Source organism: Bradyrhizobium sp. USDA 3256 (genome assembly GCF_054058275.1).
On the sequence record NZ_JBSSAE010000002.1, the window covers coordinates 8,130,108 to 8,591,480 of the forward strand.

General features: G+C 64.8%; 383 protein-coding genes, 3 tRNA genes, 1 other RNA gene, 15 pseudogenes and 1 riboswitch (2 of these 403 running past the window's edge). Of the genes and pseudogenes, 168 read left to right on the top strand and 234 right to left on the bottom strand.

The window, feature by feature from the left end; genetic code table 11:
• Window positions 1-205: the beginning of an alpha/beta fold hydrolase gene (locus ACVWY5_RS40335; protein WP_028336340.1), read on the bottom strand. The gene continues 659 nt to the left of window position 1, outside the view; 205 of the gene's 864 nt are visible here — the first part of the coding sequence; its start codon is at window positions 203-205; the stop codon falls past the left edge of the window.
• Window positions 206-417: 212 nt separating this feature from the next.
• On the opposite strand from ACVWY5_RS40335, the gene ACVWY5_RS40340 reads away from it, so the two are divergent.
• A tRNA-Ser gene (locus ACVWY5_RS40340) sits at window positions 418-507 on the top strand.
• Window positions 508-660: 153 nt separating this feature from the next.
• On the opposite strand, the pseudogene ACVWY5_RS40345 reads toward ACVWY5_RS40340, so the two are convergent.
• The 3 genes and pseudogenes from ACVWY5_RS40345 to ACVWY5_RS40355 all read right to left on the bottom strand — a co-directional run.
• A pseudogene (locus ACVWY5_RS40345) lies at window positions 661-893 on the bottom strand (hypothetical protein); the annotation flags it as partial.
• Between the two features lie 4 nt (window positions 894-897).
• Window positions 898-1,875 (bottom strand): dienelactone hydrolase family protein, encoded by a 978-nt coding sequence (locus ACVWY5_RS40350; RefSeq protein WP_063616634.1) that lies wholly within the window; start codon window positions 1,873-1,875, stop codon window positions 898-900.
• A gap of 341 nt (window positions 1,876-2,216) precedes the next feature.
• The gene (locus tag ACVWY5_RS40355) at window positions 2,217-2,819 is read right to left on the bottom strand and encodes a cupin domain-containing protein (RefSeq protein WP_283089079.1); all 603 of its coding nucleotides are present in this window, start codon (window positions 2,817-2,819) and stop codon (window positions 2,217-2,219) included.
• On the opposite strand from ACVWY5_RS40355, the gene ACVWY5_RS40360 reads away from it, so the two are divergent.
• Window positions 2,805-3,782 (top strand): LysR family transcriptional regulator, encoded by a 978-nt coding sequence (locus ACVWY5_RS40360; RefSeq protein ID WP_321176999.1) that lies wholly within the window; start codon window positions 2,805-2,807, stop codon window positions 3,780-3,782. The two genes, ACVWY5_RS40355 and ACVWY5_RS40360, sit on opposite strands and share 15 nt — an antisense overlap.
• 343 nt (window positions 3,783-4,125) lie before the next feature.
• On the opposite strand, the gene ACVWY5_RS40365 is transcribed toward ACVWY5_RS40360, so the two are convergent.
• From ACVWY5_RS40365 to ACVWY5_RS40380, 4 genes are all read right to left on the bottom strand, one after another.
• The gene (locus ACVWY5_RS40365) at window positions 4,126-4,536 is read right to left on the bottom strand and encodes a hypothetical protein (RefSeq protein ID WP_321176998.1); all 411 of its coding nucleotides are present in this window, start codon (window positions 4,534-4,536) and stop codon (window positions 4,126-4,128) included.
• A 172-nt stretch (window positions 4,537-4,708) separates the two neighbouring features.
• Complete coding sequence (locus tag ACVWY5_RS40370) at window positions 4,709-6,298, bottom strand: ABC-F family ATP-binding cassette domain-containing protein (protein WP_028336343.1); 1,590 nt, start codon at window positions 6,296-6,298, stop codon at window positions 4,709-4,711.
• Between the two features lie 132 nt (window positions 6,299-6,430).
• Entirely contained in the window at window positions 6,431-7,750 is a 1,320-nt protein-coding gene (locus tag ACVWY5_RS40375) for an Hsp70 family protein (protein ID WP_028336344.1), read from the bottom strand.
• A 250-nt stretch (window positions 7,751-8,000) separates the two neighbouring features.
• Window positions 8,001-10,376 (bottom strand): glucose/quinate/shikimate family membrane-bound PQQ-dependent dehydrogenase, encoded by a 2,376-nt coding sequence (locus ACVWY5_RS40380; RefSeq protein WP_028336345.1) that lies wholly within the window; start codon window positions 10,374-10,376, stop codon window positions 8,001-8,003.
• A gap of 327 nt (window positions 10,377-10,703) precedes the next feature.
• Here ACVWY5_RS40380 and ACVWY5_RS40385 point away from each other — a divergent pair, with 327 nt between their 5' ends.
• A complete protein-coding gene (locus tag ACVWY5_RS40385; protein ID WP_028336346.1) occupies window positions 10,704-11,453 on the top strand; it encodes a class I SAM-dependent methyltransferase in 750 nt (249 codons plus the stop codon).
• 6 nt (window positions 11,454-11,459) lie between these two features.
• Here the strand turns inward: ACVWY5_RS40385 and ACVWY5_RS40390 are convergent, their stop codons facing one another.
• Together ACVWY5_RS40390 and ACVWY5_RS40395 are read right to left on the bottom strand one after the other, a co-directional pair.
• Window positions 11,460-11,948: an SRPBCC family protein gene (locus ACVWY5_RS40390; protein ID WP_028336347.1), complete on the bottom strand. Its 489-nt coding sequence runs from the start codon at window positions 11,946-11,948 to the stop codon at window positions 11,460-11,462.
• Window positions 11,949-11,955: 7 nt separating this feature from the next.
• Window positions 11,956-12,912: a LysR family transcriptional regulator gene (locus ACVWY5_RS40395; protein ID WP_028336348.1), complete on the bottom strand. Its 957-nt coding sequence runs from the start codon at window positions 12,910-12,912 to the stop codon at window positions 11,956-11,958.
• A gap of 100 nt (window positions 12,913-13,012) precedes the next feature.
• Between ACVWY5_RS40395 and ACVWY5_RS40400 the strand changes: the two genes are divergently transcribed.
• Together ACVWY5_RS40400 and ACVWY5_RS40405 are read left to right on the top strand one after the other, a co-directional pair.
• Window positions 13,013-14,194: an MFS transporter gene (locus ACVWY5_RS40400; RefSeq protein ID WP_028336349.1), complete on the top strand. Its 1,182-nt coding sequence runs from the start codon at window positions 13,013-13,015 to the stop codon at window positions 14,192-14,194.
• Window positions 14,195-14,216: 22 nt separating this feature from the next.
• Entirely contained in the window at window positions 14,217-15,251 is a 1,035-nt protein-coding gene (locus ACVWY5_RS40405) for an aldo/keto reductase (protein ID WP_028336350.1), read from the top strand.
• A gap of 19 nt (window positions 15,252-15,270) precedes the next feature.
• Here the strand turns inward: ACVWY5_RS40405 and ACVWY5_RS40410 are convergent, their stop codons facing one another.
• Entirely contained in the window at window positions 15,271-16,173 is a 903-nt protein-coding gene (locus ACVWY5_RS40410; protein WP_028336351.1) for a helix-turn-helix transcriptional regulator, read from the bottom strand.
• Between the two features lie 303 nt (window positions 16,174-16,476).
• Here ACVWY5_RS40410 and ACVWY5_RS40415 point away from each other — a divergent pair, with 303 nt between their 5' ends.
• Window positions 16,477-18,117, top strand: a complete 1,641-nt coding sequence (locus ACVWY5_RS40415; RefSeq protein ID WP_028336352.1) for a flavin-containing monooxygenase — start codon at window positions 16,477-16,479, stop codon at window positions 18,115-18,117.
• A 199-nt stretch (window positions 18,118-18,316) separates the two neighbouring features.
• Window positions 18,317-19,510, top strand: coding sequence for a methyl acetate hydrolase AcmB (locus ACVWY5_RS40420; protein WP_028336353.1), 1,194 nt, complete (start codon window positions 18,317-18,319; stop codon window positions 19,508-19,510).
• A 156-nt stretch (window positions 19,511-19,666) separates the two neighbouring features.
• Here the strand turns inward: ACVWY5_RS40420 and ACVWY5_RS40425 are convergent, their stop codons facing one another.
• Together ACVWY5_RS40425 and ACVWY5_RS40430 are read right to left on the bottom strand one after the other, a co-directional pair.
• Window positions 19,667-20,800: a threonine synthase gene (locus ACVWY5_RS40425; protein WP_028336354.1), complete on the bottom strand. Its 1,134-nt coding sequence runs from the start codon at window positions 20,798-20,800 to the stop codon at window positions 19,667-19,669.
• A gap of 38 nt (window positions 20,801-20,838) precedes the next feature.
• Window positions 20,839-22,885, bottom strand: a pseudogene (locus ACVWY5_RS40430) (acetoacetate--CoA ligase).
• A 181-nt stretch (window positions 22,886-23,066) separates the two neighbouring features.
• Here ACVWY5_RS40430 and ACVWY5_RS40435 point away from each other — a divergent pair.
• Complete coding sequence (locus tag ACVWY5_RS40435; protein WP_028336356.1) at window positions 23,067-24,068, top strand: glycoside hydrolase family 3 N-terminal domain-containing protein; 1,002 nt, start codon at window positions 23,067-23,069, stop codon at window positions 24,066-24,068.
• A gap of 375 nt (window positions 24,069-24,443) precedes the next feature.
• Here the strand turns inward: ACVWY5_RS40435 and ACVWY5_RS40440 are convergent, their stop codons facing one another.
• Window positions 24,444-24,839 (bottom strand): hypothetical protein, encoded by a 396-nt coding sequence (locus tag ACVWY5_RS40440; protein WP_283089093.1) that lies wholly within the window; start codon window positions 24,837-24,839, stop codon window positions 24,444-24,446.
• Between the two features lie 600 nt (window positions 24,840-25,439).
• On the opposite strand from ACVWY5_RS40440, the gene ACVWY5_RS40445 reads away from it, so the two are divergent.
• Window positions 25,440-26,042: a helix-turn-helix domain-containing protein gene (locus ACVWY5_RS40445; protein WP_028336358.1), complete on the top strand. Its 603-nt coding sequence runs from the start codon at window positions 25,440-25,442 to the stop codon at window positions 26,040-26,042.
• Window positions 26,043-26,159: 117 nt separating this feature from the next.
• Here ACVWY5_RS40445 and ACVWY5_RS40450 read toward each other — a convergent pair whose 3' ends face one another.
• From ACVWY5_RS40450 to ACVWY5_RS40460, 3 genes are all read right to left on the bottom strand, one after another.
• Entirely contained in the window at window positions 26,160-26,408 is a 249-nt protein-coding gene (locus ACVWY5_RS40450; protein ID WP_028336359.1) for a hypothetical protein, read from the bottom strand.
• Window positions 26,409-26,563: 155 nt separating this feature from the next.
• On the bottom strand, window positions 26,564-27,283 hold the full coding sequence (locus tag ACVWY5_RS40455) for a Crp/Fnr family transcriptional regulator (RefSeq protein ID WP_028336360.1): 720 nt from the start codon (window positions 27,281-27,283) through the stop codon (window positions 26,564-26,566).
• Between the two features lie 190 nt (window positions 27,284-27,473).
• Complete coding sequence (locus ACVWY5_RS40460) at window positions 27,474-28,184, bottom strand: Crp/Fnr family transcriptional regulator (RefSeq protein ID WP_038377762.1); 711 nt, start codon at window positions 28,182-28,184, stop codon at window positions 27,474-27,476.
• A 550-nt stretch (window positions 28,185-28,734) separates the two neighbouring features.
• On the opposite strand from ACVWY5_RS40460, the gene ACVWY5_RS40465 reads away from it, so the two are divergent.
• The 6 genes from ACVWY5_RS40465 to ACVWY5_RS40490 all read left to right on the top strand — a co-directional run bounded on the left by ACVWY5_RS40465 (window position 28,735) and on the right by ACVWY5_RS40490 (window position 35,503).
• Window positions 28,735-30,258 carry a flagellin N-terminal helical domain-containing protein gene (locus ACVWY5_RS40465; RefSeq protein ID WP_028336362.1) on the top strand — a complete coding sequence of 508 codons (1,524 nt, stop codon included), beginning with the start codon at window positions 28,735-28,737 and terminating at the stop codon, window positions 30,256-30,258.
• A gap of 388 nt (window positions 30,259-30,646) precedes the next feature.
• On the top strand, window positions 30,647-33,358 hold the full coding sequence (locus tag ACVWY5_RS40470; protein ID WP_456671761.1) for a hybrid sensor histidine kinase/response regulator: 2,712 nt from the start codon (window positions 30,647-30,649) through the stop codon (window positions 33,356-33,358).
• A gap of 22 nt (window positions 33,359-33,380) precedes the next feature.
• A complete protein-coding gene (locus ACVWY5_RS40475) occupies window positions 33,381-33,854 on the top strand; it encodes a chemotaxis protein CheW (protein WP_283089095.1) in 474 nt (157 codons plus the stop codon).
• 43 nt (window positions 33,855-33,897) lie between these two features.
• Complete coding sequence (locus ACVWY5_RS40480) at window positions 33,898-34,287, top strand: response regulator (protein ID WP_018269419.1); 390 nt, start codon at window positions 33,898-33,900, stop codon at window positions 34,285-34,287.
• 37 nt (window positions 34,288-34,324) lie between these two features.
• A complete protein-coding gene (locus ACVWY5_RS40485) occupies window positions 34,325-35,182 on the top strand; it encodes a CheR family methyltransferase (protein WP_028338016.1) in 858 nt (285 codons plus the stop codon).
• A gap of 3 nt (window positions 35,183-35,185) precedes the next feature.
• On the top strand, window positions 35,186-35,503 hold the full coding sequence (locus ACVWY5_RS40490) for a hypothetical protein (protein WP_028338017.1): 318 nt from the start codon (window positions 35,186-35,188) through the stop codon (window positions 35,501-35,503).
• Between the two features lie 138 nt (window positions 35,504-35,641).
• Here the strand turns inward: ACVWY5_RS40490 and ACVWY5_RS40495 are convergent, their stop codons facing one another.
• Window positions 35,642-35,950 carry a hypothetical protein gene (locus ACVWY5_RS40495; RefSeq protein ID WP_028338018.1) on the bottom strand — a complete coding sequence of 103 codons (309 nt, stop codon included), beginning with the start codon at window positions 35,948-35,950 and terminating at the stop codon, window positions 35,642-35,644.
• Between the two features lie 153 nt (window positions 35,951-36,103).
• Between ACVWY5_RS40495 and ACVWY5_RS40500 the strand changes: the two genes are divergently transcribed.
• The 3 genes from ACVWY5_RS40500 to ACVWY5_RS40510 all read left to right on the top strand — a co-directional run bounded on the left by ACVWY5_RS40500 (window position 36,104) and on the right by ACVWY5_RS40510 (window position 39,487).
• Window positions 36,104-36,736 (top strand): response regulator transcription factor, encoded by a 633-nt coding sequence (locus ACVWY5_RS40500; protein ID WP_018269422.1) that lies wholly within the window; start codon window positions 36,104-36,106, stop codon window positions 36,734-36,736.
• 189 nt (window positions 36,737-36,925) lie between these two features.
• On the top strand, window positions 36,926-38,665 hold the full coding sequence (gene araD, locus ACVWY5_RS40505; RefSeq protein WP_028338019.1) for an L-arabinonate dehydratase: 1,740 nt from the start codon (window positions 36,926-36,928) through the stop codon (window positions 38,663-38,665).
• Between the two features lie 102 nt (window positions 38,666-38,767).
• Window positions 38,768-39,487, top strand: coding sequence for a ribonuclease activity regulator RraA (locus ACVWY5_RS40510; protein ID WP_028338020.1), 720 nt, complete (start codon window positions 38,768-38,770; stop codon window positions 39,485-39,487).
• A 287-nt stretch (window positions 39,488-39,774) separates the two neighbouring features.
• On the opposite strand, the gene ACVWY5_RS40515 is transcribed toward ACVWY5_RS40510, so the two are convergent.
• The 8 genes from ACVWY5_RS40515 to ACVWY5_RS40550 all read right to left on the bottom strand — a co-directional run bounded on the left by ACVWY5_RS40515 (window position 39,775) and on the right by ACVWY5_RS40550 (window position 51,717).
• Window positions 39,775-41,880, bottom strand: a complete 2,106-nt coding sequence (locus ACVWY5_RS40515) for a S9 family peptidase (protein ID WP_028338021.1) — start codon at window positions 41,878-41,880, stop codon at window positions 39,775-39,777.
• Between the two features lie 191 nt (window positions 41,881-42,071).
• Window positions 42,072-43,790 carry an ABC transporter permease gene (locus ACVWY5_RS40520; RefSeq protein ID WP_028338022.1) on the bottom strand — a complete coding sequence of 573 codons (1,719 nt, stop codon included), beginning with the start codon at window positions 43,788-43,790 and terminating at the stop codon, window positions 42,072-42,074.
• Window positions 43,791-44,002: 212 nt separating this feature from the next.
• A complete protein-coding gene (locus ACVWY5_RS40525; RefSeq protein ID WP_028338023.1) occupies window positions 44,003-45,067 on the bottom strand; it encodes an extracellular solute-binding protein in 1,065 nt (354 codons plus the stop codon).
• A 22-nt stretch (window positions 45,068-45,089) separates the two neighbouring features.
• The gene (locus ACVWY5_RS40530) at window positions 45,090-46,142 is read right to left on the bottom strand and encodes an ABC transporter ATP-binding protein (protein ID WP_321177213.1); all 1,053 of its coding nucleotides are present in this window, start codon (window positions 46,140-46,142) and stop codon (window positions 45,090-45,092) included.
• Window positions 46,143-46,518: 376 nt separating this feature from the next.
• Window positions 46,519-47,703 carry a pyridoxal-phosphate-dependent aminotransferase family protein gene (locus tag ACVWY5_RS40535; protein ID WP_028338025.1) on the bottom strand — a complete coding sequence of 395 codons (1,185 nt, stop codon included), beginning with the start codon at window positions 47,701-47,703 and terminating at the stop codon, window positions 46,519-46,521.
• A gap of 131 nt (window positions 47,704-47,834) precedes the next feature.
• Window positions 47,835-48,668: an LssY C-terminal domain-containing protein gene (locus tag ACVWY5_RS40540; RefSeq protein ID WP_050383636.1), complete on the bottom strand. Its 834-nt coding sequence runs from the start codon at window positions 48,666-48,668 to the stop codon at window positions 47,835-47,837.
• Between the two features lie 128 nt (window positions 48,669-48,796).
• A complete protein-coding gene (locus ACVWY5_RS40545; RefSeq protein WP_028338027.1) occupies window positions 48,797-49,522 on the bottom strand; it encodes a thermonuclease family protein in 726 nt (241 codons plus the stop codon).
• Between the two features lie 464 nt (window positions 49,523-49,986).
• Window positions 49,987-51,717 carry a hypothetical protein gene (locus ACVWY5_RS40550; protein ID WP_028338028.1) on the bottom strand — a complete coding sequence of 577 codons (1,731 nt, stop codon included), beginning with the start codon at window positions 51,715-51,717 and terminating at the stop codon, window positions 49,987-49,989.
• 371 nt (window positions 51,718-52,088) lie between these two features.
• On the opposite strand from ACVWY5_RS40550, the gene ACVWY5_RS40555 reads away from it, so the two are divergent.
• Both ACVWY5_RS40555 and ACVWY5_RS40560 read left to right on the top strand, forming a co-directional pair.
• Window positions 52,089-52,940, top strand: a complete 852-nt coding sequence (locus tag ACVWY5_RS40555) for a caspase family protein (RefSeq protein WP_028338029.1) — start codon at window positions 52,089-52,091, stop codon at window positions 52,938-52,940.
• Between the two features lie 281 nt (window positions 52,941-53,221).
• Window positions 53,222-54,163, top strand: coding sequence for an IS110 family RNA-guided transposase (locus tag ACVWY5_RS40560; RefSeq protein WP_283089771.1), 942 nt, complete (start codon window positions 53,222-53,224; stop codon window positions 54,161-54,163).
• A 64-nt stretch (window positions 54,164-54,227) separates the two neighbouring features.
• Here the strand turns inward: ACVWY5_RS40560 and ACVWY5_RS40565 are convergent, their stop codons facing one another.
• The 5 genes from ACVWY5_RS40565 to ACVWY5_RS40585 form a co-directional block, all read right to left on the bottom strand.
• Complete coding sequence (locus ACVWY5_RS40565; RefSeq protein ID WP_028335179.1) at window positions 54,228-55,106, bottom strand: HlyD family efflux transporter periplasmic adaptor subunit; 879 nt, start codon at window positions 55,104-55,106, stop codon at window positions 54,228-54,230.
• Between the two features lie 7 nt (window positions 55,107-55,113).
• Window positions 55,114-56,025 carry an alpha/beta fold hydrolase gene (locus ACVWY5_RS40570; RefSeq protein ID WP_321177149.1) on the bottom strand — a complete coding sequence of 304 codons (912 nt, stop codon included), beginning with the start codon at window positions 56,023-56,025 and terminating at the stop codon, window positions 55,114-55,116.
• A 645-nt stretch (window positions 56,026-56,670) separates the two neighbouring features.
• Entirely contained in the window at window positions 56,671-57,117 is a 447-nt protein-coding gene (locus tag ACVWY5_RS40575; RefSeq protein ID WP_080667124.1) for a very short patch repair endonuclease, read from the bottom strand.
• Window positions 57,118-57,855: 738 nt separating this feature from the next.
• Window positions 57,856-60,303 (bottom strand): adenylate/guanylate cyclase domain-containing protein, encoded by a 2,448-nt coding sequence (locus ACVWY5_RS40580; RefSeq protein ID WP_028335181.1) that lies wholly within the window; start codon window positions 60,301-60,303, stop codon window positions 57,856-57,858.
• A 129-nt stretch (window positions 60,304-60,432) separates the two neighbouring features.
• The gene (locus tag ACVWY5_RS40585) at window positions 60,433-62,469 is read right to left on the bottom strand and encodes an AsmA family protein (RefSeq protein ID WP_028335182.1); all 2,037 of its coding nucleotides are present in this window, start codon (window positions 62,467-62,469) and stop codon (window positions 60,433-60,435) included.
• Window positions 62,470-62,681: 212 nt separating this feature from the next.
• Between ACVWY5_RS40585 and ACVWY5_RS40590 the strand changes: the two genes are divergently transcribed.
• Window positions 62,682-63,356, top strand: coding sequence for a Crp/Fnr family transcriptional regulator (locus ACVWY5_RS40590; protein ID WP_016845951.1), 675 nt, complete (start codon window positions 62,682-62,684; stop codon window positions 63,354-63,356).
• A 246-nt stretch (window positions 63,357-63,602) separates the two neighbouring features.
• Here ACVWY5_RS40590 and ACVWY5_RS40595 read toward each other — a convergent pair whose 3' ends face one another.
• The gene (locus ACVWY5_RS40595; RefSeq protein ID WP_028335183.1) at window positions 63,603-64,463 is read right to left on the bottom strand and encodes an AraC family transcriptional regulator; all 861 of its coding nucleotides are present in this window, start codon (window positions 64,461-64,463) and stop codon (window positions 63,603-63,605) included.
• A 185-nt stretch (window positions 64,464-64,648) separates the two neighbouring features.
• Between ACVWY5_RS40595 and ACVWY5_RS40600 the strand changes: the two genes are divergently transcribed.
• From ACVWY5_RS40600 to ACVWY5_RS40625, 6 genes are all read left to right on the top strand, one after another.
• Complete coding sequence (locus tag ACVWY5_RS40600) at window positions 64,649-66,226, top strand: ABC transporter substrate-binding protein (RefSeq protein WP_028335184.1); 1,578 nt, start codon at window positions 64,649-64,651, stop codon at window positions 66,224-66,226.
• Window positions 66,223-67,224 carry an ABC transporter permease gene (locus tag ACVWY5_RS40605; RefSeq protein ID WP_028335185.1) on the top strand — a complete coding sequence of 334 codons (1,002 nt, stop codon included), beginning with the start codon at window positions 66,223-66,225 and terminating at the stop codon, window positions 67,222-67,224. Before ACVWY5_RS40600 ends, ACVWY5_RS40605 begins: the two co-directional genes overlap by 4 nt.
• Window positions 67,224-68,057 (top strand): ABC transporter permease, encoded by an 834-nt coding sequence (locus ACVWY5_RS40610; protein ID WP_028335186.1) that lies wholly within the window; start codon window positions 67,224-67,226, stop codon window positions 68,055-68,057. Before ACVWY5_RS40605 ends, ACVWY5_RS40610 begins: the two co-directional genes overlap by 1 nt.
• Window positions 68,054-69,742: an ABC transporter ATP-binding protein gene (locus ACVWY5_RS40615; protein ID WP_028335187.1), complete on the top strand. Its 1,689-nt coding sequence runs from the start codon at window positions 68,054-68,056 to the stop codon at window positions 69,740-69,742. The genes ACVWY5_RS40610 and ACVWY5_RS40615 overlap by 4 nt, the downstream gene beginning before the upstream one ends.
• Window positions 69,739-71,040: an ArgE/DapE family deacylase gene (locus ACVWY5_RS40620; protein ID WP_051376206.1), complete on the top strand. Its 1,302-nt coding sequence runs from the start codon at window positions 69,739-69,741 to the stop codon at window positions 71,038-71,040. Before ACVWY5_RS40615 ends, ACVWY5_RS40620 begins: the two co-directional genes overlap by 4 nt.
• Before the next feature lie 82 nt (window positions 71,041-71,122).
• Window positions 71,123-71,758, top strand: coding sequence for a pyridoxamine 5'-phosphate oxidase family protein (locus tag ACVWY5_RS40625; protein ID WP_028335189.1), 636 nt, complete (start codon window positions 71,123-71,125; stop codon window positions 71,756-71,758).
• A 178-nt stretch (window positions 71,759-71,936) separates the two neighbouring features.
• Here ACVWY5_RS40625 and ACVWY5_RS40630 read toward each other — a convergent pair whose 3' ends face one another.
• From ACVWY5_RS40630 to ACVWY5_RS40650, 5 genes are all read right to left on the bottom strand, one after another.
• Window positions 71,937-73,499, bottom strand: coding sequence for a winged helix-turn-helix domain-containing tetratricopeptide repeat protein (locus ACVWY5_RS40630; RefSeq protein ID WP_028335190.1), 1,563 nt, complete (start codon window positions 73,497-73,499; stop codon window positions 71,937-71,939).
• A 599-nt stretch (window positions 73,500-74,098) separates the two neighbouring features.
• Window positions 74,099-77,251, bottom strand: a complete 3,153-nt coding sequence (locus ACVWY5_RS40635) for an efflux RND transporter permease subunit (RefSeq protein ID WP_028335191.1) — start codon at window positions 77,249-77,251, stop codon at window positions 74,099-74,101.
• A 13-nt stretch (window positions 77,252-77,264) separates the two neighbouring features.
• Complete coding sequence (locus tag ACVWY5_RS40640) at window positions 77,265-78,182, bottom strand: efflux RND transporter periplasmic adaptor subunit (RefSeq protein WP_028335192.1); 918 nt, start codon at window positions 78,180-78,182, stop codon at window positions 77,265-77,267.
• Window positions 78,183-78,429: 247 nt separating this feature from the next.
• Window positions 78,430-79,083: an OmpA family protein gene (locus tag ACVWY5_RS40645; RefSeq protein ID WP_028335193.1), complete on the bottom strand. Its 654-nt coding sequence runs from the start codon at window positions 79,081-79,083 to the stop codon at window positions 78,430-78,432.
• A 154-nt stretch (window positions 79,084-79,237) separates the two neighbouring features.
• Window positions 79,238-80,797, bottom strand: coding sequence for a caspase family protein (locus tag ACVWY5_RS40650; RefSeq protein ID WP_028335194.1), 1,560 nt, complete (start codon window positions 80,795-80,797; stop codon window positions 79,238-79,240).
• Window positions 80,798-81,179: 382 nt separating this feature from the next.
• Between ACVWY5_RS40650 and ACVWY5_RS40655 the strand changes: the two genes are divergently transcribed.
• Both ACVWY5_RS40655 and ACVWY5_RS40660 read left to right on the top strand, forming a co-directional pair.
• Window positions 81,180-81,986, top strand: coding sequence for an N-acyl homoserine lactonase family protein (locus tag ACVWY5_RS40655; protein WP_028335195.1), 807 nt, complete (start codon window positions 81,180-81,182; stop codon window positions 81,984-81,986).
• Window positions 81,987-82,009: 23 nt separating this feature from the next.
• Window positions 82,010-82,942 carry an NAD(P)-dependent oxidoreductase gene (locus tag ACVWY5_RS40660; protein ID WP_456671790.1) on the top strand — a complete coding sequence of 311 codons (933 nt, stop codon included), beginning with the start codon at window positions 82,010-82,012 and terminating at the stop codon, window positions 82,940-82,942.
• Window positions 82,943-83,168: 226 nt separating this feature from the next.
• On the opposite strand, the gene ACVWY5_RS40665 is transcribed toward ACVWY5_RS40660, so the two are convergent.
• The gene (locus ACVWY5_RS40665) at window positions 83,169-83,729 is read right to left on the bottom strand and encodes a MarR family winged helix-turn-helix transcriptional regulator (protein ID WP_028335197.1); all 561 of its coding nucleotides are present in this window, start codon (window positions 83,727-83,729) and stop codon (window positions 83,169-83,171) included.
• Between the two features lie 169 nt (window positions 83,730-83,898).
• Here ACVWY5_RS40665 and ACVWY5_RS40670 point away from each other — a divergent pair, with 169 nt between their 5' ends.
• From ACVWY5_RS40670 to fahA, 5 genes are all read left to right on the top strand, one after another.
• Window positions 83,899-85,527, top strand: coding sequence for an FAD-dependent oxidoreductase (locus tag ACVWY5_RS40670; protein ID WP_028335198.1), 1,629 nt, complete (start codon window positions 83,899-83,901; stop codon window positions 85,525-85,527).
• Window positions 85,528-85,536: 9 nt separating this feature from the next.
• Window positions 85,537-85,764 carry a DUF2783 domain-containing protein gene (locus tag ACVWY5_RS40675; protein ID WP_028335199.1) on the top strand — a complete coding sequence of 76 codons (228 nt, stop codon included), beginning with the start codon at window positions 85,537-85,539 and terminating at the stop codon, window positions 85,762-85,764.
• A 28-nt stretch (window positions 85,765-85,792) separates the two neighbouring features.
• Window positions 85,793-86,746: an MBL fold metallo-hydrolase gene (locus tag ACVWY5_RS40680; protein ID WP_028335200.1), complete on the top strand. Its 954-nt coding sequence runs from the start codon at window positions 85,793-85,795 to the stop codon at window positions 86,744-86,746.
• Window positions 86,747-86,748: 2 nt separating this feature from the next.
• Window positions 86,749-88,095 (top strand): homogentisate 1,2-dioxygenase, encoded by a 1,347-nt coding sequence (gene hmgA, locus ACVWY5_RS40685; protein WP_028335201.1) that lies wholly within the window; start codon window positions 86,749-86,751, stop codon window positions 88,093-88,095.
• A gap of 232 nt (window positions 88,096-88,327) precedes the next feature.
• Complete coding sequence (gene fahA, locus ACVWY5_RS40690) at window positions 88,328-89,599, top strand: fumarylacetoacetase (RefSeq protein ID WP_028335202.1); 1,272 nt, start codon at window positions 88,328-88,330, stop codon at window positions 89,597-89,599.
• A gap of 161 nt (window positions 89,600-89,760) precedes the next feature.
• Here fahA and ACVWY5_RS40695 read toward each other — a convergent pair whose 3' ends face one another.
• Both ACVWY5_RS40695 and ACVWY5_RS40700 read right to left on the bottom strand, forming a co-directional pair.
• Entirely contained in the window at window positions 89,761-90,072 is a 312-nt protein-coding gene (locus tag ACVWY5_RS40695; RefSeq protein ID WP_028335203.1) for a DUF1272 domain-containing protein, read from the bottom strand.
• Between the two features lie 81 nt (window positions 90,073-90,153).
• Window positions 90,154-90,630, bottom strand: coding sequence for an Lrp/AsnC family transcriptional regulator (locus ACVWY5_RS40700; protein WP_028335204.1), 477 nt, complete (start codon window positions 90,628-90,630; stop codon window positions 90,154-90,156).
• 123 nt (window positions 90,631-90,753) lie between these two features.
• Here ACVWY5_RS40700 and hppD point away from each other — a divergent pair, with 123 nt between their 5' ends.
• Window positions 90,754-91,872: a 4-hydroxyphenylpyruvate dioxygenase gene (gene hppD, locus ACVWY5_RS40705; protein WP_028335205.1), complete on the top strand. Its 1,119-nt coding sequence runs from the start codon at window positions 90,754-90,756 to the stop codon at window positions 91,870-91,872.
• 173 nt (window positions 91,873-92,045) lie between these two features.
• On the opposite strand, the gene ACVWY5_RS40710 is transcribed toward hppD, so the two are convergent.
• The 4 genes from ACVWY5_RS40710 to ACVWY5_RS40725 form a co-directional block, all read right to left on the bottom strand.
• Window positions 92,046-93,158, bottom strand: a complete 1,113-nt coding sequence (locus ACVWY5_RS40710; protein WP_028335206.1) for a CaiB/BaiF CoA transferase family protein — start codon at window positions 93,156-93,158, stop codon at window positions 92,046-92,048.
• Window positions 93,159-93,483: 325 nt separating this feature from the next.
• Window positions 93,484-94,284 (bottom strand): FAD binding domain-containing protein, encoded by an 801-nt coding sequence (locus tag ACVWY5_RS40715; RefSeq protein WP_028335207.1) that lies wholly within the window; start codon window positions 94,282-94,284, stop codon window positions 93,484-93,486.
• A 13-nt stretch (window positions 94,285-94,297) separates the two neighbouring features.
• Window positions 94,298-96,637 (bottom strand): xanthine dehydrogenase family protein molybdopterin-binding subunit, encoded by a 2,340-nt coding sequence (locus ACVWY5_RS40720; RefSeq protein ID WP_028335208.1) that lies wholly within the window; start codon window positions 96,635-96,637, stop codon window positions 94,298-94,300.
• Window positions 96,638-96,727: 90 nt separating this feature from the next.
• Window positions 96,728-97,213: a (2Fe-2S)-binding protein gene (locus tag ACVWY5_RS40725; protein ID WP_028335209.1), complete on the bottom strand. Its 486-nt coding sequence runs from the start codon at window positions 97,211-97,213 to the stop codon at window positions 96,728-96,730.
• A 404-nt stretch (window positions 97,214-97,617) separates the two neighbouring features.
• On the opposite strand from ACVWY5_RS40725, the gene ACVWY5_RS40730 reads away from it, so the two are divergent.
• The 4 genes from ACVWY5_RS40730 to ACVWY5_RS40745 all read left to right on the top strand — a co-directional run bounded on the left by ACVWY5_RS40730 (window position 97,618) and on the right by ACVWY5_RS40745 (window position 102,145).
• Entirely contained in the window at window positions 97,618-99,333 is a 1,716-nt protein-coding gene (locus ACVWY5_RS40730; protein WP_028335210.1) for a PQQ-dependent dehydrogenase, methanol/ethanol family, read from the top strand.
• 26 nt (window positions 99,334-99,359) lie between these two features.
• Entirely contained in the window at window positions 99,360-100,562 is a 1,203-nt protein-coding gene (locus tag ACVWY5_RS40735; protein ID WP_321176917.1) for a c-type cytochrome, read from the top strand.
• A gap of 36 nt (window positions 100,563-100,598) precedes the next feature.
• Complete coding sequence (locus ACVWY5_RS40740; RefSeq protein ID WP_016843264.1) at window positions 100,599-101,279, top strand: response regulator; 681 nt, start codon at window positions 100,599-100,601, stop codon at window positions 101,277-101,279.
• A gap of 119 nt (window positions 101,280-101,398) precedes the next feature.
• Complete coding sequence (locus ACVWY5_RS40745; protein WP_028335212.1) at window positions 101,399-102,145, top strand: LuxR C-terminal-related transcriptional regulator; 747 nt, start codon at window positions 101,399-101,401, stop codon at window positions 102,143-102,145.
• Here the strand turns inward: ACVWY5_RS40745 and ACVWY5_RS40750 are convergent.
• Both ACVWY5_RS40750 and ACVWY5_RS40755 read right to left on the bottom strand, forming a co-directional pair.
• Complete coding sequence (locus tag ACVWY5_RS40750) at window positions 102,140-103,513, bottom strand: ATP-binding protein (protein WP_028335213.1); 1,374 nt, start codon at window positions 103,511-103,513, stop codon at window positions 102,140-102,142. The genes ACVWY5_RS40745 and ACVWY5_RS40750 overlap by 6 nt on opposite strands.
• Complete coding sequence (locus ACVWY5_RS40755; protein ID WP_028335214.1) at window positions 103,510-104,682, bottom strand: FIST N-terminal domain-containing protein; 1,173 nt, start codon at window positions 104,680-104,682, stop codon at window positions 103,510-103,512. The genes ACVWY5_RS40750 and ACVWY5_RS40755 overlap by 4 nt, the downstream gene beginning before the upstream one ends.
• Before the next feature lie 463 nt (window positions 104,683-105,145).
• On the opposite strand from ACVWY5_RS40755, the gene ACVWY5_RS40760 reads away from it, so the two are divergent.
• Entirely contained in the window at window positions 105,146-107,179 is a 2,034-nt protein-coding gene (locus ACVWY5_RS40760; protein WP_028335215.1) for a methyl-accepting chemotaxis protein, read from the top strand.
• Between the two features lie 177 nt (window positions 107,180-107,356).
• Here the strand turns inward: ACVWY5_RS40760 and ACVWY5_RS40765 are convergent, their stop codons facing one another.
• Window positions 107,357-107,725 (bottom strand): DUF3175 domain-containing protein, encoded by a 369-nt coding sequence (locus ACVWY5_RS40765; protein ID WP_080667126.1) that lies wholly within the window; start codon window positions 107,723-107,725, stop codon window positions 107,357-107,359.
• A 184-nt stretch (window positions 107,726-107,909) separates the two neighbouring features.
• On the opposite strand from ACVWY5_RS40765, the gene ACVWY5_RS40770 reads away from it, so the two are divergent.
• From ACVWY5_RS40770 to ACVWY5_RS40805, 8 genes and pseudogenes are all read left to right on the top strand, one after another.
• Window positions 107,910-109,400 (top strand): MFS transporter, encoded by a 1,491-nt coding sequence (locus ACVWY5_RS40770; RefSeq protein ID WP_028335217.1) that lies wholly within the window; start codon window positions 107,910-107,912, stop codon window positions 109,398-109,400.
• A gap of 27 nt (window positions 109,401-109,427) precedes the next feature.
• Window positions 109,428-110,238 (top strand): annotated as a pseudogene (gene otsB / locus ACVWY5_RS40775) (trehalose-phosphatase).
• 202 nt (window positions 110,239-110,440) lie between these two features.
• On the top strand, window positions 110,441-111,892 hold the full coding sequence (locus ACVWY5_RS40780) for a trehalose-6-phosphate synthase (RefSeq protein ID WP_028335219.1): 1,452 nt from the start codon (window positions 110,441-110,443) through the stop codon (window positions 111,890-111,892).
• Window positions 111,893-112,442: 550 nt separating this feature from the next.
• Window positions 112,443-112,532 (top strand) — tRNA-Ser (locus ACVWY5_RS40785).
• A gap of 534 nt (window positions 112,533-113,066) precedes the next feature.
• Window positions 113,067-113,732, top strand: a pseudogene (locus tag ACVWY5_RS40790) (TAXI family TRAP transporter solute-binding subunit); the annotation flags it as partial.
• 248 nt (window positions 113,733-113,980) lie between these two features.
• A complete protein-coding gene (locus tag ACVWY5_RS40795; RefSeq protein WP_321176915.1) occupies window positions 113,981-114,574 on the top strand; it encodes a hypothetical protein in 594 nt (197 codons plus the stop codon).
• A gap of 37 nt (window positions 114,575-114,611) precedes the next feature.
• Window positions 114,612-115,226, top strand: coding sequence for a DsrE family protein (locus tag ACVWY5_RS40800; protein WP_028335221.1), 615 nt, complete (start codon window positions 114,612-114,614; stop codon window positions 115,224-115,226).
• 123 nt (window positions 115,227-115,349) lie between these two features.
• Entirely contained in the window at window positions 115,350-118,211 is a 2,862-nt protein-coding gene (locus ACVWY5_RS40805) for a hypothetical protein (protein WP_051376207.1), read from the top strand.
• 124 nt (window positions 118,212-118,335) lie between these two features.
• On the opposite strand, the gene ACVWY5_RS40810 is transcribed toward ACVWY5_RS40805, so the two are convergent.
• The 3 genes from ACVWY5_RS40810 to ACVWY5_RS40820 all read right to left on the bottom strand — a co-directional run bounded on the left by ACVWY5_RS40810 (window position 118,336) and on the right by ACVWY5_RS40820 (window position 124,420).
• Complete coding sequence (locus tag ACVWY5_RS40810) at window positions 118,336-119,763, bottom strand: HlyD family type I secretion periplasmic adaptor subunit (protein ID WP_028335222.1); 1,428 nt, start codon at window positions 119,761-119,763, stop codon at window positions 118,336-118,338.
• Window positions 119,750-122,392, bottom strand: a complete 2,643-nt coding sequence (locus tag ACVWY5_RS40815; protein WP_244481881.1) for a type I secretion system permease/ATPase — start codon at window positions 122,390-122,392, stop codon at window positions 119,750-119,752. Before ACVWY5_RS40815 ends, ACVWY5_RS40810 begins: the two co-directional genes overlap by 14 nt.
• Window positions 122,393-122,968: 576 nt before the next feature.
• Complete coding sequence (locus ACVWY5_RS40820) at window positions 122,969-124,420, bottom strand: hypothetical protein (RefSeq protein ID WP_028335224.1); 1,452 nt, start codon at window positions 124,418-124,420, stop codon at window positions 122,969-122,971.
• 678 nt (window positions 124,421-125,098) lie between these two features.
• Between ACVWY5_RS40820 and ACVWY5_RS40825 the strand changes: the two genes are divergently transcribed.
• Together ACVWY5_RS40825 and ACVWY5_RS40830 are read left to right on the top strand one after the other, a co-directional pair.
• Window positions 125,099-125,836: a class I SAM-dependent methyltransferase gene (locus ACVWY5_RS40825; protein WP_028335225.1), complete on the top strand. Its 738-nt coding sequence runs from the start codon at window positions 125,099-125,101 to the stop codon at window positions 125,834-125,836.
• A gap of 7 nt (window positions 125,837-125,843) precedes the next feature.
• A pseudogene (locus ACVWY5_RS40830) lies at window positions 125,844-126,033 on the top strand (transposase); the annotation flags it as partial.
• A gap of 155 nt (window positions 126,034-126,188) precedes the next feature.
• Here ACVWY5_RS40830 and ACVWY5_RS40835 read toward each other — a convergent pair.
• The 5 genes from ACVWY5_RS40835 to ACVWY5_RS40855 all read right to left on the bottom strand — a co-directional run bounded on the left by ACVWY5_RS40835 (window position 126,189) and on the right by ACVWY5_RS40855 (window position 132,138).
• Window positions 126,189-127,100, bottom strand: coding sequence for a hypothetical protein (locus ACVWY5_RS40835; protein ID WP_080667128.1), 912 nt, complete (start codon window positions 127,098-127,100; stop codon window positions 126,189-126,191).
• Window positions 127,101-127,156: 56 nt separating this feature from the next.
• Window positions 127,157-128,479 (bottom strand): O-antigen ligase family protein, encoded by a 1,323-nt coding sequence (locus ACVWY5_RS40840; protein WP_028335227.1) that lies wholly within the window; start codon window positions 128,477-128,479, stop codon window positions 127,157-127,159.
• Between the two features lie 93 nt (window positions 128,480-128,572).
• On the bottom strand, window positions 128,573-129,754 hold the full coding sequence (locus ACVWY5_RS40845) for a glycosyltransferase family 4 protein (RefSeq protein ID WP_244481880.1): 1,182 nt from the start codon (window positions 129,752-129,754) through the stop codon (window positions 128,573-128,575).
• Window positions 129,755-129,774: 20 nt separating this feature from the next.
• Window positions 129,775-130,908: a radical SAM protein gene (locus ACVWY5_RS40850; RefSeq protein WP_028335229.1), complete on the bottom strand. Its 1,134-nt coding sequence runs from the start codon at window positions 130,906-130,908 to the stop codon at window positions 129,775-129,777.
• Window positions 130,909-130,917: 9 nt separating this feature from the next.
• Window positions 130,918-132,138, bottom strand: coding sequence for a glycosyltransferase family 4 protein (locus ACVWY5_RS40855; RefSeq protein WP_028335230.1), 1,221 nt, complete (start codon window positions 132,136-132,138; stop codon window positions 130,918-130,920).
• A 337-nt stretch (window positions 132,139-132,475) separates the two neighbouring features.
• Here ACVWY5_RS40855 and ACVWY5_RS40860 point away from each other — a divergent pair, with 337 nt between their 5' ends.
• Window positions 132,476-133,489 (top strand): polysaccharide deacetylase family protein, encoded by a 1,014-nt coding sequence (locus ACVWY5_RS40860; protein ID WP_321176914.1) that lies wholly within the window; start codon window positions 132,476-132,478, stop codon window positions 133,487-133,489.
• Window positions 133,490-133,613: 124 nt separating this feature from the next.
• Here the strand turns inward: ACVWY5_RS40860 and ACVWY5_RS40865 are convergent, their stop codons facing one another.
• The 4 genes from ACVWY5_RS40865 to ACVWY5_RS40880 all read right to left on the bottom strand — a co-directional run bounded on the left by ACVWY5_RS40865 (window position 133,614) and on the right by ACVWY5_RS40880 (window position 139,245).
• The gene (locus tag ACVWY5_RS40865; RefSeq protein WP_321176913.1) at window positions 133,614-134,621 is read right to left on the bottom strand and encodes an FkbM family methyltransferase; all 1,008 of its coding nucleotides are present in this window, start codon (window positions 134,619-134,621) and stop codon (window positions 133,614-133,616) included.
• Between the two features lie 17 nt (window positions 134,622-134,638).
• Complete coding sequence (locus ACVWY5_RS40870) at window positions 134,639-136,063, bottom strand: oligosaccharide flippase family protein (RefSeq protein ID WP_028335233.1); 1,425 nt, start codon at window positions 136,061-136,063, stop codon at window positions 134,639-134,641.
• A 390-nt stretch (window positions 136,064-136,453) separates the two neighbouring features.
• Entirely contained in the window at window positions 136,454-137,623 is a 1,170-nt protein-coding gene (locus ACVWY5_RS40875; protein ID WP_321177563.1) for a Wzz/FepE/Etk N-terminal domain-containing protein, read from the bottom strand.
• A gap of 122 nt (window positions 137,624-137,745) precedes the next feature.
• Window positions 137,746-139,245 (bottom strand): undecaprenyl-phosphate glucose phosphotransferase, encoded by a 1,500-nt coding sequence (locus ACVWY5_RS40880; protein ID WP_028335235.1) that lies wholly within the window; start codon window positions 139,243-139,245, stop codon window positions 137,746-137,748.
• Window positions 139,246-139,424: 179 nt separating this feature from the next.
• Here ACVWY5_RS40880 and ACVWY5_RS40885 point away from each other — a divergent pair, with 179 nt between their 5' ends.
• Together ACVWY5_RS40885 and asnB are read left to right on the top strand one after the other, a co-directional pair.
• The gene (locus ACVWY5_RS40885) at window positions 139,425-140,804 is read left to right on the top strand and encodes a polysaccharide biosynthesis/export family protein (RefSeq protein ID WP_038377630.1); all 1,380 of its coding nucleotides are present in this window, start codon (window positions 139,425-139,427) and stop codon (window positions 140,802-140,804) included.
• Window positions 140,805-141,107: 303 nt separating this feature from the next.
• Window positions 141,108-142,829 (top strand): asparagine synthase B, encoded by a 1,722-nt coding sequence (gene asnB / locus ACVWY5_RS40890; RefSeq protein ID WP_028335236.1) that lies wholly within the window; start codon window positions 141,108-141,110, stop codon window positions 142,827-142,829.
• Between the two features lie 165 nt (window positions 142,830-142,994).
• On the opposite strand, the gene ACVWY5_RS40895 is transcribed toward asnB, so the two are convergent.
• The 8 genes from ACVWY5_RS40895 to ACVWY5_RS40930 form a co-directional block, all read right to left on the bottom strand.
• Window positions 142,995-144,173 carry an acyl-CoA dehydrogenase family protein gene (locus ACVWY5_RS40895; RefSeq protein ID WP_152977496.1) on the bottom strand — a complete coding sequence of 393 codons (1,179 nt, stop codon included), beginning with the start codon at window positions 144,171-144,173 and terminating at the stop codon, window positions 142,995-142,997.
• A 62-nt stretch (window positions 144,174-144,235) separates the two neighbouring features.
• The gene (locus tag ACVWY5_RS40900) at window positions 144,236-146,248 is read right to left on the bottom strand and encodes a non-ribosomal peptide synthetase (protein WP_038377631.1); all 2,013 of its coding nucleotides are present in this window, start codon (window positions 146,246-146,248) and stop codon (window positions 144,236-144,238) included.
• 41 nt (window positions 146,249-146,289) lie between these two features.
• Window positions 146,290-147,330 carry a thioesterase domain-containing protein gene (locus ACVWY5_RS40905; RefSeq protein WP_244481876.1) on the bottom strand — a complete coding sequence of 347 codons (1,041 nt, stop codon included), beginning with the start codon at window positions 147,328-147,330 and terminating at the stop codon, window positions 146,290-146,292.
• A gap of 47 nt (window positions 147,331-147,377) precedes the next feature.
• Window positions 147,378-148,148: a 4'-phosphopantetheinyl transferase family protein gene (locus ACVWY5_RS40910; RefSeq protein ID WP_080667130.1), complete on the bottom strand. Its 771-nt coding sequence runs from the start codon at window positions 148,146-148,148 to the stop codon at window positions 147,378-147,380.
• 382 nt (window positions 148,149-148,530) lie between these two features.
• Window positions 148,531-149,694 carry a GNAT family N-acetyltransferase gene (locus tag ACVWY5_RS40915; RefSeq protein ID WP_050384001.1) on the bottom strand — a complete coding sequence of 388 codons (1,164 nt, stop codon included), beginning with the start codon at window positions 149,692-149,694 and terminating at the stop codon, window positions 148,531-148,533.
• A 393-nt stretch (window positions 149,695-150,087) separates the two neighbouring features.
• Window positions 150,088-152,703 carry an AMP-binding protein gene (locus ACVWY5_RS40920; RefSeq protein ID WP_080667131.1) on the bottom strand — a complete coding sequence of 872 codons (2,616 nt, stop codon included), beginning with the start codon at window positions 152,701-152,703 and terminating at the stop codon, window positions 150,088-150,090.
• A gap of 275 nt (window positions 152,704-152,978) precedes the next feature.
• The gene (galE, locus tag ACVWY5_RS40925; protein ID WP_028335243.1) at window positions 152,979-153,989 is read right to left on the bottom strand and encodes a UDP-glucose 4-epimerase GalE; all 1,011 of its coding nucleotides are present in this window, start codon (window positions 153,987-153,989) and stop codon (window positions 152,979-152,981) included.
• Between the two features lie 97 nt (window positions 153,990-154,086).
• Window positions 154,087-155,004: a LuxR C-terminal-related transcriptional regulator gene (locus ACVWY5_RS40930; protein WP_028335244.1), complete on the bottom strand. Its 918-nt coding sequence runs from the start codon at window positions 155,002-155,004 to the stop codon at window positions 154,087-154,089.
• A gap of 460 nt (window positions 155,005-155,464) precedes the next feature.
• Between ACVWY5_RS40930 and ACVWY5_RS40935 the strand changes: the two genes are divergently transcribed.
• The gene (locus ACVWY5_RS40935) at window positions 155,465-156,121 is read left to right on the top strand and encodes a LuxR C-terminal-related transcriptional regulator (RefSeq protein WP_225162391.1); all 657 of its coding nucleotides are present in this window, start codon (window positions 155,465-155,467) and stop codon (window positions 156,119-156,121) included.
• A 52-nt stretch (window positions 156,122-156,173) separates the two neighbouring features.
• Here ACVWY5_RS40935 and ACVWY5_RS40940 read toward each other — a convergent pair whose 3' ends face one another.
• Together ACVWY5_RS40940 and ACVWY5_RS40945 are read right to left on the bottom strand one after the other, a co-directional pair.
• On the bottom strand, window positions 156,174-156,590 hold the full coding sequence (locus ACVWY5_RS40940; RefSeq protein WP_080667132.1) for a VanZ family protein: 417 nt from the start codon (window positions 156,588-156,590) through the stop codon (window positions 156,174-156,176).
• A gap of 620 nt (window positions 156,591-157,210) precedes the next feature.
• Window positions 157,211-157,447, bottom strand: coding sequence for a DUF6894 family protein (locus ACVWY5_RS40945; RefSeq protein WP_028335246.1), 237 nt, complete (start codon window positions 157,445-157,447; stop codon window positions 157,211-157,213).
• A 500-nt stretch (window positions 157,448-157,947) separates the two neighbouring features.
• Here ACVWY5_RS40945 and ACVWY5_RS40950 point away from each other — a divergent pair, with 500 nt between their 5' ends.
• From ACVWY5_RS40950 to ACVWY5_RS40975, 6 genes are all read left to right on the top strand, one after another.
• Entirely contained in the window at window positions 157,948-158,208 is a 261-nt protein-coding gene (locus tag ACVWY5_RS40950) for a hypothetical protein (RefSeq protein ID WP_028335247.1), read from the top strand.
• A gap of 274 nt (window positions 158,209-158,482) precedes the next feature.
• Window positions 158,483-158,776, top strand: coding sequence for a hypothetical protein (locus tag ACVWY5_RS40955; RefSeq protein WP_028335248.1), 294 nt, complete (start codon window positions 158,483-158,485; stop codon window positions 158,774-158,776).
• 179 nt (window positions 158,777-158,955) lie between these two features.
• Window positions 158,956-159,672 carry a septum site-determining protein MinC gene (minC, locus tag ACVWY5_RS40960; protein WP_028335249.1) on the top strand — a complete coding sequence of 239 codons (717 nt, stop codon included), beginning with the start codon at window positions 158,956-158,958 and terminating at the stop codon, window positions 159,670-159,672.
• A gap of 21 nt (window positions 159,673-159,693) precedes the next feature.
• Window positions 159,694-160,509, top strand: a complete 816-nt coding sequence (gene minD, locus ACVWY5_RS40965) for a septum site-determining protein MinD (protein WP_028335250.1) — start codon at window positions 159,694-159,696, stop codon at window positions 160,507-160,509.
• Entirely contained in the window at window positions 160,509-160,787 is a 279-nt protein-coding gene (gene minE, locus ACVWY5_RS40970) for a cell division topological specificity factor MinE (protein ID WP_026192121.1), read from the top strand. The genes minD and minE overlap by 1 nt, the downstream gene beginning before the upstream one ends.
• Window positions 160,784-161,080: a hypothetical protein gene (locus tag ACVWY5_RS40975; protein WP_016842303.1), complete on the top strand. Its 297-nt coding sequence runs from the start codon at window positions 160,784-160,786 to the stop codon at window positions 161,078-161,080. The genes minE and ACVWY5_RS40975 overlap by 4 nt, the downstream gene beginning before the upstream one ends.
• Window positions 161,081-161,236: 156 nt before the next feature.
• Here ACVWY5_RS40975 and ACVWY5_RS40980 read toward each other — a convergent pair whose 3' ends face one another.
• Window positions 161,237-162,040, bottom strand: a complete 804-nt coding sequence (locus ACVWY5_RS40980; RefSeq protein WP_028335251.1) for an NAD-dependent protein deacetylase — start codon at window positions 162,038-162,040, stop codon at window positions 161,237-161,239.
• Between the two features lie 153 nt (window positions 162,041-162,193).
• Between ACVWY5_RS40980 and ACVWY5_RS40985 the strand changes: the two genes are divergently transcribed.
• Window positions 162,194-162,574 (top strand): c-type cytochrome, encoded by a 381-nt coding sequence (locus ACVWY5_RS40985; RefSeq protein ID WP_321176912.1) that lies wholly within the window; start codon window positions 162,194-162,196, stop codon window positions 162,572-162,574.
• Between the two features lie 20 nt (window positions 162,575-162,594).
• Here ACVWY5_RS40985 and ACVWY5_RS40990 read toward each other — a convergent pair whose 3' ends face one another.
• Together ACVWY5_RS40990 and ACVWY5_RS40995 are read right to left on the bottom strand one after the other, a co-directional pair.
• Window positions 162,595-163,752, bottom strand: coding sequence for an Ig-like domain-containing protein (locus tag ACVWY5_RS40990; protein ID WP_321176911.1), 1,158 nt, complete (start codon window positions 163,750-163,752; stop codon window positions 162,595-162,597).
• A gap of 185 nt (window positions 163,753-163,937) precedes the next feature.
• The gene (locus ACVWY5_RS40995; RefSeq protein ID WP_028335254.1) at window positions 163,938-164,402 is read right to left on the bottom strand and encodes an Lrp/AsnC family transcriptional regulator; all 465 of its coding nucleotides are present in this window, start codon (window positions 164,400-164,402) and stop codon (window positions 163,938-163,940) included.
• 161 nt (window positions 164,403-164,563) lie between these two features.
• Between ACVWY5_RS40995 and ACVWY5_RS41000 the strand changes: the two genes are divergently transcribed.
• Together ACVWY5_RS41000 and ACVWY5_RS41005 are read left to right on the top strand one after the other, a co-directional pair.
• On the top strand, window positions 164,564-165,577 hold the full coding sequence (locus ACVWY5_RS41000; protein WP_028335255.1) for a 1-aminocyclopropane-1-carboxylate deaminase: 1,014 nt from the start codon (window positions 164,564-164,566) through the stop codon (window positions 165,575-165,577).
• A gap of 405 nt (window positions 165,578-165,982) precedes the next feature.
• On the top strand, window positions 165,983-166,225 hold the full coding sequence (locus ACVWY5_RS41005; protein WP_028335256.1) for a hypothetical protein: 243 nt from the start codon (window positions 165,983-165,985) through the stop codon (window positions 166,223-166,225).
• A gap of 1,216 nt (window positions 166,226-167,441) precedes the next feature.
• Here ACVWY5_RS41005 and ACVWY5_RS41010 read toward each other — a convergent pair.
• A complete protein-coding gene (locus ACVWY5_RS41010; RefSeq protein ID WP_244481874.1) occupies window positions 167,442-167,753 on the bottom strand; it encodes a hypothetical protein in 312 nt (103 codons plus the stop codon).
• 475 nt (window positions 167,754-168,228) lie between these two features.
• Between ACVWY5_RS41010 and ACVWY5_RS41015 the strand changes: the two genes are divergently transcribed.
• The gene (locus tag ACVWY5_RS41015; RefSeq protein ID WP_028335258.1) at window positions 168,229-169,488 is read left to right on the top strand and encodes a S1C family serine protease; all 1,260 of its coding nucleotides are present in this window, start codon (window positions 168,229-168,231) and stop codon (window positions 169,486-169,488) included.
• Between the two features lie 309 nt (window positions 169,489-169,797).
• On the opposite strand, the gene ACVWY5_RS41020 is transcribed toward ACVWY5_RS41015, so the two are convergent.
• From ACVWY5_RS41020 to recQ, 5 genes and pseudogenes are all read right to left on the bottom strand, one after another.
• Entirely contained in the window at window positions 169,798-170,742 is a 945-nt protein-coding gene (locus ACVWY5_RS41020; protein ID WP_028335259.1) for a metallophosphoesterase, read from the bottom strand.
• A gap of 82 nt (window positions 170,743-170,824) precedes the next feature.
• Complete coding sequence (locus tag ACVWY5_RS41025; protein WP_028335260.1) at window positions 170,825-172,573, bottom strand: flavin-containing monooxygenase; 1,749 nt, start codon at window positions 172,571-172,573, stop codon at window positions 170,825-170,827.
• A 161-nt stretch (window positions 172,574-172,734) separates the two neighbouring features.
• A pseudogene (locus ACVWY5_RS41030) lies at window positions 172,735-173,029 on the bottom strand (MFS transporter); the annotation flags it as partial.
• 90 nt (window positions 173,030-173,119) lie between these two features.
• Window positions 173,120-173,818: an alpha/beta hydrolase gene (locus ACVWY5_RS41035; protein WP_028335262.1), complete on the bottom strand. Its 699-nt coding sequence runs from the start codon at window positions 173,816-173,818 to the stop codon at window positions 173,120-173,122.
• Window positions 173,819-173,962: 144 nt separating this feature from the next.
• Window positions 173,963-175,831 carry a DNA helicase RecQ gene (gene recQ, locus ACVWY5_RS41040; protein ID WP_028335263.1) on the bottom strand — a complete coding sequence of 623 codons (1,869 nt, stop codon included), beginning with the start codon at window positions 175,829-175,831 and terminating at the stop codon, window positions 173,963-173,965.
• 132 nt (window positions 175,832-175,963) lie between these two features.
• Between recQ and ACVWY5_RS41045 the strand changes: the two genes are divergently transcribed.
• Genes ACVWY5_RS41045 through ACVWY5_RS41055 form a run of 3 tightly spaced genes read left to right on the top strand, consistent with a single transcriptional unit; the run spans window position 175,964 to window position 180,014 of the window.
• Window positions 175,964-177,307: a cytochrome c gene (locus ACVWY5_RS41045; RefSeq protein WP_028335264.1), complete on the top strand. Its 1,344-nt coding sequence runs from the start codon at window positions 175,964-175,966 to the stop codon at window positions 177,305-177,307.
• Window positions 177,304-177,795: a (2Fe-2S)-binding protein gene (locus ACVWY5_RS41050; protein ID WP_028335265.1), complete on the top strand. Its 492-nt coding sequence runs from the start codon at window positions 177,304-177,306 to the stop codon at window positions 177,793-177,795. The genes ACVWY5_RS41045 and ACVWY5_RS41050 overlap by 4 nt, the downstream gene beginning before the upstream one ends.
• Window positions 177,792-180,014, top strand: coding sequence for a molybdopterin cofactor-binding domain-containing protein (locus tag ACVWY5_RS41055; RefSeq protein WP_028335266.1), 2,223 nt, complete (start codon window positions 177,792-177,794; stop codon window positions 180,012-180,014). Before ACVWY5_RS41050 ends, ACVWY5_RS41055 begins: the two co-directional genes overlap by 4 nt.
• A gap of 124 nt (window positions 180,015-180,138) precedes the next feature.
• Here the strand turns inward: ACVWY5_RS41055 and ACVWY5_RS41060 are convergent, their stop codons facing one another.
• Entirely contained in the window at window positions 180,139-181,350 is a 1,212-nt protein-coding gene (locus ACVWY5_RS41060) for a T6SS phospholipase effector Tle1-like catalytic domain-containing protein (protein WP_028335267.1), read from the bottom strand.
• Window positions 181,332-181,691 carry a hypothetical protein gene (locus ACVWY5_RS41065; protein ID WP_456671762.1) on the bottom strand — a complete coding sequence of 120 codons (360 nt, stop codon included), beginning with the start codon at window positions 181,689-181,691 and terminating at the stop codon, window positions 181,332-181,334. The genes ACVWY5_RS41060 and ACVWY5_RS41065 overlap by 19 nt, the downstream gene beginning before the upstream one ends.
• 106 nt (window positions 181,692-181,797) lie before the next feature.
• On the opposite strand from ACVWY5_RS41065, the gene ACVWY5_RS41070 reads away from it, so the two are divergent.
• A complete protein-coding gene (locus tag ACVWY5_RS41070) occupies window positions 181,798-182,325 on the top strand; it encodes a hypothetical protein (protein ID WP_321176910.1) in 528 nt (175 codons plus the stop codon).
• A gap of 15 nt (window positions 182,326-182,340) precedes the next feature.
• On the opposite strand, the gene ACVWY5_RS41075 is transcribed toward ACVWY5_RS41070, so the two are convergent.
• The 11 genes from ACVWY5_RS41075 to ACVWY5_RS41125 all read right to left on the bottom strand — a co-directional run bounded on the left by ACVWY5_RS41075 (window position 182,341) and on the right by ACVWY5_RS41125 (window position 191,600).
• Window positions 182,341-183,717 carry a vWA domain-containing protein gene (locus tag ACVWY5_RS41075; protein ID WP_028335269.1) on the bottom strand — a complete coding sequence of 459 codons (1,377 nt, stop codon included), beginning with the start codon at window positions 183,715-183,717 and terminating at the stop codon, window positions 182,341-182,343.
• A gap of 104 nt (window positions 183,718-183,821) precedes the next feature.
• Entirely contained in the window at window positions 183,822-184,769 is a 948-nt protein-coding gene (locus ACVWY5_RS41080) for an AAA family ATPase (RefSeq protein WP_021078095.1), read from the bottom strand.
• Window positions 184,770-185,079: 310 nt separating this feature from the next.
• Window positions 185,080-185,397: a hypothetical protein gene (locus ACVWY5_RS41085; RefSeq protein WP_028335270.1), complete on the bottom strand. Its 318-nt coding sequence runs from the start codon at window positions 185,395-185,397 to the stop codon at window positions 185,080-185,082.
• A 165-nt stretch (window positions 185,398-185,562) separates the two neighbouring features.
• A complete protein-coding gene (locus tag ACVWY5_RS41090) occupies window positions 185,563-186,195 on the bottom strand; it encodes an HAD-IA family hydrolase (RefSeq protein ID WP_157347913.1) in 633 nt (210 codons plus the stop codon).
• Between the two features lie 169 nt (window positions 186,196-186,364).
• Window positions 186,365-187,051 (bottom strand): methyltransferase family protein, encoded by a 687-nt coding sequence (locus ACVWY5_RS41095; RefSeq protein WP_038377633.1) that lies wholly within the window; start codon window positions 187,049-187,051, stop codon window positions 186,365-186,367.
• Between the two features lie 97 nt (window positions 187,052-187,148).
• Window positions 187,149-187,487 (bottom strand): hypothetical protein, encoded by a 339-nt coding sequence (locus ACVWY5_RS41100; protein ID WP_321176909.1) that lies wholly within the window; start codon window positions 187,485-187,487, stop codon window positions 187,149-187,151.
• A 36-nt stretch (window positions 187,488-187,523) separates the two neighbouring features.
• On the bottom strand, window positions 187,524-187,703 hold the full coding sequence (locus ACVWY5_RS41105; RefSeq protein WP_016842277.1) for a hypothetical protein: 180 nt from the start codon (window positions 187,701-187,703) through the stop codon (window positions 187,524-187,526).
• Window positions 187,704-187,759: 56 nt separating this feature from the next.
• Window positions 187,760-187,951, bottom strand: a complete 192-nt coding sequence (locus ACVWY5_RS41110) for a hypothetical protein (RefSeq protein WP_016842276.1) — start codon at window positions 187,949-187,951, stop codon at window positions 187,760-187,762.
• 172 nt (window positions 187,952-188,123) lie between these two features.
• On the bottom strand, window positions 188,124-188,543 hold the full coding sequence (locus tag ACVWY5_RS41115; protein ID WP_321176908.1) for a cyanobactin maturation protease PatG family protein: 420 nt from the start codon (window positions 188,541-188,543) through the stop codon (window positions 188,124-188,126).
• Between the two features lie 11 nt (window positions 188,544-188,554).
• Window positions 188,555-190,570 (bottom strand): S8 family serine peptidase, encoded by a 2,016-nt coding sequence (locus tag ACVWY5_RS41120; RefSeq protein ID WP_321176907.1) that lies wholly within the window; start codon window positions 190,568-190,570, stop codon window positions 188,555-188,557.
• Window positions 190,571-190,925: 355 nt separating this feature from the next.
• Window positions 190,926-191,600 carry a response regulator transcription factor gene (locus ACVWY5_RS41125; RefSeq protein ID WP_028335274.1) on the bottom strand — a complete coding sequence of 225 codons (675 nt, stop codon included), beginning with the start codon at window positions 191,598-191,600 and terminating at the stop codon, window positions 190,926-190,928.
• A gap of 28 nt (window positions 191,601-191,628) precedes the next feature.
• Between ACVWY5_RS41125 and ACVWY5_RS41130 the strand changes: the two genes are divergently transcribed.
• Entirely contained in the window at window positions 191,629-191,904 is a 276-nt protein-coding gene (locus tag ACVWY5_RS41130) for a hypothetical protein (protein WP_080667133.1), read from the top strand.
• Window positions 191,905-192,034: 130 nt separating this feature from the next.
• Window positions 192,035-192,796: a S1 family peptidase gene (locus ACVWY5_RS41135; RefSeq protein WP_028335275.1), complete on the top strand. Its 762-nt coding sequence runs from the start codon at window positions 192,035-192,037 to the stop codon at window positions 192,794-192,796.
• Window positions 192,797-192,895: 99 nt separating this feature from the next.
• Here ACVWY5_RS41135 and ACVWY5_RS41140 read toward each other — a convergent pair whose 3' ends face one another.
• From ACVWY5_RS41140 to ACVWY5_RS41150, 3 genes are all read right to left on the bottom strand, one after another.
• Window positions 192,896-195,118, bottom strand: coding sequence for an acetate--CoA ligase family protein (locus tag ACVWY5_RS41140; RefSeq protein WP_028335276.1), 2,223 nt, complete (start codon window positions 195,116-195,118; stop codon window positions 192,896-192,898).
• 170 nt (window positions 195,119-195,288) lie between these two features.
• Window positions 195,289-195,879, bottom strand: a complete 591-nt coding sequence (locus ACVWY5_RS41145) for a class GN sortase (protein WP_028335277.1) — start codon at window positions 195,877-195,879, stop codon at window positions 195,289-195,291.
• Window positions 195,880-196,085: 206 nt separating this feature from the next.
• Complete coding sequence (locus ACVWY5_RS41150; protein ID WP_456671791.1) at window positions 196,086-198,305, bottom strand: marine proteobacterial sortase target protein; 2,220 nt, start codon at window positions 198,303-198,305, stop codon at window positions 196,086-196,088.
• A 253-nt stretch (window positions 198,306-198,558) separates the two neighbouring features.
• On the opposite strand from ACVWY5_RS41150, the gene ACVWY5_RS41155 reads away from it, so the two are divergent.
• Window positions 198,559-199,326, top strand: coding sequence for a helix-turn-helix domain-containing protein (locus ACVWY5_RS41155; protein WP_028335279.1), 768 nt, complete (start codon window positions 198,559-198,561; stop codon window positions 199,324-199,326).
• A 108-nt stretch (window positions 199,327-199,434) separates the two neighbouring features.
• Here the strand turns inward: ACVWY5_RS41155 and ACVWY5_RS41160 are convergent, their stop codons facing one another.
• Together ACVWY5_RS41160 and ACVWY5_RS41165 are read right to left on the bottom strand one after the other, a co-directional pair.
• The gene (locus tag ACVWY5_RS41160; RefSeq protein WP_028335280.1) at window positions 199,435-200,655 is read right to left on the bottom strand and encodes an ABC transporter substrate-binding protein; all 1,221 of its coding nucleotides are present in this window, start codon (window positions 200,653-200,655) and stop codon (window positions 199,435-199,437) included.
• A 125-nt stretch (window positions 200,656-200,780) separates the two neighbouring features.
• Window positions 200,781-202,322 carry an acyl-CoA synthetase gene (locus ACVWY5_RS41165; RefSeq protein WP_028335281.1) on the bottom strand — a complete coding sequence of 514 codons (1,542 nt, stop codon included), beginning with the start codon at window positions 202,320-202,322 and terminating at the stop codon, window positions 200,781-200,783.
• A gap of 215 nt (window positions 202,323-202,537) precedes the next feature.
• On the opposite strand from ACVWY5_RS41165, the gene ACVWY5_RS41170 reads away from it, so the two are divergent.
• From ACVWY5_RS41170 to ACVWY5_RS41185, 4 genes are all read left to right on the top strand, one after another.
• The gene (locus ACVWY5_RS41170; RefSeq protein WP_028335282.1) at window positions 202,538-203,674 is read left to right on the top strand and encodes an acyl-CoA dehydrogenase family protein; all 1,137 of its coding nucleotides are present in this window, start codon (window positions 202,538-202,540) and stop codon (window positions 203,672-203,674) included.
• A 190-nt stretch (window positions 203,675-203,864) separates the two neighbouring features.
• Complete coding sequence (locus ACVWY5_RS41175) at window positions 203,865-205,034, top strand: acyl-CoA dehydrogenase family protein (protein WP_028335283.1); 1,170 nt, start codon at window positions 203,865-203,867, stop codon at window positions 205,032-205,034.
• The gene (locus tag ACVWY5_RS41180) at window positions 205,034-205,690 is read left to right on the top strand and encodes a glutathione S-transferase family protein (RefSeq protein ID WP_028335284.1); all 657 of its coding nucleotides are present in this window, start codon (window positions 205,034-205,036) and stop codon (window positions 205,688-205,690) included. The genes ACVWY5_RS41175 and ACVWY5_RS41180 overlap by 1 nt, the downstream gene beginning before the upstream one ends.
• 175 nt (window positions 205,691-205,865) lie before the next feature.
• Window positions 205,866-206,696, top strand: coding sequence for a helix-turn-helix domain-containing protein (locus tag ACVWY5_RS41185; RefSeq protein ID WP_028335285.1), 831 nt, complete (start codon window positions 205,866-205,868; stop codon window positions 206,694-206,696).
• 171 nt (window positions 206,697-206,867) lie between these two features.
• Here ACVWY5_RS41185 and ACVWY5_RS41190 read toward each other — a convergent pair whose 3' ends face one another.
• On the bottom strand, window positions 206,868-208,091 hold the full coding sequence (locus ACVWY5_RS41190) for an ABC transporter substrate-binding protein (protein ID WP_028335286.1): 1,224 nt from the start codon (window positions 208,089-208,091) through the stop codon (window positions 206,868-206,870).
• A gap of 214 nt (window positions 208,092-208,305) precedes the next feature.
• Between ACVWY5_RS41190 and ACVWY5_RS41195 the strand changes: the two genes are divergently transcribed.
• The 4 genes from ACVWY5_RS41195 (at window position 208,306) to ACVWY5_RS41210 (ending at window position 214,632) form a co-directional block, all read left to right on the top strand.
• Window positions 208,306-209,172 carry a BKACE family enzyme gene (locus ACVWY5_RS41195; protein WP_028335287.1) on the top strand — a complete coding sequence of 289 codons (867 nt, stop codon included), beginning with the start codon at window positions 208,306-208,308 and terminating at the stop codon, window positions 209,170-209,172.
• 145 nt (window positions 209,173-209,317) lie between these two features.
• Window positions 209,318-210,919, top strand: coding sequence for an AMP-binding protein (locus ACVWY5_RS41200; RefSeq protein ID WP_028335288.1), 1,602 nt, complete (start codon window positions 209,318-209,320; stop codon window positions 210,917-210,919).
• 120 nt (window positions 210,920-211,039) lie between these two features.
• The gene (locus tag ACVWY5_RS41205; RefSeq protein ID WP_028335289.1) at window positions 211,040-212,656 is read left to right on the top strand and encodes an acyl-CoA carboxylase subunit beta; all 1,617 of its coding nucleotides are present in this window, start codon (window positions 211,040-211,042) and stop codon (window positions 212,654-212,656) included.
• Window positions 212,653-214,632 (top strand): acetyl/propionyl/methylcrotonyl-CoA carboxylase subunit alpha, encoded by a 1,980-nt coding sequence (locus ACVWY5_RS41210; RefSeq protein ID WP_028335290.1) that lies wholly within the window; start codon window positions 212,653-212,655, stop codon window positions 214,630-214,632. The genes ACVWY5_RS41205 and ACVWY5_RS41210 overlap by 4 nt, the downstream gene beginning before the upstream one ends.
• Window positions 214,633-214,765: 133 nt before the next feature.
• On the opposite strand, the gene ACVWY5_RS41215 is transcribed toward ACVWY5_RS41210, so the two are convergent.
• The 8 genes from ACVWY5_RS41215 to ACVWY5_RS41250 form a co-directional block, all read right to left on the bottom strand.
• On the bottom strand, window positions 214,766-215,758 hold the full coding sequence (locus ACVWY5_RS41215; protein ID WP_028335291.1) for an ABC transporter ATP-binding protein: 993 nt from the start codon (window positions 215,756-215,758) through the stop codon (window positions 214,766-214,768).
• Entirely contained in the window at window positions 215,755-216,768 is a 1,014-nt protein-coding gene (locus ACVWY5_RS41220) for an ABC transporter ATP-binding protein (RefSeq protein ID WP_028335292.1), read from the bottom strand. Before ACVWY5_RS41220 ends, ACVWY5_RS41215 begins: the two co-directional genes overlap by 4 nt.
• Window positions 216,768-217,661, bottom strand: coding sequence for an ABC transporter permease (locus tag ACVWY5_RS41225; RefSeq protein ID WP_016848340.1), 894 nt, complete (start codon window positions 217,659-217,661; stop codon window positions 216,768-216,770). Before ACVWY5_RS41225 ends, ACVWY5_RS41220 begins: the two co-directional genes overlap by 1 nt.
• 4 nt (window positions 217,662-217,665) lie before the next feature.
• A complete protein-coding gene (locus ACVWY5_RS41230; RefSeq protein WP_028335293.1) occupies window positions 217,666-218,613 on the bottom strand; it encodes an ABC transporter permease in 948 nt (315 codons plus the stop codon).
• Window positions 218,614-218,649: 36 nt separating this feature from the next.
• Window positions 218,650-220,245 (bottom strand): ABC transporter substrate-binding protein, encoded by a 1,596-nt coding sequence (locus ACVWY5_RS41235; RefSeq protein WP_028335294.1) that lies wholly within the window; start codon window positions 220,243-220,245, stop codon window positions 218,650-218,652.
• A gap of 354 nt (window positions 220,246-220,599) precedes the next feature.
• Complete coding sequence (locus ACVWY5_RS41240; protein WP_028335295.1) at window positions 220,600-221,487, bottom strand: TauD/TfdA dioxygenase family protein; 888 nt, start codon at window positions 221,485-221,487, stop codon at window positions 220,600-220,602.
• A gap of 95 nt (window positions 221,488-221,582) precedes the next feature.
• The gene (locus ACVWY5_RS41245; RefSeq protein WP_028335296.1) at window positions 221,583-223,133 is read right to left on the bottom strand and encodes an AMP-binding protein; all 1,551 of its coding nucleotides are present in this window, start codon (window positions 223,131-223,133) and stop codon (window positions 221,583-221,585) included.
• 86 nt (window positions 223,134-223,219) lie between these two features.
• Window positions 223,220-224,374: an iron-containing alcohol dehydrogenase gene (locus ACVWY5_RS41250; RefSeq protein ID WP_028335297.1), complete on the bottom strand. Its 1,155-nt coding sequence runs from the start codon at window positions 224,372-224,374 to the stop codon at window positions 223,220-223,222.
• 456 nt (window positions 224,375-224,830) lie between these two features.
• Here ACVWY5_RS41250 and ACVWY5_RS41255 point away from each other — a divergent pair, with 456 nt between their 5' ends.
• Window positions 224,831-225,136 (top strand): DUF6916 family protein, encoded by a 306-nt coding sequence (locus tag ACVWY5_RS41255; RefSeq protein WP_038377636.1) that lies wholly within the window; start codon window positions 224,831-224,833, stop codon window positions 225,134-225,136.
• Here ACVWY5_RS41255 and ACVWY5_RS41260 read toward each other — a convergent pair.
• The 5 genes from ACVWY5_RS41260 to ACVWY5_RS41280 form a co-directional block, all read right to left on the bottom strand.
• Window positions 225,118-225,666: a GNAT family N-acetyltransferase gene (locus ACVWY5_RS41260; protein ID WP_244482146.1), complete on the bottom strand. Its 549-nt coding sequence runs from the start codon at window positions 225,664-225,666 to the stop codon at window positions 225,118-225,120. The genes ACVWY5_RS41255 and ACVWY5_RS41260 overlap by 19 nt on opposite strands.
• Before the next feature lie 7 nt (window positions 225,667-225,673).
• On the bottom strand, window positions 225,674-226,207 hold the full coding sequence (locus tag ACVWY5_RS41265) for a phage tail protein (RefSeq protein ID WP_028335300.1): 534 nt from the start codon (window positions 226,205-226,207) through the stop codon (window positions 225,674-225,676).
• Window positions 226,208-226,219: 12 nt separating this feature from the next.
• Window positions 226,220-226,714 carry a phage tail protein gene (locus ACVWY5_RS41270; RefSeq protein ID WP_244978510.1) on the bottom strand — a complete coding sequence of 165 codons (495 nt, stop codon included), beginning with the start codon at window positions 226,712-226,714 and terminating at the stop codon, window positions 226,220-226,222.
• A 42-nt stretch (window positions 226,715-226,756) separates the two neighbouring features.
• Entirely contained in the window at window positions 226,757-227,257 is a 501-nt protein-coding gene (locus ACVWY5_RS41275; RefSeq protein WP_028335302.1) for a phage tail protein, read from the bottom strand.
• Window positions 227,258-227,595: 338 nt separating this feature from the next.
• Complete coding sequence (locus tag ACVWY5_RS41280; protein WP_456671763.1) at window positions 227,596-232,776, bottom strand: beta strand repeat-containing protein; 5,181 nt, start codon at window positions 232,774-232,776, stop codon at window positions 227,596-227,598.
• 3,651 nt (window positions 232,777-236,427) lie between these two features.
• On the opposite strand from ACVWY5_RS41280, the gene ACVWY5_RS41285 reads away from it, so the two are divergent.
• The 3 genes and pseudogenes from ACVWY5_RS41285 to ACVWY5_RS41295 all read left to right on the top strand — a co-directional run bounded on the left by ACVWY5_RS41285 (window position 236,428) and on the right by ACVWY5_RS41295 (window position 242,258).
• Complete coding sequence (locus tag ACVWY5_RS41285; RefSeq protein ID WP_051376211.1) at window positions 236,428-237,645, top strand: efflux RND transporter periplasmic adaptor subunit; 1,218 nt, start codon at window positions 236,428-236,430, stop codon at window positions 237,643-237,645.
• Window positions 237,642-240,816: pseudogene (locus ACVWY5_RS41290) on the top strand (efflux RND transporter permease subunit). Before ACVWY5_RS41285 ends, ACVWY5_RS41290 begins: the two are co-directional and overlap by 4 nt.
• Window positions 240,817-241,067: 251 nt before the next feature.
• Entirely contained in the window at window positions 241,068-242,258 is a 1,191-nt protein-coding gene (locus ACVWY5_RS41295) for an ABC transporter substrate-binding protein (RefSeq protein WP_028335306.1), read from the top strand.
• A 77-nt stretch (window positions 242,259-242,335) separates the two neighbouring features.
• On the opposite strand, the gene ACVWY5_RS41300 is transcribed toward ACVWY5_RS41295, so the two are convergent.
• From ACVWY5_RS41300 to ACVWY5_RS41320, 5 genes are all read right to left on the bottom strand, one after another.
• Window positions 242,336-242,728: an MAPEG family protein gene (locus ACVWY5_RS41300; protein WP_028335307.1), complete on the bottom strand. Its 393-nt coding sequence runs from the start codon at window positions 242,726-242,728 to the stop codon at window positions 242,336-242,338.
• Between the two features lie 232 nt (window positions 242,729-242,960).
• Window positions 242,961-244,046: a lipocalin-like domain-containing protein gene (locus tag ACVWY5_RS41305; protein WP_028335308.1), complete on the bottom strand. Its 1,086-nt coding sequence runs from the start codon at window positions 244,044-244,046 to the stop codon at window positions 242,961-242,963.
• Window positions 244,036-246,495, bottom strand: coding sequence for an ABC transporter permease (locus tag ACVWY5_RS41310; RefSeq protein WP_028335309.1), 2,460 nt, complete (start codon window positions 246,493-246,495; stop codon window positions 244,036-244,038). Before ACVWY5_RS41310 ends, ACVWY5_RS41305 begins: the two co-directional genes overlap by 11 nt.
• Complete coding sequence (locus ACVWY5_RS41315) at window positions 246,492-247,145, bottom strand: ABC transporter ATP-binding protein (RefSeq protein WP_028335310.1); 654 nt, start codon at window positions 247,143-247,145, stop codon at window positions 246,492-246,494. The genes ACVWY5_RS41310 and ACVWY5_RS41315 overlap by 4 nt, the downstream gene beginning before the upstream one ends.
• A 36-nt stretch (window positions 247,146-247,181) precedes the next feature.
• The gene (locus ACVWY5_RS41320) at window positions 247,182-247,943 is read right to left on the bottom strand and encodes a class I SAM-dependent methyltransferase (RefSeq protein WP_028335311.1); all 762 of its coding nucleotides are present in this window, start codon (window positions 247,941-247,943) and stop codon (window positions 247,182-247,184) included.
• 223 nt (window positions 247,944-248,166) lie between these two features.
• Here ACVWY5_RS41320 and ACVWY5_RS41325 point away from each other — a divergent pair, with 223 nt between their 5' ends.
• On the top strand, window positions 248,167-249,495 hold the full coding sequence (locus ACVWY5_RS41325) for an MFS transporter (protein WP_028335312.1): 1,329 nt from the start codon (window positions 248,167-248,169) through the stop codon (window positions 249,493-249,495).
• 74 nt (window positions 249,496-249,569) lie between these two features.
• Here the strand turns inward: ACVWY5_RS41325 and ACVWY5_RS41330 are convergent, their stop codons facing one another.
• Both ACVWY5_RS41330 and ACVWY5_RS41335 read right to left on the bottom strand, forming a co-directional pair.
• A complete protein-coding gene (locus ACVWY5_RS41330; protein WP_028335313.1) occupies window positions 249,570-251,288 on the bottom strand; it encodes an N-acyl-D-amino-acid deacylase family protein in 1,719 nt (572 codons plus the stop codon).
• A gap of 167 nt (window positions 251,289-251,455) precedes the next feature.
• On the bottom strand, window positions 251,456-253,276 hold the full coding sequence (locus ACVWY5_RS41335) for a chloride channel protein (protein ID WP_028335314.1): 1,821 nt from the start codon (window positions 253,274-253,276) through the stop codon (window positions 251,456-251,458).
• A gap of 78 nt (window positions 253,277-253,354) precedes the next feature.
• Between ACVWY5_RS41335 and ACVWY5_RS41340 the strand changes: the two genes are divergently transcribed.
• Window positions 253,355-253,807, top strand: coding sequence for a MarR family winged helix-turn-helix transcriptional regulator (locus ACVWY5_RS41340; protein WP_028335315.1), 453 nt, complete (start codon window positions 253,355-253,357; stop codon window positions 253,805-253,807).
• 28 nt (window positions 253,808-253,835) lie between these two features.
• Here the strand turns inward: ACVWY5_RS41340 and ACVWY5_RS41345 are convergent, their stop codons facing one another.
• The gene (locus ACVWY5_RS41345; protein ID WP_028335316.1) at window positions 253,836-255,074 is read right to left on the bottom strand and encodes an MFS transporter; all 1,239 of its coding nucleotides are present in this window, start codon (window positions 255,072-255,074) and stop codon (window positions 253,836-253,838) included.
• 162 nt (window positions 255,075-255,236) lie between these two features.
• Between ACVWY5_RS41345 and ACVWY5_RS41350 the strand changes: the two genes are divergently transcribed.
• Window positions 255,237-256,484 (top strand): ATP-grasp domain-containing protein, encoded by a 1,248-nt coding sequence (locus ACVWY5_RS41350; protein ID WP_028335317.1) that lies wholly within the window; start codon window positions 255,237-255,239, stop codon window positions 256,482-256,484.
• Between the two features lie 17 nt (window positions 256,485-256,501).
• Here the strand turns inward: ACVWY5_RS41350 and ACVWY5_RS41355 are convergent, their stop codons facing one another.
• The 3 genes from ACVWY5_RS41355 to ACVWY5_RS41365 all read right to left on the bottom strand — a co-directional run bounded on the left by ACVWY5_RS41355 (window position 256,502) and on the right by ACVWY5_RS41365 (window position 260,185).
• Window positions 256,502-257,494: an ABC transporter substrate binding protein gene (locus tag ACVWY5_RS41355; RefSeq protein WP_051376209.1), complete on the bottom strand. Its 993-nt coding sequence runs from the start codon at window positions 257,492-257,494 to the stop codon at window positions 256,502-256,504.
• Between the two features lie 196 nt (window positions 257,495-257,690).
• Entirely contained in the window at window positions 257,691-257,864 is a 174-nt protein-coding gene (locus ACVWY5_RS41360; protein WP_167350403.1) for a hypothetical protein, read from the bottom strand.
• 113 nt (window positions 257,865-257,977) lie between these two features.
• The gene (locus tag ACVWY5_RS41365; RefSeq protein WP_321176906.1) at window positions 257,978-260,185 is read right to left on the bottom strand and encodes a TonB-dependent receptor; all 2,208 of its coding nucleotides are present in this window, start codon (window positions 260,183-260,185) and stop codon (window positions 257,978-257,980) included.
• 163 nt (window positions 260,186-260,348) lie between these two features.
• Window positions 260,349-260,546, bottom strand: a riboswitch (cobalamin riboswitch).
• A 112-nt stretch (window positions 260,547-260,658) separates the two neighbouring features.
• Between ACVWY5_RS41365 and ACVWY5_RS41370 the strand changes: the two genes are divergently transcribed.
• The 3 genes from ACVWY5_RS41370 (at window position 260,659) to ACVWY5_RS41380 (ending at window position 263,392) form a co-directional block, all read left to right on the top strand.
• Window positions 260,659-261,702: a FecCD family ABC transporter permease gene (locus ACVWY5_RS41370; protein ID WP_028335319.1), complete on the top strand. Its 1,044-nt coding sequence runs from the start codon at window positions 260,659-260,661 to the stop codon at window positions 261,700-261,702.
• Window positions 261,699-262,472, top strand: a complete 774-nt coding sequence (locus tag ACVWY5_RS41375) for an ABC transporter ATP-binding protein (RefSeq protein WP_028335320.1) — start codon at window positions 261,699-261,701, stop codon at window positions 262,470-262,472. Before ACVWY5_RS41370 ends, ACVWY5_RS41375 begins: the two co-directional genes overlap by 4 nt.
• Window positions 262,473-262,576: 104 nt before the next feature.
• Window positions 262,577-263,392, top strand: a complete 816-nt coding sequence (locus ACVWY5_RS41380) for an ABC transporter substrate-binding protein (RefSeq protein WP_028335321.1) — start codon at window positions 262,577-262,579, stop codon at window positions 263,390-263,392.
• Window positions 263,393-263,482: 90 nt separating this feature from the next.
• Here the strand turns inward: ACVWY5_RS41380 and ACVWY5_RS41385 are convergent, their stop codons facing one another.
• The 8 genes and pseudogenes from ACVWY5_RS41385 to soxX form a co-directional block, all read right to left on the bottom strand.
• Window positions 263,483-264,523 (bottom strand): MBL fold metallo-hydrolase, encoded by a 1,041-nt coding sequence (locus ACVWY5_RS41385; RefSeq protein ID WP_028335322.1) that lies wholly within the window; start codon window positions 264,521-264,523, stop codon window positions 263,483-263,485.
• 356 nt (window positions 264,524-264,879) lie between these two features.
• Window positions 264,880-265,335 (bottom strand): DsrE family protein, encoded by a 456-nt coding sequence (locus ACVWY5_RS41390; protein WP_028335323.1) that lies wholly within the window; start codon window positions 265,333-265,335, stop codon window positions 264,880-264,882.
• Window positions 265,332-267,081, bottom strand: a pseudogene (soxB, locus tag ACVWY5_RS41395) (thiosulfohydrolase SoxB). Before soxB ends, ACVWY5_RS41390 begins: the two are co-directional and overlap by 4 nt.
• Window positions 267,082-267,115: 34 nt before the next feature.
• The gene (locus tag ACVWY5_RS41400) at window positions 267,116-267,430 is read right to left on the bottom strand and encodes a hypothetical protein (RefSeq protein ID WP_080667135.1); all 315 of its coding nucleotides are present in this window, start codon (window positions 267,428-267,430) and stop codon (window positions 267,116-267,118) included.
• On the bottom strand, window positions 267,427-268,278 hold the full coding sequence (soxA, locus tag ACVWY5_RS41405) for a sulfur oxidation c-type cytochrome SoxA (protein ID WP_051376212.1): 852 nt from the start codon (window positions 268,276-268,278) through the stop codon (window positions 267,427-267,429). Before soxA ends, ACVWY5_RS41400 begins: the two co-directional genes overlap by 4 nt.
• 2 nt (window positions 268,279-268,280) lie before the next feature.
• A complete protein-coding gene (gene soxZ / locus ACVWY5_RS41410) occupies window positions 268,281-268,592 on the bottom strand; it encodes a thiosulfate oxidation carrier complex protein SoxZ (protein ID WP_028335327.1) in 312 nt (103 codons plus the stop codon).
• Window positions 268,593-268,613: 21 nt separating this feature from the next.
• Window positions 268,614-269,108 (bottom strand): thiosulfate oxidation carrier protein SoxY, encoded by a 495-nt coding sequence (gene soxY / locus ACVWY5_RS41415; RefSeq protein ID WP_028335328.1) that lies wholly within the window; start codon window positions 269,106-269,108, stop codon window positions 268,614-268,616.
• Between the two features lie 33 nt (window positions 269,109-269,141).
• Window positions 269,142-269,432, bottom strand: a complete 291-nt coding sequence (soxX, locus tag ACVWY5_RS41420; RefSeq protein WP_050385092.1) for a sulfur oxidation c-type cytochrome SoxX — start codon at window positions 269,430-269,432, stop codon at window positions 269,142-269,144.
• A 266-nt stretch (window positions 269,433-269,698) separates the two neighbouring features.
• On the opposite strand from soxX, the gene ACVWY5_RS41425 reads away from it, so the two are divergent.
• Window positions 269,699-270,373, top strand: a complete 675-nt coding sequence (locus tag ACVWY5_RS41425) for a DUF938 domain-containing protein (RefSeq protein WP_028335330.1) — start codon at window positions 269,699-269,701, stop codon at window positions 270,371-270,373.
• Window positions 270,374-270,379: 6 nt separating this feature from the next.
• Here ACVWY5_RS41425 and ACVWY5_RS41430 read toward each other — a convergent pair whose 3' ends face one another.
• Window positions 270,380-271,252: a methyltransferase domain-containing protein gene (locus ACVWY5_RS41430; protein WP_028335331.1), complete on the bottom strand. Its 873-nt coding sequence runs from the start codon at window positions 271,250-271,252 to the stop codon at window positions 270,380-270,382.
• 86 nt (window positions 271,253-271,338) lie between these two features.
• Between ACVWY5_RS41430 and ACVWY5_RS41435 the strand changes: the two genes are divergently transcribed.
• The 4 genes and pseudogenes from ACVWY5_RS41435 (at window position 271,339) to ACVWY5_RS41450 (ending at window position 275,069) form a co-directional block, all read left to right on the top strand.
• Complete coding sequence (locus ACVWY5_RS41435) at window positions 271,339-271,836, top strand: type II toxin-antitoxin system HicB family antitoxin (protein ID WP_028335332.1); 498 nt, start codon at window positions 271,339-271,341, stop codon at window positions 271,834-271,836.
• A 174-nt stretch (window positions 271,837-272,010) separates the two neighbouring features.
• Window positions 272,011-272,277, top strand: a pseudogene (locus tag ACVWY5_RS41440) (helix-turn-helix domain-containing protein); the annotation flags it as partial.
• Between the two features lie 152 nt (window positions 272,278-272,429).
• Window positions 272,430-273,683 (top strand): MFS transporter, encoded by a 1,254-nt coding sequence (locus ACVWY5_RS41445; RefSeq protein ID WP_028335971.1) that lies wholly within the window; start codon window positions 272,430-272,432, stop codon window positions 273,681-273,683.
• Between the two features lie 171 nt (window positions 273,684-273,854).
• Window positions 273,855-275,069: an MFS transporter gene (locus ACVWY5_RS41450; protein WP_028335970.1), complete on the top strand. Its 1,215-nt coding sequence runs from the start codon at window positions 273,855-273,857 to the stop codon at window positions 275,067-275,069.
• A 256-nt stretch (window positions 275,070-275,325) separates the two neighbouring features.
• Here the strand turns inward: ACVWY5_RS41450 and ACVWY5_RS41455 are convergent, their stop codons facing one another.
• The gene (locus ACVWY5_RS41455; RefSeq protein WP_028335969.1) at window positions 275,326-275,757 is read right to left on the bottom strand and encodes a helix-turn-helix domain-containing protein; all 432 of its coding nucleotides are present in this window, start codon (window positions 275,755-275,757) and stop codon (window positions 275,326-275,328) included.
• A gap of 82 nt (window positions 275,758-275,839) precedes the next feature.
• On the opposite strand from ACVWY5_RS41455, the gene ACVWY5_RS41460 reads away from it, so the two are divergent.
• Window positions 275,840-276,706 (top strand): class I SAM-dependent methyltransferase, encoded by an 867-nt coding sequence (locus ACVWY5_RS41460; RefSeq protein ID WP_028335968.1) that lies wholly within the window; start codon window positions 275,840-275,842, stop codon window positions 276,704-276,706.
• Complete coding sequence (locus tag ACVWY5_RS41465) at window positions 276,699-277,202, top strand: DUF2938 domain-containing protein (protein ID WP_028335967.1); 504 nt, start codon at window positions 276,699-276,701, stop codon at window positions 277,200-277,202. The genes ACVWY5_RS41460 and ACVWY5_RS41465 overlap by 8 nt, the downstream gene beginning before the upstream one ends.
• Before the next feature lie 79 nt (window positions 277,203-277,281).
• On the opposite strand, the gene ACVWY5_RS41470 is transcribed toward ACVWY5_RS41465, so the two are convergent.
• Both ACVWY5_RS41470 and ACVWY5_RS41475 read right to left on the bottom strand, forming a co-directional pair.
• On the bottom strand, window positions 277,282-277,776 hold the full coding sequence (locus ACVWY5_RS41470) for a VOC family protein (protein WP_028335966.1): 495 nt from the start codon (window positions 277,774-277,776) through the stop codon (window positions 277,282-277,284).
• A 135-nt stretch (window positions 277,777-277,911) separates the two neighbouring features.
• Window positions 277,912-278,457, bottom strand: a complete 546-nt coding sequence (locus ACVWY5_RS41475) for a carboxymuconolactone decarboxylase family protein (protein ID WP_028335965.1) — start codon at window positions 278,455-278,457, stop codon at window positions 277,912-277,914.
• 170 nt (window positions 278,458-278,627) lie between these two features.
• Between ACVWY5_RS41475 and ACVWY5_RS41480 the strand changes: the two genes are divergently transcribed.
• Window positions 278,628-279,812 carry an acyl-CoA dehydrogenase family protein gene (locus ACVWY5_RS41480; protein ID WP_028335964.1) on the top strand — a complete coding sequence of 395 codons (1,185 nt, stop codon included), beginning with the start codon at window positions 278,628-278,630 and terminating at the stop codon, window positions 279,810-279,812.
• A 150-nt stretch (window positions 279,813-279,962) separates the two neighbouring features.
• Window positions 279,963-281,102, top strand: coding sequence for an acyl-CoA dehydrogenase (locus ACVWY5_RS41485; protein WP_028335963.1), 1,140 nt, complete (start codon window positions 279,963-279,965; stop codon window positions 281,100-281,102).
• A 97-nt stretch (window positions 281,103-281,199) separates the two neighbouring features.
• Here the strand turns inward: ACVWY5_RS41485 and ACVWY5_RS41490 are convergent, their stop codons facing one another.
• The 9 genes from ACVWY5_RS41490 to ACVWY5_RS41530 all read right to left on the bottom strand — a co-directional run bounded on the left by ACVWY5_RS41490 (window position 281,200) and on the right by ACVWY5_RS41530 (window position 289,670).
• Window positions 281,200-282,237 carry an amino acid ABC transporter substrate-binding protein gene (locus ACVWY5_RS41490; protein ID WP_028335962.1) on the bottom strand — a complete coding sequence of 346 codons (1,038 nt, stop codon included), beginning with the start codon at window positions 282,235-282,237 and terminating at the stop codon, window positions 281,200-281,202.
• Between the two features lie 58 nt (window positions 282,238-282,295).
• On the bottom strand, window positions 282,296-282,889 hold the full coding sequence (locus tag ACVWY5_RS41495; RefSeq protein ID WP_028335961.1) for a L,D-transpeptidase: 594 nt from the start codon (window positions 282,887-282,889) through the stop codon (window positions 282,296-282,298).
• Window positions 282,890-283,162: 273 nt separating this feature from the next.
• The gene (locus tag ACVWY5_RS41500) at window positions 283,163-283,291 is read right to left on the bottom strand and encodes a DUF2474 domain-containing protein (protein WP_152977644.1); all 129 of its coding nucleotides are present in this window, start codon (window positions 283,289-283,291) and stop codon (window positions 283,163-283,165) included.
• 101 nt (window positions 283,292-283,392) lie between these two features.
• Window positions 283,393-284,394 (bottom strand): cytochrome d ubiquinol oxidase subunit II, encoded by a 1,002-nt coding sequence (gene cydB / locus ACVWY5_RS41505; protein WP_028335960.1) that lies wholly within the window; start codon window positions 284,392-284,394, stop codon window positions 283,393-283,395.
• Window positions 284,391-285,797 carry a cytochrome ubiquinol oxidase subunit I gene (locus tag ACVWY5_RS41510; protein WP_028335959.1) on the bottom strand — a complete coding sequence of 469 codons (1,407 nt, stop codon included), beginning with the start codon at window positions 285,795-285,797 and terminating at the stop codon, window positions 284,391-284,393. Before ACVWY5_RS41510 ends, cydB begins: the two co-directional genes overlap by 4 nt.
• Window positions 285,798-285,987: 190 nt before the next feature.
• Window positions 285,988-286,566: a thioredoxin family protein gene (locus tag ACVWY5_RS41515; protein WP_028335958.1), complete on the bottom strand. Its 579-nt coding sequence runs from the start codon at window positions 286,564-286,566 to the stop codon at window positions 285,988-285,990.
• A 17-nt stretch (window positions 286,567-286,583) separates the two neighbouring features.
• Complete coding sequence (locus ACVWY5_RS41520; protein ID WP_028335957.1) at window positions 286,584-287,339, bottom strand: cytochrome c biogenesis CcdA family protein; 756 nt, start codon at window positions 287,337-287,339, stop codon at window positions 286,584-286,586.
• A gap of 405 nt (window positions 287,340-287,744) precedes the next feature.
• Entirely contained in the window at window positions 287,745-288,356 is a 612-nt protein-coding gene (locus ACVWY5_RS41525) for a sigma-70 family RNA polymerase sigma factor (RefSeq protein ID WP_028335956.1), read from the bottom strand.
• Window positions 288,357-288,602: 246 nt separating this feature from the next.
• Window positions 288,603-289,670, bottom strand: a complete 1,068-nt coding sequence (locus ACVWY5_RS41530; protein ID WP_028335955.1) for an acyltransferase family protein — start codon at window positions 289,668-289,670, stop codon at window positions 288,603-288,605.
• A 213-nt stretch (window positions 289,671-289,883) separates the two neighbouring features.
• Here ACVWY5_RS41530 and hrpB point away from each other — a divergent pair, with 213 nt between their 5' ends.
• The 3 genes from hrpB (at window position 289,884) to ACVWY5_RS41545 (ending at window position 294,713) form a co-directional block, all read left to right on the top strand.
• Entirely contained in the window at window positions 289,884-292,352 is a 2,469-nt protein-coding gene (gene hrpB / locus ACVWY5_RS41535) for an ATP-dependent helicase HrpB (RefSeq protein ID WP_028335954.1), read from the top strand.
• Between the two features lie 195 nt (window positions 292,353-292,547).
• Window positions 292,548-293,999, top strand: a complete 1,452-nt coding sequence (locus ACVWY5_RS41540) for an NCS1 family nucleobase:cation symporter-1 (protein WP_028335953.1) — start codon at window positions 292,548-292,550, stop codon at window positions 293,997-293,999.
• Between the two features lie 201 nt (window positions 294,000-294,200).
• The gene (locus ACVWY5_RS41545; protein WP_028335952.1) at window positions 294,201-294,713 is read left to right on the top strand and encodes a TIGR02281 family clan AA aspartic protease; all 513 of its coding nucleotides are present in this window, start codon (window positions 294,201-294,203) and stop codon (window positions 294,711-294,713) included.
• A 30-nt stretch (window positions 294,714-294,743) separates the two neighbouring features.
• Here the strand turns inward: ACVWY5_RS41545 and ACVWY5_RS41550 are convergent, their stop codons facing one another.
• From ACVWY5_RS41550 to ACVWY5_RS41560, 3 genes are all read right to left on the bottom strand, one after another.
• The gene (locus ACVWY5_RS41550) at window positions 294,744-295,136 is read right to left on the bottom strand and encodes a hypothetical protein (RefSeq protein ID WP_028335951.1); all 393 of its coding nucleotides are present in this window, start codon (window positions 295,134-295,136) and stop codon (window positions 294,744-294,746) included.
• A 108-nt stretch (window positions 295,137-295,244) separates the two neighbouring features.
• A complete protein-coding gene (locus tag ACVWY5_RS41555; protein WP_283089177.1) occupies window positions 295,245-295,730 on the bottom strand; it encodes a hypothetical protein in 486 nt (161 codons plus the stop codon).
• 9 nt (window positions 295,731-295,739) lie between these two features.
• Entirely contained in the window at window positions 295,740-296,465 is a 726-nt protein-coding gene (locus tag ACVWY5_RS41560; protein ID WP_283089178.1) for a hypothetical protein, read from the bottom strand.
• A gap of 84 nt (window positions 296,466-296,549) precedes the next feature.
• Between ACVWY5_RS41560 and ACVWY5_RS41565 the strand changes: the two genes are divergently transcribed.
• Entirely contained in the window at window positions 296,550-296,813 is a 264-nt protein-coding gene (locus ACVWY5_RS41565; RefSeq protein WP_283089179.1) for a hypothetical protein, read from the top strand.
• A 328-nt stretch (window positions 296,814-297,141) separates the two neighbouring features.
• Window positions 297,142-298,641, top strand: coding sequence for a phosphomannomutase/phosphoglucomutase (locus tag ACVWY5_RS41570; protein ID WP_028335949.1), 1,500 nt, complete (start codon window positions 297,142-297,144; stop codon window positions 298,639-298,641).
• 342 nt (window positions 298,642-298,983) lie between these two features.
• Here the strand turns inward: ACVWY5_RS41570 and ACVWY5_RS41575 are convergent, their stop codons facing one another.
• The 6 genes from ACVWY5_RS41575 to ACVWY5_RS41600 all read right to left on the bottom strand — a co-directional run bounded on the left by ACVWY5_RS41575 (window position 298,984) and on the right by ACVWY5_RS41600 (window position 303,883).
• Window positions 298,984-300,450 carry a methyl-accepting chemotaxis protein gene (locus tag ACVWY5_RS41575; RefSeq protein ID WP_028335948.1) on the bottom strand — a complete coding sequence of 489 codons (1,467 nt, stop codon included), beginning with the start codon at window positions 300,448-300,450 and terminating at the stop codon, window positions 298,984-298,986.
• Window positions 300,431-300,802, bottom strand: a complete 372-nt coding sequence (locus ACVWY5_RS41580; RefSeq protein WP_051376246.1) for a hypothetical protein — start codon at window positions 300,800-300,802, stop codon at window positions 300,431-300,433. The genes ACVWY5_RS41575 and ACVWY5_RS41580 overlap by 20 nt, the downstream gene beginning before the upstream one ends.
• Window positions 300,803-300,903: 101 nt before the next feature.
• Window positions 300,904-301,404 carry an Lrp/AsnC family transcriptional regulator gene (locus ACVWY5_RS41585; RefSeq protein ID WP_016848075.1) on the bottom strand — a complete coding sequence of 167 codons (501 nt, stop codon included), beginning with the start codon at window positions 301,402-301,404 and terminating at the stop codon, window positions 300,904-300,906.
• 76 nt (window positions 301,405-301,480) lie between these two features.
• Window positions 301,481-302,428, bottom strand: a complete 948-nt coding sequence (locus tag ACVWY5_RS41590; protein ID WP_028335947.1) for a sugar kinase — start codon at window positions 302,426-302,428, stop codon at window positions 301,481-301,483.
• Window positions 302,429-302,505: 77 nt separating this feature from the next.
• Window positions 302,506-303,456 (bottom strand): NAD(+) diphosphatase, encoded by a 951-nt coding sequence (nudC, locus tag ACVWY5_RS41595; RefSeq protein ID WP_028335946.1) that lies wholly within the window; start codon window positions 303,454-303,456, stop codon window positions 302,506-302,508.
• A 7-nt stretch (window positions 303,457-303,463) separates the two neighbouring features.
• A complete protein-coding gene (locus ACVWY5_RS41600) occupies window positions 303,464-303,883 on the bottom strand; it encodes an HIT domain-containing protein (protein WP_028335945.1) in 420 nt (139 codons plus the stop codon).
• Window positions 303,884-303,994: 111 nt separating this feature from the next.
• Here ACVWY5_RS41600 and ffs point away from each other — a divergent pair.
• The 5 genes from ffs to ACVWY5_RS41625 all read left to right on the top strand — a co-directional run bounded on the left by ffs (window position 303,995) and on the right by ACVWY5_RS41625 (window position 307,678).
• Window positions 303,995-304,091, top strand: an RNA gene (gene ffs, locus ACVWY5_RS41605) — signal recognition particle sRNA small type.
• Between the two features lie 109 nt (window positions 304,092-304,200).
• Window positions 304,201-306,054: a DNA polymerase III subunit gamma/tau gene (locus tag ACVWY5_RS41610; RefSeq protein ID WP_028335944.1), complete on the top strand. Its 1,854-nt coding sequence runs from the start codon at window positions 304,201-304,203 to the stop codon at window positions 306,052-306,054.
• Window positions 306,055-306,077: 23 nt separating this feature from the next.
• Window positions 306,078-306,398, top strand: a complete 321-nt coding sequence (locus ACVWY5_RS41615) for a YbaB/EbfC family nucleoid-associated protein (protein WP_028335943.1) — start codon at window positions 306,078-306,080, stop codon at window positions 306,396-306,398.
• Window positions 306,399-306,495: 97 nt separating this feature from the next.
• Window positions 306,496-307,101, top strand: coding sequence for a recombination mediator RecR (recR, locus tag ACVWY5_RS41620; RefSeq protein ID WP_028335942.1), 606 nt, complete (start codon window positions 306,496-306,498; stop codon window positions 307,099-307,101).
• Between the two features lie 148 nt (window positions 307,102-307,249).
• A complete protein-coding gene (locus ACVWY5_RS41625) occupies window positions 307,250-307,678 on the top strand; it encodes a hypothetical protein (RefSeq protein ID WP_028335941.1) in 429 nt (142 codons plus the stop codon).
• A 295-nt stretch (window positions 307,679-307,973) separates the two neighbouring features.
• Here ACVWY5_RS41625 and ACVWY5_RS41630 read toward each other — a convergent pair whose 3' ends face one another.
• The 3 genes from ACVWY5_RS41630 to ACVWY5_RS41640 form a co-directional block, all read right to left on the bottom strand.
• On the bottom strand, window positions 307,974-309,350 hold the full coding sequence (locus tag ACVWY5_RS41630; RefSeq protein WP_028335940.1) for an AmpG family muropeptide MFS transporter: 1,377 nt from the start codon (window positions 309,348-309,350) through the stop codon (window positions 307,974-307,976).
• 78 nt (window positions 309,351-309,428) lie between these two features.
• Entirely contained in the window at window positions 309,429-309,731 is a 303-nt protein-coding gene (locus ACVWY5_RS41635) for a GIY-YIG nuclease family protein (protein ID WP_028335939.1), read from the bottom strand.
• A 264-nt stretch (window positions 309,732-309,995) separates the two neighbouring features.
• Window positions 309,996-311,204 carry a DNA recombination protein RmuC gene (locus ACVWY5_RS41640; RefSeq protein WP_028335938.1) on the bottom strand — a complete coding sequence of 403 codons (1,209 nt, stop codon included), beginning with the start codon at window positions 311,202-311,204 and terminating at the stop codon, window positions 309,996-309,998.
• A gap of 170 nt (window positions 311,205-311,374) precedes the next feature.
• On the opposite strand from ACVWY5_RS41640, the gene def reads away from it, so the two are divergent.
• From def to truA, 3 genes are all read left to right on the top strand, one after another.
• Entirely contained in the window at window positions 311,375-311,902 is a 528-nt protein-coding gene (def, locus tag ACVWY5_RS41645) for a peptide deformylase (RefSeq protein WP_028335937.1), read from the top strand.
• A 168-nt stretch (window positions 311,903-312,070) separates the two neighbouring features.
• Window positions 312,071-313,006, top strand: a complete 936-nt coding sequence (gene fmt / locus ACVWY5_RS41650) for a methionyl-tRNA formyltransferase (protein WP_028335936.1) — start codon at window positions 312,071-312,073, stop codon at window positions 313,004-313,006.
• Entirely contained in the window at window positions 313,006-313,743 is a 738-nt protein-coding gene (gene truA / locus ACVWY5_RS41655; protein WP_028335935.1) for a tRNA pseudouridine(38-40) synthase TruA, read from the top strand. The genes fmt and truA overlap by 1 nt, the downstream gene beginning before the upstream one ends.
• Before the next feature lie 135 nt (window positions 313,744-313,878).
• Here truA and dapE read toward each other — a convergent pair whose 3' ends face one another.
• From dapE to rpmH, 11 genes are all read right to left on the bottom strand, one after another.
• The gene (gene dapE, locus ACVWY5_RS41660) at window positions 313,879-315,045 is read right to left on the bottom strand and encodes a succinyl-diaminopimelate desuccinylase (RefSeq protein ID WP_028335934.1); all 1,167 of its coding nucleotides are present in this window, start codon (window positions 315,043-315,045) and stop codon (window positions 313,879-313,881) included.
• A gap of 17 nt (window positions 315,046-315,062) precedes the next feature.
• Window positions 315,063-315,674 (bottom strand): DUF805 domain-containing protein, encoded by a 612-nt coding sequence (locus ACVWY5_RS41665; protein WP_028335933.1) that lies wholly within the window; start codon window positions 315,672-315,674, stop codon window positions 315,063-315,065.
• Between the two features lie 73 nt (window positions 315,675-315,747).
• Window positions 315,748-316,593 carry a 2,3,4,5-tetrahydropyridine-2,6-dicarboxylate N-succinyltransferase gene (dapD, locus tag ACVWY5_RS41670; protein ID WP_028335932.1) on the bottom strand — a complete coding sequence of 282 codons (846 nt, stop codon included), beginning with the start codon at window positions 316,591-316,593 and terminating at the stop codon, window positions 315,748-315,750.
• A 112-nt stretch (window positions 316,594-316,705) separates the two neighbouring features.
• Window positions 316,706-317,401: a pyrimidine 5'-nucleotidase gene (locus ACVWY5_RS41675; RefSeq protein ID WP_028335931.1), complete on the bottom strand. Its 696-nt coding sequence runs from the start codon at window positions 317,399-317,401 to the stop codon at window positions 316,706-316,708.
• A 190-nt stretch (window positions 317,402-317,591) separates the two neighbouring features.
• A complete protein-coding gene (locus ACVWY5_RS41680; RefSeq protein WP_028335930.1) occupies window positions 317,592-318,578 on the bottom strand; it encodes a DUF1036 domain-containing protein in 987 nt (328 codons plus the stop codon).
• Window positions 318,579-318,736: 158 nt separating this feature from the next.
• Window positions 318,737-319,630 (bottom strand): acetylglutamate kinase, encoded by an 894-nt coding sequence (gene argB / locus ACVWY5_RS41685; protein WP_016848093.1) that lies wholly within the window; start codon window positions 319,628-319,630, stop codon window positions 318,737-318,739.
• A 210-nt stretch (window positions 319,631-319,840) separates the two neighbouring features.
• A complete protein-coding gene (locus ACVWY5_RS41690; RefSeq protein WP_028335929.1) occupies window positions 319,841-320,209 on the bottom strand; it encodes a DUF423 domain-containing protein in 369 nt (122 codons plus the stop codon).
• Complete coding sequence (gene yihA / locus ACVWY5_RS41695) at window positions 320,206-320,859, bottom strand: ribosome biogenesis GTP-binding protein YihA/YsxC (RefSeq protein WP_028335928.1); 654 nt, start codon at window positions 320,857-320,859, stop codon at window positions 320,206-320,208. The genes ACVWY5_RS41690 and yihA overlap by 4 nt, the downstream gene beginning before the upstream one ends.
• 174 nt (window positions 320,860-321,033) lie before the next feature.
• The gene (gene yidC, locus ACVWY5_RS41700; RefSeq protein ID WP_028335927.1) at window positions 321,034-322,929 is read right to left on the bottom strand and encodes a membrane protein insertase YidC; all 1,896 of its coding nucleotides are present in this window, start codon (window positions 322,927-322,929) and stop codon (window positions 321,034-321,036) included.
• Between the two features lie 3 nt (window positions 322,930-322,932).
• Window positions 322,933-323,343: a ribonuclease P protein component gene (gene rnpA, locus ACVWY5_RS41705; protein ID WP_028335926.1), complete on the bottom strand. Its 411-nt coding sequence runs from the start codon at window positions 323,341-323,343 to the stop codon at window positions 322,933-322,935.
• Between the two features lie 32 nt (window positions 323,344-323,375).
• Window positions 323,376-323,510 carry a 50S ribosomal protein L34 gene (gene rpmH, locus ACVWY5_RS41710; protein WP_008542748.1) on the bottom strand — a complete coding sequence of 45 codons (135 nt, stop codon included), beginning with the start codon at window positions 323,508-323,510 and terminating at the stop codon, window positions 323,376-323,378.
• A gap of 365 nt (window positions 323,511-323,875) precedes the next feature.
• Between rpmH and ACVWY5_RS41715 the strand changes: the two genes are divergently transcribed.
• A complete protein-coding gene (locus ACVWY5_RS41715; RefSeq protein WP_028335925.1) occupies window positions 323,876-325,354 on the top strand; it encodes a sensor histidine kinase in 1,479 nt (492 codons plus the stop codon).
• A 152-nt stretch (window positions 325,355-325,506) separates the two neighbouring features.
• Window positions 325,507-325,583: transfer RNA gene (locus tag ACVWY5_RS41720), tRNA-Arg, on the top strand.
• Between the two features lie 151 nt (window positions 325,584-325,734).
• On the opposite strand, the pseudogene ACVWY5_RS41725 reads toward ACVWY5_RS41720, so the two are convergent.
• Window positions 325,735-326,057 (bottom strand): annotated as a pseudogene (locus ACVWY5_RS41725) (recombinase family protein); the annotation flags it as partial.
• Window positions 326,058-326,283: 226 nt separating this feature from the next.
• On the opposite strand from ACVWY5_RS41725, the gene ACVWY5_RS41730 reads away from it, so the two are divergent.
• From ACVWY5_RS41730 to ACVWY5_RS41740, 3 genes are all read left to right on the top strand, one after another.
• Window positions 326,284-327,093 (top strand): sterol desaturase family protein, encoded by an 810-nt coding sequence (locus ACVWY5_RS41730; RefSeq protein ID WP_028335924.1) that lies wholly within the window; start codon window positions 326,284-326,286, stop codon window positions 327,091-327,093.
• The gene (locus tag ACVWY5_RS41735; RefSeq protein WP_321176982.1) at window positions 327,080-327,367 is read left to right on the top strand and encodes a DUF5658 family protein; all 288 of its coding nucleotides are present in this window, start codon (window positions 327,080-327,082) and stop codon (window positions 327,365-327,367) included. Before ACVWY5_RS41730 ends, ACVWY5_RS41735 begins: the two co-directional genes overlap by 14 nt.
• 226 nt (window positions 327,368-327,593) lie before the next feature.
• Complete coding sequence (locus tag ACVWY5_RS41740; RefSeq protein ID WP_028335923.1) at window positions 327,594-327,968, top strand: hypothetical protein; 375 nt, start codon at window positions 327,594-327,596, stop codon at window positions 327,966-327,968.
• Between the two features lie 128 nt (window positions 327,969-328,096).
• Here ACVWY5_RS41740 and ACVWY5_RS41745 read toward each other — a convergent pair whose 3' ends face one another.
• The 6 genes and pseudogenes from ACVWY5_RS41745 to ACVWY5_RS41770 all read right to left on the bottom strand — a co-directional run bounded on the left by ACVWY5_RS41745 (window position 328,097) and on the right by ACVWY5_RS41770 (window position 335,644).
• On the bottom strand, window positions 328,097-329,593 hold the full coding sequence (locus ACVWY5_RS41745; RefSeq protein WP_028335922.1) for a sugar ABC transporter ATP-binding protein: 1,497 nt from the start codon (window positions 329,591-329,593) through the stop codon (window positions 328,097-328,099).
• Window positions 329,590-330,687 (bottom strand): SMP-30/gluconolactonase/LRE family protein, encoded by a 1,098-nt coding sequence (locus ACVWY5_RS41750; RefSeq protein ID WP_028335921.1) that lies wholly within the window; start codon window positions 330,685-330,687, stop codon window positions 329,590-329,592. Before ACVWY5_RS41750 ends, ACVWY5_RS41745 begins: the two co-directional genes overlap by 4 nt.
• Window positions 330,684-332,808: pseudogene (locus ACVWY5_RS41755) on the bottom strand (ABC transporter permease). Before ACVWY5_RS41755 ends, ACVWY5_RS41750 begins: the two are co-directional and overlap by 4 nt.
• 76 nt (window positions 332,809-332,884) lie before the next feature.
• Window positions 332,885-333,901 carry a sugar ABC transporter substrate-binding protein gene (locus ACVWY5_RS41760; protein ID WP_028335919.1) on the bottom strand — a complete coding sequence of 339 codons (1,017 nt, stop codon included), beginning with the start codon at window positions 333,899-333,901 and terminating at the stop codon, window positions 332,885-332,887.
• A gap of 43 nt (window positions 333,902-333,944) precedes the next feature.
• Window positions 333,945-334,916, bottom strand: a complete 972-nt coding sequence (locus tag ACVWY5_RS41765) for an ABC transporter permease (protein ID WP_028335918.1) — start codon at window positions 334,914-334,916, stop codon at window positions 333,945-333,947.
• Between the two features lie 20 nt (window positions 334,917-334,936).
• Window positions 334,937-335,644 carry a TetR/AcrR family transcriptional regulator gene (locus ACVWY5_RS41770; protein ID WP_028335917.1) on the bottom strand — a complete coding sequence of 236 codons (708 nt, stop codon included), beginning with the start codon at window positions 335,642-335,644 and terminating at the stop codon, window positions 334,937-334,939.
• A 378-nt stretch (window positions 335,645-336,022) separates the two neighbouring features.
• Between ACVWY5_RS41770 and ACVWY5_RS41775 the strand changes: the two genes are divergently transcribed.
• On the top strand, window positions 336,023-336,214 hold the full coding sequence (locus ACVWY5_RS41775) for a hypothetical protein (RefSeq protein ID WP_024578854.1): 192 nt from the start codon (window positions 336,023-336,025) through the stop codon (window positions 336,212-336,214).
• 149 nt (window positions 336,215-336,363) lie between these two features.
• Here ACVWY5_RS41775 and ACVWY5_RS41780 read toward each other — a convergent pair whose 3' ends face one another.
• The 5 genes from ACVWY5_RS41780 to ACVWY5_RS41800 form a co-directional block, all read right to left on the bottom strand.
• Entirely contained in the window at window positions 336,364-337,626 is a 1,263-nt protein-coding gene (locus ACVWY5_RS41780; RefSeq protein WP_028335916.1) for an MFS transporter, read from the bottom strand.
• Window positions 337,623-337,952: a hypothetical protein gene (locus ACVWY5_RS41785; RefSeq protein ID WP_016848133.1), complete on the bottom strand. Its 330-nt coding sequence runs from the start codon at window positions 337,950-337,952 to the stop codon at window positions 337,623-337,625. The genes ACVWY5_RS41780 and ACVWY5_RS41785 overlap by 4 nt, the downstream gene beginning before the upstream one ends.
• Entirely contained in the window at window positions 337,939-338,529 is a 591-nt protein-coding gene (locus ACVWY5_RS41790) for an isochorismatase family protein (protein ID WP_028335915.1), read from the bottom strand. Before ACVWY5_RS41790 ends, ACVWY5_RS41785 begins: the two co-directional genes overlap by 14 nt.
• Before the next feature lie 41 nt (window positions 338,530-338,570).
• Entirely contained in the window at window positions 338,571-339,023 is a 453-nt protein-coding gene (locus ACVWY5_RS41795; RefSeq protein ID WP_028335914.1) for a MarR family winged helix-turn-helix transcriptional regulator, read from the bottom strand.
• 219 nt (window positions 339,024-339,242) lie between these two features.
• Window positions 339,243-339,557, bottom strand: coding sequence for a hypothetical protein (locus ACVWY5_RS41800; RefSeq protein WP_244978514.1), 315 nt, complete (start codon window positions 339,555-339,557; stop codon window positions 339,243-339,245).
• 248 nt (window positions 339,558-339,805) lie between these two features.
• Here ACVWY5_RS41800 and ACVWY5_RS41805 point away from each other — a divergent pair, with 248 nt between their 5' ends.
• The 9 genes from ACVWY5_RS41805 to ACVWY5_RS41845 all read left to right on the top strand — a co-directional run bounded on the left by ACVWY5_RS41805 (window position 339,806) and on the right by ACVWY5_RS41845 (window position 346,298).
• Entirely contained in the window at window positions 339,806-340,876 is a 1,071-nt protein-coding gene (locus tag ACVWY5_RS41805; protein WP_028335912.1) for a histidine kinase, read from the top strand.
• Between the two features lie 49 nt (window positions 340,877-340,925).
• On the top strand, window positions 340,926-341,582 hold the full coding sequence (locus ACVWY5_RS41810) for a response regulator transcription factor (RefSeq protein ID WP_028335911.1): 657 nt from the start codon (window positions 340,926-340,928) through the stop codon (window positions 341,580-341,582).
• Window positions 341,583-341,721: 139 nt separating this feature from the next.
• Entirely contained in the window at window positions 341,722-342,096 is a 375-nt protein-coding gene (locus ACVWY5_RS41815) for a hypothetical protein (RefSeq protein ID WP_456671764.1), read from the top strand.
• 1 nt (window position 342,097) lies between these two features.
• Window positions 342,098-343,849, top strand: coding sequence for an OmpA family protein (locus ACVWY5_RS41820; protein WP_028335909.1), 1,752 nt, complete (start codon window positions 342,098-342,100; stop codon window positions 343,847-343,849).
• Window positions 343,849-344,349 carry a GTP-binding protein gene (locus ACVWY5_RS41825; RefSeq protein ID WP_028335908.1) on the top strand — a complete coding sequence of 167 codons (501 nt, stop codon included), beginning with the start codon at window positions 343,849-343,851 and terminating at the stop codon, window positions 344,347-344,349. The genes ACVWY5_RS41820 and ACVWY5_RS41825 overlap by 1 nt, the downstream gene beginning before the upstream one ends.
• A gap of 471 nt (window positions 344,350-344,820) precedes the next feature.
• Window positions 344,821-345,219, top strand: coding sequence for a DUF3597 domain-containing protein (locus ACVWY5_RS41830; protein WP_028335907.1), 399 nt, complete (start codon window positions 344,821-344,823; stop codon window positions 345,217-345,219).
• Window positions 345,220-345,294: 75 nt separating this feature from the next.
• On the top strand, window positions 345,295-345,579 hold the full coding sequence (locus tag ACVWY5_RS41835) for a hypothetical protein (RefSeq protein ID WP_028335906.1): 285 nt from the start codon (window positions 345,295-345,297) through the stop codon (window positions 345,577-345,579).
• A gap of 78 nt (window positions 345,580-345,657) precedes the next feature.
• Window positions 345,658-346,077 carry a large conductance mechanosensitive channel protein MscL gene (mscL, locus tag ACVWY5_RS41840; RefSeq protein ID WP_028335905.1) on the top strand — a complete coding sequence of 140 codons (420 nt, stop codon included), beginning with the start codon at window positions 345,658-345,660 and terminating at the stop codon, window positions 346,075-346,077.
• A 50-nt stretch (window positions 346,078-346,127) separates the two neighbouring features.
• Window positions 346,128-346,298, top strand: coding sequence for a hypothetical protein (locus ACVWY5_RS41845; protein WP_167350395.1), 171 nt, complete (start codon window positions 346,128-346,130; stop codon window positions 346,296-346,298).
• Window positions 346,299-346,338: 40 nt separating this feature from the next.
• Here the strand turns inward: ACVWY5_RS41845 and ACVWY5_RS41850 are convergent, their stop codons facing one another.
• Window positions 346,339-347,157, bottom strand: coding sequence for a class I SAM-dependent methyltransferase (locus tag ACVWY5_RS41850; RefSeq protein ID WP_038377722.1), 819 nt, complete (start codon window positions 347,155-347,157; stop codon window positions 346,339-346,341).
• The gene (locus ACVWY5_RS41855; RefSeq protein WP_028335903.1) at window positions 347,144-347,608 is read right to left on the bottom strand and encodes an Rrf2 family transcriptional regulator; all 465 of its coding nucleotides are present in this window, start codon (window positions 347,606-347,608) and stop codon (window positions 347,144-347,146) included. The genes ACVWY5_RS41850 and ACVWY5_RS41855 overlap by 14 nt, the downstream gene beginning before the upstream one ends.
• A gap of 343 nt (window positions 347,609-347,951) precedes the next feature.
• On the opposite strand from ACVWY5_RS41855, the gene ACVWY5_RS41860 reads away from it, so the two are divergent.
• On the top strand, window positions 347,952-350,042 hold the full coding sequence (locus ACVWY5_RS41860; RefSeq protein WP_051376248.1) for a tetratricopeptide repeat protein: 2,091 nt from the start codon (window positions 347,952-347,954) through the stop codon (window positions 350,040-350,042).
• A gap of 7 nt (window positions 350,043-350,049) precedes the next feature.
• On the opposite strand, the gene ACVWY5_RS41865 is transcribed toward ACVWY5_RS41860, so the two are convergent.
• Both ACVWY5_RS41865 and ACVWY5_RS41870 read right to left on the bottom strand, forming a co-directional pair.
• A complete protein-coding gene (locus ACVWY5_RS41865) occupies window positions 350,050-350,337 on the bottom strand; it encodes a hypothetical protein (RefSeq protein WP_321176980.1) in 288 nt (95 codons plus the stop codon).
• Complete coding sequence (locus ACVWY5_RS41870) at window positions 350,301-351,776, bottom strand: ATP-dependent Clp protease adaptor ClpS (RefSeq protein ID WP_321176979.1); 1,476 nt, start codon at window positions 351,774-351,776, stop codon at window positions 350,301-350,303. The genes ACVWY5_RS41865 and ACVWY5_RS41870 overlap by 37 nt, the downstream gene beginning before the upstream one ends.
• Before the next feature lie 313 nt (window positions 351,777-352,089).
• Here ACVWY5_RS41870 and ACVWY5_RS41875 point away from each other — a divergent pair, with 313 nt between their 5' ends.
• The 3 genes from ACVWY5_RS41875 to ACVWY5_RS41885 all read left to right on the top strand — a co-directional run bounded on the left by ACVWY5_RS41875 (window position 352,090) and on the right by ACVWY5_RS41885 (window position 356,596).
• Complete coding sequence (locus ACVWY5_RS41875; protein WP_028335901.1) at window positions 352,090-354,435, top strand: mechanosensitive ion channel domain-containing protein; 2,346 nt, start codon at window positions 352,090-352,092, stop codon at window positions 354,433-354,435.
• Between the two features lie 349 nt (window positions 354,436-354,784).
• Window positions 354,785-355,885, top strand: coding sequence for an LLM class flavin-dependent oxidoreductase (locus ACVWY5_RS41880; protein WP_018269514.1), 1,101 nt, complete (start codon window positions 354,785-354,787; stop codon window positions 355,883-355,885).
• A 156-nt stretch (window positions 355,886-356,041) separates the two neighbouring features.
• Window positions 356,042-356,596 carry a flavin reductase family protein gene (locus ACVWY5_RS41885; RefSeq protein ID WP_016847112.1) on the top strand — a complete coding sequence of 185 codons (555 nt, stop codon included), beginning with the start codon at window positions 356,042-356,044 and terminating at the stop codon, window positions 356,594-356,596.
• A gap of 213 nt (window positions 356,597-356,809) precedes the next feature.
• Here the strand turns inward: ACVWY5_RS41885 and ACVWY5_RS41890 are convergent, their stop codons facing one another.
• Window positions 356,810-357,286 (bottom strand): hypothetical protein, encoded by a 477-nt coding sequence (locus ACVWY5_RS41890; RefSeq protein WP_028335900.1) that lies wholly within the window; start codon window positions 357,284-357,286, stop codon window positions 356,810-356,812.
• A 380-nt stretch (window positions 357,287-357,666) separates the two neighbouring features.
• Here ACVWY5_RS41890 and ACVWY5_RS41895 point away from each other — a divergent pair, with 380 nt between their 5' ends.
• On the top strand, window positions 357,667-358,422 hold the full coding sequence (locus ACVWY5_RS41895; RefSeq protein ID WP_028335899.1) for an SDR family oxidoreductase: 756 nt from the start codon (window positions 357,667-357,669) through the stop codon (window positions 358,420-358,422).
• 23 nt (window positions 358,423-358,445) lie between these two features.
• Here ACVWY5_RS41895 and ACVWY5_RS41900 read toward each other — a convergent pair whose 3' ends face one another.
• From ACVWY5_RS41900 to radC, 5 genes are all read right to left on the bottom strand, one after another.
• Window positions 358,446-358,850 carry a hypothetical protein gene (locus ACVWY5_RS41900; RefSeq protein ID WP_028335898.1) on the bottom strand — a complete coding sequence of 135 codons (405 nt, stop codon included), beginning with the start codon at window positions 358,848-358,850 and terminating at the stop codon, window positions 358,446-358,448.
• Window positions 358,850-360,433, bottom strand: coding sequence for a hypothetical protein (locus ACVWY5_RS41905; protein ID WP_028335897.1), 1,584 nt, complete (start codon window positions 360,431-360,433; stop codon window positions 358,850-358,852). Before ACVWY5_RS41905 ends, ACVWY5_RS41900 begins: the two co-directional genes overlap by 1 nt.
• A gap of 81 nt (window positions 360,434-360,514) precedes the next feature.
• Window positions 360,515-362,380: a sigma-54-dependent Fis family transcriptional regulator gene (locus tag ACVWY5_RS41910; protein WP_028335896.1), complete on the bottom strand. Its 1,866-nt coding sequence runs from the start codon at window positions 362,378-362,380 to the stop codon at window positions 360,515-360,517.
• Window positions 362,381-362,625: 245 nt separating this feature from the next.
• On the bottom strand, window positions 362,626-364,749 hold the full coding sequence (gene glgX, locus ACVWY5_RS41915; protein ID WP_028335895.1) for a glycogen debranching protein GlgX: 2,124 nt from the start codon (window positions 364,747-364,749) through the stop codon (window positions 362,626-362,628).
• 364 nt (window positions 364,750-365,113) lie between these two features.
• Window positions 365,114-365,827, bottom strand: a complete 714-nt coding sequence (gene radC, locus ACVWY5_RS41920; protein WP_028335894.1) for a RadC family protein — start codon at window positions 365,825-365,827, stop codon at window positions 365,114-365,116.
• 124 nt (window positions 365,828-365,951) lie between these two features.
• Between radC and ACVWY5_RS41925 the strand changes: the two genes are divergently transcribed.
• A complete protein-coding gene (locus ACVWY5_RS41925) occupies window positions 365,952-366,671 on the top strand; it encodes a DNA-3-methyladenine glycosylase I (protein ID WP_028335893.1) in 720 nt (239 codons plus the stop codon).
• A 26-nt stretch (window positions 366,672-366,697) separates the two neighbouring features.
• On the opposite strand, the gene map is transcribed toward ACVWY5_RS41925, so the two are convergent.
• Entirely contained in the window at window positions 366,698-367,522 is an 825-nt protein-coding gene (map, locus tag ACVWY5_RS41930; protein WP_016844429.1) for a type I methionyl aminopeptidase, read from the bottom strand.
• 168 nt (window positions 367,523-367,690) lie between these two features.
• Complete coding sequence (locus tag ACVWY5_RS41935; protein WP_028335892.1) at window positions 367,691-369,007, bottom strand: mechanosensitive ion channel family protein; 1,317 nt, start codon at window positions 369,005-369,007, stop codon at window positions 367,691-367,693.
• Between the two features lie 221 nt (window positions 369,008-369,228).
• Here ACVWY5_RS41935 and ACVWY5_RS41940 point away from each other — a divergent pair, with 221 nt between their 5' ends.
• A complete protein-coding gene (locus ACVWY5_RS41940; protein WP_028335891.1) occupies window positions 369,229-371,022 on the top strand; it encodes a potassium/proton antiporter in 1,794 nt (597 codons plus the stop codon).
• Between the two features lie 9 nt (window positions 371,023-371,031).
• On the opposite strand, the gene ACVWY5_RS41945 is transcribed toward ACVWY5_RS41940, so the two are convergent.
• The 6 genes and pseudogenes from ACVWY5_RS41945 to mepA form a co-directional block, all read right to left on the bottom strand.
• Window positions 371,032-372,333, bottom strand: coding sequence for a hypothetical protein (locus tag ACVWY5_RS41945; RefSeq protein ID WP_028335890.1), 1,302 nt, complete (start codon window positions 372,331-372,333; stop codon window positions 371,032-371,034).
• A 76-nt stretch (window positions 372,334-372,409) separates the two neighbouring features.
• Window positions 372,410-373,081 (bottom strand): molybdenum ABC transporter ATP-binding protein, encoded by a 672-nt coding sequence (modC, locus tag ACVWY5_RS41950; protein WP_028335889.1) that lies wholly within the window; start codon window positions 373,079-373,081, stop codon window positions 372,410-372,412.
• 2 nt (window positions 373,082-373,083) lie between these two features.
• Window positions 373,084-373,779: a molybdate ABC transporter permease subunit gene (modB, locus tag ACVWY5_RS41955; protein ID WP_028335888.1), complete on the bottom strand. Its 696-nt coding sequence runs from the start codon at window positions 373,777-373,779 to the stop codon at window positions 373,084-373,086.
• 2 nt (window positions 373,780-373,781) lie between these two features.
• Window positions 373,782-374,567: a molybdate ABC transporter substrate-binding protein gene (modA, locus tag ACVWY5_RS41960; RefSeq protein WP_028335887.1), complete on the bottom strand. Its 786-nt coding sequence runs from the start codon at window positions 374,565-374,567 to the stop codon at window positions 373,782-373,784.
• A 191-nt stretch (window positions 374,568-374,758) separates the two neighbouring features.
• Entirely contained in the window at window positions 374,759-375,268 is a 510-nt protein-coding gene (locus ACVWY5_RS41965) for a hypothetical protein (RefSeq protein WP_028335886.1), read from the bottom strand.
• A gap of 130 nt (window positions 375,269-375,398) precedes the next feature.
• Window positions 375,399-376,362 (bottom strand): annotated as a pseudogene (mepA, locus tag ACVWY5_RS41970) (penicillin-insensitive murein endopeptidase).
• Window positions 376,363-376,614: 252 nt separating this feature from the next.
• Here mepA and ACVWY5_RS41975 point away from each other — a divergent pair.
• Both ACVWY5_RS41975 and ACVWY5_RS41980 read left to right on the top strand, forming a co-directional pair.
• Complete coding sequence (locus tag ACVWY5_RS41975; protein ID WP_051376247.1) at window positions 376,615-376,995, top strand: L,D-transpeptidase; 381 nt, start codon at window positions 376,615-376,617, stop codon at window positions 376,993-376,995.
• A gap of 448 nt (window positions 376,996-377,443) precedes the next feature.
• Entirely contained in the window at window positions 377,444-379,651 is a 2,208-nt protein-coding gene (locus ACVWY5_RS41980) for an EAL domain-containing protein (protein ID WP_080667157.1), read from the top strand.
• A gap of 271 nt (window positions 379,652-379,922) precedes the next feature.
• Here ACVWY5_RS41980 and ACVWY5_RS41985 read toward each other — a convergent pair whose 3' ends face one another.
• From ACVWY5_RS41985 to ACVWY5_RS41995, 3 genes are read right to left on the bottom strand one after another with little or no spacing between them, the layout of a single operon-like run.
• Window positions 379,923-380,369 (bottom strand): DUF1801 domain-containing protein, encoded by a 447-nt coding sequence (locus ACVWY5_RS41985; RefSeq protein WP_028335882.1) that lies wholly within the window; start codon window positions 380,367-380,369, stop codon window positions 379,923-379,925.
• Window positions 380,370-380,407: 38 nt separating this feature from the next.
• Window positions 380,408-381,199, bottom strand: a complete 792-nt coding sequence (locus ACVWY5_RS41990; RefSeq protein WP_038377721.1) for a sulfite exporter TauE/SafE family protein — start codon at window positions 381,197-381,199, stop codon at window positions 380,408-380,410.
• Window positions 381,199-381,963 carry a TetR/AcrR family transcriptional regulator gene (locus ACVWY5_RS41995; RefSeq protein ID WP_321176978.1) on the bottom strand — a complete coding sequence of 255 codons (765 nt, stop codon included), beginning with the start codon at window positions 381,961-381,963 and terminating at the stop codon, window positions 381,199-381,201. Before ACVWY5_RS41995 ends, ACVWY5_RS41990 begins: the two co-directional genes overlap by 1 nt.
• Here ACVWY5_RS41995 and ACVWY5_RS42000 point away from each other — a divergent pair.
• The gene (locus tag ACVWY5_RS42000) at window positions 381,955-382,821 is read left to right on the top strand and encodes a sterol desaturase family protein (RefSeq protein ID WP_321176977.1); all 867 of its coding nucleotides are present in this window, start codon (window positions 381,955-381,957) and stop codon (window positions 382,819-382,821) included. The two genes, ACVWY5_RS41995 and ACVWY5_RS42000, sit on opposite strands and share 9 nt — an antisense overlap.
• A gap of 22 nt (window positions 382,822-382,843) precedes the next feature.
• On the opposite strand, the gene ACVWY5_RS42005 is transcribed toward ACVWY5_RS42000, so the two are convergent.
• Entirely contained in the window at window positions 382,844-384,811 is a 1,968-nt protein-coding gene (locus ACVWY5_RS42005) for a cache domain-containing protein (RefSeq protein WP_028335878.1), read from the bottom strand.
• 396 nt (window positions 384,812-385,207) lie between these two features.
• Window positions 385,208-385,504: a DUF1127 domain-containing protein gene (locus tag ACVWY5_RS42010; protein ID WP_028335876.1), complete on the bottom strand. Its 297-nt coding sequence runs from the start codon at window positions 385,502-385,504 to the stop codon at window positions 385,208-385,210.
• Between the two features lie 145 nt (window positions 385,505-385,649).
• On the opposite strand from ACVWY5_RS42010, the gene ACVWY5_RS42015 reads away from it, so the two are divergent.
• Entirely contained in the window at window positions 385,650-387,227 is a 1,578-nt protein-coding gene (locus ACVWY5_RS42015; protein WP_028335875.1) for a winged helix-turn-helix domain-containing tetratricopeptide repeat protein, read from the top strand.
• 332 nt (window positions 387,228-387,559) lie between these two features.
• Here the strand turns inward: ACVWY5_RS42015 and ACVWY5_RS42020 are convergent, their stop codons facing one another.
• The 4 genes from ACVWY5_RS42020 to lepA form a co-directional block, all read right to left on the bottom strand.
• Entirely contained in the window at window positions 387,560-388,732 is a 1,173-nt protein-coding gene (locus ACVWY5_RS42020; protein WP_028335874.1) for an acyl-CoA dehydrogenase family protein, read from the bottom strand.
• Between the two features lie 149 nt (window positions 388,733-388,881).
• Window positions 388,882-390,108: an MFS transporter gene (locus ACVWY5_RS42025; protein ID WP_028335873.1), complete on the bottom strand. Its 1,227-nt coding sequence runs from the start codon at window positions 390,106-390,108 to the stop codon at window positions 388,882-388,884.
• Window positions 390,109-390,259: 151 nt separating this feature from the next.
• A complete protein-coding gene (locus ACVWY5_RS42030) occupies window positions 390,260-390,589 on the bottom strand; it encodes a hypothetical protein (RefSeq protein ID WP_028335872.1) in 330 nt (109 codons plus the stop codon).
• A gap of 100 nt (window positions 390,590-390,689) precedes the next feature.
• Complete coding sequence (lepA, locus tag ACVWY5_RS42035; protein ID WP_028335871.1) at window positions 390,690-392,501, bottom strand: translation elongation factor 4; 1,812 nt, start codon at window positions 392,499-392,501, stop codon at window positions 390,690-390,692.
• Between the two features lie 182 nt (window positions 392,502-392,683).
• Here lepA and ACVWY5_RS42040 point away from each other — a divergent pair, with 182 nt between their 5' ends.
• The gene (locus ACVWY5_RS42040; RefSeq protein WP_321176976.1) at window positions 392,684-392,923 is read left to right on the top strand and encodes a M15 family metallopeptidase; all 240 of its coding nucleotides are present in this window, start codon (window positions 392,684-392,686) and stop codon (window positions 392,921-392,923) included.
• A 135-nt stretch (window positions 392,924-393,058) separates the two neighbouring features.
• Window positions 393,059-394,672, top strand: coding sequence for a glycosyltransferase family 39 protein (locus tag ACVWY5_RS42045; protein ID WP_028335870.1), 1,614 nt, complete (start codon window positions 393,059-393,061; stop codon window positions 394,670-394,672).
• Between the two features lie 415 nt (window positions 394,673-395,087).
• On the opposite strand, the gene ACVWY5_RS42050 is transcribed toward ACVWY5_RS42045, so the two are convergent.
• The 5 genes from ACVWY5_RS42050 to ACVWY5_RS42070 all read right to left on the bottom strand — a co-directional run bounded on the left by ACVWY5_RS42050 (window position 395,088) and on the right by ACVWY5_RS42070 (window position 399,084).
• Window positions 395,088-395,414 carry an HPr family phosphocarrier protein gene (locus ACVWY5_RS42050; protein WP_028335869.1) on the bottom strand — a complete coding sequence of 109 codons (327 nt, stop codon included), beginning with the start codon at window positions 395,412-395,414 and terminating at the stop codon, window positions 395,088-395,090.
• The gene (locus ACVWY5_RS42055; protein ID WP_021076632.1) at window positions 395,411-395,812 is read right to left on the bottom strand and encodes a PTS sugar transporter subunit IIA; all 402 of its coding nucleotides are present in this window, start codon (window positions 395,810-395,812) and stop codon (window positions 395,411-395,413) included. The genes ACVWY5_RS42050 and ACVWY5_RS42055 overlap by 4 nt, the downstream gene beginning before the upstream one ends.
• A 214-nt stretch (window positions 395,813-396,026) precedes the next feature.
• Window positions 396,027-396,467 (bottom strand): HPr kinase/phosphatase C-terminal domain-containing protein, encoded by a 441-nt coding sequence (locus tag ACVWY5_RS42060; protein ID WP_028335868.1) that lies wholly within the window; start codon window positions 396,465-396,467, stop codon window positions 396,027-396,029.
• A complete protein-coding gene (locus ACVWY5_RS42065) occupies window positions 396,464-398,272 on the bottom strand; it encodes a sensor histidine kinase (RefSeq protein WP_028335867.1) in 1,809 nt (602 codons plus the stop codon). Before ACVWY5_RS42065 ends, ACVWY5_RS42060 begins: the two co-directional genes overlap by 4 nt.
• A 110-nt stretch (window positions 398,273-398,382) precedes the next feature.
• Complete coding sequence (locus ACVWY5_RS42070; RefSeq protein ID WP_016843287.1) at window positions 398,383-399,084, bottom strand: response regulator transcription factor; 702 nt, start codon at window positions 399,082-399,084, stop codon at window positions 398,383-398,385.
• 242 nt (window positions 399,085-399,326) lie between these two features.
• Between ACVWY5_RS42070 and ACVWY5_RS42075 the strand changes: the two genes are divergently transcribed.
• A complete protein-coding gene (locus ACVWY5_RS42075; protein WP_028335866.1) occupies window positions 399,327-400,061 on the top strand; it encodes a DUF2470 domain-containing protein in 735 nt (244 codons plus the stop codon).
• Between the two features lie 236 nt (window positions 400,062-400,297).
• On the opposite strand, the gene ACVWY5_RS42080 is transcribed toward ACVWY5_RS42075, so the two are convergent.
• Entirely contained in the window at window positions 400,298-400,552 is a 255-nt protein-coding gene (locus ACVWY5_RS42080; protein WP_321176975.1) for a hypothetical protein, read from the bottom strand.
• 436 nt (window positions 400,553-400,988) lie between these two features.
• On the opposite strand from ACVWY5_RS42080, the gene ACVWY5_RS42085 reads away from it, so the two are divergent.
• Window positions 400,989-402,605 carry a phosphoenolpyruvate carboxykinase gene (locus ACVWY5_RS42085; RefSeq protein ID WP_028335865.1) on the top strand — a complete coding sequence of 539 codons (1,617 nt, stop codon included), beginning with the start codon at window positions 400,989-400,991 and terminating at the stop codon, window positions 402,603-402,605.
• Between the two features lie 186 nt (window positions 402,606-402,791).
• Here ACVWY5_RS42085 and rocF read toward each other — a convergent pair whose 3' ends face one another.
• The 3 genes from rocF to ACVWY5_RS42100 all read right to left on the bottom strand — a co-directional run bounded on the left by rocF (window position 402,792) and on the right by ACVWY5_RS42100 (window position 407,425).
• Window positions 402,792-403,769 (bottom strand): arginase, encoded by a 978-nt coding sequence (rocF, locus tag ACVWY5_RS42090; protein ID WP_018269556.1) that lies wholly within the window; start codon window positions 403,767-403,769, stop codon window positions 402,792-402,794.
• Between the two features lie 144 nt (window positions 403,770-403,913).
• Window positions 403,914-404,735 (bottom strand): acyl-CoA thioesterase, encoded by an 822-nt coding sequence (locus ACVWY5_RS42095; protein ID WP_028335864.1) that lies wholly within the window; start codon window positions 404,733-404,735, stop codon window positions 403,914-403,916.
• 146 nt (window positions 404,736-404,881) lie between these two features.
• Window positions 404,882-407,425 (bottom strand): glycogen/starch/alpha-glucan phosphorylase, encoded by a 2,544-nt coding sequence (locus ACVWY5_RS42100; RefSeq protein ID WP_321176974.1) that lies wholly within the window; start codon window positions 407,423-407,425, stop codon window positions 404,882-404,884.
• Between the two features lie 267 nt (window positions 407,426-407,692).
• Between ACVWY5_RS42100 and ACVWY5_RS42105 the strand changes: the two genes are divergently transcribed.
• On the top strand, window positions 407,693-407,926 hold the full coding sequence (locus ACVWY5_RS42105) for a hypothetical protein (RefSeq protein ID WP_028335862.1): 234 nt from the start codon (window positions 407,693-407,695) through the stop codon (window positions 407,924-407,926).
• A 248-nt stretch (window positions 407,927-408,174) separates the two neighbouring features.
• On the opposite strand, the pseudogene ACVWY5_RS42110 reads toward ACVWY5_RS42105, so the two are convergent.
• Both ACVWY5_RS42110 and ACVWY5_RS42115 read right to left on the bottom strand, forming a co-directional pair.
• A pseudogene (locus ACVWY5_RS42110) lies at window positions 408,175-409,161 on the bottom strand (IS30 family transposase); the annotation flags it as partial.
• A gap of 66 nt (window positions 409,162-409,227) precedes the next feature.
• Window positions 409,228-409,521 (bottom strand): GIY-YIG nuclease family protein, encoded by a 294-nt coding sequence (locus ACVWY5_RS42115; RefSeq protein WP_028333812.1) that lies wholly within the window; start codon window positions 409,519-409,521, stop codon window positions 409,228-409,230.
• A 195-nt stretch (window positions 409,522-409,716) separates the two neighbouring features.
• On the opposite strand from ACVWY5_RS42115, the gene ACVWY5_RS42120 reads away from it, so the two are divergent.
• Window positions 409,717-410,148, top strand: a complete 432-nt coding sequence (locus tag ACVWY5_RS42120; protein ID WP_028333811.1) for a hypothetical protein — start codon at window positions 409,717-409,719, stop codon at window positions 410,146-410,148.
• Between the two features lie 130 nt (window positions 410,149-410,278).
• On the opposite strand, the gene ACVWY5_RS42125 is transcribed toward ACVWY5_RS42120, so the two are convergent.
• Complete coding sequence (locus tag ACVWY5_RS42125) at window positions 410,279-411,076, bottom strand: DUF2865 domain-containing protein (RefSeq protein WP_028333810.1); 798 nt, start codon at window positions 411,074-411,076, stop codon at window positions 410,279-410,281.
• A gap of 196 nt (window positions 411,077-411,272) precedes the next feature.
• On the bottom strand, window positions 411,273-411,836 hold the full coding sequence (pyrE, locus tag ACVWY5_RS42130) for an orotate phosphoribosyltransferase (RefSeq protein WP_028333809.1): 564 nt from the start codon (window positions 411,834-411,836) through the stop codon (window positions 411,273-411,275).
• Between the two features lie 226 nt (window positions 411,837-412,062).
• On the opposite strand from pyrE, the gene ACVWY5_RS42135 reads away from it, so the two are divergent.
• Complete coding sequence (locus tag ACVWY5_RS42135) at window positions 412,063-412,689, top strand: glutathione S-transferase family protein (protein WP_028333808.1); 627 nt, start codon at window positions 412,063-412,065, stop codon at window positions 412,687-412,689.
• A gap of 116 nt (window positions 412,690-412,805) precedes the next feature.
• On the opposite strand, the gene ACVWY5_RS42140 is transcribed toward ACVWY5_RS42135, so the two are convergent.
• The 6 genes and pseudogenes from ACVWY5_RS42140 to ACVWY5_RS42165 form a co-directional block, all read right to left on the bottom strand.
• A complete protein-coding gene (locus tag ACVWY5_RS42140) occupies window positions 412,806-413,441 on the bottom strand; it encodes a LysE family translocator (RefSeq protein WP_028333807.1) in 636 nt (211 codons plus the stop codon).
• Window positions 413,442-413,722: 281 nt separating this feature from the next.
• Entirely contained in the window at window positions 413,723-416,761 is a 3,039-nt protein-coding gene (polA, locus tag ACVWY5_RS42145; RefSeq protein ID WP_028333806.1) for a DNA polymerase I, read from the bottom strand.
• 222 nt (window positions 416,762-416,983) lie between these two features.
• Window positions 416,984-417,721: a response regulator gene (locus tag ACVWY5_RS42150; RefSeq protein WP_028333805.1), complete on the bottom strand. Its 738-nt coding sequence runs from the start codon at window positions 417,719-417,721 to the stop codon at window positions 416,984-416,986.
• Window positions 417,718-419,468 (bottom strand): annotated as a pseudogene (locus ACVWY5_RS42155) (ATP-binding response regulator). The gene ACVWY5_RS42150 and the pseudogene ACVWY5_RS42155 overlap by 4 nt, the downstream one beginning before the upstream one ends.
• A complete protein-coding gene (locus tag ACVWY5_RS42160; RefSeq protein ID WP_028333803.1) occupies window positions 419,438-421,504 on the bottom strand; it encodes a sensor histidine kinase in 2,067 nt (688 codons plus the stop codon). The pseudogene ACVWY5_RS42155 and the gene ACVWY5_RS42160 overlap by 31 nt, the downstream one beginning before the upstream one ends.
• 34 nt (window positions 421,505-421,538) lie before the next feature.
• Window positions 421,539-422,495 carry a TRAP transporter substrate-binding protein gene (locus ACVWY5_RS42165; protein WP_050383198.1) on the bottom strand — a complete coding sequence of 319 codons (957 nt, stop codon included), beginning with the start codon at window positions 422,493-422,495 and terminating at the stop codon, window positions 421,539-421,541.
• A gap of 228 nt (window positions 422,496-422,723) precedes the next feature.
• Here ACVWY5_RS42165 and ugpB point away from each other — a divergent pair, with 228 nt between their 5' ends.
• The 11 genes from ugpB (at window position 422,724) to ACVWY5_RS42220 (ending at window position 434,339) form a co-directional block, all read left to right on the top strand.
• Entirely contained in the window at window positions 422,724-424,043 is a 1,320-nt protein-coding gene (ugpB, locus tag ACVWY5_RS42170) for a sn-glycerol-3-phosphate ABC transporter substrate-binding protein UgpB (protein ID WP_028333801.1), read from the top strand.
• 264 nt (window positions 424,044-424,307) lie between these two features.
• The gene (locus ACVWY5_RS42175; protein ID WP_028333800.1) at window positions 424,308-425,255 is read left to right on the top strand and encodes an aminoglycoside phosphotransferase family protein; all 948 of its coding nucleotides are present in this window, start codon (window positions 424,308-424,310) and stop codon (window positions 425,253-425,255) included.
• A 247-nt stretch (window positions 425,256-425,502) separates the two neighbouring features.
• Entirely contained in the window at window positions 425,503-427,125 is a 1,623-nt protein-coding gene (locus ACVWY5_RS42180; RefSeq protein WP_028333799.1) for an ABC transporter substrate-binding protein, read from the top strand.
• Between the two features lie 7 nt (window positions 427,126-427,132).
• Complete coding sequence (locus ACVWY5_RS42185) at window positions 427,133-428,146, top strand: ABC transporter permease (protein ID WP_028333798.1); 1,014 nt, start codon at window positions 427,133-427,135, stop codon at window positions 428,144-428,146.
• Between the two features lie 3 nt (window positions 428,147-428,149).
• On the top strand, window positions 428,150-429,049 hold the full coding sequence (locus tag ACVWY5_RS42190; protein WP_028333797.1) for an ABC transporter permease: 900 nt from the start codon (window positions 428,150-428,152) through the stop codon (window positions 429,047-429,049).
• A gap of 299 nt (window positions 429,050-429,348) precedes the next feature.
• A complete protein-coding gene (locus ACVWY5_RS42195) occupies window positions 429,349-431,178 on the top strand; it encodes an ABC transporter ATP-binding protein (RefSeq protein ID WP_028333796.1) in 1,830 nt (609 codons plus the stop codon).
• 69 nt (window positions 431,179-431,247) lie between these two features.
• Window positions 431,248-431,427 (top strand): DUF4089 domain-containing protein, encoded by a 180-nt coding sequence (locus tag ACVWY5_RS42200; protein WP_028333795.1) that lies wholly within the window; start codon window positions 431,248-431,250, stop codon window positions 431,425-431,427.
• Window positions 431,428-431,434: 7 nt separating this feature from the next.
• Complete coding sequence (locus ACVWY5_RS42205; RefSeq protein ID WP_028333794.1) at window positions 431,435-432,838, top strand: AtzE family amidohydrolase; 1,404 nt, start codon at window positions 431,435-431,437, stop codon at window positions 432,836-432,838.
• A 56-nt stretch (window positions 432,839-432,894) separates the two neighbouring features.
• Entirely contained in the window at window positions 432,895-433,287 is a 393-nt protein-coding gene (gene hpxZ, locus ACVWY5_RS42210; RefSeq protein WP_028333793.1) for an oxalurate catabolism protein HpxZ, read from the top strand.
• A 42-nt stretch (window positions 433,288-433,329) separates the two neighbouring features.
• On the top strand, window positions 433,330-434,067 hold the full coding sequence (locus ACVWY5_RS42215; RefSeq protein WP_028333792.1) for a GntR family transcriptional regulator: 738 nt from the start codon (window positions 433,330-433,332) through the stop codon (window positions 434,065-434,067).
• Window positions 434,068-434,123: 56 nt separating this feature from the next.
• A complete protein-coding gene (locus ACVWY5_RS42220) occupies window positions 434,124-434,339 on the top strand; it encodes a hypothetical protein (protein WP_028333791.1) in 216 nt (71 codons plus the stop codon).
• A gap of 23 nt (window positions 434,340-434,362) precedes the next feature.
• Here ACVWY5_RS42220 and atzF read toward each other — a convergent pair whose 3' ends face one another.
• Complete coding sequence (gene atzF, locus ACVWY5_RS42225) at window positions 434,363-436,150, bottom strand: allophanate hydrolase (protein WP_028333790.1); 1,788 nt, start codon at window positions 436,148-436,150, stop codon at window positions 434,363-434,365.
• A gap of 237 nt (window positions 436,151-436,387) precedes the next feature.
• Window positions 436,388-436,918 carry a MarR family winged helix-turn-helix transcriptional regulator gene (locus tag ACVWY5_RS42230; RefSeq protein ID WP_028333789.1) on the bottom strand — a complete coding sequence of 177 codons (531 nt, stop codon included), beginning with the start codon at window positions 436,916-436,918 and terminating at the stop codon, window positions 436,388-436,390.
• Between the two features lie 176 nt (window positions 436,919-437,094).
• Between ACVWY5_RS42230 and ACVWY5_RS42235 the strand changes: the two genes are divergently transcribed.
• Window positions 437,095-438,954: a feruloyl-CoA synthase gene (locus ACVWY5_RS42235; protein WP_028333788.1), complete on the top strand. Its 1,860-nt coding sequence runs from the start codon at window positions 437,095-437,097 to the stop codon at window positions 438,952-438,954.
• 400 nt (window positions 438,955-439,354) lie between these two features.
• On the opposite strand, the gene ACVWY5_RS42240 is transcribed toward ACVWY5_RS42235, so the two are convergent.
• Window positions 439,355-439,879: a MarR family winged helix-turn-helix transcriptional regulator gene (locus ACVWY5_RS42240; protein WP_028333787.1), complete on the bottom strand. Its 525-nt coding sequence runs from the start codon at window positions 439,877-439,879 to the stop codon at window positions 439,355-439,357.
• An 82-nt stretch (window positions 439,880-439,961) separates the two neighbouring features.
• On the opposite strand from ACVWY5_RS42240, the gene ACVWY5_RS42245 reads away from it, so the two are divergent.
• Window positions 439,962-441,164 carry a cytochrome P450 gene (locus ACVWY5_RS42245; protein ID WP_028352106.1) on the top strand — a complete coding sequence of 401 codons (1,203 nt, stop codon included), beginning with the start codon at window positions 439,962-439,964 and terminating at the stop codon, window positions 441,162-441,164.
• A gap of 54 nt (window positions 441,165-441,218) precedes the next feature.
• Window positions 441,219-442,445, top strand: a complete 1,227-nt coding sequence (locus tag ACVWY5_RS42250) for an ABC transporter substrate-binding protein (RefSeq protein WP_038377394.1) — start codon at window positions 441,219-441,221, stop codon at window positions 442,443-442,445.
• Between the two features lie 237 nt (window positions 442,446-442,682).
• Here ACVWY5_RS42250 and ACVWY5_RS42255 read toward each other — a convergent pair whose 3' ends face one another.
• A complete protein-coding gene (locus ACVWY5_RS42255; RefSeq protein ID WP_028333784.1) occupies window positions 442,683-443,336 on the bottom strand; it encodes an isochorismatase family protein in 654 nt (217 codons plus the stop codon).
• A gap of 149 nt (window positions 443,337-443,485) precedes the next feature.
• On the opposite strand from ACVWY5_RS42255, the gene ACVWY5_RS42260 reads away from it, so the two are divergent.
• Window positions 443,486-444,436 carry an AraC-like ligand-binding domain-containing protein gene (locus tag ACVWY5_RS42260; RefSeq protein WP_028333783.1) on the top strand — a complete coding sequence of 317 codons (951 nt, stop codon included), beginning with the start codon at window positions 443,486-443,488 and terminating at the stop codon, window positions 444,434-444,436.
• Between the two features lie 58 nt (window positions 444,437-444,494).
• Here the strand turns inward: ACVWY5_RS42260 and ACVWY5_RS42265 are convergent, their stop codons facing one another.
• The gene (locus ACVWY5_RS42265) at window positions 444,495-445,769 is read right to left on the bottom strand and encodes an NAD(P)/FAD-dependent oxidoreductase (RefSeq protein WP_028333782.1); all 1,275 of its coding nucleotides are present in this window, start codon (window positions 445,767-445,769) and stop codon (window positions 444,495-444,497) included.
• Window positions 445,770-445,884: 115 nt separating this feature from the next.
• Complete coding sequence (locus tag ACVWY5_RS42270; protein ID WP_028333781.1) at window positions 445,885-447,291, bottom strand: DHA2 family efflux MFS transporter permease subunit; 1,407 nt, start codon at window positions 447,289-447,291, stop codon at window positions 445,885-445,887.
• Between the two features lie 181 nt (window positions 447,292-447,472).
• Here ACVWY5_RS42270 and ACVWY5_RS42275 point away from each other — a divergent pair, with 181 nt between their 5' ends.
• On the top strand, window positions 447,473-447,781 hold the full coding sequence (locus ACVWY5_RS42275; protein ID WP_028333780.1) for a hypothetical protein: 309 nt from the start codon (window positions 447,473-447,475) through the stop codon (window positions 447,779-447,781).
• A 35-nt stretch (window positions 447,782-447,816) separates the two neighbouring features.
• Window positions 447,817-448,713, top strand: coding sequence for an RNA polymerase sigma factor (locus ACVWY5_RS42280; protein ID WP_028333779.1), 897 nt, complete (start codon window positions 447,817-447,819; stop codon window positions 448,711-448,713).
• A 187-nt stretch (window positions 448,714-448,900) separates the two neighbouring features.
• Here ACVWY5_RS42280 and ACVWY5_RS42285 read toward each other — a convergent pair whose 3' ends face one another.
• Window positions 448,901-449,620: a DUF805 domain-containing protein gene (locus tag ACVWY5_RS42285; RefSeq protein ID WP_157348840.1), complete on the bottom strand. Its 720-nt coding sequence runs from the start codon at window positions 449,618-449,620 to the stop codon at window positions 448,901-448,903.
• Window positions 449,621-449,842: 222 nt separating this feature from the next.
• On the opposite strand from ACVWY5_RS42285, the pseudogene ACVWY5_RS42290 reads away from it, so the two are divergent.
• The 5 genes and pseudogenes from ACVWY5_RS42290 (at window position 449,843) to ACVWY5_RS42310 (ending at window position 454,581) form a co-directional block, all read left to right on the top strand.
• Window positions 449,843-451,016 (top strand): annotated as a pseudogene (locus tag ACVWY5_RS42290) (ABC transporter substrate-binding protein).
• Window positions 451,017-451,226: 210 nt separating this feature from the next.
• Complete coding sequence (locus ACVWY5_RS42295) at window positions 451,227-452,144, top strand: branched-chain amino acid ABC transporter permease (RefSeq protein ID WP_028333776.1); 918 nt, start codon at window positions 451,227-451,229, stop codon at window positions 452,142-452,144.
• Complete coding sequence (locus tag ACVWY5_RS42300) at window positions 452,141-453,088, top strand: branched-chain amino acid ABC transporter permease (RefSeq protein ID WP_028333775.1); 948 nt, start codon at window positions 452,141-452,143, stop codon at window positions 453,086-453,088. The genes ACVWY5_RS42295 and ACVWY5_RS42300 overlap by 4 nt, the downstream gene beginning before the upstream one ends.
• Before the next feature lie 4 nt (window positions 453,089-453,092).
• Entirely contained in the window at window positions 453,093-453,860 is a 768-nt protein-coding gene (locus tag ACVWY5_RS42305; protein WP_038377411.1) for an ABC transporter ATP-binding protein, read from the top strand.
• A complete protein-coding gene (locus ACVWY5_RS42310) occupies window positions 453,853-454,581 on the top strand; it encodes an ABC transporter ATP-binding protein (RefSeq protein ID WP_038377393.1) in 729 nt (242 codons plus the stop codon). The genes ACVWY5_RS42305 and ACVWY5_RS42310 overlap by 8 nt, the downstream gene beginning before the upstream one ends.
• Here ACVWY5_RS42310 and ACVWY5_RS42315 read toward each other — a convergent pair whose 3' ends face one another.
• Entirely contained in the window at window positions 454,582-455,169 is a 588-nt protein-coding gene (locus tag ACVWY5_RS42315; RefSeq protein ID WP_028333772.1) for a TetR/AcrR family transcriptional regulator, read from the bottom strand. It lies immediately after the preceding gene.
• A gap of 128 nt (window positions 455,170-455,297) precedes the next feature.
• Here ACVWY5_RS42315 and ACVWY5_RS42320 point away from each other — a divergent pair, with 128 nt between their 5' ends.
• Window positions 455,298-456,395 (top strand): enolase C-terminal domain-like protein, encoded by a 1,098-nt coding sequence (locus ACVWY5_RS42320; RefSeq protein ID WP_028333771.1) that lies wholly within the window; start codon window positions 455,298-455,300, stop codon window positions 456,393-456,395.
• Between the two features lie 107 nt (window positions 456,396-456,502).
• Here the strand turns inward: ACVWY5_RS42320 and ACVWY5_RS42325 are convergent, their stop codons facing one another.
• Entirely contained in the window at window positions 456,503-457,939 is a 1,437-nt protein-coding gene (locus ACVWY5_RS42325; protein ID WP_028352108.1) for a glutamine synthetase family protein, read from the bottom strand.
• Window positions 457,940-458,131: 192 nt separating this feature from the next.
• Entirely contained in the window at window positions 458,132-459,490 is a 1,359-nt protein-coding gene (locus ACVWY5_RS42330) for an aromatic ring-hydroxylating dioxygenase subunit alpha (protein ID WP_028333769.1), read from the bottom strand.
• A 123-nt stretch (window positions 459,491-459,613) separates the two neighbouring features.
• Between ACVWY5_RS42330 and ACVWY5_RS42335 the strand changes: the two genes are divergently transcribed.
• Window positions 459,614-460,399: an IclR family transcriptional regulator domain-containing protein gene (locus tag ACVWY5_RS42335; RefSeq protein WP_028333768.1), complete on the top strand. Its 786-nt coding sequence runs from the start codon at window positions 459,614-459,616 to the stop codon at window positions 460,397-460,399.
• A gap of 6 nt (window positions 460,400-460,405) precedes the next feature.
• Here the strand turns inward: ACVWY5_RS42335 and ACVWY5_RS42340 are convergent, their stop codons facing one another.
• Window positions 460,406-461,373, bottom strand: partial view of a helix-turn-helix transcriptional regulator gene (locus ACVWY5_RS42340; RefSeq protein WP_321176727.1) — the 3' portion only. 25 nt of this gene lie beyond the right edge of the window; only the last 968 of its 993 coding nucleotides appear in the window; its start codon lies beyond the right edge, outside the window; it ends in the stop codon at window positions 460,406-460,408.

Here is a 461,373-nt window from a genome sequence, read left to right on the forward strand (position 1 = left end):
CATACGCGCCGGGCGGCTTGTCGCTGTCGCCGAAGCCGCGCAGGTCGGGGGCGATCAGGGCGTAGCGGCCGGCGAGCCGCGCCATGACAGGCTTCCAGGTCAGCCAGAACTCCGGCCAGCCGTGCAGCAGCAGCAGCGGCTTGCCCGTCCCGATCCGCGCGACGTGGAACGCCGCACCATTGGCTCGAATCGTCACATGCTCCATGGCCCGCTCCTGCTCCGGCTGGTTCGCGCGTGCGCCGACGAACCCGAGGTGTCCTGCTAGCGCCTTGTTTCCGCGCACTTTCTCATGTTGGCCCGGTGTTTCGGCGGTACGAGGCAGCGGTGACGGAAATATTATTGCAGCGCCTTGTCTGTCCCGCCATCCTCGCCTAGAACACGCCCCGACCGCGGGTGGCGCAAATCACCCGGACCACTGGAGAGGTGGCAGAGTGGTTGAATGCACCGCACTCGAAATGCGGCATAGGTGCAAGCCTATCGGGGGTTCGAATCCCTCCCTCTCCGCCATTTGATCGCGACTTGCGAAAACCCAATAGAGCCGGGCGTTTCTCGGTCCACCGGATTTCGGACGGTGGAGAACCTCGGTGCAGACCCGGTGGGTCGCGCGACCGGTGAATCCTTCAAAAACACGCCCGGCTTTTGCGGGCTGCTTCCTTGGATTCAGCTTCCGCGATCCGCTTCGGCATGCTGGGGCGCGGACCAATCAAGGCGCAGCCCTAGCCCGACTGACGCAAGTTGAACGAAGGCAAGGGAGTTGGTGGCAAAGCTTTCGCCGCGCGTCGCCACCCGACGATACTGTTTGATCCTGTTGAAGGAGCGCTCAACCCGATTGCGAGCGCGGCAACACGATTCGGACTGAAGCAGATCGGGTCGCTGCGATTGCCTTTCGGCGGGCTCCTACGGCTTAAGCTGGAAAATCTCAGTCAGGAAATCCCGAACGATTAGGTGAGCCTGATTGCTCGCAGCTTCGTTGTAGGCGAGCATCGGATCCTTTTCGACGCAGGCATCGGCGTAGCTGAAGGGCTTCTGCGTCTCGTGGTTGACGATCTGATGATCGTCCGCTTCTACGAGCTGGCAATGCCGCGTCGTCGCGGCTCCCTTCAAGGTCAGCGGGGTGCGGAGAGACGGGGCGTCGAAGACGTGATAGGCGTCGGGAAACTCGATCAGCTTGACGTCCTTGTGCGCGCTCGTCAGCCGCTCCACGTAGGCGCGGCAGGGTGCCACGGGGTTGTAATTGTCCGGGGTGCCGTGGAGGATGCGGATGGGCTTGTCGCTGACGTCGCTGTCATCCCGGTACGTCGTCGTGCAATCGGGATAGAAGGCGACGTGCGCCGCGAAACGCAGCTTGTTGGCCGGACCGAGCGTCGCATACAATCGGTTCATCGCCGAGTACAATGCCGATTGTCCACCTCTGGAGAAGCCCATCACGGCTATACGATGCGGGTCGATTCGCGGATGCTTGGCCAGCAGGTCGAGGGCCCGATAGGCATCGGCAACCATGTTCAGACGACCAAGCCGCGCCTGGTCGAGGATGGTCGAAATAATTCCTCGTCCTGAAAAGCTGTCGATGGCAAATGTCGCGATACCGAGTTGGTTGAGGGCTCTCGACCACTCGTCGATCGAGCCGCCCACGCCGCCCATACCTCCCGCGCCATGGAGCAGGATAACGGCGGGCAACCTGTCAGCGCCGGCCTTCGGGATGTGCAGCTCGCCCGCGATCGTCACCGGTTGGCCGTTGCTGCGCCCCGCCAGGAAATCGGAATCAGCGAGCGTGACCGACGCAATGGGGTAGACCTCCACGCGTGTCACCTGGGCCGTGGCCGACCCAACGATTGCCACAAGAAAAGCAAACGCTATCGCAGACTGCTTGATCACATCCCTCTCCTGTGTTCGATCTGCCTTGATTTTGAGATGAACCCTTAAGGAGCCAGAGCTGCGGCGCTATCGCGCTCGGCCTGACGTTGCCGAACCATTGCCAGTTCTCGGCGACAGGCAGCGAACCCGGCTGTTCCGGACTGTGTACCGAATTGCTCGCAGAAGCCGCGATCCTCCTCCGCGATGGTCTGCGCAAGGCGCTCCCTCGCCGCTGCATGCATTGCGGGGCCGGAAATGCAAAGGATGTGCAAACCGAGAGCGAGGAATGACGCGGCGAACAGCGGGTATCCGAGCATGGCACGCGACGCTTTGCGCGGTCGGGGGTGAGAATTCGCTCGCATTCACTGCTCACATAGCCGCTTGTATTCGATGCGGATGGCGTGAAAAGGCTTGTTGCCGGTGTTCTCGATCGCGTGCTCGGCTTGAGCCGGCAGCCGGACCATCAGCGGGAGCTCGACCGATTGCTGCCCTTGCACGACCGATTGGAATACTTTGCCATCCTTGTCGTAGTTGACGTAGGGTGGGCGCGAGTCCACCACCATCACGCTGGGCCAGCGATGATGATGCGAGGCTTCGCGCTCGCCCGGAAGAACAGTCACCTCCAGCACGCGCAGGTCTGCCGTTTCGTAGATCACCCTGTGATTCCCTGGTGCAGCGGTCACCGCTTCGCGGTCTTCTGCCCACGACGCTGCGCCGGCCGGGCCTGCGCACATTGCAGTGGTCTGGGCAAAGCTGGCCGACGTCACCATCGTGCCAGCCAATGCGGCGATCGCAGCAAACGCAGGCTTCTGCATCACGCTTCCCCGACAAGCAAATTCCGGATGCAGCGTAGGCACGGAGGCCGCGTCGCGTCGAGCAGCTTGGCTGAATTTCAGTCGTGAGTTAATATCACGAATAGGGGCGCCGGCTGGCACATGGGGGATTTCGTCTTGAATCGCGGTCATCGCCTTGAGATGCTGATCAGCGCGGCCGACAGCGGCAGCTTCGCTGCGGCGGCGCGGATCATGGACTTGACGCCCTCGGCGGTCAGCCGCGGCATTGCCGAACTGGAGCGCGAGCTCAAGGTCCCCTTGTTTAACCGGACGACGCGCCAGCTCAAGCTCACCCAGGAAGGGGCCGACGTCTATCGCAGGGCTGTCGACATCGTCGCCCGAATTGCCGAGCTGACCGATGGCTTCACGAACAGGCGCGGGCGAGTCAGCGGTATCGTGCGAGTAGGCGTGCAGGCGCCGCTCAGCCGCTATGTCCTGATGCCGAGGCTGGCAAGTCTGAATGATCGGCACCCCGAGTTGCTCGTTGAAACGCGTCTGACGCAGGACCCTCGCGACATGCAGTCTGAGAACCTCGACGTTCTGCTGTACGTCGGCGAACCTCCTCCGTCTCGGCTCGTCGCGCAACGGCTAGGTCAGGGCAAGCCGGCAGGGTATGCCTCGCCGGACTATGTGCGTCGCTTCGGTGCACCGGAGCACCCTGCCGATCTCGTCAATCATCGCTGCCTGCTGTTTCGTCCAGCCTGGTCGACCGGTCCCTTCGACCATTGGAAATTCGAGCGCAAGGGGAAGCTCGAGACGATACCGGTGCGTCCTTCGTTCGTCACGCCGGATCGCGAAGGCCTGATCGTAGCGGCCTGTGCTGGCGCGGGCGTCATCTACATGGCCTGCTTCGATCCGACCATCCTGACGTCGGGCCGGCTCACACGACTGCTGCCGGAATGGTCTTGCCCGCCGAGCTTCGGCATCCACCTGATGTACCGTCGCGGCAGCACCGGCATTCCGCGCGTGGCGGCATTCTTGCGCTTTGTGCGCGAGGCCTTCGCCGACTTCGATCCTGACGAACTCACGGTGCTCCATGCCGACGCGGTAGCGAAATCCAGCTCTCCGCCGCGGGTGGCTCTGACGAAAGCGTGAATCTCCCTCGCCATCCCGTTTCCACGATCTGTTTGCTGGAGACTGGTTCGCCGTATCAGGAACGGCCTCCGCTTCACGCCGCGTATGGCCGCAAGCGAGGCAGCGCGTCGAAACGTGACATGCCCTGCGAACTTTCGTCCGGAGGATGTTGCTCCAATTGACCGCCACTCAGGCCGGAGCGGTGGCCGCCGGCTCCTTTGCATGGGGTTGTTTTCGATATTTTGGTGGGAGCCGCGGCTACCGGGCGCGATCGACCCTTGCCGAAGGATGATCTCGACAATCCCATCCATCGTCACCGGGTAGAGGCAACGGGGTCGAACCTCGAGCGGTCGCGCCGGTAACCTTAATTTTCCCTTTCGATTGTCGATAAAGTTTTATCGATTATCCTCGTGGCCATTGAGCGGTGTGACGAACCGCACGATGAGCGGCAACAGCCGAGTGGCTGGACGACCTCTCTGAAATCGAAGGGTGGGCAGAGCGCAGTGCCAGCCACCTTTCGGGCTGTCCGGCGGCGGCCGGCGGGGCAAATCAATTTTGAAGTGCTTTTGATTGCCAGGTTGCGGCGCATATCGCTCCGCATGAAGCCTTTCAATTGGGATGTTCCTAGATGACGCTCGCGCATTTCCTGATCGCGGCCGGTGGCGGCTTTTTGTTGCTCGCTGGCTTCGTCGCATTTGCCCTTTGGAGAAACGCGCTCCATTCGACGGCGCGGATTTAGCAACAGGCGAGATTGAGATCCGGCGGCCTCGCTCATGGGGACGAGCGAGCGTGGCTGTCGGGATGGCCGCACCGCCGCGCGGCCTGACAGCCGAGCACCGCGCCTTACGACCTACCCCAAGGCGACGCGTGCTCGGCTGTTCACTTCCCGACCAATCTTCGTCGTTCGAAACATCGATTGCGCAAAAGCAATTGCTCCGCGCTCCGCGTCACCTCCACGACGCGAGATCCAGTCTGCGCGTGATCGCGATGGCCTCGAGGAAGGCCTCGTCGTGGCTGACGACCAGCAGCGCGCCGTCATAGGCGCGCAAGCCGGCCTCGACCGCTTCCAAGGATTCGATATCGAGGTGATTGGTCGGCTCGTCGAGGATCAGGAAAGGCGGAGGCCTCACGCCGCTCAGCACACAGGCAAGACCAGCGCGCAGCAGCTGGCCGCCGGAGAGGCTCGCGACGGGCTGCAGCGCGGCATCGGCGCGGAACATGAATCGCGCCAGCGCGGCGCGGCAGGCGTTCTCGTCGGCATCCGGATTGATGCGCCGGAAATTCTCCAGGATGGAGGCCGACGCATCGAGCAGGCTGACCGCCTGATCGAACATCGCAAAGCGGGGCATCACCTCGACGGTGCCGCGCGCCGCGGTCAATTCGCCGCTGACGAGCTTGAGCAGCGTCGTCTTGCCGGCGCCATTGGGGCCAATGATCGCGACACGCTCCGGACCCGACATGGAGAAGGTGAGATCGCGCAGGATCGGCGCGTCCGTGCCGTAGCCGACGTCGGCCGCGTCGATCCGCAGCACCATCCTGCTCGCCGGCAGATGCGTCGAGGGCAGCTGCACCGAGAACGGTTGCAGCACCTCGATGCGTTGCCGCGCCGCGCTGGCAAGTTCGAGCGCTTGCGTCCGCCGTCGTTCGGCGAGACGGGCGTTCTCGCCGCCGGTGTCCTCGCTGCGGTCCTTGCGCAGCCCGGCGGCGATGCGCGGCAGATCACCCTTGGCGCGCTTCCTTGCACCTGCGCCGTCCTTGCGCGCCTTCCGTTCGCTGGCTTCTCTGGCGTTACGGTCGATCTCGGCGACGTGCTTCTCGGCATCGGCCAGATCGTGCCGTGCCGCCGACAGTTCGACGGCCTTGCGCGCGCGGTACTGGCGCCAATTGCCGCCGTACCGCCTGGCTTCCAGCGAGGTCAATTCGACGATCGCATCCATCGTCTCCAGCAATTCGCGGTCGTGGCTGACGATGATGGCGCCATGCCGCCAGTCGGCGAGCAGGTCGATCACCGCCTTGCGCCCCACGCGGTCGAGATTGTTGGTGGGTTCGTCCAGCAGCAGAAAGTCGGGCTGCGCGAAGGTCAGCGCGGCGAGCCGCGCCCGGGTGGCCTGGCCGCCGGACAGCGCTGCCAGCGGCGCGTCGAGTGCATCGCTCAATCCGACGCGCGCGAGCGCGGCCGCAATACGGGTGTCGAGCGTCCAATCGATATCCGCAAGCTCTTCAGTGCTCGCAACGCCCTGTTCGGCGCGGCGTAACGCGGCCAGCGAACCGCGCGCGCCGAACAGGTCGATGACGCGTTCATCCGGCTTCAGCTGAACCGTCTGATGCAGCATCCCGACGCGTCCCTGAACCGAGACCGTGCCGGATTGCGGCGTGCGCCGACTTGCGATCAGGCCGAGCAGCGTCGTCTTGCCGACGCCGTTCCTGCCGACAAGGCCGGTGCGTTCGGGTCCGAAGTTCAGATCGATGTTGGAAAGGAGAACCCGGCCGTCAGGCGCAGACAGGGTCAGATGAGAGAGCGTGATCGATGCAGGCATGGATATCCCCGAGGGCAAGGCTGATGGGCGTTGCTGTCAGGGTGAAATCCATGGTCGTCGGCATCCTCAGGGATTGATGATTGGCGTGATGTAGTCGTCTATTGAGCCCGGATCAAGGCGCGAAGCGTATCGTCACGCCGCTTCGGCGAAGGTCCAGCGGTCGGGATCGGGCGTGTGGCCGATCAAAGCGAGGCCGTAGGCGATGGATTCGAATTGATCCGCCGAAGTCAGCCGCGCCGCGCCAAAACGTTCGGCGAACAGGCGCTGCACGGCCGGCACGAACGAGGTGCCGCCGGTCAGGAACACCTTCTCGACGTCGCGCGCGGTGATGCCCGACTTTGCCAGCGCCTCGTCCACCGTTGTACCCAGCCGTTCGATGTCGTCGGCGATCCAGGATTCGAAATCGTCGCGCGTGACGGTCGCGCCGATATCGATGCCTTCGCGGGTGAAGCGGAACTCGACGCGGTCGCGGCTCGACAGCGCGACCTTGGTGTCGGACACGGCGCGATACAGCGCGAAGCCGAGATCGTGGTCGACGATGGTGATGAAATCGTGCAGCGGCGCCGGATCGAGCGCGGTGCGCGCGAGCTGCTGCAACTCGCGCAAATCGCCATTGCCCCGCATCATCGCGAGCTGGTGCCAGCGGGCAAGGCTCGAATAATAGTGATTGGGAATCGGCAGCACCTTGTCGAACGAGCGGTAGCTGGTGCCCTTGCCGAGCCGCGGCGAGACGATGTGGTCGACGATGCGGTAATCGAAGGTGTCGCCGGCGATGCCGATGCCGGCGTGGCCCAGCGGTTCGGCGCGCAGCACGCCGCCCTTGCGCGAGAACCGCATCACGGAGAAGTCGCTGGTGCCGCCGCCGAAATCGGCGACCAGCACTGTGGCATCGTGGTCCAGTGTGCGCGCGAAGGAGAACGCCGCGCCGACCGGCTCGTAGACATAGCGCGCATGGCCGGCGCCGAGCCGCTCGAACGCAGCCCGGTAGCGCTGCATCGCGAGCTCGTCATTGGGATTGCCGCCGGCAAATTTCACCGGACGACCGACCATGATGGTCGGCGCGCCCAAGTCGAATCCTTCGCCGGCATGGCGCGTCAGCGTGCGCAGGAACGCCGCGAGCAGGTCCTCGAACTTGTAGCGTTGCCGGAAGATCTGGGTGGTGTTGAAGGCCGCGCTTGCCGCAAAGGTCTTGAACGACTGGATGAAGCGATGGATCGTGCGTCCCTCGAGGAACTGCTCGATCGCCCAGGGGCCGCCCTCGGCGCGCGGATGCAGGCCGGCGCCGGGCCGTTCCTCCCAGAAGCACAGCGCGGACACATAGACGCTATGCGTGCGGCCGCCATGGTCGAAACGGATCGCCTCGACGCGGCCGGCGCCGTCGGACAGCGCGACCACGGTGTTGCTGGTGCCAAAATCGACGCCAATCGAGACGGCGGGCGAAGCGCTCGACATGTCATGCTCGGATTGTCTGTGAAAGGGGGCGGACCTTTAGCGGCTTTGGCCGCGTTTGCCAACCCGTCTGGGCGCTAGTCAGTTGGGCCAGTTCCACCTTCCCTTGGAAAGGGGCGGTCGCTTTGCTCGCCAGAGCAAAGCGGGTGGGAATCCGCGCCCTCCGCAGAGAGCATCGCCTGCGGCCGCCCCCAACCCGACCTTCCCCTTTCAGGGGGAAGGAGAAGGAAGATGACGGCCTCGATGACGCGGCTCAATCCTTCAATGCATAGGCGATGACGTAGTCGCCGCGTTTGGTGCCGAACGAGCCGTGGCCGCCGGCCGCGGTGACGACGTATTGCTTGCCGCCAGCCTCGTAGCTCATCGGCGTCGATTGGGCGCCGGCCGGCAGGCGATCCTCCCAGAGCACCTTGCCGTTGCGCACATCGTAGGCGCGGATCGTGTACTCATAGGTCCCGGTGTAGAACGCAACGCCGCCGGCCGTGGTGATCGGCCCGCCCAGCATCGGCACACCCATCTTGAATGGAAGCGGCAGCGGCGTGGTGTCGCGGATTGTGCCGTTGGGATGCTGCCAGACGATCTTCATCGTCTTCAGATCGATCGCGGCCATCGAGCCCCATGGCGGCCGGTAGCACGGCACGGAGAGCGGCGAGAGGAAGCTCGAGATACCGACGCCGAACGGCGTGCCATACATCGGCTGCACCCCGACCTCGCTGCCGACCGGTTTCTCGGCTGTCGGCGCCGGAGGATTGAGCGGGCCGCGCGGAATGAGCCTGGAGGCGAACGGCAACGACATCGGATTGGCGATGGCGATCTGCCTGACAGGATCGACCGCGATGCCGCCCCATTCGAACATGCCGAGATTGCCCGGGAAGACCAGCGTGCCCTGCAACGACGGCGGCGTGAAGGTGCCTTCGTAGCGCAAGCGGTGGAACATGATCCGGCACAGCAGCTGATCGAAGATCGTGCCGCCCCACATGTCGGCGCCGGTCAGCTTCGCCTCCGGGCGGAAGGTCAGTTCGGAAAACGGCTGCGTCGGTGCGGAGCGGTCGCCGGGCGCGGGCCCTTGCGGCACTGCGCGTTCCGGCGCCGGCACGATCAGCTCGCCGGTCCTGCGGTCGAGCACAAAGATATTGCCCACCTTGGTCGGCTGGATCAGCGCGGGAACAACACCCTTGGCCGTCGTCACATCGACGAGGCTCGGTTGCGAGGGAACGTCCATGTCCCAGAGATCGTGATGCACGGTCTGGTACGACCAGGCGCGCTTGCCGGTGTCGACGTCAAGCGCGACGATCGCGCTGGAATAGCGCTCGACCAGCGCATCGCGATTGCCGCCCCAGATGTCAGGTCCGTTGTTCCCGGTCGGGATGTAGACCAGATTCAATTTCGGATCGAACGAGGCCGTGATCCAGGAATTCGGTGACCCGTTGGTGTAATGCCGCGTCGGCGACGGCAGTGCGTTCTCGTCCGCCGCGCCGGAATCCCAGGCCCAGACCAGCTTGCCGGTATAGACATCGAAGCCGCGGATCACGCCCGACGGCACGTCGACCGAATAATTGTCGATCACCGCGGCGGCCACGACCAGGATCTTGTCGCTGACGACCGGCGGCGACGTCGGTTCGAAGAAGCCGGCGGTCTTGATCCCCATGCCTTGCTGCAGGTCCAGGATGCCGTGATCGGCGAAACCATCGCAGAGCTTGCCGCTGTCGGCATCGAGCGCGATCATGCGGCCGTCATTGACCGGCAGGAAGATCCGCCGCGGGCATTCGGCCGGCGCCGGATTGCCGCTGCTGTCGACGGCGCCCTGCGCGGTTTCATGGTAGGAGACCCCGCGGCAGGTCATGTGCTGGAACGTCTTGTTGTGCACAAGCTTGGGGTCGTAGCGCCAGCGCTCCGTGCCGGTCTTGGCGTCGAGCGCGAACAGCACCTGGTGCTGCGAGCAGAGATAGAGCGTATCGCGCACCTTGATCGGGGTGACCTCGAAGGTCGTCTCCCCGGAATCGTCTGGTGTCTTCACGTCGCCGGTGCGGAAGGTCCAGGCGACCTTGAGGTTGCCGACATTGTCAGGCGTGATCTGCTTCAGCGGCGAATAGCGCTGTCCGAATTGTGTGCGTCCATAGGCGCGCCAGTCGCCGTCCGGCTGCGGGTCGGCTTCGCTTTGCGGCACGTAAGGGCCGGACTCGGCAATCGTGCCGTTGATGTCGTGATAGCTGGACAGCAGCCCGGCGATGAGCACCGCCGCGCCAGCGACGACGCCGATCCAGAGTGGCGCCGTCGCGCGCATGTAAGACACCGGCCCGCTTCGTGTCAGGGCGCGAACGATCACCGGCGTGAGCAGCCAGAGTGCCATGGGGAAGATGATGTCGCCACGCGCCGCGAGCGGCCACCAGTCGAACCGCACCTCATAGATGGCCCACGCCAGCGTGCCGAGCAGCACGATCGCGAACAGCCATAGCGCCTGATGGCGCCGCGCCAGCAGCAGCGCAGCCGTGGCGAGAATGCCGACGCCGAGGACAATGTAGAAGGGCGATCCACCCAGTGCGGCGAGCCAAATGCCGCCGCCGGCGAGGGCCAGGCCGATCAGGGCGTAGACGATAGCCGTGATGAAGACTGCCCTGGATCGCTGCATGGTCGCTCCGGTGCGGGGCGGGATCGGGCTTGTCCCGTACAAGCGCGACAGACCGCGTACGCCGTCGCGGACTGTCGTTCAGCCAACCGCAACTTGCAACCTGGAACTGCGATGTTGATGCACCACAAGCGCGTAAGGTTGCTATGCTAAACCCGCCGAAGCAAATTATTCAAAATGCGTGCACCTTCAACAGGGGGCAGTGGAGCTGCGGGGCTGACGCAAAGGTGAGAGGTCTTCAGCGGATTTTGAATCGGCGCGCTCTTCCAGTCCTGTGCAGGTGCTGCTCTATACCGTTCCGCGGATGGTTGGCACGCAGGAGAAGCAACAATGACACTGAACCCCACTGCCGAGAATTATCGTGTCGCGGTCGCCGCCTATGAGGCGGGCCGACCGAGCTACCCTGCGGAGATTGTCGCCGCGCTGCCGCTTGCGGCCGCGCGCTGCGTCGTCGACCTCGGTGCCGGAACCGGCAAGTTCACCCGCCTGCTGCTGCAACATTTGCCCGCGACTGCGCGCCTGGTCGCGGTCGAGCCCGTCGCCGAGATGTCGGCCAGGCTGTCCAGGGAAGCCGGGGTGGAGGTCATCAACACGCGCGCCGATGCGATCAATCTCGAAACCGGCAGCGTCGACCTCGTCACCTGCGCCCAGGCGTTTCACTGGTTCGACAACGAGGCGTCGGTCGCCGAGATCGCGCGACTGCTGCATCGCGGCGGGACGCTTGCGCTGGTTTGGAACAACCGGGACGATCGCACGCCGTGGGTCGAGGCGTTGTCCGTCATGATCGAGGGCTATGCGGGCGACACGCCCCGGCAGCGGACCGGACGCTGGCGCTGGATCCTGAAGGACTTGCGCTTCGTGCTTGAGAGGGAAATCGTGCAGGACCATCCGCACCGGATGAAGCGACAGGACGTCTTCGAGCGCATCGCATCGACGAGCTATGTCGCCAATTTGCCTGATGCGGAGAAGGCGATCCTGCGCGACAAGACCGGCAGCATCCTGCGTGAGGCCGGTCTCGGCGACGCCGACGAAGTGGTGTTCCCCTATGTCACGCAGCTCTTCCTGCTGAAGCGGGCATAGACCGCGCTATTGCGCGGCGCGTCCTTGTTCAACCGCCTGCTTCAGGCGCGGCAGCGTCATGCGCCAGTAGAAGGCAACATGTTTGGCGCCTGAGTCGGGCCCGATTTCCCAGCCGCTTCCGCGGCGGATCGGCGAAGGCGGCACCTGCTGGGTGACGGTCAGCACCGTTTCGCCGCCGTCGGGCACGAGCATCATCGTGATCGTCGCATAGGATTGCGGAACATCCGGCAGGCCGGAGACCTGCGACCAATAGGAGTATTCGAGCCGCATCGGCGGGTCGATCTGGAGGAAGCGGCCCTTGTCGCGATAGCGCTTTGCGCCGATCTCCGCCTCGATGTCGATCGGCGCGCCGATCCTCCAATCGGTCCTGAAATGCGCGTTGCGCCATCTCTCGCCCGCTTTGGGGTCCATGATCGCGTCCCACACATGCGCTGGCTCTGCGGCGATGCGGATCGACTCGGTGACGGACTGGAAGGCCGAGGGCTCGTGGGTCATCGAATGCTCACTTGTCGCCCACGACTTTCCATCTTCCATCAGCGCCGCGCCGCAGCGACGGATCGCCGATGCGGATGTGCTGTGCGAGAAAGTCGATGAAGGCGCGCACCCGCGCCGGCAGCGGGCCGGCGTGGCCGACATAGACTGCATGGATGTCCTCGCGGTCGCCGGGATTGAGATTTTGCAGCACCGGCACCAGACGCCCGGCCTCGATGTCGGGGCCGATGTGAAACAGCGCCAGCCTTCCGAGCCCGATACCGCCAAGCGTGAGCTGACGCGCGGCTTCGCCGTCGCTGACGCGGGCGACCGGCGGCGGCAGCGCTTCCTCGATCTTCTCGGCGCGGCGAAACGGCCAACCGCGGATGCTGCGCGGAAAGGTCCAGCCGATGCCGCGATGAGCGGCGAGGTCGGCCGGCGTCTTCGGCGTACCAAAGCGGGCGAGGTAGGACGGCGCGGCGGCCACCACCATGCGGCTGGTGCCGAGCTTGCGTGCGATCAGCCGCGAGGCGCCGAGCGGACCGACCCGGATCGCGATGTCCGCGCGTGCCTGCATCAGATCGACCAGCGTGTCGGTCAGCACGATGTCGAGCGTGATGTCGGGATGCTCGCGCATGAAGCGCGGCAGCAGCGGCATCACATGCAGCATGCCGAACGGGATGTTGCTGTTCACGGTGAGATGGCCGCGCGGCACGCATGAGGCGGCCTCGCGTTCGGCTTCGTCGATATCGGCGAGGATGCGCTGGGCGCGCTGGTAGAAGGCCTGGCCTTCCTCGGTGAGCTGCAGCTTGCGCGTGGTGCGGTTGACCAGCCGCGTGCCGAGCCGGGTCTCGAGCCGGGAGACCAGCCTGCTGACGCCGGACGGCGTCTGGCGCAGGCTGTTCGCGGCGGCGGTGAAGCCGCCGAGATCGACGACGCGGACGAATACGTCCATCTCGCCGGAGCGGTTGGTGTCTGTGCGGGCCATCTTGAATTCAAGTCACAAATGATTGGATTGCGGCCATTCTAATCCTTCCCCGCCCGGACCGCTATCTCGCTTTGCGGAATCCTTCTGTCCGGAGCGACACATGCCTGCTGCAGTCCTTGCCTTGACCGCCGGTGCCTTTGGCATCGGCACCACCGAATTCCTCATCATGGGACTGCTGCTGCAAGTCGCCGCCGACATGCAGGTATCCGTATCCGCGGCAGGCCTGCTGATCTCCGGCTATGCGCTCGGCGTGTTCGTCGGCGCGCCGATCCTGACGCTGGCAACACGGCGGATGCCGCGCAAGGCGGTATTGCTGGCGCTGATGGCGATCTTCACGCTCGGCAATGCGGCGTGTGCGCTGGCGCCGAGCTACGGGCTTTTGATGGCGGCGCGCATTCTCACCTCGCTGGCGCACGGCACCTTCTTCGGCGTTGGCTCCGTGGTGGCGACAAGCCTCGTCCCAGAAGACAAGCGCGCGTCGGCAATCGCCACGATGTTCATCGGGCTCACGGTCGCGACCCTGCTCGGCGTTCCCTTCGGCGCCTGGTTCGGCCTGATGCTCGGCTGGCGCGCGGCGTTCTGGGCGGTGGCCGCGATCGGCGTGATTGCGTTCATCGTGCTGGCGGTGCTGGTCCCCGGCCATGTCGGCGCCAACGACAAGCCTGCGCCGCTGCGCGAGGAGCTCGCCGTGCTCGGGCGCCCGCAGGTGCTGCTGGGACTCGCCATGACGGTGTTCGGCTTCGGCGGGCTGTTCGCGGTCTTCACCTATGTGCAGCCGATCCTGACGCGGCTCACCGGGTTCTCCGACGCCGCGGTGTCGCCGATCCTGCTGGTGTTCGGTGCCGGCCTTGCGATCGGCAACGTCGCGGGCGGACGGCTCGCCGACAAGGGACTTGCGCGGGCGCTGCTGGTATCGCTCGGCGGCCTCGCCGCCGTGCTCGTCGCGCTGACGGCGGTCGTCTCGATCAAGGCATTGGCGGTCGTGCTGCTGTTCATTCTCGGCATCGCCGCGTTCGCAACCGTCGCGCCGCTGCAGCTCCGCGTGCTCGAAGCCGCCGGCGTCGAAGGGCGGACGCTGGCCTCCAGCCTGAACATCGCGGCGTTCAATTTGGGCAACGCGCTCGGCGCCTGGGCCGGCGGCGTCACCATCGATCGCGGCCTTGGCCTCGGCGCGCTGCCGCTGGTGGCCGCCGTCATCACGGCAATCGGCCTAGTGCTTGCGCTGTGGAGCCTGCGCCTCGATCGGCCGATCGCGCTCGCCGCGCAGTGCCCGGCGGAATGAACCGGATCAAGGGAGCATGATCATGGAATACCGCAATCTCGGTGCATCCGGCCTGAAAGTCCCGGTGCTCAGCTTCGGCACCGGCACGTTCGGTGGCCAGGGGCCGTTGTTTTCGGCCTGGGGCCGCAGCGACGCCAGCGAGGCGCGACGGTTGATCGACATCTGCCTCGAGGCTGGCGTCAATTTGTTCGACACCGCCGATGTCTATTCGAACGGCGCGTCGGAGGAGATCCTCGGCGCCGCGATCAAGGGCCGCCGCGACAAGGTGTTGATCTCGACCAAGACCGGCCTGCCGATGGGCGATGGTCCGCTCGATGCCGGCACGTCGCGGTATCGCCTCGTCGCCGCGGTCGACGCCGCGCTGCGCCGGCTCAACACCGACTATATCGACCTGCTGCAGCTTCATGCCTTCGATGCCTTCACGCCGGTCGACGAAGTGCTGTCGACGCTCGACGCGTTGGTGCGCGCCGGCAAGCTGCGCTATGTCGGCGCCTCGAATTTCTCCGGCTGGCATCTGATGAAAGCGCTCGGTGTTGCCGAGCGGCAAGGCTGGCCGCGCTACGTGGCGCACCAGGTCTATTATTCGCTGGTCGGCCGCGACTATGAATCCGAGCTGATGCCGCTCGCGCTCGACCAGGGCGTCGGCGCGCTGGTCTGGAGTCCGCTCGGCTGGGGCCGCCTCACCGGCAAGATCAGGCGCGGCCAGCCATTACCGACCAACAGCCGCCTGCACGAGACCGCGCAGTTCGGGCCGCCAGTCGACGACGAGAAGCTTTACGCGATCGTCGACGCACTGGACGCGGTCGCCACAGAGGCCGGCCGCAGCGTGCCGCAGATCGCGATTGCCTGGTTGCTGACGCGGCCGAGCGTGTCGTCCGTGATCATCGGTGCGCGTGACGAGGCGCAGCTGCGCGACAATCTCGGCGCGGTCGGGTGGTCGCTCTCGCCGGACCAGATCGCGCGTCTCGATCGCGCGAGCGCGGTGATGCCGGCCTATCCGTACTATCCCTACCGAATCCAGGAAGGCTTTGCGCGCCTCAATCCGACGCCGGTGTGAGTCCGTCGCAGACCCTGTCTCACGCCTGGACGGTGTGCTCGCAGACCTGCCGGCGGTATTCCGCCGGCGTGACGTTCATGTGCTGCCGGAACACGCGATTGAGGTGGCTTTGATCGGCAAAGCCGGCGAGCAGCGCGATCTCCTTCAGCGCGACGCGGTCCTTGCGCAGATGCTGGCACGCATGCTCCACCTTGCGCCGCAGGACATAGGCATGCGGCCGCATGCCGTAGTGCACGCGGAATTTGCGGGCGAACTGGACCGGCGTGCAACTGCAGATATTCGCGAGTTCCTCCAGCGTGATGTTCCGGAAGATGTTCTGCTCGATATAGTCCTCGATCAGCCGGGCATGCGCCGGACGAAAGCGTCCTTGCGCGCAGGGCATCTTGAACTCAATCGCCGCATATTTCCGCAGGATGTGCACGCTCGCCTGCAGCGCCAGCGCATCATAGCAGAGCCGTCCACCGGGACCGCCCGCGGCGACTTCCTGGACCATTTGATCGTTGATCCAGGTCAGCATCGGGTCTTCGACCTTGAGCAGGTCGTGAATCTCGATCGTTTCGGCGTCGCGGTCGAAGGCATCGCTCGCGGTCTTCGTCATGAGGGCAGGCGAGATGTAGAAATGGCTGACCTCAATGTCGTTGTTCCAATGCCAGCTTGACGGCTCCGCGCGCGTCATGAGCGACGTGACGCCGCGACCGACGTGATCCTGCTTCCATGCGCCGGTGACGCGGCGGTTCATCGACGTCACGCCGTCGCGATAGAGCACCAGGAGGAAGTTTGCGGACGGCGGGACCCAGATGTCTGACGGCGCATAGCGGAAAATTCGCAGCCGGAAATCGCTTCTCCCGACTGACAAACTATCCAGCTTCATCTCGCCGGGAGCGTAGCGCGGCAGCTCTTCGACCGTGATCAACTGGCCCATCGCGCGAGCCTCCTCCCTGGGATTGGTGGCGCGGTTGACCGCTTGTTCTTGGCCGGACGGCTGAGCGCAGAATAGGCCGCTTTCGCCATTTGCCAAGGAGACCATTGGCCGGTCGGGCAATTGAGCGGCAGCGTTCCAGAGATTGTCGGTTTCATTCAAGCCGCGCGGCCGAACGGCCCGTAGCCTGCTCTGCGTTTCGGCGATAGCGCGAGCGGCCGAGACCCAAATTGACGCAACGCACCATCATCCGGCGACACCGCGGGTGGGAAGGTGCGCGCGAGAAGCCAGACACAGGAGGAAATCATGACCGAGACCGTCACAAGGTCGAATGGAAGCAATGGTGCGCATGCAACGACCAAGCTCGACGCCGTGGTCGTCGGCGCCGGCGTCGCCGGTCTCTATCAATTGTTCCGCCTGCGTGAGCAGGGACTGAGTGTGAAGGCGATCGACGCCGGGTCGAGCGTCGGCGGCACATGGTACTGGAACCGCTATCCCGGGGCGCGCTTCGATTCCGAAGGCCACACCTATCAGTACCTGTTCTCCGAGGAGCTCTACAAAGGCTGGAGCTGGAGCGAGCGATTCCCGGGGCAGCCGGAAATCGAGCGCTGGCTGAACTACGTCGCCGACCGCCTCGACCTCAGGAAGGACATCCAGTTCGGCACCACGGTGAAGAGCGCGCATTTCGATGAGGCGACGCAACGCTGGCTGGTCGCGACCGACCAGGGCGACGTGATCGATACCCAGTTCCTCGTCACCTGCTGCGGCATGCTCTCGGCCCCGCATGTGTCCTTCCCCGGACAGGAGGCGTTCAAGGGCAAGCTGTTCCACACCGCGCGCTGGCCCAAGGGACCGATCGAGCTCGCCGGCAAACGCGTCGGCGTGGTCGGCAACGGCGCGACAGGGATCCAGGTGATCCAGTCAATCGCCGGTGAGGTCGGCCACCTCAAGGTGTTCATCCGCACCCCGCAATACATCATCCCGATGAAGAACCCGAAATGGGATGCAGCGGACGCCGAAGCCTACAAGTCGAAGTTCAAGTTCCTCACCGAACGGCTGCCGAAGACGTTCACCGGATTCGAGTTCGACTTCGAGCACGCCTGGGCCGACCTGACGCCACAGCAGCGCCGCCAGGTGATCGAGGACTGCTGGAACGACGGATCCCTGAAGCTGTGGGTCTCGTCCTTTGCCGAACTGTTCTTCGACGAAGCCGTCAACGCCGAGATCACCGAATTCGTGCGCGAGAAGATGCGCGAGCGGATCAAAGACCCCAAGCTGTGCGAACTGCTGATTCCCGCCGATTACGGTTTTGGCACGCACCGGGTGCCGCTGGAGAGCAATTTCCTCGAGGCCTTCCACCGGCCCAATGTCGAGATCGTCGGCGTCAAGAACAATCCGATCGCCCGCATCACGCCTGAGGGCATCCAGACCGCCGACGGCACGGTGCACGAGTTCGACGTCATCATCCTGGCGACCGGCTTCGACGCCGGAACGGGAGCGTTGACGCGCATCGACATCCGCGGCCGCGACGGGCGATCGCTGAAGGACGATTGGGGCAGGGACATCCGCACCACGATGGGCTTGCAGGTCCATGGCTATCCGAACCTGTTCACGACAGCGGTGCCGCTCGCGCCCTCGGCCGCACTCTGCAACATGACCACCTGCCTCCAGCAGCAGGTGGAGTGGATCGCCGATTGCATCAGATATTTGCGCGGCAAGAACCTGAACGTCATCGAGCCGACCAGGGATACCGAAGATCAGTGGGTGGCGCATCACGACGAGACCGCCAACGCAACGCTGATCGCCAAGACCAACTCCTGGTACCTGGGCTCCAACGTCGAGGGCAAGCCGCGCCGGGTGCTGTCCTATTGCGGCGGTGTCGGCACCTATCGCCAGAAATGCGACGAGGTCGCCGCGAGCGGCTATAGCGGTTTTGCCACGCAGTAGGGCTGATTTCGTAGCCCGGATGGAGCGAAGCGCAATCCGGGACATATGTCGCAACGGTGACACTGGTCCCGGATTTCGCTTCGCTTCATCCGGGCTACGCCGTGTCACGCAAGCGAAGATCGGGCGGGAAGCAGCTGGTGGAATGCAGGCGTCCCGCCCGAGGCAGATCACATCACAAGGCAAATATGGGAGGACGACAATGAGCACGAATTTCAGTGCAGCAGCAGATGCGATTCTCGATGGCGTCGTGACTTCAAGCCCGCGCGTTCCCGGCGTCGTTGCGATGGTGACCGACCGCCATCGCAACATCTATGAAGGTGCTGCCGGCAAGCGCCGCCTCGACCAGCCCGCCGATATGACGGCCGATAGCGTGTTCGCGATCTTCTCGACCACCAAGGCGATCACCGGCACGGCCGTCCTTCAGCTCGTGGAGGAAGGCAAGCTCGATCTCGACGCACCGGCCAAAACCTACGCGCCCGACATCGGCAAGCTCCAGGTGATCGAGGGCTTTGACGACAAGGGCGAGCCGCGGCTGCGTGCACCGAAGCGCGAGATCACCACCCGCATGCTGATGGTCCACTCCGCGGGTCTGAGCTACGACTTCATCAATCACACCTATAACCGGTTGGCGCAGGAGAAGGGGCAGCCCAGCGTCATCACGGCGTCCAAGGCTTCGCTGATGACGCCGCTGCTGTTCGATCCGGGCGAGCGCTGGGAGTACGGCACCAACATGGATTGGTGCGGCCAGATCGTCGAGGCCATCACCGGCCGCCGGCTCGGCGAGGTCTTCAGGACGCGGATCTTCGAGCCGCTCGGGATCATGGACACGACGTTCGAGCTCACCGACGCGATGCGCCGCAAGCTCGCCGGCATTCACGCCCGCAACGCCGACGGCTCGCTCACGCCGATGGATTTCGAGCTACCGGCCAATCCCGAGATCCACATGGGTGGCCACGGGCTTTACGGGACCATCGGCGACTACATGCGCTTCATCCGGATGTGGCTGAACGACGGCGCCGGCGAGCACGGGCGCGTCCTCAAGGCGGAGACCGTGCGGATGGCTGAGAAGAACCATCTCGGCAACAACAAGGTCACCGCGATCACCGGCGTGATCACATCGCTCGCCAACGACGCCGAGTTCTTCCCCGGTCAGTCGAAGTCCTGGGCGTTGAGCTTCATGATCAACGAGGAGCAGGCTCCGACCGGTCGCCCCGCCGGCGCGCTCGGCTGGGCCGGTCTCGCCAATTTGTTCTACTGGATCGATCGGCAGAACGGCTTTGGCGGATACTGGGCGACGCAGATCCTGCCGTTTGGCGATCCGACGTCCTTTATCGGCTACATCAATTTCGAGACCGCGTTCTACGAATCCCTGAGGCTGCGCAAGGCGGGTTAAAGCATGATCCGGAAAAGCGCGAAGCGGTTTTTCCGTCGCGACAAACGCGGGGACGCGTTTGCGCGGAGATCATGCTCAAGCAAAGAGCTAAGGCGCGATGACGATTCAACCTAATCTCATCGCGCTTTAGTCACGGCTCTTCGGAGCGCGCCAAAGCTAGCCCGCTCCGAGCAGCTCCGTGATCAGCCCCGCCGCCTTGATCCCGGTGCCGCTGATGATGACGACGGTGCGCTCCGCCGGCCGGATCGCGCCGCGCGCCGTGAGGACGTCGAGCGCGGCGGCGGCCGAGGCCGAGGTCGGCTCGACGAACAGACCGGTCTGCGCCAATCGCTTCAACGCCGCCACGATGCCGTGCTCGGGAATTGCCACCGTGCCGCCGCCGCTCTCCTTCAGCGCCGCGATCATCTGCTTCAGCCGCAGCGGGTGCTTGATCGCGGTGCCCTCGGCGATGGTCTTGCGGACCGCGCGATCGACCGGCGTATCGACGCCGGCGGCAAAGCTGGCATCGACCGGCGAGCAATTGAGCGGCTGGGCCGCGAACAGGCGCGGCAGCCGCGCGATCTGCCCGGCCGCGAAGAGCTCCTTGAAGCCGATATAGCAGCCGAGCAGGCTGCTGCCGGCGCCGACCGGCATGATGACGTTGTCGGGCGCGGTGAAGCCGAAATCTTCCCAGATCTCGTAGGCCAGCGACTTGGTGCCTTGCAGGAAGAACGGCTGCCAGTTGTGGCTGGAGTAGAAGATCAGCTTCGACTGGCGGATCGCTTCCGCCTCGGATTCCTCGCGCGGTCCTTCGACCAGCTGCACCTCGGCACCAAAGGCGTGCATCTGCGCCACCTTCATCGGTGACGTCGTGGCCGGCGCAAGGATCCTGACCCGCATGCCGCCCGCCGCGCCATAGGCTGAAACCGACGCGCCGCCATTGCCGGAGCTGTCCTCCAGCACCGCATCGACGCCGAGCTGGCGCAGGAACGAGAGCATCACCGTGGTGCCGCGATCCTTGAAGCTTGCCGTCGGATTGAACCATTCGAGCTTGAAATGCGGCCGCAGGTCATCCCACGCCTTCTCGACGGCAGGCGTGCAGCCTTCGCCCATCGTGATCGGCTGCCTGATCTCGACCGGCAGCGCCGCGCGGTAGCGCCACAGCGACCGCGTCCCGCGATCGATGTCGTCGCGGGAGATGCCCGGCAGCGGCGTTATCAGGAGCGGCTTGCCTTCGTCGGAGCACCAGCGCGGAATATCCAGCGGATACAGTTTTCCGTTGAGCGGGTCGATGTAGCTAGGTGAAGACATGTCGTGAGATCCCAAACGCGAATGGCATTCGGCGGCCGTCACGCCGCGCCGGCCTGCTTGCTCAGATAGCTCTTGGCAAAGTCGAGATACCAGTCGAGGCATCCGGGATTGGCCATCGCATCGCGATTGATGACCTTCTCGACGGGATGGCCGAGCAGCAGCTTCTTGACCGGCAGCTCCTGCTTCTTGCCGGACAGCGTGCGCGGAACTTCCGCCACGACGAAGATGTCGTTGGGCAGGAAGCGGCGCGACAGCCCGGCCTCGACCGCCTTGTTGATCTTGGCTTTCATCGCGGCATCGAGCGCAATGCCCTCGCGCAGCACCACGAACAGCGGCATGTAGCTGTCGCGGCCGAGATATTCGAGGTCGACCACCATCGAATCCAGCACCTCCGGCAGCGCCTCGATCGCGGAATAGAGCTCGCTGGTGCCCATCCGCAGGCCATGGCGATTGATGGTGGCGTCGCTGCGGGCCGTAGATCACGCAGGCGCCGTCGGGGTTGATCTTGAGCCAGTCGCCATGCCGCCACACCGGGCCGCGGCCACTTCCGTCGAAATTGTCGGGGTAGGTCTCGAAATAGCTGGAAAGGTAGCGCGCGTTGCCGGGATCGTTCCAGAAGCGCAGCGGCATCGACGGCAGCGGCTCGGTGCAGACGAGCTCGCCGACCTCGTCGATCACCGCGCGGCCCTGCTCGTCGAACGCTTCCACCGCGCAGCCGAGCAGGCGGCATTGCATGATCCCGGGCGTCTGCGGCAACTCGCGATTGCCGCCGATGAAGGCGCCGGCGAAATCGGTGCCGCCGGAGATATTGGCCCACCACATATCGGCCTGCGCGGCGTTGCCGTTGTGCTTCGCAAGCGCGGCGAAGCGCTCGTTGAACCAGGCCTGGGTGTCGGCGCTGAGCGGCGAGCCGGTCGAGCCGAGCGTGCGCAGGCCCGAGAGATCGCCGACGGCAGCAAGATCGATCTCCGCCTTGGTGCAATTGGCAAAGAACGCCGCGCCGGCGCCGAAGAAGGTGGCCTTGGCGTCGGCGACGAAGCGCCACAGCGTGGTCCAGTCCGGCTTGTCCTTGGTGCCGCCGGGACTGCCGTCGAAAATGCAGCAGGTCGTGCCGTTGAGCAGGCCGTTGGCCTGGCAATTCCACATGATCCAGCCGGTCGAGGAGTACCAGTGGAAGCGTTCGCCGAACGAGTTTGGCTGATAGCTGCAGCCGATATCGTTGTGCAGCGTCGAGAGCGGCAGCGCCACCACGATGATGCCGCCATGGCTGTGCAGGATCGGCTTCGGCAATCCGGTGGTGCCTGAGGAATAGACGATCCAGAGCGGATGATCGAACGGCAGCCATTCCGGCTCGAAGGCGTCGATCGCCGCGCTCCGGCCCGCGAGGATCGATGACAATCGCGTCTCGGACGGCGCGGCGTCGCTGTGCAGGATGACATGCTGCACGGTCGGCAGCGCGCGCCGCAATTCCTCGATCACACCTTGCCGATCGTGGCGGCGGCCGGCATAGGTCACGGCGTCGCAGGCGATCAGCACCTTCGGCTCGATCTGCTTGAAGCGATCGATCACCGCGGGCGCCGCCATGTCGGGCGCGCAGACGCTCCAGACCGCGCCCAGGCTCGCGGTCGCGAGGAACGCGATGATCGTCTCGGGAATGTTCGGCAAGTAGGCGGCGACCCGGTCGCCGGCGCGCACGCCGTTAGCCTTCAGATGCAGCGCCAGCGCGGCCGATTTGCGCTGCAGCTCGGGCCAGCTCGTCTCCGAGAGCTTGCCGTCCTCGCCGCTCGAGATCAGGGCCGGCAGGCCTGCGGCATGCGCCGGCGCGACATGGCGGAAGACCTGGCGCGCGTAGTTCACCGAAGCGCCGGGAAACCACACCGCGCCCGGCATCTTGCGCTCGGCCAGCACCGCCGAATGCGGCGTCGGCGAGCGCAGGTCGAAATAATCCCACACGCTCTGCCAGAAGCCGTCGATATCGGTGACCGACCAGCGCCGCATCGCCTCGAAATCCGCAAACTCAAGGCCGCGCGTCTGCTTCAGCCACTGGCGGTAAAGGGCCATTTGCGGGACGTAAGCTGCTGTCATGGGCGTTTCCGAAAGTCCTTGTGTCGTGGCGGCGAGCGAGGCCCGCCGGCGTGTCTTAACATAGTGATGCGAGCACGGGGAACGCAGTCGAACTGCTGCCTGCGTCATATTCTTACCGCCGCCGCAGCGTGCTATTCCATCGGGCACGGCTGATTCCATGCGGCAACCGAATCGAGCGGCCATGTCCGTCGGCGAACTCTTCATCCTCGGCTTCCACGGCAAGGTCGTTCCGCCTTGGCTGAAGGAATTTGCCGCGCAATTCGGGCTCGGCGGGGTGATCCTGTTCGACTATTCCTGCCAGACCCGGCAATACGACAACAACATCGCCTCGCCCGCGCAGGTGCAGTCGCTTTGCGCCGAGATCGCGGCGCTGCCGTCGCGGCCGCTGGTCTTCATCGACCAGGAGGGCGGCCTGGTGCGCCGGCTCAAGGACACCTGCGGTTTTCAGCCGCTGCCGAGCGCGAAGGAGTTCAATCTGCTCGCGCGCGCGGAAAAGCAGACGGTGCTGGCCGCAAGCTACGGCGAGTTGCACCGGCTCGGCATCCGCTACAATTTCGCGCCTGTCATCGACGTCGACTACAATCCCGACAATCCCAACATCGGCAAGATGAAGCGGTCCTATTCGCCCGATATCGGTGAGGTCGAGGCCAATGCCCGGCTGGTCGACGCTGCGGCGCGGCAGGCGGGAGTAGGCCTCTGCCTGAAGCATTTTCCGGGCATCGGCGGTGCAAGCGTCGATTCGCACCTGGAGTTCATGGACATTTCCGATGCGCTGCGTCCCGAGCAGGAGGAACTGTTCTACGCGTTGGCGCCGCGCACCTATGGCGATGCGGTACTGGTCAGCCACGCCATTGTCCGGCAGTGGGACGCGCAGCATCCGATGACATTGTCATCGGCCGGGCTCAGCCGGCTTCGCCGTCGCCTGCCCGAGACGCTGCTGATCACCGACGACATGCAGATGCAGGGGCTGCAGAAGGCGCTCGGCACAAGCGCGGCCAGCCTGCAGTCGATCGCCGCCGGCATGGACATGATCTGCATCGGCAACAATCTGTTCGACCAGGAGCAGGAGATGGCCGGCATCGCCGCGGCGGTCGCGGGTGCGGTGCAGGATGGATCACTCGATCAGGTCGCGGTGCGGCGATCCATTGCGCGCGTGCAAAAGCGCAAGGCGCTGTTCGCCTGACGGCGTTGAACCAAATTTTGCGTCGGGCGACCACAAGCTGTGGAACCAAATTTCATTGCCGCGATTTAACAATGACGCTCATCGGGGCTGACAACCATGAAGATGCTCAAGCGTCTCTTCCGATTGACCTGGCTACGCCGTGTCGCACGCAACCCAGCCGATTTTCCGCCCGCCTCCATAGATCCTGACGAATTCAGCCGCCTGCTTTGCAGCGGGCGCGCCGAGGATTTGCGGACGCTGGCAAAGCGATTGAGCCAGCGCTCGCGGGCCCACGCATAGGCGGTGGATCGGATCCAATCGCTAGCCCGGTCTTCGGCCAAAACCGGCAACTCCGGCGCGCAGCCGTGACTCCCGGCAGGGTCTCGATGCGACCAGCTACTGCTTTGCTTTTTCGTGATTGCCGATCCCGACCGCCTTGTAGTCGTAGGTCGGGTAGAACTCGGTGTGGTAGGCGCCCCAGGCGCTGTTCTCGATGACGCGGTTGACCTCGCGCAGCCGCGATGCCGGCAACCGCAGCGTCACCACCTGGCCGATTCCCATCATCACGTACCAGCTGACGACCTCGACACCCTCGGGCGGAAACGCCTTGTAGAAGCCCTGCCGCTCAAGCTGGGCATTGAGCTCACCGAGCGGTCGCGACTGATCATGCTTGAAGAAGATGGTGAGCATGACCGCGTTGTCGGGCGTCGGCGCGGCACTGCTGGTCGGCTCGGTCTGCGCATGCGCGCCGGCGCCAAGCAGCAGTGCCGCGGCGAGCGCCGCAATCGTCATCCAGGAAATCCAGGATCCGTTCCGCCCTCGCTTCATGGCCGCGCCCTTATTGCTGATCGAGAGGCGGTGATCATCGCGACGCCCGTCGGGGCTGTAAATTGACATTCGCCTGATCCGATCCCTGCCCGATGCGCACCCTGCTCGGTTGATGTGAACCGTCTCATAGGTGCGGGCGCCCGCGTGCGGTATGCCGACGCCATCCCGATGCTCGAGAGGGATGATCGATGACGACCCGGCGAATGGCGTATTGGTGGTTCAGGTTCGTTCTTTCGGGGCGGTTCCTGCAGAAATTTCTTCGGCTCCGGCGCCCCTGAGGCGATGCCGGCCGTGAAGTCCTGCCATGTTCAACCCGGAACCAACGAGCCGGGAAACGCCGGCCGAACCGTTGAGGTCGGGCCGCGAATCCCGCCGGCGACGACCTCGCCACCCGTCCCGTAAGAATACTGTAATTCGACTCAAATATGCGAGATTCGTTGCCAAATCAGCGGTAATCTGCGCCTGCTTGGCAGGTCGGGGCCCAAAGTCACAGTTGCGTCACCCGTAGTTTTACGGAGTCCCGTGTTAACGCGGCCACAAGTTCACCTTTGGTAAACCATACTTATGACGCAACATGACAACCGAGCCGAGGCGCGCCTTCCGGCATGGATGGGTGGAACCGCGACGCTCGAGCCGCAGCCGCTTGAGACTCAGGAACCCACAGCGCCGCGGCCGCAGGCGGACGCCGGTGCCGCGATCGTCCGGCAGTTCAATGGGCCGGTGACGGCGCTGCTGCTCTATATGAACGAGCTGAAACAGCACAGTCAGCAATTCGCGCACGCGCCCGGCAATGGTGTCTATCTGCGGCAGGTGATCGAGAACGCGCTCGAGCAGACCGAGCGCGTGTCCGCGATGCTGAAGCAGATTTCCGACCTCTATCCCAATGCCGTCCCGGCCGCGGAACTCAAGCCGCCGGGCGACGACAAGCCGACAGGCTCCCGGTCGCCGGATGTCATGTTCGCGCCGGAAGCCGGCCGCAAGCCGTTGACCAAACGCGAGCGCGAAGTGCTCAGCCTGATCAGCGACGGTTATTCCAACAAGCAGGGCGCGCTGCGGATGAACATCAGCCCGCGCACGTTCGAGAGCCATCGCGCCGAGGCGATGCGCAAGCTCGGCGCGCGCAACACCGCCGACCTCGTCCGCAAGGCCTTGCTGCATTCCGCATAGAGCGATTTCAAGCGAACTGGTTCGCGTAAAGAAGACGCGTCAAAACTGAAATCCGGAGCCGCGTCCCGATTCCATCGAAACGCTCTGAGCGACGTTCGGTTCGCTAGAACCCGGTTATCAGAAACCGTCTTCCGCGGCGAAGCACAGGCGCGGCGCGAGCCGCGCGGCCGGCGCGGATGCCTTAGGTTCATCCGGAACGATCGTGACCAGCCACGCCGCCGTCGCGCCAGACTTGCTTTCGACGATCGCGCGCACGCGTCCCGTGACGGTCGCGCCGGCCGACCGTACGGTGGCGGTCCGGCCGTTGAACTGGGCCATGCGGAAGCGCCGCGCTTCTTTCCGATCGGTCGTCTGGTACGTGAACATCGGCTCCCCCGTGCGTCCACGTGAATGTGGGGAAACAGCGTTATCCGACGGTGAAAATCGCACGCCGTAGAAGTACGGCTTGCACAGCGGTCGGAGCGCTTTCGGGCGAAGCGGGTGCCGGGTCGCATGACGACAACGCGGCAAGATAAAAAGCTCTAGCGGCCGACTTCCTGACAACTCAGCAGTCCCGCATATTGCGCCTTGACCGCGGCGTAGCATTCGCACGCGGTCTTGATCAGCCCATCGGCGTTGGTGATCTCGATGTGCCCGCGGCTGTAGTGGATGAAATTGGCCTGTTGCAGCGTATGCGCGACCAGCGACACGCTGTTGCGGCGCGCGCCGATCATCTGCGCCATCGCCTCCTGCGTCAGGACGATCTTGTTGCTGCCGGAGAGATCGCGCGTGTGCAGCAGGCATCGCGCCAGCCGTGACTCCACGGTGTGCGCAGCGTTGCAGCCGGCGGTCTGCTGGATCTGAGCATAGACGGCGAGCCCGTGCCGGATCAATCTCGCGCGAAGCGTCGGGCTCTGGCCGGCAGCTGCGCGCAACGGCTCGAGTTCCACGGTCGAGGCGACGCCGGGCACCAGCACCGTGGCGTTGTTGAGGACAGGCCCTTCGACGAGCGGGGCGAATGCGCCATAGATGCTGTCGCGGCCGACCATCGCGACCTGCACGCGCTCGCCTCTTGCCAGCTTGACCACCAGCGAGATCACGCCCTTGTGCGGCATGTATGTCCGCTTGAGCATCTCGTCGGTCTCGACCAGGACCGAATCGGGCGCGAGGTCGACCGTCCGCAGATGCGGCCGAATCAGTTCGAAATCGCTCGCCGAGAGCGACGCCAGGAATCCGTTGGGTGATCGAGGAACCGTTTCCAAAGCAACCTCCAGCCTGCCGGCAAAGCTTGTCTCTGGGCCCAGGGCTGACGCGTGCAGCTGGACGTCGTTGCAACCTATTCTGGCACGTCAGGGTTCCAATGGAAACACGTCTTGGTTCCAATAGGAATAGACCTATCGCCGCACATTCGGGTTGTGTGGTCGGTCACAGTTGGGGCTGGGCGGGGCGCGGTCAGTCTTCCGGCCCGATCAATTGTTCGGCGTGCGCCTTGACCGTCGTATAGCATTCACACGCCGCCTTCCGCAGCCCGTCGATATCGGTGATCTCGATATGACCGCGGCTGTAACGCAGGATGCCGGCCTGCTGAAACCCATGCGCGACAATCGAAACCGCATTGCGCCGGACGCCGATCATCTGCGCCAGCATCTCCTGGGTTAGTGGCAACGCCTCGCTGCCGCACAGATCGCGCGCGCGCAGCAGCCATCGTGACAGCCGTGCCTCCACCGGATGGGAAACGTTGCAGGCGACGGATTGTTGCGTCTGCGCCATCAGCGCCTGCTCATAGAGCGCAACCAGGGTCCGGAAATCCGCGCTGCGATTTGCTGCCTCGCGGAAATCCTCCGCCCGCATCATCGAGGCCGAGCCTGGCACCACGACAATCGCGTCGGCAAGCGGCGGCCGCTCGTGCAGGGCGGCAGACGCGCCCACGATGCCGTCGCGACCGACGGTTGCAATTTCGACAGATTGCCCGTCGGACAGATTGATCATCATCGAGACCACGCCGCTATGCGGAAAATAAACCCGCTGCACCGGCGCGCCGGCATCGGCGAGCGTCGTTTCCTTGGTCAGGTCGACGGCTTCCAGAAGGGGATGGAGTTGCGCGTACTCCGTGGGGGGAAGTGCTTGCAACAGACGATTGGGCGGACGCGATACCGCGGACATTGCTGCTCCTGCCGAGGGCGGGAGCACTACGGTCTCGCATCACCTACTCTTGGCGTGTGGAAGGACTGCGAACATAGCTTGCCTGTCCAATTGCACAAGGGTTGTGGTGTCGAAACTATACCCTCTAGAGGGCAGACGGCGTGGCCGCCGCCGGCACCGGTGATCGACGTCGATCCGCGCGGCGCGAGATACGAGCGCGACTTTGTCTCTCATTTGTTGATTTCCATTAACTCTGTTCCTCGCCGGACTTGGCATCGTGGTGGCTTGCAACGCCGGCTATCGACGCGCCGGGCCGGCCGCGCCGCGATGTCGCAAGTCCTGCACATGCGCAGGAAATTCAGGGCCATGACGTCGGTCCGGCGCCGACCGCGCGCTGCCGGGGCCAGCCATCGCGCCGGCCGCCCGTCGAATCACCGGCAAGGCCGTCCTGGGTATTTGTACGGACCAGCCCTTTAACGAACGGGTAGCGCCGACGGACCAGTGTGGCGTGGGTCGCCGTGCGAAATTTACGGCGTCGCGTCAATCGTGTTCATCCAGAAGGGTATCCAGTATGTCCGGCATCGTTCTTTCGGCATCGGTCCGTCAAAATCTGCTTTCGCTGCAGTCGACCGCTGACCTGCTCGCCACCACGCAGAACCGCTTGTCCACCGGCAAGAAGGTCAACACTGCGCTCGACAATCCGACCAACTTCTTCACGGCGCAGTCGCTCGACAACCGCGCCAGCGACATCAACAACCTGCTGGACGGCATCGGCAACGGCGTGCAGGTACTGCAGGCCGCCAACACCGGCATCACCTCGCTGCAGAAGCTCGTCGACAGCGCCAAGTCGGTCGCCAACCAGGCCCTGCAGGCTGCGGTCGGCTATTCCGCGAAGTCGTCGGTGACGACCGCCGCGATCCCCGGCGCGACCGCCGACAACCTTCTCGGCACCGCGACCCCGACCAATGCGACCCTCACCAGCACCGCCGCCTATACCGGCATCGACCTCACCGCGGCCGGCGCGAACCTGACGTTCCAGATCAACAGCCAGACTGTGACCTTGAACTCGGGCACGAACTACTCCGCCACCCAGGTTCGCGACGCCATCAACACGCAGGTCGGCGCCAGCGCCAAGGTCGCCGCCTCGATCGACGGCACCGGCAAGCTGGTCCTGACCAGCACCAACACCGCCGGCGCCGCGGACTCGCTCACGGTCGGTACGTTCAGCTCGGGCGACGCGACACAGCTCGGCCTCCCGGCCGGTGCGACGGCGACCGCAAACGGCACGGCCGGCGCGAGCCCGCTGGACACCCTCACGCTGACCATCGGCGCGACCGGCAACGGCACTGCGACCAACATCACCTTCGGCACCGGTGCCGGCAAGGTGAAGTCCCTCAACGACCTGAACGCCGCGCTGGCGGCCAACAACCTGCAGGCCTCGCTCAGTGCGGCCGGTGCGCTCACCATCAGCACCACCAACGATGCCGCTTCGGCGACCATCGGCACGATCGGCGGCACGGCGGCCGGCGCGGGCAAGCTGTTCAACGGCCTCACGGGCAGCGCTCCGGTGCAGGATCCGACCGCGCTGGCGAACCGCGCCAACCTGGTCAACCAGTACAACAACATCCTGGACCAGATCACCACGACCGCCCAGGACGCGTCGTACAACGGCATCAACCTGCTCAATGGCGATCAGCTCAAGCTGACCTTCAACGAGACGGGCTCCTCGACGCTGAAGATCCAGGGCGTGACCTTCGACGCCACCGGCCTCAACCTCACCAAGCTGACCGCCGGCACGGACTTCGTGGACAACGCTTCGGCCAACGCCACGCTGAAGACGCTGAACAGCGCGAGCGGCCTGCTGCGCACCCAGGCTTCGACCCTCGGTTCGAACCTGTCGATCGTGCAGATCCGCCAGGACTTCTCGAAGAACCTGATCAACGTGCTGCAGACCGGCTCGTCCAACCTGACGCTGGCCGACACCAACGAGGAAGCGGCCAACAGCCAGGCGCTGTCGACCCGCCAGTCGATCGCGGTGTCCGCGCTGGCGCTGGCCAACCAGTCGCAGCAGAGCGTGCTGCAGCTGCTCCGCTAAGCGTATCCGCGACAGACATCGACTATCGAGGCGGCGGAGGAAACTCCGCCGCCTTTTCTTTGGCTGCGCTTAGCCATCCCGCCGGGTTCAACCAATGAGCGATCGCGCTCGGATGCAGGCGGTCGTCATGTCGCGTGCGTTTCGCAAGACTTAGCGGTCTTCAATTCCAATTAGTTCAAATTGCGATGACCGGTGGAACGGGCTCTTTCCCGTCCGGGTGGTAAGGCCTGTCCTCGTGAGACCGGCCGTGATGTCGTGATGCGTCGTCGAACTGCAGAAGGGCTTCATCGTCCGTATTTGCACGGACGGCAAAATTAACGTCGCCGTGAAGCCGGCCAAGTTAACGATGCAAGGCGAGCGTTCCGTAGCACCTTGAGGGGACCTATCCATGGACGATCTGTTGCGCGAGTTCCTGACGGAGAGCAGCGAGAGCCTGGATACGGTCGACAACCAGCTGGTGCAGTTCGAGCAGGATCCGAACAACGCGAAGATCCTGGATAACATCTTCCGGCTGGTGCACACCATCAAGGGCACCTGCGGCTTCCTCGGGCTGCCGCGGCTCGAGGCGCTGGCGCATGCCGGCGAGACCTTGATGGGCAAATTCCGCGACGGCATGCCGGTGAAGGCGGAAGCCGTGACGCTGATCTTGTCCTCGATCGACCGCATCAAGGAGATCCTTGCAGGGCTCGAGGCGACCGAGGCCGAGCCCGAGGGCAACGACCGCGATCTGATCGATCAGCTCGAGGCCATGGTCGAGCACGGCATGGCGGCGATGGCAGTTGCTGCTGAAGACGTGCCGGTCGTCGAAGCCCCGTCGGTGCAGGCGGCAATGACCGAAGGCACGCTGGTGGTGCAGACGCTGGAGCGTCCGCTGCGTCCGGGCGAGGTCTCGCTCGACGAGCTCGAGCGCGCCTTCCGCGAGACCGAGACCGAAGTCGCCGCGCCCGCGCCGGCCGCCAAGCCTGCCGCTGCGGCTCCCGCCGCCGAGCCGGCTGAGCCTGCGAAGAAGCCGGCCCGCAAGGCCGCCGGTGAGGATGTCCAGGAAGGCGACAAGATCGCCAACCAGTCGATCCGGGTCAATGTCGACACCCTCGAACACCTGATGACCATGGTCTCCGAGCTGGTCCTGACCCGCAACCAGCTGCTGGAGATCTCCCGCCGCAACGAGGACACCGAGTTCAAGGTGCCCTTGCAGCGGCTCTCCAACGTCACCGCCGAGCTGCAGGAAGGCGTCATGAAGACGCGCATGCAGCCGATCGGCAATGCCTGGCAGAAGCTGCCGCGCATCGTCCGCGACCTCTCCGGCGAACTCGGCAAGCAGATCGAGCTCGAGATGCACGGCGCCGACACCGAGCTCGACCGCCAGGTGCTCGACCTGATCAAGGATCCGTTGACGCACATGGTGCGCAACTCCGCCGATCATGGGCTGGAGACCACCGCCGAGCGGGTCGCGGCCGGCAAGGGAGAACAGGGCACCATTCGCCTGTCCGCCTATCACGAGGGCGGCCACATCATCATCTGCATTGCCGACAATGGCCGCGGGCTCAACACCGAGCGGATCAAGGCCAAGGCGCTTCAGAACGGTCTCGTCACCGAGGCTGAACTGGAGAAGATGACCGAGGCCCAGATCCACAAGTTCATCTTCGCGCCGGGCTTCTCGACCGCCGCGCAAGTGACCTCGGTGTCCGGCCGCGGCGTCGGCATGGACGTGGTGCGCACCAATATCGACCAGATCGGCGGCACCATCGACATCAAGAGCGTGGCCGGCGAGGGTGCTTCCGTCACCATCAAGATCCCGCTGACGCTTGCGATCGTCTCCGCCCTGATCGTGGAAGCCGGCGGCGACCGCTTTGCGATTCCCCAATTGTCTGTCGTCGAGCTGGTGCGCGCCCGCGCCAACTCCGAGCACCGCATCGAGCGCATCAAGGACACCGCGGTCTTGCGCCTGCGCAACAAGCTGCTGCCGCTGATCCACCTCAAGAAGCTGCTGAAGATCGACGACGGCGCGACCACAACCGACGCCGAGAACGGCTTCATCGTGGTCACTCAAGTGGGCAGCCAGACCTTCGGCATCGTGGTCGACGGCGTGTTCCACACCGAGGAGATCGTGGTCAAGCCGATGTCGACCAAGCTGCGGCACATCGACATGTTCTCCGGCAACACCATTTTGGGCGATGGCGCCGTGATCATGATCATCGATCCCAACGGCATCGCAAAAGCCCTCGGCGCGTCCGGCTCCTCGGCCCATGACCTGGCCGACGACAATGCGAACGCCCATGCGGCGAGCGGCGAGCAGCTGACCTCGCTGCTGGTGTTCCGCGCCGGCTCCTCGCAGCCCAAGGCGGTGCCGCTCGGCCTCGTCACCCGGCTGGAGGAGATCGCAACCGACAAGATCGAGCTCTCGAACGGCCGCTACATGGTGCAGTACCGCGAGCAGCTGATGCCGCTGGTGCAGATGGCCGGGGTCGAGGTGCAGAGCCAGGGCGCGCAGCCGATCCTGGTGTTCGCCGACGACGGCCGCTCGATGGGGCTCGTGGTCGACGAGATCATCGACATCGTCGAGGAGCGGCTCAACATCGAGGTCGCCGGTTCGCAGGACGGCATTCTGGGCTCGGCCGTGATCAAGGGCCAGGCCACCGAGGTGATCGACGTCGGCCACTTCCTGCCGATGGCGTTCGCCGACTGGTTCTCGCGCAAGGAGATGCGCCCGTCGGCTAGCGCGCAGTCGGTGCTGCTGGTCGATGACAGTGCCTTCTTCCGCAACATGCTGGCGCCGGTCTTGAAGGCCGCCGGCTACAAGGTCAGGACCGCGGGCGGCGCGCAGGAAGGGCTCGCCGCGCTGCGTTCGGGACAAAGCTTCGACGTCGTGCTGACCGACATCGAGATGCCCGAGATGAACGGCTTCGAGTTCGCCGAGAACATCCGAAGCGACCACAATCTGATCGGGCTGCCGATCATCGCGCTGTCGGCGATGGTGTCGCCGGCGGCGATCGAGCGCGGCCGGCAGGCCGGCTTCCACGACTATGTCGCCAAGTTTGACCGTCCCGGGCTGATCGCGGCGCTGAAAGAGCAGACCGCCGAACTGCGCCGGGCGGCATGACACGGGATAAGGACAAGGATTGATGACCAGCAAGACCGAGACAAGCGAAGGCGCGATGGCCGAATACGTCACCGCCGTGATCGGCGGGCAGCTGTTCGGCCTGCCGATCTCGCGGGTGCAGGACGTGTTCATGCCGGAGCGGCTGACGCGGGTGCCGCTGGCCTCCAGCGAGATCGCCGGCGTGCTCAATCTGCGCGGCCGGATCGTCACCGTGGTCGACATGCGCGCCCGGCTCGGGCTGCCGAAGGCCGACGACGGCCAGCTGCCGATGGCGGTCGGCGTCGACCAGCGCGGCGAATCCTATGGCCTGCTGATCGACCAGATCGGCGAGGTGCTGCGGCTGCCCGACGACAGCCGCGAGGACAACCCGGTCAACCTCGATCCCCGCATGGCCAAGCTCGCCGGCGGCGTCCACCGCCTCGACGGCCAGCTCATGGTCGTCCTCGACGTTGATCGCGTGCTCGAACTGGTGCCCAAAACAGCTGCTGCAGCGTAACACTCCACCGCGGAGACGGTGGATTCCACAAGGAGGCCAACCCATGAAGACATGTCTCGTCGTCGACGATTCCGGCGTGGTGCGAAAGATCGCGCGCCGCATCCTGGAAGGAATGGAGTTCACCGTCATCGAGGCCGAGGACGGCGCGGTCGCGCTCGAGGCCTGCAAGCGCGCGCTGCCGGATGCCGTGCTGCTCGACTGGAACATGCCCGTGATGGACGGCTTCGAATTCCTCGTGCAGCTCCGCCGCATGCCCGGCGGCGATCAGCCCAAGGTCGTGTTCTGCACCACCGAGAACGGCATCGACCACATCTCGCGGGCGCTGCATGCCGGCGCCAACGAATACATCATGAAGCCGTTCGACAAGGACATCGTGATCGCGAAATTCCAGGAAGTGGGTCTGCTGGCGCTCGACGCGTCGGCCGAAGCCTGACACCCAGTTTCACCATTCAGTCCCTTGTGAGGCTCCCGTGACGCCCCCCGACTACGAGTATCTGCGTAAGCTCCTGAAGGACCAGTCCGGTCTCGATCTGTCCGCGGACAAGCAATATCTGATCGAGAGCCGCCTGCTGCCGCTGGCGCGCAAAAGCGGCCTGTCCGGCATCCCCGACCTGGTCGCCAAGATCAAGGCGGGCTCGTCCACGCACACCGTCCAGGTGGTCGAGGCCATGACCACCAACGAGACGTTCTTCTTCCGCGACAAGGTGCCGTTCGAGCACTTCCGCGACACCATCATGCCGGAGATGCTGAAGGCACGCGCCACGCGCCGTAGCGTCCGGATCTGGTGCGCCGCCGGCTCGACCGGCCAGGAGCCCTATTCGCTGGCGATGTGCCTGAAGGAAATGGGCGCGGCGCTTGCCGGATGGCGCGTCGAGATCATCGCGACCGATCTGTCGCAGGAGGTGCTGGAGAAGTCGAAGGCCGGCATCTACAGCCAGTTCGAGGTGCAACGCGGACTGCCGATCCAGATGCTGGTCAAGTACTTCAAGCAGTCGGGTGAATTCTGGCAGGTCAATCCCGAGTTGCGCGCGATGGTCCAGCACCGCCAGCTCAATCTGCTGCACGATTTCTCCCAACTCGGCTCGTTCGACGTGATCTTCTGCCGCAACGTGCTGATCTATTTCGATCAGGACACCAAGATCAATATCTTCAACCGTCTCGCCCGGTTGATGGAGGCCGACGGCTTCCTGGTGCTGGGCGCCGCCGAAACCGTGGTCGGCCTGACCGACACGTTCAAGCCGATTCCCGAGCGGCGCGGCCTGTACCGGCCGAGCGGGGTGCGGGGCGTGCTCGCCATGCCGAAGCCTGCCATGGCGGTCGGATATTGAGCAATGACCGAGGACGGCAAATCCATTGAGCGGGTCACCTTCAGCCGGGGTGTCGACGTCTGCATCATGGCCATCGACGGCACCTGGCGGCGTGACTGCCAGCTCAATGCCATCTCCGACACCGATGCCTCGCTGACCGTCGAAGGTTCCATTCAGGGGCTCAACCTGAAGGAGTTTTTCCTCCTGCTGTCCTCGACCGGACTTGCCTATCGCCGTTGCGAACTGGTCCGCGTCAACGGCACCGAAATGGACGTCAGCTTTCTCAAGGGCAAGCCGAGCAAACGGCGATCGTCCGCGGACGAAGAGCGGGCCAGGGCCTGACGTCAGGACGACCTGATCCGACCGGGCGGGCAAGGCCCGCGGCCAATCCGGACGATGCGTGGAACAGATCGTCGACTGATGGGTTGGGCGTCGTCGGGACAATCGAGGTGATTGGGCCGAACCTGTCGTGGCGGCGGGTCAGTTCAGCAGACGCGCTGCTGCCCCGGAATCGCGCAGGCGGTCGAGCGCCGTGCCGAGGCCGGCATCGCATGCCTTCAGGGCGGTGGATGCTGTGAGGTAGCGCGGGGTAATGTCGTCGAGAACGACGGGGTCGGCGTCGGCCTGCCGCGCGGCCAGCAAGGCCTCGCGCGCAATCGCCGCTTCGATCAGCCGCAGGCTCGCCTGGACATGACCAAGCAGCGCGACTAGGTCCGTCACGATCAGACTGCAGGGATCATTGCCCTCGTCCAAGCGCACTGCAACGCGGTCCGCCGCTGCATTTTCCATGCATGTTTCTCCACTGCCCCCACTTTTAGGGAACGCGGTGCTACTTGTGCGTTAAGCGGACGTCCCGTACAAATACGGGTCCATTGATCGAGATGGTCGAGTTAGTTCTTGTGCGGTCAGGGCAGCACGTTTCACCACTAATGGACGATGCATATGGTTGAGAATGGCGCTCCGCGCGGGGAAATTTTTGTAGTCGACGACGATCCCGCCGTTCGCGAGACGCTTTCAGTGGTCCTGTCGACCGCTGGTTACAAGGTGATCTGCTTTGCGGACGGCGCGGCGCTGCTCGCGGTGGCGCGCAGCAGGACACCGGCCTGCATCCTGCTCGACGTGCATATTCCCGGCAAATCCGGCCTCGATATCCTGAGGGAGCTGCATGGCGAGGATTATCCGGCGCCGATCTTCATGATCTCCGGTCAGGGTGACATCGCGATGGCGGTCAGCGCCATCAAGAACGGCGCGCTCGACTTCATCGAGAAGCCGTTCCGCGGCAACGAGATCGTGAGCCGTCTTAACGAGGCGATCGACGCCTACACCAGGCGCCAGGCCGAGACCTCGGCGTCGCGGATCGCCGCGCTGCATTTCCCGGGTCGCGAGCCGCTGACCCGCCGCGAGCGCGAGGTGCTCGAGCAATTCACCGCGGGCGCCTCCAACAAGGAGGCCGGGCGCCACCTCGGCATCAGCCCGCGCACGATCGAGGATCACCGCGCCAACATCATGAAGAAGCTCGGCGCGCGCAACGCCGCCGATCTGGTCCGCATCGTGATGACGGCGCAGCAAAAGTAGGCCACGGCCGGTTTACGTTCCGATCGCCACATTGCGGAGCCTGTGCGGCGCACGTTGAGCGAACGGCACGTCTGCGCCGGGCGCGGGACGACACGTCAGAAAATCGAGTATATGCCTGACGCAGGGCAGGCGCGCCCGAACCGCGCGCGTGCGAGCAATGTCGAGACCCATGACATCGAGACAATGGCGATGACGAAGAAGAACAAGACCCCGGTTCAATTGCGCAGCGCGCGCTGGTTTGCGCCCGACGATTTGCGCGCCTTCGGCCACAGATCGCGGGCGATGCAGATGGGTTACGCGCCGGAAGAGTGGCGCGACCGGCCGGTGATCGCGATCATCAACACCTGGTCGGATGCGCAGCCCTGCCACATGCATTTCAAGAGCCGGGTCGACGACGTCAAGCGCGGCGTGCTGATGGCCGGCGGCTTTCCGCTCGAGCTGCCGGCGCTGTCGCTGTCGGAATCGCTGTTGAAGCCGACCACGATGCTCTACCGCAACATGCTGGCGATGGATGCCGAGGAACTGCTGCGCGGCCATCCGGTCGACGGCGTGGTGCTGATGGGCGGCTGCGACAAGACCACGCCCGGCCTGCTGCTCGGGGCCACCAGCATGAACCTGCCGGCGATCTACCTGCCCGCCGGACCGATGCTGCGCGGCAACTGGAAGGGCCGCACCCTGGGCTCCGGCTCGGACGCCTGGAAATACTGGGACGAGCGCCGAGCCGGCAAGATCTCCGACAAGGACTGGGTCGACATGGAGGCCGGCATCGCCCGCAGCTACGGCACCTGCATGACCATGGGCACGGCCTCGACGATGACGGCGATCGCGGAAGCGATCGGCATGACGCTGCCGGGCGCCTCGTCGATCCCCGCGGCCGACGCCAACCACATCCGCATGAGCTCGGAGGCCGGCCGCCGCATCGTCGAGATGGTGTGGGAGGATCTGACCCCGCAGAAGATCCAGACTCGCAAGGCCTTCGAGAACGCGATCACGGTCGCGATGGCGATGGGCTGCTCGACCAACGCCATCATTCACCTCATCGCGCAGGCGCGCCGCGCCGGCCAGGACATTTCGCTCGACGATTTCGAGATCGCGAGCCGCAAGGTACCTGTGATTGCCAATGTGCGGCCGAGCGGCGACCTCTATCTGATGGAGGATTTCTTCTATGCCGGCGGGCTGCCCGGTCTGATGAACCGGATCAAGCCGCATCTGCATCTCGACTGCATCACCGTCACCGGCAGGACGCTCGGCGAGAACATCGATGGCGCCGAGGTGCACAATGACGACGTGATCCGCACCGTCGACAACCCGATCTACAAGGAAGGCGCGCTCGCGGTGTTGAAGGGCAATCTCGCGCCCGATGGCTGCGTCATCAAGCCAAGCGCCTGCGATCCGCGTTTCCTCAAGCACACCGGGCCTGCGCTGGTATTCGACGACTATCCGTCGATGAAGAAGGCGGTCGACGATCCCGATCTCGACGTCACGGCCGATCACGTGCTGATCCTGCGCAATGCCGGCCCGCAGGGCGGGCCGGGCATGCCGGAATGGGGCATGCTGCCGATCCCGACCAAGCTGGTGAAGCAGGGCGTGCGCGACATGGTGCGGCTGTCGGACGCGCGCATGAGCGGCACCAGCTACGGCGCCTGCATCCTGCACGTGTCGCCGGAATCCTATATCGGCGGCCCGCTGGCGCTGGTGCGAAACGGCGACCGCATCACGCTCGACGTCGCCGCGCGCACCATCAATCTCGATGTGCCGGAGGCGGAGCTGGCCAGTCGCCGCGCCGAATGGAAGCAGCCCGAGCAGCGCTTCGAGCGCGGCTATGGCTGGATGTTCTCGAAGCACATCAAGCAGGCCAATGAGGGCTGCGACTTCGATTTCCTCGAGACCGGTTTTGGCAAGCCGGTCGGCGAGCCGTCGATTTATTAGTTCGTCACACCGTCGTTCCGGGGCGCGAAGCGAACCCGGAACCTCGAGATTCCGGGTTCACGCTTCGCGTGCCCCCGGAATGACAGCCGGGGACAAAGCATCATGTCAAAACTCAGCGACACCACCCGCAACAAGCTGAAATCCGTCTCTACCGCGACGGTCGCGACCGCGCTGTTCAAGCGCGGTTTGCGCATCCAGATGATCCAGGATGTTCATCCGCTCGGCCCGGATCAGCCGATCATGGTCGGTGAGGCCTTCACGCTGCGCTACATGCCGGCGCGCGAGGATCTGAACGGGATCGAAGTGTTCCGCGATCGTGCGCATCCGCAGCGCAAGGCGATCGAGGATTGCCCTGTGGGCGCGGTGCTGGTGATGGACAGCCGCAAGGATGCGCGCGCAGCGTCGGCCGGCGCTATCCTGGTGACGCGACTGATGAAGCGTGGCTGCGCCGGCGTCGTCACCGACGGCGGCTTCCGGGATTCGGCCGAGATCGCGCGGCTCGGCTTCCCGGCCTTTCACCATCGCCCGAGCGCGCCGACCAACCTCACGCTGCACCAGGCGATCGAGATCAACGTTCCGATCGGCTGCGGCGATGCGCCGGTGTTTCCCGGCGACGTCATCCTCGGCGACAGCGACGGCGTCATCGTGATCCCGGCGCATCTCGCCGACGAGATCGCCGACGAGACCTTCGAGATGACCGCGTTCGAGGATTTCGTCACCGAGCAGGTCCAGAACGGCCGCGGCATCTTCGGGCTCTATCCTGCGACCGACGAACAGACGCTGAAGGATTTCGCGGCGTGGCGGAAGGCGAAGGGGCGGTAGCCACCACAACCACTACCGTCGTCCTCTTGATGAGCGATCGCCATACATTCCACCGTCGTCCCGGCGAAGGCCGGGACCCATAACCACAGGGAGGAGTTTGGCGAAGATCGGCAATGCCGTGGGACTGCGACTTCCTTGCTCGATGGATCACGCGGTATGGGTCCCGGCTTTCGCCGGGACGACGATGGGGAGGGAGTGCGCAAGCCAACCGGCCCGTAGCCCGGATGGAGCGAAGCGCAATCCGGGGTTCTTGCTTACCTCGCCCCGCTTGCGGGGAGAAGGGGCATTCACACCTCCGCTTTCTCCGCCATCCCGACCGCCCACAGCGCGAACGCGTAGACGATCGCGACCTCGTCGAGGCGGTTGAAGCGGCCGGAGGCGCCGCCGTGACCGGCGCCCATGTTGGTGCGCAGCAGCACCGGGCCGCCGCCGCGCATCGTGGCGCGCAGCCGCGCGATCCATTTCGCCGGCTCCCAATAGGTGACGCGCGGATCGGTGAGCCCGCCCATCGCCAGGATCGCCGGATAGTCCTTGGCCGCGACATTGTCGTAGGGCGAATAGGACAGGATGGTGCGGAAATCCTTCTCGCTCTCGATCGGATTGCCCCATTCCGGCCATTCCGGCGGCGTCAGCGGCAGCGTGTCGTCGAGCATGGTGTTGAGCACGTCGACGAACGGCACCTCGGCGACGATGCCGGCGAACAGCTCGCCGGCGCGGTTGGCGACCGCGCCCATCAGCATGCCGCCCGCCGAGCCGCCATGGCCGACGATGCGCTTCTCACCGGTATATTCCGCCTCGATCAGCGCCCGCCCGGCGGCGGCGAAATCGTCGAATGTGTTGGTCTTCTTCTCGCGCTTGCCGTCGAGATACCAGCCCCAGCCCTTGTCGGCGCCACCGCGGATATGCGCGATCGCATAGACAAAGCCGCGGTCGACCAGCGACAGCCGGTTGGCGGCAAACGAGGCCGGCATCGCCATGCCGTAGGAGCCGTAGCCATACAGCAAGAGCGGCGCCTTGCCGTCGCGGACAAAGTCCTTGCGATGCAGGATCGACACCGGCACCTGCGCGCCGTCATGCGAGGTCGCCATGATGCGGGTGGTGACGTAGTCGGCCGGGTTGTGGCCGGACGGGATCTCCTGGCGCTTGCGCAGCCGGCGCGTCCGCGTCGCCATGTCGTAGTCATAGACTTCCGACGGCGTCGTCATCGACGAATAAGCAAACCGCAGATTGGTGGTGTCGAACTCGTAGCCGCCCATGGTGTCGAGCGAATAGGCCGCCTCGTCGAAGGCGATCGCGTGCTCCTCGCCGCTGTTGAGGTCGCGGATGATGATCGCCGGCAGCGCGTTGGCGCGCTCCAGCCGCACCATGTGGCCGGCATAGAGCTCGACGTCGAGCACATAGACGCCTTCGCGATACGGGATCAGGTCGCGCCAGTTGCTGCGTTCGGACGCGGTGAGCGGCGCGGTGACGACCTTGAAGTCGATGGCGTCGTCGGCATTGGTCAGAATGAACAGCTCATCGCCGCGGTCGGCGATCGAATATTGCACGCCTTCCTCCCGTGCCGCGACCAACCGCGGCGGCGCATCGGGATTGGAGAGATCGATCAGCCGCTGTTCGGAGGTCTCATGGTCGCCGCCGGCAACCACGCAGAAGCGGCCGCTCGCGCTCTCGTGCAGGTGGGTGAACCAGCCGGAATCCTGCTCCTCATAGATCAGGATGTCGTCGGCCTGTTTGGTGCCGAGCTTGTGCCGCCACACCTGCATCGGCCGGTGATTGTCGTCGAGCTTGACGTAGAAGAAGCTCTTGGAATCCGCGGCCCACACCACGCCGCCGTCGGTCTCCTCGACGAGGTCGTCGAGATCGCCGCCGGTGGCCCAGTCGCGCACCCGGATCGAGAAATATTCGGAGCCCTTGGTGTCGGCGCTCCAGGCGTGCAGGCGGTGATCGTTGGAATGCCGGCTGCCGCCGAACTTGAAATATTTGTGGTCCTTCGCCAGCGCGTCGCCGTCGAGCACGACATGAGCGTCGCCGCCGTCGCGCGGCGCGCGGCAGTACAGCTCGTGCTGGCCGCCCTCGCGGAACTTGCGGAAATAGGCGAACGGGCCGTCCGGCGACGGCACGCTGGAATCATCCTCCTTGATCCGCCCGCGCATCTCCTTGACCAGCCGCTTCTGCAACGCGTCGGTATGGCCGAGCAGGCTCTCGGTGTAGCCGTTCTCGGCTTCGAGATAGGTCCGGATGTCGGGATCGAGGATCGAGGGATCGCGCAGCACCTCCTGCCATTTCGGATCCTTGATCCACGCATAGTCGTCGGTCACCGTGATGCCGTGGGTGGTGAAGGAATGCGGCCGGCGCGGCGCGACGGGGGGCGGTGTCTTGGTGGATTGGGTCACACGATCCTCATGGTGCGGGGTTCCGCTCTATATCGGGATAAATGTGGCGATTGCCAGATGGGCGGGTGATTGGACGTCCTCGCTATCCCCGTCATTGCGAGCAGCGAAGCGATGACGCAATCCATGGCTCCGCGTATGCGGACCGATGGATTGCTTCGCTTCGCTCGCAATGACCGTGGGGACAGAGCGAGCTACCCGTTCCGCAGCCTCGCCCCCGCATTCCCGCCGGACATCGGAATCCGGTTCATCGCCAGCACCACGGCGAAGGTGATCACCAGCATCGCGATGCCGAGCACCGCGATCGCGGCGAGGTCGCCGCCTTCGTTGAGGTCGTAGATCAGGACCGAGAGCACCTTGGTCTGCGAGGTGAACAGCACGATCGCCGCCGACAGTTCCCGCATCACGCCGATGAAGATGAAGCACCAGGTCGCGATCACGCCGGTGCGCAGCAAGGGGGCGGTGATCTGGCGCAGCGCCTGCAGCCGGGTCGCGCCGAGGATGCGGCTCGCCTCCTCGAGCTCGGGATGGATCGTCGCGAACGCCGCCTGCAATTGCTGGTAGGCCGAGGGCAAATTGATGGTGAGGAACGCCAGCAGCAGGATCCATAGCGTGCCATAGAGTACGAAGGGCGGCCGCGTGTAGCTCAGGAACAGGCCGACGCCGAGCACGATGCCGGGCACCGCGACCGGCGCAGTGGCGAGGAAGCCGAGCACGCGGTGGCCCGCGATCACCTTGCGCGTCGTGACATAGGCGATGACGAGCGCGAGGATGGTGCCGATCGTCGCGGTCGCGGTGCCCAGGATCACGGTGTTCTTGAGCGCGAGCTGGGTCGAAGACAGCTCGGTGAACACGAAGACGATGTTGTGCAGCGTCGCCGTCGACGGCGTCACCAGCGTGGTCGCGTTCGGCGAGAACGCGGCATTGAGCAGCGCGAGGTAAGGCAGGAATACCGGGTTGAGCAGCACCAGGAGGCAGAAGCCGAGCGCCGCCCAGCGCCAGCCGCGCAACTCGACCCGGCGCGGCGCGCCATATTTGCCGCCGATCACCGAATAGCCGCGGCGGCCGAGCAGCGCCTTCTGGCCTTGCAGCAGCAGGATGGTCAGCACCAGCAGCGGCACCGCGGCGGCGGCCGCGAGCTCGAGCTTCGGCGGATATTGGAACAGACTCCAGATCTTGGTCGTCATGGTGTGGAAGCCGGCCGGCAGCGCCAGGATCGCCGGCGAGCCGAACAGCGTCATCGCCTGCAGGAAAGCGATCAGGGCGCCCGCGACCAGCGCGGGCAGCGCGAGCGGGATCGTCACCCGCCGGGCGGTGGTCCAGGCATTGCCGCCGAGGATCGCCGACGCATCTTCCAGCTCGCCCGGCATGGTGTCGAGCGCATTGGCCACCAGCACGAACACGAACGGAAACGTGTAGCAGGAGATCACGAAGATGATCCCGGTCATCGAATAGATGTTGAACAGCGCGTCGGCATCCTCGCCGGCGAACAGCCGGTAGAGCTGGTTCAATAGCCCGGAATTCGGCGCCGCCAGCAACTCCCAGGCGACCGCGCCGAGAAACGGCGGCGTCACGAACGAGGCCGTCACCAGTGCGCGGATGGTCTGCCGGCCCGGAATGTCGGTGCGCGACACCAGCCAGCTGATCGGCGCCGCGACGACGCAGCAGATCAGCGCCGACGTGGTCGCGATGATCGCAGTCGTCAGCAGCGGATCGAGGAAATCGGGATTGCTGAACAGCGTGACGAAGTTTTGCAGCGTCGGATGCTGGCTCTTGTCGGTGAAGGCAAACACCGCAAGCCACGACAGCGGCAGCAGGATCAGCAGGATGAGCACTGCCGCGAACAGCCACAGCACGGGTCGTGTCCAGTCGATGCGGGGGCGGGAGGCCGGGGAGGTGGTTGTTGTTGTCATGTTGACCCGCGGTGAACTGTCTCAGCTCCCTCGCCCCGCTCTTGCGGGGTCGAGACAAGCGAAGCTTGCTCTTGGAGGGTTGGGGTGAGGGGCTGCTTCGGCGAGCACGGCGCGCGGAGAGTCCCCCTCACCCGCCGCGCATCTTGCGATGCGCGTCGGCCTCCCCCCGCGAGCGGGGCAAGGCAAGAAAGCGTGACGGCGACCTCCATCGCTCACACCCGAAACAGCCGCGCATAGCGCGTCTTGATCTCTTCGGTCATCGCCTCCACCCCCGCCGGATCCTCTTTCATCAGCTTGATGTCGGAAAGCTTGCGCCGGCCGGCCTTCGGCTGCACCTGGGCGTGCAGCGAATATTGGCCGGTGAAGTCGACGAAGAATTGCTGGGTCGCGCGGGTGTGCAGCCAGGCCTGGAACAGCTTTGCGGCGTTCGGATGTGGCGCGCCGGCGAAGATGCCTGTCGGACCCGAGATCGTCGGCGTGCCCTCGGTCGGATAGACCGGCTCGACCGGTTGTCCGGCTTCCTTCAAGAGCACGATGCCATATTCATTGCCGTCGGCCATCACGGCGCGCTCGCCGAGCGAGAGCTTTTTGGGTGGATCCGTCGAGGACTGCACCTGCATCACGCGCTGTTTCGCGAGTTTCTCCAGATACGGCCAACCGAGCTCGCGCACGATCTGGAACGTCGTGGTCATGATCGTGCCGCTATAGGCGGGATGGCCCTTCACCATCTTGCCCACCCATTTCGGGTCGAGCAGATGGGCAAAGCTCTTCGGCGCGTCCTCCGCCTTCACCAGGTTGGTGTTGTAGGCAATCGACGACAGCCACAGCCGAGTGGTCACGGCCATGCCGTCGGGGTCGCGATAGTTGTCCGGAAAATGTTTCGCGACGTCTTCGGGCACGAACGGCTTCAGCCAGCCGCTCTTCTTCCAGGGGATGAAATGCGAGGCATCGGCGCTGTTGACGACGTCGGCGGCGTGAATGTTGGAATCGAATTCCTGCGCCACGCGCTGGAACAGCCGCTCCGAGCCTGAGCGCTCGATCTGCACGGTGATGCCGGGATAGGCGGCCTCGAACGCCTTGCCGAGTTTTTCGCCGACCGGCAGGTCCATCGACGAATAGAACACGAGCTTGCCTTCCTTGATCGCGGCCGCGACGAGATCGGGCGTGATCGCGACCGGCGCGGGTGCGGCCGCGCGTGCCGGTGACGCGAACACCGTGCCGATCCCAAGCGCCGCAGAGCCTTTCAGGACATCGCGTCTGGAAATCGGCTTCCGCATCGCGTCGCTCCGTTTCTTGTTGTTATCGGCTCAGCGCCCGGCAGCGCGCGGGCGGCAAGGTCAGCCAGACCTCGCTGCCCTTCTCGACCGCGGTTTCGGTCGGCGTGGTCACCCGCAGCGATGTGCCGTCAGCGGTCTCCACCATGTAGTCGCGGTTCATGCCGAGATAGACCTGCCGCGTCACGACGGCCTTCAGCGCATTTTGCTGCGCGGCGGGGGCTCGCGTCGCGAGCTGGATCTCATGCTGGCGGATCGCGACCGGCGCACTCTGGCCGGTCGTCAGCGTGGCTCCGACCACCTCGAGCGTTGCGCCGGCGAACTCCACGTGGTTCGCATCGCGCGCGGTGCCCTTGATCACATTGGCGGCGCCGATGAAGCGTGCGACGAATTCGGATTCCGGCCGCGCATAGATGTCCTCAGGCGCGCCGAGCTGGTCGATCTTGCCGGCATTCATCACCGCGATCAGGTCGGCGGTCGTCATCGCCTCGGACTGGTCGTGGGTGACATAGACCGTGGTGTAGCGATATTCGTCGTGCAGGCGGCGGATCTCGAACCGCATCTCCTCGCGCAGATTGGCGTCGAGATTGGACAAGGGTTCGTCGAGCAGCAGCGTCTCTGGGCCGACGATCAGCGCGCGCGCCAGCGCGACGCGCTGCTGCTGGCCGCCGGAAAGCTCGCCCGGATAGCGCTGCGCCAGTGGTTCCAGCTTGGTGGTCGCCAGGATCGCGGCGAGCTTCTTGGCGATGGTGTCGCGATCCATTTTGCGCAAGCGCAGGCCGTAGACGATGTTCTCGGCCACCGTCATATGCGGCCACAGCGCGTAGCTCTGGAAGATCATCGACATGTTGCGCTGCTCGGGCGGCAGCGTGCGCGCCTTCGAAGACACCACGCGCTCGCCGACGCGGATTTCGCCGTCGGATGGTTCGAGGAACCCGGCGATCAGCCGCAGCGTCGTGGTCTTGCCGCAGCCGGACGGCCCGAGCAGACAGACCAGCTGGCCATGATCGATCGTGAGCGAAACATCATCAACCGCGACAAACGATCCAAACCGCTTGACCAGGCCGCGCAATTCCACCGATGCCAAGCGGTCCCTCCATTTTGTTGTGTCGCAGGGATCCGTGCCCGGCTGTTGCCGGCAGTAAAGCGGAAAATGATGACGACGAAAAGTGCTCGTGCCTTAGCAATGCGTTGCATGCATTGCCTCCCGTCACCCTTGTGGGCGTATTATTCACAAGCGACGCCAAACATTCAGTGTCGTCCCGGCCTGGTGCGCAATTGCGCACGGGGGCCGGGACCCATAGCCGCCGATGGTCATTGTTGTGCGCCGGTGGAACGACGAGGCTGCCCACAATATTCGCCGCGGATTATGGGTCCCGGCTTTCGCCGGGACGACAGCGGAGCGTGTGGCCTCGTTCGTACCTCAGGATGACGGGTCGCTGCCTGCGCTCGGCCTACGCCTTCACGTTCTCGCCGAGCCACTGGATGGCGGCGTCGGCGCCGGCCTTGCCGTGGGGGATGTTCAGCGCCGTCAGCGCGACCTCGACGACGCCGAGGGTGCCGAGGATCATCGGGGCGTTGACGTGGCCCATATGCGCGATGCGGAAGGCCTGACCCTGCAAATCGCCGATGCCGGTGCCGAGCACCACGCCGCATTTCTCCTTGGCATAGCGCTGGATCGCGGCGGGATCGGCGCCCTTCACGGTCACCGTCGTCACGGTGTTGGAACGTTCGGCGGGCTCAGCGATGTTGAAGCCGAGCACTTGTCCCTCACCCCAGACCGCGACCGCGCGGCGCACGGCTTCGCCGAGCAGGCGATGCCGCAGATGCGCATTCTCCAGGCCTTCGGCGTGCAGCATGTTGATCGCCTCGCGCAAAGCGAACAAGAGATGCACCGGCGCGGTGCCGGCATATTTGCGGTAGTGCTCCGAGCCCTCGCGCTCGGTCCAGTCCCAATAGGGCGTGCGCAGATCGGCTTTCTTGTGGGCGTCCCAGGCGCGGTCATTGGCGGCGACGAAGCCGAGGCCGGGCGGCGTCATCAGGCCCTTCTGCGAGCCCGACATCGCGACGTCGACGTACCATTTGTCCATCTCAAACGGCATGCAGCCGAGCGAGGCCACGGTGTCGACCATGAACAATGCAGGATGGCCGGCGGCCTTGATCGCCTTGCCGATCGCCTCGATGTCGTTATAGGCGCCGGACGCGGTGTCGACCTGTACTACCAGGATCGCCTTGATCGTGTGCTCCTTGTCGCGCCGCAGCCGCTCCTCGACCTCGGCCGCGCGGATCGCGCGGCGCCAGTCGCCCTTCAGCACCTCGACCTCGGCGCCCATCGCGGCCGCAGCCTGGCCCCAGCCGATCGCGAAGCGCCCGCTCTCCAGCACCAGCACCTTGTCGCCGCGCGACAGCACGTTGGAGAGCGTCGCCTCCCAGGCGCCGTGGCCGTTCGAGATGTAGATGTAGGACTTGCCTTGGGTGGCGAACAGCCTCGAGAGGTCGCGCAGCAGGCTGTCAGTCAGTTCGACCATCTCGTTGGAGTAGATGTCGAGCGCCGGGCGGTGCATTGCCTGCAGCACCTGATCGGGCATCGTGGTGGGCCCGGGGATGGCCAGAAATTCCCGGCCCGCGCGAACGGTCATCGTCCTGTTCCTTTTGGATAAAGCGCGCAAATCATGCGTGTGAGGGGTCAAGCGCGGAGACTATTCCATCGCGGCTACGATTGCGAGCAGGACGAAGCAATCCAGCGTTTCCAAAACCGCGGGACACGATGCTATTTGCCGATCGATTCGACGACCGCGCGCCAGATCTGGTCCTTGAACTCGGTCGCGGCGGGGCTCGGGAGCTGCTCGACGGTGCCGTGGTTCTTGCGGCAGGCCTCGACCAGCCGCAGTACCCAGATTTCGCCGTCGGTGTAATAGGGATCGCCGCCGCCATTGCGACCGTTGAAGGTCGGGCCGATGCCGGTCACCTGATATTTCGCGGTGGCCATGCCGGCGGACTCGAGGTCGGTGGCGAGCAGCGCGCGTTCGGCGTCGAGGTCGGCCGCGATGTGATGGGTTACCGCGCCAGTGTAGTGGCTGACGCCGACGCTGCGGTCGAGCGTCGCGGCACCCAGCCACACCGGACGCTTCTCCTCGCCCTGATCGAGCACCTTCCAGAACCGCACATGATTGCGGCGGTCCGCGCTCGATCCGACCGGCCGCTCGAAGGCGAGATCCTCGCGGCGGTCGAGATAGAATAGGTTGCTCACCGGCGCATCCTTGTAGGGACGATCGAGCAGCACGCTGCCGACGATCTCGATCGAGGATTTCAGCGTGACCGGATCGGCCGGATACCAGCCGGCCTCGTGCATCGCGCAGACCACGTCCCTCTTGTCGCCGATCAGCCCGACATTCATCGGATCGCCGGGAATACCCTGCGCGGTGCGCGTCACCATCGGCAGATTGGCGAGGCCCTTCTGGTGCTCGTAATGCGTCCACAACGCCGGCAGCAGCAGATAGGCCGCGATCAGGTAGATCGCCAGAACGAGCAGCAATAGTATCTGCGCTTGCCGGAGGCGGCTGCGCCGGCGCGCGGAAGGAGGCTTGATCTCGACATCGGTCATGCCGTGGTCCTCACCCGCTTGCGGGGGAGGTCGGATTGCATCGAAGATGCAATCCGGGTGGGGACTTTCTCCTCATAAAGAGCGTCGCAAGCGGTGCCGATGAGGCTACAACCCAATCGCACTTCCGACTAGCGCCGCGTCTCGCGGCAGCCGGCGGCCTCGGCTTCCTCGACCGAGCAGAACCAGCGCGTGCCCTTGCTGATCTTCATTTCGATCTTGGCGTACCAGCGGCTGGTCCGCTGGTGAAAGATGCATTCACCGGAGCGGTTGACATTGCCCTTGATGGTGCAGTCGGGTGACGGCGCCACCGGGCCGGAGGCCGAGGCGAGCAGGATCGCGTTGGCGCCATCCGGCGGCTTCACCGCGCCGAGCACGGTGGTCTTCTTGTTGCGCACCCGCCAGTCCCACGGCGCGATGAAGGCGCCCTGCCACATCCCGGCTTTTGCCTCACGCGCGGCCTTCTCGTCGGCTTCGTAGTCATGCGAGGCGCGGGTGTAGGCCAGCGCCCAGCCGCTCGCGACCAGCCATTTCTGGATGTCCTCGCCGTCGACCTCGCAGCGCGCGATGGTGCGGCCGCGACGATCGACCGAGCGGGCGTGGCAGGTCCAGGTCTTGTTGCCGGCATGCTTGATCAGCTCGTCGCGCGCGGCGACGCCGCAGGTCCAGCGCTCGCCCTTGGTGTTGAGGCAGAGCTGGTCGGTCGACGGCGCGTCGATGCCTGCGAGCCGGATGCGGACGCTGCCGATCATGAGCTGGTCGCCGTCGCGGATCTTCGGCACGCCGGTGATGTCGGCGGCGACAGCCAGCGTCGGCAGCGAGAGCAGCAGGCCCGCGGTGAGCAGCGTCTTGAACATCGGCGTTCCCGGCCAGGTTCTTATCGTTCAAATGGCTTTTAGCGTGCAGAGGTCAGTGCCCAACGATTGTGCGGGCAATTGGGCAACCGTGCCAGTGCTGTTGCGTTTCCGCCAGTTTCAACTTCGCGTCATCCCGATGTCCGCGATCCTCCCCTGGAGGGGGAGGATCGGGTCGCATGAAGCGCAGCGCAATGCGAGCCGAGGTGGGGTGAAGGTCTGTCCACTTGAGCAGTGCCCGTGTTGAGAGATCACCCCACCCCGTATCGCATCTTGCTTCGCGCGATGCGATACGACCCTCCCCCTCCAGGGGAGGGTGAAGTCCCGCAGCCCGGATGAGTAGAGCGCAGCGTCATCGGGTATCAACGAGGCGTTGGTCTTTATCCGTAGCCCGGATGAAGCGAAGCGCAATCCGGGGAGGTGCGTCTGCGTCGGCAGCCCCCGGATTTCGCTGCGCTCCGTCCGGGCTACAACACCGCGGCCATTCGTCGCTTCGCCAGCGCCAGCGCCATCAGCACGAAGGCCGAGGTCACCTCCGGCCCGCCGACCAGGATGCGGGTCGGCGTCTTCATCTTATTCCACTCATAGGCCCGGTAGGGCCCCTTGCGGCCGCCCTCGCCGAGGCCCTGCACGATGCAGTGCAGCGCCGGCGTGAAGGTCGAGACTTCGGCGCCGAGATGCGCCAGCGCCATCAGCGCCAGCGCGGCGTCGAACGGGTTCATCTCGTGGGCGATCAGCTCGTGCGTGACATAGCCGAGCACGCGGGCGCGGATCAGCGCGAACACGTTGCCGGGATCGATGATGCGCTGCGCCGCCAGCGGCAGCGCGACGAAGGCGGCATAGCAGCGGCCGAAATAGGCCGAATAGAGCTCGGGCAGATAATAGATGTGCGAGCGCGGATTTTTGAACGCGCCGCTTTCGACCAGATTCTTCTGGAAAGCGATGATGCGTTGCACCGTCTCCAGCCGCTGCGGCGTCTCGATGATCTGCCAGCGGGCGAGGTTGCGGAACGAGACCTCGAGGATGTCGAGATTCAGCGTCGGATCGAGGTCGTTGCCATAGGGCCGCTCGCCGGCGAGATTGTCGATCCAGGTGACGACGCCGCCCTCGTAATCGATGTTGTCGTTAAGCGGCACGGTGACGCGCGGCTCGTTGGCGCCCGATCGCACCTGGTAGCCGCGGTAGAAGTCGAGCAGCGGCTGCTGCAGGATCGGATCGTCGGAGCCGGCCTGGGTCGCCGCCGAGAACGAGCACGCCGTGGTGTCGCAGTCCGGCACATAGATGCCGAAGCCGAGATCCTGCTTGATCTGCGCGAAGAAGCGCGAGAAGCGCGGATGCCGGCCCGGCGCCAGCGCGGTGATGACCTTCACCGTCGAGCCGTCATGCGACGGCACCTCCTCGGCGCTGGTCTTGAGGCAGAAATCCACCATGTCGGCGACCGCGCGCCGCGCGGTAGCAGCTTCATCCGGCGAGGCAAGCCCGGTCTCGACGAAGCCGAGCAGCGCCTCGGTGAAGAAGGCGTCGTAATAGGCCGAGCGGTGGCGGATCTGCACCGGCTCCCACATCGGCTCGGCGATGCCGCGCCAGGCCGGGTTGATCAGCGCGCGCGCCGGCGAATGCGCGATGAAGATCCGCGCCAGATTGAACAGCAAGGTCGAGTTCTTGTAGCCGCGCGCGTTCAGCCCGGTCAGCGCCATCAGCAGCTCGCGCCCGCCGACGTCGGGGTCGCCGATCAGGTTGAAGGCGGCGTAGGTCGGGATGAAGCCGTTCCTGCCGAACGAGCGCAACAGATGCGCGCCGGTCAGGCGGATCACGCGGTCGATCTCGGCGACCTCCGGCGGGCGGCTAGGTGCGGTCGCGGCGGGCGGGGCCGGGTGGTGCACGCCGATACCGTCCATCAATGCCGCGACGGGCGTGCCGATCGCGGCCCAGTCCGGCGTCGCGACGTCGCGCGCCGCGGTGAGCGCCGCGCGCAGGCCGGCAAGGCGGTCGGGATCGTCGAGCGCGGGCAGGCCGGTGCGGCGGAGCAGCGCGCGTAGCGGCGGATTGCCGAGCGCGGTCCGGTAGAATTTTCCGAGATGGGCATCGCCGCCGCGATAGGCCTGCAGCACGGGGTCGCAGACGTCGTACAGCGATGGGCCGTCCTTTCGGGCGGTCAGCGACCGGCACACCGCGCCTGCGATCTCGTGAAGGCCCAAGAAGCTCAAAGAATCCCCTTTCCCGAGGACCGGTTAACGCCGCCGCCCGACGGTGTTTCCTGTCGCTCTGCCCCAAACCCGCAAGCCTTTGGAAAGCTACATGAATCGCTACAAAACACAAATGTGACTGAGGTCACGTAACGGGATTTTAACGGCGTCAATGGCCTCTGCCGGGCGGCGGCATGCGGCAATTCGGGTTGCCCCGGGCGGCCGTCCGGGTTAAAGGAGCGTTTGTTGCGGCGCCGCAAATTGAGTTCAATTCAACGGCACACACACCTCAACCCCATTAAACCTGAACGTCTTTGACGCGACTAACTGGCGCGATCTTCGCTTGAGCGCCATCGGGATAAGAATTGGGACTTAGGAACGCTATGGACCTTGGGCAGCTTCGCATTTCCCGCCGCACCATCGCCGTCTGCGTGGCGGTGGCCGGCACGGTGTCGCTGGCGATTGGCGCCCATGCCGCGCTCAACAAGCGCACCCTCGATGTCGTCAAGGGTGGCGACAAGGTCGCCGCCACCGAGCTGACCGGCAGCATTCCGGCAGGCACTTCCCGCCTCGCGCTGATCATCGGCAACGGCCATTACCCGGACGCCGCGGCGCCGCTGGCCCAGCCGATCAACGATGCCCGCACCCTGTCGTCGGCGCTGCGCCGCGAGGGCTTTGACGTCGACGTGGTCGAGGATGCGACCAAGGACGACATGTTCCGCGCGGTCGAGCGCATGAAGGCCAAGATTCGCCCCGACACGGTCGTGATGCTGTTCTTCGGCGGCTACGGCGTGCAGGTCGGCCGCGAGAGCTACATGATTCCGGTCGACGCCACGATCTGGAAGGAAGCCGACGTCAAGCGCACCGGCGTCAGCGTCGAGTCCGTGCTCGATGCGATGAAGGAGCGCGGTGCCAAGGCCAAGCTCGTCGTGCTCGACGCCTCGCGCCGCAATCCCTATGAGCGCCGCTTCCGCGCGTTCTCGCACGGTCTCGCCCCGATCAGCCCGCCGGAGAACACCATCGTGCTGAGCTCGGCGACGCCGGGCAAGGTCGCCGACGACTCTAAGGCGCCGAACAGCGTGCTGGTTTCCGAGCTGCTCAACAACCTCAACGCCCAGGCCGGCGCCGAAAGCGCCTTCAACAAGACCCGCGTCGCGATCTCGCGCGCGTCGGAAGGCGAGCAGGTGCCGAGCGTGTCGTCCTCGCTGCTGGAAGACATCAAGCTCGGCGGCTGAGGCACGCCGTCTCCTCCAATGTCGTCCTGGCGAAAGCCAGGACCCATAACCACGACCGGGTATTGTGGCTCCGCGCTGTGGCCCCAGCGCGATCCTATTCGCGCATTCGTGGTTATGGGTCCCTGTGTCTTGGAAGTCTGTCAGGATGGGTTGGGCGGGAAGCCGTTGGGTCCTTGGCGCTTGACGCCGTGAGCCGGCTCGGCCTCCCGCCCGTTCCATTACCAACCTGAACAGTTGCACGAGGCTGCGCCAACAGACCTCGCATCACAGGGACAGGCACCGTGATCATACCCCCTCGTTATGTCGGAATCGACGTCTCCAAGAAGCATCTCGATATCTTTGATGAAGCTGACGGCGTGTCCAGGCGCATCGCCAACGCGGCACAGGCCATCACACAGCAGGTGGCGCGTTGGCGATGCGATGCGCTGGTCGTCTTCGAGGCCACGGGCGCCTATGACCTCGCGCTTCGCGAGGCCCTAAGCCAGGCCGGTGTCCGCTTCGCTCGGATCAATCCGGCTCGAGCTCGCGATTTTGCGCGGGCCAGCGGCCAACTTGCCAAAACCGATCCGATCGATGCACGGATGCTGGCGGCCTTTGGCCGGGTCATGCAGCCGGCAGCCGAGCGGGCCGCCAATCCCGCCCGCAACGCTTTGGCAGGGCTTGCAAAACGGCGGGACCAACTGGTTCTCATGCGCGCGCAGGAGAAGAACCGGCGCAGCGAGGCCGACGACCGCGCCATGGCCGAACGGATCAGTCGGCTCATTGAGGTTCTCGATGGCGAGATCGCCGAGATCGAGGCCGATATCAACGCATTGACCAAGGCCGAGCCGGAGATCGCGGACGATGCGCGGTTGATGCGCTCACTGCCGGGCGTGGGTCCCGTGGCTTGCATGCAGCTGATCGCGAAGATGCCGGAACTTGGACATGTTGGAGCGAAGCAGATCGCCGCGCTCGCGGGCCTTGCCCCCTTCAACGTCGACAGCGGCGCCTTCCGTGGAAAACGCAAGATCGCCGGCGGCCGAAAGCGCGTTCGTGACGCCCTCTATATGGCGGCTCTGAACGCGGTTCGTCGGGCCGATCCATTCAAGGCCTTCTACGCGCGGCTGCGACAGGTCGGCAAACCAGCCAAGCTCGCTCTCATTGCCGTCGCCAGGAAGCTCCTAACGGTCCTCAACGCCATGATGCGCGACAGAAAGCCCTACCTGCAGACCAAGCCGACATAACAGTTGCCGGGTCGCGCTTCGCTTGCCCGGGACGACACTGTGAATGTGGCGGCGCCTGCTTCGCCTATTTCGCATCCGCGCTCGCGCCCACCGGCCGCACCGGATCGCCCTCGCGCAGCAGCGCGCCGGCGCGGGCGACGACGATGTCGCCTTCCTGGATGCCGTCGCGGATCTCGACCTGTCCCGCCGACATCAATCCGGTCTCGACCCGCCGCGTCTCGACGCGGCCGCCGCGCACCACCTGCACCACGGTGCCGGCGGTGGAATAGAGGATCGCGGTCAGCGGCACCGCGACGCCGCAGCTCTGCCCGGTCTTGATCTGGGCGCGGCCGGACGAATTCACCAGCAGCCGCTTGTTGGCGCCAATGCCGATGAACACCTGGCCGAGCTGGCTGTTCGGCTCGACCGTCGGCGCGATCCGCCGCACCTTGCCGTCGAGATCGCCGGCGCCGAGGACTTTGAGCTGGGCCGTCTGCTCGGTCTTCAGCTTGGCGATGTCGCGGGTCGGCACCATGCCGACCAGGTCGTACTCGCTCTTGGCGATGATCGAGAACAGCGCGTCCTTGCCCGAGGCCGGCGCGCCGACGATCGCCGACGAGCCCGAGATCGTGCCCGCCACCGGCGCCGTGACGTTGACCGGGTTGGCACCGTCGGTCAGCTTCGCCAGCACTTGCCCTGCGGTGACGGTGTCGCCGGGATCGGCCATCACCTCCGCCACCTTCAAGCCGAAACGATCGGGCCGGATCTGCTGCTCGTCGCGCGGCAGCACGATGCCCGAAACCTCGACGATATTGCCGAAGCAGAATTTCGACGCCTTCAGCACCGTCACCGCCGCGCCCTTCGGCACCGCGTCGGCCTCTCCTGCGGCAAGCGCGGGAGAAGACGCGAGCGCGAGCAGCGCGGAGGCGGCGAGGGCTGAAGCGCGCGTGCGGGGCAAAATCATCTGCAGACTATTCCCAAAATGAGGGCCTCCTGAATACCAGATGCCGCCTGGCCGAGCCAGCCGGCTGCGCTGCCTCGGCCGGTCCCGCATCCGCCGCCAGCTCCAGCTTCGCCAGCTCCAAATTCGCCAGCTCCTGGGCGCGCCAGATATGCCGCAGGATCTCCGGGTTGACGCGATCGGCATGCGTCACCGGCAGCATGTGGCCGGCACCCGGCAGATGCCGCAGCTCGGCACCATCGATCAGCGCGGCGAGTTTTGCGACAATGCGCTGCGTCACATAGGGCGACAGCCCGCCCGACATCAAAAGCGTCGGGACCTTCAAGCCACGCGCGGCTTCCGCCACGGCGTCAAGGTCAAGCGCGGCGCTGAAATCGCAAGGCAGCTTGTCGGCCTGCTCGATCATCCGCAGCCGCCCGCTCGGCGAGAACTGCTCGCGCGGCCCGGAGCCGGCCCAGAACGCGGTGAACGCCTCGACAGCCTCCATCACGGCGCCGTCGAGAATATCCTTTGAGACGATCTGCGCGATCCGCGCGAAGCGATCGTACAGCCGCGCGTCGGCAGGCGTATCTCGAAGCAACGCGGGCAGTACGGGCTCGATCAGCGTCAGGCTGCGAATGTGCTGCGCATAAGGCGAGGTGGTCGCCAGCCGAAACGCGATCGCCCCGCCATAGGAATGCCCGATCAGATGGATCGGCCCGTCGGCCTTGGCGAGCCAGGGCTCGAGCCGCGCGATCTCGCCATCCAGCGTCCGCGGCCAGTCGCGCCCGCAGGCGGCAACGCCATAGCCGGAAATGTCGGGCGCCATGAACCGGTCGCCGCCGAGCGCCGCCGCAAGCTTGGTCCATTGCCGTCCCGACCCCAGCGAGCAATGCAGCGCCACCACCGACGCCGCCGCGTGCGTCCCATCCAAACCCGTCATCAAACCCATCCTGCTTGTTCTTGTTGTCGCAAGGCGCGCGCGTTCGCACGCGCCCGTCATGACGCGAGCGAGATGGGGGATGGGTTATTCCTGGGAGGGGGTGGGTGGGGCCGTGATCGTGATTGCGGAGGGGGCGGGGGTCACTGGATGGTGATGCGCAATCGGACCTGGCTCAGAATAGGCCCACAAGGCGCCAACTTGGAGATCAGAATTACCGGCGTTCATGTCGACACGGAACGTTGGCCTAAGGTACTTCGGCTGTCGAACTTATCCGCTTGGGCACGCTTCCCGGCTCCGGTGCGGACTCGACCTAAACGTACCGGGGGGTGGCTTCGCCTCCGCCTATTGCTTCAATGGGAGCGGCGATGGCAGCTATGCCGACGGTGCCTAAATACGCGACGATTTTAGTCTTGTCACTTGGTGCGAAATTGAGGGCGCAAAGCCGCATTAGTGCTTCCCAAGCTCTGGCTCTACCCCTCGATTCGTCTTCGTCCGGTGTGAGAATGTCTTATGAGTAGCCGAATCGGATGACGATCACCATAAGAGTGGTGAAGACTTGCGGGCCTTCACTTAATGGGCTTGGTGGATATCGGTTGCTCGACGCGCTCGACGCTGGTGCTATTGAGACTATGATTGACGAAGTTGTTACGAAGCAACTTGGTCTAAGTTCGATCTAGAGGTGTTCCGCCTTCTAATCAGAGGGCGGAGCCGCATTCGAAGCTTATCGTTCGAGATGGTGTCGCACTCCCACACAACTATGACGGTCCACCCGGACTCTCTTAGTTGTATGATTTGAGTTTCATGACGCATTACGTTGGCGCGCAATTTTGGAACCCAATATGTCCGATTGGTCTTTGGTACAGCGCTCCGCGAACAACCGTGTTGATGCCAGAAGCAACCATTAACGAAGATCACTGTTTTGTATCTCTTCAGAACAATGTCGGGCTTTCCGGGCAGTGACTTGTCATGCAGACGAAAACGGAACCCTCGCGCATGGAGGTACCTGCGGGTCCGCAGTTCCGATCGCGTATTCTTACTTCCAATCGACTGCATCGTTCGGCGACGTTGCTCTGCGTCTAGATTGTCCGGCATCTTTGATTAGCTATTCCTTGACGTGCACGAGGCGTTGCGTGTGGCACAATAGCACGTGCTTGCTTTGTGTGCTTGATGTCTTCCGATTTTCGTAATTTATCTTGACGTCTCCCCCAACTCACTTGTACAGCGTCCCCGGTCCCGCCCGGCAAGAGGGGCGTATCGCGGTCGTCACGAACGCGGCGGGTGGCGATGGACGCTGGCGGCGCGACAGACGACGCGCGCTGATCGGCGGACTGTGAAGTCGTGCGGTTCGGGCGCCCCAATGGCAGGTGCCTTTTCGCATTGCGCGATGTGCGTTGTGAAGACGGTGACAATAAAGCCAAGTCTCGCCGGGGAGAGTACGAAGTAAGCCGTAACCCATCGCGCAGGGAAGGCCGGATGTTTCCGGTTTCGCCTGTGGTCTTACCTCCCGTGCTTTTTGTTGCACGGGACCCGCGGGTGCGATCGGCGCCCGGCCTTCCCTGCGCCCTGAGAGTGGTTGATCGCATGACTCGGGCGCGGTGGCGTCGCGAGGATGCGGCGTGTGTCTCTCCCTCGGCTGCTTGATAATTGAATCAGGAACGGGGCCGTATATTCGCTGTCGTCCTGGCGCAGGCCAGGACCCATTACCCCGTTGTGGCGCGAGGCTGGGGTCACGATCCCTCTCATCACGGATAGCGGTGGTTATGGGTCCTGGCTTTCGCCAGGACGACGTTGGGGAGGGGGCGCGGACGACGTGGCGAGAGAGTGGGTCACTTACTCCGCTGCCGCTTCCGCTGACGGCTCGCCCTTCCAGCGCAGGATTTCCGCAGCCAAAATCGGATGGTTGAATCCCTTCAGCACGAGGTCGTCGATGGCGCGGCCTTCGACGTAGGGTTCGACCATGCCGTAGACGCGGCGGCTCACCACGATCTGGCCGGCCTTGGCCTCGCCGCACAGGCGGGAGGCGAGGTTGGTGACGCTGCCGATCGCGGCATATTCCAGCCGCTGCTCGAAGCCGACCTGGCCGAGCGTGGCGTAGCCGAGCGCAATGCCGATGCCGAAACCAAGGCTATGGCCGCGGTTGCGCCACTTCTCGGTCAGCGGACCGACCGTGTCGCGCATCTCCACCGCCATCTTCACCGCGCGCGCGGTGTGGTCGGCAAGCTGGATCGGTGCGTTGAACAGGATCATCACGCCGTCGCCGGCATATTTGTCGAGCGTGCCTTCGTATTTGAAGATCAGCTTGCCGAGCGCGGCGTGATACTCGCGCAGCACGTTCATCGCCTCCTCGGGCTCGGTCGCCTCGGTGAAGGCGGTAAAGCCGCGCAGGTCGCAGAACACCACGGTGACCTCGCGGCGGTGGCTGTCGAGCAGGCCCTCGGGATTGTCCGACGAGGCGATCAGCTGCGCCACCTGCGGCGCCAGGAAGCGCTCGAGCCGGCGGACCCGTTCGAGCTCGCCGAGCTGGGTCTCGACCCGCTGCTCCAGCGACTTGTTCCAGTCCTTGAGCGCTTCGGTCTGCTCGCGCAGCTTGTCGGCCTGCTCGCGCACGGTGGCGTTGGCCTGTTCCAGCGCGTGGCTCTTCTGGTCCACCTCGGTGAACAGCCGCGCGTTGCGCATCGCCAGCACCGCCTGGTGCGCGAAGGTCTTCACCAGGCCGATCAGGCTCGAGGGGAAATCGCCGGCCGCCTTGCGCAGCACCACCAGCGCGCCGAGCACGCCCTGCTGGTCGACCAGCGGCACCACGAGCACCGAGTGGAAGCCGGCGCCGACCACGACATCGCGCAGCGGATGATCGGGCGGACAATCGGGACTTGCCGCGAGATCGGGAAACGCCAGCGGCTCGCCCTTCGCGGCGGCCTCGCCGAGCGGGCTGTTTGCCGCATCGATCGCGCGATGATGGCCTTCGGCTCCGCTGTCGGTGCCGATCGATTGCGTCAGGGTGAAGCTGCGCTGCGCGACGTCATAGCCATAGATCAGCACGGCGTCGGCATGGGTGATCTCGAGCGCGCGGGCGGCGACCGTCGGCAGCACGGCGTTGAGGTCGAGCGAGGACGCCACCGCGCGGCCGACCTCCTCCAGCACCTTCAGCTCGTTGATCGATTGCGCGAGGTCGCGGGTGCGCTCCTTCACCTTGGCTTCGAGGTCGGAATAGGTCTCGGCAAGCTGGGTGGCCATGCTGTTGAACTGGCCGGCGAGCTCTTCCAGCTCATCTGATGTCTTCACCTCGATGCGATGGCCGAAATCGCCGGCCCCTAACCGCCGCGCGCCGGTGCGCAGCGCCGTGATCGGCTCCAGCATGCGCCGCGCCAGGATTGTGCCGGCGATGATCGCGACCACGAGGCCGAGCGCGATCAGAAGCGCGATGCGCACCAGCTGGTCGCGGATCGGCGACAGCGCCTGCGCGGTCGGCTGCTCATAGAACACGTGCCAGCCGAGGTTCGGCGCGGCCGTCGCTGTCGTCAGCACCGCGTTGCCGTCGACATCCTTGCCGGAGGCGATAGGCCTGCCACTCTGCGACAGCACCGCGGCGACCTGCGGCAGCGCGGCGAGGTCCTTGCCGACCTCCGGCCCCTTCGACGAACTCGCGAGCACCCGGCCCTTGGCATCGACGACATACGCATGCGCGAGCCGGCCGACCTGGGAATCGCCGAAATAGTCATTGAGGAAGCGCAGGTCGATCTCTGCCATGGTGACGCCGGCATTGAAGCCGGAATGCTGCTCGCCGATCGACATGAACGGCCGCCCGTCGCGAAAATACGCCGGCGCGTAGGCAGTGCCGCGGGCGATGGTCTCGGTGAATCTGACATCGCGGGAGAAATCGGCGTTGGAGTTGACCGTGGTGGTCTGGCGCGACAGCCGCAGCAGCTCGCGGCCCTGGCCGCTGATCAAGCTGAGCTGGCTCACCGCCGGCACCTGGCCGAGCAACTGCGCGTAGTCGGCGCGGCGCAGCTCGATCGTGTTGGAAGAGGCGCGGGTCACCCAGGAGATCTGGCGCTCGAGGTCGGAGATCGCCTGCTCGATGCGCTTGGCGGTGGCGTCCGCCTTCTCGCTCATCGCATCCGTCAGCGTGCCCTTGATGCCGCGGTAGCTGATCCAGGTCTCGAGCGCGCCGTTGACTGCGAGCACGAACACGACGAGGCCGACCAGCGCGAGGACGTATTTGGCGAACAGGCCGCCGCGCAGGAACCAGATCTTGCCCTTGTCCGTAGCCGCGCTCATCCAGCCTCGTCCGGCCCCTGATCGGGTGCGCCGCATGATCCGCCGCTGTTTAGCACGGATCGGCTGGGCGGGGCGGTCCCTCGGGCCGCATGGTTATCCCTTCATATCGGCGGGGGATATCCGGGAATATCAGCGATTGAACAACTGACGCAGCACGTCCTTCATCGCGGGACTGTCGTGCTGCTCGGCGGTCTCGCCCGGCGGAGCAGGCGGTGGCGGGGCCTGATCGGCGGCCGGCGGCGCCGGCCGGCTCAGGTCGCGGCTCGAGCGCGACGCGTTGCTCTGGTTGAGGGTGGAGAGGCCCTGCTGCAGCAAATTGCCGATGGTGTCGCCAAGCTGCCCGCCGAGCGGGTTGCTCTGGCCGGCGCCGCCGTCCGGTTGCTGGCCTGTGCCGCCCTGCGCGCCGTTGAGCAGATTGGTCAGCCCGTTGAGGCCCTCGCTCAGCCCTTGGCCGTTCGCCCCGAACAGGCCCTTGCCCATCTCCTTCAGCTTGGCATAGGCGGCCTGCGGATTGTCGAGCATGCCCTGCATCTCCGGATAGATCCGCGGCGACACCCAGGGTCCCTCGAGCATCACGGGGATGCCGAGGCCGACCGGATTGCCGGCGCGGCCCTGGCCTTCGGTGGTCATCACGAGCTGCGGCTCGACGCGGAACCCGATCTGGCGGGTGTTGAGGTCGATCGTGCCGACCCCGGTCATCTTCACCAGCGGGCCGATCAGGTTGAGATCGGTGGTGACGGCCTGCCCCTTGTCGACCTTGAACGAGGCCGAGAGCTGGCTGAGATCGGTCGACAGCTCCTGGCTCTCCTGCCAGCCCGACAAGGTGCTGGTGGTGAGGTTGCGGATCATCTGCGCCACGTTGAGGCCGAGGATCTTGCCGTCCTGGAATACGATGAAGGCGGTGCCGGCGAGATTGCCGACGATGGCGCGCTCGCTGCCGCCTTGCGAGGTCAGCGCGATCTTGGCCTGCATCCTGCCGTCGAGCTTGTCGAATTCGGCGAGACTCTTCAGCACCGGCAGCGCGCGCACCCCGGCGAGGTCGAGCCGCAGCGCGTAGGTTGGATTCGTAGCTCGCGCGTCAATGGTGACGTCGCCATCGGCGGTGCCCTCATAGGCGCCGAGATTGGCGAGCCGGCCCTTCAGCACGCCGCTGTCGATGGACGCATCGATTGCCGCCTGCGTGAAACGGCCGTCGCCGATCACAAGCTCCGCCGCCGAAATGCGCGCCTGCGCGTCGACATAGTTGAGCCCGGCAAGATCGACCGACGCGTTGCTCCAGGTGTTGGTGCCGAGCGGCTGCGTGGTGCCGGACTGGCCCGGCGGCATCGCGATCGCAATGCGCTGGAAGTCGAGATCGAGCTTCACCAACGGCTTGTTGCTGGCGAAATCGACCGACGCCCAGCCGGTGAAGCCGCCATCGCCGAGCGTGCCGGACACGCCGTTGAACATCACCACCGTGCCGTTCAGCCGCGCGTCCGCATTCGCCTTGATCGCCGCCGGCAACAGGCCGGGCGCATCGATGCTGAATTCGGCCGACACGCTCTGACGCTCCAGCGGTGCTTGCGGCGCGGTCGCGCGGATCTCGAATTTCAGCGGCTTGTCGCCGGCGTGTGCGTCACCGGTGACGACGATCTTGCGGTCGTCGCCGATGGTCGCGTCCGCATTGAGCGTGTCGATCCGGCTCTCGATCCGGTCGCGCACATTGGCGAAGACGATGGTGCCGCCGCTGACGCCGACATGCCGGATCGTGATGCCGCCGCCGTCGGACGCGGAGGATTTCGCCGGCGGATTGTGGTCGCGGGTGCGCTCGCGCTGCAGCGGCAGGTTGATCACCGGCTTGATGATCGCGAGGTCGGTGATGTCGGTCCGGCCCGACCACAGGCTCGACAGCGTCATCTCGGCTTCGACGCTGCTTGCCGCGAACCGGTTGTTGACGTCGCGCTGGCGCGGGTCCTGCAACACGACGTCGCGCAGCGTCAGATTGACCTTCGGCCAGAGGCCAATCTTGGCGCCGCCATTGATGGTGAGCTTGTAGCCGGTCTCGCGCTCGACCCGATCGGTAATCCGCGATGTGAGGAACGAGGACGGGATCCCGATCACAGCCACCAACGCGATGATCACGATCACGGCAGCAATGGCGGCCCCGGCGAATTTCAGTGCTCTCATGTCGTTGTTCCAGGCCGGGCAAGCGGGGTTCCGTTGCAGAAAGTCACGGCCGATCACACGAGTTTATCCCGCAAGCGGGAGCTGGCTCCAATGACCGGAAAAATAATCCGTTACCGCATGAACTTATGTGACCTCTCCCACACTCTTATGAGGGTGATTTTTGCTAACCGGGCGTCAGGGGACTGCTCGGATTGGATTTGGAAGGCAGTACAATGAGCAAACAGGCCGAATTTGCGGTCATTCTGAAGATGAATCCGATGTTCGCCGATCTCGGTGCGGACGAGTTGCAGCGGCTTTCCGGCCTCTGCCACACCCAGCAGCTCGCGACCGGTGAGGTGCTGTTCCAGAAAGGCGATCCCGGCGATGCCCTGTTTGGGGTCCGCCGCGGCCAGATTCGGATCGAGACCGGTGCTTCCGACGGCAGCCGGCTCACACTCAACTTCATGGGATCCGGCGATCTGTTCGGCGAAGTCGCCGTGCTCGACGGTCAGGACCGCACCGCGGATGCGACCGCGGGCGAGCCCAGCGAATTATTCGTGTTGCGGCGACAGGATTTCCTCGGCTTCCTCGAGCGCGAGCCGAAGGTTGCAGTCAGGCTGATCGAATTGCTCTGCCAGCGGATTCGTTGGCAGAGCGAGCGGATGGAAGAATCCGTGCTGCAGCCATTGCCGGTCCGCCTCGCACGGCGGCTATGCGCGCTGGCCGAGGATTTCGGTTCCGAGGTGCACATCTCGCAGGAACAGCTCGGCATCTTCGTCGGTGCCGCGCGCGAAAGCGTCAACCGGCAGCTGCAGACCTGGCGCAGGGACGGCATCGTCGACCTGCAACGCGGCCGGATCATGCTGCACAACATGACCAAGCTGACGGCGGTCGCCCGCAACGACTGAACCGGACCGCATACAACGCGCGCGCGAAGGTGAGATTTTCTCGCGCGCGCCGCTTGCGGATGTTGACGCACTCCTGCCTAAAAGACGTGCTTGCATGATGAGGCCGGTACCGCTTTGATCCGGCCGCCGGTCCTTGGGGTGACACCCAGCCTTGCTGGCCTCACGCCATCCACCTGCAAACCCCTGCGGTCTCTCCCGTTGACCGCAGGGGTTTTGCATTTCGATAGATGCGTGACGCGAACGCGCCTACCGCATCACCACTTCGGGATCGGCCCAACGCAGATACTGGCGCGGCGCGGCGCCGAGCTCGCGCTTGAACATCGCGGCGAAAGCGCTCGGACTTTCATAGCCGACGTCGAGCGCAACGCAGGTGACGGCCTCGCCGGCGCCGAGCCGCGCCAGCGCTTCGAGCAGCCGCACCCGCTGGCGCCAGGCCGCAAAGCTCTGGCCGGTCTCGCGCCGGAACAGACGCGTCAATGTCCGCCGGCTGAGCTGGCAGCGATCGGCCCACTCGTCGAGCGTAAGATCGGAACTCGGATCGACCAGCACGGCTTCGCAGATTGCGGCGAGCCGCGGATCGGGCGGCACCTGCACATGCAGCGACACTTCCGGCATCCTGCCGATCTCGTCGAGGAGGAAATCGACCAGCCTGCCGTCGCGCCCTTCCGGATCGTAACGGGTCGGCATGTGCACCGCTTCTTCCATCAACGCCTCGACCAGCGCGGAGACTTTGATCAGGCGGCATGTCGCCGGAGCATTCCTGATGCGGTCAGGCGTGACATAGATGGTCTGGATCTCGACCTCGCCCCATGCCCGCGACTGGTGCGCGACGCCGGCCGGAATCCACAGACCGTGGCCGGGCGGCACGACGAAATGGCCGCGCTCGGTCATCATTGAAGTGACGCCCGCGGTCTGCAGGATGAATTGATCGCGTCGGTGCGCGTGCCGCGCGCTGGTGCTTTCGTTCGGATAGGAGGCCGCCATCGCCGCAAGCGGCCGTTCGACCTGTTGCAGCTGTCCGGCATAGTGCGCGGCGGCTGCGGGACCCGATTGCTTGCGGCAAACGCGCAAGCCGGTGGTGTCATTTCGTCGCGCTGCGACTTTCAAGTGTCGTGAGCTCCTGATCGATCGTCGTTTTCGCAGGGTGCTCATGCATCTTCCGGGCCACTTGGCCCGATCGCGATGGTTGTTGTCCCCCTTCAGGTAGCGCGGGATATGGCGTTTGGCAACAATGCCTCACCCCGCGGCATTCGCCGAAATCGAATGTGAGAGCGCGGAGACGGAGAGGTCCGATGAACAGACGCGAATTCACCAAGGCAATGCTGGCCTGCGGTGCAGCCATCCCGTTCGGCATCACGCGGGCGGCGGGCCAGACCCGCGGTGGGACGCTCAACACCATCATCCAGCCCGAGCCGCCGGTCCTGGTGACCGCGCTGAACCAGCAGCAGCCGACCCTGACGCTCGGCGGCAAGATTTACGAAGGCCTGCTGAAATACGGCGCCGATCTCAAGCCGATGCCGGGCATGGCGCAGTCCTGGGAGATCTCGCCCGACGGCCTGACCTATACGTTCAAGCTGTTTCCGGGCATCACCTTCCACGACGGCAAGCCGATGACCTCGGAGGACGTGGTCTTCAGCTGCATGAAGCTGCTGGTGGAGACGCATCCGCGCGCACGGCAAAATTTCGCCCGCGTGGCGTCGGCGGAGGCGCCCGATCCGCTCACCGTCGTGTTCAAACTGAAGCAGCCGTTCGCACCCTTCATCGGCTGCTTCGATTGCACGTCCGCCCCGATCGTGCCCAAGCACATCTATGACGGCACCGACTACCGCAAGAACCCGGAGAACGACAAGGCGATCGGCACCGGCCCCTTCAAGCTGAAAGAGTGGGTGCGCGGCTCGCATGTTCATCTCGTCCGCCACGACGGCTACTATCAGAAGGACCTGCCCTATCTCGACGAGATCGTCTATCGCGTGATTCCGGATGCTGCCTCGCGCGCGCTGGCGCTCGAGAACGGCACGGTGCAGCTCGTGCAATGGTCAGACGTCGAATTCTATGACGTGCAGCGCTTCAAGGCGCAGAAGAATCTCGAATTCACCACCAAGGGCTACGAGTATTTCGCGCCGCATCAGTGGCTCGAAATGAACAACCGCATCGCCCCGATGAACGACAAGCGGTTCCGGCAGGCGGTGATGCACCTGATCGATCGCGAGGCGTTCAGCAAGCGGGTCTATTTCGGCAATGCCAAGGTGGCGACCGGACCGATCTCGTCGAAGACGCGGTTCTACGATCCGAACGTGAAGCGCTACGAGTTTTCGGTCGACAAGGCCAAGGCCCTGCTCGACGACATGGGACTGAAGCCTGGCGCCAATGGCAAGCGCGCCGAGATCAAGTACATCGTGCCGCCCTATGGCGAGTCCTATCAGCGTGCCGGCGAATTCTTCCGCCAGAGTTTTGCGCGGGTCGGCATCGATCTCGTGCTTGTCGGCACCGACATGGCCGGGTGGGCCGAGAAGGTCGGCAACTGGGACTATGAGATGACCCAGAATCTGCTCTACCAGCTCGGCGATCCCGCGCTGGGCGTCGCTCGCACCTATATTTCGTCGAACATCAAGAAGGGCATCCTGTTCTCCAACACGCAAGGCTATTCGAATCCCGAAGTCGACAAACTGTTCGACGAGGCCGCGGTGACGCTCGATGAAGCCAGGCGCCAGGAGCTCTATAGCAAGGTGCAGCAGATCCTGGTCGAGGATGTGCCGGTGGCCTGGACGCTCGAGATCGAATATCCCATCATCTACGACAAGGCGTTCAAGAACATCGTGACGACGGGCATCGGCTCGCACGAAACCTTTGGGTCGGTCTACAAATCGTGACCCGGCTCGGCAGCGCCGCGACGATCGGACTTCAGGCGATCAGCCGCATCGCCCAACTCGTCGCCGTGATCCTCGCCATCGCGACGTTCAACTTCGTGCTGGTGCGCGCCGCGCCCGGCGATCCGGCTCAGGTCATGGCCGGGCAATCCGGCGCGTCCGATCCGAAGCTGCTCGACGATCTGCGCAAGGAATATGGCCTCGACAAGCCGTATTTCGTGCAGCTCGTGAGCCACCTCGGCCGCGTCGTCAGGCTCGATCTCGGCTATTCCTATCGCCAGCGCCGTCCGGTCGTCGATCTGATCCTCGAACGGCTTCCGGCGACGCTGTTGCTGACCGTCACGGCCTTTTGCCTCGCGCTCCTGATCGGCACCGCGCTCGGCGCGCTGGCCGGGCTCGCGGCCGGCAGCGTGCTCGACACGGTGTTCACCGTGCTCTCGCTCGTGCTCTACGCGACGCCGGTGTTCTGGCTCGGCCTGATGCTGGTGCTGGTGTTCTCGGTGACGCTCGGCTGGCTGCCGCCGTTCGGCTACGAGACCATCAACGTCCAGCTCTCGCCGGTCGAGCATGCGCTCGACATCATGAAACACATGATCATGCCGGTCACGTCGCTGGCGGCGATCTATCTGGCGATCTATGCGCGGCTGATGCGATCCTCGATCATCGAGGTCGCGCAGCAGGATTTCATCAAGACCGCGCGCGCCAAGGGCTTGTCCGGAACGCGCATCGTGGTCGGCCACATGCTGCGCAATGCGCTGGTGCCGGTCGTCACTGTTGCCGGCATGCAGGCCGGCGCGCTGGTCGGCGGCGCTGTGGTGATCGAGACGGTGTTTGCCTGGCCGGGCCTTGGTCGCCTGACTTTCGAGGCACTGCTGCAGCGCGACTATCCGGTCCTGCTCGGCATCTTCCTGATCCTCTCGATCGTCGTGATCGCGCTCAACCTGCTCACCGACCTGGTCTACCGGTTGATTGATCCCCGCATGACCACGGGAGCGGCGTGATGGACACGGTGCGCGCCTTCCTGCGTCATCCGAGCGGAATGATCGGCCTCGTCCTGCTGCTGGTCGTTGTTGTCGTCGCGGTCATCGCGCCGATCGCGTTTCCGGTCTCGCCCTGGGAGATGGTCGGCGCGCCGTTCACGCCGCCCGGCGAGGACGGATTATGGCTCGGCGGCGACACGCTCGGCCGCGACGTCGCCGCCGGCGTCGCCTATGGCGCACGCGTGTCGCTCCTGATCGGCATCGCCTCGGCGCTCGCGGCGATGGCGATCGGCGTCGTGATCGGCGCGATGTCCGGCTATTTCGGCGGCAAGGTCGATCTGGTGCTGATGCGGATGACGGAATTGTTCCAGACCATTCCGGCCTTCGTGCTGGCCATCCTGCTGGTCGCGACCTTCAATCCGTCGCTGCTGACGATCATCCTGACCATCGGCGCGGTGAGCTGGCCGCCGCTGGCGCGGCTCACGCGCGCCGAATTCCTCCGTCTGCGGCACCGCGAATTCGTCGAGGCCGCGCTGTGCCAGGGTGAACGCACCTGGCGCATCGTGCTCGGCCATATCCTGCCGAACGCGATCTCGCCGATCCTGGTGGTGACGTCGCTGACGGTGGCCACTGCGATCCTGCTGGAGAGCGCGCTGTCCTTCATGGGGCTCGGCGACCCCAATCTGATGTCGTGGGGCTTCATGATCGGCGCGGGCCGCACCGTGATCCGGAACGCGTGGTGGATGAGCGTGTTTCCCGGCCTTGCCATCCTCGTCACCGTGCTGGCGATCAACCTGTTCGGCGAGGGACTGTCGGATGTCCTCAACCCGCGCGTCTCGAGGCGCCGCTCATGAGCGAAGCCATGCAGTCCGGCGCGCCCGTTCTTGCCGTCGAGGGCCTCTCGATCGCGCTCCCCAAGGGGGGCGATCGGCCCTTCGCGGTCGAGAATGTGTCGTTTGAAATCAGGCCCAACGAGGTGGTTTGCCTGGTCGGCGAATCCGGCTCCGGCAAGTCGATGATCGCGCATGCGGTGCTGTCGCTGTTGCCGCGGGGTGTCGACATCGCGTCCGGCGCCGTGACGGTTGCAGGGCAGGATCCATCGAAGCTCGACGGCCGCGCTCTCCGCAAGCTGCGCGGCGGCAACGCCGCGATGATCTTTCAGGAGCCGTTGTCCTCGCTCAATCCCCTGAAGCGCGTCGGCAGACAGATCGAGGAGATGATCCTGGCGCACCAGCGGCCTGCGCCCTCGGTGACCGAACTCCGCGAGCGGGTGCTGACGCTGCTGACCCAGGTCGGGCTGCCGAATCCGCAGTTGCTCGAAAAGAGCTACCCGTTCGAGCTTTCCGGCGGCCAGCGTCAGCGCGTGATGATCGCGATGGCGATGGCCAACCGCCCCGCGCTCCTGATCGCGGACGAGCCGACCACCGCGCTCGATGTCACGACCCAGCGCCAGATCCTGCACCTGATCGACGATCTTCGGCGCGAGCGCGGCATGGGCGTGCTGCTGATCACCCATGATTTCGGCGTTGTCGCCGACGTTGCCGATCGCGTTGTGGTGCTGCGCCATGGCAAGGTGGTCGAGCAGGGCACGGCCAGCGAGGTGCTTCGCAATCCGCAGGCCGCCTACACCCGCGAATTGATCGACGCGGTGCCGAAGGCGCGCCTCGCCGGCATCCACGAGGCCATCGCGCGTCCCGAGCCGCTGCTGGAGGTCATCGGCCTGCAAAAGACCTTTCGGGTCAAGCGCGGCTGGTTGCAGCCGCCGCGCGAGGTGGTCGCCGCCGATGGCGTCTCGCTGACGCTGCACGAGGGCGAGACGCTCGCGGTGGTCGGCGAATCCGGCTCCGGCAAGTCGACGCTCGGGCGCATGATTATGCGGCTCACCGAACCTGACGCCGGCGCCATCCGCTTTGGCGGCGCGGATCTCCGGCAGCTGCGCGGCGAGGCGTTGCGCCAGGCGCGGCGCCAGCTCCAGATCGTGTTCCAGGATCCGTTTGCCAGTCTCGATCCACGCCAGAAGGTCGGCGATGCCATCGCGCGCGGTCCGATGGCCTATGGCACGTCGCGGGCCGAGGCGATGGCCCAGGCGAACAAGCTCCTGGTGCGGGTCGGCCTGTCGGAGACCGCCGCCGATCGCTACCCGCACGAATTCTCGGGCGGCCAGCGCCAGCGCATCTGCATCGCGCGGGCGCTGGCGCTGAAGCCGCGGGTTCTGATCGCCGACGAGGCGGTGTCGGCACTGGACGTCTCGGTGCAGGCTCAGGTGCTGGCGCTGCTCGCCGAGTTGCGCCGGGAGATGCGGCTTGCGATGATCTTCATCACGCACGATTTGCGGATCGCCGCCGAGATCGCCGACCGCGTCATCGTCCTGCAGAAGGGGCGTATCGTGGAGGAAGGCACCACCGCCGAAGTGTTCACCGCGCCGCGCCAGGCCTACACTCGCGATCTGCTCGACGCGATTCCCGGGCGCGATTTCTTCGACCAGCCGGGCTTTGCGGCCGCGGCCGATGCACGCCCCACAGCAAGGATCAATTCATGATCGACAGCCGTTCAGTCCCCCTTCCGGCCGGCGCGCGCGAGCGCATCGAGGCGGCTGTCGACGCCGCCTTCGAGCAGCAGATCGCGACCACGATCGCCTTCTCGTCGATTCCCAGCACGCGCGGCCAGGAAGGTCCGTGCCAGGACATGTTCGCGAAGCTGCTGCGCGAGCGTGGCTATGAGATCGACGACTGGGTGATCAATCAGGACGAACTGAAGACGCTGCCCGGCTACGGGCCGGTCGAGACCGATTTTTCCCGCGCGCGGACCGTCGTCGGCACCTATCGGCCGGCGCGCGAGGAGGGACGCTCGCTGATCCTTCAGGGGCATTGCGACGTGGTGCCGGTCGGGCCGCTCGACATGTGGGAGCGGCCCCCGTTCCAGCCGGTGGTCGAGGACGGCTGGCTCTATGGCCGCGGCACCGGCGACATGAAGTCGGGCACCATTGCCGCGCTCTACGCGCTCGATGCGGTGAAGGCCGCGGGCTTTGCGCCGAAGGGCCGCATCCATCTGCAATCCGTGATCGAGGAGGAGAGCACCGGTCTCGGCGCGCTCTCGACGTTGCAGCGAGGTTACCGTGCCGATGCCTGCCTGCTGCCGGAGCCGACCGAGGAACGGTTGATGCGCGCCCAGGTCGGCGTGATCTGGTTTCGCCTCAGGGTTCGCGGAATCCCGGTCCATGTCGCACGTGCCGGCACCGGCTCCAACGCCATCCGCGCCGCCTATCATCTGATCGGCCATCTCGACGCGCTCGAGGCGGAGTGGAACGAGCGTGCCAAGTCGCATCGCTACTTCGGCGCGGTGCATCACCCGCTCAACTTCAATCCCGGCATCATCAAGGGCGGCGACTGGGCCTCCAGCGTGCCGGCGTGGTGCGACGTCGATTGCCGGATCGGCATCCTGCCGGGATGGAAAATCGCCGACTGCCAGGCCGAGATCGTCGCGTGCGTGACCAAGGCCGCCAGGGCCCATCCGTTCCTCGCCAACAATCCGCCAGAGATCGTCTGGTCCGGCTTCCTGTCGCCGGGCTATGAAGCGACCGAGGTTCAGGAGAGCGAGGCGGTCCTCGGCTCGGTCTACGAGCATGTGTTCGGGCGCAAGCTGACTGATTTTCCCTCGACCGCGCTGACGGATGCACGCTTCTATGGCCTGGACTATGGTGTTCCCGCATTCTGCTTCGGCGCCAGGATGGAGAACGCGCACGGCTTCAATGAACGGGTCCAGCTCGATTCGCTGAAGAAGGTCACCAAGGCCTATGCCCTCTTCGTCGCGAGTTGGTGTGGCATCGACGCGGTATAGAGCATGATCCGGAAAAGTGCGAAGCGGTTTTCCGACAAGATCATGCTCAACGAATTGAGACAAACCAAACGGGAGGTTCGCTATGGGTGACCAGAATGCAGGCGGCAAGCCGCCGGTCAAATCGCAGGAGGATCTTCGTGCGCATTTCGGGCAATTGAGCCCGCTCGCCGAGAAAAAGGTGCTCTACCATCTCGACAAGTTCTGCCGCGACTTCATCGCGCTGTCGCCGTTCCTCGTCATTGCTTCCAGCGACGGCAAGGGTCATGCCGACGCCAGTCCGCGCGGCGATGCGCCGGGCTTCGTCTCCGTGCTCGACGACAAGACGCTGCTGATCCCGGATCGGCGCGGCAACAACCGAGTCGATACGTTCGGTAACATCATCGCGTCGCCCGGGATCGGGCTGATCTTCATGGTGCCCGGCATCAACGAAACGCTGCGCGTCAACGGGCGGGCCGAGATCTCGCAGGAGCCGGATCTGTTGACGCCGCTGACGGTGCAGAACGTCACGCCGATCATCGGGCTCAAGGTGCATGTCGACGAGACCTACTTCCACTGCGGCAAGGCGCTGATGCGCTCGAAGCTCTGGAATCCCGCCGCGCAGGTCGAGCGCCACAGCTTTCCGACGCTTGGCCGAATCATCGCCGAGCAGACCGCCGCGATCGAGGTCGAGGTCGCTGAGAAGGCGATGGAAGAGGCCTATCGCACGCGGCTCTATTAGTGCGCAACGAGGCTAAGGACGTGTACCTATAAGTCCATCCTCCCGAGCGGCGTCCGCATTACCGTCAGAAGCGGACAAAAGAGGCGTGCTTGGACATGTCAGCTAAGGGCCAAAAGCAGACCTCCGATGCCGGCGTCCACAACGCAATGAGCCAGAAGCGGACATTCTACGCAGCGGGTTATTCGGGCAACCCCGCTTTCCGAAGACCCTCAACAAACAGCGTTGAGTGTTTGGGAACCTGGGCGATCCACGCCGATATTGTAAAGGCCGGATCGACCTCAAGCACGCGCCCCGCCGCCTCGTGCGCCTCAGCGTCGCGTCCGAGATGGGCGAAGGCGGACGCAAGGCCGCGGTAAGCTGGCGTGAAGGAGGGGTTATGACGAAGGGCTTTCTTAAATAGTACGATCGCCTCGTCAAAGCGGCTAAGCCTCAAAAGGGCATTCCCAATGCCAAAAAAGGTCATGTGTAGCAGCGGGTCTACGGGGCTCATGCGAACGGCGCGTTCAAAGCTCCGTATCGCTTCCTCTGGAAGCCCCGCCAATATATAGACCCAGCCTCTGTTGTTCCAAGTGCGCCACGAGTTTGGGTTGAGCGCGACCGCCCGGTCAGCCATTTCGATCTCGGCTTCGCTATCGCCGACCATGCCCGCCAAGATTACTGCAATCCTCGACAGCGTGTCCGGATCACCATCATCGATGCTCAATGCCAAACGAGCAAGCCGAACTGCTTCCTTGCAATCGAACTGGGGATCGTTGGCATACCCTAGAGCGACGTTGCTCGCATGGCAGTCACCTGCCAAAGCCGCCGCAGAGCCGAACCCCGGGTCTAGCTCCAAAGCGCGATGAGCCAGCTTGATCGCCTCGGCTAAACTTTCGCGGGTCGTCAGGTGATACTGGTGGATGGCTCGGAGAAGAAAGTCATAGGCAGTGAGGTTCTCTGGTCGCCGCCGCGTCGCCATTGCAATCTCTGTTTGAAGCATCTTTGGCTGAATAGCCGAGACGACGGCGAGGGTAACTTCGTCCTGAAGAGAGAAGACATCGGTCAGGTCACGCTCAAACCTGTCCGCCCATAAATGCGCGCCAGTAACCGCATCGATCAACTGCCCCGTGATGCGAACTTTCCCCGACGCCTTCCGCACAGCTCCCCCGAGGACATACCGCACGCCGAGCCTTCGCCCCACTTCCTTGATATCGACTGCGCGGCCCTTGAAGGTGAAGCTCGAATTGCGCGAGATGACGAACAGCGATCTGAAGCGCGACAGAGCCGTGATGATTTCTTCCACCATGCCTTCGGCGAAGAATTCTTGCTCTGGATCGACGCTCATGTTCTCAAATTGCAGTACGGCGATGGAGGGTTTGTCGGGGAGCGCAAGGTCGGGTTGTTGAAGTTCTACCTGCTGGTGGTCGGTAACTGCTGCGTCCACCTGTTCCAGCTCTTCCCGGACTGCTCCGACGAAACGGAAGCCCTTGCGCGGCAGTGTTTTGATGAAGCGCTGTTCCTCGCCGGAATCGCCGAGCGCAATCCGGGCGGCATTCAGCCGGGTTGTCAGAGCCGCGTCAGATACGATGCGCCCATTCCAGATGGCTCTGATGAGGTCGTCTTTGCTGACAACTCGATCCCTGTTGCGGATTAGGTAATCGATCAGGTCAAAAACCTGGGGCGCGACGGAGACGACGTCTACCCCGCGATGCACCTCGCGCCGGTCGACGTCGAATGAATACTCCCCGAAAAGATAGCGCAAGCTCCCAATCCCTTTAGACGGACGGTCATCAGGTCCCTTGCAATAGTTGGAACGCGAAGAATAAGCTGCTGGTGGGAAAAATAAAAGCAACACATCAAGCGCGCCGGAGTCTGGCGGTCGACGGTCCCAGTTGGGCACGGCCAGTCGCGTCGGTACGCAAATGCCGACTTCTGATGTGGGTCAAAAGGCGATATCCCTGACCGTCAGGTCGCATGTCTGGTTCGCGCCTGAAAGTGTGCTTCCCAGTTCATGAGTACGCGCCCCTAGGTCGAATAGCGACCGCAACGGCGCTGCGCTCCCTCGCTCCGTTCCTACGGGAGCGAGACAAGCGATGCTTGCCCTTAGAGGGTTAGGGTGAGGAGCCGCCTCCGCGCATATGGTGATAGCCGGAGTATGCGGAGATTCCCCGCACCCGGGCCATTGCGAGCGATGCCTGCACGATTTCTGAATTTTGGAAAAATACCCCTGATTTGCCCGACGTGTCAAGTCGCCGTGTCGAATGCCGGCCGCCGTCGGCTCCTTTGCATGGGGTTGTTTTCGATATTTTTGGAGTACGTCATCTCGTACGGGTCGCGCCGCCGACGCTGTGCGAGCTCAGCTCATTCCGCTGCGGGCGAGATCATGTTCGGCGGGCCGGGCGGCCGCTTGGTGTCGTCGGACTGGTGCTCGTTCGGGGTCAGCTCGTGGTCGGCATGCGAGACCACGAGCCGTTTGCCGAAGCGCCAGATTAGGCCGCCGATGTCGTCCATCACCATGAACATCGCCGGCACGAACACCAGCGACAGCGCGGTCGAGAAGATCAGGCCGCCGATCACCGCGAGCGCCATCGGCGAGCGGAATTCGCCCCCGGCGCCGAACGCGAGCGCTGACGGCGTCATGCCGGCGGCCATCGCGATGGTGGTCATCACGATCGGGCGGGCGCGCTTCATGCCGGCGTCGATCATGGCTTCCTCGCGCGCCTTGCCGTCGCGGATCGCCTCCACCGCGAACTCCACCAGCATGATGGCGTTCTTGGTGACGATGCCCATCAGCATCAGGATGCCGATCCACACCGGCGTGGTGAGCTGCTTGCCGGTCAGCAGCAGCGCGCCGATCGCGCCGCCGATCGAAAGCGGCAGCGAGAACAGGATGGTGATCGGCTGCAGGAAGGTGCCGAACAGCAGCACCAGCACAGCATAGACCATCATCAGGCCGGCGGTGATCGCGGTGGCGAAGCCGTCGGACAGCTCGGCGAGGCTCTCGGCGTCGCCGGACGGGCTGACCCTCACGCCCTTCGGCAGGGTCTTCATGACCGGCAGGTCGTAGATCAGCTTGGTGGCGTCGCCGAGCGCGGCGTTGCCGACGAGGTCGGCCGCGACGGTGGCCTGCCGCTCGCGATCGTAGCGGTTGATGCTGGTCGGGCCCTGGTCGAGCTGGATGTCGGCGACGACGGAGAGCGGCACGCCGCCGCGCTCGCCACGCTGGCCGAGCGGCACCCGCAGCTGCTCAAGCATCTGCAGGTCGCTGCGCGCATTGTCCTCGAGCTGGACGCGGATCGGCACCTGGCGGTCGCCGGCGTCGAACTTCGCCAGCGCTGGACCGACGTCGCCGATGGTGGCGACGCGGATGGTCTGCGACAGGCTCTCGGTCGAGACGCCGAGCCGGGCCGCGAGCTCGGCGCGCGGGCGGATGCGCAGCTCGGGCCGGTCGAGCGCGGTCTCCGAGATCACGTTGGCGATGATCGGAATCCGCTTCATCTGCGTCGCGAGCTCGCTGGCGACGTTGTTGACGATGTTGCTGTCGGTGCCGGTGACGACCAGCGAGATCGCGCGCAGGCCGTTCTCGTCGAGGAACCAGAACCTGATATCCGGGACGTTATCGAGCTCCTTGCCGATCGACAGCTCGAGCTCACGCTGGGTGATCTTGCGGTCGGCCTTCGGCGTGTAGTTGATGATCAGCGCGGCGCGGCGGACTTCCTGGAGGCCCGGCGGCACCCGGCCGCCGTCGACGAACACGCTTCGTACCTCGGGCCGCTTGCGCAGCCGCGCCACGATCTCCTCGGTGACTTTCTCTGTGTAGGCGAGCTGCGAGCCGGGCGGCAGCTCCATCGCGAGTAGCGAGCGCGCGGTGTCCTGCGCCGGCAGGAAGCCCTGCGGCAGCAGCGTGATGCTCCAGATCGACGCGGCGAAGATCGCAAAGCCGATCAGCACGGTGATGAAATAGTGCTTCACCGACCAGGTGACGAGGCTGTGATAGCCGCGCAGGATCGGGCCGGGCGGTGGATCGTCGTGGTCATGATGCTTGAGGAAGTAGGCGGCCAGCATCGGCGTCACGAAGCGCGCGGCGAGCAGCGAGAAGAACACCTGCACCGACACGGTGATGCCGAACTGCTTGAAGAACTGCCCGGCAATGCCGGACATGAAGCTCGCCGGCGCGAAGATCGCGATGATCGTGAGTGAGATCGCGATCACCGCAAGGCCGATCTCGTCGGCGGCTTCGAGGGCGGCACGATAGGGCGTCTTGCCCATCCGCATGTGGCGGACGATGTTCTCGATCTCGACGATGGCATCGTCGACCAGGATGCCGGTCGAGAGCGTGATGGCGAGGAAGGAGACGAGGTTGAGCGAGAAGCCGAGCAGGTCCATCGCCCAGAATGCCGGGAAGATGGACAGCGGCAGCGAGACCGCCGCGATGATCGTGGCGCGCATGTCGCGCAGGAACAGCAGCACGATGATCACGGCGAGGATCGCGCCCTCGAACAAGGTCGAGATCGCGGCCTCGTAATTGCCTTTGGTGAACTCGACCGAGGTGTCGATCAGCTTGAGCTCGACGTCGGGATAGGCCACCTTCAGCGTGTCGATCCGCTTCTGTACCGCGGCCGCGACGACGACGTCGCTGGCGCCCTTGGAGCGCTTGATGCCGAGCGCGACCACCGGCTCGCCGTTGAAGCGGGCGAAGGTGCGCCGGTCGGCGATGGTGTCGGTGACGGTGCCGAGATCGTCGAGCCGGATCTCGCCGCCGCCGAACAGCGGGATCATGGTGCCGGCGAGCTCGTTCAGCGTCTTGGCGCCGGCCAGCGTCCGGATCGCCTGGTCGTTCTTGCCGATCTCGGCGCGGCCGCCCGCGACGTCGACATTGGTGCCGCGCAGGATCTGGCTGACATTGACCGCGGTGAGTCCCACCGCCTGCAGCTTGTCGGGATCGAGCGAGACCAGGATCTCGCGCTCGACACCGCCGATGCGCTCGACCTGGGCGACGCCGCGCACGCCCTGCAGGGCGCGCTTGACCACGTCGTCGACGAAATAGGACAGCTGCTCCGGCGTCTTGCCGGGCGAGATCGCGGCATAGGTCACGATCGGCAGGCCGATCACGTCGACGCGCTGGATCAGGGGCTCGGTGACGTTCTGCGGCAGGTTGGCGCGCACGCGCGTCACCGCGTCCTTGACGTCGTTGAGCGCGCGGTCGGTGTTGGTCTCCAGCGCGAACTGGATCGTGGTTACCGACAGGCCGTCGGTGATCGAGGAGGAGATGTGGCGCACGCCCTCGACGCCGGAGACGCCGTCTTCGATGGTCTTGGTGACCTGCGATTCAAGTTCCGACGGCGCGGCGCCGAATTGCGAGACCGCGACCGAGATCACCGGAATGTCGGCGCTCGGCAGCCGTGTCACCGCGAGCTTGGTGAAGGAGACCCAGCCCAGCACGAGCAGGATGATCGAGAAGACGATCGAGGGAAGCGGGTTCCGGATCGACCATGCCGAGATGTTCAAAGCCATTAGCGTGCCCGAATTACCGTGATCGCGTGCGATCGAGTTCGTCGGCGAACATGGTCTTGATCTGGTCGCCGTCATGCAGCGAGGTGCCAGCATCGGCCACGACGATTTCGCCGACGTCGAGGCCTTCAAGGATTTCGGTCGAGGTGTCGGAGGTCAGCCCGACGCGCACCCTGCGGGTCTCGACGGTGTTGCCTTTCACGACCTGCAGGGTCAGGCGGTCGATCGCGGTGCGCGGCACCGCGACGCCGCAGGAGCGCTTGGCGTCGATATTGGCGCGCGCGAACATGCCGACCTTCAGCGTCGGATTGTTGTTGATGGTGATGCGGACATGCCCGAGCTGGGTGGTGCGGTCGATCTGCGGCGAGATCTGGCGGACCTTGCCGACCATGTCGGGCGCATCGTCGCGGCTGATCCGCACATTGGCGCCGGGATTGAGTTTCAGCAGCTGGAAGCCCGGCACCTCGGCGTCGAGCTCGATCTCGTTGTTGATCGAGATCTTGAACATCGGGGGAGCCTGCGGCGAAGCCGGCGCACCGGGCGCGGTGCGCACCTCGGTGACGAGGCCGGCGGCCGGCGCCCGCAGCACAAGCGGCTTGGCATTGGCCTGTGCGGCCTGCTGCGGCGGCGGGGTCAGCCGCGCCAGTTCCTGGTTCTCGGTCACGGTATCGCCCTCGCGGACCAGCACGTCGGTGACCTTGGAGCCGTCCTGGTCGACATTCACCTGCGCCTCGCGGCGCGGCACGATGAAGCCGGTGACGCGGACCATGTCGGAGAAGCAGGCATTGGTCGACTTCGTCACCACGACCAGTGCCTGGCCCGGCGTCTCCTTCTCCTCCGGATGCGAGCGGTGCTCGAACGCGTAATAGGCGATCGCGAGGGCGAGGAAAAACACCGTGCCGAGCGCAGGCTTGAGGTATTGGGAAAAATTCATCGCCTGATCAATCCAGAGCTTGGCGCGTCATCGGTGTTGGTCGAAGTCTCATCACGCTCGCTATCGTATTGCCTGGGCATTCGGAAGGCCGGTGCCATTGTTCCGGATCATGCCCTGACGTCATGTGAGGCGGGTCACCTGTGGGCCGCTTTGGGGCTCGGCCCAACAGCATTGGCCCTAAAGCAAATGCGCCCCGCCGGGGTGCAGGACGCATTGTAGCCTCAAAAAGGGGCCACGCCACCGCCCATCACTTGGCGGCGGTGGCCTTGTTTTCCACGTTCACGACCTGCACGCGCCGGTTCACCTCCGCCATCGGGTGGCTCGGGTCCTTCAACTTGCTCTTGCCATAGCCGACGGTGACGAGATCGGTGCCGTTGATGCCGTATTTGTCGACGAGATAGCGCTTGATGGCGTCGGCGCGGCGTTCCGAGAGGCCCTGATTGTAGTCCTCGCCGCCGGCGGCGTCGGTGTGGCCGGCGACCACGAAGGTCGAGCCTTTCAGGTCCTGATTGGTCAAGGCGCGGCCGAGCGCCTGCACCGACGGCAGCGACTTCGCGCTGATGTCAGCGGAGTTGTAGTCGAAGTTGATCTCGAGATCGATCCTGGGCTTGTCCTGGACGATGGTCGCGATTTCCTCGCGCTCGGTCGAGGACAGCGAGCGGGTGGCGCGGCCGCGGACACTCTGCACGAATTTGGCCTGGTCGGCGTTTAGCTCCGGCGAGGTGGTCTGCGGGCCGGCCGAAAGGCCGCGGGTCAGCGGCTTCTTGTCGGGCGTCAGCGCTCTGATGATCTGGTCCTCGGTGACATCGTCACCGGCGCGGGCGGCCGCCAGGCAAAACGACAGCGCGGCGCCAACGGTCATGATTGAAACGATCGCGGCCTTTGCCGACGGCTTGAACATTGCGGTCCCTCCTGCGCAAGCTGGCGCGGTTCCAACGACTATCCAGATTGATTGCCGGCATCGCTGCCCGGCTCGCACCCTCTGATTAGTCGCTCAATTCCGTCAGCGGTTCGAGCCGCGGGCAGGTCCTGGTCTATTTGCCTTGGTTGATTTGTCACTGCACGCCGTAGTCGGCGAATTCCTTGACGATGTTCGGGTCCATCGCCTTGGCGTTGGCGATATCGAGATCGCCCTCTGCGACAGCGCCGTTGCGCTGTTTGGCGAGCCCGCGCCCGTACAGCGACGAGGTCAACCGCGGGTTGATCTTCAGCGCGGCGTCGAAATCGGCGATCGCGTTCTTGTTCTGCCCGCCCTTCAGGTTCATCAGCCCGCGGCTGTCGAGCGCATCGACGAAGTTCGGGCGCAGCCGCAGCGCCTCGTTGCAGTCCTTCAGCGCCGCCTGCAGGTCGCCGATCACGGTGCGGACCCAGCAGCGGTTGTTATAGGCCTCGACATCCTTCGGGTTCAGCCGCAGCGAATTGGTGAAGTCCTTCACCGCGAGGTCGTAGGCCCCCTTGCTGGCATAGACCTGGCCGCGGCGATACAGCGCCGCTGCGTCATCGGGATTCTTGTCCAGCTTTTCGCTCAGGCTCTTGATCGTCGGATCATCGGCGAGCACAGGCGAATTGCTCGGCGCCGGCGTGGGCTGGATCACCACTGGCGGCGGAGCCGCGGGCGGTGGCAGGGCGATCTCGGGCGCCTTGGGCTGGGGTGACGGTGCGGTCGGCGCTGCCGCGACCGGAGGCTTCGGCGGCGCCGGTGATGGTGTCGGCGCTGTTGCCGCTGGTGGCGTCGGGGTTGCCGCAGGCGGTGTCGGCGTTGCTGCGGGCGGAGCCGGCGGAGGTGCGACCGGCGGTGCCGCTGCCACCTCGGGTGACGGCGACGCGGCGGGTGCCGGCGCGGCGTTCGACGGCCCGCCCGTGCCGGCCGGAATGAACGAGAAATCCTCGGCCAGTGACGACGAGATCCACGGCACCTGTTCCTGCCGCGAGGCGCGGGTGACGCCGACGCGGGTGCGGTTCAGCGTTTCCTCGGCCATCAGGTCGGGGGTGCGGATCTCTTTCAGGAGTTCCCGCACGAACAGGCTGTGGTCGTTGCCATTGTCGGAGACGACGGACGACAGCGCGGCCGAATACATCACCAATGTACCGTTCGGGGCGATCACCGGGGCCAGCCCTGCCGAAAAGCTGCGGAAGCGCCGCTCGAACGGGTTGCGCCGCGAGGCGTCGATCAAGGCGATCTTCACCCCGGCGCCACGGCTGTTGATTTCCCCGAGCACGGTCTCGAGGCTGAAGCCGTCGCGGCGCACGTCGGCCTCGGCCCAGATCTGCGCATCGATCGGGATCATGTAGCTCTGCCGGTTCGACTGGATACCGTAACCGGAGAAGAAGATCAGGGCGACCGAGCCCGGCTTGATCTTGCCGTAGAGCCGGTCGAAGGCGCGGCGCATGCCGTCGCCGGTCAGGTTCTCCCCGACCTCGACGGTGAAGCCGTCGCGCTTGAGCTCGTCGGCGACGTCACGGGCGTCATTGACCGGCTCCTTCAGCGGTGCGTCGGCGTCGGGATATTTGGCGTTGCCGATGACCAGCGCGAAACGGTCGCCGGCGGCAAAGGACAAAGCGGGCGCCGCGATTGAAAAAATCAGCGTGGCGAGCAAGGCAAGGCGGATTTTCATAATCGCAGCAAATCCAGATCGCGGCATTCCAGTGAAATGGCGCCGCTTCCAGCCTGCGCCTCGGGAACCTTACTCTAGCGAAAATCCATTATCAAACCACGGCCAAATCCCCGTCAACGGCTTGCGGCAGCATCGTTTATCGCGGTGATACCAGCCAGACCGCAGTGCAGCAGCATGCGGTCACGGCGGCCATCGCCATCACGGCACGGTGCTGGTTCCCACGAGCCGATCATCTGATCGCAGTCACTCTCGCCACCCTGTCATGCGCTCGTCGCACTCTGCGCGGTTTGACCTTTGCGCGAGGCGATGGCTTTGTGTTCGGGACGGCAGGCCATTCAAAAACAAGCCGTCAAAACAGGCCTTGCAAACAAGAGCGAAACCGATGGGAAACGCCTACGAGATCTACGCCCTGCGCTATGCGACGATGTCGCCGCGCACGCCCCACCTCAACTTCCTGGTGCCCGATCCGCACGATACCACCGCGCAGGACCTGGATTATTTCGTCTGGCTGATTCGGGGTCATGGCCGCGACATCCTGGTCGACACCGGATTCAACGCCGAGGAGGCCAAGGCGCGCGCTCGCAAGCTGACGCTCAACCCAGTCGATGCGCTGGCCGGCTTCGGCGTCAGCGCCGACAGCATCAAGGATGTCATCGTCACCCATCTGCACTACGACCACGCCGGCAATCTGGATCGCTTCCCGAACGCCAAATTCCATCTGCAGGAACGCGAAATGAGTTACGCGACCGGCCGCTGCATGTGCAACGGCATGCTGCGCCATCCGTTCTCCATTGAGCACGTCACGCAGATGGTGCGCCACGTCTATGGCGAGCGCGTCAACTTCCACTCCGGCGACGGCGGGATCGCACCCGGCGTCACCGTGCATCGCGTCGGCGGCCATTCCGACGGCCTGCAGGTGGTGCGCATCGAGACCGCGCGCGGCCCGGTCGTGCTGGCGTCGGACGCCGCGCATTATTATGCGAACCTGCACAAGCGCAGCCCGTTCCCGATCGTCTACAATGTCGGCGACATGGCGCAGGGCTGGGAGACCGTCGAGCGGCTCGCCGGTCATCCGGACCGCTTCATTCCCGGTCACGATCCGATCGTCAGCGAGATCTATCCGCGCGCCAGCGACAAGGTCGATGCGTTCGCACTGCATCTGGCGCCGTCGCGATCGTTCGCGAAATAGCCTCGCCGATCGGCGAGGCACGTCTGCAACACGTCAAGAAACGTCAAAGAAGAAGCTATATGACTGACACCAAGACGACTGACTACAAGACTCTCGGGTTCATCGGCCTCGGCGTGATGGGTGAGCCGATTTGCCGCAACCTGGTCAAGAAGAGCGGCAAACGCGTTGTCGCGTTCGACCTCTCGGCCGAACCGCTGCAGTGGTTGCGCGCCGACGGTGCCGAGGTTGCGGCGTCGGTCGCCGACGTCATCAAGCAGAGCGATGTGCTGTTCCTCTGCTTGCCGAGCGCCAGGCACGTGCGCGCGGTGTTCGAAGGCGACGGCATTTTGAAGAACGCGAGAAGCGGCCAGATCGTGGTCGATCTCGGCACGTCGTCAGTCAGCCAGACCCGCGATTTCGCCGCGCAGTTGCAGGCCAAGGGCGCGGCGTGGGCCGACGCGCCGATCGCGCGCACGCGGCAGGCGGCGCAGGACGGCACGCTCAGCGTGATGGTCGGCGCGGCGCCCGCGCTGTATGCCGCGATCGAGCCCTTGATCCGCTGCTTCGCCACCGATGTCACCAATTGCGGTGACGTCGGCGCCGGGCAGGTGACCAAGATCCTCAACAACATGGTGCTGTTCGAGACCGTGAATGCGCTGGCCGAGGCCGTCGCGGTGGCGAAGCACAATGGCGTCGATCCGAAGCTCTTGCTTGAGACACTGTCGAAGGGCTCGGCCGACAGCTTTGCGCTGCGCAACCACGGCATGAAAGCGATCGTGCCCGGTGTATTTCCCGAGCGCGCATTCTCGACCGAATATGCGCTGAAGGATCTGTCCTACGCGCTGGAGCTCGCTGCCGATGCGGGCATCAAGATCCGCGGCGCGGAGCTGATCGGCACGGTGCTGCAGGAAGCGATCGACAAGGGATCGAAGGACAATTATTTTCCGGTGATCGCCAAGCATATAGACAAGGCGTAGGGCACACTCCACTTCATCCCGGCTTCGAGACTGCGCGTCGCCCCGCATGGTTTTAAGTTGAGTTGGGCGTGAAGCCAACCCCGGCGTCGTCCTGGCGAAAGCCAGGACCCACAACCACAAATGTCCTTTGTTGGGCTCGCTGGAATGACGAGTCCCGTTCACAACACAGGCCGCGGCGTATGGGTCCTGGCTTTCGCCAGGACGACAGCGGAGGTATGGCTGTGGCCTAATACACGTCCTTCGCGTCGGCCTCTTCGCTGGTCTGCACCAGTTCAAGGCTGCTCTCGACCTTGCCGAGCAGGCGGCCGAGGTCGCGGCGCTCCTGTGCGGAGAGACAGGACAATATCTCCTGCTCCTTGCGCAGCAGGCGCGGGATCAGCTCCTCGTATAGCGTCTGGCCGTTTTTGGTCAGTCGCAGGCGGAATTCGCGGCGGTCGTCGGCGTTCTCGACGCGCTCGACGATCTCGCGCTCCATCAGCGCCGACACCGCGCGGCTGATGGTGGATTTATGGGTGCGCGTGCAGTGCGCGATATACTGCGCGCTGCAGGGATCGCTGCGGAAGCCGAGCGTTGCGAGCACGCGCCACTCCGGAATGTCGAGCCCGTAGCGCGCCTGATATTCGCTCGACAGCGCCGAGGACACCTCGGCCGCCAGCCGGTTCAGGCGGAACGGCATGAAATGGAAGAGATCGAGGCGCTTCTTGGTCGGCGCGATAGTGTCGCGCACCTCCGCTTCCACGGCACTGCGCGGGCGGGCTGGAGGCTGGCTTGCAGAGGTCCGTGCCAAAAATCTCTCCAATTTGAGTTGACGGCAGCCCCGACTGGGGGTTTAAGATAGTTGCAAGTGAGACTAATTTAGCAAGGTCGCGGCCGGCTCGCAAGGTCCCGGTCGCGGGCCGGTCACACAGAACCGCAGCCAGAGGCCGCGGCGCAAGGGAAACATCCAGGGTCACGCAATGGCACACGCCAACACGGCACAGGCCAAAACCCAGTTCGGCTATCGCCGTCACCCCGACCAGGAGCGCTCGGGCGCCAATGTCGCGGAGCATCCCGTCGTCGTGGTCGGCGCCGGGCCGGTGGGATTGTCGCTCGCGATCGATCTTGCGCAGCGCGGCCAGCGCGTGGTGCTGCTCGACGATGCCGACCGGATCGGCGAAGGCTCGCGCGCAATCTGCTTCTCGAAGCGCTCGCTTGAGTTCTGGGACCGTCTCGGGGTCGGCGACCGCATGGTCGAGAAAGGCGTGGTGTGGAGCGTCGGCAAGATCTTCCACGGCGCCTCGCAGCTCTACCAGTTCAATTTGCTGCCTGAGGAAGGCCACAAGCGGCCCGCCTTCATCAACCTGCAGCAGTTCTATGCCGAGGCCTATCTGGTCGACCGGGTGGGGCAACTGCCTGAAATTGACCTGCGCTGGCGCAACAAGGTGATCGCGCTGGAGAGCCGTAACGATGGCGTTGCGCTGACCATCGCAACTCCCGACGGCTCCTACCAGGTGCACGCGACCTTCGTGGTCGCCTGCGATGGCGCCCGTTCCTCGCTGCGGCAGATGGTCGGCGCGGAATTCGCAGGCCAGGTGTTCGAGGACCAGTTCCTGATCGCTGACGTCAAGATGACGGCGGCGTTTCCGACCGAGCGCTGGTTCTGGTTCGATCCGCCGTTCCATGCCGGACGCTCCGCGCTGCTGCACAAGCAGCCGGACGATATCTGGCGGATCGACCTGCAGCTCAATCCGGATGCCGATCCGGTGGCCGAGAAGCAGCCCGAGAATGTCCGGCCGCGGATCGAGCGCATGCTCGGGCACGACAAGTTCGAGTTCGAATGGATCTCGCTTTACAAGTTCCAGTGCCGCCGGATGGCCAAGTTCATCCACGGCCGGGTGATCTTTGCCGGGGATTCCGCGCATCAGGTCTCGCCGTTCGGCGCACGCGGTGCCAATTCCGGGCTCGAGGACGCCGAGAATCTGGCGTGGAAGCTCGACCGCGTGCTGCGCCGGCTGTCGCCGGAGGGCTTGCTGGAGAGCTATCACATCGAGCGCAGCGCGGCGGCGGACGAGAACATCCGCGAGTCCACCCGCTCGACCGACTTCATGGCGCCGGCGACGAAACAGGAAGCGCGGCTGCGTCAGGCCGTGCTATCGCTTGCCAAGGATACCGAGTTCGGCAAGCGCATGGTCAATGGCGGGCGGCTGTCGGTGCCGTCGGTCTACGACACGCCGCTGTCGAGCAGCGATCGCGACGATTGGCGCGGCGGCCCGCGGCCCGGCGCCTCGATGCCGGATGCGCCGGTGACAGAGCGGGGCGGCGGTTCCACCTATCTGACCGACGTTTTCATCAGGCAGGGAACGCGCTTCACGCTGCTGGAGTTTGGCAATGGCGCTGCTGTCGATGTGCCGGACGGCGTCGGCAGCATCCGGGTCGGCGGCGAGGGTGGGCTGGTCGACGCGCAGGGCCTTGCCGGCAAACGCTATGATGCCGAGCCCGGCACCGCCTATCTGCTGCGGCCGGACGGTTATGTCGCCGCACGCTTCCGCAACGCGGCACGGCCGGAGCTCGATGCGGCGCTGGCACGCGCGGCCGGCCTGAACTGAGGAGCAGTCATGGTGCTGTCGACCAGTTCGAATTTCGCAAAGCCCGACGACGCCTTCCGCGCCATCGTCGAGGCCCATCGCGGCCTCACCGAGGCGCAGAGCGCCGATCTCGATGCCGCGCTGGTTCTGGTGCTCGCCAACCATATCGGCGATCTCGACGTGCTGCGCGAGGCGATCGCGCTGGCGAAGCGGCGGATGCTTGATGCAAGCCAGCAGCAACAGCAGCAACAACAATAGCACTGAGCAAACGGACAGGATTGAACTGATGGCCAAAGGTTTCGCATCGACCACGGATCTTTCGGAGAAGAAGGTCACCTTCTCGGAGATCGGCACCGATCTCTATGCCTTCACCGCCGAGGGCGATCCCAACACCGCCGTGATCGTCGGCGACGACGGCTGTCTGGTGTTCGACGCGCAGGCGACGCCGGCGATGGCGAACAAGGTGATCGAGCGCGTCAAGACCGTCACCGACAAGCCGATCAAATATGTCGTGCTGTCGCATTATCACGCGGTGCGCGTGCTCGGCGCCTCCGCCTATCACGCGCAAGGCATCGTCGCCTCGCAGGAAACCTATCGCCTGATCGAGGAGCGCGGCCAGCAGGATTGGGATTCCGAATATGGCCGCTTCCCGCGGCTGTTCCAGGATGCCGCGAGCATCCCCGGCCTGACCTGGCCGACGCTGACCTTCGAGGGCGAGATGTCGATCTATCTCGGCAAGCGTGAGGTGCGGCTGATGCAGCTCGGCGCCGGCCATACCTCGGGCGACATCGTCGCCTGGGTGCCGGATGCCGAGGTGATGTTCTCCGGCGATCTGATCGAATATCACTCGGCCTGCTATTGCGGCGATGCGCATTTGCGCGAATGGCCGACGACCTTGAACGAGATCCGCGCCTTCAATCCGAAGGCGATCGCGCCGGGCCGCGGCGACGCGCTGAACGGCCTCGCCACCGGGCGCGATGCGATCGCGATGACGCGCGATTTCGTCACCACGCTCTACGGCGCCGCCGAATCGTCCGTCGCCAAGGGCCGCAGCCTGAAGGAATCGATGGCGGCGACGCGCGAGGTGATGGATCCGAAGTTCTCGAGCTTTGCGATCTACGAGCACTGCCTGCCGTTCAACGTTTCGCGCGCCTATGACGAGGCGTCGGGGATCGACGATCCCGTGATCTGGACCGACAAGCGCGACCAGGAAATGTGGGCCGCCCTGCAAGGAGGATAGCGATGAACATCAATACCTCGCCTGATCAGATCGTCCGCAGCTCAGGGCAAGTCACCCCGGGCTACATGTCCGGCTTCGGCAACAGCTTCGAGACCGAGGCCTTGCCCGGCGCGCTGCCGATGGGGCGCAATTCGCCGCAGCGCTGCGCCTACGGGCTCTATGCCGAGCAATTGTCCGGCTCGCCGTTCACGGCGCCGCGCGGCACCAACGAGCGCTCCTGGCTCTATCGCATCCGCCCATCGGTGCGGCACTCCGGCCGCTTCGCCAAGGCCGATGCCGGGCTGTGGCGCACCGCGCCGTGCCACGAATACGACATGCCGATCGCACAGCTGCGCTGGGACCCCGCGCCGATCCCGAAGGAGGACATGACCTTCCTGCAGGGCGTGCAGACCATGACCACGGCGGGTGATGCCAACACCCAGGCCGGCATGGCGGCGCACATCTACCTCATCACCAAATCGATGGTCGATCAGCATTTCTACAATGCCGATGGCGAGATGATGTTCGTGCTGCAGCAGGGTAATCTGCGCTTCGTCACCGAGTTCGGCCGCATCGACGCCGAGCCGGGCGAGATCGTCGTGATCCCGCGCGGCGTCAAATTCCGCGTCGAAATTCCCGGCGGCCCGGCGCGCGGCTATCTCTGCGAGAATTACGGCGGCGCTTTTACGCTGCCGGAGCGCGGCCCGATCGGCGCCAACTGCCTCGCCAATTCGCGCGACTTCCTGACGCCGGTGGCTAGCTACGAGGACAAGGACACGCCGACCGAGCTCTACGTCAAATGGGGCGGCTCGCTGTTCAAGACCACGCTGCCCCATTCGCCGATCGACGTGGTCGCCTGGCACGGCAATTACGCTCCCTACAAATACGATCTGCGCACCTTCTCGCCGGTCGGCGCGATCGCCTTCGATCATCCCGATCCTTCGATCTTCACGGTGCTGACCTCGCCGTCGGAGACCGCGGGCACCGCGAATATCGACTTCGTGATCTTCCCGGAGCGCTGGATGGTGGCCGACAACACCTTCCGTCCGCCGTGGTACCACATGAACATCATGTCGGAGTTCATGGGCCTGATCTACGGCGTCTACGACGCCAAGCCGCAGGGCTTCGTGCCCGGCGGCATCAGCTTGCACAATTGCATGCTGCCGCACGGCCCCGACCGCGAAGCCTTCGAACACGCCAGCAACAGCGAGCTGAAGCCGGTGAAGCTGACCGGCACGATGGCCTTCATGTTCGAGACCCGCTTCCCGCAGCGCGTGACCGAACATGCGGCGAAGTCGTCGACGCTGCAGGACGATTACTCGGATTGCTGGAAGGGCTTGGAAAAGAAGTTCGATCCGAACAAGCCGTAGGTCTTCACCCTCCCCTGGAGGGGGAGGGTCGGTACGCATGGAGCAACGCGACATGCGTACCGCGGTGGGGTGATCTCTCAACACGGGCAGTGTGCTTCGCGGATAGACCGTCACCCCACCCCGCCGCTCATTTCATTCGCGTCGACCCAAGAGCGAGCTTCGCTCGTCTCGACCCCCTCCAGGGGAGGGTGAATAAACATCAGCCATCGCATCTGATTGCACCGGGATCACCATGCCCCACCCCAACGACCCAAAGCTCCGCTCCTTCATCGACGTCGCCCCGACCTCCGACTTCCCGATCCAGAACCTGCCCTACGGCGTGTTCTCGTCGAAGGATGGTCTTGCGCCGCGCGTCGGCGTTGCGATCGGCGATTATGTGCTCGACCTCTGGGAGCTCGAGCAGGACTCGCGGCTCGATGTCGGGCCGCTCGGCGTGTTCTCGCAGCCGTCGCTCAACGCCTTCATGGCGCTCGGGCCGAAAGTGTGGTCGGCGACGCGGGCACGGATCAGCGAGCTGCTCCGCTCGGATCATCCGGAGCTACGCGACAACAGGGAATTGCGGGCGCGGGCGCTGGTGCCGATGGCCGACGTCAGGCTGCACATGCCGTTTGCGGTCTCGGGCTACACCGACTTCTATTCGTCGAAGGAGCACGCCACTAATGTCGGCGTCATGTTCCGCGGCAAGGACAATGCGCTGCAGCCGAACTGGCTGCATATGCCGATCGGCTATAACGGCCGCGCCTCGACCGTCGTCGTGTCAGGCACCAAGGTGCGGCGGCCGCGCGGTCAGCTGAAGCCGCCGACATCAGAGGTGCCGAGCTTCGGCGCCTGCAAGCGGCTCGATTTTGAACTCGAGATGGGCGTGGTCGTCGGCCAGGCCTCGCCGATGGGCGAGATGCTGACGGAGAAGCAGGCCGAGGAGATGATCTTCGGCTTCGTCATCCTCAACGACTGGAGCGCGCGCGACATCCAGCAGTGGGAGTATGTGCCGCTCGGCCCGTTCCAGGCCAAGGCGTTCGCGACTTCGATCAGCCCGTGGGTTGTGACGCGCGAGGCGCTCGAGCCGTTCCGCATGCAGGGCCCGGCGCAGCAGCCGGAGCCGCTGGCGTACCTCAAGCAGACCCAGCCGAACAATTACGACATGCAGCTCGACGTCGCGCTGCGCGCCGGTGCGATGAACGAGGCGAAGACGATCTGCAGCACCAACTTCAAATACATGTACTGGTCGTCGGTCCAGCAGCTCGTGCACCACGCTTCCAGCGGCTGCGCGATGAATGTCGGCGATCTCCTAGGCAGCGGCACGATCTCCGGCCCCGAAAAGCGTCAGCGCGGCAGTCTCCTGGAAATCAGCTGGAACGGCACCGAGCCGGTCGAACTCGCCAGCGGCGTCACGCGGTCCTTCCTGGAGGACGGCGATTCGCTCGTGATGCGCGGTTGGTGCCAGGGCGACGGCTATCGCGTCGGCTTCGGCGAGGTCGAAGGCACGATCATCGCGGCGAAGTAAGTCTCCGCGCATTCCGCGGCTTCACCTTCCCTTGAAAAGGGGAGGTCGGTTTGCGCAGCAAACCGAGTAGATCTGGTCTCTCCGTAGACGCCAGCGCTCGCGGCTGACCCCCATCCCACCTTCCCCCTTTCAGGGGGAGGGTGCCCGACAGGCGTGCAAACTCACCGTTCCTCGGGCCTGACGTCCCTCAGCCGCGCCGTATTCGCCGCGACGTCCTCGAGGCTGTACTTCAAATGCACCCGCTTGTCCGACGGCGGCTGGTTGACCGTGCAGACCCCCGGCCGCCACGGCTTGGCCGGGCGGATCGGCCGCGGCGCAAAACCGCCGCCGCAGTTTGGGCAGACATTGCCGAGCCTGGTCTCGGCGCAATCCGCACAGAACGTGCATTCATAGGAGCAGATCCGCGCGTCGGTGGCGCTGGGTGGCAGGTCCTTGTCGCAATATTCGCAGTTCGGTCGCAGCTGCAGCGCCATGGTTCATCTCTCTTGCCGTTGCCGGAATGATCGCAAGCCAAGCCGCAAAAGCGAATGGCGGATTTCCCTCGATTCGAGCCATCACGCCTGTAGCGACTTCAGCGGCAGCTTGGTGCTCTCCTTCAGGCGGTCGAGCACGATCGAGGAGCGCACGTGGGCCACGCTCTGGTGCGGCATCAGCACGTTGTTGACGATGTCGGACAGGCTCTTGAGGTCGCGCAGCATCACCTTGAGCACGTAGTCGGCATCCCCCGTCAGTGCGTAGGCCTCCTGGATATCGTCGACGCGGTTGACCAGCTCGCGAAACCGCTTGGCGTTGTCGGGCGAGTGGGTCGCAAGCGTGATGTGGATGAAGGCGATCAGGCCGAAGCCGAGCGCCTCGCCGGCGAGGTCGGCATGGTAGCCGGCGATGACCTTCTCCTCCTCCAGCCGCATCCGCCGCCGCGAGCATTGCGATGCCGACAGCCCGACGAGGTCGGCCAGCTGCTGGTTGGTCAGCCGGCCATCGTCCTGCAGCGCGGCGAGCATTTTCAGGTCGAAAGCGTCCACTTCAGGCATGCGTCGAACGTCCACTTCATGCACGGATCGTGCGCGAGAATAGCAAAATGGGACCCATTTTGCACGCACGTTGCGCAGCAGGTGACGGAAACTGATCTCCAGACAAATCAGGGAGTTGCCGCCATGGGTCCGTTTCCGCACGATGCGCCGCCGGCCGAAATCAGCACTGAGAACCCGATGGGCACCGACGGCTTCGAGTTCGTCGAATATGCCCATCCGAATCCGGCGGAGCTGCACGCCCTGTTCAAGCTGATGGGCTTCGTCGCGGTCGCCCGCCACCGGACCAAGCAGATCACGGTCTATCGCCAGGGCGACATCAACTATCTCGTCAATGAGGAGCCGGGCAGCCACGGCTTCAACTTCGTCGCCGCGCACGGCCCCTGCGCGCCGTCGATGGCGTTCCGCGTGGTCGACGCCAAGCATGCCTATGAGCGCGCGATCGCGCTCGGCGCGGAGCCGGCGGATGTCGCGCCCGCAGCGAAGACGCTCGATGTGCCCGCGATCAAGGGCATCGGCGGCAGCCTGCTTTATTTCGTCGATCGCTACGGCACCAAGGGCTCGGCCTATGATTCCGAGTTCGAATGGCTCGGCGCGGCCAACCCGCGCCCCCCGGGCTCAGGCCTGTATTACGTCGATCACCTCACCCACAACGTCCATCGCGGCCGGATGGATGTCTGGACCGGCTTCTATGCCAAGCTGTTCAACTTCCGCCAGATCCGCTTCTTCGACATCGAGGGCCGCGCGTCCGGCCTGTTCTCCCGCGCGCTGACCAGCCCGGACGGCAAGATCCGGATCCCGATCAACGAGGACGCCGGCGATTCCGGTCAGATCGAGGAATATCTCAACGTCTATCGCGGCGAGGGCATCCAGCACATCGCCTGCGGGGCGCGCGACATCCACGCGACCGTCGAGAGGTTGCGCGCCGATGGCCTGCCGTTCATGCCGTCGCCGCCCGACACCTATTTCGAGCGGATCGACGCCCGCCTGCCCAAGCATGGCGAGGACGTCGCGCGGCTCAGGACCAACGGCATCCTGATCGACGGCGAGGGCGTGGTCGACGGCGGCCAGACCAAGGTGCTGCTGCAGATCTTCTCGGCCAACGCGATCGGGCCGATCTTCTTCGAGTTCATTCAGCGCAAGGGCGACGACGGCTTCGGCGAAGGCAACTTCAAGGCGCTGTTCGAATCGATCGAGGAAGACCAGATCCGCCGCGGCGTGCTGAAGGTCGATCACGCGGCGTAAGGACGCCGTAATGCCACGCTAGCGCTCAGCCATAGCTGTCGTCCCGGCGAACGCCGGGACCCATACCGCGGAATCCATCGGGTATGTCGGGTGGTAGTCCCGCGGTAGGGGCGTGCGCAACAACTCCGTTCAGTGGTTATGGGTCCCGGCCTTCGCCGGGACGACAGCGAGATTTACTTCCCCGCCTTCCACGCGCTGGTCACGTCGCCAATATTCGCCAACTCCGGCTCGCGGATCGCGGACGGTGTGCGCGAGAAGCGCGGCGCGGGGGCGGGCTGGGTCACGCCGTGGCGTTCGACGAACACCTGGCGTGCGGCCATGTGCGGATGCTTGGGCGCTTCCTCCATGGTCAGGATCGGCGCGAAGCAGATGTCGGTGCCTTCCATGATCTGGCACCAGTCCGCGCGCGACTTGCTCTTGAACACCCGGGTCAACTTCTCCTTCAGCGCCGGCCACGCCTTGCGATCCATCTGCGCGTCGAAGTCGGCGTCGGTCAGGTCGGCGTGCTTGCGCAGCAGCGCGTAGAACTGCGGCTCGATCGAGCCGATCGAGATGAAGTTGCCGCAGGAGCATTCATAGACGCCGTAGAAATGCGCGCCGCCATCCAGGAAATTCTGGTCGCGGCCGCCGCTCCAGCGGCCCTGCGCGGCCATGTCGTAGAACATCGACATCAGCGAGGCCGCGCCGTCGCACATCGCGGTGTCGACCACCTGGCCCTTGCCGGACTTCTGCGCTTCCAAGAGCGCGGCGAGCACGCCGACCACGAGGTAGAGCGCGCCGCCGCCGAAATCGCCGACCAGGTTGAGCGGCGGCACCGGCTTCTCCTTGGTGCCGATCGCAGCCAGCGCGCCGGTGATCGAGATGTAGTTGATGTCATGGCCGGCGGCATTGGCGAGTGGGCCTTCCTGGCCCCAGCCGGTCATGCGGCCATAGACCAGTTTCGGATTGCGCGCGAGCACGACATCGGGGCCGAGGCCGAGACGCTCCATCACGCCGGGCCGAAAGCCCTCGATCAGCGCGTCGGCATGGCCGAGCAGGTCGAGCACTTCGGCAACCGCCGCCTTGTTCTTGAGATCGAGCTCAATGACCTTGCGGCCGCGGGTTGCAACCGCCTTCAAATTCTTGCCGGCGCCGATGCGGTCCAGGGTGATGACCTCGGCGCCCATGTCGGCGAGCAGCATGCAGGCGAACGGGCCGGGGCCGATGCCGGCGAATTCGACGATGCGGAAGCCGGCGAGCGGGCCCGAGGTACGAGCGGCGGTCTGGGAGGCGGGTTTATCGAGCACGTTGTTCTTCCGTTGGTTGCGGGGCGCTAGGCGGCTGAGATGTCGCGGCTGGCTTGGTTGCCGAACTTCATGCGTTCTCCCAGCCGTCCGTGGGACGGTATTTTTAATTAGCTGATTAGCTAAATTGTCTCGCCTAAAGCCGGATGTGGCAAGCACCTTTTGTCTGTGCCGCCGGTAAAAACGCGAACGGCGCGCATTGCGGCGCGCCGTTGCAGACTTGTGTTTAGGCGCTAAAGCGCGATGAGAATCGTCATCACGCTTTAGCGCTTTGTTTGAGCATGATCTTTCCGGAAAACCGCCTCGCACTTTTCCGGATCATGCTTGATTAACCGGCCGCGGTCACCGCCCGCTGTCCCATCACCTTCACGAGGTTGGCGCGGTAATCCGCCGACCCGTGGATGTCGGCGAGCAGGCCGCTCGCCGGGATCGTCACGCTGTCGAGCGCCGAGGCCGCCCAGTTTGCCTTCAGCGCCTGCTCGATCGGCGCGACCCGCATGACGCCGCTCTGCGAAGCACCGGTCGCGGCGACGCGGACGTCACCGGCTTTGGTCCTGGCGACGAACACGCCGGTCAGCGCGAAGCGCGAGGCGGGATTGGGAAACTTGGCGTAGCCGGCCTTGGCCGGAACCGGGAACGACACTGCGGTGATGATCTCGCCATCCTCAAGGGCCGTCGTGAACAGGCCCTTGAAGAAATCCTCCGCCGCGATCGACCGCTTGTTGGTCTTGACCGTCGCGCCGAGCGCCAGCACCGCCGCCGGATAATCCGCCGCCGGGTCATTGTTGGCGAGCGAGCCGCCGATCGTGCCGCGATAGCGCACGGCGGGATCGCCGATCATCGACGCCAGATCGGCGAGCGCCGGGATCGCCTTCTGTACCGCGTCGCTTTGCGCCACATCGTAATGCGGAGTCGCGCCCTTGATGGTGACCGTATCCCCCGAAACCTCGATGCCGATCATCTCCTGCACCTTGGAGAGGTCGATCACGTCGGTAGGCGCGGCAAGACGCTGCTTCATCACCGGAAGGAGGGTTTGTCCGCCGGCGACGAATTTTGATTCCGTGCCCTTGGCGAAGGTTGCGGCGGCGTCAGCGACCGAGGAAGCGCGGTGATAATTTGTCTCGTACATGGCTCTTCCTCCCTCAACCGTGAATGGCGTGCCAGACGCGATCGGGCGTCGCCGGCATTTCCAGCTTGTTGTTGCCGATCGCGTCCGTGATCGCATTGATCACGGCAGCCGAGGCGCCGATCGCGCCGGCCTCGCCGCAGCCCTTGACGCCGAGCGGGTTGCCCGGACACAGCGTCGTGGTGTGCGAGAGCTGGAACGAGGGCAGATCGTCCGCGCGCGGCATGGTGTAGTCCATGAAGGATGCGGTCATGAGCTGACCGGTGCCGTCATAGACCACGCCTTCGAGCAGTGCCTGGCCGATGCCCTGTGCAAGGCCGCCATGGACCTGGCCTTCGACGATCATCGGGTTGATCAGCCGGCCGAAATCGTCGGCCGCGACGAAGTTGACGAAGGAGGTCTTGCCGGTGCCCGGATCGACCTCGAGCTCGCAGATATAGGCGCCGGCGGGGAAGGTGAAGTTGGTCGGATCGTAGAACGCCGTCTCCTTCAGGCCGGGCTCCATGCCTTCGGGCAGATTGTGCGCGGTGTAGGCGGCGAGCGCGACCATCGGCAGCGCGATCGACTTGTCGGTGCCGGTGACCTTGAACTCGCCGTTCTCGATCACGATGTCGCTCTCGGACGCCTCGAGCGCATGCGCCGCGATCTTCTTGGCCTTGGCCTCGACCTTCTCCATCGCCTTCACGATCGCCGTACCGCCGACCGCGAGCGAGCGCGAGCCGTAGGTGCCCATGCCGAACTGAACCTTGTCGGTGTCGCCATGGACGATCGAGACCTGGCTGATCGGCACGCCGAGCCGCTCCGCGATGATCTGGCAGAACGTGGTCTCGTGGCCCTGGCCGTGGCTGTGCGAGCCGGTGAGCACCTCGATGGTACCGACCGGATTGACGCGGATCTCCGCCGATTCCCACAGGCCGACGCCGGCGCCGAGGCTGCCGACCGCCTTCGACGGCGCGATGCCGCAGGCCTCGATATAGCAGGAGATGCCGATGCCGCGCAGCTTGCCGTCGGCTTTCGCCTTGGCCTTGCGGGCCGGGAAGCCGGCATAGTCGATCGCTTTCATCGCGGCATCGATCGAGGCGTGGAAGTCGCCGATGTCATACGCCATGATCACAGGCGTCTGATACGGGAACTGGGTGATGAAGTTCTTCTTGCGCAGCTCGGTCGGATCGACCTTCAATTGCCGCGCCGCCGTCTCCATCATGCGCTCGATCAGATAGCTCGCCTCGGGGCGGCCGGCGCCGCGATAGGCGTCGACCGGCGTGGTGTTGGTGTAGACGCCGATCACCTCGGCGTAGATCGCCGGGATCACGTACTGGCCCGACAGCAGCGTCGCGTAGAGATAGGTCGGCACCGCCGAGGAGAACAGCGACATATAGGCGCCGAAATTGGCGTGGGTCTTCACCCGCAGGCCAAGAATCTTGTTGTCCTTGTCGAACGCCAACTCCGCCTTCGAGACATGGTCGCGGCCATGCGCGTCGGTGAGGAAGGCTTCCGAACGGTCGCCGGTCCACTTCACCGGGCGCCCTACCTTCTTGGAGGCCCACAGCGCCACCATCTCTTCCGGATAGATGTAGATCTTGGAGCCGAAGCCGCCGCCGACGTCGGGCGCGATCACGCGCAGCTTGTGCTCGGGCGCGATGTTGTAGAACGCCGACAGCACGAGGCGGGCGACGTGCGGGTTTTGCGACGTCGTGTAGAGCGTGTAGTGCTCTTCGGCCTGGTCGTAATGCGCGATCGCCGCACGCGGCTCCATCGCGTTCGGCACCAGGCGGTTATTGGTGAGGTCGAGCGTCACCACATTGGCCGCCTTGCTGAAGGCATCCTTGACCGCGGCTTCGTCGCCGAGATGCCAGTCATACACGATGTTGCCGGGAGCTTCGGGATGAAGCTGCGCGGCGCCCGGCTTGATCGCGGCCTTGATGTCAGGCACCGCGGGAAGTTCTTCGTAGTTGACGACGACCGCTTCGGCGGCGTCCCTGGCCTGGTTCTTGGTCTCGGCGATCACGACCGCGACCGCCTGTCCGACAAAGCGCACGGTCTCCGGCGCCATCGCCGGCCACGCGCCCATTTTCATCGGCGAGCCGTCCTTCGAGGTGATGGCCCAGCCGCAGATCAAATTGCCGACCTTGTCGTCGACGATCTGCTGTCCGGTCAGCACTGCGATCACGCCGGGCATCTTCATGGCCTCGGCTGAATCGATGCCCTTGACCTTGGCATGCGCATGCGGGCTGCGGATGAAGTGAGCGTAGCTCATGCCGACCATTTTGACGTCGTCGACGTAACGTCCCTGTCCGGTGATGAACCGGCGATCTTCCTTGCGCACGACACGTGCGCCAATTCCTTCAACACCCATTGTCTAGTCCTCCCGACCGGAGATTCGATTTGCCGCCGTTTCCATCGAGACCGGCGGTGGTGAGCTTGATCGTACGCGGTGCGTGGCGCGCTATTCGGCGGCCTGCGCAACCTTCATGCGGCCGGCAGCGTCGAGCACTGCCTTGACGATGTTGTGGTAGCCGGTGCAGCGGCAGATGTTGCCTTCGAGCTCGTGGCGAACCGTTTCCTCGTCGAGCTTGCCGCCATGCCGGTGCACGATGTCGACCGCGGACATGATCATACCGGGGGTGCAATAGCCGCACTGCAGGCCATGATTGTCGCGGAACGCCGCCTGCATCGGGTGCAGCTCGTCGCCCTTGGCGAGGCCTTCGATCGTGGTGACGTTGCAGCCCGCGGCCTGGCCGGCCAGCATGGTGCAGGATTTGACCGCCCGTCCATCGACATGCACGACGCAGGCGCCGCACTGGCTGGTATCGCAGCCGACGTGGGTGCCGGTGAGGTTCAGGTTTTCGCGCAAGAGGTGCACGAGGAGGGTTCGGTCCTCAACGTCGACCGAGACCGCCTTGCCGTTTACCGTCAGTTTGACTGTAGACACGCGTTTCTCCCAATAGCTTCGTTATGGGCCCAGTAGACCACGCTTCATGTGGGTCGTAACCGCGATCAAAGTCGTAGTCGCGACCTTGTCATGAAGGCGCCGGGCAGTGCCTGCGATCCTAGCAGGCAGCCGTTCAATGGGCAATTTGCAAGCTGCCGGCGGCGCACTCCGGCGCGACGAAATTGCCCGGCAGCGCAAGCGGTTTTCGGCAAGCTGACGGTGCTCGCCGCACGCCAAAATCGTCGCCGCGATCGCTACTACCTTCCGCCTATAACGACGCAAAGGCGTTGCTGTCATTTTCATCGCCGACGCAGCGGCAGAAGATCGCTGGTTCATGAAATTCGGCAGCGATCCGCGCGCGCGATGCATCCATCGCGGCAACGAAACCATATTGGAGGAAGCCAATGAAGCTGAGGAGCGGGATTTTCTTTGCCGGCGTGTCGCTGGTCGCCATGGTGCTGGCAGGCATTGGTGCGTCGAAAGCGAATGATTCCGTCGTCAAGGCGGCGTCCGATCCCAACGGATGGGCAATCGCCGGCCACGACTACGGCAATACGCGCTTCAGCCCGTTGAAGCAGATCAACTCCGAGAACGCCGGCAAGCTGCAGCTCGTCTATTCGCTGTCGCTGGCTTCGCTCCGCTCCAACGAGTCGTCGCCGGTCGTGATCGGCAAGAACCTGTATGTGTCGACCTCGTGGGGTCCGAAATACGTCTATGCGATCGATGCCGCGACCGGCGCCCGCAAATGGACCTGGCAGCCCGACATTCCGGATGACGTGCTCCAATACGCCTGCTGCGACGTCAACAATCGCGGCGTGTCCTATGCCGACGGCAAGATCTTCGTCGGCCGGCTCGACGGCAAGCTGACCGCGCTCGACGCCGAGACTGGCAAGGAGCTCTGGACCTCGACGGTCGTCGACTACAAGCAGGGCTCGGTCATCACCTCGCCGCCGCTCGTCGTCCGCGACAAGGTCATCACCGGCTTCGGCGGCGGTGAATATGGCGTCCGCGGCGCGTTGCAGGCGTTCTCGCTCAAGGACGGCAAGCTGCTCTGGCAGACCTACACGGTGCCGGCGCCGGGCGAGCCCGGCAGCGAGACCTGGAAGGGCGACACCGGGCTGCATGGCGGCGGCGCCGCCTGGCTGGTCGGCTCCTATGATGCCAAGTCCGACACGGTCTACTGGGGTACCAGCAATCCGGGGCCGTGGAATACCGCAGTGCGCTCCACCGGCGACGGCAATTTCGGCAAGCTGACCAACCTCTACACGGCCTCGACGCTGGCGATCGATCCCAACACCGGCAAGATCAAGTGGCACATCCAGGGCACGCCGGCCGACGCCTGGGACTATGACGGTGTCAACGAGCTGCTGCTCGCCGACCTCAAGATCAAGGGCACCGAGACGCCCGTGCTGATGAAGGCGGACCGCAACGGCTTCTTCTTCGTGGCCAACCGCGAGACCGGCAAGATGATCTCCGCGGAGAAATACGTCTTCGCCAACTGGGCCAAGAAATGGGACATCAACACGATGCGGGCGGAAGAGGATCCGGACAAGCGTCCGGGCCCGGGCCATCCCGCCAAGGACATCTGCCCGAACCTGATCGGCGGCAAGAACTGGCAGCCGATGTCGTTCAACCCGCAGACCGGCCTCGTCTACATCCCGAGCAACAATGTCTGCATGGACTGGTCGGTCTCTGACGTGAACTACAAGCGCGGCGTGTTCTATCTCGGCGCCGAATTCCCGACCAAGCCGGGCCCCGGCGGCTTCCTCGGCGAACTCGTGGCCTGGGATCCGATCGCCAACAAGAAGGTGTGGAGCATCAAGGAAGACCTGCCCTTCAACGGCGGCACGCTGACGACCGGCGGCAATTTGGTGTTCTCCGGCAATCTGCACGGCGACTTCCGCGCCATCGATGCCAAGAACGGCAAGGTGCTGTGGAGCAAGAACCTCGGCAGCGGCATCGGCGCGGGTCCCGTGACCTATTCGGTCGACGGCAAGCAGTATGTCGCGATCGTGGTCGGACGCACCGCGGCGCTGCCGGCCTTCCTCGGTGACATCGGCAAGAAGATGGTCGCCGCGGCGCCCGAAGGTGGCTCGCTGTTCGTGTTCGCCCTGCAGTAACGATCGTCAAGGAGGCAGCATTGTCCGTGTCTTGCATCGCCCGAAACGAACTGCGCACCCCCTCGCGCAACACGCGGTTGGAACATGCAATCCGGACCGTGCTGCTCTCCGCCCTGCTCATGGTGCCGGCCCTGGCGGCCGGCGCCGGCGAGACAAAACCGCCGCTGCGGCTCTGCGCCGACCCGACCAACCTGCCGTTCTCGAGCGACGACCCGGGCAAGCCCGGCCTCTATCTCGAGATCGGCCAGGCGGTGGCGCAGAAGCTCGGCCGTACGGTGAGCACCAATTGGTACAAGTCCTATTTCGGCAAGCGCACCGTGCGGGAGACGCTGCTCAGCAAGCAGTGCGACGCCATGGTCGGCCTGCCGCTGATCGACGATTTCATGGGCCCGGCGGTGATCTTCTCGAAGCCGATCGCCCATGAGGGCTACGCACTGGTCGGCAGCAAGGACCGCAAGCTTGCCGGCATCGACGACCTCAGGGGATTGCGGGTTGCGGTGCAGTATCAATCGACGCCGCAGAACCTGCTCGCGCTGCGCGACGATATCCGGAAGGTGACCGTGCTCAGCCCGGAGGAGGGCATGGCGGCGCTCGAACAGGGCAAGGTCGACATCGCCTTCATCTGGGCACCGGTGGCCGGCTGGCTCAACAAGACCAGCTACGGCGACAAATACCAGATCGTGTCGACCGAGGGCGACGGCCTGCTCTGGGCGACCGCGATCGGTTTCGCCAAGGCGTCCGGCGCGCTGCGCGATGAAGTCGACGGCGTGCTGCCGGCGCTGCAGCCGGAGATTTCCGCCCTGTTTGCCAAATATGGCGTGCCGAACGGCGCACCGGTGAAGTTCGGCGAGGCGGACCGGGCGACGACGTCATCCGTCGGCTCCAGCGAGCCCGTCACGGTCGGGCAGGCGGCCGCGGCCGAGAAACCGGTTCAGACCGCCGCGACCGCCGGCGATGCCAAAGGGGACGCCACCGCCGGGCGCGAGGTCTTTAACGGAACCTGCGCGCATTGCCACGGCCCGGACGCGGTGCAGGCCGAGCGAAAGATCGATCTCAGGCTGCTCAAGAAGCGCTATGCTGACGATATGGAATCGACTTTCTGGAAGACGGTCCATGACGGGCGGCCAGCCAAGGGCATGCCGGCCTGGAAGGACGTCTTCAACGACGACGAGCTCAGAAACGTATATGTCTATCTGCAGAGCGTGCAGGATACCGGCGGATCGAACTAGAAGCTGCGATTCGCAAATTGCAGTGCGAGGGTCCTCATGATGGGGTTCCTGATCATCGACGATCACCCCCTGTTCGGGGAGGCGCTTGGCAACGCCATTCGCATCTCGCATCCCGATGCCCGGATCTATGAGGCCACCTCGATCAAGGGGGCGCTTGGCATCCTCGCCAGCGAGCCGAATATCGACCTGGCGCTGCTCGATCTGCTGCTGCCCGACGTGGTCGGCTTCTCCGGCTTTCAGAAGATCAGGGATCGCTATCCGCGGCTGCCGATCGCCATCGTCTCGAGCGAAGAGGACAAGCATACCATCCGCGAGGCGCTCGAGATGGGCGCGGTCGGCTATCTGCCGAAGTCGACCTCGCTCGGCGAGCTCTCGCAGGCGATCGCGCGCGTGCTGAGCGGGTCGGTCTCGGCGCCGCGGGATTTCGTCGCGGTCGGTGCGCTGGAACAGTCCGAGACGGCGCGGACGCTGCGCGAACGCATTCAGAAGCTGACGCCGCAGCAAATTCGGGTGCTCCATCTGATCATCCGCGGCCTGCAGAACCGCGAGATCGCCGCCGAGCTCAAGCTTGCGGAATCCACCGTGAAGGCGCATGTCACCGAGATCCTGCGCAAGCTGAAGCTGTTCAGCCGCAACAAGGCGATCATCGAGCTCGGCAAGATTCCGCTTCCGGTCCCGGAGGCCTGCTCGGGCGCAAAGGCGGAGAAGGCGCCCTAGCCGTGCTGCACTGCGAGGCGGGCGCATTGGAAATCCCGCCTATAGGCTGCCACCCGGCTTTGAGATAACGTCGTGCACACAATGGCTGTCATGAGCATCCGAGGGAGGGCGGCGCAGCATTGACCACGACCGCGCCTTTGGCGGACGAGCCGCCGCTCGGCAAGGCGGGTACGCCTCGACTGCTGATCGTCGAGGATCACCCGCTGTTCCGTGCCGCCCTGATCGGCGTGATCGGGGCCGAGTTTCCCGATGCCGAGGTGCTGCAGGCGACCTCGATCGACGGTGCGCTGGATGTGATCGCGGCGCGCGACGGCCTGGATTTGATCCTGCTCGATCTGTCGATGCCCGGGACCACGGGCCTGCTCGGCGCCTACCGGGTGCGCGCCGCCGCGCCGCGCAGCGCGCTCGTGATCGTGTCGGCGCATGACGATCCCCGGATCGTCGGCGGCGCGATCTCGCTCGGCATTTCCGGCTACATCCCGAAGTCGACGCCGAAGCTCGAGCTGGCGCGGCTGTTGCGCGGCATCCTCGAAGGCGCGGTGTGCCTGCCACCGCGCTTCCGCGATACCGCCGCCGCGCGGAAGGCCCAGGCCGAGACGCGCGAGCTGGTGCAGCAGCTCGGCCAGTTCACCGCGCAGCAGCTTCGCGTGCTCGACATGATCTGCCGCGGCCTGCAGAACAAGCACATCGCCTATGAGCTCGATATCTCGGTCACCACCGTGAAGGTGCATGTCTCGGAGATCCTGCGCAAGCTCGGGGTGCGCAGCCGGACCGAGGCCATCATCGCACTGTCGAAGCTGGACTTCGGCAAGCACGACCACGCGCCGGTGACGGCCTCGCCGTCGTCGCATGGCGCGGAATCATAACCGCACACCCGACTGCTCCGCCGCCAGCAGGAACGACAGCAGCGAGCGCATCTCGGCGGGCTTGATCGGCTTCTTCAACAGCTCATGGCCGAAGGCCGATACGTCGGAGGCAGCCTTGGCCGAGTAGTCGGCGGTCACGATGATCGCCGGTACCTTGGCGTTGATCGCGCCGCGGATGACATCGACGGCCTGAATTCCGGTTTCGCCATTGTCGAGATGCAGATCGGCGATGATGGCGTCGGGAATGCCGTCCAGCGCGTGGATGCGCTCGAGCGCCTCGGTCTTGGAGATCGTCACCGCGACGTCGCAGCCCCATTTCTCCAGCAGATGGGCGAGCCCCTCGGCGCTCGAGAGGTCGTTCTCGATCAGCAGGATCTTGGCGCCCTCCATGCCGCCATAGCGGTAGTCGACGCTGGCCTGCTCGCGCACGGGGATCGCAACCGGATCCTGGGTGCGGGGCACGGTGACCGAGAACACCGAGCCTTTGCCGGCGCGCGAGCTCAGCCTGATGTCATGGCCGAGCAGGTCGGCAAACCGGCGCACGATCGAAAGACCTAGCCCGATGCCGGCCTTGTCGCCGGCGCTGGTCTCGCCGCGCTGAAACTCGACGAAGATGGCTTCGCGCTGCGCTTCCGGAATGCCCGGCCCGGTGTCGTGCACCTCGATGCAGATGTCATCGCCCCTGGTCCGGCATCCCATCAGCACGCTGCCGCGCTGGGTGTAACGCAGCGCATTGGCGACAAGGTTTTGCAGGATCCGACGCAGCATCAGCGGATCGGAGCGAACCACCGCAGACGACGGCATGATCCGGAAGCCGAGATTGCGCTTGGCGGCGGTCGCGACAAATTCCTGCTCCAGCGGCTCGAACAGCGAGGCGATCGCGACCGGTCCGAATTCGGGCCTGAGCACGCCCGCATCGAGCTTGGAGATGTCGAGCAGCGTCCGCAGCATGTCCTCGAGCGTCGCCAGCGAACGGTCGATCTGATCGGTCAGCGCGACGCTCTTCGACTCGGTTGCCATCTCGGTCAGCGCGGACAGCGTCAGCCGCGCCGCATTCAGCGGCTGCAACAGATCGTGCGTCACCGACACCAGCACGGATGATTTCAAAGAGCTCGCCGCCTCGGCCTGCTGCTTGGCCTGCAGCAGGCGACCATTGGTTTTCTCCAGTGATTGCAGCGCCTGCTTGAGCTGCTGGGTGCGGTCGCGCACCTGCTGATCCAGCGCGATCGCGGTCTCGAACAGCGAGAAGGCGTTGAGCTGCTGATCGGTCGATCGCTCGACGCGCGACATCAGCGCCGCGTTGATCTTGCGCAGCTTCTCGGCCTCGCGTTCGAGCGCCGCAATTCGCGTGGTCTTGGTATCCGTCATTGCGGCGCGAGTGCCCGCTTGCCGATGGCGATGCCGGTCAGCGTCTGGTTGACATGCATGGAGCGATACTGCTCGCCATAGGTCTGAAAGCCAATCACTTTGTTGCGGCGATAGAGCTCCGACATCTCCCGCGACAGCTGGCGCTGCTCGACGTCGAGCCGGCGCAGCACGCATTCGAAGCCGATGAACATCGAGACCTCGCCGAGATCCTCGGTCAGCTCCTTGAGCAGGCGGCTCGTCACATCGATCGGGTCGCGCTCGCGCGCCACCGTCAGCACCATGCCCTCGTCGATGGCGCAGAAGAATTGCAGCGATCCGTCCGGGTTGGTGCGCTGGATCGACCGCGCGTAGTAGGCGCCGCCGACACGAACCAGCACAGGATGCGCGGCGAATGAGAACAATTCGAGCTTGGTGTCGCTGAGGCCGACGGCACGGGAATATTCCAGCGCGGCCGGCTCGGCATTCAATTCCTTGACGACGCGGTGCTCGATGTCGGCTTCGGTCACCACCATCTTGGTCGAGGTCGGTTCGAAGTGATCGCACTTGAACAGGCGGAACGGCAGCCGGGTCCGGATCAGGATCAGGACGGCGGCATCGGTAAAAGCCTCGCCGCCATGAAACACCCAGGACTTCTCGAAGCGCAGGCCGTCGCCGGCGGAGCCGCCGACCACCGGGATATCGCCGAGCGACGCATAGATCGCCGACATGATGGTCTCCTCACGCTGGCACATGCCGTCGATGAAGAGCAGCCCGAAGGAATCATGGGTGTGATCGCAATGCTCGGTGCGTTGCGCGAATTCGTTCTGCAATTCGGTGCAGATCGAGCGGCCGTGGTCGACCCGAAATGTCGAAAGGTCGAACAGCGGCCGGGCCGCGATGACGAAATCGGCCGCGTTGAAGCCCATCGCGACGACGCTGTCCTCGTCCCAACCGCCGGGCGACAATTCGCCTGCCGTGGTGCAGCCGAAGATCGGAACGGCGGGCATGCGGCTGGACAGTTCGGCAATGAATGTCTGCGGCTCATAGACCGGCGACACGAACACCACGAGCATCGCGAGATCAGCTGCCGCCAATTGGCGCGCGATCTCGTCGGCTGCTTCCCGCGGCCCGTCGGTCTTTGCCTGCACCACGACAATGCTGTCGGCGGCGCTACCGTTCTCCTTCGCCAAAGGCGCTCTCCCTGACCAGAATTTCTTGCTTTTCTTGGCGCGGCCGATTGAACCCGCGCGGGTCGTGAGGGCATCCGGGCCAGGCCGCGATGGCTCGCTTTCCGGCTCGCCCGTGTCTTTCAGGTCGTGAGGGGAAATGCCATTGGCCGGGCTACTGCGCCGGCAGCTACGCTCGCCGCAAGCGCCAATGGCGCCGGTCGACGCGATGACATGGGACACCTCCCGATGTGTTCTCCTGGCCCGGGCAGGGACAGGTTTGATCGGTTCTAAACTATCGGGCCGGACCCCCGCGTCAATCACCTTACCCACCCGCCTAGCCCGACCAAGGTAGTATCGCGCCGGGCCGGGCGGCCGCTGCCCATTTACCGGGCCTTATCGATTCTGCCTTAGTTTTGCGCTCCGGGGTCTGGGGCGGGTTGCCGCCGGACCCCGCGTGGTTTTCAGAATGAAGACGGGGGTTGGAATGCCGGGGCTGAAGCGATCGTTGTCGATCAGGATCCCAACCCTCAGATTTCGCGCCAAGATCATGCTCGGCTTTGCCGTCACGCTGGCGCTGTCGGCAGCGACCATGGGCTTTGCCTATATGGGCTTCGAGCGGGTCTCCGCCGGCGTCGGCTCCTATCGCCAGAGCGTCGCGGAAGCCGATCTGGCCCGCAACATCGATCGCGAATTGATCTCCTACCGTTCGCTGGCGCGCTACTTCGTCGCGACCGGCAAGGAGGACGACGCCAAGGCCGCGCTCGCCGCCGAGGGCAGCCTGAAGGATGCCATCATGGCGTCGATGAAGGGCACCACCAATCCGGCCCGGCTCGAGCAGATCACCAAGCTGGAGCGCGAATTCCGCGCCTTCACCAAGATATTCGCCGAGATCGTCCGCATCAAGGATGACAGCGCGCAGACCGCGCAGAACAAGCTGACCCGCAGCGCAACCTCGATGCGCTACAAGCTCGACGACCTGCCGAGCAATGCCGATGATTCCGAGCTGCAGTCGATCCAGTTCGGCGCCAAGAAGGTAGCCGACCAGCTCCAGTCGATCACCGGGGCCGTCAATACCTTCGTCGTCAACGGCGACAAGACGGTCGCCTCGAGCGCGCTCGCCCGGCTGAAATTCGCCGACAATCTGGTGAAAGCGATCACCTCGAATAACGAGCGGATCACCCAGAGCGTGAAGGACATCACCGCGCTGCTCGAAGAGTACCGCGAGGCCCTCGCCAAGCTGATCGCGAATGCGAAGTCGATCGACGAACTGACCGTCGAGATGACGGAGTCCGCGGCCGCCATCAGCCAGGGAGCGGCGGCGATGAAGTCCGATCTGCTCGCCGATCAGAAGCGGCTTGAAAACGAATCGCACACCATGATCGGCGAGACCGAGCGGCTGATCCTGATGCTGGCCGCCGGCAGCTTCGTGCTCGGGCTGGTCTGGGCGTTCCTGCTGGGCAAGGGTATTTCGCGACCGATCGCGGCGATGTGTGCGGCAATGCGCGAGCTCGCGGCAGGCAATTTCGACGTCGTGCTGCCAGGTCTCGGCCGCCGCGACGAACTCGGCGAGATGGCCGGCGCCGTAGAGGAGTTCAAGGTCCAGGCGATCGCCAAGGCCGAACGCGATGCCGCGACCCAGGAGGCGCAGAACAAGGCAAGTGCGACCGCGCGGCGCAACGAGCTGATTCGTTTTGCCGACGAATTCGAATCTGCCGTCGGCTCGATCGTCTCCAACGTGTCGGCCTCCGCCGTGCAGCTCGAATCCGCGGCTGGTACGCTGACCCGAACGGCGGAGACCACGCAGAACCTGTCGAGCCAGGTCGCCGGCGCCTCCGAGGAAGCCTCCAGCAACATGCAATCGGTCGCCTCCGCGACTGAGGAACTGTCGGCGTCTGTCGACGAGATCGGCCGTCGCGCCAAGGAGTCGAGCCAGATCGCCGATTCAGCCGTGCGTCAGGCCGAGCAGACCGACGCGCGGATCGGCAAGCTCTCGCGCGCTGCGCAGGAGATCGGCGACGTCGTCAAGCTGATCACCGCGATCGCCGAGCAGACCAATCTGCTGGCGCTGAACGCCACCATCGAGGCCGCGCGCGCCGGCGATGCCGGCCGCGGCTTCGCGGTGGTCGCCGCCGAGGTGAAGTCGCTGGCGAGCCAGACCGCCAGGGCCACCGACGAGATCTCCACCCACATCTCGGGCATGCAGGCGGCGACGCAGGAATCGGTCGCCGCGATCAAGGAGATCGGCGGCACCATCGGCCAGATCTCCGGGATCGCGACCAACATCGCAAGTTCGGTCGAGCAGCAGAGCGCGGCAACGCAGGAGATCGCGCGCAGCGTGCAGAACGTCGCGCAGGGCACACAGGAAGCGGCGTCCAGCGTCACCCAGGTGAATCGCGGCGCCACCGAGACCGGAGCCGCCTCCGAAGAGGTGCTGAACTCGGCCCGCTCGCTGTCGGTCGAGAGCTCGCGGCTGCGCGAGGAGCTCGACCGCTTCATGGCGAATATCCGCGCGGCGTAAGGCCCGCGCGGGTCTACCAATTGCTGATCTATTATCGTCGTCCCGGCGCAGGCCGGGACCCATAACCACCACCGTTCGTTGGCGTACGGACACTGGCCGCTTGCCCTTTCCGATGGCCACGGCGTATGGGTCCCGGCCTCCGCCGGGACGACGCTGTTGGTTGGCGAGATGATGCGGCTAATCCCGTCCGAACTGGTGCTTCAACTCGACCTTGGCGCGCTCCAGGCGCGACCGCTCGGTCTTCGGCAGCGTCTTGCCGGCGCGGTTGATATAGAAGGTCAGCATCGAGAGCGCGGAACGGTAGGCGCCGCTCTTGCGGCGCGCGCTGTGCTCGGCGGATCGCTTCAGCGATGATGCGATCTTCTTCGCGCTGGTCTGCTTGAACACGCCGTGCTTGAGGTCGAGCGCGTCGCTCTCCTTTGTCACCCGCTGCGACCAGCGCTTCGCCGTCCTCTTGCTTGCGCCACGCCTGCGACGCGTCGTGCTCGTGGACCGTGCCGGTGATGTCCTTGCCGTCTTGCGCGTTGCTTTCTTGTGTGCGGCCATCGATGCCTCCGTGTCTTTTAAGCCGAGAACAGCTCGCTGCGATCGCGGTTCCTATGCCGCATTGCGGGAACCCTTGCCGGCCTGCGGCGTTAACACCGCGTGGCGGGCACTCCGTTTGCCGCAATTCCGGGTGAGTGAGCCTTGGAACGGATCGTTCCGGGGTTTTTCTCATTGGTTGATTCTGATGACAGTGCAGCCGACACAGTTGAGTTCCGCGACGACGCAACAGGCCGTGGCTCCGGTCACGCCGGACGATGACCGCATCATCGAGACCTCGATTCCGGTCCGGCTCGACAATCTCAGCTGGAGCCGCTTTCACACCCGCGTCGTGCTGGCGCTCGGCATCACCTGGATCCTCGACGGGCTGGAAGTGACGCTCGCGGGTGCGTTGTCGGGCGCGCTGAAGGACAGCCCGACGATGAGCTTCTCCAACGCCGATGTCGGTCTTGCCAGCAGCGCGTATCTCGCCGGCGCCGTGCTCGGCGCGCTGGGTTTCGGCTGGCTGACCGACCGGATCGGGCGCAAGAAGCTGTTCTTCATCACGCTCGCGCTTTATCTGTCGGCGACCGCCGCGACCGCGCTGTCGTGGAATGTCGCGAGCTACGCGCTGTTTCGCTTTCTCACCGGTGCCGGCATCGGCGGTGAATACACCGCGATCAACTCGACCATCCAGGAACTGGTGCCGGCCCGCTATCGCGGCTGGACCGATCTCGTCATCAACGGCAGCTTCTGGATCGGGGCGGCGATCGGTGCGCTGAGCGCCATCATCCTGCTCGATCCCGCGTTCCTTGCGCCGGACCACGGCTGGCGGATTGCCTATTTCACCGGCGCGGTGCTCGGCCTCGTCGTGCTGTTGATGCGGATGTGGATCCCGGAAAGCCCGCGTTGGCTGATGATCCACGGCTATCCCGACCGCGCCCACAAGATCGTCGCCGATATCGAGACCTCCGTGCTCGGCCGCGAGCAGTCGAGCGCAGACTTCGAGAAGATCAGGCTCCGGATGCGCGATCACACGCCGCTGCGCGAGGTCGCGGTGACGCTGTTCTCCACCTATCGGCAGCGCTCGCTGGTCGGGCTTACGCTGATGGCCGCGCAGGCGTTCTTCTACAATGCGATCTTCTTCACCTTCGCATTGATCCTGACCGACTTCTTCGGTGTCGCCGCCAGCAATGTCGGCTGGTACATTCTCCCCTTCGCCGCCGGCAACTTCCTCGGGCCGCTGCTGCTCGGCCGTCTGTTCGATACGCTCGGCCGGCGCACCATGATCGCGCTGACCTATGGCATCTCGGGCGTGCTGCTGGCGCTGTCCGGCTATCTGTTCTCGATCGGCGTGCTCAGCGCGCAGACCCAGACCATCGCCTGGATGGTGATCTTCTTCTTTGCCTCGCCGGCCGCGAGCGCCGCCTATCTCACCGTCAGCGAGACGTTTCCGCTGGAGGTCCGCGCGCTCGCGATCGCCGCCTTCTATGCGATCGGCACCGGCATTGGCGGCGTGATTGGACCGGCGCTGTTCGGCGTGCTGATCGACACCGGATCGCGCAACAGCGTCTTTGCCGGCTACCTGCTGGGGTCGGCACTCATGATGGTCGCCGCAGCGGTCGCATGGCGCTATGCCGTCGCGGCCGAGCGGAAATCGCTCGAATCTGTCGCGCGACCACTGGCATGTGTGGAGTAGACTATGACGAAGCATGACGTGGCCGAAATGCCCATGGATGATGACATCGCCCCTGACGCCAAGACGGACAGCGTGCCGACGCCGGCGTCGCTGATTCCGCCGCTCCGCCAGGCCGCGGTGCTGCTTGACATCGACGGCACCCTGCTCGATTTCGCACCGACGCCGCGCGAGGTCTGGGTGCCGCCGGAGCTGTCGACCACGCTGAAGCGACTGCATGAGCGCAGCCACGGCGCGCTGGCGCTGGTCAGCGGCCGCTCCCTCAACGACATCGACCTGATCTTCGCGCCGGAAGTGTTTCCCGCGATCGGCGGCCACGGCGCCGAGATGCGGCTGCAGCCGGATAGCGAGGCGGTCGCCGCACACGCGCCCGCCGCTCGACAAGGAATTGAAGCGCCGTCTTGCCGCGATCGCAAAGCTCAGCCCCGGCATTCTGCTCGAGGACAAGGGCTATTCGCTGGCGCTGCACTATCGGCTGGCGCCGCAGGCGGAGAAGGCGATCTATGAAGCGGTGTCGCTGATCCGCGCCGAGCTGCCGAATGCGCCGATCGAGGTGCTGCCGGGCAAGAGCGTCTGCGAGATCAAGCATTCCGGCTTCACCAAGGCGACCGGCGTGCTCGAGCTGATGACGCATGAGCCGTTCAAGGGACGGCGTCCGTTCTTCATCGGTGACGACGTCACCGACGAGACCGTGTTCGCGATCATGCCTGATTTCAACGGTCTCGCGTTTTCCGTCGGCCGTCGCGCAACCGGCGTCGCCGGACATTTCGACGGACCGAGCGATGTGCGCGAATTCCTCGCGCATCTGCTGGACGTCGATAGGGACGTCAGCCTGTCCTAACCGAAACGCATTCATCGCGGCCGAATCGAATACGGTGCTTTTGCGTCGTGGCGTCAACCTCGCGCGCAATTTTCTTTTCGCGAGTTCCCGCGAGTTCCGTGCGTGTTCGCCAGAATTTGGTTTCAATTGGGAGATTCCTTGATCAGGAACCATCTTGATGAATGGTTGTTAATACGCGAGTTGACCAACAGGAGGGGACCTGGTGAACCTCGTCGTCGTATCGAACCGCGTCTCGCGCGGAAAACCCAATGAACCCATGACGGGGGGGCTGGCTGCGGCACTATTGCCGGTGGTGGAAAAGACAGGGGCAATATGGGTTGGTTCCAGCGGACGCGTCCGCGACGGGAACCTGAAGGAACCTTTCGCGGAGGTCGAAGCGCTCGGGGCGGGCGCCTTGGCGATGCTCGATCTGCCGGCCGCGCACTATGGCGGCTATTACGAAGGCTTTGCCAATTCGGCGCTGTGGCCCGCGATGCATTCGCGCGCCGATCTGATTCGTGCGTCTCGCGAGGACTACACGAGCTATCGCGAAGTGAACGCGTTCATGGCGCGCGCGTTGCTGCGCTTCCGCAAGCCGGATTCCGTGTTCTGGGTCCAGGACTATCATTTCCTCGCACTCGGCGCTGAGCTGCGCGATCTCGGCGTCACGCAGCCGATCGGCTTCTTCCTGCACACGCCATGGCCGGCGCGCGCGGTGATCGCGGGCGTGCCCAATCATCGCGAGCTGATCGAGGCGATGCTGTCCTATGACCTGATCGGCTTCCAGACCGATGAGGACTGCGAGAACTTCCTGAGCTATGTGCAGCACGATCTCGACTTCGAGCTGCGTGACGGCGTGATCAATTCGTCGTTCGGCCGCACCCGCGCCGCGGTGTTTCCGATCGGCATCGATCCCGGCAAGTTCGCGCAGCAGGCGACCAAGGCGATGACGCATCCCGACGTGACGCGGCTGCGGCGCAGCCTCAACGGCGAGAAGCTCGCGATCGGTGTCGACCGGCTCGACTACTCCAAGGGCCTCGTCAACCGCATCAAGGCGTTCGACAAGATGTGGACGCTGCATCCGAACCTGAAACGTTCGGTGTCGCTGCTGCAGATCGCAACGCCCTCGCGCGGCGCGATCGAAGCCTACGGCAATCTGCAGAGCGAGGTGGCGAAGCTCGTCACCGACGTCAACGGTGTGCATGGCGAGGTCGACTGGACGCCGATCCGTTACCTCAACAAGGGCTTTGGCCAGGGCGTGCTCGCAGGCCTTTACCGCACCGCGCAGGTCGGCGTCGTGACGCCGCTGCAGGACGGCATGAACCTCGTCGCCAAGGAATATGTCGCCGCGCAAAACCCGGCGGACCCCGGCGTGCTGGTGCTGTCGAAATTCGCCGGCGCGGCGAACGAGCTCGACGCCGCGCTGCTGGTCAATCCGCACGACATCGACGGCATGGCGCGCACCTTGGCGACTGCGCTCGCGATGCCGCTGACCGAGCGGCGGATGCGCTGGGAAGCGATGATGGAGAAGCTCAACAGCGGCACCATCCAGCAATGGTTCGCCGACTTCATCGAGGCGCTGCAGGATACGCACAATGCGGGAAACGCGGCGCTGCCGGAGCCACCAACCCTGTGGCCGCGCCGCACGGCGGATTTTGCCGCGCGATATCACTGAGGCGAGCATGACGATGCAGGATGGGTGCGTTGGTTCGCCCATCCGCCGTTCTGTCGTCCCTGCGAAAGCAGGGACCCAAACTCCGCGGTGGATGTTGTGAACGGGACTCGTCGGAGCCGCATCGCACAACAATCGGCATTTGTGGTTATGGGTCGCTGCTTTCGTGCGCAATTGCGCATTAGGCAGGGACGACGCTGAGTGTGTTGCGCGGTCAGTGGTCATAACCTCGCATGCTCGCGACGGGGCTCCCGAAGGCGAAAACCCGGACTCCATTCTTCCACGAGCGAGGCGCCCCAATAGATTCCCGGCTCTCGCCGGCGGCAGGCCCCCGGAATGACGAAACGGCGGGTTGATCGGATGCACTCGTTGATTTGCGCCGGTCCCTGACCGGCGGCCGGCCAAAAGCGCGCACGGCCGCGCGCAAGCCCGCGGCGCGCGGCTGCCATCGCTATCAATTTACCCAATGTTTTCAATCTGTTGTGGAAATTTCGCGCTCCCGGCCTGCGCTCCCTTGCAAAATCCGCCTCAGCCCTTCAAGAGAGGGCCTCCCGGAGAGATGGCCGAGTGGCTTAAGGCGCACGCTTGGAAAGCGTGTGTGCGGGAAACCGTACCGTGGGTTCGAATCCCACTCTCTCCGCCATTTCCACGATCCTTGTACGCCAAACTACGGTTGCGTCCGCTTGCGTTCGCAAGTTGTGCTGAATGCACGCCGATGGCCAGGGCAACGACAGAAGCCGTTCATGAGACTGGATCGGGGCGGAATTGCCGCACCGAAGCCGCCGATCGTCGGCAGAACGACAACAACGCGGCAAAACGCCATTGCCGATGCCGGCCGAATTGCAGACCGCGATCGAGCCGTACGAGACGCCGATCCCTCGCTGCCGCGGCGTGGGGACACGCACAATGGATAATCCGGAAGGAGTAGCAGGGTCCCCCATGCGGAGAAATAGCGCGCGCCGATGAACTGCATGAAACTACAACAAAATGACCGATCGGCGAGGGCGCAGATCCCATGGGACAGACCGCAAAAAGGGAATTGCACCCGTTGCGCATGCTGGGGCTGCTGATTCCGCTGCTTACGACCGTTCCGCTGTTCACCGTGGATGCACAGGCGCAACCTGCTGCACCGCGCCAATTGCGACGTGAGCTACCGCCGCAAAAGCCGCAGGTGACGATGAATGCCTGGACGGTCGGCCTCGCCGGGGGCCTGCTCGAGGGCGCGCCCATTCGTCTTGCGGCCGAAATCGCCCGCGTCGTGGACGATGGCGACAAGCTGCATGTGTTGCCGGTCGTGACGCGCGGCCCGACGGAGAATGTGAACTCACTGCTGTATTTGCGCGGCATCGATGCCGCCATCATCAATTCCGACGTGCTCGAGGAATACAGGAGCCAGGTGCCCGATATCCAGCAACGGCTGGCTTTCGTGTTGAACCTGTTTCCGTCCGAACTGCATATCTTCGTTCGTCCCGAGATCCAAAGCCTGAGCGATCTCGCCGGCAAGAAGGTGAACTTCAATAATCTGGGTACTGCGGCGGCCTATTCGGGGCCGCTGATCTTCAGCCGCCTTGGCCTCGATGTGGAAAAAACCTTCATTCCCCATCAGGTCGCGCTCGAGCAGATGCGCAAGGGCGAGATGGCCGCGGTCGTCTTCATCACCTCGAAGCCGGTGGATGCTTTCGTGCGCGGCCGCTGGGAGCCGGGGTTCAAGTTCCTGCCTGTTCCCTATGACAGGAGGTTCGAAGACTTTTATCTTCCCGCCTCGCTCGAGGCCACGGAGTATCCCAATCTCATCAAGCAGGGCGAGCGCGTCACGACAATCGCGGTGCCGACCGCTCTGGTGGCTTTCAACTTTCCGACAAAGTCGAATCGCTATGAGCGCCTTGCGCGCTTCGTGGAGTACCTGTTCTCTCGGATCGACAAGCTGCAGCAGCCGGGCTTCGACCAAAAGTGGAAGACGATCAATCTCGCCGCAACCGTTCCCGGCCTGACGCGCTTCCCCGCAGCGCAGGCCTGGCTCGATCGCGAGCCGCGCGCCGCCGCAAATCCATCGCAATGAGACGCGCGGCGACCTGCGCGGTGGCTGGTGTCTTGCTCGCAAGCGGCATTGCTTCGGCGCCGGCGGCAGGACTTCGCCAGATCGCCCAGCTCCGCGATTGCTCCGCCAAGGAACGCTCCGAACGGCCGGAGTGCTCCGAAAAGACACCGCGGGCGTCACCGCTGCCCCAGGCAAACCAGGGTAACAGCTGGGTCGTCAGCCTGACGACTTCACCGCTCGACTATTCACCGGTCGCCACCGCCACGACGTCATCGCGCGACGGTGCCGGCGAAAGCGGAATGACGCTTTCGATTCGCTGCCATGGCGGGCGGAGCGAACTGATCGTCGCCGGATCCCGCGTGTCCGGTCGCGGCGATGGATATGCGATTTCCTACCGCATCAACGACGGTCCGCCGCAGCAGGTCGCGGCAGCCGTGCCCGCGTCCGGGACCGGCGTTGCGTTCGGCGGCGACGTGATTCGCTTGCTGCAGTCCCTTCCGGACGGCGGAGGTCTCAGTATTCACCTCGCACCCCGTACCGGACCGGCGCTGGATGCGGTGTTTCCGTTGGGCGGGATGGATGTGGTGCGCGCGAAGATCACCGCTGCCTGCAGGTGGCCACAACCGACCGCAAAACCCAACGGCTAGGGATTTGAATAACGTGTCTTTAACAGGAGAGGTATCCATGCGCGTGTTTCAGCATATTGCGAAGGTAACCATCATCGGAGCCGCAACGGCGCTCCTGGCCGCTTCATACGCTGCGGCGGAGCAAGGCGGCGGACGATATTGGACACCGACAACAACGAACCGCACTGCGGACTATCAGCACGTTTCAGAAAAGGTCCAAAGGGTTCACGTCTCGCGCAAGGCGACGACCCACAAGAGGGAACGGTCTCCTCTCAACGCCAACGCCCGGCTTCCATCCAACGCCAAGTCGCACAACCTGATCCTGCAGGTGAACACGAACGATCCCGCAGCCATGAATCTCGCGCTCAACAACGCAATCAACGTTGCGCAGTATTACAAGGATCTCGGCGAGAAGGTGAAGATCGAGGTGGTCACCTTCGGACCCGGCCTGCACATGCTGCGCGACGACACCTCGCCGGTGAAAGCCCGTCTTGAGGAAATGGCGCTGAGCACGCCGGAGGTCTCGTTCAAGGCCTGCGGCAATACCCAGGAAAAAATGCACAAGGCCGAGAACAAGGACATCCCGATTGTTCGCCAGGCGGAGGTGGTGAAGTCAGGCGTCGTGCGCGTGATGGAACTGCAGGAGAAGGGCTGGTCCTATGTGAAGCCGTGATCTGCGGCCTAACCCGAAAGGGGTGGGTGGGGTCCTCCATGCGGGCTGTAGGCTTCGCGCTGCGGTACGGCGCATAATGCCGTACCTCAACAGATCGTGTCGCCGCGCGGCAGGTGATTGCAGATGGGCCCGGTGATCCTCAAGGACAAGGAAGTTGCCCGCTGCGACGTCGCAGATTCGTCGTGCCGGCTGCTGCCCAAGGCGGGACGGTCCGCGCTGTCGTGGACGACCGCTGCCTTGCTCGCAATGGCGTGCGCGCCGGAAACACGGGCGTCCCCGGCCCCGGCGGGCCCGTCGACGCAACCGCAGCATGCGGCGGCCGCCCGCAGTCTCGGTTTCATCGAAGCGGCAAGGAGCGGCGCTCTCGAAGCCTTGCCGCCGGGTCGAGGCGGCAATGACAGACCGGTGCAGGTTGCCCAAGCGAGCGTCAGCGACACGGGGCAGGCTTCGAAACGGGAATACAACTGGGCGGAGTCGCTCTCCTGCGAACTGACGAATGCAAGACGTGACATCGAGTTGCTGCAACGCCTCGAGCAAGAGCGCTATCGGGCCGAGTCGATGGAGCAGAGTCTCGCGGCGGCGCGCCGCGATATCGAGGCCCAGGCCGCGTTGACGGACAAGGCGGTCCAAGAGAAGCAGGCCGCGCAGGGCGGCGCGGAGTTGCTGAACTCCCTGCAAGAGACGCGTGAGCGGGCGGAGCGCCTGGAGCGGGATCTGGCGGCAGCGCGGCGTGATTTCGAATCCCAGACCGTGCTGGCGACAAAAACGGGTGAGGAAGCGTCTCGGCTGAAAGCAGCGGCGGAAGGCGGCGCGGCGGATCTACAGCGGGAGCGCGAGCGGTCCGCGCGGCTCGAGCAGGATCTCGAGGCGTTGCGCCGCAACGTCGAGACCCAGACGGCGCTGGCGGCAAAGGCAGGCGAGGAGGTTTCCCGGCTGAAGGGGATGCGTGAGAGCGGCGCTATGGAGCTGCAGTCGTCGCTGCAACGGGAGCGCGAGCGGAGCGCGCAGCTGGAGCGGGATTTGGCGGCAGCGCAGCGCGATGTCGAGACCCAGATGGCGTTGGCGACAACGACAAAGGAAGAAGCCCTGCGGCAGAAGCAGGCAGCGGACGTCGGAGCCGCCGAGCTCAGGCAATTGCGCGAACGAGCCGAGGCGCTGGCACAAGACCTCTCGCTGTCGCGGAGCTCGATCTATGCATACGAAGCCCAAGTCCGCAAATCCGGAGACGAAGCGACGGAGCTCAGGCAGGCGGTTGCAAGCTGCACGGCTTCGGTCAGCAAATTCACACCCGACGAAGGTGAGCGGTTCGCGCGGCTGGAGCGGGATCTTGCGGCTGCCCGCAGCAACGTCGAGACCCAGGCCGCGCTGGCGACCAAAGCAGGCGAGGAGGTTTCCCGACTGAAACAGCAAAGCGAAAGCGGAGCGGCCGAGTCGCAGGGCTCCCTGCAAAAGGAGCGAGAGCGGTCCGCAAGGCTGGAGCAGGATCTCGCGGTCGCGCGGCGTGATGTCGAGGCCCAGACCGCGATGGTGGCAAAGGCGGCCGATGAAGCCCTGCGGCAGAAGCGGACGATGGAGGCCGGGGCCGCCGAACTGCGGGAATCGCGCGCGAAGGCCGACGCGCTGGCACAGGAGCTTTCCCAGACGCGAAGCACGATCTACGCCTTCGAGGCGCAGGCACGCAAGGCCGGTGAAGAAGCGGCGGAGCTCAGGCAGGCGGCCGAGAGCGGCGCAGCTTCGGTTCACAAAGCCACACCGGACGAACGTGAGCGACTGGTGCGGCTGGAGCAGGATCTTGCGGCTGCCCGCCGCGATGTCGAGACGCAAACCGCGCTGGCGGCGAAAGCGAGCGAGGAAACCGCCCGACTGAAGCGGGAAAGGGAAAGCGGTGCGGTAGAGTTGCAGAACTCACTGCAAGCGGCGCGGGCTGACCGGCTGGAGCAGGATCTTGCGGCAGCGCGACGCGATGTCGCGACCAGGACGGCGCTGGCGACGAAAGCAGACGAGGAAGTATCCCGGCTGAAGGTGGTGGAAAAGAGCGGTGCGGCCGACCTGCAAAGGGAGCATGAGCGGTCCGCCCGGCTGGAGCAGGATCTTGCGGCGGCGCGGCGTGATGTCGAGAGCAAGGCCGTGCTGGTGACCGAAGCGGGCAAGGAAACGTCCCGGCTGCAAGCGGCGGGAAAGAGTGCTGCGGCGGACCTGCAAAAGGAGCGTGAGCGGTCCGCGCGGCTGGAGCAGGATCTTGCGGCGGCGCGACGTGATGTCGAGAGCAAGGCCGTGCTCGTGACCGAAGCGGGCAAAGAAACGTCCCGGCTGCAAGCGGCGGGAAAGAGCGCTGCGGCGGACCTGCAAAAGGAGCGTGAGCGGTCCGCACGGCTGGAGCAAGATCTGGCGGCAGCGCATCGCGATAGCGAGACCCAGACGGTGCGGGCGGCAAAGGCAAACGAGGAAGTGTTGCTGCAGAAGCAGGCGGCGGAAGCCAGCGCTGCCGAATTGAGGCAATTGCGCGCCAGGATCGACGTGCAGCCACAGCACCTCCCTTTGTCGCGGAGCGCAATCCATGCGTATGAGGCCGAGGATCGCAAGGCGAACGGCGCGGCGTTGACGACCGGTGCGGTCGCGCGGGACAAGTCCATCGAAGTGGCCACCAATCCGACCGCCGAACAGACCCGAGCGGCGCCTGCTCGCGCGGTTGCCCAACCCGCTCCCGAGCAGGCTGCGGAAGCGGGAGGGTTGGTTGCGCGGGCGAGCTCCTTGCTGCGTCAGGGCGACATAGGCGCGGCGCGGCTTGTACTCGAGCGCGCCGTGGAAATGGGCAGCGCCCAGGCGAGCTTCGCGTTGGCAGAAACCTACGATCCCCTGATTCTTGCGAAGTGGGGGACTTACGGCACGCGCGGCGACGAGCGCAGGGCACAAGACCTCTATGCCAAGGCCAACGCCGCGGGAGTCCAGGAGGCGAAATCGCGTCTGGAAGCGCTGCGCCGATAGCGCATGTGCCAATCCACCGGCAAGTTCATCTCAATCGTCCTCACGACGGGCGCCACCACGACGAGCTTCGCTCTCACGCGAGTGGCGCCCCGCCCGGCCGCAACGTCCGGCGACGGGCTTCGCTTTACCGTTCGCGCAGGGCCTCCTGCCGGTACCGTGCCAGCGGCGAAAGCAGGTAGCTGATGATCCTGCGCGTGCCGGTCTTGATCTCGACCGTCACTGCCATGCCCGGCCCGAGCTTGACGAGCTTGTCCTCGATTTGCATGTGCGTCCGGTCGAGCGAAACGCGCGCGGCGTATTCCAGCTCCTGACCTTTAGGCTCGCTGCTGCTCTGTGCCGCGCCCAATGTCCGGTCATTGGGGCTGCCCTGTTGCTTTTCGCGCGTGATGGCATCCGTCGACACGCTGAGCACATCGCCATGAAGCAGCCCGTACCGGGTGAAGTTGAACGTATCGACCTTGATCTCCGCCTTTTGGCCGGGATGAACGAAGCCGATGTCGCGGTTCGACAGCATGGCCTCGATCTCGAGCTGGCTCTCGCTCGGGACCACGACGGCCAGCGCCTGAGCGGGCGTCACCACGCCGCCCACCGTATGAACGGCAAGCTGCTGCACGACGCCGTCGACCGGTGCGGTCAAGCGCTGGAGCTTCGTTCGCCGATCCGCCTTGACGACCTCCTGGGCGGCGCTCGCAGCCTTCTGCTCGGCCTTCGCAAGGGCATCATAGGTCGCGCGGCGATACTCCGCGGCAGTCTTGTCTTTGGTCTCCTTCAGCAGCGCGATCGCCGCATCGGCTTCGCGCAGCCGGCTCTGCTGCAGGACGAGGTCCTGCTGCATGGCGACCAGCTCCTGATACTCCGAGAGATAGACGACCTTCGACGCCAATGCCTTCTCGACGAGACCCTTGCGGATGTCGACGCGCTCCTTCAGCACCGGGATCGTCGCCTCCAGCTTGGCGACGCTCGCCGATGTGGTCGCCCGCTCCGCCTCCTTCTGCCCCTGCTGGCGCTCGATTTCAGAAAGCTTTGCGTTCTGTTCGGCGCGCTGGCTGATCAGGAACTGGCGATGCATCTCGATATCGGCTGCACTCGCGTTTTGCGGCGGCTGGAAGGCCGCAAGCGGGTCTGCGGCCAGCGCGGCGCGCAGCCGCGCGACGTCCAGCTCGGCTGCAAGCAGATCGCTCTTCTGGCGCTCCTGGTCGGCTTCCGTCATCGTCGGGTCCAGCTCGATCAGGACGTCGCCGGCCTTGACGGTCTGGCCGTCGCGGACGCTGATGGCGCGGACCACGCCGGTCTCGAACGGCTGGATCAGTTTGGTGCGCCCGCCCGGCACGATCTTGCCGGTCGCGCTGGCGACGATATCGACGCTGCCGAGCGTCGCCCACACCAGCGCGATGCAGAACACGGCGATGATGCAGGCCCCGATCGCGCGCCCGATCGGTGATGGCGGCGATTCGGCGATCTCGAGCGCCGCCGGTAGAAAGGCGATTTCTTGCTCGCGGCGGCGAGGTTCGCGTCTCGGGAACGCGACGATGTTGCGGCTAGCGGACGTCATGGATACCGGCCTGCAGATAATGGAGGTTGGCGTAACGGCCGTTGGTGCGGATCAGCTCGTCATGGCTGCCGTCCTCGACGATGCGGCCATGCTCGAGGGTGATGATCCGGCTCGCATTGCGCACCGTCGACAGCCGGTGGGCGATGACGAACACGGTCCGTCCGGCGGAAATCCGCCTCATGTTCTGCTGGATCGCGCGCTCGCTTTCGTAGTCCAGCGCGCTGGTCGCCTCGTCCAGGATCAGGATGCGTGGATCGGTGATGAGTGCACGCGCGATTGCGATGCGCTGGCGCTGCCCGCCGGACAGGCTGCTGCCGCGCTCACCCACAACGGTGTCGTAACCCTCCGGCAGTTCGAGGATGAAGTCGTGGGCGCCGGCTAGCTCTGCCGCTTCGATGACGCGCTCCATCGGCATCGCCGGATCGGCCAACGCGATGTTGTCACGGATCGTGCAGTTGAACAGTACGTTCTCCTGCAGCACGACGCCGATCTGGCGCCGCAGCCAGCTCAGATCGACCATCGCGAGGTCGACGCCGTCGACGAGCACGCGTCCGCTCTCCGGGACATAGAGACGCTGGATCAGCTTGGTGACGGTGCTCTTGCCCGAGCCCGACGAACCCACGATGCCGATGACCTGGCCTGGCTCGACGCTGAAGGACACGTCGTGCAGCACCTCGGGGCCGTCGATGCGGTAGCGGAAAGTCGCGTGCTCGAATGTGACCTGGCCGCGGATCGGCGGCAGCGCCGCGCGGGCCGGCGTGAAGCTCGGCTCGGGAATGGTGTTGAGGATGTCGCCGAGACGATCGATCGAGAGGCGGGCTTGATGGAAGTCCTGCCAGATCTGTGCGAGCCGCAGAACCGGCGCGCTGACGCGCGCGGCCAGCATGTTGAACGCGACGAGCTCGCCGACAGTCAGGTCTCCGCTGACCACCAGGCGGGCGCCGAAGTAAAGGGTCGCGGCGATGACCAGCTTGTTGATCATCTGGACCGCCTGGCTCGCCGTGTTGTTCAGGCTGAGCACGCGGAAGCTTGCGGACACATAGCCGGCGAGCTGCTCCTCCCAGCGGCGTTGCATCTGCGGCTCGACCGCCATGGCTTTCAGCGTTTCGATACCGGTGACGCTCTCGACCAGGAAGGCCTGGTTCTCGGAACCGCGATTGAACTTCTCGTCGAGACGCCGACGGAACAGCGGCGCGGCTCCCGCGGAGATGCCGATGTAGAGCGGGAAGGACGCCAGCACGATCCACGTCAACGTCGTCGAGTAGTAGAACATCACCGCAAGGAAGACGACGGTGAACAGCAGATCAATCACCAGTGTGAGCGCCGAGCTGGTCAGGAACTGGCGGATGTTCTCGAGCTCGCGGACGCGCGCCACCGAATCGCCGACGCGGCGGGCCTGGAAATAGGCGATCGGCAGCGCCAACAGATGACGGAACAACCTGGCGCCGAGCTCGACGTCGATACGGTTTGTCGTATGCGCGAACTGATAGACACGCAGCGTCTCGAGAACGGCCTCGAACACGGTCAGTACGACAAGCCCGACGACCAGCACGTCGAGCGTGCTCATGCTTCGATGCACGAGCACCTTGTCGATCACCACCTGGAAGAACAGCGGCGAGACAACGGCGAAGATCTGAAGGAAGAACGACGCCGCCAGCACCTCGCCGAGCAGGCGACGATACTTTTGCATGGCGCCGACGAACCAGGAGATATCGAAGCGTCGCGCGAGGTCGGTCAGGCTGGCGCGCCGGGCCATCAGGATGATGCCACCGTCCCAGATGGCCTCGAGTTGCGCCTGGGTGATTGCTTCGGGCCGCGGAGACAGCGGGCGCTGAATGAGAAGCTTGTCGTCGATAACCTTGCCGAGGATCAGGAAGCTGCCGTCGCGCAGCAGCGCAATTCCCGGCAGCGGGGTGACGGCAAGCCTGTTCCAGCTCGTCCTCTGCACCTTTGCCTTGAGCCCGAATTCCTTGGCACAGCGCAATATCTCAGTAACGCCGAGGCGCGCTGCGCCGATCCGGTGGCGAATTTGGCCGGGGTCGGCAGCGATGCCATGGCAACGCAGCAAGATCGCCAGCGCAATGAGCCCGGATTCATCGTCGTTTTCGGAGTCGACGCCGGCGGCCGGGGATTCGGTGTTCGCCGGATGGTCTGCGACATCGTCGAGAGGCCCGCGCATCAGGATGCCAGGTCTCATCGTCAAGAAGCTCTTCGTGAGGCCGTCACGGGCACGCATCAGGCCCCCGCCGGCGCGGTGCATCAGGCCGGCGCCCAGGTCAAACGAGCGCGTGCGGATGCCGGCAAATGCATGACGTGCGCGCTGTGCGAGGCTCTGTGATCCAGCACAGATCAAACCGCCATCCCAGATCGCTTCGAATTCCGCGCGCGTCATCCGGCTCGGATGCGGCGAGGTCGGGTGCAGCACAAGCGCCACCTGGTCGTCGATCTTGCCCAGCAGCAGAAATCCGCCGTCACGCAGCGAGGCGATTCCGGGCAGCTGGATACCCGCAAGGCGGGTCCAATCCATCGTCCGCGAACGGACCTTGACCCCGAATTCGCGCGCGCAGCGAAGCATCGCGCGGATGCCGATCTCGTCGCTCCCGCAACGATCGCGGAGCTGGTCCGGCACAGTATTCACGCCATGGAGGCGCAGGAACAGAGCTAGCGCGCGAAGCCCTAGATCTGCGGCGGGGGCATTTCCGTTCTGGATCGCCATTCTTACTCAACCCTTCGCGGCTACCCGGCCGCGTTAGTGTTCCTTCTCATGCATTTCCAAAGACTGGGAATTCCAATGCCGCGCATCGACAGAGCATGCGACATACCGCTTGCTCGCAGCCAAAAGGCGCAAGCAACATCAAAGCACTAGGGCCTCGAACCGCGAGGGGATTTCAAAGCAGTGGGATTTTCGACGTGGCCCCCCGACTGCTGAACGGTTCGTTAATGCGCAAAAATGGCGAAAAAAGTTTCAAATCTTGATTTTTGCACCGTTATGTTGCGCGCAAATTTGCCGCATACCCGAAGCTGTTGCGCCAGCACGCATTTCTATCGCTCGGAAACAGATGCGAGCGATGAAGCCAACCGAAACCAAGACCCGCGCGCGACAGTCCCTTCGCCGTTACTGCCCGCGATCGACCACCCGTTTTCAATTCCCAACACGTTGATGGTACTGCACCCGGGCGCAGAGCCCCCGGGTGCAGTAGCAGGATCAACCTTGAGGCTTGCTCAGGAACGAGTTGTGCGTCCAGCCGGTCCCATTCGACATGGCCGCCACGATCTGACCAGCGTCGACCCGACCGGAGCTACCGGCCAGATACTGGTTCAGCAGCGCAAAGCCCTGGCTTGCCTGGGACGCTCGCGCGCCTTGATCGGCCCAACCGGTCGTCTGCGATGCTGTGTTCGCCAGGGTGCTGGTGTCGCCCATCTGCTGCTGCAATTGAGCAAAGCCGTGGTTTGCCCAGCTCCCTGCGTTTCCGCCAGTCCAGTTGGACGGCCGGGGATCCGTCACGCGGATCGTCTGCGGATCCGACGACATCACAGCGCCGGTGGTCGGATCCATAGCGCTCGCGGTCAGCGTGAGGTTCGCGACCGGATGAGCATTGCCCTTGTAGTTCGATGTCAGCGTCAGTCCGCTGTCGACCTGCGCGGACGTCAGGGTGATGTTGTTGCCCCTGAGCGTCGTGCCGTCGCCGGTCGTGATCGTCTCATATCGCGGCAATCCCATGATGCTGAGGGTGAGGTTATCGTTGGGGTCGGTCGTTGTAATGGTCGTCCCCAGGTCGACCTGACCGCCTCTGCCGGCCACCCAAAGCGACTTGTCCGCGACGTCGAGCACCGGTGCGGTCACGCTTGGAGTCGTGGGGGTTGTCGGCGTCGTGGGGTCGGTCGGCGTCGTCGGTTGCGCCGGTATCGTGGGATCGGTCGGCGTCGTCGGCGTCGTGGGCGTCGTCGGCTGCGTCGGTGTCGTGGGCGAAGAGGTGCCCTGCAGCGGAGGCGGCAGGTCGGCCTGCAACTGCGCGGAAGTCATCGAGGTGAAGTAAAGGGTCTTGTAGTTCGTCGTCAGTGCGACCCAATCGCTCATCCCGGCGCCGGGATTGTTGGAGAACCCGTCGACGTATGGGGCTGTCGGGGTCGACCACCAATCAGCTCCCAGATCGGCGACGAGATGCTCGTTCGGATCAGTGGTCCTCATATCGGCCTGGACATAGACGCCATCGACCGTTCCGGCGGAATAGGAGCCGCGTGAGCCCGGCCAGAAATGGTCGTTGTATCCACTGAGGGGCGCAGCGCCCATCGCACTGCCGTCCGCCTGCCTTGTCACGCTCCAGGCAGAGTTCGTGTTTCCGGAAAAGTCGGCGAGAAACTGAGCTCCGGCGATCGGGTCCGTCGCCTGATCTTGCACGAGAACCCAGCCGCCGGTTTTCAGATGCACCCACGTCTGGAAGTTCGCGATCTGAACGTTGGCCGGATTGGAATCGTTGCTTGCCCCGGATTCGGGATAGACCTGTCCCCACCCTGTGACGGAGGTGAAATTGGAGGGCGGGGTGCTGCCTGTATGGCCGGTGCTCCCGCCGTACCAGGAATAGCTAGTGGGGACGCCAAGCGGAAACCCTTCGCTGTTGCCAGGCGTATTTTGATAGGTGACATCGGTCAGCGCCACATTAGTTCTCCATTGCAGACCAGATTTAAGGACGTGAAATTCCGCTGCCGCGCATCGGGGATGTGCGACATATTCCATGCTCGCAACTTCAGTCGCGAACAGATTCCAAAGAATTGCAGCCTCGAACCGCGAGGAGATTTCAAGCAGTGGGTTTTTTGGAAGTTGGCCCCCCCGACTGCTGAGCCGGTTGGTTAATAATCAAAAATGGCAAAAAAACTTTCAAAGTGTGATTTATACACACGTATATCGGCCCCAGTCCCTTGTTTCCCGGTCGCCTATGTTGCAGCGACGGATGCTTGTCGATTCAAGCGCGGATTAGGTTCTGCGCTTCGGGGTAGCCCGCAAGGATTATTGCGACGACCTCAAGATCAAGAACACACTTGCCGGTGGAGACGGATCGGTTCTCTTGAATGGCGGCTCGTGGGTTGACGAATCTGAAGCCCGACTATTTGGCCATCCAGCGGCGCCGGAAGGACACGCGGCCGCCTGGTCGCCCGATCGCGCCCTACGAATTCGAACGCAGGCTCTCGGATCGGCTGCGGTTCGCTGGCCGCGGCGAGCGCTCCCGTCGCCATCACGTGACCGCACGGCACTTCAGGTGCCGGTTCGCAAGAGCTGGTTGCAACTCTGGCGTCCCGATCGGTCGTCCAGGTCGCCATTCAATTGAGGGAGAGAACAATGGCTGTCGTCAGAGGGGCAGGGCTTGCGTCCAGCGATCTCTATACTGGGGAAGGTTATGCCGAAGCCCATCCGGGCTGGCATGACGAGGATGCCGGAACCAAGGCCGCGAAGATCGCCAGGATCGTGCGTGCCAACAACATCACCTGCCGGACGATCGTCGACGTCGGTTGCGGAGTGGGAGGCGTTCTGAACGCCCTGCTTGAGCACGACGTCTTCCGTGACTCAACCGCCGTTGGCTACGATATCGCCCCCTATGCCATCACTGCCGCCAAACCGCGCGAACGGGACAATTTGCACTTCCACTGCGGAGACTTCTCGCAAACCAGCGGAAGCTACGATCTTCTATTGTGCATCGATGTTTTCGAGCACATCGATGACTATATGGGCTTTCTGCGAAGGCTCAGAGGGCGTTCGAAATACTATGTGTTTCATATCCCCCTCGACCTTAATGTCCTCAGCGTTCTGCGCGATCAGCCACTTCAGAAACGCAAGGAGGTTGGTCACCTGCATTACTTTGATCAGGCAACAGCTCTGGCGACACTGCGCGACACCGGCTTTGAGATCATTGACAGTCAGTACACCAGGCTTGAAGATTTCCTCCATCTCCACCCCGAATGGCGAACCACGAAAACCCTCCTCGTGAACGCCGGGCGGCGCATTGTCCGGACTGTTGCCGGAGAGGACCTGTCTGTGCGCTTGCTCGGCGGGGCATCACTGATGGTTCTCGCCAGCTAGAACGCGGGTATCGGCGGCGCAAGCCGCCCGAGACCTGGGAGGTTCACGAGAATGTTTTGCGAAAATGAGTGAAGGAGTTCGGCTCCGATCCTGTGCAGGCCTTTGCCGGGTCACGGCCAGATGAAGCCCGAGCAGCAGAGGTAATTGCGCGGCTCAGGCGTGAGGTCAGCAAGCTCAGGGCTGAACGGGATATTCTGGATTTCCATCGCCATCGTGACCGCTCCTGAACCACCCCCTCGGATCTTGCCGCCGCGGATGCGATGATCCTTGGCGAGCGCGCCGCGCGCTTGGACGCGGAGGCTGTTGCGGCAAGTGCCCGAGCGGATCTGTCGAGCACTGAAGCGCTGTTCAGCTATCTCAAGGGCGGCGGGTCGGCTTGTAGTTGCGCTTCGGTCATGGTCGTGAAGAAGAAGTACTGGTACGTCGTCGTCAACTTGACCCAAGTGCCCATGCCGATGCCGGGATTATTTACAAACACTCCATTTTGGTAGAGGTACGGAGCTGAGGTGTTTCTCCACCAGTCAGCTCCAAAGTTTGCGATCAGATTTGCACTTGCATCATCGGTGCGTAGCTGTGCCAGCGAGAACACCCCGTCGACTGTTCCGGGAGTATACGATCCTCTCGGCTCAATCCAGAAATGATTATTATAGTCGGATGCTGGCGAGTCCATTCTTACGCTTCCGTCAGACTGAACAACGAGACTCATTTCCGAAGAGGAGTTGTTGGAGAAGTCTGCCACGTAATGCCGGCCACCGATGGAATTCGTGGCTTGATCTTGTACAAGTTGCCAACCGCCACTCGTCAAGTGCACATAGACGCGATAGTCCTTCAAGTAGACGTTGGCAGCAACGTTCGAAACACCGACTTGCGGATAAATCTGTCCCCAACCCGTCAGTGAAGAGAAGTCGGTAGGAGAAACAATGTTCCCGGTGGCGGCGGGGCCGCCTGCATACCACGAGAAATAGGTCCTGACTCCGTGTGGATATATTCCGTTGTCATATCCGGAAGTCTGCGAAACCACACAATCGATCGACAAGGACGTGCAGATGGGTTTGAGTACCGGACGCTTGTGTAGTTGCACCTGCAGCACTGGATTGTGATGACACATTCCCCGCTGCGTCATGTGCGACGCAGATTCGATCTCTAACAAGAGATTACGGTTGTCGCTGCATCGTCCGTACTGGAACGGAGGCGCTATCGTCGCGGCGCTCGCCAATGAGACGAGGGCGCCGAGTAACATGAGAGCGGCAAGATGCTCTTTCATGGGAAGTGCTCATAACCAGTATCGGCCGATGCTGCCAACAGCGGCCATGTTGCTGTTCAGATAGTTCCTCGGCTCGCCGATGCTTCAATCCGCGAACCAGCAGTCATCGAGATGTATGAGTAGCGCGATCCTGAGTCACGTTCGGTGACGGCTTCAGGTTGAGCCAGCACAACAAACATACTGACGATCAAGTGCGAAAACGCCACCGTTTCCCTGTCGAAGCTCGCATCGAACGATGCGACCAGCGTGACGCCGGCAAACATCGCAAGCCACAAGTGCAGGACTCCAATTTCTGCTGACCGTTTTCCATATGAGGAAACGAGCCGCCGCCCGTCCGACATTGCGGCCAGCGGAAGACTGAACCAAAACATGGCAAAGGTGATCAGGCCGACCACGCCCGACTCGAAGAATATTTCCACGAACTGACTATGCGCCAAAAGAGAAAACGGGCTATAGAACCCTACTTGACCGGGGCCATATCCGATCCACGCTCGTTCCAATCCAAGTGTGGACAGATAGTACCAGTGGTGAATGCGCCAATGGACCGAGGTCGGCGCGGTGCGCCAGTCCCACACCGCATATTCGCCTCTTATGATATATTCCGGAACGGTGCTCAGGTCCGAAAACAACTCTCCAAACGGAGATATCCATAGGAGGATCGCGAATGCTGCCGCGAACACGGGAAGGAGGGCCGGCCGCTGGACAAAGAGGTATACGGTGAGGGTCACTCCGAGCAGCGCGACACCGGTCCTTGAAGCAGACAGGACCAGGGCAACAACAAACAGCAAGTACACCGCGATGTGAAAGTGCTGAATGGGAAGGCGCATTTTCCGGCGCGACAGCTCGCAAACGAAAAAGGTCAGCACGATCTCAAGACTGTAGGGTACCGGGTGCGAAGAAAGACCCGCGACCCGTTCAAACTTGTCGTATTGCGTGACGAGCTCTGCATGACCGGTCAGGTATTGACCGAGCCCCACCGCGGAAATGACGAATAACAGCAACACGTAAACACGATGCACGCTCGGACAAAAATTCGGATGCCGATAAAGGGCGGAGAGCAGTGTCACGAACATGATCAGGTACACATACCTGAACATCTCGTACCAGGCGGCATACTGGTCGATAATCTTGCCCGCTCCGAAACCATTGATGACAAATGACAGCACGCAAGCGGCAAAAAAGACGGACATGCATATCAAAAGTACGAAGAGTCTTTTATGTATCCTGACATGTCGCGTGTGCCAGGCGGCCACAACACCGATCCCGATGACGGTGAGCGACAGGATCATGGAAAAGCTCGTCCCGGACAGACGGTCGAGGCCGTTGGAGATCGATCGAAAGAACGTATAGATGAGGAAATACAGCAAAAGCATATTCATCTTGAACGTCGCTTTGGTTCGATCGGCTTGAGGCGATACCTCAATTGCGGGACGGGAATCGCGCGTTGGCCGGCGCGCCGCGTGCGTAGCTCGCTAGGCGGTGCTGGGCGGCGCCGCCCGGGACCGCGCATGAGGACCGCCTCGACGAGGCTCAATTGCTCTGCGATAGCATCCGAGAGTGCGCTCCGCGATAGAGCGCCAGTCTTCCCGTTCGGCCAACCAGTTGCGTGTCTTCTCGCGCAGCTCCAGCGGCCACGGACTGTGCGCAAACGATGCCAGGCGATCCGCGAGCCCTGACACATCTCCCACATGAAAATAGTGCGCGTCATTCAATCCGATCTCCAGGTGAGCAGGAATGTCACTGGCCACCACGGGCAAACCGAAGCTCAAAGCTTCCAGCAGCGCGATCGGCAAGCCTTCGTGCGAGGATGGCAAAACGAAAATGCCTGCGTGGGCGTATAGCTCCCGCAGTGCGAGCCCGCACTGGAAGCCCGCCATGATCACCCCAGCGGTCGCTCCAGCGCGTGCCGCAAGCATCTCCGTATACGCGTCGGGATGCTCGGAGGCGCCGACGAACACGAGCTTCCATCCGGTGAGCCTGGCATCGGCAAAGGCCTGAATCAGGTCGGTGTGCCGCTTCTCTGGCACCAGCCGACCCACCATCAACACATATCGTCCCGGCGTAAGCCCAAGCTTGTCCAGCACCGAAGTGCTTTTCGGTACGTCGGGCAAGGTGACGCCGTTTGGAATGAGGTCCGAATTCAGGCCGTACTTTTCCCGCACCAGCTTTCGGATGGTCTGGGAGATGACGATGCGGCCGTCGGAAAATCGCATGCCCCAGGCCTCGCCGGCGCGCAGGGCCATCCTGGCCAGTCGGCCCCACTTCTCGCGTTCGTAATCCGGCCCGTGGTGCGTCACGACAACATGCAGTCCCAGCAAGCGCGCGAGTGGCGCCATCAAGGCCGGTCCGATGGCCTGGATGTGCAACACGTCCGGCCGCTGCCATGCAGCGACAAGCACTCCGAGGAATGAATGGACGATTGTCTCAAGACCCGAGGTCTTCGGACACCATACCCGCTGGTAACGTACGCCCTGCCACTCGTCGCCGCGATCAGGCGGCATATAGGAGGAACGAACGATCACCTCGACATCGCAGCCCAGTTCCTTGAGATGGGGGCACAGGTGCTCCGCGTGAACTTCCACTCCTCCCTGCACATTGGGAAACCCGCGCAAGCCAAGCATGATCACCCGCAGTACCAGATGATCCGCACTCACTGCACCCTCCTTCTGTCCAGTCAGTTATTCATGAATTCCTTGAGCGGGTATCGGGCGTCGACCGTCTCTCTCCCGCGCACCAACCGTGCCTTTTGCTTTTCGTTGAGGAATGACGTTCGCTGGACGTGCGGAGTAGGCGCGACGTTGGAATAATCGATGTATTGATCGAAACAGATCGGCCGGCCGAGCTCGACCTTCAGCTTGTTCTTCAGCACCCAGATGAGCGGACCCATCTTCGGTGCCTGCGGAATCAGCGTTGAGCGCATTGCCGTGCGCGCGGTCGTCACCATCCAGCAGTTTTGTTGGCAAGCGTGAACCTTGGCGACGGAGTTCTTGGCCGTGTCACTGGCCATGATCTCGCTCCAGGATTGGCGCGCCAAATTGCCCAGCGGCAGGTCCGACCGCACGTTGCAGGCCCACACGTCGGACCACGGGTCGATGAATGCGAAATCCGTCCCCGCGCTGCAGCGGATCAACCGCGGGTGGCCGAGGATCTTTTCGATCAAGCCCAAATTCAGGTAGGCGCGAAACCAGTTCTTCGGCTTGTTGCTCTTGAGCATCGCAGTGATAAGCCCTTCGACTTGCCGGGCCACCGCGACGCGTTCATAGAAATAATTGTCGTTCTTGTAGAACTGCCACGCGTTGTGCAGCGTCGAGGTCGCAAGTTCGAACCCCATCGAACGCGCCAGTTCATAGGTTCGAACGAGCTGGGCCACATTCTCGTCCTGGATGACGAAGGCGAATCCCAGGTCCTGCCCACCTGCCTCCTGCAGCATGCGAAGTCCGGCGACCTTCGTGGCGTAGCCGTCCTTCTCGCCGCGGATGCAGTCGCTGGTGGTCGCGTCACCCTCGAGGCTGAAACGAACCTTGATCTTCGGGTGTTTCTTGACGATGGGCAGGAGACGCTCGGGATGCAGGCCGTTCGAGCTGATCTCTATGATCCGGGCCTTGGGGTGGAGCAGGTCCACCATCTCGGCCAGATCCTTCCGCAGGGTCGGCTCTCCGCCGGAGATATTGAGATTGTCGAACCCCGCAGGAAGTTTCGCCAGGGTCTCGAGCGTGACCTCTTCCTTTGGATCGGTCGGATTCTTCCAGATGTAACACATCTGGCATCTCGAGTTGCAACGAAACGTGGAGATTACGGTGAGGTCCATTTGCAATCCTCAATGCGATGAATGCCGCTCACTCACCAGTGATCGGTAGACGGCCATCAGCTCGGTGTTATGCTTCTCGAGAGAGAAGTCCGCTTCGACGCGACTTCTTCCTGCTGCTCCCATGCCTGCACGGCGTGCGGCGTCGTTCATCAGGCAGTCCACGTGCTGACGAAGCTCGTCCGTATTGCCGGGTTCAAACAAAAGCCCCGTCACGCGATCGTCCACGAGTTCCGGAATGCCGCCGACGCGGGTCGCTATGACCGCCTTGCCATAGGCCATCGCCTCCAGCACCGACATCGGGCAGTTCTCGCACCACTCCGAAGGCACAACCACCACGGAAGCCTCGGCGATCGTCTCCTTTAAGGCCTCGCCGGATAGCTGGCCCGCGAAACGTACATTCCGGGTGAACTGCGCCTTCAAACTATCCGCCAGCGGGCCGGAGCCTGCGACGACGAGAGGCCACCGGCAGTCCGCTGCTTCGTGGGCGCGCAACAGCGTCTCCGCACCTTTTCCCGGCGCGAGCCGGCCGCAATAGAGCACGTATCCCTTGTCCCGATCGCTCGCCGAAATGCCGCTGACGTCCACGCCGTTGTAGAGCACCTGGACCCGGTCCGCGGCGAACCGAGGCAACACAGACTCCCGCATGAACTGGCTCGGCGCGAGGAAGCGATCCACCTTCTCGTAGCTGCCAAACCAGCGCTGAATGACCGCTTCCATGTAAAGCGTGGCGCTCTGTGCGATCGAGCCGTCAGCGCAGCGGTGCATCAGCACGTGATGGAAATCGCCGGCGAGACACGATGAACACAATTGGTCCTCTCGCATGCGGGTGTGCACCGGACACACCGGCTTCGAATCGTGCAGGGTCAGCACGACCGGAATCCCGCGCGACTTGGCGACGCCGACAATCGACGGGGTCAGCTGATGATAGATGTTGTGGCAATGCATCAGGTCCGGTCGGGTCTCCTCGATCAGGGATGCGAGTTTGCTCACTGCTTCGCGCGAGTGAATCAATGAGAGCGCGCTCTTGATCTTGGCGAGACGGCCGCCGGTCCGGTATTCCTGGCGAGACACGAAGTGATTTGCATAGCGGGATTCGATGTTCCGCTCGTGCTGCATCGCGAAGTCGATGACGTCCGCCCCGCTGCTCGTCAGGAACATTCTTTCCTGAAGCAGCACTGCCTCTGCGCCACCGTTGTTGAACAGAAACTTATTGGCGAGCAGTACTTTCATTAGGGCCCTCGACACGCGCATCACGAAGGCCGGCATCACCAGTGGCCGGTGCACTCTGTGTCTGACGAAAAGCTACCGTGAAAGCAGTTCGATGCAGGCGGCGCATTCAGAGTGGCGGCGATGAAATCTGGGGTACCCAGTAGTGAGTACGCCAGCGCGGCGGTTGCCAGAGCGACGCGGTTTGTCGATAAATGGAGGGCTGTTTCCCGTCGGAAACACTGCTGCGTTCACGAGGGCTATTTGAGATGAGCATGGGCAGATCGCGCACGCAATCACATGGGCACCGAAGACGCTTGGTCGGCTTGCGCGCAATCAACCTGTCCGGTGGTGATTTCGCGTGAAGCGACTTCTCAGCCGAACGATATTCCATGCGGCTAGTTGGGCGGGACTCGCGCCTGCTTTACGCAAGGTATTTGCCGGCAGGGCCACCATCCTGATGTTCCATGAGATTCAGTCGGACTGGCGCTCGGAGCTGAAGACCGGTGCATCGCCTGATTTCTTTGAATACACCCTGAAGTGGCTGCGCCAGCAGGGATGGGAGATTGTCAGTCTCGATGCATGTCTCGAGCGGCTGGCGGTGGATCCTGAACCCCGCCGCTATGCGGTGCTTACCTTCGACGACGGCTACAAGGACAACGTCACGACGGCATTGCCGATCCTTGAGCGAAATAATGCGCCCTTCACCGTATATGTTCCAACGGGTGCGGTGACGCGGACGCTGCAACCGTGGTGGCTGGGCTTGCGGGACCTATTCCGCTCGAGAGACAGTCTTGCGATCGACGCAATGAACATGCGATTCAGCTGTCGCGATTTTGACGAGAAGGTATCGGCCCTGGAGAAGGTGAGCAACTGGGTCCATGAAGATTACCAACGAGTCGAGATGCTCGCCCCTACGTTCAGCAAGGCCGATCTGTCGCTGGAGGCCTTGAACGACGCCTATTTCATCAATGAGCGCGAGCTTCAGGTCCTGGCACGACACCCCCTGGCCACGATTGGCGGACACACGGAATCGCATCCAGCGCTCGCGTACCTGAATGCAGCTTCAGCGCGTGCCGAAATGGCGGGTAACCGCACCTATCTTGAGAGACTGCTTCAGCGCCCGGTTCGGCACGTCGCTTTTCCCTACGGCAACTCCAGGGCATGCGGTGATCGAGAACAACATCTCGCGGTGGAGGTCGGTTTTTCGACCGCAGTCACAACTCGGCATGGACAGATATCTGATCGCAAGCTGAATCCTTTTGGGCTCCCCCGCATCGCGGTCGGAGGGCCATCCGACGGGAGAATTCCGTTCGAGGGGCGAATGAATGGCGTGCAGTCGGCGGTCCAGATGCTGTTCGGCGGCAGCAATTGATATTGTGCATTCTGATCGCATCGAAGAGTCGAGTGCACGCGAATTCTGGCTCGGGCACGCGAAGTAGGTTGAGCCGCCGGCGATCCCGTGCGCCAGGATCGGCCTCCGACGGCACCCGACACGATCATGCCTGGCTGGCGATTCCTGATATCCAGCGGTGGAAGCCGGATCCGGGTGGGCAGGTCGCGAAATTGTAGCCGATTTTGGGGTTCACTTTCAGGCGATCCAGTGTGCCGAGGTCACCGACCTTCGTGACCGACCCGTCTGCAGCAAGAGCAAACACCGGAAGTCCGAGTGCCTCGAACACGTACCTCGTGGTCGCGTGGCTGCGATCCTGGCCATGATCTTCGTAGATGATCAGCGTGTCGCGCTTCAGAACCTGCCGAGCGCCCTTCAGGGCCGCAACCTCCTGGCCCTCGACGTCGAGCTTGATAACGAGCCGATCGCTGTCGGTCAGCTGCTGGTCCCTTGCCAACGCATCGATCGTTATCGATATGACGGGTTCGGTGTGTGACGGACGGCTGCTCTGCGACGTTACGATGTGCCGGGCCGAATGAGGTCCGTCGTCGGAGAAGAACAGGCTGCGCCCGTCGTACTCGAACAATGCCCTTCGGCAGATCTCGAAGCGCCGATCATTCGCGTCACGGTTCTGCTCGAGAATTGCAAGCGTCTCCCGTGAAGCCTCGACGGCAATCGCGTGCTTGCGACCCAGCATTTCCGACGTGACGAGAACGGACCAGTATCCGATGTTTGCACCGCAATCGAAGAACGTATAGTCGGTATCCTTCAGCCGCAGCAGAAGCGTCGCTATGTCCGGCTCGTAGGTCATACCGGGCTGGCCGATGAAGAACGCATTCCAGTAAACGTCGTTCAGCTCGAAGTACAAGCGGCTACCGTCGGCGAAATGGACGCAAGACAGCTGGGAATGCAGAAGCGGCTTGACCGCCCGCATGGCAAGTCCCATACCGCGCCCGGTACTCCGCGCAACAACGGTGTGCAGAAGCTTCACCAGCCCCATGGAAAGCCGGCTTCCTGACACCTCGTATTCGAATGTAGACCGGTCCATCAGGTACCGCCTCCCGCGCGTAAATCCAATTGCAGCAGTCGCGTCCTCGGATGACAGCGAACGCATTCAACTATCTCCCCAATTCATGTACGTGTGTCCCGACTGCCGCGAACAGGCTGCAGGTCAAGAATGGTGCCGCCGGCTTCTGGCCGTATTGCCTCGCTACGGGGTTCGGATGCTCCTCGCCTCGTTGCGCGCCTAACCAACGCGCGGAGCGCCGTGGTGGCGGTGATATCGATCCCTTCCGCCGAATAAATGTAGGCCGCAGTCCACACCCTGGTTGCGATGCCCGCGCAGGAGCCCGCAATCGCTGCTCCTATCGTCCCGAAGGCCCAAGTCGCGCCAATCATGGCCAGGATTCCCGTCACCCAAGTGATCACCACGATGTGCATCGCGGCCCGCTGATGGCCTGTCATATTCAGGGCGATGGGGCCGATCCCGAAATATGTCGACACCAGCATGCCGGTTGCCAGGACCATCAGGACGCTGTAGGCGCGGGTGAAAGTCGCTCCGAACGCCATCAGCGCGAGGTCGCCGCCAAGCGCCAACGTCGCAACGCAGCCGAGGACCGCGACAAACGCAGCCAATGACGCTCCCGACGTGACGCGCGTGATTTCCGCATGACGATTCTCATCGAACAGACGTGCGATGAGGGGCGCCGCGGGAATACAGAAGGTCGCCAGGAAGAAATCAAGAAGGAGCGCGATCCGGCTGGCGGCGTAGTAATATCCTCCGGCTTCCGGGCCGACCATGACCGTGATGACGATGAGGTCGACCGTGCCGCCCATGATGCTCGTGACGCTGGTTACCCAGAACGGTCCCGAAGTGGAAAGGGTGTCGCGAAGCCGGTCATTCGATCGCCCCACCGCCATGGTGAATACCTTACACCCCTCCGCGAGATGCCGCAGGTAGATGTTCTGGGTAGCGATCAACACGATCAGGATTCCAGTCGCAATCAGCAGAACGTCTTCAGCCGGTAGCGGATGGCCATACGTCGCGAAGAGAACGGCGCCCAACAATATGATGAGAAATCGCCACAACACATCCTTCGACACGAGTGCGAGATTGACGGAGCCGAGCGCGCGCCCCAGCGAGCTCTGCATTTCGATCAAGGACAACGGCAATATCAGAAGCACGCTCGTGGCATATTGCCAGCCTCCGAATATTCCGTCGCGGCCGTGAGCGGCGACGAACGGAAGCAGGGCGAGTACGGTCACGGCAACGCTGCCCAGACATGCCACGCGAACCCGCTTCGAGACAATCGAGCCGATCTCCGGGTAGTTTTTCCGGGCGGCGATGCTTGGTATTTCCCGCAACACGCGAAATTGCTGACCTATAAGGCCGACCGTGGAGGCGACGAGCGCGAACGTCATCAACGACATGAGCGCACCGTATTCCTCTATGTTCATCATCCGCGCAAAGCTTACGCCGAAGAGGAGGGAGACGACGGCGCCCGAGCATCGGTATGTCAAAGCCAGCCATGACTGCCGGAAGACATTGCTGAACATGGTCGCGGGTCCGCCGGACGGTCGAGTAAAGCTCGTCATTGCTCAAGCCAACGTTGGTGGACGCCACGCGGCGCCCAGTAATTGTGATCGAGCTCTTGCCCGGAATTCCCGGTTCGGCGCACCTCGTGGGCGGAGGAGCGGACTGCGCGGAGGCTGAGCGTTCAAATGTTACACATTGTCAAATCGGCACATTGTCGCAGGGTCGAATATAACCCCGCGGCTGCGGAGAGCGTTCGGCCCTTCTGGATTACCCACTCCGGTGACCGCAACGAGAAACATGCTGCCTTCATCGCGATGAAGGCGGTTCGCCGACGAGCATTGTTCGACGCGTGATGTACGGGGCGTTTCAATCGAGCTTGCGGTATCGCGATCGGGAGCCAATTCATGCGACTATAAGTCAGGATTGGCCTCCTTGTAGGTGTGTTGTTTCTCGACCTTGAACGAACCATCGAAATGGGGCTTCACGCCGTTCGCCTTGAGCCCCTGGACGACTCCAGTTCCTCCGGATGCGGTGGCTGCAGACCTGCGCGCGGGCGCGCGTTCCCGGTCCGACCTGTCGCGCAGCAATCCTATTCCAATCCCCAGAAGCATGCCGCCGAGGATCGCTGATCCAAGTATCAAGCGGGCGTTCGGCGAGCTGGCCGTGTAGGGATGAGACACTCCGGTGAGCAGACGAGCCTCAAACACCGGCGCGGATTGCTGCTGCATGGCGTCCATGTAACGCAACATCCGGAGGAAATTGTCATACGTTTTGGCGGCGGCATCCGCCGTGGCTTCCAGTGCACGGAGTTCGTCTTGCGTTCCGGTCGATTGCGATGAGAGCGGACCTGCGTCGGCGGCGTTCGCGGGAGCCGCGACGCCATTCCTGGCCCTGTTGTATTCCGCTACGGCCTTTTTGGCAGTCGACGCCTGGCTGCTCAGTTCGTTGACACGTTCCTTGACCCATTTCTCGTTTTGCAGACCCCATTTGTATTTTGCGTCCATTTGCGTCGTGATGTAGGTCTCTACGACGGTGTCCAGGACCTGCGCGGCCCGTTCGGGGTCGGCGGAGCTGAAGGCGAGATCGACTATGTAGGTGAGGCCGGCGCGCTTCACCGAGAGCTTGCGCGCGAATGCTTCCATTGCATCACGCGTGACGACATCCGTGTCCTGTCTGCTCCAACCGAGCAGCCGTGATGTCGACCGACTGAGGCGGTGCAGGGCGCCGCCGGAGAATTCCGGATCCCCCGCCAAACCGAGCTTCGCGATCGCCGCGCGAGCGATGCTCTCGGACCTCAGGATTGCGACCTGACTTTCGACGGCCGTCGTTGCCGACGCCGTGTCGTTGGAAGAAGTCGTCTTGGCGTCGACGATGAGTTGCGCGGTTGCCGTAAACGTCGGAACTGCGACAACGAGATAGAGCAAGCCGGCGCCAAACATTAAGAAACACGTCAGCAGTATGATCGAGAGGCGGCGGCGCAAAAAGGCGAGAACCTCCGCCACGAATTCGGCCGGCGAACCAAATTCAGGCGGCATCGTGTCCTGAGGTGCCGAATTGTCAGTTCTGTGAGTTTGCAGCATTTGTCTCGAACCTGCACTTAATGGTGGCCTACCGAAGCCTCCGCCGATCAAACGGGAACGGGATCGACTGCAATGCCCTTGCGATCTTGCTGTACAGACTACATGCAGCGGTCGTCATCGCATTAGAAGGCATTCCAATAGACCTTTCTGGAGAAGAGGGTCATGACGATGATCTTGAGATCGAGAAGGAATGACCAATTGTCGATGTAATACAGGTCATGCTCGACACGACGTTGCATCTTCTCCAGGGTGTCGGTTTCGCCGCGATAGCCGTTGACCTGTGCCCAGCCGGTAATGCCGGGCTTGACGTTGTGGCGGCGGGAGAATGACGAAATCAGCCGGGCGAAGCTCTCGTTCTGCGAAGTCGCGTGCGGACGAGGCCCGACGAGTGACATGTCGCCAACCAGCACGTTGAATAGCTGTGGAAGCTCATCGATATTGGTGTGGCGCATGAAGCGTCCCAACCGCGTCACGCGTGGATCGTGTCTGGTCACCTGCTTGAAATTGTCGCCGTCCTCCGTCACGGTCATCGATCTGAATTTCAACACGCGAATGGTCTCGTTGTTGTAGCCGTGCCGCGTCTGACGAAATAGCACCGGTCCGGGCGAATCGAGCTTGATTGCGATTGGAATGATGACGAAGAGGGGACTGATTATGACAAGTCCGGCAATTGCGGCCGCGATGTCGAAGACTCGTTTGATCGCCCGGTGGAACGGCGTCAGGGGAGACTGGAAGATGCGCATCGTCACCATGTTGCCGAATTGCGTGATGCGCGACACGGCCATGAGGTCGATTGCACCGACCGGGACGACGTGAACGTCAACCGGGAGCTCTGACAGGGCGCCGGCGAGCGCGAGGGCCGCCCGAACATCCGACTCCGAAGTCAGAATGACAATGTCATCCGCTCGCAGGGGACGGCACACTGCGATCAGTTCGCGGACATGGGATAGCACTTCGACCGCCCCGAAATGCTCCGATGCAGAAGAGCCCTTGCGAAAGGTCGGCAACTCGAACGAGCGAATGGTCCGGATTCCGGTGGCGCTTACTCGTGCGGAAAAATCCAGGCAGTGGCTCGGTTCACCTATGAGGATGACGCGCCTGGCGTCGATCAGTCCGGATGCGATGGCAGGTTGCAGCAACGAGAAGCATATTGCCCGCGCGAAGAGCACCATGACGATAACGCTTGCCGCCTGGGCCATCACGGTCGCGCGCGAGTAGCCGTCCGAGATCTTGAGAAGAAATATCGTTGAGATGAAGAAGGAGAATACGAAGAAGACGGCGCTGACGCCGCTCCATAGGAAGATGTGCCGGGGCTGCGTCTGGATCCGCGAATACTGCCGGAGCCCAACGGATACGAGCAGTTGCAACGTGGCAATCAGAAGAGATTCCAGGATGTATTTGGGAGTGTCCGGATAGTCGAGGGCAAGGACCAGCCGATAATAGAGGACGGCAGCGGCAAAAGCCCCAACGGCTACGAGGAGGAACTCGGCGCCTGCCGCCAGTACCAGCAAGGCGGCCAATCTGTTCTTGCCAAGGTCAGCCGCAATTGCCTTGCGGCCAGTGACCGAATGCGCCGAACGCTCGGTAGGGGCCGGCGAATTGGTGAAAAACGCATAACTCACCGGTTACTCCCAGGCAGTCCGTCAAGCAGTCCGTCCCCCTACAAAAACAATAGCATTCGGGTCAGGAGGCGGATTGGCAATAAATGGGTAGCCGGGAGTAACTACGATGGTCAGTTGAGCCGAGGCGCTGCGGGATTAGATTGTCGATCAATCCGTCAGACCGAGCCATCGAGCACGCCATGCCGAACGCCAAGCTGCGTAATTTCTTCCATCTTGACAACCGTCGCGGTCAACCAGGTCGTTGCGTCAGGTGGGGCCTGGTGGCTGTTGGCCTGACGATTTCCGCGCAGGCGAAAGCCGAATATCGAGTGAGCGTCGGAGATGTTCTGGAGGTCGCGGTGGCAGGCGTGCCGGAGTTGCGGCAGCGCGCGCCTGTCCAGGTCGATGGCAATATCTCGTTGCCGCTGGTCGGGATGGTCCCGGTCGCCGGCCTGCCGTTGCAGGAGATTCGGGCCAAGGTCGGGGCCGCAATGACGAGCAAGGTCTTTCGACAGAGGACTGTGGACGGCCGCGAGGTCGTGGTCGTCATAGATGCAGATCAGGTCACGGCGATCGTGGCGGAGTACAGGCCTGTTTACGTCAACGGGGACGTGTCGAAGCCGGGGGAGTACCCTTATCGTCCGGCGAGCACCGCGCGCCAGCTCATCGCCATGGCGGGTGGCTACGACATCATGCATATCAGGATGAACAACCCGTATCTCGAGTCAGCCGACCTGAGAAGCGAGTATGGATCGCTCTGGACAGAACTCGCCAAGGAACAGGCGCGGATGTGGCGCATCAAGAGCGAACTCGGGGAAGGGACGCAGATCAATCCAAGCGCTTCTCTTGCCGACCTGCCGATAGCTCGGTCGGCGGTTTCGGAAATCGTCAATGCGGAAGCCGAATATCTGAAGACGAAGCAGAATGACTATCAGCAGGAAAAGGCGTACTTGCAGCGCAGCGTTCGGCAGGGAGACGACGAGGTCCGCGTGCTGTCGGAGCAGCAAAAGAAAGATGAAGAAGGACTTCAGTCCGACGTCGAGGATCTTCAGAAAGCGACCGACCTGTTCGGCAAGGGATCGTTGATCAGCCCTCGCGTGACGGATGCGCGTCGCGCGGTTCTGCTGTCGGCAACCCGGAGGCTGCAGACCTCTGCGCAATTGCTCCAGGTCAAGAAACTGCAGGACGAGTACGCCAGACGGTTGGTCAAGCTCGACGATCAGCGGAAGCTTGATCTGTTCCGTGAGCTGCAAGAGACCAGCTTAAAGCTCAATCAGATTCGCGAGAAACTGCAGAGCGTCGGTGAGAAGCTTCAGTACACTTCGATGGTTCGATCGCAGCTCGCACGGGGATCCGGCAGCAAGCCGGATATTGCTATTATTAGAAAGAGCGAGAAAGGACCTGAACGGGTTGTCGTGAACGAGGATGCCGAGTTGCAGCCGGGTGACACCATCGAGGTCTCTCTGCGATACCAGGATGGTCCCGACGCGGCACCTCGAAAGCTGAGCAGTTCAAACGTTCCGGTCGTGATAGGCCGGACCGACGTGACCGCGGCAGACTCGCGGCGCGACAGCAGGTGACAAAGCCGGAAGCGGCATAGTGGTCGGGATTGGCACGTCGAGCGAAATGAGGAATTTGCGCCCCCGTCGATCGCATGAAGCGCCCGGTCAGCCCGCATCAGGGGCCATTTGGAATTGGAAGACACGAGCAGCCATGGAGTTTGATGCCGCTCATCCGCATATTTTATCGCCTATGCGACGGTGCCGCCGCTTAGGCATAGGCAATTCCGCTTGATATGAGCCTTGAATATTTTGTGACCTTTACCGTTCTCGATCCGCTGTTCCGCTTCGCTGCGATCTGAATTCACAGAAGGGGCAACCTCCTTGTGCGGCTTCGTTGGCATCTTTGGATTTAAAGAATCGCTTGAGTCGGCGCGCAGCCGGGCGCTCGAGATGGCCAAGACGGTCAGGCACCGCGGGCCAGACTGGAGCGGCATTTATTCCAGCGACGGCGCAGTGCTCGCGCACGAGCGCCTTTCCATCGTCGACGTGGAGCACGGCGCTCAACCCCTTCTCGACGTGACCGCGGGTCGCGCTTTGGCCGTGAACGGAGAGATCTACAATCATGTCGGCTTGCGCGAGGCGCTGAAGCTGCCGCACGCATGGAAAACGAAGTCCGATTGCGAAATCATCCTGTATCTCTACGACGAGTACGGCCCTGCCGTGTGCAATATGCTGAGTGGCATTTTTGCATTTGCCCTCTTCGATCAGCGCAGTGGCGATTTCTTCGTCGCCCGAGACCACATCGGCATTGTTCCGCTTTACATCGGATGGGGCAGCGACGGCACGACTTACGTCGCGAGCGAAATGAAAGCTCTCGATGGCGTATGCGAGACGATCCGGGAGTTTCCTCCGGGACATCATTACAGCGCCAAAGCCGGAAAGTTCGTCAAGTGGTATGATCCACAGTGGGCACATACTCTTCCAAACAGGAAGGTGTCCCTGCAGGAGCTCCGAACGTCGCTCGAAGCTGCGGTTAAGCAGCAAATGATGTGCGATGTGCCTTACGGGGTGCTTATTTCCGGGGGGCTCGACTCTTCGCTTATCGCGGCGCTCGCGGCTCGCCACCGCTTCAAGCGGATCGAGTCGGGGGAAACCGAAGAAGCATGGTGGCCGAGGCTGCACTCGTTCTCGGTCGGCCTCGAAAACTCACCTGACATGAAGCATGCGCGAGACGTGGCGGCTCACATCGGCACGGTCCATCATGAGATTGTTTTTACCGTGCAGGAAGGATTGGACGCATTGCCGGACGTGATCCGGCATCTGGAGACCTTTGACGTCACCACCATTCGTGCCGGCACGCCGATGTATCTCATGGCGCGCAAAATCAAATCAATGGGCATCAAAATGGTGTTGTCCGGAGAAGGCGCTGACGAGGTATTCGGCGGCTATCTCTACTTCCACATGGCGCCGTCGGCAGAAGAATTCCACGAGGAGACGGTCCGAAAGATCTTTGCACTCAGCAAGTATGATTGCTGTCGCGCGAACAAGGCAATGGCGGCTTGGGGGGTCGAAGCCCGGGTGCCCTTCCTGGACAAGGAATTCCTGGACTACGCAATGTCGATCAACCCCGCCGAGAAAATGTGCCCTGGCGAGAAGATGGAGAAGGGCATATTGCGGGAAGCATTTACCGATCTGTTGCCGCAAGCGATCTTGTGGCGTCAAAAAGAGCAGTTTTCCGACGGGGTAGGATATAGCTGGATTGAAAGCTTGAAGCATCATGCCGAGAACAAGGTCTCGGATCAGATGCTCACAGAGGCGAGCAAGCGCTTTCCGCGGCAAACGCCGACGTCCAAGGAAGGCTATTTCTACCGGACCATCTTTGACAGCATTTTCAACAACCCGACAGCCTGCCTGACTGTGCCCGTCGGTCCTTCGATCGCATGCTCCACGCCGACGGCATTTCTCTGGTCTCAGCAATTTGCGAGCATGAATGACCCATCTGGAAGGGCCGTGAAAGGGATCCACGTTCAGGCCATTGATCATGTTCGATCGGCTGGAAACCTCGGCAGTCCGATTCCGTTGGCTGGTGTTCGGCGGCAATGACGCCTACCGGGCTTTAGGGGTGAATCCGGGCGCGCCGTAGGCCGCGTCGATCGCCGCGAGCGGCCCGGATGCCGAGGTCATCCACGCCCGGCCCGCCGCACGAAGGGCCGGCACCCTGCCTTCCTATAGCTGACGTCAGAGCGACGCCTCAACGCCGCGTCAGGATCATGACATCGACGCGACCACTTCAAGCATCACCTCCGTCGCGCCGCCGGCGATGGAGAGGACGCGGGCGTCACGCGCTACGCGCTCGATCGCGCTCTCGCGCATAACGCCCATGGCGCCGTGGAACTGCACGCAATCATACGCGACCTCGTTGACGAGTTCGCCGCAGATGGCCTTCAACATCGAGATCTCGCGCAGGCAATCGTCATCGGCCGCCATGCGCCAAGCGGTGGCATAGAGAAACCCGCGGCTTGCCTCCACTTTCGCAGAAAGCATCGCGAGCCGCTGACGGATCGCCTGCATGTCCCAAAGGACGCCCCCGAATGCTCGGCGGGTTTTCACGTAGGTGAGGGTCATGTCGATCGCTGCCTCGGCCATCCCTATCGCCATGGCGGCGAGGACGAGGCGCTCGTTCTGCAAGTTGCGCATGATTGAGTAGAAGCCTTGTCCCTCCGCGCCGAGCACGTTCTCGGCGGGGATGCGGCAACCGTCGAAGACAAGTTCCGCCGTGTCGGAGGAGCGCCAGCCGAGCTTGTCCAGTTCGCGCGCGACGCTGAAGCCTGGCGTTCCCTTCTCGACGAGGAACATCGTGATCCCGTTGCTTCCTGCCGAGGGATCAGTCTTGGCTGCGACGCAGTAGAGATCCGCGTGGACACCGTTTGTGATGTAGAGCTTGGTGCCGTCGAGCACGTAAGAGTCGCCATCTCGCACCGCGCGTGTGCGGATGGCTTTCACGTCCGAGCCCGCATCCGGCTCCGTAATGGCGATCGCGGTGATCACCTCGCCGTCGATAATGCCCGGCATCCAGCGGGCCCGCTGGGCTTTGGTCCCGTCGTGAAAGACGTACGAGGAAGCCATGTCGGCATGGACGAGCATCGCGTCGGCGGCGCCGCCATAGGTCGAGCGCCCGAGTTCCTCGGCGAACACCGTTGACGCGACAGAGTCCATTTCGGCGCCACCATACTCAGCCGGGTAGCGGATGCCGAAGAAACCGAGTTCGCCCATGCGGCGCAGGATCGAACGGGGAATGAACCCGTTCTCTTCCCAGTGATCCGCGCAGGGCTTGATTTCCTCCTTGACGAACCGGCGGACCTGGTCCCGTAAGAGCTCATACTCCGCCGCCATCCAAGGCAGCTCCGGCTCTCGCGCCGCCTTCCAAGCTTTGTCCATCATCTTCATCCGATCTGCTATGAGCCTGACTCAAAGGCTCCTGTCCCGCCCAAGACCAGGAGACCTTCCGGCTAGAGTTCGACCTCCTCTCTCGGTCCCTCCGAGAGGGAAGGGGCATTGGAATCGGCCACCCAGCGCATTCCGTCGATAACTTCCGCCAGTTCGGCCAGTGTCGGCCGCTCAAAGAGGTTGCGAAGCTGCACGTCGACGCCGAAGATCTTTCGCATGCGCGACACCGCCCGCACCACCAGCAGCGACTCCCCGCCCAGTTCGAAGAAGTTGTCGTGGCGTCCGATCGACTCGAGCTTCAGGAGTTGACACCATAGCGCGGCCAGCGTCTTCTCGGTCTCTGTCGAGGGGGCGACGAAGACCTGCGCCGGCTGGATGTTTTCCGCCGTCGGCTCGGGAAGCGATGAGCGGTCGATCTTGCCGTTGGACGTGAGCGGCATCCGCTCCAGGCGAACGTAGTGCGTGGGAATCATGGACTCCAGCAGTTCTTCGGCGAGGTGCGCGCGCAGGTCCGCCACGGTCAGAGGTTTCGACGCGACATAGTAGGCCACAAGTCGTGCGATGCCGTCCTCGGGCGTCGACGGTTCGCCATGGCCGATCTGGGCCGTTTTTTGTGTCGCTGCTTTCGTCATCGAGGTGGCGACGGCGCATTCGTGAACGTCCGGGTGTTTGAGAAGCCGTGCTTCGATCTCGCCGAGCTCGATACGGGTGCCACCGACCTTCACCTGATGATCGGCGCGGCCGAGAAATTCCAGGCGTCCTTCCGAGTTCCAGCGGGCGAGATCGCCCGTTTTATAGAGCCGCAGCTTCGAGCGCCCATCTCGGGGATCGGCGACCGTGCGGAAGCGCTCGTCGGTCAGATCGGGGCGATTGAAATAGCCTCTCGCGAGACCGTCGCCGGCAATGAACATCTCACCGATGATCCCGGGGCCGGTGGGCTGATATTCTTTGCTGAGGACGTAGATTCCCGCATTCGCGGCCGGAACACCGATTGGCACCGATGCGGATTGATCCCGGTCGGTGTCGAAGCGGTGAATCATGCAGCCCACCGTGGCTTCGGTTGGTCCATACTCGTTGTAGATCTCGATAGGATGGGGAATAGCGTTGGTGATATCGCGAGCCAGCGCGGCCTTGAAGTCCTCACCGCCCACGATGAATTTGCGCAGTCTTGTGGTCTCAAGATTGCGGTCGCGGATCATCGCGAGATGTGCCGGCGTCAGCTTGATGATATCCACTGCATTGTCGTCGATCACCTTGAGCGCGACCATGCTCTGCACTCCGGGATCGCCAAGATAGACCACGATGCGGCCGCCGGTGATGAGTGGCGTAAAGAGCGTTGTGACCGTCAGGTCAAATGCGAGGGATGAGAAAAGGGGCCATGCGAGACTTTCGCCGGAGCTGTACACCCGGGCGGCCCACCAGATGTAGTTCACCAGGCTCCGGTGCTCGATCTCGACGCCCTTGGGAGTGCCGGTCGAGCCGGAGGTGAAGATGATATAGGCGGCGCCGTCCGGCGTCGCAGCGGACGGTCGGGCCGAGGCCGGTTGATTCGATATCGAATCGAAATCGGCGTCGAGCACGAAAATGTCGGCAAGGTTCGAGGCAATGCCCGAACGCAGGCGCGACTGGGTGATCGCCACGGGAGCCCTCCCGTCGGTCCCGTTGGAAATGTCCTGCAGGATTGTTGTGATCCGCCCCTTCGGCGTTGCCGCATCCACCGGCACATAGGCTGCGCCGGACTTCAGCACGCCCAGGATCGCCACGACGACTTCAATGGAGTGCTCCATGAAGACAACGGCAATCCGGCCTGGGCCCACGCCGGTCGAGCTCAAATACGCGGCCATCTGGTTGGAGCGTTCGTCGAGCTGCCGGTAGGTCAGCGTTGCATCGCCAAAGCGGATCGCTTCAGCGTCAGGACTACGTGTCGTCTGGTCGCGGAAGAGATCGATGATCGTCCTGTCCGACGGATAGCGTGCTGCCGTCGCGTTGTAATCGACAACCAGCGCCTGATGATCGGAATCCTTCAGCAGGGGAAGCGCTACGCCCTCCGGCGCGATAGGTAGGACTTCGTTCATGAAATACGCTCCCGTCGGGAAAACCAAAAAAGAAAATCACGTCAATCGTTCAGCTTCTGGGTTGCCTGGCGATAGAGGTTCGCGATGGCAGGTGCGTCAGGTTCCATCAGCATCGAGGCTTCGTTGCAGTCATCGGGCCCGAAGTAAAATTCGGCATGCGGCACTACCCGTAGCCATCGGTGTGGCGCGGCGCCCGATCGCAGCCAGGCTTTGTTGGGAAGGATTATGCAAACCCGACCCGAATACGGAGTGGGAATGTACCGCTGAAAGGCCGCGATCGCCGTCGATTTGAGCAGAGCCCTGCTCGCCAACACCGGGTCTGTCGCAACAGGCTCATTGCTCTTGCCAACGAGGGGTACGAGGGCGCGGACGTGTTCGCGCAGGCGACTGCCGAAATATCGGAGACGGGCGCCGAATGTCGGCAGCTTCGCTGTCTCATGCAGGAACGATTCCGCCTTGCCCCTGGCGATAAAATACAGCCGGCGCGGCCATTCCCCATAGGTGGTGGGGTGAAGCGGGCCAAACAGCGCAACGCACGAGACCTCGGATTCGCGCTGTCCCAGGATTTTCGCCAGTTCAAAAGCTGTTGGAGCGCCCGAGCAATAGCCGGCGATGATGTACGGACCGGTCGGCTGATATTCGACGATCTGGCGGGCGAAGTACTCGGCGATATCTTCGACGCGGTCCATCGGCTCGCTCTGCCCATCGAAGCCAGGCGGCTGGAGGGCGTAGAACGGTTGATCGCCGCCCAGGTGCTTCGAGAGGTCCAGGAATGAGGACGGTGCCCCGACATGACCGGGTACGGCGTAAATGGGCGTGCGTGTGCCGCGAGACTGCAACGGAATGATTGCAGGCGGTTGCGTGGCCGCGGCCGTGGCCATGTTCAGAAACGCGATGATCTCGCCCTTCCGACCCTGCAACTGATCGCGAAGCTCCGCCGTCAGCGCGCCGGCCGGGGCGTTGCAGCGCAGCCGGTCGCCATCCACCCAGACCTTGATGTCCTTGACCGCGAGGTCTGCAAGCAGCTCCGAAAACTGCATCACGTGCGCTGACATCGGGCTTTTCATCGATGAAGCTGACATTTCCTGTTCCGTGCACCATCGCGGCAATTTCGACTTCGGATGACAGTTCACTTCCGGACGACCACGCTCCCAACATATCCAGGTTGCGGTACGAAGCTTCGGACAGCCCAATCCCTTTCATCCCAGGAAATCGGCTGTCCCAAACCGCACCCCAGCGCCTTGGAGACAGCCTCCAGCCGGGTCCAGCGCTGGAGGAAGCCTTCCAGCCGGTCTTCCGGATCGAGGGCGGCGTAGGACTCGTATTCGGAGGTGGACAGGCAGAGCGCTGCGATCTCGTCCGCCTCGGGCACAGGGAGAACCGCCTCGATGTCCACCCCGACCTCTTGCCTGATCGAGAGGGCGATGACCGCTACTTCTCCGGATCGCGAGACGCTGAAGCGCACGTCGCGGGCGGGCATGCGGCGGGAGAGGTGGGGTTTGCCCAGCCGGCCATATTCCAGCTCGATCTCCGAGGGCAAAATTCCCAGCCTGGAAGCGAGGACTTGGCGCAGTTGCCCGCGGCTAACAATAAAGCGGCGGCGGTCGCGCTCCAATCTCAATCCCGCGGCGCGCCGATGTTCTTCCTCGTTGAGGTAGGCGCTTAGCTCCCGGATGACGTCCCGCTCCACATGGAGCATGAATGCCAGGACCTCCAGACCATCATGCTCGAGAACCGGCGCGACGATCCCGGGTCTCAGCACGACTGCTTTGTCCAAAAAGCTCGACGCGGCGGTGCCGGCTCCGCGAGCCCCGCGTTCAAGTCTGCGATAGCCTGGCCCGTCAAAGGAACGACTATTTTCCCACTCGCTTTGTTCACAGGCACCTGTGCGAAAAGCCATCACAACTTGCTTTCTATTAGCCTCGATCCGGAGTGTGCCGCCGGTAGGTTGCGAACGGTATTGCGATGGGCATTCGAGCGGACTGCTGATTGAAATTTTAATCGCGCACCGCCATGGCTCAATGGACCATCGTAATTACCCATTTTTTGCCAGTTCCCATCCGGTGACCCGGATGAGTGACGCGGTGGCAAACCGCCGCGTCCTTCCGCCAAAAGCGCAAGCGGGGGAATATTCCTAGGGGAATTGGACCGCTAGACGGTCAATGGATGCAGTCCAGGCGTAAGCGCCTGGACCGGCCGGCAGTCAAAAAGGGAGGCTGCACCGACATGGCCACATCGCCGACCCGGACGTTGGTTCTCGCCAAGGAGCCCAAACCGATCGGTTAGGAACCAGTCCCGAATACGGAATACAGAGCCGCGGTCTTCTTTGGAAGATTCGTGGCAATGGTTCGTAGCATCCGCTTGGCACTGCGGAGCTTGGCCTCGATGTGGCGCTCTGGACTGTCTCTGCCTACAGCGATCCACGTCATGGCTTGCTCCCTGTTGGCCAGATGGGACTTGTGCCCGCCGCCACCGGCCAGGAAATCGTAGCCGCTTTCCCCGCGTGCAATGCTGTCCTCAATAGCCAGCACATGGCTGACGAGCCCGGGCTTGAGCCGGCTATCGCTCTCATAGAGAAAGCCGCTCTGGTAGTTCAGGACACGGCCGTCGTGCACGAAATTGTACACGACCCCAATTGTCTCGTTCCCGACCAGCGTCCGTGAGATGCGAACGGCCCCCGTGGGGACTCCCCGCGCAATGAGCTCCTCGTGAAACGGACGGAAGCCGGGATTGACGAAGGCTCCCCTGCGTCCCCATCGCGACCGATGAAAGTCGCTCAGCAAATCGAACGCGGCGAGGGCCTCCGTCGTTGTTTCCATGATCCGAAATTCAACGGGGCCGCGTTCCGCATACAACCGCATGGCGCGGTTCACGGCCTGGCGCGTACTGCGGCCCAATGTGGCGCGATAGTCCCCCCCTCGCTGGTGGACTGGGGCAAAATCAACCCACAATGCCGCGTCAGCCTGTTTCACCTCGGTCACGAGCCCGGCCCGGCCTGCGGCGCGACTGGCGGTCGCCTCAAGGTCCGGATCAATTCCGGAGAGCACCAACTGATCCGAGCGGCGCAAGCGGGACGTCAACGCATTGAGACCTGCCGATATGATGGCATCGGATTGCTCTGCAAGGATACCGTTGTACTCGATGAACAATCGGTCGAAACGAGTATCTCCCGTTTCATTGAGCAGCCAACGTGTCCGTGCATACGGCCCGAGACTCCACGCTTTCCGTCGGCAAACAACCGCCAGGCCAACGATCTTGCCTGATGACCGGGCCACGAGGACGTGTGGTTGCGCGCCCTTCGGGATGTGCCGTAGCCAAGTGCCGATCCAGAGCCAGGACAAGAAGAACGAGTGAGTTACTCGCGCTTCGAGCTCTTTCCATGAGGTTTCAAGCCACGCAATGCTCTCCAGGGCATCCAGGCTGACATCGGTAACCGTCTCAGGCATGCTTTCCCGTTCCAACGCCAGAGGACCGAACGCGCGCTGCGACGGGAAGACCGAAGGACCAGGCCGCAATGCTCGCGCAAAATCCGATGCAAGGTCCGATGATGGGGGGCTGGTCACACACAGGCATCCCTCTGGCGGACACGTCGTGGTTGGGCATCTCTGACCGTTGTCTCGGCGGAGGTCGATAACGGATATTATATCCGGAATTCGATCGAGGTGCGGACCCTTTCTGATTACCCACGGTAGCTGCTTGTGCCAGCGCTGCAACTGTGCCGAGGTGAAGCTGCGATCGACCGGGTTCGAGGCGGGTGCAGCGCGCTCCTGCCTTCGGCGTCCGACGGCCTCGATCCTCCGCCCGCTCATCGGGGCGTGTCATGGCTGACGTCCGATTTCTCACGTGGCGCTCGATCCCGAGGCGAGTTTTTCAAATCTCCGCCGCAGGTGATCCACGAGCAGTTCCGCACCGATCAACAGGCAGCCGGGATGTCCGCCAGGCACCTGTATCAATTCCAGTTGAGAGCTGAGATGCCGCCACGCTCGGCCATCGTGGTCGGCCGCGTAAAAGGCCACCGGGATCTCGAGCGGCGCCGGACAATACCGCGCCATTGCGATTGAATGAGCGTCCCACAACGCCGTTGGAATCTCGACCTTGGCGATCGCAGTCCGCCCGTTCGCCGGGAGCTTCAAATATCGCTCCAGTCTCACCATTTGCTCGAAGGTCCAACGCAAGAGATAGGGGGAAACCAGCGGCTTCAGCAGCCCCAGGATCGCCCGCGGCATTGGACGGGCACTGACAGTCGGCGGGTCCACCATCGTAACCAAATCAACCGTGTGGCCGGCAGCCATCAGCTGGCGGGCCACTTCGAACGCCACCATGGCGCCATTGCACTTGCCGCCCAGAAGAAAGGGACCGCTCGCTTGCCTTGCCAGGATGAACGGCAGGCGGTCGGCGGCCATCGCCTCGATCGAGCCCGGAATCGGCTCGCCATGAAGACCGTGGGGATTGATCGAGATGATCGGATAATCCGGCCCCAGAAGCTCTACCACCCGCCGCACGCTCGCGTGGCCGCTGACAAGGTCGCCGTTGAAAAAGTACAGCGGAGACCGCGTGCCAGGCGCATGGGGCTGGAAGAACGGCGTCGTCCACGTGTCCGTTGGTACGGAAACCCTTGCGGCAAATTGCCGGACGGTTTCTGCCCCGAACATGATGGTTTCCGGCACGGGATAGCCGACAAGCCGCTCGACCTCGATCAGCATCTCCATGGCGAGAAGGGAGTCTCCGCCGCTGGCAAAGAAATCATCGTCAACGGTCACGGCCTCGTTCTTGAGCAGCCTGCGCCAGAGGGTCAGCAACTCGGCTTCCAAATTCAACGGCCCGTTCGCGACGGGCTCCGGCATCGTCGCCTGGTGCCCCCGTGGCCGGTCGACCAGCTCGCGCAGACGTCGCCGCTGAACCTTTCCCGTCACCCCCTTCGGCAGATGGTCGAGCGTCAGAATACGTCTCGGAATCTTGAACGAGGCCAGCTCGCGTTGCAGGAACAGCCGAAGCTCCGCAGCGCTCGCCTGCGCGCCGCGATGAAGGACGATGGCGACTGCGACGTCCTCGCCCAGGCGCGGATGCGAGATCGCGAAGGCCGCAGCCTCGGCGATCGCCGAATGTCGCAACAGCGCGGCTTCGATCTCGGCGGGAGAAATCTTCTCACCGCCGCGATTGATCAGCTCGCTCAGGCGGCCGTGCAGCGAAAGGAAGCCGTCTTCGTCGAGGCTGCCGATATCGCCGGTCTGAAACCAACCCTTCGTGAAAGCGGCTTGATTGAGTTCCGGCGCATCGAGATAGCCCGACGTCACGGTCGGTCCACGAATCCAGATCTCTCCGCGCTCGCCGGCTGCCAAGGGATGTCCATCCTCGCCAACGATCGCCACAGTATCGGGCCAGGGTCTTCCGCAGGTGCCGGGCCTGTTCGGACCGGGCGGCAGCTGGTTGGCGGCGATTTGGGCCGCCTCGCTGGAGCCGTAATGCTCCAGCACCGGCACGCCGAGAGCGTGTTGCAGGCCGTCCTGCACGGCTCTCGGGAGCGGCGCGCCGCCCGACATCGCGAACCGCAGAGTGTGCGCAGCCTGTGCATTCTCGAGGCCCTGCGCCTTGTCCAGCACCGCGGTGTGAAGCGCAGGGCCTGCCGAGTACCAGGTCGGCCGCAGGACATCGAACCACTCATCGAGTGCGACGACGGCACTGTTCGCCGGGATGGCAATGCTGCCTCCGGTCAGCAACGGCGTGAAGATCGTCACTTTGAGCCCATGGGAATAGTAGGGGGGCGACACGCTCAGGCATCGGTCCCGGGACGTGAGGCCGAACCAGGCCTGAAGGCGTTCGGCTGCCGCCAGCATATTGTCATGACTGAACGGAATGAGCTTCGGCTGCGCGGTCGTGCCCGACGTCTGCAGAATGAAGGCGGGGGAGCGCGGATCCGGCTCGGCGTCGATGGCAGGGGAGCCGGCAACTTGCACGGCGATCTCGAGTCCAAGCTGGCCCTGTCCGACCGGAGCGGCTTCTATGATGGCAAGCGTTCTGCGGGCCGCGGCTTGGCGAGCTTCAGGGGCACTGCCCTGCAGCACAACGAGCGCGCTCAGGTTCAGCATGTCGAGACGCTGCTCGATTTCAGGCAGGGAGAGGCGTGGGTCGAGAGGAACCGCGACGCTACAGCAGGCGACTGCCACGATGGCGAGAACCGCCTCCGGGCCGTTCGGCATCAGGACCCCGATCCGGGTATTGCAATCGAAGCCGGCCAAGCGCAGCCGCCGGCGGATTGCGTTCAACTGGCGTTCAAGACCGTTGTATGTCAGAGGCTCGAAAGCGCTCGAAACGATCGCCGGCTGGTTCGGAAACTGACTGGCAGTTCGACCGATGACCTGGCCTATTGTGAGCCGGGCTTCCGGCTCCCCACGGTCGCGAGCGCGGAAGCTCTCGGAACACATGGTGGCGCCAGTCGTCTCGTTGTCCAGAAGCATTCCGTCCTACCTTGAACCGAAAGTCGGTTCACAGGACGATAGCCTGCAGTTCCCGAAGATGCCTTGTCGTACAGCAAGTGAAGGCAGCAATTAAGGATTAACCAATACTCGGTGCGTCATCCTGCCATTCTGCGAATTGCGAGCATTGGTGAGTGGTGGCTTAACCAGGCGGCGCTACTTGAGCTGGCCGATGAGAGCAGTCGTCTGCCTTGCGCGGGATTGAGCAGGCCTCGAACAAGACAGAAATTCTCGAAGACGCAGACGGCTCTCGCCGACTACGCGCCGCGATAGCCGTTCGGGTTCTTCATCTGGAAATGCCAATGGTCGGCACACATCTGTGTCAGCGATCGCGTTGATGTCCAGCCCAACAGGTTCTTCGCGAGAGTTGGATCGGCATAGCAGGTTGCGACGTCACCGACCCTGCGTTGGTCGATCACATACGGGACTGGCCGGCCACTCACTTCCTTGAATGTCTGGATCACGTCCATGACGCTACTGCCGCTTCCTGTTCCGAGATTGACCGTCAGAAGGCCGGGCTGTCTCAGTTGGCTCAGGGCGCTCAGATGTCCGGATGCAAGATCGACAACGTGAATGAAGTCACGGATCCCGGTGCCGTCCGGAGTATCATAGTCGTTTCCCCAAACATGCACCTTCGGACGCCGTCCGATCGCCACTTGTGCTACAATCGGCAACAGATTGTTCGGCACGTCCAGGGGATCTTCTCCGATCAGTCCGCTTTCGTGGGCGCCAACCGGATTGAAGTAGCGCAAGATGGCAATCCGCCAATCCTTGTCGGACTCATGAAGATCCTTCAGTATTTCTTCGATGAAGTATTTTGTGCGGCCGTACGGATTGATCGGTGCGACAGGATGCTTCTCGTCCAGCGGCAGGTACGCGGGTGTCCCGTAAACGGTTGCGGATGAACTGAAGACCAGCGTCTTGACGGATGCTCGCGTCATGGCGGACACGAGCCGCATCGTTCCCACGACGTTGTTGTCGTAATAGGTGATGGGTTGAGCGCTGGACTCGCCCACCGCCTTGAGGCCGGCGAGATGAATGACCGCGGTCACGTCGTGGGCGCGCAGGATTTGGTAGATCGCCTCTTCATTGCGGATATCGGCATGCCGGAAAATGACCGATCGCCCGCAGATGGCTCGTATCCGTTCGAGGGAGGCGCTGTTGCTGTTGGAAAGATTGTCGACCGCGACGACATCGAGCCCGGCGTCGAGTAGCGCGACAGCGATGTGGGATCCGATATAGCCGGCACCGCCGGTCAACAAGATCATTTCCGCTTCCGTTTCGCGTCTGCGTGGTCAATGCTCGCCGCGCGCGGGAAATCATCCCGCGCGGTGATGTCGATGCGCCAGACCGGACGAGTCTCGGCTATTTCCGCAATCGGATCGCCCCGTCGGCTTTGCTCATGTCCTTGCGGGTATGGCCGTTGGTGAGGGAGACTTCGAAGTAGTTCTCCGCATGGTCGATCGCGCCAAGTGGCGCCGGCCGGCCCGCTCTCGCGATCTTGGGAATTTCCCGGCCGGGTGGGAGGAGCCGCTCGGTCACGTCAACGATCTGATGCGCCGAACTGCTGTTTCTCGACCAAGCCGCAGATCGATGGTTCAATCCCCAGATTGCTGCCTGCGTTCTGTTTTGAACCCGAATCTTGCGAAGGATCGCCTTGATGTGAACCTTCACCGTGGCTTCGGCAATCTTGATCTTGCGCGCAATGCACTTGTTGGAATCGCCTTCAATCAGGCACTGCACGATTGAAACTTCCCGCGGCGAAAGTTGCTGAGCCAGCGTGTCATCTGCCGTTGCGACGGCATGATCGTCATCGTTGGCTACAGGGGCATCGTCCAGCTCGCGTTTCTCGGTATCGAGAGCGGACTCCAAAAATGCCGGCGGGAATACCGTCCCACCCATCATGACGAGTTCGATGGACTTGATGAACGCGTCGCAGTTCATCACGTCGATGAAATATCCGGTGGCGCCGGCTCGGAATGCGGCAACCAGATCATTCAGTTGAAAGTGATCCGCGACAACTGCGACACGTGCATCCGCGTGACGGCGCTTGAACGAGTCGATTTGCTCGACTGTCGGGCGAAAATCATCGCCACTATGAACGATGAGGAACAGCGCCGGACTGGCGGGGGCTTTCTGAAGCGCCTCGTCGCCGGGCCAATCATCGGCGTCGTATATTGAGGTTAGGACGAAATTCTCCGAATTTAGAATTCTTGCAAGGCCTTCTTTGCGAAGACTATTTTCACCAACCAGCGCAATGGCAAAAGGATATCGTCGTCTCATGGAAACTCTCCCGGACGCTACAATGATACAAGCGGTTGAACGGTTGAACCCGGCTCATTTTTGGTGGCCCGCCCAGCTGAAAAGAACGACGTAAAAACAAGCTTCCTCAGATTTGGTCGATGGAACAAACCTGGGACGAAAAGCGCTTAACCCACTCCGAAAATATTTAAGAATGTTAGATGCTAATCCCCAATATCCCTATATACCGTTGGTTATAGGCATTTGGGGCCGCCAAACTGACGAGGGTGATCTCTTGGTCCTGGTCGACGGGCACTCGCTGAGGGTGCGTCGGATCGTCGCTGCGATTACGCGTTGTGTAATCACTTTGTCGGCGTGCTCCGGGCGGTAGATTCACGGGACCCAGCGACAACAAAACCTTACTGAAATGTCTCATATTGGAGTAGCTTATTAATGACATGGGCGCCGATCTGAACTGAGGGGGACTGAGGGTTGATCGGAAATGCATTTCAGTCGTGTAGTCATTGCCAGTAGATATCCAGTCGTTTTATTGGGTCTGAACTGCCTGCTCGAAGCAGAGCGTGATTTCAAAGTTGTTGCTCGCTGCAATGATATTGCGAGCTGCTTCAAGGCAATACAGAGCCTTGCGCCCGACATCGCCATTTTGGACATGTCGATGCCTGACATTTCTGGGCAGGCCATGCTCGAGGTCGCAAATTCCGGGGCGCTTGGTGTGCGGCTCGTGTTTCTTGCCGCCTCGGTTGAGGATCGCGATCTCGCCATGCTCGCAGCAGCGGGAGCTTGCGGTGTTCTTCTGAGCGAGGAGGAGCCCGAAACGCTCTTGCAGACGTTGCGGCAAGTCGCCGACGGCCAGAAGACGTTGCCTCCGCCCTCGTACGAAGAAGCCATCCCTTACGCGCAAACGACGATCCCGGAGAAATATCTTGCGGTGCTGACGGACCGCGAGCGTCAGATCATGCGTTTGGTGTCGGAGGGCTTGTCGAACAAGGAGATTGGCCGCCGTCTGAAGGTGGCCGACGGTACCATCAAGGTTCATCTGCACCACATCTTCCGCAAGCTCGAGATCAGCAACAGGACCGTCCTTGCTACGCTTGCCGTCTCATATTCCGGGCCGACCGGGTCTCCATCCGTCGAATAGCGGCGACGGACCGGCGTTTTTCATCGAGCTTCGCGCGTGATGATCATCCGCGCTAGATCAACGGGCTGCCTGTCCGCTTGGAGATTGCGGAAAACGAGCGTCGCAAGGCAGTTGCGATGATGACGCCTGCGCAGCAGCCGGTGCCTTTGACGAGCATGTCCTTTACGTGTCCATGTCTGTCGGGGAGCAGTCTTTGGATGAGTTCGAAGCCGACGACTATAGCGAGAAGGACGAGCAGGATTGGCAGCACGTGCTTCGGATAGGCGAGCGAAAAGGCGACCCCGATAATGAACAGAGCTGCAAAACGATCGATGTTCGCCGATATCAACGTGTGCGGACGGAATGCCAGCGGAGTATCGGTGACGATGAAGAGGCCTAGGATCAAACCCCAAGCCAAGCATCGGAATACGGTTTGCGTCATCCCTTGTGGTTCAGCAAGAGCGCAGTAACCTGGTTTCATCATTCGCATTGGCAACTACTCTTCAGGCGCGGCCGTTTCAAAAGATGGATCGTCGTTGCACGATGGGGTCAAGCTCAACTGCGGATCACCATGGCGCGCTAGGTTTTGCCAAGCCACTGGCCAATGTCTCTGGATCCGATGACCCGTTTGGGCCGGTACGGATTGATCGTTCCAGCTGAAAGTCTCTCGATGCGCTGGTCCTCGGCCAGTTTTCTTGTGAACTGCTTCGCATCCTGTTCGGATACGAATGTCGCAGTCCTTCGTGCGTGCCTGTCGGGCGGAGCATCGCGTTGATCAATGAAGGAGACGTACCAGATGTGCCTTGCTGTCATGCGGGACCTCCGAGGTCAGGTCTAGGCGCGAATACAAATTCGAGACACCAGGCGGTGATATCTGAAAGCGTTTCGGCGAAGCGTCTTCTCCGTTGTGTAGTCGTGATTGGTTTCTGCGAGCCAAAGCAAGCCGGCGATTGGTCCGTCCACAATGGACGGGAATTGCAGCTTTAGCTCAGCGTGTCTCCGGGGCTTTCAGAGTACTCCTCCTGGACATCAAGCTTGCACGCTTCGTTCCATCGCGAAGTTTTAAGATGGCCACGAGGCGCCGCAAGCGAGCGCTGCGTTCGCTGCTATTCATGCCGCAATGGAAAACTGAAGGACGAACAGTGACTGGCCGCCCGGCTCGGGGCTGTCGCTGATTTCGACATGCCAGCGAAGATGACGCAAGAATGGCTCCGTCACGTCGTGCTTGAGTATCTCGCCGCTCAGTTCAATCGCCGTCGTCCGTGCGGCGAAAATGTCGGGAAGATCCAGGCCGACATCATCGAGCACTGAATGGCCGCCGTGGATATGAAAAAAATACCGCGGCATTGATGTCTCCGGATGAGGCGAACATTCCGACGACTGCGACGAGCTCGACGCATCAAAGTGGTGTCATCGCACCACGGTGAGGCGGACGGCAAGCCGCTATTCTAGGAGGGCGGATCATCATTGTTGGGTACCCCGACGTGGACCTGCACCATCATCGGTTCGGAAGGTCGAGCGACGCATCGGGTCGACAGAGGAGACCAGCCGAATTCGTGCGGGCTTGTCGGCGATGAGCCAGCGATTCGGTCGTCGTGATTTCGAGACAATGGCAAGCGGCCGGCAGGATGCCGAGAACGCCGCGCGTCACCGCGAATACAATCACGCCGTTACAGAAGCAGAGGCAGGCCAGCACCCGAAGCTAACGAGCAGCATTTTCACGACGGCCCATGGTGCTCGCCAGGGACGCGGGCGATCAATTATTTGTGCGGTGCGGCAACATTGATATTGCATTGCAATAATAGCTGACTAACTCTGCTTCTCACGTGCCATCTGAGGAGCCTTCCGTGATCAAGATTTCCCTCTCCGCCATTGCCGCCGCTCTCGCGATCGCAACCGCCGCGTCCGCTGCGGAACTTCCGACCTACGAGGCCGCGGGCCTGCCGATCTCGGCGGTGCAGGCCGGCGTGATCGGCGCCGCCAATGCCCGCGAGCAGGCGCCCGTTGCCACCACGTCGGCGACGCCGCATCAGCTCAGCGTTCTGACGCCCCGCAACAAGATGACGACCGCGCGGGCCGCTGCCCGCACCGACCGTTCGGTCCACTGATCGGCGTAGCCCTTCCCGGGAGGCTCGCGACGACGTCGCGGGTCTTCGGCGGGCCAATCCTCTTAGACCAAAATAGATCGCGCCGCCGCCAGGTCGCGCTTGCCGGCGGGTGATACGCCTCACGCCGTTGGCGCGAACTCCCGCAGGTGGAGTTTGATTGCGGCGTCGACCTCGTCGGGGTGATCGACCTGAGGCAGCCGCCGAGGTCGAGAAATGGTGGCCGATCGTCAAGTCGGCGAATATCAAGCCGGAATAGCTGCAATTAATTGATCCAATGACAATTTTTGGCGTGATTGGCGGATGCGCGCCAAGGCATCCGCTGTCATGGCAGGGCTGGCAGCTTGCAGGCTCGGCACTGGAAATCGTCGCCGCGCTCGTCGGCGCGAATTTCGAATTCCTCCGAGACCCGAACAATTCGGTTGCGAAGCGGGGCGACCTCGGAAAGCTCAGCGTGGCCCGTTCGTCGGCATTTCGGGCACCGCAGGATCTCGATCCAGCTGGAGTGGGTCATGACGTCGTCTGCAAACGCTCGCGGAATGATAACCCCGTCTGGCGCGAAGAAAATTGATCCAGCTCAAAAACGCGGTCGTATCTGCCCCAATTCCGCACCTGTTCAAACGCCAAAGCGCGTTTCGAGGCTCCCGGGCGAGCGCTGTCCAAATCGGTGAAAACCCTGATCGCGTTAACCTTTGATTAACCATGCGGTCCGATTGTTAACCATTCGACAAGACAACCGAGTCAGGGGCGATGGACGCAACTCAACAGGTCGCACGTCAGCAGGTCCGCATGCGCGGCCGTTCCTACGTTGCGTTCGTTTTCTCGCCGGTCGTGCCTGTGGTGTCCTGGCTGGCCGAGATCGACGCGACGCTGGCGAAGTCGCCGGGTTTCTTCACCGGCAAGCCCATCGTGCTCGACCTCTCGGCGGTCGATCTCAGCCAGACCGCGATCGCGCATCTGATCGGCAGCCTCGGTGAGCGCAACATCCGCATCCTCGGCATCGAGGGCGTCGACGAATCGAAGCTCGGCGCCAACATGCCGCCGCTTCTGACCGGCGGCCGGGCCTGCGCGATCACCCATGTCGAGCCGCAGAAGCCGCAGGTGCAGGAAAAAAACAAGGACAAGGACAAGACCAAGTTGCCGTCGCTGCTGCTGGAGAGCCCGGTCCGTTCCGGTCAGTCGATCGTGTTTGCCGAGGGCGATGTCACCGTGCTCGGCTCGGTCGGCTCCGGTGCCGAGATCGTCGCCGGCGGCTCGATCCATGTCTACGGCACGCTGCGCGGCCGCGCGATGGCCGGCATCAACGGCAATTCGGCAGCTCGCATCTTCTGTCAGAGGATCGAGGCCGAGCTGCTCGCGATCGACGGCTACTACCAGACTGCGGAAGAAATCGCCGACAGCTTGCGCAACCGGCCCGCCCAGGCGTGGCTCGAGGGCGAAATGCTGCGCATCACACCATTGAACTGACCGACCACAAGGAGAGAGAGAATGGCCAAGGTTTTGGTCGTGACGTCTGGGAAGGGCGGGGTCGGTAAGACGACCTCAACCGCCGCGCTCGGCGCGGCGCTCGCACAAATGGGTCAGAACGTCGTCGTCATCGATTTCGACGTCGGCCTGCGCAACCTCGACCTCGTGATGGGCGCGGAGCGGCGGGTGGTGTTCGACCTCATCAACGTGGTGCAGGGCGTCGCCAAGCTGCCGCAGGCGCTGATCCGCGACAAGCGGCTGGAGAATCTCTGGCTGCTGCCGGCGTCGCAGACCCGCGACAAGGACGCGCTGACCGAAGAGGGCATCAAGAGCGTGATCGCCGACCTCAAGACCAAATTCGACTGGATCCTGTGCGACAGCCCGGCCGGTATCGAGCGCGGCGCGACGCTCGCGATGCGCTACGCCGACGAGGCCATCATCGTCACCAATCCGGAAGTGTCGTCGGTGCGCGACTCCGATCGCATCATCGGCATGCTCGATTCCAAGACGGTCCGCGCCGAGCGCGGCGAGCGAGTCGAGAAGCATCTTCTGGTCACCCGCTATGATGCCGGCCGCGCCGCGCGCGGCGAGATGCTGTCGATCGACGACATCCTGGAAATCCTTGCGACCCCCTTGCTCGGCATCGTCCCGGAAAGCCAGGACGTGCTGCGCGCTTCCAATGTCGGCTGTCCGGTCACGCTGAACGCAGCAAGCAGCGCGCCGGCGCGGGCCTATACCGACGCGGTACGCCGCCTGATGGGCGAGGCGGTGGAGATGACCGTACCGGTTCAACGCAAGGGGCTGATGGACCGGCTACTGCGACGGAGGGCGGCATGATGAACGTAATGCGGCTGTTCGGCGGCCGCGCCGCATCGGCGCCCGTCGCGCGGGAGCGGTTGCAGATCCTGCTTTCTCATGAGCGTGGCCGGACCGGCGCGCCGGATCTCCTGGAGACACTTCGTTCGGAAATCCTGAGCGTGGTTTCCAAACATATCGACGTCGACCCCGACAAGGTCGTGGTCCGGATGGACCGTGGCAAGTTCGTCTCGATGCTCGAGGTCGACATCGAGGTTCCCAATGGCGTGCAACGATCGAAGATGGTGGCGGCCACATGACGGCAGACAGCGATAGTCACATTGCCTGGCAGCGCGCGCAGCTCAAGAAGCTGCGGGCGGCGTTGAAGGCGATCGAGGCCGATCAGCTCGGTAAGGCCAATTGCGGCCGCGCGACGCAGATGACGATCGACGAATTGCAGCGCAAGATCGGCGAGTCCGGCCGCTGCATCGCCGAGTACGAGCGCCGTACCCGTCGCCCGCTGGCGACGGATCTCGGCAGCCTCGCCAGCGTCAGCTGGACGCACTGGAACGCCAACATGCCGATGGCCAAGGCGCCGCGCCATCGCGCGTAAGAGCTGGTTGTGACCGCTTGCTCCGTCATTGCGAGCCACCCGGTCGGCGCAAGGCGCCGCCGGATGACAGGCTCCGCGACGCAATCCATCCCTCCGCGCGTGGGGTGACGATAGATTGCTTCGCTTCGCTCGCAATGACCTGGAGAGGCCAGCGGCCTACAGCAAGAACGCCAGCGCGCTCTCGCAACTATCCCCGATCTTGAGCGTGAGCAGTTCGTCGGCGCGGGTGCGGCCGAGATTGACGGCGGCAATCGGCAGGCCGCGCTGCTCTGCCATTCGGACGAAGCGAAAGCCGGAATAGACCATCAGCGAGGAGCCGACCACCAGCACGGCGTCGGCCTGCTCGAGATGGGCCTGCGCTGACGCGACCGTATCGCGCGGCACATTCTCGCCGAAGAACACCACATCGGGTTTCAGCACGGCGCCGCAGGCCTCGCAGACCGGCACCACGAACGACGAAAAATCCTGCTCGAGATCGGCGTCGCCGTCGGGTGCGTCGGCGGCATCGAGCGCGAGCCAGGCGGGGTTTCGTCGCGCGAGCTCGTCCTGGAATTGTTCGCGCGGCATCGTCGCGCCGCAGCCGAGGCAGCGCACCACGTCGAGCCGGCCGTGCAGGTCGATCACCCGCTGGCTGCCGGCGGCCTGGTGCAGGCGGTCGACATTCTGCGTCAGCAGCAGCTCGCAGCGCCCTTGCTGTTCGAGCTTGGCCAGTGCGCGATGCGCGCCATTCGGCGCGGCGCGGCCGAACCGCCGCCAGCCCACCATGCTGCGCGCCCAATAGCGCTGTCGAGTCGCCGCCTCGCCCAAAAACGCCTGGATCGTCACCGGGCGCGTCCGCTTCCAGTTGCCGTCGCTGTCGCGATAATCAGGAATGCCGGAATTGGTGCTGCAGCCGGCTCCGGTCAGGACAAACAGGCGCTGGTGGCCGGCGACGAAATCCTCGAGGGCGGGGTGTTGCATGGCAGCACATCTAGTGCGGCGCGCGCATCTGCGCCAGATGTGGGGCCTGCCGCGAGCGGACCTTTCACGCCGCCTCTGCGTTGACGGCATGGCACCCGAGACGTGGTGCTGCGCGCGCCTGTTTGCCTGGCGCAATTGCCGACGGAGTGATCGATGCGGCCGGGATTCATCGTCGTCGTTTGCGGGCTGATGTCGCTGGCGCTGTCGCAGTCCCATGGTCAGGATGCGGGCGTGTCCGGCGAGCAGGCGTTCAACAATTCCTGCCGCACCTGCCATACGGTCAAGGACGGCGACAACCGCGTTGGCCCGAACCTGCACGATGTCGTCGGCCGCAAGGCCGGATCGGTTGCGAACTTTTCTTATTCGGAGGCGATGAAATCATCCGACATCGTCTGGGATGAGAGCACGCTGCTGCGCTTCATCGAAGATCCCGAGGCCGTAGTGTCGGGCAACGGCATGAAGCCGTATACCGGCGTGCGCTCGGCGGAGGATCGCGCCAGGATCGTGGCGTTCCTGAAATCCCCCGGCAAGTGACCGTTGGCGGAAGGCCGATCTCACTTTGCCGGCACGACGAAGACCTGGCCGGGATAGATCAAATTGGGATTGCGGATCTGCTGCGAGTTGGCCCGATAGATCACGGCGTAGCGCTGTCCGGCGCCGAATGCGCGCTGGCTGATCCGCCACAGGCTGTCGCCGCGGGCGACGGTGGTCGTCGTGATCTTCGGCACGATCACGGCGGAGGGGGACTTCACATCAGATGCGGTGGTGGTTGCCGCGGCGGCGAGCTGTGGTTTGGCGATATCCGCACGGCCGGGCGAGGTTGGCGATGCCGGGATCGATGCGGTCGTCATCGTGTCCGGAACGTTGAACGGCACCTCCGCCCGCGCGCGGACCTTGCCGGAGGTGGGGTCGACGTCGTCGAGCCGCACCTGATAGTTGCCGGCGGTCACGCCCTTGTTGATCGTGACCGAGAGGTGTCCCGCCTCGTCGGCTGTCGCGGACGTGATCAAGCTGCCGTTGAGATAGAGCCTGACGGTCGCGCCGGGAGCTGCCTGACCGCTCACATGGAGCTTGCCGTCCGGTTCAGTCTCGACGGCCTCGATCGCCACTTTCCCAGCCGCCGGCGCCGTGGCCGCAGGTTGCGACAGCACGCGGACCGGTTTGTCCGGCGCCATCAGCGCCACCATCGGCCGCTCCCTCGTCGCAGCCTCGAGCGCCACCGCCACGCTTTGTTTGGAGGTCACCTGCTTGCCGTCGCGCGTGATGCGCAGGGTGAGGTCATAGTTTCCCGGCGGAAGCGGGCGCGGGACCATGACGAACTGGCCGGACTTGTCTGCCACGGCGCGATCGTGCACCTCGCCATTGCGCAGCAGTTCCACCGTCGTGCCCGGTGGCGCCCGGCCGGCGACAACGGTCTCGCCGGTCGGTTCGATGCTGACGACGTCGAACTCCGGCACCGCATCGCCGCCCGGTGCCGGCGCCGGTCCCGCCAGCACGTCGGCCAGTGCCGCGGTCTCGGTTTGTGCCTTTGCCAGCGCGGTCTTGTTTTGGTCTCGCGTCGGAGCCGCCGGCGCGGATGGTGCCGTCGCCGTCGAAGGCGTGCTCCCGCCCAGGATTTGCTGGGTTTGGCGGATGCCGAAGACGAGCGCCGCCGTGCCGCCGGCGGCAAGTGCCAGCAACGGAATGACCAGTCGGATCGCCGTGGCATTCATGATTGTCATCCGCGGATGATGTCCCCCGCGCATCCGCGCGCGACCCCCGCCCCCCGCGGGGATTTAGTGAGAGACTGCGCCGGTTTGCGCCGGCCATCAAGTCGGATGTAGGGATTACTTCTCTCGGGCAGGCCGGCCGATCTGCCGGCTCACGGCGCCCGGCCCGTGCCGGGATCACGTCAGGTTCAGAACTCCAGCGCCGCATTGTCCACTACCTCCTTCATGACGAAGAAGGTGCGGGTCTGTCGCACGCCGGGCAGCGCGATCAGCTGATCGCCATGGATGCGCTTGAAGTCGTCGACGTCGCCGGCGCGGATCTTGAGGAAGTAGTCGAAATCGCCGGCGACGAGGTGGCAGTCGAGCACGCATTTGAGCTTCGCCACCGCCTGCTCGAAGCTCGCAAAGCTCTCCGGCGTCGAGCGGTCGAGCACGACGCCGACCATGACCAGCGTGCCCTTGCCGAGCTTGCGCGGCGCCACCATGGCACGGACGCCGCTGAGATACCCCTCGTCGAACAGCGCTTGCGTCCGGCGATGGCAGGTGGCGGGGCTGACGCCGACCTGATCGGCCAGCTCGGCATTGCTGAGCCGGCCGTTCTTTTGCAGCAATCTCAACATCTTGAGGTCGATGCGATCGAGACGCGCGGGCATGGAAGAATCTCTCACCATTGGCGAATTTTGTGAGAGAAAACATATCATCTGGGCCAGATCTAGCAATTTTCAGGAGCTACGCGAGCCGAGTTAGAGAGCACCTTTCGCGCCAGGGGTGATAGCTGTGGCCGGCGTTCCAGACCACCAAAGAGGATGCCAGCATGCTGGAGAAGTTCGCGCGCTATCCGCTCACATTCGGGCCGACCGCCATCGAGAAGCTCGATCGGCTGTCAAAGCATCTCGGCGGCAAGGTCGAGCTCTATGCCAAGCGCGAGGATTGCAATTCCGGGCTCGCCTATGGCGGCAACAAGCTGCGCAAGCTCGAATACATCATCCCCGATGCGATCGCCTCCAACGCCGACACGCTGGTCTCGATCGGCGGCGTGCAGTCGAACCACACCCGCATGGTCGCGGCCGTCGCGGCCAAGATCGGCATGAAGTGCCGGCTGGTGCAGGAAAGCTGGGTGCCGCATGAGGACGCGGTCTATGATCGCGTCGGCAACATCCTGCTCTCGCGGGTGATGGGCGCCGATGTGCGGCTGGTCGACGAAGGCTTTGACATCGGCATCCGCAAGAGCTGGGAGCAGGCGATCGAGGAGGTCAAGGCGGCGGGCGGCAAGCCCTATGCGATTCCGGCCGGCGCGTCCGTGCACAAATATGGCGGGCTCGGCTATGTCGGGTTCGCCGAAGAGGTGCGCGCGCAGGAACGCCAGCTCGGCGTCAAGTTCGACTACATCATCGTCTGCACGGTGACCGGCTCGACCCATGCCGGCATGTTGGTCGGCTTCGCCGCCGATGGGCGCGCGCGCAACGTGATCGGCATCGACGGTTCGTTCACGCCGGCGCAGACCAAGGCGCAGGTGCTGTCGATCGCGCAGAACACCGCAAAGCTGGTCGAACTCGGCCGCGACATTGTCGAGGATGATGTCGTGCTGATCGAGGACTACGCCTATCCCGCCTACGGCGTGCCGTCGGAGGAGACGAAGGAGGCGATCCGCCTCAGCGCGCGGCTCGAGGGCATGATCACCGACCCCGTCTATGAGGGCAAGTCGATGCAGGGCATGATCGATCTGGTCCAGAAGGGCTTCTTCCCGGCCGGATCGAAGGTGCTCTACGCGCATCTCGGCGGCGCACCGGCGCTTAACGGCTACGCCTACGCGTTCAGGAACGGCTGAGGCGAGCGGGCTTCTGATTTCGTGGCTTCGTAGCCCGGATGAAGCGAAGCGCAATCCGGGTAGGTCTCTCGGCGGCACGATCCCCCGGATTTCGCGGAGCCTGTCATCGGGCGCGCTTTCGCGCGATCCGTTGGCTCAATCCGGGCTACGCATTCCTACCTCCCCTTGAAAAGGGGAGGTCGCTTTGCTCGCAGAGCAAAGCGGGTGGGGATGTGCTCTCTCCGCTTGCAGCATCGCCTGTGGCTGACCCCCATCCCGACCTTCCCCCTTTCAGGGGGAGGGAGCTGGCGGGCTTCTGATTTCGTGGCTTCATCCCGGCTACGTTCCATGTCCCATGTCAGGTCCGCGTCAGCTTCGCCCGGTAACTTTACTGGGCCGGGCGAGTTGGGAGACCATCGCGTGAGGATGAATGCATTCGGCCGAGCCATCGCCGCGCTCGGCATTGGCATCGTCGCCGTGGGGCATTGGGTCTGGACCTACCAAGGCCAGGGTGCCGCGCCGCACGCAAGCCTGCTGGCGATGAATCACGCAGTCGAGCTCTACGCCGGCATCTTTCTGATCGGCGTCGGCGTCCATGCCCTCGCATCCTGGTACTGGTTCAGCGATCCAAATCCGCCGGCGCGCTCCTCCGTCGGGGAGCCGCAGTAGCGTCCGCCTTGGCGGCAATGCTCCGGTTGAGGTGCTGTCCCGGTTAGGACACTCGGAGAGGGGAATCAGGACAGCTGATGCCCGGTGGATCTGGAATGGGACACTGCCGCTGACTGACATACGCTAAAGCGCCCGCCTGATCAGACGTGTAATACTTTGAACATTATGTTCAGGACCGATTTAGATGGCGTCGAGTTCAGCCTCATAGGCTTGGCGGGGATATCGCTCGTCGCGTTCATCATCAGCTTAGGCTGGCTTCTGATCGGCTGAACTGCCGTAGCTCATTGGAGACGTCAACTTGGCCTTAGCGCTCTCCCGGCGCTGGGGCCGTTTTCTAATTAGGACACTTCCAAAATCAACTTAGGACACGGGGCATCAATACGGACAGCAGCCCGGTTGAGGTGCTGTCCTGGTTAGGACACTCGCTTGGGGAAATCAGGACACTCATTCACATATGCAAATGCCCTTCCGTGCCATCGAGGTTCTAGCTTACGCGGGGGTGTCCATAATCTTTCCCTACCCCACGGGCGCTCCCCGGCCTCAGCCTCGTTGTCCGAGTGCTGGGGCCGTTTGTTTGAGTGCCGCATCGCATCTGCCATGACACGCATGCTGACTTTCCCATGTGAATGCGGGAGCAGACCTATTGGACGCAGGGTCGAGTTCTCATGGAATGACAATCCCTCTGGCCCTGGCGCTAGCTGCGTGCCGGGGCCGCTTTATTCTCAGCGGCGCGGTAAGGCGGCCTCAGCGTTCGTTCCAACGCGCTGGGGCCGTTTCTTTGAGGGCGTCACGGGGAACAGTCTCGCTGGAAGGCCTGATTGATCGCCACTCTTTACGTATCATCTCGGATTGGTGCGCCAGCATACGCGATTGGGCTGCGACGTTCCGGACAATGGCGCGCTCGGGAGCGAGTAGCTTCGAGGCCACATCATCACACTGCGCTGCCATCGCTCGCATCTCTTCCGACATCATGGTGTCGTATTAGAGGGCGCTTCGAACCGGGGCTGCATTTGCCTATGTTTCAGCCCCAAGCTGGGGATTGTGCCGGAGATTTAGCCGCGGGCTTGCAGAGGATGGATCGCAACTACAGGAAGGGACGCGCCGCTCTCATTTGGCGTGACAGCAAACTCGGAAGCAGAAGTGCGCGAGCGATTTGAATTGAGCTTGCGCCGATGGATCGGGATCATAAACGGAGAGGCCGCCAACTGAGGCGGCCTTACTCAACGACGCCTTTGATATCGGATCTTCGCCGGAACAGTCTTATTTGTCCGATCAGCGGTCGGATCAGATATTTTAGAGCAAGGCCGAGACCTATGATCGACACCAGGATTGGCCAGTAGGCCAAGATCGCAAGAACGGCCAGCCATTCCGGGCTGCGCCGCTCCCGCCAATAATACACCGACGCCGCGATGACGTGGGCCACCAATAGCGCGGCCCAAATGGCTAGCGCGACGATGACGGGCTCATCGAATGTCAACGCTTCCCACGCGGCTTCAGCCGGCCTTGAAGGCGCACTTTCGCTTCCCATGGCTTGCTCGACCTCCCTCAGCTTCCAACCCCCGCGAGGGCGGGCTTATTCCATTGGAATGCTAAGGGGGACGGTAGCGGCGGCTGGAACTCCGTTCACCCACGGAGAACCCCGGTAATACTTCTTCCCCGTGGAGGGAGAGCACTTGGCGGACCATAACGATTGCTAAAGCCAGAACGTCTGACGTGCGACTCAGTATTCTTACTGAGAACATCGGCCAAGCTACGGTTTTCGTTAGCTTTATCGGAATCAGGACACCCCAGAATTCAACTTGGGACACAGGGCTTGAATACGGACAGCATCTCGGTTGACAAAGGAACAAAATAGGAACATAGGTTCTGTAACCTGAGGATGTGGCGATCGCCTCATTTGCGGCGGTATTGCGCGGCTGCAGGACCAAGGACCAAGCCGCGCACCACTTGCGGATGAATTTCGCCGCCCCCTATGATAGGTTGTGGCTGGGGGAATGCGCGTCATGAGAGTTGCGATCTGGGCGGCCGTTGCGGCCGCGTGGCTGTTTGCGTCTGCAACTCCGTCGAGCGCCCGCGGTCCCTACGGCTCGATCACGGTCGGCAACTGGAAGGGCGGTGCTTTCACCAACGACAAGAATGGCGCCTTCACCCATTGCTCGGCAGGCACCACGTATCAAAGCGGCATCTTCTTCATGGTGTCGATCGCCGAGAATGGCAGCTGGCGGCTGGGCTTTGCCCATGACAGCTGGCGTCTGACGCCGGGCGAAGCGTTTCCGCTGGCGCTGACCTTCGACGGCCAGCCGGCGTTCAACGTCTACGGCATGCCGCTCGGCACCCAGCTCGTGAATGTCGAGATGCCGGTGAATTCCAGCCTGATCAACCAGTTCCGCAAGGCGCGCCAGATGACGGCCTTCGCGCAGGGACAATTGTTTCAGTTCAACCTCAACCAGACCGCGCAGCTGCTGCCGGCACTGCTCAACTGCGTCGTCTCGGTGAAGAAGAACGGCGTCTCCAATGCCGGCGAGTTCGCGGTCGCGGCAAAGCCTGCGGCTGCGCCGCCGCAGCAGGCTGCTCCGGGGCCGACGCAGAAACAGGCGAGATCGGGGACGGGGACCGGCTTTGTGGTCAGCAGCAGCGGCCACGTCGTCACCAATCACCATGTCGTCGGCGGCTGCAGCGAGATCACGGGCAACCTGAGCGGCGAGGCGCCGGTCAAGCTGCGCCTGGTGTCCGACGACGAGACCAATGATCTCGCGTTGCTGCAGGCGCCGACCCCGTTCAAGGATGTCGTCAGCCTCAGGCAAAACCCCATCCTGGTCGGCAACGGCGTAGTGGCGATCGGTTATCCCTATCACGGATTGCTGACATCGGATTTCACGGTCACCACGGGCATTGTCTCTTCGCTGAGCGGCATCCTCAACGACACGCGTCATCTGCAGATCAGCGCCGCCGTGCAGCCGGGCAACAGCGGCGGTCCGCTGTTCGACCTTACCGGCGCGGTGGTCGGCGTGGTGGCCGCCAAGCTCGACGCGGTCAGGATGGCGCGGGCAACGGGGACCATCCCGGAGAACATCAATTTCGCGATCAAGACCGGCGCGCTGCGCGACTTTCTCGACAACAGCGCGGTGGCGTACCGGACCGCCGAGTGGCGCGAGGAGATGAAAAAGGAAACCGCCGAGATTGCCAGGAATGCGCGCGGCTACACGCTGCTGATCACCTGCACAGTGAACGAGCAGAGCGCGAACGCGAAGCGGGGGAACTGAGGCCTCCGCTGTTCCCTCTCCCCGTCCTTGCGGCAGGGCGACCGGATAGGGCTATCGGCCACACGTCCTTCCCTGCGAAGTCCGGGCAGCCGCCGGCTCCTTTGCATGGGGTTGTTTTCGATATTTTGGCAATGCGCGCCGGCGACGACGGTTCGCAGGATGGGTAGAGCGAAGCGAAACCCATCATCGTTCAGGTGAGAGATCGATGGGTTTCGCTGAGTTTATCATCGGGCCGCGCGTTGCGCGGACCCGTTGGCTCTACCATCCTACGCTTGCCATGCCTGCCACGTGCAGGCGGGGCATCAGAGCTCAGTCGCCGAGCCGCCGCAGCGTATGCACCGTGATCTCGGCCGGGCAGTTCAGCCGCACCGGCGCAAGGCTGGTGCCGGCACCGGTCGATGTGTAGCCGGCAAGTTCACCGAACCGCCAAGCGCCTCTGCCCATCCGGCGCGGCAGCCGCGCCTCCAGCTTGATCGCGATGCCGCCGGGCAGGCAGAGCTGGCCGCCATGGGTATGGCCGCTCAGCATCAGGTCGAAGCCAGCCGCCGCCGCCGCGCGGTAGGATTCGGGCGTATGCGCCAGCAGGATCGAGAACGCATCGCGCGGGATCGCCGCGGCAGCCTTTGCAATGTCGTCGGTGCGGTAGAAGTGCGCGTCGTCGATCCCGGCGAGGTGGATCGTCACGCCATCGCGCGTGATCGGCTCCTGCTCATTGAACAGCATCCTGATGCCCATCGCCTCCAGCGCCGGCGTCATGCGGATGCTGTCATGATTGCCGAGGATGCCGTAGAGCGGCAGCTTGATCCGCGCGCACAGATCCCGCATCAACGTGAGGCTCGTTTCAAACGGACCATAGGTCTTGCCGCGGTAGTCGCCCGTGAGAACGCAGATATCGCAGGCGATGTCGCTCACGATGTCCATCAGATGCCGCATCGCGTCCTGGCTGATGTCGGCGTGGAGATCGCTGAGCTGAAGCATGGTGAAGCCGTCGAAGGCCGCCGGCAGGCGCGCCGACGTCACCAGATTGCGTCGCACCTCAACCTGGTCGGCATTGCGCCGCGCGCGGCCATGGAGGCCGGCGACTTTCAGCGCAGTCTCGATGATCCGCGGCGCCAGCTTCCAGTTCTCGACATTGAACAGCAGCGTGCCCTGGCCGAACACCTGCTTTTCGTGCGCGGCCTCGATCCCAAGCCGGCGCACGACGTGATCCGCGCCGATCCGCTTGACCAGTCCCTGCAATGCGGTGTCGGCCATCGTCCCCCGTGCGGTCCGCGATGCGAAGCGCGGACCGGCGCGACACTATCATGCGCAATCCCGGTGGGGATACCGCCGGCCCTCAGACCACGGGAACCCGCTTCGCGGCGACCGCGGCCGGCGAGATCACCTCGATGTCGAGCGGCACCTGCCAGCGCTCGGTGAAACGCACCTGCGGCGGTGCATTGCCGTTGCGCCCGCCCTGCAGCACGAAGCCGTCGTAACCCGAGTTCATCACCTCATTGCACTTCTGCACATAGATCGGGAAGCCGCCGATATAGGGCATGAACACGCGGGGACGGCCCGGGATGTTGGCGCCGACATACCACGAGCTGCAGGTCGAGCGCAGCGAGACCGTGGAGACGTCGTTGACATGGGCGACCCAGGCGTCCTCGTCGTCGCGGACCGCTTCGATCGTGCCGGCGCCGATGTCGCGCATATGACTGATGCAATCCGCCAGCCAGTCGACATGCTGCTCGATCGCCTGGATCATGCTGGCGAGTACTGAGGGGCTGCCGGGCCCGGTGATCATGAACAGGTTCGGAAAGCCCTCGGAGGCAAGGCCGAGATAGGCGCGCGGGCCTGCGCGCCATTTCTCGGCCAGCGTCTGCCCGCCGCGGCCGGTGATCGCGATCTTGTCGAACGAGCCGGTCATGGCGGCAAAGCCGGTGGCGGAGACGATCGCATCGAACTTGTATTCGGCGCCGTCGACGATAATGCCTTCCGTCGTGAAGCGATCGATCGGCGTCGTCGACACGTCGACCAGCTTCACATGCGGCAGATTGTAGGTCTCGAAATAATTGGTGTCGACGCAGAGCCGCTTGCAGCCGAACACGTTTCGCGGGCACAGCAGCTCGGCGGTGGCGGGATCCTTGACGATGCCGCGGATCTTCTCGCGCGCGAAATCAGCGATGGTGTCGTTGGCAGCCTTCTCGAACAGGAGGTCGCCGAACGCGCCGAGGAAGGGCAGGCCGCCGCGCTGCCAGGCCTCCTCATAGAGCCGCTCGCGCTCCTGTTCGCTCGCCTGCAAGGCGGGCTGGGCGTTGAATTGGAAATAGAAGCCGGTCGGGCGCGCGCGGGCCTTGGCGCGCAGCTCCGGATAATGCGCTTTGGCCTCCTTGAGATATTCCGCTGACAGCCGCTCGTTCCACGCCGGCACCGACCAGGTCGCGGTGCGCTGAAACACGGTGAGCTCGGAGGCCTGCTGCGCGATGATCGGGATCGACTGGATCGCCGACGAGCCGGTTCCGATCACACCGACGCGCAGGCCGGTGAAGTCGACACCCTCATGCGGCCATTCGCCGGTGTGATAGATCGGCCCGCGGAAATCCGCCATGCCCGGGAAAGCCGGCCGGTTCGGCGCAGACAGACAGCCGACCGCCATGATGCAGAACTTTGCGGTGACCTTGTCGCCGCGGTCGGTCTCGATCAGCCATGCGCCTGCCTGCTCGTCGAAGGTCGCCGCGGTGACGCGGGTGTCGAACACGATCTGGCTGCGCAGGTCGAAGCGATCGGCGACGTGATTGGCGTAGGCGAGAATTTCGGGCTGCGGAGAATACTTCTCCGACCAGCTCCAGTCCTGATCGAGTTCCTCGGAGAACGAGAAGGAATATTGCAGGCTCTCGACGTCGCAACGCGCGCCGGGATAGCGATTCCAGTACCAGGTGCCGCCGACGCCGCCGCCGGCTTCATAGACCCGCGCGGTGAAGCCGAGTCCGCGCAGCCGATGCAGCATGTACATGCCGGCGAACCCGGCGCCGATCACCACGGCATCGAACGTTCCACTTTCGGCAGGGCGCGCAGCCTTGCGCGCGGTGCTCTCCTGAGCCATGGGCCGTCTCTTCCCTATATCGTTGTGTCTTGTCCGTGTCTCGTTGGACGCGGTGGGCAAAGATTAGGGCCAGGGCGGCGCGGCCTGCAAGCGCAGGCGTTGCCCCGTCGGGTATGGCTCCTATGCCGCGAGGCGAAGGGCTGCGGTATCCGGGCGCCGCTTCACTCCAGCCGCTGGACCTTGCGCAGCGCCGGGAACAACCACATCCAAAGCAGCGCCACCGCAACAGTGCCGATTGCCGCCGATCAATGCAGCCGGCACCGTGCCGAACAAGGCGGCGGTGATGCCGCTCTCGAACTCGCTGAGCTGGTTGGAGGCGTTGACGAACAGATAGTTCACCGCGCCGACGCGGCCGCGCATCTCGTCCGGCGTCGCAAGCTGCACCAGCGAGACGCGGATCACGACGCTGATCGTGTCGGCCGCGCCCATCGCGGCGAGTGCCAGCGTCGAGAGCCAGGTGTTTGAGGCTCCATCGGCTTCCCCGTCGCAGCGACACAAACTGACATGGCCGGAACACGTCCGGCCATGTCAGGACAACTCGCGTGCTTACGCATTTGCCAGACTGGCTGCGGCCTCGTCGATGAAGGCGGTCACCTCGTCCGGCTTCGAGGCCAGCGAGGCGTGGCCGGCGGCGAGCGTGATGATCTTGCGGGGCTTCATCCGTTCCGACATCCGCTTCTGGTTGTCGGGGTTGATCATCCGGTCTTCGCTGGAAATCTGGTACCAGACCGGCTTCTTTTTCCAGGCCGGCGCGGTGACGTTGTCTCCGAACGTGCTGGCGAGCGGTGCCTTCTGCGTGACTGCCATCACCAGCGCTTCATCGGCGGGCAGATCCTGGCAGAAGCTCTCGTGAAACTTGTCAGGCTTGATCCAGAGATAGCCGTCGCTATCCGGTGCGACATTGGCAATCGCCGCCGGCGGGAGGCCCGCGGTGATGGCGCCGGGGCTCTCGCCGGCGTCCGGCGCGAAGGCCGCGATGTAAACGAGGCCGACCACGTTTGCCAGATCGCCGGCTTCGGTGATGACTGCGCCACCATAGGAATGGCCGACCAGCAGCGTCGGGCCGGCCTGCTGCTTGACCATCTTGCGCAGGCGTTCGGCGTCGTCGGCGAGCGAGGTCAGCGGCATCTCGACCGCTTGCAGACCGGTGTGCCCCTTGCGCGAGAGTGCGACGATCACCTTGCTCCAGTGCGCCGCGCCTCCCCAGAATCCGTGAACCAGAACGATCGTCGGCTTGCTGCTCATGTTCGGCTCCTCTGGTCAATGAGTTAAGGAAACGTGGTCAGCATGAGTGGGCGTCCAGCGGCCGTCAACGAGACAAAGCACGGCCGCGTCGCGCCGGTGTCACGATGTCGTCACCAACAGGCGGCAGTCGTCGACACGGGCTGTTCAGCCGTCGGTGGATTTCACAATGCGGATCAGCTCGTCGCCGTAATGCTCGAGCTTCTTGTCGCCGATCCCTGCGATGTTGCGCAGCTCGCCCAGCGTGTCCGGCCGCATCGCGGCGATGCCGTCGATGGTGGAATCGTGCAGCACCACATAGGCCGGCACGCCGCGCTGGCGCGCGACGTCCGAGCGCCAGGCGCGCAACGCCGCATGCAACGCGGGATTTGCGACGCCACCCGGACTGTCGGCCGCGGGCGCGAGCTCGCCGCGGCGCGACTTGCCGCGGACTGCGCGGTTGCGCGCGCCTTCCGGCTGCTCGCGCAGCATCACCGCGGTCTCGCCCTTCAGCACGCCGCGGGCGCTGTCGGTCAGAACAAGCGCGCCGAAGGCGTCGCTGTCGGCGCGCAGATGGCCCATCGCCACCAGCTGGCGCAGCACCGCGCGCCATTGCTTCTCGTTGAGCTCGCGGCCGATGCCGAACACCGACAGCTGGTCGTGGTTGAACTGCTTGACCCGTTCGGTGAGCCGCCCGACCAGCACGTCGATCAGGTGCATGGCGCCGAAACGTTGCCCGGTGCGGTAGACGCAGGACAGTAGCTTTTGTGCGAGCACCTTGCCGTCGCGGACGCGCGGCGGCGTCAGGCAGTTGTCGCAATTGCCGCAACTTTCCTCCGCGCGGGTCTCGCCGAAATAGCCGAGCAGGCGCTGCCGGCGGCAATGCACCGTTTCAGCTAGCGCAACCAGCGCGTCGAGCTTGCCGACCGAGACGCGCTTGAAGGCGTCGGAGCCGGTCGATTCATCGATCATGCGGCGCTGTTGCACGATGTCGGACAGGCCATAGGCCATCCATGCCGCCGACGGCTTGCCGTCGCGGCCGGCACGTCCGGTCTCCTGGTAGTAGGCTTCGATGCTCTTCGGCAGATCGAGATGCGCGACGAAGCGCACATCGGGCTTGTCGATGCCCATGCCGAAGGCGATCGTGGCGACGATCACGAGGCCGTCCTCGTTGAGGAAGCGGTCCTGATGCCGGGCGCGCACGCCGGCATCAAGCCCGGCATGATAGGGCAGCGCCGGAATGCCGGCCTCGCTGAGCGCCGCCGCGACATCCTCGACCTTGGCGCGGGACAGGCAATAGACCACGCCGGCGTCGCCGGCATGCCGCTCCTTGATGAAGTTCTTCAGCTGCGTGGTCGCATTCTGCTTGTCGACGATCTCGTAGCGGATATTGGGCCGGTCGAAGCTCGCGACGAATTGCGGTGCGCCGGTAAGCTGCAGCCGCTCGGCGATCTCCCTTCGGGTCAGCGCGTCCGCGGTCGCGGTCAGCGCGATGCGCGGCACCTTGGGGAAGCGCTCGGCGAGTGCGGACAGGCCGATATATTCCGGGCGGAAGTCATGGCCCCATTGCGAGACGCAATGCGCCTCGTCGATCGCAAACAGCGCGATCTGCGCCTGGCCAAGCAAATTGAGGCAGCGCGGCGTCAGCAGCCGCTCCGGCGCCACATAGAGCAGATCGAGATCGCCCGCGAGCAGCCGTCGCTCGACCTCGGAGGCTTCCTCATAGGACAGCGTCGAGTTCAGCGCCACGGCGTTGACGCCGGCTTCAGTGAGGCCCGCGACCTGGTCGCGCATCAGCGCGATCAAAGGCGATACCACGATGCCGCAGCCGTCGCGCAGCAGCGACGGCAGCTGATAGCACAGCGACTTGCCGCCGCCCGTCGGCATCAGCACCAGGCAATTGCCGCCATCGGTGACGTGGCGGATGATGTTTTCCTGCGCGCCGCGGAAGCCCGACAGGCCGAACACGGAACTGAGCACGGACAGCGCATCGCGAGACGGGCCGGATGCGCGATCGAGGGCGGGCTGGGCGGTCATGATCCCTTGCGCGATCCCTTTGGGGATTTTCAGGATTCCTTGAGGTCAACAGGCGGTGATCGAGGTCTTCTGGCCGAACGATACCGGAACGAAAGGTGTTAATACACGTCCCAACAACAAACTCAATTCAGCATGACTGGTCAGCTGCGGATCATCACAGGCATTGCCGCGATCGTGCTGGTCGCGGGCGCGGCGGCAGCCCTTGCCGTCGCCTGGCGGCCGCAGATTGCCGCCATTGCGCCGCCGCGGGCCGATACCTTCGACCCTGATCTGGTCAAGCGCGGCCGCGAACTCGCCGCGATCGGCAATTGCAACACCTGCCATACCGTGCAGGCCGGCGCGACTTATGCCGGCGGGCTCCCGGTTCCAACGCCGTTCGGCATCGTCTTCTCATCCAACATCACGCCGGATGCCGACACCGGCATCGGGGGCTGGCCGGAGGAGGCGTTCGTCCGCGCGATGCGCTCGGGCGTGGCTCGCGATGGCCAGCATCTCTACCCGACCTTTCCCTATGACCATTTCACCAACGTCTCGGATGCGGACGACCGGGCGCTGTATGCGTTCCTGATGACGCGGCAGCCGGTCCACGCGTCGCCGCCGGCGAATCAGCTTTCGTTTCCGTTGAACTATCGACTGCTGATCGCGGGGTGGAAGCTGCTGTATCTGCGCAGCGGCGATGCCCTTCAGGACTCGGCGAAGGGCGCGGAATGGAACCGCGGCGCTTATCTGGTGGAGGGGCTCGCGCATTGCGGCGCCTGCCACACGCCGCGCAACGCGCTCGGCGCCGAGCGGGTGAATGCGCAGTTCTCCGGTGGCGAGGTCGACAATTGGCACGCCTACGCGCTGAACGACACCTCGCACGCCCCGGTGCGGTGGACCGCCGATGCGCTCTACGCCTATTTGCGCCACGGATGGCAGGCCGATCATGGCACCGCGCGCGGGCCGATGGCTGAAGTGGTCGGTAATCTGGCGACGGTGCCCGACGGCGACGTGCGGGCCATCGCCGTGTACATGGCCGATATCTCGGGCGCGCTGGCGCCGGATCGCAAACGGCCAGCCGACGTCGTCGCACAATCGTCTTCGGATGATGCGGCACAGACCCATGCGGCCGGTGCGGCGATCTATGCCGCCGCGTGTGCCTCCTGCCATGAGGGCCGCCGGGCGTTGCCTTATGGTGGCGTCAATCTCGCGCTCAGCACGGCGATCGCGAGCCCCGACCCGCGCAACCTCCTCAATATCGTGTTGTCGGGCGTCGGCGCTATCGAAGGCGAGCGCAGCCCGATCATGCCGGGCTTTGCCGCCAGCATCGATGATACGCAGATGGTCGCGCTCACGGCCTATCTGCGCGAGCGGTTCGGCAAGCGGCCGGCGTGGGCCAATCTCGACAAGGCGGAGCGCGATGCGCGGGCGGTGCAAGCGACGTCGCTTGCGGCGCGCGACACGCCGCCGGAATCCAGACAGCGAGGCAAGCCATGATGACATTGAAGGTCAATGGCAGGGATCATCAGGTCGATGCGGAGGCGGATACACCGCTGCTCTATGTGTTGCGCAATGATCTGGCGCTCAATGCCGCCAAGTTCGGCTGCGGGCTCGGGCAATGCGGCTCCTGCACGGTGATCGTCGACGGCAAGGCCGTGCTGTCCTGCGTCACGCCGCTGGTCCTGGTCGAGGGCAAGCCGGTGACGACGCTCGAGGGGCTCGGCACCGTGGCCACGCCGGCGCCGATCCAGCGCGCCTTCATGGAGGAGCAGGCGGCGCAGTGCGGCTACTGCATCGCCGGGATGATGATGCGGGCGCAGGCGCTGCTGATGCGCAACCCGAAGCCGTCGGATGCGCAGATCCGTGCCGAGCTGGAGCCCAATCTCTGCCGCTGCGGCACCCATATACGAATCCTGCGCGCAGTGCACCGCGCCGCCAGGTTGATGGATACGGCCGACGCCGCAAGCGACAGGAGCATCCGATGACCGCGCCGGTGGTTCTCGATCGCCGCAGCGTGCTGGCCGGCGGTGGCGCGCTGATCGTCAGTTTCTCGCTGCGCGGCGCGATCGCACAGGAGCAGAAGCCGCAGAGCCCCGCGTTGCCGGGCAGCCTGGCGAAATCGCCCAATCTGGATTCCTGGATCCGCATCGATGCCAATGGCCAGGTCACGGCCTTTACCGGCAAGGCCGAACTCGGCCAGGGATTCCGCACCGCGTTTCAGCAGATCGCGGCCGAGCAGCTCGATATTCCCTTCGATGCGCTGAAGGTGATCACCGCCGACACCAAACTCACGGCGAACGAGGGCTATACGTCAGGCAGCCATTCGATGCAGGACAGCGGCACGGCGATCCTGCATGCCGCGGCGCAAGCGCGTGCGCTGCTGGTGGCGGAGGCAGCAAGGCGTTTCGACTTGCCGCCCGAGGACTTGCGAACCGAGAATGCGGCCGTCATCGCTCCCGATGGCCGACGTCTGGGCTATGGCGAGCTTGTCGCCTCGGACATGTTGCACGTCCAGGCGCAACCGACATCGAGCCTGAAGGATCCGGCGGGCTTCAAGGTGATGGGCCAGCCGGTGCCGCGCGTCGACATTCCTGCCAAGGTCACGGGCGGCGCGGCCTATGTGCAGGACATGCGGCTTCCCGGCATGGTGCATGCGCGCGTGGTACGCCCGCCGAGCTACGGCGCGCAGCTCGTGGAATGCGACACGGCCGCGATCGAGAAAATGCCCGGCGTGATTCAAATCGTGCGCGACGACAACTTCCTGGCCGTGGTGGCGGAGAAGGAATTTTCGGCGGTCAAGGCCATGCACGCGCTGGCCGCGGCGGCGAAGTGGCGGGAGAGCGCGAAGCTGCCGAACCAGCACGATCTGGCCAACGTCCTGACCGCGCTGCCGTCGCAGGATTTCGCGATCTTGCAGCGTAGCGATCCCACGGTGAGCGGCGGGCGGTCGCTCGAAGCGACCTACACGCGGCCTTACCAGTCGCACGGTTCGATCGGGCCGTCCTGCGCGGTCGCGCAATTCATCGATGGCGCGATGACGGTATGGACGCACACGCAGGGCGTCTATCCCGACCGGCAGGCGATCGCCGAGATGCTCGGCATGACGCCCGCCAGCATCCGCCTGATCCATGTCGAAGGCTCCGGCTGTTATGGCCACAACGGCGCCGACGATGCCGCGGCCGACGCCGCGCTGATCGCCCGGGCGCTGCCAGGGCGCCCAATTCGGGTGCAGTGGATGCGCGAGCAGGAGCACGGCTGGGAGCCCTACGGTCCGGCGATGGTGACGAAATTGAGCGCGTCGCTCACGGCCGACGGCAAGATCGCCGACTGGAATTTCGCGGTGTGGAGCAACACCCATTCGATGCGGCCGGGCGGCGCCGGCGCGCTGCTTGCAGCCCAGCACATGGCGCGATCATTCGCGGTGCCGGCACCAAAGCCGTTGCCGCTGCCGGAGGGGGGCGGCGATCGCAACGCGATCCCGATCTACAATTTTCCGAACGCGCACGTGATGCATCATTTCATCCCCGCGATGCCGCTGCGGATCTCCGCGATGCGCGCGCTCGGCGCCTATCACAACGTGTTCTCGACCGAGAGCTTCATGGATGAACTGGCCGCTCTCGCCGGCGCCGATCCGGTCGCGTTTCGTCTCAGGCATCTCGACGATCAGCGTGGCCGCGCGGTGGTCGAGAAGGCCGCGCAGGAATTCGGCTGGACGCGCGGGACGAAGCCGCCGCGAAATCGCGGCTACGGCTTCGCGTTTGCACGCTACAAGAATCTCGCCGCCTATTGCGCCATCGCGTCCGAGGTCGAGGTCGATCGCGAAACCGGGCGGGCCCGGCTGGTGCGCGCGGTCGCCGCCGTCGATGCCGGCCAGGTCGTCAATCCGGACGGCATCACCAACCAGATCGAGGGCGCGATCGTGCAGTCGACCAGCTGGACGCTCTATGAAAGTGTCACGTTCGACGAGGCAAGGATCACCAGCATCGACTGGCAGACCTACCCGATCCTGCGCTTCAATGCCGTGCCCGACAGCATCGCCGTCCACATCATCAACCGTCCCGGCCAGCCGTTCCTCGGCAACGGCGAGACCGGGCAGGGCCCGGCCGCCGCTTCGCTCGCCAATGCCATCGCGCACGCAACCGGCAAGCGGCTGCGCGACCTGCCGCTCAGCCGCAAGCGGATCAAGGACGCGATCGACGCGTAATGCGTGATGAGAACAGGTCGAATACCCAAAGCGACGGAGCTGCGCTCCCTCTCCCTGTGCTTACGGGGAGAGGGTTGGGGTGAGGGGTCTTCTCCGCGTGTACGGTGATAGCTGCCTTTGGTCTTCAGGCCGTCGGCGCGGGTGGCGCCGTCATCGGCTCGACCTTGTAGGCCTTCGGCATATTGATCGGCTTGTAGGCCGGATCCTTCTCCATGCGTTCCAGCACCGAGGCATGGATGGTCGCGCCATCCGGAATCGGACGGGGCTCGCCCATCGGCAGATAGAAGCCGAGGAAGGATTTCCGCTCCGGCCATTCCTTCCATTTGTCGCTCTTCGGAATCCATTCCAGGATTTCCCAGGTGGCGGTCAGCGAATTGTGTAGCGGAGCGGTCGCGCTCGGCGGCACATAGTCGTGCTTGTGCGGCGGCAACGGCATGCCCCAGGCGAGATGATCGATCAGCGCCTGATTCATGTGCAGCCCGGCCGCCTTGGCCTGCTCGAGCAGCCAGATCAGCGGAAACTTTGACGGTCCGCTCTGGTCCTCCGGATAGCCGCCGCCGACGTCGGAGTGCACGCCGGCAAACCAGACCTGGCTGATGTCTTGCTCCACCTCCGTCGCCGGATCGAATGGATCCGAGCGAAATTTCTGCGGCTCGATCCAGCGATTGAGCCGGAACATGCGCCTGCGCTCGTCGATTGAGATCGCCTGGCGGAACCGTTTGACGCTGGAATTGGTGCGGGTGAACAGCAGCGTCTGCAAGTCGAACAGGAAATTGTCCTGTCGCGGCACGATGATCGAGGCCACGGTGTCCCAGACCCCGACGAACTCGACGTCGATGTTGCGGCCGCCGGCAATCTGGCTGAAGTGCCAGGCTTCCTTCAACGGAGCATAGTCGAATGTGCCGTCGGACTTCTGGGCGTCGGAGCTGGCTTTCTTGTAGGTGCCGAAGGCGTAGCTCGCGAGGTCGAGCTGGTCGACGGGCAGAAGGCCCATCACATGGACGAAGGCCGCGAGCACGCGCACCGTGTAGGCGCCGCGGCTGAAGCCGAACATCCAGACCCGGTCACCGGGCTCCCACGTTCGGCACAGGAACAGGTAGGCGCCGAGCGTGTCCTGGTCGAGACCGGCGCCGAAGGCCAGCCCGAACAGGCCGCGCATCTGCTGCTTGAAGCGGCCCCAGGCGTTTTGCAGGCCGACGGTGCCGAGGCCGGGATGATAATAGATCCGCTGTCGGTCATTCTTGTCGGCAACGCGGAACAACTTCAGCACGTTGGAGATATTGTCACCGATCTCGTTGCCGGTGCCGTCGCAGCAAATCACAATATCCTTCGGCATCCGTTGCCCCCGCGGCCGCCGTGAAAATTCGCGGTCTCTATGTACGGCAGAACGCGGTGAAAATTCAATCTCCAATTGAAGACGGTTCTATGGCGGCGGCGTGACCGCCGGTGGTGCCGGGACGCCGAAGCGCGATGCGCGTCGGCGTTGCCTGCCGTTGGATCGAATTGAACCTCGCCACGGCCAGCCAAGCTGCGCCAAGGACGGCGTCGCTTCAGCTCGCGGATGCCCGGCCATGAGAGATCCAATTCCGTTTGCGATGCTTTGGGCCGGCCGCCAATGGCGCTCCCAGAATTCAATTGCAACACTTCGGAAAAGATGGAAATCTGCTCGTCGATCATTGCTTTATGCGTCGACATTTCTCCCTTTCAGGGACTCCGCGGTGCACGCGATCATCTTTCCTGCGGCCTGCCGCCGCTTCCTCAACAACAACAGGAACAGGTCGGCATGAGCCCTCAAGCTCTCGTGACGGCCATTCTCTCGGGACTTGTGGTGGCGGCGTTCGGACTGTTCTGGTGGGTTGGCAGCTATTCCGATCGCGTGTTCGCAAGCAGGTTCCGCACCCGCTTTCCGGAGAAGACGCTGAGCTACACCGGCGACCAGCTTGGCGAGCTGGTGCAGTCGGATTTGCGGATGAAGTATGTCTTTCCGATCCTGTTTCCGTTCGATCTGATTGTCATGCTGGCGCTGGCGGGCGCGATGGGCGCGGCGTCATCGCACTGGCTCAGCCGGATCTATCCGTCCGCGGCGCGGCTCGGCCTGGTCGTGCCGGCGGTGTACCTACTCAGCGATCTGATCGAGGATTGTCTCCTGGCATGGCTGCTGCTGCACGGCGACCCGCATGCGGCGGCTCGGTCTGTCTCGATCCTGAAGGCGATCACGACGATCAAGCTGGTCGGCATCTTCGCCTCGATCGCGCTGACACTGGCTGCGTTCGTCGGGTGGCTGTTCCACGGCGAGTCGCTTGCCATCTAAAGCGCGGCCGGCGGCCTACTGATACGTCGCGACGATATCCGACACGGCACGCTCGAGCTGCTGCGCGGTCGCGCATTGCCGCACCACGCTGCAGAAGGTCGCGTAGCGCGGCATCTCGGAATCGCCAAAACCCCAGACCATGCGGCCTTCGGGGTTGAGCCAGACCAGCCGCTTGGAGCGCTCGCCGATACGGCGCAGGATATCGGCGCGCGGATCGAGATTGTTGCTGCGGGCGTCGCCGAGCACGATCACCGTGGTCTGCGGCGTGATCGCGCTCATCCAGTTGTCCTCGAAATCGGCGAAGGAATTGCCGTAGTCGGACGAGCCGAAGCCGACCTTGGACATGATTTCCTTCATCGCCTCTTCCGGCGATTTCGATTCCAGGATGTCGCTGACCTCGATCAGGTGGCCCGAGAAGGCGAATGAGCGGACGTCGTCCACCACCTCGTGCAGGCTGTGGATCAAGAGCAGGAAGAAGTCCGAGACGCGGGCGACCGAGCCCGAGACGTCGCACAGCGCGACGATCTTCGGCCGGTCGCGATGCTTGCGCTTCCAGGCGGTGAGAAAGGGGACGCCGCCCCAGGCCGCGTTGCGGCGCAGCGTGCGGCGGACATCGAGATGGCCGCGGCGCTGGCGCTTGCGCGGCTTGGAGTAGCGCTCGCGCAGCCGGCGCGCGATCTGTCGGATCAGTGCGCGCATTTGCTCGACCTGCCGCGGCTCGATCCGCGCCAACGGCGCGTTGCGCAGGATTTCGTTGCGCAGATTCTCCGCTTCCTCGCGCCCGTACAGTAGCAGGGCCTGCGAGACCGCGTCGCGAACGGTGCCGCGCAGGCCGTTGAGCGCCTCCTGCAGCCGTTCGGCGAGCGCGGGATTGCGCGTGGTCAGGTCGTCGATGTCGTCGCGCAGGCGCTGGATCCCCATCGCGTCGAGGATGCGGGTCTGGAAGATGCCGCGCTGGGTGAAGTAGCGGATATCTGGCAGCGAGGCGGCGCCGGAGGCGTTGGCGATCGCGCTCGATATCGCGGAGCGATCCTGCGACAGCAGCATCTGCGCCAGCGGCCCGACATTCTCGCTGGCGCCGTCGTCCGACACATCGCCATGCTCGTCGGCCGACGGGTTGGCGTCGGATTCGCTGCCGTCGTCGGTCTTGCTCTGCTCCGCGTTCTCCTGCTGCGGCTCGGGCTGGCTGAAGAACAGATCGAAGCATTCGCCGAGTGCGCGCTTCTCGTCCTGGGTCTTGGCCAGCGTCAGCAGGAAGGTGTCGCGCAGGATATCGCGATCGGCAAAGCCGACCTGGGCGACCGCCCGCATCGCATCGATGCTTTCAGCGGGCGAGACCCGGACCCCGGCTCCCCGCGCCGCGCGAAAGAAGCGATGCAGGTTCTCGCGCATGTTCTAAAGCGCGACGAAATTGGATTGAATTGTCATCGCGCTTTAGCTCCTTCCTTGAGCATGGTCTGATCGGAAAACCGCTTCACACTTTTCCGGATCATGCTCTAGCTGAACACGCCCTGGCGCGACGCCTTGGCGATGAAGGACGAAATCTGGGGCGTCGCGGCCTCGATATCGGCCTCGTATTTCAGCAGCACGTTGAGCGTGTCCTTGACGATCTCGTGGTCGAGCTCGCTGGCCTGCAGCAGCACCAGCACGCGCGCCCAGTCGATCGCCTCGCTGACCGAGGGCAGCTTCTTCAGGTCCAGCGAGCGAATCTCGTGGATGAAGCCGACCATCTGCTTGCGCAGCGTCTGCGAGATGCCGGGCACCCGGCTCTCGACGATACGCTCCTCCAGCTTCTGCTCGGGAAAGCCGATGTGCAGATGCAGGCAGCGCCGCTTCAAGGCGTCGCCAAGATCGCGCTCGCTGTTCGAGGTCAGGATCACGGTCGGCGGCGCCACCGCGGAGACGGTGCCGAGCTCGGGAATCGTGACCTGGAAGTCCGAGAGGATTTCCAGCAGCAGCGATTCGAATTCGGCATCCGACTTGTCGATCTCGTCGATCAGGAGCACGCAGCCGGCCGGCTGCTCCAGCGCCTGCAACAGCGGCCGCGGCTCGACGAATTCCTTGGAGAAGAACACGTCGCCGAAGGTGTGGAGCTGGTCGAGCGCCGCCGCCAGCGACTGCGCGCCGCCGAGCACCTCGCCGAGCTTGTCCTTCAGGATCTGGGTGTAGAGCAGCTGCTTGGCGTATTTCCACTCATACAGCGCCTTGGCCTCGTCGAGGCCCTCATAGCATTGCAGGCGGATCATCTTCATGCCGCGCCATGCGGCGATCGCCTTCGCCAGCTCGGTCTTGCCGACGCCGGCAGGGCCCTCGACCAGGATCGGCTTCTCGATCTGCTGCGACAGATAGACCGCGGTCGCGATCTGCCGGCTCGCAATATAGCCTTGCGCGGCGAGGCCGCTTTCCACGGCCTCGATCGAGGCGGTGGGCCTGGTGTCAGCCACGAGGATCAGCTCCGGATTTATCTTGAACTCGGACCTGTTCTGCGCTCGTTGCGGGCAAAGCACAAGGCTCGTTTGGCCCGCAAAGGCATGGGGTTAGCGCATGGTTCCGGGGTATTTCCGCCAAGCGCAATACGGGCTACGCTTGTTAGCGTGTAGTTCGAACCTCCCCTTGAAAAGGGGAGGTCTTTTTGCTCGCCAGAGCAAAGCGGGTGGGGATCTGCTCTCTCAATCAACACCGGCGTCGGCCGACCCCCATCCCGATCTTCCCCCTTTCAGGGGGAAGGAGAAGAATCTCGTAGCCCGGCTACCGTCAACCCGAACAGCTCTTCACGAAATCCTTGCGCTGCGGGCCCGTGATCTTCTGGTCGATCGCCTGCTTCAGGCAGTCGAGATGCGCCTGCGCCATGCAGAGCTGCATCTGGTCGTGCCGCTCCTGACCCTTCAGCGCCTTCGCCGCGCTCTGGCAGGCCGCGCGCTTCGCGCCGGGCACGGGCGCCGCCGTCGACGCGCTCTGTTGCGCGGGAGCTGCCGCCGGCGCTGTTGCGGGGGCCGGCGTTGTCTGCGCGAGCGCTGCAGCCGAGATCAGCAGCGAACCAGCCGAGACAAGGGCGACGACAAGACGTTTCATGGGAAGTGCCTCCGCAGGCATGATCCGGAGAAGTGGACGTCGGTTTTCCGGAACGTCATGCTCAGACCAGGAAAGGGGTCACGATGCGATCGCGCCGTGACCCGGGGGAGGCCGACAATTAGAGGCCGCCGCGTGAATGCGGCATGAATAGGCGCGTAGCCCGCCTCACCTCAGCGTGAGGCCGGTCGCGGCTTCAAGCTCGCCGATCGCCTGCGCGGCACTCGCGACCTTGATCGTGGTCATGCCCATCTCGCGCGCCGGCTTCAAATTGACGCCGAGATCGTCGAGATAGACGCAGTTCTTCGGGTTTACCTGCAGCGTCTCCACCATCATCCGGTAGATTCGCGGGTCGGGCTTGCGCAGGCCGATCTTCGCGGACTCGATGACGTGGTCGAACAGCGCCATCACCTCGGCGACATAAAGCGTGCGTCCGCTGCGGCTGCCGATCGCGTTCGCCGGCAGATTGTTGGTGATGCAACCGGTCTTGAAGTTCGCCTTGATGCGCTTCAGCGCCTCGACCATCTCGGGGCGCAGGTCGCCGGAGAGCAGCGGCAGCACGTCCTTGCCGCGCACCTCGGCGCCGAGCGCCTTCGATTCCGTAGCGAACAGCGCGTCGAACGCCTCGATATCGATCTCGGCGCGCTCGAACTTGGCCCAGGCGTTCTCGAGATGATTGGCGGCGTTGGTGCGGCGGATGATGTCGATCGGCAGGCCGCGCTCGGTCTCATAGCGCGCGAACGCCTCGAACGGCGAGGTGGTCAAGACGCCGCCGAAATCCCAGATCACTGCCTCGATCATCAAAGTCTCGACCATCAAAGTCCCGCCCGTTGCAAAGCGGCGGCTTCGCCTCGGATCGTCCGGCCGACTGCAGGACAACAGGGAAACGCGCGTCCGGCCTTCTTTATTGGAATTGCCGCCGATCAGGCAAGCCGCCAGTTCGCGGCAAAATCCGCCACGCGGAACCAGCTCACCAGACCATCGGCACCAGACGATAGCGCACCCGCGCGAGATACTCGGCATAGCCGTCGAGCTCGGCAGTGAGCATCCGCTCCTCCATCAGCGACCGCAAGCCGAGCAGCGCCGCCATGATAGGCACGATGGCAAGGCCATACCACGATCCCAGCAGCAGCGGCGTACCGACATAGGTCAGGAGGCCGCTGGCATAGATCGGATGCCGCACATAGGCGTAGGGTCCGGTGGTCACCGCAGCATGCCCGCGCTCGCGCTGGATCTTCACGACTGGCGCGGCGTAGCTGTTTTCCCGGTAGGTCCGGTAGACGATGTAGAACGACGCCGCGATCATCACGGCGCCGGCGCATTGCAGCCAGAAGGGCACGAACGATGTCTGGTAGCGGACTGCGTCGAGCGCCATCAGCGGCAGCCATGTCAGCCACAGCAGCGGCATGATCGTCGTGATGACGCGGTCCCAGCCCGCCTGGCCGCGCGCGGTGCGCCGCTCGGCCAGTAGCCCCGGATCGTGCCGGGCGAGCCAGGCCTCGGTGATCAGCCCGCCGATCGTGATCTCGACCAGGAACGCCCAGGCGCCGGCCCATCGCAGCGTACCGGCCGCGAGAAACAGGAATGTGCCGAGGCCCACACATGTGAAGGCGGCACGGCGCAGATTGATGCGAGGGGGACTGCCGTTCTCGTTCATGTTGCTCTCCGGCGAACTGCAACGGCCGCGCCGCCGGATCGGGCGGGCCGTTGCGTGCGTGGTTGCGGATCGCGGCCTGCTCGGCGCGCAGAGCCGATCAAGGTCTGCGGGTCCAGTTTCGCGCCTGTCCGGAATAGACCTTGCTCGGCAGCGCGCGCGCCGCGGGATCGAGCAGGATCTTCATCGCGGTGTTGAGCCGCTCCTCCGAATGCGGCGAGCCGTCATGGCGCATTTGCTGCGGAGCCCCAGGGCCCTGCGGCGGCGCCAGATAGGTCGGCGTTGTCGGCGGAGTGGGGGTGGTGGCGATCTTCGGGCGGGCGACCAGAGCGGCCTCCATCGGGCGCCGCGCCTGGGCCATGCGTGACGCTGCGGAAGGTGCTTCCGCCGGCGGCGAGGCGGCGCTGTCGGATCCGGATTTGCGGGGCGGTTTTGCCATGGCATCGGCTCCATAGGTTCGGTGATGACGACGACGTCAGGATTTGTCTTCGTCGGATGTGGTGCGTTTGGCGATGATCGGGTTGCGGTCGCTGATCGCGGCGATCAGCGAGGCGTGGCTCACCACTGACGACACGACGATCTTGCCGGATGGCTCGATCCGGCGACCGTTCTGCTGCTGTTGCTGTGGGCTCCTGGCGGTGGATTTCTGCATCATGTCGGCCTCCTCGAGGGTGGGTGGGGCCCGACAGCGCCGGGCCCCGAGTTTGGCGATCAGATGCCGAAAGCACCGAGGACACCCGGCAGCGCCTGCGCGACGCCGCCGAGGATTTCGCCCCAGCCCTGCGGGTTGACCGACCCGTTGGTCGCCACGTCGGCAATCCGCTTCGGTCCGCGCTCGATGCCCTCACACTGGATCGGGCTACGCACGCTGCCGAAGGTCTCAAAGTCGTTCCTTGCGTACATGTTCAGCTCCTTCTTTCGGTTTGAATTGACGGCAACTACGGGAGGTGGGCACCGACCGGGGCAGCCGTCGCTGGACGTCGCCCAGGGGATCGCTCATCGCGTCGATCCCCTGGACCACGTGACGCATTCGCGCCACGTTCTGATCTCCTCCGGACGCAGAGGAGCAATCGCGTCAATAGACCTGCCACTGCCGCAGCGGTCCGACCGCCACCGGCACCACGTCGCTCACGTCGATCGTGTACTGATAGACTTCGCGCGCCTGGGTCAAAACCTGGGTCGGATTGAAGAAGCGGTAGGTCACGTCGTGACAAACCGAGTCCGGGCGGCAGATGACGCTCTGGTCGACCTCGACGGTATCGAGCCGCAATCCCTTCTTGGCGACGTCGGTGAAGATCTTCCGCGTGTTGTAGGCATTCATCGCGGAATAGTTCAGCGCGCGATCCTGCGGCGAGAGGCCGACATTGCGGAACTCGTTGTAGATTCGCTCGAGGAAGCCTTCCGCGCCGGCCGGCCAGGTGTCGGGATCGGGCCCGAACAGCGTGTAGAGATCCCACTGGTAGAAGCCGCGCCAGTCGGTCACCAGCGTCGGCACCACGGTCCCGTTCAGGAGCTTGGTCGTGTTGGCGCTGTCGACCCAGCGGCCATCGAAATCCGCGCAACACCGCCGCGCGGCGGGAAAGCCGGCGGCGTGGTCGGCGGCGTATCGTCGCCGCCGCGCGCTGCCGGCACCACGGTTCGGGTGTTCGATGGATCGTCATGCGAGACCTCCTGATGCCAAAGCGCCAGGATCAGCGCGGCGAAGAATCCGAGACCGAACACATCGAGCGGCTTGACCGCATAGATCGGGATCGAGTCGATCGTCATCGTCCAGATGATGGCATCGGCATCCGGGAAGTTGTTGCCGGATCCGCTCGGTGTCGCGCTCTCGCCTTCGGCCTGGTTCAGCAGATAGCGCGCCATGATCGCCGGATTGTACGGCGCCGAGGTATCGCCGGAGCGGTCGCGCTCCGGTCCGAACGCCGGATCGCCGCGTCCGATCAGGCTGTCGCGCCAATTGGCGATGGCCTGCACGAAGTAGTCGAGGCGCGCCTCCTTGCCGAAATCGTAGAACAGCCGGCCGATCGGGAACGCGAGCTGTCCGGTGGATTCCGCCGCGGCGCCCTGCGGACGCATGCCGCCGCCACAGCCGCAGCTCTTCTCGCTGGTACGAACCGCGGGGGCTTCGTACATCGGCAGCGCCTGCGGCATCGCGACGGGAAGCGCGTTGCTCGGCATCAGCGCAGGCAGCTGCTGCGGCTGCAGCCAGGCCTGCGGCATCATGCCGGCCGCCGGCATCGCCATCTGGGGCATCATCATCGGCGGCATGACGATCTGCGGTGCCGGCGTCGGCATCCAGACCAGGTCGCCGCCCGCATGGGGGGCGTGAAACGGATAGGGCGCCGGCGCCGCGATCGGCGCGGCGGCGACGCCGTGATCAACGGGCGCGGCCGCAGGCGCTGCGGGCGCAGCAGGCTGCGCTTCGCTCGGCATGATCCCGGCGCTGCTGCGCAGGACCGAGCCGTCCGGCCCGAATATGCGCGGAGCCGATGGTGCAGACATTGCTGATAGATCTCCCATGGAACCCTCTCTGGTTGCAGTTGGCTGAGCGGCGGATGACGGTTGGACGAAAGGGCGCGCGGACACTCCCCGGAAGAGGGGAGACGCGGCCGTAGCACCCGACGGCACGACGGCGTCCGCCTGCTCGCCAAGCAGGGCGGCGACAGCCGCGGGAATATCGAGCCGTCCGGCGAGGCAGCGCGAGGCGCTGCCGTCGCTGCGGCAGGGCACCGCGCTTTCGAGCAGCGCAGCACGGACGGCTTGCGGATCGGCCTTGCGTCCGGTCTGGCGCAGGCACGAGAGCAGCAGAGCGACGACGCCGGTGACGATCGGCGCTGCGAAGCTCGTTCCGGAACGCAGGCTGATATTGCGGACCGGCGAGGCGCCGGCGATGTTTTCGCCCTGCGCGAGGATGCCGTTCTCGAGATAGGCGTCGCCGAAATTGCTGAAGGGCAGCGGATTGCCGGCCGGATCGCACGCGCCGACCGCAAGCACCGAAGCGAGGCTGCCCGGCACCTGGACGCAGCGGCATCCGTCATTGCCGGCAGCGGCGACGATCAACTTGCCGGCGCGCTCGCAGGCGCGGACCGCGTCGACCAGAATGCGGTCGGCCTGGCCGGTCGCGGATTGCTGGCCGCTGCTGATATTGATGACGTCGGCGCCGGCGGCGAGCGCCTGGTTGATCGCAAGCGCCAAGGTGCTTTGCGAGGACGGCTCGATCTGGCCGGAGGCGTCCTCGCGATAGATCGAGAAGACGGTCGCGTTGCAATTCGGCGCGACGCCGAGCACCGGGCTGCCGGGCGTACCCATCAGGACGCTCGTGACATGCGTGCCGTGCTCGGACTGGATCATCGGCGAAGCCGGTGCGACGAACTCGCCGCCCCTGGCGACGCGGGCCTGCCTGAGCGAAGGATGATTGAAATCGACGGGGCCGTCGATGATCGCGATCTTCACCGCGGGGTCGCCGCCCGACGTTCTCTGCCACAAGGCAGCCAGACCAGCGATGTCGGCAACTGGATTCATGAAATCAATCCCGACTGATCTGCCCGCAAATCCGTGCAGCCGATCCGTCTTCCGCGGCAATTTGCTTTCACGCAGCGAACCAGGAGAACGGCATGTCGTCGCGTTGGTGCAGTTGTGGCAGCTGTGACGCGAAAGGCCTATTCGCCGCGGTGGATCAGAAAGGATCGAGCCGGACGATACGGATCGATCGGTCCATGAGATCGATCCTGCGTCTCGAACGATCGATCGAAGGGTTTAGTCGGGACCAATCCCACCGCACGATTGTGCGCGTCTGGGCAGACATGCGCGTGCATTTGCGCGCCGGCGCGCGAACGCGACTGCGCGTCGGCCGAACACGGAATTCAGGATGTTGATGTCAGTCGAGCTCGCGGGACCGATCGGGGATCGCTGCCGATGATGCGATCCACGGCGCTTCGCGCACCCGTCGCATCGCCTGTGCCCTGCGCGGCAGGCCGAGTTTCTGCAGCACGTGATGGACGTGGTGCTTGACCGTCGCAAGGCTGAGATTGAGATCGCGCGCGATCTCCTTGTTCGACATGCCTTGTCCGATCAGCTTGAGAACCTCGCCTTCGCGGCGCGTCAGTCCCTGGTCCGCGTCGATCGTATCCGTCTGACGTTCCATGCAGAACAGCGCGCGCAGCAGGCCGCCGGAAATCTCGGCGCTGCAGGCGAGCCGCCCCGATGCCACGTCCGACAGCGCGCGGCAGAGCTCATCGAAGCTGGCGTTCCGGGAGATGTAGCCGCTGAACCCGGCCCGACCGCAGCGGACCACGTCGCGCCGGTCCTCGTTGAGGCCGAGCGCCACCAGCGCGACATCCGCATGCTCGCTCGCAATCACACGCACTTCATCGAGATCGATGCCCTGTGTGACGTCGATCAGAATGACATTCACATTGCCGGTCTCGAGGGTCTCGCGCAGGGCGGCGAGATCGGACACCGCCGCCGCAATCGCAAACTCGGCGTGGTTCTGGAAACTCGAGGTAAGCCCCTCGCTGAACAGCCTGATCGGCGTGACGACCGCTATCCTCATATTATCCTCTAACTCAACGAAATGGCGGATGGAACGCCGTGTTGAGATCAACGGCACCGGCATCCAGAAAGTCATGAAGGTAAGTATGCGATATGCTGCCGGAGGTTGTATTCGTATCGCGCCGAAATTACGGCTCCGATGCAGGCGATCAAGAGACGCAGTTCACATTCGAACGTCGTCGGGCCGCGCGGCGCGCGATCCGAGCTGTTGCGTATCGCGACAAGACGTCGATGTGTGGCGCCGGCAAGCGATGGCGGTGCTGAATTCCGGCGGCGACTTCAACGGCGTAGTGATCGACGCCTAGATATTTAGACAATTGACGCGTGCAAGCCTGGATGCTCTGTACAATATTGCGTGTTCTCCGGAGCCTGGTGCGAGCGACGCAATGCCGCGCCTCGAATGAGCTCAATTCCGATGCCGACCGACAGGGTTCCATGACGAGCGTGATTCGAGCGACAGCTTTTCTCAGCCTGTTGGCGGCAACGCCGGCGCTGGCCATCGTCGGCGGCGGCGCGCCGTCGACGGATGGCGTTGCACGCTCCGTCGTCACCATCGTCGGCTCGCGCGGCAATTTCTGCACCGGTGCGCTGATCGCTCCGAAGGTCGTGCTGACCGCGGCGCATTGCGTGCAGCCCGGCGCCGATTACAAGATCGTCGAATATGGCTCGGACAGGCAGCCGACGCTGCAGGACGTCAGGACGGTTGCGATCCATCCCGGCTTCCGGATGCAGGCGATGGCCAATCATGTCGCGACCGCCGATGTCGCACTGCTGCAGCTCGCGGCGCCGGCCGCAGGCAAGGCGCCCGCCGCGCTCGGCATGCCAAACATTCCGATCCAGGTCGGCGGTCGCTTCACCATCGCGGGCGTCGGCGTCACCGTGCGCGGTGACGGCAAAAGCGGCGGCGCCACCCGTGTCGCCGGCCTGATCGCGAGCGGCAAGCCCGGCACGTTGCAGATCCGTCTCGTCGATCCGGTCGGGCAGGGCGTGCGCGACGGGCTCGGGGCCTGCACCGGCGATTCCGGCGCGCCGGTGTTCGAGGACAAGCAAGGCGGCCCCGCAATCGTCGGCGTGGTGAGCTGGTCGACGGGACCGAACGGCGCCGCCGGCTGCGGCGGCATCACCGGCGTGACGCCGCTGACACTCTATCGCGACTGGGTGATGCAGACCGCGCGGCAGTGGGGTGCGAGCTTCTGACGACGGTTGTCATTGCCGGGCTTGACCCGGCAATCCATCCGGAAACGACTTACTTCTGATGATGGATGCGCGGGTCAAGGCCGCGCATGACGATCGAGCCTAATGCCCCGCCGCCTTGTTCGCGGCGGCGTTGTTCAGCACGATCAGCCCGTCGACGGCGACGCCGAGCTTGCTGTTGATCAGGAACGGGTTGACGTCGATCGAGGCAATGCGGCCATTGGCGTCGGCCATCAGGTTGGAAAGACCGACCAGCGCCTTCACTGCCGACGGCTTGTGCAGCGCGGGCTTGCCGCGATAGCCCTTCATCTTGACCCCGGCCTTGGTCCTGGCGATCAGCTCCTTGGCCTCGGCGGCGTCGAGCGGCGCGCCGGCGAGCGCGACGTCCTTCATCAGCTCGATGTCGACGCCGCCGGTGCCGAACAGCACGACGGGGCCCATCTCGGCGTCGAGCGAGGCGCCGACCACGAGCTCGAGGTCGGCCTTGACCTGTTGCGCGATCAAGATGCCTTCGAGCTTCGGCTTGCCCTTCAGCTTCTTCACCCGCGCGGTGATGTCGTTGAACGCCTTCTTCACCTCGGCTGCATTGGCGAGATTCAGCACCACGCCGCCGATATCGGATTTGTGCAGGATGTCGGGGCTGACAACCTTGGCGACCACCGGGAAGCCGATCTGCTTGGCGATCTTCACGGCCTCGGCCGCGGTCTGCGCGACCCCTTCCTTTGAGATCGGGATGCCGTAGGCCTTGAGCAGCTTCTTCGAGGCGACCTCGTCGAGCGCGGCGGCGCCGTTGGCGGCCTTCAGCGTCTTCTCCAGCACCGCGCGCGCCGATGCCTTCGAGCTCGAGGCGATATCGGGCACCTCCTTGCGCAGGCCGGCATATTCGATCAGCGACTTGATCGCGCCGACCGCGCGGTCGAGGCCCTGCATGACCGCGATATCGGGCAGCGACTTGCGCAGCCCCTTGGTGAACTCGGTGAAGCCGATCGACATCGCGCTGATATAGATCACGGGCTTGTTGGCCTGGCCGGCCATCTCGTTGACGATGCGCAGATTGCGCTCGCGCAGCTCGTGCGGCGCCTTCGGCAGCTCGGCATCGATGATGACGATGTCGGTGTCGGGATCGTCGATCATGATCTTGATCGACTTCATGTAGACGGAGGGATCGACCACCGCGGCAAAGCCCGCGTCGAGCGGATTGCCGACGATGCTGCCGGGGCCAAGCATCTTCGCCAACTGCTCCGAGGCGCTCGGGCTCAGCGGCGCAAAATTCAGCCCGGCGGAATAGAACGCGTCGATCAGAAGGCCGCGCTTGCCGCCCGATAGCGATACCGCCGCGAGGCGATTGCCCTTCGGCGGATCGGCATGGACGAAGCACTCGGTGGTCTCGATCAGTTCATCCAGCCCACGCACCCGGATCACGCCTTCGCGGGTCGAGATCGCATCGAAGGTCTCGATCGAGCCGGCAAGCGCGCCGGTATGGGCCATCGCCGCGGCGCGGCCGCCCTCGGAGGCGCCGAGCTTGAGCGCGATCACCGGCTTGCCGGCGGCGCGCGCGGCCTTGCAGGCATCGCGGAATACCTTCGTGTTCCTGACGCCTTCAAGATAGACCACGATGACGCGGATGCTCGGATCGGCGGCAAAGTAGCTCATCAGGTCCGGGGTCTCGAGGCCGGATTCATTGCCGGTCGTGACCATGTAGCCGACGCCGACGCCGCGATCCTCCAGCGCCTGGCGGATCGCCATCACGATCGCGCCGGATTGGCCGGCGATCGCCACCGCGCCCTGCTCCATGGTGACGATGCGGTCGTCGATATTGGTGAACAGGTTCTCGCCGGCGCTGAGATTGCCGAGGCAGTTGGGGCCGGTGACGGCGAGCCCGGTCTCCTTGATCGCCTGCTTCAGCTCGACCGCGAGGCGCTGGCTCTCCTCATCCTGCAGCTCGCTGAAGCCGGAGGTGACGATCGTCGCCGAGCGCGCGCCGGCCGCGGCCGCATCGCGGATCACCTGCACCGCAAACCGGGCCGGCACCAGCACCAGCACATGGTCGGGCTTCTCGGGAAGGCTGGCGAAGTCCTTGTAGCAGGTGACGCCCCAGATCGCTTCGCGCTTGGCGTTGATCGGATAAAGGCCGCCGGCATATCCGTACTTGACCAGATTGTTCCAGATCCGTTCGGCGTAATTGCCGGGCTTGTCGGTGGCACCGACCAGCACGATGTTGCGCGGATGCAGCATCGCGTGGATGCTCTTGACGATATCGCTGGCGTCAGCGGGCGGCGCCCATTCGTGGGACACGTGAGACGCGGTGCTTGCGAAAGCTTCCATGGAGCCTGCCCTTATCCTTGTTGTCTTTGTTTCCTCTGGCCACGGCGGATCACCGTGAGGCGCGCGATTTTTCATTGTTTTTATGGCGAGGGAAAGGGGGTAGCAACTCATGCTGGCGCAGGTCAGGGCACCGCGCGCAATATCCCGGCAGGCGCAAAATTGATTGCCTATCAGGAACCCGATTCGCGCGCGTGCGAATCCGTTTCGATCAAGGTCGCGTGCAGCAAGTAGCGCTCAGGGCCTGCCGTCAGCGCGTCGAACGGCCAGCAGGTCGACAGCACCAGTTCATACCGGTCAGTAGTCGGATCGATGCCGGATTGATCGAATCGGACCACCGAGCTGCGATCGGCCCGATAGCGAAACATCTTGCCGTCGCTTCGCGTGACGTCGATCTCGTCACCGATTGTGACATCCCTGAGAAAGCGAAAATGCGTGTCGCGGTGCGCGGAATAGACCGCGACGCCCCGCTCGCCGGCATCGACGGTCTGCTCGACATGGCCGGGGCCGAACGCCAGTGCCTGGCCGCTGCTGCCGGCAAGCACGGTCGCGGAGGCGTGCAGGCGCTTCACCTCGATCCGCGCCACCGGCCAGGTATCGGCCCAGCTCCACGGCTTCACCGGCTGGCCGGTCGCGATGCTCTGTGCGAAGGCGCGCTCCAGCAGCACCTGCGCCAGCAGCGCCTTGGCATGGATATAGGCGCCCTGGCCGAACAGGATCACACCGATGAGAGCGAAGGCGAGGGATGGGACGAAGCGGGGCATTGTTGCGCCTGTTGCTGTCATTCCGGGATGGTCCGAAGGACCAGACCCGGAATCTCGAGATTCCGGGTTCGATGCTGCGCATCGCCCCGGAATGACATTGCGAGTTGAGGAAGAGTTGCGCGCGCGGCCCCTTGGGGGACGGGTGGGAAGGCCGCGCGCGCTCTTGAAGGAGGAGGTCGGGGGGCACCTCCTCCTTTCATCCGACGTCATTGGGGCGACGTCTGACGCCGGTTGAACATCAGGAGAAGAAAGCTCACCGTGAGCAGGATCACGCCCGCGATCATCTTCAGCTCCGCATCAGTCGCGGTCTTCGGCAGCTGGATCGTGCCGGGACCTTGTGTGGCGACCGGTGACCGCTTCAGCGCAGCGAGCTGCAGCTTGCCGTCGCCGGCGTCGGCGCGACGCTCGCTCGGTACGGCCGGCAGACTCGGACGCTCGCCGAACACTTTCGCAAAATCCCAGCCGGCGGGCAGGTTGAGCGGCAACTCGGAGAGCTTCAACGGCTCGCCGTCGGGACGGCTCGGCGTCTTGTCGACCGCGACAAGGCTGGTCAGCCGTGTGATGAGTTGATGCTCCAGCGCCAGCGCGAGGATGGTCTTGTCGGCGTCCTCGAGGCTCTGCTGCCGCGTGGTGCGCGCCACCTCGGCATCGGCGATCTTGCGGCGCGCCCACAGTTTCGACAGGCCCTTGCCTTCAGCGGCATTCGCGAGCGGCAGCGTCACGCTCCATGGGCGGTCGCCGATGCGGCCCTTGATCTCGACCGAGCCGGCCAGCTTGTCGAGCTTGGCGGCCAGCACCAGCGGCTCGTCGCGATAGACGTCGGGCAGTGCCGACGGCGTCAGGTCGGCCGTCGCCTCGGAGAATTTCGCGGAGAGATTCGTCACCGCGGGATTCTCCAGCTTGGCGAACAGACCGCGCATGCGCTCGTCGACCTGCTCGACCGAGCCGATATGGGTGAAGGTGCCGCGGCCGAGCTCGGCGGCGCGCGTCATCAGATAGGTGTTCGGCGCCGAACCGATGCCGACCATGAACACCCGCGAGCGGCCGCGCAGCGCGTTGATGGTCTCGAACAATTGCTGCTCGTTGCCGATGGCGCCGTCGGTCAGGAATACGACCTGGCGGACGTAATTGGCGTCGTCATGGCTGGTGTCGGACAGCGCCGCGCGCATCGCCGGCACCATCTCGGTGCCGCCGCGGGCCTGCAGCGCGCTGACGAACGCCGTCGCGTTGCCGATATTGGCGCTGTTGGCCGCGACCGGCGACGGGAACAGCGTGTCCATGGTGTCGTCGAAGCGGATCACGTTGAAGCGGTCGGCCGGCTGCAGGCGGCCGAGCGCGTAAATCAGGCTCGCCTTGGCCTGGATGATGGAGGTGCCGCCCATCGAACCGGAATTGTCGATCACGAAGATCACCTCACGCGGCAACGTTTTCTGTTGCGCCTGCTCGACCGACGGCGGGGTGACGAAAGCGAGCAGATAGTCGGAATTGCCGACATGCTCGCGGAACAGCCCGACCGACGGCGCCTTCTCGGCGGCCGGCTTCCAGGTCAGCTCGAAATCACGATCGGCCGGCACCGGGCCTTCGGCGAGCTTGACGAGCCGCGTAGTGCTGTCCGGGCTCTCGATCTTGACCCGGTGGAAATGGCTCTTCACCTCGCCGAGCGGAAAGCCGGCGTTGAGGTGCACCGTGACGTTGGTCGGATTGACCGGCGCATTTTCCGCCGGATCGAGCACTTCGCGCGCAATGCGGTCGCGGTCCGGCACGGGATCGGTGGTGGTGGCGCCCCAGCCGTTGCCGTCGGCGCGGAGATCGACGCTCTGCACCACCGGGCGCGGATTGTAGCGCGGGCCGACCACCATCGGCACCCGCAGCGAGAACTCGTTGCCGTTCTGCTGCACCGGCTCCTGATATTCGATCTGCACCAGCACGGTTTCGCCGGGGCCGATATTGGCGACCGAATTGGTGAAGATGTTGGGCCGCTCCTGTTCGGTGAGCGCGGCCTTCTGGCCGTTCTGCTTGGCCTGCTCGTAGATCGCGCGAGCCTGCTGCCGCTCCTTGATGTCGCCGACCACGACGCGGTCGCCGACCACCATCTTCAGCGTGTCGACCGCGCCGCCCGCCGGCAGCGGATAGACATACGTCGCCTCCACCCAGTCCTTGGTCGGGTTGCGGAAGATCTGCGTGACGCGGGCGCGGACGGTCGGCCCCGACACCGTGAGGTCGACGTCAATGCCGAGCCTGGTCGCGTCGGCATAGCCGTCGTAGGTCTTGAACAGCAGCGAGCCGGAACGCGCATCGCTCGGCCGCAGCACCGCCTGTCGCGGCAGTTCGGCCGACCACACCGGATCGAAACTCACGAACAAGGTCGCAAAGCCGATCACCAGCGCGGCCACACCTTCCACCAGAAAGAACAGCACAATGCGCATCCTGCGCGACAGGCGGATTTGCGGGCTGCTCTCACATGCATCGTAAATCGTCATTTTCGTCACTCCCGAGCGAGGCTTTCGCTGCCTCGCGATCATGGAGAACGGCGGTTTTGGCGCGAGCAGAATGATCGGCAATGATTGGCCGCCGTCCGGCGCGGCCCGCCGCCGGCTGAGGCGGGTTTGTGCGGTTTGGTGATGGATTGTCCGGTCTGCTAGACTGCGCGGAATCAAGGGGAACCGGGCAGGAATCTGGATGCCGACGCCTGACAAGCAGCTATCCGCCGAGCAGAGCCAGCAGGTCGCGGAGACCATCCGCGAGGAAATCGCGCGCCGTCGCATCTCGCGGCAGACGCTGGCCGAGCAGGCCAAGCTCAGCCTCTCTACCCTGGAGAAGGTGCTCGGCGGCCGCCGCCCGTTCACGCTGGCGACCACGGTGCGGCTGGAGCAGGCGCTGGGCGTGTCCTTGCGCAAGCTGCCGGAGACGGTCACGATGGCCGCACCCGCCAATGGCGGGATCGCACCCGACAGTCTCGGGTCCTATTCGCGCCGCGCAGTGGCGCGGATCGAGGGCACCTACATCACGGTGCGTCCGTCGTTCGGCGAACAGGGCGCGCTCTACGCCTATCGCACCGAGATCGCCTGGGACGAAGCGGCATCGTCGCTCGGCTTTCGCGAGGGCGAACGGCAGGATGCCGATTACACCCAGTATGGCGAGGTGGCGGTGCCCAATGAATCCGGCTTCGTCTACCTCGTGACCAATAGGCACGGCCAGCATCGCGTGATCACGGTGTCGCGCCCGCGCAATTCCGGCGAGATGTACGGCATCATCACGACGCTGCTCGCCGGCCGCGGTTCGCTGTTGACGCCGGTCGCCGCGCCGATCGCGTTCCTGCCGGTGAAGAATGTACCCAAGCCAAGCCTCGGCCGGGTGTCGGCGGATGACGCGAACTACGCCGCCTATCGCGAGCATCTGCGTCGGACGATCGATGAGCCGTTCGCGATTTTCTTGCCGGGTAGTTGAAGCTGGTCATTCCGGGGCGCGCGTGAGCGCGAACCCGGAATCTCGATCCACGAGCTCCAGATTCTGGGTTCGCTCGCGATCGCGAGCGCCCCGGAATGACAGGCTCGACTAGCCGCCGGTCTCGGCGCTGATGATGTCGCCGAACAGCTCCCACTGCCCGTTCTTGAACTGCATCATCTTGAGCTGCTCGACCGGCGCGAAGTCGGTCGCGCTGGTGTTGATCCTGATGCCGGGAATCAGCGTGTCGGGCGCAAAGTCCTTCAGGCTCGCGGCCTGCTTCATCACGTTCTCACGCGTCAGGTTGTCGCCGGCCTGCTTCAGCACCTGCACCATGGTCTGCGCCGCGGCGTAGCCATAGACCAGATTGGCGTCGGCGAGGTTGGCGCCCGGCATGTACTTCTCGGCGAAGGCCATGAACTTCTTCATGCCCTCGTCATTCTTCCACTGCGGATCGGACGCGTCCTTCAGATAGCCGGCCGACAGCACGCCTTCCGAGGCCTCGAGCCCGGCGGGCTTCATGACCGCGCCGATCGAGATCGAGACGTCGGTCATCACGTGCATCGGCTTCCAGCCGATCTCGGCGATCTTCTTGATCGCCTGCGCCGCGAATTTCGGCGTCGAGATGTTGACGAACACGTCGGCGCCGGTGTCCTTCAGCTTGACGATGTGGGAATCGATCGACGGCTCGGTGGTCTCGTAGCTTTCCTCGGCTACGATCTTGACCGACGACTTGTCGAGCACCTCCTTCAACCCGGCCAGGTAGTCCTTGCCGAAATCGTCATTGGCATAGAAGATCGCGACCTTGGCATCCGGCTTGGCCTTCAGGATGTACTTGCCGAAGATCCGCGCCTCGACGCGATAGCTCGGCTGGAAACCCATGGTCCATGGGAAATCCTTCGGATCGTTCCACTTGCTGGCGCCGGTGGCGAGGAAGAGCTGCGGCACCTTCTTGGCGTTGTGATACTTCTGCACCGCGGTCTGGGTCGGCGTGCCCAGCGCGTTGAACACCAGGAAGACCTCGTCGCTCTCGATCAGCTTGCGGATCTGCTCCACGGTCTTTGGCGGCGAGTAGCCGTCGTCATAGGAAATCCAGTTGATCTTGCGGCCGTTGATGCCGCCCTGGTCGTTGATCATCTTGAAATAGGCTTCTTCGGTCTTGCCGATAACGCCGTAGGCGGAGGCGGGACCGCTATAGGCCTCGACATTGCCGATCTTGATCTCGGTGTCGGAGGCGCCGGTATCATACTTCTTTTGTGCAAAGGCGGCCTGGGTGGAGAGCAGGCAGAGCGCCGTGGCGGCTGCCAGCAGCGACAGTGTTGTTGTTTTCATAAAGGCAATTTCCTCGATTGATCCTGGTTGGGGACTTACGCAACGAACCCGCAGCCGGTCCCGGCAGACGGCAGCGGGGCAATCCTTGTCGCGGCGAAATCCGGAACGCGCGGCGCGCATCTGGCTCACGCCGCGGTATCGGTTGGCTTCGGCCGGCTGAATTGCTGCCGGAGCGTCGGCTTATGAATTTTGCCTGTCGCGTTCCGCGGCAGGACCTCGATGAATTCGATCAGGCGCGGACATTTGAACCGCGCCAGATTGGCCTGGCAGTGCGCGTGGACCTCGGCCGGGGTCAGCGAATGGCCTGATTTCACGGCAATGATCGCCATGCCGACTTCGCCCCATTGCTCGTCGGGGATGCCGATCACGGCGGCTTCGGCGACGGCCGCCAGTTGATGCAGCACGCTCTCGACCTCGGCCGGATAGACGTTCTCGCCGCCCGAGATGTACATGTCCTTCCAGCGGTCGACGATGTAGTAGAAGCCTTCCTCGTCGATCCGCGTGGCGTCGCCGGTGTGCAGCCAGCCGTCGGTGAAGGAGGAGGCATTGGCGTCCGGCCTGTTCCAGTAGCCCGGCGTGATGTTCGGCCCCCTGACCCAGAGTTCGCCGAGCTCGCCGACCGCCGCATCGCTGCCGTCGGGCCGCACGATGCGGACCTCGGTATGCAGCACCGGCTTGCCGGAGGAGCCGGCTTTGCGCGCCGCATCCTCGCGGTCGAGCACCATCACCGCCGGCGACGTCTCGGTCATGCCGTAGCCCTGCTGCAGCGCGACGCCGCGCGCCTCCCAGGTCTTGAGCAGCGGCACTGGCATCGGCGCGCCGCCGACGCCGCCAATGACGAGGCGGCTGAAATCCGCTGATGCGAAGGCCGGGTGCTGCGCCATGAACTGGTAGATCGCGGGCACGCCGAAGAACACGTTGATGCCCTGCAAGGGATCGCCGATCAGCTTCAGCGCCTCGCCGGGATCGAAGGCGCGCATGATCAGCACAGTGCCGCCGGCATGCAGCACCGGGTTGGTATAGCAATTCAGCCCGCCGGTGTGGAATAGCGGCAGCACCGTCAGCAGCACCGAGGCCGGCGAGATGTAGGCGGGGCCGCCGAGATTGACGCAATTCCAGAACGTCATCCCATGCGTGATGATCGCGCCCTTCGGTTGGCCCGTCGTCCCCGATGTGTACATGATGGTCGAGATGTCATCGAGCATGACCTCCTCGAACCGCTCGAGTGGCGTGGCTGCCGCGATGCCGGCCTCATAGGCGCCGCCTGGGCCGAGCCTCACGGTCGCAGCGACATTGCAGAGCTTTGCCACCGCAAGCGCGGTCTCGGCGAGATCGTCGTCGTGGATCATCACCTTCGGCGCGGCGTCGCCGGTAATGTAGCGCAGCTCGGGAACGGTGAGGCGGGTGTTGAGCGGCAGGAAGATCGCGCCGATCCGGAAGCAGGCGAACTGCACCTCCAGCGTATCCGTCGCGTTCAGTGCCAGCACCGCGACGCGGTCGCCGCGGGCAACCTTGAGCCCATCGCGCAGCCAGGCGGCGAGCCGCGACACGCGGGCGTCGAGCTCCGCGTAGCTGAAGCGGCGATCGCTGGCGAGATCGACAAGCGCCATCTTGTCCGGCGTGCGCCGGCGATGATGCGCGATCCAGTCGTAATAACGAACCGGCAAATTTCCCTCCTCCGGAACGGCAGTCTTGCGCCGCCTGTTCCTGGCTCAATTGATGCCATGAATTGGCAGTGGAGGGGGCGTATAAGGATGCTGTCTTGCGTTTAGTGGCTGGCAAATCGCCGGACCGGGCCTCGGCACTGATGGCAGCCACTCGACGCAAGTGAACCGGGCGAAATCCGGACATCGTCGGAGGGAAGAATCAACGGAGCACGCGGATGGCAAACCCGTTCTACACCGGCGAGCATGAGGCCTTTCGCGAGGTGATGCGGCGCTTTGTTGCCAGGGAAATCGAGCCTTATGCCCATCAATGGGACGAGGACGGAGAGTTTCCGCGCGAGCTCTATGCCAAGGCATCTGCGATCGGGCTGCTCGGCCTTGGCTTCCCGGAAGAGTATGGCGGCATCGCCGCCGACCAGTTCATGAAGATCGTGGCCTCGCAGGAGCTGGCGCGTGCCGGCGCCGGCGGCGTCTCATCGAGCCTGATGAGCCATACCATCGGCTCGCCGCCGATCGCGCGCGCCGCGCGGCCCGAGGTCAAGGCGCGGGTGCTGCCGGACGTGCTCGCCGGCAAGAAGATCTCCGCGCTCGCGATCACCGAGCCGAGCGGCGGCTCCGATGTCGCGAACCTGCGCACCAGGGCGCGGCGCGACGCCGACCACTACGTCGTCTCCGGCGAGAAGACCTTCATCACCTCGGGCATGCGCGCCGACTATCTGACGGTCGCGGTGCGCACCGGCGGCGAGGGCCCGGGCGGCGTCAGCCTGCTGTTGATCGAAGGCAATACGGCCGGCCTGTCCCGCACCAAGCTGAAGAAGATGGGCTGGTGGGCCTCGGATACCGCGACACTTCACTTCGACGAATGCCGCGTGCCGGCCGAGAACCTGATCGGCGAGGAGGGGCAGGGCTTCAAGATCATCATGCAGAACTTCAACAGCGAGCGCATGGGCATGGCGGCGAGCTGCACTGCCTATGCGCGCGTCTGCCTCGACGAGGCGATCGCCTATGCCAAGGAGCGCAAGACGTTCGGCAAGCCGATCGCCCAGCACCAGGTGATCAGGCACAAGATCGTCGACATGGCGCAGAAGGTCGCGGCCTCGCAGGCGATGCTGGAGATGCTGGCCTGGCGGCTCGGCCAGGGCGAAAGCCCGGTCGCCGAGATCTGCATGATGAAGAATCAGGCGACCCAGACCATGGCGCACTGCGCCTCCGAAGCGGTGCAGATCTTCGGCGGCGCCGGCTTCATGCGCGGCGTCAAGGTCGAGCGCATCTACCGCGAGGTCAAGGTCAACGCGATCGGCGGCGGCACCGAGGAGATCATGAAGGATCTCGCGAGCCGGCAGATGGGATTGTGAGAACAGCGGCAAGTTGAGCTGCGAGAGAGGAAACACCCTCCCCCTGAAAGGGGGAGGGCAGGGTGGGGGTCACGCCGCGAGTCCAACTGCCGGTGTGACCCCCACCCGGCCCGCTCGGCGTTGCCGAGCGTTCCGACCTCCCCCTTTCAGGGGGAGGTGAAGAAAGACGACGAGAAAACACGAGATAAACATGCTCTTCACCGCCGACCACGACGAGCCGCGCCGCGCACTACAGAAGTTCATTGCGGCCGAGATCAACCCTCATGTCGACGAATGGGAGAAGGCCGACATCTTCCCGGCGCATGAGCTGTTCAAGAAGCTCGGCAATCTCGGCTTCCTCGGCCTCAACAAGCCGGTCGAGTTCGGCGGCCAGGGACTGGATTATTCCTACGCGCTGATGATGGCCGAGGAGTTAGGGGCCATCACCTGCGGCGGCGTGCCGATGGCGATCGGGGTGCAGACCGACATGGCGACGCCGGCGCTGGCGCGGTTCGGCTCCGACGAGGTGCGGCGCGAATTTCTGGCGCCGGCGATTGCCGGCGATCAGGTCGCCTGCATCGGCGTCTCCGAGCCCGGCGCCGGCTCCGACGTCGCCTCGATCAAGACCAGTGCGCGCTCCGACGGCGACGACTACGTCATCAATGGCGGCAAGATGTGGATCACCAACGGCACCCAGGCCGACTGGATCTGCCTGCTCGCCAACACCAGCGACGGCCCGGTCCATCGCAACAAGTCGCTGATCTGCGTGCCCATGAAGACCAAGGGCGTGCAGGTCGCGCGCAAGCTCGACAAGCTCGGCATGCGCTCCTCCGATACCGCGCAGATTTTCTTCGACAATGTCCGGGTCCCGAAGCGCAACCGGATCGGCGAGGAAGGCCAGGGCTTCACCTACCAGATGATCCAGTTCCAGGAGGAGCGGCTGTGGGGGGCGGCCGCCTGCCTGAAGGCGCATGAATTCATCATCAACGAGACCATCGACTACACTCGCAACCGCAAGGCGTTCGGCGGCTCGATCCTCGACAACCAGGTGGTGCACTTCAAGCTCGCGGAAATGCAGACCGAGGTCGAGCTGCTGCGCTCGCTGATCTATCGTGCCGGCGAGGCGCTGGTGGCCGGCGAGGACGTGACCCGGCTCGCGACCATGGCCAAGCTGAAGGCCGGCCGGCTCGGCCGCGAGCTCACCGACGCCTGCCTGCAATATTGGGGCGGCATGGGCTTCACCAACGAGACGCCGGTCAGCCGCGCCTATCGCGACAGCCGCCTGACATCGATCGGCGGCGGCGCCGACGAGGTCATGCTCATGGTATTGTGCAAGATGATGGGCACGCTGCCTGGCCTGAAGCAAAAGGGAAACGCCTGATGATCACGCTCTATCATTGCGATGCCGCGCGCTCGTTCCGTCCGCTGTGGATGCTGGAGGAGCTTGGGCTTGCCTATGAGCTGAAGATGCTGCCGTTCCCGCCGCGGGTGTTCGCCAAGGAATATCTCGGCATCAATCCGCTCGGCACCATCCCGTTCATGATCGATGGCGAGACCAGGATGACGGAGTCCTCCGGCATCTGCCACTATCTCGGCACCAAATACGGCCCGACGCCGCTGATTGTCGGCGTCGACGAGCCGGCCTATGGCGCGTTCCTGAACTGGATGTATTTTTCCGACGCAACGCTGACCTTTCCGCAGACGCTGGTGCTCCGCTACAGCCAGCTCGAGCCGGAGGAGCGGCGCAACCCGCAGGTCTCGGGCGACTATGCAAAATGGTTCCTGGGCCGGCTGCGTGCGGTCGAGGCCGCCGCCTCGAAGTCGGAATTCCTCTGCGCGGAACGCTTCACCGCGGCCGACATCGCCAACGGTTATGCGCTCCGTCTCGCCGGCAATATCGGCCTCGCCAAGGATTTCGGGCCGAATGTCGCGGCCTATTGGGCGCGGCTGCAGCAGCGCGACGGTTACCAGCGCGCGGTCGCGGCGGAGCAAAAAGCCGGTCAGGAACAGAACGTTGCGCCGCGGGCGCGGCCGTAACCTACGCTGTCGTTCCGGGATGGTCCGAAGGGCCAGACCCGGAACCTCGAGATTCCGGGTTCGATGCGTCGCATCGCCCCGGAATGACGACTCTTCACATCGGTGACAGGCCTCGAATTTGCGTTATGGTAGCTCCGCCGCAGCGGCCCAAAGAGCCGCGCGAGGAGGAACCGCCATGGACGCGATCGTGGACGCGAAGTGCCAGAGCTCCAGCCAGCAATCCGGTCACCGGATGCTGATTACGCCGGAACGGGTGTTCTATGCCGGGCTGCTCGGCCGCCCGCGCGAGCGCTGTCCCGGCGCATTCCACGTCTATGTCGCGATCCGCGACGGGCTGCATCTGTCGACCAGCGAAGGCCGCGAGTCGCATGGCGAACTCGCGGTGACGATGCCGAACCTGCGCCACACCATCACCAGCGAATATCGTTCGGCGATCTGCGTTGCGATCGAGCCGGAAAGCGTGCCCGACGGCACGCTCGAAGCCGTCGCCCGCCGCCTGCAAGGACCGGACTCTCATCTGTTCGCCAATCGCATCCGCAACGCCTATGCGACGCTCGCCGAGATGCAACATCGCGACGCGATCGCGAATGCCGAGTTCGACACCATGTGCTTCGGCGACGCGCTGCCGCAGCGCGTGCTCGATCCGCGGGTCGTGCGCGCGATCGGCCGCATCGGGCAGTTCTCCGGCGAGCCGGTGACCGCGGCGGGCTGCGCCGCGGAAGCCGGGCTATCGCCCTCGCGCTTCCTGCATCTGTTCAAGGAGGAGACCGGAATCTCGTTCCGCTCCTTCCGCGCCTGGAAGCGCGCGCGGCATCTGCTGCACTTCGCCAACCAGGACATCAACCTCGCGCATCTCGCGCAGGATATCGGCTATCCCGACAGCACGCATTTCAGCCACTCGATTCGGCGCTTCTACGGCCTGAAGCCGCGCGCGATCTTCTCCGGCTCGCGGGACCTTGCGATCTACCGCACCGGGCAAGCCGGGAGCGAGCGCGCGCTGACCTAACCTCCGCTGTCGTCCCGGCCTAGTGCGCAATTGCGCACGGGAGCCGGGACCCATACCGCGTGATCTTTCCGTGATGCGGGATGGCAGAGATCTCGTGAAGCAATTGACGGCCGTGGTTATGGGTCCCGGCTTTCGCCGGGACGACACGTGGAATTTGGGATTCTTCTTCGGTTACAAATTCGCGCCCTGGATCACCTCGCCGAACCGCAGCCAGCCGGGACCTTCGATCCGTTGCAGCTGAAGTTGCTGCAGCGGGTGATGATTGGTCGGGCTGGTGTTGACGCGGATGCCGGGCAACAGCGTCGGAACCTCGATGTCCTTCAGGTTGTTGGCCTGCGCCATGATGTTGTCGCGCGTGAAATTGCCCTTGCATTGCTCGAGCACGATCTTCAGCACCTGCGCCACCGTGTAGGCGTAGAGGTTGTAGCCCTCCTTCGGATTGCCGTCGGGGAAGTACTTCTCCATGAAGGCGAGGAAATTCTTCACGCCGGGATCGTTGGCCCAGGCCGGGTCGGCGACGTCCTTGACATAGGCCGACGAGATCGTGCCCTGCGACTTGTCGAGGCCGACAGGCGCGATGGTCGATGAGATCGAGGCGGCGCCGCTGGCGATGAAGTGCATCGGCTTCCAGCCGAGCTCATAGATCTTGCGGATCGACTGTGCACAGAACTTTGCCGTGGTGCCGGAGATCAGCACATCCGGGTTTGCGCCGCGCAGCGCAACGATCTGGGAATCGATCGTGGGATCGGTAACCTCGTGCGAGGCCACCACGGCTGCGGTCGCGAACCGCTCGCCGAGCACGTCCTTGGCCCCGGCGACGAAATCCTTGCCGAGGTCGTCGTTCTGGTAGAGCACCGCGAATTTCGCGTTCTTGTTCTGGCTCAGTGCATATTTGACGAACACCTGGGCCTCGGTCCGCGCGCTCGGCGCAAAGCCCATGGTCCAGGGATAGGTCTTGTAGTCGCCCCATTTGTCGCCATTCACCGACAGGAACAGATGCGGCACCTTGGCGGCGTTGATGTATTTGACGACCGACGAATTCGGCGCGGTGCCGAGCATGTTGAACAGGAAGGCGACATTGTCGCTTTCGATCAGACGGCGCACCTGCTCGACCGTCTTCGCCGGATTGAACGCGTCGTCGTAGTAGATGTATTTGATCTGCCGGCCGGCGATGCCGCCCTGCTCGTTCAACATCTTGAAATAGGCTTCCTGGCAGCGCGCCTGCACGCCGAGCGCGGATACCGGGCCGCTCAGGGAGGTGGTGCTGCCGATCCTGATCTCGGTCGCGGTGACGCCTGGCGTGTCGTCGGCCAGCGAAGGCTTAAGACCCGTGACCGCGGCAAGTCCCGCGCCTGCCGCGCCGGTGAGCCATCTGCGCCGGTTGATCGAGACCATGACGTTCTCCCCGTGATGCCGGCTTGTTGCGCCGCTTCTGCTTGGCAGTAAGGTTAGGCGTGACGCGGGCGTCGCGTCTTGTGTTAACCGGCTGACGACGGATTGTGCCGTGAGCGCATCCACTTAGCCAGTCAACGCAAGATGGCGCGAGGGCAAAGTTCTCATCATGGCGAAATCAGCAGCGCATGTGCGCTGCAAAGCGGACAAGAGACTCATGAGCGACAAGGCCGTCATCACCTGCGCGCTGAACGGCGTGCTTACCGACCCGAAGCAGCACAACGTTCCGGTGACGCCGGAACAGATGGCGCGCGAGGCCAAGGCCGCGTTCAACGCCGGCGCCAGCATCATGCACATCCATCTGCGGCAGCAGGAGCCGAACAAGGGCCACCTGCCGTCATGGGATGTCAGCGTCAGCAAGGAGATCCAGCAGGCAATCCGCGAGGCCTGCCCGGGCGTGATCATCAACCACACCACCGGCACCTCGGGCCCGAACTACCGGGGTGCGCTCGATTGCGTGCGCGAGACCAGGCCCGAGATCGCCGCCTGCAATGCCGGCTCGCTGAATTATCTCAAGGTGAAGGCCGACAACACCTGGGCCTGGCCGCCGATGATGTTCGATAACGCCGTCGAGAAGGTGCAGGACTATCTCGACGTGATGAAGGTGGCCGGCACCATTCCCGAATTCGAGTGCTTCGATGTCGGCATCGTGCGTTGCGTCGGGATGTATCGGCAGACAGGGATGTATTCCGGGCCGCTTGAATACAATTTCGTCATGGGCGTTGCCTCGGGCATGCCGGCCGATCCGGAGCTGTTGCCGATCCTGTTGAAGCTGAAGGCACCGGACGCGCATTGGCAAGTCACCGCGATCGGCCGTGCCGAGATCTGGCCGCTGCATCAGCGCGCCGCCGACCTCGGCGGCCATCTGCGCAGCGGGCTCGAGGACACGTTCTATCTCGGCGACGGCACCAAGGTGACGTCGAACGGGCAGCTCGTCGAAGGCCTCGCCGCCTGCGCACGCCGCGCCGGCCGCGAGATCGCGAGCCCGGCGGAAGCGCGGCAGATTTTCGGGGTGAGGCACTAGGGCCACGCCAGCCGTCATTGCGAGCGCAGCGAAGCAATCCATCTTGCCGTTTGGAAAGTATGGATTGCTTCGTCGCATCAGCGCAAAATTGCTTTGCAATTTTGTCGCGAGCTCCTCGCAATGACGGTTGAGAGGAGAACCAAGCATGGACAATCTCGCAGCAACCGGCGGCGTCACCGGGCCGGGCCGCATCGGGCGGGTCGCGATCGGCGATCTCTTGAAGCGCGCCGCGCGGCGGTTTCCGGATCGTATCGCACTGACCGACGGCAGCAGGCAGGTCACCTTCACGGAGCTCGAGCGCGACGCCAATCGCTTCGCCAATCATCTCGCGCAGCGCGGGCTGAAGCCGGGCGAGAAGATCTCGACCATTTGCAACAACTCCGTCGAATTCGTCAAAGCGCTGTTCGGCATTCACCGCGCCGGGCTGGTCTGGGTGCCCATCAACACCATGCTCGGACCGGCTGATATGGACTACATCCTCGGCCATGCCGGGGTGCGTTTCGCCGTCATCGACGACGCCCTTCATGCCCAGGCCGACCGCCGCGCCGCGCTGGAAGCGCGCGGCATGGAGATGATCGCGATCGACCTGACCGGCAATGCCGGCAAGACCGGATTGCAGGAGTTCAACGGTCTGCTGGAGGGACAGTCCGATATTGAGCCTGACATCGAGATCAACGACCGCGACCTCGCGATGATCATCTATACGTCAGGCACCACCTCGCGGCCGAAGGGCGCGATGCATTGCCACCTCGCCGTGGTCATGGCCGTGATGAGCAACTGCATCGAGATGCAGCTCTCGCGCGATGACGGGATCACCGGGCAGTTTCCGCTGTTCCACTGCGCCGGCCACGTGCTGCTGCTCAGCTATCTCTCGGTCGGCGGTCGCATGGCGCTGATGCGCGGCTTCGATCCGGTTGCCTGCATGGAGGCGATCGTCCGCGATAAGCTCACCGTGTTTGTCGGCCTGTCCTTGATGTATCAGGCGATCCTCGATCATCCGCGCCGCCGCGACTACGACCTGTCGGGTCTGCGCTGCTGCATCTACACCATGGCGCCGATGGGCAAGCCGCTGCTCGAGCGCGCCATCGCCGATCTCTGTCCGAACTTCGTGCTGTCCAGCGGCCAGACCGAGATGTATCCGGCGACGACGATGTCCCGCCCGGAGGTGCAGCTCGACCGCTTCGGCAACTATTGGGGCGAATCGCTGATCGTCAACGAGACCGCGATCATGGACGACAATGGCAACCTGCTGCCGCGTGGCGAGATCGGCGAGCTGGTGCATCGCGGGCCCAATGTGATGATGGGCTACTACAAGGACCCCAAATCGACCGAGGAGGCGCGCAAGTTCGGCTGGCACCACACCGGCGATCTTGCCCTGATCGACGGCAATGGCGAGGTGCTGTTCCTCGACCGCAAGAAGGATATGATCAAGTCGGGCGGCGAGAACGTTGCCTCCGTCAAGATCGAGGAGACGTTGCTGGCGCACCCCGCCGTGCAGAACGCCGCCGTGGTCGGCCTGCCGCATCCGCAATGGGGCGAAGCGGTCTCCGCCTTCGTCAAGCTGAAACCCGGCGCGGTGGCCGACGAGGCCGGCATCGAGGCGCATTGCAGAAAGCACCTCGGCGGCTTCCAGGTGCCGAAGCTGGTGCGTATCCTCGATGAGATGCCGATGACCGCGACCGGCAAGCTGCGCAAGGTCGAGCTGCGGCAGCAGTATGGCGAGTATTTCACGGAGAAGCGCGCGTGATGTCTGCTTTTTCCCTGTCATTCCGGGGCGCGCGTAGCGCGAACCCGGAATCTCGCGCAACGACTTCTGGATTCCGGGTTCGATGCTCCGCATCGCCCCGGAATGACGGATAAGTTAGTCATGGCCATCATCGAGAACACGATTTCCACCGGCAGCGCCGCCTTCCAGGGCAATCGCGACGGCATGCTGGCGCTGATCGCCCGGATGCGGGCCCTGGAGGAGCGGACGCGCGCCGCCTCCGCCGCGGCAAAGGACCGCTTCCACAAGCGCGGCCAGCTGTTGCCGCGCGAGCGCGTCGCGCTGGTGCTCGATCCCGGCTCGTCGTTCCTCGAACTGTCGACGCTCGCCGGCTACATGTTCGACGTGGCGGATGCGGACAAGAGCGTGCCCGGCGGCGGACTGGTCGCCGGCATCGGCTTCGTCTCCGGCATCCGCTGCATGGTCAGCGCCAATGATGCCGGCATCGACGCGGGCGCATTGCAGCCTTACGGCCTCGACAAGACGCTGCGGGTGCAGGAGCTCGCGCTGGAGAACAAGCTGCCCTATGTGCAGCTGGTCGAGAGCGCCGGCGCCAACCTGCTGCGCTACCGCGTCGAGGACTTCGTCCGTGGCGGCAACATCTTCCGCAATCTTGCGCGGCTGTCGGCGGCGGGGCTTCCTGTCGTCACCGTCACCCACGGCTCCTCAACCGCGGGCGGCGCCTACCAGACCGGTCTCTCCGACTATATCGTGATGGTGCGCGGCCGCACCCGCGCCTTCCTTGCCGGGCCGCCTCTGCTCAAGGCCGCCACCGGCGAGATTGCGACTGAGGAAGAGCTCGGCGGCGCCGAGATGCACACCTCGATCTCGGGCCTTGGCGATTATCTCGCCGAGGACGACCGCGACGCACTGCGCATCGCGCGCGACATCATGACCAAGTTGCCTTGGGACCGGCCGACACCGGCGCCGGCCGCGTTCAAGCCGCCGCGCTATGACGCCGAGGAACTGCTCGGCATCATGCCGATGGACCACAAGCGTCCCGTCGACATGCGCCAGGCGATCGCGCGCTTCATCGACGATTCCGACTTCACCGAGTTCGGCGCCAATTACGGCCCGGCGACGGTATGCGGCCACGCGCGCATCGAGGGGCAGGCGATCGGCATCATCACCAACAACGGCCCGCTCGATGTGCCCGGCGCGAACAAGGCGACGCATTTCATTCAGGCCTGCTGCCAGTCGCGCACGCCGATCCTCTACATGAACAACACCACCGGCTACATGGTGGGCCGCGCCTATGAAGAGGCCGGCATGATCAAGCACGGCTCCAAGATGATCCAGGCGGTGACCTCGGCGACGGTGCCGCAGATCACGCTGTATTGCGGCGCCTCGTTCGGCGCCGGCAACTACGGCATGTGCGGCCGCGGCTTTCACCCGCGCTTCTGCTTCTCCTGGCCCAACGCCAAGACCGCCGTGATGGGCGGCGAGCAGGCCGCCGAAACCATGGCGATCGTGACTGAGGCTGCCGCCGCGCGGCGCGGCAAGCCGATCGAGAAGGAGAAGCTGGACGCGATGAAGGCGCAGATCACCGGCGTGTTCGACAGCCAGATGGACGTGTTCTCGACCAGCGCCCGCGTGCTCGACGACGGCGTGATCGATCCGCGCGATACGCGGACGGTGCTGTCAGAGGTGCTTTCGATCTGTCGCGAGGCCAAGGCCCGCAGCCCGCAGCGCATGCAGTTCTCGGTGGCGCGGCCATGAGCGGGGCAATCGTGAAGCGGACGCCGTTCTTCAAGATCCTGATCGCCAATCGCGGCGAGATCGCGCTGCGCATCATGCGATCGGCACGGCGGCTCGGCCATGGCGTCGTCGCCGTCTATTCGGACGCCGACCGCGACGCGCTGCATGTGCGTGAGGCCGATCAGGCGGTGCGGATCGGCGAGGCGCTGCCGGCACAATCCTATCTGAAGATCGACGCGATCATCGCCGCCGCCAAGGCGAGCGGTGCCGGCGCGGTGCATCCCGGCTATGGCTTCCTCGCCGAGAACGAGGATTTTGCGCAGGCTTGCCGCGATGCGGGTCTGGTGTTCATCGGTCCGTCGCCGGAAGCGATCCTTGCGATGGGCAACAAGGCCGGCGCCAAGGAGATCATGCGCGAGGCCGGTGTGCCTTGCGTGCCCGGCTATCAGGGCGCCGACCAGAGCGATGCCGTGATGCTGGCGGAAGCCAGGGCCATTGGTTTTCCGGTCATGATCAAGGCTGTCGCCGGCGGCGGCGGCCGCGGCATGCGGCTGGTCGAGGACGCGGCGGCATTTCCGGATGCGCTGCGCAGCGCGCGGTCGGAGGCGCAGGGTGCGTTCGGCGATCCCACCGTCATTTTGGAGCGCGCGATCGTCAATCCCCGCCACATCGAGATCCAGGTGTTCGGCGACCGCCATGGCAACGCCATCCATCTCGGCGAGCGCGATTGCTCGGTGCAGCGGCGGCACCAGAAGCTGGTCGAGGAGGCGCCGTCGCCGGCGGTGACGCCGGAGCTGCGCGTGCGGATGGGTGCGGTCGCGGTGCAGGCGGTCAAGGCGATCGGCTACGAGGGTGCGGGCACGCTGGAATTCCTGCTCGATCGCGCCGGCAATTTCTACTTTATGGAGATGAACACGCGGCTGCAGGTCGAGCATCCCGTCACCGAGGCGATCACCGGGCTCGATCTGGTCGAATTGCAGCTGCGCGTCGCCAGCGGCGCGCCGCTCGGCTTGACCCAGGAGGACGTCACGCTCTCTGGCCATGCCATCGAGGTCCGACTCTGCTCGGAGGATGCCGCGCACGATTTCATGCCGCAATCCGGCCGGATGGCGCGGTGGCAGATGCCCGACGGCATCCGCGTCGAGCACGCGCTGCAGTCCGGCTCGGAGATTCCGCCGTTCTACGATTCGATGATCGCCAAGGTCATCAGCCATGGCACGACCCGCGATGAGGCGCGCGGCAAGCTGATCTGCGCCCTGGAGGACGTCACGGCCTTCGGCGTCACCACCAACCAGGGCTTCCTGATCGACTGCCTGCGTCATCCGGTCTTTGCCAGGGGCGAGGCGACCACCGCCTTCATCGGCGACAACCGCGATGCGCTGCTGGCGCCGCGGCCGGATCGCGGCAGCGACCTCGCGCTTGCGGCGCTGCTGCTCTACGTCACCAATCCGCACGCCCCGCCATGGCAGCGTGGCCGATCGCTGGCCGCGACGTTCCCGCTCGGCTTGCGGATTGATCTCGGTCACGGCGTGCAGGAGATCGAGATCGTCCGCGAGCGCGACGGCAGTTACATCGCGGCTCGTAATGGCGACCGGTTCTGCTTCGCGATCGACGAGCTTAGTCAAGATAGCATCCGCTTCCACCACGCTGGGGTGATGGAGCATGCCCAATTCCTGCGCGATGGCGACCGGCTCCATATCCTGCATCGCGGCGTCACGTTGTCGGTCCGCGATCTCACGCTGGCGCCGCCGGAGAGTGCGTCAGCTGCCGGAGGCGACGGCAAGGTCCGCGCCGCCATGAACGGCCGGGTCGTCGCGGTGCTGGTGAAGCCGGGCGACAAGGTCGCGGCCGGCCAGCCGGTGATGACCCTGGAAGCGATGAAGATGGAGCACGTCCACACCGCCGGCGTCGCGGGCACGGTGTCGTCGATCGATGTCGCCGAGGGCGAGCAGGTGATCACGGGAAAGATCGTGGTGGAGATCGAGGCCGCCGCATAACCGCTGTCGTCCCGGCGCAGGCCGGGACCCATAACCACCGAAGCTGATCGTTGGAGCGCGCTGGGCCACAGCGCGGCGCAACAGCGAACATTTGTGGTTATGGGTCTCTGCTTTCGCAGGGACGACGGGAAGGTTATTCCTCGCGCCCCGTCCCGTCATTCAGCCAGCACGCGACCTGATGCACCGGGCCGGCCGCCTGCAGCGCCGGGCGTTCGATCTTGCAGCGATCCATTGCGTAACGGCAGCGGGTGTGGAAGGCGCAGCCTGAAGGTGGATTGATCGGGCTCGGGACATCGCCGTCGATCAGGGGGGCGGTGCGTTTCGCCTTCGGGTCGGCGATCGGCACCGAGGCGAGCAGTGCCTGGGTGTAGGGATGGCGCGGATTGGCGAACAGCTCGTGCTTGTCGGCGATCTCGACGATGCGGCCAAGATACATCACGGCGACACGGTGGCTGATATGGGCGACCACCGCGAGATCGTGCGCGATGAACAGGTAGGAGAAGTTCTGCTTGCGCTGCAGGTCGATCAGCAGATTGATCACCTGCGCCTGGATCGAGACGTCGAGCGCGGAGACCGGCTCGTCGCAGACGATCAGCCGCGGCCCGAGCGACAGCGCACGCGCGATGCAGATGCGCTGGCGCTGGCCGCCGGAGAACTGGTGCGGGAAATTCTTCATCTGGTCGGGCCGGAGGCCGACCTGCTGGAACAGTTCCGCGACGCGCTCCTGCTTCTTCGCGCCGGTCGCGAGGCCATGCACAATGAGGGGCTCGCCGACGATGTCACCGGCCGTCATGCGCGGATTGAGCGAGGCGAACGGATCCTGGAACACGATCTGCATCGAGCGCCGGTACGGTCGCAGCGCGGTCTTGCTGAGCGACGCGATGTCCTCGCCATCCAGCTTGATGGCGCCGCTGGTCGGCTCGACCAGCCGCAGCACGGTGCGCGCCACCGTCGACTTGCCGCAGCCGGATTCCCCGACCAGCCCGAGCGTCTCGCCGGCGCCAAGCGCGAAGCTGACGCCGTCGACCGCATGCACGGTGCCGACCTGCCGGCGCAGCACACCGCCGCGCACCGCGTAGTGCTTGACGAGGTCGGTCACCTCGAGGAGCGGGCGCTGCTCGGTCATGACGCCTCCGCTATCTCGCCGGCGCGCCAGCACGCCGCCCAGTGATTGCTCTTGGTCTCGTCGAGCGGCGGATATTCCTGACGGCAGCGGTCGACTGCGAGCTTGCAGCGCGGTGCGAAGGCGCAGCCGGGCGGCAGCTTGGTCAGCGACGGCACCATGCCGGGGATTTCGACCAGCCGGACGTCCTCTCTCGCGTCGGGCGAGGGCACCGCCGGGATCGAGGCCATCAGCCCGCGGGTGTAGGGATGCAGCGGCGTCTCGAACAAGGATTCAACCGTCGCCTCCTCGACCTTCTTGCCGGCATACATCACGATCACGCGCTGCGCGGTCTGCGCGACGACGCCGAGGTCGTGGGTGATCAGGATCAGCCCGGTGCCGAGCCGCTGCTGCAGATCGACGATCAGCGCCAGGATCTGCGCCTGGATGGTGACGTCGAGCGCCGTGGTCGGCTCGTCCGCGATCAGGAGCGCCGGCCGGCACGCCAGCGCCATCGCAATCATGGCGCGCTGGCGCATGCCGCCGGACAGCTGATGCGGATATTCCTGCGCGCGGCGCTCCGGCTCCGGAATGCGCACCAGCCGCAGCATGTCGACGGCCTGCTTCCAGGCCTCCTTGCTGCTCACCTTCTGGTGCAGCCGCACCGCCTCGATGATCTGGTCGCCGATCCGCATCACCGGATTGAGCGAGGTCATCGGCTCCTGGAAGATCATCGAGATGCGGTTGCCCCTGATGTCACGCATCGCGGCATCGTCGAGCTTCAACAAATCGGTGCCCTCGAGCGTCACCGAGCCGCCGACGATGCGGCCGGGCGGATCGGGCACCAGCCGCATGATCGACAGCGCGCTGACGCTCTTGCCGCAGCCGGATTCGCCGACGATCGCCAGCGTTTCGCCGCGGCGGACCGAGAACGAGACATCGTCGACCGCGCGGAACAGGCCGGAGTTGGTGAAGAACACCGTTTGCAGGTTCTTCACGTCGAGAACCGTATCGAGCGTCTTCGCCTCGCTCATCAGCCGCGCTGCCTCGGATCGAGAATGTCGCGCAACGCGTCGCCGAACAGATTGGTGCCGAACACCGCGAGGCTGATCGCAATGCCGGGGAAGATCACCAGCCATGGCGCGGTGCGGACATATTCGGCGGCGGATTCGGACAGCATGCGACCCCAGGACGGATAAGGCTCGGGGATGCCGAGGCCAAGGAACGACAGCGACGCTTCGGTCAGGATGGTCGAGCCGAGCTGCGCGGTGGCGAGCACGATCAGCGGCGCGATGGTGTTGGGCAGCACGTGGCGCAGTGCAATCCGCATCTCGCTCATGCCGATCGATTTGGCGGCCTCGACGAACGGCTGCTCGCGCAGCGCCAGCGTGTTGGCGCGGATCACGCGCGCGACCGTCGGGATCAGGGGAATTGCGATCGCCAGGATCACGTTCGGCAGGGAGGGACCGAGCGCCGCGGTCATGACGAGTGCAAGCACCAAGAGTGGCAGCGATTGCAGGATGTCGGTCACCCGCTGGAACACGAGATCGACCCAGCCGGAGAGATAGCCGGAGGCGAGGCCCACGATCACGCCGAGCGTGGCGCCGAGCGTCGTCGAGCCGATGCCGACCGCAAGCGAGATCCGCGCACCATGGATGATGCGGCTCCAGACGTCGCGGCCGAAGGAGTCGGTGCCGAACCAGTGCAGTGCGGACGGCGCAGCCAGCCGGTGGGCGGAATCGACGCTGAGCGGATCGTAGCGGCTGATGACGTTCGCGAAGATCGCGGTCAGCACGAACAGCAGCATGATGACGAGGCCGACCGTGCCGAGCACGTGGCGCTGCGCGAGGAACGCAAACCGTCCCCAGCCACCGGTGGCGTTGGCCCCGGCACGTCGCAATTCGCTGTCGAAGTTGATTGTTGCCAAGCGCTCAGTCTCCAAACCGGATACGCGGGTCGATTGCCGCATAGAGCATGTCGACGATGAAGTTCACCACCACCACGACGACGGCGATGAACATCACGAGGTTCTGCACGATCGGGTAGTCACGCCAGCGCAGCGCCTCGACCAGGAAGCGGGCGATGCCGGGGATGTTGAACACGGTCTCGGTGACGATAAGCCCGCCGATCAGGAACGCGGCCTCGATGCCGATCACGGTGATGACCGGCAGCACCGCGTTCTTCAGTGCGTGGTGATAGTTCACGGAGGCCTCGGAGGCGCCCTTCGCACGCGCGGTGCGGATATAGTCCTGGCGCAGGATCTCCAGCATCGAGGAACGGGTGATGCGCATGGTGAGTGCCGCGCTGCGGAAGCCGACCGCCATCGCCGGCACGGCATAGATGGTCAGCGCCTCGAGCCAGGTTTTCGGGTTCGGATTGAAGATCGGCATGGTGCCGAACAGCGAGACCGAGGCCATCAAGATCAGGAGGCCGAGCCAGAAAGACGGCAGCGACAGGCCGCTGAGGCTGACGACGCGCAGCGCATAATCGAGCCTTGAGCCCTGGTGGACGGCGCTGATGACACCGAGCGGAATGCCGATCGAGGCGGAGAACAATAGCGCCAGTCCGGCAAGCCGCGCCGTGATCGGAATCCGCGGCAGGATTTCCTCCAGCGCCGGCTTTTCCGAGACGTAGGAATAGCCGAGGTCGCCGTGCAGCAGGCCGCCGATCCAGTGCAGATACTGGATTACGATCGGCTGGCTGAGGCCAAGCTCGCGCTCGAGATTGGCCTTGTCGGCGGGGTCGACGAAGCCCGCGGCGTCGAACAGGATGTCGACGATGTTGCCGGGAACGACGCGCAGCAGCACGAAGATGATGACCGAGATCCCGAACAGGGTCACCAGCATCAGGAACAGCCGCCGCACGATATAGGCAAACACCCTGGCTTTTCTCCCTGATCCCGTCCGTATCCAGACCTACTTGTCCAGCCAGACGTCTTCGTAACGATAGCCGTTATAGGAGCTGTTGGACATGATCGTGACATTCTTCACGTAAGGCTGCCAGCAGGTGCCGGTGCGGGCATGGAAGATGATCGGCCGCGCGACGTCTTCCTGCAGCTTCTTGTCGATCTCCCAGACCAGCTTCTTGCGCTTGTCGACGTTGGTCTCTTCCGACTGCTGGTCGAACAGCTTCTCGATCTCCTTGTTGCAATAGTTGGTGTAGTTCCGCTCCGAGCCGCAGGCATAGTTCTCGTAAAAGGACTGGTCGGGCTCGTCGACGGCATTGCCTGTGAGGTTGAGGCCGAGCGAATAGTCCTTGCGGGCGATCTTCGGGAACCATTGCGCGGTGTCGACGACGTCGAGCTCGGCGTCGATGTAGATGCTCTTGATCTGGTCGATCAGGATGATCGCGGGATCGCGATAGACGGCGATGTTGCGGGTCGAGACCTTGATCTGCAGGTGCTTGTCCGGGCCATAACCCGCCTTCTGCATCAGCTTGCGGGCTTGCTCGCGGTTCTTCTCGATGTCGGGACCGTAGCCGGGGATCTGCTCCAGCATGTCCTTCGGCATCGCCCACAGCCCGTCAGGCGCCGGCTCCATGGTACCGCCGATGTCGCCCTGGCCCTCGAACATGATCTGGATGAACGCCTTGCGGTCGAGCGCCAACGCCAGGGCGCGGCGGATGTCGAGATTGTCGAAGGGCGGCGCGGTCGAATTGATGATGATGTTGGTGGAGACGTTGTTCGGTTCCACCACGCAGGCCGCATTGGGCGCCTGCGACTTGACGTCCTTGAGCAGCGGGATCGAGACCTCGGTCGGGAACGTCATGTCGAACTTGCCGGAGACGAAGCCGAGGATCGCGGTCGAGCGGTTCGGGATGATGGTGAACTCGATACCGTCAAGATAAGGCAGGCCTTTCTTGAAGTAATCCGGGTTCTTGGTGAGCTTGATCGATTCGTTGGCCTTGAACTCGACGAACTTGAACGGGCCGGTGCCGACCGGCTTGGTGCGCATCTCGGCCGGCGACACATGGCAGGGATAGACCGGCGAATAGCCCGAGGCGAGCAGCGACAGCAGCGCCGGCTGCGGCCGCTTCAGCTTGAACGACGCCTCATAGTCGCCGTTGGTCGTGACCTCCTCGACCTGCTCGTACCAGGACTTGCGCGGATTCTGCCGGAACTTCTGCTGCGACTTGCCCATCAGCATGTCGAAGGTGCATTTGACGTCGGCGGCGGTGAACGGCTTGCCGTCGTGCCATTTCACGTCCTTGCGCAGCTTGAAGGTCAGCGTCTTGTTGTCGCCGCTCCAGGCCCAGCTTTCCGCAAGCTCGGGCCGGATCGTGCTGGCGCTGTTCTGGGCGATGTGCTGGTCGAAGATGACGAGGTTGTTGAAGATCGGCATGAACGGAACGTTCAGCGAATAGGTTGCGCCCTCGTGGATCGAGGCGCTGCCGGGGCTGTCGCGGTGATAGATCCTGAAGATGCCGCCCGGTTTCGGCTCGGCTGCGCGTGAAACGTCGCTGATGATCAGCACAGACAACACCGCGACGGCCAGCGCTTGCACGCTCCGCATGGTCCCCTCCCACATTTCGGTCTCAATGGCCGATTGGCATCGACGATACCACGGTGAGGCTGTCGGGCAACCAGCGAGGATCGCGTGGGGATTGGCAATTCGGATGACGCCAGGGCATTAAAATTTCCACGGATCGGGAATAATGGCTGTGCTGGCAGGGAACCTGGGTTGTTTTGCTATGCAGCGGTGAAACTCCGTTTGATTCGGTTGCCGACGCCGATGCGGGCGGGTGAAGCGGGCTGCAATCAGCGACAGTATGTCGCCGACGTGTCGCACAATTTCTTCTTCCGTCATCCTGAGGTACGAGCGGAGCGAGCCTCGAAGGATGACGGTGAAGCGGCATCACCATTCACCTCACTCCGCCGCCTGCGGCGAGGGCAGGTGCATGTTGGCGACGCCATCGGCCGCGGTCGCCGAGATCGTGGTGCGAATCATCAGGCGGCCCTCATGCGCCGGCCAGGGGCGGCCGCGATGCATGGTGGCGCGGTTGTCCCACATCACGACGTCGCCCTGCTTCCATTGATGCAGATAGCTGACGCCGGGCGCGGTCGCGGCTTCGGTCAATTGCTCGATCAGCGCCTTGCCGGCCTCGGCATCCATGCCCTCGACGCCATAGGCGTGGGAGGCGAGATACAGCGCGCCACGGCCGTTGACGGGATTGCGCCAGACCATGCGCCAGCACACCGGCGGCAGCGCGTCGACCTCTTCAGTCGTTGCGAGGCCGGTCGCCACCTTGCTGCGCGAATGCGCGTAGGAGTGCCAGGCGAACGAGTTCTCCAGCCGTTTTGCCGTGTCCTTGTCGAGCCGCTCGAAGGCAAGCCGCATCGAGACGAATTCGGTCTCGCCGCCATGTTCGGGAATGATGCGGGCGGACAGGATCGAGGTCAGCGCCGGCACGCGCTTGAAGGAGGAATCGGTGTGCCAGAGCTGGTTGGCCCTGGCGCGCAGCTGCTGCCGGTGATCGGATGGAACCACCTTGCCGTCAGGCCCGAAGGTCGAGAGGATCACGAAATGCGAGCCGGTGCCCATCGAGCCCACCTTGGTCACCTCGGGCGGGCCGAAGCGGCGCGAGAAGGCGAGCTGGATGTCGTCGCTGACGTCCTGGCCGCGGAACACCAGCACCGAATGTTCCTCGAACGCCGCGCGCACCGCCGCATAGGCGGCATCGCTGGCGGCAACGTCCGACAGCGTGACGCCGCGCAGCTCGGCACCGAAGCCAGGTTTCAGCGGGATCACTTCCATCGCAAGTCCTCCCTTTTCTTTGTCGTTGCCGCAAGCCTAGGACAGTGGCGCGACAGCGGCAAATTCGTCATGCGCGGAGCTGATCCGCATATCCGTCACACGATCCGCGAGGTCTTGTTGCCCCAATAGCGGTCACGCAGCAGGCGCTTGTAGAGCTTGCCGGTCGGCAGCCGCGGCAGCTCGGCCTCGAAATCCACCGAGCGCGGCACCTTCTGGCGCGACAGCGAGTCGGCGCAGAACGCGATCAGTTCCTCGGCGAGCTCCGGCCCCGGCGCGATGCCGTCGACCGGCTGCACCACCGCCTTCACTTCCTCGCCGAGGTCGACATTGGGTACGCCGAACACCGCGGCGTCGGCGACCTTGGGGTGAGTGATCAAGAGATTCTCGCATTCCTGCGGATAGATGTTCACGCCGCCGGAGATGATCATGAAGGTGGCGCGATCGGTGAGATAGAGGAAGTTGTCGTCGTCGACGTAGCCGACGTCGCCGACCGTGCTCATGCTGCCGTCGGCCGAGCGCGCCTCGCTGGTCTTGGCGGGGTCGTTGAAATATTCGAATGGCGTCGCGGTCTTGAACCACACGGTGCCCGGCGTTCCCTTGGGGCAGGGCTGCATGTTCTCGTCGAGGATGTGCAAATCGCCGAGCAGGACCCTGCCGACGGTGCCGCGATGCGCGAGCCACTCCTCGCTGTTGCAGGCGGTGAAGCCGAGGCCCTCGGTCGCGCCGTAATATTCGTGGATGATGGGACCCCACCATTTGATCATGTCGTCCTTGACCAGCGCCGGGCAGGGCGCGGCGGCATGGATCGCGATCTCGAGGGTCGACAGATCGTAGCGGGCGCGAACCTCCTCGGGCAGCTTCAGCAGACGCGAGAACATGGTCGGCACCAGCTGGCTGTGGGTGATGCCCCATTCTTCGACCAGCTGCAGATAGCGCTCCGGGTCGAAGCTCTCCATGATGACGACCGTGCCGCCCATCCGGATGGTGAGATTGACCGCGGCCTGCGGCGCCGAGTGGTAGAGCGGCGCCGGCGAGAGGTAGACCATGCCCTCGCGGTAGTGCCAGAGCTTGGTCAGGAAATCGAACAGCGGCAGGTTCTGCGACGGTGGTTGCTCCGGCAGCGGCCGCACGATGCCCTTGGGCCGGCCGGTCGTGCCGGAGGAATACAGCATCGCGGTGCCGGCAAATTCGTCCGCGATCGGCGTTGCCGGCAGGCCTGCAGTCGCCTCTCGCAGCCCGACAATGCGATCGCTCTCGCTTTCGCCGTCGACCACGATGCAGAGCTCGACCTGCGGACACTCCTTCAGCGCCTCGCGCGCGATGTCGAGCTTCAGCTTCGAGGTGATCAGGACTCGCGACTGGCTGTTGGTCAGGATGTAGGCGAGCTCGCCCGCGGTGAGGTAGGAGTTGACGCAGGTGAAGTAGAGCCCGGCGCGCTCGCCGGCGCTGCAGGCCTCAAGGTAGCGATTGTTGTTCTCCATGAAGATCGAATAATGGTCGAGCCGCCGCAGCCCCTGCTTGCGGAACAGATGCGCGAGCCGGTTGGAGCGCGCCTCGAGTTCACGATAGGTAACGGTCTCGCCGGTCCCGGCCATGATGAAGGCGGGTTGCAGCGGGCGCAGGTAGGCATGCTTGCCGGTGTACATCGAACTCCAGATCCCCCTTGATCGTGCTTGTTCTCGTTTGACGCGTTTTTTCACGCGAACCGGTACCGCTTCGCTCGAAAAACGCTCTATGCAGCCATCTCCAGAATCTCGCGAACCTGGGATGGATTGTCGATCTTGCGCGGATTGCGCGGCACCCAGGGCGTTCGCATCGCTTGCTTTGCGATGCGGTCGAAATGCTCGGGGCCGACGTGGACCTCCTGCAGGCTGCGCGGCATGCCGAGGTCGCGGATGAAGCGGTCGAGCACGTCGCCGGCGTCCGCGCCCGCATGTCCCATTGCGGCCGCGACCAGCGCCTGCCCGTCGGCATTGTCGCGCTTGTTCCAGCGCATCACCGCGGGCAGCATCACGCACGAGGTATAGCCGTGCGGCACGTCGAACTCGGCGCCGAGCACGTAGCCGATGCCGTGGCTCGCGCCCATCGGTACGCCCGAGGCGAGCGGGCCGGTGGAGAGCCAGGTGCCGATCTGGCAATCCATTCGCGCCGAAATATCCTTCGGGTCGGCTTTCACCCGCGGCAGGCCGGCTGCCAGCATCTCCAGCCCCTTCAGCGCCTGCGCGTCGCCGTAGGGATGCGCCTCGCGCGAGCAGATGCCTTCGACGCAATGGTCGACGGCGCGGATGCCGGTCGACAGGAACAGCCATTCCGGCGTGTGCACCGACAGTTCCGGATCGAGGATGGTGGCGCGCGGCATCACCAGCGGATGGCGCAGCATCTCCTTTTGCCGCTTGGCCTCGTTGGTGACGCCGGCGATGGAGGAGAACTCGCCGCCGGCGATGGTGGTCGGCACGCTGATCTGGCGCACGGTCGGTGGATTCATCGCGGGCGAGACGCCGCCATGGGTGCGGATCGTTTCGATGCCGTCAGCCGTCGTGACGTTGTTGGCGAGGCAAAGCTGCACCGCCTTGGCGCCGTCGGTGATCGAGCCGCCGCCGATCGTGACGATCAAATCCGCTTTCGCGCCGCGCGCCTGCTCTGCCGCCGCGATGACCGCGGCGCGCGGCGTATGCGCCGGCATCTTGTCGAAGGTGCCGACGCAGCGCCGCCCAAGCGCCGCGCGAACCTTTTCGATCTCGTCGGTCTCGCGGTTCAGCGTGCCCGACACCATCAGAAAGGCGCGCTCGGCGCCAATCCGGTCCAACTGCTCGACGATGGCCTCACGCGCGGGCCGCCCGAACACGACCTCGTCCATGGCGCCGAATACGACACGGCCTTGATGCAAGCGCCTGTCCTCCCTCAACACGGTCCGCCTTGCCGGCGGTCCTTTGCGGCGAGGTTAGCGGAGGAAATCGGGGCCGTCATCAGGGGTCTGGGTCGGTTGCGGGTATGGTCGTGCTGCCTATTCCGCCGTCGTCCCTGCGAAAGCAGGGACCCATATGCCGCGGCGTTCGTTGTTGAAGGAACTCGTCATTTCAGCCTCGCTCACTAATGACCACTCGTGGTTATGGGTCCCTGCTTTCGCAGGGACGACAGCGAATTTGTGGCGCGGCTTGTGAGCCATGCGTCAGCATCCTCGCGGCGCGATGCGTCCGAGTCTTGCGTTTACTTGCCTCCTATCGAAGCAGAGGGCGCAAGCAAAGCCGGTTGGCGATCTCGCGCTGCGCTGCCCGTCAGGTCCTTTTTGTCGCGCGAGGCGGCACGCGGCGTGCTACAGCTTCGGGACCAACAGGGGCAGCGCATGACGTCCACCGTCGATCTGGCGAAACTGCATATTGATGACTTCAGGCCGCATCAGGATGCGGAGTTCGAGATGCAGGCGGAGAGGGATCGCGTCGTGCCGCTGAATCTCACCAAGATCGAGCCCGCGGGCAACAGCGGCCGGCCGGGCGGCGCGTTCTCGCTGCTGTTCACGGCGCCGAAGGGCGCGTGGCTGCCGCAGGCGATCTATCCGGTGCGGCATCCGGCATTGGGCGTGATCGAGATGTTCCTGGTGCCGATCGGTCCGGTCGCGCACGGCAATGGTTATCAGGCGATCTTCACCTGACGCTCTGCCGCCCGCCAGCGCATCAGGTCGTAGACGCCCTTGTCTTCCTCGGTGATGAAGCCGAGCCGCCGGTAGAGCCGCATCGCCGGGTTGAGCTTCTCGACGTGGATCGAGACGTCCTTGCCGGCGGCCTCCGCCTCGTCGATCGCGTCGCGCAGCAACGCTTCGCCGTAGCCCCTGCCACGATGCTCCGGCAGGAAGGCGATGTCGATGATGCGGTGCTGGCTCGGCCAGCGTTCGAGATAGAACCGGCCGACGTCTTCGCCCTGGCGCGCGATCACCAGCCAATCGGCGTTCGGATAGTGCTGCTGGTAGTGCGCGTGCTGGGCGCGGAATTGCTGCTCGAGAAAGGCGGCCTTGTCGGCCTCGCTCCACGGCACCGGCGCAAGTTCTTCGGCGCGCGTCGAGGCATAGAGGCGGCTGAGGAACGGCAGGTCCGCCTCCGACAGGCGGCGAAAGCCGCAACCGGCTTCGGCCGCGCGCGCCCAGCCGAAGGCGGGCGTGATGGTGCCTGGCGCGTCGAGAGCCAAAACGAGCTCAGCCTCGCGCCGGGAAGACGCCCTGCAGTGCGATGCAGAAGTTCAGCGTGAGGTAAGGCTGCATGTTGTTGTGCGGAAGGTTGCCGCCCGTCATGCCGATCATGGTGGCGTTCATCTGCGTCAGTGTCGGCGCCGGGCTCCCGGGCACGTAGGCGAACGCGTTGGCCGATTTGCCGAGGATGCGGGTCGGGCTCGGGACTTGAACGTCGGCCGTGTCCTGCGTACCGACGTTCACGGGGTGGTTGTGCTGCGGTATTTGGTTTTGCAGCAGCGTCACATTGGGAGAGCCGGTGGTCTCCCCGAGGTCATACAGCGACAGCCCCGGGCCCTGTCCGGGCGCGAGCGGCGCGTTGCCCTGCATGTTGGGAAGCGCGAAATTCGTCGTGCCGTTGCCGCCATAGGTGACGCCGAGCAGCGAGAACAGCGCCGTGTTCTGCGAGATCGGCAGGATCTGGCCGCTGCAGAAGGCCCAGCCCTTGGGAGCGAAGTTGAACGGAAAGATGCGGATTTCGGCGACGAAGGGGTCGGCCATGGTGTCGCACTCCTAGCCCTGGCTCGGAAAAATGCCGTACAGCGAAATGATGAAGGTGATGCAAAGGAGCGGCTGCAAATTGCTGTGCGGCAGGTTTCCGCCAGTATTCGTCAGCATTCCGCTTGCCATGGGCCCGTCGGGCGGCTGGCCGTCGATGTACATCGCGATGGTGCCGGTCGTCTGATCGAGAATATTTCCCTGCGGGTTCGACCCGGTGCCGGTCTGCTTCGCGGCGATGAAGGCGTGCGAATGCTGCGGGATCGTCTGCGTCGTGAGTGTTACGTTTTCGACGCCGCCGGTCTGCCCCATGACATAGGTCGTGCCGCTGCCGGCGGTGCCCGCGTGGATTGGCAAGCGGCCGCGCAGATCGGGGACCGCGAAGGTGGATTGGCCGTCGCCGCCATAGGTGGTGCCGATCAGGGTGAACAGCGCGTCGTACTGGGAGATCGCCAACAGGCTGCCGTCACAGAAATTCCATCCAACCGGGGCAAAGCTGCCGCCGAACATACGGATTTCGCCCACAAAAGATTCTGACATCGGCGCTTCTCGTCAATTCTGCGAGGGGAAAATGCCCTGGAGGGCAATGCTGAAATTGATCGTCAGGAACGGCTGCATGTTCTGATGGGCCTGGCTGCCGCCGGCATTGCCCACGGTCAATGGATTGAGCGGGGTGATGTCGGTCGTCGACGTGCTGTAACCGTTGTTGAAGGCACCGAGATAGGCCCCCGAATCGAGCGGCTGGCTACCGTTGCTGTTGGTGGCGTTGGCCAAATGATTGTGCTGCGCCATCTCATTGATCGTGAGCGTGTGGCTCTCCTCGCCGCCGCGTTGGCCGAGCGTATAGCCGGGGCCCATACTGATCGGCACCCGGCCTCGAAGGTCGGGCAGGCCAAAAGTGACGCGCCCGTCCCCGCCATAGGTCGTACCCAGCAACGAGAACAGTGCCTGGTTCTGAGCGATCGGAAGCAACTGGCCGTTGCAAAATGCCCAGCCCTTCGGCGGAAAGTTGAACGACATCATGCGGACTTCGGAAAGAAACGGATCGGCCATCGGTCCTCCGCGAATACGTCGTACGATTTGTGAAAAATTCGAAGCAATGATGCTGCGTGCGCAACGTCTGCACGATAGCGTGTTTTACGGCTAGTGCAACCTCAACGATTGTCGGGTTTCCGCGATTTTTTCAATTCCGCGGCGGCGCGAGCCATTCGCAGTTCGCGACGAGACGGTATCGCCGCTGACGGGACCGTTGTCACGAATCGGACATGTCCAAGCGGACATCATGAGGCGATTGAAGTTTGCCGGGTCGACGGAAGCGTGGATCCCATCCATCTGGGGCAACGCCTGCCGCAATGGTTCGGCAGGCGTTGTGTAGTCGATACGATGCCCGGTCAGACGATCAGGTCATGGTGCAACTGGGCGTGGTTGTCGGTCGGCGTGCCGCCCATGGCGGCGAACATCGCCTCATGGCCGACCCACCATGGGGTGCCGGCATTGGCATGCCCGCTGAACAGATCGGACCAGGTCTGGGTGTTCGCGGCCAGGTCCGCGTGGCTCGTGCTGGCCTGCGACGGCGTCTGGGTGAACGACGAGAAGTCGAAGCCGTCGCGGTTCAGAGTCGAGGATGTGTTGCTCTGCATCGGCATCGCCTTCGCCGATCCCACGTTGGCCTGCGTGACATCCGCGGCGGTTGGGAGCCGCCGCTCGCCGTCGGCCAGACTGATATACATCAGGTCATTGACGTCGGATGACGACGTCAGGTCGGGGAGGCCGAGCACGTGTCCCAGTTCATGGACCACGGCGGTCAATAGATCGAGATGACCGGCTGCGGCCGTCGACGAATCGGTCTGCAGGTCGGAGCCGGAAGCATTGAGCGTGTGGGTGAACTCAAAATTGTCAAACGGTGTCGAATCGACAAACCAGCCATGGCCCGCGGCGTCGGCATCGATCGTGATGTGGCCGGCGCTTTCCAGGCCGACGACCTGGCCGGCGAGATCAGCGACGCTGAAGGTGACGGCATGCAGCGCCGCCAGTTGATCCGCGTCCACGCCAGCCTTCGCCCATTGGGTAATGGCCGCCGAGACGACCGAGTCGAGCTGGCTTTGCGTCAGGTGGGTTTCACCCGGGGTCGCGACGGCGGCCTGCACGCCGCCATCCGCGGCGAGCAGCGGCGATGAGCCGAACCCGTTTGTGCTGCCCGCCGTGACGCTGATCGTCGGCGCCGTGGTGACCGTGTTGTGCGCCAGGACGTAGGCTGAAATCGCGGCGGTATCGGTCGAGCCGCCGCCGTAGGACGTGCCGTCGCCCGCGTGCAGGCCGACGGTGGTATCGAAGCGATCGCGCAGCCGAATATCGGTGCCGCCATTCGCGCCCGAACCAAGGAACTGATTTTCCTGGGCTCCGGTGCCGCCCAGCGTCAGCGAGACGCTCTGCGCGTCACGTGTGGGCGTGCCGACCGTGCCAGCGTTCAGCTCGAAGCCATGATTGCCGAACGCGCCCGGATTGGACGCCGTGTTGCCCATGACGATCGCGGTCAGCAGTGCGTTGCCACCGTCCACGGCGTCGCCGGTCTGCAGATAGATACCGTCGTCGTTGTACTGGTACAGATGGTTGTTGGTGATTGTCACGCTGGAATTGGCGCCGCCCATGGTGACGAAGCCGATGTCGCTGCCCTGGGCGGAGCCGCTGTTGGCGACGCCCGCGACGCCGATCGTGTTGGAATCGATCGTTCCGTTAAACGAGCTTGCTCCCGATCCAGTGCTGATGCCGAGCGCGGTGCCGAGGGCATCGCGCATCGTGTTGTTGGCGATGTTGAAGGTCAGGTTGGCGTGGTCGCCGGTCCCGCCGGAGCTGATGGTGATGCCGCCGCCGCCCGAGACGATGTTCTGGTTGTTGTTCGAGAAGCTGTTGCCATTCAGCACGAGGTCCGAGCTGACGCCGCCGTGCAGGTCGAGCTGGAACAGGTCGCCGCGTGCCGACGTAAATGTCGAATTCTGAACGGTCGCGTTGAATGTTCCGTCGGTGGCCTGGAACACCAGCGCATCGCCCGAGCTGTTTCCGGCTGCCGAATTGGTCGCAAAGGTCGAACCGGTGATGGTGATGCGGTTGAGTGTCTGACCACTGTTATTGAAGACGTGGAACGCATCGAGCGCCGCGCCCGTGAAGGTGGAGTTCGTCACCGTCGCCGATCCGGACAGGCCGGTGAAGTAGACGTCGCCTTCGCCGATACCGCCGACATTGTCGCCGTTGGTGCCGGTCACCGTGGTGTTGCCGAGCGTAAAGCCAGTGACGTTGGTGCCGACGATGCCGTAGTTCTGGAAGTCGTGCATCGCCAGGTAGGAGAGCTGAACGTCCTTGGTGTTGTTCAGATAGACGCCGGTGCCCTGCGTGGTGCTGCCGTCGGCGCCGGTCTTGTTGGCGATGGTGCCGCCGCTGCCGGCCGTCGAGCCGTCGCCGGTGATGTGCAGGCCGCCATTGCCGGCGGCCGTGCCGGTATTCGACAGGATGATGCCGTTGTTTGCCCCGCCGCTCGAGGTGATGCTCTTGAGGATGAGGTTGGACGAGCCGATCTGGGTATTCTCGACATCGAGCGCGGTGCCGGTGCCTGACGTGATGGAGTTGTTGGTGCCGGTCAGCGTGATGGTGCCGCCATGCGTGAAGCTCATGCCGGTGCCACTGGCAGTCTTGACCGTGATGTCGGACATCGTGACGGTGCCGACATTGAAGCCGTCGTCGCTGATGCCCATGCCGGTCGAGGCCGAGGTGTCGATGCTGACGCCGTTGATGCTGTGGCCGGACGTGCCGAGCAGGTCGATGCCGTTGTCGGCGCCGGTCACCTTGATGACCGGATCGGTCCCGGTCGCGGTGTTCGCGGTCACCACGGCGCCGGTCACCGGATTGGTGAACGTCAGGGAGTGACTGCCGCCGACCAGGTTGACGCCATTGGCGAGGTTGATGCCGTTGGCCTCGGTATAGGTGCCGGACCTCAGCACGACATAGTCGCCCGAGCCCGCCGGATTCGCCGCGTTGTAGGCGGCGATCGAGGTGTATGGATCGGCCGCGGTGCCGAGATTGGCGCTGTTGGCCAGCGCCGTGGGCGAGTTGTCGATGTAGAACACCTGTGGGACGACGCCGACGTGGAAGGTCTGGGCGCCCGACGTGAGCGGCCCGCCGGTGCCGGTATTGCCGTTGTCGTTGATGTTCAGCGTGACGGTGTCCGAGCCGGTGAAGCCGTCGTCGCTGTTGTAGGTCAGCGTCGCGAGCGCGGTGTTGACCTGCGCGACGGTACCGGTCAGCGTCACCGTGTGGCTGCTGTTGTTGGTGAAGCTGGCGAGCCCGGCGGTATTGAAGGTCAGGTTGGCATGGCTTGAGGCAATCGTCGCCGTGACGTTGCCGCTCGCGGCATCGATGTCGGCGACCGAAAGCCCTGAAATCGCGAGATTGGTGTGCGAAAACGCCGTGCCGATCGAATTGTCCGCCGGCACCGACGCGGTGGGTCCATCGTCCACCGCGGTGACGCTTCCCGTCGTCGATCCTGTCCCGGTGTTATTGCCGCCATTGGCGGTGCCGCCGTCGTCGTGCACGGTCAGGCTGTAGGACCGCGCGGTAGTGTCGGGGTTTTCGCTGGTGTTGTTGAACTGGATCAGGTCCAGCGCCGCATTGTAGTGCGCAACCGTGTCGGTGCCGGTGAAGCTGATCGTTTCGGTGCCCGCGGTGCTGGTGATCTCGAAGTGGATGCCGCCGATATCGCCGCTGTTGCCGGCGTGGCCCGCGATCGACAACGCATCCGACGGCTTCAGATTGTTCAGCACGAAGGTCGCATCGGTCAGGTTGTTGCCTTCGGCGTCCGTGATCGTCAGGTTCGGCGTGATCGTGACCGGCGTCGAGTTCGCTGCCGGCGTGCCGTTCGGCGGCTCGGAGAAGCCGGTGATGGCACCGAAGCTCACGACCGGCGCATCGTTGACCGGGGTGACATGGATGGTCGAGGTCGAGGTGTTGCTATTCGCCGAGCCGTCATTGACCGTGAAGCTGACGGTGCGATCCGCGCCGGACGGATTGTCGCTCGAGTTGAAATAGGTGATGGAATCGAGCGCGGTTTTGTAGTTGGCGACGCTGGAGTTGCCGGTCAGCGTCAGCACGCCGGTCGCGGAATTGTACGAGCCGGTGATGCCGTTCTGGTTGACGAAGCCGAGCACGTCCTGGCCGGCGGCGAAGCCGCCGGTGATCTGCACCGTCGCGCCGGTCAGGTTGGCGCTGTCGACGTCGGTCACGTTGACCGACGCATCGATCACGGTCGCGGCCTGGTTTTCGGTGTAGTTCAGCGTGCCGCCGGCGGTCGTGACCGGCGGATCGTTGACCGGCGTGACGTTGATGGTGCCGGTGACCGGCGTTGAGTTCGCCGTGCCGTCGTTGGCGATGATCGTGACGGTGCGTGCCAGGCCCGACGGATTGTCGCTGGTGTTCTGATAAGTCACCGAGGCGAGCGCCGCCTGATAATCGGCGACACTGGCGGTGCCTGTCAGCGTCAGCATGCCGGTTCCCGCATTGAACGAGCCGGTGATGCCGTTCTGGGACGTGAAGGCGAGCACGTCCTGACCGTTCGCGTAGTTACCGGTGATCTGCACGGTCGCGCCGGTCAGCGTAGTGTTGTCGACGTCGGACACGGTGATCGCCGGGTCGAACGCGGTCGCGGCCTGGTTCTCGGTGTAATTGAGGGTATGACCGGCGGTGACGACGGGCGGGTCGTTGACCGGGGTGACGTTGATGGTGTCGGTGACCGGCGAGCTGTCGAGCGTGCCGTCATTGGTCGTGATGGTGACGGTGCGCGCCAGGGCGGACGGATTGTCGCTGGTGTTGATGTAAGTCACCGACGCCAGCGCGGCCTGGTAGTTCGCGACGCTGGAGGAGCCGGTCAGCGTCAGCGTTCCGGTTGCGGCATTGAACGAGCCGGTGATGCCGTTCTGGTTGGTAAAGCCGAGGACATCCTGGCCGCTGGCATAGTTGCCGGTGATCTGCACCGTCGCGGACACCAGATTGGCGTCGTCGCCGTCGGTGACGGTGATCGCCGAATCGATCACGGTCGCGGCCTGGTTCTCGATGTAGTTCAGCGTGTGGCCGGCGGTGACGACCGGCGCCTGGTCGACCACGACGGCGATGGTGAAGGTCTGCTGGCTGTGCAGCGTGCCGTCGCTCGCATCGACCGTGACGTCATAGGACGGGTCGGCAATGTTGATCTTGCTGGGATCGGCGACCGTGATCTTGCCGGTGGTCGCATCGATGGTGAAGCCGCCGCCGGAGGTGTCGCCGACCAGCGAATAGGTCACGGCGGGGCCGTTGACGTCGGTCGAGGATGCCGTGACGCTGGTTCCCGCGCCGACCGGTGCGTTGACCGCAACGCGGTTGACGCCGGCGTCGGCATCGACCGGCGTCGACGGCGCGACGTCGGTGACGGCGATGGTGAAGGTCTGCGAGCTCGTGAGCAAACCGTCGCTGGCCTGCGCGGTGACGGTGTAGGCGTGCCCGGCCGGGCTTTCGTAATCGATCTTGGAGCTGTCCGCGACGGGTGATGACACCCGTCGTCGCGTTGATGGTGAAGCCGCCGCCGGAGGTGTCGCCGATCAGCGACCAGGTCACGGCCGGGCCGTTGACGTCGGTTGCCGACGCGGTGATGCCGACGGTCGAGCCGTTGGCCGCGCCTTCGGCGATCGAGTTGGTGCCGGCGTCGGCATCGGCCGGGGTCGACGGTGCGGCGTCGTTGACGGCGATGGTGAAGCTCTGCGAGCTCGCCAGCGTGCCGTCGCTGGCCTGCGCGGTCACCGTGTAGGAATGGGTCGGGCCGCTGCTCTCATAATCGATCTTGGTGGGGTCGGCGACGGTGATGACGCCGGTCGTCGGGTCGATGGTGAAGCCGCCGCCGGAGGTGTCGCCGATCAGCGACCAGGTCACGGCCGGGCCGTTGATGTCGGTCGCATGCGCGGTGATGCCGACCGCAGTGCCGGCGGCCGCGGCTTCGACAACGCTGTTGGCGGTGGCATCGCTGTCGACCGGGGTCGATGGCGCAAGGTCGGTGACGGCGATCGCGAAGCCCTGCGTGCTGGTCTGGGTGCCGTCGCTGGCCGCGACGGTGATAGTGTAGCTGTGGCTCGGGCCGCTGCTCTCGTAGTCGATCTGGCTGGGATCGGCGACCGTGACGACGCCGGTTGCGGCGTTGATGGTGAAGCCGTGCGCATCGCCGACCAGCGAATAGGTCACGGCCGGGCCGTTGATATCGGTCGCTGCCGCGACGATGCCCACGGTGGTGCCGGCAGCGGCGCCTTCAACTACACTATTGGCGCCGACGTCGCTGTCGACCGGGGTCGACGGCGCGACGTCAGTGACGGCGATCGTAAAGGTTTGCGAGCTCGCCGTTGTGCCGTCGCTGGCTTGCGCGGTCACCGTGTAGGAATGGGTCGGACCGCTGCTCTCGTAATCGAGCTTGGTGCTATCCGCGACGGTGATGACGCCCGTCGTCGCGTCGATGGTGAAGCCGCCGCCGGAGGTGTCGCCGATCAGCGCATAGGTCACCGGCGGGCCGTTGACGTCGATCGACGACGCCGTGACACCGACGGTCGAGCCGTTGGCCGCGCCTTCCGCAATCGCATTGGCGCTGGCGTCGCTGTCGACCGGGGTCGACGGCGGGGCTTCGGTGACGGCGATGGTGAAGGTCTGCGAGGTCGCAAGGGTGCCGTCGCTGGCCTGCGCGGTGACGGTATAGGCGTGGCCGGGCGCGCTTTCGTAATCGAGCTTGCTCGGGTCGGCGACGGTGATGACGCCTGTTGTCGCGTTGATGGTGAAGCCGCCGCCGGAAGTGTCGCCGGTCAGCGAATAGGTCACCGCCGGGCCGTTGATGTCGGTCGAGGATGCGGTGACGCCGACCGTGGTGCCGACGGCCGCGCCTTCGACGACGGTATTGGCGGCAGCATTGCTGTCGACCGGGGCCGACGGCGCAACGTCGGTGACGTTGACGGTAAAGGTCTGCGTGCTGGTCTGCGTGCCGTCGCTGGCCTGCGCGGTGATTGTGTAGGCGTGGCCGGGCGCGGTTTCGAAATCAATCTTGGTGGGATCGGCGACGGTGATGACACCGGTCGCGGCATTGATGGTGAGGCCGTGGGCATCGCCGACCAGCGAATAGGTTACTGTGCCGCCATTGATGTCGGTGGCGTGCGCGGTGACGCCGACGGCGGTGCCGATGGCGGCGCCTTCGACCACCGTGTTGGTCGCGGCGTCAGAGTCGGTGGGAGCCGACGGCGGGGCGTCGGTCACGCCGATCGTGAAAGTTTGCGTCGTCGTGGTCGCGCCGCTCGTCGCCTGCACCGTGATGGTATAAGCGTGGCCCGGCGCGCTTTCGTAATCGAGCTTGTTCGGATCGGCGACGGTGACGACACCCGTCGTGGCATTGATGGTGAAACCGCCGCCGGAGGTGTCGCCGGTCAGCGAATAGGTGGTTGCGGGGCCGTTCGGATCGACCGCGGAGGCGGTGATGCCGACCAGCGTGTTGACGGCAGCGCCTTCGACGACGCTGTTGGCGGCGGCATTGACGTCGACCGGGGTGCTGACCGCCACGTCGTTGACGTTGATCGTGAAGCTCTGCGAGCTGACGCCGCCATGACCGTCGCTGGCCAGGACCGTGATGGTGTAGGCGTGACCCGGCGCGGTCTCGAAGTCGATCTTGCTGGAATCGGCGACGGTGACGATGCCGGTGTTGGGATCGATCTTGAAGCCGCCATGGGAGGAATCCGATGTCAGCGAGAAGGTGACACCGGGGCCGTTGACGTCGGCTGACGACGCGGTGATGCCGACCGAGGTGTTGACCGCCGCCCCTTCGTTGACGGCGTTGGCGGTGGCGTTGCCGTCGATCGGTGTCGAGGGCGGCGCATTGCTGACCGCGATCGTGAAACTCTGCGACGAGACGAAGATACCGTCGGTGGCCTGCACATTGACGACGTAGCTGCCGCCGGAGCTCTCGAAATCGACCTTGGAGGGATCGGCAATCGAGACCACGCCGGTATTTGGATCGACCTTGAAGCCGCCATGCGAGGAATCGGACACCAGCGAATAGGTGACCGGAAGACCGATCAGGCTGGTGGATTGCGCGGTGATGCCGACCGATGTATTGGCTGCGGCGCCCTCAACGACCGTGTTGGCGCCGGAATTGGCGTCGGTCGGAGGCGACAGGAAGCCGGGCACCGGCGGCCACGGCGTTCCGGGAGGACAGCCCAGGTAAAGATATTGCAGACCATACGTATTGACGAATGCCTGGGCGGCCGGATCCAGAATGATATTGCCGCTCGGATCGAGATGAAGCTCGGGGCGGGTTAAACCACCGATTGTATAGGCAGGTATGGTCGTCATGAGCACTCCTGCGATCGGCGTGAAAGCCGATCAACTAACTACATTTGTTGGGGACGATGAGGTGTGAAGCAGTTCACACGTTTAGGTTGATCATACGCGACCCGAGATCGCACCGGTCCGCTCGCAATATGCGGACACCGCGACGGTTGCGGAGTCCCGACATCAGCAAGTTCAAATGCGCTTGCCATTACGTAATCGCTTCCACTCACTCACGCCGCGAGAAAAGCCCTATGAATGTTCGAGAAAAGCGCGGCGGCCAAGAAAATTTACCGGTTGGCAACCACGACCGTATTGTCGATGCTTCCGAGTGTCAATGAGCGTCCACGTGACATCGCGTCGTTAACCACGATTCGGCCATGCAGCGGGAGGTAGAGTGTGGAAACTCGACCATTTTTACTCTTGTGCGACCCCCGGTGGTTTATGCGCCGCAGACGGAATTGGCGTTGTGCGACGAATATGTGTCGGTGATTCGCCTTGTGATTGATTCCCGGCGAACCTTCTGTGATCTCTCCTCACCCCGAAAGGCCAGCGAATCTGTCCCTTCCTGTCGTCACGGCTTCGCGATCACGTCGTAAGGCTTTCAGATTACGCAACTATTCGCTTGATCCGGCGGCCATCTTGAACAGACTGGGGAGCGGCTACATCTGTGACGTCCGCTGCCGCGACATTGCGGTGGTCCATCCGCGTTGAATCACCGCAAGTTCAATTGCGACTTTCGTAGCCCTGCACTGATCCTGGGGGAGAGGGAATTGAGTTCGATTGACAGAACGGGGCGTGTGGCTCCGGTGACCGGCGTCGAGCGTCATTCGCTTCGCCGCCATGCCTCACGCGGCCTGTCGCTCAGGCCTTGGCTCGGCCTTGCGCCGATCGGGCTGCTGGCGGCGCTGGCGCTCGGCGGCTGCGACAACAAGAGCGCGCAATCGCAGGCCGCGCCTCCGCCGCCACCCGTGACCGTCGCGCAGCCGGTCAAGCGCACGGTCACCGACTGGGACGAGTTCACCGGCCGCTTCGAGGCGATCGAGGAGGTCCAGGTCCGCGCCCGTGTCGGCGGCTTCGTCAACAGCGTCGAGTTCAAGGATGGTGCGATCGTCCACGCCGGCGATCTGCTCTACATTATCGACCCGCGGCCGTTCGAGGCTGTCGTGCTGCAGGCCGAAGGCCAGCTCGCCGACGCGCGCGCCAAGGGGGAGCTTGCCAAGCGCGATCTCGAGCGCGGGCTGAACCTTGTGCAGACCAGCGCGGTCTCGGAGCAAGTCGTCGATCAGCGCCGTCAGGCGTTGCAGGCGGCGCGCGCCGCAGAGACCCAGGCCGAAGGCACGCTGAAGGCCGCGCAGCTCAATGTCGAATTCACCCATGTGCTGGCGCCGATCACCGGCCGCGTCAGCCGGCATCTGGTGACTCCGGGCAATCTGGTGCAAGGCAGCGAGGGCGGCGCGACGCTGCTGACCTCGATCGTGTCGCTCGATCCGATCTACATCTATTTCGACGTCGACGAGGCGACCTATCAGCGCAACAGCAAGCTGTGGTTCGAGGGCAGGCGGCCGAGCTCGCGCGACACCGCGAACCCGGTGCAGGTGATGCTGACCGGCGAGACCAAGCCCTCGCATGAAGGCAAGATGGACTTCCTCGACAACCGCCTCGACGTCTCCACCGCGACGCTGCGCAGCCGCGCGGTCGTTCCGAACAAGGATCTGTCGGTCCTGCCCGGCCAGTTCGGCCGGGTCCGTATCATCGGCTCCTCGCCCTATGAGGCGCTGTTGATCCCGGACAGCGCTGTTGCCACCGACCAGTCGCGCAAGATCGTGTTCGTGGTCAAGGACGACAACACGGTGGAAGCAAGAGCAGTCACGCTCGGGCCGCTCGACGAGGGCCTACGCGTCGTCCGCGAAGGCCTCAAGGCGGAGGATCACGTGATCGTCGACGGCCTGCAGCGCGCCCGCGTCGGCGCCAAGGTGACGCCGAAGATGGCGCAGGCTCCGGCGGATTCCAAGCCGGCCGCAGGCGACAGGCCGGCGGCCGCTGACAAGCCCGCCGCAGGTGCCAAACCATGAATCTCGGCAGGCTCTCCATCAACCAGCCGATCCTCGCGATGGTTCTGTCGATCGTGCTGCTGATCGTCGGCGCGATCGCCTATCCGACGCTGCCGGTCTCGGAATATCCGCAAGTGGTGCCGCCGACCGTCGTCGTCACCACGCAATATCCGGGCGCCTCGGCGCAGACCGTGTCCGACACCGTCGCCGCTCCGATCGAGCAGGAGATCAACGGCGTCGAGGACATGCTGTATCTCTACAGCCAGGCGACGTCGAACGGCCAGCTCACCATCACCGCGACCTTCAAGCTCGGCACCGACCTCGACAAGGCCCAGGTGCTGGTGCAGAACCGTGTCGCGATCGCGCAGCCGCGGCTACCCGAAGAGGTGCAGCGCAACGGCGTGACCACGCGCAAGAACTCGCCCGACATTCTGATGGTCGTGTTCATGCTGTCGCCCGACGACACGTTCGACCAGCTCTACATTTCCAACTACGCGCTGCTGCAGGTTCGCGACCAGCTGTTGCGGCTCGATGGCGTCGGCGACATCCAGATGTTCGGCGCGCGCGATTACTCGATGCGGCTGTGGCTCGATCCCGACCGGATCGCCAATCTCGGTCTGACCTCGACCGAGGTGCTGGCGGCGATCCGGGCGCAGAACCTGCAGATCGCCGGCGGCCAGATCGCCGAGCCGCCGATCGCCGATCGCGCATTCCAGCCGAACCTCGTCTTCACCGGCCGCCTCAAGGACATCAGGCAGTTCGAGGATATCGTGGTGAAGGCCGGCTCCGACGGCCGCACGGTACGTCTGCGCGACGTCGCCCGCGTCGAGCTCGGCGCGCTGTCCTACGCCACCAACAGCTTCCTGCTGCGCAAATCCGCCGTCGCGCTGCTGGTGACGCAACGGCCCGGATCGAACGCGCTCGCCACCGCCAAGAGCATCTCCGACACGATGGAGCGGATGAAGGCGAGTTTCCCGAAGGGGCTCGACTACAATATCGGCTACAACCCGACCGAATTCATCGCCCAATCGGTCCACGAGCTGATCAAGACGATCTACGAGGCGATGGCGCTCGTCGTCATCGTGGTGCTGGTGTTCCTGCAGGGATGGCGGCCTGCGATCATCCCGATCATCGCGATCCCGGTGTCGCTGGTCGGCACCTTCGCGGTAATGGCCGCGCTCGGCTTCTCGATCAACAATCTGACGCTGTTCGGTCTGGTGCTCGCGGTCGGCATCGTGGTCGACGACGCCATCGTGGTGGTCGAGAATGTCGAGCGGCATCTCGAGCACGGCATGAGCCGGCGCGAGGCGGCGCTCAAGACCATGGAAGAGGTCGGCGGTGCGCTGGTCTCGATCGCGCTCGTGCTGTGCGCGGTGTTCGTGCCGACCGCCTTCCTCGGCGGCATTTCCGGGCAGTTCTTCCAGCAATTTGCGGTGACGATCGCGGTCGCAACCGCGATCTCCTGCTTCTGCTCGCTGACCCTGTCGCCGGCGCTGGCCTCGCAGATCCTGGTACCGCATGAGGAGAAACGCCCGCCGGCGCGCTGGAACATCATCGCGCGCGGCTGGGACAGCTTCACTGCGCTGTTCAACCGGGTGTTCGACCGGCTGGCGCACGGCTATGCATCGGTGGCCGACTTCGTGATCCGGCATACGGTGGTGATGCTTGCGCTCTACCTCGTACTGATCGGCAGCGCCGGCTGGCTGCTCGCGACCACCTCGCAGGGCTTCATTCCGGCGCAGGATCGCGGCTACGTCATCATCTCGGCGCAGCTGCCGGGCGCCGCGTCGCTGGCCCGGACCACCGCCGTTGTGCGCGAGATCGAGCGGATCGCGCTGGATACGCCGGGCATCGTTCGCGTCGCGGCTTTCGCCGGCTTCTCCGGTGCGACGCGCACGCAGCAGGGCAACGCCGCGGCGCTGTTCCCGGTATTCGACGAGCCGGAGGCGCGCCTGAAGAAGGGGCTGACGGCGAACGCGATCACGGCCGAATTGCGCAAGCGTCTCTCGGTGATCCAGGGCGCCTTCATCATCGTCATTCCGCCGCCGGCCGTGCCCGGTATCGGCACCGGTGGCGGCTTCACCATCCGTGTCCAGGATCGCCAGGGGCGCGGACCCGAACTGCTGGCTTCCGCGACCGATGAACTGGTGACAGCCGCGCGCAAATCGCCGTCTCTCACGTCGGTGTTTTCGCCGTTCACCGCGAACACGCCGCAGCTGTTCGTCGACATTGATCGCGTCAAGGCGCAGAAGCTTGGGGTGCCGATCGCCAACATCAATGACACGATCCAGACCTATTTCGGTTCGACCTATGTCAACGACTTCAACCTGTTCGGCCGCACCTATCACGTTACCGCGCAAGCCGATCTGCCGTTCCGGAAAGACAGCCCCGATCTCGCAAGGCTGCGCACCCGCAACGTCGCCGGCGACATGGTGATGCTCGGCAGCATCGTGGACTTCAAGGACGTCTCGGGACCCGACCGCGTCGCGCGCTACAATCTGTACTCGGCGTCCGAACTGCAGGGTGAGCCGGCACCGGGCGTGAGCTCGACGACGGCGCTCAACACCATCAAGCAGCTCGCCGACCAGACATTGCCGAGCGGCTTTTCGTTCGAGTGGACCGACCTGTCCTACCAGCAAGGTCACCGGCGCCAATGCCGGCCTCTACGTGTTCCCGATCTGCGTGCTGTTCGTCTATCTGGTGCTGGCCGCGCAATATGGCAGCTGGACATTGCCGTTCGCGGTGATCCTGATCGTGCCGATGTGCCTGTTCGCGGCCACGATCGGTGTGCGCCTGATGGGCCAGGACGTCAACATCCTGACCCAGATCGGCTTCGTGGTGCTGGTGGGCCTTGCCGCCAAGAACGCGATCCTGATCGTCGAGTTCGCGCGCGACATCGAGCTCGAAGGGAGGTCGCGGCTGGACGCGGTGATCGAGGCCTGCCGGCTCCGGCTGCGGCCGATCCTGATGACCTCGTTCGCCTTCATCCTCGGCGTGCTGCCGCTGGTGGTATCGACCGGTTCGGGCTCGGAGATGCGGCAGGCGGTCGGCGTTGCCGTGTTCTTCGGCATGCTCGGCGTCACCCTGTTCGGCCTGATCTTCACGCCGATCTTCTACATGGTGGTGCGCAACCTCGCGGAAGGCAAGAACGAGGGCAAGCCGACCGAGCCCAAGGCAACCGTGGCGGGGTGAGCAGCCCAAACTTGTGCCCGTCACCCTGAGGAGCCTGCGAAGCTGGCGTCTCGAAGGGTGCACGGCCACGAGCCGGGCCGTGCACCTTCGAGGCTCGCGCAGCGGCGCGCCGCAAGGCTCGCGCCTCAGAATGACAAGCGCGCGTCGACAGAGGCAATACTTTTGGCTGAGCGGAAAGAGATGGGCAGACGTGGGGTTATAAAATAATGTCGCGCCGATTTTCCTGATAGAAACTGCTGGGAGAGCATAAAATGAAGTCCGGATTTTTGGCCGCGGTCGCGGCCTGCAGCCTGATGCTTGCGGCGCCGGCGATGGCCCAGGGCGTCAAGATCGGCATTCTGAACGATCAGTCCGGCGTCTATGCCGACTACGGCGGCAAATACTCGCTCGAAGCCGCGCGGATGGCGGTCGAGGATTTCGGCGGCGAGGTGTTGGGACAGAAGATCGAGATCGTTACCGCCGACCATCAGAACAAGCCGGACCTTGCGACCGCGATCGCGCGGCGCTGGTACGAGGTCGAGAACGTCGACATGATCACCGAGCTCACCACGTCGTCGGTCGCGCTCGCGGTGCAGGAGCTGTCGAAGGAAAAGAAGAAGATCGATATCGTGGTCGGCGCTGCGACCTCGCGCATCACGGGCGATGCCTGCACGCCCTACAGCTTCCACTGGGCCTATGACACCCGCGCGCTCGCGGTCGGGACCGGCGGCGCGCTGACGGAGGCGGGCGGCGACACCTGGTTCTTCCTGACCGCCGACTACGCCTTCGGCTACGCACTGGAAAAGGACACCAGCGACATCGTCGTGTCGAAGAAGGGCAAGGTGGTCGGCTCGGTCCGCGTACCGCTCAATTCGTCGGACTTCTCGTCCTTCCTGCTGCAGGCGCAGAGCTCAAAGGCCAAGATCATCGGGCTCGCCAACGCCGGCCTCGACACCACCAACTCGATCAAGCAGGCGGCCGAGTTCGGCATCGTGCGCGGCGGCCAGAAGCTTGCCGGCCTGTTGATGACGCTGTCGGAGGTGCACGGTCTCGGGCTCGAGGCGGCGCAGGGTCTCGTGCTCACCGAGGGCTTCTACTGGGACCACGACGACGCCTCGCGCGCCTTCAGCGAGCGCTTCTTCAAGCGCACCAGCCGGATGCCGAGCATGATCCATGCCGGCACCTATTCGGCGACGCTGAGCTATTTGAAGGCGGTGAAGGCCGCCGGCACCAAGGACAGCGAGGCGGTCGCCGCCAAGCTGAAGGAGCTGCCGGTCGATGACGCCTTCGCCAAGGGCAAGGTGCTCGCGAACGGCCGCATGGTGCACGACCTCTATCTGTTCGAGGTCAAGAAGCCCTCGGAGTCGAAGAAGCCGTGGGACTATTACAAGCAGGTCGCCGTGGTGCCCGGCGACAAGGCCTTCTTCACCGCCAAGGAAAGCGGCTGCTCGCTGACCAAGTGAGGCGTGGCTGGCGAAACAGAACAAACATCGGTGTCGTCCCGGCCTTCGCCGGGACGACGGCGGAATATGTGGAGGCGTTACGCGTGGACCAGCCGCCACACCGCGCCGCCGATCGCGCCGACCCAGAGGATGACGCAGGCCAGCGCCTGGATGGCGAAACCGGGGCTGCGTTTCGCCACCGCTTCGCGATAGCCGATGAAATAGACGATGCGGCCGATCACCCAGATTGCGCCGACCGCCGCCGCCGCGGCATCGCCGACATAGACCGCGAACAGCCAGAGCGACGGCAGGAAAATCGGCATCCATTCCAGCGTGTTCATCTGGATGCGGTAGATGCGCTCGAAATCCGGATTGCCCGTGATCGCCGGCAGCTTGACCCCGTAGACCGCGCGGGCGCGGGCGACCTGCAGCGCGAAGAAGAAGTGCAGCGCGACCGCAAGGCAGGTGACGATGGCGGTGTAGTGGTACATGTCAGGCATTTCCTCTTTCCATTGGCCCCGATGTCATGACGGGACAGCGAAGCCCGGTGTGACATGCGGCCTCGCTTTACCTCTCCCCGCGCGCGGGTGAGGGGGGACCTCGGCGAGACCAGCTGTCACCGGGTACGCGGAGATGGCCCCTCACCCCAACCCTCCCCCCGTAGGAACGGGGCGAGGGAGCACCGTTATGCCGCGGCCCCATTCGGACCAATTCCGTCACGTCCTAGTACCCCGTCATCTCAAGATAGCCGATTCCGGCGTGGCTGCCTGAAAAGCGGATCGGGCCTTCCCAATAGGGGAAGCTGGTTCCCATCCAGGCCTTCGGATTGAGCGGCGTGGTCTCGATGGCAAGGCCGCGTGCGGGCAGGCTGACGCGCCATGACGTCGGCAGCTTGCGGCCGTCGATCTCGGTGGTCGTCACGGGCGCGATGCTGTTGCCGCTGGCGGCGATCTCGGCCGAGCGGCCGTCCGGCGTGATCCAGTTGCCGAACAGGTTTTCGCGGCCGTCCTTCTGGCGCAGCCGGTACAGCATCAGCTTCTCGTCGCCGGGCAGATGCAGCGAGAACCAGTCCCAGCCGGTCTGATCGGCCGCCAATGGCTGGCTGCTCCATTCGCGATCCATCCACGCCGAGCCCGTGACGTCGACCGGTCTGTCGTCGATCACGATGCGGCCGGACGCCTTGTAGAACGGCTGGCTGTAGTAATAGGAGGCCTGTCCGCGATCCGACTTGCGGCTGTAGCCGTGATCGCCCTGCAGCACCAGCGCGCGGTCGGCCTCGAGCCGCAGCGCGGTGCTGAAGTCGGCCGCGGAGGCCTTGAGCTCGAGCGGTGCGACGCGCTGCGCATCGAACGCATCGCGCCCGCGCAGCTCCCAGGCGTCGATCCAGCCGCGGAACGGCGTGGCCTCGACGCCGGCCTGCCCGACGCCGCCGCGCGCAAAGGTCTCGCTGAAGCGGTGCGTGCCGGCGCTGGTCACGGCGGCGTGGCCCATCCAGAGCTGCTGATTGGCCCAGCCCTCGGCCGGGCCGCCCGCTTTCATCGCCTGGCGGAACAGCGTCCATTGCGCGCCATAGGCCGCGCCGCTCGTGTCGGACAGGTTGGCGGTCACGTACCACCATTCGATCCGGAATTCCGGATGCGGGCCGTGGTCCGCGGGGAACGTGAACGGCTTGCCCGGCGTGACGGCGGCAAATCCTTCCGCGGTCTCGCCAAGCCCGGCGAAGCCCTGCGCAAACGTCTTGCCGCCGAGCGCGAGCCCCAGCGCACCGCCGGCAAAGGCGCGACGCGTGATGGTGCCGCTAGCGTTCATTGACAAAGATCCTGATCAGGCTGGCCGGCTGCATGCGCGCCAGCCTCGCGACCGGAAGCGCGGCGGCACAGAATGCGGCGGCCAGCGCCACCGCGAGCAGCTCGATCAGCTGCAGCGGGAAGACGTGGAACGGCAGCCGCCAGCCGAACGCCTTGACGTTGACGATCGCAAGCAGGCACCACGCCACCAGCAGGCCGAGCGGCAGCGCGAACAGCGCGGTGATCAGCGCGACCGCCATGGTCTTCAGCAGTTCGAGTGCGGCGAGCCGTCGTCGGGTCAGGCCGATCGCCCACAGCGGCGCCAGCTGCGGCAGCCGCGAATTGGCCAGCGTGAGCAGGCTGGTCAAAAGCGCTATGCCGGCGACGCCGAGCGTGAAGGCGTTGAGCGCCGCGGTCACCGAGAAGGTACGGTTGAACACCCGCTTCGATTCCGTTTTCATCTTCGCCTGGTCGGCGATGTTGCGATCATCGAGACCGAATTTCTCCTGTAGCGCGGTGATCAGCGGTGCGATCTTGTCCGGTGCCACGCGGAGGCCCATCCGCGTCATTGGTGTCTGCGGGAAGCGCCGGGTCAGCGCGGCGAAGTTGACCGCGATCTGACCCTTGGGGTTGCCGTAATCGGCATAGATGCCGACGATCTCGAGCGGCCAGTTGCCGCCGGGGGCGGGCACCTCGATATGATCGCCGATCGCCAGCTTCATCCGCCGCGACAGCTGCTCGCTGACGAGGCAGGTATCGCCGGGCCGCAGCCGAACCCACGCATTCGCGACGCTTTCGAGCAACGGCCAGTTGTCGCGATAGGTGGTGTGGTCGGGCAGGCCGAGCACCTCGATCGGCGCGCCGCCGAGCTGGGTGTCGGCGCGGCCGCCGGGCAGGATGGCCTGAACCTCGGGCTGATCGCGCAGCCAGGCCTTGATCTCCTTTGCCTGCCGATCGCTGGCGGCGCTGACATAAACGTCGGCGGCGAGCCTTCCGTCGAGCCAGACCAGGAAGGTGCGGTTGAAGCTTTCCACCATGGTGCCGACGCCGACATTGACCGCGAGCGCAAGCAGCAGCGCCATCAGCGCCAGCGACAGTCCCGACAATTGCTGGCGGCTGTCGGCCCAGAACCAGATGCCGACCGGCGCCCGCGCGCTGCGCTGGCCGAAGGCAAGCGCGACTTGCAGGACCATCGGCAGGATCAGCGCCGCGCCGAGCATCAGCGCCGCGAGCACGGCGAAGCCCGCGATCAGGGAATCGCCGAACCAGATCAGGCCCGCGGCGACCGCGAACACCGCGAGTGCCGTCGCGCTCTGGAGCAGCAGCCAGCGCCGCTGCGCCTGCTGCCAGGCCTGCGGCTGCGCCGTCGCCAGCACCGGCATCCGGATCGCCTTGGCAAGGCTCGCCGCCGCCGCGGCGAGCGCGCCCAGGATGCTGATGGCAACACCGGCGAACCACCAGACGGGTTTGAGCGAAAGCTGTCCGGGAATCTGCGCGCCATAGAGCCCGCGCAGCGATGCCGCGACATCCGGCAGCAAGGCAGCCGCGATGAAGTAGCCGCAGACGAGGCCGACCAGGCCGGCGACCAGCGCCAGCGACACCAGCTCGATCACCAGCACGGTGTTGAGCATCCGCGCCGAGACGCCGCAGGCGCGCAGCGTGCGCAGCATCGGCAGCCGCTGCTCGAAGGCGAGGCCGATCGCGGAGTTGACGATGAACAGGCCGACGAAGAACGACAGCAGGCCGAACGCGGTGAGATTGAGATGGAAGCTGTCGGTCAGCCGTTCGAGATCGCTCTCCGCGCTCGGCTCGACCAGGCGGAGCTTGTCACCCGCCACGCTTTCCAGCGCTGTGTGCGGCGCCTTGGCCTTGCCGACCAGCAGGCGCGAGACCTGGCCGGGCATTTTGAGGATGTCCTGCGCCATGCCGATATCGACGATCAGTGCACCGGGCGCGAGCTCGGCCTGTACGCGCAGCGGCGGCAAGCTCATGCCGTTGGCCTCTGGCCGCTCGCCTTCCTTGAGGCCGAGATCGCGCAGCGTTTCCGGGGCCACCAGCATTTCGCCCGGCGGCGTGACGAAGGATTGCAGGCTGCCGCGTCCGACCGCGGGCGCGTTGCCGACTTCGGACGGCAGCGTCACCGGCTCGACGCCGAGCAGGCGGAAGCTGCGCCCGTCGATCTGGACCCGGCCCTCCAGCATCGGCGACACCGGCCAGCCGGCACGCCGCAGATCGACGAACAATGTTTGCGGGAAGGTCGCGCCGTCCCGGGCGACCAGCATCGTGGTGCGCGACCCGCCGAAGGTCGCGGCGGCGCGGTCATAGGCGATGCGCGCCTGCTGGTTCAGCGCCTGCACGCCGCTCCACAGCGCGGTGGCCGAGATCAGTCCGATCAACAGCGTTGCGAGCTGCATCGGATGCCGCCGCCAGTGGCTGAGCAGCACCGCGAGGATCCACAGCGCGCGCCTCATGCGACGATCCCGGCATGCAGGGTGACCTGGCGGTCGAGCGTCGCCGCGAGCCGCGCGCTGTGCGTGACCATCAGGAAGCCGCAGCCGGTGCGGGTTACGAGATCGCGCGCCAGCGCCAGCACCTCGTCGGCGGTGTCCTCGTCGAGATTCCCGGTCGGCTCGTCGGCGAGCAGCAACAGCGGCTTTGGCGCCAGCGCGCGGCCGATCGCGACGCGCTGCTGCTGGCCTCCGGACAATTGCTCGGGATAGCGCCTGAGCAGGCTTTTCAGGCCGAGGCGCTCGACCAGTTCGTCGTGCCAGGCGGCGTCATGCCGGCCGGCGATGCGCGACTGAAACACGAGATTGTCCGCGACCGTCAGGCTCGGGATCAAATTGAATTGCTGGAACACGAGGCCGAGCCGGTCGCGGCGCAATTCGGCGCGGCCGGCGTCGTTGAGGTGGGAGACGACGGTGTCGGCGAGGGCGATCTCGCCGCTATCGGCGGCATCGAGCCCCGCGATCAGATGCAGCAGCGTGCTCTTGCCGCTGCCGGATTCGCCTGATAGCGCCACGCTCTCGCCGGTCGCAACGGCAAGGTCGACGCCGCGCAGCACCGCGATGTCTTCGCCGGCAGAGCGGTAACTCTTGGTCAGGCCGGTGACGCGAAGCACCGCGGCGGTCTGGTCAGATGAAGCGATGGCCGTGCCTCATTGCGGCTTCTGGTATTTCAGGACGAACTCGTCGATCGGCACCGGTGCCTTGAAGACGGGACTGTCCTTGGGGTCCTCCGCATGATGCAGGAAATCGCCCTCGGCCACCAGCTTGAAGCCGGCCGCCTCGATCTCCTGCTTCAAGGTGCTCTCCTCGATCCGGTGCAGCGTCTTGGCGACGCTGGTGCCTTCGCCCGTCTTGGCCGAGTGATCCGCGATCACGAGGAAGCCGCCCGGCTTGAGCGCGGCGAACATCTTCTTGTTCATCGCGGCGCGGTCGACCGGCAGGTAGGTGATGTCGTGATAGAAAAAGAAGAAGGTGATCATGTCGAGGTTCTTGACCTCGGGCGGGATCGGATCGTCATAGTCCCGCACCACATGGACGACGTTCTTCATCGCCGGCGCCTTGGCGCGGGTGTCAAACTTGTCCTTGACGAAGCGCTCGAGCACGGTCGCGGAATCCTGTGCGTAGACCTTGCCCGACGGAGCTACGGTGCGCGCCAATAGTTCGGTGCTGTAGCCGGCGCTCGCCGCCATGTCGAGGATCGTCATACCCGGCTTGACGCCGGCAAAGGCGAGCATCTTGGCCGGCTGCCGGCGCTGGTCGACCTGACGATCCGCATCGCTGCGATCGGGTGCGGCGACGATCGCGGCGTAGTCGGGATTGGCGGCGTCTTCCGCGCGAACTTGAGGCGCGGCAAGCAGCGCGGCAAATACAAGTGCAGCGCAGGCGGTGGCACGTAGGATCAATCTGTTCATGAAATAACCCCGGGCTTTTCGTTGGCCCTGAACATAGCAGTCGGGACATGACAGTTCACCGCTCCACTGGCGCGACCGACGCGATCGTGATCGGGCCGTTAGAAGCGCTCCGGGGCGCACAACCCCGAGGAAATGCGGTGTTGCGTTGCATGGCGAGGCGTGGCTAGCATCGCCGGACGGGGCCGATTTACGAAGCCAAGAACGAAACGACGGGGAGCCGGACATGACGACGCAAGCGACGTCCAAGAGGACGTCAGAGGGGCTGTCAAAGGGGACGCCGAAGGGCGCCTGGCAAACCACCTTCCTTCTATTCCTGTTCATGGTGGTGAACTTTGCCGACAAGATCGTGGTCGGGCTCGCCGGCGTGCCGATCAAGAGGGAAATGGGCCTCACCCAGGAGCAGTTCGGCGATCTCGGCTCGTCATTCTTCCTCTTGTTCTCGATCTCGGCGATCGTGGTCGGCTTCATCGTCAACCGCGTCGCCACCCGCTGGGTGCTGCTGATCCTGGCGGTGATCTGGTCGCTGGCGCAATTTCCGATGGTCGGCACCGTCAGCTTCACGACGCTGGTGATCTGCCGCATCATCCTCGGCGCCGGCGAGGGGCCGGCCTTCTCGGTCGCCGCGCACGCGATCTACAAATGGTTTCCGGACGAGAAACGCACGCTGCCGACCGCGATCCTGTCGCAGGGCTCCGCGTTCGGCGTGATCCTCGCGGTGCCCGCACTGAACTGGATCATCGTCAATCATAGCTGGCATCACGCCTTCGGCGCGCTCGGCATCGTCGGCCTGATCTGGGCCGTCGCCTGGTTCGCGCTCGGCAAGGAAGGGCCGCTGGTGTCGACGTCTGCAGTGACGGCAGACGAGCCGCGGATTCCGTATAGGAAGCTTTTGACCTCGCGCACCTTCATCGGCTGCGTGGTGGCAACCTTTGGCGCCTATTGGGCGCTGTCGCTTGGGCTCACCTGGTTCACGTCCTTCATCATCGAGGGGCTCGGCTTCTCGCAGCACCAGGCCGGCTTTGTCTCGATCCTGCCCTGGATCTTCGGCGCGACGATCGTGCTGCTGACCGGCTGGATCTCGCAGCTGATGCTGACGCGCGGCTTCACCACCCGCGGCGCGCGCGGCGTGCTCGGCTCGGTGCCGCTGATCGTCGGCGGCGCCATTCTTGCGATGCTGCCCTATGCGCCGCCCGGCGGGATCATGATCGCGCTGCTGGTGATCGGCTCCGGCCTGTGCGGCTCGATCTATGTGGTGTGCCCGCCGATGCTCGGCGAGTTCACGCCGGTGTCGCAGCGCGGCGCGATCATCGCGATCTACGGCGCGCTTTACACGATCTCGGGCATCCTGGCGCCGATGGTGATGGGCAATGTGATCCAGCACGCGGCAACGCCGATGGCCGGCTACATGTCCGGCTTCACCATCAACGCGGCGATCATGGCCGGCTCCGGCCTGCTCGGATTGCTGCTGCTGTGGCCGAACACCGAGCGGGCGCGCCTGACCGGCACGTCGCAGCCGGCAGGCACGATCAAGGGCGCGATGTCGCCGACGTAAGGGGGCGCGCAGACTTGCTCTACCTTGCCTCTCCCGCAAGGGGAGAGGCGGGAGTTTGCCGTGACGGTCTTACCCTAATTCATTCCCTGCGCGCCGCGCACCAGTCTGCCCGGGCGCGCGCCGGTGGGCTTGGCCTCGCGCTGGGTCACGATGCCCGACACGATGGTGGCGTCGTAGCCGTCGACCTGCTGGAGCAGGCGGCGGCCGCCGACCGGCAGGTCGTAATGCACCTTCGGCGGATGCAGGTGCAGCCGGTCGTAATCGATCACGTTGACGTCGGCCTTGAAGCCAGGAGCGATCACGCCGCGATCATGCAGGCCGACCGACAGCGCGGTCTTGCGCGACTGCGCCGCGACCACGAACGGGATCGAGAGCTTCTCGCCGCGGCTGCGGTCGCGCGTCCAGTGCGTCAAGAGATAGGTCGGGAAGCTGGCATCGCAGATGATGCCGCAATGTGCGCCGCCGTCGGAGAGGCCGGGCACGGCACTGGGCTCGCGCAGCATCTCATGCACGGCGTCGAGATTGCCGTCGGCGTAATTCAGGAACGGCACATAGAGCATGCCGCGGCCCTCGTCGGTCAGCATCGCGTCATAGGCGAGCTCTTCCGGCTGCCGGCCCTGGCGGCGCGCCTGCGGCCCGAGCGCGTTTTCCGGCGGCTGCTCGTAGTCCGGCGGATTACCCAGGAGGTACATCTTGTCGTAGTTCGGGCGGAAGAACAGCGGATCGTCGGTCGCCGTTGCGCTCTCGCTCAGGATCGCCGCGCGCACCTCGGGCCGGCGCAGCTGCGCGAGCCGCTCGGCCAGCGGCAGCCTGGCGATCTCGCGATAGCTCGGATGGGTCTGGAACGGGTTGCGCGACAATTCGAGCCCGAGCAGCAGCCCGACCGGCCGCGCCGCGATCTGGGTCGTGATCGACAGGCCGCGGGCGGCGGCTTCATTGATGGTGTCCATGGTCTGCCGCCAGCGCCGCGGCGCCTTGTCGGCCTGGGCGACGGAGAACGAGATCGGGCACCTTGTGTTCTCGGCGACCCGCAGCATCATCGGCAGGTCTTCGTGCACGGTGCTCTGGTCGAGTACGAATTGCAGCACGCTGCGGCCGACGCCGTGCATCGCGCCGGCGATCGCGGTCAGTTCATCCTCGCCGGCTTTCAGCGTCGGCGTGTAGTCGCCGGTCGAGGTGCGGTGATTGAGCGTGCGCGAGGTCGAGAAACCCAGCGCGCCCGCACGCACCGCATCGCCGGCGAGTGCTGCCATCGCCTTGTTGTCCTCGGCCGTTGCGGGATCGCGGCGCGCGCCGCGCTCGCCCATCACATAGACCCGCAGCGCCGCATGCGGCAGCTGCGCGCCGATGTCCATGTCGAAGCTGCGCTTCGACAGCCACTCCATGTAGTCGGGGAAGCTCTCCCACGCCCAGGGAATGCCGGCCGAGAGCACCGGCTCCGGAATGTCCTCGACGCCTTCCATCAGCTGGATCAGCCTGGTGTGGTCGCTCGGCCGGCACGGCGCGAAGCCGACGCCGCAATTGCCCATGATCGCCGTGGTGACGCCGTTCTGCGACGACGGCGTGATGTCATGGCTCCAGGTCACCTGGCCGTCGTAATGGGTGTGGACGTCGACGAAGCCCGGCGCCACGAGCTTGCCGCGTGCGTCGATCTCTTCCTTGCCCTTCGCCGAGACCTTGCCGACTTCGGTGATCTTGCCGCCTGTGATCGCGACATCGGCTTCATAGAGGTCGCCGCCCTTGCCGTCAGCGATGGTGCCGCCGCGGATCACGAGGTCTGGGGTCGAGGTCATGGCATTTCATCCCGAGTCTGATTTTGGTTGACGGCATCATGGGTCAGCCCCTGATGCTGTCAACCAGCGCCGATGAAGCTCTGGGATGCGCCGGCGGCGATTTGCCAGCTGGGATCGAGCGTTGCCGCCCGGCGGAAATTTGTTCCGCCGGGCAACCCGCCGCGAACTTATCGCGCGCCGAAGAACGCCGTCTTCTGGGTCTCCTCGGCCTGCAGCCTCGCGCGCACCCGCATCAGGTCCTTCCAGCCGATATAGCCGACCAGGCGCTGATCCTCGCGCGAGATCACCGGCAGATGCGAGACGTTGACCTGCATCAGGCGGTCGGCGAGCCGGTCGAGATATTCGTCGGGATAGGCGACGGTGATCTTGCCGCCGGCCAGCAGCTGCTTGAGCGTCGCAGTGCGATGCTTGCCGGCGCGGCGCCAGCGCAGCACGGAGGGCGGGTCGATCACGCCGAGCACGTGATGGTTGGCGTCGACGACGGGAAAGCTCGGGTGAGCTGTCTTCGGGTTGGTCAGGAAGGCGGCCGCGCCGTGCAGCGTCATGGTGTCGGAGACGGTTTCGACCGCCTTGGTCATGACGTCGCGCACGCGCGTCAGCGCGAACGGATCGACCCGGTACTCGCGCACCAGATGATGGCCGCGCCGCGCCACCTTCTCGGTCAGGATCGAGCGCCGCATCAGCAGCACGGTGACGCCGTGCGCGCTGCAGCAGGCTGCGATCAGCGGCAGCAGCACGTGGGTGTTGCCGGTCAGCTCGACGGCGAAGAAGGTCGCGGTCAGCGGCGAGCGCATCGTGCCGCCCATCGTCGCCGCCATCGCCAGCAATGCCCAGAAGCCGGGGCTCGCCGGCGGCAGATAGCCGCTCAGCGCCGTTCCCATCGCGCCGCCCATGATGAGCAGCGGCGCCAGCACGCCGCCCGACGTGCCCGAGCCGAGCGCGACCGACCAGATGACGGCCTTCACCACGAGCAGCAGCAGCGCGGCCTTCAGCACCACGTCGCCGCTCAGCATCGATGCGAGGTTGTCGTAGCCGACGCCGAGCGCCTGCGGCTCGATCAAGCCGCCGAGGCCGACGACCAGGCCGCCGATCAGCGGCCACCACATCCAGTGGATCGGCAGCTTGAGGAAGATGTCCTCGCAGCCATAGACCAGCTGGGTGAGCACGCCCGACAGCAGGCCGGAGAGAATTCCGATCAGCATCCAGGCGCCGAGCTGCAGCACGGAGATGTCGACGCTGCCGGTGAACGGAAACAGCGGCGCGGGCATGTGCAGGAAGGTGCGTCCGACCGCTGCCACCACGGCCGCAACGGTGACGGGAATGAAGCTGCGCGGCGTCCATTCGAACAGCAACAGTTCGACCGCGAGCATTATGGCGGCGATCGGCGTTCCGAACACGGTGGTCATGCCGGCGGCGGCGCCCGCCACCAGCAGGGTCTTGCGCTCGTTGTCGCTGACCGGGAGCATCTGCGCGATTAGCGAGCCGATCGCCCCGCCCGTCATGATGATCGGGCCCTCGGCGCCGAACGGGCCACCCGTGCCGATCGACACCGCCGACGACAACGGCTTCAGGATCGCCACCTTGGGGTCGAGCCGGGAACGGCCGAGCAAGATCGCTTCGATCGCTTCCGGAATGCCGTGCCCGCGGATCTTCTCGCTGCCGAAACGCGCCATCAGCCCGATGATCAGCGAGCCCGCGACCGGCACCAGCACGGTCCAGAGGCCGAGCGGCGAATCCTGCAATTTCAGGTCGGTGAAGCTGAATTGGCCGAAATAGGCGATGTTGGTGGCGAGCTTGATCAGTTGCAGCAGTCCCGCCCCGGCCAGCACGCCTGCGGCGGAGACAAACACGGCGATCGCCGAGATCACCACGACGCGCGGATCGGTCGTGAAGTCGCTCAGGAGGTGGCTGGCCTTCTCGCCGATTTTGGCGGTGTTTGGGGCGGTGTTCGTGGCGGAGGCGCTCGATTTGGTGGAAATGACGCTCATTGGTGGCGTAAGGCTCGGGTGAAGTGGACGCGGGGCGTCATATCGTATTGCGATATAATTACAAGCGGGAGACATCGAATGGCAGCGTTGAAAGGACCGTCGAAATCGCCGAGGCAGGACCAGAAGCGGGTTCCCAGCCAGGCCGATTACGAGACGCTGTCGCAATTTCGCTATCTGATCCGCCGGTTTCTGGAGTTCAGCCAGGATGCCGCGAAGGCCGCGGGCCTGACGCCGCGGCAGCATCAGGCCTTGCTGGCGATCAGGGGGTATCCGGGCGGCGGGCCGGTTGCGGTCGGCGATCTGGCCGAGCGGCTGCGGCTTCGTCACCACACCACGGTCGAACTGGTCGACCGGCTGTCCGAGGCAGGGCTGGTCGAGCGCGTGCTCGATCCGGCGGACCAGCGGCGGGTGCTGCTGAAATTAACCGGCCTTGCCGCCGATCATCTCGCCGAATTGTCGGCGGTCCATCTCGATGAGCTGTCGCGGATCGAGCCGCTCCTGAAGCAGGTGCTGTCGCGACGGTCGGAATGAGCGCGCCGCGTGCACAACGTTTCGCGCGTCAGGCGCGCGGGCTGGCGGTCTCGGCCTGATATCCCGAAGCCTGCGGCTTGCGCTCGGTGACGAGGGCAAGCAGCACGGTCAGCACCATGAACACCACCGAGGCGCCGAACACCCAGTGCGGCATGTGCTGGTCCATGATCCAGCCGAACAGCAGCGGGCTCACGATGCCGCCGAAGTTGAAGCCGGTGGAGACGATGCCGAAGGCGCGGCCGGCGGCGCCGGGGGGCGCCGCGTTGCGCACCATCATGTCGCGGGACGGCGCGATTACGCCGCCGAGGAATCCGGCGAGCCCCATCGCCAGCGTGAGCGCCACCGGCGGCAGGTCGAGCAGCGCAATCAGCAGCACGAGGGCGGCATTGACGGCGAAGCAGCCCGCGGCGACCTGGCTGTGGCGGTGGGTCCAGTCGGCGAGATAGCCGCCGGCAAGCACGCCGGCCGCGCTGGCGCCGAGGAATGCGGTCAGCGCGATATTGGCCGTCGAGAACGACGCGCCGTAGCCGCCCATCAGTGCGACCACGCCGAAATTGTTGATGCCCGAGGTCGACAGGCTGAGCAGCGTGAAGAAGGCCGTCAGCACCATCAGCGCCGGCGTGATCACGCTCGCCTTCGGCGCCGCGTCGTCCTTTGCCTTGTTCTTGTTGGCGCCGGCATCGGGAATGCCGAGCACGATCAGGAACAGCGCCACCAGCGGACCGACCGCGCCAGCGACGATCAGCGCGCCGAGGCCGCCGATCGAGGCGACGAGTGCCGCCATGATCGCGGGCGCCACCGCGCCGCCGAGGAAGCCGGCGAAGGTGTGGATCGAGAACGCGCGGCCCATCCGCGCCTCGTCCATATGCGCCGAGAGGATTGCATAGTCGGCCGGATGATAGACGCTGTTGGCGAGGCCAAGCAGCACCGCGCAGACGATCAGCGACGTATAGCTGAGATGCAGGCCGAGCCCGATCAGCGCGCAGCCGCCGACGGTCAGTCCGATCAACAGGATCTTGCGCGCGCCGATATGATCGGCGAGGTAGCCGATCGGCGCCTGGGTCAGCCCGGAGACCACCGCGAACACCGTCAGCGCCAGGCCGAGCTCGACATAGCCGACGCCGAGCTGCTGCTTCAGGAACGGGAACAACATCGGCAGCACGAAGATATGGAAATGGCTGACCCAATGGGCGACCGAAATCCCCGTCAGCGTGCGCAGCGCACTGTCGGCTTTCGCTTGCTGCGGTGCGGCCAGAACGTCGACCATGTGTCTGAAAACCCTAATTCCGGAAAGCCCGCCGAAAATAGAGATTGGCCGCTAATTGTCCATGAACGCAGGCGCATGGCTGCCCCCGGCGTGGGCGTGCCGGATCGACACATGCGGCATTAAATGCGGCGACAAAGCACGGCGGCACGGCGATGATCGGCCATGATCGACGCCAAAAAGCAGCTCCGCGTGCTGGTGTCGGAGGGCTCCAGCACCTCCGGCCGCGAGGCGATCACGATCCTGGGCCTGGCCGGCCATCACGTCGAGGTTTGTGACCCCTCGCGCTGGTGCCTGGCGCGCTACTCCCGCTTCGTCCGCAAATACCACCATTGTCCGCCGCTGCGGTCGGATCCGGCCGGCTTCCTGCGCTTCGTCGAGCGCCTGTTGGCGTCGCGGCGTTTCGATGTGCTGCTGCCGACCCATGAACAGGGATTTCTGTTCGCCCGCGCCGCGGCGGGGCTGGCATCACGTACCGGCCTCGCGCTGCCGGATTTCGCCAGCTATCGCGCCGTGCACAGCAAGGCCGGCTTCAGCCGCCTGCTCGATCGGCTCGGTCTGCCGCAGCCGCCGACCCGGATCGTGACCTCGGCCGAGGAGCTGCGCGAGGCGGTGCGGTTTCCATCCGTGGTGAAGACGTCGGTCGGCACCGCCAGCCGCGGTGTCTGGTTCGTGCGCGACGCAAGCGATCTCAATCGCGCGCTCTACGACCTCGAGTCCTCAGGCGATTTTGCCGGCGAGGTGCTGGCGCAGGATCTGATCACCGGCACGGTCGAGAAGGCGCAGTCGGTGTTCTGCCATGGCACGCTTGTCGGCTTCCATGCCTACCGCCAGATTGCGGCCGGTGTCGGCGGCGGCGAGGCGATCAAGGAGAGCGTGAGCCGGCCGGCGATCCGCGCCGGCCTCGAGACCATCGGCGCGCATCTTGGTTGGCACGGTGCGCTCTCGGTCGACGTCATCATGCCGCTCGACAGCGCGACGCCGCTGTTGATCGACTGCAACCCGCGGCTGGTCGAGCCGATGAACGCCTTTCAGTCGGGCGTCGATCTGGTCGATCTGCTGCTGCGCGTCTCGCGCGGCGAGATGCCGGCACCGCTGGCCGAGGGGCGCGCCGGGGTGCGGACGCATCTGGCGATGCAGGCGCTGCTCGGCAGTGCGTCGCGCGATGGCACGCGGCGTGACCTGATCCGGGAATGCGGCCGCATCGCCACTGGCGAAGGACACTATCGGGGAAGCAGCGAAGAGCTGACGCCGGTGCGGCTCGACTGGCTCAGTGCCGTGCCGCTGGCGATGACGACAGTGCTGCTGCTGGCATCGCCGCAGATCGCCTCATCGCTGGCGCGCGGCGGCTTTGGCGCGCATCTGCTCGATCGCGGCAGCATCAAGGCGATCGAAAACGGCGATTTCCGCTAGTATCCTTCAGTGCGAATTCACTGCACGATCTTGTCTGCGCGCTTCAATAGCTCCGATGGAATCTCGACGCCCACCGCCCGGGCTGCCTGGAGATTGAAAATCAGCTCTCGCCTGGTGACGACGCCGACCGGCAGGTCGCCCGGCTTTGCTCCCTTGAAGATCTTGTCGGCAAACGTCGCAAACTCGCGCCATGTATCGGCGACGTTGGCGCCATAGGTAATCACCCCGCCCGCGTCCGCCTGGCCGCCGGGAAACATTGCCGGCAAGCGGTTCTTCATGGCCAGTTCACCGACTCGTTTTCGATTGCTCCAGGGTACCGGCACTTCCAGGACCAGCAGCGCCTCCGCGCCTTCCTTTGCCATCCCGGCGATCGCGGCTTCCAGATCGTCCGCACTCTTGACCTTCACGATTTGCGACTCCAGCCCCAACGCCTTGGCTGCGGCCTCGTTGGCGCGGTCAATCGGAGCAAGCCCGCGTTCATCAGCGCCGGGGATCGTTTGATCACTGAGAATCGCAACGCGCTTGATCCCGGGGAGTGCCTCCTTCAGAATTTTGAGTTGGTTGCTGGCCTGCTGCGGATCGAGATTCGTGAGGCCCGTGACGTTGCCTCCCGGTTTTTCCATCGAGGCGACAAGCTTCAATGCAACCGGATCGGTGACGATCGCAAAGATCACGGGGATCGTCGACGTGGCCTTCTGCGACGCTACGGCCGCCGGGCCACCGAGTGCGAGGATGACATCCACATTCGCGCCGACCAGCTCCGAGGCGAGGCCCGGAAGGCGCTCGAGCTTCGATTCGGCAAATCGCGGTTCGATGACGATGTCGCGTCCTTCGAGATAGCCCCGTTCGGCAAAATCGCTCAGTAGGTTTTTCTTGATGGAGTCGAAGAGCGGCGACGGGCTGCCGTTGATGAGGATTCCTACTTTCCGGGGGGCCTGTTGCGCATTGGACGGGTCGCACATCGACGCGATGATGCAGAAGACCGTGAGCACCGCCTTCGCAAATCTCATGGCACCGCCCCCCAGCAAGGACCCAGCGTCCATGCGGAGCCTAGCATGGTAACCAATCCGGAAGGGGGGCCAGCCCATGACCCCGCTGCGACCTATTGTCTGCTTGGCGACGACGAGCCGGGCTCGGTAGCTCGCAAGCTACCAGGCCGCCGCGCGCGACTGCGCGCAGGATCTGTCGATCGATATTCGCCGCGCCTCACAACGGCTCGTCATCATTGCCGTAGCGGTCGAGCTTCGGCGTGGCGATGTCGCCGTCCTCGTAATAGTCATCGTCCTGTAGCGCTGCGGGTGGCGGAGGCTTCTTCGCCTTGTCGTCGGTCTTGTCCTTGATCTTCGTGCCGCCCTTGGTCTGCTTCCCGGCCTTGGCCATGCGTTTCCCCTGCGCGGGTCAAATCAGCTGCCGGAACTCTACCCCAGTTTCCGTGCGTTTGTAATGTTCGGGAGACGGTGCGGCAGGGCACACCCGCCCCACCGGATCACGCTCTAAAACGTCGCGCCGGCCTTGACCATGTAGGTGCGGCCGGGCAGCGGATAGGCCGAGAAGCGGCCATCCGTGAACGTGCTCGCGATGGCGTAGTCGTAGTAGAGCGCGTTGAACAGGTTGTTCACGCTCAGCGACCAGAAGAAGCGGTCAACTTGCCCGCTCAGCTTGATATCGGCGGTGGCGTTGCCGGGAATCCGGCTCTGGGTGTTGGCCTGGTCGTTGTCCATGATGCGCGAACTCCAGGCCCGAACCGTGGCGTCGAACACCAGGTAGTTCTGCCAGATATTCCAGGTGACGCCGAGATTGCCGGTGTAGCGCGACACCAGCGGCACGTCGTTGCCGGCCCAGATGCCTCCGCGGAAGACCGCGCGGGTGATCGCCATGCCGCCGCGCAGGGTTACGCTGTCGCTGACCCCGAGCGAGGCGCTGGTCTCGGAGCCGTAGCGGCGGGTGGGGTCGAGGTTGGTGTTGTAGAACAGCACCGGGTTGAAATGGATCTCGTTGTCGAGATCCATCAGATAGACGCTGGTCTGGACCTGGAAGCGATTGGTCCTGACGCGGAAGCCGCCCTCAACGTCCTGCGAGGTCTGGGTCTTGAGTTGGAAGGTCTGCGGGATCGGGGCGAAGGTCAGTGGGTCGAATGACGGCCCTGATGCAACGCGCTCATCGACATCTGGCGTGCGGAACGCGCGGGCCGCGCGGCCGAACACCGAGAAGGTGTCGGTCAGGCGATGCTCGACGCCGACATGCAGCGCGTATTGCGTCTCGTTGCTGTCGAGCGGCGCTGCCTGTGCATCGAACGCGAACGGCGCATTCGGATCGTAGCGATCGCGCGCCGAGATGCTGGTGTTCTGGACCCGCGCGCCGTAGGAGAAGTCGGTCGTCGGCAACAGGCCCAGCGTATGTTGCCAATAGCCGGCCACGGACTGCTGCTCGATATTGTAGATATGGAAGGGATCGACGCCCTGATAGGCGCCGCGCGCCTCGCGGAAGGTCGAATCGTAATAGTCGATGCCGGTCAGGATCGTCGACGGCATGCCCAGCATCACGTTCTTGACGCTGAGCCGCGGTGTCAGAGACCAGGTCTGCATTGCGGCGTCATTGTAGGTCGAGGCGAAGCTGATGGTCGGCACCCTGCCGAAGAAGCCGCTCTGCGTCTCGCGCTGCCGCCAGCCGCCGTCGACGATGAGGTCGACGCCGTTCATCAGCGACCTGGTGAAGCCGGCGGTGACGCTGGCGGTCTGCTGGTTGGCATAGTCGAAGGGCGTCGCGGCGCCGCGGCGGTCGGTGAGCAGCTCATTGACGCCGATCGACGGATCGACCAGCCGTCCGCCGGGCAGGCCGAGCTTCTGGTCGCTGCCGGTGACGGTCAGGAAGGCGGTGAGATCAGGCGTCGTGTAGTTGATGTTGCCGACGGCGTTGCGCTGGTCGAGCGCATTGTTGACGCGGTAGCCGTCGGACTTTATGCCGTTGCCGTAGAACGAGGTGGACCACGGTCCGGAGTTGAGCGCCGCGGAGACCGCGGCCATGCGGGTGTTGAACGAGCCAAATCCGGCCTCGGCGCGCATCGTCGTCGGCGGGCCGCCGACGCCGGTCTTGGTAATGATGTTGACGACGCCGCCCACCGCGTTGTCGCCGTAGAGCACCGCGCCGCTGTTGCCGCGCGTGATCTCGATGCGCTCGATCGAATCGAGCGGGATCGTGGTGAGGTCGAAGCCGGCCTTGTCGACGTCGTTGAGGCGGCGGCCGTTGAGCAGGAACAGCGTGTTGTCGGTCGCGAAGGCGCCGAAGCCGCGCAGGTCGACCGAGGTCTTGGCGCCGTTCGGTCCGCCATAGGGCGTTTGCAGCTGCACGCCTGGCACCTGCGCGAGGATCTCGGGCAACGACTGCACCGGCGAATGGGCGATGTCGTCGGCGGTGATCACGGCCGAGGAGGAGCCGACAATGCCGGCGAACTGGCGGCCGCCGCCGGTGCCATCCGTTCCGGTGGCCGCGCCGGTCGCTGTCGTGCCCGATCCGCTGCCTGTGTCGTTGCCTTGCGAGGTGCCCGGCGCCGGGCGTCGCGGCGCCGGCGCTTCGTCAGCGGCCGGCCTGGCGCGCGTGACGTTCTGGTCGCGCGGCTTGGTGACTTCGATCGCCGGCAGCTGATCGGGAGCGGGTGCCTGCTGCGCCCGCGCGGCGGAGAAAAGGATTGCCGGCGCGATCATCGTCGACGCGAGCAGAAGCGCGCGGTGTCGCCGATGGAAAGGGAAGGAGAACATAAGCGAGGTCTCGGTAACGTCAGTGGCACGTCACCGCGAACCAGTCTCACCATCGTGCTCACAGCATCAGGTGAAGCTCATGCCTGTACTCCCCGACCGGCAGCATCGCGTGTGACCACGGCTGACGGCAGGTCTCCTGGCTCGCGGGTCGTTACCCTTCGTCGCCTTCCCAGGACCGAGATTCCCAGTGGCCTGTGACGAAGGATTCACCGCATACAGTTGCGGGGGCAGCCGCGGCGTTGGGGAAGTTTCCCCGTACCGCATTCCCTTTTCATCTCACGAAAGAACCGTCATGTTCATCTAGGGTTCGGCCGGGTAGCAAAGTCAATCCGGCGGAAGTCGGGCAATGGCCGGGCGGCCACGGTTTTTGTCGAGTGTCGCTTGTCTGCCACGGCGATCGCTGTAAGAGCATGGATCCAATGAGCGTGCAGGATTTTGCCTTGGCGGCCGAGGTCGCGGCGCGGCGCCGGTGGGGCGCCACCGCGGCGCTGCTCGCGCTCGTGGCCCTGCTGTGCGTGCTCTCGCTCGGCATCGGGCCGGTGCGGCTGTCGCCGCTCGCGGTGATCGAGGCGCTGTTCGGCGGCGGCAGCGATGTGGCGCAGGTGATCGTGCGCGAGATCCGCCTGCCGCGCACCATCCTGGCATTCGCGATCGGCGGTATTCTCGGGCTGTCCGGTGCGGCGCTGCAAGGGCTGCTGCGCAATCCGCTGGCCTCGCCGTCGCTGTTCGGCGCGCCGCAATCGGCCGCCTTCGGCGCGGTGCTGGTGATCGCGCTGGGCCTCGCCGATGTGCGCTCCTACGCGCTGCCGGTGGTGGCGATCATCGCCGCGTTCGGCTCGGTGTTCGCGCTGCTTGCGATCGCCGGCCGCAATGCCGGGCTGTTGATCCTGATCCTCGCCGGGCTCGCGATCTCGAGCTTTGCGGGGGCGGCGACGGCGCTGGTGATGAACCTCTCCAGCAATCCCTTCGTGGTGCTGGAGATCGCGTTCTGGCTGCTCGGCTCGCTGGAAGACCGGAGCTTCCAGCACGTCGCGCTGGCACTGCCCTTCATCATCGCAGGCGCCGCCATCCTGCTCAGCCAGGCGAGCGCCTTCCGCGCACTGACGCTCGGCGAGGAGGCGGCGCAGAGCCTCGGCGTCGATGTCGGGCGGTTGCGGCTCTTCGTGATCACGGGCGTGGCGCTCGGGGTTGGCGGCGCGGTCGCGGTGACAGGCACGATCGGTTTCATCGGCCTCGTTGCGCCGCATCTGATGCGTCCCGTGATCGGTCACGATCCGGCGCGGCTCTTGGTGCCGAGCGCGCTCACCGGCTCGGCGTTGCTGCTCGCCGCCGACATCGCGGTGCGCATCATCCCCTCGACCTCGGACATCAAGGTCGGCGTGCTGACCTCGATCATCGGCGTGCCGTTCTTCCTCTATCTGATCATGCGCGAACGCCGCGCGCTCGGCGGAGGCGTGGCATGACGCTGCTCTCCGCTACCGCGCTCAATGCTTCGCTCGGCAGCCGCAAGGTGCTGCACGATGTCTCGCTGTCGCTGCCGTCGGGCCATCTGGTCGCGCTGGTCGGGCCGAACGGCGCCGGCAAGACCACGCTGCTGCGCGCGCTGGCCGGTCTGATTCCGTCCGGCGGCGAGATCCGGATCGGCGATAATCCGCTGGCGTCATTGCCGCTGCGCGAGCGCGCGAAACGTTTCGCCTATCTGCCGCAGGGGCACATGGTGCACTGGCCGCTGCCGGCACGCGATATCGTCGCGCTCGGCCGCTATCCGCACGGCGCGACCGATCCGGCGCGGCTGTCGCAGACGGATATGGAGGCAGTGCTGCGCGCGATGCAGGCGGTCGACGTCACTGAATTCAGCGATCGCCGCGTCACCGAACTCTCCGGCGGCGAGCGCAGCCGCGTCGCGCTGGCCCGGGTGCTCGCGGTGGAGGCGCCGGTGATCCTCGCCGACGAGCCGACCGCCTCGCTCGATCCGCGCCACCAGATCGACGTGATGCAGAAGCTGCGCAACGTCGCCGATACCGGTGTGCTGGTGATCGTGGTGACGCATGACCTGGGACTCGCCGCGCGCTTCGCCGATCATGTTCTGGTGCTGTCGGAGGGACGGCTGGCCGCGCAGGGCGCGCCCGCTGAAGCGTTGTCGGAGGCGGTCCTCGCCAGCGTGTTCCGCATCAGCGCCTATCGCGCCGAATTTCAGCGCGAAGCCGTCATCGTGCCGTGGGCGGACGTGTGATGAGGATGCGGCGTCTCCACGAGCTCAGTTCACCTCTCCCGCTTGCGGGGGAAGGGGCGCTGTTTTCGCGCGGACGCTATCTTGCGTCATCTTGCCTTGCCCTGATGCTTTCGCTCATCGTGTGGCTCGCGTCAGCCGCTCCCTCGTTCGCCGCCGGGCCGCGCATCGTCTCGATGAATGTCTGCAGCGACCAGCTCGTGCTGTCGCTGGCCGATCCGGACCAGATCATCGGCCTCAGCCGCTTCTCGCGCGATGCCTGGCAATCCTGGGCTGCGGAGAAGGCGCGAAATTTTCCGCGCCTGTCCGGCGAGGCCGAGGACGTGCTGCTGCTGAGGCCCGACCTCGTCGTGGTCAGCCTGTTCGACAAGCGCGCGACCCGCGATCTGTTGAAGGCCCACGGGCTGCACCTCGTCGAATTCACGGTGCCGCGGACGCTGGACGAGGTGAAGGACCAGATCCGCGCGATGGGCGATGTGGTGCAGCATCCCGATCGCGCAGAGGCCGAGATCGCGCGCCTCGATGCGGCGATCGCGCGTGCGCGGGCGGCGGCAAGCACGCATCATTACCGCGTGCTGCCGCTGGAGCGGCGCGGCTTTGTGGCTGGTGACGGCAGCCTCGTCAGCTCGCTGCTCGCCATAACCGGCCTCTCCAACGCCGCCGGCGAACTTGGCGTCGGTGCAGGCGGATTTGCTTCGCTGGAGGCGATCGTAAAGCTGCGGCCGGACTTCATCCTGGTGTCGGAGGCCGGCGACCGTGCCGAGGATGACGGTCGCGCCTTCCTGCTGCATCCGGCGCTGGAGCGCTTCTATCCGCAAAGCAAGCGCATCGTGCTCCCGGAGCGGCTCACCGTGTGCGGCGGCGTGATGCTGGCGGATGCGCTGGATCGGCTGACGGAGGAGTTGCAGCGCGTGATGCAGTGACTATGGCCGTCATTCCGGGATGGTCCAAAGGACCAGACCCGGAATCTCGAGGTTCCGGGTTCGATGCTTCGCATCGCCCCGGAACGACTATCATCCCATCACCACGGGTCCGCCGGCCTTCTTCCAGGCGTCGATGCCGCCTTCGATATGGGCGGTGTTCGCCAAGCCCGCCTTCTTCGCGGCGGCCACCGCCATCGCGGAACGCTCGCCGAAGGCGCAGAAGAACACGACGCGGCGGCCGGTTGCGGCGGCGACCTCGCGCAGCATGCCGCCGGGCTGCAGGGTGGCGCAAATCCCCGGATAGGGCGCGTGCAGCGCGCCCGCGAGCGTGCCGTGCTTGGCCCGCTCGCCGCTCTCGCGCAAATCGACCAGGAGGATATCGGGGCGGCCGAGGCTCGCGATGGCGTCGCCCGCGCTGAGGGAGAGGCCTTCCTTGGCGAGTTCGTCCTGGTGCAGGCCGACATGCATGTTGGCGGGCACCACGACGTCCATCAGCTTCGGGTTCGGCAAATTGAGGTTGTTCATCAGCTCGACATAGTCGTCGATCGATTTGACCTGCAGCCGCGGATTGTAGCGCTTCTCCTCGCCGATGGTGGAGACGGTGTCGCCCTTGTAGTCATGCGCGGGGAACACCATGGTCTCCTCGGGCAGCTTCAGCAGGCGGTTGAAGATCGAATCGTACTGCGCCCGCGCGCTGCCGTTCTGGAAGTCGGTGCGGCCGGTGCCGCGGATCAGCAGCGTGTCGCCGGTGAAGACACGGTCGCCCATCAGATAGCTGTAGGAATCGTCGGTGTGGCCGGGCGTGTACAGCGCCTCGAGGCAAAGGCCCTCGATCGTCACCTTGTCGCCGTCGGAGACGCGCATCGACACCACGTCGGCCTTGCTCTGCTCGCCCATGATGGTGATGCACTGGGTACGGTCGCGCAGCTCGCCGAGGCCGGTGACGTGATCGGCGTGCAGGTGCGTATCGACGGCTTTCACCAGCCTGAGGTCGAGTTCCTGCAGCAGCTTGCAGTAGCGATCGGCCTTCTCCAGCACCGGATCGAGGATCAGTGCTTCGCCGCCGGCGCGGCTCGCGAGCAGATAGCTATAGGTTCCGGATACGCTGTCGAAGAGCTGGCGAAAGATCATGACGGCTTCCCTATTCTCCGGGCCGAGTCACATGGAGGATATTATTCCATAGATGGGGTCTATTCAAAGCAAATCCGTCCCCGCCCCAGCCGGATCCCGCCACCCTGAGGAGCGCGCTTCTGTGCGCGTCTCGAAGGGTGGAGGGCCCGGGTCTTTCCACGAATGGGACAAGGCATCTGGGCCGTGCATCCTTCGAGGCTCGCCCAGCAGCGCAAGTGCGCCGCAAGGCTCGCGCCTTGGGATGACGGGATATGCATCGAGGTCGTGGAAGAGACGAAGCTACGGCCGCACGTAACGCCAGCCCTGCTCCTGCGGGCGCGCGTTCGCGCGACCCGTCGGCTCGCGATGATGACGAGTTACGGCCGGACCAGCGTGTATCCGTTCTCGGTGAGCAGCAAAATCTGTGCGACGCCGACCTGCACGGGGGTGGCGGCGGCGATGTAGTCCGGCCGCTTGCCGCTGTCGCGCTCGATCGTGTCGACGGTGTTGAGGCAGATGTCGACCCGCGCGCCCTGCGCGACCAGGCTCTCGACCAGCTTGCGGTTCGGGTTGTCGGGCTTGAGCAGGTCGATGCCCGGGCCGAAGGCGACGATCTCGACCGCGACCTTGTCGGGATCGTAATGCTTCATCAGATTGTTGGCGACGCTGATGACGAGGCCCTGCTTCCTCGGATCGTTGTCGGAGAGCTGCAGCACGACCTTGTGCTCGGCGAACGGCTTGTCCTGCAACGGCGCCAGCTGGGCGCGGGCGAGGGGTGTCGCCAGCGCGATCGCCGCAAGGCCGAACGCTGCGATCAGCGCGCGGCGCGTCATCCGTGCCTCGCGATGCCCGGGTTGTCCTCGACGCCCTTCAGCGTCACGCCGGGTTCGTCGCGGTTCGGCGGCCGGCCGGAGCGGAGATGTTTGGCGACGACATCCCAGATCGGCGCGCCGCTCTGCTGGTTGACCGAGGCCCAGCCTGCGACCTTGTAGTGCTTGCCGGCTTCGAGATGCTTGCCGTTGCCAAGCTTCAGCTCGGAAATGCGCTTGCCGACGGTCTCGGCCGGCGTGCAGGTGTAGGCGAGGCCGCCGACGCGGACCATGTCGCCGCCCTGCTGATAATAGGGATCGACGTTGAACAGATTGTCGCAGACGTCTTCCAGCACATCCTTGATCTGGCTGCCGGTCATCATGGCGACGTAGGTCTCCGGATAGGTGATCGCGGTTTCCGACAGCACGTCTTCCATGGTCAGCGGCTGGCGCGGCGAGCGTGGTGATGCCCCAGCGGAAGCCCGGCGACAGCGCGATCTCGGCGTCGAGCTCGTTCAGCAGCGCATCGCAGATCAACTGGTCGACGGTGCCGGAGAAATTGCCGCGGCGGTAGAGCAGCCGGTCGGCCGAGGCCAGCTTGTTGTTCCATTCGTCGACATGCGGATCGCGCATCTTGTCGATCAGCGTCTGCATCGCAGGATCGGGCTTCAGCAGTTCGGCGAACACCGGCAGCAGCCGGTAGCGGACATTGGCGACCTTGCCCTTGGCAAGGTCGAGATCGAGCACGCCGATGAACTTGCCGTTGGAGCCGGCATTGGTCACCAGCGTGACGCCGCCGGCATTGGTCACCGTGATCGGGATCGGGATCGCGTCGTGGGTGTGCCCGCCGAGAATGACGTCGATGCCGGTGACGCGGCTGGCGAGCTTGAGGTCGACATCCATGCCGTTATGCGACAGCAGGATCACCGCCTCGACCTTGTCGTTGTTGCGATGGCCGTCGACGAGCTTCTGCAGCTCCTCGTCGCGGATGCCGAACTTCCAGTCCGGCGTGAAGCGCTTCGGATGCGCGATCGGCACGTAGGGGAAAGCCTGGCCGATGATCGCGACGCGATGGCCGCCGATCTCCTTGACGATCGATGGCTTGAACACCCGGCCCGAAGCCGGGTCGAACGCCTTGGCGTCGTTGAACGCGGCTTCCTCGGTCAGGAACACGTTCTGCGCCAGGAACTCGCCCTTGAAGCGCGAGAGGTTGTCGCGCAGCACCTGCTCGCCATAGGTGAATTCCCAGTGCCCGGTCATCGCCTCGATGCCGAGCAGATTGGCGGCCTCCACCATGTCGGCGCCGTTCATGGCGTTGGCGAGCGCCGAGCCCTGCCAGAGGTCGCCGCCGTCGAGCAGGATCGAACGCTTTTCGCCGACATCGGCGCGCAGCTTGTCGATCAGCGTCTTCAGGTGGGCGAAGCCGCCGAGCCGGCCGAAGCGGCCGGCGGCCTTCTCGAATTCGACGCACGTGAAGGCGTAGGCGTCGGCGCTGTCGGGCCGGATGCCGAAGCGGTCGAGGAACGCCTTGCCGACGAGGTGCGGCGGCTGGCCGGCCATCGCGCCGACGCCGAGATTGACGCCGGGCTCGCGGAAGAACACCGGCTTCAGCTGCGCATGCGTGTCGGTCATGTGCAGGATGCGGGCGTTGCCGAACCGTTCGAGGTCGTAGACGCTGGCGGTGTCGGCGCTGCGCGCAAGGCGGGGCAGGCCGGCCGTCAGCGTTGCGGCGGCCGCAGCTTTCAGGAATTCCCGGCGGCGGATGATCATCATTCTCTCCGCGCGGCCCCTGGCCTGCGCGCTCTTAACGAACTTCCATGTCCTTCCAGCGTTCCTTTTCGCTGGTGGCCTGGAAGATCGAGGCCTTTGCCAGTGCCTCGGCCTCCTTGGCCCTGGCGACTGCGGTGTCGAAATCACCAGCCTCAGCGGCCTTTTTTGCGGCAGATAGTGTCGAGGCAGTGGTGGTCCACTGGTTGCGCAGGCTGCCTGCCTCCTTGTTGGAGGCCTCGGCGGCGGCATAGGCGGCCTTGTAGTCGGCCTCGGAGGCGGCGAGGGCACAGGTCACGGTTGCGATCAGCAGGACGGATGCTGCGAGGACAGCTTTGATGGCCGCGCTCATGGCCGTGCTCCCGGACCCGAAATCGGCAGGCCGTTGCTGACATAGGACAAATAATATTCGAGGTTGCGGTACTCGTCGTCCTGCGGATTGAGCGGCACGCCGCGGATCTGGCTGTTGCAGGTGGTGAAGCGGCGGCTGGTCGTGCCCATGCCGCTCCATTCCGAGCGGTAGATCGGCATCGCGTTCAGGATGCCGAGCGCCGGCGCCAGCACCTCGGCGCGGATCCGCTCGCCCGGGCTCTGGATGTGGCAGGTTGCGCAGGAGAAATTGAGCTGGCCACGGCGGGTGTAGAAATACTCCTTGCCCCTCTGATAGGCCTCCAGCGCGCGCGGATCGTTCGGGATCTTGATGTCCATCGGCTTGCCGCGCGAGGTGAAGGCCATGTAGGCGGTGAGCGCCGCCATGTCGTCCTTCACATAGGAGAACGGCGCCTCGCCATTGGCTTCGCGGCAGCGGTTGAGCGCGAGCTCGAGCGTGACGACCTTGCCTTCCTTCTCGTCGAAATAGGGATAGTTCTGGCGGATACCGATGCCCTTGTTCGGGAAGCAGTCGGCGTAGGTCTTGCCGTTCTTGAACGGCGTTGCGAACATCTCCTTGCCGGCTTCGAGCGAGAACTCGTAGGGGGGAAACTGTTCCTTCTCCTCCCACTGCCTGTGCAGGTCCTCATTCATCGAATAGGGACCGTTGACGAAGTCCTCGAGCTTCAGCTTGGGGAATTTGCTGGTGAAGAATTTCTGGAACGCGGCCTTGTCGGCGGCGGGATCGACGGTGTCGGCCGCGTGCGCCGGCGCGCAAGCCAGCACGCCGAGTGCGAGCGTGGCTATTGTTGCGCGGATTGCGAGGCGCATCGTCATTGAATCTTCGCCGTGGTGGTGTCGGTCGCGCCCTTGTTGTCGACCCAGCTGACCTTCAGATCGTCGCCCTTCTTGCCGCCCTTGAAGGCGAACTTGACATAGGGGTCCTTGGAGACGCCGCCGCCCCAGTCGGCGACGAACACCGGCTTGCCGTCATATTCGAAGCTGAGCTGCTGGATGAAATGCGGCGGAATGATCTCGCCCTTGGCGTCCTTGACGAAGCCGGAATCCATCGGGTGCTGGATCAGCGCCTGCACCTCGGTGGTGTCGCCGTTTGACGTGGCGCGCACGCGAATGCTCGATGCCATCTGATTATCCCTTGATTGAACTCAGCCGCCGCAGCCGCCGACGGTGACCTTGATTTCCTTTTTGGCGCTGTAGAGCTTGCCGCCGGCCTCGACGATCACGGTGACGTTGCTGGTCTTCGCCATCTTGATGCGGTTGGAGACGGTCGGCAGCGTGCCCGCCGGAATCCTGTATGAGGCGACCAGCGAGATCGGATTCTCGCTCACCAGAAACGAGATCGAGGTGACGTCGGCCAGCGTCGTGGTGGCCGAGATCGGCACCACCGCGCCGTTCTCGGCGATCTCCGGCGCATCCATCTTGACCTTGTCCGACGGCTCGGCGGTCTTGCCATAGAGCGCCTTGATCGCGTCGGCCTCGTTCTTCTGCTTGAATGCGTCTTCGGGATATTTGTCGTTGGCGGCGGCGAGCGCCTGCGGCCCGTCGAACGGAATGACCCCGAGGCCGATCAGCGCGGCGACGCCGGCGCCCTTCAGCACCATGCGGCGCGCTTTGAAAAATTCGCGGGTCGTGATGTTCATCGAAAAAAATCTCCTCAAGCGACGGTCGCGGCGTCACAGCGTCTGCAGGAAGTCCACCACCGCGCCGATTTCCTTCTCGCTCAAAATCCGGTTTCGGCCGAACGGCGGCATCACCGTCTGCGGATTGCGCTTGGTTTCGTCGGTCACGATCGCGATCAGCTCGTCACGGCTGTATTTGGCCTTCAGGCCGCTCAGCTCGGGGCCGATCGTGCCGGGCAGGTCGCCGCCCTTGATGACGTGGCAGGTCAGGCAATTGCCCTTGCCGCGGTCGAAGGCGAGCTTCTGTCCCTCGGCGGCGGATTGGGCCTGCGCGGGCGCGGCCATGGCGGTGCCTGCCAGCAGCGCCAGGACGAAGGCTGGCTTGGAGAAAGTGGCGATCAAGGACGTTTCCCGGGCTTCAATCTCGATGATCCCATCGCAATATAACAGAGTGGAAAGCACAAAGGCCATCGGCTGGCAACACGGAGAATAGGCGCGTTGCGGCGGGGTTAATGCCACAGGGGCAGTCCGGAACTGGAGCGCATGTCCTGCGCCTTCCGCCTGTCATGTTTGTGCGGTTGAGATGCGGTTGAGGCGTAGGGAGAAGCGCGGTGGCGGAATTCGTGGCGGAGTTCGGCAAGGATGGCCGGCCGGTCGAGGCGGACGGGCGGCTCGATGCGCCGGCGTTCCATCGCAACCATCAGCCGATCTGGACCGTCCTGAAAGACTACCTCACCGGCCAATCCGGCGACGTGCTGGAAGCCGGCAGCGGCACCGGCCAGCATGTCGTCTATTTCGCCGGTCAGACGCCCGACATCACCTGGTGGCCGAGCGATCTCCATGCGGCGCACCTGCGCAGCATCGAGGCCTGGCGCGCGCATGCCGCCCTTGCCAACATCCGGCCGCCGCAGCCGATCGATCTGTCCGACCCGGCCTGGTCGCCGGCGCTGCCGGACGGCAAAGGTCCGGACGAACTGCTCGCGATCTTCTGCGCCAATGTGATCCACATCGCGCCGTGGCGCGTCGCCGAGGGCCTGTTCGCCGGCGCCGCGCGGCACCTGCGCGCCGACGGCCGGCTATTGCTCTACGGCCCGTTCAAGCGCGGCGGCAAGCATACCACGCTCAGCAATGCCGTGTTCGACACGTCGCTGCGCGAGCGCGACGCCGAGTGGGGGGTGCGCGATATCGCTGATCTCGAGACGCTTGCGGAGCGCGTCGGGCTCAAGCTCGCCGGCAGCTCCGAGATGCCGGCCAACAATATGATTTTGGTCTTTGCCCGCAAGTAGCCGCGCTCAATCGTAAGCCAGGCACCAGCCTGGCCCACGCAGCCAGCAACGTTCATCGGGGATCCCGGCGTCGCGATAGAGCCGCGTCACCTTCTGCCAGCCGCCGCGGGCGAAGGCTTCGGCCAAGGCCTTTTCCGACGCCTCGTCGCGGCCGCCGTCGCAGGGAATGATCGCGACCGGCGATATCCAGTCCGCTTGGTACTCTGCGTCCTCGCGCCGGATCCGGAACACGGCGCCGGATCGCGCCACCTGCTCCGGCACGCCACCCTTGAATCCCTCATCCGATGTCAGCGGCAGGATCAGGCGGCCGCCGGCGGCGAGGCCGTCGAGCCATCGCGCGGCAGGCCGGGTGCAGCCGGCGTTGACATAGATCACGTCGGCGGAGGCGAACGCGACCTGTGTGCCGTCGCCCTGGACGATCTCGACATTTGCGTAATCTGCGAGATTGGCGCGGGCGTCTGCCGCAAGGTCCGGATCGTATTCGATGCCGGTCACGCGGCCGGACGGTCCGACCAGATGCGCGAGGATCGCGGTGTAGTACCCGGTGCCAGTGCCGATATGCACAACGTGCTCGCCGGCGTCGGGTGCGGCCCGGTGCATGAGATAGGCGTGCAGCGACGGCTGGCCGTTGTTGAGACGCCGCTCGGGGCGCAAGGCGACGAGATCGTTGGTGTAGAGATAGACCGGGTCGGCATCGGGCGTCGGCGCATAGTCGCGGCTCCACCAGCGCAGCATCATCCATGGTCCCGGGCCGACGAAGTGCTCGCGGGGAATGGCGGCGAAGGCCTCCCTCAGCCGCGGATTGATGGTGTTGGCGGCGGCCAGGATCTGCTTGGCATAGGCCGCGCGGACGATGCGGAGTTCGGCTTGCGGGTCCATTGCCGCGCGCTCCCGTGATGTCGCGTGTTGTGTGATTTGACACACCGAGGTGTGTGAAATAGCATACTGCGACGACGGAGGCCAGAATGAAGAGACGGCTTTATCCGGCCGTGCTGGAGCGCGGTCCGCGCGGCGCGTTCGGCGCCTGGTTTCCGGATTTTCCCGGCTGCGTCGCCGGCGGCAGGTCGCAGGAAGAGGCGATCGAGCGCGCCGAGCACGCGCTGGCGCAGACCGTCGACGGCTGGGTCGAGCAGGGCAAGCCATTGCCGGAGCCGACGCCGATCGAGCGCATCGTCGTGCCGAAAGGCTCCGACGTCGCCGCCTTCTTCATCGTTGGCGTCGATCCGCCCGACCCCTCCGAGCGCGTCAACGTCTATCTGCCGAAGAGCCTCATCGCACGGATCGACAAGCGCGCCGCCGAGCTTGGCATGAGCCGTTCGAGCTTTTTCGGCTTTGCCAGCTCGCTCGCGCTCGAATGGCCGGGCGGCTATCCACGCGGCGCCCCGATCGCGCCGCGCTCCAGGGTCCACAAGACCGGCGCGCTGCGCGCCGAGAAGCGGCCGGGCAAGAAGCCTGCGCGGTAAGTGACACGCGACGTAATGCATGTGACGTCGTCCTGGCGAAAGCCAGGACCCATTACCCCAAATGCTGGTTGTTGAGCGTAGCTGGGGCCGCGATCCCTCTCACAAAAGATTCGGTGGTAATGGGTCCCCTGAGTTCACAAACGAAGTGCAACACTTCCTTGAGGAGGTGTTGCCATGGGGCGGACTTACAAGCAGCTCTCTCTGGACGACCGATGCGAGATTGCCTGCCTATCGGCCAATGGCAGCTCGGTCCGGCAAATCGCGGCAGCTCTGGATCGCTCGCCATCAACGGTCTCTCGGGAACTGAGGCGCAATCGGGGGAGCCAGGTCGGCTACAAGCCAAACTATGCCCAGCACCAGATGCGAGCGCGGCGCTGGACGGGCGGACGCCTCGAACGGGAGCCCGGCCTGCGCCGCGCGGTGTTGGAACGCCTTCGCCGGGACGACGCCGGAGTGTGAGTATTCGACCGGACCAACCCGCGTGCGCCTCCTGCATGGCCTCGGTCCGTTTGCGCCGGTTGATCGGCTTCGACCCGCTCTCCATAGTGCGCCGGATTGGGGGCTCCCGCCGGGGCTTCGGGGCGGGACTGCCGATGATCGACGTGACAGCTGCGGATGAGGCGAGCGACGACGCGCGGGCGCGCAGCAATATATGGCGGCTTGCGGCGGCGCAGGCGCTGACCGGCGCCAATTCGGCCGTGATCTTCGCCACCGGCTCGATCGTCGGCGCGACGCTGGCACCCGACGTTTCGCTCGCGACGGTGCCGCTCTCGATGTATGTGCTCGGGCTTGCCGCCGGCACGCTGCCGACCGGCGCGATCTCGCGCGCCTATGGACGACGCGTCGCCTTCATCATCGGCACCTTCTGCGGCACGCTCACCGGCGCGCTCGGCGCCTGGGCGATCCTGCACTCATCGTTCTGGCTGTTCTGCGGCGCGACCTTCCTCGGCGGGCTGTACGGCGCCGTCGCGCAGTCCTACCGTTTTGCCGCCGCCGATGGCGCCAGTGTCGCGTTCCGGCCCAAGGCGGTGTCCTGGGTGATGGCCGGCGGCGTGTTCGCCGGCGTGCTCGGGCCGCAGCTCGTGCAATGGACCATGGACATCTGGCCGCCCTATCTGTTCGCGTTCTCCTTCGTGATGCAGGCGCTGGTCGCGCTGGTCGCGCTGGTGGCGATGGCGGTGCTCTCGGGCGTCGACGCGCCGAAGCCTGCGGCTGCGGACCTGCATGGCGGCCGCCCGCTGCTCGAGATCGCAAGGCAGCCGCGCTTCATCGCCGCGGCGCTGTGCGGCGTGATCGCCTATCCGATGATGAATCTGGTGATGACCTCGGCGCCGCTCGCCATGAAGATGTGCGGGCTGTCGGTCAGCGATTCCAATTTCGGCATCCAGTGGCACATCGTGGCGATGTACGGCCCGAGCTTCTTCACGGGATCGCTGATCGCGCGGTTCGGCGCGCCCGTCATCGTGGCGCTCGGGCTGGCGCTCGAGGCGGTCGCCGCGATGATCGGACTGTCGGGCATATCAGCGCCGCACTTCTGGGCGACGCTGTTCGTGCTCGGGATCGGCTGGAATTTCGCGTTCGTTGGCGCTTCGGCGCTGGTGCTGGAAACGCACCGGCCGCAGGAGCGCAACAAGGTGCAGGCGTTCAACGATTTCCTCGTGTTCGGCATGATGGCGATCGGCTCGTTCTCGTCGGGCCAGCTGCTCGCGCATTACGGCTGGAATGCCGTCAACTGGGTGGTGTTCCCGCCTGTGCTGCTCGGCCTCGCCGTGCTTTCGTTCGCTTCATTCGCCAAGCGGCGGACGAAATTGCGCGCGGTGGAAGAAATCCCGGATCCCAGCATCTAGGCATGTTCCGGAAACGTGCGCCGCGACTTGGTGCAAGAACATGCCCAAGAAGGTTTTCTGCTGCCAATTGCTGACACTTCGATCCGTTTCGAAGCGACCGGCTTGCACGGCTCCCTACATCGTGAGAACGGATAAATCCGGTCATGACGATGTCGGAAGCAAGAGCAAGAAATGGACGCGTCCTCACCCACGCTATCAGACGAGTCCTCGCTTGGTTATGAGGGCTGGCGCATCGTCGTCGTCTGCTTCCTGCTTGCGACATTCGGCTGGGGACTGGGCTTCTACGGCCAGAGCGTCTATGTCGCCGAGCTGCAGCGGCTGCACGGCTGGCCGGCATCGCTGATCTCGTCGGGCACGACCTTCTTCTATCTGTTCGGCGCCGCGCTGGTCGCCTTTGTCAGCGAGGCGATCAAGGCGTTTGGCGCGCGCAGCTGCCTGATCGCTGGCACCTTCGCGATGGCGATCGCGGCGGTTGCGATCGGCGAGGTGCGCGCGCCCTGGCAACTCTATCTTGCCGACGCGCTGCTGGCGTTCGGCTGGGCCGGCACCAGCCTCGGCATCATCACCAACACGCTCGGCCTGTGGTTCGACAAGAAGCGCGGCATGGCGATCAGCCTGGCGCTGAACGGCGCGAGCTTCGGCGGCATCGTCGGCGTGCCGCTGCTGGTCGCGGGGATCGGCACGTTCGGCTTCTCCGGCGCGATGATCGCGGCGGCGGTGCTGCTGATTGTGGTGATGGTGCCTGTGATCCTGATCTTCGTCGGGCGGCCGCCGGCGCATCTGCACGCGGTCACGGCCGCCGCTGCCGACGCGCCGTCGGCGACGCAGGTGCGCAGCCGGGCGCTGCGCGACATCCGCTTCCTCTCGGTCTCGATTGCCTTCGCGCTGGTGCTGTTCGCCCAGGTCGGCTTCATCGTGCATCTGATCGCCTATCTCGATCAGGTGATCGGCCGCGAGCGCGCGACGGTGGCGATGGCGCTGTTGACTGCGATGGCCGTGGTCGGCCGCGTCTCCTTCTCCTTCGTGATCGACCGGCTCAACCAGCGGCTGGCCTCGGCGCTGTCCTTTGTCAGCCAGGCGGTCGCGCTCGCCGTCATCATCAATGTGCACAATGACGTGGCGCAGATCGCCGCCTGCGCGCTGTTCGGCTTCTCGGTCGGCAATCTGATCACGCTGCCGGCGCTGATCGTGCAGCGCGAGTTCGATCCGCGTGCGTTCGGCGTGCTGGTCAGCCTGATCACCGCGATCAACCAGATCACCTACGCCTTCGGCCCCGGCGTGGTCGGGCTGCTGCACGACCTCTCCGGCAGCTATTCGCTGCCGTTCTACGGCTGCATTGGCCTGGAGCTGATCGCGGCGGTAACGATCATGACGAAAGGGAAGTAGCTTTCCACCTCCCCTTGAAAAGGGGCGGTCGCTTTGCTCACAGAGCAAAGCGGGTGGGGATCTGCTCTCTCCGCTTGCAGCAGACCTGCGGCTGACCCCCATCCCGACCTTCCCCCTTTCAGGGGGAAGGAGACGCACCCGTAGCCCGGATGGAGCGTAGCGCAATCCGGGGCCGGTATCCGCGGCGAAAGCGGCCCCGGATTTCGCGGAGCCTGTCATCGGGCGCGCGTTCGCGCGACCCGTTGGCTCATCCGGGCTACGATCTCTTTCGTGATTTCTTCTTCGGCTCGCTGATCTTGCCGGCCGCTGCGACCCGCAGCAGGCGGCGGAAGGTCGGGCATTCCATGTGGCTCGGCGCCGGGCAGACGGCGGCGTGGCGCAGGCCGTCGCGCATCGCATTGAGCCTGCGGATGGTGCGGTCGAGCTCGTCGGCCTTGGCAGAAAGCATTTTCCGGTCGATGCGCGGTCTTCCATCGGGCGCGAACATCCTTGCGATCTCGTCGAGTGAGAAGCCGGAGGCGCGCCCGAGCGCGATCAGCGCCAGCCGGTCGAGCACCGCCGAATCGAACAGGCGGCGCAGCCCGCGCCGGCCATGCGAGGCAATCAGCCCTTTTTCCTCGTAGAAGCGCAAGGTCGAGGCGCGCACGCCCGACAGTGCCGCCACCTCCGCGATATCGATGTCCCGCATGGCCCTTGACCTCAAGTTCACTTGAACTGGCAGTATTCAGCCTATCGCTTGCCCGAGGCAGGCATCAAGAAGGACGAGAATCATGGGTGTCGCACTGCAAGCCAGCGACGAGCAGGTCAAACTCTGGAACGGCGCCGCCGGCCGCGCCTGGGTCGAGACGCGCGAGCTGCTCGAAGGGATGTTCAGGCCGCTTGAAGAGCTGCTCGTTGAGGCGGTGTCCGATGCCGCGGCCAGCCGCGTGCTCGATATCGGTTGCGGCACCGGCGCCACGACTTTCGCTGTGGCCCGCGTGCTCGGCGGCCGGCAAGGGCATTGCACCGGCATCGACATTTCCGAGCCGATGATCGCGGCGGGGCGCGCCCGCGCGGAGCGGGAAGGGCGGCCGGTCAGCTTTATCTGCGCCGACGCGCAGACCTATCTGTTCGCGCCCGCGAGCTTCGACATGATCATCTCGCGCCTCGGCGTGATGTTCTTTGCCGATCCGGTGCAGGCTTTCGCCAATCTGCGCCGCGCAGCGCGGCCGGGTGCTGCGCTCCGCTTCATCGCGTGGCGCGGCGCCGCCGAGAACCCGTTCATGACGACGGCGGAACAGGCAGCGAAGCCGTTGCTGCCGGATCTTCCGGCGCGGCGCCCCGATGCGCCGGGGCAGTTCGGCTTTGCCGACCGGAAGCGGGTCGGAAATATCCTGGAGGATAGCGGCTGGGACGCGATCGCGATCGAACCGGTCGATGTCGCCCTCGGCTTTCCGGCATCGGAGTTGGCCCGCTATGTGAGCTGGCTCGGCCCGGTCGGGACGATGCTGCAGGCGATGGAGGAGCCGCGCCGCACGCAAGTGATCGAGACCGTGTGCGGTGCCTTCGATCGTTACATCCACGGCAACGACATTCGCTTCACCGCGGCGTGCTGGATGGTCGCGGCACGGGCGCCGGCGGCGGCCGCGCATGGTTGACGCCGTGGAGTTCGTGGCGAGCGCGGTGCTGATCGGGGCCGGCGCGACCGTCGTGATGGACATCTGGGGGATGGTCCGCAAGCGCCTGCTTGGCGTTCCGTCGCTGGACTATGCTTTGGTCGGCCGCTGGCTGGGCCATCTCGTATCCGGGCGCCTGTGCCACGACCGCATCGCCGCGTCACCGCAGGTCGCGGGCGAACGGGTCATCGGATGGGCCGCGCATTATCTGACCGGGATCGGCTTTGCCGGCATGCTGCTTGTGATGTTCGGCCTCGATTGGGCGCGGCAGCCCACTATGGCTCCGGCTCTGACGGTCGGGATCGGCAGCATAGCCGCGCCGTTCCTGCTGATGCAGCCCGCGATAGGCGCCGGCATCGCCGCGAGCCGCACGCCCCATCCATGGGCGGCGCGGCTGCAGGGCCTCGTGACGCACACGGTGTTTGGGGGTGGGCTCTATGTGGCCGGCTGGCTCGCGCACCTGTTCCTGAACCCGTAGCCCGGATGAAGCCGTCGGGCGCGCGTTCGCGCGACCCGTTGGCTTCATCCGGGCGACAAGCTCCTTCCGGGTTACGGAATTACCCCGCTCGCTGCTTCAGCAAATCCTCAACGTCCAGCCGTCGCGTGAACATCGCGAGCTTGCCGTCCGCGCTGCGCGGCCATTCGGCCTCGGGGCGATCCCAATAGAGCTCGACGCCGTTCTCGTCGGGATCGCGCAGGTACAGCGCCTGGCTGACGCCGTGGTCGCTGGCGCCGTCGAGCTGGATGCCGGCCGACAGTACCCGGTGCAGCGCATCGGCGAGCGCCGGGCGGGTGGGATAGAGGATGGCGGTGTGGAACAGGCCCGTGGTGCCCGGCGGCGACGGATGGCCGCCCTTGCTTTCCCAGGTGTTGAGGCCGATGTGGTGGTGATAGCCGCCGGCCGAGATGAAGGCCGCGTCCGCGCCCAGCCGCTGCTGCAGCTCGAAGCCGAGCACGCCGCAATAGAAGCCGAGCGCGCGCTCGAGATCGGCCACCTTGAGATGGACATGCCCGATCCGCGTGCCGGCGATGATGGGGGGATTCTCTGGCATGAGCGGACTCCGTTGACGTCAATGCCCCCGCCATCAGGGGCGAGGTTTCGCCGCCTGATATAGTCCGGATTTGCCGACGCCGGAGCGATCGATCCGGAAACGCAGCGTTTCCGAAAGGCGCCACGGTCGGCCGGCCTAGCAGAGTTCCGACAACTCGCCGCCGGGCAGCTGGAACTCGAACGTGTTCAGCGTCATCGACACCATGGTGTAATAGCCGCAGAGGCCGATCACCTCGACCAGGCCGCGTTGGCTCAGCACCTCGACCGCCTCGTCATACAGTGCCTTCGGCAGGCCGTGACCTTCGTGCAGCGCCTTGGCGACGTCGTAGATCACCCTGGCCTTGGGCTCGTCGAAGGTCGGCGTCCGGCGCACGCGAATGTCCTCGATGATCTTCGGGTCGAGGCCGCCCTTCAGCGCCAGGCGCTTGTGGGCATACCACTCGTAATGCGCGGTCCAGTGCCGCGCAGTGACGAGGATCGCGATCTCCGACAGTTTTGGCGGGAAGATCGTGTCGAAGCGCAGCACCTCGCCGAGCCGCGTGGCATGCCGTGCCATCTCCGGGCTGTTCAGCCAGGCCATCATCGGCGCGGGTGGCGCACCGCGCTTGCCGGCAATCGACTCGTCGTAGGTTTCTTTCTGGGCGGCGTTCATTTCGCTAGGCGAAAGCAGCTTCAGCCGCATGTCCGTTTCCTCTTGTTTTTCAAGCGTTACCCCATCTCGGCGATACACCCGATCGCGCGCAGTGAGTAGCGACGCCAGAGCATGGCGCGGCCGCGAGGCATATTGAATTCGGCGGCTGCGTAGGTCTAAGGTCGAATCCAATTCGACGATTTTTTGACTGGAAACGCACCATGGCCGACCTCGAGAAATTCCGCGCGGAGACCCGCGCCTGGCTGGAGCAGAACTGCCCGACGGAGATGCGCAAACCGATGACCTCGGATGGCGACACCTTCTGGGGTGGCCGCAACACGAAATTCTCGTCCGAAGCGCAGCGCGTCTGGTTCGAGCGGATGCGCGACAAGGGCTGGACCGTGCCGCATTGGCCGAAGGAATATGGCGGCGGAGGCCTCGATGGCGAGGAGGCCAAGATCGTGCGCCAGGAGATGGCCGCGATCGGCGCGCGTCAGCCGCTCACCTCGTTCGGCATCTCGATGCTCGGACCGGCATTGCTGAAATACGGCACCGAGGAGCAGAAGAAGGAGCATTTGCCGAAGATCACGGCGGGCCTGATCCGCTGGTGCCAGGGTTATTCCGAGCCGAATGCCGGCTCCGACCTCGCCTCGCTGCAGACCCGCGCGGTCGGCGACGGCGACGACTACATCATCAACGGCCAGAAGATCTGGACGTCCTACGCCAACTACGCCGACTGGATCTTCTGCCTGGTGCGCACCGATCCGGCGGCGAAGAAGCATGATGGCATCAGTTTTATTCTCTTCGACATGACGTCGAAGGGCGTGTCCACAAAACCGATCCTCCTGATCTCGGGCTACTCGCCGTTCTGCGAAACCTTCTTCGACAATGTCCGCGTACCAAAGTCGCATGTCGTCGGCACCGTCAATCGCGGCTGGGATGTCGCGAAATATCTGCTGCAACACGAGCGCGCGATGATCTCCGGCATGGGCGAGCGCGGCGTCGGCCGTCCGCTCGGCCAGATCGCCGCCGACTCGGTCGGCGCGGACGCGCAAGGCAAGCTCGATGACGCGCAGCTGCGCAGCCAGATCGCGAGCTTCGAGGTCGACGAGGCCGCGCTCGCTGCCGCCGCCGAGCGCGCGGTCGATCTCGCCAAGGCCGGGCAATCGCATCCGGCGTTCTCCTCGGCGATGAAATATTACGGCACCGAGCTCAACAAGCGCCGCTACGAGATCCTGATGTCGGCCGGCGGCATCGACGCGCTGGAATGGGAGAGCGACCGCTCCAAAGGCGGCGCCCGCCCGCGCGCCTGGCTGCGCACCAAGGCCAATTCGATCGAGGGCGGTACCTCGGAGGTGATGCTCGGCATCGTCGCCAAGCGTATCCTCGATTTGCCGGGCGCGTGATTGTAATCCCTCATCCTGAGGAGCGCGGAACGCGCGTCTCGAAGGATGAGGCCACGACATCGGCCCCATGGTTCGAGACGGCGCTGGCGCGCCTCCTCACCATGAGGGTCAACAGTTAACTCGATGAGATAATGTAACGGAATCCATCCAATGGCCCTCGTCCTCACCGAAGAACAATCCATGCTGCGCGACAGTGCGCGCGGTCTCATCAGCGACAAGGCGCCGGTGGCGCATCTGCGCGGCCTGCGCGATGCCAAGGATGCCACCGGCTTCTCGCGCGATCTCTGGAAGACCTTTGCGGAGATGGGTTTCTCCGGCCTGCTGGTGCCGGACCAGTTCGGCGGCAGCGGGCTCGGCTGCGTCGAGGCCGGCATCGTCATGGAGGAAATCGGCCGCACCTTGATGCCGTCGCCGTTCCTCGCGACCTCGGTGCTCGCCGCCTCGGCGCTGTCGCGCGGCGGCAGCGAGGCGCAGAAGGCGCAGCATCTGCCGAAAATCGCCGACGGCTCGCTGCTGGCGGCGCTCGCGATCGATGAGGGCGCCAAGCATCGCCCGCTGCAGACGAAGTTGCAGGCCACGCGCTCCGGCAACGGCTTCAAGCTGTCGGGCGACAAGGCCTTCGTGGTCGACGGCCACACCGCCGATCTTCTGATCGTGGCGGCGCGCACGGCCGGCAGCGCCGGCGACAAGAACGGGCTGACGCTGTTCCTGGTCGATCCGAAGGCGAAGAGGCTCGCGGTCGAGCGGACCGCGATGGTCGATTCGCACAACGCGGCGCGCATCGTGTTCGACAATGTCGAGGTCAACGCCGACAGCGTGCTCGGCGAGGTCGATCAGGGCTTCGGGCTGCTCGAGGGCGTGCTCAATATCGGCCGCGGCGCGGTGGCGTCCGAAATGGTCGGCCTCTCCGACGAGGTGTTCGGCCGCACCGTGGCCTATCTGAAGGAGCGCAAGCAGTTCGGCAAGGCGATCGGCGAATTCCAGGCGCTGCAGCACCGTGCCGCCCAGCTCTACATCGATATCGAGATCACCCGCGCCGCTGTGTTGAAGGCGTTGCAGGCGATCGATACGGACATCGACAAGGCCGCAACCGCGGTCGCGGTGGCAAAAGCCCGCGCCGGCACCACTGCGACGCTGGCCGTGCAGGAGGGCGTGCAGATGCATGGCGGCATGGGCATGACCGACCAGTTCGACATCGGCTTCTTCATGAAGCGCGCGCGCGTCTGCCAGGAGCTGTTCGGCGACAGCAACTTCCACACCGACCAGCTGGCGAGCGGCAAGGGGTATTGATCTCAGTGCGTCATTCCGGGATGGTCCGAAAGGACCAGACCCGGAATCTTGAGATTCCGGGTTCGCTTCGCGCCCCGGAATGACGGTCTGATTGCCGTTACCGGATCGGCGGCGCGTACTGGACGCCACCGGCGTTCCAGAGCTGGTTCATGCCGCGCGGGATCTTCAGCTTGGAGTCGGCGCCGACGTTGCGGTCGTAGACCTCGCCGTAATTGCCGACATGGCGGATGATGCGCACCGCCCAGTCCTTGGTCAGGCCGAGATCCTCGCCATAGGTGCCCTCGGTGCCGACCAGCCGCATCACTTCCGGCTTCTTCGACTTCAGCGCCTCGTCGATGTTCTTCGAGGTGATGCCGAGTTCTTCGGCGTTGATCATGGCGTACAGCGTCCACTTCACGATCATCATCCAGTCGTCGTCGCGCAAGCGCACCACCGGCGCCAGCGGCTCCTTGGAGATGATGTCGGCGAGGATCGTGTGGTCGCTCGGCTTGGCGAGGTTGAGCCGCAGCGCATAGAGCTGCGAGGCGTCCGATGTCAGCGTGTCGCACTGGCCGGAGTTATAGGCCTTCACGACGTCGTCCAGCTTGTCGAACTTCATCTCCGTGTACTTCATGTTGTTGGCACGGAAATAGTCGGCGAGATTGAGCTGTGTCGTGGTGTTGGCCTGCACGCAGACCTTGCTGCCGTTCAGGTCGAGCGCGGAGTCGATGTTGCGCGAGCGCGGCAGCATGAAGCCCTGGCCGTCATAATAGGCGACCGCAGGAAAATAGAGGTCGTAATTGGTCTCGCGCGACATGCTCCAGGTGGAGTTGCGCGAGAGGATATCGACCTTGCGGTTCTGTAGCTCCTTGAAGCGTTCGCTGGCGTCGAGCGGCACGAACTTCGCCTTCGACGGATCGTCGAAGATCGCCGACGCGACCGCGCGGCAGAAGTCGACGTCGAAGCCGCTCCAGTTGCCCTTGTCGTCCGGGATCGAGAAGCCCGGCAAGCCCTTGTTGACACCGCACAGCACATCGCCGCGACGGACGGTGCGCTTCAGCGTGCGGGTGTCGTAACGCTCATAGGTGATGGCGGCGGCCGCAACCAGTGCGGCGATCGCGAGCCCGATCGTCAGGCCGCCTCGAAATGTACGCATGGGTTCTCTCTCGGGAAGGATCGGGGAAAATCAGGGCGGAATCGAAGGCGGGTAGAGATCAGAGTTCGGGCTTTTGCCGGATGATCACCTTGGTGCCGACCGGAACGCGGTTGTAGAGATCGGCGACGTCGTTGTTGACCAGGCGGAAGCAGCCGGAGGAAACGGCGGTGCCGATGGTGTCGGGCCGGTTGGTGCCGTGGATGCGGTAGACCGTGGTACCGAGATACATCGCGCGTGCGCCGAGCGGATTGCCCGGGCCACCCGCCATGAAGCGCGGCAGATAGGGCTGGCGCGCGATCATTTCCGGCGGCGGCACCCAGTCGGGCCACTCGGCCTTGCGGGTGATGCTCACGAGGCCCTGCCATTGAAAGCCTTCGCGGCCGACGCCGATACCGTAGCGGAGCGCGCGGCCATTGCCCTGCACCAAATAAAGGTGGCGCTCGGCGGTCGCGACGATGATGGTGCCCGGTGCCTCATTGGTCCGGTAATATACGACCTGCTTTTGCCATTCCGGGTCGAGCTCGTAGCCGTCGTCGGCAACAAGGCCGGGCTCGTCGGCGTCCGGGCGGTTCTGGGCGAAGCCCTGCGACGTCGACAGCACGAGCGCACCCGTCGCGATCAACATCCAGACCAGGTGACGAAACTTCGTCATTGAAAGCTCTCCTTGTTGGCACGCGGCCAAATGGTTGCTCCACCCAAAATGCGCATGATCCGCCAAAGTGTGAGCGTTTGGCGATCAGATCGTGCGCCACCTTAACTTGAGCGAGATCGGACGCAAAACCGGTACCCACTTTTGCTGATCTCGCTCGCGAACATCAAATCTCAGTGACAGCTTGATGGCAAGTTTAGGGCGAGCCTTGATCTAGATCACTGTAATGCTTCTGTTTTTTATCGCGATGAATGATCGACGGACGGGCCGGCCGGCTCATTTCGGCGCGATCCAGAGTCGCAAGGCGAACGAGATCAGCGTCACGGTGCCGACGCCGCCGAGCCAGAGCACCGCGAACCACAGCAGACGCTGGCCGAGTGGCCGCTGATTCGGCACCAGAGCCATTGCCGTTCCGATGGAATCGGAACGGGGCTCTGGATTCTCGTTTTGACGCGTTTTCTTGACGCGAACCGGAATCCACTTCGCTGGAAAACGCTCTAGCGGCATCAGTGGTATCCGTGGCCGGGGCGCACCTTGCCGCGGAACACCCAATAGGCCCAGGCGGTGTAGCCGAGGATCAGCGGCACCAGGATCGAGACGCCGACCAGCATGAAGACCTGACTGTTCGTCGGTGCCGCCGCCTGCCAGATGGTGATGCTCTGCGGCACGATGTACGGATACATGCTGATGCCGAGTCCGGCATAGGACAGCGCGAACAGCCCGAGCGTCAGGAAGAACGGCTGGTGGTCGTTCTTGTTGCTCAGCGCGCGCAGCAGCAGCGCGGTGACGGCGGCGACCGCGATCGGCACCGGCGCGGTGAGGATGATGTTGGGCCAGGCGAACCAGCGCTGGGTGTATTGCACGCTGAGGAACGGCGTCGCGATGCTGACGGCGCCGATCGCGCAGAGCATCGCGATCAACAACATCCAGCTCAGATGATAGGCGCGGTCGCGCAGCTCGCCCTCGGTCTTCATCACCAGCCAGGTCGCGCCGAGCAGCGCGTAGCCGATCACCAGCGCGACGCCGGTCAGGACGCTGAACGGCGTCAGCCAATCCCACCAGCCGCCGGCGTATTGGCGTCCCTCGACATGGATGCCCTGCAGGATGGCGCCGAGCGCGATCCCCTGCGCCAGTGTCGCAAGCAACGAGCCGCCGGCGAAGGCGATATCCCATTTGTTGCGCGCCTTCTGGGTCCGCCAGCGGAATTCGAAGGCGACGCCGCGGAACACGAGGCCGAGCAGCATCGCGATCATCGGCGTGTAGAGCGCCGGCATCAGCACCGCGTAGGCGAGCGGAAACGCCGCCATCATGCCGCCGCCGCCGAGCACCAGCCAGGTCTCGTTGCCGTCCCACACCGGCGCCACCGTGTTCATGATGACGTCGCGGTCGGTCTTTTGCGGAAACAGCGGAAACAGGATGCCGAGGCCGAGATCGAAGCCGTCCATCACGACATAGACGAACACGGCAAAGGCGATGATGAAGGCCCAGATCGTGGCGAGATCGATCATCGTGCGCCCTCCACGGCAGTGCCGGCCGCCGGCGTGATGCCGGCGGCGCGGGCGGGAAGATCCTTCGTCGGGCCTTGCTCGCCGGGATGCGGCGGCTGCGCCATCAGCCGCAGGATGTAGATCACGCCCGCCGTGAACACGGCGAAATAGACGATGATGAAGGCAATCAGCGACGAGCCCACCGCTGGCGCCGCCAGCGGCGACGCCGAATCGACGGTGCGCAGCAGCCCGTAGACCGTGAACGGTTGCCGCCCGGTCTCCGTGGTGATCCAGCCCGCGAGCACCGCGATGAAGCCGGCGGGGCCCATGAGGACCGCGAAGCGATGCAGCAGCGGCGACTGGTACATCATCCCCCGCCAGCGCATCAAAAGGCTGAGCAGGCCGAGCCCCATGATCAGGAAGCCGAGCCCAACCATGATGCGGAACGACCAGAAGGTGATCGGCACCGGCGGCCAGTTCTCGCGCGGCACGGTGTCGAGGCCGGCCAGCGGCGCGTCGAGCGAATGCTTCAGGATCAGCGACGACAGTTTAGGCACCTCGATCGCATACTTGACCTTCGCCTCACGCTGGTCGGGCCAGCCGAACAGGATCAGCGGCGCGCCGTTCTTGTGGCTCTGGTAATGGCCTTCCATCGCCATCACCTTGGCGGGCTGGTGCTCCAGCGTGTTGAGGCCGTGCTGGTCGCCGGCGAGGATCTGGATCGGCGCCACCAGCGTCGCCATCCACATCGCCATCGAGAACATCACGCGCGCTCCGGCCAGATGCTGGTCGCGGAGCAGATGCCAGGCGCCGACCGCGCCGACCACGAGCGAGGTGGTGAGGTACGCCGCCAGCACCATGTGCACGAGGCGATAGGGGAACGACGGATTGAAGATCACCTTGAGCCAGTCGGCGGCGACGAACTGGCCGTCGGCGTTGACGGCGTGGCCGGTCGGTGTCTGCATCCAGGAATTGGCCGACAGAATCCAGAACGCCGAGATCAGCGTGCCGATCGCGACCATCAACGTCGCCACGAAGTGCAGCCTGGGGCCGACGCGTTCGAGCCCGAACAGCATCACGCCGAGGAAGCCGGCTTCCAGGAAGAATGCGGTCAGCACCTCATAGGCCATCATCGGGCCGATCACCGGCCCGGTCTTGTCGGCAAAGGACGACCAGTTGGTGCCGAACTGGTAGGACATCACGATGCCCGAGACCACGCCCATGCCGAACGCGACCGCGAAGATCTTCAGCCAGTAATTGAACAGGTTGATGTAGACCTCGCGCTTGGTGGCAAGCCACAGCGCTTCCAGCACCGCGAGATAGCTCGCAAGCCCGATCGAGAATGCGGGAAACACGATGTGGAACGACATCGTGAAAGCGAATTGCGCGCGGGCGAGTACGACCGCATCCCAGCCTTCGAACATCACGCACCATCCGTCGTCGACCTGGCGTGGACCTTAGCACGTCAGCTGTGACGACAAAGAGGGCGGATTGTCCGACTGAAGCGGGTTGAGTTTTGGCTGGATCGGCTTGGTGCGGTCCCGGTTCACCTCTCCCCGTTGGGGAGAGGTGAGGTTGCGACGCCGTTCCAGCTCAACCTGATCTCATCAGGTTTTAGCTGTTGGCGTTGAGCAGCCGCGCGACGGTGCGGTCGATCTCGTCGTATTGTCCCTCGCCGGCGTGCTGGAACACGATCTTGCCGTTCTGGTCGATCACGTATTGCGCCGGCCAATACTGGTTGCGGTAGGCGTTCCAGGTCAGCGAATTGTTGTCCTGCGCCACCGGATAGAGGATGCCGTGCCGCTTCAGCGCCGCCTGCACGTTGGAGGCCGAATGCTCGAACGGGAATTCCGGCGTGTGGACACCGATCACGACGAGGCCGCGATCCCGGTACTTGGAATAGAGCTGGGTGACGTGCGGTAGCGTGTTGACGCAGTTGACGCAGCCATAGGTCCAGAAATCCACCAGCACGACCTTGCCGCGCAGGTCGGCAAGCCTGAGCGGCTGCGAATTGAACCAGTTGCTGATGCCGACGAATTCGGGCGCGGTCTGGCTCTGTTCGGCGGTCATGGCGATCGCCCGCGGCACCGGCTGCGCCGGCGCATCTGACTCGGTGCAGAGGCCGGGAATGACGGCGCCGCCGAGGCCAAGGCCCGCAACCAGAGTGGATACGGCGATCAAGCGCAGGGACATCGATATCTCCTTTGGGCTTACAGGCCGATCTGGCCGTTGGGATAGAACTGGGTCAGCCACGCCACGATCAGCGTGTCGTATTGCAGGTAGGACAGCGCGGCGAATGCGACGATCACGACGCCGAAGCCCTGCTGCAGGCGCGGCGCGATCCGCGCCATGCTGCGCACGCGCGTGGTGACGGCCTGTCCGCCATAGGCAATCGCAAGCATCGGGATCGCGGCGCCGATCGCGTAAGTGACGAGCTGCAGGCTCGCCCACGCGGTGTCCTTCGAGGTCGCGACGATGGTCAGGATCGAGCCGAGCACGGGGCCGGCGCACGGCGTCCACACCAGGCCGAGCGTAGAGCCGAGCACGAAGCCGCCGAACAGGCTTTGCGACGGCGCGGCCTGACCGAGGCTGCCCTCTTGCTGAGACGCGTTTTCTTGACGCGAACCGGCATCCGCTGCGCTCGAAAACGCTTTGGTAGCGCCGGCGAGCCGGATCGACAGCCATTCGAACGGCGCCGGCCAGATCATCAGGAGACCGAAGCCCGCGAGCAGCACGGCCGCGCCGGTCCGCAGCACGTTCGGATCGAAATCGAAGGCGCGGGTGATCGCGCTCAGCAGCAATGCCACTGCAGAAAATGACATCACGAAGCCGAGCGCGATCATCGCGGGCCGCGCCTTGCCGGTCTGGCCTATCGATACCCCGAGCAGGATCGGCAGCATCGGCAGGGTGCAAGGGGCGGCGACGGTGGCGACACCGGCAAGCAGGGCAAGCGCAAGGCTGAGCATCGTCATCCGTCCATCAGAGTCCCGGCGCGCCAGAGGGCCGTGCCGGGTACGCCTGATGTTCTTCGCGAGGACGGTTGGGCCGTTACGGCGGGCCGGTCGCGAGCCGCGTCACGTCTGTGTGAGGCGAGGTGCACTCGGCTTCACGACGTCGCGCCAAATACAGAGCGACCCGGCTGGGGGGCATCCCGGCCGGGTCGTTGGAGGCTACTTGGGAGGTTAGAACGAAGAGGTATCGAAACCGGTTCAGTGAATTGGGGTTGCGTCGTTGGATATGGGTATAGAGGTCGCGTTTTTCCGGGTGATGTCGTCGATTGTTTCAATTGTTTCGTCGCCTGAATTTTTCGGCTTCGTGGACAATTGCCCGGTTCGCGTGATCTCCCTTTAAGAGGCTGAATTTACAATCTTTTATGCGGCGACGCTATCCACGCCGGCACCCCGGAGGAGGTCGGCAAGCTGCTTGCGGGCATAGAACATGCGCGTCTTCACCGTGCTCTGCGGGATCCCGATGATCTGCCCGGCCTCCTCGACCGACTTCTCATGGTAGTAGACCAGATTGATGATCTCGCGGTGGGCCGGCGACAGCTTGGCCACGCAGGCGCGCAGGATCTCGCTGGTGGTGGCGCGATCGAGCGAGGTTTCCGGCGTGTCGGCGCCGTCGGCGATCTCCAGCACGTCGTCCTGGTCGATGTCCTCGTGCTTGCGTTGGCGCAGCGCGGTCAGCGCCTTGAAGCGGGCGATCGAGAGCAGCCAGGTCGAGACCTGCGAGCGGCCCTCGAATTGGGCCGCGGTGCGCCAGACGTCCAGGAACACCTGGCTCACCAGGTCCTCGGCCATGGTGGTGTCGCGCACCATGCGGAGCACGAAGCGGTAAACCCGGACGTTATGACGGGCATAGAGCGTGTGCATCGAGGTGCGGTTATTCTTGGCGATACGCGCGAGCAGCGTTTCATCCGAGGTCGCGCGAGCAGCGTCGATATGCTTCGCGGCTGCAGCGTTGATGGCGATGACGTTCGGCATGACAGGCTCCCAGTTCGCCGTTGGGCGGCGGTTCGTTGGGAGAATTGTTAGTTACGGCCCGTTTCCGGATGTCTGCGCGAAAAGGGGAAAATGGTTTCGTGAACGGGAGAATTGTTTCGTCGCCGGCCGGACGACGAAACATTCAGGACCAAAAAGCCAATAATTTCAATGTGTGGAAAATTCGAACGGCCGGATTCCAGCCGTCGGAACGAATCCGGCTGTTATGACTTCTGGCACTGTCGGCGCTTATTCGGCCGCCTGCAGCGAGGGCGCCGCCTTTTTCGGGGCAATCCAGAACGCTTCGGGCCGTTCGAACAGGAAATTGGCCCGCGCCGCCAGCGCCAGCCGCCAGATCACGAGCGAACCGGCGACGCCGACCGCGGTCACGATCAGCGAGATCAGGCCGATGTCGTGGATGACGCCGAAGCGCAGCAGAAGGGTGCGCGTTGCCGCCATCGGCAGGAAGAAGGCGAGATAGATCACGATCGAATGCTCGCCGCAGAAGCGCAGGAAGCCAAGCCAGTGCGCGCGCGCCAGCAGCGTGCCGGTCACGATGATCGCGCAGGCGCCGGCAAAGCCGAGCGCCAGCGAGACGGCCGGCCATTCGCTCACCTCGAGCGCAACCAGGCCGCCATTGATCAGCGCCCAGAGCCCAAGCCCGACCAGGGCAAGCGCAGGCCGTGCCCGCGCGCGGTCCGACAGCGCAAACACGTAATTGGCGAGGACATAGCCGGTGTAGAAGTAGACGAAGCGGGAGCAGAATTCGTCGATCACCGTCCAGCCGGTCGCGACATGCGCGGTCTCCAGCGCTGCCGCGATCAGCCAGATCACGAGCGGGTGGACGTTGCGCGCGAGCTTGGTGACGACGAAGAAGATCGGCAGCAGATAGATGAACCACAGCGTGCCGAACGGCTCGATGAAGGATTCGAGATATTGCAGCCCAACCTGGGCCCAGCCGGTCTCGGCGGCCAGCGACGGCGCCTTGAAGCCGAACTGGATCGTCACCCAGAGCACGTAGAAATAGGCGAAGTGCATCACCTTGCGGTCGAGATAGGTGCGCCAGTCGCGATCGATCACGACCGACAGGAACAGGCCCGAGATCAGGAAGAAGTCCGGCATCCGGAACGGTTTGGCGAACATCACGACATAATGCATGAAGCCGGTCTGGTCCGCGGCCTTCTCGACCCCCAGCACCGAATGCATCATCACGACCATGATGATGCAGATGCCCTTGGCGTAGTCGACCCAGTCGACGCGTCCGCTCGCGCCTGGGGCGGAACGATCTGTCGCAGCGGCTGTGCCGTTTGTGGTCATCTTTGTCCTGTTCCGGCGTGATCGTGCCTATCATCGGCCCGATCGGTTGCTTTCTCCTTTATTCATACAAATGACGTGCCGGCGAACCCGGACGTTTCAGCGGGTTTCCCGTAGCCGGCGAATGGTCTAAGAGGCCGAGGAATCCAAGAGAAGAGACCGTTTGTTAACCATGGGACGCACCGGCGCGAGCGCCGCTGCGGTGATGAAAAGTCCTTGCCGCGCCAATTCGATAGCCCGCTGCCGATCGACGCCGTGCTCGATGAGCTCGATCGCACGCTCGATGGTCACAACGCCGCGGTGCTGGTGGCGCCGCCGGGCGCCGGCAAGACCACGCGCGTGCCGCTCGCGTTGCTCGATGCGCCCTGGGCGAGGGGCAAGAAGATCATCGTGCTGGAGCCGCGCCGCATCGCTGCGCGCGCCAGCGCCGAGCGGATGGCGAAGACACTCGGCGAGCGTGCCGGCGAGACCATCGGCTATCGCGTGCGCTTCGGCTCGAAGGTGTCGCGCGCGACGCGGATCGAGGTCGTCACCGAAGGCATCTTCTCGCGCCAGATCCTCGACGATCCCGAGCTCAACGGCGTCGCCGCGGTGCTGTTCGACGAATTTCACGAGCGCTCGCTCGATGCCGATCTCGGGCTGGCGCTGGCGCGCGACGCGCAGACCGGCCTGCGCGAGGACCTGCGGATCCTCGTGATGTCGGCAACGCTCGACGGCGCACGCGTCGGAAAACTGCTCGGCGACGCGCCGGTGGTCGAAAGCGAGGGGCGCGCCTTTCCGGTCGAGACCCGCTATGTCGGCCGCAAGGTCGACGCGCCGCTGGAGCGGCAGATGGCCGAGACGATCGCGGCCGCGCTGCGTGCCGATGCCGGCTCGGTGCTTGCCTTCCTGCCGGGCGCCGCCGAGATCCGCCGCACCCAGACTTTTTTGGCCGAGCGCGTGCACGACGCCGCGGTCGAGATCGTGCCGCTGTTCGGCGCGCTCGATGCCGCCGTGCAGGATCGCGCCATCGCGCCGGCGCCGAAGGGCGCCCGCAAGGTGGTGCTGGCGACCTCGATCGCCGAGACCTCGCTGACCATCGAGGGCGTCCGCATTGTGGTGGACTCTGGCCTCGCGCGGGTGCCGCGCTACGAGCCTGATATTGCGCTGACCCGGCTCGAGACCGTGCGGGCCTCGCGTGCCGCGGTGGATCAGCGGCGCGGCCGTGCCGGCCGTATCGAGCCCGGCATCTGCTACCGGCTCTGGGACGAGCCGCAGACCGCGTCGCTGCCGGCTTACACTGCGCCCGAGATCCTGTCCGCCGATCTGTCCTCGCTGGTGCTCGACCTCGCGCAATGGGGCGTCAGCGATCCCGCGGGCCTTGCCTTCCTCGATCCACCGCCGGGACCGGCGCTGAAGGAGGCCCGATCGCTGCTGTCGGAGCTCGGTGCGCTCGACGGCGACGGCCGCATTACAGAGGAAGGGCAGAGCCTGCGCGCGCTGGCGCTGCCGCCGCGGCTGGCGCGCATGATCGTGGATTCCGCCCGCTTCGGTGCTGGCGAGGAAGCGGCCGAGATCGCCGCTGTTCTGACTGAACGCGGGCTCGGCGGCGACAGCGTCGATCTCGACGTCAGGCTCGACCAGTTCCGCCGCGATCGCTCGCAGCGCGCATCGAGCGCCCGCAGCATGGCGGCGCGCTGGGCCGCGCAGGCGAGGTCGGCGGTGGGCGAGCAGAAGGATCTCTCCACCGGCGTCATGCTGGCCTTCGCATTTCCGGATCGCGTCGCCAGGAACCGCGGCAATGGCAGCTTCGTGCTGGCTAACGGCCGCGGCGCCGCCGTCGAGCAGACCGCGGCGCTGGCGCGGCTGCCTTATATTGCGGTCGCCGAGCTGACCGGCACGGCGGCGAGCGGCCGCATCCTGCTGGCGGCGCCGATCACCCAGGAAGAGATCGAGCAGCGCTTCGCCGACCAGATCGAGAATGTGGAAGAGGTGACGTTCGACCGCGGCGCGATGGCGCTGCGCGCCCGCCGCAGGCGTTCGCTGCACGCGATCACGCTGTCGGAAGCACCGATGTCGCTGTCGCCCTCGGCCGAGACCGCGCGCATCTTCGCCGATGGCCTGATCGCGGCCGGGCTCGACCGGTTGCCGTGGTCGAAACACTCCAAGCAATGGCGCGACCGCGTCATGTTCCTGCGCAAGGCTGAGGACGAGAGTTGGCCCGATTTGTCGGACGCAGCGCTCGCCGCGCGTGCCGACGACTGGCTGGTGCCGGCGCTCTACGACAAGACCGCGCTGAGGGATCTGTCCGCCGGCGATCTGTCGGATGCGCTGATGGCGCTGCTGCCGTGGGAATTGCGCGCGCGGCTCGATCGCGAGGCGCCGACGCATTTCGAGGCGCCGACCGGAACGCAGCTCGCGATCGACTACGAGGCCGAGCAGGGCCCGACCATCGCGGTGCGGCTGCAGGAGCTGTTCGGGCTCAACACCCATCCCTCGATCGCCAAGGGCGCGGTGCCGCTGGTGCTGGAACTGCTGTCGCCGGCACAGCGGCCGGTACAGGTGACGCGCGAACTGCCAGGCTTCTGGCGCGGCAGTTACGCTGCCGTCCGGTCCGACCTGCGCGGCCGCTATCCGCGCCATCCCTGGCCGGAAGATCCCGCCAGCGCGATGCCGACCAGGCGCGTGAAACCGCGCGGGACTTAAGGTCGTTCTTCGTCATGGCCGGGCTTGTCCCGGCCATCCACGTCTTGCCTGCGTTGGTGGTCCAAAGACGTGGATGCCCGGCACAAGGCCGGGCATGACGAGAGGATTGAGTTCGGCGCTGGCGAGCGTCCGCAAACGGTGGTTAGATTTGCACGCTGGGATGGGATCACGGGCTCGCAGTTTGGGGAGGCCACCGTGGAGATCAAGAACGCATCGCCGTCGCTGTACAACGAAGACCTGGCGCCGGCCAAAGAACGCAACTGGGGCGCCTTCAGCATCTTCAACGTCTGGACCTCGGACGTGCACAGCCTCTGGGGCTATTATCTCGCCGCCAGCCTGTTCCTGCTCTGCGGCAGCTTCGTCAACTTCATCCTCGCGATCGGCGTCGGCTCGCTGGTGATCTTCGTGCTGATGAGCCTGATCGGCAATGCCGGCGTGAGGACCGGCGTGCCCTATCCGGTGCTGGCGCGCGCCTCGTTCGGGGTCTGGGGCGCCAACATTCCGGCGCTGGTCCGCGCCATCGTCGCCTGCTTCTGGTACGGCGCGCAGACCGCCGCGGCCTCGGGCGCGATCGTCGCGCTGCTGACCCGGATGGACAGCTTCAAGGCATTCCACCAATCCAGCCATATGCTCGGCCATTCCACGCTCGAGGTGATCTGCTTCGTCGTGATCTGGGCCTTGCAGCTCCTGATCATCCAGCGCGGCATGGAAACCGTCCGCCGCTTCCAGGACTGGGCGGGACCTGCGGTGTGGCTGATGATGCTGATCCTTGCGATCTATCTCTGCATCGCGGCCGGCGGCATCTCGCTCACCGCGCCGATCCCGCAGGACGTGCTGCTGGAGAAGACCAAGGAAGCCGGGGTGCCCGGCGTGCCCGGCTCTTTCCCGGCGCTCTGCGCCGTCGCCGCGACCTGGATCACCTATTTCGCCGCGCTCTATCTCAACTTCTGCGACTTCTCGCGTTATGCGCCTGACGTGCAGGCGCTGCGCAAGGGCAATATCTGGGGCCTGCCGGTCAATCTGGTCCTGTTTTCGCTGGTCGCCGGTGTCACCACGATCGCGGCGTTCAACGTCTACCACGAGGTGCTGCTGCATCCCGACCAGATCTCGGCCAAGTTCGACAGCTGGTTCCTGGCGCTGCTCGCCGCGGTCACCTTCGCGGTGGCGACGCTCGGCATCAACGTCGTCGCCAATTTCGTCTCGCCGGCGTTCGATTTCTCGAACGTGTTTCCGCGGCATATCGACTTCAAGAAGGGCGGCTACATCGCGGCGCTGATCGCGCTGGCGCTGTATCCGTTCGCGCCCTGGGAGGGCAGTGCCGCCTCGTTCGTCGGGCTGATCGGCGCGACCATGGGGCCGATCTTCGGCGTCATGATGGTCGACTATTATCTGATCGCCAAAGGCCGCGTGAACGTGCCGGCGCTGTATCAGGAGAACGGCGAATATCGCTTCCAGAACGGCTGGAACGTCAGCGCGCTGATCGCGGCCGGCGTCGGGGCGCTGTTCTCGTCGGTGCTGCCGAACTTCACCTCGATCCTGCCTGCGTGGTGGGCGGTCTATGGCTGGTTCTTCGGTGTCGGAATCGCGGGCGCGGTCTATTACGCGCTTCGCGTTGCGATGCCGAGCCCGGTCGCCAGAACGGCCTGAGAGACGGCCTTAGAATCCGCCCTGGGGCCGAAAAATTACGGCCCTCGCGGGCGACCGACGTCATTCGGCCGCCCCTCGGGGCTCGTATTAACTCTTCGCTCATCCTTTTCGCCAAAATGGCAGGCTCGTGCCGCCGCCCTCGCTCGCGGCGGGGCGGGCGGCGTGGTGAAATTGCGTGTTCGGTTTTCCGAGTATGGTGTCATGCGTAACCTGATGATTTTCGCGGCCATCCTGATCGGGCTGGGCACCTTCATGGCTCAGATGGCCAGCAAGATGTCGCCCGCCGCCGCGACCACCACAAAGCAGACCATGGCCCCAGCCGTCACGGTGGCGCAGGCCAGCGCCCGCACGGTCAGCATTGCGCCCGATCCTCGCGGTCATTTCGCGACCGACGGCCGGATCGACGGCCAGCGCATCAACTTCATGGTCGACACCGGCGCCTCCGTGGTGGCCCTGAACGAGACCTCGGCCGCGCGCTTCGGCCTGCGTCCGGTGCCGGGCGACTACACCTCGCGCGTCACCACCGCGAACGGCACCATCAAGGCGGCGCGCGCCCGCATCGCCATGATCGAGATCGGCGGCCTTACCGTACGCGACGTCGACGCGCTGGTGCTGCCGGACGAAGCGCTGTCGGAGAACCTGCTCGGGCTGTCCTTCCTGTCCAAGCTGAAGCGCTTTGAATACGCCAACGGCAAATTGTTGCTGGAGCAGTAAGGCCGATTGGCATCAAAGCCCTGTCCAAGTCTATTGCGGAGTTACCTCCACGCACTGAGCAGGGTCTGAAATACAGAACTCAGTTTTCCCGGTAGTCTGATCGATTTTCCAAGAGCCTAACACTGGCCATCCGCCAAAAATGTTTGAAATCCCTCCCTGTACGTTAAGTCCTTTGCCGATCGGTTTCTCCGGAAAGCCGGGCCTCTCGGCGCATTGACCGGTTAATTGCTTGGTCTCGGCGTCGAGGACTGCGGTGCAGTGATGAAGCTTCTCGTTCTTGTGGTCGAGGCGTTCGACAGCATAATGGTTTACCCCAGTCTCCACAGTCGCAAACTCAGCGAAAATTTCGTAATCCGCAGCCAGCCCAACGGTCGCCGTCACGGTTAGCGAAAGTGCGAGTATCCCGGTCCTCAGAAGCCTCATAAGACCTCTCCATGTCTTCCCCTGTGATGCGGACCAGGTCCCCATTTCGGCAGAAATTCGGGCCACTGAGGCGGTTTCGGAGAGTGTCGAGCCGGTCTCCCGGCGTGCTCACCGCAAATCCCTACTGCACTCTCTAATATAGTCGGGCGGATCGTCGAGATTCGAGCAGCGCACGACCTGAGAGCAAAAGACTTCGTCACCGTGTTTGAATATCGAGACTTTTAAACTCTCGTCTCTCTCCGTCGGTTTCCCAATAATAGCTATGCCTAGACCGCGATCGTCACCTGATAGCGACACCTCATCTACGCCAAAAGCAAAAACGGATAGACACTCTTTCGGCACATCGGTCCATTGTCCATTGTGTTCAATGCGCATCGACCGTTCGAGGCCTACCCCAAACCCTTTTTTTTCCGGGTTTCGGTCGCAAACTGCCTTGAGGGTGCGAAGTTCGATCCTCGCAAGATCCCCGCCTTGTTGATTTTTGAAAGTCAAAGTCACGACATCCGGCTTACACCAGGGGCCGGAGTTTGCCTTGCATACCGTTGAACTGGTGAGCAGAAGGCATAAGGCTCCCGCGAGCGCGAACATTTTCATCGGCATGACTCAATATTTGTATCGATTCCAATCAGGCATTCTCGACCCCGTCGGCTTGCCGTGAAGCCAATACAAATAGCTCCCATCCCAAGATCCAACCCACGCTCGATAATCCGGAGTTTTCTGGGAGTAGGCTTTCGCATTGTTTAGATCTCCATCACTCTCGTGCTGATTATCCCAGTGCATGTGCCCACGTGCCACCGCACCGCTATCGCCAAACCCCACACCACCGCCGAGCGCTCCGTCTTGGAATCCGCGCGCTATCTGATCGTAGTAATATAGTCCGTTGCGCTTATGAATTTCCACGCCCAACTCCGGGATGAAACCCCTGCTCTTGGTCTCTTCCGGGTAATGTTGGGTACCAAGGTCTATCATTTCCTTGCGGGCAGCGTCCCATGCGCGTTCCGCGCTCTCGAAACCGATCCCCGCATTGCGGCTCGGATAGTCACCACCTTCGTCGCCGCCGAAGCGCTTGATGCCGACGATGCCATCCGATCCGCTGGGGCTGTTGCCAGTCGCTGGCCCATTGACGCCAGGCTGACCGGCTCCTGTCGCGGGCTGTTGCCGCTGGGTTTGCGGCTGTGGCTGCGCTGGTTGAGTTGGTGTCGGCGGCTGTTGAATCTGCGCCTGTTGAGCAAGGCGATCCGCGGCGAACGGATCGTGGTCAACGGGAACGAGCGAGTAGTCATCGAAGTCCGGCTGATGATCCACCGGCACCAGAGAGTAATCAGGCATGATCATTACCTACAGATATTGCGGACAGTTTCGGGCGAGCCCGTGCGTGACCGCACCTCGCGGAGAGGGCTGGGTTGGCTTTAGATGTTTGAAGGCAAGTGCTTAAAGGATGGCTTGCGCAATGGCGCGGAAGTGTCGCTTCCGGTTCGGCTTGCCCATCGTCTTCGCCGGGGCGCCCGTCTGTCGGTGGGGGCGGCCCTGGCTATCAGCCAGTTCGGCTCGCTGCGGTGGCCAATTTCGGCGCGCTCGGCAGTGTACTGGCTGACAGCGGCCTGTCCGATTCAAAAAGCCCGCAGCGGATTTTCCGGTGCGGGCTTAATTGTTGCGACGATGAAAATATATCGGTGAGTTGCCCGACGTGTCAATTATTCGATGCGCAGATTGCAGAGCGCCGGGAGCGGCTGAAATAACAACCGCACGGCAATGCCTGTCCTTCCCTGCCCCCCCTGCAGAAACCATGCTGGGTCGGAGCGATTGGCGGTCAACCAACTCGTAGGGCGCGACAGCGTGCATATTGCGCTGCCGGGCAAGTTTGGGTGGATGACGACAGTATTTCGCCGACGCCAAATCTGCCGCAATTATTAGCCACAAGCCGTCAATCCTGCCTTCCGCTGCGGCGATGCATTCGCTAAAGGCTGCGACGAAGTTTTTCTGCATACGACCATAAGGCCGACCCATGTTTCCCAAGCCGAAATCCGTGCTGGTTCCGAACACCTATGCCTTCGAATCCGAGCCGATGGTGAAGCCGACCGGGTTTCGCGAGTACGACGCGCGCTGGCTGTTCAACAAGGAAATCAACTTGATGGGCGTGCAGGCGCTGGGCATGGGGCTCGGCGCGCTGATCGCGGAGCTCGGCGTCCGCCAGGAGATCGTCACCGGTCACGACTTCCGCGGCTATTCCGCCTCGATCAAATACGCGCTGATCTCGGGCCTGATGGCGGCGGGCTGCAAGGTGCATGACATCGGGCTCGCGGTGACGCCGATGGCTTACTTCGCGCAGTTCGATCTCGATGTGCCCTGCGTCGCCATGGTCACCGCCTCGCATAACGACAATGGCTGGACCGGCGTCAAGATGGGCGCCAACCGTCCGCTCACCTTCGGTCCCGACGAGATGTCGCGGCTGAAGGCAATCGTGCTCAACGCCGAATTCAACAACAAGGCCGGCGGCTCCTATCAATTCCACGAGAATTATCCGGCGCGCTACATCGCCGACCTCACCAGCCGGCCGAAGCTGAAGCGCAGGCTGAAGGTCGTCGCGGCCTGCGGCAACGGCACCGCGGGCGCGTTCGCGCCGCAGGTGCTGGAGGCGATCGGCTGCGATGTGATCCCGCTCGACACCGAGCTCGATCACACCTTCCCGAAATACAATCCGAATCCGGAAGACATGGAGATGCTGCACGCGATCCGCGATGCGGTGCTGGCGCACAAGGCCGATGTCGGCCTCGGATTCGACGGCGACGGCGACCGCTGCGGCGTGGTCGACAACACCGGCGAGGAGATCTTTGCCGACAAGGTCGGCGTCATGCTGGCGCGCGACATGTCGGCGATCAACGCCAACGCGCAGTTCGTCGTCGACGTGAAGTCGACCGGGCTGTTCGTGACCGACCCCGTCTTGCAGAAGCAGGGCGCGAAGACGGTCTACTGGAAGACCGGCCATTCCTACATGAAGCGGCGCACCAATGAGCTCGGCGCGCTCGCCGGCTTCGAGAAGTCCGGCCACTTCTTCTTCAACAAGCCGTTCGGCCGCGGCTATGACGACGGCCTGGTGTCGGCGATCGCGATCTGCGAGATGCTCGACCGCGCCCCCGGCAAGTCGATGGCCGACCTGAAGGACGCGCTGCCGAAGACCTGGTCGTCGCCGACCATGTCGCCGCATTGCGCCGACGAGGCGAAGTACGGCGTCGTCGATGCTGTCGTGAAGCACTTCGAAGCGTTGCAGCAGAACGGCGGGAAGGTCGCGGGCCAGAACATCCGCGACCTCGTCACCGTCAATGGCGTGCGCGTCACGGTCGCCGACGGCAGCTGGGGCCTGGTGCGCGCGTCCTCGAACAAGCCGGAGCTCGTGGTCGTGGTGGAAAGCCCGGTCAGCGAGCGGCGCATGCACGACATGTTCGAGGCGATGGATACCGTGCTGCGCACGCATCCCGAGGTCGGCGAGTACAATCAGAAGATTTGAGGCGGGCTTTCCGCGAATCAACTCGTCATCGCCCGCTTTCGCGGGCGACTACACCGCGTTGCTTGGCCGGCGATGCCAAATCAAATTCGATCTCGTCCCTGCGAAAGCAGGGACCCATAACCACCGAAGTTCATTGTTGCGCGACGCCGGAACGACGGGTCCCATCCATCGCATCCGCCGCGGCGTATGGGTCCCTGCTTTCGCAGGGACGACAAGCGGAAGGAGTCTTAGTCCCCCACACCTGTCATCACCCGGATTGCCGCCTCCGCTAAGCTTCGGCGCGCTGCGCACTCGTGGCGTCGTCGAAGTCTCGGCGTAAACGGGACCAGCCGATGACAGTCCTCACGCCGCCCGCAGCGAAGCCAGGAAGCGGTCCAGTTCGGTCTTCAGCCACTCCGATTGCGACGACAGGCCGTTGGCCGCATCGAGCAGTCGTGCGGTCGCGCTGCCGGCCTGTTCGGAGGCGCGGTTGACGTTGAGGATGCCCTTGTTGACGTCCCGCGTGCGATCGGCGGCCTGCTGCAAATTGCTGGAGATTTCGCGGGTCGCCGCGCCCTGCTGATCGACGGCGGCCGCGATCTCGCCGGAGACCTGGTCGATCTCCGCGATCGTGGTGCCGATGCTCCCGATCGCGCTGACGGCCGCGCCGGTCGCGCTCTGGATATCCTGGATCTGCGCCGAGATCTCCTCGGTCGCCTTGGCGGTCTGGTTGGCCAGTGCCTTGACCTCGCTCGCGACCACGGCGAATCCGCGGCCATGCTCGCCGGCGCGCGCCGCTTCGATGGTTGCATTCAGGGCGAGCAGATTGGTCTGGCTGGCGATGCTCTGGATCAACGTCACCACCTCGCCGATCTTCTGCGTGCCGGCGGCAAGCCCTTCGACGACGCTGTTGGTGCGGCGTGCCTCGTCGGCGGCCTTGGCGGCGATCCGCGCCGAGCGCGTCACCTGCTCGGCGATGTTGTTGATCGAGGCCGTCAGCTCCTCGGTCGCGGACGCGACGGTTTCCACATTGCTCGAGGCCAGCGTCGATGCGGAGGCGGCGGCGGTGGCCTGGCGGATGGTTTCCGCGTTGCTGCCGTTCATCGTCGCCGACAGGTCCTGCATCGCGCTCGCCGCTACCGCGACGGCCTCGACGACCTCGCCGATCTTGCGCTCGAAGCCGGCGGCGAGCTCGCGCCGCGCGGCATCGCGATCGTGCTTGGCGCGTTCGGCCTCGATGCGCTCGGCATTGGCGCGCGCCTCGGCGGCTCCGGCGGCCTCGGCCTCCGCCGCCTTCAGCGCCGACGTCCTAAACAGTTCGGCAAGCGTGTGCGCGAGCCAGATCAACACGCCGGCCTCGATCAGCAGGATTACGGCGTGGAGAACGACGCGACCGAAATCGGCGCCGCCGGGATAGATCGCGGCCGGCAGGATGAAATTCAGCGTCAGGTGATGCAGGGCAACAGCCAAAGTGCCGGCGACGATCGGCCGATAGTCGCAATAGGCGACGAGGCACGCCAGCGCGGCGAAGAAATACATGTGCATGTCGACCTGCCAGCGGTGGCCGGCAAACTGGTAGACCAGCATCGACACGCCGGCCATCAAGGCCACGGCAACGATCAGGCGGGTTGAAACGCCGTTCCCCGAGACGCGCCACGACACCGTCGCGGCCAGCGCCATCGCGACCATGAAGCCGGCCGGCATCAGCCAGTCGGTGTGCAGCGTCATGCCGACGATGATCGCGATCGGAACGTGCAACCACAGCACGACGAGCAGGATCTTGCTGGCCGTCTCGCGCAGGGTGGCCATTTCATCGCCTTCGAAGGTCATCCCCAACCCCCAGATCGTCATCCGCCCTGAAGCAGCCGGCGATCGCCTGCGGATCCATGGTCAGCAAGGCGCCGGCCTCGTACAGCCGGCCCAGCCCGCCATTGCGGTCAGGCCGCACCACCAGCAGGGCCGGGATCGCGGTCATCCGAACGATCGACGCATCGGCGGATGCGGCGGCCAGCAGCACGCGCTCGGCGCGCCACCATGGCGGAAAGGCCACGGCCACCACATCGCTGCCCGCACGCACCTGCAACGACAGCGTTGCGACCGCGATCCAGCTCGCGATCAGCAATGCGGCCGCGCCCAGCCAGGCGGGCCGTCGTTTCGCTGGGATGATGTCCCCCGGCTTCATCGCAGCAGAATACCGCTGCCGCCGCTAACTTCAGGTAAATGCCGAACGCGCCAACTACCTGGGAGCGTATCGACCTATCGTGTGGGATTGTGCGGCGGCGCTTACGCCGCGGGCACCGGCAGCGCCGTCACCGACTTGATCTTCTCCATCGCGAAGCGCGAGGTGACGTTCTTCAGCGGCACGGCACTGATCAGCTTCTTGTAGAACACGTCGTAGGCCTGCATGTCCGCGACCACGACGCGGAGCATGTAGTCGACGTCGCCGGCCATCCGGTAGAACTCCATCACCTCGGGCATGGCGCTGACGGCATCAGCGAATTTGCGCAGCCAGGCTTCCGAATGGTCGGCGCTCTCGACCGAGACGAACACCGAAATCCCGAGCCCGATCTTGTTCTGGTCGACCAGCGCCACGCGGCGCAGGATCACGCCGTCGGCCTCCAGCCGCTGGATGCGCTTCCAGCACGGCGTCGACGACAGGCCGACCCGGTCGCCGATCTCGGCGACGGAGAGCGACGCATCCTCCTGCAGCACGGTCAGAATCTTGCGATCGATCGCGTCGAGGCGGCGGCTGTTGTCATGAAGCTGAATGGCGACATCGGTCATAGAAGAAAGTTCCATATGAAGGTTCAATATCCCTCATATAGAGAAGAATCTTCCAAATCAAGCGATTCGTGGCGGCTCAGGCCGGCTTGGCGTCGGCGTGCTGACCCAAAAACTCTTCAACTTCAGTACGTTGCGGTGCGGCATAAGCACCCCCGAAGCGGGTGCATTTCAGCGCTGCAGCGGCCGAGGCGAAGCGGAGCGCGTCCCGCAACGGCTGCTTCTCCGTGATGGCGAGGGCGAATGCCCCGTGGAAGACGTCGCCGGCCCCGAGCGTGTCGACGGTATGGACCGGGAAGGCCGGGGTTTCCTCGAGCTCGCCGTTCTCGTTGAGCCAGATCGTGCCCATCGGCCCGCGGGTGCCGGCCAGGAAGGAGGGGGTGAGCTTGGCGAGCTTGTGCAGCGCCTGGCCATCGTCGGTGACGTCGGCGGTCTCCTGCAGCGGCTCGCTGGAGAACACCAGATGGGAGGAGGCGGTGAGCAGTCCCTCCCGCATCGACATCGCGCGGTCGACGTCGACCACCACGGGGATGCCGCGCTTGACCGCCTCGGCGCAAAGCTCGGTGCAGAACGGCGCGCAGCGGCTCTCGGTCAGGATCGCCGCGCAATCCTCCAGCAGCAGCTCGGTCGGCGGCAGCTTGACCTTCCAGAGCTCCGGATCGCGGAAGGTGACGATGGTGCGCTCGCCGCTGTCGTCGATCATGATCGCCGAGATCGGGGTGACCAGGTTCGGCATGTGGATCAGATGATTGGTCTCGATGCCTTCCTGGGCGAGCTTGTCGAAGATGTAGCGGCTCGAGGTCTCCTGCGAATCGCCCATCGGTCCGCAGATCGAAGCGCGCCCGCCCAGCCGGACGATGCCGATGGCGGCGTTCAGCGCATTGCCGCCGCAGATCTCGTCGAAATGCGTCGCGTTCTCCTTGGAGCCGCGCGCCGGGACGCCGACGCGAAAGGTCAGGTCGCGCACCGGCAGGCCGATGCAGAGGATGCGGGGCGGGACTTTCGGGGCGCCGTTCTGAAAATTCATGCGGGGATCCGTCGCAATGGTTCCGTTACTGCCAGAACTGTGTCCAGCTTAATCGGCAGAACGATGTCCGGTTCCCGCTATTTGTCCAACGGGTTCTGGTGGTGCACCCAGCGGCCGAGCAGATGATGGGCAATCGCGAACGGATGCGGGCCGGCGAGCCCGTCGGGGTGCTGGCGCTTCAGCATCAGCGCCGCCTCGGCATGGTCGAACCAGCGCGCATCTTCCAGCTCGGTGCGGTCGACGACGATGTCCTCGTTGGTCGCGCGCGCGGTGCAGCCGATCATCAGCGATGACGGATAGGGCCAGGGCTGCGTCATGTAGTAATTGACGTCGGTGCAGCGGATGCCGGACTCTTCGAAAATCTCGCGCCGCACGGCGTCCTCGATGGTCTCGGCGGCTTCCACGAACCCGGCGAGGCAGGAATACATGCCGGGCATGAACTGCTTCTGCCGTCCCAGCAGCACCTTGTCGCCGTACGTGACCAGCATGATCACGACCGGGTCGGTGCGCGGAAAGTGCTCGGCCTTGCAGCTCGGGCATTCGCGCTTCCAGCCGCCGTCCTTCATAGCGGTGCGGGTGCCGCAGTTCGGACAGAAGCCGTGGCGCTGATGCCAGGTCACCATCGATTTCGCCATCGCGATGGCCGAGAGCTGCTCGGGCGGCACCACGCCCTGCATCGCCATGCCGCGCAATTCGGTGATCGCGACGTCGCTGCGTCCGACCAGCTTCTCGGCCGCCTGCGGCGCGATCCCCATGCCGAAGATCGGCGCGGCGTCGCGCAGCCCGAGAAAGATCGTGCCGGGATTGGCGCCGTAACTGCGGGCTTCCTCCAGCGAGAGCAGTGCGCGGGCCCCGCCATCCTCCTGCTTCACGACCAGCGAGTCGCGATAGATCACGTAGGCACGGGCCTCGCGGTGGCCTTCCAGCGCGAACAGCTTCTCGTCGTTGGTGCGCAGATGCGCGGCGCGGTCCAGCACGTGGGTGACGAAGGCCGGCTGGCCGAGCGGAAATGAATCGAATGCAGACATTGAATGTTCAACCCAACCAGATCTTGCGGCGAAGCGCGCTGATGAAATTCTGCACTTCCTCGGCGTCATGCGCCAGCGGCGGCATCACGCCCCAAACGGGACGCGGCCATGCAGCGTCGCTGGTGCGGCGCGCGATGACGTGGACGTGGAGCTGCGGCACGAGGTTGCCGAGCGCGGCGACATTCAGCTTGTCGCACTTGGTGACCTCTTTCAGGGCCCGCGAGACGCGGGTGATTTCGGTCATCAGCTGCGCCTGCTCGACCTCGTCGAGGTCGATGATCTCGACCGCGCCGTCGCGCCGCGGCACCAGCAGCAGCCACGGATAATGCGCATCCTTGATGACGAGCACCTTGCACAGCGGCAGGTCGCCGATGTCGATGGTGTCTTTCTTGAGCTGCGAGTGCAGCGACCAATTGGAGGCGGGCATGTGGGGCAAATAATGCCTTTCCGTGTTCCCAGACAAGTCCCACAAAGCCAGCCTTACAAAGCCGGGTCAGGCCGCTTGCTTTCCGGCGGTTTTGGCCCCAAATAGGGACCGGGAGATTGGCGGTGGACGAGCCACTCGCCAACCGGGTCAGGTCCGGAAGGAAGCAGCCCTAACGAGGTCCGGATCGGGTCGCTCGTCAGTCTCCTACCTGTTTTTCCGAGCGAATCGCGCTGGAATGGCGGTCTCCGCGCCCGGCGCTCGATTTTGGCTCCTATCCGCACGCCGGCTGAAGAGACACCCAAGTTGCGGATCGACGCATGAATGACGCTGGCGACCCCTCCCAACCGTCCGACGGCGCCGGCAAAGGAAGCCCTGACGGCGGTTTCGATCTCGGCGGCGCGCCGGACGCCGCAAAACCCTACCGCGTTCTTGCCCGCAAATACCGCCCCTCCAGCTTCGAGGATTTGATCGGCCAGGAGGCCATGGTGCGCACCGTCTCGAACGCGTTCGAGACCGGGCGGATTCCGCAGGCCTGGATCCTCACCGGCGTCCGCGGGGTCGGCAAGACCACCACCGCACGCATCCTCGCCCGCGCCTTGAACTACGCCAAGGCGGACGGTTCGGTGCAGGGGCCGACCATCCACATGCCCGACCTCGGCGTGCACTGCCAGGCGATCATGGAAAGCCGGCACATGGACGTGCTGGAGATGGACGCCGCCTCCCACACCGGCGTCGACGATGTCCGCCAGATCAATGACAGCGTGCGCTACGCGCCGGCGAGCGCGCGCTACAAGGTCTACATCATCGACGAAGTCCACATGCTGTCGACGGCGGCGTTCAACGCCTTCCTGAAGACGCTGGAGGAGCCGCCGGAGCACGCCAAGTTCGTGTTCGCCACCACCGAAATCCGCAAGGTTCCGATCACGGTGCTGTCGCGCTGCCAGCGCTTCGATCTGCGCCGCGTCGAAGCCGACGTGCTGATGAAGCATCTCGGCAATATCGCGGCCAAGGAAGGCGTCGAGGTCGAGCCCGAGGCGCTCGGCATCATCGCGCGCGCGGCCGAGGGATCGGTGCGCGACTCGCTGTCGCTGTTCGACCAGGCGATCGCGCATGCCGCGGGCAACGTGAAGGCCGACGCGGTCAGGCAGATGCTCGGCCTCGCCGACCGCACCCGCGTGATCGATCTGTTCGAACAGCTGGCGCGCGGCGATATCGCCGCCGCCTTCGCCGAGTTCCGCGCGCAGTATGACGTCGGCGCCGATCCGGTCGTGGTGCTGTCCGACCTTGCCGAGTTCGTCAATTTCGTCACACGCGTGAAGTTCGTGCCGGGGACGGCCGACAATGTCGCGTTCGGCGAGACCGAGCGGGTGCGGGCGCGCGAGTTCGCCGCCAAGCTGTCGATGCGGGTGCTGTCGCGGATGTGGCAGATGCTGCTCAAGGGCATCGCCGAGGTGCAGACCGCGACGCGCCCAGCCGCTGCCGCCGAGATGGTGCTGGTACGGATTGCCTACGTCGCCGATCTGCCGACGCCGGATGAGGCGATCCGGATGATCGAGCAGAACGGCGGCGGCGCGGCTCCCGCGACGTCAGGCTCCGCCGCCTCGTCACCGTCACGCGGCGCACCGAGCTCGGCGATGTCGGCCATGCCGTCGGCGCCGGTGCGCGCGCCGCAGGCCGCGCCGCGCGCCGATCTCGCCGCGCGTCCGCAGATGGCCGCGCCGGTCGCCGATGCCGCGCCGGCGCTGCGGATATCAAGCTTTCCGCAATTGATCGCGCTCGCCGGCGAGAAGCGCGACATCATGATGAAGAGTGCGCTGGAGGCCGATGTGCGGCTGGTGCGCATCGAGGACGGCCAGCTCGAGATCGCCCTCGAGCCGAAGGCGCAGCGCGCGCTCGTCACCGATCTGTCGCGCAAGCTCGAACTGTGGACCGGGCGGCGCTGGACCGTGATCATCTCCAACGAGGCCGGCCAGCCTACGGTGCGCTCGCAGAACGAATTGGCGCGCAGCGAGCACCAGCGCGCCGCCGAGGCCGATCCGCGCGTGCAGGAGGTGCTGGCGCGCTTCCCCGGCACCAAGGTGGTCGAGGTCCGCCGCCTTGCCGCCGAGGTTCCGGTTTCGGATGCCACCGGCGAAGACCCGATTGAAACTTCCGACAGCGACGACGATTGATATTTGGCTACAAGGACGCACGCATGGCTGATTTTCTCGGCATGATGAAGCAGGCAGCGCAGCTGCAATCCAAGATGCAGGAGATGCAGGAACAGCTCGGCAATGTCGAGGTCGAAGGCATCTCCGGCGGCGGCCTGGTCACGGTGCGCATGACCGCCAAGATGGAAGTGAAGGGCATCAAGATCGATCCGTCGCTGATGAAGCCGGAGGAACGCGAGGTGCTCGAGGATCTCCTGGTCACCGCGCATGGCGATGCCCGCCGCAAGGCCGAGACCGCGATGCAGGAGAAGATGATGGCGCTAACCGGTGGGCTCGGCCTGCCGCCGGGATTTGGTCCGACTTAGAGCGCAGCGAGATCGAGATGAATCATCGTGCTTTGGCTCTTTGTTTGAGCATGGCCTTTTCGGAAAACCGCTTCGCACTTTTCCGGGTCATGCTCTAATGGCCGCGAGCGTTGCCGGCCCCGAGATTGAACGCCTGATCCAGTTGCTGGCGCGGCTGCCGGGCCTCGGGCCCCGTTCGGCGCGGCGCGCGGCGCTGCATCTGATCAAGAAGCGCGAAGCCCTGATGACGCCGCTGACCGCTGCGCTACAGGTCGCGATCGACAAGATCCAGGTCTGCAAGACCTGCGGAAACATCGATACACAAAACCCCTGCACGGTGTGCACCGATCCGCGCCGCGATCCCTCGATCATCGTCGTGGTCGCAGACGTCGCCGATCTCTGGGCGCTGGAACGCGCCAATGCGACCAATGGCCGCTATCACGTGCTCGGCGCAACGCTGTCGCCGCTCGACGGCGTCGGTCCCCAGGATCTCACCATCGATCAGCTGGTGGCGCGCGCGCATGCGCCTGAGGTCAGCGAGATCATCCTCGCGCTCAATGCGACGGTCGATGGCCAGACCACCGCGCATTACATCACCGACCTCTTGTCGGAGGCCAATGTGCGGGTGACGCGGCTGGCGCATGGCGTGCCGGTCGGCGGAGAGCTTGATTACCTCGATGAAGGTACGCTATCTGCAGCCATGCGGCAGCGGACGCTGTTCTAGCGCGCGATGCCGGCGCCGAACACGGCGTCAGGCGCCAAGCGATCGGTTACAATCCGAAAAGATCGCACCGAAACAAAATGGTAGGGTGGATGCCGATTCGGGGACGGTCATTCACGCTCTGACGAATCAAGATACGGAACTACTGACAATGACGGCACACCGATTCGGCGTACGCTTGAGCTTTGCGCTTCTGGCGGCAACATTCGCCGCGCCTTGCGCCATCGCGCAGCAGGCCGACGCGCCGCAGAAACCCGGCAAGATGATCCACGCCGGCGACGTGCTGTCGGGCGAACTGAGCGCGATGAAGGTGCGCGATGCCAAGAACCGCGGCAAGCGCGTCGCGACCTACCAGATCACCAGCGAACCGCGCCGCCTGCCGCCGCCGAGCGGTCTGTGCAATCTCGAGACCGGGCCGGAAACCTTCCAGCTGATTCCGACCAACGATGCCCAGGCCGCGCAGCTCAAAAGCCTCTCCGGCAAGGAAATCTCGGTGAAGGTCGACGAAATCGCCTGCGCCAAGGACGCCGGCGAGATGAGCGAAGCCATCGTCACCAAGTGGAGCGTGGTGGCGAAATAGGGTCGTGCTTTGTCGCCCGGATGGAGCGCAGCGACGTTTCTTCTCCTTCCCCCTGCAAGGGGGAAGGTCGGGATGGGGGTCCGCCGCGCGCGACGCTGCGTGTGGAGAGACAAGATCCCGACCCGCTTTGCTCTGGCGAGCAAAGCGACCTCCCCTTTTCAAGGGGAGGTTTGAGAGACAGGAATCCTGCGGCCGATCCGTAGCCCGGATGGAGCGAAGCGAAATCCGGGACGGTCGTGCCGGTCGAGAGGTTTCCCGGATTGCGCTGCGCTCCATCCGGGCTACGGCGGCTGGGCTAAACCCGCACCGGCCCCAGCTCATCGAAATGCCCGCGCCGCTGCAGCCAGGCGAGCAGGATCAGGCTCGGGATCGCGACCAGCACGCAGATCACGAAGAACATCTGCCAGCCGACGGCCTTGGCCACATAGCCCGCGCCCGACGACAGATAGGTGCGGCCGACCGCCGCGAGCGCCGTCAGCAGCGCGTACTGGGTTGCGGTGTGCAGCGGATTGCGGCACAGCGCCGACAAATAGGCGACGAAGATCACGGTGCCGATCGCGCTGGTGAAATTCTCCGCGGTGATCGCAAGCGCGAGCGCCCATTGATCGACGCCGACATGTGCCAGCCACGAGAACGAGAGGTTGGCGATCGCCTGCAGCACGCCGCCGATCCAGAGGCTGGTCGCGAGCGAATAGCGTCGCGCCACGAAGCCGCCGGCAAAGCCGCCGATCAGGGTCGCGGCAAGGCCGACGCCTTTCACGATCGCCGCGTAATCGACCTTGGAAAAGCCGATGTCGATCACGAACGGCGCGGTCATGGTGCCCGAAAACGCGTCGGTGAACTTGAACAGCACCACAAAGGCGAGCGCCGCGAAGGCGTCCTTGCGGCTGAGGAACTCGGAGAACGCGCCGAGCGCCGCGTGCAACACGCGTTCGGCCGCGTTCTGCGCATGCGTCGCCGCCTCCGCGCCTTTCGATTGCGCCGGCTCAGTCGCCGCAAGCGCGGTGATGATACCGATCACGACCAGCGCGGCCATCACCACATAGCCCCACATCCAGGCCGACGGGCGCGCGAGGCCGGCGGACTCGAACCCGCTGACGATGAACAGCGCGCCGGCGGTCGAAACCAGCATGCCGACGCGGTAGGCCGCGACATAGGACGCCATCCCGGCGGCCTGCTCGCTTTCGGGCAGGCTTTCGACGCGGAAGGCATCGACCACGATGTCCTGCGTCGATGAGGCCGTTGCGACCAGCAGCGCGGCGAAGGCCGCGAACCATGACGATCGCGCCGGATCGGCCATCGCCAGCACCACGATCGCCGCGATCAGCAACAGCTGCGAGAACAGCAGCCAGCCGCGGCGGCGGCCGAACATCTGCGTGAACAGCGGCACGTGCAGCGCGTCGACCAGCGGCGCCCAGAGGAACTTCAGCGTGTAGGGCGTGCCGATCAGCGCCAGCAACCCGATGGTGCCGAGATCGACCCCGGCCTCCTTCATCCACACCTGCAGCGTCGAGCCCGACAGCGCCAGCGGTAGCCCCGAGGAGAAGCCCAGCAGCAGCACGATCAGCACCCGCGGCTGCAGGTACACGGCAAAGCTGTCGCGCCAGGAGGTGGCGGCGGGCTTTGGCTCCGGCTTTGCAGACGCGTCTGACGTCGCTTCAGGTGCTGTCATAGAGGAGTTGGTAGCAGATTCGGCCCCAAAAAGACTGTCATCGCCCGGCTTGACCGGGCGATCCAGTATCCCGGAAGCCTATCCGCCACCTGCGGCAATTTCCGGGTAAAGATCGATCCAGTCCGGATTGTCTTTTTCGATTAGGGAAATCTTCCAAGCGCGTCGCCATTTCTTCAGCCGTTTCTCGCGTCGGATCGCGTTCTCAGGATCATCGAACTGCTCGAAATAGACCAGCCTTACGACATCGTACTTTTCCGTGAAGCCTTCGACCAACTTCAACTTGTGCTGGCCGACGCGACGAATGAGGTCGTTTGTCACACCGATGAGCGTGCCGCCGATATGGCTGGCGAGGATGTAGACGTAATAGCTGCGTGCCCCCATCTGCCGCCTCTGGATACTGGATCGCCCGGTCAAGCCGGGCGATGACAGCTGATTATGTGGTGCGATCTTTGGTCAGCAACATCACTAGGTGCGGTCATAGAGAAGTTGTTCCCAGAATCAGCCCCCAAAAGACTGTCATCGCCCGGCTTGACCGGGCGATCCAGTATCCCAGAGGCCTATCCGCCACCCACGGCTATTTCGGGATAAAGTCGGGCGATGACATCGATTGGGTGGCGCACGCCGGACAACGTCTAGAAACAACAATCACTCCCCCGCCTGCAGCTTGCGTGGGGCGGGGAACAGGTTGGACGTGCTGCCCTTGACGAAGCGCGGCACCTCGATCGGGGTCTCGGACTTGCTGAAGTCGAGTTCCTCGATCCGGCCGGCGCGTTTCTCGATCTTGTCGGCGGAGATCAGGATCTGCCTGACGTCCTCGTTCACCTGGCCGAAATGGGTTTGCAGCTTGAGCACGCGATCGCGCAGGCGGCCAAGGTCGTCGCCGAGATGCATCACCTCGTTGCGGATCTGGTCGGCGGCGTCGCGGATGCGGGCGTCCTTCAGGATCTGCTGCATCACCTGGATCGCCAGCATCAGGAGCGACGGCGACACCAGCACGACGCGGGCGCGATAGGCCTTCTGGATCACGTCGTCGAAGCCGTCATGGATCTCGGCATAGACCGATTCCGACGGCACGAACATCAGCGCGGTGTCCTGGGTCTCGCCCGGGATCAGGTACTTCTCCGCGATGTCGCTGACATGCTTCAGCACGTCGGCGCGCAGCCGCTGGCTGGCGAATTTGCGTTCTTCGTCGCTGCGCGCATCGTGCAGCGCGGTCATGGCCTCGAGCGGGAATTTCGCGTCGATGCAGAGCGGGCGCTGGTCGGGCAGGAACACCACGCAGTCCGGCCGCTTACCCGACGTCAGCGTGTACTGGAACTCGAACGAGCCCTTCGGCATGCCGTCCTGGACGATCGCCTCCATCCGCGCCTGGCCGAACGCGCCGCGCGATTGTTTGTTGGCGAGCACGTCGCGCAGCGTCGTCACCTGGGTGGTGAGCTCGTTGAGGTTCTTGTGCGCGTGGTCGATGATGCCGAGTCGCTCGTGCAGCACGCGCAGTGAATCCATCGTGTTGCGGGTCGATTGCTCCATCGACTGGCCGACCCGGTGGGTCACCGAATCGAGTCGCTCGTTGACCGCGCGGGCCATCTCGGCCTGGCGGCCGGCCAGCGCCTGCGCCATGGCATCGACCCGCCCGGAGGATTCGCTCTGGGCCCGCAGCATGTCGGCGAGCCGCTCTTCCAGCTCGTCGGCGCGGATGGCCTGGGCCATCGCGAGTTCCGCGCCGCGCCGGCTGGCGCGCGCGATCACCACGGTGATGGCGAACAGCAGGATCAGCGCCAGCGCGCCAAGGCCGATCAATGCGTCGGAGACACGGACCGGAAGGTCGCCAATCGTGAGCAGAATCTCGTTCATGTCGGCCCTTGTAGCCGATTCGCGGCTAAGCGCGAACGAAGAGGGAACGTTTATGGTAAATGCATTCCTGATTTTCCGGGTTAATGCGGGGTGAAGAAACGTGGTTAAGGTTATCCTAACGGGTTCCTGAGCGCATTGACCCCATGAAGTCAGCAGCTTAAATCGCCGCCATGGCATTAAGAGAAATCATCATCCTGCCGGACAAGCAGTTGCGGCTGGTGTCGAAACCGATCGAGAAGGTGACGCCGGAGATCCGCAAGCTGGCCGACGACATGCTCGAGACCATGTATGACGCGCCCGGCATCGGGCTCGCGGCGATCCAGGTCGCGCAGCCGCTGCGGCTGATCACCATGGACCTCGCCAAGCGCGACGAGAACGGCGAGACCACGGCGAAGCCGCGCGTCTTCATCAATCCGGAGATCATTGCGCGTTCGGAAGAGCTGTCGGTTTACGAAGAGGGCTGCCTGTCGATCCCCGAATATTACGAGGAGGTCGAGCGGCCGGCGCGGGTGCGCGTGCGATTCACCGATCTTGACGGCACGGTGCATGAGGAGGATGCGGACGGGCTCTACGCCACCTGCATCCAGCACGAAATCGATCATCTCAACGGCGTGCTGTTCGTGGATTATCTGTCGAAACTGAAGCGCGACCGCGTGTTCAAGAAATTCGAGAAGGCCGCCAAGCGCGCGGCGGAGTAGGCGCGCGCACTCCGCCGTCATGCCCGGGCTTGACCCGGGCGTCCACGTCTTCCTTCTGGGAGACCAAAGACGTGGATGGTTGGGCATAGGCGAGCGAAAGCGACGCCGTCCTTGACGGCTATGCCCGGCCATGACGAAGATTGGATCCTCCCGGAAGAATCTGACCGCATGCCTCTCCGCCTGATCTTCATGGGCACGCCCGATTTCGCGGTGCCGACGCTGCTGGAACTCGTGGCCCATGGCCATGAGGTCGTGGCGGTCTACACCCGCGCGCCGAAGCCGGGCGGGCGGCGCGGCCTGCAATTGCAACCGACGCCGGTCGAGCAGGAGGCGCGCCGCCTCGGCATTCCCGTGCTGACGCCGAAGACCCTCAAGACCTCGGAAGCGCTCGAGGAGTTTCGCGCCCATGACGCGGATGCCGCCGTCGTCGTTGCCTACGGCATGATCCTGCCGCAGGCCATTCTCGACGCGCCCAGGCTCGGCTGCTTCAACCTGCATGCCTCGCTGCTGCCGCGCTGGCGCGGCGCCGCGCCGATCAACCGCGCCATCATGGCGGGCGATGCTGAGAGCGGCGTGATGGTGATGAAGATGGATGTCGGCCTCGACACCGGCGACGTCGCGATGGCCGAGCGGCTGCCGATCACGGACAGCATGACGGCATCCGACCTGCACGACGCGCTGGCGCCGCTCGGTGCCGACCTGATGGTGCGCGCAATGGCCGGGCTCGAGCGCGGCGGCTTGCAGCTGACGAAGCAGAGCGAGGACGGCGTCACCTATGCGGCCAAGATCGAGAAGGCCGAGGCGCGGATCGACTGGACACAGCCGGCGCACGCGGTGCTGCGACACATTCACGGGCTCTCGCCGTTTCCCGGCGCCTGGTGCGAGCTCGCGGGCGAAAACGAGCCGGTACGGCTGAAAATCCTGCGCTGCGAGCAGGCGAAAGGCTCGGGCCAGCCGGGCGATGTGCTCGACGACAATTTCGCGATCGCCTGCGGCGACGGCGCGATCCGGATCCTCGACCTGCAGCGCGCCGGCAAGGCGCCGATGAAGGCAGCGGACTTTTTGCGCGGCACGCCGCTGAAGTCGCCTGCGCGGCTCGGCTGATGCCCCGCTACAAGCTCACCATCGAGTATGACGGCACGCCGTTCTCCGGCTGGCAGATCCAGGACACCGCGCCGACCGTGCAGGGCGCGCTGGAGGCGGCAGTCAAGGCGATCTGCGGCGAGGACGTGCGCGTCCATGGCGCAGGGCGTACCGATGCCGGCGTGCATGCGCGCGGCCAGGTCGCGCATTGCGACATCGCCAAGCATTTTCCGCCCGGCCGCTTTCGCGACGGGCTGAACGCGCATCTGCGGCCCAATCCGATCGGCGTGCTCGCGGCTGACATCGTGCCGGACGATTTCGAGGCGCGGTTCTCGGCGACCAGGAGGCATTACCTCTATCGCATCACCAACACGCGCGCGAACCTCGCGCTCGACATCGGCCGGGTCTGGCGCGTGCCGCGCGCGCTCGATGCCGACGCGATGCACGCCGCCGCGCAGCGCCTGCTCGGCAAGCACGATTTCACCACCTTCCGCGACACCGAGTGCCAGGCCAAGTCACCGGAGAAGACGCTCGATCAGCTCGACGTCACCCGTGACGGCGCCGCCGTCAACATCGTGACGTCGGCGCGCTCGTTCCTGCACAGCCAGGTGCGCTCGATGGTGGGCTCGCTGGTCTGGGTCGGCGAGGGCCGCTGGAGCGCCGACGACCTCGCTTCCGCGCTCGCCGCCCGCAACCGCGCCGCTTGCGGCCCCGTGGCGCCGCCGGACGGGCTCTACCTGATGCGGGTGGATTACTAGGCGGTGTGAATGATCGCGTAGGTAGAGCCTACCCGAAATACCACGCTGTATCTGGTGCGGGTGGATGACTGGTAGCCCCAATCCCTACTGTGCATGGGGTTGTTTTCGATGTTTTTGTCCGGCCGGGCGGCTGGCCTACCCGAAATACCGCTCCAGCACGCCTCGATATATCCGCGTCAGCTTCTCCAGATCGGCCACCGGCGTGCGCTCGTCGACCTGGTGCATGGTCTGGCCGACCAGGCCGAACTCGATCACCGGGCAATAGCTCGAGATGAAGCGCGCGTCCGAGGTGCCGCCGGAGGTCGATAGCTCCGGCTTGCGGCCGGTGACCTCCTCGATCGCGGCGACCGCGAGGTCGGTGAACGGCCCGGGCTGGGTGACGAACACGTTGGAGTTCGACGGTTGCCAATCGATATGGGCGCGGATCCGGTTGCCGCAGGCCTTCGCCAGCCGCTCATCGACCAGCTGCCGCAGGCTCTCCTGGGTGTGGTTGTCGTTGTAGCGGATGTTGAATTTCGCCCGCGCCTGGCCGGGGATCACGTTGCTTGCGGTGTTGCCGACATCGACCGTGGTGAATTCGAGGTTGCTGGCCTGGAACTGCGCGCTGCCGTGATCGAGCGGCTCGTCGCTCAGCGCCACGATCAGCCGCGAGATATCCGGCACCGGGTTCGAGGCACGGTGCGGATAGGCGACGTGGCCCTGCACGCCCTCGACAACAAGCGTGCCGGACTGCGAGCCGCGCCGGCCGATCTTGATCATGTCGCCCAGCACCTCGACATTCGAGGGCTCGCCGAGCACGCAATGATCGAATGTCTCGCCGCGCTCGGCGCACCATTTCAACAGCTTGACGGTGCCGTTGATCGAGACATCTTCCTCGTCGCCGGTGATCAGGAAGGAGATCGAGCCCCCACCGTTTTCCTGAGGCTTGCCGCCATGGTCGCTGAGATATTGCAGCACGGCGGCGACGCTGCAGGCGACGCCGCCCTTCATGTCGACGGCGCCGCGGCCATAGAGATAACCGTCCTTCACCTCGCCGGAGAACGCGCCGAGCGTCCACGCCGCTTCATCGCCGGGCGGCACCACGTCGGTGTGGCCGGCGAAGGTGATATGCGGCGCCGAAGAGCCGATGCGCGCATAGAGGTTGTCGACATCGGCGGTGCCGGGCTCGGAGAAGGTCACGCGGTGGACCTCGAAGCCTGCGGCTTTCAGCAGGTTTTCGAGAACGCCAAGCGCGCCGGCGTCGGCCGGGGTGACGGAGGGGCAGCGAACGAGATCGCGGGTAATCGAGACGGCATCACTCATGCGCCTCGCTTAACACGTCACACGGCAGGGGGACTAGCTTTGTGCGGCACGATATCGAGCTCGCTCTGCTGATCCCAGCCGCGCGCGGAGCGCGACTCGCTGTCGCGGCCTTGCCGCACATGGGTTTTCCCGAGCGGATTGGGGCCATAACGATTGGGGTAGCTGGTGCCGCGCAAAAAGGCGAGCTCGATGAAGCCCCAGACATAGAGCACGAAGACGATCAGGCCCGCGGCCATCACCCAATAGGATTCATCGGGGAGCCGATCCGAGAACTGGCTCATGAGACCCGGGATCGCGAAGAACGGGACCATCCACCAGCCGCTCTTGTCGCGGTCGTGCAGACGCTTGATCGAGACAGCGACATAGACCCAAACGAACAAGAACGTTCCGCAGGCCTTGACCAGCAATGCCGGCAATCCGGCCCAGCTCAGCGATCTGTAGCTGTCGGGGTCGAAGGCCCGGAAGATGTCGTCGACATTGAAGCTGAACCCGTTCTTGCCGCCGAGGCCGGCCGAGACCGCCAGTAAGGCCAGGAACATCATCCAGCAGACGATGATCAGCCCTGCGAGCCAGAATTTGGCCCGGTTGACGCGGCCCTTGAAGCCGAACAGGTAGTTGGCCCAGTCCATGAAAATAAACTCCGGGCTGCGGCAATTCTTCGCGGCCCGGAGATATGTCGGCGTCGGATCGAAATTGGTTCGATCAGTCCCGCAGCAGCTCGTTGATGCTGGTCTTGGCGCGGGTGCGCTCGTCGACCCGCTTGACGATCACGGCGCAGGCGGTGGCAGGTCCCGGCTGGCCGTTCTTCAGCGGCTTGGCCGGCAGGGTGCCGGGCACCACGACGGCATATTCCGGGACCTCGCCGACGAAGATTTCGCCGGTCTCGCGGTCGACGATCTTGGTCGAGGCGCCGAGGAATACGCCCATCGACAGCACCGCGCCCTTGCGCACGATCACGCCCTCGGCGACCTCCGAGCGCGCGCCGATGAAGCAGTCGTCCTCGACGATCACCGGCTCGGCCTGCAGCGGCTCGAGCACGCCGCCGATGCCGACGCCGCCGGAGATGTGCACGCGCTTGCCGATCTGGGCGCAGGAGCCGACCGTCGACCAGGTGTCGATCATGGTGGCTTCATCGACATAGGCGCCGAGGTTGACGAAGGAGGGCATCAGCACGACGTTGCGGGCGATGAAGGCCGAGCGACGCACGATCGCGCCCGGCACGGCGCGGAAGCCGGCGTCGCGAAAACGGTTCTCGCCCCAGCCCTCGAATTTCGACGGCACCTTGTCCCACCACGATGCTTTGCCCGGGCCGCCCGCGATCTGGCCCATGTCGTTGAGGCGGAACGACAGCAGCACGGCCTTCTTCAGCCACTGATTGACCTTCCACTTGCCGCTCGTCTCGCGCTCGGCGACGCGGGCTTCGCCCTTGTCGAGCAGCTCCAGCGCGTGGTCGACCGCCTCGCGGACCTCGCCCTTGGTCGAGGTCGAAATGCCTTCGCGGGCGTCGAACGCGGTGTTGACGGTGGTTTCGAGAGCGGACAGCGACATCGGGACAATCCTTGGCGCATCGGGGATTATGACGGGATTTTGCGGGGCTTTTTCGGAATTTGGGGCAGCGGAGTCAAGGCAAACTCTTTCGCCGAGACGACGTGGGGAGAGGTCAGGGCTTTCCGTTCAGCCGCTGCAGGAAGCCAGTGAGATCATCCGTGACATGGTCGACATGGGCGGCATCGCGACCTTCGAGCTCCCACGTTTCGCGCACCACCTCCTGGCTGCCGTCGGGCACGACCAGCACGGTGGTCATGCCGAGCTCATGCGGCACCACCAAATTGCGCGCGAGGTCCTCGAACATCGCGGCCTTCGCCGGATCGACATCGTGGAGCCTGAGGAACTTCTGGTAGGTCTGCGGCGCCGGTTTCGGCTCGAGATCGGCGGCGATGATGTCGAACACGCCGTCGAAATGGTTGCCGATGCCGAGCCGGCCCAGCACCGCATCGACATGGTCGACCGAGCCGTTGGTCAGGATCAGCTTGCGCCCCGGCAGTTTTGCGATCGCGGCTCCCATCGCGGGATTCGGCTGCAGCGGCGAGTGGTCGATCTTGTGCACATAAGCGAGATAGTCGTCGGCCTGCACGCCGTGCTCGGTCATCATGCCGCGCATCGTGGTGCCGTAGCGCAGGTAATAGTCCTTCTGCAGCCGCCGTGCTTCCTCGGAAGAGATTTTCAGCCAGTTGCTGACGAACTCGCCGATCCGCGCATCGACTTGCTGCCACAGGTTGACGTGATGTGGGTACAGCGTGTTGTCGAGGTCGAACACCCAGGTCTCGACATGGCCGAAGCTGCGGGAAGTTTTCATTGTGGCTCTCCACCTGTCGGCGTGAACGTCGTTCCGCCCTCCGCCGTCGTCTTGGCGAAAGCCAGGACCCATACCGCGGAATCTATCAATGTGGCACGGTGCTCGTCGTTCTTCGCCAAACGCAGTCTTGTGGTAATGGGTCCCGGCGTTCGCCGGGACGACAGTGATGCTTGCGGCGCCATTGTCCTCATCACGGCATCGCAAAGCGCAGCGTCTTGCCGCCGCTGGTCATGTCGACGGTGGTGAAGCCGAGCGCGGCGAGGCCGCGGGTGGCGCAGTCGCCCTGTTCGTTGATCTCGAACTTGCTCTCGCGGGTGCAGAGCTGGACCCCGCCGCCCCAGTTCAGCGGCTTGTCCTTGATGCGGATGGCCCGGTTGTCGTTGTCGACCGCTTCGGCAAACGAATAGATCTGCTTCGGCGTGCCTGATACGTCGGGATGCAGGCACTTGCCGGGGTCGATGCGATACCAGCCGCGGCTGGTCACCACCTTGCCGTCGTCGGTTGCAACCGCGGCCATCACCTTGTGCGGCGTGTCGTTGCACCAGGTCAGTCCCGATGGCGATGGCTTCTGCACGGCATCGATCATGGTGGCGAAGAAATTCGGCGACTGCACGATGTCGCTGGCGAGCCCGCGGCTCTTCAGGAACGCCGACAGCGCACTCTGGGTCTTCGGCCCGTCGACGCCGTCGATCGGCGCGGCATCGTAGCCCGCGATCACCAGCAGGCGCTGGATACCGGCGAGGCGCGCCTGCTCGTCGTCATATTCGCTGTCTTCGGCGAGATAGGCGACCAGATGGCCGTCGTCGGTCTTCGTCGGCGTGATCTGGGTGAATTGCGCGGGCATCTGGCCGGAGCGGCATTGTCGCGCGGCGGCGATCACGAAATTGTCCTGCGCCACGCAGAGCGTGTCGGTGCCGTTCTGCGGGATCGGCGAAGCGCCATAGACGCCAAGCGCCCGTGCATTGAGCAGCACGCGGTCGGCGGTGAGCGCGCCCTGCACCACGACCCGGCAGGTCGCCGGATCGATACGGAACCAGCCGCGTGTCGCGGTCGCGGCCTTGTCGTCGATGCCGATCGCGGCCTCGATCACATAGCTCATGCGGTTGCAGAGCTTGAGGTCGGCATGCGCCGGCGCCGACGAGAACAGGAACGACATCAGCGCGGCGGGCAGCGACATCGCGAGCCGCGCCGGCAGCGACCGGCGAGGTCGCATCACATTCATGTCGTCATGCCCGGGCTTGTCCCGGGCATCCACGTCTTGCCCACGAGCTTGTTGCGGAAAAGACGTGGATAGCCGCGACAAGCCCGGCCATGACGATGAATGGCTGTGCCCGTTCACTTATGGATCAGCGTGCCGGTGCCCTGGTTCGTGAAGAGCTCGAGCAGCACCGCGTGCTGCGTCTTGCCGTCGATGATCACGACGCCCTGCACGCCCTGTTCGAGCGCGTAGATGCAGGTCTCGACCTTCGGGATCATGCCGCCGGAAATCGTGCCGTCGGCGATCAGCTTGCGGGCTTCCTTGATCGACAGGTCCGGAATCAGCTTCTTGGACTTGTCGAGCACGCCCGGCACGTCGGTCAGCAGCAGCAGGCGCTTGGCCTTCAGCGCGCCCGCGATCGCGCCGGCGAAGGTGTCGGCGTTGATGTTCAGGGTCTGGCCGTCCTGCGAGGTCGCGAGCGGCGCCAGCACCGGGATCAGCTCATAGCCGATCAGCTGATTGAGCAGCGTGAGGTCGACCTTTTCGGGGTCGCCGACGAAGCCGAGATCGATCGCCTTCTCGATGTTGGAATCCGGATCGACCATGGTGCGCGTCGTCTTCGACGCCTTCACCATGTTGCCGTCCTTGCCGGAGAGGCCCACGGCCTTGCCGCCGGCCTCGTTGATGTAGCCGACGATCTGCTTGTTGACCGAGCCGGCCAGCACCATCTCGACGATCTCGATGGTCGCGGCGTCGGTGATGCGCAGGCCAGCGGCGAATTCCGACTGGATGCCGAGGCGCTTCAGCATGGTCGCGATCTGCGGCCCTCCGCCATGCACGACCACCGGATTGATCGCGGTCTGCTCGAGCAGCACGATGTCGCGCGCGAACGCCTTGGCGGTGTCCTCGGCGCCCATGGCATGGCCGCCATATTTAATGACGATGGTCTCCTCGTCATATTCCTGCATGTGCGGCAGCGCCTCGGACAGGATGCGGGCCTGATCGAGCGGGCTGATGTGCTGGTCGGTCATGGGGCTGGTCTCGTCGTCAGCGAAGGGGTGGCGCGGTTCTATCTGATTGCCGGGCAGGGCGCAAAGCGGGAGAGATATTCGCTCGTATCTGTAGCCCGGATGGAGCCAACCGGTCGCGCGAACGCGCGCCCGATGACAGGCTCCGCGCAATCCGGGGTTTGCAGCCGCGGCACGATTCCCGGATTTCGCTTGCTCCATCCGGGCTACGGGTCACCGCTTCGGCCACACCGCCGCGACCGCCAGCACCAGCCAGCTCAGGATCAAGAGCGTTCCGCCGGTCGGGGCAGCCATCGGAAACAATCCATGGCCGGCATATTGGCGCAGCACGAGATCGCCGGCGAACAATGACGCCGCGATGACGAAGCCGGCCGCCGCCACGACTGCGAGCTTCGCATGGATGATCGCGCGATCCGCCACCGCGATGGTGGCGACCACGGCGGGTGCATGGAACAGCAGCATCGAGGATGCCGCTGCCAGCCGCGTGGCGTCAGGCAGATGGGCCGCGGCCGCCGCCAGCATCACGCCGCAGGCGCCCATGACGGCGGCAAGGCCAACCAGGAGGCGGGATGCGCCGCTCATCGGCGCCGTTCCTCGATCAGGCGCACCATAGCGGCACGCAGCTCCGGCATGCCGTCGCCGGTGCGCGACGAGGTCACCAGCACCTCGGGGAAGGCGGCGGGATGTTTTGCGAGCGTTGCTGACGTGTCGGCGATGACGGTCTTGAGTTCGCCGGCCTTCACCTGGTCGGCCTTGGTCAGCACGACCTGGTAGCTGACCGCGGACTTGTCCAGCGTCTTCAGCACGTCGAGATCGACGTCCTTGATGCCGTGGCGCGCGTCGATCAGCACGTAGACCCGCGCCAGTGTCGCGCGCCCCAGCAGGAATTTGTGGATCAGCGCCGTCCATGACGCCACCTTGGTCTTGGGCGCCGAGGCGTAGCCGTAGCCGGGCATGTCGACCAGACGGAAGCCCGCCTTCTCCGGTCCCTCGAAGAAGATCAGCTCCTGGGTGCGGCCGGGCGTGTGCGAGGTGCGCGCCAGGTTGCTGCGGCCGGTCAGCGCGTTGATCAGGCTCGACTTGCCGACATTGGAGCGGCCGGCAAACGCGACCTCGAGGCCGGCCATCGGCGGCAGCGTCTCGATCGAGGGCGAGGCCCAAATGAAGCGCCAGTCGCCGGCAAACAGTTTTCGGCCTTGCTCAATCAGCGCCGCATCGGGTTCGGTGCTCATGCGAAGGATTCCATCTCGTCGCGGCCAGGCAAAGGCCCAAGGCGGGTCCTTGGCGTAGGACGACCCGGCCATCCAGGTCAACGTCCAGAGCCTCGGTTCTGGGCGCCCTCCAATATGTCGATGCCCGGCACAGGGCCGGGCATGACGTGGTTGACGAAGCGCTGTTGCTGGAGGCTACGTCGCCTTCTTGGTTTCAGTCGTCACGCTTTTTTTTTGAAACGTCGCCTTCAGATTGTCGAACAGCTCTACCTTCACGCCGTTGCGCCGCATGATGTAGCTCTGCTGCAGCACCGACAGCAGGTTGTTCCAGGCCCAGTAGATCACGAGACCCGCCGGGAAGCCGGCCAGCATGAAGGTGAAGATCAGCGGCATCCAGTCGAAGATCATCTTCTGGGTCGGATCCGGCGGCGCCGGATTGAGCTTCATCTGGACCCACATCGTGATGCCCATGATGATCGGCCAGATGCCCATCACCAGATAGGAGCCGAAATGCGGTCCGAGCAGCGCGATCGGATCGAACGGAATCAGGCCGAACAGCGTGAACAGGTTGGTCGGATCGGGCGCCGAGAGGTCCTTGATCCAGCCGAAGAACGGCGCGTGCCGCATTTCGATGGTGATGAACAGCACCTTGTAGAGCGAGAAGAACACCGGGATCTGCAAGGCGACGGGAAGACAGCCCGCGATCGGGTTGATCTTCTCCTTCTTGTAGATCTCCATCATCTCCTGCTGCTGCTTCACGCGGTCGTCAGGATAGCGTTCCTTCAGCGCCTGCAGCTGCGGCTGCACCGACTTCATCTTCGCCATCGAGGCGTAGGACTTGTTGGCGAGCGGGAAGAACAGGAGCTTCACGATCACGGTCACCAAGAGGATCGCGATGCCGAAATTGCCGACCAGGCGATAGAACCAGTCGAGCGCCAGGAACATCGGCTTGGTGATGAAGTAGAAGTGGCCCCAGTCGATCAGGAGATCGAAATGGTTGAGGCCGAGCTGCTTGTTGTAGCCGCCGAAGCCGACCAGCGGGAAGTTGAGGCCGACCGTGGCGGCTTCCTTCGCGCCGGCAAACAGCCGCGCGTTGGCGACGCCGGTGCCGCCGATCGGAATGGTCTGCGCGCCGAGCATGTAGTCGGTCTGGTAGCGCTTGTCGCCGGTCGTGAAGCGGGCGCTTTCAAGCGTTGCGGTGGTTTCGGGCAGCAACGCCGCAGCCCAGTATTTGTCCGTGATGCCGAGCCAGCCGTCGGTGACCTTCGTGAACACGATGCCGCGCGAATTTCCGCCGGTCGAGGTCTTGGCCTCGTCGATGTTCTTGTAGCTGAATTCCTGCAGGCCGTGTTCGCCGAGATAGCCGATCGGGCCTTCGTGCAGAATCGCGTAGCCGGAGACCGGCGGCTTGCCGCCGCGCGAGATCAGACCGAACGGATACAGCGTCACCGGCGCGCTGCCGAGATTGTTGACCTCGTCCTTGACGGAGAACAGGTAGCGATCGTCGATCGAGATGGTGCGGCGGAAGGTCAGGCCCTGGCCATTCTCGTATTTCAGAATCACCGGGGTGCTCGGCGACAGGCTGTTCGATCCCTCCTGCTGCCAGACGGTTTCGGCGTTCGGCGTCTTCACCGATGAGCCGTTGGCGGTCAGCCACAGGAATTCGGCATAATAAGGCTCGGCGGTGCCCGACGGCGAAAGCAGCACGACGGCCGGCGATTTGGGATCGACCGTCTCGCGGAACTGGACCAGCGAGAGGTCGTCGATCCGGGCGCCCTTCAGCGCGATGCTGCCGGTGACGCGCGGGGTCTCGATCTTGATGCGCGGGCCGGAGGCAAGCACCGTCTCGCGGCTCGCGACCGGAGCGTCAGCAGCAGGCGCGCCGGGGGCTGGAGAGGGGGTCGCCGAGGTTCCCGGAGCGGTGCCGGGAGCAGCACCCGGCGTCGCCTGCGGCGCCGGCTTCTGCAACTCCGCCTGGCGCTGCGCCTCGCGCTGCTTCTCCATCTGCGGCACATTGTAGAAGTATTGCCAGGCGATCAGGACGAGGCCGGACAGAATGACGGCAAGGATCGTGTTGCGGTTGTCGGACATCTCTTAGGGTCTCGTCATTCCATTCGGATTGGGCGCGCTCTTGTTACCCGCCTTGTTAGTACCCGTCTTGTTAGTGCCCGTCTTGGGCGCAGGCCGGTCGAGGCGGCGCAGCGCCGACCGCAGGTCGTCAAGCATGGTCGCAAAGTCGCGGGTCAGCGCGTCACGACGGCCCACTAGCACATAATCATGGTGCGGCCGCATGAATACGGCGTCGACCTGTCTCATCACTTCGCGAAGCCGGCGGCGGATGCGGTTGCGCTCGGTCGCGGTGCCGTTCTTCTTGGTGACGGTATAGCCGACGCGGATCGGGCCCTGATCGTCGCGGCGGCGGCCCTGCAGCACAAAAGCTGTGGTATTCGCCCGTGCGCCATTGGCAACGGCGAGGAAATCCGCCCGCTGCCTCAGCCGATCCATAATGGGTATCTCCGGAGAGGAGACGTCCGGGCTCAGGCGCTCAGGCGCTTGCGGCCACGCGCGCGGCGCGCAGCGAGGACCTTGCGGCCGCCGGCCGTGGCGAGACGGGCGCGGAAGCCGTGACGGCGCTTGCGCACCAGTTTGCTGGGTTGATAAGTCCGCTTCACGGGTAATTCTCCGCTGACCGGGCAATTTGCCGTTGTATTGAGATGGAGTCCGGTGATGCTGGCGGGCCCAAACGAGCCGTTGACGGCCCCAAAGAGCCGCCCCCGGGTCAAGAACCGGGCCATCGCGGACAGTTGGCGCGGCTTATAAGGGAGCGCCCTGTTTTCGTCAATGTCACAGGCCGTCGCAAAAAGGCTTCTTCGAAACGTCGCAATTGGGGCGAATATATCTGATTTCGCGGGGTATTTGACGGTATGGAGACGCTTTGGGGCGTTCGGGGAACCGCCCACATTAGCGATCCGTAATTTGACCGGCTTGGGGGCCGGGCCCCATCTTCCGACCCCTAAGCCAAACAAGGCCTTATCTTGTGGCTCTAACTGACGATCAGGCGACCGCGCAGAAGCAGCGGCCCAAGCCGTCCCCCCGGCTCGGGCTGTCGGGCAAGCTTTTGCTGCTGACGATTCCCCTGGTGATGATCGCCGGGCTCCTGATCTACGTCCCGGCCATCGCCAACTTCCGGATGAACCGGCTCAATGACCGCCTGGCCGCCGCCAATACCGCGGCGCTGGTGCTCGATGCCGCCCCGTCCGGCCTGGTGCCGGATTCGCTGGCGCGGCAGATCCTGACCAGCATCGGCGCCCGTGCCGTCGCCATCAAATTGGGACAGCAGCGCCGGCTGCTCGCCAGCGCCGACCTTCCGGCGGCGATCGACCATGACGTCGACATGCGGACCATGACGGTGTGGTCGGCGATCGTCGATGCCTTCGAGATCATGCTGGAGCATGGCGACCAGACCATCCGCGTGGTCGGACCCGCGCCGGGCCAGGCGCAATTCATCGAGGTCGTGATCGACGAGAAGCCGCTGCGGCAGGCGATGTACCGCTTCTCGCGCAACGTCCTGGTCGTCGCGCTGTTGATCGCCGGCCTGACCGCCGGCCTGGTCTATCTGGCACTGCATTATTTGTTCGTGCGCCCGATGCGGCGGCTGACCGCGAGCCTGGTCGGCTTCCACGAGAATCCGGAGAGTTCGGCGCGGATCATCGTGCCGAGCCAGCGCGGCGACGAGATCGGCGTTGCCGAGCGCGAGCTGTCGGACATGCAGCGCGACCTCGTCTCGATGCTGCATCAGAAGAGCCGGCTTGCCGCGCTCGGGCTCGCCGTCTCCAAGATCAACCATGATCTGCGCAATCTGCTGGCGTCCTCGCAACTGCTGTCGGACCAGCTCGCCAGCGTGCCCGACCCGCGGGTGCAGCGCTTTGCGCCGAAATTGTTGCGCTCGCTGGAGCGCGCCATCGCCTTCTGCCAGTCGACGCTCTCCTATGGCCGCGCGCAGGAGGCGGCGCCTGATCGCCGCGTGATCATGGTGGAGCCCGCGGTTGCCGAGGTGCGGGAGTCGGCGGGGCTTGCGACCGATGTCTCGATCACCTGGATCAGCGCGATCGAGCGCGGCCTGACCATCGACGCCGACCCGGACCAGCTGTTCCGCGTGCTGCTCAATCTGGTGCGCAACGCGGCGCAGGCGCTGGAGAGCCGGCCCGCAGGCGACGGCGGCGCGCAGCAGATCCGCATCACCGGCCGCCGCGAGGGGACGGTCGCGATCATCGAGGTCTCCGACACCGGTCCGGGCGTCCCGACCAAGGCGCGCGAGCATCTGTTCGAGGCGTTCCAGACCTCCGGCCGCCCCGGCGGCAGCGGGCTCGGCCTTGCGATTGCCGCCGAGCTGATCCGGGCTCACGGCGGCCACATCCATCTGGTCGAGGGCACCATCGGCGCCACCTTCCGGATTTCGATCCCGGATCGTCCGGTGGAACTGCTGTCGATTCGCAGCGAGCGGGCGAGGGCCTGAGGCCGTTCCGGTATTCCGGGGCGGCTAAAGCCGCGGCCGAAATTGGCGTTTCCAGACCTTGCCAACCGGACCCGGAGCCTGTAGCTAGAGCGCTCTTTCGCGGCGTTCCGGGGCTCCCGGAGCCATGCGGGCTCAAGCCCACCCGCGAAAATGCGCCCGTAGCTCAGCTGGATAGAGCATCAGACTACGAATCTGAGGGTCGGACGTTCGAATCGTTCCGGGCGCGCCATTCACTCAAGTTCCCATTGGTTCGGGCAGCTGATGCGTGCTCGTCTTCAGTAGAATATTCCCAGGCACTTCTGGATCGATTGCCTTCCACTGCACTCACACGGTCCGTGGTCGCAGTTGGAGGGCGCTGTGGGTGTCATTGGCTTCCCTCCTCAGTCCTCAAGAGCCCGGTAAACCGACGCGCGGCCAATCTTGAGCGCCTTCGCGATAGCGGACGCCTCATGTCTTCAGCTTTGAGCGCCTTCACTATGGCGGTGTCGATGGACGCTGTGCGTCCCTGGTAGACCCCGCGTGCCTTGGCCTCCGCGACACTCTCAAGCTGCCGCTCGCTGCGGAGGTTGGTCTCGAACTCGGCGAACACGCCGAGCATGTCCAGGAACCACTTGCCTGCTGCTGTGCTGGTGTCGATGGGCTGCTCTGTATAGCCCCTCAGGGATGCACCACGCGCCTTCACGGTGCGCACGATGTCCTGCAGGCGCGCGCTGGGTTCGCTTTAGCTGGCTGTCGCCGCACCGGATCGGAGACCGGCCGGGAAAAATGCGCCCGCGCGGGTCAGAATCGGGCCGAAGGCGAGGGGTGCCCCGTAAAAACCCTGCTTGCCCCCGCCGGAGCGTTGAGAAAAAATAAGCTTTTTTAGCTTATAGGCACAGAAATGTTTTTATTCTTATTGTCTGTCCTTTTGAGCCGGCGAGTCATCCCTCATGCAGAGTGACATCGCAAACGCCGTATTTTATGCGGCCGTGTTTCTGGGCATCGTCTACACCAGTCGCATCCTGGAAAAAAGATGGCCGATTGCGGACGTTCCCTACGCCGAGTTTCGTGATGACTGGCTCGCGGTGATCGTGAGCCTCGGGCTGTCGTCCATGCTCGCTCCGATCGCGGCGATCAGCGCGGGCAAGATTGCGAGCTATACCGGTCTCGGTTGGATCAAGCTGCCGACCGACGGTTACTGGTGGTACGTCTCCCTCGCAATCATCGTGGTTGCATTCGATCTCTACAAGTACACATACCATCGCCTTCAACATGCGATCCCCTTTCTGTGGGCGATGCACTCCTTCCATCACAGCGCGAACGGCGTGACGTTCATTACCGGCGGCCGGCATTTCTGGCTGGAGAGGGTGTTGTCCGACGCCTTTCTTCCGATCATGGCGATCCTGTTCCGCATCCCGCCGGACATGGTGATAGCGGTGGGATTTATCTTCTTCATGCCCGATGCGTGTGCCCATCTCAACGTCCGCATTCCGCTCGGTCGGTATGTGACATGGATCAACAATCCGCAATGGCACCGGATCCATCATTCGGTCCTTCCCGAGCACAGGGACAAGAACTTCGCAGCCTGCTTTCCGTTTCTCGACATTCTGTTCGGCACGGCCTGGATACCGAAGCCGGACGAATATCCTGCAACGGGCCTCGTGCCTGCCGAGCGCGTGGACATCATCAATAGTGTGATCTGGCCAATCCGGCATCTTCGGCATTACTGGCATCGGGAGTCTCGGAATGAATTGGGTTAAGGGTTTTTTGGTGCTCCTCGCCCTGCTGCTGGGGTACGCCGACCTTGAGTCGACGAATGTGATCCTGAGTCTCGGATTGGGTGAGTTGAACCCGTTCATGCATCTGGCGCAGACATGGTTCGGCGTCTGGTGGCTGGTGCCCAAGCTTGGCTTGACGTTCGTGGTCACGTGGCTGCTTTGGCGGAGCAACAACGTTTACAACATCGCTCTCGTCGTCGCGTTCTGCTCCACGCCTGTCCTGAACAATCTCGTCATCATCGCGGGCACGAACTGAATCAATCCCTTCGCCGGTTGCCGCAACCGGCGAGGTGCTCGTGCTGCGCGGCGCATTCTTCCCGTAAGCACGATGAAATGAATGTCGCGGCGCGGACCCTGCATCGCGGCGCCGGCTTTTCCGGTACGCAAGCTTTCGTCGTATCTCGCAGAACCTGCCCGCTCCGCCCGGCGACAAACACCGCAGAATGACAGATGATCGCCTCCAGAGGTCAGGAGGATCAGTGATGTCGGACAGGTTTGTCGTCACCTGCATGGTGTGCTGTGCCCTGATCCTGGGGGCTCCGGGGGCGACCGTGCACGCGCAGACGCCGTCGAACTGCAAGGAGCCGCAGACCGGCACCAGCCGCGTCCCGATGCTGTCGCCGCCGCTGGCCAATGTGGTGACGGGCACGGGTCGGCTGCAATTCTACTCGGCGCCGAATCTGCATTGTCCGATCCGCGGCGTGTTCGTCATTCCAAATGATGCACTGATCGCGTATGCGCAAACCAGGGATGGCTGGTCGTCGGTGATGTACCTCAATCCGGGGACGGGCAACGACGTCTCGGGTTGGGTGAGGTCGGCGAGGCTGAAGGTGACCGGAACCGTCGGACCGAAGTAGCACGCGACCAGGATCGCGGCAGGCGGCTTCCCGCACCTGCCTGGGCGATGCCCGATGATCATGTCCGGGCGCGCGATCTGCTGCGGTATGGCGCGGCGAGCCCGCCGTGACGCAAGCCCGTTGCGGCATCAATGAATCGCCGCGTACATGATCTTCTCCTCGGTGGCTTCGAGCGCGGAGAATTCCTCCACCACCTTGCCCTGGCGCGAGACCAGGATGCGATCGGACAGCGCCATGATCTCGGGCAGATAGGACGAGATCACCACCACCGCCTTGCCCTCGTCGGCGAGCTGGTTGATCAGCTCGTGGATCTCGACGATGGCGCCGACGTCGACGCCGCGGGTCGGTTCGTCGAAGATGATCAGCTCGGGCTCCTGCACCAGCGATTTGGCGATCACCACCTTCTGCTGGTTGCCGCCTGACAGCTCGACCACCTTGGCCTCGTCGCCGATGGCGCGAACCTTCAAACGCTGGGTCCAGGTCTTGCCGACCGAATTGGTCTCGCGCCGCGACAGCATCATGCGCCCCCCGGGAAACTTCGAAAGCAGGCCGAGATAGATGTTGCGGGCGATCGAGGCGGTTTCGAAGAAGCCTTCGACCTTGCGATCCTCGGTCACATAGGCGATGCCGGCCTTGACCGCCGGGGCCGGAACCCTGTAGCGCACCGGCTTGTCGTGCAGCAGGATCTCGCCGCCGTGGAAGAAGTCGCGCTTCAACACGCCGGATACGATCTTGAAGGTCTCGGTGCGGCCGGCGCCGACCAGGCCGAACACGCCGGTGATCTGCCCTGCAAATACCGACAGCGAATTGTTCTTCACCATCGGCGCCATCTTGAGGTTCTGCACCGTGAGCACGCGCGCCCCCGCCGGCCGGACGCTGGTCTTCCGCGCGCCATACAGCGTGTTGGAGAGGTCGCGTCCGACCATCGCCTGTACGATCGCCGCGCGGTCGAATTTCGCCGCGTCGTCGGTGATGACATGCTTGCCGTCGCGCAACACGGTGATGCGGTCGGCGAGCAGCAGCGCCTCTTCCAGCGCGTGCGAGATGAAGACGATCGAGACGCCGCGCTTCTTGAGGTCACGGACCAGGTCGAAGAAGTATTTCTTCTCTTCCGGCGTCAGCGACGCGGTCGGCTCGTCGAAGATGATGACCTTGGCCTTGTGCAGAACCGCACGCGCGATTTCCACCATCTGCTTCTTGGCCGCGCCGAGCCCGCTCACGGTCGCGGTCGGCGTCACGTCGAAATTCAGCGATTGCAGGAATTGCTGGGCGGCGATGTAGATGCCGCGCAGCCGGTTGTAGAATTTCTCCTGCCCGAGGAACAGGTTTTGCGCGACCGTCATGGTCGGCACCAGGCTGTTCTCCTGGAACACCATGGCGATGCCGAGATTGCGCGCCTCGAGCGGCGTGCGCGGCGCGACCTCCGCGCCATCGACACTCATGCCGCCCGAGGTCAAGGTCACGACACCGGCCATCACCTTGGTCAGCGTCGACTTGCCGGCGCCATTCTCGCCGACCAGCGCGTGAATCTCGCCGCGGCGCAGATCGAAGTCGACGCCCTCGATGGCGGGGACGCCCGCGTAAAGCTTGGTGGCCTTGCGCAGGGAAAGCACGGTGTCGCTCATGAGCCTGTCTCCTCGGCGAGCCCGGCGAGGGGCAGTTTCAGCACGCGGCCCGGTCCCTTGGCGATCAGCACAAGGTCGCCGCCCAGCTCGAGCGCCGCGACGACACCGTGATTGACGCCGTCGACCCGGCTGTGCAGCGAATACAGCGGCTTGCCGGCCTCGCTCAGCCGGATGACGAGCCCGTAGGAGCGCGGCGGCGCCCACGGCTTGATCACGCCCATCGTCTTGATGTGCGCGCCCTGCATCGGCTCCTTGAAGGAAAAGCCCGAGCGCAGCCGCGGCGCCACCCAATAGGCCGGGTCGATCTCGGCCATCATGCGGCGCCGGTAGGCCGGCTCGCGCAGCACGAACTCGATCAACTGGGTGCGTGCGGTGAATGCGGTGAGCCAATAGCCGCCGCCCGCGGCCTTCGACAGCCGCGACGGATAGACGGGGAGGTGACCGAGCACGACCTGCGGCGGCCGTCCATTGGAGACGAGGACGAGGCGATGCCGCCAGCTCTCGCTGACCAGCACGCCGTCGCCCCGCGCGCAGGCGCCGAAGGCGTAGCCGAGCTTCGATGCCAGCGGCTGCACCGATCTGGTCCCGGGGTCGAGCCGGAACACGCGGCCGCTCCGGTTGAGCTCCATCAGGTCGCGCGCCCAATCATCGATGCCGCAGGTCGCCGAGCCGTCGGTTGCGATCAGGGTGCCATCGCCGGCCTGCGTCAGCGCGTTGATCGCGTTGAAGGCGGCGTCGCTGAACGTCACGCTCGGCTCGCCCGACGAGGGATCGGCGTAGAGCCGCACCTCGCGGCCGCCGAGCGCGACCGCGATGCCGCCGCCGGCGATCGCGCAGAGCGCCGAGATCGGCTGCTCGAAGCTGCGCAGCTCGGCCGCTCCGCCGCCGTCGAGGCGCAGTAGACGCCGGCCGTCGGCGACATAGAGGTTGCGGCCGTCGGTTGCGAGATCCTCGGGCGCCTCGCATTCCAGCAGGGTGGTCGCAGATTCCAGTTTCTGGTTCGGCTTGAGTGCGCCGTCGAACGACGGCACGGTGATGGTGGCCTCACCACGGCCGAGAAAGCGGTTGGCGAAATCCCTGACGGCCGCGATCACGACAGCTTCCCCCAGCGCTTGTCATACTGCACGAAGTTCGGGTCGGCGTTCTCCAGCTTGTAGCGGCCGATCCGGGTTGTTCATGATGCCGCCGAGATAGAGATAGCCGCGATGCTCGCGCATCGAGGTGATCATCGGATGGTTCTCGCCGCGCAGGTCCCAGAACGATTCGAGGATCTTGCCCTGCTCGTTGAACTTGACCACGCAACCGGTGTTGATGTTCGGGAACAGCCATTCGTCGACCGGGACGCGCTTGGCCATGCGGCGGCGGAAGCCCGGCATCTTCCAGGCGAGGTCGAGCGAGGGACTGCGCATGCCGACCAGCGCCAGCCAGTAATTGCCGTCGGAGGCGAGATTGATGTTGTCGGGATAGCCCGGCAGATTGTCCATCACCACCTCGACCTGGCCCTTCTTCGGCCCCGCGAACCACAGCCGCTTGATCGAGCAGCCGAAGGTCTCGGCGAACAGGATAGATTGGCCGTCGCTGGCGACGCAGATGCCGTTGGGGAATTTGAGGCCCCGCAGCGCCGTATGCGTCGCTCCGGTCTTGGTGTCGTAGCAGATGATGCGGCCGTTGCCGCGTGCCTCGAGGCCGTCGATCGGCCATTCATCCATCTCGTAGCGCACGGTGGCTTCCGAGAAGAAGATCAGGCCGTCATCGGTGATGTCGAGGTCGTCGGCCAGCCGCAGGCGGCTGTCGTCGTTCACCGAATGCATGCTGCGGTTGGTCTCGTCGGTCGCCTTCTCCACGGTGCCGTCGGGCGTGATGCGGTAGAGGCCCATGCCGCCGATGCAGACATAGAGATTGTCCTGACGGTCGAACGCCATGCCGAGCGGCTGACCGCCGATATGGGCGAACACCTCCATCCGCTGATAATCGGGCGCATGGAAGCGGATGATGTCGCCATGGCGCGAGCCGGCGTAGAGATTGTTGTTGCGATCGAGGATCACGTCCTCGGGCGCCTCGATGCGGCCGAGGCCGATCAATTCGACGTCGCGCAGCTTGTCGTTCTGCTCGAACGGGCCGCCCTGGCCGATCTCGGTGGCCGGCGGCGGCGGCAGCGCGTGATAGGTCGGCGCGACATAGACCTTGCTGATGATGCGGGTGCGGTTCTTCTGCCAGCGGATGTCGACCATCGCCGCGACCAGCAGGATGCCCGCCAGTGCCATGCGGTTGATGCCGCCCCTTGCATTGAGCGTGGTGAGGCCATTGGTGATCAAAAGCACGATCAGCACGCCGACCAGCGATTTGGCGACCGAGCCCTTGCCGCCGCCGAGCGTGATGCCGCCGAGCACGGTCGCGGTCAGCACGATCACCTCGAGGCCGACGCCGATGTCGCCCCCGACGGTGCCGAGCCGGGCCGCGAAGAACAGCGCGGCGATGCTGGTCAGCACGCCGCTTGCGACATAGCAGAGCGCGATGGTGCGGCGGACCGGAATGCCTGAATTGTAGGCCGAACGGCGCGAGCCGCCGATCGCGGTGATGTGCCAGCCCGGGCGCAGCCGCGTCATGAAGATATGGCCGAAGATCGCGATCGCGATGTAGACGATTGCGACGCTCGGAATGCCGAACACGTCGCCGCCGCCGATGAAATTCCAGGACGGGATGTCGGGGAAGGCCGCGGCGATCGAATTGGAGTAGCGTTGGATCAACAGATCGAACGCCGAGCGGTAGATGATCAGGGTGATCAGCGTGGTGATGAAGGCGCGCAGCCTTAAGTAGCCGATCAGCACGCCGTTGACGGCGCCGAGCAGTGCGCCGCAGACGAGGGTGGCGACCACCACCGCGGGAACCGGCCAGTTCAGCACGTCGAGCAGATAGAGCGCGCAGAAATCCGTCAGCGCGAAGATCGAGCCGACCGACAGATCGATGCCGCCGACGATGACGACCAGCGCCATGCCGAGGCCGATGAAGCCGATCTCGCCGGCCTGCCGCGCGGTGTCGGCAAGGCTCGACGGCGACAGGAAGTGATCGATGGAACGGCTGAGCGCGAAGCCGACGATCAAAAGCAGGATCACCGGTATTGCGGTCTCGGTCCAACGCTTGGACAGGATCTCGCCGAGGAGATGATCCGGCCAGTAACGGTAACGCAGGCTCGTCAGGGTGTCGCGCATCGGCATTCCAGCAAGGCGTTCGATTTGGGGAGATCGACGTCCCGGGCGAGGCCGCCCGGGACGTCGAGCGGGAATGGCCGGACTATTTCTTCAGGTCACTCAGATTCCAGCACGCGGTCTGGCTGTCCGCGTTCTCCTTGGTGATCGGAATCAGCGTCGTGTATTCCGAACCCTTGACCGAGCCGGCCTTGGCGCCCGACGACAGCAGCCATTTGATCGTGCCGGCCATCTGCGCGGCCTGGGTCGGCACGTCGTAGCTCATGTTGAGATCGAACGCGCCGGACTTCACCAGCTCGCAGGCGCCCTTGCGCTCGCCGCCGCCGGAGGTCGCGACGAACACCTTGCCGGTCAGGCCGGCTTCCTTCACCGCAGCGGCGGTGCCGATGTCCATGCCGTCCCAGAAGCCGACGATGCCGCAGAGATCAGGATTCTGCTTCAGCACGGTCTGGGTGATCGCCTTGGCCTTCGCGGCATCCCAGTCGGCCGCCTGGCTCGAGACCACCTTGATCTCCGGATGCTTGGCGAGCACGTTCTCGACGCCCTTGAGCGTGTAGGCGCTGGCGGCCGCCGAGAGCGCGCCCTGCACGATGGCGATCTTGTTCGACTTGCCCTGGCAGGCCTTCACAACCGCCTCGGTATCCCGCTCGCCGATCTCAATCCAGTTGGCGCCGACAAAGGCCGACGAGCGATACGCCGACCCCATGTTGATCTGGATCACGTAGATGCCTTCGTTCTCGGCGCGCTGCAGCAACTTGGCGTAGGTCTGCACGTCCGGATTGTGGATCACCATCACGGCCGGCTTCTCCGAGATCAGCGAGGTCACCGCCTGCGCGCCGGCATTGGTGTTCCAGTTGGGGTCGCGGATCTCGAACTTCACGCCGAAGGGCTCGAGCTCCTTCTTCATGCCGGCGTACCAGCCTTCGGTGAGGTCGAAGTTCATGGCGACCGGAACATAGGCCACCGTCTTGCCGGCGAGAGCTTCCCTGAACGGCTTCTGGAACGGCTCGTCCAGGCCCTGCTGGGCCAGAGCCGGGGCGGCGATGGCGGCAAGCCCGAGCGCTGCGGCGATCACCTTTGCAGTCCTGACAGCGTATTTCATTGCTTCCTCCTTGGTCGTGATTGAAATGTTCTTGTGGCTTGGTTCAGATGTCGCCCTGCTGTGCCGTTTCTTCGTTGCGCGGATTCAGGAATGAATCCGTGATGACGGCGAGCAGCAGGACGACACCCTTGACGAGATTCTGTCCGGCGTAGGAAATGTCCATGATGGTCATGCCGTTCAGCATGGTGCCGATCAGCAGCGTGCCGATGATGATGTTGAGCACACCGCCGCGGCCGCCCGACAGGCCGATGCCGCCGAGCACCACGACGAGGATGACGTCGTAGATCAGTGTCGAATTGAAGATGCGGGTCGGCATCGAGTTGACCGATGCCGCCATCACCAGGCCCGCGAAGCAGCCGATCAGCGCCGCGACGACGTATTGCAGCACGATGATCGGGCGCGAGGGGATGCCGGTGACGCGGGCGGCGTAGGGATTATCGCCGATCGCGTAGATATAGGCGCCCCAGCGGGTCTGGCGCAGCAGGAACGCGACCACGACGCAGGCGATCGCGAACATCACGATCGAGGTCGGAATGCCAAGGATGGTGCCTTGTCCGAGCCGCTCGAAGCCCTTCATGCCGTCGCTCCACTGCACGACGTCGAGCTGAAACAGCGCGGCCTGCCCGAGGCCGGCGAGCAGCAGGCCGGTCGCCAGCGTCGCAAACAGCGAAGGGACCTCGGCGTAGGCGATCAGCCAGCCATTGACCAGGCCGAACGCGATCGTGAGCAGCACCGCCGTCACCAGCGCGGCCGGCAGCGAGTGGCCGTTCTGCACCATCTGCAGCACGAGCCCCGGCGGCACCGCGAGGGCTGCGATCAGCGAGATGTCGATGCCGCGCCCGATCACGACGATCGCCATCGCAAGGCCGAGGATGCCGAGTACCGCGACGTTCTGCAGCAGCGTCAGCATGTTCTCCGGCGTCAGGAAGCCGCGCAGGAAAATCGAGAACGCCAGGAACAGCACGGCAAAGACGGCGAAGACGATCTCCTGTTGATTGAACCGCAATCGCTTCATTGCCTCGTCCTTCCTTGCGTCTATAGGTGCGCCGTCTGCCGGGATCTCGTGCGGGAGCCGGTCGCGACGCGGCCGGGCCGCGTCCTGGCTGCGACCGCGGCGTCCGCAAACGTGTTGACGGCGTTGATGTAGGTCTCGATCGAGGTGCCGCGTCTGCGGTATTTCCATCGCTTGACGTACCAGTCCTGCAGCAGCGGCTTGATCAGCGAGGCCGTCAGCGTGACCTGGTCGATCGCGAAGACGCCGCTGGCGACGCCCTGCTTGAGGACGCCGGCGATGATCTTCTCGGTCATCACCTCCATCTCGATGGCGCGCTGGCGCTCCGCCGGCGGAAACGACTTCGCTTCCATGAAGCAGAACACGAACCAGGGCTGCATCGCCTCGCTCATCCGGACATGGGTCGCGATGATCCAGTGCAGATGCTTGCGCGCATCCTGCTTCACGTCCGCGGGCGGCGAGTTGAGGACCTCCGCCACCGTCTCGGCGACCTCGCCGAGGATCATCGACAGCAGCGTCGGCTTGCTATCGAAATACGTATAAAGGCCGCCCATGCTGAGGCCCGAGGCCTCCGCAAGCTGGCGCAGCGTGGTGGCGTGAAAGCCGTGCTTGTTGGAAAGCGTGAGCGTGGCGCCGATGATGCGCGTGAGATTCGGAACGGCGAGATGGGTTTTCTGGACCCGGATGGAATCCCGATGACGTTCGAGGATGCGTGCGCAAAGCACGTCCATCGCGAACGCATTCGCCGTCCCCGGTCGCTGACGCGCGAGACCCACGTTGCCTCCCTGGCTATGCTCCCGGACCATTTCATTTTGTTGCTGGTCCGGGCTGGGCTTTACGCCCTTGCGTAATTCCTAGCCCACGAAACGGCGCCCGGAAAAGGGGGATAATGAAATTTTCTGAGAGAGCGCTCGCTCGTTTTTTGGTCCGTGGCCGTGTTGCCGAGCCTGGGCGCGGCGGCGTTCCGGCCATCGTCGGGAACTTTTCGCGCTGAAAGCACAGCACAAATTCCCGGTGCTCTGGTCGACCAGCACGCCAGGTTAGACGGCCGTCACATTTCCGATCACGGGCGTGTGGGAAACCGGAGAGAGCAACGGTTTGCTGATTCGATGCGAAAGTCCGACGTGACGTGCCCCCATTGCCAGGCCGGCTATCGCCGGATCGAATTGACGTCGAAGGGTGGCGTCGCGGGTGAGTTTCGATGCCTGGTGTGCGACAACATCATCGAGCTGATGGACGGCTCGACCGATGTCGCCTTTCGGCTGACCGTGCAGCCGGGCAAGACGTCCTACGCCTACTAGACCAGCGATTCCATAAAGCCGGCTCATGGAGGCGCTCGTCCGGTATCGTCATTCCGGGGCGATGCGAAGCATCGAACCCGGAATCTCGAGATTCCGGGTTCGATGCGCGCCCCGGAATGACGACATCAGACGGTTCGCGTCAGCGATGATCAACGTTGCTGCGGCAGGTTGACCTCGCTCCTTCGCGCCTCCTGGCTGCGGCGCTCGGCTTCGCCGCCCGATCGGGACAGCATGCCGATCGCGACGATCGCCGCGGCAAAGCCGGCGGCGGCGCCGACGCCGAGTGCCCAGCGCGGGCCGAGGTGATCGGCGACCCAGCCGACGATCGGTGCGCCGATCGGCGTGCCGCCGAGCGCAACGCCGAGCCGCAGCGCCATCACCCGTCCGCGCATCGCGGGCTCGGTCGAGAGCTGCATCAGCGCGTTCGAGGTGTTGGTGACGGTCAGTGCGGCGACGCCGATCACGACCAGCGCCGCGGCGAACAGCCAATAGCTCGGCGCCAACGCGGCGAGCGTGCAGCCCAGCCCGAAGATCGCGGCGCCCAGCATCAGCGAGCCGAAGCGCGGCTCCTCGCGGCTCGCGGCCAGCAGCGCGCCCGACATCGTTCCGAGCGCCATCATCGACGACAGCAGGCCGAAGCCGCGCGCATCGGTGTGGAACACGCCAACCGCCATGGTGGAAATGAAGATCGGAAAGTTCAGTCCGAAGGTCCCGATCAGGAACAGCATGATCAGCGTCGCCCTGAGATCGGGCCGGGACCAGACATAGTGGAAGCCCTGCATTACGCTACCCTTGGTGCGATGGGCGCGCGCGTTCGGGCGCAGCTCGGAGGTGCGCAGCAGGGTCAGCGAGGTCAGCACCGCCAGGAACGATGCGCCGTTGAACAGGAATGCCCAGCCGGTACCGACGGAGGCGATAATGAGGCCGGCGACGGCGGGGCCGATCATGCGCGCGGCGTTGAACGAGGTCGAGTTCAGCGCGATTGCATTCGACAGATTGGTATCGCTGACCAGCTCGGCGACGAAGGTCTGCCGCACCGGGGCATCGAGCGCCGCCGCGCAGCCGAACAGGAACGCGAAGGTGTAGACGTGCCAGAGCTGCACCAGGCCGGTGACGGTGAGAATGCCGAGGATGAGTGCCAGCGCGCCCATCGTCGCCTGGGTCGCCATCAGCAGCTTGCGCTGGTTGAAATGGTCGGCGGCAAAGCCGGTCCACGGCATCAACAATAGTTGTGGCCCGAATTGCAGCGCCATCACGATGCCGACGGCGGACGCGCTGTGATTTGTCAGCTGGGTGAGAACCAGCCAGTCCTGCGCCGCGCGCTGCATCCAGGTGCCGATGTTGGACACCAGCGCGCCGGCCGCCCAGACCCGGTAGTTGAAGCTCGCAAGCGATCGAAAGACGCGTCTCATGTTCTCTGAGGTTCATTCCCGCCGTGAAACCGCCCGAACCGCCGCGCCAGGAACAGGCCGATCAGAAGACCGCCGAGACCGAGCGCTGCGACGTCGCTGGTGGTTCGCAAGCCGAAGTCGCCGACGCGGCAGACCAGCAGATATCCAACCGCGAGGTTGAAGAAGCCCCACACGATGTTGACGGTCGACGAGGACAGGCCTTCGCCGGGCGGCTTGGCGAACGGGCTCTGGAACGCTTCGCCCATCATGCCGGCGACGACGTGGGGGATCGCATTGGTGAGAAAGGCGCCGCCGAAGAAATAGGCGACGAGGTCAAGCCAGTTCATGCGCGTTGGTCCTTTCAACGAGATCGATGATCGCCTGCGTCGAGCCGGTCTCGCCGAGCCGCGGGAACACGTGTTCGATGCTGTAGGCATGCGCGTGCGGCCGCGCGTCGGTCATGGCGTCGATCGCGAGCGTGACGTTGAAGCCCGCTTCATAGGCCTGTCTCGCCGTCGATTCGACGCCGCCGGCGGTGGCGACGCCGGCGATCACGACTTGCGTGACGCCGCGCGCTCTCAGCAGGCCTTCGAGGTCGGTGCTGGCAAATGCGCCTCGCGTTCGCTTGGTCACGACGATGTCGCTGGGCTGTCGGTCGAGCTCCGGAATGAGATCGGTCCATCCGTCGGGAAGCGGGCCGCCGAATGGATTTCCTTGGCGCGGCGCCTGCTCGGTTCGTCCCGGCGAGCTGCCGTCGACATTGACCAGCGCGACCGGCAGACCGCGCCGTCGGAACGCAGCGCCAAGCGCGGTGGCGCGAGCCACGATGTCGCCGATCGGATGGGCGAAGGGCCAGTTCATGAGGCCGCCTTGTAGATCGATGACGATCAATGCGGTGATCGGATCGAGCGTCGTCAGGGCCATGGTCGTTACCTTTCTCGCAAGCTGTCGCGGCGCAGCCCGCCTCAATCCTCGACCAGCCGCTTCAGCAAGCCGACGGCGGCGGCGAGTTCGTCCTGTTCCCGCGCCGACAGCCGCGCGGCGATGGTGCGCGACAGCCAGTCCTGCCGCGCGGCGCGGCCGGTGCGCAGCCGTTCGCGGCAGCTATCGGTGAGCGACATGATGGTCTGCCGGCCGTCGTCCGGATCCGGCGCGCCGCGGACCAGGCCCGCGGCCTCGAGCGCCGAAATCGCCGAGCTCATCGACTGCGGACGCATGCCCTCCGATCGCGCCAGGCTGGACACGGTCGCGGGGCCGTCCTTTTCGAGGCGAAGCAGCACCGCGACCTGGGAAGGCGGGAGGTCCTCGCGCTGACCCTGCTCGCGAAGCCGCCGCTTCAGCGTTCCAATCAACAGGCGAAGATCTTCGGCCAGCGCGGATGTGCGCGCCGAGCCGGGGCGGACCGGTACATTGCTCATGCCGAATCGGATAGCATATATGAAGGTAAACTGTAAAGATTATCTTCGCAGTTTATCTGCATACGTGTCCCGCTGCAGCGAGCCGGCTGGTCTGACGCTCTTCGCAGCCGGAATCGGCGCGGCCGTGACAGCGTCCGCGCGCGCGTGACTCCGGCCAAGCCTCGGCGGGGAAATGAAATGGATGGTGAGGGCTTCGAGCGCCTCAGCGCAATGGCGCGTTCACTCGGGCGCAGCGTCGCTGCTTGCCGCGGCCTCGTACATCTCGCGCGCGCGCCTGGTCACGGCCGCATAGCGCGCCGTCGCGCTGAGGCTCATCAGGCCGGCGCGCACCAGTCCGAGAATGGCGCGTCGGGAGTGGAACGGTCCGGTCTTGCTCGCGGCATATCCGCGCGGATAGAGCTGCAGGCGGCCGGCGAGCGCTTCCTGCAACGCCATCTTCTGGGTCGCGCTCAGGCGCCGGCGCCGCGCAGGCTTGTTTGCTTCCGCCAGCATGCGCAGCTCGATGCCTGACGGTTTGCGTGGTGCGCCCTTCATTGTCAGCTCACATTCCGGCCGACTGGCGCGACCTTCCGCGAGGCCCGGCGCCCGGCCGGCATCGCCATGGACGCCGGCATTTGGCACATCATGGCTTGCGCTGTTGCTCATTCCTGAGACAGAACCGCATTTCGAGCAGCCGCGGCATCTGACGAAGGTCAGGACCGGTTGTGACGAAAGTCATATTCGTTTGCGACCGCTGCCGGCTTACGCCAGAGTGGGCTGCTCGCTGAGCTGATGGGCAACGCATGATCGATCTGACCGCGGATTTGCTTGCGGCCGCAGAAGCCGACGTCATCGGTCTCGCCGTCATCGGCGCCGATCGAAGCATGCAGCGGAAGATCGGCCGGCTGGTCGAGTGGCTTCCCGCAACCGGCGTCGACTGCTGCGAGTGCGTGTTGCTGGTCGGCATGGAAGCCGAGTTGGCAGCGCTTGCCAGCGGCCAGCGGGACATGATCGCGCTGGCCGGTGTGCGCGGCGCGTCGCCTGACATCACGCAGCCGATGACGGCGGTCGTGCTGTGGAACGGCGCGCGGTCGCATTACTTCGTCATCGCCATGCCGGATTTTGCCGGCCGCCAGGTCGAAACGCTGCTCGGCAGTGAGCGCCGCGCCCGGCGCCTGATGGAGCAGCAGCTCGAGGCGGCGAGCGCGGAGGTGCGCTTTGCCTCGCTGGCGCGAACGCGGCTGCGGCTGGCGCGCGATCTGCACGATACGCTGGTGCACTCGATCGTGGCGCTGCTGACCCAGATACGGCTGATCCGGCATTATTTGTCGGCCGATCCCGCTCGTGTGGCGGACAGCCTTGCGACAGCTGAAGATGCGGCCGCGAGCGGCCTTTCGCGTGCCCGCGAAGCCATCGATCGCCTGCGCACGCCCGACGACCTGAAGCTCGATCCCGATGTGGAGGGGCTGCTGAGCGACTTTGCCGCGCGCAGCGGTGTCAGGGTGTCGATCCAGATCGACGAAGCGGCGCGCCCCGGCTTGCGCGATTGCGGCCTGACGGTTCAGCGCATCCTCAGCGAGGCATTGCGCAACGTTCAGACGCATGCGCAGGCGCGCCGAGTCTCCTTTCACGCCTTCGACGAACCGGCCGCGGTCGGCCGCAAGCTGATTGTCGAGATCCGCGATGACGGCCGCGGCTTCGATCCCGCGGTCCCGACGCCAGGACATTTCGGATTGATTGGCATGGCCGAATTTGCTGAACTTGTCGGCGGCAGCTGTGCGGTGGAGAGCGCGCCCGGGCAGGGAACGCTGGTCCGGATCTCGCTCCCCGTGGCGGTGCCGCCGGCGGTATCCGCCGGCGTGCTGGCCGATTGAATTCGTTGCCGCGCATGCAACGCGTTTTCGAGAGGATGACGGAAAGCCCGTGAGCAGAATTGAGAAGATACGGGTGCTGATCGCCGAGGATCAGACGCTGATCAGGGAAGGTATCGCGACGCTGCTCGCCCAGCAGAACGATGATTTCGAGATCCTTCCCGGCGCGGCCGATGGCGAGCAGGCCATCGAATTCGCGCGGCGCTATCGGCCGGACGTCATCTTGATGGATCTGCAGATGCCGCGGGTCGACGGCATCGCCGCGACCCAGCGGATTCTCCGCGAATTGCCGCAGACCCATATCGTGGTGCTGACGACGTTCGAGACCAACGACCTGATCTTCGAGGCGGTGAGCGCAGGCGCCAAGGCGTATCTCTTGAAGGACGCCAGGATGGAGGAGATCGCCTCGACGATCCGCGCGGTCATCAACGGCCAGTCCGGGCTTTCGCCCGGCGTCGCCGCGCGCATCCTCGACGAGTTCAAGCGGCTGCGCGGCCCGCGCGTCTCGGCGAAGCTGCCGGTTCGCGACGGGCTGACGGCGCGGGAGAATGAAATTCTTACGCTGATCGTCGAGGGCAAGAGCAACACCGAGATCGGCGAGCAGCTGCATTTGGCGGAAGGAACCGTGAAGAACTATGTCAGCACGATTCTGGAGAAATGCCAGGTCAAGAACCGTACAGAACTCGCAATAAAGGCAATAACTTACTAGAAATAATTGGCCGCGATCGCACAACCACGCGGTTGATCCGGCTGAGATTGCTCGCCTTTCTCTGGGCCGCGCCGGCAAAATTGGCTATAGGGTTGTTTCGGATTTGCTTTTTGACAGGGCAGGTCCGGATTGCGCAGCTATGAGTAAGCGGGAAATGACCATGAAGGGTATCGAGCGCCAGACCAAGGATACGGATGTTCCGGCAGCCGGCAACGGCGCGGACGCCGCGGCGCATGGCATGGCGGCGATCGATCAGGTCCGCGACCTGCTGTTCGGCGGCGCGCAACGTTCGCTCGAGACCAACCTCTCGGGTCTGCGCGAGGAGATGCAGGCATCGCTCAAGCAGATGCAGGCGAACTTCACCAACGAACTCACCGCGCTTTCTGCGCGGCTCTCCGACCTCGAGCGGGATACCGAGCAGAAGCGGCTCGACTCGCTGAAGGATGTCGGCGCGGCGATCACCCAGCTCGGCTCGGTCATCAGCGGATTGGGATCCGGCCGCACGGGCAAATAGCATGGCAGCTGCTGCCGGCCAGAACCGCGAGATCGAGCAGCTCAAGACATTGCTGTTTCAGCCCGAGGCGACGCGCCTGACGTCGCTGGAGGCCGACCTCGACTCGCTGCAGCGCTACGTCGGCAACGCCGACCGCCTGGAGACGGCAACCGCGGGCATCCTGGTCGAGGCGCTGGAGCGCGCCGAGGTCAACCGGCCGCGCGAGCTCGCCAGCGCGATTGCGCCGGTCGTGGTCTCGGCGATCCGCAGCGAGATCAAGAACTCGCGCGAGCAGATGATCGAGGCGCTCTATCCGATCGTCGGCCGGCTGGTCAGCGCCGCGGTGGCGAATTCGTTCAGGGAGCTGGTTGCCTCGCTCGAGCAGCGCATCAATGCATTGACCTCCGCGCAATTGTGGGTCGGCCGCGTCAAGTCGCTGGTGACGGGACGCCCGATCAGCGAATTCGTGCTCGCCGATCAGCCGCCGCAGATCAACCGGCTCCTGATCATCGAACGCGGCAATGGCCGCCTGATCGCAGACTGGAAGCGCGCTGCGACCGCCGACGAACGCGCCGACCTGCTCAGCGCGATGGTCGCGGCGATCCTGGAATTCTCGGTGCAGGCGCTCGCCGGCGAAGGCAATCTGCAGACGCTCGATTTCGGCGGACGGCAGCTCGCGCTGCGCGCCTCGCCCCGCTTCATCCTGGCGGCGGAGTGCCTGGGACCGCTGCGGCCCGCCGACAACGCCAGGATCAACTCGCTGTTCTTCGATGCGATCGAGCGCATCGACCGCGGCGCGGATTGCGACGGGCCGATGCTGGCGTCGCTGGCGGCCGCGATCGAGACCGACGATACGCCACGGCGGATCGCGAGCCGGCGCGGCAAGGTGATCCTGTTCGCCTTGCTCGCGGCAATGGCCGCGCTGTTGCTCTGGCTTGCCGCGACATCGGCGACGCGCGGCCTGTTGGAGCGGCGAACCCAAGCGGCGCTGGTACAGCTCGCCGCAAAGCAGCCGTTGCTGGCCTCGTTCCCGCTGCGGCTCGACTTCGATCACGGCAGCCGAAGCGTGGCCGTTTCAGGCATCGAGCCGAGCCAGCTGGAGACCGCGCCCTTGATCGATGCGCTTGCCGCGGCCGCGGCACCGTACAAGATCGTCAACCACATCGGTCTGGTGTCCGCACCGGAGCAAATGGCGGCATCGCAGGCCGGCATCGCGAGCCTGCAGCAGAGCCTGACGCGCCTGCAGGCGAGCCTCGACCAGATGCGCGAGGCGATCGGTGCGCAGGCGAAGTCGGGCGAGGAGAAATATGCCGCCCTGAGCGAGCAATATGACAAGCTCGGCGAGCAGTACGCCAAATTGGGCGAGCAGTATTCGAAGCTGCAAGCCGTCGCCGACGGCCCGGCGGCGCGGCTCGACCGCTTCATCGCCACGACCGCGATCTTCTTCGTCAACAATGCCGACGAGTTCCTCGACAATGACCAGGCCGAGCAGCAGCTGCGCGAGCTCGCCGGACTAATGGCGAACAACGATCTCCGGGTGCGGATCGTCGGCTATGCCGATCAGAGCGGCACGGAAGGCACCAACCGGACGCTGGCGCGCAAGCGGGGCGAGCAGGTCCAGCGCAGGCTGACCGCGCTGGGGGTCGATCCGTCGCGGCTGATTTTGGTTTCGCGCGCGGCGACGATGCCGATCACCGACCGGCTCGACGCCACTGTCGGCGGCAACCGCCGCGTGGCGTTCGAGACCGTCTATCGAGGCGAAGTGGCCCGCTGATGCTCACCGCGAAAGTCATGCTGCTCGGCGACATGGGGGTCGGCAAGACGTCGATCCTCTATCGGCTGATCTACAACCGGTTCGAGGGCCAGTACAAATCGACGCTGGGCGTCGAGATCCTGAGCCACGACGTGGCGGCGGCGGATGGCGGCGATCCGATGCGCCTCGTGCTGTGGGACACCGACGGCGATTTCGGCACGCAGATCTTCGACACGGTCTATGTCACCGGCGCATCCGCCGCCATCATCGTGTCCGACGTCACGCGGCCGCAGACGGTGACCCGCATGGTCGAATTGGTGCGCGGCTTCGAGGAGCGCTTCCCCGGCCGGCCCTACCGGGCGCTGCTGAACAAGATCGACCTGCCGGAAGCCGCGGGCAGCGCGGGCGCGATTGCCGGGCTTGCGAAGTCGAGCGTCAAGTCGGTCAGCGCCAAGACCGGCGTCGGCATTGCCGAGAGCTTTGTCGAACTCGCCCAGACCATCCGCCGCCGCCAGCTCTAGCTCGAATAGCGATCGCGATGACGCTGCACCCCCTCTCCCCGTTCTTACGGGCAGAGGGTTGGGGTGAGGGGCCGTCTCCACAAATGCGGTGATAGCGGCGTTTGCGGAGACTCCCCCTCACCCGCAACGCATCTAACGATGCGTTGCGACCTCTCCCCGCACGCGGGGCGAGGTGATCCTGAGCGCTCGCCCGCGATACCGAACGCATGTCTGTGTCAGCCGTCCCGACTTCTCGGGGCTGGCGAATCGGGCCGGGACGGCTGACTTCATCGCACGTGGGGCGTACGATGAAAGGCTCTCGCGCGGCCGCAGAAAGCCGCATGCTTTCCTCGCCGACAGCACCACGCCGTCCCACACTCCGATAGTGACGATGGTCATCTTCCGCTCGGCCAATGGCCTGCCTATCGTCCGCCCCGTCACTGGAAACAGCCACGGGACGAACGGTGTCTCGGGCGCACGGAGCGAGAGATCATGAGCATTTTTGGAAGCATCATGGGTGCAATCTTCGGCCACGGCGCCCAGGCCAAAACCGCTGAGAGCACGACGACGGCCGCGCCCGGCGCAGCGCCGTCGACGTCGGCATCCGCTGCGCCCGGCACGGCGGCTGCACAAACCGTCGACGTCGCCGCGATCGTCGACAAGGCCGCCGCGGCGACCGGCGAGAAGCTCGACTGGCGCAGCTCGATCGTCGACCTGATGAAGACGCTCGGTCTCGACAGCAGCCTTGCGGCGCGCAAGGAGCTCGCGAAGGAGCTGCACTACACCGGCGACACCAGCAACACCGCCACCATGAATGTCTGGCTGCATCAGCAGGTGATGGCCAAGCTCGCCGCCAATGGCGGCAAGCTGCCGGACGACATCAAGACCTGACGAGCCGCCTCGAGCCGCGCGGCGCTCGCGCCCGCGCGGCTCCGAACGATGTGTGTTGCGTGAGGAGCAGTTGCGATGACCTCATCTCATCCTGCCATCCTGAACAGGCCGCGCGCTGGTGCGGTGCGGTCCGCCGCATTGGTCGGCGCGGCACTCGGATTCGTCGCGCTGGCGCTCGGCATCCATGTCGCCATCGCCCGCGCGGATAATTCCGGCGACGAACCGCGGCCGGAAAATGCGAATGTGCAGCGCGCCGCGCAGAACCCGCCGCCGGCCCGGGTCATCCTGCCGGCGCCATGGCAGCAGGCCGCGCCTGCGCAGCCGGTCGCGGCACCCGCGAAGCCGGCCGATCGCAAATAATCCTTCGCCCCTTTGGAGCGGCCGGCGATCCAGTCGCCGCGCCGTGCCACCGCATTGATTTGGAAAACAGGAGATCACATGCTGAAGGAATTCAGGGAATTCGCCATGAAGGGCAACGTCGTCGATCTCGCCGTCGGCGTGATCATCGGCGCGGCATTCGGCGCGATCGTCTCGTCGATGGTGGCCGATATCATCATGCCGATCATCGGTGCGGTCAGCGGCGGGCTCGACTTCTCCAATTATTTCACCGCGCTGTCGAAGTCGGTGACAGCGACCAACCTGGCCGATGCCAAGAAGCAGGGAGCGGTGCTGGCCTGGGGCAACTTCCTGACCCTGACGCTCAACTTCCTGATCGTCGCCTTCGTGCTGTTCATCGTGGTCCGCCTCATGAACCAGCTCAAGCGCGAAGCGCCCGCGGCGCCGGCCGAGCCGCCGAAGCCGACCAAGGATCAGGAGCTGCTCACCGAGATCCGCGATCTCCTCAAGTCGCGCGCGTAGCAATCGCTGCGAATGCCACTGCGTACAGCCCCCAGCTCTGGAGCCTCACCATGCCAGATCAGGTCAAGCTGCCCCGAAAATTGTCACAAGAGCCCGGTGGTGTAGAGCCGCTACGGCCGAGCCACCGGCGGGTCATCGAGGAGCTCGATCGCTGGGCCAACAGTCCCGGCCTGCAGCCGCCGAGCGATGATGAAGAAAAGCCGGAGGACGACAAGCGCTAGGCGGCCATGACCTCGCATGGCCGGATCGCGGCTGTTTCGGTCAAGCCCGCCGGGCCGTCGCGATCAGCGCGGTCGACGGAATCGCGAAGCTGTCGCCGACCCGCCTGCGCTCGATCTCGGCACGGAAGGCGCGCGCGACTGCGGCGCTCTGGTCTGCATCGAGCCCGCTCCAATGCGGCATGAACTCGAACAATTTGTCGACGTCGGCGGGATTGGCGACATTGAGTTTGAAGTCGTGGGTGATCTCGGCAATCGCCGGATCGGAGAAGCCGGCGGCGATGAGCGCAGCGGCGAGGCGGCCGGGGTCGGCGAGCTCGGCGAGGCCCGTGCACGGCATCGGCGTGACCTTGTCGGGATAGAGCCGCCGGATGATCTGCGAGAGCAAGAGATGCACGGCGGCGCCATCGGCGCTTTTCCAGACCGCAATCGCCGCCGATCCGCCCGGTCGCGTCACACGCGCCATCTCGCAGAGGCCGGCGCGCCAGTCCGGAAACAGCATCACGCCGAACACCGACACTGCCGCGTCGAACGCGGCATCCGGCAGATCGAGCGCCTGGCCGTCCATCTGTCGCGCCTCGATATTCGCCACACCATGCGCCCGGACCCGCGCCACCATGCCGGCGGAGAAATCGATCGCGGTGACCTCGGCTCCGGTGCGGGCGGCGGCCAGCGCCGCGGCGCCCGTGCCGGTGGCGACGTCGATCACCCTGGATGACGGGTCGATCGGAAGCGTTGCGACCGCAGCGTCGGCGAACAATGTCGTGAACGGCTGCGACTGTGCCTCATAGGCGGCGACCATTTTGTCCCAATGCGCGGGATCGTTGTACGGCAGAGGTTTCGCCTGCTCACTTGACTGCATGAATCTGGTCCTCGAGACTTTGCTTGTGTTTGGCGAGCCGGCGCTTGAAATCCCTCGCGAGCGCTTCGAGCGTCACCGCGCCGAGCCGCTTCAGGAACAGCGCCTCGACCTCGCGAAACGTGTCTCCGAGCGCGTCGTTGACGGCCTGTTCGACCAGGCAGCCGGGATTTTCCGAGCGATGGCCCATCGCAACGATCGTCGGCGCGCCGACCGCGCGGTAGATGTTCGCGAGCGTGATGGCGGCGGGATCGCGCGCCAGGGTCCAGCCGCCGCCATGGCCCTTCTCCGAATGCACCAGACCCTGCTCGCGCAGCCCCGCCATCACACGGCGCACCACCACCGGGTTGGTGGCCATCGCCCGTGCAAGTTGCTCCGACGTCACCGGCTCGCCGGCCCCGATCATGTGGAGCAGGCCATGCAGGACGCTGGACAGGCGGCTATCGCGGATCATGTAACTGCATATGTTACATGATGCGGCAAACGTCAAGAGCGGCGATGGCGGGCGCATCATTGCTCGTGGTCGCCCTCTTACCTCCCCTTGAAAAGGGGAGGTCGCTTTGCTCGCCAGAGCAAAGCGGGTGGGGATCAGCTCTATCGGCGGGCACCGGTGCACGTGGCCGGACCCCTATCCCGACCTTCCCCCTTTCAGGGGGAAGGAGAAGAGGTCGGGGCGCGGACCCGGATCATGATCTTCAATCGGAACTTCGCGTGCCGGATTTCTCGCCGCCGCCCGTTTAATCCGCATCGGGGACTTTGGCAGGGGCGGTATCGTGGGCAGCGTGGCGGTGGATCGGATGTTGCGGGATGCGGTGGCGCATTACTGCGCGGGCCGCGCGGCGGAGGCCGGCACGCTGTGCGGCGACATCCTCACCGCCCATCCCGACCATGTTCCGACGCTGCATCTGTCCGCCGTCATCGCCTTCGTGACCGATCGTGCCGCGGAAGGTGCGCTGCTGCTGAACCGGGTGTTCAATCTCGATCCGGATCATGCACCGGCCTTCGCCACGCTCGGCGATGCGCTCGCCGTGAAGGGCGAGCACGAAGGCGCGGTGGCGGCGTTCGAGCGCGGCGTGACGCTGCGGCCGCAGGATGCCGGCCTGCACATCAAGCTCGGCGTTGCGCTGTGTGATCTCTCGCGCTTCGACGAGGCCGAGACCGCGTTCCGCCGTGCGATCGCACTCGATGGCGGCCTGACGCGGGCGCGGTTCAACCTCGCCGTCGCGCTGGCTGGGCAGCAGCGGCCGGTCGAGGCGGAACAGGCCTATCGCGAGGTGATCGCGCGCGATCCGGTCTACCGCGGCGTTTGGCTCAACCTCGGCAATGTGCTGAGCGATCAGAAAAGGCACGAGGCGGCCGCCACGGCCTATCGCCGCGGACTTGCCGCGGATCCCGACAATGCCGGGCTGCATTGCGGCCTTGGCGCGGCGCTCTATCGCCAGGGCTTGCTGGAGGACGCAATCCTGCACTACCGCCGCGCGATCGCGCTCGATCCCGGCAACATCACGCCGCAGCGCCTGCTGGCGATGGTGCTGCACGAGGCGGGCGAGCGCGAGGAGGCTGTCCGCATCTATCGCCAGGTCTCGGCCCGCGACCCGTCCGATCATGTCATCCTCAACAATCTCGGCGCCTGCCTGTTCGAGCTCGGACAGGTCGACGACGCCATCGCCTGCGCCGAGCTCGCGCTGGCGATGAAGCCGGACTACGCCGCCGCGCACACCAATCTCGGGATCATTTTCGAGGCGCAGAACCTGGTCGAGGCCGCGGTCGCCGCGCATCGGCGCGCCATCGAGCTCGAGCCGCTCTATGCCAAGGGCCACGCCAACCTCGCGGTCGCGCTGCGCAATGCCGGCGAGATCGATGCGGCGCTGATGGCCTCGCGCCGGGCGATTGCGCTCGATCCCGAGCAGCCGCTGGCGCACTACAATCACGCGCATTTCCTGCTGATGAACGGCGAGTTCGAGGAGGGTTTTGAGGAGTATCGGTGGCGCCGCAAGACCAAGATGCTCAGCGACGGCGATCCCGTGTTCGACGAGCCGGAATGGCAGGGCGAGCCGCTTGCCGGACGCACGCTGCTGCTGTTTGCCGAATATGGACTCGGCGACGCCATCAATTTCGTCCGCTACGTGCCGATGCTGGTGGGCAGAGGCGGCCGGATCATTCTGCAGGTGCAGCCGGCGCTGGTCGCGCTGCTGCGGCCGATGCTGCCCGATGTCGCGGTGTTCGCGCGCGGCGAGCCGCTGCCGCCGTTCGATCTGCAACTGCCGCTGCTCAGCCTGCCGCGGATCTTCCGCACCACCGTCGAGACCATTCCCGCAGCGATACCCTATCTGCGGGCGGATGCCGGCAAGCTCGCGCGCTGGCGCGAGGCGCTCGCCGGCGTGACCGCGCTGAAGGTCGGCGTGGTCTGGGCCGGCAATCCCAGGCACAAGGGCGACCGCCAGCGCTCGCTGCCGGCGGACGCGGTGCTGCCGCGGCTGGTCACATCGGGCGTGCAGTTCTACAGCCTGCAGAAGGAGCCGCGGCCGGACGATGCGCCGGTGCTGCGGGGCCTTGGCGCCGACATCATCGACCTCGCGCCGACGCTCGGCGATTTCGCCGACACCGCGGCAGCCTGCTGCGCGCTCGATCTCGTCATCGCCGTCGACACCTCGGTGGCGCATCTCGCCGGCGCGCTTGGTCGCCCGGTCTGGATGTTGTGTCCCTATGCGCTCGACTGGCGCTGGCTGCGCGACCGCTCCGACACGCCGTGGTATCCGACCATGCGACTGTTCCGCCAGGACAAGCCGCAGGCCTGGGACCGCGTGCTCGCGCGCGTGTCGGAAGAGCTTGCCCGCGTCGTTGCTGGCGAGCGGGAGTTGCTGCTGCCGGTTGCTCTTGCGGGTTGATCGGCGATCACCCGGCACTCATCCCCTGCGCGCCGCCGAGCAGCTTGGCGTTGAGCCGGCCGCCGTCGAACAGCATTTCGTTCACCGCGCCGTCGACGTCGGAGGAGGTGACCTCGCGGCCACCGTCCCTGACGATGCTGGCCTGGGCGAGACGGCGCATCAGCTCCTTGATGAAGGCTGCGCTGACGCCTTCGGTGCGTCGCACGGCGTCGTCGATGACGGGCTGCTCCAGCGGCAGGCCCTTGCCGTAGAGCCGGATCAGCTTGCCGCGCCCGGTCTCGTCGGGCAGCGGCACCTCGATCGCCTGGTCGATGCGGCCGGGCCGGCCGGCCAGCGCGCTTTCCAGCTCTGACGGTTGGAGGTCAGCACGAACAGGATGTCGCAATCCTCCTTCAGGCCATCCATCTCGTTCAGCAGCTTGTTCAGCAGGGATTCCTCGCACGGTCCGCCCATGTCCTCGCGGTCGCGCGCGATCAGGTCGACATCCTCGATCACGACCATGGTCGGCTGCAGCAGCCGCGCGAGGTTCATATAGGCGCCGAGCAGACCGACCTGCTCGGCGGTGATGATCAGCGTGGTGTGATCCGGCAGGTTGGTGGCGAGATAGCGAATGGTGTGGGTCTTGCCGGTGCCGGGCGGGCCATAGAGCAGGATGCCCTTGCGGGTCGACTGGCCGAGCTTGCGCAGCAGATCGCGGCTTTCGACAAAGCCGAGCACGTTGCGGTCGAGCAGCCGCAGCGTTCGGTCCGGCAGGATCACGTCATCGCGAGCGACCGTCGGCAGGCGATGCACGGTCAAGCCACGCGAACGTCCGCGATAATTGGCGCCATCCTCCAGTGACAGGATCTTGCCGCGATAGGATCGCGCCGCATGTACGGCGGCTTCCAGTTCGGCGAAAGTGCGCTGCACGAAAGCATTGCCGGTCGCCCCGGCGGGCAACGCAAGCTCGATTCGCAGCGACGGCTCGTGATTATATTCGCGATGGAAGGTCAGCAGCACGGCGTAGCGCAGTTCGCCGGTTCGGCACAGCCATAGTCCATTGGCGAGGCATTTCACCGGCTCGGCCTCGCCGATATCGACGTCGCGATATTGCGGCGGCGCGATCGCCGGTGCATTCCGGCCGGCCTTCATCAGCGCTGCGAAGTCCAGCGTCTCGTAGCGATATTCTTCATGGATGCCGAAGAAGTGGATCGGATCGGTGAACAGCTTGTCGATCGCGACCTGAACGTCGGCGCGCATGTGGCCCGGAAACTGTCGCGCCCGTGTCACGATCAGGTTGCGTGGCACGCCGGCGAAATGCCAGTCGAGCGCAACGTAAGCGGACCGAAACGTCTCGCCCGGCAATTCTTCCGAGCTGCGGCGTGCAGCGAGCAGGCAGTCGCTGCACAGCGACGCAGTCGTACCGGAGATCAGAATCTCCGTCACGGCCCTCGGGGCTTCGCAGAGATCGCAGGGGCGGCTGGCGTCGGCGGACTCCGTGGTGATCATCAACGGTTGGCCGTTGGAGCGGATCAGCCACTTCGCCGAGTTGAAGATTGCCCGAGCCACCGGTCCCGGATAGGGACCGCACGGAATGGCGCCCTTGGCCTCGATCAAGGCAGCGGAGGCAATGGCTTCCTGCTCGGATTTCCCGAACACCGTACGCAACAAATCCTGCACGAATTCCAGCGGGGTCTCATCGTCGTCGTGAATGAAGAGCCGTACCGGACCGTCGTCGCTAAACACGTCGTGCATGAGACCCCCGAAACGCAATTGGGAACAAAGAACAAAATAAGAACATCACGGCGGCTCCTGCGCGTCAAGCGAAAGATTCTGCCTTCTCATCCCTGACGTGTAGCGAGCCGATCGGCCGGGAACGCGCACTGGAAGTGTAAACGCGGCTCAACGCCTGTGACGATTGTGTTGCGGCAAATGCCAAGAGATGGCCGTCACAGCGGCAAACTTCCGACACACCATCGGGGCGAAAAGGAGTATCCGACATGGCGCGAGCGCGAGAGCAGATTCCTCCCAAGGGTTTGCGGTCGCGCAGTTATTTTATGAGGCCCTCGTGTCGCACAAACTTCGCCTTGCGCTGCTTCTCGTCTTCACTTTGTTCGTCTCTCCCGCGCTTGCGCAGCCGGCCGCCAAGCCGGCGCCGCCGCAACCCGCTACCGGCGACGCGCTGACGCCCGAGCAGGCGAAACGTGCGCTCGACACGCTGCAGGATGACAAGAAGCGCGGCGAGATCATCAACACCCTGCGCGCCATCGCCAATGCCTCGCCGCAGGCGGCGGCGCAGCCGGCGCCTGCGCCCGAGCAGCATTCGCCGATCCCGCTCACCGCCGACAGCCTCGGCGCACAGCTGTTGCTGATGGTGTCGGAACAGGTCGGCGAGATGTCGCGCGAGGTCACCGACGTCGCGCGCACGCTGACGCATTTCCCGGCGTTCTATTACTGGTTCGTGCGCACCGCCAACGATCCGGCCGCCTATGGCCTCCTGATCGACATCGCCTGGAAGCTGGCGCTGGTGTTCGGCTGCGCGCTCGCCGCCGAATGGGTGGTGTTCCGCCTGATCAAGCGGCCGGTCGCGTTCCTGGAAGCGCGGCTGCCGCAGACCGCGCGCGTGCCGGTGCAGACGCTCGCCAGCGTCGATCCGCCGTCGTCGGTTGCCGACGTTACGCCGGCGCCCGAATTGCAGCGGCGCCGGCTCAGCCTGGCGCGGGCCTGGCAGTCGCTGGTCCGGCTGCCTTTCGTGCTCGGCCGCCTGCTGCTCGAATTGCTGCCGGTCGTCGTGTTCGGCGGCATCGCCACCGCGCTGCTCGGCACCGAGATCGGCGATCAGTCGACCACGCGGCTCGTGATCCTTGCCGTCGTCAACGCCTATGTGTTCTCGCGCGTCCTGATCTGCGCGGTGCGCGCGCTGGCGGGGCCGTTCGGCCTGTTCCGCGTCCGTGCCGAGACCGCGGCCTATATCGAGATCTGGGCCCGGCGCATCGTCGCCGTCGGCGTCTCCGGCATCGCCTTTGCCAATGTCGCGCTGCTGCTCGGGCTGCATCGCGCCGGCTATGCCGCGCTGATCCGGCTCGTGATGCTGGTCGTGCATCTGTTCGTCGTCGTCATCATCCTGCAGTGCCGCCGGCAGGTCGCCGACGTCATCCGCGCCCCGGCCGATCGCATCGGGTTTGCGGCGCGGGCGCGCAACCGGCTCGCGGCGCTCTGGCATGTGCTGGCGATCGCGCTTGACCTCGCGCTGTGGGCGGTGTGGGCGCTCAACATCCGCAACGGCTACTCGCTGCTGCTGCAATATTTCGTCGGCACCATCGCGGTGCTCTTGGTCACCCGCCTCGTCACCATGGTGGTGCTGAGCCTGATCGATCGCGGCTTCCGCATCAGCCCGGAGCTGATCCAGCGCTTCCCGGGGCTCGAGACCCGCGCCAACCGCTATCTGCCGTTGCTGCGCAAGGTGGTCACGGCGGTGATCGCCTTCATTGGCTTCGTCGCGCTGCTCGAGGTGTGGGGCGTCGACGCCATCGTCTGGTTCTATGGCGGCCAGATCGGAAGCCGCCTGATCTCGGCGCTGGTGACGATCGGCATTGCCGCGCTGGCCGCGGCCGTGATCTGGGAAGTCGCCAATGCGCTGATGGACCGGCAGATCGACACCCTGTCGCGCGAGGGGCATTACGCCCGCGCCGCGCGCCTGCGCACCTTCCAGCCGATGCTGCGCACCGCGCTGTTCTGCATGATCGTCGCGGTGGTCGGGCTCACCGCGCTCAGCGAGATCGGCGTCAATGTCGCGCCGCTGCTCGCCGGCGCCGGCATCGTCGGCATCGCGATCGGCTTCGGTTCGCAGAAGCTGGTGCAGGACCTCATCACCGGGCTGTTCCTCTTGATCGAGAACACGGTGCAGGTCGGCGACAACGTCACGGTGTCGGGCCTCTCGGGCGTGGTCGAGAACGTCTCGATCCGTACCATGCGGCTGCGCGCCGGCGACGGTTCGGTGCACGTGGTGCCGTTCAGCGCGGTGACCACGATCACCAATGCCAGCCGCGGCGCCGGCAATGCCGCGGTCAGCGTCAACGTTTCCTACAAGGAGGACACCGACCGCGCCGGCGAGGTGCTGAAGGACATCGTCGCCCAGATGCGCGAGGAGACGGCGTATCGCCCGCTGATCCGCGGCGATCTCGAATTGTGGGGCGTCGACAAGGTCGACGGCTCCGTGGTGACCATCGTCGGCCAGATCCGCTGCACCGACGGCGGCCGCTGGTCGGTGCAACGCGAGTTCAACCGCCGCATGAAGCGGCGCTTCCAGGACGAGGGTATCGAGATCGCCTCGATGGGCCAGACCATCCTGATGCAGCTTCCTCCACCCTCCGAGCCCGATACCAACGCTCAGCCGCGCCGCGCGGCGGGGTAATTTGTGCGCTTCACCTCGCCCCGCTTGCGGGGAGAGGTCGAATTCGAGCGAAGCTCGAATTCGGGTGAGGGGGAGTCTCCGCGAGAGTATCTGCTTCCGTGTGTGCGGAGGCAGCCCGAGTAAACAGCGGGAATGCTTGCCGGCGCGTCTCACCGTTGCGACACGTCTCGCGACGATGAGACGTCGTCAGCCTTCTCGCACCCGCCGACCGGCCGCAGCCGGCCGAAATCCGGCCGTTCCCACCCATTCCCTGCGACTTCCTCCGCTGGCACAGCGCTTGCTGATCGTCGTGCAATGCGCGGCAAGACGCATTGCATGACTGAACCCAACGCGAAGGAAGGAAACGCACATGGAGCTTGGCTATTTCACCATGCCCTCGCACCCGCCGGAGTGCGGATTGAAGGAGGGCCACGACTGGGACCTGCAGACGCTGCGCTGGCTCGACGAGCTCGGCTACCAGGAGGCCTGGATCGGCGAGCATCACACCGCTCCTTGGGAGCCGCATCCGTCGCCTGACCTGCTGGTGGCGCAGGCGCTGTTGCAGACCAAGAATCTGCGCATCGGGCCCGGCGGCTTCCTGCTGCCGTATCATCATCCCGCCGAGCTCGCGAACCGCGTTGCGATGCTCGATCATCTCTCGAACGGGCGCCTCAACTTCGGCGTCGCGGCCTCGGGCCTGCCGAGCGACTGGGCGATGTTCAATGTCGACGGCATGTCGGGCCAGAACCGCGACATGACCCGCGAGGCGCTCGAGATCATCCTGAAGATGTGGTCCGAGCCGGGACCCTGGACGCACAAGGGCAAGTATTGGACGGTGAGCAAGCCCGACACGATGTTCGACTTCCTCAAGCCGCACATCAAGCCGTTGCAGGGCCCGCACCCGCCGATCGGCGTCGCCGGCCTGTCGAAGAATTCGGACACCTTGAAGCTCGCCGGCGAGCGCGGCTTCATCCCGATGAGCCTCAACCTCAACCCGGCCTATGTCGGCAGCCACTGGGATTCGGTCGAGGCAGGTGCCGCCAAGACCGGCCGCAAGCCGAGCCGCAAGGACTGGCGGCTGGTGCGCGAGGTGTTCGTGGCGGATACCGATGAGGAGGCGTGGAAGCTGTCGACCGGCGACATGATGGGCCGGATGATGAGCGAGTACTTCCTGCCGCTGCTCGGCCATTTCGGCTTCAAGGACTATCTGAAGCACGCGCCCGACGTGCCCGACAGCGACGTCACTGTCGAATATTGCGCGCGCCGGAATTGGATCGTCGGCTCGCCCGCGACGGTCACCGAGAAGATCGAGAAGATCTACCGGGAGGTCGGCGGCTTCGGTGTCCTCTGTGTGTTCGGCTTCGACTACAAGCACAAGCCCGAAGCCTGGCGGCACTCGCTGGACCTGCTCAAGAACGAGGTGATGCCGCGGCTCAAGCATCTCGGCGCCGAGTTCGAGAAGGCTGCATGACAGCTGCGCGGGGTGCGGGGCTTGCCTCGCACCCCGCCTCGCATATCTTGAACGGAGTGTTTTTCACCGAAGCATGATCCGGACCCGGAGGGCCGCGTTGGCGCAAAGTGCGAAGCGGCTTTCCGAGCAGGATCATGCTCAAACAGGGTTTGCGGCATGACGGTCGACGCACAGAGTTTCAAGCAGGCGATGCGCCATTGCGCGGGCGCCGTCGCGCTGGTGACGGTCGGCTCCGAGACCGGGCAGCGCACCGGCCTGACCGTGACCTCGGCCTGCTCGCTGTCGGACAATCCACCCTCGGTCCTGGTCTGCGTTAACCGTAACGCCAGCGCGCATCAGCGCATCCGCGAGGAGCGCCATTTCGTCATCAACTTCCTGAACGAGGACCACGCGCTGCTGGCACTGACTTTCTCCGGACAGAAGGGCGTCAACGGCGACGACCGTTTTGCGTTTGGACGCTGGACCACCGGCGCCACCGGCGCCCCGGTGCTGGAGGATGCCGTCGCGGCGTTCGACTGCGTGCTGGCGCAGGAGCTCGAGACCAAGACCCATTCGATCTTCATCGGCGAGGTCCAGCACGTCCGCGCCGCGACCACGGTCGACCCGCTGATCTATCTGCGCTCCGGCTTCCAGAGCGTGCGCAACATCCACGATCCGGTCGAACTCGGCGACCTCGACGCGCGCCGCGTGAGCTGGAACGAGTTTTCCTGAAACGTACGGACATCTGCAAGGCGGACGGGTCCAGGCGACCGATCCTCTCTCGATCGTTTGAGGGCTGTCGGGCTGCGTCGCCTTGGAGGCGCAATGCTGACGACCCGTCTTGCGCCGCGCTTGATGGCTTCGGCCCGGCCATGCGACAGGTGGCCGGGCCAACGCCATGCGAGGCGTCGCTGTCCTTGCTGTGATCCTGCGGACGCTGCGCTGCTATGACCCCGGCGTTCTCACGACCAGTTTGATGTTCAGAAGATTGACCCCCTTGAACGGGTTCGGCGCGCTTTCGATCGTTCCTGTGCCCGTCGCATTCGCATAGGCGCCCGTGCCCGAGAGGATCGTATATTCGCCGTTTGACTTTCCGTCTTTGACCGCGCCGGTGTAGCGCGCCGTGATCGCGCCTTCTTCGAACGTGTAGGTGCTGTAACCGTAATAGGAGCCCGAGCCCTTCAGCATGTCTCCTGAATGGACGAACTCCTTCACCCCGATATGGCCATCACTGAAGACGGCGACACCAAAGAACTTGCCGGAAACGACCGTCTGCCCTTCGACGTTTGCTGCCTCGATGACCTTGACGTCGACAGGCTTGGTGACGAGCTTGAACTCGAGCACTTTCTCACCCGCTACGGCGGTCGACGCCGCAACGACGATTGCCACGCTGGAAACGAAAAAGGTGATAAAATTCCGCATAGACTCCTCCTGCGTTTGCTGAAATCAAATCAAGGAGTGCACAGCGGGCTATACGTCATGCCCAGCATTTGCGTTGCAGCACGAAAGAGAGCCCGCGGTGATATCCCGGCAGCGGCCGAAGCTTTCGGTACCCCAGCACGCTGGCTGGAACGCACGCGTTAGTCTACGCGACGGTAGAAGGTTCAGCAAGCGTAGCCACCAACGGCTCGCGCGCATCAGACGACAGACTCCGCGACATCAGAACTGCCGTGGCGTACTATAGCGTGGTTGCGTGTGAGAGAGCGACCGAAGAGGTAGCGCGACGTATCCATGACGATTGCCGCCGGCAAATCCGGCAAGCACGTCTCAAGAGATCTCGTCACCGACAAAGGAGTATCACCATGAAGATCGTTGTGATCGGCGGTACCGGACTGATCGGCTCCAGGACCACAGCCATCCTGTGCCAGCGCGGCCATGACGTCGTCGCGGCCTCGCCGAAGAACGGCATCAATGCGATCACCGGCGAGGGGCTGAAAGAGGCGCTGGCCGGCGCGGCGGTCGTGATCGACCTTGCCAATTCGCCCTCGTTCGAGAACAAGGCGGTGATGGAGTTCTTCGAGACCTCCGGCCGCAACCTGCTGGCGGCGGAGAAGCCGGCCGGCGTCAAGCACCATGTCGCGCTGTCGATCGTCGGCACCGACCGCACGCCCGAGAACGGCTACTTCCGCGCCAAGGTCGCACAGGAGAAGCTGATCGAGGCGTCCGGGATTGCCTACACCATCATCCGCGCGACGCAGTTCATGGAATTCGTCGGCGCGATCGCCGATGCGGGCGTGGTTGGCAACACCATCAGGCTCTCGCCCGGCCTGTTCCAGCCGATCGCGGCGGAGGACGTGTCCGCGCTCGTCGCCGATATCGCGCTCGAGCCGCCGCGCAACGGCATCGTCGAGATCGCAGGTCCGGACCGCGCGCCGTTCAACGAGATCGTGGCGCGCTATCTGAAGGCAAAAGGCGACCCGCGCGAGGTGGTGAAAGACCCTGACGCGCTTTACTGGGGCGGCCGGGTCGAGCAGCACTCGCTGGTGCCGCTCGGCGAGGCGCGCCTCGGCCGGATCAATCTGAACGAATGGCTGCGCCGCGCGCGGCCGGCGGCGTGACGGCCGAAGCCTAACTACAGCGCCTATTTGAGCCACACCAGCAACGGAACGGGCGCGCGTCCTTCGCAGGACAGCGTGCCCTCGTAATTGCGCGTCTTGCGGGCGCTGAAGGTGCAGGGCGCGCCGTCCAGCACCAGTTCGGCCGTGACCTGCGAATCCGCACCCGTGATTTGCAGCCTGATTTCTCCGGCGCGTTCGTCCGGCCCGTCCTGCGTGCAGATGCCCACATGCTTCATCTTGAGCGGTCCGGAGAACTGCCTCGGCGCGCCTGGCGCGGTTTCGGTGAGATGTCCGGTCAGCTCCCATTCGCCGAGCACGCCGGCCTGGCCGAGGATCTCCATCGCGCCGAGCGGCAGGGTATAGCAAAGCGATAGCGCAACGGCGCCGAGCAGCGCCGCTCCACCGTTGCGCCATGTCATCAGTGGCATCACAGCTTGCTTCCGGTCGTCTGGCGCAATTCGATCAGCTCCGGCCGCGACAGGTCGGCATCCGCGGTAAGCCGGGCTATCTGATCAGCGCATTCCCGGATCTTGGCCTGATCGCCGGCTGCCTTGGCGCTCTTGATCATGCCGAGATAAGTCGCCAGCCGGTTCGGCTCCTTCTTGAGCACGGCTTCATAGGCGGCGAGCGCCTCCCTGGCCATGCCGCGATCGAGCAGCATCGCCGCGTAGAGCTCGCGCGCCGGCGCCAGCGGTCCCGGCGTGACGGGATGCTTCTCGGTCTTGTCTTCCGCCTCCGCGGCGGCATTCATCGCGCTGAGCGCATCGTTGTATTTGCCTTCCGCGTACAGCACCCAGGCGCTTGCGATCTGCTGCTGGATGTCGACGATGTTGGACCAGTAAGCGTCCTTGGCGTCCTTCAACTTGTCGCGCAGCTCGACCAGCTTCGCGACATCGGCCTTGGCGGCGGCGGGGTCACCGGAGCGCGCGGCGCCGACCGCGCGGGCGAAATAGGTGATGGCATCCGCATAGGCGTATTTGGTCGGATGCACTTCAAGCGCGGCGGCTCCCTTCCAGTCGCCGCGTTCGAAGACATAGCGGGCCTGGCTTGCCGCCACCGCGAAGGGGCCGGCGAACCGGTCGAGCTTGAACTGAAGCTTGCCGAGCTCGTCGATCACCGCACGCGCTTCCTTGTCCTGGCCGAGCTGGAGATAGGCATAGACCAGATAGTCCATCGCGTGCGCCTGGTCCTGCTGTTCGCCGTCTTCCCTGGCGATGCGCGCGGATTCCTTGTTCGAGGCGATCGACTCCTTCCAGTAGCCGACGCGCGTGAAGATGTGCGACGGCATGTGCTGGGCATGCGGCGCGTGTTCGGCGATCTTGGCATAGCGCATCGCCGCGGGGAGGCCCTTCTCCGCGAGCGCCGGGTAGTCGTAGAGATGGATCAGATAGTGGGCGATGCCGGGGTGCTCGGGCTGGCGCTTGAAGATCGGTTCGAGCAGCGCCGCGCCCTTCAGCTGGTTGGCATAGGTCTTGTCGGCCGGGGACGCCGCGACGTTGAGCGTGATCGCATAGGCGATCTGCGCCTCGTCATCGTCGGCATAGTGCGTCGCGACCTGCTCTTCGGCCGCGAGGAAACGCTGCACGCGGGTGCGGTGATCGACCTTGTCGTAGTCGACATACATCGCCGCGATCGCATCGATGTATTCGCGCTCGCGCGGGGTGCCGGCATTCAGCGCCTGGCCTTTTTTCGCGGCTTCAAGGCCGAGCGGAAGGTTTTCCGGCGGCGGCGGCGCGTGCGGATTGTAGAGGTAGCTGAGCGCGATGCCCCAATAGGCGATGGCGCATTGCGGGTCGGCCTCCAGCACCTCCTCGAAGGTGCGCCGCGACGCGCTGTACCAGAACGAATGCTGATACAGCATGGCGCGATCGAACAGCTCCTGCGCTTCAGGCTTGCAGGATGTCACAAAATGCACTTTGCCCAATCGTTGCTCAGTGGAATCCGAGGCGGCAGGCTGCGAAATGGTCGCGGCAATGAGGCCAACGACCACAGCGAGGGGAAACCGTGTCATGGGACCCGCTCCGTGGCGTTGAATGAAAGGTGTATGATAGCACCCTTCAGGCGCCGCCGGAACAGCAGGGGCGGTTCTGGTCTAGCTGTCCAGCGCGATCCCTAACGCCTTGATCTTCCGGTACAACGTCGCGCGGCTGAGCCCGAGCGCCTTGGCCGCGTCCGTCACTCTTCCGTCATTGGCACGCAATGCATCGACAATCGCGGCGCGCTCGCTCGCGGTGTGATCGGCCTCCGCACCGCGTGCGCTGAACGGCGGCAGATCGAGATCCGCCTCGCTGATGACGCCGTCCTCCGCGGTGGCGCCGGCGAGCCGCAGCACGTGGCGAAGCTGGCGCATGTTGCCGGGGAACGGATAGGCCATCAGCTGCGCCCAGGCGTCGGTTGCGATGCGGCAATGCGGCGCTTCCTCGTCGGCGATCTGTGCGATGACGTCTTTGCGGTCGGCGCGCTCGCGCAACGCGGGCAGGCGGATCTCCATGCCGCGCAGCCGGTAATACAGATCGGAGCGGAAGCTGCCGTCCTCCGCCATCCGCGCCAGATCACGGTGCGTGGCGCTGATCAGGCGGATGTCGACGGCGACAGGCTTCAGCGCGCCGAGTGGCCAGACCTCGCGGTTTTCCAGCACGCGCAGCAGCCGGGTTTGCAGCGAAAGCGGCATGTCGCCGATCTCGTCGAGGAACAGCGTGCCGCCAGAGGCCTGCACGATCAGCCCCTTCGATCCCTCGCGCCGCGCGCCGGTGAAGGCGCCGGCCTCGTAGCCGAACAGCTCGGCGTCGATCAGGCTCTCCGGCATCGCCGCGCAGTTCAGCGCGACATAGTTGCGGCCGGCGCGGTTGCTCGCGGTATGGATGGCGCGCGCGAACACGTCCTTGCCGGCGCCGGTCTCGCCATGCAGCAGGATCGGCAGGTCGAGATTGCCGACCGTCATCAGCCGCTTCACGCCCTTGATCAGCACGGGATCGCGGCCCGCCAGCCGGTGCAGGCCGGAAAACTGTCCGGCCGGCTTTTCGCGCGGCGGTGTGGATGGTGGACGCGGCGAACGCGCCCGCACCGGCGGCGCCAGATGGCCGCGTCCCCACGGCGTGCCGTCGGCGCGGCGCAGCGCGACCTGCTCGTCCGCGGCGCGCGTCGCGCGATCGTCCAGTTGAATGAGATGCGACAGGTCGATGCCGTCCTCGATCATCGCATCGGTCAGGCCGAACGCGGCGCGCGCCGTGCGGCAGGCGCCGACGACACGGCGGTCGTCGTCATAGGCCAGCATGCCGTGCCCGTCGCCGGGCAACATCGCGATCCAGGAGGCGCGGTAGCGCCGGCGGAAGAACGACTGCTCGATCCGCCGCGTCGCCTCCGTGGTGACGGAGAGCGCCAGTTCATGCGCGCTGCGGCCGAGATCGCTGCGGCACGAGGTGATGTTGACGGCGCCGGCGAGCCGCCCGGCATGATCGAACAGCGGCGACACCGCGCAAGTGAACATGTGCCACTGCTCGCGGAAATGCTCGTCGCCATGCACCAGGATCGGCCGCTGCTCGGCGAGCGCGGTGCCGAGCCCGTTGGTGCCCTCGAACGTCTCGGCGAAGTTCGAGCCGGTGTAGATTTTCCATTCCAGGAACATCCGCGCGTAGTCGCCGTCGGGCAGCCGGCTCACCAGCATGGTGGCGTTGGGATCGGCGAGATTGACGCAGTAGCCGGAGTCGTGAAGCACGCGGGCGAGGTCTTCCAGTTCCGGGATCGCGACCTGGATCAAATCCTCCATCGGCTCGGCGATGTGCCGGATCTCGGCCTCGGTCAGCGTCTGCGGCGGCCCGCGCCGGGCCGGATCGAGGTTGTGATTGACCAGGCAGCGCCGCCAGGACGCGGCGATCCGCGTCTCGGTGTCGACGCCGGCCACCTGGTTGGCCGCCGACAAAACACGGGCGACGTGATTTGAGGCCGAAAGATTGGCCATCCAGAGGTCTCCACCCCTAATTTTCTGCGAAGTCTGGCAGCCCGCGGCCGAATGTCAATTGGCCGACGGCGTCGCGGGACGGCAACCTCCCCTTGAAAAGGGGAGGTCGCCTTGCTCGGCAGAGCTAAGCGGGCGGGGATTTGCTCTCTCCGTAAACAGCATCGCCTGCGGCTGACCCCCATCCCGACCTTCCCCCTTTCAGGGGGAAGTAGAAGGCGGACCGCAGCCCGAGTGGAGCCAACGGGCTACGGGGATGACTTCACCTCGCCGGCGGTGAAGAGCACGAACGAACGCCCCACCGCCTTGTACGTGCCGTCGAACGCAAAATGCGCGCCTGCCGGCTGTTCCGGCGCGTTGGTATCCAGCAGCAACGACCAGCGCGGTCCGGCTGACGTCCGCGGTAGCTTGAAGCCGACCTCGCCCTCGTAGCTGTTGAGGATGACAAGCACAGTGTCGTCCTCGCCCTCACGCGCGATCGCGGTCTTGCGGGCGCGGCCGTCGAGCACGACGCCGAAGCATTTGATCCAGCCGGTGCTCCAGTCGGTCTGCGTCATCTCGGCGCCTGTCGTGCCGATCCAGACCACGTTGCGGATCTCGAGCTGCGGATCGCGATCGCCGGAGAGGAAGCGGCTGCGACGCAGGATCGGGTAGTCGCGCCGCAGCTTGATCATCCGCTTGGTGAAAGCGAGCAGCTTCCCGGCGTCGTCGGAAAAATTCCAGTCGAACCAGGAGATGTCGTTGTCCTGGCAGTACGCATTGTTGTTGCCGCGCTGGGTGCGGCCGAACTCGTCGCCGCCGAGCAGCATCGGCGTGCCCTGCGATGCCAGCAGCGTCGCCAGCATGTTGCGCTTCTGCCGTTCGCGCAAAGTGCGGATATCCGGATTGTCGGTCGGGCCCTCGGCGCCGCAATTCCAGGAGTGGTTGTCCGACGAGCCGTCATTGTTGTGCTCGCCGTTGGCCTCGTTGTGCTTGTTGTTGTAGCTCGCCCAATCGTTCAGCGTGAACCCGTCATGCGCGGTGATGAAGTTGACGCTGGCCCAGGTGCGGCGTCCCTCGCGGTTGAACACGTCGTGCGAGCCGAGCAGCCGCGGCGCCAGGCTGCCTGGTGCCGCCTCGCCCCGCCAGAAATCGCGCACAACGTTGCGGTATTTGTCGTTCCACTCCGCCCAGCCCGCCGGAAAGCCGCCGACCTGGTAGCCGCCGGGGCCGCAATCCCAGGGCTCGGCGATCAGCTTGACGGTCGCGAGCAACGGGTCCTGGTTCATCGCCTTGAGGAAGCCGGACTGCTCGTCGAAACCGTAGACTTCCCGCGCCAGGATGGTGCCGAGATCGAAGCGGAAGCCGTCGACATGCATGTGGCCGGCCCAGTAGCGCAGGCTGTCCATCACCATCTGGATCACCCGCGGATGTGACAGGTTCACCGTGTTGCCGGTGCCGGTGTCGTTGATGTAGTAGCGCCGCTTGTCCGGCAGCAGCCGGTAATAGCTCGCATTGTCGATACCCTTGAACGACAGCGTCGGGCCGCGCTCATTACCTTCGGCGGTGTGGTTGTAGACGACATCGAGAATGACTTCGAGGCCGGCGCCATGCAGCCGCGACACCATCTCCTTGAATTCGCGCAGGCTGTTCGGCACGTCGGCGGCGTAGCGCGGATCCGGCGCGAAGAAGCCGATGGTGTTGTAGCCCCAGTAATTGGTGAGGTGCTTGTCCAGCAGGTTGCTGTCGTTGATGAAGGAATGCACCGGCAGCAGCTCGACCGAGGTGATGCCGAGCGCCTTGAGATGATCGATCGCGGCGTTCGAGCCGAAGGCCGCATATGTGCCGCGCAAATGTTCGTCGATGCCTAGGTGCTGTTTGGTGAACCCCTTGACGTGGGTCTCGTAGACCACGGTCTCGTCCCAGTGAACGTCCTGCCGTTGCGCCTCCTGGACCCAGTCGAAATTGGGATCGACCACCACGCATTTCGGCATAAACGGCGCGCTGTCGCGCTCGTCGAAGGTGAGGTCGTCGCCGCTCTCCATCTTGTAGCCGAACACCGCCGGATTCCAGGTCAGGCTGCCGGCATGGGCGCAGGCGTAGGGATCGAGCAGCAGCTTGTTCGGATTGAAGCGGTGGCCGCCGTCCGGCTGGTAGGGACCGTAGACGCGATAGCCGTAGAACGTCCCCGGCTGCACGCCATTGATGAAGCCGTGAAACACCTGGTCGGTATATTCGGGCAACTCGAAGCGGTGCGTCTCGCGCTCGCCGTCGAACAGGCAAACCTCAACCTTGGTGGCGTTGGCGGAAAACACCGCGAAGTTGGTGCCGTGGCCGCTCCAGTGGGCGCCCAGCGGGTAGGGCAGCCCTTCCTCAATGACGTAATCGGACATCGGTCCCCCAAGGCCCCTGACAGGCCGCCAGATCAATCTGCAACAAACGCCGCCGTGCGGAAAACGTTGCATGGGTGATTTTAGGAGAGTTTGTCCCTGGCCTGTGTGACGGTTCAAACGCGGCGCCGCTCTCTCCGTTCGTCATTCGGGGCATACGAAGCGAATGTGTGACTCACAGAGCCCGCAACAATTTCACCGTCGTCCCGGCGAAGGCCGGGACCCATTACCACGAATGCGAATTGTTGCGCGACGCCGGGGCCATAACCTGTTTTCGACAACGCATCCCTGTGGTTATGGTCCCGGCCCCCGTGCGCAATTGCGCACTACGTCGGGACGACGGCGGGGGGCTTGTTGAGTGCAATCCTCACATCAGCCGCATGCCCTTGAAGCTGGTATGCCCGTTCTTGCCGACGATGATGTGGTCGTGCACGGCTATCCCGAGCGGCTTTGCGATGTCGACGATGGCCTTCGTCATCTGGATGTCGGCCTGCGACGGCGTCGGGTCGCCGGACGGATGGTTGTGCACCAGGATCAGCGCGGTGGCGGACAATTCCAGCGCGCGCTTGATCACCTCGCGCGGATAGACCGGGGTGTGATCGACGGTGCCGGTCTGCTGCACCTCGTCGGCGATCAGCTGGTTGCGCTTGTCGAGGAACAACAGGCGGAACTGCTCCTTGTCGGCGAACGCCATGCCGGTGCGGCAATAGTCGATGACGTCGTTCCAGGACGACAGCGCGATGTTGCGCCTGATCTCGCCCTTGGCGATCCGGCCGGCGGCGGCGGCGAGCAGCTTGAGCTGGTTGACCGAGGCATCCTTGACGCCCTCGACCTCGCGCAGCCGCGCCACCGGCGCGTGCACCACCTCGGCGAACGAGCCGAACTTCTTCAACAGCGCCTTGGCCAACGGCTTGGTGTCGCGGCGCGGGATCGCGGCGAACAGCGCCATCTCCAAGAGCTCATAGTCGGTCAGCGCGTCGGGCCCGGCCGCATAGAAGCGCTCGCGCAGCCGTTCGCGATGGCCGTGATAATGCGGCGTCTCGTCGGGCTGATCGGGGCTGTCACTGGCTTTGGCGGGCATCGGCCACAACCATGCCGTGCTCGCGGCGATTTGCAAGAGCCGATGCAACTGCCCGGTTTGCCACGATGCTTCGGGCGAATTACCGTCGGCTGCAACGGTTCGAGAGCAAGAGGGGGAGGGCGGCGTGACTTCATTCAAGGTGATCCGCTCGCGCGCCGAGAAGCGCAAGGGCGGGCCGAAGGCGCTGGAGAAGCTGCTGCGGCCGCCGGCGGGCGCCAAGGCGCTGGCCAAGCTCGGCGACGACCGCGTGCTGGCCGAGATGACCAGGCGCGTGTTCTGCGCGGGCTTTGCCTGGAGCGTGATCGACGCCAAATGGCCGGGCTTCGAGGAGGCGTTCCTCGGCTTTCAGCCCGCCAAGCTCGCCTTCAAGCCCGACGAATTCTGGGAGAAGCTGGTCAGCGACGCCAGGATCGTGCGCAACGGCGCCAAGATCATGTCGGTGCGCGACAACGGCCGCTTCGTGCAGGAGATCGCGCGCGAGCACGGCAGCTTCGGAAAATTCCTTAGCGCCTGGCCGTCATCGGATGAGGTCGGACTGCTGGAACTATTGGCGAAGCGCGGCAGCCGGCTCGGCGGCAACACCGGACAGATGCTGCTGCGCTTCCTCGGTTGGGACGGCTTCGTCACCTCGCGCGACGTGGTCGCCTGCTTGCGCGATGCCGGCCTCGATATCGCCGAGGAGGTCAAGTCGAAGCGCGATCTCGCCAAGGTGCAGGCGCAGTTCAATGCCTGGGCGGAGGAGACCGGACTGTCCTATCTGCATCTGTCGCGGATCTGCGCGATGTCGATCGGAGAGAACCATACGCCCGAGGAGATCATCGAGCGCACGCGCAGCGACTTCTGACGAGGACGGTTACAGCTGAAACCCGATTAGACCTGGACCCACGGCTTCTCGCCATGGCGCTCGGACAGCGTGAAGATCTCGACGCCGTCGGCGGTGACGCCGACCGAGTGCTCGAACTGCGCCGACAGCGAACGGTCGCGGGTCACCGCGGTCCAGCCGTCGGACAGGATCTTCACATGCGGCTTGCCGAGATTGATCATCGGCTCGATCGTGAAGAACATGCCGGGCTTCAGCGGCGCGCCTTCGCCGGGGCGGCCGATGTGGATGATGTTCGGCTCGTCGTGGAACAGGCGGCCGAGGCCGTGGCCGCAGAAGTCGCGCACCACGCTCATGCCTTGCGGTTCGACATAGCTCTGGATGGCGTGGCCGATATCGCCGGTGGTGGCGCCGGGCTTCACCGCGGCGATGCCGCGCATCATCGCCTCATAGGTCACCTCGATCAGCCGCTCGGCCTTCCGCGCGATGGCGCCGATCGCATACATGCGGCTGGAGTCGCCGTACCAGCCATCGACGATGAAGGTGACGTCGACATTGACGATGTCGCCTTCCTTCAGCGGGCGGTCGCCCGGCATGCCGTGGCAGACCACGTGATTGATCGAGGTGCAGGTCGAGTAGCGATAGCCGCGATACATCAGCGTCGCCGGATAGGCGCCGTGGTCGAAGGCGAACTTGCGAACGAACTCGTCGATGACCGAAGTCGGGATGCCCGGCTTGACGATGTCGGTGAGCGCGTCGAGGCATTTCGACACCAAGGCGCCCGCCTTGCGCATGCCGGCAAAGCCGCTCGGTCCGTGCAGCTTGATCTGACCGGTCTTGCGAAGCGAGGTGTCGGTGGCGTCGATATAGCTCATGGGCGGGCTGTTTCTGCGGGCAAGGGGCTGATTTCAGGCCCTAATTTAATGATCGGCGCGCCCGGCGCAAGCCAAGCTTGGCCATGGGGACATGTCCAAACGGCTTGATTTTTCAGGCCATATCCGGAACAGCGGCCGCCGCTCCTGAGAAAAAACGGTGCGCAAGCGCTAATTGGAGACCTCGACCACGCTCTCGACCGGCAGCGCGCCGCCGCGGATGCGGAGTTCCCGCACCGGGTAGGGCACCCTGATGCCCTCCTGCTTGAAGGCGTCCCACAGCGACAGCATGACGTCGCTCTTCACATTGTCCATGCCGTCGGGGTCGGCGATCCAGAAGGTCAGGGAGAATTTCATCCCGGCCTCGGCGAACTCGGTCAGGATGCAGTTCGGGGTCCGCCCCTTGGTGGCGCGCGGATGGGCCGCCGCGGTCGTGATCGCGAGCTTGCAGACCTGCCGCGGATTGGCGTCGTAATTGGTGGAGAAGGCGATCTTCACCAGCGTGTTCTTGTCGGTATAGGTCCAGTTGGTGACCTTCTGCGTCACCAGGTCCTCGTTCGGGATCAGGAACTCGCGGCCGTCGCCGGCGGCGACCGAGATGTAGCGGGTCTTCATCGCGCTGATCCGGCCCGAATTGTCGCCGATCGTGACGAGATCGCCGGGCTTGACCGATTTGTCGACCAACAGGATCAGGCCGCTGATGAAATTGGCGACGATCTTCTGCAGGCCGAGACCGATGCCGACGCCGGCCGCGCCGGTGAACACTGCGAGCGCGGAGAGGTTGATGCCGACCGCGCCAAGCGCGATCACGATCGCCGTCACCATCAATCCGATACGGATGATCTTGACCAGCAGCACCTGGATCGACGGCGTCAGATCGGTGGCGCGGTTGATGCGGCTCTCGGCGAAATTGCCGGCGAGGTTGGTCAGCCACAGCGCCACGATCAGGAGCGCGCCGGCCTTGATCAGCAGCAGCGGGGAAAGCCGCAAGCCGCCGACCACGACCGCATACGCATCCAGCGTGTCGGCCGCCCAATCGAGTTGGCCGATGATGCTGAGCGCGGCGACCAGCCAGGCCGCGATCGAGACTGTTTTCACGATGAAGGCGTTGTCGATCACCGAGGTGACGAGGCGGATCACCAGCCAGGCCAGCGCCAGCTTGGCGGAGACCGCGATCAGATAGCTGCGGCTCGGCCAGGTCGCGTGCCACATCACGATGCGGGAGATGATCATCAGGACCGCGAACACGGCGGTGGAAGCGCTCTTCACCATCACGCGGGCGAAGTGCCGGAGCGGCAGCGGCCAGCGCATCGCCAGCGACGACATGTCGACCCGTGCATGAATGGCGGTGTCGGCGGCGTAGGCGAGGCCCGCGGCGGCGAGGATGATGCCGAATTGCAGATAGAACCAGGGCGAGGCGACCTCGGCGCCGACCGAGCGCGCCGCCATTTGGATCGATTCGAGGACGTCCTTCCAGTTCATGTCCATCGGCAAAATCTCAACTCGAAGCGCGGGTCAGCCAAATGTGATTCGAAAGCCCAGCGAGAATCCCACAAAGGCGCGCACGCGACCATCGATACAACACAGTGTCGGGGCGACCTAGGGCTGATGAGACCGGGCACATTGCCGCTTATGTCAGAAATCGGTTGGCGTCCCAGTGTGGCGACGATAAGGATGCAATTGCAAGTATTTGAGACCTCCGAAGGCGCATGGCATCCCTCGACTCCGTCAGTATAGCGATCCTGCTCGGTGCGGTGCTGGTGATGGCCGGCATCCTGTCGAGCCTGCTGGCCTTGCGGTTCGGCGCTCCCTTGCTGCTGGTGTTCTTGCTGGTCGGCATGCTGGCGGGCGATTCGGGCCCCGGCCGGCTGCAGTTCGACGACGTCCGCACCACCTATCTGGTCGGCTCGGTGGCGCTGGCGCTGATCCTGTTCGACGGCGGATTGAAGACGCGGTTCGCCAGCATCCGCACCGTGCTGGCGCCCTCGATGATGCTGGCGACCGCCGGCGTGCTGTTGACCGCGCTGATCACGGCGCCGGTCGCCCGTTTTGTGCTCGACCTCAACTGGACCGAGTCGCTGTTGGTCGGCGCCGTCGTGGCCTCGACCGACGCGGCTGCCGTGTTCCTGCTGGTACACACCCAGGGCCTGCGCCTGCGCCCGCGCGTCGGCGCGACGCTGGAGGCGGAATCCGGCACCAACGATCCGTTCGCGATCTTCCTCACCTTGATGCTGGTCGAGTTCATCTCGATCGGCCAGAGCTCGGCCTCGCACATCGCGCTGGAGTTCATCCAGGAGGCCGTGTTCGGCGCCATTATCGGGGTGATCGGCGGCCGGCTGGTGGTGATCGCGCTGAACTATGTGGCGCTGCCGCAGGGCCTGCATGCGCCGTTCGTGACCACAGCGGCACTGGTGATCTTCGGCGGCTCGCAGATCGTGCACGCCTCGGGATTCCTCGCGGTCTATCTCGCCGGTATCATCATCGGCAACCGGCCGACCCGCGCGCATAATTCGGTGGTGACGTTCCTCGACGCCGCGACCTGGCTGGCGCAGATCGTGATGTTCGTGCTGCTCGGCCTCTTGGTCTCGCCGCATCGCCTGCTCTCCAGCGCCGGCGGCGCCGTGCTGGTGGCGTTCGCGCTGATGCTGGTGGCGCGGCCGCTGGCGGTGCTGATCTGCCTCGCACCGTTCAAGTTCAACTGGCGGGAGAAGGTCTTCATCGCCTGGACCGGCCTGCGCGGCGCGGTCGCGATCTTCCTCGCCTCGATCCCGATGCTGGTCGGTCTGTCGAAGGCCTATCTCTATTTCGATGTCGCCTTCGTCGTCGTCATCATCTCGCTGCTGTTGCAGGGCTGGACGCTGGCGCCGGCGGCGCGGCGGCTGCATGTCGCGCTGCCGCGCGCCGAACGCGGCCCGCGCCGCGTCGAGCTCGATTTGCCCGGCCAACTCGAGCAGCAGCTGGTCGGTTATCCGGTGCGGCCGAAGAGCCTGTACTTCCGCCGCGGGCTGATCCCGTCCTGGTCGAAGCCGACGCTGGTGATCCGCGACGAGCGGATCCTGACGCCGACCGAGGCCGATCCGGTCGCGCCCGGCGACTACATCTATCTGCTGGCGCCGCCGGAGCGCGCCGAGGCGCTCGACCGCTTCTTCGTCGACATGGCGCCGTCGAGCGCGCCCGATCCGCATCTGCTCGGCGACTTCATGGTGTCGGCGGAGCATACGATCGGCGAACTCGCCGAGATCTACGGCGTCAAGGTCGACGAGCACCAGGCCAAGCTGACGCTCGCCGACTATTTCGACATCAATCTCGACCGCGCGCCGAAGGAAGGGGCCGAACTGGCGCTCGGCGAGATCGTGCTGGTGGCGCGCAGCATCAGCGGCGGCCGCGTCAACGTCGTCGGCCTGCGCCTGCCGGAGGAAGAGGAGAAGGTCGCGCCGCAAACGCGGATGCAGATCGTCAAGCGCAAGCTCGCCGATATCTGGGCGTCGGTGGCGGGTGTCTGAGCCGCGCCGTTAGGTCTTGCGCAGGAAGTTCGAATCCGGTGCGAACTTCCTGATCATGTCGGACAGCCCGTCGTCGGCCGGTGGACCGGATGGGCCCTTGGACGCCGCGTCCGGCTTGGCCTCGCCCTTGATTTTCTGACCGGAAATCTCGGCCAGCGCCGCGAGCAGCGTCTCGTCGAGATTATCGGCCGCTGTCTTCGCAGGTGGTGTCGTCGCAGCTGGCGTCTTGGCGGGCGCAGCGGGAGCCGGCGGAGGCGGCGTCGGTGGGGCGGCGGGCCCGACCGCGCGGATTTCGGGCTCGGGCCTTGCCGGCGGTGCTGACTCCGGTGCCGGCTTGGACGCATCCTTGGATGCATCCTTAGGGGTGTCCTTGGGGGCGTCCGCGCGCCGGGCGGCGGCCTCGCCGACGGCGGCGATCAACGATGCTTCGAGGTCGGCGGGCGTGTCGGCCGGCATGGGCGGCGGTGTAGCCGGCATCGGCGGCGGTGTGACCGGCACCGGCGGTGGCCCGGCGGGCTTCGCGTCCCGGGTGGCGCGACCGAACTGCGGTTCCCGCTGGCTCGCCGCCTGCGGCCGGCCGTCGGTGGCCTTACCCGGCTTGAAGAGACCGGCGCGTTCGGCGGCCATCTTGGCGGAAGCCTCCTCGACCGTGGCGAGCAGGGACGCTTCGAGCGCGTTTGCGCGATTGCTTGGCGAAGTCGCGGGCTTGGCGGCAGGGATGGTCACCTGCTTCGGCTGCGGCGGGGGCGGAAGCGGCGGTGGCCGCGATGCTTCGACTGGTGCGGGCTGCGGCGGGCTCGGCTGACCGTCCCGGGCGCGCGCGATGATGCCGTCGACGATCGCCCCCAGGCGGCCCTTGTCGGGGGCGGCCAAATAGCTCACCGCCAGTTCGTCGACATATTGCGGGCCGTAATCGGCGAGCACATTGGCGATCTGGGCGAGATCAGGATCGCTCTCGACCAGCCGGCGCCAGGCCTCCCCGTCGTAAGTCTCCCGGTCGTAGGCTGCGTCGCCCTTCTGGTCGGGCCAGGCCACCCGGCGCGGCTGACGCTGCCCGGTATCCTGGCCTGCGATCGGGTCGCGGGTCGGCGGTTGCAGCCCGTCGCTGAGGCGCGGCGGGGTAAATCCCGAGGCGCCAGCCGGCACGGCAGCATCGGCCGGACGCCGGCGCCGCTCGTCGACCTGCAGCGCGATCAGGCCGACGCCCATCAGCAGGAAGCCGAGCGCGGCCCACGAAATCGTGGCGCACAGCAGCCCGCCGATCAGCAGCAACACCCAGCCAGTCAGTCGCACAAATTCACCTTTCCCCATGCCCGATCGGACGTCCCGACGCGGGCCTAGCAGACAAGATAGGCTATCTTATGCCGACTTTCGGAAAAACGGCCAGCTACCCGCCCGCCGTCAGCACCTTGACACCGCCGAACGCGGTCACCTGGCCGCGGCGCAGCATCACGATCTGGGTGGCGAGCTGGCGCAGCTCGGCCGCGTCGTGGCTGACATAGACCATCGGGACCCCGGCTTCGTCGCGCAGCCGGACCAGATAGGGCAGGATTTCGAGCTTGCGGCTTTCGTCGAGCGCGCCCAGCGGCTCGTCGAGCAGCAGCAGCCGCGGCTTGGACAGCAGCGCCCGGCCGAGCGCGACGCGCTGGCGCTCGCCGCCGGAGAGCTTTCCGGGTCGGCGGTCGAGCAGGGCGCCGATGTCGAGCAGGTCGACGACGCGCCGGTGTTGGGCGGGATCCTCGGTGAGGCCGTTCATGCGGCGGCCGTAGTCGAGGTTCTGGCGGACATCGAGATGCGGAAACAGCCGCGCGTCCTGGAACACGTAACCGATGCGGCGGCGCCAGCTCGGGACGTGGATGCCGGTCGCGGTATCGTCGACGGTCTCGCCGTCGATCACGATGGTGCCGCGGTCGGGACGCAACAGGCCCGCGATGGTGTTGATCAGCGAGGTCTTGCCGGAGCCGGACGCGCCGAACAGACCGGTGACGCGGCCCTCGCTGGTGAACGAGGCCGCAAGCGAGAACTCGCCGAGCTGCTTGGTGATGTCGACGCGCAGCATGGCTATTGCCCGTGCAGGCGCGCGGTGGCGCGACGCGCGAACACTTCAGCCGCGACCAGTGCGCCGACCGCGAGCACGATCGAGATGATCACGAGCCGCGCGGCGGCGGTGTCGCCATCCGGCGTCTGGATCAGCGAATAGATCGCCGACGAAATGGTCTGGGTCTCGCCGGGAATGTTGGAGACGAAGGTGATGGTCGCGCCGAACTCGCCGATCGCCTTGGCAAAGCCGAGTACCATGCCGGCCAGCACGCCGGGCAGCGCCAGCGGCAGCGTCACCGTTGCGAACACCCGCCACGGCGCGGCGCCGAGCGTCTCGGCCGCCTGCTCGAGGCGGCGGTCGACGGCCTCGATCGAGAGACGGATCGGCCGCACCAGCAGCGGAAACGACATCACGCCGCAGGCGAGCGCCGCGCCGGTCCAGCGGAACGCGAACACGATGCCGAGGTGGTCGGCCAGCCAGCCGCCGACCAGGCCGCGCCTGCCGAAGGTCAGCAGCAGCAGATAGCCGGTGACGACGGGCGGCAGCACCAGCGGCAGATGCACGGCGGCATCGAGCAGCGACTTGCCCCAGAAATCGCGCCGCGCCAGCAGCCAGGCAAGCGCTACCCCGAACGGGGTCGCCACCAGTGTTGCGATGACGGCGACCCGCAGCGACAGCAGGATCGCCGTCCATTCGGCCGGCGAGATCTCGAACACGCTTAGGTCGTCGGGCTGATCAGGAACTTGAAGCCGTATTTCTCGAGGATCGTCTTCGCCGCGGACGAGCGCAGGAAGGCAAGGTACTCGGCGGCCTCCGGCTTCGCGGTCGTGGTCGCCGCGACCGGATAGATGATCGCCGGATGGGTGTCGGCCGGGAAGGTGCCGACGATCTTGACGCCCGGCTCGACCTTGGCGTCGGTCGAATAGACGATGCCGAGCACGGCTTCGCCGCGCGCCACCAGCGTCAATGCCGCGCGCACGCTCTCGGCCATCGCGAATTTCGGCTCCGCCGCCTGCCAGGCGCCGAGCTTTTCCAGCGCAGCCTTGGCGTATTTGCCGACCGGCACCGCCTTGACGTCGCCGGTCGCGATCCTGCCGTCGCCGGCGAGCTTGGCGAGATCGAAGCCCGGTCCGATGTTGACGTTGTCGATCTTGGAATCCTTCGGCGCGATCAGCACGATCGAGTTGCCGAGCAGGTTCACCCGCGTCGCTTCATTGATGTTCTTCTGCTTGATCGCATAGTCCATCCAGTCGGTGTCGGCGGAGACGAACACGTCGGCCGGCGCGCCCTGCTCGATCTGTTTTGCCAATGCCGAGCTCGCGGCATAGCTGGCGGTGATCTTGACGCCGGTCTTGGCGGTATAGGCTGCATCGATGTCGTCGAGCGCGTTCTTCATCGAGGCGGCGGCAAACACGGTGAGCGTCTTGTCCTCCGCGCTCGCGGGCGAATGCAGCGCGCCGAGCAGGATGACGAAGGCGGTGAAAAGTCCGGCAAGTCGTGACATGGAAAGCGCTCCGTGCGAGTTCACGCGCGAACGGGCGCGCAAATCAGGCGTTGAGTGGGGTCTGGCCTGCGACGGACGGAAGCGCTGTTCCGCTGGGTCCCCGATGGACTTACGGTCCTCAGGGATATCGCACTGCAAACATAGCAGGCTGGGGCTTACGGTAAAGGCGACCGTTTGTCTAACCGTTCGTCCTATTCATCCGCCGGCTGGATCGCGATCGACAGCGAGTTCTCTTTTGAGCCGCTGACCTGCAGCACGAAGGGGCTGGCGGCGAGGTCATATTTCACGGTCTTGCGGATACCGTCGCAATCGGTCGCGCCGCTGAACGCCTTTGGCTTCAGGACATGCCCGTCCTGCACCAGGTCGACCCAGGCCCCGGCCGACAGGCTGACGGTATAGAGTCCGGCCTTCGGCGCGGCCTTGAAGCTGGTGAAACCGGCGAAGGTGCCCTCCTTCGGCGCGCGCTCCGGCGGCGTCGGCAATTTGGCGTCGCCGGGGGCCACCAGCGCCAGCGTGATCGCGGTCGCCGGCAGCGCCGTCTGCTCGCTCCCCGATACGACCTTGGCGCGATCGGACGCGGTCAGCGCGGCGCGTGCGCGCTCGATCGACCATTTGAACTTGTCACAGCCGCTCGGCTCCTCCGCCGCGAAAGCGGAAGTCGAGACGAGCACGAGCGATGCGGCGAGGAGCGATTTGCGCATGTCTGGTCCATTCATGATGACGGATAGATAGATCAGCCGCCCCGATCCACCGCCCGCACGCGCTTACGGCGCGACGGCAGGAGATCATATCGCAGTTCGAGCCGGCCGGCATAGCCGCCTGACAAAGATGTTATTGCCCTGGCAGCTGCTGTTTCGCGTCGGGGGCGTTGAGCACCATCCTGCAGTCAGCCGGCATCTGCGCCAGCGTCATCGGCGGGCGGGGTTTCGGCGGCTTCGGCGGAGGCTTCGGGTGCAGCACCGAATCCTTGAACCAGAAGGCGAGATCGGACGGCTTGCAGCCTTCGCCCTCCGCTTGCGGCTTCTGTCCCTCGCAGGCGGGGCTGCCGGGCGGACATCGCATGCGAATGTGGAAGTGGTAGTCGTGGCCCCACCACGGCCGGATCTTCGACAGCCAGCCGCGATCGCCCTTGGCCTCGCGGCACAGCGCCTTCTTGATCGCGGGATTGACGAAGATGCGCTGCACCGCCGGCTCCCCGCGCCGCGTCGCGGATGACGAGCACGTGGCCCGGCGTGAAGACGCGCGGATCGATGTCGAGCCGGTCGTCGCGCACCATCATCACCGCCGACATCTCCTCGCGGTCCTCGCGCGACAATTTGCGATCGGGCATCGGCGTCAGCCAGACGTCGGCGTCGAGTCCGATCTGGTGGCTGGCGTGACCGGAGAGCGCGGGGCCGCCGCGCGGCTGGCCGATATCGCCGACCAGGATGCCCGGCCAGCCGGCGTCCTTGTGCGCGTTGGCCGCCAGCCGCTTCAGCAGCGCGATCATGTTGGGGTGACCCCAGTAGCGGTTGCGCGACAGGCGCATCACCTGCCAGGTCTCGCCGTTGAGCGGCATCTGCGCGGCGCCGGCGAGACAACCCTTGGTGTAGCCGCCGATCGACCGGGTCGGCAACGCCGCCGGCAAAACCTTGCGCGCGAACAGCTGCTTCGCCCCGATCTTCGGATCGTCAGGGTTGGCGAGCGGCGGCAGCGGCTGTGGATTGAGCGAGCCCCTGTCCTGCGCCCGCGCGGAGATGGTGCAGGCGACGAGGGCGAAGATCAGGAGTGGGAACAGACGCAGGCGGGGTGTCATTCGGATCACTCTGTCGGCGCAAGGCTAGCATGGATTCGGAGCAGGCGGACCGCGCTTTCATCCCATTCGCTTGATCGCCCACAGGGTGGATTAAGATTACCCGCGGCTTCCAGGCTCCGATGTGAGCCACGCCACTTTACAAGCGCACGTTGTGGGCGACATCATGTCCGCAATAATTTCAGGGTAGGCGTTATTGTGACGAGCGTATCGTGCGTACGGCTGGCGTTTGCCGCCGCGATTGCCGCGCCGATTTTGGCGCTCTCGCCGGCGCGGGCCGATGTCGTCGTTCACATCGATAAATCATCGCAGCGCATGGCGGTCAGCGTCGATGGCGCGAGACGCTACAACTGGCCGGTGTCGACCGGCCGCCGCGGCTATGGCACGCCGAGTGGGGTATTCCGTCCGCAGATGCTGGCGCGCCGCTGGTACTCGAAGAAGTACTATAACTCGCCGATGCCGCACTCGATCTTCTTCCACCGCGGCTTTGCCATCCATGGAACATACGAACTCACGCGCCTTGGCGGGCCGGCCTCGCATGGCTGCGTGCGCCTGCATCCCTCGCACGCAGCCCAGCTCTATGGGCTGGTCGAGCGCAACGGCCGCGGCGGCACGCGCATCGAGATCACCAACTAAAGCATGATCCGGAAAAGTGCGAAGCGGTTTTCCGAAAAGATCATGCTCAAACAAAGAGCTAAGGCGCGATGACGATTCAACCTAATCTCATCGCGCTTTAAGGTATGATCCGGCAAAATCCGAAGGCTGAGGCGCGTCGCACTTTAACCGCGCGATAACCCTGCCGCACGCTGACGAACATTGATGCGCTTGAAGCGTCTTCGGCGCATTCAATGTGCAATCGCGCGCCGATTTACGCTTCCTTCACCAAGCGCCGGCGCTTCCACGCTGCGAATCTGTGCCGTGCGCCGCTGGCGCGCCGGGAGCAGACTCGCGCCCGGCGTGAATTCGCCTGCAAAGCAGGCATGCAAGGGCTTCTGAGGCAGCGCAGCTACGCGCCAAGAGATACCAATTTTTCAGAGACTTATCGCAGATATATCGCCGAACTGGAATGCGCGTGGGGCGTGCGATGCCGATGATGCGGCCGAAGAAAAACACCAAGAAACCGAACCAGGCCAAACTGTCCCGTCCTCGGGGCCGCCGGCCCACACCGATGCCGAAAGTGTCGGGCAGATCGCGCCGCCCCGCGGTCGAGATCGGCGAACTGGTGCGCCAGCGCGCGCAGGCCGAGGCCGCGATCGCCGAGGCGCGCAAATCCAACGCGCGGCTGCGTGAGGCGATCGACATCCTGCCGCAGGGCATCGTGTTCCTGGACCACGAAGGCCGTTACACGCTCTGGAACAAGAAATACTCGGAAATCTACAAGCGCAGCTCCGATCTGTTCGAGCACGGTGCGCGTCTGGAAGACACCATCCGTATCGGCGTCGCGCGCGGCGATTATCCGGAGGCCGCCGGCCGCGAGGAGGAGTGGATCGCCGAACGGCTCAAGAAGATGTACCAGCCCGGCGCGCGGCACGAGCAGGTGCTGGCCGACGGCCGCGTCGTGCTGATCGAGGAGCGGCTGACCTCGGATGGCGGCATCGTCGGCCTGCGGGTCGACATCACCGAGCTGAAGCAGCGCGAGGCGTCGTTCCGCCTGCTGTTCGACGGCAATCCGGTGCCGATGATCCTGTGCGCGCTCGACGGCGAGCGGATCCTCGCCGTCAACGACGCCGCGATCGCGCATTACGGCTACGTCCGCGCCGAATTCGAGCGGATGACGATCAGGAGCCTGCAGGCGTTCGATGCTGACCTGCCTTGGGCGGCGGGCCGCAGCAGCGACGAGCAGGCGGCGCGGACCTGGAAGCATGTCCGCGCCGACGGCAGGCTGATCGACCTTGCGATCTATTCGCGCCAGCTGATGCATGGCGACCAGCCGGCGATGCTGCTCGCGCTGATGGATATCACGGAACGCAAGCGCGCCGAGGCGCGGCTCGCCTTCATGGCCCAGCACGACAGCCTGACCGGCCTGCCCAACCGCAATCTGCTACGCCAGCAGATGGACGAGATGCTGCAGCACACCCGCCGCTCCACCGACAAGGTCGCGGTGCTGATGCTGGGTCTCGACAATTTCAAGGCGGTCAACGAGACGCTCGGTCACGGCATCGGCGACAAGCTGCTGCGCGCGGTGGCAAAGCGCCTCCGCTCGACGCTGCGCGAGGAAGATGCGCTGGCCCGTCTCAACTCCGATGAGTTCACCATCGTGCAGGGCGGCGTGATGCGGCCCGAGGACGCGGTGCTGCTGGCGCGGCGGATCTTGGATGCGATCGGCGAGCCCTATCTGCTCGAGGGGCACTCGGTGGTGATCGGCGCCAGCATCGGGATCGCGATGTCGCCCGGCGACGGCGAGGATTCCGAAAAGCTGTTGAAGAGCGCCGACATGGCCTTGTCGCGCGCCAAGAGCGAATTCCGCGGCACCTTCTCCTTCTTCGAGGCGGAGATGGACGCGCGCGCCCAAAGCCGCCGCAAGATCGAGATCGACCTGCGCGATGCGATCCAGAACGAAGATCTGCGGCCCTATTACCAGCCGCTGGTCGATCTTGCGACCGGGCGCATCACCGGCTTCGAGGCGCTGGTGCGCTGGCCGCATCCGGAGCGCGGCATGATCTCGCCGGGCGAGTTCATCCCGGTGGCGGAGGAGACCGGGCTGATCAATCCGTTGGGCGCGCTGATGCTGCATCGTGCCTGCATGGACGCGGCGCAATGGCCTGACGACGTGCGCGTCGCGGTCAATCTGTCGCCGCTGCAATTCCGCACCGGCAATCTGCTGGCGCTGGTCACCGACGCGCTGCGGCAATCCGGCCTGCCGGCGCGGCGGCTCGAGCTCGAGATCACCGAGACGCTGCTGCTCGAGAAGAGTAGCCAGGTGCTGGCGACGCTGCATGCGCTGCGCGCGCTCGGGGTGCGGATGTCGATGGACGATTTCGGCACCGGCTATTCCAGCCTCAGCTATCTGCGCAGCTTCCCGTTTGACAAGATCAAGATCGACCAGTCGTTCGTGCGCGACCTCGGCGCGAACCCGGACGCGCAGGCGATCGTGCGCTCGATCGTCAGTCTCGGCATCGGGCTCGGCGTCACCATCACCGCCGAGGGCGTCGAGACCGAGGCGGAGTTGAGCCGTCTGCGCGCCGAAGGTTGCCACGAGGGCCAGGGTTTCCTGTTCAGCCGCGCCCGGCCGAACGCCGAGGTCGTCAGCCTGCTGAAGGCGCAGCGCGTGGCGACCGCGCTGGTGGCGTAGTGGAGCCTAGAGGAAGAGATGTTACCTCGAATCGAGCGACGGGCTCCCCTTACCTCGCCCCGCGTGCGGGGAGAGGCATAGGCCGCCTTCGGCGGCCGTTCTTGGCAACGCCGAAGCAGAGCTTCGGCTATGACGCATCGTTAGATGCGTTCCGGGTGAGGGGGATTCTCCGCGAACGCAGCTATCACCGAATGTGCGGAGACGGCCCCTCACCCCAACCCTCTCCCCGTAAGAACGGGGAGAGGGAGCGCACCGCCGCGCTTTTCACGTCCTACGATTCTTTCTTGTTGAGGTGATAAGTCAGCGCCAGCGCCACGCAGTGGCGCAGCGCTACCTCCGGCAGCTTGCCCGCGACATCGAGCAGGATGGCGCGGTTGCCGCTGTAGCTGAGCTCTGGATAGAGCTCGCGGAAGGTCTCGACCAGATTGGTCTGGCAGTGGAAGTAGACCGCGACGCGGTCGGTGGCCGGCTTCACCTGATCGATCCGGACCGTGCTGCCGCTGCCGGTCTCAGGCGTGAGGTAGCTCGGCTGGCCCCACTTCAATGTCTCTTCCAGCGCGCCGACGCCTTTGGTCGCCTTCGCAGTCTCGAAGATGAGGCGCCGCAGCGCCAGCAGCCTGGCCCTGACGGGGGCAGGGTACGCGTCGAACAGCGCAACTGCCGGTTTGGTGTGCGGCCGTCGCGCTGCCTTGCTGGTCGATGCTGGCGGCTTGCGCATGGTGGGCTCCGCGAGGACGACGTATCCACGTCTATCTATCACAGCGCCTTGAAGATCATATAGACCGCCATCAGCGAGATGAAGACGATCATCGCGCTGCGCAACCGCGCGCGGTCGATGCGGTTGGCGGCGCGGGCGCCGAGATCAGTGCCGGCCAGCAGGCCGACGATAACGCCCGCCAGCACCGGCCATGATGCGAGCGAGCCCTCGCTCCAATAGATCCAGGCCGAGGGGATGGTGGTCGGGATCAGCGACATCACGAGGCTGGCCATCTGCGCCTGATGCTGCGGCACCCCGAGCACGGCGCTCAGTCCGACCACGGTCGCCAGCCCGCCGCCGATGCCGAGAAAGCCCGACGACAGGCCTGCCAGCAGCCCGACAATGAGCAGCGCCGCCCAGGATATGTCGCGCGCGGTGCCCTTGTCGTCGTGCTTCGCCTGGTCGCGTCCGCCGCGCAGGATCAGCATCGCGTCGAGCACGACGAGATAGGCTACATAAGTCCAGCGCAGCGCGGACTCGACGACATGGTTGGCGGCGAGCGCGCCGGCCGCTCCGCCGGCGACGAAGCCGACTGTCAGCAGCGCGATCCAGCGCAATGGTGTGCGGTTGCCGCTTTGCCAATAGCGCCGGATCCCGGTGAGGCTGGTCGGCGGCACCTGCGCGACCAGCGAGATGCCTTGCGCGACATGCTGGCCGGCGCCGAGCAGCAGCACCAAGAACACGACCAGTCCGCCGCCGGGGCTGACGCCGAGCAGCCCGGCGGTGAGGCCGCCGGCGAGGCCCGTGCCGATGCCGGCGAGGAGGTCGTGGATGATCACCGCATCCCCCATCAGCGCCTGGCGGCAAGGCCGGCAAGGAAGATGTCGAAGGCGTGCATCGCCTCCGCGGTCGAGACGGTTTCGCCCCACAGCCGTTGCAGCACGATGCCCTGGAACATCGCCACCATCGCCCGCGCCGCGCCGCGTGGCTGCACGTGAGGATCGATCGCGCCGCTTTTCTGGCCGCGCCGCAGCAGGTCCACGATCAGGGCGATCGGCTGGCGGATTCCGCTCGTCACCTGGTCGCGGACCACGTCGTCGCGCAGCGCCTCGGCCCAGAGCTGCAACGCGACGCGGCGGGCGCGCAGGCCTTCTTCCTTCTGCAGGTCGCCGAGAAGGGCGCGGGCGATCGACCGCAGGCTCTGCAACACATCGTCCGGTGGATCCTTGAGCGCCAGCAGCGCGCTGTCGCGGCCATGGCGGCTTTCGCCGATCGCCTGGATCAGTTCTTCCTTGCTGGTGAAATGCCCGTAGATGCAGCCGGCGCTGAGCCCGGACTGCTTGATGACGTCCTGGATCGTGGTCTGGTGAAATCCCTGGCGCGCAAAGCAGATCTCCGCGGCCTGCAAAATCTCCTCGCGGCGGATCGCCAGGGTCTCGGGTTTCACCTTCGGCATTGTGGGGTCCTTGTCCGGTCGCGGCCGGCCGACGCGGCGGGCTTGACGATCATTCGCCGCTATTATAAAGAACGAATATTCATTTTGTAAAGAGGAGCATTCGGCATGATCGGCTTTGCAAAGCTTCTGTGGCATCCGGGCGCGGCTGAGATGGCTCACGTCGAGCTGCCGTCGACCGGCGCGCGGATCGCGTTCCTGCTCGCGTCGTTCGCGATCGTGCTGCTGTTCGAGGCCGCGTTTCCGCTATTCAGCTATGGCCGCAGCGACCGGCTGCGCAATATCGGCCGCAACGCCGCCATCACCGTGATCTTCGTCGGCGTGAACCTGCTGCTCAGCCCGCTGTCGCCGCTGGCCGCGCAATGGACGTTGGATGCGAAATTCGGCCTGTCGCACTGGCTCGGCCTGTCACCCCTGAAACAGCTCCTGCTCGGCATCATCGGGCTCGACCTGTTCGCTTATTTCGCCCATGTCTCCATGCACAAGCTCGGCTGGATGTGGCGCTTCCACCGCATGCACCACGCCGACCGCTTCGTCGACGTCACGACGGCGTTCCGCGAGCATCCCGGCGAGACGCTGTGGCGGATCGGCTGGCACATCGCAGGCGTGCTGGTGTTCGGAACGCCGGCCTGGGTGCTGGTCAGCTATCTGACGCTGTCGGCGTTGAACGCCCAGTTCGAGCACGCCAACATCCGCCTGCCAGAGCGGCTCGACCGCTGGCTGCGGCTCGTCTTCGTGACGCCGAACATGCACAAGATGCATCATTCGCGTCATCAGCCGGAAACCGACAGCAATTATTCCAACCTGCTCTCGATCTGGGACCGGCTCGGCGGCACCTATCATCGCGGTCCGCGCTTCGCCGAGCTGCGCTACGGCCTCGACGGCTTCGACGATCCCGAGAAGCAGTCGCTGCGCGGACTGCTGAAGATGCCGTTCATGCGCGACTGGGGCCGGACTGGGGCAGGGCCGGACGACGAGGCGGAGCGATCGGCTCCGCCGCCGGTACTGCCCTGGCCGTGACTTGAAGCCATGCAATGCGGCTCTAGGCGGCGTTGCGCAGTCCGGCGAGGAAGGTGTCGACGCTGTGCGACAGCGCGGCGGCGTGATCGCCGAGCTGGCCGGACGTATCCAGCACATTGCCGGTGAGGGCCCGCGACTGGCCGGCGGCCTGGCTCGCGCCCGCGATATTGGCGGAGACCTCGACGGTCCCGGTGGAGGCCTGCTGTACGCTGCGGGCAATCTCTCGCGTCGCCGAGTCCTGCTGCTCGACGGCGGCCGCGATCGCGGTGGCGATACCCGAGATCTCCCGGATGGTACCGCTGATGTCGCCGATCGCGCTGACGCAGTTGCCGGTGGCTGACTGGATTGCGCCGACCTGGCCGGCGATCTCCTCGGTCGCCTTCGCGGTCTGGCTCGCCAGGTCCTTCACCTCGGCGGCGACCACGGCAAAGCCGCGGCCGGCCTCGCCGGCGCGCGCGGCCTCGATGGTGGCGTTGAGGGCCAGCAGATTGGTTTGGCTCGCGATCGCGCTGATCAGGCGCAGCACGTCGCCGATCTTCTCTGCCGATGCGGCAAGGCTGGTCACCATCTCGGTGGTCTCCATGGCCTTGGTCACGGCGCTGTCGGCGACACGGCTGGAATGGGTGACCTGGCGGCCGATCTCGGTGATCGACGACGCCAGCTCTTCGGTTGCGGCGGCGACCGCATTGACGCTGGCCGAGGCTTCCTCGGACGCCACGGCTGCCGCCGAGGTCCGTTCGGAGGCGCCGTTGACGCTGGCGGTGATCTCGCCCGCGACGCGCTGCATGTCGCCCGAGGACTGCGCGACGGCGGCGACCATGCCCTTGACGTCGGCTTCGAAACGATCGGCCATCTGCCGCTGCAAGGCCTGCTTGTCGGCCTCCGCCTTCACCTTGTCGGCCTCCTGCGCCTCGCGCAGCGAGGAGGTTTCGACCATGCTGCGGCGGAACACATCGACCGCCTTCGCCATCGTGCCGAGCTCGTCGCGGCGCTCGCTGCCGGGGATCGTGACGCTGGTGTCGCCGCTGGACAGGCGGTTCATGACCGCGGTGATCGCGGTGAGCGGCCGTGACAGGCCGCGGCCGAGCAGGAACGCGAGCAGCACGGCGGCGGCCATGATCGCGACCACGCCGAGGATCAGATTGCGCTGCGCGCTCGCGGCGGCGGCTTCATAGTCGCTGGTGTCCTTGACGATCTCGAGCACGGCAACCGGTTCGCCGGCGTAGTTTTTGATCTGTCCGAGATAGAGCTCGACCGCATGGCCGTCGAGAACAGCGTCACGCAGCAGGGCCGCGCCGTTCATGACGCGCTTGAGCTCGTCCTGGGTCGCGACCACGGTGTCGCCGAAGGTCGAGGACAGCCGCTTGAAGCTCTGGCCGTCGAAGGAATGTACGGCAAGGTCGATGCCGAAGCGCTTCTTGGCGCGGTCGACGAATTCCTTGCCGAAGGCGGCGCCGACGTCGACATTGGCCAGCGTCTTGCCCTCGTGCATGATCGGGGTCATGCCGAAGATCGACAGCGCCTCGCGGCCGGGCTCGACGCCGACGATCGGCTTGCCGGTCCTGTTCGATTCCACCACCGTCGTGCGCCGCGTCGAGGCGTCATCGCCGAATGTCTTCGGCGCATGCACCCGGTAGAAGCTGGTCGCCGGGGGCTGCCAGAACGAGATCAGCGGGATGCCCTGCGCCTTCATCGACGCCCAGGAGGCGCCGAGCAGCTTTCCGAGGCCGTCGCGGTCGCCTTTGGCGATGGCGTCCTCGACCGGCGGCAAGGCCGCGATGACCGCCGAGACCGCAAGCGCGGCGCGCCCCTCGTAGTCGATCGCCGCAATCACGCTGTCATATTGCAGCTTGAGCTGCTGATCGAGCGCGAGCCGGGTCAGCGCCCGCTGCTGGCTGATGGAGAAGCCGCCGAGGATGGCGCAGGCGACCGCAACGGTCAGTGAAATCGCCAGGATCAGGCGGGCGGCAATCGATCGAAGCGTGAACATGGGACCAGCGGAACTCCAGGCATTAGCGCCGTCCGCAACCTCTCAGAAAAAGCTTAACAACCGGATGTTGTCGCCGCCGGTATTCGTGCCGCAGCCGTGGCCGCCGGTGCCTACTTTCGTACCACGCGGCTCGGTGAGGGGAGCCTCGTGGGGCGGCGACCTCCACGCGGTCAGGGCGTATGTCTCGACGGACCATTTCTCTAACCGCTCGGAGTCGAACGAGCCTTTCGGTTTGCAGTACGATATGATGGACGCATACCCCTTCTTCTTGCCGATCGGGGCCAGATCGGTTCCTGATCAACCGGGTAGTCGCGTTGCGTGACAGCGGCGCAGTTCGCTGTCCGCTTCTGCTCTTAGCAGACATCACGGCGGTTAGTCGTCTTCCAGCTTCTGACCCTAGCGGAAGTCGGTGGGCAAAATTTGGCCGTCCACCGTCGGCAGGTATCGCAGCCATTCGCCGGATCGGATGCCTCGCGCGTCAATACCTCGGTGCGAGGCGACGTAGTCGATCTCGCCGCGCGTGGTGCCGATATCCACCAGCTCCCTGTCACTTAAGTTGGACAGGGCGTCGCGCAGTTTTTGGCGCTCGCGGCGCTCCTGAAAGGCATCCCAATATGTCCAGATGAAGCTGGCGACATGCTGGATCGATACGGATGTCCGTTCCAGCCACGTTGTGCCGTGCGTCGTGCTCATTGCGGTGTCTCCTGGGACGGCTTTTTTCACCGGCACGAGGGTGCCGCGAGATCGGCGGGCACGCTTGACCGGCAGCTTACATTTTCCTCACCGGCAGCTTATTCTTTCGATTTCCGGCGAGGCCCAAGCCAAGGGGATTCGCATCTTGCGCTATCTCTTCGAGGAGTATGCATTCGACCCTGACCGGCGCGAGTTGCATCGCGGGGCGGACGTCGTCTCCGTCGCACCACAGGTGTTTGATCTGCTGGATTATCTGATCCGCAACAGGGAGCGCGTCGTCAGCAAGGACGATCTCATCAATGCCATTTGGCGCGGGCGGAGCGTGTCCGACGCTGCGCTCACGACGCGCTTGAATGCTGCCCGCACTGCCGTCGGCGATTCCGGCGGAGAACAGAGATTGATCAAGACACTTCCGCGCAAGGGCTTCCGTTTCGTCGGAACTGTGCAGGAAGCAACGAGGCTCGTGGGCGGGGCAATCGGCGATGCTCCCGTGCAGGGGCCAACACTGAATCTTCCCTTCCCTGAGAAGGCCTCCGTGGCCGTTCTCCCCTTTACCAACCTCAGCTCCGATCCGGAACAGGATTACTTCGCCGATGGAATGGCCGAAGACATCATCACAGCGTTGTCTCGGTTCAAGGCCCTGTTCGTCATCGCACGCAACTCGAGCTTCACATACAGGGGGCGTCTCGTCGATGTTAAGCAAATCGGGCGCGAACTTGGGGTGCGCTACGTACTGGAAGGCAGTGTCCGAAAAGCTTTGGGCCGCATGCGCATCACCGGCCAGCTCATAGATTCCGCCACCGGGGCACATCTTTGGGCCGACCGATTTGAGGGCGAGCTCGGAAACGTCTTCGATCTGCAGGACCAGGTAACTGAGAGCGTCGTTGGAGCGATCGCCCCGACGGTTGAGAAAGCAGAGATTGAGCGCGCCAAGCGCAAGCCAACAGAAAGTCTCGACGCGTACACGGTCTATTTGCGCGGATTGGCCAGATTTTATCAGATCGATACCAACCGGCAGGCGATCGACGACGCATTGCGGCTATTCAACAGCGCGACTGAACTCGATCCGGATTTTGCGGCCGCGTACGGTCGTGCCGCCTCTTGCTACGCGTATGGCAAGGGCATTGGTTGGTTTTCAGGCGCCGCGGAAGAGATTGTGCGAGTAACACTGCTCGCTAGACGAGCAGCCGAGTTGGGCAAAGATGATGCAATCGCACTCAGTGCGAGCGGGTGGGCTTTCGCCTACATCGTTGGTGATTTCGAGCAAGGTGCCGCCTTGATCGACCACGCACTTTTGCTCAATGCCAATTTGGCCGAGGCGTGGCACTTTAGTGGTTGGGTTAAAAACTGGCTCTGCGAGCCGGATCCGGCACTCGAATGCTTCGCGCACGCCATGCGTCTGAACCCATTGGATTCGCGGATAGCGGGCATGCGAACCGGGACGGCATATGCGCACTTCCTGCTGGGCCGCTATGAAGAGGCAGCGTCGTGGGCGGCAATGGCGCTGCAATACAACCCAGAATTTCCCGCTGGATTGCGCGTGGCCGCCGCCAGCAACGCGATGGCCGGCCGCCCCGAACAGGCGCACAAGGCAATGGCGCGTCTTCGGCAACTCCATCCCGCGCTCCGGGTGTCCAGCATACGCGATCTGGTGCCTCATCGACGGGCCGATGACCTTGCGCGATTTGAAGAAGGATTGAGGAAAGCCGGATTGCCAGAGTAAGTTGGCGCGCGCAGTGCAGCGACATGTCTCGGGGCAGGGGAGGCCGGAGCGGGTCTCAAAGGGTCGCGAAGACCTTCTAGGTGAAGAAGTGATAAACGTAGTTCCCGCGAGCAAAATGCCTACCCACGCATCCTGCGCCAGGAGCGTGCAAAATCCCGAACCTTCGCCACAACGACATCCCAAATACGACCGGCCCGCCGGCGAACAGCGCCGGTGCGAGACCAACCAGATAGGTGAGTACGCCCTGGTTCAATCTGACTTCATCGCGCCTTGGCTTCTTCTTTAAGCATGATCTTTCCGGAAAGCCGCTTCGCACTTTTCCGGATCATGCTTCAGCGCGCGGTCGGCGGAGCGTCGAGATTGCCTGCCAAAATCGCCTTGCCGGCGTCCTCATACTGGGTGTCGCGGGCCTGGATCTGCTGCGCGATCGCGTGCATGTCGCGAAACCGCCGCTCGAACGGATTCTTGGCGAATACCGCCGTTGCCCCCGACATGTGATAGGCGATGTCGACCACCGAGGCCGACTGGTGGATGGTCCAGGTCGAGGCGATGCGGATCGCGACGCGATGTGCCTCGGTGATCGGGGCGCCGCTCGCGAGATCGCTCCAGACGTCGTGCGCCGTCGCGTATAGATAGGCGCGCGCGGCGCGCAGGCTGGCCTCGGTGCGGCCGATCTGGCCCTGCACGGCATTGTTGTCGCGCATCGCCTTGAGGCCTTGCGGGGTCTTGCCGCGGGCAAGCTCGGTCGCCGCGTCGAGCATGGCGCGCGCGACGCCGAGCGAGGTGGCGGCAAAGCCCATGCTGAACACCATGTTGGTGGAAAGCTTGTAGAGCGGGCCGCTCTCGCGGCACGCGGCGGGATCGTCGCGCAGCGCGGCGAATTTTTCCGGAATGAAGAGGTTGTCGACCGAATAGGAATCGGTGCCGGTGCCCTTCAGGCCGATCACGTCCCAGACGTCGTACATCACGGCCTGCGACATCGGGAACAGGATGGTGCGGATCTCCGGCGAACCGTCGGCCTTCTTGCGCGGTGAGCCGTCGGCCTCGACGACGCGGACATGGGCGCCGAGCCAGCTCGCCTGCCGTGAGCCCGAGGCGAAATCCCAGCGCGCGCTGGCGTGATAGCCGCCGGGCTCGGCACGAACCTCGTGGGCGATCGCGCCCCAGGCGAGAATGCCGGGCGCGGTGTTGAAGATCTCGTGGGCCGCGTCGGGCTCGAGATAGGCCGCGGTCATGGCACAGACGCTGCACTGGCCGAGGCACCAGGCCGTGGATGCATCGGCCTTGGCGATCTCCTCCTGCATCTGCATGAACGCGTCCAGCGTCGCCTCGGCGCCGCCAAAACGCTTCGGCAGCAATGCGCGATACAGCCCGTTCTCGACCAGCGCCGCGGTGACGGATGGCGTCAGCCGCCGTGTCCGTTCGATCTCGTCGGCTTCACTCGTGATCAGCGGCGCCAGCGCGCGCGCCCGCTCGACAAGGTCTACTCCCTGCGGCTTGTTCATGCGTGTCCTCGGCGCCTTCTGTCATTCTTGTTGGGCAGGCCAGGCGATGGTGGCGCATCCGGCAGGAGAGGGCAAGGCGGGACGGCGCCGATGCAGATCAGCTATCCATCCGCTGTGCGCGTGTGCGCGAGTGACGAATGCATCCGCGCTCAGGCGGCGGCGCGGCCGAGATCGAGCGACGGCTGGCGCTTGGTCGAGAAGCTCAGCGCCACGGCGACCGCGGCGAGGCCGATCGCGAAGGAACCGGCGTGCAGCCACGTATAGCCGTGGAACGTATCGAACACGTAACCGCCGGCCCACGGCCCGAGCGCCATGCCGAGGCTCGCGAAGGCCGACACCGCGCCGAACACGGTGCCCATGATGCGCGCGCCGAAGAACTCGCGCACCAGCACGGCGTAGAGCGGCATCACCCCGCCATAGGCGAGCCCGAACACGACAGACAGCGCGTAGAACTCGCCGAGCTGCGCCACCGCGAGATAGGTCGCGATCGACAGCGCCTGCACCAGGAGGCCGCCGACCAGGACCGGCTTGGCGCCGAGCCGGTCGGCGAGCACGCCGAGCAGCAGCCGGCCGCCGAGCCCGGAGAAGCCGGCGAGGCTGTAGACCGTGACGGCGGTGAGCGGCGCGATGCCGCACACCATGGCGTAGGACACCATGTGGAAGATCGGGCCGGAATGCGCCGCGCAGCAGGCGAAATGCGCCAGTGCCAGCGTCATGAATTGCGGCGTGCGCAGCGCCTGCGCCGCGGTCCATTCGGTCTGCGGCGCGTTCGCGGCGGTCGGGATTGCGACGTCCGTTCCCTGCGGCGCCGGGCGCACCAGGAACGACGCGGGGATCAGCAGCGCCCATGCGGCGATGCCGATCACGAGCATCGCGAAGCGCCAGTCATAGGCCGTGATCAGCCAGCTTGCCGACGGCGCGACGGTCAGCGGCGACACGCCCATGCCGGCCGACACCAGCGCAACGGCGAGGCTGCGATGCTTGTCGATCCAGGCGCTGGCGAGCGCCATCATCGGCGCATAGAAGCTGCCGGCGGCGATCCCGATCAGCACGCCGAAGCAGAGCTGGAATTGCCACAGGCTCTGCGCCTGGCTTGCCGTCACCAGACCAAGCCCGAGCAGCAGGCTGCCCGCCAGCACCACGATGCGGGTGCCGAAGCGGTCGGACAGCGCGCCCCAGGCGAACGCCGCAAAACCCATGCAGAGGAAATCCAGCGTCGCCGCCGCCGAGACGCCGGCGCGCGACCAGCCCATCGCATCCGAGATCGGCTGCAGGAATACCGCGAGCGACAGCATGGTGCCGAAGCCGACGCAGGTCATCAGTGCGCCCGCGCCGACGACGACCCAGCCATAATCCAACCGAGCGGCCTTGCTCATGCGTTTCCCCGGCGCTGTTGTTTGTTGTGGTGCGCACAGGGAGGATGCTGGCCTATCTGAGGTCCAGGGGCAACATGACGGGCAACATGCCTCTCATTCCGGGATCAGCGGATTGTGCGTTGCATGCGCAGGATGTCGCAGCGACGCGCCGCTAGCCGCACTGCCAGGCCCGCCCGATCGGCGTCCAGGTCCAGCACGGGCCAAAACTGCCGCCATTGTAGCGGCCGCGGTAGAATCCGGGGCGGCCGAAATAGTACCAATCCCCGCCATACCAATATTGCGGCGAGTAGTCCGGGTAGCCGCGAGCCGCGCCGCGCGGGCCGAACACCGGAATGGTTTGGTTCGGCGGCTGCCGGTAGCCGGGCAGGAAGCCATAGCCGTGCCAGCGGGTGCCGTGCCGCTTCTTCGAGGAGGCGGCCGAGCTCAGATCCGGCTGCAGTAGTGCGAGGATGACGATAAGGAGGGACGGGATGCGCAACATGATCGCAGTCTAGTCGGGGCGCGATGCAGTGGCGATTCAAATCATGGTGCGTTTTGTTGCTGGGACAAGAATGCGCAACAGTCGCGCCGGCAGCGTCGCCTCAACTATCCACCTTGAGTGCGGCGATGAAGGCTTCCTGCGGGATGTCGACCTTGCCGAACTGCCGCATCTTCTTCTTGCCTTCCTTCTGCTTCTCCAGAAGCTTGCGCTTGCGCGTGATGTCGCCGCCGTAGCACTTCGCGGTGACGTCCTTGCGCAGCGCGCGGACGGTTTCGCGCGCGATCACCTTGCCGCCGATCGCCGCCTGGATCGGGATCTGGAACATGTGCGGCGGAATCAGCTCCTTCATCTTCTCGACCATGGCGCGGCCGCGGCCTTCGGCGCGGGTGCGATGCACCAGCATCGACAGCGCGTCGACCGGCTCGGCGTTGACCAGGATCTGCATCTTGACCAGATCGGCCGGCTTGTAGTCGGTCAGATGATAGTCGAACGAGGCGTAGCCCTTGGAGACCGACTTCAGGCGATCGTAGAAGTCGAACACCACTTCGTTGAGCGGCAGGTCGTATTTCACCATCGCGCGGGAGCCGACATAAGTGAGCTCCTTCTGCGAGCCGCGGCGGTCCTGGCACAGCTTCAAGACGCTGCCGAGATATTCGTCGGGCGTGAGGATCGTCGCCTCGATCCACGGCTCCTCGATCTCGGCGATCTTGACCACGTCGGGCATGTCGACCGGGTTGTGGATCTCGAGCTCGGTGCCGTCGGTCAGCTTCATCTTGTAGATCACGCTCGGCGCGGTCGCGATCAGATTGAGGTCGAATTCGCGCGACAGCCGCTCCTGGATGATCTCCAGATGCAGCAGGCCGAGGAAGCCGCAGCGGAAGCCGAAGCCGAGCGCGGCGGAGGTTTCCATCTCGTAGGAGAAGCTTGCGTCGTTCAGCCGCAGCTTGCCCATCGCCGCGCGGAGCGTTTCGAAGTCGTTGGCGTCGACCGGGAATAGGCCGCAGAACACGACCGGAATCGCCGGCTTGAAGCCCGGCAGCATCTCGCTGATCGGCTTCTTGTCGTCGGTGATGGTGTCGCCGACGCGGGTGTCGGCGACTTCCTTGATCGCCGCGGTGATGAAGCCGATCTCGCCGGGGCCGAGCTCCTCGACCTGCTCCATCTTCGGCGTGAAGAAGCCGACGCGTTCGATGTCGTAGGCCGCGCCGGTGCCCATCATGCGGATGCGCTGGCCCTTCTTCATCACGCCGTCGACGACGCGGATCAAGACGACCACGCCGAGATAGACGTCGTACCAGCTGTCGACCAGCAGCGCCTTCAGGGTCGCGTCGCGGTCGCCCTTCGGCGGCGGCAGACGGGTGACGATCGCTTCCAGCACGTCGGGCACGCCGACGCCGGTCTTGGCCGAGATCATCACGGCGTCGGACGCATCGATGCCGATCACGTCCTCGATCTGCTGCTTGACCTTCTCGGGCTCGGCCGCGGGCAGGTCGACCTTGTTCAGGACCGGCACGATCTCGTGATTGTTGTCGAGCGCCTGGTAGACATTGGCGAGCGTCTGCGCCTCGACGCCCTGGCTGGCGTCGACCACGAGCAGGGAACCCTCGCAGGCCGCCAGCGACCGCGAGACCTCGTAGGCGAAGTCGACATGGCCGGGCGTGTCCATCAGGTTGAAGATGTAATCCTTGCCGTCCTTGGCGCGATAGTTCAGCCGGACGGTCTGCGCCTTGATGGTGATGCCGCGCTCGCGCTCGATATCCATCGAATCGAGCACCTGCTCCTTGCCCGCCATTTCACGATCCGACAGGCCGCCGGTCATCTGGATCAGGCGGTCGGCAAGGGTCGATTTGCCATGGTCGATATGGGCGACGATGGAGAAGTTGCGGATGTTCGAAATCGGGGCAGTTGTCATGGGCGCGGGATAGCATCCGCACCCCCGCGCGGGCAACCAAATTGCGGTATTTTGCAGCGGTGTGACGGCGAATCACGGCGGCGTTTCCGGCGGGGTTGCCGTGACCGCTTTTCGGGCACGTTCCGGCCAGGTCCGGCGGCTCGAAAATCGTCGTTCGCGTTGCCGACACCGGGCGGATGAGTATGCACGGCTACGCCGCCGCCATCGACCTCAACCTGAAAGTTTCGGATGACTGGCTGTGGGCCGGCAAGGGCAAGACCATCTCCTACGAGAACCGGATGCCGCGCGAGATCCTCGACATCGCCGAGCGTCACGGCTGCATCTGGGGCGGCAAATGGTGTCACTACCATGCATTTCGAGCACCGGCCGGAGCTTCTCGGAAAGTGAATCCGCTGGCTGGAGGCGTTCTCACGCCAAGCTGATTTCACTGGCCACAAAAACGCGCTAAAGCGCGCTGAAATGCGGATGAGCACTCATCGCGCTTCCGCTTCCATTCGGGCATGATCCTTCCGGGAAACCGCTTTCCACTTTTCCGGGGCATGCCTCAGGCACAGGCCATGTCGACCGCCTCCACGCTCCCCGCCGCCCGGCGCACCAACCGCAAGCTGACGATCCGGCGGATCGCCGCCTGGATCGCCTCGCGCGCCACCGATCCCAGGACCAGTCTGTGGTTCGTGATCGGCTTCGCGCTGGTTCATGCGGTGCTGTGGACGCTGATCCTGGTCAAGCTCAAGGCCGCACAGGACATCCATATGGATGTTGCGGAAGCCTATGCCTGGGGCCAGCGCTTCCTGCTCGGCTATGGCAAGCATCCGCCGCTGTCGGGCTGGATCGCCGGGGTCTGGTTCAGAATTTTTCCCGTCACCAACTGGTCGACCTATGCGCTTGCGATGACGACGGTCAGCTTCGCGCTGGTGGTGTGCTGGCTGATCGCGCTGCGCGTCGTCGATCGCCGCCGCGCGTTCTTCATGGTGGTGATGCTCGCGCTCTACCCGATCTTCAATTTCAAGGGCTTCAAATACAACGCCGATCTCGCGCAGCTGGTGCCATTGCCGCTGCTGGTGCTGGCCTATCTGAACGCGTTCGAGAAGCGCAGCTTCAAGTCGGGTCTCTGGCTCGGCTTTGCCGGCATGCTGGCGCTGATGACCAAGTACTGGGTGGTGACGATGATCGGCGCCGTCGGGCTGGCCGCGCTGATCCATCCGCAACGGACGCAATTCCTGCGCTCGCCGGCGCCATGGGTTGCGATCGGCACGATGGCGGTGGCGATGATTCCGCATCTGGTGTGGCTGGAGGAGGTGGACTTCGTGCCGTTCACCTATGCCGGTGACGTCTACGCGCTGTCGAGCCGCGCACTCAACGTCCAGCTCGTGATCGGCTATGTCGTGCACAATGTCGGGCTGCTCGCGATTCCCGTCGTGCTGGGCCTGGTGGCGCTGCTCCTGGGCTCGGTGCCGTGGCGGCCGTCGGACGTGTTGGCGCGGATCTGGTCGCGCGGACCCAATCCGGCCGTCAACCTTCCGCAGGCGCTCAACGTCTGGATCATCCAGCTGATCGTCGCGATCGGGCCGCCGCTCGGCGCGCTGGCGTTCACCGTCTATATCAAGACCGATTGGGGCATCCCGCTGTTCTTCCTGGTGCCGCTTGCGCTGGTCGCGATCCCCTCGCTTCGCTTGCCGCGCATGGCGCTGTTCTCGATCACCGCGATCTGGTTCGTGGCCACGATCGCCACGCTGATCGCCGCGCCCAGCATCGCCACGCAAGAGATCGCGTCCAACCATATCGGCGGCTCGACCTACGCCGCGCGCTCCGAGCTCGCGCGCGAACTCACCCAGACCTGGCAGGACAGATTCCATTCACGCTGGGCCGTGGTCGTCGCGCGGTCCGATATCGGCGAGCCGATGACGTTCTACAGTCCGGATCATCCGGCATCGCTGGTGCCCGGCGAAGCCTGGTCGTCGGGGCTGACGTCGCTCGACGAAGCCAAGCGTCTCGGTTTCATCGGCGTCTGCGACACCACCGATCCGGTGTTCCTGAAGCCCTGCGAGGCGTGGATGGCGGAGCACGCCAAGGATGCCGAGCCGCTGGTGATGACCACCATGCGCTTCTTCAACGGCCATCCCGGTCCGTCGACGGTCTGGAAGGTCTATCTGGTGCCGCCGGCGAAGTAGTTATTTCCGGGCATCCTGGAAAGGCAGCGATCTCGACCCGATCGAAAGGATCGCCTTCGCGATCGCTTTGGTCTTGCTGCGACCGACTGTTTGAACGGTCGACACTGCTCTTCTTATCCTCCCCTGGAGGGGGAGGATCGGTTCGCATGAAATGCGAACCGAGGTGGGGTGAAGGTCTCTCCACTCGGGTGCTGCCCGTGTTGAGAGATCACCCCACCCCGTCTCACATTCCGCTGTGCTCCATGTGAGCCGACCCTCCCCCTCCAGGGGAGGGTGCAGCATCGGTGTGCCTGCGCCAGGCCCTTCACTGAGGTGCGAGCCTTGCGGCGCGCTCCTCCAGCGACAAAGGCGAAGCCGTTGCGCGGGGGGGGGGGGGGGGGACGGTGATGGATTGGCGTAACGGGCGTGCCCGCCGTTACGTGCCTTCTTCGTTGAACTTGCTGGCGACGAGTTCGGCGATGGCATCCAGCGCCTGCTGTGCTTCGTCGCCCTTCGCGGAGACCACCACCGTGGTGCCGGGCCCGGCGGCCAGCATCATCAAGCCCATGATCGAGGTGCCGCCGACGGTCTCGGTGCCGCGGGTGACCCAGATCTCGGCGTTGAAGCGCTCGACCAGCTGGACGAACTTGGCCGATGCCCGCGCATGCAGGCCGCGCTTGTTGACGATCAGGAGTTCACGGGAAATGGCGCCCGCTGGCACACCCGGGCCGACCTGATTTCCGCCCGGGGCCTCGTCGCTCATTTGCCTGCGAGAACACGGCTGGCGATGGTGACGTATTTGCGGCCGGCTTCCTGGGCCATCGCGATCGCGTCGGGCAGCGAACGCTCCTCGCGAACCTTGGCAAGCTTGACCAGCATGGGAAGGTTGATGCCTGCGAGCACTTCCACCTTCGGGCGGCTCATGCAGGAGATCGCAAGGTTGGACGGCGTGCCGCCAAACATGTCGGTGAGGATCGCAACGCCGTCGCCGCTATCGACGCGGTTCACCGCCTCGATGATGTCGCTTCGACAGAGATCGGAATCGTCCTCGGCCCCGATCGTAATCGCTTCAATTTGTTTCTGCGGACCCATGACGTGTTCGAGCGCCGCTCTGAACTCGTCGGCAAGGCGCCCATGGGTCACCAGCACTAGACCAATCATTGGAAACTCCTCGCGGGCGCCCTTTGGTGCACCGCACGAACGCGCCACTTTGACCATCCAGAGGCCCTACGCAAGAGGGCATCTTGGCTAGTCTCCCGGTTCCTGGCGGTAGAGAGGGGAGGCTGCGCCGGCAAAATCCGACGCGATAGTGGATGTGATATGGTTACCAATTCCCTTCCCACAATTGGCCGCAAGATTACGGGAACATGAACTTTCAGGTTGTCGTCAGCGCGGCGACAACCAGCGGCAGGGGTTGGAAGCCAATGCCGACGGGAATTCGCGGTACCAAAACACCATTAAGGCGAATCGTGAGCGTCTCCAGTGGCGGCAGCCGCTCGGCGTCGTCAGCGGCGAGGTCGACGATCAAGCCGACCACGGCTTCACTTGCGAACGGACAATGGCGGATTCCGAGGCCTCGGATCTCGATCAGGCCAGCCAATTGCTGGACCGGACGAACCCACAATTGTTCGCCGGCTGTGTCGAGATGGACACGGTCATCCCCCACCAAAATGGCCGGCGGAAGCGCTCCGGTGCGCCCAGCGAGAATCAGGTCGAAGGCGAGATGCGACTTGCCGGCGCCCGATGGGCCGCGGATCAGCACCGCACGCTCGCCGACCAGAACGGCGGATGCGTGCACGCTCGAATTGTCGCTCATAGTGTCGGCAGCCTGACCACGAAGCGTGCGCCGACGATGGTGGGGTTGCCGTCTGCGTCCGCAGGGCCAGAGCGGTTCTCGGCCCAGATGCGTCCGCCATGTGCTTCGATGATCTGTTTGGAGATCGAAAGCCCAAGGCCGGAGTTCTGGCCAAAACCCTGGTGCGGCCGGTCGGTGTAGAAGCGCTCGAAGATCCGCTCCAGCGCGTCCTCGCCGATGCCGGGCCCATCATCGTCGACCACGATCTCGACCTCGCCGCGGCTGCGGCGGCAGACGATGCGCACCTTGTCGCCCGGCTTGGAGAATGATTGCGCGTTCGACAGCAGGTTCGAGATCACCTGGCCGAGCCGTGAATCATGGCCGGGCACCGACAGCGTATCAGTCGGTCCGCGGCCCTCGAAGCGGGCTTCGACGGCGACGTCGTGGCCGAGCCTTGTCTCGTTGGCGACGCCGGTCAGCGTCGTCAGCAGCCGCCGCAGATCGACCGGCGCCATGTCCTGGCGCTGCAATTCGGCATCGAGCCGGCTGGCGTCGGAGATGTCGGAGATCAGGCGGTCGAGCCGCCTGACGTCATGCTCGATCACGGCGAGCAGCCGCGCGCGGCTGTTCTCGTTGCGCGCCAAAGGCAGCGTCTCGACCGCGGAGCGCAGCGAGGTCAGCGGGTTCTTCAGCTCGTGGGCGACATCGGCGGCGAACATCTCGATCGCCTCGATGCGGCTGTACAGCGCGTTGGTCATGTCGCGCAGCGCGCCTGAAAGATGGCCGATCTCGTCGCGGCGCCCGGTGAAGTCGGGAATCTCGACGCGGGTCTGGATGCGGTGACGGACGCGCTCGGCGCCGTCGGCGAGCCGCCGCACCGGGCCCGCGATCGTGCTCGCCAGCAACAGCGACAGCATGATCATGACGGCGGAGGCGACGCCGCCGATCTTGAGGATGGCGAGCCGCTCGGACATCACCAGCTGGTCGATGTCGTCGCCCTGGGTGGTCAGCATCAACGCGCCGCGCACGGCGCGGAAATGCTGCACCGGAACGGCAACCGACACGATGATCGCGCCGCGCTCGGTGACGCGCACAGCGCTGCCCTTCATGCCCTCGAGCGATTGCGCGACTTCGGAATAACCCTTGCCGCCTTCGGGACCGAGCTCGCGATAGATCGGCAGGTCGCCGCGGTTGAGCCAGGTCTTGATCGTGGCCTTGGTCTTTTCATAGAGCGACGGCTTCTCCGACGGCGGCGGCAGCTCCATGCGCAGCACGTCGCCGCGCGCGAACAGATTGCGGCTGTCGAGGATCAGGCCGCCGTCGCGGTCGAAGATGCGGGCCCGCGTCTTGGTCGGCGCGATCAGGCGGCGAAGGGTCGGCGCGACCCGCTCGGGATTGATCGGGAAGTCGGCCGATTCATCCGGCTGGCCGAAGCTCTCGCCGGGCTTGAGGTCGAGCAGGCGGTCGGGATCGATGGTGACGGTGTTGCCTTCGACGGTCGCCGAGGCCGCGATCGCCTCCGAGATGATCTCGGCATAGACCAGGAGGCTCTGCGTGCGCGCCTCGATCAGGCCGGCGCGGAATTGCGAGAGATAGAGGATGCTGGCGACCAGCGCGACGAGGCCGGCAAGGTTGAGCGAGACGATGCGCCGCGTCAGGCTCGAGAACGACAGCGCGAAGAAGAACTGACCGGCGCGGCGCAGCCAGCCGAGCGGACGGCGCCAGCCCCTGTCCTGCGCCACGTCTTCGGCAACGGCGTCCTGATCGAGGAGCTGTGACGCGTCCTCGGTGTTCAGGCCTTGCTCGAGCTGCGTTCGATCAAGCACTGGCAAAGCTGCCGGTTGGTATGGATGTCGTCCCGCGAAGCAATCGTTCGCCCGAGCTTACCCCAGCCGTGCGGAGCCTGTCAGTTAACAAGCCGCCCGGGAAGCGCAGATCAGGCTTCCTTGAAGCGATAGCCGACGCCGTACAGCGTCTCGATCATCTCGAAGTCGTCGTCGACCACCTTGAACTTCTTGCGCAGCCGCTTGATGTGGCTGTCGATGGTGCGGTCGTCGACATAGACCTGGTCGTCATAGGCCGCGTCCATCAGCGCGTTGCGGCTCTTCACGACGCCGGGGCGGGTGGCGAGCGCCTGCAGGATCAGGAATTCGGTCACGGTGAGCGTCACCGGCTCGTTCTTCCAGGTGCAGGTGTGGCGCTCCGGATCCATCCGCAGCAGGCCGCGGTCGAGCGCGCGGGCGTCCGGTTCCTTCGGCGCGGCGGTCGGATCCTTCGGCTGGCCGCGGCGGAGCACGGCCTTGACCCGTTCGACCAAGAGGCGCTGCGAGAACGGCTTGCGGATGAAATCGTCGGCGCCCATTTTCAGGCCGAACAATTCGTCGATCTCCTCATCCTTCGAGGTGAGGAAGATCACCGGCAGGTCGGACTTCTGGCGCAGCCGGCGCAGCGTTTCCATGCCGTCCATGCGCGGCATCTTGATATCGAGGATCGCAAGGTCGGGCGGCGACGTGCGAAACCCATCCAGCGCCGACGCACCGTCCGTGTAGGTCATGATGCGATAGCCTTCGGCTTCGAGCGCGATCGAAACCGAAGTGAGAATGTTGCGGTCGTCGTCGACCAGGGCGATTGTGGGCATGTGCTGCTTTCACAATGAGAGTGGCTTAGACGGCGGGCACTCTGGCGACGCGCCGTAGAATTGGGCTTCGAACGCGGTCAACGAGCAATGCAAGCTGGGCTGAAGTGTGACCGAGTTCCGCAAAAATCCGCTTCTGCGACCCACGCGATGGGTCCCCATATAGCACCCTTGGACCATGAGAAAAGGCCCTTTTTTCATAGGGAACCCGCCAGATTCGCCCATAAAATGACCCGATAGGCCCCATGCAACCGACCGCCGACCTCGATCCTGCCCACCTTGCCCGCTCGCTGCTCCGCCGCAGCCGCCAGGGCGCCCTCGCCACGCTGATGGCCGGCACCGGCGATCCCTATTGCTCGCTGGTCAATCTGGCCAGCCATCCCGACGGCTCGCCGATCCTGCTGATTTCCCGCCTGGCGTTGCATACCAAGAACGTCCTGGCCGATAGCAGGGTGTCGCTGATGCTGGACGAGCGCGCCGAGGGCGATCCGCTGGAGGGCGCCCGGATCATGCTGGCGGGCAAGGCGGAGGAGGTCGCGGAGGCCGGGCGGGAGCTCGTCCGCCGGCGCTATCTCGCTGCCCATCCGTCAGCGGAAGCCTTTGTGGAATTTAAGGATTTTTCGTTCTTCCGGATCAAGCCAAGCGGTGCCCATCTGGTTGCCGGGTTCGGCCGCATCGTGGACCTCAAACCCGCGCAATTCCTGACCGATCTCGGCGGAGCCGAGGGGCTGCTCGAAGCCGAGCCCGGCGCGGTGGCGCATATGAACGAGGATCACCGCGAGGCCATGAATCTTTACGCGACGCGGTTGCTCGGCGCGGAAAGTGCCGACTGGCTCTGCACCGGCTGCGATCCCGACGGCATGGACATGCAGGCCGGCCGCGACACGCTGCGGCTGGATTTCCCCGAGCGCGTCACCACCGGCACCGAGCTGCGCAAGATGCTGGTGCGGCTCGCCGGCGAGGCGCGCGCCAAGGAATAGCAAGCGACAGGAGAAAGACCTGTCCGCGCGGCGGTGCTGCGGCCGTGGCGAGGCATGGTGTCGCATGGCTGCGGCGGCTCGATTGCGCGCTCGCTCAAGGCGAGGTGTCGTTCGACCGTGCGCCGCTTCCTGTTTGCGCAAGGTCTGACAGCGCGATCATTTCGCGCCGGCGCGTTGCGTCATCGCCCGTTGGTTCGATGCGCGTGCAAGAATGGCTGGCGCTGCTGCTCGGAAAATCATCCGGATCGCGACCACACCGCGATGACGCGCGCTTGCGCCGCGCTGATTGCGTTATCATCCGATCGCCAGGGGGCAGTGATTGCCTCACCGCCGAACGCGACGCGTTGCGGAACATTCACCGCAGTTGAGCGTTGAACCAATCGGGCTTCGACGAAGGTGTGTTGAGCGCAATCGAAACTGCTCATCAGCAGCTTCTCACTTGCAGCTCGATGCCGATCAGGTGGTGCCGCGTGCAACACGATGGCGGTCATGCTCGGCTCTGCAGCGCCGCGTCAACGCGCGGCGGCTCATCTCAACGATACATCCTCAGCGCGAAATGCATACCCGGCATTCTCCGCGCCGTTCGCCTTGATCGGCGACGGCGCTGCCCGCCGGCTGGCACTTTTTGTGCATCGCAAAGCTCCGTGCGCGGCGGGAAAGGCGACGAAACGTCGCCCGACTGCTGCGAAAACAATGAGAAAACGAAAGCAAGGCGAAAGGGTTTCGCGCTGCGGTATTTGCGCCAGATGATGGGCCTGCCTTGGAATCAGCCAAAAGCCGTTCGACTGGCTTGGCAAGCCCGGCGATCCCCACTATTAGGTCGCCGGACCGAAGCCGAGAGGCTATATTCTGATCACGGTCACCGCGGCGGGGCGCGACTAGCGACATTCGCGCGAACAAGGATACGCGGGTTCGAGGAGGTTCTTCGTGCAAGAGACGGGCGTGCATAACGGTGCCTTCGGCGCCGACAAATTCGGCTTAAAAAATCTCAAGGCCGTGCATTGGAACTACGGTGCACCTCAGCTTTACGAGCATTCGCTGCGTAATGGCGAAGCGGTGCTGTCGGCCGATGGCGCGCTTTGCGCGGATACCGGTGAGTTCACCGGCCGCAGTCCGAAGGACAAGTTCACGGTCCGCGACGGTCTGACCGACAAGAGCATGTGGTGGGCCGGCAACCAGTCGATCACCTCGGAGCAGTTCGCGGCACTTCATGCCGACTTCCTCAAGCATGCCGAAGGCATGACGCTGTTCGCGCAGGATCTCTACGGCGGCGCCGATCCGAAGCATCGCATCAAGACCCGCGTCTTCACCGAGCTTGCCTGGCATTCGCTGTTCATCCGCACGCTGCTCATTCGTCCCGAGGCGTCGGAGCTCGCGAGCTTCGTGCCCGAACTGACGATCATCGACCTGCCGAGCTTCCGCGCCGATCCGAAGCGCCACGGCTGCAAGTCGGAGAACGTCGTCGCGATCGATTTCGCCCGCAAGATCGTCCTGATCGGCGGCTCGCAATATGCCGGCGAGATGAAGAAGAGCGTGTTCACCACGCTGAACTTCTATTTGCCCGAGAAGGGCGTGATGCCGATGCACTGCTCGGCCAATGTCGGCTCCGACGGCGACACCGCGATCTTCTTCGGCCTGTCCGGCACCGGCAAGACCACGCTCTCGGCCGATCCCAAGCGCACGCTGATCGGCGATGACGAGCATGGCTGGAGCGAAGACGGCGTCTTCAATTTCGAAGGCGGCTGCTACGCCAAGTGCATCAAGCTGTCCGGCGAAGCCGAGCCGGAAATCTACGCCGCCAGCAAGCGCTTCGGCGCGGTGCTGGAAAACGTCGTGCTCGGCGCCAATGATCGCGTGCCCGATTTCGACGACGGCTCGAAGACCGAAAACACCCGCTCGGCCTATCCGCTCGATTTCATCCCGAACGCCTCGCGCACCGGCTGCGCGCCGCATCCGAAGAACGTCGTGATGCTCGCCGCCGACGCCTTCGGCGTGATGCCGCCGATCGCCAAGCTGACGCCGGCGCAGGCGATGTATCACTTCCTGTCCGGCTACACCGCGAAGGTCGCCGGCACCGAGCGCGGCCTCGGCAACGAGCCGCAGCCGGAATTCTCCACCTGCTTCGGTTCGCCGTTCCTGCCGCGCGATCCGTCGGTCTACGGCAACATGCTGCGCGAGCTGATCGCCAAGCACAATGTCGATTGCTGGCTGGTCAACACCGGCTGGACCGGCGGCAAGTACGGCACCGGCCGCCGCATGCCGATCAAGGTGACCCGCGCGCTGCTCACCGCGGCGCTGAACGGCTCGCTGCGCAACGCCGACTTCCGCACCGACAAGTATTTCGGCTTCGCGGTGCCGACCTCGCTGCCGGGCGTCGAGCCGCACATCCTCGATCCGATCAAGACCTGGGCCGACAAGGTCGAGTTCGACAAGACCGCGCGTGCGCTGATCGGCATGTTCCAGAAGAACTTCGCCAAGTTCGAAGCGCAGGTCGACGCCGAAGTCCGCGCCGCCGCGCCGGAAGTGAAGCTGGCGGCGGAGTAAGCCGCGCAAGCGATACGCGATTTGAAAAGGCGGCCCTCGCGGCCGCCTTTTTGTTTGCCCGGCCGGCTCGGCGACGTCTCCATCCGTCCAAGCTGAGCAGCGAACGGCGCCACATTCTCCACCGTCGTCCCGGCTCCCGTGCGCAATTGCGCACTAGGCCGGGACGACATCAACTTTGTTGCTTCGCTACTCCCCCATCTCCGGCAGCACCGCGTTGCTCGGCGTCTGCCGGTCGGTGATCTGCAGGCCGAACAGGCTGCCGATCAATTCGACCGCGACGCGCGCGGTGCGGCCGCGTTCGTCGAGGAAGGGATTGAGCTCGACGATGTCGAGCGAGCGCACCAGCCCGGAATCGTGCAGCAGCTCCATGATGAGATGGGCTTCGCGATAGGTCGCGCCGCCGGGCACTGTGGTGCCGACGCCGGGCGCCACCGCCGGATCGAGGAAGTCGACATCGAACGAGACATGCAGCACGCCGTTCTTCGCCCTGACGCGTTCGATGACGCGGCGGGTGAGCACGGCGACGCCGAACTCGTCGATCTGGCGCATGTCCGCGATCGACACATTGCGCTGCCGCAGCAGCTTGCGTTCCAGCGGATCGACCGAGCGCGTGCCGATCAGGTCGAGCTGATCGGGCGGGATCGAGGCGCGCGGCAGCCCGCCGAGCAAATCGTCGAGGCCGGGCTCGCCGCACAGGAACGCGGCCGACATGCCGTGCATGTTGCCGGTGATGGTGGTAGCCGGCGTGTTATAGTCGGCATGCGCGTCGACCCACAGCGCAAACAGCGGCCGGCCCTTTTCCTGCCAGTAGCGTGCGACGCCGTTGATCGACCCCATCGACAGCGAGTGATCGCCGCCCATGAAGATCGGGATCGCGCCGGAATGCGCCAGCCAATAGGCGCGCTCGGAGAGCGCGCGGGTCCAGGTCTTCACTTCGTCATAGAACCTGGTGTTGGCCGGCACCGGGCCGTCGGCGACGACCTGCGGGATCGCAAGGTTGCCGTGATCATCGACCTGGAAGTCGAGCTGCTCGAGCAGGCGCGCGATGCCCGCGGTGCGCAGCGCGTCCGGTCCCATCAGCGGGCCGGCCTGCGATGCGCCGATCTCGATGGGAACGCCAAGCAGGGCGATGCGCGAGGGCTTTGACGTGTCGGCTTCGGACATGCAGCAGTGCTCCCAAAGGTGTGGAACAGAAGCGACGTGCCAATGTTCCCTCAACCCCTGAAATAGGCAATGCGGTCGTAACAGACCAATGTGGATATTTGGCTACGGCTCCACGCGAGCCGGAGGCCGATCCGCTCGAAACGCCTACGCCTTGAAATAAGCGATCTGCGTCGTGGTCGCGAGTAGCCGGCCGGAAGGCGACCACAATTCGCCGTGCTGGTCGCCGTAGCTCTTATGGAAGATCTTGGCGTCGGCGGTGGCGAGCACGCGGGTGGTGTCCTCCGCATCCAGGTTGGCCGCGTCGGCGTGGAAATAGGTGGTCAGCGACACGGTGCCGAACGGCACCAGCTCGTGCCTTGCGTGGAAGACGCGGCCGAAGAACGCGTCCGACATCGACATCAGCGACAGCGCATCGAGCTTGCGCGGCACACGGTCGGCGATCCAGAGCTTTGAATAGGGGCTCGACGGCAGCTTCGCGGCACCGCCGCCGGCGAACTTCGGCTCGCCCTCGGCGAAGCGGAAATCGTACTGGTTGGCCCAGGTCATCTTGAGCTTCGGAAAGGAGCGCAGCTGTTCGAACGGCACGGCGCCCGGAAATTCGGCCGGCTGGTGCGACCAGGACGGGCGGCGCTCGGCGAACACGGCGGTTGCCAGCGTCGCGACCTCGCCGCCGCCCTGCGTCATCTCGACCGACCAGTGCTGGCTCGAACGGTTGGCCTTGACCAGGCGAACATCGAGATCGAACACGCCCTCGGCGACCGGCGCGCAGTAGTTGACCGTCAGCGCCAGCGGATCGCCCGCGCGCTGCGGGTGCTGCATCAGCGCGCGCAGGATGGTCGCGGCGGTGCAGCCGCCGAACGGGCCGACGAACGCCCAGTAATCGGGGCTGGTCCGTCCCTGCCAGCGGCTGTCGCCGGCGGTCACGGCGGTGGCTTCATCGAAAAGGTGCGGGGTCTTGGTGAGCATGCAGATCTTTCAATATCGACTGGCGCTTCGGTCATCGCCAAGCGGACTGACGGACAATGACGAGCAATGACGTCCGTCATGCAATATCGCGAGCAATTGTGCGAAATTCAATGACGTCGGGCGTAATCGATTTCCGCGTCCCGGGATTATCCCTTCGCCTCGCGCTGGTTGCCGAGCTGTGGCGAGGCCCCCGGATGCACCGGCACGTGCCAGATGTCCTCGGCATATTCGCGGATGGTGCGGTCGGAGGAGAACCAGGCCATGCGCGCGACGTTGAGGATCGAGGCGCGGGTCCAGGCCGGCGCCACCATCCAGCGGGCGTCGATGCCGCGCTGCGCGTCGTAATAGGAATCGAAATCGGCCGAGACCATGTAGTGATCGAGATAACGCAGCGCGTGCCCGATCGAGGCGAAGCGCGCGGCATCGCCGGGCGAGAACTCGCCGCTCTCGATGGCGCGGATCGCGCGCTCGAGCCGCGGCGATCTGCGGATCACGTCGCTGGCGTCGAGCCCCTGCTTGCGGCGGACCATGACGTCGCCGGCCTCGAGGCCGAAGATCGCGATGTTCTCGGGTCCCACCGCATCGCGAATCTCGATATTGGCGCCGTCGAGCGTGCCGATCGTCAGCGCGCCGTTCAGCGCGAGCTTCATGTTGCCGGTGCCGGAGGCTTCCATGCCGGCGGTTGAGATCTGCTCGGACAGATCGGCGGCTGGAATGATCACCTCGGCGAGGCTGACATTGTAGTCGGCGAGGAAGGCGACCTTCAGTCTGCCGCCGAGCGAGGCGTCATTGTTGACGATCTCGGCGACGTCGTTGATCAGCTTGATGATCAGCTTGGCGTAGCGGTAGCTCGCCGCCGCCTTGCCCGCGAAGATCTTTACCCGCGGCACCCAGTTCGCCCCTGGATTGTCCTTCATCGCGTGGTAGAGCGCGATGGTCTCCAGGATGTTGAGCAGCTGCCGCTTGTATTCGTGGATGCGCTTGATCTGCACGTCGAACAGCGCCGATGGGTCGAGCTTGATGTGGTTGCGTTCGTTGACCAGCCGGGCCAGCGCCAGCTTGTTGTGATGCTTGACGTCGCGGAAGCGCTTCTGGAATTCGAGGTCGCTCGAATGGGCCTCGAGCCGCTCGAGCAGCGAGAAGTCGTCGAGCACGGCCTCGCCGCAGGTTTCGCGCAGCAGCGCGGTCAGCCGCGGGTTGGCCAGCATCAGCCAGCGGCGGAAGGTGATGCCGTTGGTCTTGTTGGTGATGCGCGACGGATAGAGATGATGCAGGTCGTGGAACACGGTCTCCTTCATCAGGTCGGAATGCATCGCGGAGACGCCGTTGATGCGGTGCGAGCCGACGAAGGCGAGCTGGCCCATCCGCACGCGGCGGCCGCTGCGCTCGTCGATCAGCGAGACCGAGGCGCGGTATTCGATGTCGCCGGGGAAGCGCTCCTCGGCAAGCGCGAGATGGGCCACGTTGATGCGGTAGATGATCTCGAGATGCCGCGGCAGCAGCCGTTCGAACAATTCGACCGGCCAGGTCTCGAGCGCCTCGGGCAGCAGCGTATGGTTGGTGTAGGACAGGGTCGCGACCGTGATCTTCCAGGCCTCGTCCCAGCGGAAGTTGTGCAGGTCGACCAGGATGCGCATCAGTTCGGTGACCGCAAGGCTCGGATGGGTATCGTTGAGCTGCACGGCCGCCTTCTGCGCAAGGTTGCGCAGGCCGCCGTCGGAGGCGAGATGCCGCTTCACGAGATCCTGCAGCGAGGCCGAGACGAAGAAATATTCCTGGCGCAGCCGGAGCTCGCGGCCCGCCGCGCTCTCGTCGTTCGGATAGAGGAATTTGCAGATCGCTTCCGCGCGCGCCTGTTCGGCGCTGGCCGAGACGTAGTCGCCGGTATTGAAGACGTCGAGCTGGAGCGGATCGGGTGCATGCGCCGACCACAGGCGAAGCGCGTTGACGTGCTGGCCGCGCCAGCCGACGATCGGCGTGTCGTAGGCCATGGCCTCGACGGTTTCCGCCGGATGCCAGGTGGCGCGGTCGCGGCCGCGCTCGTCGACATGCTCGACGTGGCCGCCGAAGTGAACGTTGTAGACCACCTCCGGCCGCTGGAATTCCCAGGGATTGCCGAAGGCGAGCCATTCGTCGGGATATTCCTGCTGCCAGCCATGGTTCATGATCTGGCGGAACAGGCCGAAATCGTAGCGGATGCCGTAGCCGGTCGCGGGGATCGCCAGCGTCGCCATGCTCTCCATGAAGCAGGCCGCAAGCCGGCCGAGGCCGCCATTGCCGAGCGCCGCATCCGGCTCGCATTTGCGCAGGTCCGACAGATCGACGCCGAGGTCGCCGAGTGCCGCCTCGAACAGCGGCAGCAGTCCCATATTGTTGAGCGCGTCGGTGAACAGGCGGCCGATCAGGAACTCGAGCGAGAGATAATAGACGCGCTTGGCGCCGGCGTCGTAGGTCTGCTTCTCGGCCGTCAGCCAGTGGTGCACGATGCGGTCGCGCAGCGCCAGCGCCGCGGCCTTGTACCAGTCCCGTCTGGTCGCAACGGTGGCGTCCTTGCCGATTGCAAGCCGGAGCTTGGCGAGGATCGCGCTCTTGATCTCGGTCAGCGCCAGCTCGTCGATCGGCTGGTCCAATGCCGGGTAGTTTGTCTGTTCCTGCAACGCGCCCAATCCCTGCCGTTCGAACCGGAACATGACGCGATGGCCCGCATCATGACCTCATCTCATTGGTCGAGCATGGTTCCCCCGGAAATCCCGGTTCCGCGGCCTTCCGATCACGCTCCAGCGCAATGATACCCGCCTTGCATGGCAATCGAAACCGTCAGGGACGGTGCCATACACAGCGCTGCCGTGATTTTATGCAAGGACCGGGCCGCTTCGGGAACCTTCCGGACCAGCGGTCATGGGTGCTACGATGGCGCTGCAGAAGCCGGGCTTTGGCAATTGACCGGAGGATGCGTGATGAGACTCTTGATCGAGATCGCGGCCGCGGCGTTGCTCGTGGTGTGCATCACGGCGACCAGCGCAGCCGATGCAGCGGGCAAACCGGGCCGCAGCGCCGACGGCCTGAGTTGCGGCTTCAGCGTGGCGCAGAACGCGTCGCCCGCCGCGCGCTGTACCGCCATCAAGCGGCAATGCGGCGGCAGGTTCTACGCAAATGCCTGCGGCGACAAGCTGCTCTCGGCAGCGAATTGAGCGGCCACGCAACACGCTCAATCCGAAACACCGTGGTGATACGGATTTTCAAGCCTTAACGGGTTCTTTACAAACACAGCTGTCGCTCGTGGGGCGGGCACGTTTTTCAGCTCCGACGCATTTCATTCCGAAGCCATTTTCAACGGGCCGCTGACCTGGTCAGCGGCCCGAATTGCTTTGCGGGCAGCATATGCGTCACCGAGCGATGATGCTCGCTCGCCACATCGTCGTCCTGGCGAAAGCCAGGAGGTGGATTCACATTCGAAGTGCAACACTTGAGCAAAAGCCTCGGCAGGCGTGCGGTAGTCAAGGCATTTGCGCGGGGTGTTGTTGTAGGCGGCGATGAACTGGCGGAATCTGGCGGTCGAGAGGGTTACGAGATCGGTCTTGCGGGGAATAAAGCGGCGCATCCTGCCGATGGCGTTCTCGATGCCGCCCTTCTGCCAGGGGGCGTGGGGATCGCAGAAGAAGGTCTCGATCGAGAGGCGGTGCAGCGCCAGGTGACCGGCGAACTCGGTGCCGTTGTCGAAGGTCACGGTCTGGCGCAGCTCTTGTGGCAGGGTCGCGAAGAAGCCCACGAGATGGCGGGCGACACCGCGCGCGACCTTGCTGGCAAGGCGGATGCCGAGCAGCAGACGCGAGGTGCGCTCGTGCACGGTCAGCACGGCCTGACCGTATTTCGAGAACATCATCAGGTCGGCCTCCCAGTGTCCGGGCACGCTGCGGTCGGCCACTTCGATCGGCCGATTTGCCAAGGAAACACGGCCTTCGATGAAGCTTGCGGGGCTGCCGCCCCTCTTGCCGCGGCGGCCGCGCTTGCTCTTGGCGCGCGGCAGATAGCGCCGCCAGTTGAAGTTCGTGGTGCGCCTGAGTTGGGCATAGATGAAGCGGTAGATGGTCTCGTGCGAGATCACCTTGCGCCCGGACTCGCGGGCCAGCCGGCCGGCGACCTGCTCGGGCGACCAGCCCCGGCGAAGGCGTTCCAACACCGCGCGGCGCAGGCCGGGCTCCCGTTCGAGGCGTCCGCCCGTCCAGCGCCGCGCTCGCATCTGGTGCTGGGCATAGTTTGGCTTGTAGCCGACCTGGCTCCCCCGATTGCGCCTCAGTTCCCGAGAGACCGTTGATGGCGAGCGATCCAGAGCTGCCGCGATTTGCCGGACCGAGCTGCCATTGGCCGATAGGCAGGCAATCTCGCATCGGTCGTCCAGAGAGAGCTGCTTGTAACTCCGCCCCATGGCAACACCTCCTCAAGGAAGTGTTGCACTTCGTTTGTGAACTCAGGGGACCCATTACCCCAATCGTCAGATGAGGCCCGACAGGTCGTTCCAGTCCGGATTTTCTGCTTCGATCAGCTTGATCTTCCAATCGCGCTTCCAGAATTTCAGCTGCTTCTCGCGGGCGATCGCTTCCTGCGGCGTGGCGAATTCCTCGACATGGACGAGGCGGAAGACCTGGTATTTGTAGACAAACTTGGAGCCTCGGCCTGACCGATGTAGCTCAAGCCGGGTGCGAATGTCGTTAGTGACGCCAATGTAGAGCGTTCCGTGATGGCGGCTCGCCAGAATGTAGACATAGTAGCTGCCGGCTGTGCTCATTCGTGGCCAGGGCTCGCGATACGTTGGTCTATTGGGGTAATGGGTCCTGGCTTTCGCCAGGACGACGCCCAAAGGGCGATCTGCAAACCAATCAGAACGAATTAAGAACACTTTAGCAAGTCTTTGATATATCATTGTGATTCGGCGGCTGCGCCGACACAATATCTATGGTCTTTCAGTCTCTGCGAGGACTACATGTCCACCATCGCCTTCGATCAATTCGCCCTGACCCGGATTGCCGATTTCGCGCGGTCGCTGTCGCGGCTGCACCAGGCCTCGCGCCGCCAGCCGATCGACGACGACCAGCTCGATCGCGAGTTCAACGCGGTCTGCATGTCGATCTGGGGCTACACCACGGACGATTTCAACGACGAGCTGTTCTCGGACGAGGATCACGCCTGGCTCGACTCGCTCGATGAAGCGCATGCGCGGATCTTCGCCGGCGAGCAGGGTTATGATCTCGTCGACGATCACGGCATGCTGACGGACTGGTGGGGCTATTGCTGGATGATCCTCGCCGAGAAGCGCGGCATCCTCAATCCGGAGAACCGCGCGGCCGCGCGGGCCGCGATCGAAGAGAAATACATGGCCGCGCCGAACGTGATCGGCGTGATCGTGGCGCGGTAGCAATTTGTTACGTCGTCATTCCGGGGCGCCTCGAAGAGGCGAGCCCGGAATCTCGAGATTCCCCGATGCGCAATTGCGCATCTGAGGTCTGGTGCTTACGCACCATCCCGGAATGACGGGCTGACGCCCGTTAGTTCGCTTCGGCCCGCTTCGCGGGCTTTGCGGCGTTGCCCTTCGGCGCAACGGACGACGGCGCCGACGGCGCGACATCGCTTCTGGTTTCCGGCAGCGGCGCGTCGCCCGCGATCTCGGCGCTGACGGGGGCGACCTTCATTTCGCCCAGCCGCGCTCGGACCGCCGAAGTCAGTCCGGGATAGGAGGCAACCGGCGTGAAGTCGAACGACTGCTCGTTGCCGACACGGATGCCGGTGTAGGCGACGAGGCCGTCGGTGGTCGCGATCACGTCGCCGGCGCGCAGCGAGGCATCGAGCGCGAGGTCGACCGGCGCGAGCCCCGCCGGGTCGCGGCCGTTGCAGGTGCAGTCGGCGCGCAACGCCTTGCGATAGGCGAAGGCGTTCTCGCTGTCGGCGTAGCGTTCGCCGGCGGTTGATGCGGCGCTGTCGATATGGCTGCCGTAGTAGACCTTGGTCGCGCTCGCCGGACAGAACGCCTGGCAAAGCTGCGCCGGCGTGGCGTTGCCGCGCATCGTCAGCGGAAAATACTTGCCGTCGCAGCTGCGCACGCAATACGCCGGTCCGGAACCGGCCACGCGCGGCGCCGAGATGGGGGCGGACGGCTGCCGCTCAGCCTGCTGGTTGAGGCCGAACGGATCGGCAAAGAAATTGGCCTGCGGCGGCGCCTGCCGGCTCTGCTGCTTCTGGGAACCGCCGAAGAAGAAGTCGAACAGCCCTTCGGCCGAGACAGGCGCGGGCACCACCAGGACGGAACCCGCAAAGGCTGCGGCGACCAGCATCACGCGGCGCCGCATACGCCAATCACTCAACTCTGTACGCAACGCCAACTCCACCCGACGCGCCACGGCGACGAGCTGCCCTGGCGGCTTCACCATAGTGCGGGATGGTAAACGAGCGATTGATTTGGGGTGACGGCATCACACGAAGGCGAGGTCGCGCGAACCGCCCCTTCCACCTCGCCCCGCTTGCGGGGAGAGGGAGCGAATAAACTCAGCCCTTCAGGAACTCGCCCGCCTTGTACAGCGCGCGGAACGGCAAGCCGGCTTCGGCGAACGTCTCGGTCGCGCCTTCCTCGCGGTCGACCATGGTGAAGACCAGGGCGATCTCGCCGCCGGCCTCGCGCACGGCTTCCACCGCCTTCAGCGCCGAGCCGCCTGTCGTGGTGACGTCCTCGACGATCACGATCCGCTTGCCCGCAAGGCTCTCGCCCTTGGCCAGTCCTTCGACGGACAGCTTCGCGCCGTGCTCCTTCGGCTTCTTGCGCACGAAGAACGCCGCGATCGGGTGGCCCTTCAGCCAGGACAGTTGCGCGATGGCGCCGGCGAGCGGCACCGCGCCCATCTCGAGCCCGCCGACGAAATCGAGCTTGTCGTCCTTCAGTGCTTCATAGGTGAGCTCGGCGAGCAGCGCCGCGCCCTCGGGATCGAGCATCGTCGGCTTCAGGTTGAAATAGAAGTCGCTCTTGCGGCCCGACGCCAGCGTGATCTCGCCGCGGCCGAACGAACGCTTGCGGATGATTTCGGCGAGGCGGGCGCGGGAGGCTGATTTGGACAAAGACTTTTTCCCTTGAGGGTTTGAGGCGGGCGGCAATCTATCCACGCTTACCGGCACATTCCAGCGTGGAAATCGGGCCGTCAACAGTGCCCAAGCCGCGATTTCCGCGGGCGTGCTTTCCGGAAAGCGCGGTTGTGCGGCCGTTCCGTTCCCCGTAAGCAGGCGCCAAACACTCGGCCAAACACTCGGCCAAACACTTGCCCAAACACTTGCACGGGAAGCGGAAATGACCATCGAGCTGCACACCTGGAACACCCCCAACGGCCGCAAGATCTCCGTGGCGTTGGAGGAAATGGGGCTGCCCTACAAGGTGATCCCGGTGAACATCAGCAAGGGCGAACAGATGGCGCCCGCCTTCCTTGCGATCAGCCCGAACAACAAGATCCCGGCGATCGTCGATCCGGATGGGCCCGGCGGCAAGCCGGTCAGCATTTTCGAGTCCGGCGCGATCCTGCTCTATCTCGGCGAGAAGACCGGCAAGTTCCTGCCGAAGCCGCTGGCGGAGCGGGTCCCGGTCTATGAGTGGCTGATGTGGCAGATGGGCGGCTTCGGCCCGATGCCGGGCCAGGTGCACCATTTCATCGCGCTGGAGAACGAGCAGGACCGCGCCTACGGCCTGAAGCGCTACATGGCCGAGACACGGCGGCTCTACGGCGTGCTGGACCGCCGGCTCGATGGCCGCGATTTCGTCGCCGGCGGTCTCTCGGTCGCCGATTTCGCCATCCTCGGCTGGGCCTGGCGCCATCCGCGCCACAAGGTCGATCTGGCCGACTTCCCCAACGTCAACCGCTGGTACGAGACGCTGATGGCCCGCCCGGCGACGAAGCGGGGGATGGAGGCGAAGCTGGATTGAGGGGCTTTGTCATTGCCGGGCTTGACCCGGCAATCCATCCTCTCGCAAGCGAGTCTTCGCGCCTGCATGTGCAGGCGATGGATGCGCGGGTCAAGCCCGCGCATGACGAGTCGGGCTCAGGCCCGCCGCGCCTCGAGCGCCATCTTCATGGCAAGCCCAGCCAGCACCGTGCCCATCAGCCAGCGCTGCACCAAGAGCCAGGTCGGGCGGGTGCCGAGGAACACCGCGATCGAGCCGGCGGCGAGGGCGATCATCGCATTGACGCTGACGCTGATCACGATCTGGATCGAGCCGAGCGCCAGTGACTGCGTCAGCACGCTGCCGCCGGCGGGATCGATGAACTGCGGCAGCAGCGCCAGATAGAGCATCGCGATCTTCGGGTTGAGCAGATTGGTGACGAAGCCCATCGCGAACAATTTGCGCGGGCCGTCGACCTTCAGCGCCTTGACCTGGAACGGCGAGCGGCCGCCGGGCCTCACGGCCTGCCACGCCAGCCAGAGCAGATAGCCCGCGCCGGCAAAGCGCAGCGCGTCATAGGCGTAGGGAATCGCAAACAGCAGCGCCGTGATGCCGAACGCCGCGCACAGCATGTAGAACACGAAGCCGAGCGCCACGCCGCCGAGCGAGACGATGCCGGCCGCGGGCCCCTGCGTGATCGAACGCGAGATCAGATAGATCATGTTCGGCCCCGGCGTCAGCACCATGCCGAGGCAGATGAGCGCAAAGCCGAGCAAAGCGGATGTGTGGGGCATGATGGGTCTCGCGAGGGATGCGCACACTTCTAGCGTGTCGTCCGCCGCGCGGCCATCTCGGAATTGCTCTCGGAGCAATGTGGTGGCGAAGCCGCTGCGCTCCCTCGCCCCGCTCTTGCGGGGTCGAGACGAGCGAAGCTCGCTCTCAGAGGGTTGGGGTGAGGGGCTGTATCCGCAATGACGGTGAGGGCGGATCTTGCGGTAGCTCCCCTCACCCGGATCGCATTACGCTTCGCTCCATACGATCCGACCTCTCCCCGCAAGCGGGGCGAGGTTAGAAATCAATGCGCCTCGTCCCAGTTGTTGGCGGCGCGGGCGTCGACCTGTAGCGGCAGCGACAGGAGCACGGCCGGGAATGGCGCGTCCTGCATCACCTTCTGCACCACCGGCAGCGTCGCCGCGACCTCGTCGTCAGGCACCTCGAAGATCAGTTCGTCGTGCACCTGCAGCAGCATCTGCGCTGAGAGCTTTTTCTCGGTCAGCGCGTCCTCGACGCGGATCATGGCGCGGCGGATGATGTCGGCCGCGGTGCCCTGCAGGCGCGCATTGATCGCGGCGCGTTCGTTGAAGGCGCGCACCGAGGCGTTGGAGGCCTTGATGTCGGGGTAGTAGCACTTGCGGCCGAACAGCGTCGTCACATAGCCGTTGCGGCGGCAGAAATCCTTGGTCTCGTCCATATAGGCGCGGATGCCCGGGAAGCGCTCGAAGTATTTCTTGATGTAGGCCGAGGCCTCCTCGCGGGCGATGCCGAGCTGGTTGGCGAGGCCGAACGCCGAGATGCCGTAGATGATGCCGAAGTTGATCGCCTTGGCGCGGCGGCGCACCTCGCTCGGCATGTCCTTGATCGGCACGCCGAACATTTCGGAAGCGGTCATGGCGTGAATGTCGAGCCCATCGCGGAATGCCTGGCGCAGCACCGGCACATCGGCGATCTCGGCGAGCAGCCGCAACTCGATCTGCGAATAGTCGGCCGACACCAGCTTGTGGCCCGGGGTTGCGATGAAGGCGCGGCGGATCTTGCGGCCGTCCTCGGTACGAACAGGGATGTTCTGCAGGTTCGGCTCGTTCGACGACAGCCGGCCGGTGGTGGTCGCGGCCAGCGCGTAGGTGGTGTGGACGCGATGGGTCTGCGGATTGACGTAGGTCGGCAGCGCGTCGGTGTAGGTCGATTTCAGCTTCGAGACCTGGCGCCACTCCAGGATCTTCTTCGGGAATTCGTGGCCTTGCTCCGCGAGTTCATCGAGCACCTGCGCGGTGGTCGACCACGCGCCGGTCTTGGTCTTGCTGCCGCCGGGCAACCCCATCTTGCCGAAGATGATGTCGCCGATCTGCTTCGGGCTGCCGACATTGACCGGCTCGCCGGCGATCTCCTGGATCTCGGCCTCGACGCGCGCCGCGGTCTGGGCGAAATCGCCCGACAGCCGCGACAGCACCTGGCGATCGATCGAGATGCCGCGCCGCTCCATCCGCGCCAGCACCGAGACCAGCGGCCGTTCCAGCGTCTCATACACCGTCGCCATCCGCTCGGCGACGAGGCGCGGCTTCAGCACCCGCCACAGCCGCAGGATCACGTCGGCGCTTTCGGCCGCATATTCGCTGGCCTTGTCGATCGTGACCTGATCGAAGGTCAGCTTGCCCTTGCCGCTGCCGACGAGGCCGCCGTAGTTGACGACGGCGTGGCCGAACCAGCGCTCGGCGAGCGCCTCCAGCGCATGCGAGCCGCGGCCCGCATCGAGCGCGTAGCTCATGAGCTGCGCATCGTCGATGTTGCGCAGGGTAATCCCGTGCTGCGCCAGCATCACCGAGGTGAACTTGACGTCGAAGCCGACCTTCTGAATTCCGATGGACTCCAGCAGCGGCCTCAGCGCCGCCAATGCCTCGGCCGTCTTGATCTGGCCGGGTGCAAGGCCGGCATCGAACAGGCCCGCGCCGCCGCCGGCCTGCCTGTGGCTGAGCGGGACGTAACACGCATCGTTCGGCGCCAGCGCCAGCGCAAGGCCTGCGAGCTCGCCCTGCATCGGGTCGATCGATTCCGACATCGCCTCGATCGCGACATAGCCGGTGTCGGGCACGCGGGCGATGAAGGCGTTGAGCTGGTCGAGACTGCCGATCGCCTGATACGCCTTGCGGTCGAAGCCGGTCTTGCGGATCGCCTCGCCGCGGGCCTCGGCCAGCGCTGCCGGCGTGCCCTTGCGGTTCGAATTCTTGTCGTCGCGCGCGCCGCTCGGCTTGGCTTTCGGCAGCGGGGCCGCAGTCGATGTCGGAGCGTCTCCGGGTGCCGGCGTCACATCCGACGGCGGCAACGGAGAGAACACGCTCGCGCCGCTCTTGTTGCCGGGATCGGCATCGACATTGGCCGGGTCGATCTGCGCGTAGTCGGCGACGCGGCGGGTGAGGGTGGTGAACTCCATCGCCTTGAGGAAGGCGATCAGCCGGCGCGAGTCGGGCTCGTTCACGGCGAGGTCGTCGAGCGGCACGTCGAGGTCGACCTTGTCGTCGAGCAGCACGAGCTGGCGCGAGATGCGCGCCTTCTCGGCGTTCTCGAGCAGCGCCTCGCGCCGCTTCGGCTGCTTGATCTCGCCGGCGCGGAACAGCAGCTGATCGAGATCGCCATATTCGATGATCAGCTGCGCGGCGGTCTTGATGCCGATGCCGGGCACGCCGGGCACGTTGTCGGTGGAGTCGCCGGCCAGTGCCTGCACCTCGACCACCTTCTCCGGCGGCACGCCGAATTTCTCGATCACCTCGTCGCGGCCGATGCGGCGATCCTTCATCGTGTCGTACATCACGACCTTGTCGTTGACGAGCTGCATCAGATCCTTGTCCGATGACACGATCGTCGTGGTCGCGCCGCGCTCGCTGGCGAGCCGCGCATAGGTCGCGATCAGATCGTCGGCCTCGAAGCCGACCTGCTCGAGGCAGGGCAATTCGAAGGCCCGTACCGCCTCGCGGATCAGCGCGAATTGCGGAATCAAATCGTCGGGCGCCGGCGGCCGGTGCGCCTTGTAGTCGGGATAGAGCTTGTTGCGGAACGTAATCTCCGACTTGTCGAACACGATCGCCAGATGCGTCGGCCGGTTGTCCTCGGGCATGTCGCGCAACAGCTTCCACAGCATGTTGCAGAAGCCGAGCACGGCGTTGACCTGCAGCCCGTCGGATTTGCGGTTCAGCGGCGGCAGCGCGTGGTAGGCGCGGAAGATATATGACGAGCCGTCGACCAGGAAGACATGGTCGCCCTTCGCCGTGGCCTTGGCGGCAACGGGCTTGGGGGCGGTCTTCGATGCGGGCTTGGCGGGGGCTTTGGAGGCTGTTTTCGGCATGGCCGAAACTTAGGGATTTTTGCGCGGATTGACAGCCTTTGTGTCGCTGATTCCGCCCGTGCCACACAACGATTTGTCGTCCCGGCGAAAGCCGGGACCCGTTACCCCAAATGATCGTTGTTTGAGCCTGCTGTGGGTCCAGCCTACCCAACCCGGGCAGTCGTGGTTATGGGTCCTGGCTTTCGCCAGGACGACATTGAGAGGCGGGCAGCTTTCGCAGCGCTAAGCCTTGTCGCCGGTCGGCGAGAACAGGTAGCCGCCGCCGCGGATGGTGCGGATCACGGACGGCTTGGTCGGGTCGAATTCAATCTTGCGGCGGATGCGCATGATGCGCAGGTCGACGGCGCGGTCGAAGGCTTCCGCGTCGCGCGCATTGGCGAGTTCCAGCAGCCGCTCGCGCGACAGCACCCGCTTCGGGTTGGCCGCGAACACTTTCAGGAGGCCGAATTCGGACGCCGTCAGCGGATGCTCATTGCCCTCGTCGTCGCGCAGCGCCTGGGCCTCGAGATCGAGCCATTTGGTGCCGAACCGAACCAGCTGCTCCTTTTCGGCCTTGGCGCTCGCCGGTTCCGGCGCCGCCGCTTTCGCCGGCCCGCTCCGCCGCAGCACCGAGCGGATGCGCGCCATCAGCTCGCGCAATTCGCAGGGCTTGGCCACGTAGTCGTCGGCGCCGAGCTCCAGCCCGACCACCCGGTCGATCGGGCTGGCAGTAGCTGTCAGCATGATGACGGGGACGTTGATCTTACTCTTGAGGTCGCGAATGATCGACAGCCCGTCTTCCTCGGGCATGTTGAGGTCCAGCACCACGAGATCGGGTGTGCAGCCCTCGATCTCCTTGCGCAGGCTCTTGCCGCCGTCGCACAGCGTCACGCCGAAGCCGTGCATCTTGAGGTAATCGCCGACCATTTCGCGGGCCGGCGCCTCATCGTCCACGATGAAGATATGCGGGTTCTGGCTCATGATGTCTCTGTCGCCGGCAGTGTAACCGTAAAGGTCGACCCCTGTCCGGGGCCCGGGCTCTGCGCGGTCACATGGCCGCCATGCATGTCGATGATGCGCTTGACGATGGAAAGGCCGAGCCCGGTCGAGCTTTCGCCCGCGGTCGGCTTGGCCGACAGCCGCTGGAACCGGCCGAACAGCCGGCCGAGATCCTCGGGGCTGAGGCCGGGACCCTGGTCGGCGATCCGGATCACGGTGTCGTCGCCCTCATGGCTGACCGTGACCGTGATCTTGCCGCCGATCGGCGAGTACTTGATGGCGTTGCTGACGAGGTTGTCGATCGCCTCGCGAATCCGGTCGGCGTCGCACATCGTGACGAACTGCTGCGGCCCCGAGACCGAGATGCTCTGCTGCTTGTTGACGGCCGAGGGCAAATTGGCCTCGGTGACCTCGTTGACCAGGGCCGCGACGTCGACCGGCTCGCGGCGGATGGTGATGTCGAAGGCATCGGCCATCGCGTCCGAGATCAGATGGTCGACCATCGAGGTCAGCCGCTTGGTCGCGCGTCGCGGATGTGCTCGACCTGCGACGTGACGTTTTCCTTCGGCGAGCCGGCGCCAATCAGTTCGGTCAGCATCTCGGTGCGGCCGAGGATCACGCCGAGCGGATTCTTCAGATCGTGGGCGACGGTGCCGAGGATCTCGTTCTTGAAGCCGTTGGCGCGCTGCAGCCGCAGCCATTGCGCCGAGAGCCGCCGGTTGGCCTGCATCAGGGCGCGGGTGCGCTGCGCGACGCGGTCCTCGAGCTGGGTGTTGGCCTCGTGCAGCTGCTGGTAGAGGATCACATTGTCGAACGCGATCGACAGCCGGCTCGAGAAGATCTCGACCAGCGCACGGTCGGTGTCGGAGAGCTGGCGCTCGGCCTGCAGCAGCACCACAACCTCGCGGCCGCTGCCGGTGCGCGAATAGAGCACGCTGCGGTGGTCGGCGAACTCGTTCTTGCGGCGCTGGAATGCTTCCTCCACCATGTGCCGCAGGTCCGGATCGAGCGCCTTTGACGAGGTGGTGCCGATGAAGCGGCTGTAGCAGCCCGAGCAGGCCAGCACCGAGAAATCGGCCGCGGCCGAATTGCCGTCGTCGCGCAGCACCAGAATGCCGGCGCAGTCGACGTTGAGCAGCGAGGCGAGCTGGGTCAGCACGCCCTCGGCCAGCCGCTGCATCGACTTGAAATCGTACAGCGTCGAGGCCGCGTCGATGATGATCTCGAGCCCGCGCCGTGTCTGCACCATGCGCTCGAGCTGCTGGTAGCTGCGCAGCGCGGCAGTCAGCGACGTGAACAGCTTGTCGGCGGTGAGCTCGGTCTTCGCCTTGTAGTCGTTGATGTCGTATTGCACGATGACGCGCCGCTCCGGCGCCTGGCCGGGCTGGCCGGTGCGCAGGATGATGCGCACGGTCTCGTTCTTGATCTCGTTGCGGATGAACTCGACGAGCTCGAGGCCGGCGACGTCGGTCTCCATGATGACGTCGAGCAGCACGGCCGCGATGTCGGGGTTGTCCCGCATCAGCGTGCGGCCTTCGGCCGCAGAGTAGGCGGAGAGGATCTCCAGCGTCGAACCGTTCAGGTTGTAGTCGCTCAGCGCGAAGCGGGTGCCTTCATGGACGGCGTGATCGTCGTCGATGACGGCGACCTTCCATTTCCGGGCCGACGAGTCCTCCGGCGGGCTCTCGGTATCGTCGATCAGTTGGAGGACATCGTCCTGTTCGGCCATTGACTGCTTCCGTCGGCTGCTGCGTCAGCGATCGTGGGCTCGCCTTTGGCAGCCCCCTTGGCGATCCTGGGCATGATAATGCGAAAAGTGGTGCCTTGTCCTACCCTTGACTCCAGCATCATGCGTCCACCGAGCTGCTGGGTGACGAGGTTATAGACGATGTGGAGGCCAAGGCCCGTACCACCTTCGTTGCGGCGCGTCGTAAAGAACGGGTCGAACGCCTGCCGCTGCACGTCCGGCGTCATGCCAGCCCCGTCGTCTGCGAAGATGATCTCCACATCGTCGGCGCCGCGCCCGCGCGCCGAGATGGTGATGGTGCCGGAGCGGCCATCGGCAAAGGCATGATTGACGGCGTTGAGGAAAAGATTGGTTAAGATCTGCCCATAGGCGCCGGGATAGCCGTCGATCAAGAGCCCCTCGGGCACATCGACCGACAGCGCGATCGCGGCCTTCTTCAGCACCGGCCGCAGGCTCGCCACGATCTGGTCGGTGGATTCGCTCAAGGCGAACTGGCGGCGCTCGGCATGCGAGCGATCGACGGCGACCTGCTTGAACGACTGGATCAGCTCGCCGGCGCGCGTCAGGTTCGAGACCAGTTGCTGCGATGCATCACGCGAGGCGCGCACGAACTCGTCGAGCTTGGAGCGGCGCAGCGGCTCGGTCTTCAAATCGTTCTCGAACATCTCGCTGCGGCGGGCGAAGCTCGAGGCCACCGTCAGGCTGATGCCGATCGGGTTGTTGACCTCGTGGGCGACGCCGGCAACGAGGCCGCCGAGCGCCGCGAGGCGTTCGGCATCGATCAGGTTCTGCTGTGCGGTATTGAGCTCGAGCAGCGCGCTTTCGGCCTCCTCCTTGGCGGTGCGCAGCTCGTCCTCGGTCTTCCGCTTGGCGATCGCGTTTTCGCGGAACACTTCGACCGCACGCGCCATGGCGCCGACCTCGTCCTTGGCCGACGTGCCCTGCACCGGCCGGTCGAGGTCCCCCGAGGTGATGGTGCGCATCGCGGCCATGATCTGCGCCAGCGGCAGCCGGATCGACAGCGCGATCATGACGCCGGCCGACATGATGACGCCGAGGAAGATCACGGCAATCGACAGCACCCGGCGCGAGATCGAGGTCAGCGTCTTGTCGAACGTCTCCTGCGCCTTCTGCTCGCGCTGGCGCATCTTCACCGAGAGATCGTCGATCGCGCCGATCGCATCCGCCTGGCTGGCGTCGATCGAGTTGCGCAGCAGATCGGTGCGGTTGGTGAGCTGCTCGCTGAGCTTGCCGAGCCCGTCGCGCAGCTCGGCGGTCTTGACCTTGAGCCGCGCCAGCGCCATGCGCTGCAGATCGTTTTCGGCCAGATCGGTCATGACGGGAATCGTCCGCTCGATCGTATCGATGTTGCGGCGGGCTTCCTCGGCCGACGAGGAGGCAAGCGAGAGATAGTAGGCGTTGGCGGCGACCAGCAGCGAGGTGAACGCTTCGCGCGACTTGCCGAGCGCGGGCCAGATCAGCGCATCGCGATGGCCGGTCGCGCCCTCGATGATCGAATAGAGCCCGGCCATGTCCTTGGTCGGCGACAGCACCTGCTCGTCATAGGTCTTGGCGATCCTGGTCTGCACGGTGCGCAGTTCGCCGAAGCCGTCGAGGAAGCGGCTGGTGACGCGCTCCAGCTCCTCGACCGAGCCTGACAGCATCGGGTCGGTCGAGGCCCGGTTGGTCAGCGTGCCGAGCACGGCCTCGCGGAGCAGCAGGATTTCAGCGAACAGATCCGGGCTCGGCTGGTTGATGTAGCGATGGATCAGGTTCTGCAGACGGCTGGTCTCGCTTTCGAGCTTGGCCAGGATCTTGTCGGATTCCCGCACCTGGCGGACATCCTCCCAGGCCGAGCCGAGCACCTTCGAGCCGTTCCAGATCAGTACCGCCAGCACGATCACGACCGCGGAGTTGAGCAGGGCGATCGAAAGGATGCGCCAGCGGATCGGGACCGCACGCAGCAACTGGACGATGCGGAAACGGCCCTGCGGCCCGAAGGCCGCCCGCCGTCGCACAGTCCCGTCCTGCTGTTGTGCGTCCAAGATCCGGTTACTCCATGTTGCGGATGCGCTCGATCAGCGCCGATATCGCAGGATCGCGCTCGGCCTCGGCGTAGATGCCGGCCATTGCGGCTTCGAACGGCTTGCGGTCGATGTCGGTCACGATCTTGACGCCGGCCAGCTCCGCCTGCTGGCGCGAGCGCTCCTCGAGCTCGCGCCACCTCTCGCGCATGTAGGCGCTGGAGCGTTGCGCGGCCTCGCGGAAGATCGTTTGCTCCTCCGGCGAGAGGCTGGCCCAGGCCTTTTGCGACATCAGCAGCACGTCCGGACTGAAAGTGTGCCGGGTCAGCGTGTAGTAGCCGGCATATTTATAGTGACCGGTGGTGACGAAGGACGCCCAGTTGTTCTCGGCGCCGTCGATCAGCCCGGTGGCGAATCCGGTCAGCACCTGGCCGTAGGGCATCTGGACCGGCTGGGCGCCGAGCGCGCGCACCATGTCCGACATCCGTTCGGATTGCTGCACGCGCACCCGCAGTCCCTTGAGGTCGTCGAGCGAACGCACCGGGCGCACGCTGTTATAGATCGAGCGGGCGCCGGAATCGTAGAAGGCCAGCCCGACGAAGCCGTGATCCCCGAGACTGTTCAGGATCTCGCTGCCGATCGGTCCATCCAGCACGGTTTGCAGGTGTTCGGGCGATCGAAACAGGAACGGCATTGCCAGCACGTTGACCGACGGCACCATTGTCCCGATCAGCGCGACATTGGTCCGGTTCAAATCGATGGCGCCGGCCCGGGTCTGCTCCAGCGTCTCCTTCTCCTCACCGAGCTGGCGGGAATGGAAGACCACGATGCGGTGCCGGCCGGCGGTGCGTTCAGCGATCAGGCGGTCCATGTAATTCAGCGCCTGGACGGTCGGATAGTCCTCATTCTGGGTATCGGCGGTCCGGAATTCGCGCGCAAAAGCGCTCGCCGGGACCGCTGCCCATGACAGCGCGACGGCAAGCATCGTTATCCGCGAAAGGCCGGCGCGGCGGTACACAGGCTACTATTCCCCTTGTGATTTGTGTCCAGGGCGGGAAGAAAAGGTTCAACGCATTTTTAGCAGAATGGCGCTGGTTCGCCATCGGCCAAACGTTAAATCCGCGGTGCAACCTGCGGTGTCGGTTGAATCTGCGGTTGTAGCGCCTTATGAGGGCGTGTTGGCATCCGGGAACGGCTCGTCGTGAAGTTCGCTTTGAAGCTCGCCTTTAAGCTCCTGCACCTCGTCATCGCGGCTCTTCTGCTTGTGTCGCCGGCGCGAGCGGCCACCGAGATCATGTGGTGGCACGCGATGTCGGGCGAGCTCGGCAAGCAGCTCGAGAAGCTCGCCGCCGATTTCAACGCCTCGCAATCCGACTACCGGATCGTGCCCGCCTACAAGGGCAACTACACCGAGACCGTCACCGCGGCGATCTTCGCCTTCCGATCGCGCAGCCAGCCGGCGATCGTTCAGGTCAACGAGATCGCGACCGCAACCATGATGGCGGCCCGCGGCGCGATCTATCCGGTGTTCGAGCTGATGCGCGATCAATCCGAGGCGTTCGCGCCGTCGGCCTATCTGCCCGCGGTGGCCGGCTATTATGCCGATGTCGACGGCAACATGCTGTCGTTCCCCTTCAATGCCTCGACGCCGATCCTCTACTACAACAAGGATATGTTCCGCTCCGCCGGGCTCGATCCGAGCGTGCCGCCGAGGACCTGGCCGGAGCTCGGCGTCGTGGCCAAGCGGCTGCGCGCGGCGGGCGCGATGTGCGGCGTGACCACGTCATGGCCGTCCTGGATCAATGTCGAGAACTTCTCCGCCTTCCACAACCTGCCGATCGCAACCAAGGCCAACGGGTTTTCCGGGCTCGACGCCCAGCTGATCTTCAACAATCCGCTGGTGGTGCGCCACATCGCGCAGCTCGCGCAGTGGCAGGCCGACAAGACCTTCGACTACAGCGGCCGCGGGCAGGCGGCCGAGCCGCGCTTCCAGAAAGGCGAGTGCGGCATCTTCATCGGCTCGTCGGGCACGCGCGCCGACATCAAGGCCAATTCCAAATTCGAGGTCGGCTACGGCATGATGCCGTACGAACCCGACGTGCAGGGCGCGCCGCAGAACTCGATCATCGGCGGCGCGACGCTGTGGGTGCTGCGCGACCGGCCGCGCGCCGAATATGCCGGCGTGGCGAAGTTCTTCGCCTATCTGTCGCGGCCGGAGGTGCAGGCCACCTGGCACCAGAACACGGGCTACCTGCCGATCACCCGCGCGGCATTCGATCTGACCCGCGCGCAGGGTTTCTACGATCGCAATCCCGGCGCCTCGATCTCGATCGAGGAGGTGACGCTGAAGCCGCCGACCGATAATTCGAAGGGCATCCGGCTCGGCTCGTTCGTCCTGATCCGCGACGTGATCGAGGAGGAGCTCGAGCAGGTGTTCGCCGGCAAGCGATCTGCGCAGGCCGCGATGGACAATGCCGTCGAGCGCGGCAACCGCCTCTTGCGCCAGTTCGAGCGCGCCAATCCGGACCGGTGAGGGAATGCGTTGTCTTACCTCCCCTTGAAAAGGGGAGGTCGCTTTGCTCGCCAGAGCAAAGCGGGTGGGGATCTGCTCTCTCTACGAGCGATCACGCCTGTGGCAGACCCCCATCCCGACCTTCCCCCTTTCAGGGGGAAGGAGAAGAGTTCGTAGAAGAGTTCGTAGCTCGGATGAAGCGAAGCGAAATCCGGGGCCGGTCTTTTAGGTGGCGCAGAATCCCGGATTGCGCTGCGCTGCATCCGGGCTACGATGACATCGCGAATGCCGCTTCCTCTCCTCACCGACTACGACAGCTACCGCGCCTGGCGCGGCGACACGTCGCGCTGGCTGCCGGTCGCGCGCGATATTGCTGCTGGCCACGGGTTGTCGTGCCTCGCGCCGCATGTGTTCTCGACCGGCACCAACCTCGTCGTCGGGCTGGACGATGGCCTGATCCTCAAGCTCTTCCCCCCGTTTCTGCGCCCGCAATTCGTGTCCGAGCGCGGCGCGCTTGCCGAGTTGCGCGGACGGCTCGGCATTCCGATCCCCGACCTTGTCGCGGAGGGCGAACGCGACGGCTGGCCCTATCTCGTCATCACCCGCCTGTCCGGCGCCGTCGGCTCGGAGGTGTGGCCGTCGTTGTCGGAAGCCGAGCGCGAGCGCGTGCTCGCCGAGATCGGGGCCGTGATCGCGGAGGTGCAGCGCGTGCCGCCCGGCGGCTTGCTCGCGATCGAGCCGCGCTGGGAGGCCTTCATGCACGGGCAGATCGCACAGTGCCGGACCCGGCACGAGCGGCTCGGCCTGCCGGCGAAATTCCTCGCCTCGCTCGACGATCTGCTGCGCGACGCGACTGAGCTGATCCCGATGAACGCGCCGCCGGTGATCCTGACCGGCGAGTACATCCCGGAGAATTTCCTGCTCGATCGCCGGGCCGACGGCTGGCACGTCTCCGGCCTGTTCGACTTCGGCGACGTCCGGACCGGATGGGGCGAGTACGACCTGCTCGGTCCCAGCGCCTTCATGGCCGCCGGGCATCCGCGCCGGGTGCGTAGCCTGTTCGATGGTTTCGGCATCTCGCGCACTGATGTGACGTTCACCCTGAAGCGGCGGCTGATGGCACTCTTGATGCTGCACTCTGCCAGCGATCCGCTCCGGCACATCTGCATCGCGGGCTGGCCGGACCGGGTCGATGATCTCGTGCAGTTGCAGGAGCTGATCTGGCCGGATTAGCGCGCTTCAGCGCGCGGCCTTCATTGCCGGCCACAAAGCAAGCAGGAGCCATTTCTTGCTCATCTATTGAGCATATGGCCTGCCTTTGTATGCAATCGGCGATCTGAGATTTTGCCCGATCGCGATACCGGTTGGCGTTTTCTTTCGCCCCGGCAAGGCATTAGCAGGACATAAGGTTTCGTTAAGGGTTGGCACAATCCTTGCGATCCGAGTTCCAAGGCCATTCTCAAAGGCGTTGGAGCATCACATGAAGCGTCGCGACTTCCTCAAATCGGTGTCCGGACTGGCAGCGGGGGCGTTGGCGCCGACCGCACCCGCGATCTGGTCGCCGGCCAAGGCCGATGCGCGCTCCGAGACGCTGCTGATCGTCTCCGAAGGCGGCCCCAACAATCTCGACATCCATGGCGTCGGCACCAACGTGCCGGGCTACGAGGTGTCGTGGAATTGCTACGACCGCCTGATCAGCCACGAGATGAAGAGCGGCCCTAGCGGCGTGCCCTATTACGACCGCGACAAGTTCAAGCCCGAGCTCGCCGAGGACTTCAACATCGGCGACATGTCGGTCACCTTCAAGCTGCGCAAGAACGCCAAATTCCACGACGGCACGCCGGTGACGGCCAAGGACGTCAAATGGTCGCTCGACCGTGCCGTCAGCGTCGGCGGCTTCCCGACCTTCCAGATGAGCGCGGGCTCGCTGACCAAGCCCGAGCAGTTCGTGATCGTCGACGATTATACGGTGCGCGTCGACTTCCTGAAGAAGGACAAGCTGACGATCCCCGACCTCGCTGTCATCGTGCCCTGCGTTGTCAACTCCGAGCTGGTGAAGAAGAACGCCAGCGAGAAGGATCCGTGGGGCCTTGAATTCACCAAGCAGCAGACCGCGGGCTCCGGCGCCTACAAGGTGACAAAATGGACCGCCGGCACCGAAGTCGTCATGGAGCGCAACGAGGATTGGGTTTGCGGTCCGCTGCCGAAGATCAAGCGCGTGATCTGGCGCATGGTGCCGCAGGCCGGCAACCGTCGTGCGTTGCTCGAGCGCGGCGACGCCGACATCTCCTACGAGCTGCCGTTCAAGGATTTCCAGGAGATGAAGGCGAACGGCAAGCTCAACGTGGTCTCGCTGCCGTTCTCCAACGGCATCCAGTATATCGGCATGAACGTGACCAAGCCGCCGTTCGACAATCCCAAGGTACGGCAGGCGATGGCCTACGCGATGCCGTATCAGAAGATCATGGATGCGGTGCTGTTCGGTCTCGCCAACCCGATGTTCGGCGCGGCAAAGGATAAGCCGACCGAGGTCGCCTGGCCGCAGCCGACGAAGTACTACACCGACATGGAGAAGGCCAAGGCGCTGCTCACGGAGGCCGGCTACGCCAACGGTTTCGAGACCACGATCTCGTTCGACCTGAACTTCGCCGGGGTCAACGAGCCGCTCTGCGTGCTGGTGCAGGAGAGCCTCGCGCAGCTCGGCATCAAGACCACGATCAACAAGGTGCCCGGCGCCAACTGGCGCACCGAGCTCACCAAGAAGGAAATGCCGCTGTTCACCAACGTGTTCTCGGGCTGGCTCGATTACCCCGAGTACTTCTTCTACTGGTGCTATCACGGCAACAATTCGATCTTCAACACGATGAGCTACAAGTCGCCGGAGATGGACAAGCTTATCGACGGCGCGCGCATCGCCGCCGCGAATGGCGACACCGCGGCCTACGATACCGACGTCAAGGGCTTCGTCGACCTCGCCTTCGCCGACATCCCGCGCATCCCGCTCTATCAGCCCTTCGTCAACGTCGCGATGCAGAAGAACGTGACGGGCTACCAATACTGGTTCCACCGCCGCCTCGACTATCGCGCGATGGCGAAGGGGTGAGGCGCTCATGCTTGCGATGATCGGCAAGCGGCTGCTGTTCGCGATCCCCTCGCTGATCGGGGTCGTGATCGTGACGTTCCTTTTGACGCGTGCGTTGCCGGGTGATCCCGCGGCGTATTTTGCTGGCCCCGCGGCCACCAAGGAGGCGGTCGACCAGATCCGGAAGAAGCTCGGCTTCGACAAGCCGCTGATCGAGCAGTTCGTGCGCTACAGCACCGATCTCGCCCACGGCGATCTCGGCTCATCGCTCACCACGGGCCAGCCGGTGGCGGCCGAACTGCGCAGCCGCCTGCCGGCGTCGGCCGAGCTCACTCTGCTCGGCCTTGTCGTCTCCATCGTGATCGCGATCCCGCTCGGCGTGCTGGCGGCGACGCGGCCGGGCTCCTGGATCGACCATCTCTGCCGCGTCACCACCACGGCCGGCGTGTCGCTGCCGGTGTTCTTCACCGGGCTCGTGCTGGTCTATGTGTTCTATTTCCGGCTCGGCTGGTCGCCGGCGCCGCTCGGTCGGCTCGATGTGTTCACCAGCGCGCCGCCGACCGTCACCGGCTTCTATCTCGTCGACGCGCTGATCGCGCGGGACTTCGAGGCGTTTCGTTCTGCGCTCAGCCAATTGATCCTGCCGGCGGTGACGCTCGCGATCTTCTCGCTGGCGCCGATCGCGCGGATGACGCGCGCCTCGATGCTGGCGGTGCTGACGTCCGACTTCGTCCGAACCGCGCGCGCCAGCGGCCTGTCGCCCGGCAAGGTGATCGTCACCTACGCCTTCCGCAACGCGATGCTGCCGGTCATCACCACGCTCAGCATGGTGTTCTCGTTCCTGCTGGGCGCCAATGTGCTGGTGGAGAAGGTGTTCGCCTGGCCCGGCATCGGCTCCTACGCGGTCGAGGCGCTGATCGCGTCCGACTTCGCGCCGGTGCAGGGCTTCGTGCTGACCATGGCGGTCATGTATGTGCTGCTCAATCTGATGATCGACATCCTCTACGGCGTGATCGATCCCCGCGTCAGGCTGGAGGGCTAGAGCATGAGTACCGTAGCTCCAACCGTCGAACCCGCAGGTCCCGCCCGCTCGTCCGGGCTTGCTGCGGCTTTTGAGCAGACCCGCTACGTTTTGAGCGAAAACAAGGTCACCGGCTTCGCCTTTGCGTTGCTGGTCCTGATCCTGTTTGCCGCGCTGTTCGGGCCCTATGTGGTGCCGTACGACCCGCTCGCCTCCGACACCGCGGCAGCGTTGAAGCCGCCGTCCGCCGCGCACTGGTTCGGCACCGATCAGCTCGGCCGCGACATCTTCAGCCGCGTCATTGTCGCGACGCGGCTCGACACCTTCATCGCGGTCGCCTCCGTCGTGCTGGTGTTCCTGATGGGCGGGCTGGCCGGCATCGCCGCCGGCTATTTCGGCGGCTGGACCGACCGCATCGTCGGCCGCATCGCCGACACCATCATGGCGTTTCCGCTGTTCGTGCTGGCGATGGGCATCGTCGCGGCGCTCGGCAACACCGTGCAGAACATCATCATCGCCACCGCGATCGTGAACTTCCCGCTCTATGCCCGCGTCGCACGCGCTGAAGCAAACGTCCGCCGCAACGCCGGCTTCGTGCAGGCGGCGCGTCTCTCGGGCAATGGCGAATACCGCATCCTGCTCGGGCACATCCTGCCCAACATCATGCCGATCATGATCGTGCAGATGTCGCTGACCATGGGTTACGCGATCCTCAACGCCGCGGGCCTGTCCTTCATCGGGCTCGGCGTCCGGCCGCCGACCGCCGAGTGGGGCATCATGGTCGCCGAGGGCGCGGGCTTCATGGTGTCGGGCGAATGGTGGATCGCGCTGTTCCCGGGCCTTGCGCTGATGATCGCGGTGTTCTGCTTCAACCTGCTCGGCGATGGCCTGCGCGACATCGTCGATCCGCAGCGGAGGACGTGACGATATGGACCTGGCTAACGCATGCGCGCTCTCTTCGCCTCTCCCCGCGTGCGGGGAGAGGCCGGGCCGCGTTAGCGGACCGGGTGAGGGGGCTCTCCGCGTACTCCTCAGCCAGTTGCGCATGCCGATAGGTGCCCCTCACCCCAACCCTCTCCCCGCAAGAGCGGGGCGAGGGGGCGCACTGAACAAGCGGAGGACATAATGACTGTCTCGGTGCGGTGCCGAGCTACCGCTCCGCTCCTTTGCATGGGGTTGTTTTGCGGATTTTTGGATGACGCACCCCACGAGGAGGAGTGCGCATGACCGCCCAGCCTTTGCTCGACGTCAAAGACCTCACGGTCGAGTTCACGACGCGTCGCGGCATCGTCAAGGCGGTGCAGCACGTCGACATATCGGTCGGCAAGGGCGAGACCGTCGGCATTGTCGGCGAGTCCGGCTCTGGCAAGTCGGTGACCTCCTATGCCGTGATGCGCATCCTCGATCGCGCCGGCCGGATCGCCGAGGGCTCGGTGATGTTCTCCGGCATCGACGTCAAGGCGGCGACCGAGAGCCAGATGCGCGATCTGCGCGGCCGCGAAGTCTCGATGATCTTCCAGAACCCGCGCGCCGCGCTCAATCCGATCCGCAAGGTCGGGCACCAGATCGAGGATGTGCTGCGCCAGCATGTGCAGCAGGCGCAGGTCACCGATCGCGGCGAGAAGGCGATCGAGGCGCTGGAGCAGGTCAAGATCGCGCGCGCACGCGAGCGCTACCACGCCTATCCGTTCGAACTGTCCGGCGGCATGTGCCAGCGCGTTGTCATCGCGCTGGCGCTGGCCTGCAATCCGCAGCTTCTGATTGCCGACGAGCCGACCACCGGGCTCGACGTCACCACCCAGAAGGCGGTGATGGATCTGATCGTCGAGCTGACCCGGCGCCGATCGATGTCGACGATCCTGATCACGCACGACCTCGGCCTTGCCGCCGCCTATTGCGACCGCGTCGTGGTGATGGAGAAGGGCCGTGTGGTCGAGACCGCCAAATCCGCCGACATCTTCGCCGCGCCCCGGCACGCCTACACCAGGAAGCTGATGCGCGCGACGCCGCGGCTCGGGGTGTCGCTACGGGATCTGTTGCCGGAAGAAGATGTGCTCTTAGCCTCGCCCCGCGTGCGGGGCGAGGCCGACACGCTCGGCAGCGCACTTGCGCGCCAGAGCGTGGCGGGTGAGGGGGGCTCTCCGCGGGTCGTGCCCGCGGATCCGGCCCCTCACCCCAACCCTTTCCCCGTAAAGAACGAGGAGAGGGGGAGGATAGAGCCCCTCCTATCAGTCGAAAAGCTCGTGAAGGAATATCCGCGCCAGGGCGCGGGCGGGATGCTGGCAAAACTGTTCGGGCGCAAGCCGCCGGTCGAGGAAGAGACCTTCCGCGCGGTCGACGGCATCAGCTTCTCGATCGATCATGGCGAGAGCGTCGGGCTGGTCGGCGAATCCGGTTGCGGCAAGTCGACGACGTCGATGATGGCGATGCGGCTGCTGGATCAGACCTCCGGCCGCATCATGTTCGACGGCGAGGACATCGGCGGCATCGCACCGCAGTCGTTCGCGCGGCTGCCGCGGCGCAGCCAGATCCAGATGGTGTTTCAGGATCCGACCGATAGCCTCAATCCGCGCTTCACCGCGGCGCGCGCGATCGCGGACCCGATCATGCAACTCGGCGACATCAGGGGGCGTGACGCGCTCCGCGCCCGCTGCGAGGAGCTCGCGCGGCTGGTCGGCTTGCCGGTCAATCTGTTGGACCGCTTCCCGCACCAGCTCTCCGGCGGCCAGAAGGCCCGCGTCGGCATCGCACGCGCAATCGCGCTGCACCCGAAGCTCGTGATCCTCGACGAGCCGACCGCGGCACTTGACGTCTCGGTGCAGGCGGTGGTGCTCAATTTGCTGCAGGACCTCAAGCAGTCGATGGGCATGAGCTATTTGTTCGTGTCGCACGACCTCAACGTCGTGCGCCTGCTGTGCGATCGCGTCATCGTGATGCGCGCCGGCCGCATCGTGGAGCAGGGTGCATCCGAACACGTCTTGGGCAATCCGCAGGATGCCTATACAAGGGAGCTGCTGACGGCGATTCCGCATCCGCCTCTGCCGGCGTCTTGACACATGATCCGGAAAAGTGGGGACCGGTTTTCCGAATGGATCATGCGCAAAATCGTTATTGGGAGCGAAATGACCGATCATCTCGACGACTATATGAACGCCGTTGCCCGCGCGATGGCGTTGCCGCTGGAGGACGCCTGGCGTCCGGCGGTGCGCGCCAATCTCGAGGTCTCGCTGCGGCTGGCTCGGCTGGTCGATGACTTCCCGCTGCCGGACGACGTCGTGTCGGCCGCCGTCTATTCGACCTGAGACGGCGATGTCCGAAACTCCCGTTCCCATGTCGGCCGCCGAGATCGCGCAGGCCGTATCGAGCCGCAAGATCACGGCTCTTGCTGCGACCGAGGCTGCGCTGGCGCGGATCGCGGCGCATGACAAGGTGCTCAATGCCTTCACCGACGTCACCGCCGATCGCGCGCGTGCCAGGGCCAGCGCGGTCGATGCCGCGATCGCCGCCGGTCAACCGGTCGGCCCGCTCGCCGGCGTGCCCTTCGCAGTGAAGAACCTGTTCGATGTGCAGGGTCTTCCGACCCGCGCCGGCTCGAAGATCAACCGCGATCTGCCGCCGTCGCCGCGCGACGCGACGCTGATCGAGCGGATGGAAGCGGCCGGTGCGGTGCTGGTCGGCGCACTCAACATGGGCGAATACGCCTACGACTTCACCGGCGAGAACGTGCATGACGGCCCGTCGCGCAATCCGCATGATCCGGCGCGGATGACCGGCGGCTCCTCCGGCGGCTCCGGCAGCGCCGTCGGCGGCGCGCTGGTGCCGATCGCGCTCGGCTCCGATACCAACGGCTCGATCCGCGTGCCGTCGTCATTCTGCGGCACGTTCGGCCTGAAGCCGACCTATGGCAGGCTGTCGCGCGCGCGGTCCTATCCGTTCGTCGCCAGCCTCGATCATCTCGGCCCGCTGGCGCGCAGCGTGAAGGATCTCGCGCTCGCCTATGATGCCATGCAGGGACCTGATGCCGATGATCCCGCCTGCATTGTGCAGTCGGTCGAGCCGACCTTGCCGTTGCTTGCCAATGATATTGGCGGGCTGCGAGTTGCGATCGCCGGCGGCTATTTCCAGCAGAACCTGTTTCAGGAGGCGACAGAGGCAGTCGCGCGCGTCGCGAAGGCGCTCGGTGCCGCGCGGACCGTGGAGATTCCCGAAGCGGCGCGCGCCCGCGCTGCGGCCTACATCATCACCACGACCGAGGGTGCCGCGCTGCATCTCGATCGCCTGCGCAAGCGTCCCAACGATTTCGATCCGGCGGTGCGCGACCGTCTCATTGCGGGCGCGATGATTCCGGCGGTCTATGTCGACAAGGCGCAAAAATTCCGCCGCTGGTATCGCGCGAAGGTGCTGGAGCTGTTCCAGTCGGTCGATGTGATCCTGGCGCCGGCGACGCCGTGCACCGCGCCGAGGATCGGTCAGGCCAGTTTCACGCTCGACGGCGTAGAGCTTCCGGTGCGCGCCAATATCGGCATCCACACCCAGCCGATCTCCTTCATCGGCCTGCCGGTGGTCGCCGTGCCGGTGCCGCTTGAACCGATGCCGATCGGCGTGCAGATCATCGCGGCGCCCTGGCGCGAGGACGTGGCGCTGCGGGTTGCCTATGCGCTGGAACAGATGGGCGTTGCGGCCGCGCCGGCGCCGAGAGGGATCGGCGCATGATCCGGAAAAGTGGGAACCGGTTTTCCGATAAGATCATGTGCAACTAAGAGGAAGCCATGGAAATCGATCTTCCTGATGTGGTCGCCGAGGTCACGGCGCAGTTTGAGCGCTACGAGAAGGCGCTGGTGTCGAACGACGTCGCGGTGCTCGACGAGCTGTTCCACGACGACCGCCGTACGCTGCGTTACGGCATTGGCGAGAACCTCTATGGCTATGCCGAGATCATGGCGTTTCGCGCCGGACGCTCGCCGGTCGGGCTGATGCGCAAAATCGAGCGGACGGTGATCACGACCTATGGCCGCGACACCGCGATCGCCTCGACGCTGTTCTACCGGGACAGCGCACCGGGTAGAGTGGGGCGGCAGATGCAGACGTGGATTCGTTTCCCCGAGGGCTGGAGAATCGTCGCCGCCCATGTCAGCGTCATCGACGAACCCAAGAGCGTCTGAACAAGGGGGCTTTGCAAGGGTGATTGAAAGGGCGCTTCAGCCATGAGCCTGGACGATCTTCCGACCCGCGCGCCGCAACCGCCGGGCACCGAGTCCGAGCCGGCGCTGCGCCGCATCGATCGGCCGTCGTCGCTGGTCGACAAGGTCACCCGTGCCGAAGAGCTGCGGCTGCAGCTTGCCGACGAGATCGTGCGCGGCACGCTGCCGCCGGGCGCGGGGCTCGATGAGACCGACCTTGCGCGCCGCTTCAAGGTCTCGCGCACCCCGGTGCGCGAAGCGCTGCGGCAGCTTGCCGCCAGCGGCCTGATCGATGCCCGCGCGCATCGCGGCGCCGTGGTGGCGCGGCCCTCGCTTGAACGGCTCACCGGCATGTTCGAGGCGATGGCCGAGCTGGAAGCGATCTGCGCCGGCCTCGCCGCCGAGCGGATGACGCCGGCGGAGCGCCACGCGCTGGAGGCGATCCACGAGGAGTTGCGGGTGCTGAGCTACACCGGCAATCCCGAGCGGTTCCACGAGGTCAATGAGCGCTTCCACAACGCGATCTATGCCGGCTCGCAGAACGCCTACATTGCCGAGATCACGCTGGCGACGCGGGTGCGCGTGCAGCCGTTCCGCCGCGCCCAGTTCCGCAACCTCGGGCGTCTGGCAAAATCCCATGCCGAGCACGACCGCGTCGTCGTCGCCATCATGCGCGGCGACAAGATCGGCGCCGCCGCGGCGATGCGCGCCCATATCGAGCAGGTGCGCGGGGAATACGAGACCTACGCGGTGTCGGTGTAGGAACTCGCGCGCATGGCGGTCGTTGCTTCCGGTCTACACCCGATCAGGAGCAAGCGATGGCCTCCTCCGAAAAAGATCCCCGGCGTCACACCCAGAAGTTGAAGCAACGTTTGCAGGAGACGGTGACCCATTTGCGTGAGGATATCCGTAAGGTGGATGAACCGCAGCTGGCGGCGATGTTCGAGACATCGGCCGAGGTTCTTTCCGGCCTCATCAAGGCGTTCGACGATTACGAGAAGAAGAACGAGGCCGCCTGGCGCAAGTCGGCCTAGTCTGCCGTCATATTCCCTCGCAGCTATACGGCCGTCCTCTCCGCCATGAATGCGCGCCAGCCGCCATAGGACGAAATATCCTTCGCGCCGTCGATCGCGGCCGGCTCGACGATGAAGCCCTTGGCCTGCCGTCCGTCGGCGAGCCTGACTGTACCGATCGACAGCGGCGGCGGGATCGCGGCGACGAACTTTCCGAATGCCGCCGGTGACATCGCCCACAGCTCGAGCTTGATCGATGCGCCAGTACCGGCCTCGATGCGCAGCATGCCGGGTTTGGGCGGCGTGGTGTCGAGTGCGTAGAGCTTGTAGTCCGGTGCGGTGACGGTCTCTTCAAGCAGGCGCGCATCGAGCGTCGTCAGCTCGTGGTTCAGCGCCATGCCGGAAAGATGCGCGCCGACCACCGCGATCGTGATCTCGCTGGATGCAGCCTGCGCTGGCACGGCGGCGAGCGGCGGTTGTGGCAGCGACTTGGCGCCGAGGGTAAGTCCGGTGTCGGCATGGAACACGCGGCCGATGCTCGCAAGCTCCCCGTCGCGGCCGGCGGGCGCGAGCAGCGTGATGCCGAACGGCGCGCCGTCGGGCCGCATCCCGGCCGGCAGCGCCAGGCCGCACATGTCGAGCAGGTTGACGAAATTGGTGTAGGTACCGAGTCGCGAGTTGAGCTCGATCGGATCGGCGAGCACGTCAGCGGTGGAATAGACGGTCGGGGCGGTCGGCAGTACGATAGCATCGAGTTGCGCAAGGCTGCGCTCGGCGACGCGGCGCAGCGCCTCGAGGCGGTACAGCGCAGAAAAAGTGTCCGCGGCCGTGGGGCGCGATCCGCCGACGGTGATCTCGCGCGTCACCGGATGGACCGCCTCGGGTGACGACGCCAAGAGATCACGGATCACGAGATAGCGTTCCGCCACCCACGGGCCCTCATAAAGCAGCCGCGCGGTCTCGTAGAATGGTGCGAGGTCGAATTCGACGAGATCGGCGCCGAGCGCCTGCCAGCGCTTGCACGCCTCGCCATAGGCCTTCTCGGCCTCATGATCGCCGAAGAATTTCAACTGGCCGCTTTGGGGAATGCCGAGCTTTGGCTTCGCCGGAAAGCTCGCCAGCGGGGCCAGCGGCCGGTCGCGCGAGTACGGATCGGAGTGATCCGGCCCGGACATGACGGCGAGCGCCGCCAGCGCGTCGTCGACGGTGAGCGAGAAGATCGAGACGCAGTCGAGCGTGCGGCAGGCCGGCACGACGCCGGTGGTCGAGATCAGCCCAAGGCTCGGCTTGAGCCCGACGATGTTGTTGAGCATCGCCGGCACACGGCCGCTGCCCGCGGTGTCGGTGCCGAGCGCTAGCGGCACCAGGCCCGCGGACACCGCGACCGCGGAGCCCGAGCTCGATCCGCCCGGCACCAGATCGCCGCGTACCGGGTTCTTGGGGATGCCGTAGGGCGAGCGCACGCCGACCAGGCCGGTGGCGAACTGGTCAAGATTGGTCTTGCCGATGATAATGGCGCCGGCAGCGCGCAGTTTCGCGACCGCGGTGGAATCCTGCGCGGGCAGATAGGAGAACGCCGGGCAGGCGGCGGTGGTCGGCAGTCCCGCGACGTCGATATTGTCCTTCACCGCGACCGGCACGCCGTAAAGCGGCAATGTCGGATTGGCGAGCCGCTCGGCCTCGGCAAGCGCATCCTTCTCGTCGCGCAGGCTGATGAAGATGGCGGGGTCATTGTGCTCGCGGATGCGCTGGTAGCTGCGCGCCACGGTTTGGGCCGGCGTCATGGTCCCGGCGCGGTGCGCGGCGACGATCGCGGCGACAGTTTCAGTCACGTGGTTGGCCTCATCTCGTGAGCGGCGAGGCGTCGGACGCCATCCGCAAGGGAATCGCAGCCTGACCGAAGCAAGCAATGTGCCATTGTGTACAATTCGCCCGCGCCCGTCGCGCGGCGGATTATTTCACAATATCAGTTGCTTGAAATGCCTTTCGGTAACGAACGCGGGCTCGCTTGAATGAGCATCTGCCCAATTTAGAGGCAGGTCTGGTCAAGCCGAAATCTCGTCGCGAGGTCAGGTGAAGCAGGCGAGGATCTGCAGCAGTTGCTCGCGATTTTCCTTGCCGATCTTCTCGGCGACATGCCGCTCATGCTCGGCGGCGAGCCGCTTGAACTGTGCCAGCGCGGTCTTGCCGCGCGCCGTCAAATGCAGCGCATGGGAGCGGCGGTCGGTCGCGGAGGGGACGCGGCTGACGAAGTCGCGGTCTTCCAGGCTGTCGAGCAGATGCACCAGCCGCGCGCGTTCGATCCCGAGCCGCTTTGCCACCGCCATCTGGCTGAGGCCCGGATTGGCCCCGATCACGGTCATCACCGAATACTGGGTTGGGCGGATATCGACCGTCGCCAGCGTCTTGATGAAGTCCTGAAAGATCCAGAGCTGGAAGCGCCGCACCGCATAGCCGGCGTGACCGACCAGCGCGTCGAGGCCGATGTCGTCGCCGGCCTCGCCGCGGGGCGCCCCGCCATTTGCTCTGTGCGACCGGGGGCGGCGGACTGCCGCTGCCGTTCCTGCCGCCTTGCGCGATGTCTTTTGCTGGTCTGCCATGACCGCAAGGCTAGCGCGGCATCGTCGCGATGGAAAGATTGTTGTTGACGACAACAATTGATGTCCGCAACATTATGGCCAAAGAGCCCGGCCGGGACCGCGGCGCCGCACCATGTTGCAGCGCGATCCCGATAAGACACGGGTGACAAGACTTGGGCGAGGAGGAAACCATGACGATGGCCGCTGCCAGCGGAGACAATCCGAGCAGCCTGTTCGCGACGCCCGCGATCGTTGCGGATCGCCGCGACGACGGCAGCATCCTGGTCCGCTCCACCACGCCGCTGAAGCAGGGCGCCCGCTGCGTCGGCGACTGGCTGGAGCATTGGGCGCGGCAGGCGCCGGATCGCATCTTTCTCGGCGAGCGCGCCAATGCCGAGGCGCCCTGGAGCACCGTCAGCTATCGCGACGCGCTCGGCATCGTGCGGCGGGCCGCATCGTGGGTGCTGGCGCAAGGGCTGAGCACGGAACGGCCGCTCGTCATCCTCTCCGACAACGGCATCGATCACGCGTTGTTTGCGCTTGCCGCGCAGCATGTCGGCGTGCCCTCGGCCGCGATCTCGCCGGCCTATTCCTTGATGTCGAAAGACTTCGACAAGCTGAAGAGCATGATCGAGCTGCTCGATCCCGGCGCAATCTACGTCACGGGCACGAGGCCGTTCGCGGCGGCGCTTGGCGCAATCAAGCCGCTGCATCGCGCGACCATCGTCAGCGGCAATCCCGACGATGCCGACGCATTGCCGTTCCGCACCGTCGCTGCCACGCCGGAAGCGCCCGGGGTCGCGAAGGCGTTCGCGGCGGTGACGGCGGACACGATCGCCAAATTCCTATTCACCTCGGGCTCGACAGGCACGCCGAAGGCCGTGATCAACACCCAGCGCATGCTGACCTCGAGCCAGCAGGCCAAGGCGCAGACCTGGACGTTCCTCGAGCAAGCGCGCGATGATCTGGTCATCCTGGACTGGCTGCCCTGGAGCCACACCTTCGGCGCCAACCACAATTTCAATCTGGTGCTGCGCAACGGCGGCACGCTCTATATCGACGGCGGCAAGCCGGCGCCCGGTCTGTTCGCGACCTCGCTGGCCAACCTGCGCAGCGTGGTGCCGACGGTCTATTTCAACGTACCGCGCGGCTTCGACATGCTGATCGCGGCGCTGCGCACCGACGACGAACTGCGCAGAAAATTCTTCGAGGGCACCAAATTCGCCTTCTATGCCGGCGCGGCGCTGCCGCAGAATCTGTGGGATGCGCTGGAGGACTTGTCGCTGCAGACGGTCGGCCGCCGGTTGCCGATGGTGTCGGCCTGGGGTTCGACCGAGACCTCGCCGCTCGCGACCGATTGCCACTTCCTGGCAAAACGCTCCGGCAATATCGGCGTGCCGATCCCCGGCACCGAGCTCAAGCTGGTGCCGTCGGGCGACAAGCTCGAGGTGCGGGTGCGCGGGCCCAACGTCACGCCGGGCTACTGGAAGGCGCCCGAGCTGACCGCAGAGGCTTTCGATGCCGAGGGCTTTTACAAGATCGGCGACGCCGTCACCTTCGCAGATCCCGCACGGCCCGATCTCGGCCTGTTCTTCGACGGCCGCGTGGCGGAGGATTTCAAGCTCAATTCCGGCACTTGGGTCAGCGCCGGCACTTTGCGCGTCGCCGGCATCGCGGCGCTGGCGCCGCTCGCGCAGGACATCGTCGTCACCGGCCATGGCCGCGATGAGGTGCGCTTCCTGGTGTTCCCGAATCTTGCCGCCTGCCGCGCGCTGGCAGGCCTGCCCGAGAGCGCCGATGCGCGGGAGGTGATCGGCCATCCGGCGGTCCGTTCCGCGATCGGGCGGGGGCTGGCGACGCTGAAGGCGCAGGGCGGCCATTCCTCCGGCCATGCCACCCGTGCGCTGCTGCTGGCCGAGCCCGCCTCGGTCGACGGCGGGGAGATCACCGACAAGGGCTACATCAACCAGCGCGCCGTGCTGACGCGCCGCGCTGCAGCGGTGGCGGTATTGGAGGATGACGCGTCGGATGAGACGATCCGCTGCGCGGGCTTGTGAGCCGATTTGTGCCTGTGACCCGCCAGCGGCGCACCGCATAGACTGCGGTCGTCCCTGCGGAAGCTGGGACCCATACTCCGCGGCCGACACTGTGAACAAAGTTCGGTTATGGGTCCCGGCTCGGAGGCCGGGACGACACCGCGTTTATGGCACGGATCATCCAAGTTTTAGCTGTCCAACCGCCAGGTCCCCGCTGCTTCCTCTCGCCGCGCCGCACACGCGCGTTTTTAGTTGCCATAGCAACTAAGCTGTGCGAGTTTCCGTACCCATAGGGACAGGGCCGGTCAACGGCCAGGCGTTTGGGAGGAGAATGTTGCGCAGCACGGCGCGATCGGCACGCATGGACAATCGGACGAATACCGTGGGGGCGCAGCGCGCCGCCCGTGGTCCCGCCGCGCCGTCAGGTCGTGCTTTGCCCGGTCACGGCGCCGAGATTCTCGTGCAGCCGGCGCAGCAGCTCGATCAGCACCTCGCGCTCGTCCTTCTTCAGGCACGACAGCAGCCGGCGCTCGCGCTCCAGCGCCGCGACGATGACCTTGTCGTGGATGGCGCGGCCGCGCGCGGTCAGCGTGATCGAATGGGTGCGGCCGTCGTCCGGCGCGGTGCGGATGGTCAGCAGGCCGCGCTTCTGCAATGCCGCGAGGTTGCGGCTGACCGGCCCCTTGTCGAAGCCGATCACCTGGCAGATCCGGGAGGCGGGAATGCCCGGCTCGATCGCCAGTTGCGAGATAATCCGCCACTCGGTGACATTGACGCCGAAATTCTTCTGGTAAAACGCGGTGGCGCTGTTCGACAGCTTGTTGCCGATGAAGGTGATGAACGCCGGCACATAGCGATCAAGGTCCAGCAGCGGGCCGTCGCTGGCGTCTGCGGGATCGGCCGGTCTCGGCCGGCGGGGCTTTCGGGGGAGGGCCTGGCTGCTCATCTCTCAAATCATCGCTGCGAAACTGTCCGGGAGCAATAGATATGCGGCCCGTGTTGACAAGATCAAACCTCGGGAGGTCCCGATGACTGCAACAGAAGCTGCGTCCGTCCCGCATCTCGACGTCGATCCGTTCGCGCTCGAGTTCTTCGCCGATCCATTCCCGACCCACGAGCGGCTGCGCGAGGCCGCACCGGTGGTCTATCTCGACAAGTGGAATGTCTATGGCGTGGCGCGCTACGCCGAGGTCCATGCGGTGCTGAACGACCCCGCGACCTTCTGCTCCAGCCGCGGCGTCGGCCTCAGCGACTTTTCCAAGGAGAAGCCGTGGCGGCCGGCGAGCCTGATCCTGGAGGCCGACCCGCCCGCCCATACCCGGACCCGCGCCGTGCTGAGCACGGTGTTGTCGGCGACCGTGATGAAGCAGCTTCGCGGGCAATTTGCCGCCGCTGCGGAGGCCCGCCTCGATGCGCTGCTGGAGAAGCGCCGCTTCGACGCGGTCGCGGACCTTGCGGAAGCCTATCCGTTGTCGATCTTCCCGGATGCGCTCGGCCTGAGGCCGGAGGGCCGCGAGCATCTGCTGCCCTACGCCAGTCTGGTGTTCAATGCCTTCGGCCCGCCGAACGAGCTCCGCAAGGAGGCGATCGAGCGCTCGGCGCCGCATCAGGCCTATGTTGCCGAGCAATGCCAGCGCGACAATCTCACCCCGGGCGGCATCGGCGCCTGCATTCACGCCCATGTCGATACCGGCGCCATTACCGCGACCGAAGCGCCGCTGCTGGTGCGCTCGCTGCTGTCGGCCGGTCTCGACACGACCGTCAACGGCATCGGCGCCGCTGTCTACTGCCTCGCCCGCTTTCCCGACCAGTTCCAGAGGTTGCGCGCCGATCCGACGCTGGCGCGCAACGCCTTCGAGGAAGCCGTGCGGTTCGAAAGTCCGGTCCAGACTTTCTTCCGCACCACGACGCGCGACGTCGAGCTCAGTGGAGCCAGCATTCCTGAAGGCGAGAAGGTGCTGATGTTCCTGGCCGCGGCCAATCGTGATCCGCGCCGCTGGGAAGCGCCCGACAGCTACGACATCACGCGTCGTACGTCGGGCCATGTCGGCTACGGGTCGGGCATCCATATGTGTGTCGGCCAGCTCGTCGCCCGTCTCGAAGGCGAGGTGATGATGGCGGCGCTGGCGCGTCGTGTCGCCAGGATCGATATCACCGGCGAGCCGAAGCGCCTTTTCAACAACACGCTGCGCGGGCTCAGCAGCCTGCCGGTCGAGATCACGCCGGCCTGACGAAACGCTCAAGACCAGAAAAAGGTCGATTGAGGAAACATGGGAGGGGAGACGATGAGGGGCTTCGGGGTTGGGCGATTTACGATTGGACTTGCGCTGGCACTGGCCTGCGCCGCGGGCGGCGCACGCGCGGAGATTTCCGGCGACGTGGTCCGCGTCGGCGTGCTCAACGACATTTCCGGCATCTTCCAGGACACCAACGGCATGGGTTCAGTGGAGGCCGCGCGGATGGCCGCGGAAGATTTCAATGGTGGCGGCAAGGGCATCAAGGTCGAGATCGTCTATGCCGATCACCAGAACAAGGCCGACGTGGGCTCTGCGATCGCGCGCAAATGGCTCGATGTCGAAGGCGTCGATGCCATCGTCGACGTGCCGAACTCGGCGGTCGGGCTCGCCATCAACACCATCCTGCGCGATAGCCGGATGACGTTCCTGGCATCGTCGACCGCGAGCTCCGATCTCACCGGCAAGGCCTGCTCGCCGAACACCATTCAATGGGTCAACGACGCCTGGGCCACCGGCAACACCACCGCGGCCGCGATGATGCAGCGTGGCGGCAAGGATTGGTATTTCGTGACCGTCGATTATGCACTCGGCAAAGGCATTGAGGCCGAGGCGACCAACTACATCGAGAAGCACGGCGGCAAGGTTTTGGGCTCGAGCAAGCATCCGCTCGGCACGTCGGACTTCGCGTCGTTCCTGCTGCAGGCGCAGAGCTCGAAAGCAAAAGTGATCGGGCTCGCCAATGCCGGCGGCGACACCATCAATGCGGTGAAGCAGGCGGCCGAGTTCGGCATTCAGCAGGGCGGCCAGACCATGGTGGCGTTCCTGCTGTTCGTGAACGACATCCACGGCATGGGCCTGAAGGTGGCGCAGGGCCTGCAGCTGCTGGAAGCCTTCTACTGGGACATGAATGACGACACCCGCGCGTTCGCAAAGCGCTTCGCTGCGCGTCCCGGCATGAACGGCAAGATGCCGAGCGGCAACCAGGCCGGCGTCTACGCCTCGACGCTCGCCTATCTCAACGCGGTCGCCGCGACCGGCAGCGACGACGCCAAGGCGGTGGTGCCGCAGATGAAGACCTTCAAGGGCAAGGACAAGCTGTTCGGCGACACCACGATCCGCCAGGACGGCCGCGTCATCCACCCGATGTATCTGTTCGAGGTGAAGAAGCCGGAGGAGTCGAAGTACCCCTACGACTATTACAAGCTGATCGCGACCATCCCGGCCGATCAGGCATTCCGCCCGCTGGCCGATGGCGGCTGCTCACTGGTGAAGTGACGAGGGTGGCTGCCGCGCGCGGTCACATCCTCCCCTGGAGGGGGAGGATCGGTTCGCATGAAATGCGAACCGAGGTGGGGTGAAGGTCCATCCAGTCGAACAGTGCCCGTGTTGAGAGATCACCCCACCCCGGATCGCACGTCGCTGCGCTCGTTGCGATCCGACCCTCCCCCTCCAGGGGAGGGTGAAGGAGGTGAGTTTTCTCCGCGGGCTATACTGCGTTGAGACCGAACTTCGCTACGCCGCCTTCGGGCTCGCCACCTTCACTCGCGCCAGCATCTCGGCCGCCGTCATGACATGCGCGGTGGAGAATGCGAGGATCGTCAGCGTGGCGCGGTGCACCTCCTCGGCGGACAAGGCGCCCTGGCCGACATCGGGATAGTCGAACGTGCCGGTCGCGTCCGACAGGAAGACGACCTTGTAATTGTGGAACATGGCGTCGCGCGCGGTGGCGTGGCAGCAGTTCTCGGTCGTGGTCCCCGAGATGATCACCGTGGTGATGCCCCATTCGCGCAGGATGAGATCGAGATCGGTGGCGAAGAACGCGCTGTAGCGGTGCTTCTTGATGACGTGCTCGCCGAGGGCGGGCGCGAGGTCGTTGAAGATCTCGACGCCCTCGGTGCCGTCGACCAGCGACGACCGGTCGGCGATCGGCGAATAGAGATCGTCATAGAGGCCCATGTCGCTGCCGTCGCGGCGATGCACATGCGCGGTGTAGATGACGCGGATGCCCTTGTCGCGGCAGGCCTTCAGGGTCTGCGCCAGCCGCGGCACCGTGGCGGCGGCCTGGGCCGAACGCAGCTTGGCGCCCTCGGCCACGAAATCGTTCTGCATGTCGACGACGATCATCACGGTTCGCGCCGGATCGATGATTTCGCATTGGTAGCCCATGTGGTGTCTCCTCCTGGGTGAGAGACGATTTCTACGCCGGTTCCCGCGATCGTTCTTGGCTGCGCCGGCCAGTCGCTGGTCTCTGCTTGCCAGAAGGGAGGGCCGGACGCAGAATATTCCGCTGCCGGGTTGGGCGGGAGCAAGGTCCGATGCAGACCCCAGATCACACAGTCGTCGCGCAAACGCTCGTTGCGCCGGGTGACAGCTTCGACCGCTGGCATCACGTCACCTGCCGCGAATTTTCGCTGACCGAATGCCGTCGCGTCGCCGACGAGGCGTTTGCCGCGTCGATCTCGATACGCAATCTCGGCCCGCTGGCCATCAACGACATCTGGTCGTCGACGCCGGCCGCCGACCGCATCCGGGTGACGCGCAGCGCGAGCGACGTCCGCAGGGATCCGCGCGACTATTTCATGCTGTGGCTCACGCTGCGCGGCGAGGTCGGCTTTGCGCAAGGCGGCCGCGACGTGCGCATGCGCCGGGGCGATCTGATGCTGCATGACCAGGCGCAGCCGTTCACGCTCGAATTCGCCCCAAGCGCGCGCGCGATCATGGTGTCGATCCCGCGGCCGCTGCTGCTCGCGCGCCTGCCGGATGCGCAGCGCCTGACGGCGCGGCGGGTCGGCAACGCGTCGAAAGTGGGAGCGCTGGCGGGATCGCTGATCCGCCGGCTGACGCGGCTCGATGACGCGGCCGGACCTGCGGCGATACGGCTTGCTGCGGCGGCGCTCGATATTTTCGCAACCACGCTGCAGACCGAGCTGACGGACGAAGGGCCCCGGCGCGGCGACGAACGGCTGGCGCGGGTCAAGGCCTACATGCTGGCCAATCTCGACGATCCCGGGCTCGATCTCGATGCGATCACCACGGCGCAGAACATGGCGCCGCGCACGCTCAATCGCCTGTTCGCGCGCGAAGGCACGACGCCGATCCGCTGGCTCTGGCAGCAGCGCCTCGCCGGCGCCTATCAGGCGCTGGCCGAGCGGCGCTTCAACCATGTCACCGATGTCGCGCTGAGCTTCGGCTTCAGCGACGTCTCGCATTTCAGCCGCGCCTTCAAGGCCGCGTTCGGCCGCTCGCCGCATCAGGTGATGGGGTGACAATGCGTACAGCGCTGAGAGGCAAAGACGGATAACAGGATAGCGCAGTGCCGAGCCCCTACTGCGCGACCTTGCTGCTGCCTTGCGTGATCAGCCGTGCGGCGCGCTGGTCGCGGGTGTGGATCCAGAGCCAGTTCATCGCCACCGCAATCCGATGCCGCACGCCGATCAGGAAGTAGATGTGGGCGAGGCCCCAGATCCACCATGCCAATGAGCCGCGCAGCTTGAGCCAGCCGAAATCGATCACCGCCTTCTTCTTGCCGATCTGGGCGAGGCTGCCGGCATGCTTGTAGCGGAACGGCGGCAGCGTCTTGCCGTCGAGCCGGGCCTTGATCAGCGCGGCGACATAGCGCCCCTCCTGCTTGGCGGCCGGGGCGATGCCGGGCACCGGATTGCCGTCGGGGTCCTTGATCGTGACGGTATCGCCGACGGCGAAGACATCGGGATGGCCCGGCACGGTCAGATCCGGCTCGACCTGCAGCCGATGGGCGCGATCGGCCGGCGCGTTCAGCCACTCGGCGGCGCGCGAGGCGCGCACGCCGGCGGCCCAGACGATGGTGCGCGCCTCCAGCCTCTTGCCGCCGAACACCACGCCGTCGGCCGAGCATTCGGTGACCGGCTCGCCCAGCATCACCTCAACGCCGAGTTTTTCCAGCGACGCCTGCGCATAGGCCGAGAGATCGTCGGGGAAGCCGGCCAGCACGCGCGAGCCGGCCTCGATCAGCACCACGCGTGCCTTGCGCGTGTCGATGTGACGGAAGTCTTGCGGCAGCGTGTCCTTGGCGAGGTCGGCGATGGTGCCGGCCATCTCGACACCGGTCGGCCCGGCGCCGATGATGACGAAGGTCAGCAGCGCCGCGCGCTTGTCCGGATCGGTCTCGCGCTCGGCGCGCTCGAAGGCGACCAGGATGCGCCGCCGCAGCGTGGTCGCGTCCTCCAGCGTCTTCAGGCCCGGCGCGAACGGCTCCCATTCGTCATGGCCGAAATAGGCGTGGCGGGCGCCGGTGGCGAGGACCAGCGTGTCGTAGGGAATGCTGCCGCCGTCGTCGAGCTGGACGCATTTCGCCGCGGCGTCGACGCCGCACACATTGGCGAACAGCGTCGTCACCTCGGGCCGGTCGCGCAAGAGATAGCGGATCGGCCAGGCGATCTCGCTGGTGGCAAGCGAAGCGGTCGCGACCTGATAGAGCAGCGGCTGGAACAGATGGTGGTTGCGGCGGTCGATCAGCGTGATCTCGACCGGCGCCTTTGCGAGACCGAAGGCGGTTTCCAGGCCGCCGAAGCCGGCGCCGACGATCACCACGCGATGAGGTTTGGCCGGCGCTTGCGTCATCTGATGTCGCTCTCGGTTTCGAACGGCTTCGTCGTTTGATTATGTATTCATTCGCAGCTCCATTCCAACACGAAATGCCCGATCGCCCGATAGCAAAACCCAATCGCCGCAAGCCTCACGCATCCTGTGGCGCGGCCGCGGCGACGGCCCGCCGCCGCATCGGCAGGAACAGTCCCGCGACCGCGCCGGCGAACGACAGCGTTGCGGCAAGGCTCATCGCCGACGCAAAGCCGTTGGTGAAATGTCCGGATGTATCGGCTGCGCCATTGGCGGAGAAACTCGCCACCAGCGCCGCGATGCCGAACATGCCGCCGAGGAAGCGGCCCATGTTGAAGATACCAGAGGCCTTGCCCATCTCGCTAACGGCAACCGCGCCCAGCACCGCGTTCTGCGCGGCCGGCATCGCCATCGACACGCCGACGCCGGCGAGCACCAGCGGCGCGACGAGAGCCGAATAGGGCACTGTGGGGCTCACGATCTCGCTGATCCAGCCGAGCCCGATCGCCTGCATCAGCAGGCCGGTGACGACAAGCGTGCGCTCGCCGAACCGGTTGACTGCGGCGCCGGCGATCGGTGCGGTGACGAACAGCGTCGCCGTCCACGGCAGCAGACGCAGCCCGGCGCCGAAGGCGTCGAAGCCGAGCGCGATCTGCAGGAACTGCGGCAGCAGGAACAGCACGCCATACATCGCGGCGTAGAAAAGCACGCTTGCGGCCATGCCCGATGCAAAAGGCCTGACCGCGAACAGCCGCATCGGCACCATCGGGCTTGTCGCACGCAGCTCCCACAACACGAACATCGCTGCCAGCGCGACGCCGGCGATCAGCGCGCCCGAGACTTCCGCGCTGGCCCAGCCGACGCCATTGCCGCGCAGCAGGCCCCAGACCAGTGTGAGCGCAGCGAGCGCGACCAGCGTGAGGCCGGCAATGTCGAGCGGCGCAGCCGGCCCAAAGCTTTCGCGCAGGCGGGCGATCACGAGGGCAATCGCGACCAGGCCGATCGGCAAATTGATCCAGAAGATCCAGCGCCAGCCGAGATGCTCGGTGATGAAGCCGCCGATCGCTGGGCCGATGATGAGCGCGCATCCGGTGATGCCGCTGAAAATGCCGAGCGCACGGGCGCGCTCCTCGCGGCCGAAGGCGCCGCTCAGGATCGCCATCGCCAGCGGCATCACCAGCGCCGCGCCTGCGCCCTGCAGGGCGCGCGCCGCGATCAGGGCCGCGGCGTTGCCCGCCAGCGCGCAGGCCGCGGAAGCCACGACGAACAGGCCGATCCCGGCCGCGAACATCCTGCGCCGCCCGAACCGGTCGCCGAGCGCCGCGCCGGTCAGGAGCAGCACCGCGAAGGTCAGGTTGAAGGCGTTGACGGTCCATTGCAGCGTCTCCACGGCGCTTCCGAAATCGGCGCGGATGGTGGCGAAGGCCGTGGTCATGATCATGGCGTCGAGCGCCATCATGAAGGATGCCAGCGCGGTGAGGCCGAGCACCCAGCGCTGTTCGGCGCGCTCCCGAGGGGTCTGCATGGTCGTTCTCCATTGCCGCGCCGTGAGGTTGCGGCGCGCTTCGCAGGCCAGGACGAACCGGGACGGGCAAAGGATGCGGCCTAAATTTATTTTTGCCGGACCGCATCCTTTGGCGGTTTGCAAACGTCCTTGGGTCTGAGGCGGCCGGTTCAGGCCGCAGGACCAGGCCAAGGAGGCTGCGATGAGACGGACCCTGATCAGGTACAAGGCGAAGCCGGAGATGGCGGAGAAGAATGCCGCGTTGGTGTCGGCGGTGTTCGCCGAGCTGAAGGCGGCCAGGCCGGACGGCGTGCGCTATCTGACCCTGCGGCTGGAGGACGATACCTTCATCCACATGGTCGAGACCGCCGCCGAGGATGGCTCGAGCCCGATCCCGAAACTGGCCGCGTTCCAGGCCTTCCAGGACGGCATCCGCGATCGTTGCGCCGAGCCGCCGCTGGTTCGCAGTGCGGTGATTGTCGGGAATTATCGTATGCTGGATGAGCCGTGAACCGGCGGGCAGTGCACCGATCTGGCGGAGCCATCATGACGTCACCACACCAAGCGCCGGCCGCGACCGACGTCGACGCGCTTTTGGCGGCGATGCGGCCAAGGCTGCATCGCTACTGCGCCCGCATGGTCGGATCGGTCATCGACGGCGAGGATGTGCTGCAGGATGCGCTGATCAAGGCGGTGGAAGCCTTCGGGTCCGCCGCGCCGATCCAGAATCCGCAAGCCTGGCTGTTCCGGATCGCGCACAACACCGCGCTCGATTTCCTCAGGCGGCGCAACCGCCAGGAAGCGCTCCGTGCGCCGGAGGAGGTGGACATGATGGCCGGAGAGCTCGATGATTTGGACCGCCGCGAGATCGCCGCGACCAGCCTGCGCACCTTCATGCGCCTGCCGGTGGCGCAGCGTTCCAGCGTGATCCTGATGGATGTGCTCGGCTGCTCCCTGCAGGAGATCTGCGGCATCATGGATTTCAGCCTGCCGGCGGTGAAAGCCGCGCTGCACCGTGGACGCACGCAGCTGCGCGAGTTTGCCGCCGAGCCGGACGACGCGCCGCGGCCCGGCCTGTCGCCGGCCGATCGCATCAGGCTCAACGCCTATGTCAGCCATTTCAACGCCCGCGACTTCGACGCCATCCGCGCCATGATCGCCGATGACATCAGGCTCGAGCTCGTCAACCGCACGCGGCTGAACGGCAAGGCCGAGGTGTCACGCTACTTCGGCAATTATTCGAAGATCGACGACTGGCATCTGGTGACCGGACAGGTCGAGGGGCGCCCCGCGATCCTGGTGTTCGATCCGACCGCTCTGGACGCGCCGCCGCGATCGTTCATGCTGCTCGACTGGTCGGCCGACAAGGTTGCGACGATCAGGGATTTCCGCCACGCGTCCTATGCGATCGACGGCGCCGAATGGGTGGTGGATCAAGGGTAGGTGGCCGACCCTCCGCACGTGGCGCAGTGATCGTTCCAGAATCTCAGTGTCGTCCCGGCGAAAGCCGGGACCCATAACCCCAAATGGCAATTGGCGCGCGCCGCTGGGGCCACAGCTTGTTTCGACAACGCAAGGCGGTGGTTATGGGTCCCGGCTTTCGCCGGGACGACGCAAGGAGAGAGTGCCCCTACCGCGTCTTGCCGCCGAATTCGCCGCTGGCAATCCGCGCCACGCGGCTGCCGGCTGCGGCCGGCGCGCTGTTTCGTTCAAACATGCCATCGCTGCCGCTCTCGCGCGGCAAGGACGACGCTTCATCGACACGGCCGCCGCCCGGCCAGAACAGCAGGACCAGGTTCATCACGCCATTGACGGCCGCGCCGACCACCGTCGCTGTGTGCTGATAGGTCAGCGCATATTCGGGGAATCGTCCGGCAACGGCCCTGTCGAGCACCATGAGGGCGACCCATGCCGCCATCACGCAGACCGGATCCCAGCCCATGTCGCGCACCCGCATCGATTGCAGCATGAAGCAGATGACGAGCATGCCGTAGAAGGCAATGACCAGCACGGGGTTGCTCGATGCCTGCGCCAGCAGCACGTCCATACTGCCGCTCGCCGGTGCGTTGCCGGTGACGCCGTAGACCAGCATCATAAAGCCGAGGCCCACGACGAAGGTGCAGAAGAAGAAAGCCAGTCGGCCCATCCGGGCATTGAAGCCGAAGATGTAATTCAGCATGTGACGCACCCCTTTGGCGGCAGCGTCGGCCAGGGATGCTTTCCGGACCATGAAGCCCGCAGGCGCTTGCCGGCCTGTGGTTTCCGGGAGCTTTACCGGATCGTTAAAGCCTGCTGCAGTGCGGGCGTGGGTCGTTGCCGAAGGCCGCCGCCTGCGACAATCGTTGCCCACGCAACCGGCATTATATTTCTTGCCATGGTCGATTTAGACGAATTATGATGCAAGGTGCTGGGGTATGCGCCGAAGGTTCTAAGTCAGCGCCATCGGTTCATGCTTGCTGCAGACTTGCGATATCGCGCACAAAATACGTCACAGAACGACGCGCGCAAAGCGTGACCCCCGGGCCCTCGTGATCGAGCCTCGTGGGATCTTTGGTTGAGGAGGGGAGTGAATATGAAAAAGGCATTTTGGCTGGCAGGCGCCATGGCTCTGGCGCTGGCGCAGCCCGCGACGGCGGCTGACAGCGTCAAGATCGGCTTCGTGTCGACCTTCAGCGGTCCGACCGCCGTGATCGGCAACGACATGCGCAATTCCTTCGAGCTCGCGCTCGACCATCTCGGCCGCAAGATCGACGGCAAGCCGGTCGAGGTGATCTACGAGGACGACCAGCAGAAGCCCGATGTCGGCAAGCAGAAGACCGAGAAGCTGGTGCAGTCCGACAAGGTCGACTTCATCGTCGGCTACATCTGGTCGAACGTGCTGCTGGCGTCGCTGAAGACCGCGGTCGATTCCAAGACCTTCCTGATCTCGGCCAATGCCGGTCCGTCGCAGCTCGCCGGCGAACTGTGCTCGCCTTACGTGTTCTCGACCTCCTGGCAGAACGACCAGACCCCGCAGGCGGTCGGCACCTACATGAACCAGAAGGGCGTCAAGTCGGTGTTCCTGATCGGCCCGAACTACGCCGCGGGCAAGGACATGCTGGCCGGCGTCAAGAGCACGTTCAAGGGCCAGGTCGTCGGCGAGGAATATACGGTGTGGCCGAGCCAGCTCGACTTCTCCGCCGAGCTCACCAAGGCGAAGAACTCCAAGGCCGAGTCGATCTTCGTGTTCTATCCGGGCGCGGCCGGCGTGCAGTTCCTGAACCAGTACGCGCAGGCCGGCATCAAGCAGCAGATCCCGCTCTATACCGCGTTCACCATCGACGAATTGTCGCTGCCGTTGCAGAAGGACAATGCGCTCGGCGTTCCCGGCGCGCAGCAATGGGTCAACGACCTGCCCAACGAGGAGAACAAGAAGTTCGTCGCCGACTACCGCAAGAAGTACCCGGGCCTGCGGCCGACCTTCTACGGCGCACAGTCCTACGACGCTGCCAACCCTCATCAACAGCGCCGTGGTCGCGGTGAAGGGCGACCTGACGAAGAAGGACGCGATGAAGGCCGAGATGGAGAAGGTGAACTTCAAATCGGTGCGCGGACCGTTCAAGTACGGCAACAACCACATTCCGATCCAGAACTTCTATCTGCAGGACGTGGTCAAGGACGCCGAGGGCCAGCTGTCGCTGAAGACGGTCGCGACCATCGTCAAGGACGACCAGGATCGCTTCCACGACAAGTGTCCGATGAAGTGATTTAAAGTCACCTCGCCCCGCTCTTGCGGGGAGAGGTCGATTGCGCAGCAATCGGGTGAGGGGTTCTTTCCACGAGCTCGATTCGCGGAAAGAGCCCCTCACCCCGACCCTCTCCCCGCAAGAGCGGGGCGAGGGAGAACAACAAGCCGTATAAGCGGCGGCGCATGCGCGCTGCCGCTGTTTTGTTTCAGCCCGATGTATGAAGGATCCATGTATCTCGTCGTCGAACAACTGCTGAACGGCCTGCAATTCGGCCTCCTGCTGTTCCTGCTGGCGGCCGGGCTGACGCTGGTGTTCGGCATCATGGACTTCGTTAATCTGGCGCACGGCTCGCTCTACATGATGGGCGCCTATTTCGCGGCGACCTTCGTGGCCTGGACCGGCAGCTTCGTGCTCGGCGCGCTGATGGCGCTGGGCGCCACGCTGTTGCTCGGCATCGCGCTGGAATATGTCGCGCTCAGGCATCTCTATGGCCGCGACCATCTCGACCAGGTGCTGGCGACGTTCGGCCTGATCCTGTTCTTCAACGACGCCGTCCGGCTGATCTGGGGCCCGGCGGGCCTCGCGCTGCCGCTGCCGGCCTGGCTCACCGTGCCGGTGCAGATCATTCCCGGCGTCTACTATCCGGCCTACCGCCTCATGATCATCGTGGTCGCGCTGGCGGTCGCAGCAATGCTCTATCTCGTCGTGATGCGCACCCGCATCGGCATGCTGATCCGCGCCGGCGCCTCCAACCGCGAGATGATCGGGGCGCTCGGCATCAACATCAAGCTGCTGTTCACGCTGGTGTTCGGCCTTGGCGCGGCGCTCGCCGGCCTCGCCGGGCTGATGCAGGCGCCGATCCTCACCGTGCAGATCGGCATGGGCGAGAACATCCTGATCCTGGCCTTCGTCATCATCGTGATCGGCGGCATCGGCTCGATCCGCGGCGCGTTCATGGCCGCGATCTTCGTCGGCATCATCGACACGATGGGCCGCGCCTTCCTGCCCGACCTGCTGCGCAAGGTGCTGAGCGGAGCGGCGGCGTCCACCGCGGCGCCGGCGCTGTCCTCGATGCTGATCTACCTCCTGATGGCCATCATTCTTGTGCTGCGGCCCGAGGGGCTGTTCCCGGCGGCCAGACGATGACGGGAAAGCTCAACGTCTCCAATGCGGTCGCGGCGCTAATGTGTGCCGCCCTGATGCTGCTGCCGCTCTATTCGGCGGTCACGGGCAACATCTTCATCCTCACGCTGTTCACCCGGATCGTGATCTTCGCGCTCGCCGCCGCGAGCCTCAATCTGATCATGGGCTATGGCGGCATGATGAGCTTTGGCCACGCCGCCTATCTCGGCATCGGCGGCTACGCCGTCGGCATCCTCGCCGCCGAGGGCATCGGTTCCGGCTTCATTCAGTGGCCGGTGGCGCTCGCCGTCTCGGCGCTGTTTGCGCTGCTGATCGGCGCCCTCTCACTGCGCACCCGCGGCGTCTATTTCATCATGATCACGCTGGCCTTTGCGCAGATGGCCTACTACATCGCCTCCGCGCTGTCGCGCTACGGGGGCGACGACGGGCTTACCGTCTACAAGCGCAGCGATTTCGCTGGTCTGATCAACCTGTCGGATCGCAACCAGTTCTATTACCTCTGCCTGGCCTGCCTGTTCGGCGGCCTCTATCTGATCTGGCGCATCGTCAATTCGCGGTTCGGTCTCGTGGTGCAGGGCGTCCGCTCCAACGAGCAGCGCATGCAGGCGATCGGCTTCCATGCCAACCGCTACCGCCTGGTCTGCTTCGTGATATCGGGCACGATCTGCGGCCTGGCCGGCGCGCTGCTTGCCAACAACACCGATTTCGTCAGCCCGGCGGTGATGTACTGGACCCGCTCCGGCGATCTCATGGTGATGGTAATCCTCGGCGGCATGGGCTCGCTGTTCGGTCCCGTCATCGGCACGATCGTCTATCTCCTGCTCGAGGAGCTGCTGTCGCAGTTCACCGAATATTCGGGGCTGATCCTGGGCCCGGTGCTGCTCCTGATCGTGCTGTTCGCGCGCGGCGGCATCATGGGCCTGCTCGGGAGGATGCGCCGTGGTTGAGCCCCTGCCAAATCCGCTGCTGCGCGTCGACAATCTGGTCCGCCGCTTCGGCGGCATCACCGCGACCGACAACCTCTCGATGGAGGTGGTGCCAGGCGAATTGCACGCCATCATCGGCCCGAACGGCGCCGGCAAGACGACGCTGATCAGCCAGCTCACCGGGCAGGTGATGCCGAACTCCGGCACCATCCGCTTCGCCGGCCGCGACGTGACGAACCTGCCGTCCTACAAGCGCAGCCGGCTCGGGCTGGCACGCTCGTTCCAGATCACCTCGCTGCTGAAGGATTTTTCCGCGATCGACAATGTCGCGCTGGCGGCGCAGGCGCATGACGGCCACTCGTTCCGCTTCTGGGGCAATGCGCGCAAGGAGCGGCATCTGCGCGAGTCCGCACGCGCGGCGCTCGAACGCGTCGGCCTCGGCAGGCGCGCCGATATCGTGGTGTCGCAATTGAGCCATGGCGAGCAGCGCGAGCTCGAGCTCGCGGTCGCGCTCGCCACCAGGCCGCAGCTGTTGCTGCTGGACGAGCCGATGGCCGGGCTCGGCGTCACCGAATCGGCGCGGATGGTCGCGCTGCTGAAGGAGCTGCGGAAGGAAGTCACCATCGTCCTGGTCGAACACGACATGGAGGCGGTGTTCGCGCTGGCCGACCGCATCACGGTCCTGGTTTATGGCCGCGTCATCGCCTGCGACGTGCCGGACGCGATCCGCAAGCACGAAGAGGTCAAGCGGGCCTATCTCGGCGAACAGCATGCGGTGACGCGCCATGGCTGAGACCAAGATGACTGAAACCCTGCTCGAAGTGGATGGCATCGAGACCTGCTACGGGCTGAGCCAGGTGCTGTTCGGCTTGTCGCTCAAGATCAAGTCGGGCGAGATGGTCGCGCTGATGGGCCGCAACGGCATGGGCAAGACCACGACGATCCGCTCGATCATGGGGCTGACGCCGGCGCGATCAGGCGCCATCCGTTTCGCCGGCGAGGCGGTGCGCGGCCTGCCGTCCTACAAGATCGCAAAGCTCGGCATCGGCCTGGTGCCCGAAGGCCGCCAGATCTTCCCCAACCTGACGGTGCGCGAAAATCTCGTCGCAGCGTCAGGCAATCGCCTTGGCGCCTCCGATCCCTGGACGATCGACAAGATCCATGCGCTGTTTCCGCGGCTCGCCGAACGCACGAACAATATGGGCGTCACGCTGTCCGGCGGCGAGCAGCAGATGCTCGCGATCGGCCGCGCGCTGATGACCAATCCCAAGCTGCTGATCCTCGACGAGGCGACCGAAGGCCTTGCACCCCTGATCCGCGACGAGATCTGGAGCTGCCTGTCGATGCTGAAGGGACGCGGACAGTCGGTGCTGGTGATCGACAAGAACGTCGGAAACCTCGCCCGCATCGCCGACCGCCACTACATCATCGAGCGCGGCAAGACGGTGTGGAGCGGCACCAGCGAGCAGCTGATCGCCGAGCCGGACCTGCAGCACAAGTATCTCGGGATCTAGCTAACGCCCGCCTTGCCGCGAAGAGGTCCGCAGCAAGCGCTTGGCTGCGTCGGCTGCCGCCGCAGCATAAGCTCGGTCGCCATGCACCAGCATCAAGGAGATCGCGCCCTCGGAGAGTAACCAGATCTCGCGCGCACGGCGGTGAGCTTCGCGGACACCGGCCCGCTTCAGCAAGTCGCCAAGATGGGTTTCGAGCAAGGCCTTGTGCCGGCGCGCAATCGCACGTGCAGGATGGCCCGGAAGATCGGCCAGCTCGATGACCAGCCTGGTGAATCCCGAGCCGGCCCATCGCGGCCTGTCCGCCCAGACCGCAAGGTCGCGGAACAGGCCATCGATGATCGCCGCCGGCGAGCCGGACAGCTTGTCGCCAAAGGTCGCGAACGCGGCCAAGGCCAGTTCGTTCTGGGCTTCGAGCACGAAGGCCAGCAGCTGATCCTTGCTTTGAAAGTGATTGTAGAGGGTGCGCTTCGTCACCCTCGTCGTCGATGCGATTTCGTCCATGCTGACGCGGCTGTATCCGCGCTGGCGAAACAGGACGTATGCGGCAGCAAGGATGCGCCGCCGGGTCGGTTCTGCAGATCGCGCCATGCAGTCACCCTCTTAAATATACCGGGTAGTGAATTTACATCGGTTGAAAAACCAATTGGAATGGCATCCGCGACTTTTTCAGCCCGTTGTAGTCGGCTTCCTCCCTCGAGCTGCGAAGGCAGATCATCATGCCCGACTCATTGACGCTCAGAGAAATCAGAGCTCGTCCGGTGGTGCTCAAGCTGAAGCGGCCGGTGGTCGCGCGCATTGTCACGATATCGGAGTGGCCGCTCGTCCTCATCGATCTGGTGACGGAGGAGGGCATTGTCGGGCGCGGCTATCTCGAGCCTTACGTCGTGAAATCGATGCGATATCTGGTTCCGGCGTTGCATGATCTCGGCGAATTGCTCAAAGGTCGGAGCGTGGCGCCTGTCGAGTTGTTCGAGGCGGCGCGCAAATCGCTTCACTTCGTCGGCTACGAGGGAATGTCGATGATCGCCGCGTCGGGCCTCGACATGGCCGCGTGGGACGCGTTGGCGAAAGCGGCAAACAAGCCGCTGTGCGTGCTGCTGGGGGCGACGGTCGGCGCCGTGAGATCCTACAACAGTAACGGCCTTTGGCTGAAGGAGCCGGCCGCCGTCGCCGCCGAAGCTTTGGACTTGCGGGACGAAGGAGGTTTCTCAGCCCTGAAACTGCGCCTCGGCAGGAGCGATCCGCGCGAGGATCTGGCGACCCTCGACGCCGTTCGAAAAGCCGTCGGGGATCGCATGCATCTGATGGTGGACTACAACCAGGGGCTCAATCTCGCCGAAGCCATCGACCGATGCCACATGATCGATGACCACGGCCTCGACTGGATCGAAGAGCCTGTGCTTTACGACAATCTTGACGGGCACGCCCAACTGGCGGCGGAGCTGAAGACGCCGATCCAGATCGGCGAGAACTTCTATGGTCCGAGGGAGATGCACAAAGCGATCGCGAAAAAGGCTTGCGACCTGGTGATGCCGGATTTCATGCGCATCGGCGGGGTGACGGGCTGGATGCGCGCGGCTGCGATCGCCGGCGCGGCGGGCATCCCGATCTCAACGCATCTTTATCCGGAAGTCGCCGCCCACGTCATGCGCGCAACGGAGACCGCTCACTGGTTGGAATGGCAGGACTGGGCCGATCCGATTCTCGAACGGCCCTATGAAATCAAGGATGGTCTTTTGCATATTCCCGACACGCCCGGTGTCGGTCTGGAATGGAACGAAGCGGCCGTCGCGGCTCATCTCGCGAAACTCTAAAGCGCGATGAGATTAGGTTGAATCGTCATCGCGCCTTAGCTCTTTGTTTGAGCATGATCTTTTCGGAAAGCCGCTTCGCACTTTTCCGGATCATGCTTTAGAGCACGTCAGAACATCTCGAAATATTCGCGGTGCTCCCAGTCCGACACCTCGGCCTGGAAGCGCTCGATCTCCGCGTTCTTGATGAAGACGTAATAGTCCACGAACTCCGGCCCCAGCGCCTCGCGGAAGAACGGATCGTCGTTGAGCGCGAACACCGCCTCGCGCAGCGACTTCGGCAGCAGCGCAGCCTTGGTTTCATAGGGCGTGTCGGCCGACGGGCCGGGGTCGAGCTTGCGGTCGACGCCGTCGAGGCCGGAGAGGATCTGGCTTGCCATGTAGAGATAGGGATTGGCGGCGGGTTCGCCGATCCGGTTCTCCAGCCGGGTCGCCGGATCATTTGCGCCGCCGAGCACGCGGATCATCACGCCGCGGTTGTCGCGGCCCCAGATCGCGCGGTCCGGCGCCAGCGAATAGGAACGGTAGCGCTTGTAGCCGTTGATGGTCGGCGTCGTGAACACGGTCGAAGCGCGCGCGTGCTCGATCAGGCCCGCCAGCCAGGCGCGGCCGAGCGCGCTGAGCGGCTCGCCGGTCTCGTTCGCCATGAAGACGTTCTCGCCATCGGCGCGCGACACCAGCGACTGGTGCAGGTGCCAGCCGCTCGCGAACACGTTCGGCAGCTTCGGCCGGCACATGAAGGTCGCGTGATAGCCGTGGCGGCGCGCGATCTGTTTCACCGCCGAACGAAACAGCACCATGGTGTCGGCCGGCGCAAGACCGATGGTCGGTGCGAAGGTGAATTCGCACTGGCTCGGGCCGAACTCGACCTCGACCGAGCGCAACGGCAGGTCGAGCGCGATGATGTCGCGGCGGATGATCTCGAGCGCCGGCTCCATCAGGTCGTAGCGCTGCTCGGTGAGGTATTGATAGCCGTGCGACAGCAGGCTGACCGACGGCGGCCGTCCGGGCTGGCCGGCATCCTCCGGCGCCATATGAGCGTCGTCGAGCTTGAACAGATGGAATTCGACCTCGAGACCGGCGACGAAATCGTAGCCGCGGCTTCCGAGCTGATCGAGCACCTTGCGATAGAGGTTGCGGGTCGCGAACGGCACCGGCCGGCCATCGCTGAAATGGAGGTCGCAGAGCAGCCAGCCGGTATTCTCGGCCCAGGGCAGCACGCGGAACGTGGTGGGATCGGCGACCATCAGCACGTCGGCCGCGCCCTCCATCTCCTTCATTCCAAAACCGCCGCCTGCGGTGAACACCGGAAACACCGTCTTGTGCGAGGTGTCCTTGGCGAGCATCGTCGTGGTGATCGAGCAGCCGCCCTCCAGCGAGCGCACCGCCTCGCTGGCGATCAGCGTCTTGCCGCGCAGGATGCCGTGCTGGTCGGGAAACGACAGGCGGATGACTTCGAGGTTCTTCTCCTCGACGATGCGGCGGAGGCGTTGTGCGGCCTCCTTCTGCTCATCCGACCACAGGCCATGACGCTCGACGAAGCTCACCGCGTCACTCCTTTGCTTCTCCCTCGCCCCGCTCTTGCGGGGAGAGGGTCGGGGTGAGGGGCTCTCTCCGCCGATGGAATGGATCGATAGACCTGTACCCCCTCACCCGGATCGCATCTTGCGATGCGATCCGACCTCTCCCCGCAAGCGGGGCGAGGTGAAGGGTACGGCGCTGCGGCACTGAAGCCAACATCACTCCGCCGCCGTCAGATGATGCACCTTGCCGGCGATCTCGCGCGGCACCGGCGCGGCCCACGGCGCGCCGCGGCGGCGCTTGACGTCGACCTCCATCCAGTAGAGCTCCCAGCCTTGGGTCGGGCCGATGCCGTCCATCGTCGCCGGGCCCTGGATGCTGCGCGCGGAGGCGTCGTCGAGGAACAGCATCGGCTTCTCGCCGCCGGAAACCTTCTCGATTTCCTGCCGCAGCAGGCGGCGGTACTGCACGATCGCCTTGTCGCTCTGGCCGAGATGCTCGTTGGTGCGGTCCTGGATCGGTCCCATCGATTCCACCGCCCACTGGTCGTGGACGTTGATGTCGGTGCCCATGCCGGTATAGGTCTCGGTCGCCTGCTCGTGCGGATCGAAGCCGTAGTCGTTGCTGCGGTTCTTGCGCGACTTGTAGTCCGGCAGCGTATAGAGCTCGAGCCGCTGATCGCGCATCTTCTGCTTATCGACCGGCGCCGCGTAGCTGGTGAAGATCGCATACCAGTAGCAGTTCTCGTCGTCGACCGGCACGTGCCACTGCGTGATCGTCATCTCGGTCGACATCGGGATGACGAAGCCGTGCGGGAACAGCTGGTTGGTGACGCGCACATGGGTGCGCTCCGCGTCGAGCTCGCGCAGCGCGATCAGGCGCAGCCCATATTCGGTATGCTCGACATTGATGATCGGCCGGTCATATTCGCGCAGGATCTTGGTCATCGGCATGTCGCTGCCGGCCGAGGCGCCGCGGAATTGCTTGCCGTAGGCCGCCGCCGTGTCCTCGTCCTCGAAGAAGCGATGCAGGAAGGAAGCGTGCGCCGGATCGATGCCGACCTCGAGCGCCTGCAGCCAGTTGCAGTTCATGTGGCCCTTGAACGCAAACGTATGGCTGCCGGGCGCGACAAAGCAGTCGAGCTCGGGAAAGGCGGGCGGGGCGCCTTCGCCGAGCCAGGCCCACAGGATGCCGCTCTTCTCGACCACCGGATAGGAGCGCTGCCTGATGCCCTTGCAGAGCTGCGAGCCGGCCGGCTCCGCCGGCGTCTCGATGCACTGGCCTGATGTGTCGAACAGCCAGCCGTGGAAGGCGCAGCGCAGCCCGCCATTCTCGAGCCGGCCGAAGGCGAGGTCGGCGCCGCGATGCGCGCAGTGGCGATCGATCAGCCCGTAGCTCCCGTCCTCGCCGCGAAACAGCACCAGGTTCTCGCCGAGCAGCCGCACCGGCCGAACCGGGCGCGGCCCCTCCAGCTCGTCGACCAGCGCCGCCGGCTGCCAGTAACTCCGCATCAGCCTGCCGCAGGGGTCCTTGCGGCCGGTGCGGGTGATCAGATCGTTCGCTTCCTGGCTCATCATGGCGGCGTCTCCCGGATTTGGATTTGTTCGCCTATTGAACGAATGTGCGAATTATGCCATTTCTGCTTGGGACAGCAAGCGCAATTTTTGAACCGTTCAAAGTCGAGCCCAACCTGAAACGCCATGCCTAAGCTGAAGCGGACCGACCAGGACGAGCGCGCCACCGACTTCGTCGAGGCGCTCGATCGCGGCCTGCGCCTGCTGCAGGTGTTTGGCACCGTTACCGGTCCTGCGACGCTGAGCGATCTGGCGCGTGCCGCCGATCTGCCGCGCGCCACCGCGCGCCGCATCCTGTTCACGCTCGCGCATGGCGGTTTCGTCGCGACCGACGGCAAGCTGTTCACGCTGACGCCGCATGTGCTGACGCTGGCCGGCTCGTTCCTGCAATCCAACCAGGTGGTGACGGTGCTGCAACCGGTGCTCGATCGCATCGCGACCGCAGCGCAGGAGATCGCCTCGCTCGCCTTGCTCGACGGCGACGACGTCGTGTTCGTCGCGCGCTCGAGCCCGACCCGCGTGTTCTCCGCCGGTCTCGACATCGGCTACCGGCTGCCGGCGTTCTGCACCTCGGTCGGCCGCGCGATGCTCGGCCGGCTCACTGATGCCGAACTGGCGACGCGGCTGAAGGCGATGCGCCGCGATCCGGTGACGCCGCAGACCACGACCGATCCGAAGAAGCTGCTCGCGACGATTATCGCCGATCGCGCGCAGGGCTATTCACTGGTCGACCGCGAGGCCGAGCCGCATTTCCGCTCGATCTCGGTCCCGGTGCACCGCTACGACGGCACCATCGTCGCCGCCATCAACATGGGCGCGCATGTCGATCGCGTGCCGATGCAGGAATTGATCGACCGCTTCCTGCCGCTGCTGCGCGACGGCGCTGATGATGTGAAGAGCCGGCTGCTCTAAGTGCTGCTAAAGCGCCACGCTGCGCAGCCCGAAGCTGCGCGCCTCGTTCTGCAGCACCGGCCGCACGGAATCGATCAGCCGCGCGGCGGCGGCGTCGACCGAGAGGCCGGCGGTATCGACCACCGCCGATGCGCGGGCGTAGAGTGGCTCGCGGCTGACCAGGATGTTGCGCAATTCCGCCATCGCCGAGCGGTCGTCGGCCATCGGCCGCAGATCGCCCTGGCGGCGGACGCGGGCCATGTGCTCTTCCGGCTCGGCCTTCAGCCAGATCGTGTAGAACGACGACAGGATCAGGTCGAAGGTCAGCGCCTCGGAGACGATGCCGCCACCTGTCGCCAGCACCATCAATTCCTTCCGCGCCAGCAGCTGCGTCAGCGCAGCCTGCTCCATGCGGCGAAAGCCTTCCTGGCCGTACAGCGCGATGATCTCGGCAACCGAGAGGCCGTTCTGCGCCTCGATCTCCTTGTTGAGCTCGACGAAACTCCAGCCGATCTTCTTCGCCAGCATTCTGCCGAGCGTGGTCTTGCCGGCGCCGCGCAGGCCGATCAGCGCGATCCCGGAGAAGGAGGCGCGGCGTGGCGCCAGCGGGCTGCTGCCGGCGAGCATGTCCTTGGCCTGCGCGATCTGGTTCGGTGAAGCCTTGCGCAGGAGATCGCGGATCACGGCCCAGTCCGGCACCGGCTCGCTGGAGGGGATCAGGTCCTCGAGATGCGCACCCATCGCGCCCGCGACACGGCGCAGCAGCACGATCGAGACATTGCCTTTGCCGCTCTCGAGCTGGGCGATGTAGCGTTCGGAAATGCCGGAAACCTTGGCGAGCACCTTGCGCGACATGCCGCGCAGGGCGCGCATCGTGCGCACGCGCTGGCCGAGCTGCTCGAGGAAGTCGGTTTCCGGGTCGTTGGCTGCGGTCATGATCCCTGTGCGACGCGCGGTCCTGGCTGAATCAGACCGAGGTTCTAGGAAACATAGTG

Bases quoted from the DNA above. Each gene is read 5' to 3' on its own strand.
- ACVWY5_RS41255 (WP_038377636.1), top strand. From the start codon at position 224,831: ATGACGTCCACCGTCGATCTGGCGAAACTGCATATTGATGACTTCAGG.
- ACVWY5_RS42165 (WP_050383198.1), bottom strand. From the start codon at position 422,495: ATGCTTGCCGTCGCGCTGTCATGGGCAGCGGTCCCGGCGAGCGCTTTT.
- ACVWY5_RS41090 (WP_157347913.1), bottom strand. From the start codon at position 186,195: ATGATCGAGGCAGTGATCTGGGATTTCGGCGGCGTCTTGACCACCTCG.
- ACVWY5_RS41475 (WP_028335965.1), bottom strand. From the start codon at position 278,457: ATGCGGCTGAAGCTGCTTTCGCCTAGCGAAATGAACGCCGCCCAGAAA.
- ACVWY5_RS42010 (WP_028335876.1), bottom strand. From the start codon at position 385,504: ATGAGCACGACGCACGGCACAACGTGGCTGGAACGGACATCCGTATCG.
- ACVWY5_RS41295 (WP_028335306.1), top strand. From the start codon at position 241,068: ATGAAGTCCGGATTTTTGGCCGCGGTCGCGGCCTGCAGCCTGATGCTT.
- ACVWY5_RS41590 (WP_028335947.1), bottom strand. From the start codon at position 302,428: ATGAATTTTCAGAACGGCGCCCCGAAAGTCCCGCCCCGCATCCTCTGC.
- ACVWY5_RS41060 (WP_028335267.1), bottom strand. From the start codon at position 181,350: ATGCCGAAGGATATTGTGATTTGCTGCGACGGCACCGGCAACGAGATC.
- ACVWY5_RS41935 (WP_028335892.1), bottom strand. From the start codon at position 369,007: ATGGACATGAACTGGAAGGACGTCCTCGAATCGATCCAAATGGCGGCG.
- ACVWY5_RS41355 (WP_051376209.1), bottom strand. From the start codon at position 257,494: ATGAGATTTGCGAAGGCGGTGCTCACGGTCTTCTGCATCATCGCGTCG.
- ACVWY5_RS40825 (WP_028335225.1), top strand. From the start codon at position 125,099: ATGGCTGTCGTCAGAGGGGCAGGGCTTGCGTCCAGCGATCTCTATACT.
- ACVWY5_RS42025 (WP_028335873.1), bottom strand. From the start codon at position 390,108: ATGAGCAAGGCCGCTCGGTTGGATTATGGCTGGGTCGTCGTCGGCGCG.
- cydB (WP_028335960.1), bottom strand. From the start codon at position 284,394: ATGATCGATCTCGCCACGATCTGGGCCTTCATCATCGCCTTTGCCGTG.
- ACVWY5_RS40730 (WP_028335210.1), top strand. From the start codon at position 97,618: ATGAAGCTGAGGAGCGGGATTTTCTTTGCCGGCGTGTCGCTGGTCGCC.
- ACVWY5_RS41980 (WP_080667157.1), top strand. From the start codon at position 377,444: ATGCCGATGATGCGGCCGAAGAAAAACACCAAGAAACCGAACCAGGCC.
- ACVWY5_RS41635 (WP_028335939.1), bottom strand. From the start codon at position 309,731: ATGGGGGCACGCAGCTATTACGTCTACATCCTCGCCAGCCATATCGGC.
- ACVWY5_RS40855 (WP_028335230.1), bottom strand. From the start codon at position 132,138: ATGAAAGTACTGCTCGCCAATAAGTTTCTGTTCAACAACGGTGGCGCA.
- ACVWY5_RS41190 (WP_028335286.1), bottom strand. From the start codon at position 208,091: ATGGTCTCGATCAACCGGCGCAGATGGCTCACCGGCGCGGCAGGCGCG.
- ACVWY5_RS40805 (WP_051376207.1), top strand. From the start codon at position 115,350: ATGGGCCCGGTGATCCTCAAGGACAAGGAAGTTGCCCGCTGCGACGTC.
- ACVWY5_RS42240 (WP_028333787.1), bottom strand. From the start codon at position 439,879: ATGAGCAGCCAGGCCCTCCCCCGAAAGCCCCGCCGGCCGAGACCGGCC.
- ACVWY5_RS41125 (WP_028335274.1), bottom strand. From the start codon at position 191,600: ATGAGGATAGCGGTCGTCACGCCGATCAGGCTGTTCAGCGAGGGGCTT.
- ACVWY5_RS40405 (WP_028336350.1), top strand. From the start codon at position 14,217: ATGGAATACCGCAATCTCGGTGCATCCGGCCTGAAAGTCCCGGTGCTC.
- ACVWY5_RS42215 (WP_028333792.1), top strand. From the start codon at position 433,330: ATGAGCCTGGACGATCTTCCGACCCGCGCGCCGCAACCGCCGGGCACC.
- ACVWY5_RS41600 (WP_028335945.1), bottom strand. From the start codon at position 303,883: ATGCCCGCCTCCAATTGGTCGCTGCACTCGCAGCTCAAGAAAGACACC.
- ACVWY5_RS41775 (WP_024578854.1), top strand. From the start codon at position 336,023: ATGCGAAAGTCCGACGTGACGTGCCCCCATTGCCAGGCCGGCTATCGC.
- ACVWY5_RS41335 (WP_028335314.1), bottom strand. From the start codon at position 253,276: ATGAGCGTCATTTCCACCAAATCGAGCGCCTCCGCCACGAACACCGCC.
- ACVWY5_RS41180 (WP_028335284.1), top strand. From the start codon at position 205,034: ATGATCACGCTCTATCATTGCGATGCCGCGCGCTCGTTCCGTCCGCTG.
- ACVWY5_RS41400 (WP_080667135.1), bottom strand. From the start codon at position 267,430: ATGAGCGCGGCCATCAAAGCTGTCCTCGCAGCATCCGTCCTGCTGATC.
- nudC (WP_028335946.1), bottom strand. From the start codon at position 303,456: ATGTCTGCATTCGATTCATTTCCGCTCGGCCAGCCGGCCTTCGTCACC.
- ACVWY5_RS42125 (WP_028333810.1), bottom strand. From the start codon at position 411,076: ATGCGGCGCCGCGTGATGCTGGTCGCCGCAGCCTTTGCGGGTTCCGTC.
- ACVWY5_RS41130 (WP_080667133.1), top strand. From the start codon at position 191,629: ATGGAACGCCGTGTTGAGATCAACGGCACCGGCATCCAGAAAGTCATG.
- ACVWY5_RS42135 (WP_028333808.1), top strand. From the start codon at position 412,063: ATGACCATCGAGCTGCACACCTGGAACACCCCCAACGGCCGCAAGATC.
- ACVWY5_RS42300 (WP_028333775.1), top strand. From the start codon at position 452,141: ATGACGGGAAAGCTCAACGTCTCCAATGCGGTCGCGGCGCTAATGTGT.
- ACVWY5_RS40585 (WP_028335182.1), bottom strand. From the start codon at position 62,469: ATGAGAGCACTGAAATTCGCCGGGGCCGCCATTGCTGCCGTGATCGTG.
- ACVWY5_RS41375 (WP_028335320.1), top strand. From the start codon at position 261,699: ATGACGCTGCTCTCCGCTACCGCGCTCAATGCTTCGCTCGGCAGCCGC.
- ACVWY5_RS41005 (WP_028335256.1), top strand. From the start codon at position 165,983: ATGAATGCATTCGGCCGAGCCATCGCCGCGCTCGGCATTGGCATCGTC.
- ACVWY5_RS41210 (WP_028335290.1), top strand. From the start codon at position 212,653: ATGAGCGGGGCAATCGTGAAGCGGACGCCGTTCTTCAAGATCCTGATC.
- ACVWY5_RS41275 (WP_028335302.1), bottom strand. From the start codon at position 227,257: ATGGCCGATCCGTTTCTTTCCGAAGTCCGCATGATGTCGTTCAACTTT.
- ACVWY5_RS40955 (WP_028335248.1), top strand. From the start codon at position 158,483: ATGACAATTTTTGGCGTGATTGGCGGATGCGCGCCAAGGCATCCGCTG.
- ACVWY5_RS42100 (WP_321176974.1), bottom strand. From the start codon at position 407,425: ATGTTCCGGTTCGAACGGCAGGGATTGGGCGCGTTGCAGGAACAGACA.
- soxZ (WP_028335327.1), bottom strand. From the start codon at position 268,592: ATGGCATCGAGCATTCGCGTGCGCGCCACGTCAAACGGCGACACCACC.
- ACVWY5_RS41895 (WP_028335899.1), top strand. From the start codon at position 357,667: ATGAAGATCGTTGTGATCGGCGGTACCGGACTGATCGGCTCCAGGACC.
- ACVWY5_RS41340 (WP_028335315.1), top strand. From the start codon at position 253,355: ATGGCAGCGTTGAAAGGACCGTCGAAATCGCCGAGGCAGGACCAGAAG.
- ACVWY5_RS42040 (WP_321176976.1), top strand. From the start codon at position 392,684: ATGCACGGCTACGCCGCCGCCATCGACCTCAACCTGAAAGTTTCGGAT.
- ACVWY5_RS42070 (WP_016843287.1), bottom strand. From the start codon at position 399,084: ATGCCCACAATCGCCCTGGTCGACGACGACCGCAACATTCTCACTTCG.
- ACVWY5_RS40920 (WP_080667131.1), bottom strand. From the start codon at position 152,703: ATGCTTCTGGACAACGAGACGACTGGCGCCACCATGTGTTCCGAGAGC.
- ACVWY5_RS41730 (WP_028335924.1), top strand. From the start codon at position 326,284: ATGCAGAGTGACATCGCAAACGCCGTATTTTATGCGGCCGTGTTTCTG.
- ACVWY5_RS40425 (WP_028336354.1), bottom strand. From the start codon at position 20,800: ATGTCTTCACCTAGCTACATCGACCCGCTCAACGGAAAACTGTATCCG.
- ACVWY5_RS40415 (WP_028336352.1), top strand. From the start codon at position 16,477: ATGACCGAGACCGTCACAAGGTCGAATGGAAGCAATGGTGCGCATGCA.
- ACVWY5_RS42270 (WP_028333781.1), bottom strand. From the start codon at position 447,291: ATGCAGACCCCTCGGGAGCGCGCCGAACAGCGCTGGGTGCTCGGCCTC.
- ACVWY5_RS41245 (WP_028335296.1), bottom strand. From the start codon at position 223,133: ATGTACACCGGCAAGCATGCCTACCTGCGCCCGCTGCAACCCGCCTTC.
- ACVWY5_RS41945 (WP_028335890.1), bottom strand. From the start codon at position 372,333: ATGGGGAAAGGTGAATTTGTGCGACTGACTGGCTGGGTGTTGCTGCTG.
- ACVWY5_RS42060 (WP_028335868.1), bottom strand. From the start codon at position 396,467: ATGAGCGACAATTCGAGCGTGCACGCATCCGCCGTTCTGGTCGGCGAG.
- hppD (WP_028335205.1), top strand. From the start codon at position 90,754: ATGGGTCCGTTTCCGCACGATGCGCCGCCGGCCGAAATCAGCACTGAG.
- ACVWY5_RS40800 (WP_028335221.1), top strand. From the start codon at position 114,612: ATGCGCGTGTTTCAGCATATTGCGAAGGTAACCATCATCGGAGCCGCA.
- modA (WP_028335887.1), bottom strand. From the start codon at position 374,567: ATGTCACGACTTGCCGGACTTTTCACCGCCTTCGTCATCCTGCTCGGC.
- ACVWY5_RS41370 (WP_028335319.1), top strand. From the start codon at position 260,659: ATGAGCGTGCAGGATTTTGCCTTGGCGGCCGAGGTCGCGGCGCGGCGC.
- ACVWY5_RS41305 (WP_028335308.1), bottom strand. From the start codon at position 244,046: ATGAACGCTAGCGGCACCATCACGCGTCGCGCCTTTGCCGGCGGTGCG.
- ACVWY5_RS41145 (WP_028335277.1), bottom strand. From the start codon at position 195,879: ATGCCCCGCTTCGTCCCATCCCTCGCCTTCGCTCTCATCGGTGTGATC.
- ACVWY5_RS42310 (WP_038377393.1), top strand. From the start codon at position 453,853: ATGGCTGAGACCAAGATGACTGAAACCCTGCTCGAAGTGGATGGCATC.
- minD (WP_028335250.1), top strand. From the start codon at position 159,694: ATGGCCAAGGTTTTGGTCGTGACGTCTGGGAAGGGCGGGGTCGGTAAG.
- ACVWY5_RS41100 (WP_321176909.1), bottom strand. From the start codon at position 187,487: ATGGCAAAACCGCCCCGCAAATCCGGATCCGACAGCGCCGCCTCGCCG.
- ACVWY5_RS40410 (WP_028336351.1), bottom strand. From the start codon at position 16,173: ATGGGCCAGTTGATCACGGTCGAAGAGCTGCCGCGCTACGCTCCCGGC.
- ACVWY5_RS41325 (WP_028335312.1), top strand. From the start codon at position 248,167: ATGACGACGCAAGCGACGTCCAAGAGGACGTCAGAGGGGCTGTCAAAG.
- ACVWY5_RS41985 (WP_028335882.1), bottom strand. From the start codon at position 380,369: ATGCGCAAGCCGCCAGCATCGACCAGCAAGGCAGCGCGACGGCCGCAC.
- ACVWY5_RS41185 (WP_028335285.1), top strand. From the start codon at position 205,866: ATGGACGCGATCGTGGACGCGAAGTGCCAGAGCTCCAGCCAGCAATCC.
- ACVWY5_RS42005 (WP_028335878.1), bottom strand. From the start codon at position 384,811: ATGTTCACGCTTCGATCGATTGCCGCCCGCCTGATCCTGGCGATTTCA.
- lepA (WP_028335871.1), bottom strand. From the start codon at position 392,501: ATGACAACTGCCCCGATTTCGAACATCCGCAACTTCTCCATCGTCGCC.
- ACVWY5_RS41550 (WP_028335951.1), bottom strand. From the start codon at position 295,136: ATGAGGCTTCTGAGGACCGGGATACTCGCACTTTCGCTAACCGTGACG.
- ACVWY5_RS41330 (WP_028335313.1), bottom strand. From the start codon at position 251,288: ATGACCTCGACCCCAGACCTCGTGATCCGCGGCGGCACCATCGCTGAC.
- ACVWY5_RS40610 (WP_028335186.1), top strand. From the start codon at position 67,224: ATGGACACGGTGCGCGCCTTCCTGCGTCATCCGAGCGGAATGATCGGC.
- ACVWY5_RS42105 (WP_028335862.1), top strand. From the start codon at position 407,693: ATGAGACTCTTGATCGAGATCGCGGCCGCGGCGTTGCTCGTGGTGTGC.
- ACVWY5_RS40915 (WP_050384001.1), bottom strand. From the start codon at position 149,694: ATGCCTGAGACGGTTACCGATGTCAGCCTGGATGCCCTGGAGAGCATT.
- ACVWY5_RS42075 (WP_028335866.1), top strand. From the start codon at position 399,327: ATGCAACCGACCGCCGACCTCGATCCTGCCCACCTTGCCCGCTCGCTG.
- glgX (WP_028335895.1), bottom strand. From the start codon at position 364,749: ATGTCCGATTACGTCATTGAGGAAGGGCTGCCCTACCCGCTGGGCGCC.
- ACVWY5_RS41880 (WP_018269514.1), top strand. From the start codon at position 354,785: ATGGAGCTTGGCTATTTCACCATGCCCTCGCACCCGCCGGAGTGCGGA.
- ACVWY5_RS40365 (WP_321176998.1), bottom strand. From the start codon at position 4,536: ATGAGCGAGGCCGCCGGATCTCAATCTCGCCTGTTGCTAAATCCGCGC.
- ACVWY5_RS41350 (WP_028335317.1), top strand. From the start codon at position 255,237: ATGATCGACGCCAAAAAGCAGCTCCGCGTGCTGGTGTCGGAGGGCTCC.
- ACVWY5_RS41965 (WP_028335886.1), bottom strand. From the start codon at position 375,268: ATGCGCAAATCGCTCCTCGCCGCATCGCTCGTGCTCGTCTCGACTTCC.
- ACVWY5_RS41430 (WP_028335331.1), bottom strand. From the start codon at position 271,252: ATGGACCCGCAAGCCGAACTCCGCATCGTCCGCGCGGCCTATGCCAAG.
- ACVWY5_RS41675 (WP_028335931.1), bottom strand. From the start codon at position 317,401: ATGAAAACTTCCCGCAGCTTCGGCCATGTCGAGACCTGGGTGTTCGAC.
- ACVWY5_RS41820 (WP_028335909.1), top strand. From the start codon at position 342,098: ATGGCAGCTGCTGCCGGCCAGAACCGCGAGATCGAGCAGCTCAAGACA.
- ACVWY5_RS41510 (WP_028335959.1), bottom strand. From the start codon at position 285,797: ATGTTCGAAGGCTGGGATGCGGTCGTACTCGCCCGCGCGCAATTCGCT.
- ACVWY5_RS41155 (WP_028335279.1), top strand. From the start codon at position 198,559: ATGCCGACGCCTGACAAGCAGCTATCCGCCGAGCAGAGCCAGCAGGTC.
- ACVWY5_RS40600 (WP_028335184.1), top strand. From the start codon at position 64,649: ATGAACAGACGCGAATTCACCAAGGCAATGCTGGCCTGCGGTGCAGCC.
- ACVWY5_RS42250 (WP_038377394.1), top strand. From the start codon at position 441,219: ATGAGGGGCTTCGGGGTTGGGCGATTTACGATTGGACTTGCGCTGGCA.
- ACVWY5_RS41760 (WP_028335919.1), bottom strand. From the start codon at position 333,901: ATGAAATACGCTGTCAGGACTGCAAAGGTGATCGCCGCAGCGCTCGGG.
- ACVWY5_RS40495 (WP_028338018.1), bottom strand. From the start codon at position 35,950: ATGGAAAATGCAGCGGCGGACCGCGTTGCAGTGCGCTTGGACGAGGGC.
- ACVWY5_RS41630 (WP_028335940.1), bottom strand. From the start codon at position 309,350: ATGACAGCACCTGAAGCGACGTCAGACGCGTCTGCAAAGCCGGAGCCA.
- ACVWY5_RS40645 (WP_028335193.1), bottom strand. From the start codon at position 79,083: ATGTTCAAGCCGTCGGCAAAGGCCGCGATCGTTTCAATCATGACCGTT.
- ACVWY5_RS42330 (WP_028333769.1), bottom strand. From the start codon at position 459,490: ATGATGAGCCAGGAAGCGAACGATCTGATCACCCGCACCGGCCGCAAG.
- radC (WP_028335894.1), bottom strand. From the start codon at position 365,827: ATGCCCGCCAAAGCCAGTGACAGCCCCGATCAGCCCGACGAGACGCCG.
- ACVWY5_RS42180 (WP_028333799.1), top strand. From the start codon at position 425,503: ATGAAGCGTCGCGACTTCCTCAAATCGGTGTCCGGACTGGCAGCGGGG.
- ACVWY5_RS41300 (WP_028335307.1), bottom strand. From the start codon at position 242,728: ATGTACCACTACACCGCCATCGTCACCTGCCTTGCGGTCGCGCTGCAC.
- recR (WP_028335942.1), top strand. From the start codon at position 306,496: ATGGCCGCGAGCGTTGCCGGCCCCGAGATTGAACGCCTGATCCAGTTG.
- ACVWY5_RS40835 (WP_080667128.1), bottom strand. From the start codon at position 127,100: ATGAAAGAGCATCTTGCCGCTCTCATGTTACTCGGCGCCCTCGTCTCA.
- ACVWY5_RS42175 (WP_028333800.1), top strand. From the start codon at position 424,308: ATGCCGCTTCCTCTCCTCACCGACTACGACAGCTACCGCGCCTGGCGC.
- ACVWY5_RS40465 (WP_028336362.1), top strand. From the start codon at position 28,735: ATGTCCGGCATCGTTCTTTCGGCATCGGTCCGTCAAAATCTGCTTTCG.
- ACVWY5_RS40675 (WP_028335199.1), top strand. From the start codon at position 85,537: ATGGTGCTGTCGACCAGTTCGAATTTCGCAAAGCCCGACGACGCCTTC.
- ACVWY5_RS40440 (WP_283089093.1), bottom strand. From the start codon at position 24,839: ATGACGATTGCGGCGCTCGCCGCGGCACTGCTGCTTGGCGCCGGCGCG.
- truA (WP_028335935.1), top strand. From the start codon at position 313,006: ATGCCCCGCTACAAGCTCACCATCGAGTATGACGGCACGCCGTTCTCC.
- ACVWY5_RS41175 (WP_028335283.1), top strand. From the start codon at position 203,865: ATGCTCTTCACCGCCGACCACGACGAGCCGCGCCGCGCACTACAGAAG.
- ACVWY5_RS40535 (WP_028338025.1), bottom strand. From the start codon at position 47,703: ATGACCGTTCGCGCGGGCCGGGAATTTCTGGCCATCCCCGGGCCCACC.
- ACVWY5_RS40700 (WP_028335204.1), bottom strand. From the start codon at position 90,630: ATGCCTGAAGTGGACGCTTTCGACCTGAAAATGCTCGCCGCGCTGCAG.
- minE (WP_026192121.1), top strand. From the start codon at position 160,509: ATGAACGTAATGCGGCTGTTCGGCGGCCGCGCCGCATCGGCGCCCGTC.
- ACVWY5_RS41320 (WP_028335311.1), bottom strand. From the start codon at position 247,943: ATGAACAGATTGATCCTACGTGCCACCGCCTGCGCTGCACTTGTATTT.
- ACVWY5_RS41900 (WP_028335898.1), bottom strand. From the start codon at position 358,850: ATGCCACTGATGACATGGCGCAACGGTGGAGCGGCGCTGCTCGGCGCC.
- ACVWY5_RS42195 (WP_028333796.1), top strand. From the start codon at position 429,349: ATGACCGCCCAGCCTTTGCTCGACGTCAAAGACCTCACGGTCGAGTTC.
- ACVWY5_RS41560 (WP_283089178.1), bottom strand. From the start codon at position 296,465: ATGCCTGATTACTCTCTGGTGCCGGTGGATCATCAGCCGGACTTCGAT.
- ACVWY5_RS40460 (WP_038377762.1), bottom strand. From the start codon at position 28,184: ATGTCCGCGGTATCGCGTCCGCCCAATCGTCTGTTGCAAGCACTTCCC.
- ACVWY5_RS40750 (WP_028335213.1), bottom strand. From the start codon at position 103,513: ATGACGGATACCAAGACCACGCGAATTGCGGCGCTCGAACGCGAGGCC.
- ACVWY5_RS40445 (WP_028336358.1), top strand. From the start codon at position 25,440: ATGACGCAACATGACAACCGAGCCGAGGCGCGCCTTCCGGCATGGATG.
- ACVWY5_RS41365 (WP_321176906.1), bottom strand. From the start codon at position 260,185: ATGATCGCGCCGGCAATCCTTTTCTCCGCCGCGCGGGCGCAGCAGGCA.
- ACVWY5_RS40620 (WP_051376206.1), top strand. From the start codon at position 69,739: ATGATCGACAGCCGTTCAGTCCCCCTTCCGGCCGGCGCGCGCGAGCGC.
- dapE (WP_028335934.1), bottom strand. From the start codon at position 315,045: ATGAGTGATGCCGTCTCGATTACCCGCGATCTCGTTCGCTGCCCCTCC.
- ACVWY5_RS41485 (WP_028335963.1), top strand. From the start codon at position 279,963: ATGGCCCTCGTCCTCACCGAAGAACAATCCATGCTGCGCGACAGTGCG.
- ACVWY5_RS40865 (WP_321176913.1), bottom strand. From the start codon at position 134,621: ATGCGTTCGCTGTCATCCGAGGACGCGACTGCTGCAATTGGATTTACG.
- ACVWY5_RS41095 (WP_038377633.1), bottom strand. From the start codon at position 187,051: ATGAACGAGAACGGCAGTCCCCCTCGCATCAATCTGCGCCGTGCCGCC.
- ACVWY5_RS41055 (WP_028335266.1), top strand. From the start codon at position 177,792: ATGACCGCGCCGGTGGTTCTCGATCGCCGCAGCGTGCTGGCCGGCGGT.
- ACVWY5_RS41460 (WP_028335968.1), top strand. From the start codon at position 275,840: ATGGGTGTCGCACTGCAAGCCAGCGACGAGCAGGTCAAACTCTGGAAC.
- soxX (WP_050385092.1), bottom strand. From the start codon at position 269,432: ATGGCCGCGCCCGCGCAGGCCCAATCCGCCGCCGAGGGACAGAAGCTC.
- recQ (WP_028335263.1), bottom strand. From the start codon at position 175,831: ATGACCGCCCAGCCCGCCCTCGATCGCGCATCCGGCCCGTCTCGCGAT.
- ACVWY5_RS41640 (WP_028335938.1), bottom strand. From the start codon at position 311,204: ATGAACGAGATTCTGCTCACGATTGGCGACCTTCCGGTCCGTGTCTCC.
- ACVWY5_RS40850 (WP_028335229.1), bottom strand. From the start codon at position 130,908: ATGGACCTCACCGTAATCTCCACGTTTCGTTGCAACTCGAGATGCCAG.
- ACVWY5_RS41075 (WP_028335269.1), bottom strand. From the start codon at position 183,717: ATGCGCGAGAACCTGCATCGCTTCTTTCGCGCGGCGCGGGGAGCCGGG.
- ACVWY5_RS41520 (WP_028335957.1), bottom strand. From the start codon at position 287,339: ATGCTCAGCCTTGCGCTTGCCCTGCTTGCCGGTGTCGCCACCGTCGCC.
- ACVWY5_RS41885 (WP_016847112.1), top strand. From the start codon at position 356,042: ATGACGGTCGACGCACAGAGTTTCAAGCAGGCGATGCGCCATTGCGCG.
- ACVWY5_RS41905 (WP_028335897.1), bottom strand. From the start codon at position 360,433: ATGACACGGTTTCCCCTCGCTGTGGTCGTTGGCCTCATTGCCGCGACC.
- ACVWY5_RS40810 (WP_028335222.1), bottom strand. From the start codon at position 119,763: ATGACGTCCGCTAGCCGCAACATCGTCGCGTTCCCGAGACGCGAACCT.
- ACVWY5_RS40480 (WP_018269419.1), top strand. From the start codon at position 33,898: ATGAAGACATGTCTCGTCGTCGACGATTCCGGCGTGGTGCGAAAGATC.
- ACVWY5_RS41000 (WP_028335255.1), top strand. From the start codon at position 164,564: ATGCTGGAGAAGTTCGCGCGCTATCCGCTCACATTCGGGCCGACCGCC.
- ACVWY5_RS42095 (WP_028335864.1), bottom strand. From the start codon at position 404,735: ATGCTCACCAAGACCCCGCACCTTTTCGATGAAGCCACCGCCGTGACC.
- ACVWY5_RS42055 (WP_021076632.1), bottom strand. From the start codon at position 395,812: ATGATTGGTCTAGTGCTGGTGACCCATGGGCGCCTTGCCGACGAGTTC.
- ACVWY5_RS41120 (WP_321176907.1), bottom strand. From the start codon at position 190,570: ATGAATCCAGTTGCCGACATCGCTGGTCTGGCTGCCTTGTGGCAGAGA.
- ACVWY5_RS40390 (WP_028336347.1), bottom strand. From the start codon at position 11,948: ATGACCCACGAGCCCTCGGCCTTCCAGTCCGTCACCGAGTCGATCCGC.
- ACVWY5_RS41785 (WP_016848133.1), bottom strand. From the start codon at position 337,952: ATGAACTGGCTTGACCTCGTCGCCTATTTCTTCGGCGGCGCCTTTCTC.
- ACVWY5_RS41800 (WP_244978514.1), bottom strand. From the start codon at position 339,557: ATGAAGGGCGCACCACGCAAACCGTCAGGCATCGAGCTGCGCATGCTG.
- ACVWY5_RS41525 (WP_028335956.1), bottom strand. From the start codon at position 288,356: ATGCCGAACGTCATCGCCATCAACGCTGCAGCCGCGAAGCATATCGAC.
- ACVWY5_RS41735 (WP_321176982.1), top strand. From the start codon at position 327,080: ATGAATTGGGTTAAGGGTTTTTTGGTGCTCCTCGCCCTGCTGCTGGGG.
- ACVWY5_RS40385 (WP_028336346.1), top strand. From the start codon at position 10,704: ATGACACTGAACCCCACTGCCGAGAATTATCGTGTCGCGGTCGCCGCC.
- dapD (WP_028335932.1), bottom strand. From the start codon at position 316,593: ATGTCGCTGTCCGCTCTCGAAACCACCGTCAACACCGCGTTCGACGCC.
- rocF (WP_018269556.1), bottom strand. From the start codon at position 403,769: ATGTCCGAAGCCGACACGTCAAAGCCCTCGCGCATCGCCCTGCTTGGC.
- ACVWY5_RS40580 (WP_028335181.1), bottom strand. From the start codon at position 60,303: ATGAGCGCGGCTACGGACAAGGGCAAGATCTGGTTCCTGCGCGGCGGC.
- ACVWY5_RS41020 (WP_028335259.1), bottom strand. From the start codon at position 170,742: ATGGCCGACACCGCATTGCAGGGACTGGTCAAGCGGATCGGCGCGGAT.
- ACVWY5_RS41780 (WP_028335916.1), bottom strand. From the start codon at position 337,626: ATGAGACGCGTCTTTCGATCGCTTGCGAGCTTCAACTACCGGGTCTGG.
- ACVWY5_RS41025 (WP_028335260.1), bottom strand. From the start codon at position 172,573: ATGGCTCAGGAGAGCACCGCGCGCAAGGCTGCGCGCCCTGCCGAAAGT.
- ACVWY5_RS40840 (WP_028335227.1), bottom strand. From the start codon at position 128,479: ATGAATATGCTTTTGCTGTATTTCCTCATCTATACGTTCTTTCGATCG.
- ACVWY5_RS41195 (WP_028335287.1), top strand. From the start codon at position 208,306: ATGAGCGACAAGGCCGTCATCACCTGCGCGCTGAACGGCGTGCTTACC.
- ACVWY5_RS41480 (WP_028335964.1), top strand. From the start codon at position 278,628: ATGGCCGACCTCGAGAAATTCCGCGCGGAGACCCGCGCCTGGCTGGAG.
- ACVWY5_RS41015 (WP_028335258.1), top strand. From the start codon at position 168,229: ATGAGAGTTGCGATCTGGGCGGCCGTTGCGGCCGCGTGGCTGTTTGCG.
- ACVWY5_RS41580 (WP_051376246.1), bottom strand. From the start codon at position 300,802: ATGAAGCCGGGGGACATCATCCCAGCGAAACGACGGCCCGCCTGGCTG.
- ACVWY5_RS41380 (WP_028335321.1), top strand. From the start codon at position 262,577: ATGCTTTCGCTCATCGTGTGGCTCGCGTCAGCCGCTCCCTCGTTCGCC.
- ACVWY5_RS42295 (WP_028333776.1), top strand. From the start codon at position 451,227: ATGTATCTCGTCGTCGAACAACTGCTGAACGGCCTGCAATTCGGCCTC.
- ACVWY5_RS41070 (WP_321176910.1), top strand. From the start codon at position 181,798: ATGAGCCCTCAAGCTCTCGTGACGGCCATTCTCTCGGGACTTGTGGTG.
- ACVWY5_RS41555 (WP_283089177.1), bottom strand. From the start codon at position 295,730: ATGAAAATGTTCGCGCTCGCGGGAGCCTTATGCCTTCTGCTCACCAGT.
- ACVWY5_RS41385 (WP_028335322.1), bottom strand. From the start codon at position 264,523: ATGATCTTTCGCCAGCTCTTCGACAGCGTATCCGGAACCTATAGCTAT.
- ACVWY5_RS40435 (WP_028336356.1), top strand. From the start codon at position 23,067: ATGTCCGTCGGCGAACTCTTCATCCTCGGCTTCCACGGCAAGGTCGTT.
- ACVWY5_RS40945 (WP_028335246.1), bottom strand. From the start codon at position 157,447: ATGCCGCGGTATTTTTTTCATATCCACGGCGGCCATTCAGTGCTCGAT.
- ACVWY5_RS40655 (WP_028335195.1), top strand. From the start codon at position 81,180: ATGGGAAACGCCTACGAGATCTACGCCCTGCGCTATGCGACGATGTCG.
- ACVWY5_RS40420 (WP_028336353.1), top strand. From the start codon at position 18,317: ATGAGCACGAATTTCAGTGCAGCAGCAGATGCGATTCTCGATGGCGTC.
- ACVWY5_RS40380 (WP_028336345.1), bottom strand. From the start codon at position 10,376: ATGCAGCGATCCAGGGCAGTCTTCATCACGGCTATCGTCTACGCCCTG.
- araD (WP_028338019.1), top strand. From the start codon at position 36,926: ATGACGAAGAAGAACAAGACCCCGGTTCAATTGCGCAGCGCGCGCTGG.
- ACVWY5_RS42020 (WP_028335874.1), bottom strand. From the start codon at position 388,732: ATGAACAAGCCGCAGGGAGTAGACCTTGTCGAGCGGGCGCGCGCGCTG.
- ACVWY5_RS41105 (WP_016842277.1), bottom strand. From the start codon at position 187,703: ATGATGCAGAAATCCACCGCCAGGAGCCCACAGCAACAGCAGCAGAAC.
- ACVWY5_RS40720 (WP_028335208.1), bottom strand. From the start codon at position 96,637: ATGGGTGTTGAAGGAATTGGCGCACGTGTCGTGCGCAAGGAAGATCGC.
- ACVWY5_RS42235 (WP_028333788.1), top strand. From the start codon at position 437,095: ATGGCCGCTGCCAGCGGAGACAATCCGAGCAGCCTGTTCGCGACGCCC.
- ACVWY5_RS41570 (WP_028335949.1), top strand. From the start codon at position 297,142: ATGTTTCCCAAGCCGAAATCCGTGCTGGTTCCGAACACCTATGCCTTC.
- rnpA (WP_028335926.1), bottom strand. From the start codon at position 323,343: ATGGATCGGCTGAGGCAGCGGGCGGATTTCCTCGCCGTTGCCAATGGC.
- ACVWY5_RS41805 (WP_028335912.1), top strand. From the start codon at position 339,806: ATGATCGATCTGACCGCGGATTTGCTTGCGGCCGCAGAAGCCGACGTC.
- ACVWY5_RS41235 (WP_028335294.1), bottom strand. From the start codon at position 220,245: ATGCGGAGCGTGCAAGCGCTGGCCGTCGCGGTGTTGTCTGTGCTGATC.
- mscL (WP_028335905.1), top strand. From the start codon at position 345,658: ATGCTGAAGGAATTCAGGGAATTCGCCATGAAGGGCAACGTCGTCGAT.
- ACVWY5_RS42315 (WP_028333772.1), bottom strand. From the start codon at position 455,169: ATGGCGCGATCTGCAGAACCGACCCGGCGGCGCATCCTTGCTGCCGCA.
- ACVWY5_RS42030 (WP_028335872.1), bottom strand. From the start codon at position 390,589: ATGTTGCGCATCCCGTCCCTCCTTATCGTCATCCTCGCACTACTGCAG.
- ACVWY5_RS40740 (WP_016843264.1), top strand. From the start codon at position 100,599: ATGATGGGGTTCCTGATCATCGACGATCACCCCCTGTTCGGGGAGGCG.
- ACVWY5_RS40695 (WP_028335203.1), bottom strand. From the start codon at position 90,072: ATGGCGCTGCAGCTGCGACCGAACTGCGAATATTGCGACAAGGACCTG.
- ACVWY5_RS40370 (WP_028336343.1), bottom strand. From the start codon at position 6,298: ATGCCTGCATCGATCACGCTCTCTCATCTGACCCTGTCTGCGCCTGAC.
- ACVWY5_RS40995 (WP_028335254.1), bottom strand. From the start codon at position 164,402: ATGCCCGCGCGTCTCGATCGCATCGACCTCAAGATGTTGAGATTGCTG.
- ACVWY5_RS40615 (WP_028335187.1), top strand. From the start codon at position 68,054: ATGAGCGAAGCCATGCAGTCCGGCGCGCCCGTTCTTGCCGTCGAGGGC.
- ACVWY5_RS41110 (WP_016842276.1), bottom strand. From the start codon at position 187,951: ATGTACGCAAGGAACGACTTTGAGACCTTCGGCAGCGTGCGTAGCCCG.
- map (WP_016844429.1), bottom strand. From the start codon at position 367,522: ATGAGCTATATCGACGCCACCGACACCTCGCTTCGCAAGACCGGTCAG.
- ACVWY5_RS41150 (WP_456671791.1), bottom strand. From the start codon at position 198,305: ATGCGCATTGTGCTGTTCTTTCTGGTGGAAGGTGTGGCCGCGCTGGTG.
- ACVWY5_RS40525 (WP_028338023.1), bottom strand. From the start codon at position 45,067: ATGCGGAAGCCGATTTCCAGACGCGATGTCCTGAAAGGCTCTGCGGCG.
- ACVWY5_RS42320 (WP_028333771.1), top strand. From the start codon at position 455,298: ATGCCCGACTCATTGACGCTCAGAGAAATCAGAGCTCGTCCGGTGGTG.
- yihA (WP_028335928.1), bottom strand. From the start codon at position 320,859: ATGAGCACCGAACCCGATGCGGCGCTGATTGAGCAAGGCCGAAAACTG.
- ACVWY5_RS41220 (WP_028335292.1), bottom strand. From the start codon at position 216,768: ATGAGCGAGGCGAAGACGCTCGATACGGTTCTCGACGTGAAGAACCTG.
- ACVWY5_RS41170 (WP_028335282.1), top strand. From the start codon at position 202,538: ATGGCAAACCCGTTCTACACCGGCGAGCATGAGGCCTTTCGCGAGGTG.
- ACVWY5_RS42230 (WP_028333789.1), bottom strand. From the start codon at position 436,918: ATGGCAGACCAGCAAAAGACATCGCGCAAGGCGGCAGGAACGGCAGCG.
- ACVWY5_RS42115 (WP_028333812.1), bottom strand. From the start codon at position 409,521: ATGAGCACAGCCGGCAGCTACTATGTCTACATTCTGGCGAGCCGCCAT.
- soxA (WP_051376212.1), bottom strand. From the start codon at position 268,278: ATGCGCCTCGCAATCCGCGCAACAATAGCCACGCTCGCACTCGGCGTG.
- ACVWY5_RS41035 (WP_028335262.1), bottom strand. From the start codon at position 173,818: ATGAGCAGCAAGCCGACGATCGTTCTGGTTCACGGATTCTGGGGAGGC.
- ACVWY5_RS41045 (WP_028335264.1), top strand. From the start codon at position 175,964: ATGACTGGTCAGCTGCGGATCATCACAGGCATTGCCGCGATCGTGCTG.
- ACVWY5_RS41745 (WP_028335922.1), bottom strand. From the start codon at position 329,593: ATGAGCGACACCGTGCTTTCCCTGCGCAAGGCCACCAAGCTTTACGCG.
- ACVWY5_RS42045 (WP_028335870.1), top strand. From the start codon at position 393,059: ATGTCGACCGCCTCCACGCTCCCCGCCGCCCGGCGCACCAACCGCAAG.
- ACVWY5_RS41265 (WP_028335300.1), bottom strand. From the start codon at position 226,207: ATGGCCGACCCCTTCGTCGCCGAAATCCGCATCTTTCCGTTCAACTTC.
- ACVWY5_RS40900 (WP_038377631.1), bottom strand. From the start codon at position 146,248: ATGAACGAAGTCCTACCTATCGCGCCGGAGGGCGTAGCGCTTCCCCTG.
- ACVWY5_RS41575 (WP_028335948.1), bottom strand. From the start codon at position 300,450: ATGACCTTCGAAGGCGATGAAATGGCCACCCTGCGCGAGACGGCCAGC.
- ACVWY5_RS41910 (WP_028335896.1), bottom strand. From the start codon at position 362,380: ATGGCCAATCTTTCGGCCTCAAATCACGTCGCCCGTGTTTTGTCGGCG.
- ACVWY5_RS40475 (WP_283089095.1), top strand. From the start codon at position 33,381: ATGACCAGCAAGACCGAGACAAGCGAAGGCGCGATGGCCGAATACGTC.
- galE (WP_028335243.1), bottom strand. From the start codon at position 153,989: ATGATCTTGTTGACCGGCGGTGCCGGCTATATCGGATCCCACATCGCT.
- ACVWY5_RS41860 (WP_051376248.1), top strand. From the start codon at position 347,952: ATGTTGCGGGATGCGGTGGCGCATTACTGCGCGGGCCGCGCGGCGGAG.
- ACVWY5_RS40545 (WP_028338027.1), bottom strand. From the start codon at position 49,522: ATGTTCAAGACGCTGCTCACCGCGGGCCTGCTGCTCTCGCTGCCGACG.
- ACVWY5_RS40355 (WP_283089079.1), bottom strand. From the start codon at position 2,819: ATGACCGCGATTCAAGACGAAATCCCCCATGTGCCAGCCGGCGCCCCT.
- ACVWY5_RS40650 (WP_028335194.1), bottom strand. From the start codon at position 80,797: ATGAAAATCCGCCTTGCCTTGCTCGCCACGCTGATTTTTTCAATCGCG.
- ACVWY5_RS41795 (WP_028335914.1), bottom strand. From the start codon at position 339,023: ATGAGCAATGTACCGGTCCGCCCCGGCTCGGCGCGCACATCCGCGCTG.
- ACVWY5_RS41890 (WP_028335900.1), bottom strand. From the start codon at position 357,286: ATGCGGAATTTTATCACCTTTTTCGTTTCCAGCGTGGCAATCGTCGTT.
- ACVWY5_RS40905 (WP_244481876.1), bottom strand. From the start codon at position 147,330: ATGTCAGCTTCATCGATGAAAAGCCCGATGTCAGCGCACGTGATGCAG.
- ACVWY5_RS40635 (WP_028335191.1), bottom strand. From the start codon at position 77,251: ATGGCTTTGAACATCTCGGCATGGTCGATCCGGAACCCGCTTCCCTCG.
- ACVWY5_RS41830 (WP_028335907.1), top strand. From the start codon at position 344,821: ATGAGCATTTTTGGAAGCATCATGGGTGCAATCTTCGGCCACGGCGCC.
- ACVWY5_RS41390 (WP_028335323.1), bottom strand. From the start codon at position 265,335: ATGACGCGCCGCGCGCTGATCGCAGCGTTCGGCCTTGCGGCGATCGCG.
- ACVWY5_RS41990 (WP_038377721.1), bottom strand. From the start codon at position 381,199: ATGGGGGATGCGGTGATCATCCACGACCTCCTCGCCGGCATCGGCACG.
- ACVWY5_RS41470 (WP_028335966.1), bottom strand. From the start codon at position 277,776: ATGCCAGAGAATCCCCCCATCATCGCCGGCACGCGGATCGGGCATGTC.
- ACVWY5_RS40765 (WP_080667126.1), bottom strand. From the start codon at position 107,725: ATGGCCGCACACAAGAAAGCAACGCGCAAGACGGCAAGGACATCACCG.
- ACVWY5_RS40870 (WP_028335233.1), bottom strand. From the start codon at position 136,063: ATGTTCAGCAATGTCTTCCGGCAGTCATGGCTGGCTTTGACATACCGA.
- ACVWY5_RS40400 (WP_028336349.1), top strand. From the start codon at position 13,013: ATGCCTGCTGCAGTCCTTGCCTTGACCGCCGGTGCCTTTGGCATCGGC.
- ACVWY5_RS40570 (WP_321177149.1), bottom strand. From the start codon at position 56,025: ATGACGGGTTTGGATGGGACGCACGCGGCGGCGTCGGTGGTGGCGCTG.
- minC (WP_028335249.1), top strand. From the start codon at position 158,956: ATGGACGCAACTCAACAGGTCGCACGTCAGCAGGTCCGCATGCGCGGC.
- ACVWY5_RS40770 (WP_028335217.1), top strand. From the start codon at position 107,910: ATGACAGTGCAGCCGACACAGTTGAGTTCCGCGACGACGCAACAGGCC.
- ACVWY5_RS42140 (WP_028333807.1), bottom strand. From the start codon at position 413,441: ATGCCCCACACATCCGCTTTGCTCGGCTTTGCGCTCATCTGCCTCGGC.
- ACVWY5_RS42200 (WP_028333795.1), top strand. From the start codon at position 431,248: ATGACCGATCATCTCGACGACTATATGAACGCCGTTGCCCGCGCGATG.
- ACVWY5_RS41140 (WP_028335276.1), bottom strand. From the start codon at position 195,118: ATGGAAGCTTTCGCAAGCACCGCGTCTCACGTGTCCCACGAATGGGCG.
- ACVWY5_RS40470 (WP_456671761.1), top strand. From the start codon at position 30,647: ATGGACGATCTGTTGCGCGAGTTCCTGACGGAGAGCAGCGAGAGCCTG.
- ACVWY5_RS41515 (WP_028335958.1), bottom strand. From the start codon at position 286,566: ATGTCCCTGCGCTTGATCGCCGTATCCACTCTGGTTGCGGGCCTTGGC.
- ACVWY5_RS40490 (WP_028338017.1), top strand. From the start codon at position 35,186: ATGACCGAGGACGGCAAATCCATTGAGCGGGTCACCTTCAGCCGGGGT.
- ACVWY5_RS40715 (WP_028335207.1), bottom strand. From the start codon at position 94,284: ATGTACGAGACAAATTATCACCGCGCTTCCTCGGTCGCTGACGCCGCC.
- ACVWY5_RS42150 (WP_028333805.1), bottom strand. From the start codon at position 417,721: ATGAGCCAGAACCCGCATATCTTCATCGTGGACGATGAGGCGCCGGCC.
- ACVWY5_RS41740 (WP_028335923.1), top strand. From the start codon at position 327,594: ATGTCGGACAGGTTTGTCGTCACCTGCATGGTGTGCTGTGCCCTGATC.
- ACVWY5_RS42190 (WP_028333797.1), top strand. From the start codon at position 428,150: ATGAGTACCGTAGCTCCAACCGTCGAACCCGCAGGTCCCGCCCGCTCG.
- ACVWY5_RS40895 (WP_152977496.1), bottom strand. From the start codon at position 144,173: ATGAAGATGATGGACAAAGCTTGGAAGGCGGCGCGAGAGCCGGAGCTG.
- ACVWY5_RS41565 (WP_283089179.1), top strand. From the start codon at position 296,550: ATGTTTGAAGGCAAGTGCTTAAAGGATGGCTTGCGCAATGGCGCGGAA.
- ACVWY5_RS41135 (WP_028335275.1), top strand. From the start codon at position 192,035: ATGACGAGCGTGATTCGAGCGACAGCTTTTCTCAGCCTGTTGGCGGCA.
- ACVWY5_RS41825 (WP_028335908.1), top strand. From the start codon at position 343,849: ATGCTCACCGCGAAAGTCATGCTGCTCGGCGACATGGGGGTCGGCAAG.
- ACVWY5_RS41850 (WP_038377722.1), bottom strand. From the start codon at position 347,157: ATGCAGTCAAGTGAGCAGGCGAAACCTCTGCCGTACAACGATCCCGCG.
- ACVWY5_RS42260 (WP_028333783.1), top strand. From the start codon at position 443,486: ATGCAGACCCCAGATCACACAGTCGTCGCGCAAACGCTCGTTGCGCCG.
- ACVWY5_RS40935 (WP_225162391.1), top strand. From the start codon at position 155,465: ATGCATTTCAGTCGTGTAGTCATTGCCAGTAGATATCCAGTCGTTTTA.
- hpxZ (WP_028333793.1), top strand. From the start codon at position 432,895: ATGGAAATCGATCTTCCTGATGTGGTCGCCGAGGTCACGGCGCAGTTT.
- ACVWY5_RS41310 (WP_028335309.1), bottom strand. From the start codon at position 246,495: ATGAGGCGCGCGCTGTGGATCCTCGCGGTGCTGCTCAGCCACTGGCGG.
- ACVWY5_RS41085 (WP_028335270.1), bottom strand. From the start codon at position 185,397: ATGAAACGTCTTGTCGTCGCCCTTGTCTCGGCTGGTTCGCTGCTGATC.
- ACVWY5_RS41215 (WP_028335291.1), bottom strand. From the start codon at position 215,758: ATGACCGAGCAGCGCCCGCTCCTCGAGGTGACCGACCTCGTCAAGCAC.
- ACVWY5_RS42275 (WP_028333780.1), top strand. From the start codon at position 447,473: ATGAGACGGACCCTGATCAGGTACAAGGCGAAGCCGGAGATGGCGGAG.
- modC (WP_028335889.1), bottom strand. From the start codon at position 373,081: ATGCTGCGCGTCGACATCACCAAGCAGCTCGGCGAGTTCTCGCTTGCG.
- ACVWY5_RS41345 (WP_028335316.1), bottom strand. From the start codon at position 255,074: ATGGTCGACGTTCTGGCCGCACCGCAGCAAGCGAAAGCCGACAGTGCG.
- ACVWY5_RS40590 (WP_016845951.1), top strand. From the start codon at position 62,682: ATGAGCAAACAGGCCGAATTTGCGGTCATTCTGAAGATGAATCCGATG.
- ACVWY5_RS42220 (WP_028333791.1), top strand. From the start codon at position 434,124: ATGGCCTCCTCCGAAAAAGATCCCCGGCGTCACACCCAGAAGTTGAAG.
- ACVWY5_RS41530 (WP_028335955.1), bottom strand. From the start codon at position 289,670: ATGACCACAAACGGCACAGCCGCTGCGACAGATCGTTCCGCCCCAGGC.
- ACVWY5_RS42335 (WP_028333768.1), top strand. From the start codon at position 459,614: ATGCCTAAGCTGAAGCGGACCGACCAGGACGAGCGCGCCACCGACTTC.
- argB (WP_016848093.1), bottom strand. From the start codon at position 319,630: ATGACCGACCAGCACATCAGCCCGCTCGATCAGGCCCGCATCCTGTCC.
- ACVWY5_RS41465 (WP_028335967.1), top strand. From the start codon at position 276,699: ATGGTTGACGCCGTGGAGTTCGTGGCGAGCGCGGTGCTGATCGGGGCC.
- ACVWY5_RS40555 (WP_028338029.1), top strand. From the start codon at position 52,089: ATGGACCTTGGGCAGCTTCGCATTTCCCGCCGCACCATCGCCGTCTGC.
- ACVWY5_RS40990 (WP_321176911.1), bottom strand. From the start codon at position 163,752: ATGAATGCCACGGCGATCCGACTGGTCATTCCGTTGCTGGCACTTGCC.
- ACVWY5_RS41615 (WP_028335943.1), top strand. From the start codon at position 306,078: ATGGCTGATTTTCTCGGCATGATGAAGCAGGCAGCGCAGCTGCAATCC.
- ACVWY5_RS40640 (WP_028335192.1), bottom strand. From the start codon at position 78,182: ATGAATTTTTCCCAATACCTCAAGCCTGCGCTCGGCACGGTGTTTTTC.
- ACVWY5_RS41435 (WP_028335332.1), top strand. From the start codon at position 271,339: ATGAAGAGACGGCTTTATCCGGCCGTGCTGGAGCGCGGTCCGCGCGGC.
- ACVWY5_RS41545 (WP_028335952.1), top strand. From the start codon at position 294,201: ATGCGTAACCTGATGATTTTCGCGGCCATCCTGATCGGGCTGGGCACC.
- ACVWY5_RS42120 (WP_028333811.1), top strand. From the start codon at position 409,717: ATGTCCACCATCGCCTTCGATCAATTCGCCCTGACCCGGATTGCCGAT.
- ACVWY5_RS41270 (WP_244978510.1), bottom strand. From the start codon at position 226,714: ATGTTCGGCGGCAGCTTTGCCCCGGTTGGATGGAATTTCTGTGACGGC.
- ACVWY5_RS41200 (WP_028335288.1), top strand. From the start codon at position 209,318: ATGGACAATCTCGCAGCAACCGGCGGCGTCACCGGGCCGGGCCGCATC.
- ACVWY5_RS40520 (WP_028338022.1), bottom strand. From the start codon at position 43,790: ATGACAACAACAACCACCTCCCCGGCCTCCCGCCCCCGCATCGACTGG.
- ACVWY5_RS40395 (WP_028336348.1), bottom strand. From the start codon at position 12,912: ATGGCCCGCACAGACACCAACCGCTCCGGCGAGATGGACGTATTCGTC.
- ACVWY5_RS40540 (WP_050383636.1), bottom strand. From the start codon at position 48,668: ATGACCGATGTCGAGATCAAGCCTCCTTCCGCGCGCCGGCGCAGCCGC.
- hmgA (WP_028335201.1), top strand. From the start codon at position 86,749: ATGAACATCAATACCTCGCCTGATCAGATCGTCCGCAGCTCAGGGCAA.
- ACVWY5_RS41815 (WP_456671764.1), top strand. From the start codon at position 341,722: ATGAGTAAGCGGGAAATGACCATGAAGGGTATCGAGCGCCAGACCAAG.
- ACVWY5_RS40875 (WP_321177563.1), bottom strand. From the start codon at position 137,623: ATGCTGCAAACTCACAGAACTGACAATTCGGCACCTCAGGACACGATG.
- ACVWY5_RS41845 (WP_167350395.1), top strand. From the start codon at position 346,128: ATGCCAGATCAGGTCAAGCTGCCCCGAAAATTGTCACAAGAGCCCGGT.
- ACVWY5_RS41625 (WP_028335941.1), top strand. From the start codon at position 307,250: ATGACGGCACACCGATTCGGCGTACGCTTGAGCTTTGCGCTTCTGGCG.
- ACVWY5_RS42000 (WP_321176977.1), top strand. From the start codon at position 381,955: ATGGCTCACGTCGAGCTGCCGTCGACCGGCGCGCGGATCGCGTTCCTG.
- ACVWY5_RS41455 (WP_028335969.1), bottom strand. From the start codon at position 275,757: ATGCGGGACATCGATATCGCGGAGGTGGCGGCACTGTCGGGCGTGCGC.
- ACVWY5_RS42265 (WP_028333782.1), bottom strand. From the start codon at position 445,769: ATGACGCAAGCGCCGGCCAAACCTCATCGCGTGGTGATCGTCGGCGCC.
- ACVWY5_RS42050 (WP_028335869.1), bottom strand. From the start codon at position 395,414: ATGAGCGACGAGGCCCCGGGCGGAAATCAGGTCGGCCCGGGTGTGCCA.
- ACVWY5_RS41940 (WP_028335891.1), top strand. From the start codon at position 369,229: ATGGCATCCCTCGACTCCGTCAGTATAGCGATCCTGCTCGGTGCGGTG.
- ACVWY5_RS42185 (WP_028333798.1), top strand. From the start codon at position 427,133: ATGCTTGCGATGATCGGCAAGCGGCTGCTGTTCGCGATCCCCTCGCTG.
- ACVWY5_RS40510 (WP_028338020.1), top strand. From the start codon at position 38,768: ATGTCAAAACTCAGCGACACCACCCGCAACAAGCTGAAATCCGTCTCT.
- ACVWY5_RS40985 (WP_321176912.1), top strand. From the start codon at position 162,194: ATGCGGCCGGGATTCATCGTCGTCGTTTGCGGGCTGATGTCGCTGGCG.
- ACVWY5_RS41585 (WP_016848075.1), bottom strand. From the start codon at position 301,404: ATGACCGATGTCGCCATTCAGCTTCATGACAACAGCCGCCGCCTCGAC.
- ACVWY5_RS41050 (WP_028335265.1), top strand. From the start codon at position 177,304: ATGATGACATTGAAGGTCAATGGCAGGGATCATCAGGTCGATGCGGAG.
- ACVWY5_RS42205 (WP_028333794.1), top strand. From the start codon at position 431,435: ATGTCCGAAACTCCCGTTCCCATGTCGGCCGCCGAGATCGCGCAGGCC.
- ACVWY5_RS40375 (WP_028336344.1), bottom strand. From the start codon at position 7,750: ATGTCGAGCGCTTCGCCCGCCGTCTCGATTGGCGTCGATTTTGGCACC.
- yidC (WP_028335927.1), bottom strand. From the start codon at position 322,929: ATGTCCGACAACCGCAACACGATCCTTGCCGTCATTCTGTCCGGCCTC.
- ACVWY5_RS41065 (WP_456671762.1), bottom strand. From the start codon at position 181,691: ATGATCGACGAGCAGATTTCCATCTTTTCCGAAGTGTTGCAATTGAAT.
- ACVWY5_RS41160 (WP_028335280.1), bottom strand. From the start codon at position 200,655: ATGAAAACAACAACACTGTCGCTGCTGGCAGCCGCCACGGCGCTCTGC.
- ACVWY5_RS41770 (WP_028335917.1), bottom strand. From the start codon at position 335,644: ATGGACGTGCTTTGCGCACGCATCCTCGAACGTCATCGGGATTCCATC.
- ACVWY5_RS42080 (WP_321176975.1), bottom strand. From the start codon at position 400,552: ATGACCGCCATCGTGTTGCACGCGGCACCACCTGATCGGCATCGAGCT.
- ACVWY5_RS40500 (WP_018269422.1), top strand. From the start codon at position 36,104: ATGGTTGAGAATGGCGCTCCGCGCGGGGAAATTTTTGTAGTCGACGAC.
- ACVWY5_RS42280 (WP_028333779.1), top strand. From the start codon at position 447,817: ATGACGTCACCACACCAAGCGCCGGCCGCGACCGACGTCGACGCGCTT.
- ACVWY5_RS41610 (WP_028335944.1), top strand. From the start codon at position 304,201: ATGAATGACGCTGGCGACCCCTCCCAACCGTCCGACGGCGCCGGCAAA.
- ACVWY5_RS41690 (WP_028335929.1), bottom strand. From the start codon at position 320,209: ATGAGCGGCGCATCCCGCCTCCTGGTTGGCCTTGCCGCCGTCATGGGC.
- ACVWY5_RS40885 (WP_038377630.1), top strand. From the start codon at position 139,425: ATGCCGAACGCCAAGCTGCGTAATTTCTTCCATCTTGACAACCGTCGC.
- ACVWY5_RS41205 (WP_028335289.1), top strand. From the start codon at position 211,040: ATGGCCATCATCGAGAACACGATTTCCACCGGCAGCGCCGCCTTCCAG.
- ACVWY5_RS40575 (WP_080667124.1), bottom strand. From the start codon at position 57,117: ATGCCGGACAATCTAGACGCAGAGCAACGTCGCCGAACGATGCAGTCG.
- ACVWY5_RS41495 (WP_028335961.1), bottom strand. From the start codon at position 282,889: ATGACGAAGTTTCGTCACCTGGTCTGGATGTTGATCGCGACGGGTGCG.
- ACVWY5_RS41855 (WP_028335903.1), bottom strand. From the start codon at position 347,608: ATGATCCGCGATAGCCGCCTGTCCAGCGTCCTGCATGGCCTGCTCCAC.
- ACVWY5_RS40670 (WP_028335198.1), top strand. From the start codon at position 83,899: ATGGCACACGCCAACACGGCACAGGCCAAAACCCAGTTCGGCTATCGC.
- ACVWY5_RS41835 (WP_028335906.1), top strand. From the start codon at position 345,295: ATGACCTCATCTCATCCTGCCATCCTGAACAGGCCGCGCGCTGGTGCG.
- ACVWY5_RS41445 (WP_028335971.1), top strand. From the start codon at position 272,430: ATGATCGACGTGACAGCTGCGGATGAGGCGAGCGACGACGCGCGGGCG.
- ACVWY5_RS41500 (WP_152977644.1), bottom strand. From the start codon at position 283,291: ATGGCTCTGGTGCCGAATCAGCGGCCACTCGGCCAGCGTCTGCTGTGG.
- ACVWY5_RS41680 (WP_028335930.1), bottom strand. From the start codon at position 318,578: ATGTCGCTGCCCGCCGCGCTGATGTCGTTCCTGTTCTCGTCGGCGCCG.
- soxY (WP_028335328.1), bottom strand. From the start codon at position 269,108: ATGAACATCACGACCCGCGAATTTTTCAAAGCGCGCCGCATGGTGCTG.
- ACVWY5_RS41665 (WP_028335933.1), bottom strand. From the start codon at position 315,674: ATGGACTGGGCCAACTACCTGTTCGGCTTCAAGGGCCGCGTCAACCGG.
- fahA (WP_028335202.1), top strand. From the start codon at position 88,328: ATGCCCCACCCCAACGACCCAAAGCTCCGCTCCTTCATCGACGTCGCC.
- ACVWY5_RS41765 (WP_028335918.1), bottom strand. From the start codon at position 334,916: ATGAAGCGATTGCGGTTCAATCAACAGGAGATCGTCTTCGCCGTCTTT.
- ACVWY5_RS41490 (WP_028335962.1), bottom strand. From the start codon at position 282,237: ATGCGTACATTTCGAGGCGGCCTGACGATCGGGCTCGCGATCGCCGCA.
- ACVWY5_RS42255 (WP_028333784.1), bottom strand. From the start codon at position 443,336: ATGGGCTACCAATGCGAAATCATCGATCCGGCGCGAACCGTGATGATC.
- ACVWY5_RS41790 (WP_028335915.1), bottom strand. From the start codon at position 338,529: ATGGCCCTGACGACGCTCGATCCGATCACCGCATTGATCGTCATCGAT.
- ACVWY5_RS41360 (WP_167350403.1), bottom strand. From the start codon at position 257,864: ATGGCCAAGGCCGGGAAGCAGACCAAGGGCGGCACGAAGATCAAGGAC.
- ACVWY5_RS41870 (WP_321176979.1), bottom strand. From the start codon at position 351,776: ATGCACGACGTGTTTAGCGACGACGGTCCGGTACGGCTCTTCATTCAC.
- polA (WP_028333806.1), bottom strand. From the start codon at position 416,761: ATGCCGAAAACAGCCTCCAAAGCCCCCGCCAAGCCCGCATCGAAGACC.
- ACVWY5_RS40910 (WP_080667130.1), bottom strand. From the start codon at position 148,148: ATGGCTTTTCGCACAGGTGCCTGTGAACAAAGCGAGTGGGAAAATAGT.
- ACVWY5_RS40930 (WP_028335244.1), bottom strand. From the start codon at position 155,004: ATGAGACGACGATATCCTTTTGCCATTGCGCTGGTTGGTGAAAATAGT.
- ACVWY5_RS40625 (WP_028335189.1), top strand. From the start codon at position 71,123: ATGGGTGACCAGAATGCAGGCGGCAAGCCGCCGGTCAAATCGCAGGAG.
- ACVWY5_RS40760 (WP_028335215.1), top strand. From the start codon at position 105,146: ATGCCGGGGCTGAAGCGATCGTTGTCGATCAGGATCCCAACCCTCAGA.
- ACVWY5_RS40450 (WP_028336359.1), bottom strand. From the start codon at position 26,408: ATGTTCACGTACCAGACGACCGATCGGAAAGAAGCGCGGCGCTTCCGC.
- ACVWY5_RS41240 (WP_028335295.1), bottom strand. From the start codon at position 221,487: ATGGAAGTGATCCCGCTGAAACCTGGCTTCGGTGCCGAGCTGCGCGGC.
- ACVWY5_RS42245 (WP_028352106.1), top strand. From the start codon at position 439,962: ATGACTGCAACAGAAGCTGCGTCCGTCCCGCATCTCGACGTCGATCCG.
- def (WP_028335937.1), top strand. From the start codon at position 311,375: ATGGCATTAAGAGAAATCATCATCCTGCCGGACAAGCAGTTGCGGCTG.
- ACVWY5_RS41010 (WP_244481874.1), bottom strand. From the start codon at position 167,753: ATGGGAAGCGAAAGTGCGCCTTCAAGGCCGGCTGAAGCCGCGTGGGAA.
- fmt (WP_028335936.1), top strand. From the start codon at position 312,071: ATGCCTCTCCGCCTGATCTTCATGGGCACGCCCGATTTCGCGGTGCCG.
- ACVWY5_RS41450 (WP_028335970.1), top strand. From the start codon at position 273,855: ATGGACGCGTCCTCACCCACGCTATCAGACGAGTCCTCGCTTGGTTAT.
- ACVWY5_RS40975 (WP_016842303.1), top strand. From the start codon at position 160,784: ATGACGGCAGACAGCGATAGTCACATTGCCTGGCAGCGCGCGCAGCTC.
- ACVWY5_RS40565 (WP_028335179.1), bottom strand. From the start codon at position 55,106: ATGATTTTGCCCCGCACGCGCGCTTCAGCCCTCGCCGCCTCCGCGCTG.
- ACVWY5_RS40680 (WP_028335200.1), top strand. From the start codon at position 85,793: ATGGCCAAAGGTTTCGCATCGACCACGGATCTTTCGGAGAAGAAGGTC.
- ACVWY5_RS40940 (WP_080667132.1), bottom strand. From the start codon at position 156,590: ATGCGAATGATGAAACCAGGTTACTGCGCTCTTGCTGAACCACAAGGG.
- ACVWY5_RS40980 (WP_028335251.1), bottom strand. From the start codon at position 162,040: ATGCAACACCCCGCCCTCGAGGATTTCGTCGCCGGCCACCAGCGCCTG.